Annotated in this window: 322 protein-coding genes, 6 tRNA genes and 4 pseudogenes (1 of these 332 only partly in view); 147 read left to right on the top strand and 185 right to left on the bottom strand. The window is 71.5% G+C overall.

Translation table 11 applies throughout. The features are described 5' to 3' along the window. Positions 1–135 precede the first annotated feature (135 nt). The 16 genes from chvE to ACGFIE_RS17150 form a co-directional block, all read right to left on the bottom strand. A complete protein-coding gene (gene chvE / locus ACGFIE_RS17225; protein WP_363682891.1) occupies positions 136–1278 on the bottom strand; it encodes a multiple monosaccharide ABC transporter substrate-binding protein in 1143 nt (380 codons plus the stop codon). A gap of 258 nt (positions 1279–1536) precedes the next feature. Further along, positions 1537–2526: a LacI family DNA-binding transcriptional regulator gene (locus ACGFIE_RS17220; protein WP_393295621.1), complete on the bottom strand. Its 990-nt coding sequence runs from the start codon at positions 2524–2526 to the stop codon at positions 1537–1539. A gap of 413 nt (positions 2527–2939) precedes the next feature. Continuing rightward, positions 2940–5063 carry a family 43 glycosylhydrolase gene (locus ACGFIE_RS17215; protein ID WP_393295618.1) on the bottom strand — a complete coding sequence of 708 codons (2124 nt, stop codon included), beginning with the start codon at positions 5061–5063 and terminating at the stop codon, positions 2940–2942. Between the two features lie 338 nt (positions 5064–5401). Further along, entirely contained in the window at positions 5402–6904 is a 1503-nt protein-coding gene (gene araA / locus ACGFIE_RS17210; protein ID WP_393295615.1) for an L-arabinose isomerase, read from the bottom strand. Between the two features lie 26 nt (positions 6905–6930). Then, complete coding sequence (gene yjfF / locus ACGFIE_RS17205) at positions 6931–7923, bottom strand: galactofuranose ABC transporter, permease protein YjfF (RefSeq protein WP_393295612.1); 993 nt, start codon at positions 7921–7923, stop codon at positions 6931–6933. Beyond that, positions 7920–8990: an ABC transporter permease gene (locus ACGFIE_RS17200; RefSeq protein ID WP_393295608.1), complete on the bottom strand. Its 1071-nt coding sequence runs from the start codon at positions 8988–8990 to the stop codon at positions 7920–7922. Before ACGFIE_RS17200 ends, yjfF begins: the two co-directional genes overlap by 4 nt. Continuing rightward, on the bottom strand, positions 8987–10528 hold the full coding sequence (locus ACGFIE_RS17195) for a sugar ABC transporter ATP-binding protein (protein ID WP_393295604.1): 1542 nt from the start codon (positions 10526–10528) through the stop codon (positions 8987–8989). Before ACGFIE_RS17195 ends, ACGFIE_RS17200 begins: the two co-directional genes overlap by 4 nt. Before the next feature lie 189 nt (positions 10529–10717). Continuing rightward, positions 10718–11713, bottom strand: a complete 996-nt coding sequence (locus tag ACGFIE_RS17190; protein WP_393295601.1) for an ABC transporter substrate-binding protein — start codon at positions 11711–11713, stop codon at positions 10718–10720. Between the two features lie 130 nt (positions 11714–11843). Next, the gene (locus ACGFIE_RS17185; protein WP_363682875.1) at positions 11844–12536 is read right to left on the bottom strand and encodes an L-ribulose-5-phosphate 4-epimerase; all 693 of its coding nucleotides are present in this window, start codon (positions 12534–12536) and stop codon (positions 11844–11846) included. Beyond that, positions 12533–14215 (bottom strand): ribulokinase, encoded by a 1683-nt coding sequence (gene araB, locus ACGFIE_RS17180; RefSeq protein WP_393295598.1) that lies wholly within the window; start codon positions 14213–14215, stop codon positions 12533–12535. Before araB ends, ACGFIE_RS17185 begins: the two co-directional genes overlap by 4 nt. A 701-nt stretch (positions 14216–14916) precedes the next feature. Beyond that, the gene (locus ACGFIE_RS17175; protein WP_393295595.1) at positions 14917–15705 is read right to left on the bottom strand and encodes an ABC transporter permease; all 789 of its coding nucleotides are present in this window, start codon (positions 15703–15705) and stop codon (positions 14917–14919) included. Next, positions 15702–16688 carry an ATP-binding cassette domain-containing protein gene (locus ACGFIE_RS17170; RefSeq protein ID WP_393295592.1) on the bottom strand — a complete coding sequence of 329 codons (987 nt, stop codon included), beginning with the start codon at positions 16686–16688 and terminating at the stop codon, positions 15702–15704. The genes ACGFIE_RS17175 and ACGFIE_RS17170 overlap by 4 nt, the downstream gene beginning before the upstream one ends. A gap of 34 nt (positions 16689–16722) precedes the next feature. Further along, positions 16723–17565 carry a DUF4097 domain-containing protein gene (locus tag ACGFIE_RS17165; protein ID WP_393295590.1) on the bottom strand — a complete coding sequence of 281 codons (843 nt, stop codon included), beginning with the start codon at positions 17563–17565 and terminating at the stop codon, positions 16723–16725. A 59-nt stretch (positions 17566–17624) separates the two neighbouring features. After that, positions 17625–18149: a hypothetical protein gene (locus ACGFIE_RS17160; RefSeq protein ID WP_393295587.1), complete on the bottom strand. Its 525-nt coding sequence runs from the start codon at positions 18147–18149 to the stop codon at positions 17625–17627. A gap of 66 nt (positions 18150–18215) precedes the next feature. Then, on the bottom strand, positions 18216–19409 hold the full coding sequence (locus tag ACGFIE_RS17155) for an aromatic acid exporter family protein (RefSeq protein ID WP_393295584.1): 1194 nt from the start codon (positions 19407–19409) through the stop codon (positions 18216–18218). Positions 19410–19503: 94 nt separating this feature from the next. Further along, positions 19504–20472, bottom strand: coding sequence for an SDR family NAD(P)-dependent oxidoreductase (locus tag ACGFIE_RS17150; protein ID WP_393295581.1), 969 nt, complete (start codon positions 20470–20472; stop codon positions 19504–19506). An 82-nt stretch (positions 20473–20554) separates the two neighbouring features. Here ACGFIE_RS17150 and ACGFIE_RS17145 point away from each other — a divergent pair, with 82 nt between their 5' ends. After that, positions 20555–21481, top strand: a complete 927-nt coding sequence (locus ACGFIE_RS17145; RefSeq protein WP_393295578.1) for an AraC family transcriptional regulator — start codon at positions 20555–20557, stop codon at positions 21479–21481. A gap of 136 nt (positions 21482–21617) precedes the next feature. Continuing rightward, positions 21618–23855 carry a hypothetical protein gene (locus tag ACGFIE_RS17140; RefSeq protein ID WP_393295575.1) on the top strand — a complete coding sequence of 746 codons (2238 nt, stop codon included), beginning with the start codon at positions 21618–21620 and terminating at the stop codon, positions 23853–23855. A gap of 8 nt (positions 23856–23863) precedes the next feature. Here the strand turns inward: ACGFIE_RS17140 and ACGFIE_RS17135 are convergent, their stop codons facing one another. Next, complete coding sequence (locus ACGFIE_RS17135) at positions 23864–24613, bottom strand: SDR family oxidoreductase (RefSeq protein WP_393295572.1); 750 nt, start codon at positions 24611–24613, stop codon at positions 23864–23866. Between the two features lie 183 nt (positions 24614–24796). Here ACGFIE_RS17135 and ACGFIE_RS17130 point away from each other — a divergent pair, with 183 nt between their 5' ends. Next, on the top strand, positions 24797–25447 hold the full coding sequence (locus ACGFIE_RS17130; protein WP_393295569.1) for a class I SAM-dependent methyltransferase: 651 nt from the start codon (positions 24797–24799) through the stop codon (positions 25445–25447). Positions 25448–25633: 186 nt separating this feature from the next. Then, a complete protein-coding gene (locus ACGFIE_RS17125; protein WP_393295566.1) occupies positions 25634–26917 on the top strand; it encodes an ice-binding family protein in 1284 nt (427 codons plus the stop codon). 133 nt (positions 26918–27050) lie between these two features. Here ACGFIE_RS17125 and ACGFIE_RS17120 read toward each other — a convergent pair whose 3' ends face one another. Then, positions 27051–27581 (bottom strand): adenylate kinase, encoded by a 531-nt coding sequence (locus ACGFIE_RS17120; RefSeq protein WP_393295563.1) that lies wholly within the window; start codon positions 27579–27581, stop codon positions 27051–27053. A gap of 235 nt (positions 27582–27816) precedes the next feature. On the opposite strand from ACGFIE_RS17120, the gene ACGFIE_RS17115 reads away from it, so the two are divergent. From ACGFIE_RS17115 to ACGFIE_RS17090, 6 genes are all read left to right on the top strand, one after another. Beyond that, on the top strand, positions 27817–29004 hold the full coding sequence (locus ACGFIE_RS17115; RefSeq protein ID WP_393295560.1) for an RNA ligase RtcB family protein: 1188 nt from the start codon (positions 27817–27819) through the stop codon (positions 29002–29004). Continuing rightward, on the top strand, positions 29001–29663 hold the full coding sequence (gene prfH / locus ACGFIE_RS17110) for a peptide chain release factor H (RefSeq protein ID WP_393295557.1): 663 nt from the start codon (positions 29001–29003) through the stop codon (positions 29661–29663). Before ACGFIE_RS17115 ends, prfH begins: the two co-directional genes overlap by 4 nt. 248 nt (positions 29664–29911) lie before the next feature. Next, a complete protein-coding gene (locus ACGFIE_RS17105; RefSeq protein ID WP_393295554.1) occupies positions 29912–30739 on the top strand; it encodes a PIG-L family deacetylase in 828 nt (275 codons plus the stop codon). A gap of 98 nt (positions 30740–30837) precedes the next feature. After that, positions 30838–31482, top strand: coding sequence for a response regulator transcription factor (locus tag ACGFIE_RS17100; RefSeq protein ID WP_363682837.1), 645 nt, complete (start codon positions 30838–30840; stop codon positions 31480–31482). Positions 31483–31554: 72 nt separating this feature from the next. Continuing rightward, the gene (locus ACGFIE_RS17095; protein WP_393295551.1) at positions 31555–32727 is read left to right on the top strand and encodes a DUF418 domain-containing protein; all 1173 of its coding nucleotides are present in this window, start codon (positions 31555–31557) and stop codon (positions 32725–32727) included. Then, the gene (locus ACGFIE_RS17090; protein WP_393295548.1) at positions 32724–33722 is read left to right on the top strand and encodes a sensor histidine kinase; all 999 of its coding nucleotides are present in this window, start codon (positions 32724–32726) and stop codon (positions 33720–33722) included. The genes ACGFIE_RS17095 and ACGFIE_RS17090 overlap by 4 nt, the downstream gene beginning before the upstream one ends. Before the next feature lie 62 nt (positions 33723–33784). Here the strand turns inward: ACGFIE_RS17090 and map are convergent, their stop codons facing one another. Beyond that, a complete protein-coding gene (gene map, locus ACGFIE_RS17085) occupies positions 33785–34603 on the bottom strand; it encodes a type I methionyl aminopeptidase (protein WP_393295545.1) in 819 nt (272 codons plus the stop codon). A 102-nt stretch (positions 34604–34705) separates the two neighbouring features. Here map and ACGFIE_RS17080 point away from each other — a divergent pair, with 102 nt between their 5' ends. From ACGFIE_RS17080 to ACGFIE_RS17055, 6 genes are all read left to right on the top strand, one after another. Further along, positions 34706–34972, top strand: coding sequence for a helix-turn-helix domain-containing protein (locus tag ACGFIE_RS17080; RefSeq protein ID WP_393295542.1), 267 nt, complete (start codon positions 34706–34708; stop codon positions 34970–34972). A gap of 34 nt (positions 34973–35006) precedes the next feature. Next, positions 35007–35339, top strand: coding sequence for a putative quinol monooxygenase (locus ACGFIE_RS17075; RefSeq protein ID WP_393295539.1), 333 nt, complete (start codon positions 35007–35009; stop codon positions 35337–35339). Between the two features lie 445 nt (positions 35340–35784). Next, a complete protein-coding gene (locus tag ACGFIE_RS17070) occupies positions 35785–36711 on the top strand; it encodes a hypothetical protein (RefSeq protein WP_393295536.1) in 927 nt (308 codons plus the stop codon). 19 nt (positions 36712–36730) lie between these two features. Then, positions 36731–38485, top strand: coding sequence for a hypothetical protein (locus ACGFIE_RS17065; RefSeq protein WP_393295533.1), 1755 nt, complete (start codon positions 36731–36733; stop codon positions 38483–38485). A gap of 10 nt (positions 38486–38495) precedes the next feature. Further along, complete coding sequence (locus ACGFIE_RS17060) at positions 38496–38855, top strand: hypothetical protein (RefSeq protein WP_393295530.1); 360 nt, start codon at positions 38496–38498, stop codon at positions 38853–38855. Between the two features lie 622 nt (positions 38856–39477). Then, positions 39478–40956 (top strand): arabinofuranosidase catalytic domain-containing protein, encoded by a 1479-nt coding sequence (locus ACGFIE_RS17055; protein WP_393295527.1) that lies wholly within the window; start codon positions 39478–39480, stop codon positions 40954–40956. Between the two features lie 158 nt (positions 40957–41114). Here ACGFIE_RS17055 and ACGFIE_RS17050 read toward each other — a convergent pair whose 3' ends face one another. Then, positions 41115–43526, bottom strand: coding sequence for a ricin-type beta-trefoil lectin domain protein (locus tag ACGFIE_RS17050; RefSeq protein WP_393295524.1), 2412 nt, complete (start codon positions 43524–43526; stop codon positions 41115–41117). A gap of 261 nt (positions 43527–43787) precedes the next feature. Continuing rightward, positions 43788–45095, bottom strand: coding sequence for a cellulose binding domain-containing protein (locus tag ACGFIE_RS17045; protein ID WP_393295520.1), 1308 nt, complete (start codon positions 45093–45095; stop codon positions 43788–43790). Positions 45096–45538: 443 nt separating this feature from the next. Between ACGFIE_RS17045 and ACGFIE_RS17040 the strand changes: the two genes are divergently transcribed. After that, a complete protein-coding gene (locus ACGFIE_RS17040) occupies positions 45539–46108 on the top strand; it encodes a hypothetical protein (RefSeq protein WP_393295517.1) in 570 nt (189 codons plus the stop codon). On the opposite strand, the gene ACGFIE_RS17035 is transcribed toward ACGFIE_RS17040, so the two are convergent. Both ACGFIE_RS17035 and ACGFIE_RS17030 read right to left on the bottom strand, forming a co-directional pair. After that, positions 46074–46868: a phosphatase PAP2 family protein gene (locus tag ACGFIE_RS17035; protein WP_393295514.1), complete on the bottom strand. Its 795-nt coding sequence runs from the start codon at positions 46866–46868 to the stop codon at positions 46074–46076. The two genes, ACGFIE_RS17040 and ACGFIE_RS17035, sit on opposite strands and share 35 nt — an antisense overlap. Before the next feature lie 81 nt (positions 46869–46949). Beyond that, entirely contained in the window at positions 46950–48590 is a 1641-nt protein-coding gene (locus ACGFIE_RS17030; protein ID WP_393295511.1) for an MDR family MFS transporter, read from the bottom strand. A gap of 177 nt (positions 48591–48767) precedes the next feature. Between ACGFIE_RS17030 and ACGFIE_RS17025 the strand changes: the two genes are divergently transcribed. Beyond that, positions 48768–49385 (top strand): TetR family transcriptional regulator, encoded by a 618-nt coding sequence (locus ACGFIE_RS17025; protein WP_363682807.1) that lies wholly within the window; start codon positions 48768–48770, stop codon positions 49383–49385. 106 nt (positions 49386–49491) lie between these two features. On the opposite strand, the gene ACGFIE_RS17020 is transcribed toward ACGFIE_RS17025, so the two are convergent. Together ACGFIE_RS17020 and ACGFIE_RS17015 are read right to left on the bottom strand one after the other, a co-directional pair. Beyond that, positions 49492–51099 (bottom strand): arabinofuranosidase catalytic domain-containing protein, encoded by a 1608-nt coding sequence (locus ACGFIE_RS17020; protein WP_393295508.1) that lies wholly within the window; start codon positions 51097–51099, stop codon positions 49492–49494. A 189-nt stretch (positions 51100–51288) separates the two neighbouring features. Beyond that, entirely contained in the window at positions 51289–53124 is a 1836-nt protein-coding gene (locus tag ACGFIE_RS17015) for an RICIN domain-containing protein (RefSeq protein WP_393295505.1), read from the bottom strand. A gap of 301 nt (positions 53125–53425) precedes the next feature. Between ACGFIE_RS17015 and ACGFIE_RS17010 the strand changes: the two genes are divergently transcribed. Genes ACGFIE_RS17010 through ACGFIE_RS16995 form a run of 4 tightly spaced genes read left to right on the top strand, consistent with a single transcriptional unit; the run spans position 53426 to position 58223 of the window. Next, positions 53426–54667, top strand: a complete 1242-nt coding sequence (locus ACGFIE_RS17010) for an extracellular solute-binding protein (RefSeq protein ID WP_393295502.1) — start codon at positions 53426–53428, stop codon at positions 54665–54667. Positions 54668–54685: 18 nt separating this feature from the next. Continuing rightward, positions 54686–55657 (top strand): carbohydrate ABC transporter permease, encoded by a 972-nt coding sequence (locus tag ACGFIE_RS17005; protein WP_393295499.1) that lies wholly within the window; start codon positions 54686–54688, stop codon positions 55655–55657. Continuing rightward, positions 55654–56478 (top strand): carbohydrate ABC transporter permease, encoded by an 825-nt coding sequence (locus ACGFIE_RS17000; protein WP_363682798.1) that lies wholly within the window; start codon positions 55654–55656, stop codon positions 56476–56478. Before ACGFIE_RS17005 ends, ACGFIE_RS17000 begins: the two co-directional genes overlap by 4 nt. Positions 56479–56510: 32 nt before the next feature. After that, entirely contained in the window at positions 56511–58223 is a 1713-nt protein-coding gene (locus ACGFIE_RS16995; protein ID WP_393295495.1) for an amylo-alpha-1,6-glucosidase, read from the top strand. A 52-nt stretch (positions 58224–58275) separates the two neighbouring features. Here ACGFIE_RS16995 and ACGFIE_RS16990 read toward each other — a convergent pair whose 3' ends face one another. Next, entirely contained in the window at positions 58276–59289 is a 1014-nt protein-coding gene (locus ACGFIE_RS16990) for a LacI family DNA-binding transcriptional regulator (RefSeq protein ID WP_393295492.1), read from the bottom strand. Positions 59290–59512: 223 nt separating this feature from the next. On the opposite strand from ACGFIE_RS16990, the gene ACGFIE_RS16985 reads away from it, so the two are divergent. Beyond that, positions 59513–59944: an iron chaperone gene (locus ACGFIE_RS16985; RefSeq protein WP_393295489.1), complete on the top strand. Its 432-nt coding sequence runs from the start codon at positions 59513–59515 to the stop codon at positions 59942–59944. 91 nt (positions 59945–60035) lie between these two features. After that, positions 60036–60350 carry a hypothetical protein gene (locus ACGFIE_RS16980; RefSeq protein WP_393295486.1) on the top strand — a complete coding sequence of 105 codons (315 nt, stop codon included), beginning with the start codon at positions 60036–60038 and terminating at the stop codon, positions 60348–60350. A gap of 79 nt (positions 60351–60429) precedes the next feature. On the opposite strand, the gene ACGFIE_RS16975 is transcribed toward ACGFIE_RS16980, so the two are convergent. Continuing rightward, entirely contained in the window at positions 60430–63267 is a 2838-nt protein-coding gene (locus ACGFIE_RS16975) for a glycoside hydrolase N-terminal domain-containing protein (protein WP_393295483.1), read from the bottom strand. 443 nt (positions 63268–63710) lie between these two features. Here ACGFIE_RS16975 and ACGFIE_RS16970 point away from each other — a divergent pair, with 443 nt between their 5' ends. From ACGFIE_RS16970 to ACGFIE_RS16960, 3 genes are all read left to right on the top strand, one after another. Next, a complete protein-coding gene (locus tag ACGFIE_RS16970; RefSeq protein WP_393295480.1) occupies positions 63711–65285 on the top strand; it encodes a glycoside hydrolase family 43 protein in 1575 nt (524 codons plus the stop codon). Between the two features lie 108 nt (positions 65286–65393). Continuing rightward, positions 65394–65801, top strand: a complete 408-nt coding sequence (locus tag ACGFIE_RS16965; protein WP_363682784.1) for a YciI family protein — start codon at positions 65394–65396, stop codon at positions 65799–65801. Between the two features lie 8 nt (positions 65802–65809). Further along, positions 65810–66955: an RNA polymerase sigma factor gene (locus ACGFIE_RS16960; RefSeq protein ID WP_393295686.1), complete on the top strand. Its 1146-nt coding sequence runs from the start codon at positions 65810–65812 to the stop codon at positions 66953–66955. A 93-nt stretch (positions 66956–67048) separates the two neighbouring features. Here the strand turns inward: ACGFIE_RS16960 and ACGFIE_RS16955 are convergent, their stop codons facing one another. After that, complete coding sequence (locus tag ACGFIE_RS16955) at positions 67049–67942, bottom strand: SGNH/GDSL hydrolase family protein (protein WP_393295476.1); 894 nt, start codon at positions 67940–67942, stop codon at positions 67049–67051. 225 nt (positions 67943–68167) lie between these two features. On the opposite strand from ACGFIE_RS16955, the gene ACGFIE_RS16950 reads away from it, so the two are divergent. After that, on the top strand, positions 68168–69811 hold the full coding sequence (locus tag ACGFIE_RS16950) for a glycoside hydrolase family 27 protein (RefSeq protein ID WP_393295473.1): 1644 nt from the start codon (positions 68168–68170) through the stop codon (positions 69809–69811). 169 nt (positions 69812–69980) lie between these two features. Next, on the top strand, positions 69981–70694 hold the full coding sequence (locus ACGFIE_RS16945; RefSeq protein WP_393295470.1) for a hypothetical protein: 714 nt from the start codon (positions 69981–69983) through the stop codon (positions 70692–70694). 36 nt (positions 70695–70730) lie between these two features. Here ACGFIE_RS16945 and ACGFIE_RS16940 read toward each other — a convergent pair whose 3' ends face one another. Beyond that, positions 70731–71567 (bottom strand): alpha/beta fold hydrolase, encoded by an 837-nt coding sequence (locus tag ACGFIE_RS16940; protein ID WP_393295467.1) that lies wholly within the window; start codon positions 71565–71567, stop codon positions 70731–70733. 107 nt (positions 71568–71674) lie between these two features. Then, positions 71675–72256: an alpha/beta fold hydrolase gene (locus ACGFIE_RS16935; RefSeq protein ID WP_393295464.1), complete on the bottom strand. Its 582-nt coding sequence runs from the start codon at positions 72254–72256 to the stop codon at positions 71675–71677. 370 nt (positions 72257–72626) lie between these two features. Between ACGFIE_RS16935 and rph the strand changes: the two genes are divergently transcribed. Beyond that, positions 72627–75263, top strand: a complete 2637-nt coding sequence (gene rph / locus ACGFIE_RS16930) for a rifamycin-inactivating phosphotransferase (RefSeq protein WP_393295461.1) — start codon at positions 72627–72629, stop codon at positions 75261–75263. Here the strand turns inward: rph and ACGFIE_RS16925 are convergent. The 8 genes from ACGFIE_RS16925 to ACGFIE_RS16890 all read right to left on the bottom strand — a co-directional run bounded on the left by ACGFIE_RS16925 (position 75254) and on the right by ACGFIE_RS16890 (position 88545). Continuing rightward, positions 75254–76195, bottom strand: coding sequence for a hypothetical protein (locus tag ACGFIE_RS16925; RefSeq protein ID WP_393295459.1), 942 nt, complete (start codon positions 76193–76195; stop codon positions 75254–75256). The two genes, rph and ACGFIE_RS16925, sit on opposite strands and share 10 nt — an antisense overlap. 134 nt (positions 76196–76329) lie before the next feature. Next, positions 76330–77385 carry an enediyne biosynthesis protein gene (locus tag ACGFIE_RS16920; RefSeq protein ID WP_393295456.1) on the bottom strand — a complete coding sequence of 352 codons (1056 nt, stop codon included), beginning with the start codon at positions 77383–77385 and terminating at the stop codon, positions 76330–76332. Then, positions 77382–79352 carry a CRTAC1 family protein gene (locus ACGFIE_RS16915; protein WP_393295453.1) on the bottom strand — a complete coding sequence of 657 codons (1971 nt, stop codon included), beginning with the start codon at positions 79350–79352 and terminating at the stop codon, positions 77382–77384. Before ACGFIE_RS16915 ends, ACGFIE_RS16920 begins: the two co-directional genes overlap by 4 nt. Positions 79353–79447: 95 nt before the next feature. After that, a complete protein-coding gene (locus ACGFIE_RS16910; RefSeq protein ID WP_393295450.1) occupies positions 79448–80806 on the bottom strand; it encodes a cytochrome P450 in 1359 nt (452 codons plus the stop codon). Next, positions 80803–81342: a flavin reductase family protein gene (locus tag ACGFIE_RS16905; RefSeq protein ID WP_363682763.1), complete on the bottom strand. Its 540-nt coding sequence runs from the start codon at positions 81340–81342 to the stop codon at positions 80803–80805. The genes ACGFIE_RS16910 and ACGFIE_RS16905 overlap by 4 nt, the downstream gene beginning before the upstream one ends. Then, entirely contained in the window at positions 81339–81779 is a 441-nt protein-coding gene (locus ACGFIE_RS16900) for an acyl-CoA thioesterase (protein WP_363682761.1), read from the bottom strand. The genes ACGFIE_RS16905 and ACGFIE_RS16900 overlap by 4 nt, the downstream gene beginning before the upstream one ends. A gap of 2 nt (positions 81780–81781) precedes the next feature. Then, positions 81782–87565, bottom strand: coding sequence for an SDR family NAD(P)-dependent oxidoreductase (locus ACGFIE_RS16895; protein ID WP_393295446.1), 5784 nt, complete (start codon positions 87563–87565; stop codon positions 81782–81784). After that, positions 87562–88545, bottom strand: a complete 984-nt coding sequence (locus ACGFIE_RS16890; protein WP_393295443.1) for a DUF1702 family protein — start codon at positions 88543–88545, stop codon at positions 87562–87564. Before ACGFIE_RS16890 ends, ACGFIE_RS16895 begins: the two co-directional genes overlap by 4 nt. A 284-nt stretch (positions 88546–88829) precedes the next feature. Here ACGFIE_RS16890 and ACGFIE_RS16885 point away from each other — a divergent pair, with 284 nt between their 5' ends. Genes ACGFIE_RS16885 through ACGFIE_RS16875 form a run of 3 tightly spaced genes read left to right on the top strand, consistent with a single transcriptional unit; the run spans position 88830 to position 92019 of the window. Continuing rightward, positions 88830–89399 carry a DUF5987 family protein gene (locus ACGFIE_RS16885; RefSeq protein WP_393295440.1) on the top strand — a complete coding sequence of 190 codons (570 nt, stop codon included), beginning with the start codon at positions 88830–88832 and terminating at the stop codon, positions 89397–89399. After that, positions 89396–91033 carry a GMC family oxidoreductase N-terminal domain-containing protein gene (locus ACGFIE_RS16880; RefSeq protein WP_393295438.1) on the top strand — a complete coding sequence of 546 codons (1638 nt, stop codon included), beginning with the start codon at positions 89396–89398 and terminating at the stop codon, positions 91031–91033. The genes ACGFIE_RS16885 and ACGFIE_RS16880 overlap by 4 nt, the downstream gene beginning before the upstream one ends. Further along, the gene (locus ACGFIE_RS16875; RefSeq protein WP_393295435.1) at positions 91030–92019 is read left to right on the top strand and encodes a carboxymuconolactone decarboxylase family protein; all 990 of its coding nucleotides are present in this window, start codon (positions 91030–91032) and stop codon (positions 92017–92019) included. The genes ACGFIE_RS16880 and ACGFIE_RS16875 overlap by 4 nt, the downstream gene beginning before the upstream one ends. 57 nt (positions 92020–92076) lie before the next feature. On the opposite strand, the gene ACGFIE_RS16870 is transcribed toward ACGFIE_RS16875, so the two are convergent. The 5 genes from ACGFIE_RS16870 to ACGFIE_RS16850 all read right to left on the bottom strand — a co-directional run bounded on the left by ACGFIE_RS16870 (position 92077) and on the right by ACGFIE_RS16850 (position 97473). Next, positions 92077–92526: an SCP2 sterol-binding domain-containing protein gene (locus ACGFIE_RS16870; RefSeq protein ID WP_393295432.1), complete on the bottom strand. Its 450-nt coding sequence runs from the start codon at positions 92524–92526 to the stop codon at positions 92077–92079. Positions 92527–92567: 41 nt separating this feature from the next. After that, a complete protein-coding gene (locus tag ACGFIE_RS16865) occupies positions 92568–93551 on the bottom strand; it encodes a DUF1702 family protein (protein ID WP_393295429.1) in 984 nt (327 codons plus the stop codon). A 278-nt stretch (positions 93552–93829) separates the two neighbouring features. Then, entirely contained in the window at positions 93830–94615 is a 786-nt protein-coding gene (locus ACGFIE_RS16860; protein WP_393295426.1) for a TIGR03084 family metal-binding protein, read from the bottom strand. Positions 94616–94678: 63 nt separating this feature from the next. After that, positions 94679–96115 carry an MFS transporter gene (locus tag ACGFIE_RS16855; protein ID WP_393295423.1) on the bottom strand — a complete coding sequence of 479 codons (1437 nt, stop codon included), beginning with the start codon at positions 96113–96115 and terminating at the stop codon, positions 94679–94681. 32 nt (positions 96116–96147) lie between these two features. Beyond that, positions 96148–97473 (bottom strand): FAD-dependent oxidoreductase, encoded by a 1326-nt coding sequence (locus ACGFIE_RS16850; RefSeq protein WP_393295420.1) that lies wholly within the window; start codon positions 97471–97473, stop codon positions 96148–96150. Positions 97474–97692: 219 nt separating this feature from the next. Here ACGFIE_RS16850 and ACGFIE_RS16845 point away from each other — a divergent pair, with 219 nt between their 5' ends. Then, a complete protein-coding gene (locus ACGFIE_RS16845; RefSeq protein WP_393295417.1) occupies positions 97693–98853 on the top strand; it encodes an epoxide hydrolase family protein in 1161 nt (386 codons plus the stop codon). 66 nt (positions 98854–98919) lie between these two features. Here ACGFIE_RS16845 and ACGFIE_RS16840 read toward each other — a convergent pair whose 3' ends face one another. From ACGFIE_RS16840 to ACGFIE_RS16825, 4 genes are all read right to left on the bottom strand, one after another. Further along, positions 98920–99453 (bottom strand): copper resistance protein CopC, encoded by a 534-nt coding sequence (locus tag ACGFIE_RS16840; RefSeq protein ID WP_393295414.1) that lies wholly within the window; start codon positions 99451–99453, stop codon positions 98920–98922. 2 nt (positions 99454–99455) lie between these two features. Beyond that, a complete protein-coding gene (locus ACGFIE_RS16835; RefSeq protein WP_363682739.1) occupies positions 99456–100013 on the bottom strand; it encodes a hypothetical protein in 558 nt (185 codons plus the stop codon). A 109-nt stretch (positions 100014–100122) separates the two neighbouring features. Continuing rightward, a complete protein-coding gene (locus tag ACGFIE_RS16830; RefSeq protein WP_393295410.1) occupies positions 100123–101178 on the bottom strand; it encodes a carboxymuconolactone decarboxylase family protein in 1056 nt (351 codons plus the stop codon). A 185-nt stretch (positions 101179–101363) separates the two neighbouring features. Then, entirely contained in the window at positions 101364–102167 is an 804-nt protein-coding gene (locus ACGFIE_RS16825) for a helix-turn-helix domain-containing protein (protein WP_393295407.1), read from the bottom strand. A 915-nt stretch (positions 102168–103082) separates the two neighbouring features. Between ACGFIE_RS16825 and ACGFIE_RS16820 the strand changes: the two genes are divergently transcribed. Further along, on the top strand, positions 103083–103748 hold the full coding sequence (locus ACGFIE_RS16820; RefSeq protein ID WP_393295404.1) for a MerR family transcriptional regulator: 666 nt from the start codon (positions 103083–103085) through the stop codon (positions 103746–103748). A gap of 164 nt (positions 103749–103912) precedes the next feature. Here the strand turns inward: ACGFIE_RS16820 and ACGFIE_RS16815 are convergent, their stop codons facing one another. Together ACGFIE_RS16815 and ACGFIE_RS16810 are read right to left on the bottom strand one after the other, a co-directional pair. Next, on the bottom strand, positions 103913–104335 hold the full coding sequence (locus ACGFIE_RS16815; protein ID WP_393295401.1) for an SgcJ/EcaC family oxidoreductase: 423 nt from the start codon (positions 104333–104335) through the stop codon (positions 103913–103915). A 215-nt stretch (positions 104336–104550) separates the two neighbouring features. Further along, entirely contained in the window at positions 104551–105732 is a 1182-nt protein-coding gene (locus ACGFIE_RS16810; protein ID WP_393295399.1) for an acyl-CoA dehydrogenase, read from the bottom strand. A gap of 247 nt (positions 105733–105979) precedes the next feature. Between ACGFIE_RS16810 and ACGFIE_RS16805 the strand changes: the two genes are divergently transcribed. Beyond that, positions 105980–106720 carry an SDR family oxidoreductase gene (locus ACGFIE_RS16805; protein ID WP_393295396.1) on the top strand — a complete coding sequence of 247 codons (741 nt, stop codon included), beginning with the start codon at positions 105980–105982 and terminating at the stop codon, positions 106718–106720. A 95-nt stretch (positions 106721–106815) separates the two neighbouring features. Here the strand turns inward: ACGFIE_RS16805 and ACGFIE_RS16800 are convergent, their stop codons facing one another. Then, the gene (locus ACGFIE_RS16800; protein ID WP_393295393.1) at positions 106816–108054 is read right to left on the bottom strand and encodes a cytochrome P450; all 1239 of its coding nucleotides are present in this window, start codon (positions 108052–108054) and stop codon (positions 106816–106818) included. Between the two features lie 234 nt (positions 108055–108288). Here ACGFIE_RS16800 and ACGFIE_RS16795 point away from each other — a divergent pair, with 234 nt between their 5' ends. From ACGFIE_RS16795 to ACGFIE_RS16785, 3 genes are all read left to right on the top strand, one after another. Beyond that, positions 108289–109047 carry an LLM class F420-dependent oxidoreductase gene (locus ACGFIE_RS16795; RefSeq protein ID WP_393295390.1) on the top strand — a complete coding sequence of 253 codons (759 nt, stop codon included), beginning with the start codon at positions 108289–108291 and terminating at the stop codon, positions 109045–109047. Between the two features lie 146 nt (positions 109048–109193). Beyond that, on the top strand, positions 109194–109550 hold the full coding sequence (locus tag ACGFIE_RS16790; RefSeq protein ID WP_363682721.1) for a YciI family protein: 357 nt from the start codon (positions 109194–109196) through the stop codon (positions 109548–109550). 73 nt (positions 109551–109623) lie between these two features. Further along, entirely contained in the window at positions 109624–110799 is a 1176-nt protein-coding gene (locus ACGFIE_RS16785; protein ID WP_393295684.1) for an RNA polymerase sigma factor, read from the top strand. On the opposite strand, the gene ACGFIE_RS16780 is transcribed toward ACGFIE_RS16785, so the two are convergent. The 9 genes from ACGFIE_RS16780 to ACGFIE_RS16740 form a co-directional block, all read right to left on the bottom strand. Then, positions 110762–111583 (bottom strand): PIG-L deacetylase family protein, encoded by an 822-nt coding sequence (locus tag ACGFIE_RS16780; protein ID WP_393295387.1) that lies wholly within the window; start codon positions 111581–111583, stop codon positions 110762–110764. The two genes, ACGFIE_RS16785 and ACGFIE_RS16780, sit on opposite strands and share 38 nt — an antisense overlap. Next, entirely contained in the window at positions 111580–112857 is a 1278-nt protein-coding gene (locus ACGFIE_RS16775; protein WP_393295385.1) for a glycosyltransferase, read from the bottom strand. The genes ACGFIE_RS16780 and ACGFIE_RS16775 overlap by 4 nt, the downstream gene beginning before the upstream one ends. 48 nt (positions 112858–112905) lie before the next feature. Continuing rightward, positions 112906–114141, bottom strand: a complete 1236-nt coding sequence (locus ACGFIE_RS16770) for a glycosyltransferase (protein WP_393295382.1) — start codon at positions 114139–114141, stop codon at positions 112906–112908. A 23-nt stretch (positions 114142–114164) separates the two neighbouring features. Beyond that, positions 114165–115937: an ABC transporter ATP-binding protein gene (locus ACGFIE_RS16765; RefSeq protein WP_393295682.1), complete on the bottom strand. Its 1773-nt coding sequence runs from the start codon at positions 115935–115937 to the stop codon at positions 114165–114167. Positions 115938–115942: 5 nt separating this feature from the next. Continuing rightward, positions 115943–117763 carry an ABC transporter ATP-binding protein gene (locus ACGFIE_RS16760; protein ID WP_393295379.1) on the bottom strand — a complete coding sequence of 607 codons (1821 nt, stop codon included), beginning with the start codon at positions 117761–117763 and terminating at the stop codon, positions 115943–115945. Between the two features lie 204 nt (positions 117764–117967). After that, positions 117968–118327, bottom strand: a complete 360-nt coding sequence (locus tag ACGFIE_RS16755; RefSeq protein WP_393295376.1) for a VOC family protein — start codon at positions 118325–118327, stop codon at positions 117968–117970. Positions 118328–118462: 135 nt separating this feature from the next. Continuing rightward, positions 118463–120007: a non-reducing end alpha-L-arabinofuranosidase family hydrolase gene (locus tag ACGFIE_RS16750; RefSeq protein ID WP_393295373.1), complete on the bottom strand. Its 1545-nt coding sequence runs from the start codon at positions 120005–120007 to the stop codon at positions 118463–118465. Between the two features lie 474 nt (positions 120008–120481). Beyond that, positions 120482–121813 carry a cellulose binding domain-containing protein gene (locus tag ACGFIE_RS16745; protein ID WP_393295371.1) on the bottom strand — a complete coding sequence of 444 codons (1332 nt, stop codon included), beginning with the start codon at positions 121811–121813 and terminating at the stop codon, positions 120482–120484. Between the two features lie 520 nt (positions 121814–122333). Next, complete coding sequence (locus tag ACGFIE_RS16740) at positions 122334–125318, bottom strand: BTAD domain-containing putative transcriptional regulator (protein WP_393295369.1); 2985 nt, start codon at positions 125316–125318, stop codon at positions 122334–122336. A gap of 248 nt (positions 125319–125566) precedes the next feature. Here ACGFIE_RS16740 and ACGFIE_RS16735 point away from each other — a divergent pair, with 248 nt between their 5' ends. Together ACGFIE_RS16735 and ACGFIE_RS16730 are read left to right on the top strand one after the other, a co-directional pair. After that, on the top strand, positions 125567–126829 hold the full coding sequence (locus tag ACGFIE_RS16735; RefSeq protein WP_393295367.1) for an MFS transporter: 1263 nt from the start codon (positions 125567–125569) through the stop codon (positions 126827–126829). Between the two features lie 200 nt (positions 126830–127029). After that, positions 127030–129150 carry a glycogen debranching N-terminal domain-containing protein gene (locus ACGFIE_RS16730; protein WP_393295365.1) on the top strand — a complete coding sequence of 707 codons (2121 nt, stop codon included), beginning with the start codon at positions 127030–127032 and terminating at the stop codon, positions 129148–129150. Positions 129151–129170: 20 nt separating this feature from the next. Here ACGFIE_RS16730 and ACGFIE_RS16725 read toward each other — a convergent pair whose 3' ends face one another. The 3 genes from ACGFIE_RS16725 to ACGFIE_RS16715 all read right to left on the bottom strand — a co-directional run bounded on the left by ACGFIE_RS16725 (position 129171) and on the right by ACGFIE_RS16715 (position 131013). Continuing rightward, complete coding sequence (locus tag ACGFIE_RS16725) at positions 129171–129686, bottom strand: sigma-70 family RNA polymerase sigma factor (protein WP_393295363.1); 516 nt, start codon at positions 129684–129686, stop codon at positions 129171–129173. Positions 129687–129863: 177 nt separating this feature from the next. Further along, positions 129864–130316 (bottom strand): DUF4333 domain-containing protein, encoded by a 453-nt coding sequence (locus tag ACGFIE_RS16720; RefSeq protein WP_393295360.1) that lies wholly within the window; start codon positions 130314–130316, stop codon positions 129864–129866. Positions 130317–130332: 16 nt separating this feature from the next. Next, the gene (locus tag ACGFIE_RS16715) at positions 130333–131013 is read right to left on the bottom strand and encodes a hypothetical protein (protein ID WP_393295357.1); all 681 of its coding nucleotides are present in this window, start codon (positions 131011–131013) and stop codon (positions 130333–130335) included. 228 nt (positions 131014–131241) lie between these two features. Between ACGFIE_RS16715 and ACGFIE_RS16710 the strand changes: the two genes are divergently transcribed. Both ACGFIE_RS16710 and ACGFIE_RS16705 read left to right on the top strand, forming a co-directional pair. Beyond that, positions 131242–131538, top strand: a complete 297-nt coding sequence (locus tag ACGFIE_RS16710) for a WXG100 family type VII secretion target (RefSeq protein WP_007457407.1) — start codon at positions 131242–131244, stop codon at positions 131536–131538. 86 nt (positions 131539–131624) lie between these two features. Further along, the gene (locus ACGFIE_RS16705; RefSeq protein ID WP_393295355.1) at positions 131625–136022 is read left to right on the top strand and encodes an FtsK/SpoIIIE domain-containing protein; all 4398 of its coding nucleotides are present in this window, start codon (positions 131625–131627) and stop codon (positions 136020–136022) included. Between the two features lie 72 nt (positions 136023–136094). Here the strand turns inward: ACGFIE_RS16705 and ACGFIE_RS16700 are convergent, their stop codons facing one another. After that, positions 136095–136766 carry a hypothetical protein gene (locus ACGFIE_RS16700; RefSeq protein ID WP_393295353.1) on the bottom strand — a complete coding sequence of 224 codons (672 nt, stop codon included), beginning with the start codon at positions 136764–136766 and terminating at the stop codon, positions 136095–136097. Beyond that, the gene (locus ACGFIE_RS16695) at positions 136763–137068 is read right to left on the bottom strand and encodes a hypothetical protein (protein ID WP_393295351.1); all 306 of its coding nucleotides are present in this window, start codon (positions 137066–137068) and stop codon (positions 136763–136765) included. The genes ACGFIE_RS16700 and ACGFIE_RS16695 overlap by 4 nt, the downstream gene beginning before the upstream one ends. Before the next feature lie 199 nt (positions 137069–137267). On the opposite strand from ACGFIE_RS16695, the gene ACGFIE_RS16690 reads away from it, so the two are divergent. From ACGFIE_RS16690 to ACGFIE_RS16675, 4 genes are all read left to right on the top strand, one after another. After that, complete coding sequence (locus ACGFIE_RS16690; protein WP_393295348.1) at positions 137268–139088, top strand: hypothetical protein; 1821 nt, start codon at positions 137268–137270, stop codon at positions 139086–139088. Then, positions 139085–139657 carry a type VII secretion system-associated protein gene (locus ACGFIE_RS16685; protein WP_393295345.1) on the top strand — a complete coding sequence of 191 codons (573 nt, stop codon included), beginning with the start codon at positions 139085–139087 and terminating at the stop codon, positions 139655–139657. Before ACGFIE_RS16690 ends, ACGFIE_RS16685 begins: the two co-directional genes overlap by 4 nt. A gap of 222 nt (positions 139658–139879) precedes the next feature. Beyond that, complete coding sequence (locus tag ACGFIE_RS16680; RefSeq protein ID WP_393295342.1) at positions 139880–140428, top strand: sigma-70 family RNA polymerase sigma factor; 549 nt, start codon at positions 139880–139882, stop codon at positions 140426–140428. After that, a complete protein-coding gene (locus ACGFIE_RS16675) occupies positions 140425–141147 on the top strand; it encodes a zf-HC2 domain-containing protein (RefSeq protein WP_393295339.1) in 723 nt (240 codons plus the stop codon). The genes ACGFIE_RS16680 and ACGFIE_RS16675 overlap by 4 nt, the downstream gene beginning before the upstream one ends. Positions 141148–141304: 157 nt before the next feature. Here ACGFIE_RS16675 and ACGFIE_RS16670 read toward each other — a convergent pair whose 3' ends face one another. From ACGFIE_RS16670 to ACGFIE_RS16660, 3 genes are all read right to left on the bottom strand, one after another. After that, a complete protein-coding gene (locus ACGFIE_RS16670) occupies positions 141305–142222 on the bottom strand; it encodes a hypothetical protein (protein ID WP_393295336.1) in 918 nt (305 codons plus the stop codon). Between the two features lie 116 nt (positions 142223–142338). Further along, positions 142339–143547 (bottom strand): alcohol dehydrogenase catalytic domain-containing protein, encoded by a 1209-nt coding sequence (locus tag ACGFIE_RS16665; RefSeq protein ID WP_358149187.1) that lies wholly within the window; start codon positions 143545–143547, stop codon positions 142339–142341. Positions 143548–143664: 117 nt separating this feature from the next. After that, a complete protein-coding gene (locus ACGFIE_RS16660) occupies positions 143665–146493 on the bottom strand; it encodes a BTAD domain-containing putative transcriptional regulator (protein WP_393295333.1) in 2829 nt (942 codons plus the stop codon). Between the two features lie 339 nt (positions 146494–146832). Between ACGFIE_RS16660 and ACGFIE_RS16655 the strand changes: the two genes are divergently transcribed. The 4 genes from ACGFIE_RS16655 (at position 146833) to ACGFIE_RS16640 (ending at position 149493) form a co-directional block, all read left to right on the top strand. Next, positions 146833–147837: an RNA polymerase sigma factor gene (locus tag ACGFIE_RS16655; RefSeq protein ID WP_393295330.1), complete on the top strand. Its 1005-nt coding sequence runs from the start codon at positions 146833–146835 to the stop codon at positions 147835–147837. Positions 147838–147841: 4 nt separating this feature from the next. Continuing rightward, the gene (locus ACGFIE_RS16650; protein ID WP_393295327.1) at positions 147842–148594 is read left to right on the top strand and encodes a GNAT family N-acetyltransferase; all 753 of its coding nucleotides are present in this window, start codon (positions 147842–147844) and stop codon (positions 148592–148594) included. A 137-nt stretch (positions 148595–148731) separates the two neighbouring features. Next, positions 148732–149187 (top strand): hypothetical protein, encoded by a 456-nt coding sequence (locus ACGFIE_RS16645; protein WP_393295324.1) that lies wholly within the window; start codon positions 148732–148734, stop codon positions 149185–149187. A 3-nt stretch (positions 149188–149190) separates the two neighbouring features. Beyond that, a complete protein-coding gene (locus ACGFIE_RS16640) occupies positions 149191–149493 on the top strand; it encodes a transcriptional regulator (RefSeq protein WP_363682675.1) in 303 nt (100 codons plus the stop codon). A 22-nt stretch (positions 149494–149515) separates the two neighbouring features. On the opposite strand, the gene ACGFIE_RS16635 is transcribed toward ACGFIE_RS16640, so the two are convergent. The 3 genes from ACGFIE_RS16635 to ACGFIE_RS16625 form a co-directional block, all read right to left on the bottom strand. Continuing rightward, positions 149516–151111 carry a Na+/H+ antiporter gene (locus ACGFIE_RS16635; RefSeq protein ID WP_393295321.1) on the bottom strand — a complete coding sequence of 532 codons (1596 nt, stop codon included), beginning with the start codon at positions 151109–151111 and terminating at the stop codon, positions 149516–149518. Positions 151112–151196: 85 nt separating this feature from the next. Continuing rightward, positions 151197–151808, bottom strand: a complete 612-nt coding sequence (locus ACGFIE_RS16630; RefSeq protein WP_393295318.1) for a YdeI family protein — start codon at positions 151806–151808, stop codon at positions 151197–151199. 161 nt (positions 151809–151969) lie between these two features. Continuing rightward, a complete protein-coding gene (locus ACGFIE_RS16625; RefSeq protein WP_393295315.1) occupies positions 151970–153286 on the bottom strand; it encodes a cellulose-binding domain-containing protein in 1317 nt (438 codons plus the stop codon). 448 nt (positions 153287–153734) lie between these two features. On the opposite strand from ACGFIE_RS16625, the gene ACGFIE_RS16620 reads away from it, so the two are divergent. Next, complete coding sequence (locus ACGFIE_RS16620) at positions 153735–155717, top strand: GTP-binding protein (RefSeq protein WP_393295312.1); 1983 nt, start codon at positions 153735–153737, stop codon at positions 155715–155717. 9 nt (positions 155718–155726) lie between these two features. Here ACGFIE_RS16620 and ACGFIE_RS16615 read toward each other — a convergent pair whose 3' ends face one another. Both ACGFIE_RS16615 and ACGFIE_RS16610 read right to left on the bottom strand, forming a co-directional pair. Continuing rightward, positions 155727–156224 (bottom strand): YcxB family protein, encoded by a 498-nt coding sequence (locus ACGFIE_RS16615; RefSeq protein ID WP_393295309.1) that lies wholly within the window; start codon positions 156222–156224, stop codon positions 155727–155729. A 68-nt stretch (positions 156225–156292) separates the two neighbouring features. Next, a complete protein-coding gene (locus ACGFIE_RS16610) occupies positions 156293–156715 on the bottom strand; it encodes a GNAT family N-acetyltransferase (RefSeq protein ID WP_393295306.1) in 423 nt (140 codons plus the stop codon). 96 nt (positions 156716–156811) lie between these two features. Between ACGFIE_RS16610 and ACGFIE_RS16605 the strand changes: the two genes are divergently transcribed. Together ACGFIE_RS16605 and ACGFIE_RS16600 are read left to right on the top strand one after the other, a co-directional pair. After that, positions 156812–157336: a hypothetical protein gene (locus ACGFIE_RS16605; protein WP_363682659.1), complete on the top strand. Its 525-nt coding sequence runs from the start codon at positions 156812–156814 to the stop codon at positions 157334–157336. Between the two features lie 17 nt (positions 157337–157353). Beyond that, positions 157354–158856 carry an MFS transporter gene (locus tag ACGFIE_RS16600; RefSeq protein ID WP_393295303.1) on the top strand — a complete coding sequence of 501 codons (1503 nt, stop codon included), beginning with the start codon at positions 157354–157356 and terminating at the stop codon, positions 158854–158856. Positions 158857–159083: 227 nt separating this feature from the next. On the opposite strand, the gene ACGFIE_RS16595 is transcribed toward ACGFIE_RS16600, so the two are convergent. Further along, positions 159084–159677: a CDP-alcohol phosphatidyltransferase family protein gene (locus ACGFIE_RS16595; protein ID WP_393295300.1), complete on the bottom strand. Its 594-nt coding sequence runs from the start codon at positions 159675–159677 to the stop codon at positions 159084–159086. Then, positions 159674–159829 (bottom strand): hypothetical protein, encoded by a 156-nt coding sequence (locus ACGFIE_RS16590; RefSeq protein WP_393295297.1) that lies wholly within the window; start codon positions 159827–159829, stop codon positions 159674–159676. Before ACGFIE_RS16590 ends, ACGFIE_RS16595 begins: the two co-directional genes overlap by 4 nt. Here ACGFIE_RS16590 and ACGFIE_RS16585 point away from each other — a divergent pair. From ACGFIE_RS16585 to ACGFIE_RS16575, 3 genes are all read left to right on the top strand, one after another. Continuing rightward, a complete protein-coding gene (locus ACGFIE_RS16585) occupies positions 159816–160922 on the top strand; it encodes a sensor histidine kinase (protein ID WP_393295294.1) in 1107 nt (368 codons plus the stop codon). The two genes, ACGFIE_RS16590 and ACGFIE_RS16585, sit on opposite strands and share 14 nt — an antisense overlap. Further along, on the top strand, positions 160919–161566 hold the full coding sequence (locus tag ACGFIE_RS16580; RefSeq protein ID WP_393295291.1) for a response regulator: 648 nt from the start codon (positions 160919–160921) through the stop codon (positions 161564–161566). The genes ACGFIE_RS16585 and ACGFIE_RS16580 overlap by 4 nt, the downstream gene beginning before the upstream one ends. Positions 161567–161637: 71 nt before the next feature. Next, entirely contained in the window at positions 161638–162549 is a 912-nt protein-coding gene (locus tag ACGFIE_RS16575) for a fructosamine kinase family protein (RefSeq protein WP_393295288.1), read from the top strand. Positions 162550–162626: 77 nt separating this feature from the next. Here ACGFIE_RS16575 and ACGFIE_RS16570 read toward each other — a convergent pair whose 3' ends face one another. The 3 genes from ACGFIE_RS16570 to ACGFIE_RS16560 all read right to left on the bottom strand — a co-directional run bounded on the left by ACGFIE_RS16570 (position 162627) and on the right by ACGFIE_RS16560 (position 165173). Continuing rightward, positions 162627–163310 (bottom strand): phosphotransferase, encoded by a 684-nt coding sequence (locus tag ACGFIE_RS16570; protein ID WP_393295285.1) that lies wholly within the window; start codon positions 163308–163310, stop codon positions 162627–162629. 67 nt (positions 163311–163377) lie between these two features. Continuing rightward, positions 163378–164019: a response regulator gene (locus ACGFIE_RS16565; protein ID WP_393295282.1), complete on the bottom strand. Its 642-nt coding sequence runs from the start codon at positions 164017–164019 to the stop codon at positions 163378–163380. Then, a complete protein-coding gene (locus ACGFIE_RS16560; RefSeq protein WP_393295279.1) occupies positions 164016–165173 on the bottom strand; it encodes a sensor histidine kinase in 1158 nt (385 codons plus the stop codon). Before ACGFIE_RS16560 ends, ACGFIE_RS16565 begins: the two co-directional genes overlap by 4 nt. Before the next feature lie 137 nt (positions 165174–165310). Here ACGFIE_RS16560 and ACGFIE_RS16555 point away from each other — a divergent pair, with 137 nt between their 5' ends. Further along, a complete protein-coding gene (locus ACGFIE_RS16555; protein ID WP_393295276.1) occupies positions 165311–165721 on the top strand; it encodes a hypothetical protein in 411 nt (136 codons plus the stop codon). 4 nt (positions 165722–165725) lie between these two features. On the opposite strand, the gene ACGFIE_RS16550 is transcribed toward ACGFIE_RS16555, so the two are convergent. Together ACGFIE_RS16550 and ACGFIE_RS16545 are read right to left on the bottom strand one after the other, a co-directional pair. Then, positions 165726–166859: an arabinogalactan endo-beta-1,4-galactanase gene (locus ACGFIE_RS16550; protein ID WP_393295273.1), complete on the bottom strand. Its 1134-nt coding sequence runs from the start codon at positions 166857–166859 to the stop codon at positions 165726–165728. Positions 166860–166911: 52 nt separating this feature from the next. Continuing rightward, a complete protein-coding gene (locus tag ACGFIE_RS16545; protein WP_393295270.1) occupies positions 166912–168138 on the bottom strand; it encodes a cellulose binding domain-containing protein in 1227 nt (408 codons plus the stop codon). A gap of 170 nt (positions 168139–168308) precedes the next feature. Here ACGFIE_RS16545 and ACGFIE_RS16540 point away from each other — a divergent pair, with 170 nt between their 5' ends. Beyond that, entirely contained in the window at positions 168309–170069 is a 1761-nt protein-coding gene (locus ACGFIE_RS16540; protein WP_393295267.1) for a DUF1996 domain-containing protein, read from the top strand. A gap of 168 nt (positions 170070–170237) precedes the next feature. Beyond that, positions 170238–170627, top strand: a complete 390-nt coding sequence (locus ACGFIE_RS16535; protein WP_393295264.1) for a hypothetical protein — start codon at positions 170238–170240, stop codon at positions 170625–170627. 40 nt (positions 170628–170667) lie between these two features. Here the strand turns inward: ACGFIE_RS16535 and ACGFIE_RS16530 are convergent, their stop codons facing one another. After that, on the bottom strand, positions 170668–170838 hold the full coding sequence (locus ACGFIE_RS16530) for a hypothetical protein (protein WP_266250692.1): 171 nt from the start codon (positions 170836–170838) through the stop codon (positions 170668–170670). A gap of 128 nt (positions 170839–170966) precedes the next feature. Next, positions 170967–171659, bottom strand: coding sequence for an MOSC domain-containing protein (locus ACGFIE_RS16525; RefSeq protein ID WP_393295261.1), 693 nt, complete (start codon positions 171657–171659; stop codon positions 170967–170969). Positions 171660–171883: 224 nt separating this feature from the next. Between ACGFIE_RS16525 and ACGFIE_RS16520 the strand changes: the two genes are divergently transcribed. Both ACGFIE_RS16520 and ACGFIE_RS16515 read left to right on the top strand, forming a co-directional pair. Then, positions 171884–172711, top strand: coding sequence for an SAM-dependent methyltransferase (locus tag ACGFIE_RS16520; protein WP_393295258.1), 828 nt, complete (start codon positions 171884–171886; stop codon positions 172709–172711). A gap of 789 nt (positions 172712–173500) precedes the next feature. Further along, positions 173501–174766, top strand: coding sequence for a prolyl oligopeptidase family serine peptidase (locus tag ACGFIE_RS16515; protein WP_393295255.1), 1266 nt, complete (start codon positions 173501–173503; stop codon positions 174764–174766). Between the two features lie 46 nt (positions 174767–174812). Here ACGFIE_RS16515 and ACGFIE_RS16510 read toward each other — a convergent pair whose 3' ends face one another. After that, positions 174813–175082: a hypothetical protein gene (locus ACGFIE_RS16510; RefSeq protein ID WP_393295252.1), complete on the bottom strand. Its 270-nt coding sequence runs from the start codon at positions 175080–175082 to the stop codon at positions 174813–174815. 658 nt (positions 175083–175740) lie between these two features. Between ACGFIE_RS16510 and ACGFIE_RS16505 the strand changes: the two genes are divergently transcribed. Next, positions 175741–175983 carry a potassium transporter TrkA gene (locus tag ACGFIE_RS16505; protein ID WP_393295249.1) on the top strand — a complete coding sequence of 81 codons (243 nt, stop codon included), beginning with the start codon at positions 175741–175743 and terminating at the stop codon, positions 175981–175983. 48 nt (positions 175984–176031) lie between these two features. On the opposite strand, the gene ACGFIE_RS16500 is transcribed toward ACGFIE_RS16505, so the two are convergent. After that, entirely contained in the window at positions 176032–176361 is a 330-nt protein-coding gene (locus ACGFIE_RS16500; protein WP_007457320.1) for a TraR/DksA C4-type zinc finger protein, read from the bottom strand. Positions 176362–176837: 476 nt separating this feature from the next. On the opposite strand from ACGFIE_RS16500, the gene ACGFIE_RS16495 reads away from it, so the two are divergent. Then, entirely contained in the window at positions 176838–179108 is a 2271-nt protein-coding gene (locus tag ACGFIE_RS16495) for a glycoside hydrolase family 44 protein (protein ID WP_393295246.1), read from the top strand. A gap of 88 nt (positions 179109–179196) precedes the next feature. Here ACGFIE_RS16495 and ACGFIE_RS16490 read toward each other — a convergent pair whose 3' ends face one another. The 4 genes from ACGFIE_RS16490 to ACGFIE_RS16475 all read right to left on the bottom strand — a co-directional run bounded on the left by ACGFIE_RS16490 (position 179197) and on the right by ACGFIE_RS16475 (position 182641). Then, on the bottom strand, positions 179197–179424 hold the full coding sequence (locus tag ACGFIE_RS16490; protein WP_393295243.1) for a ferredoxin: 228 nt from the start codon (positions 179422–179424) through the stop codon (positions 179197–179199). After that, positions 179421–180650, bottom strand: coding sequence for a cytochrome P450 (locus ACGFIE_RS16485; RefSeq protein ID WP_393295240.1), 1230 nt, complete (start codon positions 180648–180650; stop codon positions 179421–179423). The genes ACGFIE_RS16490 and ACGFIE_RS16485 overlap by 4 nt, the downstream gene beginning before the upstream one ends. Before the next feature lie 174 nt (positions 180651–180824). Next, on the bottom strand, positions 180825–182045 hold the full coding sequence (locus ACGFIE_RS16480) for a CynX/NimT family MFS transporter (protein WP_393295237.1): 1221 nt from the start codon (positions 182043–182045) through the stop codon (positions 180825–180827). A 107-nt stretch (positions 182046–182152) separates the two neighbouring features. Beyond that, on the bottom strand, positions 182153–182641 hold the full coding sequence (locus tag ACGFIE_RS16475; protein WP_393295234.1) for a cysteine hydrolase family protein: 489 nt from the start codon (positions 182639–182641) through the stop codon (positions 182153–182155). A 61-nt stretch (positions 182642–182702) separates the two neighbouring features. Here ACGFIE_RS16475 and ACGFIE_RS16470 point away from each other — a divergent pair, with 61 nt between their 5' ends. Together ACGFIE_RS16470 and ACGFIE_RS16465 are read left to right on the top strand one after the other, a co-directional pair. Then, positions 182703–183719, top strand: coding sequence for an aldo/keto reductase (locus tag ACGFIE_RS16470; protein ID WP_393295231.1), 1017 nt, complete (start codon positions 182703–182705; stop codon positions 183717–183719). Position 183720: 1 nt separating this feature from the next. Further along, entirely contained in the window at positions 183721–184185 is a 465-nt protein-coding gene (locus ACGFIE_RS16465) for a MarR family winged helix-turn-helix transcriptional regulator (RefSeq protein ID WP_393295229.1), read from the top strand. A gap of 181 nt (positions 184186–184366) precedes the next feature. Here ACGFIE_RS16465 and ACGFIE_RS16460 read toward each other — a convergent pair whose 3' ends face one another. After that, positions 184367–185353: a hypothetical protein gene (locus ACGFIE_RS16460; RefSeq protein ID WP_393295226.1), complete on the bottom strand. Its 987-nt coding sequence runs from the start codon at positions 185351–185353 to the stop codon at positions 184367–184369. 70 nt (positions 185354–185423) lie between these two features. Here ACGFIE_RS16460 and ACGFIE_RS16455 point away from each other — a divergent pair, with 70 nt between their 5' ends. The 4 genes and pseudogenes from ACGFIE_RS16455 to ACGFIE_RS16440 all read left to right on the top strand — a co-directional run bounded on the left by ACGFIE_RS16455 (position 185424) and on the right by ACGFIE_RS16440 (position 187882). Beyond that, positions 185424–186032, top strand: a complete 609-nt coding sequence (locus tag ACGFIE_RS16455) for a TetR/AcrR family transcriptional regulator (RefSeq protein WP_393295223.1) — start codon at positions 185424–185426, stop codon at positions 186030–186032. A 290-nt stretch (positions 186033–186322) separates the two neighbouring features. Next, positions 186323–186682: pseudogene (locus tag ACGFIE_RS16450) on the top strand (AEC family transporter); the annotation flags it as partial. 157 nt (positions 186683–186839) lie between these two features. After that, positions 186840–187256 (top strand): AEC family transporter, encoded by a 417-nt coding sequence (locus ACGFIE_RS16445; RefSeq protein WP_393295221.1) that lies wholly within the window; start codon positions 186840–186842, stop codon positions 187254–187256. 95 nt (positions 187257–187351) lie between these two features. Further along, the gene (locus ACGFIE_RS16440) at positions 187352–187882 is read left to right on the top strand and encodes an HAD domain-containing protein (RefSeq protein ID WP_393295680.1); all 531 of its coding nucleotides are present in this window, start codon (positions 187352–187354) and stop codon (positions 187880–187882) included. Between the two features lie 121 nt (positions 187883–188003). Here ACGFIE_RS16440 and ACGFIE_RS16435 read toward each other — a convergent pair whose 3' ends face one another. The 9 genes and pseudogenes from ACGFIE_RS16435 to ACGFIE_RS16395 all read right to left on the bottom strand — a co-directional run bounded on the left by ACGFIE_RS16435 (position 188004) and on the right by ACGFIE_RS16395 (position 195013). Then, positions 188004–189989 (bottom strand): cytochrome c oxidase assembly protein, encoded by a 1986-nt coding sequence (locus ACGFIE_RS16435; protein WP_393295678.1) that lies wholly within the window; start codon positions 189987–189989, stop codon positions 188004–188006. Positions 189990–190182: 193 nt separating this feature from the next. Then, the gene (locus ACGFIE_RS16430; RefSeq protein ID WP_393295218.1) at positions 190183–190743 is read right to left on the bottom strand and encodes a copper resistance protein CopC; all 561 of its coding nucleotides are present in this window, start codon (positions 190741–190743) and stop codon (positions 190183–190185) included. Positions 190744–190765: 22 nt separating this feature from the next. Continuing rightward, entirely contained in the window at positions 190766–192007 is a 1242-nt protein-coding gene (locus tag ACGFIE_RS16425; protein WP_393295215.1) for a Dyp-type peroxidase, read from the bottom strand. Continuing rightward, entirely contained in the window at positions 192004–192597 is a 594-nt protein-coding gene (locus ACGFIE_RS16420) for a copper chaperone PCu(A)C (protein ID WP_393295212.1), read from the bottom strand. The genes ACGFIE_RS16425 and ACGFIE_RS16420 overlap by 4 nt, the downstream gene beginning before the upstream one ends. Before the next feature lie 240 nt (positions 192598–192837). Further along, entirely contained in the window at positions 192838–193533 is a 696-nt protein-coding gene (locus ACGFIE_RS16415; protein WP_393295209.1) for a DUF7002 family protein, read from the bottom strand. Between the two features lie 118 nt (positions 193534–193651). Next, positions 193652–193861 (bottom strand): annotated as a pseudogene (locus ACGFIE_RS16410) (PspC domain-containing protein); the annotation flags it as partial. Continuing rightward, a complete protein-coding gene (locus tag ACGFIE_RS16405; protein WP_393295206.1) occupies positions 193834–193968 on the bottom strand; it encodes a hypothetical protein in 135 nt (44 codons plus the stop codon). The gene ACGFIE_RS16405 and the pseudogene ACGFIE_RS16410, both read right to left, overlap by 28 nt. Before the next feature lie 11 nt (positions 193969–193979). Further along, positions 193980–194201 carry a tautomerase family protein gene (locus tag ACGFIE_RS16400; RefSeq protein WP_393295203.1) on the bottom strand — a complete coding sequence of 74 codons (222 nt, stop codon included), beginning with the start codon at positions 194199–194201 and terminating at the stop codon, positions 193980–193982. A gap of 404 nt (positions 194202–194605) precedes the next feature. Further along, complete coding sequence (locus tag ACGFIE_RS16395) at positions 194606–195013, bottom strand: nitroreductase family deazaflavin-dependent oxidoreductase (protein ID WP_393295200.1); 408 nt, start codon at positions 195011–195013, stop codon at positions 194606–194608. Between the two features lie 298 nt (positions 195014–195311). On the opposite strand from ACGFIE_RS16395, the gene ACGFIE_RS16390 reads away from it, so the two are divergent. Further along, positions 195312–196520 (top strand): epoxide hydrolase family protein, encoded by a 1209-nt coding sequence (locus tag ACGFIE_RS16390; protein ID WP_393295197.1) that lies wholly within the window; start codon positions 195312–195314, stop codon positions 196518–196520. Positions 196521–196842: 322 nt separating this feature from the next. Here ACGFIE_RS16390 and ACGFIE_RS16385 read toward each other — a convergent pair. From ACGFIE_RS16385 to ACGFIE_RS16370, 4 genes and pseudogenes are all read right to left on the bottom strand, one after another. After that, positions 196843–197091: pseudogene (locus tag ACGFIE_RS16385) on the bottom strand (sigma factor-like helix-turn-helix DNA-binding protein); the annotation flags it as partial. A 235-nt stretch (positions 197092–197326) separates the two neighbouring features. Next, complete coding sequence (locus tag ACGFIE_RS16380; protein ID WP_393295194.1) at positions 197327–198511, bottom strand: MFS transporter; 1185 nt, start codon at positions 198509–198511, stop codon at positions 197327–197329. Between the two features lie 554 nt (positions 198512–199065). Then, positions 199066–200439, bottom strand: a complete 1374-nt coding sequence (locus ACGFIE_RS16375) for a CoA transferase (RefSeq protein ID WP_393295676.1) — start codon at positions 200437–200439, stop codon at positions 199066–199068. A 59-nt stretch (positions 200440–200498) separates the two neighbouring features. Continuing rightward, entirely contained in the window at positions 200499–200633 is a 135-nt protein-coding gene (locus ACGFIE_RS16370) for a hypothetical protein (RefSeq protein ID WP_393295191.1), read from the bottom strand. A gap of 211 nt (positions 200634–200844) precedes the next feature. On the opposite strand from ACGFIE_RS16370, the gene ACGFIE_RS16365 reads away from it, so the two are divergent. Then, the gene (locus tag ACGFIE_RS16365; RefSeq protein WP_393295188.1) at positions 200845–200970 is read left to right on the top strand and encodes a hypothetical protein; all 126 of its coding nucleotides are present in this window, start codon (positions 200845–200847) and stop codon (positions 200968–200970) included. 98 nt (positions 200971–201068) lie between these two features. After that, on the top strand, positions 201069–201566 hold the full coding sequence (locus tag ACGFIE_RS16360) for an LURP-one-related/scramblase family protein (RefSeq protein WP_393295185.1): 498 nt from the start codon (positions 201069–201071) through the stop codon (positions 201564–201566). Positions 201567–202012: 446 nt separating this feature from the next. Here ACGFIE_RS16360 and ACGFIE_RS16355 read toward each other — a convergent pair whose 3' ends face one another. Next, the gene (locus ACGFIE_RS16355) at positions 202013–202570 is read right to left on the bottom strand and encodes a hypothetical protein (protein ID WP_393295183.1); all 558 of its coding nucleotides are present in this window, start codon (positions 202568–202570) and stop codon (positions 202013–202015) included. 146 nt (positions 202571–202716) lie between these two features. Between ACGFIE_RS16355 and ACGFIE_RS16350 the strand changes: the two genes are divergently transcribed. Then, positions 202717–203232, top strand: coding sequence for a barstar family protein (locus ACGFIE_RS16350; protein WP_393295180.1), 516 nt, complete (start codon positions 202717–202719; stop codon positions 203230–203232). Between the two features lie 19 nt (positions 203233–203251). On the opposite strand, the gene ACGFIE_RS16345 is transcribed toward ACGFIE_RS16350, so the two are convergent. From ACGFIE_RS16345 to ACGFIE_RS16335, 3 genes are all read right to left on the bottom strand, one after another. Further along, positions 203252–204286: a PQQ-binding-like beta-propeller repeat protein gene (locus ACGFIE_RS16345; protein WP_393295177.1), complete on the bottom strand. Its 1035-nt coding sequence runs from the start codon at positions 204284–204286 to the stop codon at positions 203252–203254. 219 nt (positions 204287–204505) lie between these two features. Then, positions 204506–205048, bottom strand: coding sequence for a hypothetical protein (locus ACGFIE_RS16340; RefSeq protein WP_393295174.1), 543 nt, complete (start codon positions 205046–205048; stop codon positions 204506–204508). 985 nt (positions 205049–206033) lie between these two features. Beyond that, entirely contained in the window at positions 206034–206303 is a 270-nt protein-coding gene (locus ACGFIE_RS16335) for a hypothetical protein (RefSeq protein ID WP_393295171.1), read from the bottom strand. 170 nt (positions 206304–206473) lie between these two features. Between ACGFIE_RS16335 and ACGFIE_RS16330 the strand changes: the two genes are divergently transcribed. From ACGFIE_RS16330 to ACGFIE_RS16315, 4 genes are all read left to right on the top strand, one after another. Further along, positions 206474–206821 (top strand): hypothetical protein, encoded by a 348-nt coding sequence (locus ACGFIE_RS16330; protein ID WP_393295168.1) that lies wholly within the window; start codon positions 206474–206476, stop codon positions 206819–206821. 142 nt (positions 206822–206963) lie between these two features. Beyond that, positions 206964–207323, top strand: a complete 360-nt coding sequence (locus tag ACGFIE_RS16325) for a cyclic-phosphate processing receiver domain-containing protein (protein WP_363790370.1) — start codon at positions 206964–206966, stop codon at positions 207321–207323. 258 nt (positions 207324–207581) lie between these two features. Continuing rightward, on the top strand, positions 207582–207941 hold the full coding sequence (locus ACGFIE_RS16320; RefSeq protein ID WP_393295165.1) for a hypothetical protein: 360 nt from the start codon (positions 207582–207584) through the stop codon (positions 207939–207941). A 150-nt stretch (positions 207942–208091) separates the two neighbouring features. Continuing rightward, positions 208092–208577, top strand: a complete 486-nt coding sequence (locus ACGFIE_RS16315; protein ID WP_393295162.1) for an Mth938-like domain-containing protein — start codon at positions 208092–208094, stop codon at positions 208575–208577. A gap of 61 nt (positions 208578–208638) precedes the next feature. On the opposite strand, the gene ACGFIE_RS16310 is transcribed toward ACGFIE_RS16315, so the two are convergent. Next, entirely contained in the window at positions 208639–209148 is a 510-nt protein-coding gene (locus ACGFIE_RS16310) for a hypothetical protein (RefSeq protein ID WP_393295160.1), read from the bottom strand. A gap of 194 nt (positions 209149–209342) precedes the next feature. Between ACGFIE_RS16310 and ACGFIE_RS16305 the strand changes: the two genes are divergently transcribed. Next, positions 209343–209522 (top strand): hypothetical protein, encoded by a 180-nt coding sequence (locus tag ACGFIE_RS16305; RefSeq protein WP_393295157.1) that lies wholly within the window; start codon positions 209343–209345, stop codon positions 209520–209522. A 40-nt stretch (positions 209523–209562) separates the two neighbouring features. Here the strand turns inward: ACGFIE_RS16305 and ACGFIE_RS16300 are convergent, their stop codons facing one another. Then, a complete protein-coding gene (locus ACGFIE_RS16300) occupies positions 209563–210198 on the bottom strand; it encodes a GlxA family transcriptional regulator (RefSeq protein WP_393295154.1) in 636 nt (211 codons plus the stop codon). 10 nt (positions 210199–210208) lie between these two features. Here ACGFIE_RS16300 and ACGFIE_RS16295 point away from each other — a divergent pair, with 10 nt between their 5' ends. Together ACGFIE_RS16295 and ACGFIE_RS16290 are read left to right on the top strand one after the other, a co-directional pair. Beyond that, positions 210209–210484 carry a hypothetical protein gene (locus tag ACGFIE_RS16295; RefSeq protein WP_393295151.1) on the top strand — a complete coding sequence of 92 codons (276 nt, stop codon included), beginning with the start codon at positions 210209–210211 and terminating at the stop codon, positions 210482–210484. Between the two features lie 78 nt (positions 210485–210562). Continuing rightward, complete coding sequence (locus tag ACGFIE_RS16290; protein WP_393295149.1) at positions 210563–210805, top strand: MerR family DNA-binding protein; 243 nt, start codon at positions 210563–210565, stop codon at positions 210803–210805. A 457-nt stretch (positions 210806–211262) separates the two neighbouring features. Here ACGFIE_RS16290 and ACGFIE_RS16285 read toward each other — a convergent pair. Further along, positions 211263–211334, bottom strand: a tRNA-Val gene (locus ACGFIE_RS16285). Between the two features lie 50 nt (positions 211335–211384). Further along, the gene (locus ACGFIE_RS16280) at positions 211385–211942 is read right to left on the bottom strand and encodes a TIGR02611 family protein (protein WP_393295147.1); all 558 of its coding nucleotides are present in this window, start codon (positions 211940–211942) and stop codon (positions 211385–211387) included. Between the two features lie 294 nt (positions 211943–212236). Here ACGFIE_RS16280 and ACGFIE_RS16275 point away from each other — a divergent pair, with 294 nt between their 5' ends. After that, entirely contained in the window at positions 212237–212668 is a 432-nt protein-coding gene (locus ACGFIE_RS16275) for an SsgA family sporulation/cell division regulator (protein ID WP_007457244.1), read from the top strand. A gap of 161 nt (positions 212669–212829) precedes the next feature. Here ACGFIE_RS16275 and ACGFIE_RS16270 read toward each other — a convergent pair whose 3' ends face one another. Then, positions 212830–213606: a RhlG family 3-oxoacyl-ACP reductase gene (locus ACGFIE_RS16270; RefSeq protein WP_363682513.1), complete on the bottom strand. Its 777-nt coding sequence runs from the start codon at positions 213604–213606 to the stop codon at positions 212830–212832. A gap of 189 nt (positions 213607–213795) precedes the next feature. On the opposite strand from ACGFIE_RS16270, the gene ACGFIE_RS16265 reads away from it, so the two are divergent. Both ACGFIE_RS16265 and ACGFIE_RS16260 read left to right on the top strand, forming a co-directional pair. Continuing rightward, the gene (locus ACGFIE_RS16265) at positions 213796–214788 is read left to right on the top strand and encodes a helix-turn-helix domain-containing protein (RefSeq protein ID WP_393295144.1); all 993 of its coding nucleotides are present in this window, start codon (positions 213796–213798) and stop codon (positions 214786–214788) included. Positions 214789–214795: 7 nt separating this feature from the next. Next, positions 214796–215251 carry an RrF2 family transcriptional regulator gene (locus ACGFIE_RS16260; protein ID WP_393295141.1) on the top strand — a complete coding sequence of 152 codons (456 nt, stop codon included), beginning with the start codon at positions 214796–214798 and terminating at the stop codon, positions 215249–215251. A 6-nt stretch (positions 215252–215257) separates the two neighbouring features. On the opposite strand, the gene ACGFIE_RS16255 is transcribed toward ACGFIE_RS16260, so the two are convergent. From ACGFIE_RS16255 to ACGFIE_RS16245, 3 genes are read right to left on the bottom strand one after another with little or no spacing between them, the layout of a single operon-like run. Then, positions 215258–215869 (bottom strand): malonic semialdehyde reductase, encoded by a 612-nt coding sequence (locus ACGFIE_RS16255; RefSeq protein ID WP_393295138.1) that lies wholly within the window; start codon positions 215867–215869, stop codon positions 215258–215260. Continuing rightward, positions 215866–216429 (bottom strand): flavin reductase family protein, encoded by a 564-nt coding sequence (locus tag ACGFIE_RS16250; RefSeq protein ID WP_393295135.1) that lies wholly within the window; start codon positions 216427–216429, stop codon positions 215866–215868. The genes ACGFIE_RS16255 and ACGFIE_RS16250 overlap by 4 nt, the downstream gene beginning before the upstream one ends. Then, positions 216426–216548 (bottom strand): hypothetical protein, encoded by a 123-nt coding sequence (locus ACGFIE_RS16245; RefSeq protein WP_363682505.1) that lies wholly within the window; start codon positions 216546–216548, stop codon positions 216426–216428. The genes ACGFIE_RS16250 and ACGFIE_RS16245 overlap by 4 nt, the downstream gene beginning before the upstream one ends. Positions 216549–217009: 461 nt before the next feature. Here ACGFIE_RS16245 and ACGFIE_RS16240 point away from each other — a divergent pair, with 461 nt between their 5' ends. Next, positions 217010–217189, top strand: coding sequence for a DUF4236 domain-containing protein (locus ACGFIE_RS16240; RefSeq protein ID WP_007457220.1), 180 nt, complete (start codon positions 217010–217012; stop codon positions 217187–217189). Between the two features lie 121 nt (positions 217190–217310). Here ACGFIE_RS16240 and ACGFIE_RS16235 read toward each other — a convergent pair whose 3' ends face one another. Further along, positions 217311–218288, bottom strand: coding sequence for a hypothetical protein (locus ACGFIE_RS16235; RefSeq protein WP_393295132.1), 978 nt, complete (start codon positions 218286–218288; stop codon positions 217311–217313). A gap of 25 nt (positions 218289–218313) precedes the next feature. Further along, positions 218314–218835: a VOC family protein gene (locus tag ACGFIE_RS16230; RefSeq protein WP_393295129.1), complete on the bottom strand. Its 522-nt coding sequence runs from the start codon at positions 218833–218835 to the stop codon at positions 218314–218316. A gap of 49 nt (positions 218836–218884) precedes the next feature. On the opposite strand from ACGFIE_RS16230, the gene ACGFIE_RS16225 reads away from it, so the two are divergent. Both ACGFIE_RS16225 and ACGFIE_RS16220 read left to right on the top strand, forming a co-directional pair. Further along, a complete protein-coding gene (locus ACGFIE_RS16225) occupies positions 218885–219346 on the top strand; it encodes a MarR family winged helix-turn-helix transcriptional regulator (RefSeq protein ID WP_393295674.1) in 462 nt (153 codons plus the stop codon). Between the two features lie 57 nt (positions 219347–219403). Continuing rightward, entirely contained in the window at positions 219404–221047 is a 1644-nt protein-coding gene (locus ACGFIE_RS16220) for a tetratricopeptide repeat protein (protein ID WP_393295126.1), read from the top strand. A 24-nt stretch (positions 221048–221071) separates the two neighbouring features. Here ACGFIE_RS16220 and ACGFIE_RS16215 read toward each other — a convergent pair whose 3' ends face one another. Further along, positions 221072–222439 carry an ATP-binding protein gene (locus ACGFIE_RS16215; protein ID WP_393295672.1) on the bottom strand — a complete coding sequence of 456 codons (1368 nt, stop codon included), beginning with the start codon at positions 222437–222439 and terminating at the stop codon, positions 221072–221074. Between the two features lie 83 nt (positions 222440–222522). After that, on the bottom strand, positions 222523–223179 hold the full coding sequence (locus ACGFIE_RS16210; protein WP_393295124.1) for a response regulator transcription factor: 657 nt from the start codon (positions 223177–223179) through the stop codon (positions 222523–222525). Between the two features lie 89 nt (positions 223180–223268). On the opposite strand from ACGFIE_RS16210, the gene ACGFIE_RS16205 reads away from it, so the two are divergent. Next, the gene (locus ACGFIE_RS16205) at positions 223269–224384 is read left to right on the top strand and encodes an outer membrane lipoprotein carrier protein LolA (protein ID WP_393295121.1); all 1116 of its coding nucleotides are present in this window, start codon (positions 223269–223271) and stop codon (positions 224382–224384) included. A gap of 197 nt (positions 224385–224581) precedes the next feature. Next, entirely contained in the window at positions 224582–226879 is a 2298-nt protein-coding gene (locus ACGFIE_RS16200) for a HelD family protein (RefSeq protein WP_393295118.1), read from the top strand. A 51-nt stretch (positions 226880–226930) separates the two neighbouring features. Here ACGFIE_RS16200 and ACGFIE_RS16195 read toward each other — a convergent pair whose 3' ends face one another. Beyond that, positions 226931–227350, bottom strand: a complete 420-nt coding sequence (locus ACGFIE_RS16195; protein WP_363682491.1) for a hypothetical protein — start codon at positions 227348–227350, stop codon at positions 226931–226933. A 396-nt stretch (positions 227351–227746) separates the two neighbouring features. Here ACGFIE_RS16195 and ACGFIE_RS16190 point away from each other — a divergent pair, with 396 nt between their 5' ends. Beyond that, entirely contained in the window at positions 227747–228034 is a 288-nt protein-coding gene (locus tag ACGFIE_RS16190; RefSeq protein WP_393295670.1) for a hypothetical protein, read from the top strand. Between the two features lie 70 nt (positions 228035–228104). On the opposite strand, the gene ACGFIE_RS16185 is transcribed toward ACGFIE_RS16190, so the two are convergent. From ACGFIE_RS16185 to ACGFIE_RS16175, 3 genes are all read right to left on the bottom strand, one after another. Continuing rightward, positions 228105–229076, bottom strand: coding sequence for a sporulation protein (locus tag ACGFIE_RS16185; protein ID WP_393295115.1), 972 nt, complete (start codon positions 229074–229076; stop codon positions 228105–228107). Positions 229077–229252: 176 nt separating this feature from the next. Next, positions 229253–230026 carry a DeoR/GlpR family DNA-binding transcription regulator gene (locus ACGFIE_RS16180; RefSeq protein ID WP_393295112.1) on the bottom strand — a complete coding sequence of 258 codons (774 nt, stop codon included), beginning with the start codon at positions 230024–230026 and terminating at the stop codon, positions 229253–229255. A gap of 37 nt (positions 230027–230063) precedes the next feature. Beyond that, positions 230064–232055 (bottom strand): beta-galactosidase, encoded by a 1992-nt coding sequence (locus tag ACGFIE_RS16175; RefSeq protein ID WP_393295109.1) that lies wholly within the window; start codon positions 232053–232055, stop codon positions 230064–230066. Between the two features lie 285 nt (positions 232056–232340). Between ACGFIE_RS16175 and ACGFIE_RS16170 the strand changes: the two genes are divergently transcribed. The 7 genes from ACGFIE_RS16170 to ACGFIE_RS16140 all read left to right on the top strand — a co-directional run bounded on the left by ACGFIE_RS16170 (position 232341) and on the right by ACGFIE_RS16140 (position 239941). Next, a complete protein-coding gene (locus ACGFIE_RS16170) occupies positions 232341–233672 on the top strand; it encodes an ABC transporter substrate-binding protein (protein WP_393295106.1) in 1332 nt (443 codons plus the stop codon). Positions 233673–233693: 21 nt separating this feature from the next. Further along, positions 233694–234650: a carbohydrate ABC transporter permease gene (locus ACGFIE_RS16165; protein WP_266250827.1), complete on the top strand. Its 957-nt coding sequence runs from the start codon at positions 233694–233696 to the stop codon at positions 234648–234650. After that, positions 234647–235561, top strand: coding sequence for a carbohydrate ABC transporter permease (locus ACGFIE_RS16160; protein WP_393295103.1), 915 nt, complete (start codon positions 234647–234649; stop codon positions 235559–235561). The genes ACGFIE_RS16165 and ACGFIE_RS16160 overlap by 4 nt, the downstream gene beginning before the upstream one ends. After that, positions 235558–237765, top strand: a complete 2208-nt coding sequence (locus ACGFIE_RS16155; protein ID WP_393295100.1) for an alpha-galactosidase — start codon at positions 235558–235560, stop codon at positions 237763–237765. The genes ACGFIE_RS16160 and ACGFIE_RS16155 overlap by 4 nt, the downstream gene beginning before the upstream one ends. Before the next feature lie 93 nt (positions 237766–237858). Beyond that, the gene (locus ACGFIE_RS16150) at positions 237859–238260 is read left to right on the top strand and encodes a YciI family protein (protein WP_393295097.1); all 402 of its coding nucleotides are present in this window, start codon (positions 237859–237861) and stop codon (positions 238258–238260) included. Between the two features lie 4 nt (positions 238261–238264). Then, entirely contained in the window at positions 238265–239515 is a 1251-nt protein-coding gene (locus ACGFIE_RS16145) for an RNA polymerase sigma factor (RefSeq protein WP_393295668.1), read from the top strand. A 105-nt stretch (positions 239516–239620) separates the two neighbouring features. Beyond that, on the top strand, positions 239621–239941 hold the full coding sequence (locus tag ACGFIE_RS16140) for a DMT family transporter (protein WP_393295094.1): 321 nt from the start codon (positions 239621–239623) through the stop codon (positions 239939–239941). 53 nt (positions 239942–239994) lie between these two features. On the opposite strand, the gene ACGFIE_RS16135 is transcribed toward ACGFIE_RS16140, so the two are convergent. Beyond that, the gene (locus tag ACGFIE_RS16135; RefSeq protein WP_393295091.1) at positions 239995–241386 is read right to left on the bottom strand and encodes a cellulase family glycosylhydrolase; all 1392 of its coding nucleotides are present in this window, start codon (positions 241384–241386) and stop codon (positions 239995–239997) included. 377 nt (positions 241387–241763) lie between these two features. Between ACGFIE_RS16135 and ACGFIE_RS16130 the strand changes: the two genes are divergently transcribed. Both ACGFIE_RS16130 and ACGFIE_RS16125 read left to right on the top strand, forming a co-directional pair. Beyond that, positions 241764–242726 carry a TIGR03557 family F420-dependent LLM class oxidoreductase gene (locus ACGFIE_RS16130; protein WP_393295088.1) on the top strand — a complete coding sequence of 321 codons (963 nt, stop codon included), beginning with the start codon at positions 241764–241766 and terminating at the stop codon, positions 242724–242726. Beyond that, positions 242723–243556 (top strand): alpha/beta fold hydrolase, encoded by an 834-nt coding sequence (locus tag ACGFIE_RS16125; RefSeq protein ID WP_393295085.1) that lies wholly within the window; start codon positions 242723–242725, stop codon positions 243554–243556. The genes ACGFIE_RS16130 and ACGFIE_RS16125 overlap by 4 nt, the downstream gene beginning before the upstream one ends. A 152-nt stretch (positions 243557–243708) precedes the next feature. Here ACGFIE_RS16125 and ACGFIE_RS16120 read toward each other — a convergent pair whose 3' ends face one another. From ACGFIE_RS16120 to ACGFIE_RS16095, 6 genes are all read right to left on the bottom strand, one after another. Beyond that, positions 243709–244512, bottom strand: coding sequence for an endonuclease/exonuclease/phosphatase family protein (locus tag ACGFIE_RS16120; RefSeq protein ID WP_393295082.1), 804 nt, complete (start codon positions 244510–244512; stop codon positions 243709–243711). Positions 244513–244520: 8 nt separating this feature from the next. Continuing rightward, positions 244521–246011 carry a phosphatase PAP2 family protein gene (locus ACGFIE_RS16115; protein WP_393295079.1) on the bottom strand — a complete coding sequence of 497 codons (1491 nt, stop codon included), beginning with the start codon at positions 246009–246011 and terminating at the stop codon, positions 244521–244523. Positions 246012–246081: 70 nt separating this feature from the next. Further along, positions 246082–247083: a YihY/virulence factor BrkB family protein gene (locus ACGFIE_RS16110; protein WP_393295076.1), complete on the bottom strand. Its 1002-nt coding sequence runs from the start codon at positions 247081–247083 to the stop codon at positions 246082–246084. Next, entirely contained in the window at positions 247076–248080 is a 1005-nt protein-coding gene (locus tag ACGFIE_RS16105; protein ID WP_393295073.1) for a diacylglycerol/lipid kinase family protein, read from the bottom strand. Before ACGFIE_RS16105 ends, ACGFIE_RS16110 begins: the two co-directional genes overlap by 8 nt. 93 nt (positions 248081–248173) lie before the next feature. Beyond that, complete coding sequence (locus tag ACGFIE_RS16100; protein WP_363682931.1) at positions 248174–248752, bottom strand: Clp protease N-terminal domain-containing protein; 579 nt, start codon at positions 248750–248752, stop codon at positions 248174–248176. Continuing rightward, positions 248752–248988, bottom strand: coding sequence for an HTH domain-containing protein (locus tag ACGFIE_RS16095; RefSeq protein ID WP_007457155.1), 237 nt, complete (start codon positions 248986–248988; stop codon positions 248752–248754). The genes ACGFIE_RS16100 and ACGFIE_RS16095 overlap by 1 nt, the downstream gene beginning before the upstream one ends. A 177-nt stretch (positions 248989–249165) precedes the next feature. On the opposite strand from ACGFIE_RS16095, the gene ACGFIE_RS16090 reads away from it, so the two are divergent. From ACGFIE_RS16090 to ACGFIE_RS16080, 3 genes are all read left to right on the top strand, one after another. After that, positions 249166–250026 carry a universal stress protein gene (locus ACGFIE_RS16090; RefSeq protein WP_393295070.1) on the top strand — a complete coding sequence of 287 codons (861 nt, stop codon included), beginning with the start codon at positions 249166–249168 and terminating at the stop codon, positions 250024–250026. Between the two features lie 67 nt (positions 250027–250093). After that, positions 250094–252487, top strand: a complete 2394-nt coding sequence (locus ACGFIE_RS16085) for a phosphoketolase (RefSeq protein WP_393295067.1) — start codon at positions 250094–250096, stop codon at positions 252485–252487. Between the two features lie 10 nt (positions 252488–252497). Next, positions 252498–253343: a universal stress protein gene (locus ACGFIE_RS16080; RefSeq protein WP_393295064.1), complete on the top strand. Its 846-nt coding sequence runs from the start codon at positions 252498–252500 to the stop codon at positions 253341–253343. A 94-nt stretch (positions 253344–253437) separates the two neighbouring features. Here the strand turns inward: ACGFIE_RS16080 and ACGFIE_RS16075 are convergent, their stop codons facing one another. The 4 genes from ACGFIE_RS16075 to ACGFIE_RS16060 all read right to left on the bottom strand — a co-directional run bounded on the left by ACGFIE_RS16075 (position 253438) and on the right by ACGFIE_RS16060 (position 255557). Then, positions 253438–254448 carry an NAD-dependent epimerase/dehydratase family protein gene (locus ACGFIE_RS16075; protein ID WP_393295061.1) on the bottom strand — a complete coding sequence of 337 codons (1011 nt, stop codon included), beginning with the start codon at positions 254446–254448 and terminating at the stop codon, positions 253438–253440. Positions 254449–254598: 150 nt separating this feature from the next. Continuing rightward, positions 254599–255249: a TOPRIM nucleotidyl transferase/hydrolase domain-containing protein gene (locus ACGFIE_RS16070; RefSeq protein ID WP_393295058.1), complete on the bottom strand. Its 651-nt coding sequence runs from the start codon at positions 255247–255249 to the stop codon at positions 254599–254601. A gap of 112 nt (positions 255250–255361) precedes the next feature. Further along, positions 255362–255436 (bottom strand) — tRNA-Val (locus ACGFIE_RS16065). Positions 255437–255484: 48 nt separating this feature from the next. Next, a tRNA-Gly gene (locus ACGFIE_RS16060) sits at positions 255485–255557 on the bottom strand. Positions 255558–255598: 41 nt separating this feature from the next. On the opposite strand from ACGFIE_RS16060, the pseudogene ACGFIE_RS16055 reads away from it, so the two are divergent. Continuing rightward, positions 255599–255832: pseudogene (locus ACGFIE_RS16055) on the top strand (DUF6458 family protein); the annotation flags it as partial. A 7-nt stretch (positions 255833–255839) separates the two neighbouring features. On the opposite strand, the gene ACGFIE_RS16050 reads toward ACGFIE_RS16055, so the two are convergent. Further along, complete coding sequence (locus ACGFIE_RS16050) at positions 255840–256925, bottom strand: isocitrate lyase/phosphoenolpyruvate mutase family protein (RefSeq protein ID WP_393295055.1); 1086 nt, start codon at positions 256923–256925, stop codon at positions 255840–255842. Positions 256926–256995: 70 nt separating this feature from the next. Between ACGFIE_RS16050 and ACGFIE_RS16045 the strand changes: the two genes are divergently transcribed. The 5 genes from ACGFIE_RS16045 to ACGFIE_RS16025 all read left to right on the top strand — a co-directional run bounded on the left by ACGFIE_RS16045 (position 256996) and on the right by ACGFIE_RS16025 (position 265728). Next, the gene (locus ACGFIE_RS16045) at positions 256996–257976 is read left to right on the top strand and encodes a helix-turn-helix domain-containing protein (protein ID WP_393295052.1); all 981 of its coding nucleotides are present in this window, start codon (positions 256996–256998) and stop codon (positions 257974–257976) included. Positions 257977–258154: 178 nt separating this feature from the next. Then, complete coding sequence (locus ACGFIE_RS16040; RefSeq protein WP_393295049.1) at positions 258155–259087, top strand: ABC transporter ATP-binding protein; 933 nt, start codon at positions 258155–258157, stop codon at positions 259085–259087. Continuing rightward, positions 259084–259806, top strand: a complete 723-nt coding sequence (locus ACGFIE_RS16035; protein WP_393295047.1) for an ABC transporter ATP-binding protein — start codon at positions 259084–259086, stop codon at positions 259804–259806. The genes ACGFIE_RS16040 and ACGFIE_RS16035 overlap by 4 nt, the downstream gene beginning before the upstream one ends. A gap of 7 nt (positions 259807–259813) precedes the next feature. Further along, positions 259814–262978, top strand: coding sequence for an FtsX-like permease family protein (locus ACGFIE_RS16030; protein ID WP_393295045.1), 3165 nt, complete (start codon positions 259814–259816; stop codon positions 262976–262978). Beyond that, complete coding sequence (locus ACGFIE_RS16025) at positions 262975–265728, top strand: FtsX-like permease family protein (protein WP_393295043.1); 2754 nt, start codon at positions 262975–262977, stop codon at positions 265726–265728. The genes ACGFIE_RS16030 and ACGFIE_RS16025 overlap by 4 nt, the downstream gene beginning before the upstream one ends. Before the next feature lie 81 nt (positions 265729–265809). Here the strand turns inward: ACGFIE_RS16025 and ACGFIE_RS16020 are convergent. The 3 genes from ACGFIE_RS16020 to ACGFIE_RS16010 form a co-directional block, all read right to left on the bottom strand. Continuing rightward, a tRNA-Val gene (locus ACGFIE_RS16020) sits at positions 265810–265884 on the bottom strand. A 13-nt stretch (positions 265885–265897) separates the two neighbouring features. Continuing rightward, positions 265898–265968: transfer RNA gene (locus ACGFIE_RS16015), tRNA-Cys, on the bottom strand. Between the two features lie 34 nt (positions 265969–266002). Further along, positions 266003–266075 (bottom strand) — tRNA-Gly (locus ACGFIE_RS16010). A 409-nt stretch (positions 266076–266484) separates the two neighbouring features. Here ACGFIE_RS16010 and ACGFIE_RS16005 point away from each other — a divergent pair. From ACGFIE_RS16005 to ACGFIE_RS15995, 3 genes are all read left to right on the top strand, one after another. Beyond that, positions 266485–267087, top strand: a complete 603-nt coding sequence (locus ACGFIE_RS16005; protein ID WP_363682436.1) for a TetR/AcrR family transcriptional regulator — start codon at positions 266485–266487, stop codon at positions 267085–267087. 107 nt (positions 267088–267194) lie between these two features. After that, entirely contained in the window at positions 267195–267776 is a 582-nt protein-coding gene (locus tag ACGFIE_RS16000; protein ID WP_393295041.1) for a TIGR03086 family metal-binding protein, read from the top strand. A 414-nt stretch (positions 267777–268190) separates the two neighbouring features. After that, on the top strand, positions 268191–271124 hold the full coding sequence (locus tag ACGFIE_RS15995) for a M36 family metallopeptidase (RefSeq protein WP_393295039.1): 2934 nt from the start codon (positions 268191–268193) through the stop codon (positions 271122–271124). 88 nt (positions 271125–271212) lie between these two features. Here the strand turns inward: ACGFIE_RS15995 and ACGFIE_RS15990 are convergent, their stop codons facing one another. Continuing rightward, positions 271213–272067 (bottom strand): hypothetical protein, encoded by an 855-nt coding sequence (locus tag ACGFIE_RS15990; RefSeq protein ID WP_393295037.1) that lies wholly within the window; start codon positions 272065–272067, stop codon positions 271213–271215. Between the two features lie 179 nt (positions 272068–272246). On the opposite strand from ACGFIE_RS15990, the gene ACGFIE_RS15985 reads away from it, so the two are divergent. Together ACGFIE_RS15985 and ACGFIE_RS15980 are read left to right on the top strand one after the other, a co-directional pair. After that, positions 272247–272915 (top strand): class I SAM-dependent methyltransferase, encoded by a 669-nt coding sequence (locus tag ACGFIE_RS15985; protein ID WP_393295035.1) that lies wholly within the window; start codon positions 272247–272249, stop codon positions 272913–272915. A 9-nt stretch (positions 272916–272924) separates the two neighbouring features. After that, the gene (locus ACGFIE_RS15980) at positions 272925–274106 is read left to right on the top strand and encodes a cytochrome P450 (protein WP_393295033.1); all 1182 of its coding nucleotides are present in this window, start codon (positions 272925–272927) and stop codon (positions 274104–274106) included. On the opposite strand, the gene ACGFIE_RS15975 is transcribed toward ACGFIE_RS15980, so the two are convergent. Further along, the gene (locus tag ACGFIE_RS15975) at positions 274080–274373 is read right to left on the bottom strand and encodes a hypothetical protein (protein ID WP_393295031.1); all 294 of its coding nucleotides are present in this window, start codon (positions 274371–274373) and stop codon (positions 274080–274082) included. The genes ACGFIE_RS15980 and ACGFIE_RS15975 overlap by 27 nt on opposite strands. A 110-nt stretch (positions 274374–274483) precedes the next feature. Between ACGFIE_RS15975 and ACGFIE_RS15970 the strand changes: the two genes are divergently transcribed. The 3 genes from ACGFIE_RS15970 (at position 274484) to ACGFIE_RS15960 (ending at position 277160) form a co-directional block, all read left to right on the top strand. After that, positions 274484–275326, top strand: a complete 843-nt coding sequence (locus ACGFIE_RS15970; protein ID WP_393295029.1) for a polysaccharide deacetylase family protein — start codon at positions 274484–274486, stop codon at positions 275324–275326. Positions 275327–275409: 83 nt separating this feature from the next. Continuing rightward, positions 275410–276342: an ATP-binding cassette domain-containing protein gene (locus ACGFIE_RS15965; RefSeq protein ID WP_393295027.1), complete on the top strand. Its 933-nt coding sequence runs from the start codon at positions 275410–275412 to the stop codon at positions 276340–276342. Next, positions 276339–277160 (top strand): ABC transporter permease, encoded by an 822-nt coding sequence (locus ACGFIE_RS15960; protein WP_393295025.1) that lies wholly within the window; start codon positions 276339–276341, stop codon positions 277158–277160. The genes ACGFIE_RS15965 and ACGFIE_RS15960 overlap by 4 nt, the downstream gene beginning before the upstream one ends. Positions 277161–277191: 31 nt before the next feature. Here ACGFIE_RS15960 and ACGFIE_RS15955 read toward each other — a convergent pair whose 3' ends face one another. From ACGFIE_RS15955 to ACGFIE_RS15940, 4 genes are all read right to left on the bottom strand, one after another. Then, positions 277192–277869 (bottom strand): response regulator, encoded by a 678-nt coding sequence (locus ACGFIE_RS15955; protein WP_393295023.1) that lies wholly within the window; start codon positions 277867–277869, stop codon positions 277192–277194. After that, positions 277866–279452 carry a sensor histidine kinase gene (locus tag ACGFIE_RS15950; protein ID WP_393295021.1) on the bottom strand — a complete coding sequence of 529 codons (1587 nt, stop codon included), beginning with the start codon at positions 279450–279452 and terminating at the stop codon, positions 277866–277868. The genes ACGFIE_RS15955 and ACGFIE_RS15950 overlap by 4 nt, the downstream gene beginning before the upstream one ends. Before the next feature lie 54 nt (positions 279453–279506). After that, complete coding sequence (gene bioD / locus ACGFIE_RS15945) at positions 279507–280211, bottom strand: dethiobiotin synthase (RefSeq protein ID WP_393295666.1); 705 nt, start codon at positions 280209–280211, stop codon at positions 279507–279509. Between the two features lie 136 nt (positions 280212–280347). Further along, on the bottom strand, positions 280348–281484 hold the full coding sequence (locus tag ACGFIE_RS15940) for an 8-amino-7-oxononanoate synthase (protein ID WP_393295664.1): 1137 nt from the start codon (positions 281482–281484) through the stop codon (positions 280348–280350). 261 nt (positions 281485–281745) lie between these two features. On the opposite strand from ACGFIE_RS15940, the gene bioB reads away from it, so the two are divergent. Genes bioB through ACGFIE_RS15925 form a run of 3 tightly spaced genes read left to right on the top strand, consistent with a single transcriptional unit; the run spans position 281746 to position 283473 of the window. Then, positions 281746–282741 carry a biotin synthase BioB gene (gene bioB, locus ACGFIE_RS15935; RefSeq protein ID WP_363682416.1) on the top strand — a complete coding sequence of 332 codons (996 nt, stop codon included), beginning with the start codon at positions 281746–281748 and terminating at the stop codon, positions 282739–282741. 20 nt (positions 282742–282761) lie between these two features. Continuing rightward, entirely contained in the window at positions 282762–282962 is a 201-nt protein-coding gene (locus ACGFIE_RS15930; RefSeq protein ID WP_393295019.1) for a hypothetical protein, read from the top strand. 4 nt (positions 282963–282966) lie between these two features. After that, positions 282967–283473 carry a GNAT family N-acetyltransferase gene (locus ACGFIE_RS15925; RefSeq protein WP_393295017.1) on the top strand — a complete coding sequence of 169 codons (507 nt, stop codon included), beginning with the start codon at positions 282967–282969 and terminating at the stop codon, positions 283471–283473. Between the two features lie 68 nt (positions 283474–283541). On the opposite strand, the gene ACGFIE_RS15920 is transcribed toward ACGFIE_RS15925, so the two are convergent. The 6 genes from ACGFIE_RS15920 to ACGFIE_RS15895 all read right to left on the bottom strand — a co-directional run bounded on the left by ACGFIE_RS15920 (position 283542) and on the right by ACGFIE_RS15895 (position 292464). Next, positions 283542–286043, bottom strand: a complete 2502-nt coding sequence (locus ACGFIE_RS15920) for a non-reducing end alpha-L-arabinofuranosidase family hydrolase (RefSeq protein ID WP_393295015.1) — start codon at positions 286041–286043, stop codon at positions 283542–283544. 261 nt (positions 286044–286304) lie between these two features. Continuing rightward, positions 286305–286832, bottom strand: a complete 528-nt coding sequence (locus ACGFIE_RS15915) for a DUF488 family protein (RefSeq protein ID WP_393295013.1) — start codon at positions 286830–286832, stop codon at positions 286305–286307. Positions 286833–286886: 54 nt separating this feature from the next. Continuing rightward, positions 286887–287273: a hypothetical protein gene (locus ACGFIE_RS15910; protein ID WP_393295011.1), complete on the bottom strand. Its 387-nt coding sequence runs from the start codon at positions 287271–287273 to the stop codon at positions 286887–286889. A 161-nt stretch (positions 287274–287434) separates the two neighbouring features. After that, a complete protein-coding gene (locus ACGFIE_RS15905) occupies positions 287435–290341 on the bottom strand; it encodes a glycoside hydrolase family 9 protein (RefSeq protein ID WP_393295009.1) in 2907 nt (968 codons plus the stop codon). 252 nt (positions 290342–290593) lie between these two features. Continuing rightward, the gene (locus tag ACGFIE_RS15900; RefSeq protein ID WP_393295007.1) at positions 290594–291670 is read right to left on the bottom strand and encodes a GNAT family N-acetyltransferase; all 1077 of its coding nucleotides are present in this window, start codon (positions 291668–291670) and stop codon (positions 290594–290596) included. A gap of 92 nt (positions 291671–291762) precedes the next feature. After that, positions 291763–292464 carry an amino acid-binding protein gene (locus tag ACGFIE_RS15895; RefSeq protein WP_393295005.1) on the bottom strand — a complete coding sequence of 234 codons (702 nt, stop codon included), beginning with the start codon at positions 292462–292464 and terminating at the stop codon, positions 291763–291765. Between the two features lie 150 nt (positions 292465–292614). Between ACGFIE_RS15895 and ACGFIE_RS15890 the strand changes: the two genes are divergently transcribed. Beyond that, positions 292615–293694, top strand: a complete 1080-nt coding sequence (locus ACGFIE_RS15890) for a phosphotransferase family protein (RefSeq protein WP_393295003.1) — start codon at positions 292615–292617, stop codon at positions 293692–293694. Further along, positions 293694–294902 (top strand): acyl-CoA dehydrogenase family protein, encoded by a 1209-nt coding sequence (locus tag ACGFIE_RS15885; protein WP_393295001.1) that lies wholly within the window; start codon positions 293694–293696, stop codon positions 294900–294902. Before ACGFIE_RS15890 ends, ACGFIE_RS15885 begins: the two co-directional genes overlap by 1 nt. A gap of 11 nt (positions 294903–294913) precedes the next feature. Here ACGFIE_RS15885 and ACGFIE_RS15880 read toward each other — a convergent pair whose 3' ends face one another. The 6 genes from ACGFIE_RS15880 to ACGFIE_RS15855 all read right to left on the bottom strand — a co-directional run bounded on the left by ACGFIE_RS15880 (position 294914) and on the right by ACGFIE_RS15855 (position 301612). Beyond that, complete coding sequence (locus tag ACGFIE_RS15880; protein WP_363682396.1) at positions 294914–295960, bottom strand: LacI family DNA-binding transcriptional regulator; 1047 nt, start codon at positions 295958–295960, stop codon at positions 294914–294916. 82 nt (positions 295961–296042) lie between these two features. Beyond that, positions 296043–297476 (bottom strand): GH1 family beta-glucosidase, encoded by a 1434-nt coding sequence (locus tag ACGFIE_RS15875; protein WP_393294999.1) that lies wholly within the window; start codon positions 297474–297476, stop codon positions 296043–296045. After that, positions 297473–298375, bottom strand: coding sequence for a carbohydrate ABC transporter permease (locus ACGFIE_RS15870; RefSeq protein ID WP_393294997.1), 903 nt, complete (start codon positions 298373–298375; stop codon positions 297473–297475). Before ACGFIE_RS15870 ends, ACGFIE_RS15875 begins: the two co-directional genes overlap by 4 nt. Positions 298376–298388: 13 nt before the next feature. Further along, positions 298389–299375 (bottom strand): sugar ABC transporter permease, encoded by a 987-nt coding sequence (locus ACGFIE_RS15865; protein WP_363682392.1) that lies wholly within the window; start codon positions 299373–299375, stop codon positions 298389–298391. A 113-nt stretch (positions 299376–299488) separates the two neighbouring features. Further along, positions 299489–300799, bottom strand: coding sequence for an ABC transporter substrate-binding protein (locus tag ACGFIE_RS15860; protein WP_393294995.1), 1311 nt, complete (start codon positions 300797–300799; stop codon positions 299489–299491). 267 nt (positions 300800–301066) lie between these two features. After that, positions 301067–301612 (bottom strand): plasmid pRiA4b ORF-3 family protein, encoded by a 546-nt coding sequence (locus ACGFIE_RS15855; protein WP_393294993.1) that lies wholly within the window; start codon positions 301610–301612, stop codon positions 301067–301069. A 150-nt stretch (positions 301613–301762) separates the two neighbouring features. On the opposite strand from ACGFIE_RS15855, the gene ACGFIE_RS15850 reads away from it, so the two are divergent. Beyond that, complete coding sequence (locus tag ACGFIE_RS15850; protein ID WP_393294991.1) at positions 301763–302509, top strand: pyrimidine reductase family protein; 747 nt, start codon at positions 301763–301765, stop codon at positions 302507–302509. Positions 302510–302513: 4 nt separating this feature from the next. Here the strand turns inward: ACGFIE_RS15850 and ACGFIE_RS15845 are convergent, their stop codons facing one another. Continuing rightward, entirely contained in the window at positions 302514–303251 is a 738-nt protein-coding gene (locus ACGFIE_RS15845; protein ID WP_393294989.1) for a hypothetical protein, read from the bottom strand. Next, positions 303244–303762, bottom strand: a complete 519-nt coding sequence (locus ACGFIE_RS15840; protein ID WP_393294987.1) for a SigE family RNA polymerase sigma factor — start codon at positions 303760–303762, stop codon at positions 303244–303246. Before ACGFIE_RS15840 ends, ACGFIE_RS15845 begins: the two co-directional genes overlap by 8 nt. 235 nt (positions 303763–303997) lie before the next feature. Here ACGFIE_RS15840 and ACGFIE_RS15835 point away from each other — a divergent pair, with 235 nt between their 5' ends. The 10 genes from ACGFIE_RS15835 (at position 303998) to ACGFIE_RS15790 (ending at position 315274) form a co-directional block, all read left to right on the top strand. After that, entirely contained in the window at positions 303998–305749 is a 1752-nt protein-coding gene (locus tag ACGFIE_RS15835; RefSeq protein ID WP_363682380.1) for an ATP-binding protein, read from the top strand. Positions 305750–305767: 18 nt separating this feature from the next. Then, positions 305768–306916 carry an exonuclease SbcCD subunit D gene (locus tag ACGFIE_RS15830; protein WP_393294985.1) on the top strand — a complete coding sequence of 383 codons (1149 nt, stop codon included), beginning with the start codon at positions 305768–305770 and terminating at the stop codon, positions 306914–306916. Continuing rightward, positions 306916–309390, top strand: coding sequence for an AAA family ATPase (locus tag ACGFIE_RS15825; protein WP_393294983.1), 2475 nt, complete (start codon positions 306916–306918; stop codon positions 309388–309390). Before ACGFIE_RS15830 ends, ACGFIE_RS15825 begins: the two co-directional genes overlap by 1 nt. After that, a complete protein-coding gene (locus tag ACGFIE_RS15820) occupies positions 309387–310355 on the top strand; it encodes a hypothetical protein (protein ID WP_393294981.1) in 969 nt (322 codons plus the stop codon). The genes ACGFIE_RS15825 and ACGFIE_RS15820 overlap by 4 nt, the downstream gene beginning before the upstream one ends. A 16-nt stretch (positions 310356–310371) precedes the next feature. Further along, entirely contained in the window at positions 310372–311229 is an 858-nt protein-coding gene (locus tag ACGFIE_RS15815; protein WP_363682372.1) for a fused MFS/spermidine synthase, read from the top strand. 155 nt (positions 311230–311384) lie between these two features. Next, a complete protein-coding gene (locus ACGFIE_RS15810) occupies positions 311385–312077 on the top strand; it encodes a sigma-70 family RNA polymerase sigma factor (protein ID WP_363682923.1) in 693 nt (230 codons plus the stop codon). Further along, positions 312074–312856, top strand: coding sequence for an anti-sigma factor family protein (locus ACGFIE_RS15805; protein ID WP_393294978.1), 783 nt, complete (start codon positions 312074–312076; stop codon positions 312854–312856). The genes ACGFIE_RS15810 and ACGFIE_RS15805 overlap by 4 nt, the downstream gene beginning before the upstream one ends. Positions 312857–313060: 204 nt before the next feature. Further along, positions 313061–313711, top strand: coding sequence for a hypothetical protein (locus ACGFIE_RS15800; protein ID WP_393294976.1), 651 nt, complete (start codon positions 313061–313063; stop codon positions 313709–313711). A 117-nt stretch (positions 313712–313828) separates the two neighbouring features. Continuing rightward, positions 313829–314749 carry a DNA-3-methyladenine glycosylase family protein gene (locus tag ACGFIE_RS15795; RefSeq protein ID WP_393294974.1) on the top strand — a complete coding sequence of 307 codons (921 nt, stop codon included), beginning with the start codon at positions 313829–313831 and terminating at the stop codon, positions 314747–314749. 30 nt (positions 314750–314779) lie between these two features. Then, positions 314780–315274, top strand: coding sequence for a GNAT family N-acetyltransferase (locus tag ACGFIE_RS15790; RefSeq protein ID WP_393294972.1), 495 nt, complete (start codon positions 314780–314782; stop codon positions 315272–315274). Here the strand turns inward: ACGFIE_RS15790 and ACGFIE_RS15785 are convergent. Together ACGFIE_RS15785 and ACGFIE_RS15780 are read right to left on the bottom strand one after the other, a co-directional pair. Next, the gene (locus tag ACGFIE_RS15785; protein WP_393294970.1) at positions 315249–315671 is read right to left on the bottom strand and encodes an SRPBCC family protein; all 423 of its coding nucleotides are present in this window, start codon (positions 315669–315671) and stop codon (positions 315249–315251) included. The genes ACGFIE_RS15790 and ACGFIE_RS15785 overlap by 26 nt on opposite strands. A 132-nt stretch (positions 315672–315803) precedes the next feature. After that, the gene (locus ACGFIE_RS15780; RefSeq protein WP_039905709.1) at positions 315804–316016 is read right to left on the bottom strand and encodes a hypothetical protein; all 213 of its coding nucleotides are present in this window, start codon (positions 316014–316016) and stop codon (positions 315804–315806) included. Positions 316017–316151: 135 nt separating this feature from the next. Between ACGFIE_RS15780 and ACGFIE_RS15775 the strand changes: the two genes are divergently transcribed. From ACGFIE_RS15775 to ACGFIE_RS15765, 3 genes are all read left to right on the top strand, one after another. Continuing rightward, positions 316152–317267, top strand: coding sequence for an ATP-dependent DNA ligase (locus tag ACGFIE_RS15775; protein WP_393294968.1), 1116 nt, complete (start codon positions 316152–316154; stop codon positions 317265–317267). A gap of 58 nt (positions 317268–317325) precedes the next feature. Next, positions 317326–318897 carry an alpha/beta hydrolase gene (locus ACGFIE_RS15770; RefSeq protein WP_393295662.1) on the top strand — a complete coding sequence of 524 codons (1572 nt, stop codon included), beginning with the start codon at positions 317326–317328 and terminating at the stop codon, positions 318895–318897. 387 nt (positions 318898–319284) lie between these two features. Then, on the top strand, positions 319285–319737 hold the full coding sequence (locus ACGFIE_RS15765; protein ID WP_393294966.1) for a GNAT family N-acetyltransferase: 453 nt from the start codon (positions 319285–319287) through the stop codon (positions 319735–319737). Between the two features lie 663 nt (positions 319738–320400). Here ACGFIE_RS15765 and ACGFIE_RS15760 read toward each other — a convergent pair. From ACGFIE_RS15760 to ACGFIE_RS15730, 7 genes are all read right to left on the bottom strand, one after another. After that, positions 320401–321126, bottom strand: coding sequence for an ABC transporter ATP-binding protein (locus ACGFIE_RS15760; RefSeq protein ID WP_393295659.1), 726 nt, complete (start codon positions 321124–321126; stop codon positions 320401–320403). An 11-nt stretch (positions 321127–321137) separates the two neighbouring features. Then, the gene (locus tag ACGFIE_RS15755) at positions 321138–322133 is read right to left on the bottom strand and encodes an ABC transporter ATP-binding protein (RefSeq protein ID WP_393294964.1); all 996 of its coding nucleotides are present in this window, start codon (positions 322131–322133) and stop codon (positions 321138–321140) included. Position 322134: 1 nt separating this feature from the next. Beyond that, positions 322135–324840 (bottom strand): FtsX-like permease family protein, encoded by a 2706-nt coding sequence (locus ACGFIE_RS15750; RefSeq protein ID WP_393294962.1) that lies wholly within the window; start codon positions 324838–324840, stop codon positions 322135–322137. Continuing rightward, positions 324837–328037, bottom strand: a complete 3201-nt coding sequence (locus tag ACGFIE_RS15745) for an FtsX-like permease family protein (protein WP_393294960.1) — start codon at positions 328035–328037, stop codon at positions 324837–324839. The genes ACGFIE_RS15750 and ACGFIE_RS15745 overlap by 4 nt, the downstream gene beginning before the upstream one ends. 108 nt (positions 328038–328145) lie before the next feature. Further along, positions 328146–328301: a hypothetical protein gene (locus tag ACGFIE_RS15740; protein ID WP_393294958.1), complete on the bottom strand. Its 156-nt coding sequence runs from the start codon at positions 328299–328301 to the stop codon at positions 328146–328148. After that, positions 328298–328513: a helix-turn-helix transcriptional regulator gene (locus tag ACGFIE_RS15735; protein WP_007457017.1), complete on the bottom strand. Its 216-nt coding sequence runs from the start codon at positions 328511–328513 to the stop codon at positions 328298–328300. Before ACGFIE_RS15735 ends, ACGFIE_RS15740 begins: the two co-directional genes overlap by 4 nt. Next, on the bottom strand, positions 328513–328992 hold the full coding sequence (locus ACGFIE_RS15730; protein ID WP_393294956.1) for a DUF2975 domain-containing protein: 480 nt from the start codon (positions 328990–328992) through the stop codon (positions 328513–328515). Before ACGFIE_RS15730 ends, ACGFIE_RS15735 begins: the two co-directional genes overlap by 1 nt. 83 nt (positions 328993–329075) lie before the next feature. On the opposite strand from ACGFIE_RS15730, the gene ACGFIE_RS15725 reads away from it, so the two are divergent. Next, complete coding sequence (locus ACGFIE_RS15725; protein WP_393294954.1) at positions 329076–329591, top strand: DUF402 domain-containing protein; 516 nt, start codon at positions 329076–329078, stop codon at positions 329589–329591. Between the two features lie 555 nt (positions 329592–330146). On the opposite strand, the gene ACGFIE_RS15720 is transcribed toward ACGFIE_RS15725, so the two are convergent. Both ACGFIE_RS15720 and ligD read right to left on the bottom strand, forming a co-directional pair. Then, complete coding sequence (locus ACGFIE_RS15720; RefSeq protein WP_393294952.1) at positions 330147–331397, bottom strand: DUF222 domain-containing protein; 1251 nt, start codon at positions 331395–331397, stop codon at positions 330147–330149. Between the two features lie 229 nt (positions 331398–331626). Continuing rightward, positions 331627–332664, bottom strand: a complete 1038-nt coding sequence (ligD, locus tag ACGFIE_RS15715; protein WP_393294950.1) for a non-homologous end-joining DNA ligase — start codon at positions 332662–332664, stop codon at positions 331627–331629. Between the two features lie 47 nt (positions 332665–332711). Between ligD and msrB the strand changes: the two genes are divergently transcribed. Further along, positions 332712–333116, top strand: coding sequence for a peptide-methionine (R)-S-oxide reductase MsrB (gene msrB / locus ACGFIE_RS15710; RefSeq protein WP_363682334.1), 405 nt, complete (start codon positions 332712–332714; stop codon positions 333114–333116). Here the strand turns inward: msrB and ACGFIE_RS15705 are convergent. From ACGFIE_RS15705 to ACGFIE_RS15695, 3 genes are all read right to left on the bottom strand, one after another. Continuing rightward, positions 333082–333693 (bottom strand): DUF305 domain-containing protein, encoded by a 612-nt coding sequence (locus tag ACGFIE_RS15705; RefSeq protein WP_393294947.1) that lies wholly within the window; start codon positions 333691–333693, stop codon positions 333082–333084. The two genes, msrB and ACGFIE_RS15705, sit on opposite strands and share 35 nt — an antisense overlap. A 63-nt stretch (positions 333694–333756) precedes the next feature. Beyond that, complete coding sequence (locus ACGFIE_RS15700) at positions 333757–334503, bottom strand: lytic polysaccharide monooxygenase (protein ID WP_393294945.1); 747 nt, start codon at positions 334501–334503, stop codon at positions 333757–333759. A 109-nt stretch (positions 334504–334612) separates the two neighbouring features. Continuing rightward, positions 334613–334888, bottom strand: coding sequence for a glycoside hydrolase (locus ACGFIE_RS15695; RefSeq protein ID WP_393294943.1), 276 nt, complete (start codon positions 334886–334888; stop codon positions 334613–334615). A 155-nt stretch (positions 334889–335043) separates the two neighbouring features. On the opposite strand from ACGFIE_RS15695, the gene ACGFIE_RS15690 reads away from it, so the two are divergent. The 3 genes from ACGFIE_RS15690 (at position 335044) to ACGFIE_RS15680 (ending at position 337102) form a co-directional block, all read left to right on the top strand. Beyond that, entirely contained in the window at positions 335044–335304 is a 261-nt protein-coding gene (locus ACGFIE_RS15690; RefSeq protein WP_007456992.1) for a hypothetical protein, read from the top strand. 51 nt (positions 335305–335355) lie between these two features. After that, complete coding sequence (locus ACGFIE_RS15685) at positions 335356–335835, top strand: GNAT family N-acetyltransferase (protein ID WP_393294941.1); 480 nt, start codon at positions 335356–335358, stop codon at positions 335833–335835. Positions 335836–335953: 118 nt separating this feature from the next. Beyond that, positions 335954–337102 carry a lytic polysaccharide monooxygenase gene (locus ACGFIE_RS15680; protein WP_393294939.1) on the top strand — a complete coding sequence of 383 codons (1149 nt, stop codon included), beginning with the start codon at positions 335954–335956 and terminating at the stop codon, positions 337100–337102. Positions 337103–337153: 51 nt separating this feature from the next. On the opposite strand, the gene hemQ is transcribed toward ACGFIE_RS15680, so the two are convergent. Genes hemQ through hemE form a run of 3 tightly spaced genes read right to left on the bottom strand, consistent with a single transcriptional unit; the run spans position 337154 to position 340366 of the window. Then, positions 337154–337855, bottom strand: a complete 702-nt coding sequence (hemQ, locus tag ACGFIE_RS15675; RefSeq protein WP_266250986.1) for a hydrogen peroxide-dependent heme synthase — start codon at positions 337853–337855, stop codon at positions 337154–337156. Next, the gene (hemG, locus tag ACGFIE_RS15670; protein WP_393294937.1) at positions 337852–339261 is read right to left on the bottom strand and encodes a protoporphyrinogen oxidase; all 1410 of its coding nucleotides are present in this window, start codon (positions 339259–339261) and stop codon (positions 337852–337854) included. The genes hemQ and hemG overlap by 4 nt, the downstream gene beginning before the upstream one ends. A 7-nt stretch (positions 339262–339268) precedes the next feature. Beyond that, on the bottom strand, positions 339269–340366 hold the full coding sequence (gene hemE / locus ACGFIE_RS15665; RefSeq protein WP_393294935.1) for a uroporphyrinogen decarboxylase: 1098 nt from the start codon (positions 340364–340366) through the stop codon (positions 339269–339271). 149 nt (positions 340367–340515) lie between these two features. On the opposite strand from hemE, the gene ACGFIE_RS15660 reads away from it, so the two are divergent. Continuing rightward, a complete protein-coding gene (locus ACGFIE_RS15660; protein WP_393294933.1) occupies positions 340516–341088 on the top strand; it encodes a DUF3000 domain-containing protein in 573 nt (190 codons plus the stop codon). A 28-nt stretch (positions 341089–341116) separates the two neighbouring features. On the opposite strand, the gene ACGFIE_RS15655 is transcribed toward ACGFIE_RS15660, so the two are convergent. Next, positions 341117–342040 (bottom strand): hypothetical protein, encoded by a 924-nt coding sequence (locus tag ACGFIE_RS15655; protein ID WP_393294931.1) that lies wholly within the window; start codon positions 342038–342040, stop codon positions 341117–341119. A gap of 216 nt (positions 342041–342256) precedes the next feature. Further along, positions 342257–343525 carry a trypsin-like peptidase domain-containing protein gene (locus ACGFIE_RS15650; RefSeq protein WP_393295656.1) on the bottom strand — a complete coding sequence of 423 codons (1269 nt, stop codon included), beginning with the start codon at positions 343523–343525 and terminating at the stop codon, positions 342257–342259. Positions 343526–343770: 245 nt separating this feature from the next. On the opposite strand from ACGFIE_RS15650, the gene ACGFIE_RS15645 reads away from it, so the two are divergent. The 4 genes from ACGFIE_RS15645 to ACGFIE_RS15630 all read left to right on the top strand — a co-directional run bounded on the left by ACGFIE_RS15645 (position 343771) and on the right by ACGFIE_RS15630 (position 349419). Then, positions 343771–345096 (top strand): ribonuclease D, encoded by a 1326-nt coding sequence (locus ACGFIE_RS15645; RefSeq protein WP_393294929.1) that lies wholly within the window; start codon positions 343771–343773, stop codon positions 345094–345096. 94 nt (positions 345097–345190) lie between these two features. Next, positions 345191–346387 carry a thiolase family protein gene (locus ACGFIE_RS15640; RefSeq protein WP_393294927.1) on the top strand — a complete coding sequence of 399 codons (1197 nt, stop codon included), beginning with the start codon at positions 345191–345193 and terminating at the stop codon, positions 346385–346387. Next, the gene (locus ACGFIE_RS15635) at positions 346384–348444 is read left to right on the top strand and encodes a 3-hydroxyacyl-CoA dehydrogenase NAD-binding domain-containing protein (RefSeq protein ID WP_393294925.1); all 2061 of its coding nucleotides are present in this window, start codon (positions 346384–346386) and stop codon (positions 348442–348444) included. Before ACGFIE_RS15640 ends, ACGFIE_RS15635 begins: the two co-directional genes overlap by 4 nt. A gap of 171 nt (positions 348445–348615) precedes the next feature. Continuing rightward, complete coding sequence (locus tag ACGFIE_RS15630; RefSeq protein WP_393294923.1) at positions 348616–349419, top strand: hypothetical protein; 804 nt, start codon at positions 348616–348618, stop codon at positions 349417–349419. Positions 349420–349505: 86 nt separating this feature from the next. Here the strand turns inward: ACGFIE_RS15630 and ACGFIE_RS15625 are convergent, their stop codons facing one another. The 6 genes from ACGFIE_RS15625 to ACGFIE_RS15600 form a co-directional block, all read right to left on the bottom strand. Beyond that, positions 349506–349928: a VOC family protein gene (locus ACGFIE_RS15625; RefSeq protein WP_393294921.1), complete on the bottom strand. Its 423-nt coding sequence runs from the start codon at positions 349926–349928 to the stop codon at positions 349506–349508. After that, on the bottom strand, positions 349925–350347 hold the full coding sequence (locus ACGFIE_RS15620) for a VOC family protein (RefSeq protein ID WP_393294919.1): 423 nt from the start codon (positions 350345–350347) through the stop codon (positions 349925–349927). Before ACGFIE_RS15620 ends, ACGFIE_RS15625 begins: the two co-directional genes overlap by 4 nt. A 148-nt stretch (positions 350348–350495) precedes the next feature. Continuing rightward, positions 350496–351677, bottom strand: a complete 1182-nt coding sequence (locus ACGFIE_RS15615; protein WP_393294917.1) for a sensor histidine kinase — start codon at positions 351675–351677, stop codon at positions 350496–350498. After that, a complete protein-coding gene (locus ACGFIE_RS15610) occupies positions 351674–352342 on the bottom strand; it encodes a response regulator transcription factor (RefSeq protein ID WP_393295653.1) in 669 nt (222 codons plus the stop codon). Before ACGFIE_RS15610 ends, ACGFIE_RS15615 begins: the two co-directional genes overlap by 4 nt. A gap of 85 nt (positions 352343–352427) precedes the next feature. Beyond that, the gene (locus tag ACGFIE_RS15605) at positions 352428–353717 is read right to left on the bottom strand and encodes a PQQ-binding-like beta-propeller repeat protein (RefSeq protein WP_393294915.1); all 1290 of its coding nucleotides are present in this window, start codon (positions 353715–353717) and stop codon (positions 352428–352430) included. Then, positions 353714–354991 (bottom strand): PQQ-binding-like beta-propeller repeat protein, encoded by a 1278-nt coding sequence (locus ACGFIE_RS15600; RefSeq protein ID WP_393294913.1) that lies wholly within the window; start codon positions 354989–354991, stop codon positions 353714–353716. The genes ACGFIE_RS15605 and ACGFIE_RS15600 overlap by 4 nt, the downstream gene beginning before the upstream one ends. Positions 354992–355141: 150 nt before the next feature. Between ACGFIE_RS15600 and ACGFIE_RS15595 the strand changes: the two genes are divergently transcribed. Next, entirely contained in the window at positions 355142–357007 is a 1866-nt protein-coding gene (locus ACGFIE_RS15595) for a hypothetical protein (protein WP_393294911.1), read from the top strand. Here ACGFIE_RS15595 and ACGFIE_RS15590 read toward each other — a convergent pair. Together ACGFIE_RS15590 and ACGFIE_RS15585 are read right to left on the bottom strand one after the other, a co-directional pair. Beyond that, positions 357004–358830: a hypothetical protein gene (locus ACGFIE_RS15590; protein WP_393294909.1), complete on the bottom strand. Its 1827-nt coding sequence runs from the start codon at positions 358828–358830 to the stop codon at positions 357004–357006. The genes ACGFIE_RS15595 and ACGFIE_RS15590 overlap by 4 nt on opposite strands. Continuing rightward, a complete protein-coding gene (locus ACGFIE_RS15585) occupies positions 358830–360695 on the bottom strand; it encodes a hypothetical protein (RefSeq protein WP_393295650.1) in 1866 nt (621 codons plus the stop codon). The genes ACGFIE_RS15590 and ACGFIE_RS15585 overlap by 1 nt, the downstream gene beginning before the upstream one ends. A 338-nt stretch (positions 360696–361033) precedes the next feature. On the opposite strand from ACGFIE_RS15585, the gene ACGFIE_RS15580 reads away from it, so the two are divergent. Continuing rightward, positions 361034–362233, top strand: coding sequence for a hypothetical protein (locus ACGFIE_RS15580; RefSeq protein ID WP_393294907.1), 1200 nt, complete (start codon positions 361034–361036; stop codon positions 362231–362233). A 111-nt stretch (positions 362234–362344) separates the two neighbouring features. On the opposite strand, the gene dxs is transcribed toward ACGFIE_RS15580, so the two are convergent. Further along, positions 362345–364291, bottom strand: coding sequence for a 1-deoxy-D-xylulose-5-phosphate synthase (gene dxs, locus ACGFIE_RS15575; RefSeq protein WP_393294905.1), 1947 nt, complete (start codon positions 364289–364291; stop codon positions 362345–362347). Between the two features lie 81 nt (positions 364292–364372). Further along, positions 364373–365185 carry the 3' portion of a class I SAM-dependent RNA methyltransferase gene (locus tag ACGFIE_RS15570; RefSeq protein ID WP_393294903.1) on the bottom strand. Its footprint extends 486 nt past the window's final position, so only the last 813 of its 1299 coding nucleotides appear in the window; its start codon lies off the right edge, out of view; the stop codon is at positions 364373–364375.

The following is a 365185-nucleotide window of genomic DNA, read 5'->3' as shown; positions in this document are numbered from 1 at the left end:
CCGGGGTTCTTGGTGTTGAGCCCCCCCCCTTCGGGCGGTTGGTTAGTTCCTTTGCACGTCCCGGGGGGGGGCGGGGGGGGCCCCCCCCCGCGGGGGGGGGCGGGGGCGCCCCCCCCCCCCCCCCGACGGAGTGACCTACTTCTTGGCCTGACCGGCGGCGACCTCTTCCGCCGTCCAGTAGCCGGAGTCGATCAGCGTAGCCTTGATGTCGTCCTTGTAGACGGTCGCGATCGGCAGCAGGTACGCCGGAACGACCTTCACGCCGTTGTTGTACGTCTCCGTGTCGTTCGCCTGCGGCTGCTTCTTCTGCAGGAACGCCTCGGCGGCGTTCACGGCCTGGTCGGCCAGCAGGCGGGTGTCCTTGAAGACTGTCGAGTTCTGCACGCCGTCGTTGATCAGCTTGATCGAGGCGATCTCCGCGTCCTGACCGGTCACGACGGGCAGCTTCTTGGCGCCGCTACCGTAGCCGGCGTTCTGCAGGGCGGTGATGATGCCCCGGGAGATGCCGTCGTACGGCGACAGCACGCCGTCAACCTTCGAGCCGTCGTTGTAGCTGGAGGTGAGCAGGTTCTCCATCCGCTTCTGCGCGGTCTCCTGCTGCCACCGCAGGGTGGCGACCTGCTCGGGGGTGGTCTGCTTGGACTTCACCTTCAGCGTGCCGGCGTCGACGAACGGCTTCAGCGTGTCCATCGCGCCGCCGAAGAAGTACTGCGTGTTGTTGTCGTCGAGCGAGCCGGCGAAGAGCTCGATGTTGAACGGCCCCTTGGCGGTGCCCTTCGAGCCGTCCTTGTTGAGCAGACCGAGACCGACGAGCAGCGCGGTGCCCTGGGCGACGCCGACCTTGTAGTTGTCGAAGCTGACGTAGAAGTCCACGTCCTTGCTGCCGCGGATCAGCCGGTCGTACGAGATGACCGGGATCTTCGCGGACGCGGCGGCCTGCAACTGGCTGCTGAGCGCGGTGCCGTCGATCGCCGCGATGACCAGGACGTCGGCGCCCTGGGTGATCATCTGGTCGACCTGCTGCGACTGCGTGGGGATGTCGTCGCCCGCGTACTGCAGGTCGACCTTGTAACCCTTCGCCTCCAGCTTGGACTTCACCGCGTTGCCGTCGGCGATCCACCGCTCCGAGGTCTGCGTCGGCATCGAAACACCGATCGTCAGGTCTCCCGGCTTCTTGTCGCTGGTGTCGTCGCCGCTGCCGGCACCTCCACCACTGCACGCCGCCAGGCTCAGCGCCAGCGCCGCACTACCGAGAGCAACCAGGAATTTCCTGCTCACGGGCTTCTCCTCTCCCGATTCCCCCCGCTGACCGCCGGGGCCACCTGTCATCTTTCGGGTAGTGTTAGCGCTCACATAGTGCACGTCAACACTTGATCCGAAATACCGGTGTCACGGTCTCGTAACGGAGGCTTCGCCACCGACGCGACCTCGCACAACCCGCTCGGTGATCGATCGATGGTCGCCGCTCCGTGCTCGCAACGGCACGGCAGCGGCCAGCGGCCGCGGAGGGTCAACGGCACGGCGACGGGCCAGCGGTCAGTGGCGCGGCGGGGCGACGCTGTCGCGGGCGACGAGGGTCGGGGCGATGGTCTGCCGCAGGGCGCCCCCACCGATGCCCGACTCGATCTGGGTCAGCAGCATCTGCAGGCTCGCCCGCGCCACCGCGTCGAAGTCGGGTCGGACGGTGGTGAGCGGCGGAATGAAGTACGCCGCCTCCGGCACGTCGTCGAAACCCACGACGCTGATGTCGGCCGGCACCCGCCGCCCGAACTCGTGCAACGCCCGCAGCACACCCAGAGCGAGGTGGTCGTTGGCCGTGAAGATCGCGGTCACCTCCGGCATCCGGGCGAGCATCTGCCCGCACCGATAGCCCGACGCCGCCGACCAGTCCCCGTGCATCAACGGTGGCGGGTCGATCCCCGAGGCCAGCAGTGCCGCCCGCCAGCCCTCGATCCGACCGGCGCTGTCGAACCAGTCGGACGGCCCCGACACGTGCCACACGGTGCGGTGCCCCGCGTCGAGGAGATGCTGGGTCGCCGCCCGCGCGCCGGCCACCTGGTCGACTGTCACCAGCGGCACCGGGCGGTGCGGATCGCCGTCGACAGTCACCAGTGGGACGTCCTTGGGAAGCAGTTCCAGGGCCTCGCCCGCCGACTCGACAGGCGCGATGACGACGATGCCGGCCACCCGGTGGGCCAGGTGGCGCTCGACCGCGGCCGAGATGGACCGGTGGTCGAGGTTGCGGACGCTGCCCACGCTTACCGCGAAGCCCTCCTCCGCGGCCGTCTGCTCCAGGGCGGCCAGCAGCGACGCCGGGCCGTAGAGGGTCGTGTTCTGTGCCACCACGCCGATGACCTGGGACCGGCCGGTCACCAGTGCGCGCGCGGCGCCGTTCGGACGGTAGCCGAGCTCGGCGATCGCCGCCCGTACCCGCAATCGGGTCTGCTCACGCACGTTGGGGTGCCCGTTGAGCACCCGCGACACCGTCTGGTGGGAGACACCGGCCAGACGAGCGACATCTGTCATCGCGGGACCGTGCACGGCCATTTCACTCCCCCCGCCTGCAACCCGACCCGCGGCCCGTCGACGTTGACTGGAGCGGCCCGGCCCGATCCCCCTCGCTCAGCCACCACGCCGGTGCTGAATCGCAGGTGGCCAGCGCTGGATCGCCGACAGTCTACGCCAGGCACCGCCTGGAACACGGCACGGCTGAGCGCGAACGACACGGCATGTGCCAGGTCGGTCGGCCGGCATCCCGCGTGGCGCGCACCGCCACCCTCGACCGGAGCCTGCCACAACGGGCCGCCGCCCCGCTCCGCGCTCCTGGACGGAGCGTGGAACAGGGCGGCGGCGGGCCGGAGGTGGCGACGCGGACACCTTCCGTGGGGCGCGGGGTGGTCCGTTCGCGTCACCGGCAGATTACCGTCGTGTGACCGGGGTCACGGTGTCGTCAGGTCGAATCGGCGCACGGTGACCGCGCCACCCAGCGCCTGCGTGGCGTGGTTGAAGATGGCGAACCGGTAGCCCATGAAGAACTGCCAGTTGTTCGCCAGGGTCAGGGCGTTGCCGAACGAGGTGAAGTTGACCCCGTCGGTGCTGTACGAGAAGCGGGCCTGCCGGCCGGACCCGGGTCTGATGTCGGCGTTGGCCCGCAACCAGATCCGGCCACCGGAGACGGCGGTGCTCGCCACCTCGCTGCCGGTGCTTGTGGTGTTCCAGCTGCCGTCCATCGTGAGCCCGTTCTGCATGACCAGGCGGGTGGATCCGTTGTCGCGCCGGACCCCGATCCAGGCGGACGAGTTGCGCAGCACCGCCAGGCCGGTGCGATCACCGTCGCGCATCGTGGAGTAGTCCAACTCGATGGTGGCGGTCGAGGTGGGGCCCTGGATCCGGTGGGTGAGCGTGTTGCGCGCCTTGTACAGGTCGCCGGTGACGGTGGCGGTCTGCAGGTTCAGTCCGTTGTTGACCGACCATTTGCTGTTGTCCGGGTTGTGGTTCCACTCCCACTGCGGGCCGAGGGTGGTGCCGGCGAACGTGTCGGTGCCGGTGAGCGGCTTGACCGCGCGCGGCGGCGTGGGCAGGTTCGGCTTCGGGTACGAGGTGCCCCACGTGCCGTTGACCGTCTGCAGCACGGGCCAGCCGTCGCCGGTCCAGGTGATCGGGGCCATGGCGGGCATCCGACCACCGGGGTACGCGTCGACGAAGGACATGTAGTACCAGTCGCCGTTCTGGGTCTGCACCAGTCCGCCCTGGTGCGGCACGCCGCCACCGGAGATCGGGCCGGGCAGGTTGAGCAGCACCTGACGCTGCTCGTACGGCCCGAACGGGCCGTTTGTGGACTTCAGCACGTACTGGCCGTTGGCCGGCCGGGTGAGCCAGATGTAGTAGGCGCCGTTGCGCTTGTAGAAGCGCGCGCCCTCCAGCGTCCCGATGCTCGACGGCGTCGAGTAGACCTGCTGGCTGCGGACCTGGGTCTTCCCGTCGGCGGAGAGCTGCGCGACGCTGATGTTGCTGTTGCCGTACGCGACGTACATGGTGTCGTTGTCGTCGATCAGCATGCCGGCGTCGTAGTAGCAGTTGGGGATGGTGGTGAGCTTGCTCCACGTGCCGTCGACTGCGGAAGCCGTGTAGATGTGGGTCTGCGCGAAGTCGATGCACCCGGCCCAGTAGTACGTCTTGTTGCTCGGCCGGTAGTTCAGGGTCGAGGCCCAGATCCCGTCGACGTACGCGTTACTACCGCCGCTCATGTCGTACTTCGAGCCGAAGTCGAGCTTGGGCACGGAGTGCCCGGCGTACTCCCAGTTCACCAGGTCGTACGAGCGCAGCACGGGCGCGCCCGGCGAGTAGTGCATGGTGGACGCCGACATGTAGTAGACGTTGTCCACCCGGATGATGTCGACGTCGGCGAAGTCCTGCCAGACGACCGGGTTCGAGTACGTGCCGTTCGACGGGGGTGGCGTGGTGGGCGGTGGCGTCGTGGGGTTGCCCCCGCCGTCGACGCGGACGAGCTGCCACTGCTGGTTGGTGCCGTTCCAGTCGTCGTACTGCACGATGTTGCCACCGTCAGCGGTCGAGGCGCCCTGCACCTCCATCGCCTTGTTGCTGTTGCGGTTGATCAACCGCACGTACCCGCTGTCCGAATCGGTCAACCGGAACTGCTGGTTGGTGCCGTTGTTGTCGGACCACTGCACGATCGCCCCGCCATTGGCCGTCGAACGGCCGGACACGTCCAGCACCTTGCCCGACAACCTCGACTTGATCCGGTAGTAACCGCCCCCGGAGTCCACGAACTGCCACTGCTGCTGGTTGCCGTTGTTACGCGTCCACTGGGTGATCCGCGCACCGTCGTTCGTGGCCGAGTTGTACACGTCCACGGCCTTGCCACTGTTGCGGTTCACCAGCACGTACCAGGCGCTCGTGTCGACAGTTGCCGCCGACGCGGGTGACGAGGCCACCGCTGCGGCCGCGCCACCGACCACCAGCGCCATCGCCGCAATGGCGAGTCTCGACACCCACCCGCGCCGTCGTGGCGCACCCCGGGGAACCCGACCGATGGAAAGCATGATTCTCCTCTGCTGACGCGAACCGTGCGGTCTGGGTCGGCGTCCGCGGCACCGGGCGGGGCACCGAGCTGACCACGCCCGGCCATGTGATCGCTAACACCAGTCGCCCGACCGTCGTGGTGACGAGGTGCCGAAACCACGGGGTAGGACGCGCGCGCGGCCGGACCAGCCAACGACATCGACCATCTTGGCTATAGACTGTGAGCGATAACATGCTGTTCGTCAAGTCGTAACACAACCGCCTCGTGGCCCTGCTGGCGCACACGCGAACGGGTGGTCCACCCCCGCCCGCAGGCAGGGATGGACCACCCGTTACTCGTACGATCCGACCGGGCGGGTCAGAAACCGCGGGCCAGCCGGTAGTACGCCTGGTTCCAGCGGATCTCGTCGGCGAAGCGGCGCGGCTCGGTGTCGGCGTCGATGACGACGAGTTCGGTCCGGCTCATCTCCGCCAGGTCGTGCAGCTCCTCGGTGCCCACCGCCTGCGACAGCACGGTGTGGTGCGGGGCGCCGGCGGTGATCCACGCCTCGGCCGAGACCGGCAGGTCGGGGCGCGGACGCCAGACGGCACGGGCCACCGGCAGACGGCGCAGCGGTTGCGGCGGGGCCACCACGTCGATCTCGTTGGCCACCAGCCGGAAGCGCTCCCCCATGTCGGAAAGCCCGAGCACCACGGCCGGACCGGGGGCGGCGTCGAACACCAGCCGGACCGGGTCCTCCCGGCCGCCGATGCTCAACGGGTGGATCTCCACGTTGGGCACGTCGGACGCGATGGTCGGGCAGACCTCGAGCATGTGAGCGCCGAGGACCAGCTCCTGACCCGGAGTCAGGTCGTAGGTGTAGTCCTCCATGAACGACGTGCCGCCCTCGACCCCCACCGACATCGCCTTGAGGGTGTGGACCAGGACCGACGTCTTCCAGTCGCCCTCGCCACCGAAGCCGTAGCCGTCGGCCATCAGCCGCTGCACGGCGATGCCTGGCAGCTGACGCAGGCCACCGAGGTCCTCGAAGTTCGTGGTGAACGCCCGGAAGCCGCCGGCCTCCAGGAAGGAACGCATGCCGAGCTCCAAGCGGGCCGCATAGCGCAGCGAGTCGTGCCGTTCACCCCCGGGAAGCAGGTCACCGCCGACACGGTAGGTGTCGCCGTACTCCTTGACCAGCTCGTCCACGTCGGCGTCGGCGACCTCGCCGACCACCTGGACCAGGTCGTTGACGCCGTAGGTGTTGACCGACACCCCGAAGCGCAGCTCCGCCTCGACCTTGTCGCCCTCGGTCACCGCGACGTCGCGCATGTTGTCACCGAAGCGGGCCAGACGCAGCGACCGCATCGCCGACCAGCCCAGCGCGGCGCGTGCCCAGGCTCCGATCCGAGTGCTCACCCGCGGGTCGCTGACGTGCCCGGCCACCGTCTTACGGGCCACACCGAGACGCGTCTGGATGTACCCGAACTCCCGGTCGCCGTGGGCGGCCTGGTTCAGGTTCATGAAGTCCATGTCGATCTCGTCCCACGGCAGCAGGACGTTCGCCTGGGTGTGCAGGTGCAGCAGCGGCGTCTGCAACGCGTCCAGACCGGAGATCCACATCTTCGCCGGCGAGAACGTGTGCATCCAGGCGATGACCCCGATGGCGCCCTGGGCGGCGGCGTCCCGGCAGACCTGCAGGATCTCACCGCTGTTGGTCAGGACGGGCTTCCAGACCACGCGGGCGGGAATCTGCGGCGAGTCGTCGAGCGCGGCCGCGATCTGGCGGGACTGCTCGGCGACCTGCCGGAGCGTCTCCTCGCCGTACATGCCTTGGCTGCCGGTGAGGAACCAGATCTCGGGTTGGGTTTGTGGTGCCATGGGGTTGCCTTCCGCGAGAGGAACGGTCACTTGTAACGGATTCCGATGAGGCGCTGGAGGAGGATGAACGCGAAGAGCAGACCACCGATCACGATCTTGGTCCACCAGGAGTTGAGACTCCCGTCGAAGGTGATGAGGGTCTGGATGACACCCAGCACCAGCACGCCCAGCACCGTGCCGAAGACGTAACCCGAACCACCGGTGAGTACGGTGCCTCCGATCACGACGGCAGCGATGACGTCCAACTCCATGCCGACGGCGATCAGCGGCGCGCCCGAGAGGGTGTAGAAGGACAGCAGGATGCCACCGATCGCGGAGCACAGGCCGCTGATCGTGTAGACGGCGATCCGGGTCCGCCCCAGCGGCAGGCCCATCAGCAGTGCAGACTGCGGGTTGCCGCCGACCGCGTACACGTTGCGCCCCAGCCGGGTGTAGGCCAGCACGTACGCCGCGACGAGCACCACGGCGAAGGCGATCAACACGCTGATCGAGACGAAGTTGCCCTGGGAATTCCCGATCCGCTCCTGCGACATCCTGGTCCAGAACCCGTCGGTGATCGGGATGGACGAGCCGGAGATGAACGTGCACATCCCCCGGGCGAAGAACATCCCGGCGAGCGTGACGATGAACGGCTGGATGTCGAAGAAGTGGATGGCACACCCCATCAACAGGCCGAGCGTCGGGCCGATGAGCAGGGCGATGACGAGCACGAGCGCCGCGGGCAGGCCCTTCTGCAACAGGTCCGCCGACACCATCGCCGTCATGGCGACGACGGACCCCACCGACAGGTCGATGCCACCGGTGAGGATCACGAAGGTCATTCCCACCGCGACGACGAGCAGGAAGCCGTTGTCGATGAAGACGTTGAAGATGACCTGCACGTTCGAGAACGCCGTGTACTGCGACACCCCGATGGCGTACATCACCAGTAGCAGGGCGAGCGTCGCCAGGACCGGTATCTGCTTCCTCGGCAGCCGGAACCGGGTACGGCGGGGGGCGGTGAGCGATCCGGTGGTCATGCCGGCACCTGCTCCTTCGGCTTGTCGGCGACGGGGCGCGGCGGCGGGGCGCTTCTTCTACGCCTGTTGAACTTGGCCCGGAAGGCCGGCGACTGGATGAGGCAGACGGCGATGACGACCACTGCCTTGAACAGCAGTGAGGTCTGCGGCGAGATGTTCATGGCGTACACCGAGGTGGTCAGGGTCTGGATGATCAGCGCGCCGAGGATGGTGCCGCTCAGGAAGAACCGGCCGCCGGCGAGGGACGTGCCACCGATGACGACCGCGAGGATGGCGTCCAACTCCACCCAGAGGCCGACGGCGTTGCCGTCGGCGCTGGAGACGTTCGCCGTCATCATGAAGCCGGCGACCGCCGCGCAGACGGCGCTGACGACGTACGCGAGGAAGATGACCCGGCCGGAGCGGATGCCGGCGAGTCGGCTGGCCTCGGCGTTGCCGCCCACCGACTCGATGATCATGCCGAGGGCGGTACGGCGGGTGAACGCGGCGACCAGCAGTGCCGCGGCCAGGGCGATGAAGATCGCCAGCGGCAGGGTCAACAGGTGACCCAACCCGATCGACCGGAACGGCCCGGAGTTGATGGTGATGATCTGACCCTGGGTGATCAGCTGGGCGAGACCCCGGCCGGCCACCATCAGGATCAGGGTGGCGATGATCGGTTGGATCCCGATCACGGCCACCAGCACCCCGTTCCAGACGCCCAGCACGAGCGCGACCCCCAACGCCATGGCGAGGGCGGTCAGCACCACCGGGAGACTGTTCTGGTCGGGCTGCTTGCTGATGTACATGCAGGCCATCGCGCCGCTGATCGCACAGATCGAGCCGACCGAGAGGTCGATGCCGCCGGTCGAGATGACAAGGGTCATGCCCAGCGCGACGAGGATCAACGGCGCGCTCAACCGCAGGATGTCGATAGGCGAGCCGTACAGGTGCCCGTCCTTGAGCTCGATGGACAGGAACCCGGGCCGGTAGATCGTGTTCGCGGCGAGCATGGCGACCAGCACGGCGGCGGGCCAGAACAGCCGGTGACCGGTGATCGTCCGGTAGCGGCTCACGGTGTCGCTCATCGGTCTGCCTCCTCGCGGTGGGATCCACTCGCGATGGTCTGCATGATGCGGTCGGCGTTGAGGCTCTCGTCGTTGGCGAGCTGCGCGACCATCTGCCGGTCACGCATGACGGCCACCTTGTGGCTGAGGCGCAGCACCTCCTCCAGTTCGGCGGAGATGAACAGCACCGCCATCCCGCCGTCGGACAACTGCGTGACGAGCTTCTGGATCTCGGTCTTCGCGCCGATGTCGATGCCCCGGGTCGGCTCGTCGAGGATCAACAGCCTCGGCTCGGTGATCAGCCACCGGGCCAGGAGCACCTTCTGCTGGTTACCACCGGAGAGGTTGCGGACCGGCACCTCCGGGTCCGCCGGACGGATGTTGAGTGCCTTGACGTACTTGTCGACAAGCTCGTCCTGCCTGCGGCGCGGGATGGGCCGCAGCCAGCCACGGGCGGCCTGCATCGCGAGGATGATGTTCTCGCGGACCGACAGCTCGGGAACGATGCCCTCGGCGCGGCGGTTCTCCGAGCAGAAGCCGACGCCCTGGTCGATGGCCTGCGCGGGGGTACGCAGGCTGCTCGACGTGCCGTCGATCGCGACCTGTCCACCGTCGGCCCGGTCGGCGCCGAAGAAGAGTCGCGCCACCTCGGTACGCCCTGAGCCCAGCAGACCGGCCAGGCCCACCACCTCGCCGGAGTGGATGGTGAGGCTGAACGGCGCGACAGCGCCCGCCCGACCGAGGTTCGACACCGCCACCATGGGGGTGCCCTCCTCCAGCGCGCCCAGGTCCCGACGGGAGTGCTCCTCGAGCCCCTCGAGGACGTCGAGTTCCTTGCCGATCATCTTCTCGACGAGGCCGAGCTGGGGCAGCTCGGCGGTGAGATATTCGCCGACGAGCCCACCGTTGCGCAGCACGGTGATGCGGTCGGCGATCTCGTAGACCTGGTCGAGGAAGTGGGTCACGAACAGGATCGCGATGCCCTCGTCGCGCAGTTGCCGCATGATGCGGAACAACTGCGCCACCTCGCCGGCGTCGAGGCTGGACGTCGGCTCGTCCAGGATCAGCACCCGGGCCTTGATGTCGATGGCGCGCGCGATGGCGACCATCTGCTGGATCGCCAGGGAGTACGAGCCCAGCGGCGCGCTGACGTCGAGGTCGAGGTCGAGGCGGGTGAGCAGGGCGCGGGCGCGGCGGCGAACCTCACCCCAGCGGACGGCGCCGAGCAGCCGCGGCTCACGGCCGATGAAGATGTTCTCCGCCACCGAGAGGTTGGTGCAGAGGTTGACCTCCTGGAACACGGTGCTGACCCCGGCGGCGTTCGCCTGCATCGGCCCGGTGAAGGACACCGGCTCCCCGTCCAGGGTGATCGTGCCCTCGTCGGTGTCGTAGACACCGGTCAGCACCTTGATGAGGGTCGACTTGCCGGCGCCGTTCTCGCCCATCAGGGCGTGCACCTCGCCGGGAAGGAGCTGGAAGTTGACGTTGTGGAGTGCGCGCACCCCGGGAAAGGACTTGCTGATCCCGGTCATCGTCAGGACCGGACGGCTATCCGTCATCCCATCAGACCTCTTCTGGGGGTTGTCGACGCGGAAGGGCCGCTGCGCTCCCATCACGCCCGCCCGGCCGCCCCTGCGGGAGGCTCGGGCGGGCGTGGCGCGGGTCATCGCGGGTCATGCCCGGTCCGTTCGGGTTTATGGGCGACGAGGCGGGGCCGCCGCGCTCGCGCGGCGACCCCCCGACGTCGATCAGTACTTGCGGGTGGGCAGAGCCTCCTTGGCCTGCGCCTGGGTGAAGGTGGTCTCCTCGGTCTCGATCCGAGCAGGCACCTCCTGGCCGGCCTTGACCTTCTTGGCCAGGTCCATCAGCTGCGGGCCGAGCAGCGGGCTGCACTCCGCGATGAAGTTGAACTTCCCGTCGGCGAGGGCCTGCATGCCATCCTTGACGGCGTCCACAGTGATGATGGTGATGTCCTTGCCCGGCACCTTGCCAGCGGCGGTGATCGCCTCGAGCGCACCCAGGCCCATGTCGTCGTTGTGCGCGAACAGCACGTCGATCTGCTTGTTGCCCTTGAGGAACTGCTCCATGACCTGCTTGCCACCGGCGCGGGTGAAGTCGCCCGACTGGGAGGCAACGATCTTCAGGTTCGGGTTGGCGGCGATCGCCTCACCGAAGCCCTTCTTGCGGTCGTTCGCCGGGGCCGCGCCGGTGCTGCCCTGCAGTTCGACGATGTTCACCGGGCCGGTAGCGCCCTTCTTCTGCTCGACCAGCCACTCACCGGCGAGCTTGCCCTCCTTGACGAAGTCCGAGCCGAGGAACGTCTTGTACAGGCTCTTGTCGGCCGAGTCGACCGAGCGGTCGGTCAGGATGACCGGGATCTTGGCGTCCTTGGCCTCCTTGAGCACGGTGTCCCAACCGGACTCGACCACCGGCGAGAAGGCGATCACGTCGACCTTCTGCTGGATGTAGTTGCGGATCGCCTTGATCTGGTTTTCCTGCTTCTGCTGCGCGTCGTCGAACTTCAGCTCGATCCCGGCCGCGGTGGCGGCTTCCTTGATCGAGACGGTGTTCGCGGTACGCCAGCCGCTCTCCGCGCCGACCTGCGAGAAGCCCATCGTGATCTTGCCGTCGTCCTTGGTGCCGCCGCCGCCGCCGGTGTCGCTGTTGCCGCAGGCCGCCACGCCGCCGACGAGCAGCACGCTGGCGAGGACCGCGATAGCGCGCTGCGTTCGCAACTTTCTCATCAGTTCTCCTTGGCTGGGTGTGGTGGATGACCGCGCGAGCCGCCGACGTGCGAAGGGTGGCGTACGCGGGTGGTGCGTGCTGGTGCGTCGGTGGAGCAGACCGGCGGGCCCGGATGGCCGCTGGAGACGGTCAGGAACCCGCCGGTGCGACTGTTTGTTGGCCGTAGACGTTCTGGTAACGGTGGTAGAGAGCGTCGATGTCGGCCTGCGCGATCGGCACGGGCTTCCCGAGGGTCCGCGCCAGGTACGAGGTGCGGGCCACGTCCTCACACATGACCGCGGCCTTGACCGCCGCCCGGGCGTCCCGGCCGATGGTGAAGACGCCGTGGTTGCGCATCAGCACCGCGGGTGAGCGGTGCCCGGCGAGCGTGGCGACGATGCCCTTGCCGATGTCGTCGCCGCCGATCAGCGCGAACGGACCCAGCGGGATCTCCCCGCCGAACTCGTCGGCCTGCGCGGTGAGGTGGCACGGGATCGCCTCTGCGCAGGCGGCCCAGGCGCTGGCGTACGAGCTGTGCGTGTGCACGACGCCGCCGACCTCGGGCATGGCCCGGTAGACGTAGGCGTGGGCGGCCGTGTCACTGGACGGGGCGAGATCACCCTCGACGAGGACACCGTCGAGGTCGCAGACCACCATCGTGTCGGCAGTCAGGTCGTCGTAGCCCACACCGCTCGGCTTGATCACCATGAGGTCCTGGCCGGGGACCCGCGCGGAGACGTTGCCGGACGTCCAGGCGACCAGGTTGTAGCGGGTCAGCTCGGTGTGCAGCCGGGCGACGGTCTCGCGCAGCTCGGCGATCTGTCGACTCACCTCTGCGTTCATGCGACGACCTCCAGCGGGGTCTCGTGCGTGACCGTGGCGGCCTCGACGGCCGCGTTACGAATCGCCCGCAGGCGGAGCATGACGTCGTTGCCACCCCGACCGAAGTGGTCGTGCAGCGCCCGGTACTCGGCGTACAGGGCGTCGTAGGCGCGCGCCCGGTCGGGATCCGGCGTGTAGACGGCCTCGTGCACACGCCCCATCGCCTGCGACGCCTCGTGGATCGAGGGGTACGCCCCGGCGGCGACGGCGGCGTGGATCGCCGACCCGAGCGCCGGCCCCTGCGCGGACGCGATGATGTTCAGCGGTCGCTTGGTCACGTCGGCGTAGATCTGCATCAGCAGCTTGTTGTTGGTGAGACCGCCGGCGATCACCAGGTCGTTCACCGGCACCCCGGCCTCGACGAACGCGTCAATGATCATCCGGGTGCCGTACGCGGTGGACTCCAGCAGCGCACGGTAGATGTCCTGCGGGCGGGTGGCCAGGGTCATCCCGACGATCATCCCGCTGAGGTCGTGGTTGACCAGCAACGACCGGTTGCCGTTCCACCAGTCCAACGCGACCAGGCCGTGCGCGCCGACCGGTTGGCCGGCGGCGAGCTCGGTGAGCCGTTCGTGCGAGTCGAACCCGGCGGGGGCGCCGTGCTCGACGAACCAGCCGAAGATGTCGCCGACGCCGCTCTGCCCGGCCTCGTAACCCCAGGCGCCGGGGCTGATGCCGCCGTCCACGACACCGCACATGCCGGCCACCTCGGCGACCTCCGCGCCGTTGACGACGTGGCAGGTCGAGGTGCCCATGATGGCGACCAGCCGGCCGGGCTCCACGGCCTGCGCGGACGCCGCGGTGACGTGCGCGTCGACGTTGCCGACGGCCACCGCGATCCCCTCCGGCAGACCCGTCCAGGCCGAGGCGCGGGCGGTGAGCGTGCCGGCGCGGGCGCCGAGCGGCAGCAGCGGCCCGTCGAGCTTGGCCACGAAGTCGCCGAAGTCGGGGTTGAGCGCGGTCAGGAAGCTCTCGGACGGGTACTGCCCGTCCTGCAGGATGCCCTTGTAGCCGGCGGTGCAGACGTTACGGGTCTCGGTGCCGCTGAGCTGCCAGACGATCCAGTCGGCGGCCTCGATGAACCGCTCGGCCCGGTGGTAGACCTCCGGGTCCTCCTCCAGCATCTGCAGACCCTTGGCGTACTGCCACTCGGCGGAGATCTTGCCGCCGTACCGGCCGATCCACGGCTCGGCCCGCTCGTGGGCCAGCGCGTTGATCCGGTCGGCGTGCGGCTGCGCGGCGTGGTGCTTCCACAGCTTGACCCAGGAGTGCGGCCGGTCGCGCAGGTCGGGATCCTCGCACAGCGGGGTGCCGTTGGCGTCGGTCGGCAGCACGGTGCAGGCGGTGAAGTCGATGCCGATGCCCACCACCGCTGCGGGGTCCACCCCCGCGGCGGACACCGCCGCCGGGACGGCGTGGCGCAGCACGTCGCGGTAGTCCTCCGGATTTTGCAGCGCCCAGTCCGGGGGCAGCGGCCGACCTCCGGGCAGCGTCGCGCTGATGACCGCGTCGCCGTACTCGTGCACCGCGGTCCCCAACTCGGCACCGTCAGAAACCCGGACCACGAGGGCCCGCCCGGAGAGAGTGCCGAAATCGACACCCACGACGTAGCTTTCGGCAGCTCCGTCCACACGCTCCATGTTCACCTCCACCGTTAACGGGGATAGTGTTAACGCTCACATCCAGCCTCGTCAAGACATCTACCTGCAACAGCTCCGTAACGGAACGCGGGGGGCACGCCGGTGCGGGCGGGTTGAGTCGGGCGCTTCCACAGCGGACTGGTGCAAAGTCCGCGATTAGGACTCCGCCCTGCCGGCGCCGCACCGGAAGGCCGCAGCGGATCGGTCGACGCCCGACGCCTCCTCGGCCGGCCGTCGGCCCCGCGCGGCTCGACCAGCCAGGCGACGACAGCACCGTGCCCGCCCGTAGCGGCCCTCAGCCCGAACACGACCGTCGACCGGCCGGTGACGAATGTCAGCGATAACATCGCCACGGCCGCCGCCCGCCCATGAGCAGATCCATGCCGTACGCCACGGCCGCCGTCGAGCCCATGAGCGCGTGCTCCGGCCGCCGACAGGCACCTCACGCGCCCGAGCCGCGCGACGTGTTATCGATAACATTCGACGTTTCGTGATCGACTCCAGGTCGGGGGGGGGGGGGGGGGGGGGGGGGGGGGGGGGGGCGCGCCGCCCGCCCCCCCCCCCCCCCGCGGGGGCGGGGGGGGGGCGCGCCGGGTGGGCGGGTGGGGGGTTCCCTGTCCGCGGCACCCCCCCACGTCGGCAAATCGAGTCGATCACGCGCCCGGCCCGGCCGCAGCGGGCCGGGCCGGGCGCCCGTCGGGTCAGGCGGTGCGGCCGCGGTTGTAGAGCGCCTTGGCCCAGAGGAAGCAGACCACCGTGATGACGGCGCACCAGCCGACCGCGAGGAACCCGTTGACGCCGATCCCGGTGCCGAACAGCAGGCCCCGGAGGGTTTCCATGACCGGTGTGAAGGGTTGGTAGTCGGCGAACAGGCGTACCGGTGTCGGCATGGAGTCGGTGGGGACGAACCCGCTGCCGAGGAACGGCAGGAGCACCAGCGGCATCGGCAGGTTGCTGGCCGTCTCGACGCTCTTCGAGACCAGGCCGAGGGCTACCGACAGCCAGGTGACCGCGAAGGTGATCATGGTGAGGACGCCGATCGCGGCGAGCCACTCGACGGCACTGGCGGTGGGACGGAACCCGACGAGCAGCGCCACGCCGGTGACTGCCGCGAGGCTGAGCATCGACTGGAACACGCTGCCCATGACGTGGCCGGTGAGAACCGACGGTCGGAAGATCGCCATCGTACGGAAGCGGGCGATGATGCCCTCGGCCATGTCCATGGCGACCGAGATCGCGGTGCCCTGCGCCGCGCTGGCGACCGTGATGAGCAGGATGCCGGGGGTGACGTAGTTGGCGTAGTCGGCACGGTCGCCCGAGGGTCCGAGGCCGGCGCCGAGCGTGCCGCCGAAGACGTAGACGAAGAGCAGCAGGAGGATGACCGGTATGCCGATGAGCATGAGGGTCAGCGAGGGATAGCGCCGCATGTGCAGGAGGTTGCGCCGCAGCATGGTGTTCGAGTCGCGCAGGGCGAGGGTGAGGGTGCTCATCGCGCGGAAGCCCTTTCCTGGCCGGACCGAGCGGCCCGGGTGTCGGTTTGGTCGGGTTGGCCGGTGAGGGCGAGGAAGACGTCGTCGAGGTCGGGGGTGTGCACGGCGAGGCCGGCCACGGTGATCGCTTCGCGGTCGAGGTGGTCGAGGACGGACCGCAACGAACCGACCTCGCCGTCGCTGGGCACCTGGAGGGTCAGCGCGGCGTCGTCCCGGGTGGCCGCCGCGAACGTACGGGCCGCCGAGTCGAGACCCTCCTGGTCGGCGAACCGCAGCACGACGTGGCCGCCCGGGATGAGCCGCTTGAGCTCGTGCGGGGTGCCCTCGGCGATCAGCCGGCCGTGGTCGAGGAACGCGACGCGGTCCGCAAGCTGGTCGGCCTCCTCCAGGTACTGCGTCGTCAGCAGGATGGTGACGCCCTCGGCGGCGAGAGCCCTGATGATGTGCCACATGGCGCGGCGGCTGCGCGGGTCGAGGCCTGTCGTCGGCTCGTCGAGGAAGATGACGCGGGGGTCGCCGACCAGGGTCATCGCGAGGTCGAGCCGACGGCGCATGCCGCCGGAGTACGTCGCGGCCGGCTTGTCCGCCGCCTCCGCGAGATCGAACTGCTCGATCAGGTCGGCGATCCGTCGTCGACCCGTCGCCCTGTCCAGGTGACACAGGTCGGCCATCAGGTTCAGGTTCTCCCGACCGGTCAGCAGGTTGTCCACGGCGGAGAACTGGCCGGTGACGCCGATCAGGTCGCGTACCGCGTCGGGCTCGCGGGTCACGTCGTGGCCGAGGACACGGGCGTGGCCGGCGTCCGCCCGGAGCAGGGTGGAGAGGATCTGCACGGTGGTGGTCTTGCCGGCGCCGTTGGGGCCGAGCAGCGCGAAGATCGTTCCCTCGGTGATCATCAGGTCGATGCCGTCGAGCACGACCTTGTCGCCGTAGGACTTCCGCAGCTCGGTGGTGACGATCGCGGGTTTCCTGCTGCTGGTCATGGTCTCCTCATTCGTGGTGGGGGGTCGTGGCCGGTCAGGCACGGCGGATCGTGATGTCGCCGAAGGAGGTGTTCGCGCGGATCTCGACCGTCTCGTCGGTCTCGGCCGGGCTGTCGGTCGACTCGAGCGCGTTGTGCACGCGCCCGTGCCGGGAGCTGACGTCGAGCCAGGCGGCGGTGCCCCGCCGGACACCGACCTCGATCGCGCCGTACGAGGTGTGCGACTCGACCGACCCGCGCACGACCTCGCCCAGCCGGACGTTGCCGTACGCCGTGCGTGCCGCCACCGAGGCCATCGACGCGTCGACGGTGATGTCGCCGTACGCGGTGTTGACCCGGACGTCGCCGCCGCCGCGGCCGATCCAGCAGTCACCGGAGGAGTTCTTGATCTCCACGGTGCCGTCGACGGTGCCGAGGCGCACCTTGCCGGAGGATGCCTTCACCCGGGCGGAACCGGTGACGCGCTCCACCGCGACCTCACCGTGGCTGCTGTCGATCTCCAGCGGCCCGGTCTCCTCGAGCCGTATCCCGCTGCCGGTCTTGATGCGGCACTCGCCGAGCCGCCCCTCGCCGCGGAACGCCGCCCACGCCGCCTCGGCGTGCAGCCGTGACCCGCTCGGCACCTCGATGAGGACGTCGACCGACGGCCCCGAGCCGAAGCCGTACCGGCGCCAGCTCTTCGGCACCCTGATCCGCAGAAGCCCGGCGGCGTACTCGATCGTGGTCTGCTCCGCGGCGCTCACGTCGGCCTTGCTCGACGGGTCGCGGGGCCGCACCTGCACCACCGTGTCGGTGCGGTCGGTAGCGGCGATCCAGGCGTCCCCGACGGGCAGCTCGACCTGGACGGAAATCGGTTCTGGTGTGTCGAAAACAGGCATGGTGGTCTCCCGGAAGGTGTCAGCGAGGGCGGAGCGGAGGTGGGAAAGGGGCGCGACGGTCAGCGCGCCCAGCCGGTGACGTGCTGGCCCGGCCGCGGCGGCTCGGGCCGGCGCGGTGGCTGACGGTCCGTGCCGGCCGCGACGGCGGCGGCGACGGCCCGCACCAGCCAGGCGTTGACGGACAGCCCGGCCCGGCTGGCGGCCCCGTCGACGCTGGCCTTGAGATGGTCGGGGAGGCGGAGGTTGATCCGGGACGTGCCGCCCTCGTCGTTCTCGGGCGGGAGCAGCGGCGCCGGCGCCGGAGGCGGTTCGCTTACCGCGCCCGTGCCGTCGGTCGGCGGGTTCGCCGGCGTCACCACGAAGTTGGGCTCACGCCCGCGCAGCCGGACGTGCACCGACCCGGGGGCGAGATCGCGGGTGATCTCGTCGGCCGCGTCGGACAGCGCCTCGAGCAGCGTCAGGTGGGTCGCCGCTTCCAGCTGGGTGAAGAGTCGCTCGGCCAGCACCCGCCCCTCGGGATCGACGCCCTCGGCGGCCACGGCGAACTCGTTGCGCAGGTTCTCGACGTACGGCCTCAAGTCCATGGCACCATCATGGCATCACTTTGGCTCAGATTGCAACAGCAATGGCTCAGAGCGCTGCCATGCCGCTCATCGGCGCTCGCCGGCGGGACGCTGCGGTCTCCCGAACGCGCGGCGGACCAGCCGGTTCGCGACCTCCTGCGCCAGCCCGGTGGCCACCAGCAGATCGCTTGTCGTCGTCCGGACCTGCGCCACCACGACGGCTCCGGAGAAGCCGACCCCCTCCCGATAGGCATCACCGGCGGCGCAGACCGCCCGCAGGGCACGCGCCCGCGCCTCGGTGGGTTCGTGACCGGCGGCGAACTGCCGCTTGAGCAGGCGTACCGCCGCGGCGAGGTCGGCGACCGCCCCCGGCAGCGCCTTCGGGACCGGCTCGCCGTCCTCGATCACTGTCACCGCGCGGCGGATCAGCGTTCCGGCGTTGCGCATCGCCCGGTCGATCGGCTCCGCCGCCTGCGCGTACCTGCCGACCGGCCCGTGCCGCTCGTGCCAGTGCACAGGCGAGAGGGTGCTGGCCTCGCGGGCACCCTGGGTCGCCTCGATGAGCGCCCGCAGCTCGTCCTTGTTCTCCCGCAGCTTCGTACGGGCGGCCAGCGCACGGTCGATGTCGCCGTCGGCCAAGGCGCCGGCGGTGGCGTCGAGGGTGGTGCTGAGCAGGTCCAACACCGGCCGCGCGGCCCGGTTGAGCACCCGCAGCGGGCTCAACGGCAGGAGGACGGCGGTGACCAGCAGCGCCACCGCTCCCCCGACGAGAGCGTCCACGAAACGGGGAATCTCCAGGTCCCGCACGGACGGACTCAACGTGGCGATGAGCACCGCCGTCGCCCCGGCCTGGATCACCACCGCCGCGCTACCGGCCAGGAACAGCGCGACGAGGATCGCCAGCACGACGATCAGGGCGAGTTGCCACCACCCGGTGCCGGTCACCGTGAGCAGCAGGTCGCCGACCAGCACCCCCACCGTGACGCCGATGATCAGCTCGACGGTGCGACGCAGTCGTTGGCCTACCGACGCGGCGAGGGTCGAGACCGCGGAGATCGGCGCGAACACCGGCTGCGAGACGTGCAGCACCTGGCGCACCACCAGCCAGGACAGCGCCGCGGCCAGACCGGCCTGCAGAGCGAGGCCGCCGATGCCCCGTACCCGCCGCCCCCGGTCCCGCAGCGTGCCCCACAGTCGGGCGCGGAGTCGGGCGACTGTCGTCGCCGGAGCGGCGTGCGCCGGGGCACCCCCGTCCGTACCGGACCGACCGGCAGCGACCATGGCGGCGGCTACCCGGCCGTACCCCGATCAATCCTGGCCGCCGGGCGCGGCCACGCGGGGCCGCGCCGCGCCCGGCGTCCGACGGCGGTCGCGCTCAGCGCGCGGCAAGCACCTTCTCGGCGTACGCCCAGAGCTGGTCCGCGGCGACCGGGTCGAGGGCGTGTGCCGCCACCCCACCGCTCGCGTCCGAGCCTCCGGGCACCACCTCCGCCTCCTGGTTGTCGACGAAGTACCGGCCGCCGATGCCGTCGAGCAGGGGTGACGCGGCGAGCAGGACCGTGGTGGCCGCGCCCTGAGCGGGCGTCTTGAAGTAGTCCGGTACGACGAGGTTGCCCGCCTCGTCCATCGCGCCGAGCGCGCGCATCATGTCGTCGTCGATGTGACGCTGCAGGTTGGTGTGGATGTACCCGGGGTTGAGGGCGTTGGCGGTGATCCCGTCGTTCGCCCACTGCCTGGTGATGCCGACCGCGAGCAGGACGTCCGCCGTCTTCGACTGCCCGTACGCCGTCCACGGGTCGTACGGGCGCCGCTCGAACTGGGGGTCCTCGACGTCGAACGGAGCGCCCAGGTGCGCCCCCGAGCTGACCGCCACGACCCGGGCCGCCCCGGCGGCGCGCAGGTTGTCGTGCAGACCGACGGCGAGCGCGAAGTGACCCAGGTAGTTGGTCGCGAGCTGGAGTTCCCAGCCCTGCGCGGAGAGCTGCCGGGTGGGGAGCGCCATGATGCCGGCGTTGGCGACCAGCGCGTCGAGCGGGCCCCGCCAGGCCGCGACGAAGGCGTCGACCGATGCCAGATCGGCGAGGTCGAGCGCGGCCGACCGCACGGCGCCCCGGGTGGCGCCGGTGGAGAACTCCTCGACGAGCGCTCTGGCCTGCTCCGGATCACGGACCGCGACGGTGACCTCGGCGCCGGCACCGGCCAGGGCGCGAACGGTCTCGACACCGAGGCCGGAGGCGCCCCCGGTGACGATCATCCGGCGGCCACCGAGGTCCACGCCGTCGAGGATCTCGGCGGCGGTGGTGCGGGCGGTGAACGACGTGGTGAGGCGTGGGTTCGCTGTCATGTCGACCAGGCTATGAACCCGCCTCTGGACTGCCTATAGCCTAGAGTCCGCATTACTTTCGCGAGAGTCCAGGACGGTGCGGATGGATCCCCTCGAGGACGTACTGGCGTTGCTCGGTGCGACGAGTCACGTCTCCGCCGGCCTCGTCGCCGGTGGTCGCTGGGCGCTCCGGTTCGACCCACCGGCCGGGGCCAAGTTCAACGCCATCCGACGCGGCCGCTGCCTCCTGCGCGTCGACGGCGAGCCCGAGACGATCGACCTCGCCGAGGGCGACTGCTACCTGCTGACCCGGCCGGTGGCGTACACGCTCTTCAGTGACCCCGACGCCCCGGTCCAGCCGGCGTACCCGATCTTCGCCGCCGCCGGAGACGGCGTGGCGCACGCGGGCGACGGCGACGACATGTTCCTCATCGGCGGCGCGTTCTCCCTGGGCGACCGGGGTCGCAGTCTCCTGCTGGACAGCCTTCCGCCGATCATCCACGTGCCCGCCGACACCCCTGCGGCCGCCACCATCCGCTGGGCGCTCGACGAGATCGACGCCGAGTTGCGACAGCCTCAGCTCGGGTCGCGGCTCGTCGCCGAACACCTGGCGCTCGTCCTGCTGATCCAGGTCCTGCGGCTGCACCTGGCCCGCGACCCCCAGCACACGTCCGGCTGGCTCGCCGGGCTCGCCGACCCGGTGGTCGCCCCCGCGCTACGGGCGATGCACGGCCGACCCGAACGGTCCTGGACGGTGGACGAGATCGCCCGCGCCGCCGCCGTCTCCCGGTCGACGCTCGCCGCCCGCTTCCGGCAGGTCGTCGGCGTGGGCCCGCTGGAGTACCTCACGCACTGGCGGATCGAACTCGCCGCCGACCGCATCCGCCGAGGCTCGGACACCGTCGCCACCATCGCCCTGGCCGTCGGGTACGGCTCGGAGAGCGCGCTCAGCGTCGCCTTCAAACGTGTCACAGGCGTCTCGCCACGCGCCTACCGCAGACAGGCTGCCGGAAGCATCCGGGCCGGGTAGGCGTCCGGCCGTCACCGCGAGCGTCACCGGTGCGATTGCGCGCGTCCGGGCCGGGTAGACCCGATCCGCCACGTCGGTGGCGGTTCGTCCCCGGCCGGATCAGCGGCACGGGGCGGGCGGGACGCTTCGGGGGGCCATGGCCGATGGATCAGCGCGGTTGAGCGGGGCCGACGCCTCCGGCGAGATCGTGGAGCTGCGGGTGCACGGCGTCTCCGGCGCGAGTGTCGACCAGGTGCTCAGCCTGGAACAGACGACGCAGGTCGCCGGAGACCGCAGTGGCGGCTTCGTCCGGCTCCGTTCCCGCCTGCCGGAAGCCGACCCGCGGGGCGTGACGCTGGAGGCGTACCGCTGGGGTGATCTGCCCTCCGGAAGCGTGGCCCAGACCCTGGCGCTGGTCTTCCTGCTGCCGTTCATGCTTGTCAACGTGGCGGTCTGGATGCGCCCGGCGCAGCCGGGCACGGAGGCCGTGGTCAAGTCCCTGTGCCGGCTGCTGGCGCTGACGCTGACCGTGCTGTACGTGCTCGCCATCGTCGGCGTCGCCCTCGACCTGGTCGCGTGGAAGTGCCTCACCACACCCCGCTGCCTGGCCGGACGTAGCTGGCTGTCGTGGCTGAGCGGGCAGCCGGTCGGGCTGCGGCTGGCGGTGCTCGCGGTGCTCCCGGCCGCCGCGATCGGGCTGATCTGGCGGATCAGCACCCGCCCGGGCAGATCGTTCGAGGCGTTCCGCGGCCCCGACGAGAACCTCTCCGGGCATCGGCTCGGCACTGTCGGCAAGTGGGACGCCGAGCCGCTGGTCGGACGGCTCCGGTCGGTGCACGTCGCGACGGCATTCGCGACGCTGAGCCTCGTCCTGCTCGCCGCCCGTGCCGGGAACGGCGCGTCGGTCGTCACTGTCACGTTGGCGGTCGCCACCGGCGTCGTCCTGGCCACCGGCGTGGTGCTGCTCTGCACACCCCCGCTGATCGACAGGTCCCCCGGTGACCGGCGGCTCGACGCGATCACCAGCACGCTGCGCACGACCGCGCTGGTGCTGACCGCGCTGGTCGCGACCCACGTGCTGACCAGCTCCGCACCCTGGCACGACGGGGGTGACCTGCCCGGGTACGACACCACCCTGACCTGGCTGTTCACCACCCAGACGGGGCTGCTGCTCGCGCTCGGCGTGGTGCTGCTCTGGCGGCGGGACCGGCGACGGGGAGCCAGCCCGCTGTTCGGGCTGGGCGCGCTGGTCATCGCCGGCACGGCGATCACCATGGCGGTGGTGTACTCCGCCGAGCTGGTCTACCGGGTGGCGGACTATCTCGACCGCGACGTGCCCACCGCTGAAGGCATCGCCACCGGCCCGCCCCGGGCGTACACCTGGGCGATCTTCGGTTTTCTCCGCACCGTGCTGGTCACGCTTGTCGTCGCCGGCCTGGTCGTCGTGGTCTCCCGCCCCCGTCGTTCACGGGCGGCGGCGGCGGTCGTCGCGGGCGACTACCCGGACCCGCCCGCCGAGGCCGGGCCGAGGCTGCGGCAGGTCCGCGCGGCGATAGCGCGGGCCCGCTTCACCGAGCGACTGGTGCCGCTGGCCGTGGTCTTCGGCTGCCTCGCCGGCATCGGCACCGCCACCACCACCCTCGGCCTGCTGGGCCTGTTTCCGGGCGACGTCGTCGAACGCTACGCCCGGGTGCCGGCCGACGCCGTCACCTTCGGCATCGCGTTCGGCAGTTGGGCGATCGCGGCGGCGCTGCTCGGCCTGCTCCTCGGCGGGATCTTCGCCTACCGCACCGTCCCGTTCCGCCGGCACGTCGGTGTCATCTGGGACCTCGGGACCTTCTGGCCCCGGGCCGCCCACCCGTTCGCGCCGCCCTGCTACGCCGAACGGGCCGTGCCGGAGCTGACCCGGCGCATCACCTACCTGGTCGAACGCGGCAATGCGGTGCTGCTCTCCGGGCACAGCCACGGCTCGGTCCTGCTCGCGGCGACCGTGCTCCAGCTGCCACCATCGATCGGCAGCCGGGTCGCGCTGCTCACCCACGGTTCGCCGCTGCGCCGGCTCTACGCGCGACTCTTCCCCGCCTACATCGACGACGCGGTGCTGCACGAGATCGGCAACCGGGTCGGCTGGCGGTGGGTGAACCTGTGGCGCGACACCGACCCGATCGGCGGCCAGATCTTTCCCGACCTGGACGCATCGACGCCCGACGGCGACCCAGCCGCGATGGTGGACCGCCGACAGCGCGACCCACGTGACGTGGTGACACCGCCCGGCGACAGCGTTCCCCCGCCCATCGAGGGGCACTGGCCGTGTGAGTCCGACGAACAGTTCGCCGACGCGGTACGGGAACTGGCGCAACGCCTGCGGCACGATCCACGCACCACCCCCACGTGACAGATCGGCTACCGCGCCGCCCGGGCACGCCACTCGTCCAGGCGCGTAGCGGCGATGCGGGCGCCGTCGGCGGGAACGAGTGAACGCTCGCCCAGCGTGGCGCCGAAGTACCGTGCGTCGGGGTCGGTCACCACGGCACGGGAATCGGCACGGGCGGCGAGAACGGACCGGCCCATCTCGTCGAGGCGGAGCTGTTCCGGGCCTGCGATCTCGACCACGCCGTTGACCGGTGCGCCGACCGCGACCGCCGTCACCTCGGTCGCGACGTCGTCCGCCGCCATCGGTTGGATGAGCACCGGCGCCAGCCGTACCGTGTCGCCGTCGGTGGCGGCGTCGACGATGCCCTGGAGGAACTCGAAGAACTGGGTCGCGTGGACCACCGAGTACGGCAGTCCGGATGCCGCGACGAGCTTCTCCTGTGCGACCTTCGCCCGCATGTACCCGCCGTCCGGAAGCCGGTCGGAGCCGACGATCGAGAGCACCACGTAGTGCCCCACGCCGGCAGTCGCCGCGGCGGGAAGGAGGGTGCGCGTCGACGTCTCGAAGAACTCCCGGACGGCGGCGTCCTCGAACGACGGGGAGTTCGACACGTCGACGACGACGTCGGCGCGGTCGAGCGCCTCGGCCACCCCCTCGCCGGTCAGCGTGTTCACGCCCGTCCTGGGCGACGCCGCCACCGCCTCGTGACCCTGCTCCCCAAGGTTGTGAACGACCTTGGAGCCGATGAGACCACTGCCGCCGACGACGACGATCTTCATGGTCGAACCACTTCCCGTCTCCGTGCGATGCGCCGAGCCGCAGGACGAAACAAGCCTACGGAGCGTGGAACGCCGGCGCGGGGACATCGCCGCTCATGATTGTGGTCGTCCGGTGGCCTGGGTAGCGTGCTCGTCGGGGCCGCTGCCGGCGGGAGCAGGCCCTCCGCACCTCTGGAGGTGGACGTGGCCGCGGTGTCCCACCCGGTGTTCGCCCGGATCTACGAGCGACTCTCTGTCGCCATGGACCGCGCCGGCACCGCCGCGTTCCGCCGTGACCTGGCCGCTGGCCTGACCGGCCGGGTGATCGAGGTCGGCGCCGGCAACGGCCGCATGTTCGCCCACTACCCCCCGACGGTGACCGAGGTCGTCGCGGTGGAGCCGGAGCGACGCCTGCGTGCCGCCGCCGTCCGGGCCGCCGCGGCCGCACCGGTACCGGTCACGGTCGTCGATGGCCTGGCCGAGGCGTTGCCCGCCGGAGAGGGTGAATTCGACGCCGCCGTTGTCGCGTTGGTGCTGTGCACCGTGCCCGACCAGGCGGCCGCACTCGCCGAGATCCATCGTGTACTGCGCCCGGGCGGTCAGCTGCGCTTCTTCGAACACGTTGCCGCCGAGGAACCCGGCCGCCTACGCCGGGTCCAGCGGCTGTCCGACGCGACGTTCTGGCCCAAACTGTTCGCCGGCTGCCACACCGGCCGCGACACCACGGCCGCCATCCGGACGGCCGGGTTCGCCATCGGCGAGCTCCGTCGTTTCCGGTTCCCGGCCTCCAGTTCCAGCCCCTCCTCGCCGTGCGTGCTCGGCCGGGCGACCCCTGTGGAGCAGCGGCTGCACTGAGCATGCGGCCTGTGTGGATGACGCGAATGCGAACCTCGCTCTACCTCGCGTTCTTGGTTATTGTCCCGTTTTGACGACAATTGCCCCGATCTCATGATGTCGTGGTCAACGCACCCGGCCGTGTCACCAGGCCGTTCTGAGCAGGACGCGCCACGCCTCCTGCGAGTTCAGCACGGAGGTTGATTTGTGACAGCACAACGCATTCGTCGTCTCCGGCGGGCGGTCCTGCCTGCCCTCGGGGCCTCTGCGGCCGTCGCCGTGGCCGCCAGCCTGCTTCTCTTCAGCTCGACCGCCGCCAACGCGGCCGACGCTCCGGTGGGGTTGGGGACGGCCGCCGACTTCTCCGTCCTGGCCGGGGCCGAACCGACCAACACGGGCCCGAGCTTCCTCGCCCAGAGCCTTGGCAGATTCCCCGGCAGCACCGCGTCGGGCTTCGGAACGGCGACCATCGGTGGTGAGATCCACCTCGGCGACGCGGTGGCGCTGCAGGCCCAGAGTGACCTGATCACCGCCTACAACGATGCCGCCGGCCGGACCCCGTTCACCATCCTGCCCGCGGAGCTCGGGGGTAACACCCTCAACGCGGGCGTCTACCGGATCGGGGCCGCGCAGCTCACCGGGGCGCTCACACTCAACGGTCAGGGCGACCCCGCAGCCGTGTTCATCTTTCAGATCGACTCGTCGCTGACGACGGCGTCGAGCAGCAGCGTCGTCCTGATCAACGGAGCATCGGCCTGCAACGTGTTCTGGCAGGTCGGCAGCTCGGCGACGATCGGCACGAGCACCACCTTCATCGGCACCATCATGGCCCAGGCATCCGTCACGATGGCCACGGGCGCGACCCTGCAGGGCCGCGCGCTGGCGCGAACCGCCGCCGTCACCCTCGACACCAACACCATCTCCGCACCGGTGTGCGCCGGGCCGCCCGGGCGCTCCGGGCCACCCGGACCCACTGGACCAGCCGGACCCACCGGACCGGCCGGGCCCTCCGGTCCACCCGGTAGCCCTGGCGTGCCCGGCAGCCCCGGAGCGCCCGGCAGCCCCGGAGCGCCCGGCAGCCCCGGAGCGCCCGGCAGCCCCGGAGCGCCCGGCAGCCCCGGCGCCCCGGGCAGCCCCGGAGCACCCGGCAGTCCCGGAGCACCCGGCAGCCCCGGCGCCCCGGGCAGCCCCGGAGCACCCGGTAGTCCCGGCGCCCCGGGCAGCCCCGGAGCACCCGGTAGTCCCGGAGCACCTGGCGCACCCGGCAGCCCCGGAGCGCGCGGAGCGCCCGGAGCGCCCGGAGCACCGGGCAGCCCTGGCGCACCGGGTAGTCCAGGAGCACCTGGCGTACCCGGAGGATCGGGCGAGAACATCCTTCCGGTCACCGGCAGCGGCATGGTGCCGGTGATGACGAGCATGGGAAGTGTGCTGGTCGCCCTGGGCGGACTCGTGCTCCTCCTCGCCCGGCGCCGACGGTCGCAGACCTCCTGATCGACGGGCCCGGCCGGTGTGTCCTGCCGGCCGGGCCCCGATCGACATCGGTTGGGACGTCGACGTCCCGGCGGCTCCGGCCGGCCGTCGGGGCGCCGCGCACAGGCCAGCGGGGCGACGGCGGCAGGGTCCGTCATCCGGTCGGCAGGCCTGTCAGCCAGTCGTCCAGGGCTTCCGGCTTCGAGAACAGCAGCACCGGCGGCCCGACCGGGTCGGCCTGCCAGGCCCGCATCCGCCGCCGCGCCCGGCCGAACGCGCCGACGTGCCAGAGCAGGATCGAGTCCCCGGACAGCACACTGCCAAGTGATTCGCGGTTCCCGTTGCAGATCACCTCGCCGGTGCCCAGGCGGCGCAGCGTACGGCGCAGCAGCCGCCAGAACGAACGCCACCGCGGGTAGTCCAGGGCCACCACCAGGTCGGCGCGCGCCAACGGGACGTCCCGCCAGCCGTGGTACGCGCCGTCGAGGATCCAGGTGTCCCGGCGGCAGATCTCCTCGATCCGGCGGCGCTGCTCGGCGACCGGCACCTCGACCCATCCCGGCAGCCACAGCAGGTCGTCCACCGGATACCAGGGCAATCCGAGGTGCTGTGACAACCGCTCGGCGAGAGTGGACTTGCCGGCGCCGTACACCCCGTAGACCAGGATGCGGCGCGGTGCGGTCATCGCGGCAGCGTACGCCGCGCGGTCGAACGGGCCACACACGTCGCGCTGGAGAGACGGGTCGGCCACGAGTCGGGGCTCCGTCGATAATCGCTTGCCGCGTACGAGGGACGCCGCCAGAGTGGTGCCCATGACGTACTGACGGACACCACCCGAGCACCGCGCCGAGGCCGCTTCGCGAGCCGACCGGCGCCGTACCGCCGTCCGTCCCTTTCGCTTGAGCGAGAAGTGAGCGTCGTTGTCTGAGCACCACTCCCCTCGGGAGTTCCTGTCCCCGTCCGCCCCGGCCACCGTCGCCGTGTTCGCGTCCCCCGCGAGTTGGATCGAGTCCGCCGCTGTGGACCAGTGTCGGCGGGTAGCCGCCCTCGACGGCATGATCCACGTTGCCGGGATGCCGGACCTGCACCCGGGCAAGGGCGCCCCGATCGGTGCGGCCATGGCGTCGACAGTCCTGTACCCGTTCCTGGTGGGCTCCGACATCGGTTGCGGAATCGCGGTGTTCCCCATTCGGCTCCGGCGCGTCGTACCCGAGCGGCTGGCTGCCCGGTTCCCCGACCTCGACCGCGCGCTCGACCCCGAGCGGGACGCCGACGACCCGGCCTGGACCGTCGTCGCGGGCGACGTCCCCGCCGGCCACCTGGACGGTCTCGGCACGGTCGGCCGCGGCAACCACTTCGTCGAACTGGCGCGCGTGGACACCGTCTTCGCACCGGACCACGCGGACCGGCTCGGGCTGGGCACCGGTGACCTCGTCCTCGTCGTGCACAGCGGCTCGCGGGGCCTGGGCGAGCGGATTCTGCGGACGCACACCGAGACGCACGGGGCGGGCCCCGCCGCGCATCCGGCCGACTACCTGGCCCGGCACGACGAGGCGGTGCGCTGGGGCTCGCTGAACCGACGGCTGCTGGCCGCCCGGGTCGCGTACGCCCTGGGGGCCGAGCCGACCGAGCCGGTCGTCGACCAGTGCCACAACCTGGTCGAGGTGCGCGACGGCGTCTACCTGCACCGCAAGGGGGCGGCACCCGGCGACGGCCGTGACGTGCTCGTCGCCGGCACGCGGGGTACCGCGTCGTACCTCGTGGCCGCCCACGCCGGGGCGGACGCCAACCACTCGGTGGCGCACGGCGCGGGCCGCAAGATGTCCCGCGCCGACGCACTGCGTCGGGGCCGGGCCAAGCACACGGTCGAGGAGCTGCGGCGTACGCCTGTGGGTTCCCTTGTGGTCTGCGGCGACCGCCAGTTGCTCTTCGAGGAGGCGCCCACCGCGTACAAGCGGATCGAGCAGGTGATCGCCGATCTCGTCGAGCACCGGCTCGCCACGCCGGTGGCCACCACGATCCCCCTGGTCACCTACAAGACGCCGGACGTGGGAACCGCGTCGCGGTCGGATCGGCGCGACCAGCGCCACGGGCGGGGACGGTCGTGAGCGCGCAGCTGCTGCTGTCTGCCGGCCGTGGCCCGCTGGAGTGCGCCTGGGCGCTCGCCCAGCTCCTGCACCGCCTGCAGGACGACGCCACCCGGCGGGGCGTGACGGTCCAGCGGGTACACGCGGTGCCCGGGGACCGGCCCGGCACCTACCGGTCGGCGCTGATCCGGATGTCCGGCGCCGACGTCGAGGCGTTCGCGGCCTCCTGGACGGGCACGCTGTGCTGGCAGGCGCCCAGCCCCTACCGGACCAGCACCGGTCGGAAGAACTGGTACGTGACCGCTCAACCACCGCCGAGCGACGCGCCGACGACGACGTTCGCCGAGGCCGACGTCGACGTCGTCGGGTGCCGCACCGGCGGTCCCGGCGGCCAGCACCGCAACAAGGCCAGGACGGCGGTACGCGCCACACACCGTCCCTCGGGCCTCGTCGTGGTGGTGGACGACGAACGGCAGTTCAGTCTCAACCGGCGCATCGCCCTGCACCTGCTGCGGCAGCGCGTCGAGCGTGGCGACGAGGAGGCCCGCCGCGCGGTCGCCACCGCCCGCTGGCGCATCCACGACGACCTCGTGCGGGGCGACCCGACTCGCACGGAACGTCCGGAGCCAGCGCCCGCGCCGAGCCGGCGACGGCGTGGACGACCAGCCTCCGGCCGCTGATGATCGCTGGGTGCTGGGGTCGTCCGGTCGCTGCGCCGGTTCCGCGCCGGGCGTCGCGGCAGGACGCCACCTTCCGGATCACCTCGTAGGGGCGGGCTCGGACCTCCAGGACCTCGTCGGCGAACGCCCGGGGCACCTCCTGGGGCAGGTTGTGCCCGACGCCGCCGCCGACGCTCCGGTGGTGCCAGCCGGCGTCCCCGAACAGGACACTCGCCGTGCGGGCGCGACGCTGGTCGTAGGGTGATGGCATGGCTGAGCGATCCCTGACCCTGATGGCGGTGCACGCCCACCCCGACGACGAGGCGACGAGCACCGGCGGCGTCCTTGCCCGGTACGCCGCCGAGGGAGTCACAACGGTCCTCGTGACCTGCACCGACGGGCGGTGCGGCGACGGCCCCGGCGGGGTCAAGCCCGGTGAGCCCGGCCACGACCCGGCCGCCGTCGTGGCGATGCGTCAGACCGAGCTGGAGGCCAGCTGCGCGACGTTGAAGGTCACCCACCTGGAGACGCTCGGCTACGCCGACTCCGGGATGATGGGGTGGTCGACGAACGACCAGCCCGGCTCCTTCTGGACGACGCCGGTGGCCGAGGCCGCGGACCGGCTCGCCGACCTGATCCGCCGCTACCAGCCCGACGTCATCGTCACCTACGACGAGAACGGCTTCTACGGTCACCCGGACCACATCCAGGCACACCGCATCACCATGGCCGCCGTCGCGCAGACCGACGTCCCCGCGAAGGTCTACTGGACCACCGTGCCGCGGACGGCGTTCACGGAGTTCGGCCGGATCATGAAGGAGCTGGGCGTCGAGTGGGCCGAGCCGGACCCGTCGTCCGACGTGCCCGAGCTGGGCCTGCCCGACGACGAGATCACCACCTGGGTCGACACGCGGAGCTACGGCGCGCAGAAGTTCGAGGCGCTGGCCGCGCACGCCAGCCAGACCGAGAACATCTTCTTCCTCCAGCTGGGCCAGGAGCGGTTCACCGAGCTGATGGGCACGGAGACCTTTGTCCGGGTACGGGACACCACCGACGCGCCGGTGCCCGAGGACGACCTCTTCGCCGGCCTGCGCTGACGCGAACCCGCTGCGCTGACGCGAACCCGCTGCGTTGACACGAACCCGCTGCGCTGACGCGTACCCACGGCCGGCGGCGGGCCCGCTACCGTTGCCGGGTGCGGGTGGTGGTGGCGGAAGACCTCGTGTTGTTGCGGGACGGGCTGATCCGTCTGTTGGAGGCCCACGGCTTCGAGGTGGTCGCCGCCGTGGGCAGCGGGCCGGATCTGCTGACCGAACTCGTCACGCGGCGTCCCGACGTGGCAGTGGTCGACGTGCGGCTGCCGCCGACGTACACCGACGAGGGCCTGCGGGCCGCGCTCGCGGCGCGGGCCGAGGTGCCGGGGCTGCCGGTGCTTGTGCTCTCCCAGTACGTGGAGCGGCTGTACGCGCGGGAGCTGCTCGCCGACGGCCACGGCGGGATCGGCTACCTGCTCAAGGACCGGGTGTCCGACCTCGGCGAGTTCGTCGCCGCGGTTCGCCGGGTCGCCGCCGGCGGCACCGCGCTCGACCCGACAGTGGTGGCGAAGCTGCTCGACAGCCGGACGCGGGTGCTGCCCCTGGACCGGTTGACCCCCCGCGAGCGGGAGGTGCTCGGGCAGATGGCGCAGGGCCGGTCCAACGCGGCGATCGGTGCGGCCCTGTTCATCACGGAGAAGGCCGTCGCGAAGCACACCAACAGCATCTTCGCCAAGCTCGGGCTGCAGTCGTCCGAGGACGACAACAGGCGGGTCCTCGCCGTCCTCGCCTACCTCGACGCATAGGGGTACTGGTACCACCCCGGGAGGGGTTCCAGGCTCCTCGAAACGGGTCTCGTCAGCGACGAGCCTGAGGACATGACCGCAACCACAAGCACCAGGGCCCTCCACGCGGGCCCCGTTCCCCGGGCCGACCGCGCCCTCGCCCCCGACCTCGCCCGCGGCGCCATGCTGCTGTTCATCGCGCTCGCGAACGCCGCGAACGCCGCGTTCGCCGGCCAGCCCGGCCTGGACGGCACGCCGCACGGCGCGCAGCGCGTCGTCAACGCCGTCCTGGCGATGTTCGTCGACAGCCGCGCCTACCCGGTCTTCGCCGTCATGTTCGGGTACGGCCTCGTGCAGATCGCCAGGCGACAGGGGGACGGCGCGCGGCGGATCCTGGTGCGACGCAACGCCGCCCTCATCGTCTTCGGCCTGTGCCACGCTGCGCTGCTGTACTTCGGGGACTTCCTCGGCGCGTACGGCATCGTCGGTATCGCCGCCACCCTGCTGTTGCTGCGCCGCGGCGACCGCTTCCACCGTGTCGTGCTGTGGCTGTGGGGAATCCAGACCGCGTACGCCGGGGTCCTGGCGGTGACCGCGCTCGTCGGCGTGCGCGGCGGCGAAGCCGTCCTCACGAACACGCCGAACCCGTCGCTCGCCGCCTCGTCGTACGGCCAGTCGATCCTCGACCGTCTCGCCGAGTGGCCGGTCCACACGGTCACGGTGCTCCCGTTCATCGTCATCGTGTGGTTGGGCATCTGGGCGGCCCGGCGCCGCATCCTGGAGAACCCCGCCGCACACCGCACGCTGCTGCGCCGCGTCGCCGTCGGCTGCCTCGGCATCTCCGTCGTCGGTGCGCTCCCCTACACGCTCATCGCCGCTGGCGCCGTGCACGTCGACGCCGATACGGTCGAGGCCATGGCACTCGTCCACGCCGTGAGCGGCGAGTACGGAGGGCCGGGCTACGTGGCGCTGTTCGGCCTGCTGGCGCTGCGCCTCGATCGCGCCCGCCGCGGCCGTGCCGTGCTCGCCCCGGTGATCGCGCTCGGGCAACGGTCGCTGAGCGGATACCTGTTGCAGTCCGCGGTGTGGCTCGTGCTGTTCGCGCCGTTCGCGCTGCACCTGGGCGGCACGTACGCCGCCGCCGGCGCGGCGGTCGTCACCTGGCTGGTCTCGCTGGTCGCCGCCTGGGCCCTGAGCGTCAGCGGTCACCGGGGGCCGGCGGAGACGCTGCTGCGCCGCATCACCTACCGCGCCACCCGCCGATGACCGCCATCACCCGTAGGACCGTGGCCGGGGCGCTCTGCGTCGCGGCCACGGTCGCGTGGCTGGCCACCGGCCGGGGCGTGTTCTGGCCCCGGTGGGTGTACTTCGCCGTCGGTTTTGTCCTGCTCGGCCGGCTCCTGCTGCGGCGGGCACTGCGGGTGCCACCGGGCCGGCGTCTCTGGCTCGCCCTCGACGCCGCCGTCTGCACCCTGATCTGGTGCGCCGACCTCAGCGTCTGGGTGCTCACCGGCGGCGGCTACTTCTGGCCGTTCTGGACGCTGCTCGGGATGGCGACGATCGTCGGGCTGCACGCCTGGGTGGTCAGCCGCCCTCCCGGCGCCCGGGAGCGGGAGCTCACCGAGCGGGTCGCCACGCTTACCCGTTCCCGCCGCAGTGCCGTGGACCAGCAGGCGGCCGAGCTGAAACGGATCGAGCGGGATCTGCACGACGGGGCCCAGGCCCGCCTGGTGTCCCTGGCGCTGACCCTCGGCCTGGCCGGGGAGCTGCTGCGCCGCGACGTCGACGGTGCCGCGCAGCTGCTGGCGGAGGCCCGTGCGACGGCGACCGCCGCCCTCGACGACCTGCGCACCGTCACCCAGAGCATCCACCCGGCGGTCCTCGCCGACCGCGGCCTCGGTGACGCCGTCCGCGCCCTGGCGCTCGACCTCGCCGTGCCCGTCACCGTCGTCGGCGACCCGCCCGCGCAGCTCCCGCCGGCGGTGCAGACGGCGGCGTACTTCGCGGTGGCCGAGGCCCTGGCCAACGTCGCGAAGCACAGCGGCGCCACCGCGGCGAAGGTGACCTTCGACGACGAGGTCGGCGACCTGCTGCGGATCCACGTGGACGACGACGGCTGCGGTGGCGCCGACCCGAGCCGCGGCACGGGCCTGCGCGGCATCATCGGCCGACTCGACGCCATCGACGCCCGCCTGACTGTCGACAGCCCGGTCGGCGGCCCGACCCGGGCCACCGTCACGATCCCGATCGAACCAGGGTGACCCGCGGCCGCACGACACCGGCGACCGCGATCACCACCGGCCGACGGGCGCGGCGGGGCTCGTCAGGACGTCGCGGCCGACTGCCCGCTGCGGCTGTCCGGTCGTACGCCCTGGTCGGGGCGGTTGGTCAGCACCCGCGGGCCGGCCTCGGTGACCGCGACCGTGTGTTCGGAGTGGGCCGAGCGCGAGCCGTCCGCGGACCGGATCGTCCACCCGTCCTGATCGAATTTGATCTTTCCGGTGCTGCGGCAGAACCACGGCTCGATCGCGAGCGTCAGACCGGGCTTGAGTTTCATGCCCCGCCCGGGTCGGCCGTCGTTGGGCACGTGCGGGGCCTCGTGCATGGTCCGGCCGATGCCGTGCCCGCCGAACTCGTCGTTGACCTGGTAGCCGTACCGGCGGGCGACCTCGCCGATGGCGGCGGAGATGTCGCCGAGCTGGTTGCCCGGCCGCGCGGCGTCGACGCCGGCCGCCAGCGCGACCTCGGTGGCCTCGATCAGCTTCAGGTCGGCCGGAGTGGGGGTGCCGACGATGACGGACAGCGCGGAGTCGGCCGCCCAGCCGTCGATCGCGACCGCCATGTCGATGCTCAGCAGGTCACCGTCGCGCAGGACGTAGTCGTGCGGCAGGCCGTGCAGCACGGCGTCGTTGACCGAGAGGCACAGGACGTTGCGGAACGGGCCACGACCGAACGACGGCGTGTAGTCCCAGTAGCAGGAATCGGCGCCCCGCTCCCTGATCCGGCTGCGGGCGTGGCGCTCCAGGTCCAGCAGGTTGACCCCGACGGCCGCCGCCGCACGCAGCTCGGCCAGCAGCTCGCCGACGAACTGGCCGGTCACGGCCATTCGATCGACTTCCGCGGCGGTCTTCAGCTCGATCACGATCAACCCTTCCCTCTCGGTGCGGTATATTTATACCACGCAGGTCGGAGGGGCCGGCGGGTCGCCATTGCCGGTCCGCGCGGGCGCATCTATCCTGCTCACATGGTTCGCCCACCCCTCACACCGGCACAGATCGCCGCGGGGCAACGCCTCGGGGCGGCGCTTCGGGTCGCGCGGGGCGGTCGCAGTCTCGTCGAGGTGGCACTGGCGGCCGGCATGTCACCGGAGACGCTGCGCAAGATCGAGGTGGGCCGGCTTCCGGCACCCGCGTTCGGCACCGTGGTCTGCCTCAGCGAGGTCCTCGGTGTCGCGCTCAGCGACCTGGCCGACGTGTGGCTGGCCGACCTACGCCTCCGCGAGGCATCCTGAGCGCTCGGTCGGCGACGCTGGGTAGCCTGAGGCCATGATCTTCATTACCGCGAAGTTCCGGGTACTGCCCGAGCATGCCGACCAGTGGCCGCAGATCGCCGCCGCGTTCACCGAGGCGACCCGCGCCGAGCCCGGCTGCCTGTGGTTCGACTGGTCCCGCAGCCTGGACGACCCGACGGAGTACGTCCTGGTCGAGGCGTTCCGCGACGACGAGGCAGGCGCGGCGCACGTCCAGTCGGACCACTTCCACGCGGCGCAGGAGACGCTTCCGCCGCACCTGGCCGAGACGCCGCGCATCGTGAACGCCACGGTGGGCCAGCAGGACTGGTCGCTGCTCGGCGAGATGGCCGTACCCGAGGCCCACTGACCGCAGGCCGACGCCGGCCAGGCCACTCCGCGCCGGATCCGTTCGGCAATCCTCGCCGACCCGGGCCGGTCTATCCATTGGGGACTGTCGGATATCCGCGATCGGCGTGGCCGGCCCGGGTGGAGGATGTCGGACATCGATCTCGTCGCTAATGTCCATCGTGACAAGCGCCTGCCGGGGAAGGCGGTGATCGATGCGTTGCGTCGCCTGTGGAGCCGACACCGATGCGGCCCTCCCCACCTGCCAACGATGCGGTTCGGCCCTGCCCGGCGCGGCCACCGTGCCGCAGGAGCAGTCTCCGCCCCGCGCGGTCCCCGTCGCGACCGAACCACCCGACGCGGCGCCCCTCGCGACCGAGCCGACGGTCACGCCGCCTCTCACGACGGAACTCCCGGGAGCGTCGCCCGTCGTCGGCGAGGCACCGGGCGCGTCGTCGCGGCCGGGCGTGCCACCCCCGCTGTGGGACCTGCTGGTGTGCGCGCTGCTGTTCGCCGGCTGGGTGCTGGTGCTGCTGCTGGTCGCGCTCGCCCGGGGCGCCGAGGAGCCGTCCGAGGTGCCGGGTCGGCTGGCTTCGTGGCACTACGTGCTCGCCGCGCTCGCTGTCGCCATCTACCTGCTGACGGCCGTCCGGGGTGTACCCGAGTCACCCGGCTATCTGTGGGCGCGCGCCTCCAGTGGCGACGGCCGTGACGGTGACCTGCGACGAGGGCTCCAACTCCTGGTGCCCACGGTGGTGGTGACCGTCGCGGTGGCGCTCGTCGCGGGCATGACCGTGCCGCTGTCCGCGGCCGTCTCCGAGGCGACGTCCACCTCGGCGACCCCGACCGCCGACGAGGGGACGTCCACCGAGACGCCGCCGACGCCCGACCCGGTCCCGACGACGGCTTCCGGCGTGGAGACGCCGACACCGACGGCGAGCGACGATCCGGACGCGCGGCGACGTGCGCAGGCCGAGGTGGTGGACGCCCTGCTGTCGGAGTCGATCGCCTCCCGCGGCGACCTGGCCACCGCCATCGCGGCCGTGGGAGAGTGCCGCGACCTGAACCGGTCGCTCGCTCTGCTGGACGGCGTCACGCGGGAACGCCGCGCCCAACGTGACCAGGCCGGAGCTCTTACCGTCGACGCGCTGGGCGACGGCCCGGCGATGCGGTCCCACCTGGTCTCCGCCTTCACGTACGCCGGGGACGCCGACGCGGCGTTCGCCGCCTGGACGCGACGCTCCATCAGCTCCGGCTGCTCGCTCGACGCCAACTGGCGGCGGGGAAATCAGCTCTCCGAGCAGTCCCAGAAGGCCAAGAACGAATTTCTGCGCCTGTGGAACCCGATCGCCCTCTCGTGCGGGTTGCCCACGCGTACCAGCAAGGAAATCTAGGGAGCTGGGAGATGACGACGTGACGGTGACCGAGGCGCCGCAGACCGACCACTTCGACTTCCCGTCGTACCAGGTGCCCCCGCTGCTGTCCGACACCACACGGCGCCTGTGCGGTGCGGCCTACCTCGACCAGTCGTACGCCGACACGGTGATCAGAGAGGTGATCGAGGACGAGCGGCGTGCCGTCGCGCTCTCGTTCGGCTTCGACCTCAACGCGGTCGTCCGGCACTGCTTCCGGGCACGGCACCGCTACCTGACCCGCGATGCCATGCTGTTCGCCCTGCTCGTCATCGGTGTGGTGACCTCGCTCAGCGCCACTGTAGGTTGGCTGGTGCTCGGATTCACCGTGCTGCTGGCGCGCACTCGGGAGGCGCGCACGCTGTCCCTGCCCGTCCGCTTCCTGTTGTTCGGAACGCTGATCACCATCGTGGTGTGCAGTGGCGGCCTGGCGCTCGTGCTGCCCCTGTTCAGTCTGTCCGACGGCCTCGCGTTCTTCGCCGGCCCCCTGCTGGGCTCCGGCCCCGATCTCAGTGTCGACGCACTGGTCGAGGCGTTGCGGTCCAGGATGACGGCCGGCCTCTTCGGCTTCCTGGCCTGGATGCCACTCCTGCTCGGCGCGGCCACGCTCGCCGTCCTCGTCCGGTTCGAACGTGCCACCCACCAGATCCTGACCGACGAGCTGCGCCCCGGCATCCCACCGGTCCTGCCGACTCTGCCCGACGAACGGGTTGCCCGCCGACTCGACCTGGTGGCCCGTGCCCAGTACGGCAACATCACAGTCCAGGAGGGGGACCCCTTCCTGGGCTGCGGCGCGGCGGAGCACGGCTGGTCGTACGCCATTCCGGTGCGTCCCGCCCTCGGCCGGGCCGCCGGCGCGGATGCCCCGCCGATCGACCAGGCGGAGCTGGGACCGGCGCTCACCGCGCACGTCCGGGCGGCGATCCGGCGGATGCGGGAGGAACCGCTGCCCCGCCCCGTCCGGGTGCCGGGGCTCTCCCTGGTGCCGCACATCGTCGCGGACGGCGTACGCCGGCAGGGTGACCCGCTGCTCGACCCGGCGACCGGGATGCCGCGCAGCCGCGCCTCGGAAGAGGTGATCGACGTGATCGTCCGGCATCCGCAGGGCGGGCTGCGCTACTACGACCGGATCGTCGTCAGCGGCGCCGGGAAGCCGCTGCACACCGCCGACGGGCGGCTCGTACTGCCCGAGCAGGACCTCGGCATCGACATCTCCGCGTTCGTGCACGCCGCCGTCGAGGGCGGGCTGCTCTATGTCGAGTTCGTCACCACAGTGATGTATCCCATCAAGGCCCGGTACGCGCTCGTCGACCGGCTACGCCCCGAGCAGTCGACGGTCCGGATCGCGCGTGACGTGCTGGCGAACATGGTGACCGACTCGGTGCTCAGCGGCTGGAACCTGGTCAAGCGACTGCGGCACGAGCGGGGCATGAAGACCCGGATGGACGACGCTCTCGCCGCGAGCGAGCAGTTCCGGACGCACGACTACGGCGCCCGGGTCAGTGTGCGCCAGCTCGTCGCCGAGCCGGCCGCGGTCAAGCACCTGCAACTGCTCGACGAGTGGAAGTACACAAAGCTCCTGGAGCGGGCCGTGTTGGAGGCGGTCGCCTCGTTCCTGACCGAACGTGGCCTGGACACCGGCGATCTGGTGCAGCGCGCGTCCCAGGTGCAGAACATCTTCGGCAACGTCAACACCATCTTCGGCGGTCAGCAGGCGATGGGCAGCTCCCACGTCACGTTCGAGCAGCACAATTAGGAGGCCCAGGATGGCGGACCCGGATCAGCCACCCCGGTCGGTCGTGTTCCACAACACGATCCTTGGTGGTCAGCAGGCGATGGCGAGCGACAATGCCGTCTTCGTGCAGTACAACGGGACGAAGGACCTCGCCGAGCGGTTCGACGCGCTGCTGCGCACCCTGAAGGAGCGCGTCGCCGACTTCGAGGACCCGGATCGCGCCAGCCGCGAGGTGGCGGCCATCGAGGCGGCCCGTGAGCAGCGGCAGCCGGACCGCACGCCGGTGCTGACCTCGTTGGAGATCCTGGCGGCCCTGGCCACGGTGGGCGGAACGCTTGCCGACGTGATCCGGGGCGCCATCGACATCGTCGCCCAGCACTGGCCACTCTGACCTGCACCGTGAGCAGAGCTGACCGGCCCGGCCGCGCCGAGGGCGCCCGCGTCGGTGCGAGGCACTGCCGGGAGGTGGGCCGACGGCCCGCCGCAGGCGCGGAGCGCCGAGCGCCGCCGACCAGGAAGCAGAGCGGGCAATATACCGATGGACATCTATAGACATGCCATCCTGTTAACGCTAACGTTGCCGACGACCGTCGATATCGGAGCGTAATCTGACCGTCACGAAGGGCCTGTAACCGCTGGTCCCGGCTGTGCGGTCGACATCGTTCGCGGCGTGGGGCGGGTGGATTGCGGCCGGCACGGGACGGCCCGAGATCACCACCGGGCGACTCGCGCCGAGGGCCGGACGATTCCAGGCCATCTTCATCGATCACCTCCGCGTCCCCGGGCAGGACCGTGGGCGGTGACCGGCAACCGTAACGCCGCGTGCAGAACCGTCTGGCCCGCCACCACGCCGTCACCGACGGCGCACCCCGGCGCCGGACGGCCTCGGCGTCGCCGTACGCGGCCGCAGACCGGGCCACGTCCCGCCGTTCCCCCTGCTCAGAGTCCGGGCCCGAGCAGGGGGAACGGGACTGGCCACGCCACATCGTCAACCTCACCGATGAGGAGAGCACGTGCGAATCAGACACCCCCGGCACCGGCGGTCGGCGCTCGTCGTCGGCGCCGCCACACTCGTGCTCGTCGGCGCGGCCCTCACCCAGACCGGCGCTTCGGCCGCCGCCGCCGGATGCCAGATCACCTACTCGGTCAGCTCCCAGTGGCAGGGTGGCTTCGGCGCGAACGTCACAGTCACCAACCTGGGTGACGCCGTCAACGGATGGCGACTCACCTGGAACTTCGCCGCCGGCCAGACCGTCACGCAACTGTGGAACGGCAGCTTCACCCAGGCGGGCGGCGACGTCGCCGTCACCAATGCCCCCTACAACGCCGGCATACCCACGAACGGCAGCACGAGCTTCGGCTTCAACGGCAGTTGGACCGGCAGCAACCCCGTGCCGACCTCCTTCGCCCTGAACGGCGTCACCTGTACGGGAGACATGGGCCCAACGACACCGCCACCCACCACGCCGCCGCCCACCACACCGCCACCCACGACGCCGCCGCCCAGCACACCGCCGCCCACCACACCGCCGCCGAGCACGACCCTGCCCTGTGACATCTACACGGCCGGTGGCACGCCCTGCGTCGCGGCGCACAGCACCACCCGCGCCCTGTACGCCTCCTACAACGGCTCGCTCTACCAGGTACGTCGATCCTCGGACAACAGCACCCGCACCATCGGGGTGATCGGCACCGGAGGACGGGCCAACTCCGCCACCCAGGACAGCTTCTGCGCGAACACCACGTGCGTGATCACGATGATCTACGACCAGTCCGGGCGGGGCAACAACCTCGGTTACCAGGGCGCGGGCGGCATCGGGGGCGCCGTACAGCCCGCGGTCGCGACGCGGGAGTCGTTGACTGTCGGCGGCAACAGGGTCTACTCGCTCTACATCAACGGCAACAGCAGCTACTGGCGCGACGGGCACCTGACCGGCGTCCCGACCGGGGCCGCGCCGGAGGGCATGTACATGGTGACCAGCGGCACCCACGTCAACAGCGGCTGCTGCTTCGACTACGGCAACAGCGAGACCACCCGTCGGGCCGACGGCCGGGGCACCATGGACGCCATCTACTTCGGCACGAGCTGCTGGTTCGGCGGCTGCTCCGGCAGCGGTCCCTGGGTGCAGGCCGACCTGGAGTGGGGTCTGTTCCCCGGTGGCAGCAGTTCGTGGAACCCGAACCAGCGGGCGTTCACCAGCAAGTTCGTCACCGCCACGCTCAAGAACAACGGCACGACGCGCTTCGCCATCAAGGGCAGCAACGCCCAGTCCGGCAACCTCTACACGCTGTGGGACGGCTCGCTGCCGTCGGGATACAACCCGATGAGGAAGCAGGGTGCGATCATCCTGGGCAGCGGTGGTGACTGCTGCATCGACAACTCCAACCAGAGTGTCGGCACCTTCTACGAGGGCGCGATGGTGGCGGGCTACCCGTCCGACGCGACCGAGAACGCGGTGCAGGCGAACATCGTCGCCGCCGGCTACCGCTGAGGCTCCGCGGCCACCCGCCGGGCGGCGGGGGCCGCGACCAGGTCCGCTACGCCGCGTGGCCCGGCTCGGGAACGATCCCGAGCCGGGCCACTGGTGCGTTCAGGCCGTGCGCCGCGAGCGCGCCCCACCCGCCACCATCGACGAGATGGGGTACGCCCTCAGCTTCGCGTCCACTTCTGGCTGTTGCTGCCGTTGCAGGTGGCGAGGACCACCTGGGTGCCGTTGGCCGTACCGGCCGCGTTCGGTGCGAGGCAGAGGCCGGACTGCACCCCGGTGATCGTTCCGTCGGTGTTGACGTTCCACTGCTGGTTGGCACCGCCGTTGCAGTCCCAGATGATCACCCGGGTGCCCGAGGTCGTCCCGGCGCTCTCGGCGTCCAGGCACTTCGAGCCGTACACCTGGAGTTGTTTGCCGGCGGTCGACGACCACTGCTGGTTGGCGCCGGCGTTGCAGTCCCACAACGCCACCTGGGTGCCGTTCGTCTGCGACTGCGACGGGACGTCCAGGCACCTACCGGCGCCTGTGTTGCGCAGCGCCGCCGTCGTGCCGCCGCCCGCACCGGCGACGACGTTCAGGTTGTCGAACTGCGCGGTCTGGCCCTGGCTGGTCCCGAAACCGACCAGACCCGCGGAGTACGCGGAGTCGGTGGCCGTGCCGACCGTCGCACCGTCGACGGTGGCGGTGATGGTGCTGCCGGAGAAGCCGAGAGCGAGGGTGTGCCACCGGTTGGTGCCGAGGGCGGCGACGCTGCCACTGCGCAGGGTGGTGAGCTGGTTGCTGGTGCTGTTGCGCAGGATCGACCAGGCCCCGCCGTCGGTGACGCGCAGGAAGTAGGCGTTCTGGGCGCTGACCGGGTCCAGGGTCTGGTTGCCGACCCGCCCCTCCAGCTGGACGTAGCCGGACTTCTCCAGCATGACGTCGGCCGAGACCGTGTAGTTGTTCCAGTTCAGGTTGCCGCCGTACGTGCTGGGGTCGGCCAGGGTCTTCCAGGTGATCGGCGCCATCGGGGACGCCTGGCGCAAGCACATGCCCGTCCGGCCGCCGCCGCACGTCGCGGTCTCGAACGCGCCCTGGTTGTCCTGCAGGTACTTCGCCAGCTTGCCGGCCGGGTAGCTCTCGAAGGTGTCGCTGTAGGGCAGACCGAGCTGGCCCTGCGCCGGGCTGGTCGCGGTGCCCTTGCCGGCGCCGGTCGTGGTGGTGATGGTGTAGATGCGACCGGGCTGCACGGTCAGCGAGTACGCGCCGCCGGACGGCGTGATGTCGGCGCCGCGCACGAAGTGCTCGGAGGTGTTGGAGGAGTTCAGGTTGGTCGACCACACGTGCACCGCCGACGTGGACAGGCCGCCGGTGACGTTGAGGTTCAGCGTCTGCGCGGCGGTCGCGTCCATGGTCTCGATGACAGTGGTGTAGTCGGAGTTGTTCGTCGACTTCAGCGACACGTAACTGCCGTTGTTGCGGACGCCGCCGAGATAGCCGCTGGACGAGTCGAGGTACTTCCAGCCGGGCGCGGTGAACTGAGTGGTGTGCGCGACGGTCCAGGTGTTCTTGCCGACGGCGTACCAGCCCGACCAGGGCTGGTTGGCGAGCATCAGCCCGACCGTGGCCCAGGGGATGTTCGGGGTTGTCGCGGCGATCAGGTTCCAGTTGATGTACGCGGTCATCTTCCCGTCGAGGTAGCCCCGGTTGATGCCCCGCGCCAACGGCTTGGCGCCGTCGTTGTAGTCCTGTGAACCGCCCTCGCTGTTCCAGAGCGTCTCGCCGGTGGCTGTCGCGTTGGCCGACACCGTGCAGGTCGTCTGCGCGGCCAGGTAGCCGCACGGGTAGTGACCACCGATGACGTCGATCGCGTTGCGCAGCGCCGCGTTGTTCACGGCCACGTTTGCCGGGTTCCAACTGCCCGGGTAGTCGTCGCCGAAGATGAGCTTGACGTTGCCGTAGCCGTTGTTGTTGAGCGCGCTACGCAGGCTGATGGTCCAGTTCGCGTCGTACCTGCGCTCGTTCTGGGCGGCGGTGAGGTAGTCGATGGTCAGGTTGTGCTGCCGGGCGCAGCCCAGCCAGGACAGGTGGTAGTCGATCGAGTCCTGGGACATGAAGTTGCCGTTGCCGATCCAACCCGGCGCACCCCAGGCCAGCCCGACGAGTTTGATGTTCGGGTTGCGGGCCTTGGCCTGCTCCATGATCCACCACTCGTAACCGCGGTTGCAGTTCAGATCGCCGCGGAAGTGAGAGTGGCTCGGCTCGGACCCGCTCGTGGAGTTGGTGTCGCCGCCGATCTCCACCTTGAGGATCTGCAGGGCTGCGCCGTAGCCGGGCTTGAACAGGTAGTCGAGGATCTGGCCGCGTTGGGGTTCGGGGTAGTCCATCAGCAGGCGGCTGTTGCCGCCGCCGCCGCTGACCGCGCCGACCCCGTCGAACGTACGGCCACCCGACGCTCCGTTGATCGTGATGGAGGTGGCGGCCTGCGCGGGTGTCGTGAGCCCGCCCACCACGCCGCTGGCGGCCAGCACGCTGCCGGCGACCAGGAGCGCGAAGGTTGACGAACGGCGAATCAGACGTGTGATTCCTGGCATGTGAGGTCTCCTTGGAACAGGTGTGGGGTACGGCGGCCCCTGGTCACACCGCCGCCGCCGTCCCGGTTGCGGGATCCGGTGGCCTCGGGGGGGGGGGGGGGGGGGGGGGGGGGCCCCCCCCCCCCCGGGGGGGGGGGGGCGCCCCCCGGGGGGGGGGTGGGGGGGGGGGGGGGGGGGGGGGGGGGGGCGGCGGGCCGCCGCGGCCCCGCCCCCCCCCCCCCCCCCCCCCGCGACGGGTGCGTCAGGCGCCCGCCAGGTGTGTCAGTTGGCGGTGCAGGTGGGGGTCAGGCCGGCGCCGCTTCCGGTGCCCTGGAAACCGAACTCGGCGACCTGGCCGGCGGCGAGCCGCCCGTTGTAGTCCACATTCGAGAAACGCACGGCCCCGGTGCTGCCACTCGCCGTGGCGGACCAGGTGTTGGTGACGCTCGCGCCGCTCGGAAGCGTCATGCCGACCGCCCACCCGTTCGTGCCGGCGGAGCCGGCGGTCACCTTCACCGTGGCCACGAACCCGCCGTTCCACGCGTTCAACGACACCGACGCCGCACACCCGCCGGGAACGGGCGGAGGGGTCGTCGGCGGCGGCGTGGTGGGCGGAGGGGTGGTCGGCGGGGCGGTGGTGGGCGGCGGCGTGGTCGGCGGCGTCGTGCCCTGGAACTGGGCGAAGAACTTCCAGACCTCGCCCTTGGTCCAGGTGGTGATGCCACTCTCGGCGTACGTGCCGTCGACCGGGCCGGGCATGTGGCCGTTGTCGAAGGCCGCCCACTGGACGGGGTATCCGGCGCGGCAGCCGGAGTAGGTGGTGGTGATGTGGCTGCGGCTCCCCGCGGCCGGCTCGCGCGGGCTCTGCGCCGTACACCCGTTGTTGCGGACGAAGGTGTCGCGCAGCGCGCGGCCCTGCGAGATGTTGAGGACGTTGTCGGTGATGCCGTGCAGGCCGAAGTAGGCGATGGGTTGGGTGCCGCCGCTACAGCCGCTGATCTGCGCGCCGCTGAAGACGGCAACGGCGCGGAAGGTGGTGGCGCGGGCGCAGGCGAGGGCGTAGCTCATGCCGCCACCCCAGCTGAAGCCGAGGGCGAAGCGTTGGGTGGTGTCGACGCAGAGGTCGCCTTCGATACGACGGATCATGTCGTCGACGAAGGTGACGTCCTCGCCGCCGGAGTTGCCCCACCCGTTGCCGAAGCCCTGGGGCGCGACCAGGATGGCGGTGTCGTTCGACTGCTCGAGTTGGCCGTAGTAGGACCAGGGTCGTCCGCTGGTGCCTCCGGAGTCGACCTCGGTCGCGGTGCCGCCCCGCCAGTGGAACGCGAAGATCAGCCGGTACGGGTTGGTGTTGTTGTAGTTGCTGGGGATCCGCAGGATGTAGCTGCGGCTCTTGCCGTTGCTCTGGATCGTCTGCGTACCGCTGCGCAGCGTCGGGGCCTTGCCGCAGCCGGCGGTCGCCGCGGCGGTGCCCACGTCCGCGACCGGCGTGGTGGCGCCGAGCCCACCGCTGAGCGCGGTCGCGCCCGCCGCCACGACGAGCAGCGCCGCGAGCGCGATGGGTCCGGAGCTGAACCGATGTCTGAACATTTGACCACTCCCTCTTTCCAGCGGGTCGGTTGGCCGTGGGGCGGGGGTGTCGCACGGTCATCCGCGCGACGACTCCCACGCGGGCGCGCGACGTCCACCGCACGTCACCGGCGGCTGCTGACAAGTCCTGATGCGACGGCCGCCTGCCCTGCGGGACGTCGTGATCGTGAGGGTCGAATCAGCTGGCCCGCCCGGTGGGCCGTGGACGCTGTTCGCCTCGCATCGACTGTGAGCGATAACATGCCGTTCGTCAAGTCGTAACGAATGACGTCTGGCAAGTCGCCGTAGGGACCGTCGATCGCAGCGGGAGGCGCGGCCGGCATGCGCGTTGTTATCGGTAACATGTCGAGCCCGAGGACCTGTCGACGCGGCGCATCCCCGGCGGCGATCGGAGCGGGTGAGCCCCCGCCGCGACACCGACCGACGGCAGGCATCATGTCGGCGTGAACTCAACCCTGGCCGCCCTGCTCGGCTCCGCGATCACCGCCTTCGCATCGCTGTTCGTGGTGTGGGTGCACAGTCGGATCAAGCGGCGCCAGCGGGAGCGGACCGAGCTGCAGCGGGCGTACGTCCTGGTGCTGTCCGGCGCGCTCCGCCTCGCCCACAAGGCCGAGGCGTTGCGACAGACCAGGTACTGGCGATCGGGCCTGCCGGACGCGGGCAACGACCTGCTCGGAGGGCAGCGGCCGCTGGGGCCGATGGTTCTGCACGACTGGCTGGCCCGGGACATGGTCACCGTGGAGGCCGCCTGGTCGGAGATCTGGACCCGCGCGGATCAGGACGGCATCGCGCTGACAAACGGACTCATGACCGCGTTCAACGCGGTACTGGCCGCCGCGCTGCGGACCAGCGGGACCGAGCCGTTCGAGGCGTCCGACGAGATGACGATCGCCGGCCGCCGCCTCGGCGAGGCGCGCCGGCAGCTCGCCCTGCATGCCCGCCGGGTCGCGAACCTGGGCCCGCGAGACGTCGACCTGTTCACCGAGCGCGAGTACGGCTTACCGGTGGGCTGAGATCCCGTTCGCCGTCGCGGATGTGTCGCTCGGCGGGCGTGGGCAGGACCAGGTGGACGACCCCGAGCATCAGCGCCGCCACCACACCGTCGAGCCAGTAGTGGTTGCCGGTGGCCACGACGACCAGCAGGGTGACGAGCGGGTGGGCCACCCACAGCCACCGGAGACGCCCGCGGGTCACCGCGACGAGCGCGACGGCCACGGCCAGCGCCCACCCGACGTGCAGGGACGGCATGGCGGCGTACTGGTTGCTGAGGGTGTCGGTGTCGGGTGGGCCGTAGACGGTGGGCCCGAACAGGCGGCCGGTGTCCACCAGGCCCGTCAGCGCGGTGAGCCGGGGCGGCGCCAACGGGACCAGGAGGTGCAGCGCCAGAGCCCCCGCGGTGAGACAGGCGAGCACGCGACGCGTCCACAGGTAGTGCGCCGGGTGTCGCAGGTACAGCCAGACCAGGGTGAGCACCGTGGCGGGGAAGTGCACGTACGCGTAGTAGCTGTTCGCCAGGTGCGCCACCAGGTCGTACGCGAGCAGCGGATGTTGGACGGCGGACTCGTCGGGCAGGCGCATCAGCCGTTCCAGGTGCCAGATCGACTCGCCGTTGGCCAGTGCGGTCGACACCCGGCCGGCCACCGCCATGCGCGCCATCTTGTAGAGGAGGAACAGCGTGGCGACGAGCAGCAGTTCGCGCGCCGCGCGGCGCAGCGGAGTGGCCCGTCGGCCGGGTGCCAACGGCCGCGGCACCGCCAGCTCGGCGATCTCCATAGGCGCCTCGATTCAGTCACGTCCCCGGGTGGATCGGACCGCCACCGTCGGGAGACGGTGGCGGCCCGCTGTGGTCGGACGTTAGCGCCGGTCGGGTGCCCCCTTCGGGGCGGGGTCGACGGAGACCTGGTCGAACGCGGGCGCCCCGTCGACCGCGTCGGCGCCGACAGCCGTCGACGTGGCGGCGTCCGGCAGGTCGAGGCTGGTCCGCAGGGTGACCGGCCTGAGCAGGAGCGCGGCGATGACGCCGACCACCCCGATGGCGGCGGAGATGAGGAAAATGTGTCCGGTGGCGTCACCGTACGCGGCCCGCACAATGTGCTGGATCCCCTCGGGCAGCGCCGTGATGTTGAGGTTGCTGTCGCCACCGGCGCCGGAGGCGGGGATCCCGGCGGCGGTCAGGTCGCGCGTGATCTGGTCGGTGACCCGGTGGGCGAGGACCGCGCCGAGCACCGAGACACCGATGGTGCCGCCGAGCGACCGGAAGAACGCGACGCTGGAGCTGGCCGCGCCGATGTCCTTGAGGGCCACCGTGTTCTGGACGGCGAGGACGAGGTTCTGCATGGTCATGCCGACGCCGGTGCCGACGATGAACATGGCGACACCGACCAGGACGAGCGACGTCTCGTGGTCGATGGTGCCGAGCAGCGCGAACCCGGCGACCAGGATGATCGAACCGGCGACGATGTACGGCTTGATCCGCCCGGTCCGGGTGATCAGCCGGCCGGCGACGATCGAGGAGCCGAGGACTCCGGCCATCATCGGGATGGTGAGCAGACCAGCCTCCGTCGGGCTGTAGCCGCGGCCGATCTGGAAGTACTGGCCGAGGAAGACCGCGCCGCCGAACATGGCCATGCCGACCGCGAGGCTGCCGAGGATGGCCAACGCGGTGGTGTGCTGGCGCACGATGCCGAGCGGGACGACCGGCTCGGCCGCCCGCGACTCCACCCAGACCGCGAGTGCGAGCAGGAGCAACGCGCCGCCCACCATGGCCACGGTCTGCCAGGAGAGCCAGGCGAACGAGCCGTCGACGAAGGAGATCCAGATCAGTAGCACGCTGACGCCGGCGGCGATCAGGCTCGCACCCAGGTAGTCGATCTTGACGTTCTCCCGCCGCAGCGTCGGCAGGTGCAGGGTCGCCTGGAGCAGGATCAGCGCGATGACGGCGACCGGCACGCCCACGAAGAAGCACCAGCGCCAGCCCAGCCAGGACGTGTCGACGATGAGACCGCCGAGCAGCGGGCCGCCGACGGTCGCGACCGCCATGACTCCGCCGAGGTAGCCGTTGTAGCGCCCCCGCTCACGCGGCGGGATCATGGCCGCGATCGCCACCTGGACGAGGGCCTGCAGGCCGCCGACCCCGATGCCCTGGAACGCCCGGGCCGCGATGAGCTGCCCCGCGCTCTGCGAGAAGCCGGCGATGACCGAGCCCAGCAGGAAGACCACGATGGCGACCTGGATGAGGAGCTTCTTGTTGAACAGGTCGGCCAGCTTGCCCCAGATCGGGGTGGTGGCCGTCGCGGTGAGCAGGGTCGCGGTGACGACCCAGGTGTACTGGTTCTGGGAACCGTTCAACGACCCGATGATCTTTGGCAGCGCGGTCGAGACGACCGTGCTGCTCAACATCGCGACGAAGAGCACCAGCAGCAGACCGCTGAGTGCCTCGAGCGTCTGCCGATGGGTCATCGGCTCGGTGCCGGCAGTGGTGGTGGGTGCGCTCATCGCGCGGCCTCCAGCTTGTCGTGGTTTTCGAGGGCGACGCCGTCAGGGCTACGCGGGGTTTACGCACGGGCGCATTCGCGCACCTGACTTGGTTGCCTCACACAAGCATCTACCGATCTTGCCCAATCGGCAAGTTTGCCCATTGAGAAGGCGATCACTCGACGTACGCTGAGCGCGATGGACGAGATCACCGGCCTGCGGGAGCGCAAGAAGGCCGCCACCCGCCTCGCCCTGCACGAGTCAGCCCTGCGCCTCGCTGCCGAGCAGGGCCCCGACGGCGTGACAGTCGAGGCGATCGCCGACGCCGCCAACGTCTCCCGGCGGACGTTCTCGAACTACTTCTCCAGCAAGGAGGAGGCGCTCTTCCACGGCGACACCGTGCGCCTGCGTCGGCTGTTGCAGTTGGTTCACGAGCGGCCGGACGGCGAGCCGCCGTGGACCGCGCTGAGCCGGGCGGCCGAACAGTTCACCAGGGAATCATCAGATGATCGCGACCACAGCTGGCTGACCCGACGCCGGCAGCTGCGCGGGCACCCCGGACTGGCCGCGCACCAGGTGGCGGCGTACACCGCGATCGAGCGGGAGCTGGCCGCCGAGCTCGCCCATCGGCTCACCGGGACGGCGGTGGCGCTGCGCTCCCGCCTGCTGACCGCGACCTTCCTCGCCGCCCTGCGCGTCGCCATCCAGCACTGGATCGACCACCCGGGCCAGGACCTGCTGGAGATCGTGCGAACCGCGCTCGCCGAGGTCGCTCCCCCGTCGGCCGGCGCCGCGGCGGGCGACCCGACGGCCTGACCGCCGACGGGCAGACGACGCGGCGCGACGACGGCGGGCCCCGTCGCGCCGGCCACCACCGCGCTGGGCGATGGTGGCCGGCGGACGAGGCCCGCCGTCGACAGGATCAGCGGTAGCCGGCGCTCACCACGCTGGCCTGCACCGCGTTCTCGGTCGCGTCGGACGGGTAGCCGGCGACCATGGCCCCCTCGTAGAACGTGCCGGCGCTCAGGTTCGCGCCGCCGTCGGGCTTGCAGCAGTCACCGCCACTGCCCAGGATGATCGCGCCCTGCTTCTTCATCGGGTTGTATCCCGGCGGGAGGGAGCCGTCCCACAGCGTGTAGAGGCCGCCGGACTGGGCGTCGCTGCCCTTCATGGCGAAGCGCGACGTGCCGTTGTTCTTGAGCGTCGCGGTGACGAACTTGCTGGTGAACGCCCGCTGGTTCGGGTTCCACGAGCTGCTGCCACCGGGGAACAGACCCCACTCCAGGTCGGCCTGCACCCAGGGACCGCTGCCCGAGCAGCCGCCGAACCAGCACTGCTTGCCGAAGTTGATGGCGTCCATCGCGCCGGCCGCGTCGGCCTTGCGCGTCGTCTCACTGTTGCCGTAGTCGAAGCAGCAGCCGCTGTTGACGTGGGTACCGCTGGTCACCATGTACATGCCCTCGGGCGCCGCGCCGGTCGGCACGCCGGTCAGGTGCCCGTCGCGCCAGTAGCTGTTGCCGGGGTTGATGTAGAGCGAGTACGCCTTGGCGCCGCCCACCGTCAGGGACTCCGTGGTAGCGGTCGCCGGCCTGCTCTGCGGCGAGCCCGGAACCACGCTGGACCCCTGGTACCAGAGGTCGTTCCCGCGACCGGACTGGTCGAAGACGACGGTGATCACGCAGGTCGTGCCGGAGCAGAACGAGTCCTGCGTCGCCGCGTTGGCGGTGCCGCCCGTGCCGTTCAGCCCGATGTTGCGGGTCGTGTTGTCCGACGAGCGCCGAACCTGGTAGAGGTTGCCGGCGTACGTCGCGTAGAGGGCTCGCGTCGTGCTGTGCGCCGCGACGCACGGGGTGCCGCCCGAGGCGTAGATGTCGCACGGGCGCGCGCCGCTCGGCGGCGGGGTGGTCGGCGGAGTGGTCGTCGGCGGGGTCGTGGTCGGCGGGGTCGTCGGAGAGGCCCACTGCTGGTTGGCGCCGCCGTTACAGGCCCAGAGGATCAGCTTGGTGCCGTTGGCGGTGGCGGCGCCGTTGGCGTCGAGGCACAGCCCGGACTGGACGCCGGTGATGGTGCCGTTGCTGTTGACGTTCCACTGCTGGTTGTTCTGGCCGTTGCAGTCCCAGATGATCGCCGCCGTGCCGTTGGTGGTGCCTCGGCCGGAGGCGTCCAGGCACTTGTTGCCGTACACCGTGAGCTGCTTGCTCGACGTCCAGGTCCAGGTCTGGCCGGCCGCGCCGTTGCAGTCCCACAGTTGGGTCTGGGTGCCGTTGGTGGTGCTGGAGTTGGGGACCTCGACACATCGACCGGACGGGGCGCCGACGATTGTGGTGCTCTGCCCCGGCGCGATGGCGGCGGCCGCCATCGGCGCGGCGGCGGCCTCGGCGGCGGACGATCCGGCGCCGGCCGCCGCACCGACGGTGACGAGGACGAGGACGCCGGCCAGGGCACTGGCCAGGACCGCCAGGCGTGGGAAGCGATGCCTCGGGATGGGATCGCGGGCCGGGCCGGGCCCGGTGGGGGACGGGGTTCGCACGGGGTGCTCCTCGGAGTCGTGGCAGCGCGTGGATGTGCCGACGCCGCGAGTGGTGGTGGCGGGGGCGGCCGAAGCGAGTCGCGGCAATCGTAGGATCATTTTTCGATGAGTGTCAATGAAAGCCCGGTCGGCGAAGTCCGGCGGTGGCCGCCCGTGCCGGCGGCCACCGCCTGACCTCTTCCGCGCCGCCTACCGCCCCCAGATCCGCCAGGTTTGGTTCAGCGGGCTGCCCTGAGTGACCGCGTTGCAGGGCCACTGGAGGACCGTCGCGCGGGCCGCCGTGGAGACCCCGTTGACGTCGACGCACTTGCCGCTGTGCCGGGCGACGAGCTGGTAGTCGTGCGAGTCGTTACCGGAGTAGGTCACCTTTCGGAGGGTGAACTGCTGGTAGGGCACGTTCTGGCAGGTCCGCTGGTCCACGGCGGCGCTGTTGGCGGTGGAGCCGCCGCTGACGTCGAGGCACTTGCCGCTCTGCTGGTTCACCACCGTGTACGTGTTCGCCACGCCGGCGACCGGCTGGAAGTTCCAGAGCTGCTGGGCGCCGCCCTCGCAGTAGAACTGCTGCTGGACGTTGCCGTCGGCGGTGCTCAGGCCGGTGTTGTCCAGGCACTGCTGGGAGTGCTGGGCCACCGCCACCGACTGGAAGCCTCCTTCGGAGGGCCGCAGCAGGGTCACCGTGTACGTGTCGTTCTGGTTGCCGTACCCCAGGTTCACCGTGGCGTTGTTGTTGGACAGGGTGACGACGCTGTTGGAGACCGTGATCGGGCCCTGCACCGCACCGCCGTTGTTGTACGGGATGCGCTGCGTGAGCACCCGCACCTGGTTGTTCTGTACGACACCACTCGTCGTGTCGAGGCGTTGCAGGTTGACGCTCAGGTTTCCGGTGGTGCGGCCACCACCGACCAGGACCTTCGCCACACCGGTCGCCTTCGTGGCGTACGCGTCGTACGACTGGCTGCCGGTCACCGCGACGTTCTGGCCGGTCTGCGAGGCGTAGTAGCGGTAGGCCCACCACTCGCCCTTGGGCTGGTGCTCTCCGGCCGAGTTGCGGGTCAACAGGTTGCCGAGGTCGTTGTGCAGGTTGCCGGCGCTTGCCCAGTTGGCTCGCAGACCGTCCGCGCCGGCCCGCTCCAGACGCGCGATGTACCAGGCGCCGTCGGCCGGGTTCTGCTCGTTGGACGCCCCGTACTCGTTGATCTGGTACGGGCGGGGATGCGGGATGCCGCGCGGGTCGAGGGTGGCGTTGGCGGCGGCGACGTTGGCGACCGGGTCACCGGGCAGCGAGTGCCAGCTGATGATGTCCGGCACCGTGTTCGTCGAGCGCACGAAGTCCAGGTACTGGTTCCAGAACGCGTGGTTTGTCGACGGCACGCAGGCGCAGCTCGGCCCGACGATGAGCTGGTTGGGGAACTCCGTCCGGAGGCGCTGGTAGGTGCGCCGCCAGAGCTCCAGGTACTGGGAGATCGGCCGGTTCCAGAAGATGGTGATGTTGGGTTCGTTCCAGATGTCCCACTGCACCGACAGGCCGGACGCCCGGACGTCGTTGATGACCCGGCTCAGGAAGTTGTCGTAGTCGGTCCAGTTGCCGTTGTCGCCGGGGAAGCGGGAGATGCCGGCACCGTCGGCGCCCCACAGGTCGTGCGGCAGCAGGATGAACTGGCCGCCGAGGGCGGCGGTCCGACGCGCCTGGGCGAGTGTGGCGTTCCAGCGACGATCGTAGTTTCCGCCGACCCAGCCACTGCCGGGCAGTTGCGCGCCGCCGGCGCGCATGTAGCGGAAGTTCACGTCGCGGTAGAAGTGGTCGGGCGGGCCACTGGCGTTCTCGGTCATGCCGTAGATCCAGCCGGCCGCGCGGTAGGTGGGCGTGCCGGTGGTCGTGGAGAAGTTGACGCTTATCGACTCGTCCGCGGCCTGGGCCGGGGACGCGGCGACGGTGACGGCGGTGGTTGCGGCGAGCAGGCCGACGACGAGTCGGGCGACGAGCGCGTGGGCTCGCCCCGACCTGCTGCGGGACGGGGTTTTCACGGGCGGCTCCTTGGTGGGGCGCGGGGGACGCTCTCCGGAGGGCTGCGCTTGCGAATCGATTCGCACGGATCGTAGGTCGGGGACTCACTCGTGTCAATGAAGTGACGATCGGGTGAAGGCGGTGTTTCCCAGCAGCACCAACCGGCCAGCTCACCCAACCCTTGACCAGCGAGCAGGGGCGGTCCTATCTTCGTGCGAACCGTTTCGTCGAATCGGTTCGCCTCATGGTCGGACGTGGTCCGGCCCGCGACGGTCAACCCACGACACTCCACCTGACGATCGACTTTAAGTGAGGCAGCACATGACAGGACTCAACCGACGGCGGCGCCTGGCCGCCGTTGCCGTGCTGGCGCTCGCCGCGGTGACCGCCGGCGCCTGCTCGTCGTCGTCCGGCGACTCCGACACCGGCGGCGGGGCCTACCTCGTCTGGGACCCGTATCCGCAGTTCGCCGACGACTCCGACTGGGTCGCCCTGCTCAAGAAGTGCGGCACCTCGGCGGGCGTGACTGTCGAGCGGACCGGTTACGACACCACCGACCTCACCAACAAGGCGCTGCTCGCCGCCCAGCAGGGCAACTCGCCGGACGTGCTGATCGTCGACAACCCGGTCATCTCGACACTGGCCGAGGCCGGGGCGCTCACCACCACCGAAGAGAACAAGCTGGACGTGTCGAGCATGGCGCCGAACCTGCTCGGCGCCGGCCAGAGCGGTGGCAAGACGTACGGGGTGCCGATCGGGGCGAACACCCTCGCGCTCTACTACAACAAGGACCTGTTGACCACCGCCGGCGTCGACCCGGCCTCGGTCACCGACTGGGCGTCCCTGACCACGGCACTGACGAAGGTCAAGGCGAAGGGCAAGAAGGGCATCACCTTCTCCGCGATCGGGACCGAGGAGGGCAGCTTCCAGTTCCTGCCCTGGTTCTGGGGATCGGGCGCCCAGCTGACCAGCCTGGACTCGCCGCAGGCGGTGTCCGCGCTGACCCTCTGGAAGGACTGGCTCAAGCAGGGCCTGGCCCCGAACTCGGTCATCAACAACACCCAGACCACGAGCTGGCAGGAGTTCGCCACCGGCAACTTCGCGTTCGCCGAGAACGGCACCTGGCAGCTGGCCAACGCGGAGAAGCTCGGCTTCTCGTACGGCACCATCGCGATCCCGGCCAGCGCCGGTGGGCCGGCCCCGGCGCCGACCGGTGGCGAGTTCGTCTCGATCCCGGTGCAGAAGAAGACCGGTCGGTACGCGACGTCGCAGAAGCTCGTCACCTGCCTGACCAACGCCGACAATCTCCTCACCACCGACACGACGCTCTCCTACGTCGCGCCGGTCACCGCCGTACAGGACCGGCAGGCGACCGAGAACCCCAAGCTCAAGGTCTGGGTGGAGGCCGTCCGCGCGGCGAAGGGCCGCACCGGTGACAACCTCGGCACGAAGTACCCGAAGATCTCCGAACCCCTGTGGACCGCCGTGCAGGCGGCCCTGAGCGGCGGGAAGTCGCCGCAGGAGGCGTTGACCGGCGCGCAGGCCTCGGCCACGAGCAAGTAAGCGGGCCGAACCGACACGATGACCCCCACGACACGGACCACCACCACGACGCGAGGCCACGGCGGGGCGGCGAAGGCCGCCCCGCCCGGGCCCCCCGCGCCTCGAACCCGCCGGCCCGGACGATGGCTGGCATGGGGCTTCCTGGCGCCGACTGTCGTCTACCTGCTGGCCTTCTACGCCTACCCGCTCTACCGCAACATCGAGCTGAGCCTGCGCGAGTACACGGTCCGCTCGTTCGTGCAGGGCGGCGCACCCTTCGCCGGCCTGGACAACTACCGCACCGTCCTGACCGACCCGGCGTTCTGGCCGACGTTGACGCACACACTGGTCTTCACCGGCGCGTCACTCGTCTTCCAGTTCACCATCGGCATGGCCCTGGCTCTCTTCTTCCGTCAGAACTTCCCGCTGTCGGGCACCCTGCGGGCGCTGATCCTCGTACCCTGGCTGCTGCCTCTGATCGTCTCGGCCTCGACCTGGTCGTGGCTGCTCAACAGCGACTCGGGGTTGGTCAACGCCGCGCTGGGCGTCGTCGGGATCGACCCGGTCAACTGGCTCACCTCGCCGACCTGGTCGCTCACCTCGGTGATCATCGCGAACGTCTGGATCGGCATCCCGTTCAACCTGGTGGTGCTCTACAGCGGCCTCCAGGCCATCCCGGTCGAGGTGTACGAGGCGTCCGCGCTCGACGGCGCGAGCGGCTGGCAACGGTTCTGGTCGATCACCTTCCCGCTGTTGCGCCCGGTCTCCGCGATCACGCTGCTGCTGGGGCTGATCTACACGCTGAAGGTCTTCGACATCATCTGGATCATGACCCGGGGCGGCCCGACCGGTTCGTCCGCAACGCTCGCCACCTGGTCGTACCGCCTCGGCTTCGGCAACATGCTGCCGGAGTTCGGGCCGGGCGCGGCCGTCGGCAACCTGCTCATCGTGATGGCCCTGATCGCCGGGCTCGTCTACATCCGGTCCCAGCGGAGGCAGTACCAACGATGACAACGTCACCGCGTCGCGTCTGGTGGAAGACCGGAATCGGTCTGGTGCTGACCGGGCTGATGCTCTTCCCCGTCTACTGGATGATCAATGTTTCGTTCACCCGGGACCAGGACATGCGGGCCAGTCCGCCGCACCTGTTCCCGACCAACGGCACGCTGGACGGCTACCGGGCCGTCCTCGACCAGCAACTGCCGTACCTCGGCACCAGCTTCGTCGTCGGGCTCGGCACCGTCGCGCTGACCCTGGCGCTCGCCGCCCCCGCCGGATACGCGTTGGCGAAGCTACGGCCACCAGGCGGCCCGGCGCTGAGCTTCCTGCTGCTGATCGCCCAGATGATCCCGGGAATCATCATGGCGATGGGCTTCTACGCCATCTATCTCACCCTCGGCGTGCTCAACACGCTGCCGGGCCTGATCCTGGCCGACACGACACTCGCGGTGCCGTTCGCCGTACTGATCTTCACGGCCTTCATGTCCGGCATCCCCGACGAACTGCTACAGGCCGCCGTGGTCGACGGCGCGGGACGGCTGCGCACCTTCTGGTCGGTCGTGCTGCCGGTCAGCCGCAACTCGATCGTGACGGTGTCGCTGTTCGCGTTCCTGTGGTCCTGGTCGGACTTCATCTTCGCCTCGACCCTCGCCGGCGGTGGCGACCACCAGCCGATCACCCTCGGCATCTACCACTACATCGGCAACAACAACCAGCAGTGGAACGCCATCATGGCCACCGCTGTCGTCGCCTCCATCCCGGCCGCCGTGCTGCTGGTCCTGGCTCAGCGGTACGTCTCGATGGGCGTGACCGCCGGCGCCGTCAAGGACTGACCACCCGCACCACAGAAAGGCAACCGCCACCCATGACCGTCGCCCCGTCCGGTCCGGAGTTCGGAATCCAGGACATCCCGTTCAGCTACCGAGGATCCTGGCTCAACATCTCCCCGGTGGTCGCCGAGAAGACGTACGCCGACGACCTGCACCTGGTGTCGCACCAGACCGGTCTGCACCCGGTGCTGCGCCTCTCCCCCACGGACGCCGGCACCACAGTCGTCGCCACGCCCGCGCTGCTCACCTGGCATGCCGGTACCGGGCGGATCGACGCCGTCTACGACGGACCGGACACCCTGCGGCTGCGGGGCCGGCAGCTCGGCCTGCGCATCGCGGCGGCCGCGGACACCCTCACCCCGTTCAGTGGCACCTACCTCTACCTCGACCCGGTCGACGGATCACACGTGTTCACCTCGTACGAGACCGGGCGCCGCTACCGGGTGACCGTGCTCTCCGGCGGGCTGCGCCGCACCGACGGCGTCGAGGCGCTCGGCGCCGCCGACCGCTTCCTGGACCTCCCCGGCGACCAACCCTGGGAGATCGCCATCGAGGAGTACGCCACCGCCCGCCGGCCGTACGCCGTCGCCGTCCCCTTCGACCAGGTGTGCCGCGACCGCAGCGCCGAGTTCACCGCGTTCGTCGACGCGGTCGCGCCCTGGCGCAGCGCGGACACACCGGCCGCCGAACTGGCCGCCTACGTGTTGTGGTCCGCCACCGTCGCCCCGGCGGGCTTCGTCACCCGGCCCGCCGTCCTGATGTCCAAGCACTGGATGGACAAGGTGTGGAGCTGGGACCACTGCTTCAACGCGATCGCGCTCGCGGCCGGCGAACCGGAGCTGGCCTGGCACCAGTTCCAACTGCCCTTCGACCACCAGGACGGCGCGGGCGCCCTGCCCGACTCGGTCACCCACTCGGAGGTCCTGCACAACTACGTCAAGCCCCCCATCCACGGCTGGGCCCTGCGCCACCTGCGCCAGCGGCTTCCCCAACCACCGGAGCCCGCGGAGCTCGCCCGGACGTACGACAGGCTGGCCCGCTGGACCGGGTTCTGGCTCGACGCGCGCCGTGCGCCCGGCCAGGACCTGCCGCACTACCAGCACGGCAACGACAGTGGCTGGGACAACGCCACCACGTTCGACGACAACCGCGTCCTGCAGACCGCCGACCTGGCCGCGTTCCTGGTGTCCCAGCTACGCTGCCTGGCCGACCTCGCCACCGAGCTGGGCGAACCCGCCGACAGGTGGTCCCGGGAGGCCGACCGGATCCACACGGCGATGCTCGGGCAGCTGTGGGACGGCAAGCGCTTCACCGCCCGCAGCCCGCACACCGGGCAGCAGCGGACAAGCCGCAGTCTGCTCGATCTCATGCCCGTCGCCCTCGGCGCCGACCTACCCGCTCCGATCGCCGACGCGCTGGCCCGGGACGTCGAGACCCACCTCACCACGCACGGGCTGGCCACCGAGCCGACGGACTCGGCCCACTACCTCGCCGACGGCTACTGGCGGGGGCCGATCTGGGCGCCCTCCACCGTGCTGGTCGAGGACGGTCTGCGGCGGGCCGGGCACACCGGGATCGCCGACGACATCAGCCAGCGCTTCCTCGCGCTGTGCGAGAAGTCCGGTTTCGCGGAGAACTTCGACGCCGAGACCGGCGCCGGGCTGCGGGACCGCGCGTACACCTGGACGGCCAGCAGCTACCTCATCCTCGCGGCCGCTCAGGAGGAGCGCCGAGCCGCGCGGCGATAGCCGGCCGACGCGGGCCCCAACCGACCCCCCGGGGCCCGCGTCGGTCAAGGGGTCAGCGCGCCCGGACCGGACCGGTGCTGGACCGCAGCGAGATGGGCGGGCTGTACAGGCGGTGCCGCGGCACACTCTCGGGGGCGGCGATGATCTCCAGCAGCAGCGCCACCGCCTCGGCCCCCATGTCCCGCATGGGCACGTCGGCGGCGGTCAGCGGCGGACGGAAGTCCTCCGCCCAGTGCTGGGCGGCGACCCCGGTGACGGAGAAGTCGGCAGGCACGGACAGCCCGGCGCCGGTCAGCGCGCGCTGCATCCCGGGCAGCGCCGCCTCGTTGATGGTGGCCACCGCCGTGACCTCCGGATGTGTCCCGAGCAACTGCTCCACGCACGCCTCACCGGAGGCCGTGTCGTCGCCGCAGCAGACGTCCACGCCGGTCAGACCCCGTTCCGCCACCGCCGCCTGGAAACCGGTGAGCGCGCGGTGGCTCGGCCCGTAGCCCGCCGCCACCAGCTCGGCGGAGCGGTTGACGAGCGCCACGTGCCGATGCCCCAGGTCGGCCAGGTGGTGCACGCAGCGCGCGATCAGGCCGGCGTAGTCGATGTCGACCCAGCTCATGCCGTGCGCTTCGGCCGTCCGGCCGATCGTGACGAACGGCAGGCCCGTTCTGGTCAGCCGCGTGACCCGGTCGTCCTCCAACCGGATCTCCATCAGGACGACGCCGTCCACCCGACGCCCGCTGACGATCCGCTCGAACGAACGGTCGTGGTCGCCGCCGGACGGGGACAGCAGCACATCCAGATCGTGGCGGGCGGCGGCCTCGACGACGCTGGCGACGAAGCCCAACTGCATGTCGGTCAACCGCTGGCTCGCCGGTGGGATCACCAGCCCGAGCGTGCGGGTACGCCCCTCCTTCAGGGCGCGGGCGCTGGCGTTCGGCCGGTAGTCCAGCTCGTCGATGACCGCCTGGATCCGCTGCCGGGTCGCCTCCGAGACGGTCCGCTTGCCGCTCAGCACGTACGACACGGTGCTGCGGGACACCCCGGCCCGCCGGGCGATCTCCCCGATGTTCATACGCCGCCCTCGAATCGTTTCCTGCCCCGACGGGGACGCGCCCAGCTCCGGATGAGCATAAGCGCTCCGCAGCGGCACCCGGACGCCCCGCCCGACCGGGTCGGAGGCCGCCGGCCGCCGACCCGGTCAGGAATCAAGAAGCACCTGTCGTCACCCGGGCCTAGCCTTTCCCCAGGTAGCCGGCACCACGCCGGGCCGAGGAAAGATCGAGAGGGAGCCCACCATGACCGAGTCCGACGGCTTCAGCGCCGAGGAGCGCGCGGCGATGAAGGAGCGTGCGGCCGAGCTGCGCGCCGAGGGCAAGAAGGGCGCCAAGAGGGCCGACGGGTTGCAGGCGGTCCTCGACCGGATCGCGCAGATGGCCCCCGACGATCGCGCGCTCGCCGAGCGTGTGCACGTGGCGGTGACCACCGCCGCACCCGAGCTGTCGCCGAAGACCTGGTACGGGATGCCCGCCTACGCGAACGCGGCCGACAAGATCGTCGTCTTCTTCCAGGACTCCGGCAAGTTCAACTACCGGTACTCGACGCTGGGCTTCCAGGACACGGCCAACCTCGACGACGGCGACCTCTGGCCGGTGTCGTACGCACTGCGGACGTGGAGCCCCGAGGTGGAGAAGCGGGTCATCGAGCTGGTGCGGGCCGCGATCTCCTGAGCATCGCCCCGACCCGGTCACTCGCGGGCGGCGGCCCGCTCCGCCGGCGAGCGGCCTGGTGCCGCTTGCGCCCACCGACAATGATCGACACGTGTCGCTCTGGGAGATCGTCTCGCACATCTGCGTACCGCTGATGGTCGTCGGTGGCGCCGCGTTCATCGTGGTCGCCGCGTTCACCAGCCCGCCGGATTCCTTCTCCTGGCCACGCGGCTGGCAGTGGGCATGGGTGGGGCTGTGGCTCATGGCCGCCGGCGACGCGGCGTTCGGCGTCGACCGACCGGTGTTCGAGCGCGCGTGGAAGGGCGCCGCCGCGTTACTCGTCGCCGTGGCGTGCGCAATCGCCGTCTGGCGTCACCGTCGGTGGCGACGGCGGGCCGGGCCGACGGGCGCTGAGGGAGGGCGGTAGCTGACGCACCGGGCAACCGGCGCTCCAGCCCGCCACCGGGCCGGCGGCGGGCTGGAGCAGAGGCGGGAGACGCGTCGGGTCAGGTCGTCGTGCAGGTGATGTCGGTGGGCGGGTTGTTGACGCCGGTCGTGGAGGCGATGAAGCCGAACGTCGTGGAGCCGCCGGCCGGCAGCGACCCGTTGTAGTCGACGTTCGTCACCCGCACGTTCGCGCCGCTCTGCGTGTGTGCGCCGCTCCAGATCTGGCTGATCACCTGCCCGTTGGGGAAGGTCCAGGAGACGGTCCAGCCACGGGTCGGGGCCGCGCCGGCGGTCACGGTGACCTCGCCCTGGAAGCCGCCCGACCACGAACTCGTCACCGTGTACGTCGCCCGCGCGCCGGACGGTGAGGGCGTGCTCGTCACCGTCGGCGTCGGGGTCGGCGTCGGGCTCAGGGTGGGGGTGACCGTGGGCGTGGGCGTCGGCGTGCTGCTCAGCGTCGGCGACGGTGTCACACCGGGCCGCGCGGCGCGGTAGGTGTGCCCGGCGCGGACGGCGAACTGGACGACATCGGTCTCCGGTCGGGTGGTGGACGGTGTGCTGTCGTCGGTGGCGTCGACGAGGGTGAACGAACCGGTGAAGAGCCGGGCGCGCAGACGTAGCGTGCCGTCCCGGTCGGCACGGACGCTGATCTCGTCGGCCTGCCCGCTGGTCCAGCGCACGCCGACGGTGTATCCGCCCCGACCACGCAGGCCCGCGACCTGGCCGGTGGGCCACCCGCTGGGCAGCGCCGGCAGCAGGTGCAGTTCGCCCGTGTGGCTGTGCAGCACCATCTCGGCGATGCCGGAGGTGGCGCCGAAGTTGCCGTCGATCTGGAACGGGGGATGCAGGTCGAACATGTTCGGCGCGAGCCGGTCGGTCCGCACCAGGTCCTTCAGGAGCTTGTGGGCGCGGGTGGCGTCCTCCAGCCGAGCCCAATAGTTGATCTTCCAGGCGAGGGACCAGCCGGTCCCGTCGTCGCCGCGCAGCTCCAGCGTCCGGCGCGCGGCCTCGTACAGCGCCGGGGTGCCGCGCTTGGTGATCTGGTTACTGGGATGCAGGCCGTACAGGTGTGAGACGTGTCGGTGGTTCCGCTCGGTCTCGACCCAGTCGGCGAGCCACTCCTGGACGTTGCCCCGGGAGCCGACACGTGTGGGCGCGAGCCGGTCCCGGGCCGTCCGCACCTGAGAGCGGAACGTGGCGTCGACGCCGAGCACCTCGCCGGCCCGGGCCACCGCGTCGAACAGGTCGCGCAGGATCTGGTTGTCCATCGTGGGGCCCGCGCAGACGCTGGCGTTCGAGTGGTGCGGCAGCTCCGGCGAGTTCGACGGGTTCGTGACCAGGTATCCGAGCGTCGGGTGGGCGACCAGGGTGTCGAGGAAGAACTGGGCCGCACCCTTGAGAGCCGGGTAGTTGGCCTGGAGGAAGCCGACGTCGCCGGTGAACAGGTAGTGCTCCCAGATGAGGGTGGACAGCCAGGCCCCGCCGGTCTGCCACATGCCCCACAGCGCCCCGTCGACGACCGAGGCGCCCCGCCACCCGTCGGTGTTGTGGTGGGTGACCCATCCACCGGCGCCGTACTGCGCCTGGGCGACGCGCGCGCCGGTCACCGTGAGGTCCCGGACCATGTCGAAGACCGGCAGGAAGCACTCGGGCAGGTTCGTCGTGTCGGCGGGCCAGTAGTTCATCGGCAGGTTGGCGTTGATGGTGTACTTCGAATCCCACGGCGGGGTCATCGAGTCGTTCCAGATGCCCTGCAGGTTCGCCGGTTGCGTGCCCGGTCGCGAGGAGGAGATCAGCAGGTACCTGCCGTACTGGAACAGCAGGGCGGAGAACTGCGGGTCGTTGGTGCTCGCGTGTTGGGCGATCCGCACGTCGGTCGGCTGGTCGGCGGCGGCCGTACGCCCCAGGTCGATTGTCACCCTGTTGAACAGGGCCTGGTAGTCGGCGAGATGGCGACTGCGCAGCTGGTCGAAGGCGACGGCGCGGGCGGCGTTGAGGCGGGTGCGCGCGATGCCCTGATAGTCGCCGTTGACGACGCGGTAGTTGACGTAGCTGGAACCGATCGAGATCAGCACTGTCACGCTCGTGGCGCCGGAGACGCGCAGGGTTCCGCCGGAGCTGCTGACCGTGCCGCCCGTCGCGACGGCCTGGGCCAGGGCGAGGAAGCGCACCGACCCGTTGACGCCCTCCATGGCGCCGGAGATGCCGTCGATGCCGATGGTGGCGGCGTCGGGGCTCGACACCGTCGTCCGCTGTGGGCTGTCGAAGGTCGCGTTGAACGTTATCGAGCCGGCCCGGTCGGCGGTCAGCCGGATCACGATCACCTGGTCGGGCGCGCTGGCGAACGACTCACGCTGGTACCGGACGCCGTTCAGCACGTACGTCGTGGTGACGGTGGCGGTGGTGAGGTCGAGTGTCCGGTTGTACTGGGAGGCGCCGCTGGCGGACCCGAAGGCGAGTCGGAGGTTGCCCACCGGCTGGTAGGCGAGCTGGCCGCCCGGGTTGCCCATCATCGTCTGGTTGATCAGGTCCTGCGCCTGGGTCCACTGGTCGGCGAAGACCCGCCGCCGGATCTCGGCGAGGTTGGCCGCGCCACGGGTGTTGGCGGAGTCGTACGGGCCGCCGGCCCAGATGGTGTCCTCGTTGAGCTGCAACCGTTCGGTGTCGACGTTGCCGAACACCATCGCGCCCAGCCTGCCGTTGCCGATCGGCAGCGCGCGTAGCCAGTCGGTGCCGGCGGGTTCGTCGTACCACAGGGCGAGGTCGCCGGCGGCGAGCACCTGCGGCGGCGCGACCGAGCCGGCGCGGGCGACGGCGGACCACGCGACCGGCAGCAGGGCGGCTCCGGCACCCGCCGCACCGGCCCTCAGCACGTTCCTTCGTGTCACGTCGGGCATGGTTTCTCCAATCAGCGCAGCTCAGAGGCGCAGGCAGAGGAGGGAGGTGCCCGTTGCCGGGCCACCGCCCCAAGAAGTCGAATGTCGTGGACGCGCGCCGTTCGCGGTCTCGCAGGAGACGCCGTCGGACGTGTGTGGACAGCCCGCGCTGTTAGCGTTAACAGTGCCGCCCGTTCGCACCCTGCAGCAACGCTTCACAGCCGGCGGCCGACGCGCCGAGCTCCCGGCGGCGCGTCATCTCACCCTCTATAGACCTTCGTAGATGGCAAGGCCACCCGTCAAGACATGTCGGCGATGTTTCCCGCCAGGGCCCCTCAGGGGTCGCCGCCAGGCCACCCACCTGCTTGCCATCCCGACGGCAGGTTCGTAGCATCCAGGGCACACGATGTTATCGCGAACATTTGCGGCATCCCGCCCCTGACCGGCCCCGGAGGTGGCATCCCGTGTCCGCACACACAGCCGCCGTCTCGGGCTACCGCAACCCGGTCGTCCCCGGCTTCTATCCCGATCCGAGCATCTGCCGGGTCGGCGAGGACTACTACCTGGCCTGCTCCAGCTTCGAGTACTTCCCGGGCGTCCCGCTGCTGCACAGCCGGGACCTGGTCAACTGGCGACAGATCGGCAACGTCCTCGACCGTCCCAGCCAGCTGGAGATCCCGCCGGACGCCGACGCGTCCCGAGGCATCTTCGCGCCTACCATCCGCCACCACGACGGCCGGTTCTGGTTGATCACCACAAACGTCAGCCTGGCCCGACACCTCATCGTCACCGCGGAGGACCCCACCGGCGCGTGGTCCGAGCCCGTCTACCTCGACCTCCCACACGTCGACCCGTCCCTGGCCTGGGACGACGACGGCACCTGCTGGCTGACGACCTCCGGAGTGGACGCCTACCGGATCGACCCGGACAGGGGTCAGGTGCTGGAGGGGCCGATCCCGCTCTGGTCCGGCACCGGTGGGCAGTACCCGGAGGCGCCGCACCTCTACCGGATCGGCGACTGGTGGTACCTGCTGCTCTCCGAGGGCGGCACGCACACCGGCCACGCCGTCTCGGTCGCCCGCTCGCGCAGCCCACGGGGGCCCTTCGAGCCCGCGCCGACCAACCCCATCCTCACGCACCGCAGCACCGACCTGCCCGTACAGGCCGCCGGGCACGCTGATCTCGTGCAGGCCGTCGACGGCAGCTGGTGGATGGTGCTCCTCGGCATCCGGGCGAAGGGTCAGTGGCCGCCCTTCCACGTGCTCGGGCGCGAGACGTTTCTCGTGCCGGTTCGCTGGGACGACGGGTGGCCCGTCGTGGACCCGGTCCGGGAGGTCACCGCCGCACCCGCAGGCAGTCCACCGGCCCTCGCGGCCCCACCCGACCCGGGCGCCCACCACGACGACTTCGACGCGACAGTCCTCGCACCCGGCTGGATCTCGCCCCGCTCCCGCCCCGACGCGGCCTGGTCGCTGACCGAGCGGCCCGGATGGCTCACCCTGCACACCACCGGCACGACGCTTGACCGCGCCGGCGCGACGATCGTGGGAACCCGTCAGCGCCACCATGACTGCCGCGCCGGCACACGTGTGGATCCTGGCAGCGGGACGGCCGGGCTCACCCTCCGCATCGACGAGGCGCACCACTACGACCTGGAGGTGCAGGCAGGCACCGTCCGCGTCGTCGGCCGGGTCGGGCCGTTCCGGCAGGTCTTCGCGTCCCTCGACGTACCCGCCGGCCCGCTGGTCCTGACGGTCACCACCCGGACCGACGACCTCTACCCGCCGACCGTGACCTCCGCGGCGGACCTCGCGGCCGCGGACGAACCCTTCGGCGTACGCCCCGCCACCTCCGACATGGTCGCGTTCGAGGTGGAGACCCTCGAGGGTCGCGTCCTGCTGGCCGAGCTCGACGGGCGCTACCTGTCCACCGAGGTCGCCGGCGGCTTCACCGGCCGGGTCATCGGCCTGTACGTCACCGAGGGCAGCGCCGCCTTCGACTGGTTCGACTACCGTCCGGCGGCACGGCCTACCGACTGAGCGCGGACCGGTATTTTTTTGGGCGGCGATGTCGAGAAACGGCGCGCGGCTCCGTCTCCGAGGTGAACGTGACCGGAACGGGTCACACCAGCGAGGAGGAACACGACGATGGCGAAGTACCTGCTGCTGAAGCACTACCGTGGCGGTCCGGCCGCGGTCAACGACGTACCGATGGACCGGTGGACGCCGGAGGAGATCTCGGCGCACATGCAGTACATGCGCGACTTCGCCGCCCAGTTGGAGAAGACCGGCGAGTACATCGAGGGTCAGGCGCTCGCCCCCGAGGGAGCGTGGGTCCGCTACGACGGCCCCGGGCGCCCACCGGTCACCGACGGCCCGTTCGCCGAGACCAAAGACCTCATCGCCGGCTGGATGGTGATCGACGTCGACAGCTACGAACGCGCCGTCGAGCTGGCCGGAGAGCTGTCGGCCGCTCCGGGGGCGGGCGGGAAGCCGATCCACGAGTGGCTCGAGGTGCGCCCCTTCCTGACCGAGCCGCCCACCATCGCGGAGTGACCTCGGCGATGAACGAGGCACTGCTCCGGAGTCTCACGCCGGCTGTGCTCGGGATCCTCGTCCGCCGCGGAGCTGACTTCGCGGCGGCCGAGGACGCCGTGCAGGACGCGCTTGTCGAGGCCGTCCGCGTCTGGCCGGCCGACCCGCCACGGGACCCGAAGGGCTGGCTGATCAGCGTGGCCTGGCGCCGGTTCCTGGACGGCACCAGGGCCGACGCCGCCCGGCGCCGTCGTGAGGACCTCGTCGACGAGGAGCCGGCGCCGGGGCCTGCGCCCGGGGTGGACGACACCCTGCAGCTCTACTTTCTCTGCGCCCACCCGTCGCTGACGCCGTCGTCCGCCGTCGCGCTCACACTCCGCGCCGTCGGAGGGCTGACCACCCGCCAGATCGCCCACGCCTACCTGGTGCCCGAGGCGACCATGGCGCAACGCATCAGCCGGGCCAAACGCACCGTCTCGGCGGTACGGTTCGACCAGCCCGGCGACGTCGGCACCGTGCTGCGCGTCCTCTACCTGGTCTTCAACGAGGGCTACACGGGCGACGTCGACCTCGCCGCCGAGGCCATCCGGCTCACCCGGCAGCTCACCGCCGCGATCGACCACCCCGAGGTGGCCGGGCTGCTCGCCCTCATGCTGCTGCACCACGCCCGCCGGGCCAGCCGGACCGCGCCCGACGGCAGCCTGGTGCCGCTCGCCGAGCAGGACCGTGGTCGGTGGGACATCGCGGTCATCGCCGAGGGCGTGGACATCCTCCAGGCCGCCCTGGCCCGCGACCGCCTGGGCGAGTTCCAGGCCCAGGCCGCCATCGCCGCGCTCCACGCCGACGCGCCCACCGCCGAGGAGACCGACTGGGTGCAGATCGTCGAGTGGTACGACGAGCTGGCACGCCTGACCGACAGCCCTGTCGTCCGACTCAACCGGGCGGTGGCCGTCGGCGAGGCCGACGGCGCCCGGGCCGGCCTGGCGGCGCTCGCGGCGCTTGACGACTCACTGCCCCGCCACACGGCGGTGGCGGCGTACCTGCACGAACGCGACGGCGACCTGGCGAGGGCGGCACGCCTGTACGGCGAGGCGGCCCACCGGGCCCCCAACCTCGCCGAGCGCGACCACCTGACGCGCCAGGCCGCTCGGCTCAACGCCCGCCGGCAGCGGTGAGGCTCACGCCCGGGGGCGCTGGCGCGTGCCACCGCTTGACCTGCCGGCCCCGCCAACTGGTGCGACGGGGCCGGCCCGAGCGGACGTGTTCGGTCAGCTGTTCAGGGTGGCGAGCAGCGTGCTGCTCATACCCTGCTCACCGCGGGCGTTGGGGTGGAAGGGCGCGGCCGAGTTCTGCGGCACCAGCCCCTCGACCCACCGGGTGCCGCTGCTCTTGCACGCGTCGCGACCGATCGACGGGGTGTAGACGTCGGCGTAGGTGGCGCCGTTCGCCGCCGCCGCGCCGGCCAGCATGGCGTTGAGCGACTTCTCGATGGTGCGCAGGTAGGGCACGTCCTGGTAGGCGATCGGGACCACCGGCCAGCAGCCGTACCCGCTGTCCGGCAGGATCGCCGGATACCCGAGCACCACGACCCGCGCGCTCGGCGCGGCGCGGCGGATCGCCTGGAGCACTGTTGTCACCTTCGGGACGGTGGCCGCGATCCGGGCCTGCAGCTGGTCCGTGCCGCCGGCGGTGTACCGGTTCTTGCACGGTGATCCGAGGGGACTGCTGAGGCTGGCCTGGGCGCATTCGCCGATGATGCCGGAGAAGCCGATGTCGTTGCCGCCGATCTGCACCGTCACCAGCGCCGTGCCCGACGTGACCGCGTTGAGCTGCGGTGGCACCGTGATGCCCAGCTGGCCGCTGCCGCCGTAGAGGATGTCGTCGGTGGTGGCCCCGGAGCAGCTCACGTCGGCGAACGACGCCGAGCCGGCGGACGCGGCCACCAGCGAGGGATAGTTGCGGTTGGACCGCAGGCAGTTCAGGTCGACCTGGCTGGGGATCAGCGGACCGGCGGTGTACGAGTCGCCCAGCGCGACGTAGCGGCCGGAGGGGACCGCGGCGCTGGCGGGTGCGGCGACGGCGAGCAGCACACCGGCGGTGGCCGCGGTGAGCGCGGCGAGTCGGGTGGCTGCCCGCAGGAGCGGCAGGCGGGGACGGGGCATGACGCCTCCCAGGGGAGATCGCGGTGGCGGTGGTGTCGAGATCCTGTCGCCGCCGCAGAGCTCCGTCAATATAGACGGCCCTCACTAAAAACCATCCCACGGTGTGGGCCACGAGGGCTGCGCGGCCGGCGACGTTGACGTCATATGTCGTACGAGTTAAATTGGCATCGATCTATGCCGCTGGCTCCTGTGGGCCTCGCCACCGACCACCCGCAAGGAGTACACGTGCTCAAACGAAGAATCGCCCTGCTGCTCCCCGCGCTCCTCGCGGCCGCCCTCGGCACCGCGGTGGTCAGCGGCGCGGTGGTGCTCACCACCACCGCGCCCGCGCAGGCGTTGGAGAACGGGCTGGCCCGCACGCCGCAGATGGGCTGGAACGACTGGAACTCGTTCGGATGCAACGTCAACGAGTCGCTCATCCGGCAGACGGCCGACACGCTTGTCTCCAGCGGCATGGCAGCGGCGGGATACCGCTACGTCAACATCGACGACTGCTGGTCCACGAAACAGCGCAACGGCAGCGGTGACCTGGTCGCCGATCCACAGAAGTTCCCGAGCGGCATGAAGGCCCTCGCCGACTACGTCCACGGCAAGGGCCTCAAGCTGGGCATCTACTCCTCGGCCGGGACCCTGACCTGCGCCGGGTACCCGGCCAGCATCAACTACGAGCAACGCGACGCCAACCTCTGGGCGTCCTGGGGGATCGACTACCTCAAGTACGACAACTGCGGCGACCACCTCGGCCGGAGCGCGCAGCAGCGCTACACGGCCATGCGGGACGCGCTCGCGGCCACCAACCGGCCGATCCTCTACAGCCTGTGCAGCTGGGGACAGGACAGCGTCTGGACCTGGGGCGCGGGGGTGGGCAACTCCTGGCGTACCACAGGTGACATCGGTGGTAACTGGAACTCCATCATGGGCATCCTCGACCAGCAGGTCGGCAAGGAGTCGTACGCCCGGCCCGGCGCGTGGAACGACCCGGACATGCTGGAGGTCGGCAACGGCCCCACCGACACCGAGTCCCGGGCACACTTCAGCCTCTGGGCGCTGCTGAACGCCCCGCTGCTGGCCGGCAACGACATCCGCACCATGTCGGCGGCGACCCGCACGATCCTGACCAACACCGACGTGATCGCCGTCAACCAGGACTGGGGCGGTCAGCAGGGCCGCAAGATCAGTGACAGCGGCGACCTGGAGGTCTGGCGCAAGCCGATGTCCACCGGCGGGGTGGCCACCGTCCTGCTCAACCGCGGCAGCGGCACGACCACGATGTCCACCACGGCCAGCGCGCTCGGCCTCGGCAGCGCCGGCTCGTACACCGTGCGTGACCTCTGGTCCCACACCACCTCGACGTCGACAGGCACGATCAGCGCGTCGGTGCCGGCACACGGCGCCGCCATGTTCCTGGTCACCGGCGGCGGCACACCTCCGCCGACCACCGCCCCGCCGACCACTCCCCCGCCGAGCACTCCTCCGCCGAGCACGACGTCGGCGATCCGCAGCACGTCCGCCGGCCGGTGCCTGGACGTCAACGGCGCGTCCCAGACCAACGGCGCCACGGCCATCATCTGGGACTGCCACGGCCAGGCCAACCAGTCCTGGACGTCGACCAGCTCCCAGGAGCTGCGGGTCTACGGGGGCAAGTGCCTCGACGTGTACAACGCCGGCACCGCCAACGGGACATCGGTGATCATCTGGGACTGTCACGGCCAGGCGAACCAACAGTGGCGCTTCAACGCCGACGGCTCGATCACGGCGGTCGCCTCGGGCCGCTGCCTGGACCTGGTGGGCAACGGTACGGCGAATGGCACCCGCGCCCAGATCTGGGACTGCAACGGCGCGGCCAGCCAGCGGTGGAGCCGCAGCTGAGCGACCGACCCCGGTAGCCGGGGCGTGGCCGGCCGGGCGACACGCGGGCATCGACCCGCGCGTCGCCCGGCCGGCGCGCATCGCGCCACGCTCACCCCTGCGCCAGACGTGCAACATGCGACGCATAGCATTGCCACGGTTCGGGACGGCTCTGCTGAAACGAGGCGACATGCGTTGGCTCCAGCGGTTGCTGGGCGGCGGGCGGGTCCAGCTCGACCCGGGACGGCAGCAGGCGCTGCTGCGCGACCTCCAGCACGGGTACGGCCCGCACGCGCGGGTTCCGTTCCCCGCGCAGGTCGAGGCGGCGACCGGCCTGCTGAGCGGCGACGACGGGTTGGTGGTCGCGGCGCGGATCCTGCACCAGGTCGCCGACGAGGCGCACACGGATCTGCGGGCGCAGGCGCAGGACATCCACCGGCGGACGGGCCGGCGGCTCCTGGTGCACCGGAGGAACTACCGGCCGCTGTGGACCGAGGCCGGTCCCGGCCTGCGGTGGCCGCTGTTCGCGTTGCCGTGTGGCTTCCACCCGTACGCCCAGGTGGCCGCCGCCGTCGCGGTGGTCGGCAGCGGGGCGGCGCGGCTCGATCGGGTGACCGACCCGAACCCGCTGGTGACCCACCTGTTCGAGGTGCTCGACCTCACGACCGCGGGCTGGGAGTACGGCCGGGTGCGGGTGGACACCGACGCCGCCGCCCTGGTCGATCGACTGATCACGAGCGCCGCGCAGATCCTCGCCGCGATGGACGACCCGCCCCGGTTGCCGCCTCCGGTCCGTGCGCTGATGCGTCGCAACAACACAGTGGATGTGCACGATCCGGCCGGCCCGCGGGCGGTGGGACGGATCAACCTGGGCGCGCGGATGCGGGAACAGCTGCTGGCCTGACCGCGGCGGCGTCGACGGGGCGCTCCGGAGCCAGCCCTAGGCGCGTGCGTGCGCGCCCAGGAAGGCGAGCAGCAGGGTCACCGTCTCGTCGGGGTACTGCACGTGCGGGTAGTGACCCGCGCCCTCGATGACCTCGAGCTGGCCCAGCCCGGCGGGCAGCGCGGCCACGATCGCCTCCCCCTCGGCCCGGGGGTCGGCCCAGTCCGGGTCGAGCGTGCCCTCGACGATCAGGGCCGGGCAGCGGACGTTGCCCAGTTGCGCCCCCGCGTCGACGGGCGCCGACTGGCCCATCTTGCGCATCGCCGCCATCCGGCCGGGCTCACGCATCATGGCGTCGATCCGGGCCGTGCGGGCCGTCCAGTCGGCCGGTTTCCGCGCGGGGTAGGCGATGTCGAGGTAGCTGCGCCAGAGCGGCACGCTGCCCAGCAGACCGGTGCCGAGCAGCCGGGCCATGCCCCTGCGGTAGCGAGCGACTCGCAGGTCACCCAGCTTGATCGACTGCTTGCGGGTGAAGGGGGCCAGCTCGACGATGCCCGTGATCAGCTCGGGCGCCCGGGCGGCGGCGATGGTGGCGGCCCCGCCGGAGATCGAGTGACCGACCAGCACCGCCGGACCGCCGAGGTGACGGATCACCGCGAGCAGATCGCCGGCGATGTCGGTGCGGCTGTAGGAGGGCCACCGTGCGCTCGACTCGCCGCAACCCCGCAGGTCGACGGCGGCCACCCGGTAGCCGGCGGCCACCAGGCGCGGCACCACGAAGCGGTACGCCTCGCGGCTGTCACCCATGCCGTGGGCGAGGACGACGAGCGGCCCGGAGGCCCCGGTCACCTCGTACGCCAGGGTGCCGCCATCGACGGTCAGGTACTCGGTCATCGGAACCTCCACGGTTGGCTAATTGCGTTAGCTTTAAGCTAATGCGGTTAGCCGGCCGTGTCAAGTGACGTCGGACGCACCCGCTGGCCCCCGGCTGGCAGGCCGGCTCAGCGCGGCGGCGGTGTGGCGGCGTCGTCGCCGAACCTGATCACCGCCGCCACCTCACCGAGGTCGTCGTTCAGTTGGTGATCACGCTCCGGCAGCCGGTACACCCGCGCGTGCCCGATGACGCCCGCGTACAGGTCCGCGTGCGACGGCGGCGCTGTCTCGTCCCCAAGCCCGTGAAACACCCGCACCGGTACGCCCCGTGGCAGCCGGGCGCCGAGGTCGCGCGGCAACTCGAACTCGTCGCCGGGCCAGCCGCCCGCCCCGACGAACGGCGCGGCGACCAGCACGATCATCGCGAGATCCCGCTCGGGTGGCCGCTCGGCGAGCGCGTGGACGAGGATCGCCCCGCCCAGCGAATGGCCCACGACGACGGCGCCGTCGTCCAGTGCCGCGATCTCCCGTCGGATGGCGGCGCTCCAGGCGGCGTAGCTCGGGTCACCCTCGTCGGGCATCCGTGGGTAACGAACCTCGTACGAGTCCCCGAGCGCGTGCCGCAGGCTGTCGAACAACCTGTTGTCCCACTCGTCGTGAGTGCCGGCGCCGACGCCCTGAACGAACAGGACCTGCGCGGTCGTCGCCATGACGGACCCCTCTCACGTGCTCGCCCGATCGGGTGCCGATACCGTGCTCGCCCGATCGGGTGCCGATACCCGGTGCGAGCGGCGTCGACACGGCGACGTGCGCCGACGGGGATGCGAGTCGCGCTGCCGCAGAGTGCTTCGACGGGATCGCGCGGCTCGTGAAGGGCCGGCGGGGACGTACCGGAACACCTGCCGCAGGGGCGAGGACCAGGCACAGATCAGCGGAAACGGTTCCGTGCACAGCGGGAATGACACCGCTGATATCCGCTCCCACTTTAACGTATATCGCAATGGGGGTCTTGCCGCAAGACCCGGGTCTTGCCGCAGAATCGTCCGCCGGACACCGGAACGGACGAAGGAACGGGGCGCGATGATCGACCAATATGTGCGAGGTCTCGACGAGGTCGACGAGACGCAGATCGCGATCGTCGGCGGCAAGGGCGCCCGGCTGGGGGCGCTGTCGCGGATCGACGGCATCCGCGTACCGGCTGGCTTCTGCGTGACGACTGACGCCTTCCGCCGGGCCCTGGCCGACGTGCCCTCGCTCGACGATCGGCTCGACCACCTTTCATCCCTGAGACCGGACGACCGGGAGGCGATCCGCGACAGCAGCGCGGAGATCCGCCGGATCATCGAAGGACTCGCCCTGCCCGACGACGTGGCGGCGGCCATCACCCGGGCACTCGGTGGGCACGGCGAGAAAGACGCCTACGCCGTGCGATCCAGCGCCACGGCGGAGGACCTGGCGACGGCCTCCTTCGCGGGTCAGCAGGACACGTACCTGAACGTCACGGGCGCGACGGCCATCCTCGCGGACGTCCGGCGGTGCTGGGCGTCGCTCTTCACCAAGCGAGCCGTCACCTACCGGCAGCGCAACGGCATCGACCACCGCGCAGTCCACCTGGCCGTCGTCGTGCAGAAAATGGTTCTTCCGCAGGCAGCCGGTGTGCTGTTCACGGCCGATCCCGTCACGTCCAACCGGAAGGTCGCCACCGTGGAGGCCAGCTTCGGCCTCGGCGAGGCCCTGGTCTCCGGGTTGGTGAACCCGGATGCCTACCGGGTGCGCGACGGCGCGATCGTCGACAGGACGATCGCCGCCAAACGTCTCGCCATCGAGGCGCTGCCGAACGGCGGGACCGCGAAACAGGCTGTCAGCCCGGAACGACAGGAGCAGCCGGCGCTGACGGACGCCCAGGTCCTGCGGCTGGTGGAGGTGGGTCGGCGGATCGAGGCGCACTTCGGCCACCCGCAGGACATCGAATGGTGCCTGGTCGACGGTGACGTCGAGATCGTGCAGAGTCGGCCGATCACCACGCTGTTCCCCATCCCGGCGACGGCCGGGGACGGGGAGAACCACGTCTACCTCTCCGTCGGGCACCAGCAGATGATGACCGACGCCATGAAGCCGTTGGGGCTCTCCATGTGGCAGCTGACGGCCATGGCGCCGATGCACGAGGCAGGCGGGAGGTTGTTCGTCGACGCCACCCGGCTCCTGGCGTCGCCCGCGAGCCGGGCCGGCTTCCTCCGGATGGCGGAGACGTCCGATCCGTTGACCAAGGACGCGTTGGAGACCGTCCTCGCCCGCCCCGACTTCGTACCGACGCTCGCGGAGGACGGCCCCGATATTCCGCAGCTCAGCGGCGCCCCGAACACGATCGAGAACGACCCGGCGATCGTCGCCGAGCTGATCGGGCGCAGCGAGGCGTCGCTCGCCGCCCTGCGACGCGACATCGCGACGGTGACCGGACCGGCGCTGTTCGACTTCCTACTGGAGGCGTTCGAGGAGCACAAGCGGCTCCTCAGTGATCCCCTGAGCATGCAGGCGATCATGGCGGGGATGCAGGCCACCTGGTGGCTCAACGAGCATCTGGAGGAATGGCTGGGCGAGAGGAACGCCGCCGACACCCTCACCCTGTCCGCCCCGGGCAACATCACGTCGGAGATGGGCCTGGCGCTGCTCGACGTCGCGGACGTGATCCGAGCGCATCCCGAGGTGGTGGCCTTCCTGCGGAACGTCGACGACGACGGCTTCCTCGACGAGCTGCCGAGGCTCGCGGGCGGGACGCAGGCGCGCGACGCCATCCGGGCCTACCTCGACAGGTACGGCATGCGCTGCGTCGGCGAGATCGACATCACGAGACCCCGCTGGAGCGAACACCCCACCACACTCGTGCCCCTGATCCTCGACAACGTCAGGCTTCTCGAGCCGGGTGCCGCCGGGCGGCGCTTCGAGCAGGGACGTCAGGACGCGCAGCAGAAGCGCGACGAACTGCTGGAACGGCTGCGGGCCCTGCCGGACGGGGACCGGAAGGCCGACGAGACCGCGCGGATGATCGAGCGGGTCCGCACCTTCATCGGCTACCGGGAGTATCCGAAGTACGCCATCATCAGCCGCTACTTCGTCTACAAGCAGGCCCTGCTGGCCGAGGCGGAACGCCTCGCGCGGGCCGGTGTGCTGCGCGACAGGGGCGACATCTCCTATCTCACCTTCTCCGAGCTGCACGACGTCGTGCGGACGCACCAGCGGGTCGACGACCACCTCGTCACGCGGCGGAGGGACGCGTTCCGGTGGCACCAGACGCTCACGCCGCCCCGGGTGCTCACCTCGGAGGGCGAGGCCATCGCCGGGGCGTACCGGCGCGACGATGTGCCGACCGGCGCGCTTGTCGGTCTGGGAGTCTCCGGCGGGGTCGTCGAGGGCCGAGCCCGCGTCCTGCTGGACATCGCCGAGGCGGACCTCGAACCCGGCGACATCCTGGTCACCTCCTACACCGACCCGAGCTGGTCACCGCTGTTCGTCGCGGTCGAGGGCCTGGTGACGGAGGTGGGCGGCCTCATGACCCACGGCGCGGTCATCGCCCGGGAGTACGGGCTGCCCGCCGTGGTCGGGGTGGCGGACGCGACCAGGCTGATCCGCGACGGGCAGCGAATTCGCGTGCACGGCACCGACGGGTACGTCGAGATCCTGCCGCCGTCGGACGAGGCCGACGGCCGCGCTCAGTTGTAGGGCATCGTCGGGAACCAGCCGTAGCCGAACATCGCGGGCACCCGGATGGTCCAGTAGACGAGCGTGAAGACGCCCAGCGCGAGTAGCAGCGAGCCGGTGACCGCGAGGGTGCGTGCCGGTCGCGCGGACAGCCAGCGGATCAGCCCTCCACGGGTGACGAGGACGACGAGTGCGAACAGGATGCCCACGATCGCGATGTTGCCAAGCGACTGCAGCACGAAGGCGGCGGCGCCGTAGAGGGGGTTGCCGTTGTCGGCGGCCCACTGGAAGAGCTTGTGGAACAGCGGGTACGGCCGGCCGATCAGGAAGGCGCCGACAAGCATGCCGAGCACGAAGACGCGGGCCAACGGGCGGCGCGCGAAGGGATCGGGGACCTTGTCGAGAGCCGCGAGACCGAGGTAGATGAACGCGAGTCCGATCAGGCCGAAGACCACCACGGACTGCACGAGTCGTACGGGCATGCCGCCGGCGGTCGTCGCCGTCGACAGCTGCGGCAGTGAGTCACCGAGCAGGACTCCGACGAACCCGTACGCGGCGGAGACGGCGACCATGCCCAGCGCCAGCAGGCCCACCGGCCGAAGCATGAAGCGCAGCCCCGCCGCCGGTGTGCCGCCGGCGCCGGCGTGTGTCATCGGCCCGATGGAGGCGGCCATGGCGATGTTGCAGGCCGTGAACGTGCCCGCCAACCCCGAGACGAACGCGAACAGCAGGCCCGCCGCGGTGCCCCCGATCGCTGTCGCCTTCGCATCGTGGCCCAGCAGGGTGTTGGCGACGTTGTCACCGATCGTCTGGTCGACGAACTGGTACGACCAGAGCAGGGCAAGCGCGATTCCCGCGAGCACACTGCCCACGATCAGCGCGCCGCGCCGGCCGGAGCGTGTCGGAATCGGGGCGATCGGGGTCTGCACGGCCGGTCTCTGCGTGGCGGTCATGGCAGCCTCTTTCCGGGGTGACGGCGGGATGCACTGACTGATTCTCCGCGCGGCGGACCGGCCGGTCGTCTTCCTGCTTGCGGTTTCCCGCGCGCGTGGAGGACGACCGGCCGGTCCGCCGTCGATCGACGGGGTCAGCGGGCGATCGGCAGTTCCACCGCCGCCGGCGGCGGCACCGGCTGCACCGCTGTGCGGGTGCCGCGCCGCTCGGCGAGCCACCTGCCCCACCAGAACAGACCCCGTGCCAGGCACACGATCGTGACCGCGAAGAACAGGGTGTAGACGACGTTGAACAGCATCAGGACGCCGTACACCATGGCCACCGAGGCGCCGAACATGAACTGGAAGCGCGGCTTGGAGGGTGTGGTGCCCGGATCGGTGACCATGTAGTTCGTGAAGAGCACGAACGCCACCCCGGTCATGATGCTCAGCGCCGACCAGAGCTGCACGTCCCAGACGTAGTGCCGGATCAGGGCCTGGATGACGAAGCCGCCGACCCAACCCACGATCAGCGCGACCTTCTTCGTGAGCATCGCGTTGAGAATCGTGCCCGCCGTGAGCACGACCATCGGGATGAACATCCGGAAGACGTCGGGCACGTTCTCCGTGAAGTGGTACGGCGGCGCCACGTTCACCCAGGAGAACGCGAGCAGCGTGATGGTGATGCCGAAGTTCGACGGGTTCATGAAGTGCCGCATGCGCCCGGCGATCGGGGCCTGGAGCACGGCCTTCTGCCCGACGGCGACCACCACGGCGAAGGCGATCGGCCAGAACATGTCGTTGGCGTACAGCAGCATGTTGGCGGCGAGCGCGGTGATGTGGGTCGGCAGCAGGAACGTGTAGACGCCCCACGCGCCGTTACCGCTGTAGGCCGGTCGGCGGCCCAGGGATCGGGCGGCGACCGCCTCGATCGCGAGCTCGACCGTGTAGCCGATCGCCAGGGCGAACAACGGCCAGGTCCAGGGCTGCTCGAACCCGAGGACCGTGTAGCCGAGCACGTTGAGGATGGACATGGAGATGGCGAAATTCCGCAAGGCCAGGTAGCGCGGGTCGCGCTTGTCCACCCGGGGTACGGGCGGTCGCGTGTCGACGCCGGCCAGTGCCCGGTCCGGCCTGCTGCCGTTGCGGGTCGCGTCGGCCACGTCGGCCGTGGTGGTCACGCCCACCGGGGCGCGTTTGACGTCCGTCATGGTGTGGTCAGCTCCTGGGCTCGGTCGGTGAGCGTGAGGTCGTGCCATCCGGCGGAGAGGGGCAGGGTCTGCTGATGCTGGACGCCGTCGAGGTCGCGCCAGCTCAGTTCGACGGTGACGGGCGGGCCGCCCTGGTCACCTAGTCCGAAGAACAGGTCGAAGCTGCGCTTGCCCGAGTGCCCGCCGCCGCCGTCGAGTTGGGCGAGCTGGGTGCGGCCGTCGGCAGTGGTCACCCGGGCCTGCGCGCCGTACGCCGGGGTGCGGGCGTCGGTGCCCGTGGAGGCGCCGAGCGCGGGCCGGTGCAGCCGCAGCCCGAGGAAGCCGCCGACCTGCGCCTTGGTGTTGTGGTAGTACGCGGGCGGGCCCCACTGTCGGGCCACCGCGAAGTCCTGGCGGCCGTCACCGTCGGTGTCACCCACGGCGATACCGCGGGTCGGGGTTCGGTCGTCGAGTCCGAGCTGCGGACTCAGGTCGACGTAGCGGCCGTTGTCCTCCGGCGCCCAGAACGCCAGCGCGTTCGAGCCGGCGATGTCGTCGCCCGGCTGCGCGTTGGGCCACATGTCCGGCTCCCGCAGCATCAGGTCGTTGCTGGCGGCCAGTTCCTGCAGCCAGTTGAACCTGTTGACAGTGCCCTTGACGAAGCCGCAGGACTGCACCACGACGAGCCGGCCGCTGTTGTCGAAGTCGGCCATCTTGACGTCCCAGCCCCAGCCGACCCAGGCGAGGTTCTTCGCCGACGCCCTGTTCTCGAAGGGAGCGATGCCCTTGGAGAGCCGTTCCCGCGCCTCCTGCGGGTTCGCCGCGGTGTTCTGCCAGACGAAGTTGCTCTCCTCCAGCCCCCACGACTCGGTGATGTTGCTGACGAAGGCGTCGAACCGGCCGCTGCCGCGCAGGTCGGCGAAGTCGACGGCCATCCCCTTGAACGAGTCGTGACCCACGACAAGCGACTTGGGGTCGAGCGGGCCACGGCGGCCCTCCGCCAGGGCGAACCTGATCCGGCCGGGAGCCGACACGTTGTGGAAGAAGCGGTCGTTGCCGAAGTCGTTGGCGAGGTACAGCTCGGGCAGCAGATCACCGTCGAGGTCGGCGGAGGCCGAGGCGAGCGTCCAGCCGGTGGCGTACCGGGGGTCGATGGCCTTCTGCTCCTCGTAGGTGACACTCGGCGCGGCGCCGGCGGTGGCCGCGGTCCAGCGCAGGATGTGCGCCCCGCCCGCGTTCTGCGCGCGGGACATGGAGTGGTTCATCTGCACGTTCGGCAGGCCCTGCGCGTCGAGCACCTGGGAGTCCGGGAAGTAGTTGAAGATCCCGATGTCGGGTCGGCCGTCGCCGTCGAAGTCGGCGACAGCTGTCGCGTTGGTGTTCCACAGCGGCCCCCGGTAGCGGCCGTCGGTGGTCTGCTGCTGCGGGATCAGCTCCACCGGGTGGTACGACGCGAGGCTCAGGCTGGCCGCGTTGCCGGTCTGGAGGAACACGACAGGGGTCCGTCCCCAGTAGACGACGAGCAGATCGGTGCGTCCGTCGACGTTGAAGTCGCCGGGCGTGCAGCCCATCGGCGCGATAGCCGATCCCATCGGCAACGGCGCCGGGTCCAGTACGAACGGCGCGTAGCGGGCGCCGCCGCCGGGCGCCGGGGTCACGACGACGCTGTCGCTGCGGGGGTCGACGAGGCAGAGGTCGTTGGCGCCGCCCTGCCCGTCGAGGTCGTTCACCGCCACCGCGGCGCCGACCGACGAGATCCAGGACCGGATGTGCTCGTACTTCGGGTTCACCGTCCGGATCGTGCGCTGCGGCAGACCCGGCGGCAGGGCGATGGGCATCTCGGTGAACGCGAACTGCGACGCCATCGCGCGTCGGTCCGCTGCGGACGCGGACGGCAGCCGCGAGATGGTGAACAGCCCCGCGACGAGTACCAGGACGAAGACGACGGGAATGAGTCTGCGCAGCGGACCCACTGGTTTCGGTGGCAACGATCCCCCTCGGGTGGCGCCCGACCCGTCCGGGTCGGGCTGTCGGGTGGTGCGGTCGTGGGTGACAGCGGTCCGCGGTCACCCGGCGGAGTCCTCTACTCCGCCGGACGCACGGTCATCGGCAGGCCGCCGCGTATCCGCAGCGACAACATCGGCTCGGGTACGACGTCGTGCGTGGCGACAGTCGTGAGCGTCAGGTCCCGGGCCAGTACGGCGAGAACGAAGGCGGCCTCCATCAGGCCGAGGTGGTTCCCCACGCAGAACCGCGGTCCCGCGCCGAACGGGATGTAGGCGTACCGCGGACGGTCGGTGGTGCGGGCCGGGTCGAAGCGCTCCGGATCGAAGCGTTCCGGCTGGTCCCAGAAGTCCGGGTGCCGGTGCAGCGTGTAGGGGCAGATCAGCACGTCGGCGCCCGCCGGCACCGGGTACCCGCCCAGCACGTCGGCGGCGAGCGCCTTGCGGGGCAGGATCCACACCGGCGGGTACATCCGCACCACCTCGTCGATGACCATCGCGGTGTACCGCAGCCGGCCCAGGTCGTCGAAGGTCGGCAGCCGGTCGCCCAGCACCGCGATCGCCTCTTCCCGCAGCCGGTGGCGCACCTCGGGATGCCTGTCGATCAGGTGCAGGGCCCAGCTCAGCGTGCTGGCCGTGGTCTCGTGCCCGGCCAGCAGCAGGGTCACCAGCTCGTCGCGCAGCCGCTGCCGTCCGACCCGGGGGTCGGCCTCGGCCCGGGCCGACACGATGAGCCGCGACAGCACGTCGTCGCGGTCACCGGTGTGGGTCCCGCGCTCGGCGACGAGCTGGTCGACGATCGTCTGCAGGCGGCGGCGGGCCCGCCGGAACCGCACCTGACGCGGCAGCGGCACCCAGGGCGGCACCGCGCTCAGCGACGCGAGTTCGAACATGGCCTGGTCCTGCACGACGGCGAAGTCGCGGCCGATCGACGGGAACCTCCCGAGGTCGGTGTCGAGCAGCGTGCGCCCGAGCACGCCGAGGGTCAGACCGGTCATCTCCTGGAGCACGTCCACCGGGCCGCTGCGGCCCAGCGTCCGCAGCCGGTCGACGAGGGCCACCGCCTCCTCGGCGACGATGCCGGCCTGCGCGGCGATGCGTCGGCTCTGGAACGCCGGCTGCGCCACCCTGCGCTGCTTGCGCCACAGCTCACCCTCGCTGGTGAGCAACCCGTCGCCGAGCGCGCGGCGGGCGTGCACCAGACCGATGCCCTTGTGGTAGTTGGTCGCGTTGTCGGCGAGCACGTGCTTGGCGTGGTCGGGGTGGTTGAAGAAGTAGAGCTCCTTCGGGCCGACAGGCAGCAGCGCGGCGTCGCCGTAGCGGGCGGCCGCCGACGTCATCATGCCGAGGCGGTCGCGGCCCATCGTGATGAGCATGTTGACGGCCGACGCGCGCGACGGACCGGGCAGGGACGGCGTCGGTCGGATGACGGCGGTCATGACGTCACCACTGCCGACGGCGCCCTCTCGAGCCGGCGGAACCGGCCGCCGAGGAACACCAGGGCCTCGCCGTCGCCGTCGTCGTACCGGCGCATCCCGCACGGACGGCCCAGGAAGATCGTGTGGTCTCCCCCGTCGTACGACCGCCAGAGCTCGCACTCGATGTGGGCCGCGGCGCCACCGAGCAGTGGCGCCGCCGTCCGCGCGCCCGGCCGCCACTCGGTGAACTCGAACTGTTCCTGCCCGAGTGGGCGGCGTCGGTCGGCGTAGTAACGCGCCACCGCCTCCTGGTCGGCGGCCAGCACGGAGACGCCGAACGCGCCGGCCCGGCTGAGCGCCTGGTGCATGAGGGCGTCCCGGCCGACACACACCAGGATCAGCGGAGGGTCGAGGGACACCGCGTTGAACGAGTTCGCGGTCATGGCGTGCGGCTCGTCCCCGCCGACGCTGACCACTGTCACACCGGTGGCGAAGGTCCCGCAGACGCGGCGCATCAGCACCGGATCCGCCAACTCGTCCGTACCGAAGGTCGTCATCGCCGGACCCCTGCGGCGGCATAGGGTTCGAGGGCGCGTTCGAGCGCTTCCGGGACCCGGGTAGGAACGGTCCGGTTGTTCGGGCCGCGCATGCAGGCGACGCGCTGGGCGCCGCGGGCGACGAGCGTCTCGCCGGCCGGGCCGGTCCGCACGTAGTCGAAGCCGAACTCGAGCTGCGTCTGGGCGAGTTCGAGCAGACGCATCCGGACGGCGATCTCGTCGAAGGCGGTGATCTCGGCGAAGAACTCACACTCGACCTTGAGCGTGAACAGCTTGAGGTCGTCCTGGAGGTCGGCGAGGACGCTCGGCGCCCGGTCCTTCAGGAACATCTCCCGGCAGCGGCCCTGCCACCGCAGGTAGTTGACGTAGTAGACGTTGCCGACGATGTTCGTCTCCTCGAACCCGACTGTGTGCCGCAGTTCGTAGTAGCTCTCCATGCTCATCCCTCCGCACCGGCCAGAACAGTGATGACGACGCGTCCGTCGCTGCCGCGCAGGCTCGTGACGAACGAGGCGGCCCGCGCGCCGCCGGCGGCGAAGAGCACCCAGCCGGGAGGTGCCGTAGCGCCCAGGACGAGTGGGCCGCGCATCGGCAGGCCTGCCTTCTGCATCGCCTCGACCGCGGTCCAGACCCGGGTCGCGGCGGTGTCGGCGTCCTCGCCCGAGTCGGCGGCGAGCTGCTCGGCGAGCCCGGCGTGCGGGCCGAGCAGGCCCTTCCACTCGTCCGGGCCGCGCCGCGTCACGCTCTCCAGATCGCAGCCGAGGACGCCCACTCCGGCGACGGCAAGGGTCACGCCGGCGCCGTGCGCGATCGAGACGGTGTGCTCCCCGGCGACCTCGGGTCGACCGTCCGGCCGGTAGGTGATCTCGACCGGTCGCCCGAGCGCCTGCCCGACCGCGCGGACGCTGTCGCGACGACGCGTGACGGAGTCCTCGGCCGGCTCCGACGCCGGGACGTCGGGCTCGATGGCGACGGCGACTCCGGTGAGCCCGAGATCTCCCAGCCCACGCTCCAGGTAGGGGCCCAGCAGCGGCGCCACCCAGGGGCCGGCGCCGTCCTGCTTACGGACCGCGCGCAGCCGCAGCCCCTCCCACCGCTCGACTGTCATTCCGGACTCCGTGCGCAGGGCGATGTCGTAGACGTACGTGTCGCCGTCGCGCTCGCGTTCGGTGGCGCAGTACCGCAGCTCGCGGGCGGACGACAGCTTCTCCCCGCCGGGGTGGATGCGTTCCACGCCGACGGGCAGCAGCGTGGCGTCCGGCACGCACACCTGGTTGCCGTGCATCAGCGCGTCGCGGACGCCGGGGTCGCCCAGCAGCAGCGTCGCGGAGACGTACGGGGCGAACCACGCCGTCGAGTCGTCGGCCTCCACGACCGCGTCGACATGACGGGCGGCGGCCCGGTGGTACCGCCGGATCCGCTGGAACCGGGCGCCCTGGAACAGGGTGCCGCCGTACAGGTCGTCGAGCGGGGCGATGGAGGCCGGCGCGAGACCGTCCGGCACCTGGTCCGGAGGGCCGTCGGGCACGGTGTCGGCGCCGAGGCGTAGCCGGGCGGTGAAGTGGTCGGCGGTGAAGCCGGTCTCCTCGCTGCGGATCGCGACCTCGACGACGTCGTCGTCGGTGACGAGGGCCGCCACCCGGATCCTCGTGTGCCCGTGCGGCGCGACGATGATGGGCCGCAGGAACTCCGCCCGCTCGATGACCGGGAGGACGTCGGCGCCGGAGAGGGCCGCTGCCACCTGGGCCATGGCCTCCATCCCGAACACCGCGGGGAACAGCAGGTTGCCGTCCAGGTCGTGGTCTTCGAGGTAGCGGTCGGTGCCGACGTTGAGTTCCGTCTCCACCACGAGTTCGACCTGGTGGTAGCGGACCAGCGCGCGGTCGACGAAGCGCAGCAGCGGCAGCGCCGGCTGGTGGTACCGGACGGTGTGGATGCCCTCGGTGCGGCCGCTGATCACCACCACGACCGGCGCGGTGGTGTCGGCGACCAGACGCCGCAGGATCGCGATGCCCTGGTCCGGGGTGATGGGCGTGACGCCCTCGCGGCTGAGCGCCTCGACGACCGACAGCCGTTCGCCCATGCCGACGCCCGACCAGACCGACCATTCCAGGCATCGGGTACGGCAGTCGGGGTACGCCCGGGAGAAGGCGGTGGTCTCCTCGGCCAGCCAGTCGTTGGCGGTGGCGTAGTGCGCCTCGCCGCGCAGTCCCGCCCGGCCGATGATGCTGCCGAGCGTCACGAGCAGCCGGAGCCGGGACCTGTCGACGGCGTCGAGCACCGCCCGCAGGCCGTCGACCTTCGGTGCCAGGGTGCGGCGGAACGCGGCCGGGTCCAGGCTGGCCAGTCCGGCGGGTTCGTTGCGGCCGGCGCCGTGCAGCAAACCGGTGACCGGCCCGAGCTCGGCGGAGAGGTCCCGCACCGCCTGCCGGACGGCGGCCGCGTCGGTGACGTCGGCGCGGGCGTACCGCACGGTGACGCCGGCGGCGGCGATCCGGGCCAGGTTCGCGGCCAGCTCGGCGTCCTCGGCGGGGTCGGAACGACCCAGCACCGCCAGGCTGGCGCCGCTGTCGGTGGCCAGGGCGAGGGCACACTCGGCAGTGATGCCCTTGCCCCCGCCGGTCACCAGCAGCACGTCGTCCGCGCCGAGCGGAGCCTTCGCCGTCGCGGGGCGTACCGGCAGCGCGCGGAGCGTCGGGACACGACGTACCCCGTCCCCGTGGTGCACCTCGGTGAAGCTTGTCGTCGCGGCGACCTCCCGCACCACCAGATCCACAGCCGCGTCGCCGTCGGCGGGCAGGTGCACGACGGTGACCAGCACGGACGGCGCCTCAAGGTGCAACGTCCTGGCGATGGCCGCGGCACCCCGGCCGTGCCCGACCAGGACGAAGCGGGTGCTGCCGGCCGCGAGGGCCCGCTGCGCTCCCCGCAGGGCCGGCTCCAGGTGCTCCTCGGTGCAGTCCGGCGGCAGGCAGACCAGGACGCCGCCGCCGAGCCCGGCCTGTTCGAGCGACGCGGCGAGGGTCGCGGCGAACGGGTGGTCGGCCGCCGCGTACACGTGCCACCGGCCGTGCACGGCGGTGGCGTCGCCGGGAACCGCCGGCAACGGGACCTCGTCGAGGTCGAGACGCCAGGGCCGCGCCCACCCGGCCACGCCCGCCACCACGGGCGTGGCGGTGGCGTCGCTGTCCCTTGCCGTACGCGCCAGGGTCTCCATCGTCTCGGCGAGTTCCCGGACGGTGGCGGTCGCGAAGTTGACGGGCATCTGCGCCGGCGGCAGCTCCAGACGCTGTGCGAGCTGGTTGGCCACCTGGCCGATCGTGATCGAACTCAGGTGCAGGTCGTCGAGCAGGCGGCTGTCCGGTCGGACGAGTTCGATCGGCAGCTCGGCGCGTTCGGCGGTGAGCCGCCGCATCAGGTCCTCGGTGGACTCCTCTCCCGCCCCGACCGGGTCGGCGGTGGTGGACGGGGACGCCACGGCGGGCCCGCGCCCGATCGCCGCACTGAGTTCGGGCGCCTGCTCGCACGGGCTGGTCAGGAAGGAGAATTCGGCGCCGACCTCCAGCGGCCGCACGAACCGCCCGTCGAACAGGGCCGCCGGGGCCGGGGCGGCGCCGACGACGTACGCGGCGCCGGCGACCTGCAGCAGACTCGCGAGCGAGTCGTTGTCGGTGTCCACGGCGACCACCGGGACGTCCGTGACAGTCGTGGCCAGTCCCGTGAGCACCCGGCCGGGCCCGACCTCAACGAACAGGTCGGTGTTCTTGGCGGCGAACGCGACGGCCTGGTGGAACAGGACCGGGTCGGTGATCTGGCGGCGCAGGAGGTCGCGCACGTCGGTGCCGGCGGGCAGCACCTCTCCGGTGACGGTGGAGACGACCCGGGCACCGACCTGGTGGAATGTCTCGCCGGCGAGGGCGTCGGCGAACGTGTCCGCGGCCGGGGCGACGAGCGGGGAGTGGAAGGCGTGCGAGACCCGCAGCCGCGTCGCGTTCAGGCCGGCGGTTCGCGCCTTGTGGCAGACGGCCTCGATCGCGTCGACCGACCCGGAGACGACCGTGTGCTCGGGCCCGTTGTAGGCGGCCACGACCACCGGAAGCCCCGCGATGATCCCGTCGACAGTCTCGGGAGGCGCCCCGATGTCGGCCATCGTGCCGGCCTGACTGTGCCCGGCCATGGTCCGGCCCCGGGTACCGGCGACCCGCAGGAGCGTGTCGGAGTCCATGACGCCTGCCCACTGCAGGGCCACGATCTCGCCGAGGCTGTGCCCGATCGCGGTGGACGCCTCGATGCCGAGCAGCGACAGGGCGTGCTGCCCGGCCAGTGATCCGGTGACGATGCGCGGCTGGGCGACCTCCGTCGCGACGACGTCGCTGCCGGTGGGTAGCGCGGCACGCAGGTAGACGTCCTCGACCTCGGCGAACCGTCGCCGCAGCGCGCCACCGCTGACGCCGCGTCCGGAACCCTGGCCCGGAAAGAGGAAGCTGATCCGGGCCGGGCCGCTGACGTGACCGAGCAGGAACCGGCCGTCGGGGCGGATCAGTCTCGTCTCGCCGGACTCGACGGCCTCGCGGGCCGCGGTCAGCAGCCGCTGCGCCTCCTCGGGTGACGAGGCCACGACCGCGGCCCGGAACGGCCGGTCCTGCAGGTCGCGGTGCAGCGTCGCCGCCAGGTCGCTCAGCTCCGCGTACGAGATCGCGGACACGAAGGTGCTCAGCTCGGCGAGCCGGACGGCGAGCTCCCGCGCGGAGGCCGCGTCGACCAGCAGCAGCTCCGCGTCCTGGGCGGAGGCAGCCAGGGTACGGACACGGCGATCCGGCACGGGCCGACGCGGGCCGTGCCGTTCCAGCACGACGTGCGTGTTGATGCCGCCGAAGCCCATGGCGGTGATGCCGGCTCGCACCGGTACCGCGTTCGGCCACGCCTCGGCCTTGCGCAGGGTGCGCAGCCGGGCGCCGTCGGCGGCGAGAAGCTCGTGGGGGTCGACGGAGCCGACGCTCGGGGGAAGCACCTCGTGGTGCACGGCCATGGCGGCGCGGAGGAAACCGGCCACCCCGGCGGCGGCCTTGGTGTGGCCGATCATCCCCTTGACCGAGCCGATGACGGCCGGCGGCGCGTCGGGATTCGCCGTCTCGCGCGCGCTGGACAGCGCCGTGAGCTCGGTGGTGTCTCCGACCTTCGTGCCGGTGCCGTGCCCCTCGAACAACCCGACGGTGTCGATGCCGAAACCGGCCCTGTCGTACGCGCGGCGCAGGGCGAGCCGGTAGCCGTCGACCTCGGGTCGGGTGATGCCACCGCGGCCGTCGGAGGAGACGCCCCACCCGGCCACCGAGGCGTAGATCCGGTGACCCGCCTCGGCGGCCTGGTCGGCGCGCATCAGGACCACCATGCCGCAGCCCTCACCGGGCCAGAACCCGTTGGAGGCACGGTCGTAGACCCGCATCTCGCCGGTGGCCAGAGCGCCGGTCTTCGCGAAGCCGATGACCTCGAACGGGTCGATGGACAGGTCGACTCCGCCGGCGATCGCGACGTCCAGGTCCCCGTCGAGCAGCGCCCGGCACGCGGTCACCACGGACAGCAGCGACGACGAGCAGGCGCCGTCGACTGTGTAGCCGCCACCCTTGAGGTCGAAGTGGTTGCAGATGCGTCCGGCGATCGTGTTGGACAGGGCGCCGGCGAGCGTGTCCTCGTTCACCGGCGGGAACGGGCCCTTGTACGCCTCCTCGTAGGTGGCGAGGAAGGCGGACAGCTTCTCGTCGTCCCAGCCCTCCGCCCGCAGAGCCGCCGCCACGGTCCGCCGCACGTACGGCCAGCGCAGCCGCATCTGGTTGGCGCGCGAGAACTCGCCGGTAAGGGTGTTGCCCACGATGACGCCCGTACGCTCCTGGGGCAGCCCCTCCCCTGCCGGGAAACCCGCGTCGGCAAGTGCCGTCGCGGCGGTCTCCAGGGCCAGCCAGTGGGCCAGGTCGGTGGACCGGTACGTGCTCCCGGCCACCTTGTAGCCGACCCGGTCGAACTCGTAGCCCTCGATGACTGCGGCGTTGCGCGCGTAGAAGCGGTCCGGGGCGGCCGGGTCGGCGTCGAAGTAGTCGTCGGCGTTCATGCGGACGTCGGGGAGCCGCCGGAACGCCCGGCGACCCGCGATCGCGTTCTCCCACAGTTCCTGCGGTGAACGGGCGTCGGGGTAGCGGCACGCCATCCCGACCACGGCGATACTTGTCATTGCTCACTCAGCTTTCGTGTCGCTGGCGACGTGTCGAAGGCATTCCTGATGCGCTGGCGCCACACCTCGTAGGCGGGCAGGACGTCGTCCGGAGGCAGCCCGACCCGCGCCTCGTCGGTCACCCGTGTCGCGTCACTCACCGTCATGCCGCAGAGGACACGGGTCGCCAGTTCGTTGTGCGGCAGCACCAGACCGGCCCGCTGCCGGGCCGCGGCGCCGAACGACGCGCCCTGCGCGAGGTCCGGCCGGTACGTCCCCGCGCACTCGGCGAGCCAGTTCAGTTCCCCCTCACTCGCGCCGCCCGCGTAGCAGACGGCGAGGCCGGCACCGGCGTACAGGTCGCGGCGGCGGTCGGCGGGGAACGTGTCGAGGAGGCGGACGAGCTGCTCCGGGTCCGTTCCGGCCACGAACCAGCAGGCGCGACCGATGCCCTGGTCGATGGCGCGCACCGAGTAGTCCCGGGGGCCGTCGGCGGGCCACGCGAAGGTGGACGGCCGGCGCCGCTGGCGCACGTACCTGTCGGTCCTGAAGTACGCCTCGTGGAACCCGTACCCATCCAGGACGAGCCAGCGCAGCAGCGGGTCCGGGGCGTACAGGCGGTGCCACAGCAGACGGGGCAGGCGGGCCATCGCCCAGCCCACCCCGACGTACGCCATGTAGACGTGCTCGTCGTGGTCGGCGAGGAACCGCGCGACGTGCCGCGGACGCCCGGGCAGGGCGTCGCGGATGGCGAAGGCCATCGCCGCGCCCTCGTAGGCGAAGCCCCGGTACGCGGCCGGCGTGGCCTCGACCGAGGGTGCCGCTTCCGGCGGGCTGTTCGCCTCCGCGGCGGCCCCGAATCCGTGCAGGAACGAGCTGCCGACCGTTTCCAGGCGCTCGCGGGCCTGCTCGTCCTTGAGGTGGAATCCCCGCGTGCTGATTTTTGTCTGCCCCACGTCGGGGGTCAGAATACGGCGTCGAAGTCTGGTCAATGAACTCATCATCTGCTCCGGCCCTCCCGCTGAGACCTCATTGTTACGCGACTATGTGCGGCGGAACTTCTCCTGCATTGCGGCGGTTGCCGAAGGCGCCTGAAGGACGGCGCGTATTCACAGCTCATGGCCATCGGAAAGGGGGCGAGTGGATAGTGGACAGCGGGAATTACCAGCACGGCCCGTTAGCGCAACACAGAAGATGGACGCCAAGGGCTCCCCGACACCACGATGACTGGCATCCGAACGACACCTCCGGAATTGACCTCCGGACTTCCTCGAAGGAGCGTGCCGTGGAATCCGACGAAGCGGCCGAACACCGGATGCGGACGATGGTTCTGGAGGCATTCGCCGACACCATCATTCCGGGCGAGAAACGCGGTCCGGACGATGCGGCGATCGCCGGCGTCGACGTCGGCGGCGGGGCCGTCGCGGGCGGCGCGATCGAACTGCTCGAAGACCCCGCCGGAGGGCTGGCCCCGGCGCTGGAGACGATCTGCGTGGAGCTCGACGAGTACGCCCGGGAGCACGCCGCCGCCACGGGCCTCGACCTGGAGCCGGACCTGCCGCCGTTCGTGGGCCTGCCGTTCGAGGCCCGGACCGCCCTGATCGAGCAGCTGACCAGCCCCGATCACCCGGACAAGCAGATGTGGGTGGGGCTGGCGCTCTTCTGCAACATGGCCTTCGACAGCGCGCCGCACCTGCACACGGTGGACGCGTTGGCCGCCGGGCATCCGGGCCTGCTGGCGATGGGGTACGAGTCGCCCGAGCCGGACGGGCTCTGGCGCTTCCCCGCGTTCTCCTACGGTCGGCAGCTCGCCAACCCGCATCCGTCCACCACCGCCACCGGGAGCCCGGCATGACGGCCACCGAGTCCACCGACGTCCTGGTCATCGGCAGCGGCTTCGGCGGCGCCATCGCGGCCTACCACCTCGCCGCCGGCGGGGCCCGGGTGAAGGTCTTCGAGCGTGGCCCGTGGCTGAAGGCCGACGACTTCGAGCACGACTTCAAGCTGGGAGCGTCGTACACCCGGGTCTTCGACTTCGTCATCGGTGACGGCATGAGCGTGTTGGGCGGCAACTGCGTGGGTGGCGGCAGCGTGGTCTACTTCGCCACGATGCCGCGGGCGCCACGGTTCGTCTTCGAGCGCCACGGCAGCATCGGGCGACGCATGTGGCCCGCCGCCATCAGCCGGGACACCCTCGAACCCTGGTACGACCGGGTGGCCGAGGCGCTGCCGGTGACCCAGCAGACCTGGGACCGGGTGCCGTACGCCGGTGGCCTGTTCGCCGCCGCCTGCCACCACGCCGGTCGTACCGCCAACCCGGCCCCGTCGGCCATCGACGTGGACATGTGCACGAACTGCAACTGGATGATGGCCGGCTGCCGCTTCGACGCCAAGCGCTCGCTGCTGCTCAACTACCTGCCGGCCGCGCTGGCGCACGGTGCCGAGATCCGGCCGCTGCACGAGGTGCAGCACCTGGTCCGTAACGACGACGGCAGCTACCGGGTCCACTATCGCGTGGTCGACGAGGAGGACTACCGGATCCTGCACGGCGAGGGGACCATCGACGCGAAGATCGTCGTACTCGCCGCGGGCGCGGGTGCCACGCCGGTGATCCTGCAACGCTCGGAGCCCCATCTGGGTCGGATGCCGCACGCGGTCGGGCGGTACTTCTCCGGCAACGGCGAACGCCTCAACACCGCCGTGTTCGACGAGGATCGGGTCCGCGAGGTGCTGAAGCTGTCGCGGCCGGACGGCCGGGCCTACGAGGCGTACCAGATCGGGCGGGGCCCGACGGTAGCCAGCTGGGACCGGCTCGACGGCGACCTGCCGGAGTTCGAGCGCTACTCGCTCGAACAGCTCTACTTCCCGCCCGCGCTGGGCACGATCCTGGCGCAGGTGCCCGACGCGAGCCCGAGCTGGTTCGGCCGGGGAAAGAAGGAGATGCTGCGCCACTGGCAGTCGTGGCTGACGATCTTCACGATGTCGGAGGACGACAACGAGGGCGTCTTCGGCCCGCCGCCGGAGACCGGCAACGCCCATCGCTTCTCCCAGCAGATGCTGGGCCACGGCCCGCTGCGGTACCGGCCCACGGCGAACACCTGGCGCGGATGGTCGCTTGCCGACGCCGACGTCAAGGACATTCTCGAGCGCGACGGGCTGTCCCGTGTGATGCCGTGGACGAACGACCTGGTGGGTGCGTACACCGTGCACCCCCTCGCGTCGTGCCGCATCGGCGACGACCCGGCCACCTCGGCACTTGACGACCGGCATGAGCTGCGCGGGCACCCGGGCATCTTCGTGACCGACGGATCCGCGGTGCCCGGCGCGTTGACTGTCAACCCGGCCTCGACGATCGCCGCCCTCGCCGAACGCGCCATGCCGGGCATCGTCCGGGCCGCGCGGGACCGGGGCGTCGCGGTGACCTACGGCGCGCCGTCACCGGACGGCGAGACCGCGGGACGACGCGCGGTCGCTCGCCTGGTGTCATGAGTTTCACCGTCGCCGGGCTCGCCCGGCGGGCCACCTTCACGCACCTGCGACACGTCTCCCCGGTCCCCGCGGAGACCGCGCCGGTGCGGGTCCGCCGGGTGTACGACCAGGTCGAGCGCGACTTCGGCCTGCTCGCACCGCCGATCGCCCTGCACGCCGCCGCGCCGGAACTGCTCGCGGCGGCCTGGTGCATCCTGCGCGAGACCCTGCTCGTCTCGGGCACGACGAGCCGTCGGGAGCGCGAGGCGGTGGCCGCCGCGGTGTCGGCCGCCAACGCCTGTCCGTACTGCGTGGAGGTCCACCAGGCAGCCGTACGCGGGCTCGGGCGCCGGGATGCCGCGCCGCCGTCGCCGCCGGCGGTCCTGTCGCCGGAGCTGATCGGCGTGGCAGTCGACTTCCACTACCTCAACCGCATGGTGAACGTCTTCCTGCGGGACTCACCGCTGGCGGCGGTTCCCGCTCCCCTGCGCGGCGGCGCCCGGAGCGCCGCGGCACGGTTGCTGGGTGGCCTGGCCGGCCGGGAGGCGGTGGCCGGGCAGTCCCTGCCGCTGCTGCCCGGCACGGTCGGCGCGGTACGACGTCTGCCGGACGACCTCCGGTGGGCGGCGGGGCTGCCACACGTTGCGGCCGCCATGACCGGAGCGGCGGCGGTGATCGAGGACGCCGGCCAGCGGTCGGTGCCTCCCGCCGTACGGCAGCTGGTCCGTGAGTGCCTCGTCGACGCCGCCGCCCCGGGCGACCTCGCGGGGGTCACGGACTGGCTCAACTCGCGGCTGGCGGGCCTGTCCTTCGGGGACCGGCCGACCGGCCGACTGGCGATGCTTGTCGCCTTCGCCTCGTACCGGGTGCCGGACTCTGCGGTGGCCGCCGTTCGCGCCGAGGGCCACGACGACGCCGGGTTGCTCGGCCTGGCCGCCTGGGCCGCCCTGACGGCGGCACGCCGGCACGGTGACGCGCTCGCCACGGCGTACGAAGCGGCCTGTTGACAGGCGAACGTCGGCCGGCCCCGACCGGAGACGGTCGGGGCCGGCCTCGCTGTGCGCTCAGACCTTCGGCACGTCGAACAGGGAGGGGAACTTCGCGATCAACGCGAGGTCGCCCCGGGTACGCAGCCGGCCCTTCATCGTGAGTACGACCGGATGCGCGTTGCCGGTCACCACCAGCAGGAAGTCGGCGCCGCCGATCGTCAACGTCAGCTTCGCCTCGCGATCGGCGACGGGCGACACCCGGCACCTCCCGTCCGCGATCTCCAACTGGTAGCGGTCGGCGCCGCCGTCGGGCCGGTCACCGATCACCCAGTGGATGACGGCGTCGAGACCGGCGGCACGGTCGGCCCGGAACACGTCAGGCATCCGCCGAAAGACCTCCCGCAGCAGGGCGTCCCGGCGCTCCCCGCTCATCAGCGCGCGGACGTCCGGCAGCGGGGTGCGCTTGACGAAGATGGCGAGGTCACGAGGTGCCAGGGTCGCCGGATCGGCGTTGTCGGTGGTCATCTCCAGGCTCCTTGGGTCATCGTCTGTAGGCGTGTCGGGTCCTAGCTGTCGCTGATGCCGGCGGGCTGGGCGATCCGCGCACGGATCACCCGCCGCCACTGCTCGTAGGCCGGGCCGTCGCCGTGTCCGTCGACCGCCGCGGCGTCGGCCAGCTCGGCGGCTGCCTCCGACGACAGACCGGCAAGCGCCCGCACCGCTGTCTCGGTGTGCTCCGGGCAGTAGCCCGCCCACGTCCGTGCCTTGGCCGCGAAGACCGCTCCCTGGGCGAGGTGCGGGCCGTGCTCGGCTGCCAGCGCCCGCAACGACTCGAAGCCCACGGTGTCGCACCCGCCGGCGAACGTAGCGGCCAGTCCCACACCGCTCCACAGGTCCGCGCGACGCGGGGCAGCGAAGCCGTCGACGGTAGCCGCCACCGCCGCCGGGTCGGCCGCGTGCCGGAACCACAGCGCCCGGCCGACTCCCTGGTCGAACGCTCGTGGGAAGTAGTCGGCGTGCCCCTGCCAGGGGTACGGCCGGGGTCTCCGCTGTCCGACGATCCAGGTCTTCTGGTCGAAGTACGCCTTGTCGAAGCCGTAGCCGTCGACGGCCAGCCAGCTCATCGTCGGGTGGTACGGGATCCCGGTGAGGTCGGGCAGCACCTTGCGCCACAACACGCGCGGCAGCCGGGCCATGGCGAAGCCGATGCCGATGCACGCGAGGAAGTAGTGCGGACGGCCCGGCCCTTCCAGCAGCTCACGGGTACGGGAACCGCCGGCCGTCGCGTCGAGCACGGTGCAGGCCATCGTCGCGCCCTCGTAGGCGAAGCCACGGCGTTCCGGATCCACGAGGGCGAGCCGGCGTTCCAGCTCGGCGACGCTCGGGCCCTCGATTCCCCACTCGAAGCCGCAGATCACCGCCTGCGGGATCGCCTCCAGGTGGACAGTGGTGGCGGAGGCCGTGACCGGGAATCCGAGCGCGGCGAAGGAGACCTGCTCCAGCGAAGGCGCGAGAACCATGCGGCGCATCGACCCGAACACTCTGGACATACCGGCCACCCTTCGTTCGGTGCCACGGCGGCGGTCACCGCGGCGACTTCATCCTCGCCGGGTTCGCGGAGCCGCGCGTCTCCGAGCGTGCCCGGTCGGTTCCGAGCCCTGCGCTGGGCTTTCGAGGTGGCCGCGGACGGTCGGGGCCCGCACATCCCGTCGTGGCCGCAGGCGTGAGATCCCGCTCCGCGTCGACCGTACGTTCGACGCGGAGCGGGATCATCGGTGGCTACCCGGGCACCGTCGCCGGGTGGGTCAACGCGGCGACGACACTCGGTTCAGTTGGCCCGATCCGCGAACTGACCCGGCTCGCGGCCGGGTCCGGCGGGACCCCGATAGGCCTGGGCGATCTCCAGCCAGTGCGTGGCGATCTCCCCCTGGGCACGGACCGCGAGATCGTCGCGGTGCCGGCGGCGGGTGACCAGGAGGCAGAAGTCCTCCGCGGGCCCGGTGACGCGCTCCGGCGAATCCGCGGGGCCGAACTCCCACAGCGCGCCCGACGGCGCGGTGATCTCGAAGCGGAACTCGACGTCCGGGGTTTCGAGGCCGCGCGCCTGGTAACCGAAGTCCCAGGTCCGGACCGCGAACCCCACGATCTGCCCGATCCGGTCGGTGAACGTGCGCCGGACGCCGAGAGCGTCGGCGACGTCCTGCCCGTGGGCGAAGAGTTCCATCATCCCGGCCATGGCCAGTACCGCCGCCGGCAGCGGACGTACCAGCCACGGAACGAGATGGTTCATCGGCAGGGCGCCCAGCGACTTCTCGGCCCACGCCCGCTCGTCACGCCAGCGCCGCAACAACTCCGCCGGCTCCTCGGCGAGGTAGCCGGACAGCGCCGCTGTCACGTTGGCGTTGAAGTCGGCGCCCAGGCGTCCCGTCATGGCGACGAACTGGTCGGGGTCCGCTGCCGCCAGCCCGGCCATGCGGAACGTGGCCGCGAGGTGGGCGATCTGGTGGGCGACGGTCCAGCCGGGCGCGGGGGTCGGTAGCGCCCAGGCGGCAACATCGAGGTCGCTGACCAGACGGTCGAGGTCGTCGCCGTCGGCCGCCAGGTCGGCTATCACCTGGGGATGCTGTTGTCGGGTCACGGTTCTGCCTCTCAGTTCGATGACGTCCGGAGAGTTGGATCAGTGCCGAGGGACGGTCGCGAGATCTGCGGGGGCCACCTGCCGGCGCCCGCCCAGCAGGGCGATGGCGATGACGAGCCCGACGGCGGTGAAGATCGCGCAGGTGATGAACGCGGGGCGGAAGCCCGCCGCCGGCTCGGCGCTGGTCGAGAAGGAGACGATCACTGTCGACACGATGGCGATCCCCAGACCGCCGCCGATCTGCTGGGAGGCGGTGTTCATCCCCGACGCGAGGCCGAGATCGGTCTCGGCGACACCGGCGAGAGCGGCCGCCGAGGCAGCGACCGTACCGAGTCCCAGGCCGGTGCCGAAGACGAACAGCCCGATGAACAGCCCGACGGACGAGCCACCGGACGCCACGGCCTGCGCCAGCAGCAGGCTGCCGGCCCCGAGCAGGACGAGGCAGATCGCCGCGACCGGCCGGAAGCCGTACCGCGTGATGAACGACTGCCCGGCGTACGAACCGACCAACGCCATCAGCGGCATGATCGACTGCCGGATGCCGGATTCCAGCGCGGTGTCGCCGAGCGGTCCCTGGGTGTACTGGGCGATCGTCACCGACATCCCGAAGGCACACATGATCATGGTGACCATGACCAGGTTGCCACCGACCAGCGTCGGCGAGCGCAGCAGCCGCAGCGGCAGCAGGGGCTCGCTGGACCGCGCCTCGATGGCGACGAACACTCCGGCCAGCACGATCGCGGCGGCGAAGGTGCCCAGGGTCTGGACGCTGAGCCAGCCCTCCGCCGGCGCGGTCACCAGTGCGTAGATCACGAGCACGAGCGCCGCGGTGCTCGTCACGGCGCCCGCGACGTCGTACGTGCGCCTGGCGTTCAGGTCCCTGCTCTCGCGCAGCAGGACCGGGATGAGGGCCAGCATCAGAAGTGCCACCGGCACGTTGACGAAGAAGACGGCGGGCCAGCCGAAGCTGCTGGTGAGCCAGCCACCGATGAGCAGACCCACCGTCGCGCCGACACCGGCGATGCCGGCCCAGCCGGCCAGTGCGAGATGCCGCTCGCGGCCCTCGGGGAACATGCTGGTGAGGATCGAGAGCGCGGTCGGCGCCATCAGGGCAGCCGAGAGGCCGTGCACGGCCCGGGCGGCGATCAGCACCTCACCGTTCCACGCGAAGCCCGAGGCCAGCGAGACCAGCAGGAACAGCACAGTGCCGACGAAGAACATCCGGCGACGCCCGAGCAGGTCGGCGGCTCGGCCACCGAGCAGCAGCAGACCACCGAAGGTGACGAGATTGGCACTGAGCACCCACTGGGCCGCGCTGGGCGCCAACCGGAGTTCGGTGCCGATCGTCGGCAGCGCCAGGATGACGATCTGCGTGTCGAGGATGACCATGAAGTTCGCGGTGCACAGCAGGACGAGCGCCCACCATCGGCGCGAGTCCGGTGGCGCTTCGGTGCCGGCGAGCTGAGCTGTGTCCATGTCGCTGTCCTTCGTCTCGATGGCTGGAGGGGTCAGCGCCGCGAGCGCAGCACGCGAGAGATGATTGCGGGACGCATGAGTGCCTGCGGCGGGTCGACCAGCCCCGCGGAGCGCAGGAAGGCAGTCGTCAGCACGCCGTCGTGAGCCGCTGCCGCCTGCAGGCGGGGGATGTAGAGATTGCCCATCCGCACCTTTGCCGTCCGTCGCCCCACGACACCGGGGAAGCCGAGGTCGGCTCCGGCTGACATGTCCCACGGCGCATCGATGAGCCGGGACAGGTCGCGGAAGAAGGCCCGCGGCGTCGGCGGACCGGAACGCACGTGCTCGCCAAGCAATCGGGCGGACATCGCCGCCACCGTCATGCCCTGGCCGTAGACGGGATTGAAGACACACGCGGCATCACCGAGGACGATCAGCCCATCCGGCGTCCGCGCCAGCCGATCGTAGCGCCGACGGATGCTCGCCGGGAACCGGAAAGAAGCCGCCGGTCCCATCGGCTCGGCGTCGCGGACCGCCTTGTAGATCTCCGGTACGGGCAGGGACTGCACGTACGCCAGGAAGCCCTCGTGGTCGGTCGGCGGGCGGTCGCCCAGGATGCCTGTCAGCGACACGGCGTACCGGTCGGGCATCCGGGCGAAGATGGCGCCGCGCGGCTGTGCCGGGGTGGCGACCGGGAGCAGCGCGATGTCCTCGCCGATCGGGTCGAACGACAGCGGGCCGTGAAAGTCCATAGTGGTGTATGTCAGGTCCATCTTCACCCGTTCCTCGGGTACCCGCTGGTAGCCCAGCTCCTCCAGCCAGAGCGGCGTCCGTGAGCCACGCCCGGTGGTGTCGACGACCAGATCCGCGTCGAGGATCTCCTCGGGTGCGCCCGGCGCCCGCCCCTGCACGCGGACCCCGGTGATCCGCTGCCGATCCGGCGACGCGACCAGACCCACGATGTCGGTGCGCTCCCGATACGTGACGTTGCCGAGAGCCCGGACGCGGGCGCGTACGCGCGACTCGAGCAGCGGCCGTCCACTCGCGACACAGACCAGCCCGGTCTCGGCCTTACGGATCATCTGACCGTTGAAGTACCAGCTCAGGCTGGTGCCGAAGTCGCCGATCGGCACCCCGCCGGCCACCAACTCGTCGGTGAAACCCGGGAACAGCTCCTCCAGGATCTGCTGGCCGCGGGCGAGCAGAGCATGGATGTGGTGGCCCTGCGGCGCCGCCTGGCGGGGCCCCACCGGCCCGAAGAGGTCGTCGCGGTCGACGACGGTGACCCTCTCGCACGCCGGCGACAGGACCCGGGCCGCCAGCGATCCGGCGACGCTGCCGCCGAGGACCACGGCATGCGCAATCAGCGGAATGCCCATTACCGTCAGCCTCCTGGATTGGGATCAGAATCAATTGTTGCCAGTTATGGTATCGGCAGGAACCGTCAATTCTTCTTCCAGAGTGCTCTGTCCCGAAAATGGATTCCGCGAGCCTTTCGGGTCGACCTTCGCATCGCTAACATGGTCCGCGGACGCCGCCGCGATATTCCCTGTCGCGAGGAATAGCGTTCCGTTCCCTCATCGAGTGAGGATTGCCGCATGAAACCGTTCCGGATCGACATTCCGCAGGCCGACGTGGACGACCTGCGCCGCCGTCTCGCCGACACGCGCTGGCCTGCCGACTCGCCCACCGAGGACTGGAGCCGGGGCGTGCCGGCCGGCTACCTGCGCGAACTGGTGGAGTACTGGCGAACCGGTTACGACTGGCGTGCCGCCGAGACCCGGCTCAACACCTTCGAGCAGTTCACCACCGAGGTCGGCGGCACCAACGTGCACTTCCTGCACGTCCGCTCCCCCGAGCCGGACGCCACCCCCGTGATCATCACGCACGGCTGGCCCGGATCCTTCGCCGAGTTCCTCGACATCATCGGACCGCTCACCGATCCGCGCGCCCACGGTGGCGACCCGGCGACGGCCTGCCACCTGGTCATTCCCACCATTCCGGGCTTCGGTTTCTCCGGGGCTCCCAGTGGCCCGGGCTGGACCATGCCGCGGGTCGCCGCCGCCTGGGCGGAGCTGATGGCCGGCCTGGGCTACGAGCGGTACGTCGTCCAGGGTGGCGACTTCGGCGCCTGGATCAGCCTGGTGCTGGCGGGCCTCGACCACGAGCACGTCATCGGCGCGCACGTGAACTTCCTGCCGACGCCGCCCTCCGGCGATCCCGCCGACCTGGCCGGGCTGACCGAGGTCGAGGGGGGCCGGCTGGGGCTGTTGACGAACTACGTCGACGACCAGTCCGGGTACATGAAGATCCAGGCCACCCGGCCGCAGACGCTGGCGTACGCCCTGAACGACTCGCCGGTTGGTCAGCTCGCCTGGATCGTCGAGAAGCTGCACGAGTGGAGCGACTCGACTAAGGCTCCCGAGGAGGCGATCGACCGTGACCGGATCCTGACCAACGTGATGCTGTACTGGCTGACCGGCACCGGAGCCTCGTCGGCCCACTTCTACTACGACAACGCCGAGCTGCTGCCCATCGCCAAGACGCCCCCGCCGCCCCCGCCGCCGCTGCCGGTACCCCTGGGCGTGGCGATCTTCCCCCGCGACCCCGGGCAGCCGGTCCGGCGCTTCGCCGAGCGCGGCTTCCCGAACATCGTGCAGTGGACCGAGTTCGACAGGGGTGGCCACTTCGCCGCCATGGAGCAGCCGGACCTGCTGGTCGGTGACCTGCGCTCGTTCGTCGCGACCCTGCGGAGCTGAACGCACGGCGAGGGCCCCGGATGTCGCGGCATCCGGGGCCCTCGCCGTGCGGCCTGTCGAGAGGCGCTACCGCGGAGGTACGCGGCGGGGCGCTGGTCGGCGGAGGAGCAGGATCGCCAGGACGACGACCGTGACGAAATTGATCAGGAGCAGTACCGCGCTGAGCCCGTCGACGCCGTGCTCGTGCTCGTGCCCGGCGGCCACGTCCGCGGCGCCGGACGCCCGCGTGCCGACGGCGAACCGGATGACGCCGCTGGTCTGCCCGCCGGCGACGCCGATGACGTGGTAGACGACCGTGTACGTGCCGTTGGCCTCGATACGCACGGGTACGCGCAGGATGTCGCCCGGCCCGGCGGTGACCGCGCCGGAGTCCACCCGCCGCCCCGCGCTGTCGACCACCGAGAGGTGCGACAGCGCGGGGTCGGCGGCCGCCGAGAGGTTCAGTCGTGCCTCGCCCGGAGCGATCGTCAGGCTCTGCGCGTCGGCGGGCGAACTGCCCAGGAGGCGTACCGTCGGCGCGCGGCCGGTGACCGTGACGAGCCATCCCAGTGGCAGCAGGACCAGCACGGCGGCGACGAGAAGACGGGTCCGGCGAGACACGGTCAGGCCGGTACGACGCTGGGGTGCGACTGCGTCTGCACGCAGTTGCAGCGCGTCTGCTCCAGTTCCCGATCGTTCGGCCGCAGGTGCAGATACATTCCGATGATCATCGGCAGGAACACGACCGAGTTGTAGAACAGGTGCAGCTCGACGCGCGGATAGATCAGTTGCAGGACACTTGTCGGCACCGCCGCACCGAAGAAGTTGGTGTGCAGTTGCGCCTGCAGCAGCAGCAGGAAGTGCTCGATGTGGTGCCAGAACTGGATCACCAGGGCGACCGTCCACCAGGTCCGGGCCCGGCCGACGAAGCCGGGTCGGAGCAGGAACAGTCCGACCAACATGACTAGCGCGTACCCGTAGTGCATCCATTCCGAGGTCACCAGCCACGGGAGGAACTGCCCGAGCACGCCGCGCGCCTGCGGGCGGGCCCAGCCGAGCACCCAGATCTGGTAGGCCTGGACCAGGTGTTCGGCCCAGTGCGCGAGCGTGATTGCCAGGAAGCCACCGAGCGCTGCCCGGTGGTGGGCATGGTTGAGGGTGCGAACCGGTGCGACCACCATTCGGTTCTCCTGTTCCGTGGGGTTCGATCCACGTGCCGCATGGCCGCGGCACGGGGCCAACGAGAAACGACAGTGGTTCCCACCGGCGTTGGCACTTCGCACGCGCCTCTCAGGACCCGCGAGGCACGTCAGCGCCATTGTCATGCCAGAGACGTCCGTCGTTCTTCTTCTCGTGTGCGCTGTGCCGGACGCCGATCCGACGGGCTGCGGCGAAGCTGGCCCAGGCGGCCACGTCGACAAGCGTGGCGTCCGCCGGGTGGTTCCGACGGAACTCCTCGACGACCTCCGGGCCGACGCGGTAGGAGGCGAACGCGCTCAGCAGCGCGAGGCGTGCCGCCGCTCGCTGCGGCGCGGCGAGCGACTCGATCAGCTCCTCGCACCAGCTGGTGCTGAGACCGGCGTCCTCCCCCGCCCACCCGTCGAGCCGGGCCAGCACGAGGCGGCGGACCGCGGGGTCGAGCGAGCGCTCCCCGGCGACCTCGAAGACGCGGTAGGAGCGTGTCATCGCGTCCGCGATCCGGGGGCTGCCCGACGCCCAGCTCACGTCCGAGGTCGGTGACGCGGTGTCGAGCAGTCGGGTGGCTCGACCGGCGACGTGCTGTCCCCGGAGGGTGGGCCGGAGCACCCGGCCGAGCCCCTGATTGAGCCGGCGCCGCGCGCGCGGGCCGAGGCCCTGCGGTAGCAGTGAGTTGGCGAGGAAAACGTTTACCACGCGGCTCAGGTAGTGGAAGCCCACCACGACACCGACCAGCTCGGCGCGTTCCACGTCGGACAGTTCGGGTGGCAGCGGCGGCCCGTCGGAGCGGTGTGCGCCTCGGGCCCACTGCACGATGCGGCGCGTCCGGATGTCGTCGATCTCGTCCGGCCGGTCGGCGGCGATCGCCTCGGCGTCGCGCTCGTCGGAGAGTTCGAAGAGGCCGGCCACGTGCAGGTCGGCACAGTAGGGACAGGTGTTGGCCACGGACACCGTCGCCGCGACCGCTTCCTTGACCGCGCGGTCCACCACGCCGGCTGGCAACAGCGGCTCCCGGGTGATGGCCCAGTAGGCCGCCAGGACGTCGGCGGACGGCGAATGCAACAACGCCGGAGGCACCACGATCTGATATTCCTCGGCGACCTGGCGGTACACCGCGCCGACGAGTCCGCGTGCCGTCGTGGCAGGCACGACGGTAAGGAATTTGACGTGCTTCTGAGCGACCGAGGACGCAACCCGTCTCGCCACCATCAGGACCTCCCGCGTCGGATTCGCCGATTGCTCCCGCTGCCCGCGGGCCCGGTGACGCAGACCGCGCACCGGCCGAGCACCTGCGGCCGGCTCTCGGCCGTCCCCTGCCATCCGGGTCGGCGCACTCAGGCGGCCGCGCCCACCCGGTCCCGTAGCGCGGCACTGCCGTGCTGGGCCTGGCTCAGCGCGTACTTGCGCGCGTCGAGCAGGGCGAGCAGCACCGGCGGATCCAGTGCGCTGCTGCGCCGCAGCACCATGTCCGCGGTGACCTTCGAGTCGGCGCGGACCGTGAGCGGGCCGTACGTCGCGACCGAGACGGCGCGATCGGCCACGTCGGCGGCGGCGCCGTCGGACTCGGCCGACACCGACTGGGCCAGCAGGTACCAGGCGCCCAGGGGAACCGCGTCGAAGTGGACCCAGCCCGGTTGCTGCAACACGGCGCACCGCACCGGACGTCCTTCCGGGATACGGCCGCTGAACAGACCGACGAAAATGAGCTGTTGGCCGTCGTCTTCGGCGAGGCGGACCTGGCACGACACCTGGCCGCTCGACGAACGACCGGAGCGCCACTCGAAGTGCGGGTGGATGGACTGCGTGTAGCCGGCGTGTCGGCGGAACGCGGTGGGCGACATACCGACGCTGCGGCTGAACCGCCAACTGAACGTACCGACGCTGTTGTATCCCACGCGGACGCTGATGTCCGCGACGTTCATCGACGTGGTGATGAGCAGGTCCTTCGCCCGCTGCAGGCGCAGCGCCGAGAGGAAGCGAGCCGGCGACACGCCTGTCACCCGCCGAAAGATGCGTGTGAAGTGGAATTTGCTGAACATTGCGGCGCGGGCCATGTCATCGACGGTCAACTGTTCGCCCATGCGGTCGTGCATCGCTGCGACTGCGCGCAGTACCGCTTGCTCGGAAACGTCTTTCATGACACTCCCCCAGATGCTGTTCCGCTGAATCATTCAACTCGTGGCAGTCAGATATGCGCGCCTACCTGACAATTGAATGCAGAAGCCGAAACAGTAGATTAGTTTCGTCGGATGATCTCCCGACTTATGGCAACACTATCCGACGTCAGGTCGGCAATCAACCCTGCGTGAGCACGCGACGCAATCGTGGAGAAGCGGCAGGTATTGGCGCTACTGGATATGGATAGCGTGTATCGCCGGTATATGAAGACCCCATGTCCGGGACGGTCGCCGCTCGCCCGGCGTCACGTTCCGCCGACGCGAGAACCGAATTCGATCATCAATCGCACTGCTGAGCGCGCGCGAGACCGGTCGCGGCGGGCCGACGAAGCGCGGTAGCTGACCGATCCGCCCACGGCTCTGCCCCACCCCCTGGCGTCGCCGGGCCGGCCAGGCGCCGAGACCCGGCGACGATGCCGCTCGCGTACGTGGTCAGCACACCGTCGTGGTGCCAGCTACCGGTCTCGGCCAGGGCTTCCACGGCGGCCAGTTCTATTTGTGCTGTCGACCGCGACAAGGGGCGCGGCGCGCGGAGACGGTCACCCGCATCCGTTCCCCAGCCAGTGACGGAGGTGATTGGGATGCCAACTCTGGTCACTAACAGTGTTTGTGTGGTAATTGAGGGTTGCCGAAGTATGTCCAAGTCTCCTAGTCTCCTATCGGACGGCGCAACCATCAGCCCTTCGATTGCGCATCCGGCACCACGCTCGGAAGGAGCCGATCACCCGTGCTTCTCGGTCCACACCAGCCCAGGACAGCCACGACGACCACCGCCGGCAGCGACGCCGCAACCACCGCGTTATTTCCGCGGCGCAGCCACGGCTAGCACGAGCGGTCGCGATCCACGGGCCTGACACGTTGATCACGGGAGCCACGATGCGAATTTCTGACTTGAGTCGGCAGTCCGGGGTGCCGGTCGGGACGATCAAGTTCTACCTGCGCGAACATCTCCTACCACCCGGCGAACCGACAGGACGCAACCAGGCACTTTACAATAAGAATCACCTGCGACGTCTTCGACTCATCAAGATATTCACCTCAATCGGTGAACTCGATCTCACGTCGGTACGGCGGCTCCTGATCGCCGCCGAAGAGGAAAACCTGCCGGCGATCGAGTTGTTCGAGGTGCTCAACCAGGTGTCGATGGCCGGCAAGGACACCGCCACCGAGGAGGACGAGAGCCTCGAGCTGGCCCGTGCCGACGCGAACCGCATCATCGAATCGTCCGGTTGGGAGGTCAACCCGGACGCCGCAGCCCGCTCACACCTCACACTCGCGCTCGCCGCGATGCGACGTCTGGGATGCGACTGCGATCCCGACTTTCTCGACGTCTATCGGGAGGCAGCCGATCGGCTCGCCCGGCACGAGGTCGGTCGGATCGCGAACGACCACACCGCCCGCATCGAGGCCCTCGCGCGCAACGTCCTGCTACACCAGGCATTCGCGGCGATGCGCCAGCTGGGACAGCAGCATCACCTGTCCCGCCGATTCGGCCTCGTGCGGGCGAACCAGGGAACGACCGAAGACGGCGACCGCTCCTGACACCACCGGAGTCGGTGCGCCGAGCCGCACTTGTCGACCGATGAGGCCGTCGGCCCGGCGGAGCGTAGCCGACGGCCTGCCCGAGGCAACCGTCTGCCGCGGGCCGCGAGCCGTTCACTCACGCGTGAGGGCCGGCCACCCGGCCGGCCCTCAGAACCGACTACTCAGGCCGGGTCACGCGGGCAGTTCTGGTAGACCGCGAGCAACCAGGCCTCGTCGCGCTTGACGAGGATCCAGGAGGCCCGGATGGCGTCCGCGGCGGCCAGCTCGGTGCTCCCGGCCGCGATCACCCCGCCGACGGTCAACAGGGCGACCGCACCGGGCCCGAGAGGCTTGACGTCGATCGGCTGCCCGGTGACGGTCGTGCCGGCGTACACGCCCTGGTAGGCGTCCGCCATGTAGTCGCGAATGGCCGTGCGGCCCTTCACGTACACGCCCGGCAGGATGAGCGTGCCGTCCTCGGCGAACAGGTCGGCGAAGGCGTCGGCGTCGTGTGCCGCCCAGGCCTTCACCATCCGGCCCGACACCGCGCCGATCGCCGCCTGATCCGATCCGTCCAGGACCGGAACTTCCGTTCTGGTGGTCATCTGCTACCCGCTTCCGTCAATCGTTCATCGATGACAACTGATGACAATCGTGTCCGGATCCGCGCCGTCCTGGCGTCTTCCAGCGTGCGGCGGGTCGGGAGGGCGCAACGTCCGAGAAGTGCCGGCGGCCCGGGCCGGACCGCCGGCACCATCGGCTCGTATGCGCGCGGATGCCCACCGACGTGTCGGTGGGCATCCGCGCGTTGGTGGACAGTTCAGATGAAGAACGTGTTGGGCTCCAGGCCGCACAGCACCCGGCCGTAGAGCTCCATCGTGGTCGTCGGCAGATGCAGAGCATGCAGGGTGACCGCGCGGACGTCGCGCCGGATCCGCTGGATCGGCTCCCGCGTGTAGATCGAGGACGCCCCACAGGCACCGGCCAGGATGTCGACCGCCTCGGCGGTCAGCTGCGGCACGCGACCGGCCACCGCCCTGGCGTACGCCCGATCGCGGACCGTCCACGGCTCACGCGTCAGACCGCGCTCGTCCACAAGCGTGGCGAGCCTGCGCGCGTGCCCCTCGGCCTCGTCGATCTTGAGGGCGGCGTCGGCCGCCTGCAGGTGCGTGATCGGCGCGTCCGCCTGGCGCTCGTAGTTGGTGTTGGAGATGGGCCGTTCGTTGATCCGGGCGTAGAACTGCTCCTCGGCCGCACGAGCCATGCCGATCATCTTGCCGGAGGTCGACGCCGCGACCGCCGCGACCAGCGGCGACTGGAACATCGGCAGGTCCCGGTTGCGCTCCGACGCGTACTCACCGGCGGTGAACGCGGCGATCCGCATGACGTTGGCGCCGGGCACGAAGACATCCTCCGCGACAGCCCGGACGCTGCCGGTGCCGGAGAGCGCCGAGACGTGCCAGTCGTCCACGATGCGCAGCGCGCTCATCGGCACCACCGCCATCACCGGCTCGGGCTCGCCGTCGGACGGGATGAGCAGGGTGGAGAGCAGCTTCCACCCGCTGTGCGCGGCGCCACTGTTGAACGCCCACTCCCCGTTGACCACGATGCCGCCGTCCTTGGGGACTCCGGTGCCGTCGAGCGCCAGCGTCCCGCTGATCCGGGCGTCCGGGTCGGCGAAGATCTCGTCCTGCACCTCGTCCGGGAACAGGCCGACGTTCCACGAGGTGATCCACCAGGCGGCGACGTCGAACGCCGCGGCGCCGTCGCCGCGGCCCAGCTCGATGCCGACGTCCAGCAGCGTGTGGGCGTCCGCCTCGTACCCGCCGAAGCGCGCCGCGGTACGCATACGGAAGATTCCGGCAGCCGTCATCGCCTCGACGCTCTCTTCGGCGAGCCGGCGGTTCTCCTCCTGCCACAACGAGTTCTTCCTGAGCACCGGAACAATCTCGGCCGCCCTCTTCGTCAGATCGGTTCGGTGTGACGTCTCGGTTGTCTGCACGGGGTCTCCTCCTGGTACGGCCCCATCGTGCCCCCGCCGGAAAGCGGATGGCGCAAACGGGCGGCTGCATGAAGCGCGAAGGTCGTTGCCGGGAATTCAGGAAGTCACGTTAACCCCTGGGCGTCGCCCGGAAAAGGCATTCCGGAGCCACGCACAGAACCGCGCATTCTGAAAGAAGATCGGGCTCGACCGGGATCGTAGCTTTACGGTGACCAATTGACCGACGGCATCGGAAATGGTGGACGACATGAGTTACTGGTCCGATCGGAAGGTGCTCGTCGTCGGGGCGAGCCGTGGCCTCGGCCGCGGGGTGACCGAGGCGTTCCTGACCGCCGGCGCGACGGTGACGGCGCTGTCGCGGGACACCGCGCCGCTGGCCGCCCTGGCCGACGGGCACGGTCACCTGAGCCTCGTCGACGCGGACGCCACCGACCCGGCCAGCCTCGACGTGCTCCACCGGAACCCGCCGGACGTCCTCGCCCTGGTGGCCGGCGCGTCACCCGAGCTGCGTCCGCTGACCGAGCAGACCTGGGAGACGTTCTCCGCACCCTGGAACACCGACGTGCGCATCGGGTTCCTCTGGCTGCGCGAGGTGCTGCGGCAGCCCCTGGCGCCCGGCAGCCGGGTCATCGTGACCAGCAGCGGCGCCGCGCTGAAGGGGTCCGTGCTCAGCGGTGGCTACGCCGGAGGCAAGGCGACAGTCCGCTTCCTCGCCGACTACGCGGAGCAGGAGGCCACACGTGCGGGGCTGGGCATCACGTTCCACACGGTGCTGCCGCAGCTCACGCCGGAAACGGGCCTCGGCCGGGCGGCGGTCGACGCGTACGCCGAGCGCGCCGGTGTCACGCCCGAGGCGTTCGTCGAGCCGCTGCGCCCGGTGCTGACGCCGGAGGCGGCGGGTACGGCCTTCCTGCGGCTCGGCGGCGACCCGGATCCGGCCGGCACCGTGCACCTGCTGTCCGGCGCCGGCCTGACGCGACTGCCCTGAGCCCGCGCGGGACCGTTTCCGAGGAACCCCAGACGTACGCATGGCGGTGGCCACCATCGTGGTGGTGGCCACCGCCATGACTGTCGGCACGGGGCTCAGGCGGCAGCGGGGACCGCGGCGGTGAGGTACATGGGCACCCGGTCGTAGCCGTTCATGATGAACGAGCCCTGTGGGGGCAGCTCCTCACGCGGCACGGCCAGGGTCAGGTCGGGAAAGCGCTCGAAGAGGGCAGGCAGGGCCACCATCGACTGCATCGTGGCCAGCGGCCGGCCGAGGCAGTAGTGCTCGCCGTGACCGAACGACAGGTTCGTCTTGTCCGGCCGGGTGATGTCGAAGTCGTTGGCGGTGTCGCCGTGCAGCGCCGGGTCCCGGCCGATCCCGGCGTACGCGATCAGGACCAGGTCGCCCTTGGTGATGTGGACGCCGGCGATGTCGATGTCCTCCTTCGCGTAGCGGAAGGGCAGCTGGGCGACGGCGGCGTCCTTGCGGACCGCCTCGTCGAAGGCGTCCATCCAGGAGTACTGCCCGGAGCGGATCAGCTCCAACTGGTCCCGGTGGGTGCTCAGGTCGATGATGCAGTGGGCCAACACGTTGCTCAACGTCTCCGAGCCCGCGCCGAGCAGGACGTGCAGGCTGCCGATCAGCTCCTCGTTGGAGAGCGTCTCACCGTCCTCGTTCGCGGCGATCAGGACGCTCGTGAGGTCGTCTCCCGGCTCCTGACGGCGGCGGGCGGCGAGCTTGGACATGGCGTCGTGCCACTGGTCGAGGTTCGCCGCGGCCATCTCGCCGGTGTGGTTGGTGAGGCTGTTCTGCTTGGTGCCCCTGAGCGCCTCGTCCCGCACCTCCTCCGGCACACCGAAGAGGTCGCAGATGAGTGTCGCGGTGAGGGCGTACGTGAACTGGCCCTTGATGTCGACAGTCTCGCCCGCTCGGGTGGTGGCCTCCATGTCGTCCAACAGCCGCCGCACGATCGACTCGACGCGCGGGCGAGCCTTCTCGACCTCCCGCGGCGTGAAGGCGTGCGACACGAGCTTGCGCAGCCGGTCGTGGTCGGCGCCGTCGCGGACGGTCAGGTTGTCCATCGCCACCCAGGTGATCAGCTCCCAGTCGTGCGGCACCTCGCCACGCACGAACGGGGGCCAGTCCTCCTTGGCGTTCTTGGAGAGCTGGTCGCCGGACAGCAGCTTCCTGCCGACGTCGTACGTCGTGACGCACCAGGCGCGGTAGCCACCGGGAACCTCGACGAGGGTGACCGGACCCTCGGCGCGGATCCGGGCGGCTTCGGCATGAATGTCACGTCCCTCAGGGTCGAGCATGATCGGGCATTTACCCATCGCGGGCCTCCATGGTTCGGTGCACGGCACCGGGCAGGGATCCGGTGGTGCGAAGAGCGGTATCTGCGCCGAACCTAATGACCCCCACGGCTGCATATTTCTTCTCGATTGCCGAGCGGCCGAAAATACTCCACGCGTGCCTTTCTGGCGTCGGAACAGCAATTCGGAAGAGGTTTTGCGGGGCCGACTTGGGCATCCTCGACTCGATGACGCGTAAACCCAGAGGAGACGGTCATGGCTCGATTCAAGGTCGGGGTGCTCTTCAAGCCGCAGCACTGCGAGATGGCCCAGCTACGCGAGAGTTGGCGTGCGGCGGACGAACTCGGAGTGGACACCGTCTGGACCTGGGACCACTTCTATCCGCTGTACGGCGACCCGGACGGCGCGCACTACGAGTGCTGGACCACCCTGGCCGCGGTCGCCGCCGACACCCGGCGTGCCCGGTTCGGCTCGCTCGTGACGTGCAACAGCTACCGCAATCCCAACCTGCTCGCGGCCATGGCGGGCACGGTCGACCGGATCAGCGACGGTCGACTGATCCTGGGCCTGGGCGCCGGTTGGTTCGAGCGGGACTACACCGAGTTCGGCTACCGGTTCGGCAGCGCCCCGGAACGGCTGCGGGCGCTGGAGGACGGCGTGCGGACCGTACGCGCCCGCCTGGCCGCGCTGGTCCCGTCGGCAGCGCGGGTGCCGCTGCTGATCGGCGGCGGCGGCGAGAAGGTGACCCTGCGCATCGTGGCCCGGTACGCGGACATGTGGAACGACTTCGGTTCGGCGGAGCGCTTCGCCCACAAGAGCGCCGTCCTCGACCGCTGGTGCGCCGAGCAGGGCCGCGATCCCGCCGAGATCGAGCGCACCACGATGATCGAGACGGCGGAGGTGGACGAGGTCGACGCCTACCTCAAGGCCGGCGCCACCCACGTCATCCTCGGCCTGGACACCCCGTTCGACCTGGAACCCCTGGACCGCCTGCTCGCGCACGCCGGCGACTGAACCGGTCAGCCGACGGCTCGGCGCGGGACACGTGCCGAGTCGCCGGGGCCCAGATTTTCGTCGCTGCTGTCGATCTACCGCCCGCGCGACCCGTCGTAATGTAGAGGCCACCACCCAGGGGGCCGGCACACGACAGGACATGAGACATGGCCAAGTACATGATCCTCATCTACGGCGACGCCCAGCAGTGGGACGCGATGACCGACGAGCAGTGGAAGGCGCACGACGCGGCGCACGAGGCGTTCGTCGCCAAGGCCGGCACGCAGATCATCGACGGCCAGCAGCTGGAGATGGCGCCCACTGCCACCACGCTGCGCTCGGACTCGGCGGGCCAGATCCAGACGACCGACGGCCCGTTCCTGGAGACCAAGGAGGCCCTCGGCGGGTACTACCTGATCGAGGCGACCGACCTGGACGACGTTCTGTCGCTGGCGACGCTGCTTCCCGAGGTGCACGCTTCGCACAGCGGTGTGGAGATCCGCCCGGTGGTCGACCACGGCTGACGTGGCCGACCCACACATGAAGGACGAGGTGGTCGCGGCGGTCGCCCAGGCGCACCGCCGCGACTGGGCCCAGGTGTTCAGCACCACGGCCCATCTGACCCGGGACCTCGACCTCGCCGAGGAGTGCACGCAGGACGCGTTCGCACAGGCCCTGGAGACCTGGACGGAGACCGGTGTCCCCGACCGGCCGGGCGCCTGGTTGACCACCATCGCCCGCAACCGGGCCCGCGACGTCCTGCGCCGCGAGTCGGTGCTCCGCCGCAAGATGCCGCTGCTCGTCGCCGACGAGACCACGCCGGGGCCGGAGGACGGCCTGGTCGACGACCGGCTGCGCCTCATCTTCACCTGCTCGCACCCGGCACTGGCCCGGGAGGCGCAGGTCGCCCTGACGCTGCGCCTGGTCTGCGGGCTGTCCACGCCGGAGGTGGCACGCGCGTTCCTGGTACAGCCGGCCACCATGGCAGCCCGGATCACCCGGGCCAAGAAGAAGATCGCCGCGGCCCGCATTCCGTACCGTGTGCCCGGCCCGGACCAGCTCGAGGAGCGGGTGAGCGCCGTCCTGGAGGTCGTCCATCTGATCTTCACCACCGGCCACACGGCGCCGCTCGGCGCGCAGCTGGTTCGCCAGGATCTGGTGGACAGCGCGATCAGCCTGGCCCGCATGCTGCACCTGCTCATGCCGACGAACGCCGAGATCAGCGCGCTTCTCGCGCTGCTGCTGCTCAACGCCTCGCGCCAGGACACCCGCATGTCCGCGGACGGGCGCCTGGTGTTGCTGTCCGAGCAGGATCGCTCGCGCTGGAACCGACAGCTCATCGCCGAGGGCCGGTCGTTGGTGACCGACGCGCTGCGCCGGCGGCCACCGACGCGGTACGCGCTGGAGGCCGCGATAGCAGCGCTGCACGCCGAGGCGCCGAGCTGGCGGGACACCGACTGGGCCCAGATCGTCGCGCTCTACGACGCCCTGTTCCGGCTCTGGCCCTCGCCCGTGGTCGATCTCAACCGGGCCGTCGCGATCGGGCTCCGCGACGGCCCCCGGGCCGGCCTCGACGCGCTGAATCCCCTGCTCGCCGATCCGGCCCTGGCCACGTACGGATACCTCAGTGCCGCCCGGGCCGACTTCCTGCGCCAGCTGGGGCAGTGGTCGCAGGCCCGGACGGCCTACGAGGAGGCGCTGACCCTCACCGACAACGACGTCGAGCGCGCGTTCCTCAGCGAGCGCTTGACCGAAGTGGAGCGGAATCTGTGAGCGTCAGCACCGCGCGGACGGTCTCGTAGAAACCGTCGACGCCGTGGTGGCCGCGGCGGGTCGCGCAGTCGTCGGCGTACTGCTCGCTCATGGTCTGGCCACCGCTCTCCAGCATCGCGATCTGACTCGCGTAGGCGCCCACCGCGCGCAGTTTGCGGGCCCACTCGCTGTCACTCATGGCGACGGCCACCGGCTCCGACACGCGCACGCCGGCCGGTAGCGCGGGCATCACGTTGACCCCGGGCCACGCGAGGTAGGGGAAGTCGTCCCAGAGCGACAACGGCGAGTCGGTCCTGGCCACCGCGGCGAGGACGGCGTCGCGGGTGCGCCGGTGGTCGACGTGATTGCCGACCGCCGCGCAGGTGACGACCCGGTCGGCGGAGTACTCACCGATCACCCGCTCGATGTCGGCGGTGATGTCGGCGACCAGCTCGTCCTCGTCGTCGGCGTGGTGGTCCATCGGGTTCTCGTCGTCGATCACCCAGCCGCCGTGCGCGTACCTGCGGTAGATCGCGTCGAGGAACGGGCCGCACAGGTACGGCGGGTCGATGCCGAGCGTGGCGAGGGCCGCCGCGTTCTCCTCGCGTCGTGCCGCCACGGGATCACCGACGATCGCCCACTGGTCGTGGAAGGTGGTCGCGATCGGCGAGTACGGCGGCTCGGGACTCCCGGCGAACACCGTGTAGACGACGACGTGTTCGCCGGCGTCGACCAGCTGGACGAGGTGGCCGCCGTAGGACAGCACCGCGTCATCGAGATGCGGCGACACCACAAGCGTTGTCATGCGGCTCTCCCTTGGAAGTGGGTTTCCAGCGAATGTGCGGTCGGCAGCACCGGGTCGGCGTACGAGATCGTCCGGCGGCCGATCCGGCTGGCCTCCGCGAGGATCTGCATCCCCCAGGTGTCCCAGACGCCGGCCATCCGTGAGGTGATGACGACAGTGCCGGCGCTGTCGTCGCTCAGCGGCGTGTACAGCCCGACGGCGTGGTAGCCGCTGTGGTCCCCCGAACGCACGGCGCGGTCGAGGAGTTCGTGATCGAAGTCGACGACTGTCGCCCCGGTCACCGTCGCGGGCAGCTCACCACCGCACCCGATGATGGTGACCGCCTCACCGTCGGGCACGTCCGCCAGGGCGCGGGCGATCTCGTCCGCGACGCTCAGACCGCGCGCCCGCTGTTGCCAGTCGAGGAGCTCCACGTACATCGGCTCCCACTGCCAGAACTCCCCCTTCTCCACCATCACGGCCAGACCCATCTCGACCGCGGGCTCGGGGAACTTGCTCAGGAACACCCGCATGTTCGCGAACAGCTCGTCGAAGTTGGCCTTGTGGTCACGGTCGTGCGGCGCGACAACCGCCCACGCCTGGGCCGCGAGTTCGATCGTCAGGCCGGCGCGGTGCAGCCGGAATCCCAGCTCCATGTCCTCGCCACCCCAGCCCTGGAAACGCTCCTCGAAGGCGCCGACCCGGCGGAAGTCGTCCATCCGGATCGAGCAGTTGCCGGTCCAGAAGGCCTTCCAGGGGATCGACCGTTTCGTCAGGTCCATCCCGCAGCCGACGAAGTAGGGCTGACGCACGTCCTGGAACTCGGGTAGGTGGCGGTAGCGCTCCACCACCAACTCGGGGGGCAGCTGCGCGAGGAGCTCGTCCACCCCCGCCATCGGCACGTCGGGGTTGTAGCCGTAGCTCGGCCCCACCACCGCCCGCCGCGACTCGCGGCCCTCGTGGGCGGCCAGGTGCGCGGCGAGGAATTCCGGACCCACCATCGAACCGGTGTCGAGAATGACCAGCAGCGCGCCGACCGCCATCCGGGCCGCGCCGTTGCGCGCGGACGCGACCCGGAACCCGCGGTCCTCCTGACGGACGTACGTGACGTGCAACAGGTCGGCGTAGGAGCGCACGACGTCGCCGGTGTGATCGGTCGACCCGTCATCGCCGACGATCACCTCGAAATCGTCGGTGGGGATCGTCTGCCGGGTGAGCTGCCGAAGGGTCTCCGACAGCAGGTCGGCCTGGTTGTAGGTCGCGATGATGACGGATGCCCGCCGACGGTGGCGCATGGTGCTCCTTCGCATGGTCGGTTCAGCCCTTCGAACTGGCCTACGGGTTCACGAGGAGGCCGGACCGGCGTACGGGACGGTCCGCCGGCCGATCCGGTCGGCCTCGGCCAGGATCTCCGCGCTCCAGGTGCCCCACAGGCCGGCCATCCGGGAGGTGATGACGACCGTGTCGACGCTGTCGTCGGCGAGCAGCGTGTGCACCCCGACGGCGTGGTAGCCGCTGTGGTCCCCCGAACGCACGGCACGGTCGAGCAGCTGGTCGTCGAAATCGACGAGGATCGCGCCGGTCACCGACTCGGGCAGCTCGGCGCCGCACCCGATGATGGCTACCGACTCGTCGGCCGGTACGTCCGCCAGGGCCTTGGCGATCTCGTCGGAGACGCTCAGGCCGCCGGCCTGCTTCCGCCAGTCGAGAAGCTCGCGGTACGACTGCTCCCAGGCCCAGAACTCCCCCTTGTCGAGCATCACGCCCAGGCCCAGCTCCACCAGCGGCTCCGGGAACTTGCTCAGGAACATCCGCATGTTCACGAAGAGCGCGTCGAAGTTTGCCTTGTGGTCGCGCTCGTGCGGCGCCACCAGGACCCAGGCGTCCGGCGCGACCTCGATCGTCAGGCCGCCGCGCTGCAGCCGGAGCGCCAGCTCCATGTCCTCGCCGCCCCAGCCCTCGAACTTCTCCTCGAAGCCGCCGACCCGGCGAAAGTCGTCGGTGCGTACCGACGCGTTCAGCGTCCAGAATGCCTGCCAGGCCACCAACCTCCTGCTCAGGTCCATGTCGCAGTCGGCGAAGTAGGACTGGCGGACATCCTGGAATTCGGGCAGGTCGCGGAACCGCTCCACGGCCGTCTCCGGGAGCATCTGCGCGAGAAGCTCGTCCACCCGCGCCGTCGGCACCTCGGGGTTGTAGCCGTAGCTGAGCCCGATCACGGCCCGCCGCGAGTCGCCGCCCTCGTGGGCGGCCAGGTGTGCGGCGAGGAATTCCGGACCCACCATCGAGCCGGTGTCGAGGGTGATCAGCAGCGCGCCGGCGGCGAGCCGGATCGCCGCGTTGCGGGCGGCGGCGGCGCGGAATCCCCGGTCCTCCTGGAAGACGTACTTGACCTGGAGGGTGTCGGCGAAGGACCGCGCCACCTCGGCGGTGTGATCGGTCGACCCGTCATCGCCGATGATCACCTCGAACTCGTCGGTGGGAATCGTCTGCCGGACGAGGTAGCGCAGTGTCTCGGCCAGCAGGTCGGCCTGGTTGTAGGTGGCGATGATGACGGATACCCGGATCCGGTGGCCCATGTCTTACTCCCTCGTGTGGTCGGTCAGCGGTACGCCTTGGCCTGGATGGCGAACATCTCGGCGTAGGGGCCGCCGGCGCGCATCAGGGTGTCGTGGTCGCCGACCTCGAGCAGTTGCCCGTCACCGACCACGATGATCTTGTCTGCCATCCGTGCCGTGGAGAAGCGGTGCGAGATCAACACGGTGACGGCCCCGGTCTGCGCACTGGTGCGCCTCGCGTGCTCGGCGTAGCGCTCGAACAGCTCGTGTTCGGCCTGCGGGTCGAGGGCCGACGTGGGTTCGTCGAGCAGCAGCAGCATCGGGTTGTCGCGCATGAGAGCCCGGCCCAGGGCGAGCTTCTGCCACTGCCCGCCGGACAGCTCGGCGCCATCGGCGTACGACGTGCCGAGCTGCGTGGACAACCCGTCCGGCAGGGCACGCAGAACGTCCGTGGAGTGCGCCTTCACCAACGCGTCGTGGACCGCGGCCTCGTCCGACACCCGTGCCACGTCACCGACGCCCACCGCTTCGAGCGCGCGGATCTCGTACCGCACGAAGTCCTGGAAGCCGGCGGCCATCCGCTCGCGCCACCGCTCGACGGGCAGCCGTCGCAGGTCGACACCGTCGACGAGGATCCGGCCGGCCGTGGGTTGGTAGAAGCCGCACAGCAGCTTGACAAGTGTCGTCTTGCCGGCGCCGTTCTCACCGACGATCGCCACCGTGCTGCCCGCGGCCAGGTCCAGGTTGACGTCGCGCAGCGTCGGCCGATCGGCGCTCGGGTAGCTGAAGCTCACGTTCTCGAAGGCGATCCCGGTGACCAGCCGGTCCGGGACCGGCTGGTCGGCGGCGGGCCCGGCAGTGGTGACCGCGTCGCGCAACCGCTTCAGCCGCGCGTAGGTGTTGGCGAGCCGTTGCAGTTGCTGCAACTGCGTGACGGCCCCGGTCACCTGCTGGTTGACCTGCGTGGCCAGCACGATGACCAGGACCACCTCGCCGACGCTCTGCTGCCCGGCTATCGCGTCGCGTACGACGAGCAGCACCGCTCCGACGTACGCGAGGCCGAAGACGACCTGACCCGCCGCCCGCAGAGCCATGGCCCTGAGGTGCGCGCCGTAGAGACCGCGGGTGGCGGTCCGCCACAGGCTCGCGTACCGCTGCCGCAGTTCCTTCTCCACCCCGAACACCCGCAGCTCACCGGCGTAGCGGGCGGTGGTCGTGGCCTGGAAGAGGTTGAGCGCCACGCGGGTCGGCTCGGCGACCGAAGTCTTGGCCCGCTCCAGGGCGCTCTCGGCCAGCCGGCCGGTGATCAGCGGCACGGCCGCCGCCACCGGGAGCAACAACAGCAACGGGCTCTGCCAGGCCAGGATCGCCGCGCCCAGGACGACCGCCAGCACCATCGTGGCCGCCTGGAACAGCGACTCCATGCTGCTGCGGAACTGCCCGCTGTCCTGGACCAGGACGGTGAGGTCGTCGGCCTGCTCGGGGCGCTCGTGATGGCCTATCCCCGCGGATCCGTTGGAGACCGCCAGCAACTCCCGGTGCAGATCCAGCTCGATGAGTTCGGACAACTCGAAGTACGCGACCATGGCGAACTGGCCGGAGGACTGCGCCAGGATGGCGAGCAGGGCCACCACCGCGCCCAACACGGCGGCCTCGGTCGCGTGCCGGCCGATGACCGCGTCGGTCATCATGCCGAGCGCGACCGCGAGCAGGGCGGCCGACGCGGCCAGGGCCAGCATGAGGAAGGTGGCGACCACCGTCTTGCGCGCGTCGATCCGCCAGGCCGCGGACAGCAGCTTGCCGACACCCGCGAACATGGCCCTCACAGCAGCACCTCGTCCCGGTCCGCATCGGTGTTGTCGGCGAAGCGGTCGGCCTGCAATCGGAACAGCTCGGCGTAGCGCCCGTTGCGCGCCAGCAACTCGTCGTGCGAGCCCTCCTCGCTGACCCGACCGTCATGCAGCACGACGATCTTGTCGGCGTGCCGGACCGTCGAGAAGCGATGGGAGATGAGCAGCGTGGTGGCGCCCTGGGTGAGCGCCGCGAACTGGTCGAAGAACTGCGCCTCGGCGCGTACGTCGAGGCTCGCGGTCGGCTCGTCGAGCACCACGACCGACGCGCCGTGCCGCAGCGCGAACAGCGCCCGCGCCAGCGCCAGCCGCTGCCACTGGCCGCCGGACAGTTCGGCACCGCCGGTGACGTGCGTGGCCAGCGGGGTGTCCAGGCCGCGGGGCAGCGAGTGCAGCACCTCGGTCAGGCCCATCGCGGCCACGGCCTCGCGAACCCCGTCCCGATCGTCCGCCGAGCCCACCGCGCCGAACGCCACGTTGTCCGCTGCGGAGAACTCGTAGCGCAGGTAGTCCTGGAAGATCACGGCGAGCCGGGCCCGCCACTGCGACAGCTCGAACGTGCGGATGTCGACGCCGTCGAGACGTACGGCGCCGCTGTCCGGCTCGTAGAGCCGAGCGAGCAGCTTCACCACTGTCGTCTTGCCCGCGCCGTTGAGCCCGACGATCGCGGTGCACCTGCCGATCGGGATGCGCAGGTCCAGGCCGTCGAGCACCGGCCGGTCCTGACCGGGGTAGTGGAACGACACCTCGTCGAAGTGGATCTCGTTGGCCGGCTCCGGCACCGTCTCGCCGGAGCCGGCCGGTTCCAGCACCGTGAACCGGTCGATGTGCTCGGAGAACCGGCGTACCGCCCGGTGGGTCTCGGTGCCGATCGCGGTCTCCAGGTCGGCCTCCGGGTAGAACACCGACAGCCGGATGGCACCCAACGCCGCCTGCATGATCAGGACGAACTCGGTGAGCGTCAACGTGCTGATCGCGGTGGCGCCGATCGTCGCGAAGATCGCCCCGCAGGCGATCAGGCTGAACCCGGTGGACCACACACCGGGCCACAGGTAGACGCGCCGCCGCGCCGCCCACAGCGGCGTGAACCACGCGCGGTAGGACGACCGCATCTCGCCGTCCATCCAGTTCGCCAGACCGAAGACCCGGATCTCCTTGCCCGCCGGCGCCTGCACGGCCAGGTTGCGGACGTACTCCACCTTGTTCTGCTGGGGCATGAGGCTGAACCGGGCGTGGGCGTAGCGACGCAGGCCGCCGCGCTGCACGTTGCGGAACCACAGCACGGTCACCGCCACCGCCAGGGCGGCCCACCAGGAGTAGACGACGCCGATGACGACCGCGTAGCCGACCAGTTGGCCGTACCGCGCGATGAGCGCCAGAGTGCCGGCGCAGGCGCTGCCCGGCCCCCACATCTGCAGGCCGTGCTCCAACTCGCGGGCGGCGTAGCGCAGGTCGGCGAGGACGGCCTGGTCCTCCATCGGGGCGACACCGGTGCTGCGCGTCGACGCCCGCATCACGTCGTCGACCACGGTGCCGTCGATCCGCCGCGCCAGCAGCTCACCCAGCGAGAGCTGGGCCGGGGCCAGCACCTGCTGCAACACGAAGATGCCGGCCGCCACCGCGAAGACCGGCACCAACTCCTGCCACGCCGTCGAGCCGAGGCCACCGTCCACGGCCCCCGGCACCTTACCCAGCACCAGGCTGGACGTGATGACGAACGCGATGGGCAACGCGGCGAGGAGCAGGTTGAGCAGCAGGAGCGCGCCGAGAAGACCGAAACCCCCTCGCGGCATCAGGCGGAGGATGCTCGCACGCGCGGATATCAGTCCCCACAGCCTGCTGCGCATCATCATCGATCTCCCTACTCGACCGCCGGTGCTGTCACCTCCCCGACGAACGTCGAGCGGTCGAGATCGACACGACTGTCGAAATCAATCGAGGAACATGGTGCGGGCGGACGCGCGGCGGACCAACGCCGCACTGTGGAAGAAGGCAGCTCAGGCATCGGCCTCGACGGCGAAGGTGTTGCCGTCCGGATCCTGGAACCAGGCGATACGACCACCGCCGGCCCGCTCGGTGATCCCCTTCGAGTCGTGGTCGAGCTGCTCGTAGCGGACGAACTCGACGCCGGCCGAGGACAGCTCGTCGACGATCCCGTCGATGTCGTCGACGTACCACGTCGCCAGCGTCGCCGGGGTCTTCCCCGCGGTGACCGACTGGTACACGTTGAGGGCCGGACCGCCACCGGATGCGTAGATGCGACTGCCGTCGGCGATTGTGGCGCTGGGCGCGGACCGCAGCGACACCAGGCCGAGCCTGCCCTCGTAGAAGGCGACAGCCCTCGCGATGTCGGACACGGCGACCGATGTCCTCAGGTGGTGTGCGTTCAATGGCATGACCCACCCTGGCACGGACCGGTGGCCCCCACACGTGACGCGGGGCGGGTTCGGCGTGGTGCCGAGCCCGCCCCGCGTCGTGGGGTGGTGGTGGTGTCAGCGTTGCAGGGTGAGCAGGCCGGGGCGGTACGGCAGGAGGCCGTAGGGGACACCGTCCGAGCTGGGGGAACGACCCTGGTAGAGCAATTGCAGGTTGCAGGCGTCGACGGTCATCGTCTGGTCGGCGCTGGTGCGCAGCAGCTCACCGTGGCTGATGTCGTTGGTCCAGGTGGCACCACTGTTGACCTTGCCAGCGAACGGGTTGCTCTGCGTCGCGGCCTGCGGCGTCCACGTACCGTTCAGGCTGGTGGCCGTGAACGAGCGGAAGTAGCGGCCGGTCGAACCGATTGCCTCGACGATCATGAGGTACTTGTTCAGACCCTGCAGCTTGTAGACCTGCGGGGCCTCGAACAGGTTGTTCTGCGTGTCGCTCATGATGGTCGTGTAGCTGCTGCCGAAGTTACCGGGGAAGTTCCCGATCGGCATGCTGGTCCGGTAGATCTTGCCGTTGTCGCCGGCGAAGAACAGGTACATCGTCGTGTCGTCGGCGATGACCGTCTGGTCGATCGGCCCCGTGCCCGAACCGGTGATGCTCCCGGTGAACATCGGCTGCGCCGCGGACCAGCCGTTCGGGTTGGTCGGGTTGGTCGAGGTCCGGTAGTGGAACGCCGCCCCGGCCCCCCACTGGTAGGTGAGCACCCAGATGTTCTTCGGCGCGAAGTAGAACAACGACGGCGCGACAGTCCCCGAGTTCATCCCGGTCTGGGTGGCCGAGGCCATCTGCGACCAGTTCGAGAAGAGGCTGAAGTTCATCGAACCCCAGCTGTCGCCGAAGTCGTGCGTGGTGGCGTAGACCAACTGCTGGCCGTTGTACGGGGCGACGGTGAAGTCCTTCAGCGACACCCAACCCGACTTCGGCTGCGCCAACGCGCCTGTCGACGACCACCGGTACGACGACGGCAGATCACACGTGCCGCCCGGGGGTGGTGTGGTGGGCGGCGGCGTCGTGGGGTTGCCCCCGCCGTCGACGCGGACGAGCTGCCACTGCTGGTTGGTGCCGTTCCAGTCGTCGTACTGCACGATGTTGCCACCGTCAGCGGTCGAGGCGCCCTGCACCTCCATCGCCTTGTTGCTGTTGCGGTTGATCAACCGCACGTACCCGCTGTCCGAATCGGTCAACCGGAACTGCTGGTTCGTGCCGTTGTTGTCGGACCACTGCACGATCGCCCCGCCATTGGCCGTCGAACGGCCGGACACGTCCAGCACCTTGCCCGACAACCTCGACTTGATCCGGTAGTAACCGCCCCCGGAGTCCACGAACTGCCACTGCTGCTGGTTGCCGTTGTTACGCGTCCACTGGGTGATCCGCGCACCGTCGTTCGTGGCCAGGTTGTACACGTCCACGGCCTTGCCACTGTTGCGGTTCACCAGCACGTACCAGGCGCTCGTGTCGACGGTCGCCGCGGCCGCGGGTGACGACACCGCCATCGCGGCGGCACCGGCGACCACCACCGCTGCCGCGCCGGCGGCGACTGCTCGCACCAACCACCCGCGCCGCCGCGCGGGCGGTGCTGTCGACGGAGACCTACCAAAGGCAGACATGATCCTCCTCAATCACCAAAAGCCGAACGGTCACCCGAAGCTGGGCGCACCGCGACACGCGACCGGGTGCATGCGTCGGGAATGTTCGCGCTAACAAGATCCCCGGCATGCTGTGGACGCACGTCTGACCAAGGTCGACGAAGCACGCCCGCCCCGTAAGCCGCAGCCGTCGTCGTCCTTGACCATCGACTGTGAGCGATAACATGCTGTTCGTCAAGTCGTAACATCGGCGGCACATGGGGCCCGTCGGCTCACACCGAGCACGATGTGACTGATCGACGCCGGTCACGCGCAACCGCCACGCCGTGCCCGGTCAGCGCACCGGGACGCCTCACCCGGCGCTCGGGAATGGTCGACGCTAACATCGACGCCCGCACATGACCTGGTGGTGGCCCTCGCGCACCGACGCCAGGCGTCGGGCAGACGCGGCGCCGGGGCCCGGAGCTGGTGGCTCCGGACCCCGGGCTCGGACGTTCAGGAGCTCGTGCAGGTGAGGTTGCCGGGCGGGGTGTCGCCGTTGCCGGTGGCGGTGAACCCGAAGGTGGTCGAGGCGTTCGGCCCCAGCGTGCCGTTGTACGCGGCATTGCGGACGGTGACGTCGCCTGTGGTGCCCGTGTTGGTGCCGCTCCAGAGGCTGCTGATGGCCTGGCCGCTGCCCAGCGTCAGGCGTACGGTCCATCCGCTGATCGTGGTGGCGGTGTTGTTCGCGACGGTGACCTCACCCTGGAAGCCGCCGGGCCAGGCGTTGACCGCCCGGTAGGTGGCGGCGCAGCCGCCGGGCTCACCGGTCGGAGGCGGCGTGGTCGGAGGTGCCGTCGTTGGTGGGGCCGTGGTGGGAGGCGCCGTCGTCGGTGGGGCGGTGGTGGGAGGGGCCGTCGTCGGCGGCGTGGTCGTCGGCGGCGTGGTGGACTGGAACTGGGTGAAGAATCGCCAGATCTCCGCCGAGGTCCACGTCCGGGAGTCGTTGGGGCTGGACGACCCGTCGACCGGGCTCGGGGTGTGGTCGCCGTCGAACGCCGCCCACTGCACGGGATAACCCGAGCGGCAACCGGCGTAGGTGGTGGTGATGTGGGTGAGGCTGCCCCTGCTGGGCTCGCGCGGGCTCTGTGCGGTGCAGCCGTTGTTACGGACGAAGGTGTCGCGCAGCGCCCGGCCCTGGGAGATGTTCAGCACGCTGTCATGGATGCCGTGGATGCCGAAGTACGCCACAGGCTGGGTACCGCCGTTACAGCCGCTGAGGTTGGCGCCGGAGAGCACGGTGACCGCGCGGATGACCGTGGGCCGGGCACAGGCCACCGCGTAGCTCATGGCTCCGCCGTAGCTCCAGCCCAGGGCGAAACGTTGGGTCGTGTCGACGCAGAGGTCGTTCTCGACCTGCCGGGAGATGTCGTCGAACAGGGTCAGGTCCCGACCGTTGGTGTTGGCCCAACCGGCGTCGATGCCCTGCGGCGCGACGAAGATCGTGCTGTTGTTCGACAACGGCGCGAGCCCGTAGTAGCCGGCCGAGGCGACGTTGTTGGCCGAACCGTTCAGCCAGTGGAAACCGAAGACCAGTCGGTACGGACGGTTCCGGTCGTAGCCGCTCGGGATCTGGAGGATGTAGGTGCGATTCTGGCCGCTGCTGGAAATCGTGCGCGTCCCGCTGGTCAGGGTTGGCGCCTTGCCACAGCCAGCCGTCGCCGCGAGGGTGCCGTTCGTGGCAGCCACCGCCTCGGTGCCGAACCCGCCCCGCAGCGCACCGCCGGTCGCCGCGACGAGAACCGCCGCGGCCGCGACGTACGAGAGGATTTGTCTCCGTTGGACCATTGCTCGACTCCTTGCCGTTGATCGTCCGTCCGACAGGCACCTCGCCGTCAACGAGTCGGTTCGCGCCGGTACGCGTACCGGCAGGGCTCCACAAGCCGGTGCGGCGCACACGGGTGACGTACGGGCCGTACCGTCGCTGCCGGGTTGTCCGTGACGGGGCAAGGAAGCGGGGCATGCAGCCGGACCGGGGGCGTCCGGCGACCGCCTGCGGTCACCTGGCAGTGGCGGAGCGGCCCGGACTGGTCACCGACCGGCGAGGCGGCGGGAGGGGTGAGCCCTCGGCGTGCCTGCGCCGATTGACTGAGGTGACGGGGAGCGTGCCCTTCACTCCCGCGCCGAAAGATAGCATGTTATCGATACCATGCTCAACCGGCCGAGTGCCGCGGAACGGGCCACAGCGGACGGACCGACCCGGCCCGAAGCGCGCCGGTCAGGCCGCGGACGCGCCGACCGGAGGCCGATGGCCTCGCGGCAGGCGACCGCATCGTCCGCCACCGAGTAACCGGCAGCGGAACGCAGCTCACCTCTGCGTGTCCCGCGATCGCGGCACCAGGTCGGTGACCTGGTTCAGTTTGACCCCCAGGTCGCAGACCTCGTCGCGCATGGTCCGGGTCCCGCCGTTCTGCATGGCGTGCATGGCGTCGCAGGCGCGTCGCCACGCCCGGCAGGCACCGGGCACGTCATCGAGGTCCAGGAGCGCCGCGCAGAGCAGGGCCGACGCCTCGAAGACGCCGATCCGGCTCTGCGACTCAACGGCCGCCTCGACCGCCTGCTCAAGCTGGTCCCGGGCCTGGCGCTGGCAGCCCAGCAGGCCAAGACACTCGGCGATCACGATGCGGATCGCGGGCTCGTCCGTCCTCCGATCGGACTTCTCGCTGCGGGCGAGCGCCTCCGTGAGGCACGACATGGCCTCGCCGAGAGCGCCGAGCCGGACGAGTGACCGACCCCGGGCCGCAGCCGCCCGGATCTCACCGTGCTCGATGCCGGCGGCGCGGTACAGGGACAGCGCTCTCTCGTTCTCCGCGAGCGCACGCTCGTGCTGGCCGAGCTGGCCGTGGATCCGTTGCGCGGCGGCGTGGACATCGCCCAGCTCGGGGATCATGCCGTGCTCCGCGAAGGTCTCGCGGGCGCGCGAGAGCAGGTCGAGCGCCTCGTCGTAGTTGGCGAAGTAGTAGCAGGAGTCCGCCAGGCCCCGCATGGCGTGGGCCGCGCCGACCTCGTCCCCGCTGTCCCGGGCCGACCTCAACGCCACACGCATCATGTCCTGCCAGTCGTGAAACCGACCGGTGAGCTGGAACCACGGCACGATGGCGAGGGCCAGTTGCCACGGCGAGACGCCGAAGGCGCCCTCGGCCGCGCGCCGCACCGCCTCCGGCAGGACCTCGCGGTGGTCCTCGAACCAGCGCATCGCCTCGTCGTACGAAGCGGGACGCCCCACCACCACCCCGTCGGGCGCCGGGGTCGGCACGATCGTGGGGCTCATCGGGGCCAACCTGGTCGCGGCGTGGTAACTGCTGTGCAGATAGTGCTGCAACAACCGGCTGACCGCCGCATCCCGGTCCGGCTCCTCGGCCAGGAGAAGCTCCTGCGCGTACGCCCTGATCAGGACGTGCGACGTGAACCGGCCCTCATCGTCCTCGTCGAGCATCGCCGCGTCGGCGAGTTCCCGCAGCATCGCGCGCGCGACCCGTGGCGGAGTCTCGGCCATGCTGGCGAGGGCCTCCGCCGAGATGCCGGGAGCCATGGCGGCTGAGGACAGCCGAAAGACGCGGGCAGCCTGCGGGCTGAGCTGACGGTACGACCAGGCGAACGCCGCACGTGGGTCGCACCCGCCGTGGCTGCTGGCGAAGGCCGCGAGCCGCCGTGTGCCGTCACGGAGTTCGGCAGCCACGTCCGCCAGGGCGAGTCGCGGACGCGCGCTCAGCCGCCCCGCCAGGATCGCCATCGCCAGCGGTAGACGGCCGCACAACTCGATGATCTCGTCGAGAACGCCGGCCGGAGACGCGCCGGCTCGCAGGGAGCGGTTCGGCGCGTGCTCGAGCCGGCGCTGGATCAGCTCGCGGGCGGTCGGCATGTCCGGAGGGTCGAGATGCAGCAGACGGGCGCCGTCGAGCGCGGCCAGCTCGACGAGCGGCTTGCGGCTCGTCACGAGGACCAGGCACGCCGGGGAGTTCGGCAGCAACGCGCGCACCTGCGCGGCATCCCGCGCGTTGTCCAGGAGCAGCAGGAGGCTCTTGCCGGCGGTGAGGCTCCGGTAGATGCCGACGCGCGCCGCGAGCGTCTCCGGAACGCTGGACATGTGGAAGCCCTGCGACGACAGCAGGGATCCCAGCGCGTCGGAGGCGGACAGGCTGTCCGACTCGGCCTGGTCTCCCCGCAGGTCGAGGTAGAGCTGACCATCGGTGAAGTCCCGCGCGACCAGGTGGGCGAAATGCCCGGCCAGCGTGGACTTCCCCACCCCACCCATGCCGTCCAGGGCGACGATCAGCGGGCCGGTCCGCCCCGCATCGGCCCGACCGCCGTGCAGACCGGCGAGAGTCGCGAGTTCCGCGGTGCGCCCGACGAACGCGGGCAGGTCGGGTGGTAGCTGCGCCGGTCGTACCAGCGGCATCGACACGAGAGGCACGCTCGGCCGGGGATCCCCATCGCCCGCGCCGTTCCCGGTCACCGGCGGCGCCGTCTGGGTCAGCACCTGCAGGTGCGCCGCTTCCAGCGCGCTTCCGGGATCGATACCCAGGTCGTCGGCGAGGCGGGAGCGCACCGTCCGGAACGTCTCCAGCGCCTCGGCCTGATGGCCGGCCGCGCCCAGGGCCGAGATGAGACTCGCCTGCACGGGTTCGTTCAACGGCGCCATCGAGGCGGCCAGTCGCAGGTGGTGGAGAACCCCCGCCGGGCGGCGCAGAGACACCGCGAGTTCCGCCGCGGACACGCACGCTCCGAGGAACTCACGGTCGAGAGCGGCGAAGATCGACGTTGCGGCCGTTCCGGAGCCGTACGAATCACCCGCCGGCCCGCGCCACAGCTCCAGCGCCTCGACATAACGGTCGAGCGCCTCGTCCCGATCCCGCACGGCGAGACTCGCCCGGGCGGCGGTGGTCAGCTCACGGAAGGTGACCAGGTCCAGCGTGCCCGGCGTCGGCGCGAACAGGTAACCGCCACCGTGGCGCCGCAGGTACGAGCCGGTTGCCCGCGGCGGAAGCGAGGGTTCCATCAGCCGTCGCAGGGTGCCGACGTACTTGTGGATGACGTTGATGGCGCTGGCGGGCGCCTCCTCACCCCAGAGGAGCTCGATCAGAGTGTGCACGCTGATCGGTCGCCCCGCTCGCGCCAGGAGCAGGGCCAGCAGGCGGCACTGCTGCCGAGGCCCGGCGTTCACCTCCACGCCGTCGCGCCAGAAGCGCAGGGGGCCCAGGATCTGGAAGCGCAGACCGTCGCCTACCGGCCGTACCCCGTCGTCGGCGCGACGGGCACCGGCCGATTTCGACAATGCGATCTCCTGTTCCACTGGACAGATCGTGAACATCCGGGACGAGCTGACAAGTCTACGACCGGTCCACGCCGAACGAGCCGATGGTCACGGCGAAACGGACACCGGCGAAAACGGCGCCCGAGCGGCGACATAAACCCAACGTGTTATGTGCCAAGGATCGGTTAATTGTCCGATTCGGCCGTGCATCATCACTATTTCAGAATTTGTCAACTGCCTGTTGTCAGGATGTGTCTGGACGGATTCCCCCATCGAGGACAGGCTCCATGACCGCGTCAGAATGCAGCACCCGACTCACTCCGGCTCAGCCCGACCAGGCGTACGAACCCCAGCGGTCCGCCGCGGGGCCGGGTCGCCGGAAAGGGCCGACCCTGTTCGCACTGGCCCTGGGCACCTTCGCCATCGGCACCGGCGAGTTCGGCAGCAACGGCATCATCCAACTCTTCGCCGCCGACCTGGACGCGTCCATACCGGTCGCCACCTACGCCATCAGCGCGTACGCCTTCGGTGTCATGATCGGTTCGCCGGCGATCACGCTCCTCGCGGCCCGGGCCAACCGCCGTACCCTCCTGCTGGGCCTGATCGCCCTCTTTCTGGTCGGCAACGTGCTCTCGGCCCTGGCCCCGACCATCGCGACCCTCGTCGTCTTCCGCTTCATCACCGGGAGCGTGCAGGGCGCCTACTTCGGCGCCGGGGCGGTCGTCGCCGCCTACGTGTACGGCCCCGGCAAGGGTGGACGGGCCTTCGCAACCGTGATGGGCGGCCTGACCGTCGCCACCGTGCTCGGCTCGCCGCTCGGCACCCTCGTCGGCCAGCACGCGGGATGGCGCGCCACCTACTGGACGGTCATCGGTCTGGGTCTGGTGGCCGGCGCGGCGTTGTTGGCGTGGCTGCCCCGCACCGACGACCTGCGCGGCGGCTCCGTAAAACACGAACTCGGCGCACTCCGACGACTCCACGTCTGGCTCATGGTCGCGGTCGCGGCGCTCGGCATCTCCAGCATCTTCGCCGTCTACACCTTCATCGGGCCGTTCATCACCGACGCGGCGCGGGAGAGCCCGTCGCTCATCCCCGTCGCCCTCGCCGTCTTCGGCCTCGGCATGGCGTTCGGGAACTACTTCGGTGGCCAGGCCGCCGACCGGCACGGCAGCCGCCCGCTGATCTACGGCTTCGGCTACGTCCTGGTGCTCCTCGTGGCCATCGGACTCTTCGGTACCGAGATCCTGATCCTCCTGCCGGCGCTGTTCGGCGTGGGAGCGACAATGATGTTCGCCATTCCCACCATCCAGGTGCGGTTGACCGAATTCGCACCCGAGGCGCCCACCCTCATGGGTGCCCTCAACCTGGCCGCCCTCAATCTCGCCAATTCGCTCGGCGCGATCGGTGGTGCCGTCACCCTCGGCGCCGGATGGGGAACCCTCTCCACGGTGTGGGCGGGATTCGTCCTCACCACCGCGGGTCTGATCCTCTACCTCGCCACCGTAGGCCGGAAAAAGACAGCAGTCACGCCCACACGCACACCGGCGTGATCGGCTGCCCGGATCGCCGCCGGCACAGCCCTTCGATATCGCAGCGAGGCCCTCTTTTCGAGCCATAGACTGCGAGCGTGCCCGGCGGGGCCGCCCCCTGCCCAGGGTCTGTGTCAAAGCCAAAGCCCCTGGCCGGCCTGCGGCGGGCCGGCTCGACCGAGGACTTTGACACAGGCCCAAACGGGGGAGGTGCGGGTGCCATGAATTCTCGGCCGACGCAGCAACAGGATCAGGTTCACGGCGGCGCCAACCGCGACATGCCCCCGGAACTGGGTTCGGACTCCGTCGGCATATTCGAGGGCCGAACGTTCATGTTGTCGAATTCGACAGGTGACGTGCCGGGCGACTCCATCGCCGGCCTGGTGCACGACGACACCCGCTATCTCAGCCGTTGGCAGATGACCCTCGACGGGCTCGCCCCGCTCGTGCTCAGCGCCGGCGCGGTCGACGCCTATTCCGCGGCGTTCTTCCTCGCCAATCCGGAGCTGCGGGGAATGCGGGCGAACAGCATCGGCGTGCGGCGGGAACGATTCGTCGGAGACGGCATGTACGAGCGGATCGCGGTGCAGTACTTCGGCGTGGAGCCGGTCCGCGTACGCCTGCGGTTGGATGTCGACGTGGACTTCGCCGACCTCTTCGAGATCAAGCGAGCGGGGCGCAGCAGGCGGGCTGACATCAGGCGAACCCACCGGTCGGACGGCTCGGCCCTGCTCTTCTCCTACCAGAACTCGCACTGGTCCGCCGGCACGACGGTCGAGGCCAACCCACCCGCCGACCAGGTCGACGGCGACGCACTGGTCTGGGACGTGCACCTGGGGCGAGGTGACACCTGGGGTTGCGAACTGCGCGTGCTGCTGAACTGTCAGGGCGCGGACTACCAACCGGCCAACCGCGCCTTCGGCGAGGCACACGACCCCGGCGCCGACGACGCGACGTCGCGGTGGACGGCGAACAAGCCGGACCTCAGCGCGGATTCGGAGTTGTTGCGCAACGTCTACCACAAGACCGCCGCCGACCTGGTGTCGATGCACATCGTCAAGGAGATCAACGGCACGAAGGTCGTCCTGCTGGCAGCCGGCATGCCCTGGTTCCTGACCGTGTTCGGGCGGGACACGCTGATCACCGCCTACCAGAGCATCAGCTGTGGACCGGACGTCGCGCGGGGTGCGCTGGTGACGCTCGCCGCGCACCAGGGCACCGCCGTCGACAACTTCAGCGACGAGGAACCCGGAAAGATCATGCACGAGTTCCGCTCGGGTGAGCTGACGCAGCTCGGCGTCATGCCGTACGGCCCCTGCTTCGGCTCGAACGACACCACCCAGCTGTGGCTCATCCTGCTCTCCGAGTACTGGCGATGGACCGGGGACGACGCGCTGGTACGGCAGTTGCGGCCCAACGCCGACGCCGCTCTGCGGTGGATCGACGAATTCGGGGACCGCGACGGCGACGGTTACGTCGAGTACGCCACCCGCTCGCCGGGCGGCATGCGCAACCAGTGTTGGCGCGACTCACCGGACGGTGTGCAGTTCGCCGACAGCAGGCTGCCCGACCTACCGGTCGCCACCTGCGAGATCCAGGGCTACACCTACGACGCCAAACTCCGCGCCGCGGAACTCGCCGACGGGCCGTGGGCCGACGCCCCGTTGGCGCGACGCCTGCGCGGCGAAGCAGCCGATCTGCGTGAGCGGTTCAACCGTGACTACTGGCTGCCGGGGCGGGGCGGCTACTACGCGATAGGCCTCGACGCGCACAAGCGGCCCATCGACTCGATGACCTCGAACATGGGCCACCTGCTGTGGAGCGGGATCGTCCCGCCCGAGAGGGCCAGCGTGGTGGCTCGACAGCTGATGTCCGACACGATGTTCTCCGGCTGGGGTGTCCGAACGTTGTCCACCGAGGACACCGGGTACAACCCCATCGGCTACCACCTGGGCACGGTGTGGCCGCACGACAATTCGATCATCGCCGCCGGGCTCGCCCGCTACGGCCACCGGGATGCGGCCAACCGCATCGCGATGGCGATGCTCGAGGCGGCGGCCCACTTCGACTACCGCCTGCCCGAGGCGTTCTCCGGGTACGACCGATCGCTCGGACGGCGGCCCGTGCCGTACCCCACCGCCTGCAACCCCCAGGCCTGGGCAAGCGGCACCCCGCTTTTGTTGCTGCGGGCGATGCTCGGCCTCGATGTCCGCGACGGCGATCTCCGCACCGATCCGCACCTCCCCGAGGTGTTGGGGAACATTCGGCTGACCGGCGTCACCGTGCACGGCGCGCGGCGGACCGTCGACGCGTCCGGCTCGCGCCCGCGCTCCCCCGCCTGAGCTGCGGCACCCCCCGTTGGTCAGGGCTGCGGGCTGCCCGTGCGCAGAGTGAACAGCGCGTCGTGGTGCCGGGACCGGACCGTGCGGACCGGCACCCCGAGCACACGAGCAGTCTGGTACGTCGTCCGTCCCGCGAGGTAGGTGTGCAGGAGCACCGCGCGATGCTCGTCGGGCAACCGCCGCAACAGCGTGATCGCCTCGGCCGTGGCGACGGCGGCGTCCGCGTGATCCGGCTGGGCGACGTCGATCTCCGGCTCGGTCGTCTCGCGCTGGAGGGCGACCTCCCGCAGCGACGTGACGGCCAGCTCCCGCGCCACCCCCATCAGCCAGTCACGAATCGGAACCGGGCCGAAGGGGAGGCGCCTGCCGTGCTGCCACGCCTGGAGGAAGGTCTCCTGCACGATGTCCTCGGCAAGGTGATGATCCGTCACGACCGTCTCGACGAAGGTGAGCAGCGGTCCGGTGTGCTCGGACATCAACTGGTCCAGTGCGGGAGGTCGACCGGTGCCCGCACAGGTGTGGTCAACGGTTGTCATTGCTGGTGCCTGATCCTCCGCGAGAGGGTGTACGAGCAGCCCCGCCACCGACACCCCTCGGGATCGGCGCTGGCGATGGGCCCGAGCCCTGACGCTACGGTCCGCCAGTTACCAGCCTCGTGACGAACTCTTACCGGGACGCGCCAGGCCCCGGGCGTACGCCGAGTCCCCTGCGGACTACCGGGGGCGTGCCACGTCGAGTTGCCCGCTCGCCCGGACCGTCACCCAGGTCGTGACAGTCGTCCCGTCGACCACGGCCGTGCAGGTGAACCGGTGCCCCTCGATGACCGGCTGGTCGACCGGACAGGCGACGGTGTCCGCGTTGAGCCGGTAGTCGGCACGAAGCACGGTGAGCACCTGCCGTTGCAGGACCGCGGTGTCGAGGACCCTGTGCCGCGGGAGGTCGGGCCGGGTCACGGCCAGGACCGTCCCCGCGGTGATCAGTAGGACGACCGGGACCGCGACGGCCACCGCGAGCCTCCGGGAGGGACGCCGCCACCGGCTCGCCGCCGACGCGGCCGTGGCCGGCCCCCAGTGCGGCGAGGGCGCCGGCTTCCAGCGGGGCACCAGCAGGGCCGCCCCGCCGGCGCCGATGGCAGTGGGATTGTCGGGGGCGCCGTCTGGGTTCATCGTCGACTCCTCGGGCTCAACGGGCGGTGGGGGTCGGAACGGTGACCACCTCCGGTAGCGGTTTCGTCCGGTCACCGGTAGGGGCGACGGCGAACCAGGTGCCACCGACTCCCTGGCCCCGGATGTCGCCGGGCGCGGTGTCCCTGGCGAACCGGTAGACCGGCCAGCCGGCGATCGTGACCTGGCAGGTGCCGTCGGCCCGCTCGACGTACCCGACGAGTTGCGGGTCGACGCCGTCCGGGTAGATCTGACCGGGCGACGAGACGAGCAACGGGGGCCAGGTCTTGGCGCAGTCGCTCGCGCAGGTCGCCTTCGGCGGCTTCGCCGAGTCCTTGTCGAACCGGTAGAGCGTCATGCCCCGGCCGTCCGCGACGTAGGTGCCGATGTCGGCCTGGTTCGTGGCCCGCAACTGCACCACGGAGACACCCCGGCCACGGTCCGGAGCACTCGGAACGGGAACGTCGGAGGGTCCGCTGAAGATCTGGACCCGCCGTTGGGTCTTCGCCACCGTCGGCTTCGGAACCGGGCTGACCTCGATCACCTGCGGGGTCGGCTCGGTGCTCGCGCTGGCCGATGCCGTCGGCGCGGGTACCGGGGGCGGTGCTGTCGCGGTGGCGCCCGCGCCCGTGGTGTCCCCGCACGCGGCCAACGCCGCCAGACCGATCGCCGCTATCGCGACCCGCGCTCTCTCCACCATGTTCGCTCTCCTCGTGCTCGGTGTGGACCGGGCTCCTGCACCGGTCCGGCACCCACACGGACGACCTCACGAAACGGTTCAGCGCCGCCACCGGACCGGGCCCGCGACGGAATCCACCGCGCCCTGAACCGGATGGCGCGCGCATCCGTGTGGGTGGCGGCATCGGCGCAAGACGGTCCACGAGGGGAACGCCTCGCCGGGCCACCGACCAGGACAAGGAAGGGCGACATGGCCACGTACCACATCGTCAGTGAGGACATCCAGGAGTCCGCGAGCTGGCTGCAGCAGAACATGCAGACGCTGCTGGACGGGATGACCCAGGCCAAGAGCAAGATCGACACTCTGATCCAGGGTGGTTACAACACCCCGGGCGCGCAGCAGCAGTTCGGGCCGTACTTCGAGGAGTACAAGGGCAGCGTCGACCAGACCCTGCACGGCATGGAGGGCATCAGCCAGTACCTCACGCAGGTCAGCGACGCCTTCTCCGAGACCGACACGCAGACCGCCGCCAGCCTCAGCCGCTGACGAACGAACGGTCGGGGCCGCGTGGTGCGCACTCACCACGCGGCCCCAGCCGTGTTCCCGACGGATCATCCGACCAGGAGATACGCGTGCGCCTGTTGCTCACCGTGACGGACCAGTCCACCCCCGCCACCGACTACCAGGTCGAGGCCGCCCTCGACTCCACAGTCGCGGAGCTCGCCGAGGTGCTGGCCCAGCGCCGTCCGGAACCCGGCGGCCGACCGCCGACGCTGTTCGTCGCCGGCGCTCCGCTGGATCCCGGGCTCACCCTCGCCGACGCGCCGCTGTGGCAGGGCAGCGTGCTCGAACTGGACCGCCCGGCACCCGTGTCGCCGCCGCGACCGCCGAGCCCGCTGGAGATCCGGGTCGTCAGCGGCCTGGGCGCCGGCAGCCTGTTCCCGCTCGACGTCGGTGAGCACGCCCTCGGCGTCGCCGACGACGACCACGTACGTCTCAACGACGACCCGCTCGCTCCCGCGCTCGCGCGGGTTCTGGTGAGCGAGGACGGCGAGTGCCGGCTGCACCCGATCGGGCCCGGGTTGCTGCTCGACCGGGTGGAGGTCGAGGACGAGCCTGTCTGGGTGCCCGGCGCGCAACTCGCCGTGGGCTCGTCCCTGCTGGAGCTTCGTCGCCCGGTTCGGGAGGAGGCCGCACTCCAGATCTCGGAGGACCGCACCGGCCTCGACTACAACCGTCCGCCACGACTGCTGCCCGCGGCGCGGACCACCCAGTTCACCCTCCCCGGGCCTCCGGCGCCGCCCGAACGGCGGCCGCTCACCCTGATCACCGTGCTGGCGCCGGTCCTGCTCTCCGGCGCCGCGTTCGTCGTCACCCGCAACCCGCTCACGTTGCTCTTCGCCATCCTGTCGCCGCTGGTGCTGGTCGCGGGCCAGATCGGCGCGCGTCGCCAGGGCCGGGCCACGTACCGCTCACGGCTCGCCGAGTACGAGAAGAAGAAGGCGCGCATCAGCGGCGAGGCGCAGGAGGCGCTGACCACCGAACGGCTGGCCCGCCGGAACAACTTCCCCGACCCGGCGGCGATGGCGCTGATCGCCGTCGGGCCGCAGCGTCGGCTCTGGGAGCGACGCCGCACCGACCCCGACTTCCTCGAGCTGCGGGTCGGCAGCGCGGACCTGCCGTCCGAGGTGGTGCTGCGGGACCTGAGCCAGGACGAGAACCGGCGCGAGGTCCGGTGGCTCGCCCTCGACGTGCCGGCGACCGTGCCGGTACGCAAGCACGGCGTCGTGGGAGTGGCCGGGGGCGCCATCGCGCGCACGACGGCCCGGTGGATGCTGACCCAGGCCGGTGCCCTGCACAGCCCGGAGGACCTGCAGATCTACCTGCTCTGCGGCGCCGACGACGAGCAGGGCTGGGCGTGGGCCGGCTGGCTGCCCCACCTGCGGCCCCGCGACGGTCAGGACACCCTCGCCACCGTCGGCACCGACACCCCGACACTGGCCCGCCGGGTCGGCGAACTGGTGACGATCATCTCGGCCCGGTCCGGCGAGCGGGCCGACGGGGCGTTTCGCGACATCCTCGTGGTGCTCGACGGGGCACGGAAGCTGCGGTCCCTGCCCGGTGTCACGCAGATCCTGCGGGAGGGTCCGTCGGTCGGTGTGTACGCCATCTGCGTGGACGCCGAGGAGCGGCTGCTGCCCGAGGAGTGCCAGGCGGTCATCGCCCAGCAGCCCGACGGATCACTGCTGGTGACGCAGACCCTCGCGGCCCCGGTCGACGACATCCACCCGGACGTCGTCTCGCCCGAGTGGCTGCACCGGGTGGCGCGGGCGTTGGCTCCGTTGCGGGACATCGGTGGCGCCGACGAGGAGAGCGCCCTGCCCGGCGCGAGCCGGCTGCTCGACGTACTCGGAATGGAACCGCCGGAGCCGGACGCCGTGACGGCCCGGTGGACCTCCGGCGGGCGGACCACCGAGGCCGTGCTCGGGGTGTCGCTGGACGGGCCGTTCGCCCTCGACCTGAAACGCGACGGACCGCACGGCCTGGTCGCCGGCACCACAGGCTCCGGCAAGTCGGAGCTGCTGCAGACTCTCGTCGCCTCACTCGCCGTCGCCAACCGACCGGACGCGATGACGTTCGTCCTTGTCGACTACAAGGGTGGCAGCGCCTTCAAGGACTGCGTCCTCCTGCCACACACGGTGGGCATGGTGACCGACCTGGACACCCACCTGGTGAGTCGGGCGCTGACCTCCCTCTCGGCGGAGCTGCGGCGACGCGAGCACATCCTCGCCGAAGCCGGGGCGAAGGACATCGACGACTACGTCGAACTGCTGCGTCGCGAGCCGTCGCGCATCCCGATGCCGCGGCTGCTCATCGTGATCGACGAGTTCGCGTCGATGGTGCGTGATCTGCCCGACTTCGTGACCGGTCTGGTCAACATCGCGCAGCGGGGCCGGTCGCTCGGCATCCACCTGGTGCTCGCGACCCAGCGGCCGGGTGGCGTGGTGTCGCCGGAGATCCGGGCCAACACCAACCTGCGCATCGCCCTGCGGGTCACCGACAGCAGCGAGAGCCAGGACGTGTTGAACGCCCCGGACGCGGCCTCGATCTCGAAGTCGACGCCCGGCCGCGCCTTCGTCCGTCTCGCCCAGTCGTCGCTGGTGCCGTTCCAGGCGGGACGGGTCGGCGGGTTCCGCCCCGGCGCGCGCACCACCGCCCGGCCGGCGCCGTGGCTGGCGCCGCTCTCCTGGCCGGATCTCGGCCGCCCGGCGCCTCGCCGTCGCAGCGGCGAGGCGGAACCGTCCGCCGAACTGACCGACCTCGCGGTGCTCGTGGCGGCGATCAGGGATGCCAGCGAACGGCTCGCCATCCCGGCGCAGCACAGCCCCTGGCTGCCCGCGCTGCCGGCGAAGCTGTCCGTGGACGCGCTGCCGCCGGCCCGCGCCGGCGACTACCACCTCCCGGCGGTCGCGTACGGGCTGGTGGACCTTCCCGCACAGCAGGACCAGGTGCCCCTGGCGCTGGACCTCGGGACGCTCGGGCACCTGCACATCGTCGGCTCCTCGCGCAGCGGCCGATCGCAGACGCTGCGAACCATCAGCGGCGCACTCGCCCGCGTCCACTCGGCGGCGGACGTCCACCTCTACGGGGTGGACTGCGGCAACGGGGCGCTGCTCGCCCTCAACGGCCTGCCGCACTGCGGGGCGGTGGTGCAGCGCACCGAGGCGGAACGGCTCGGTCGGCTGTTCGCCCGCCTCGTCGCGGAGCTGGGCCGACGGCAGCAACTGCTCGCCGCCAGCGGCTCGGCGAGCATGGTGGAGTACCGGGCCGGCGTGGCCGAGGGCGAGCGACCGCCACACATCCTGCTGCTCGTGGATCGGTTCGAGGTCTTCGACAAGACCTTCGCCGACTACGACAACGGCACGATCATGGCCGGGCTGCTGACGCTGCTGCGCGAGGGCGCCGGGGCGGGCATCCACGTGGTGCTCGCGGGCGACCGGGCAATGTTCTCCAGCCGTATCTCGTCCACCACCGACGACAAGCTCGTGCTGCGGCTGACCGAACGCGGCGACTACAGCATGGTCGGCATCAACCATCGGCAGTTGCCGGACGAGATCGAGGCGGGCCGCGCGATCCGGGCGTCCGACGGCGCCGAGGCGCAGATCGCGTTGCTCGGCGACGACGTGTCCGGTCAGGGGCAGGCGCGCGCCCTCGCCGAGATCGCCGAGGCGGCCCGGCAGCGGGACGCGGACCTCGCGGCCGCCAGCCGCCCGTTCCGGATCGACGTGCTGCCGGACGAGCTGACCCTGGCCGACACCGAGACGCTCGCCCGGCCCGACGGACCACTGTGGACGATGGTGGGCGTCGGTGGCGACGAACTCGCCGCGCTCGGACCGGATCTGTCGGTCATTCCGAGCCTGGTGCTGGCCGGGCCGCCGCGCTCGGGTCGCAGCACCGCACTGCTGACGATGGTCGCGGACCTGCTGCGCAGGGGGACGCCTGTGGTCGTGGCGGCACCCCGCAGATCACCACTGCGCGAACTGGCCGGCCTGCCGGGGGTGCTCGACCTGGTGGCGAGCGAGAACCTCACCTCCGCCGGACTGGCGGCGGCGCTCAAGGACCGGAACGGGCCGGCAGTGGTCGTGCTGGACGACGCCGAGTTGCTGCTCAAGTGCGATGCGGGAAGCGACCTCGGGGAGATCGCACGGGCCGGCACCGAGCGGGGCCTCGGGCTGATCATGGCCGGCACCATCGACGGACTGTCCGGCGGATTCGGCGGCTGGCACGTCGACGCCCGACGCAACCGGCAGGGTGCGCTGCTCAGCCCTCAGGGCCTCGGCGACGGAGAGCTCATCGGCGCCAAGCTGAGCCGTGGCCAGCTCGGCGTGGGACGTCTGGGCCGGGCGTTGCTGCACCTGGGCGACGGCACCGTCCGCCTGGTGCAGGTGCCCCGGACCGATCCGGCGGCGCTTCGGGCGTTGGTGACGCCCGACGTGGCCGAGCCGCGGGCCCTGGCGGCCCAGGAGTGAGGTAGGCGGGCCGTAGCCGAAACGGTCAGGGGGACACCGGATCGCGGTGTCCCCCTGACCTGTCTCGGCGGGTCACGCGTCCGCCGAGGACTCCCCCGTGGACTCCGCGGGGGCGGTCAGCTCCGGAAGGTCGTCGTCCCAGGTGAACGTCAGCGTCTCGGTGATCGTGCCGAAGAGTTCGAAGATCTCCTCGGCCTCCGCGAGGTTCGGGCTCGATCCGGTGACCACCACGACGTCCGCCGAGCCCGGCATCGGCACGACCGTGTGCATCACCGCGCACCGCATCGTCGCGCCGTCCTGGGCGACGTTCTGGATGCCGTACACCCGGCCGACCGTGCCGATCCCGGGAATCACCGCGGTGGTCACCCGCCGCCAGGTCCCGTCGGCGCGGGCGGGCTGCCCCACCGCGGTCAGCGCACCGAGGATGTCGCCGTTGGCCGGCGGGGTGGCCACCGCGACCAGCACCGTCGCGGTCAGCGGACCGTCCTCGTACAGCTGGAAGACGCCGGCCGCGTGGACCGCGCCGGAGCGCCGGGCCTCGCGTACCGACCGGCGCACCTGCTCCGCGAACCGTTCGGCCTGGTCGGCGGTGAACTCGGCGGCCAGGGCGTGCCCTCGTGCCTCCTCGCCCAGCCGGTTCTCGCTCGCCTCGTCGGCCGTCGAGAAGTCGACCCACGCCTGCGGCGTACGCAGCTCGAAACCGGTCGGGGTCGGAGCGGGAGCATGGGTGTCCGTCGCGCTCACGGCGCCGCCCCCTCAGCCGGAGCCGTCAACGCGTTGACCGTCTGCGTGTCGGCCTCCCGGAAGGCGTCGGCGACGGCCTTGGCGGCGTCGCGTACCCCTTCGAGGTCCTTGGCCACGACGTGCCGGCCGTCGCCCCACCGCTTCTCGAAGTGGTGGGCGGCATCCTCCAGATTGCGCTGCCCGAGCGTGTCGACGACCGCGCCCATCGACCTGATCGACGCGCTGTCCATCAGCTCCTTCGTGCGCCGCAGCAGTTCGTGGACCCGCTCCAGCTCCGCGCCGGGTACGTGGATCACGCTCATCGCGCCCACTCCCCCGCCGGCCTGCCATCCCGTTCGCTCATCTCCGCACCCTCCAGACCGTCACGGCAACTGCGCCGTACACGGATCGGCGGCCGGTGCGGTTCAGCGGGTGAACCGATCTCCGTCGAGCTACGTGTGCGACTCGGCTCCCGGCGGACGGTTCGGGCGCCGGCCTGACGATGCGATGGGGAGGTTCGTCATGACGCGTCCGGGCGACGCCGAGTGGTCCGTGTTGCAGCTCGATTCAGATCCCGTGCCGGGTGACTCCGAGTCCTTTGAGGAGATCACCCGGGCATACCAGGAACTCGCCAGAACCACCCAGGAGGCCCACGACCTGCTCGCGTCCGGAAGCCAGGTCGACGTCGGCCAGGGCAAGGCGATGGATGCCTTCCGCGATCTGATCGGCAAGCTGCCCGGGCGCCTGGACGGGATGGCGAACTCCTACGCCGCGGCGGCGGACGCCTACCTGCGCTATCTGCCATCGCTGGAGGAGGCGCAGACGATGTCGCTGCGTGCTCTCGACCAGGCGCGGCAGGCGGCCGGAGACCAGAGCGCGGCTCAGGCGTCGGTCGCCTCGGCGGTGGCGGCGCTTGTCACGATGAACGCCGACACCGCAACCGCCCCGGACGCTAAGGAGCAGGTCACCGACGACGCGAGCGCCGCCCGGAGCCGGGCGGCCGACGCCCAACAGGCGTTGGACGGGGCGAAGGCACTACTCGGCCAGGCGACCGCCCTGCGCGACCAGGCGGCCCGGACCGCCGCGGAGACACTGAACCAACTGGCGAAGGACGCACCGCAACGCTCCCTCTGGGACAAGATCGTCGAGGCGTTCCACGCGTTCGTCGACTTCCTCCAGAGCACGGTGATCGAATGGATCACCACGATCCTGGACGTCCTGTCGGTGGTCGCGTCGTTCATCTTCCCGCCCCTCGGTTCGGCGATCGGCTTCCTCTCCGGCGGCATCGAACTCGCCGCGGCCGCCCTCGGCGGTGATCCGGCCGAGATCGCCCTCGCCGCCGGTGGGCTGGCGCTCGGCCTGGTTCCGGGTGGACGGATCGTCAGCCGGGTCATCAAGCTCGCCAGCAAGCTGGGCAAGGTACGCCCCGGCAAGATTGCCGACGGCATCAAGGACAGCACCAGGGAGGTCACCGGAGGCGCCGCCGCCGCACCGGGTCGCAGCATCGACGCGAAGGTCACCGAGGTCGGCATCGGCAAGGCCATCAAGGGTGTGTTCAACCGGATCGACGACAAGTTGTTCGACCTGCGGTTCGCCCGGGATCTCAAGAACGCCCGGAAGAAGCAGGCGAACGATCCGACACTCATCCTCGGCCAGAACAGCAAGGGGCACCTGAAGACGTTCCACGCCTCGGACGTCGAATCCACCCCGCTGGTGGACAACAACGGGAAACAGATCGGTGTGCTCTTCCCGAGCAGGGCCACCGACAACGACAGCTTCACGAGCTGGGCCCGGACCGACGCCAACCTCGCCTTCGGCAGGAACATCGGCGGGACGATCGCCGAACCCGGGACCAAGGCGATCCGACGCCTGCCCGGGAAGGAGACCAACTTCGTGAACAACGAGTTCGACATCGCGCCCTGGGCCCGACTCAAGAGCGAGCCCACCCTGGTCATCGTGCACGGCAACCCGAACGGCGCCGCGGTGCGGCTGAAGAACGGCGCCGTGCTGCACGTTTCGGGTCGGCAGTTCGCGAAGGTCCTGCATCACAACGAGATCTTCAAGGCCAGCAACTCCGCCTCGGACCCGGGGAAATCGATCGCCATGATCTCCTGCAACTTCGGCAACACCGCGGGCACCGGGGGGCAGGACTTCGCCAACGCCATGCGCGATCTCGGCAGCCAGCGGCGGATCTTCGCGGCGAACGAGACGGTCGTCACCACCGAGGGCGTGGACGTGGACGGGCTGTTGACCGCCGAGGGCGGAAACATCGCGACGTTGGCGGTGGAGAACGGCGGCAAATTCAGACGCATCAATCCGAACACCGAGGGGGCGAGTTCATGAACGAGCAGGACGAGGGCGTACGCCAGCGGAACTGGATGCTGTTGACGGACGCGGGGTGGACCGAGCCCGCCGACGAGGACGCGGCGCAGGTGCCACCGGTGGAGGCCATCGTCGGTGGCTGGCTGGTGGAGCCGGACGGCGCCGTCGGCCGGTTCACGCCCAACCCCCTGTATCGGCCGGAGGATCCGAAGGCGCCCACCAGCCCGGTGGACGCCGCGGCGAGGCTTGTCGCCACCGGTCGCGCCGGCGTCGACGCGGTGCTCCTGGCGCTGCGGGACAGCCTGGTGGACGTCGCGGTGGACAGCGCCGGTGACGTCATCGTGGCGTCGGCGCCGGACGACGCCCCCTGCGTGCTCGTCGCGACCGGCGCCGCGGACCAGGCGCGGGTGGATGCGGCCGGCTGGCGGCAGGTCGACCTGGACGAGTTGCTGACGCTGCTGCCGGACGGCGTCGACGTGCTGCTGAACCCGGGCGGTCACCGTGCCATGCGCCTGTTCGCCGACGCGCTGCGGGATGTCGTCGTCGAGGACGACCCGCAGGGCGGCGAAGCGTCGCCGTCGACCCGCTAACGCCGCACCGCGCTGGGCTCGGACGTGTCGTCCGAGCCCAGCGGGGGCCCGGCCGCCGAGCGCGCAACGGCGATCGTCAACATCTCGATTCGGCCTCGACGTGGGTCAACAGACAAATCCTCTGTAGATCAACAAGCGCGGGAAACGGCGCGTGCATCCTGAGAACCCGTGGGCACCCGGCGACAACGCCGGCGACGCAAGGGTCAGCAAAGGGTGGTAGCTATGGCGGGATCGGGACCTGTTCGTCGGCGCGAGGTGGCAGGCGAGGCACTGGTCCGGTCCATATTCGAGGAGCACGGACGCGCGATGCTCGCCTACGCGACACAGCTGACCCGGGACCGCGCGGCCGCGGAGGACGTCGTCCAGGAGGCGCTGGTGCGCGCCTGGCGTCACCCCGACAGCCTGGTCAACGGCAAGGGCTCGGTGCGCGGCTGGTTGCTGACTGTCGTCCGCAACATCGTGACCGACACCGTACGCGCCCGCAACGCGCGGCCGCCCGAGGTGCCGGAGAGCCCGACGGAGTCGGCTGTCGAACGTGACCACGCCGACCAGGTGGTGACCTCGATCGTGGTGACGGACGCGCTCAGTCGCCTGTCCCCGGACCACCGTCAGGTGCTTGAGCAGGTGTACCTGCGCGGGAGTACAGTCGCGGAAGCCGCCCAGGCACTCGGAATCCCGCCGGGCACCGTGAAGTCACGCTCCTACTACGCACTCCGGGCACTCCGCGATCTCGCCGAGCGTCCCGCCGGGGTGGAACGGCCTGCCTCATGACATCGGACAGCTCATCGCCGCACGCCGACCAGCTCGACATCGGCGGATACCTGCTGGGGGCACTCGACCCGGAGGCGACCCGCCGAGCCGAGGAGCACCTGGCGGGTTGTGCCCGGTGCCGGGCCGAGGTCGAGTCGCTGCGGACGTGGGCGGACGCGCTCGAGAACGTACCCGACGTGATGCTGCTCGACGGCCCGCCTGAGGACGGCGATCTCCTGTGGCAGCGCACCCTGCGACAGATCCGCGGCGAGGCTGGCGACCAGCGGCGCCGCCGGCACGCGCTGACGGGTGTCGCGGCGGCGGTCGTCGCCTCCGCGGTCCTCGGCGGTGTGGTCCTCGGTCCCGCGAACGACCCGGCGAAGGACGCGACCGCGCAGCCGGAGCCGGCGTCCCCGAGCAGCGCGGCCGACCGTCCGGCCCGTTCCACAAGCGCCTCCGACCCGGGCACCGGGGCTCGCCTGGCCGTGGCCGTGCAGCCGGCCACCGGCTGGGTACGCGTCCGCGCCACGGTTTCCGGCATTCCGCAGGGTCAACGCTGCCGCCTGCTGATCGTCGGCAGGGACGGCGGCACGGTGCTGGCGGGCAGCTGGCTGGTGTCGGAGCGCGGGGCCGCCGAGGGCGTCACCCTCGACGGCAGTGCCCTGATCGACGTGGCCGAGATCGACGGTGTCCGGGTGGAGACCACCGACGGCATGGCGTACGTCAGCGCGAAGCTCTAGCGACGCCCGCCCGCCACACCGGTCCGGCGGGCGAGCGGACAGCCGAACGCCGACGAACGCGGCCCCGGGCCGCATTTTTGTTGGGCCCGGCGGCCAGCGGACAGCAGTGCGCCGGCCCAGCCAGTGGCTGAGCCGGCGCGAGGCGTGCCGTCCCGGGTCAGCCCAGGCGGACCGAGACGACCGCGTTGTCGAAGTCGACTGTTCCCAGGTCCGCGACGTCCCCGTTGATCACCTTCGAGCGGCCGGTGCAGTCCGGGCCGGCCCAGAGCTTGAGCGAGCCGGGGGCCGCCACCGACGAGGAGACGCCCGGCCGGCTCAGGTTCCGGCAGCCGGTGCCGGCGACGCCCTGCGAGCCCGCGCCGTCGCCGAAGTCGGGGTCGTCGAAGAGGACCGCGCTGGTGGCCGGCGGCGCGGGCGAGGCGTCCGGCGCGGACTGCTCGCCACCGGACACGCCTGCCTTCCCGCCGGTAGCGGTCACGCCGAACCAGGTGTTCCCGACGCCCTGGCCGTTGGTGTCACCCGGCTTGGTGTCCTTGGCGAACCGGTAGACCGGCCAACCGCCGATGGTGACCTGCCGACTGCCGTCCGGGCGCGGGATCGTACCGACGTCGGCCGCCTTGATCCCCGCGACGAAGATCTTGCCGGCGGACGCGACGGTGACAGGCGGCCAGGTGGTGGCGCAGTCGCCGGCACAGTTCGAGACCGGCGGCTTGTTGCTGTCCTTGTCGAAGCGGTAGAGGGTCAGCCCGGCGCCGTTGACCACCACCGGGTCGAGCTTGCCCGCCTTACCCGCCGTCACCTGCACCCACCGTTGTGCGGATTCGCGGGCGTCTCCGGTGGCGACCCCACCGTTGGGCGTCGCCCAGTCACCGGTGCCGGCCGCCGCGTTGTTGGACTTCGCGGTGCCGGACAGGAGGGCGACGCCGTCCCCGCCCGTCGGGGACGCCGCCTGGCTGCCGTTCAGGTCGGCGGCCCGGGCCGGACCTGGCGGCACCTGGCTCGAGCCGCACGCCGTGAGGGTCGCCGCGCCGACGGCCAGCACGGCGATGAGGGGAGTCACGTGGTTGCGCATCATCGGGTTTCTCCAGCGATCACCCGGCTTCCAGGAGGTCCGGAAGCCGTTCGCCACTCACACGGAGCAGGTCCGCGATCGGTTCAGGCCCGGTGTCGCAACCGTCGTCGCACGTGGGCTCAGGTGGCCTGCAGGGCGACCTTCAGCCAGCCGGGGCTACGCAGATCGAATTCGCGGTATGCCTCGATCGCGTCCGTGAGCGGCTCGTGCTCGGTCACGACGTCCTCCGGACGGACCTGACCGGACGCGACCATGTCCAGCAGCTTCGGGATGTACCTGGGGTGGTTGCCGTTGCCGGCGCGGACGGTCAGGTTGCGGGCCATGGTGGTGCCGATCGGGAAGAACCGGTCGGTCGGCGGATAGACCCCGACGATCCCGAGCGTGCCCACCTTCGCGAGGCTCTCGGCCGCCCAGGTCTGCGCCTGGCTCGGCGCGTCACCCGGCTTCCAGTGTCCATCCTGGCCCTGGCTGTCGAGATTCGGGGAGATCTTGCGCTGGTCCTCGGCGTTGCGCTCGTCGTCCCGACCGGCGGCTGGACCCGACTTCGGGCTCTCACCGTCCACTCCGACGGCGTCGATGGCGCAGTCGGCCCCGATACCGTCCGTCAACTCCATGATCGCGACGACCGGATCGACCTCGTTGAAGTTGATCACCTCTGCCCCTCGCCGACGGGCGTGTTCCAGCCGGTCCGCGTGCCCGTCGATCGCGATCACCCGGGACGCGCCGCGCTGGTACGCGGAGAGGACGGCGAACTGGCCCACCGGGCCACAACCCCAGACGGTGACGATCTTGCCGTCGCTGGCGTCGGCGAGCACCGCCCCGAAGTAGCCGGTGGGGTAGATGTCGGACAGGGTGATGGCCTGCGCCTCGGTGACGTTCTCCGGGAGGCGGACCAGGTTGGTGTGCGCGAAGGGGACCCGGGCGTACTCGGCCTGCAAGCCGTTGAACGGGCCCTGCGCCTCGGGTGAGCCGAACGAGGCGGTGCCGGAGCGCGGCCCGTACGGGTTGGCGTTGTCGCACTGCGCGAAGAGGCCCCGGCGGCAGTAGCCGCAGGATCCGCAGCCCAGCACCGCCGAGATCACCACCCGGTCGCCCGGCTTGAAGCTGTGGATCTGCGCGCCCACCTCCTCGACCACCCCGACGCCCTCGTGGCCGAGCACCTTCCCCGGCTTCATCCCGGACATCGTGCCGCGTACGAAGTGCAGGTCGGTGCCGCAGATCGCCGCCGTGGTGATCCGGACGATCGCGTCCGTGGGCTGTTCGATGCGGGGCTCCGGCACATCGTCGACTCGAATGTCACCGATGCCGTGATAGACGACAGCCTTCATGGGCACTCCTCATCCGCACTGGTGTCGGGGCGCTGAGGGCCCACGAACGGAATTCGGCTTCCCCGCCCCCGGCACGACAAACCCGCACCTAGGGCCTGTGCGAGCGAACAGCTTCGGTCACGCCAACTTCGCGGCGAGGCGGGTGACCGAGGCGCGCATGCCGTCGGTGCCGCCGTCCTGCAACTCCCGCAGAACCGCGCCGGCACGCTCGTACGCCCGCTGCGCGCCCGGCTGATCACCGGCGGTGATGAGAACGTCGGCCATCTGCCGTAGCGCGTCGAACTGCGAGGGGCGGTTCCCGACACGTCGGGCCGCGTTCGCCGCCAACTCCAGTTGCTCAACCGCCTCGTCGACGCGTCCGGTCACGACCAGGTTGTCCGCGATGGCGGTCCGGATGTCGCTCTCCTCGTGTGCGCGGCCGATCCGCTGGTTGAGATCGAGGGCCTCCCGCAGCGCCTGGGCCGACTTCTCGACCTGGCCCAGGGCGGTGAACGATTTTCCGCTGAACAACAGGCTCGACATCTCGCCCCGACGATTGTCGAGGAGGCGGAACAGGGACAGCGCACGCATGCTGTGGTCGAGGGCACGGTCGTGCTGGTTCAGCGCGCTGAACGCCTCATGGCAGTTGTTGTGCACCAACGCCTGTTCCAGTCGTAGGTCCCGGTCCTGGTAGATCCGTGCGGCCTCGCCGAGCAGGCCGAGCGCCTCGTCGTGGGCGCCGAAGTAGTGCCGCGCGCCGGCCAGGCTGCGCAGGACGTGCGCCTCCCCCACGGCATCGTGGCGCTCCCGTGCCGCGCGCAGCGCGACCCGCATGACGTCCTCCCAGTCCTGGAAGCGTCCGGCCCACTGGAGATACTGCTGCATCGTGAGGGCGAGCTGCCACGGCACGATGCCGTACCCGACGTCGGCGGCCAGACGCACCGCCTCCTTGAGCACCTCCCGGTGGCGCCCGAACCACGCGATGGCCTCGTCGTACGTGCCCGGCCGCTCCGCGACCACACCGGACAGCGGCGCTGGTGGCGCGATCGGCGGCCGGTTCGGGTCCAGGACCACCTGCGCCTGGAAACTGCTGTGCAGGTAGTGCTGCAACAGGCGGCTGACCGCCGCCTGTCGCTCGGCCGCCGGCTCCTCGGCCTGGAAAAGCTCCTGGGCGTACGCCTTGACGAGCACGTGCGACGTGAGTCGGCCGTCGTCGTGCTCGGTAACCAGGGCCGCCTCGATGAGCTCGGCAAGTTCAGCGCGCGTGCGGTCGGGGTCGCGGTCGTCGAGGCTCACGCAGACCTCGGCCGTGACACCCGGCAGCGGGGCCACCGACAGGAGCCGGAACAGCCGGGCGGCACCCGGGCTGAGCTGCCGGTAGGACCACGAGAAGGCGGTACGCGGATCGTTCATGCCGCGGCCACCCGGGAACGCCTCGAGCCGACGAGCGCCGTCGCGCAGTTCGGCGGCGATCGTGGCGAGTGACAACCGCGGGCGGGCGGCGATCCGGGCCGCCAGGATGGCCAGGGCCAGCGGGAGCCGGCCGCACAGTTCGATGATCTCGTCGGCGGTCTCACACGCGACGCCTCCGGTCGACCGGTTCGGCAGGCCGGTGAACCGGCGTTCGACAAGCCGACGGGCCGTCGGCAGGTCGGGCACGTCGACCCGGAGCAGGTGGGCGCCGTCGAACGCGGCGAGGCCGACAAGCGCGCGCCGACCGGTGATGAGCACGAGACTCTGCGCCGAGTTCGGCAGCAGCGGGCGCACCTGGGCGGCGTCGCGGGCGTTGTCCAGCAGGAACAGGATCCGCTTACCGGCCGTCAGGCTGCGGTACATCCCGACTCGCGCGTCGAACGTCTCGGGGACGTCGGCGGCGGGCACGCCCACCATGTGCAGGAGCGAGCGCACGGCCCGGTCGGCCGACACGCCCTCGTCCTCGCCGAGGTGACCCTGAAGATCGAGGTAGAGCTGCCCGTCGGTGAACTCGTCGGCCACCCGGTGCGCGAAGTGCGCGGCGAGTGTCGACTTGCCCACCCCACCCATGCCGTCCATCGCGACCACCAGCGGACTGGTCCGTCCGGAGGCGCGCATCCCGGTGGTGAGGTCGCGCAGGATCAGCAGTTCCGATTCGCGGCCCACGAACAGGGGTGGGTCCGGCGGGAGCTGCGCCGGGCGTATCAGCGGGACCGGCCGGGACACCACGGGGGCCACGTCCGCGGCGGGTGGCAGCACCGTCTGGGTGAGGGCTCGCCGCTGGGCGTCCTGGAGCTGGTAGCCGGGGTCGATGCCGAGTTCCTCGTCGAGGCGTGTCCGGATCGCGCCGTAGACCGCCAACGCCTCGGCCTGCTGGCCCGCCGCGGCGAGAGTCGTCACGAGGCTCGCGTGGACCGGTTCGTTGAGCCGGCTCATTTCCGCCGCGAGCCGCAGTGGGGCGAGCACCCGGGCGGGTTGCCGCACGCGTACGGCCACCGCGGCGGCCGCCACGGCGGCGTCGAAGAACTCGCCGTCGATGCCCGCGAGGACCGCCGCCGCCGCGGCACTGTCGACCAGGTCGTCCCCGGCCGAGCCGTGGCACCGTCGCAGGGCGGCGAGGTAGTGATCGAGGGCGTCGAGCGGGCTGTCCTGTCCCAGACTGGTCCGCGCCGCCGCCACGTCGCGGCGAAACGCGACGAGGTCGAGCGTCTCCGGCCCGGCCGCGAAGAGATAGCCGTTGCCGTGCCGGAGGAGGTAGGAACCGGCGGCGCGTGCCGGCAGATCAGGTTCGAGCAGGCGGCGCAGCGCGGCGACGTACTTGTGGATCACGTTCACCGCGCTGGCCGGCGTCTGCGGGCCCCACAGCAGATCCAGCAGATCGCTGGTGCTGGTGGGTCGTCCCTCCCGAGCCAGGAGAACCGCCAGCAGGCGGCGTTGCTGCCGCGGGCCCGTGGCGACCTCGTTCTCGCCGTGCCAGAGACGTAGCGGCCCCATGACCTGCAGGCGTGGTCCACCCGGGGACGATGGTTCCCCCGCCCGACCGGGGCGGGCGTCGCTCTTCGCCACGATCACGCCACGGCCCCGTCGCGCACCCGTTGGCGCAGGCCCAGTTGACAGTTACTGAATCCGTAGTTCTTCCGTGCGGCGTGAAAGAGGGGCGAGTGCCGGGACCGGCAGAACCGACGTCGGGGCTGAACACGGCACGTTTCGACCGGTTCGGCGATGCCATGGTCCGGCCCTGTCTCGATACGCATGCTCAGCAGACGCGACCACCGGGACGAAAGTTCGATCCGCCGAAGAAAGTTTTCACCGCGTGCGAGCTAGCGTTCCGGCATGCTCCTCTTGACCTCGGGATCCGTGTCCGCCAGCGACACGGCGCAGCTGGTCCGGGGCGCCCAGCAGGGCGATCCGCGCAGCTTCGCGTTGCTGTTCGACAGTCACTACGCCGGCATGCTGGCGGTGGCGCACCACATTCTGGGTGCCGGGCCCGACGCCCAGGACGCCTGTCAGGACGCGGCCATCGCGGCGTTCGGCCGGATCGGTGAGCTGCGTGACCCCCGCGCCGTACGGCCGTGGCTGCACGCCATCGTGCGCAACAACTGCCGGACGTTGCTCCGCGCACGCGTGCCCGTCCCGGTCGGAGTGGCAGGTGAGAACCTGCTCGCCTCGGGGCTCGACGACCCGGCCGCCCGGATCGAGCGCAGCGCCACGCGGGACTGGGTCTGGCACGGGCTGCAGCAGTTGTCGCCGGCCGCGCAGACGGTGGCGTTGCTGCGCTACTTCACCGAGAACAACTCGTACGAGCAGATCGCCGAGTTGTGCGGGACCCCGGTCGGTACCGTCCGCAGCCGCCTCAGTGAGGCGCGTCGGCAGTTGGCCGAGATCCTTCCCCGCGTACGCGACGAGCGGCACGACGGGACCGGGGCTCTGCGCGCCGAGCGGCGCGAGGAGGCGGCGACGATCCTGTCGGCGGTGGCCGAGGGCGTCTCACCGACAAAGGTGACCGCGCGCTGGGCCGAGGACATGGTCTTCTGGTGGCCGGACGGCACTCGGACGATCGGGCGAGAAGCAGTCTTCGCGGTCATTCGGCAGGACAACGAATCCGGCGTCAGTCACCGGATCACCGGAGTGCTGGCCGGCTCCGGCATCACGATCTGGGAGAACGTCTTCATCAACCCGCCGGAGGATCCGTTCCACTGCCCGCCCGGCGCGACCTGGCTGCTGCGGGAGAAAGACGGCCTGGTGCGCGAGGTGCGCCTTTTGCACACCCCGCGTCCGGCCCGGCCGGAGACTCTCTTCGCGGCGAATCGAACTTCCGGCTGCCCAGCGCTGTCCTGAGGGTATGAACACGTACTCCATCCACGACCTGGAACCGCAACTCGCCGCCAACCGCCGGTACTGGTGCGGCTGGGCGGGCGCCGACCCCGACACCGACCTGCCGATCTATCGCACCGACGTTCCCCACCCGCTGCTCAACGCGGTCCTCCGCGTTCGTGACCGGCCGCTCGACGAGGCGATCACGGAGGCGAGGAAGCACCTGACCGGCTCGCACTGGGGCTGGTGGGTGGGCGCGGACAGCGATGAGGGTACCGCCGAGGGCCTGCTCGAGCGCGGCGCGGAGCAGATCGCCGACATGCCCGTCATGGCCGTGGACGTGACCACCGTGGCCGAGGTCGAGGCGCCGACCGGTCTGCGCATCGGGCTCGCCGTCGACCCGTCCGAGCTGCGGGAGTACGTCGAGGCGTACGCCGGGCCGCTCGGCATCCCCGGCGACCGCGGACTCGTCGTCGACCGGGAGCTGAACTTCGCCTACCCGGACGTGCTCCGCCTCGCGGGCACGATCGACGGCCGCATCGTCGGCACGTGCACCCTGTCGCTCGGCACCGACATCGGCGCGCTGTACTGCATCGCCACCGACCCCGACTTTCGTCGGCGCGGCATCGCGACCGCGCTCACCCTTGAGGCGCTGCGCCTCACCCGCGAGTCCGGGCGGCGGATCGTCACGCTCCAGGCGAGCAGCGAGGGCGAGCCGGTGTACCGGCAGATCGGCTTCGAGACCGTCGCCCGCTACCGCCTCTACCAACTCCCGGAGTGAGTCTTCCCGGCGCTGCCGCTCGGTTCCATCAGGACCGGGCGGCAGCTCCACCAGCCGGCAAGTACTTGCTCCTATGGAAAGTGAGTGTTAACTTTCCACAGGAGAAAGTACTTTCCATACCCTCTAGGAGCCGCCTGATGAGCACCACCCCAACGCCCGAAGAGGCGCGCGAGGCCCTGCGGGACGTCGACCGACGCCGAGGCCAGACGGCGGCCGCAGCCAGCCGGTCCCGATGGACGTGGCTCGCGGCCGGTGTCCTCGCCGTGGCCTACGGAGTTCTCGCCGACAGGTATCCGGATTTCCTGCGCACGTACGGCCTCACCATCGTCGTCTTCCTGCTGCTCCTCTCCATGGCGGGCAACACCCGGTGGGGAGCGGCCCTGCTGCGCCGGCCGGTGCGCCCCCGGCTCTCCCCCTCCCCGGCGGCCCTGCTGTGGTCGGCGCTGGTGCTGGCCCTGCTGATCGGCGGCACTGCGCTCGCCACCGCGCTGGACGTCCCGCACGTCTGGCTGTGGATCGGCCTGTTCATCGGTGTCCTGCTGGCCGCCGCGGGCCCGTGGTGGCAGCACCGCGTGCTCACCCGCGTGGCCTGACCCGTGGCCGACCCGAAGCTGGACCCGGCCCTGCTCGATCCCACCCGGCTGGCGATACTGGCGCTGCTGGCGGGGAGCGAGTGGGCCGAGTTCGCGTTCGTCCGCGACGCCGTGGAGCTCAGCGACTCCGCCCTGTCCAAGCGGATCTCGACGTTGAGCGACGGCGGGTACGTCGAGGTCCGCAAGGGCTACGTGGGCAAGCGCCCACGGACCTGGATCAACCTCTCCACCGCCGGTCGGGCTGCCCTGAGCGCCCATGTCGCCGCCCTGCGTGACATCGCCGCCCGCGTGGACGGCTCCGACTGAAGGGCGGTCCGCCGGCCGACGGTCAGCGGGTGTCGTTGTCGCGGCGCTGGGCCATGTGGACCTCTTCGAGGTCGAGGCCGTCCTGGACGCGGCGGAGCACCTCGTCGTCGATCTCACCCTCGTCGCGCATCCGGACGACCGTGTCGTGGCGGTGGTCGATGACCGCCAGGTGGAGATCGGCGTACTGCTGCTCGTAGTCGGCCGCGGCCTCGTCCGGCCCGGAGGTGGCGTCGCTGTCGCGCAGCACGCGCAGGCGACGGTCGTACTCCGTGCGCAACTGTTCGTGCACGGCACCGCTCGTGCCCAGGTCGGCGGCCATCGTCGGCAGGGACGCCAGCGCCCGGTCCATCGATGTGATCTCGGCCTGCCGGCGCTCCCGCTCGGCCTCCCCGTCCGCGCCCAGGCCGGCCCACCTCGTGACCCGGGGCATCAGCGGCGCCTGGAGCAGCAGGGTCACCGCGATCACGATGGCCGTGACGAAGACGATGAGGTCGCGGTCCGGGAACTCCGCCCCGGACGGAAGGGTGTGCGGCACGGCCAGCGCCGCCGCCATCGACACCGCGCCCCGGAAACCGGCCGCCGCCATGAGTGCCCTCGGCCGTCCGCTCAGTCGTCGTTCGCGCTGCTGCGGCCGGCGGTCGATCGCCCGGATCACGTACGGGCTGGTGAACAGCCAGCCGAACCGCACCGCGACGATGACCGCGCAGACCACGACCGCCACAAGCGTGCCGTGTGCCAGCCCGGTGCTGTCCAACCCACGGACGGCCGACTGCGCCTCCAGCCCCACCAGGACGAACAGCGCGGCGTTCGCCAGCGTGGTCAGGAAGTCCATGACGGTCTGGACGTACCGGCGGGCGTTGCCGGGGAACAGGCGCGGCGAGACGCGACCCACCCACAGTCCGCTGACCACGGCCGCGAGGACGCCGGACACCTCGGCCGCCTCGGCGATCAGGTAGGCGGTCAGGGGCGTCAGCAGCGCGAGGAGGTCGTGCTGGAACGGGTCGGTCAGCCGCCGACGGAGTTGCAGGACGAGGAACGTGACAGCCGCGCCGCACGCGATGCCACCGAGGTACGAGAGCGCGAACAGCCCGGCGACCCGACCCGCGCTCAGGTGTTCCTCGCCCAGGGTGATCCCGACCGCCAGTGTGTAGATCACCAGCGCCGTTCCGTCGTTGACCAGGCTCTCCGTGCGCAGGGTGGTCGCGATGCGCCGCGGCAGCATCCGACCGAGGACGCCCACCGCCGTCGCGTCGGTGGGAGCGACGGCGGCGCCCAGCACCCACGCCGGCCCCCAGGCCAGCCCGAGCGCGTGCGCGGCCGCCGCCACACCGGCCGCCGTCGCGACCACGAGGAAGGTGCTCAGCAGCACGATGACCCGGAGGTTGCGCCGGATCTCGCGCAACGAGGAGGAGAACGCCTCCCAGTAGAGCAGCACCGGTAGGAACACCAGGAGGACGGCCTCGGGCGGCAGGTGCACCACGCGCAGCGCGGGCACGAACCCGAGGAGGACGCCGGCGATCAGCAGCAGTACCGGTGGGGCGATCCGGAGCCGACGGGCGGTGCCCGTACCGACCAGGATGGCGATACCCACCACGACGACAAGTGCGAGGCTGGACATTCCCCTGACCTTCGGTGCGGGCGGCGCGGATCCGACAAGGATCACCTGTCGCAGTGGACAGCCAGTTGACGGTTCCGGTGCCCCGTCACACGGGCGGCGGGCTCGGCGGCCTGGCCTTCTGCGGATAGGGGGTCTCGTGACGCGCCAGCATGGCGACGAACTCGCCGATCTTCCGCTCGCGGGTCTCCGCGCGTTTGACGGCGTTGAGGCGGTGGATCAGCGCGAACCGGTTGGTCTTGGTGAGCACGTCGAACATGGCCTGGGCGGCCGGGTCGGCGGCGATGGCGGCGAGCAGATCGGCCGGCACCTCGGCTTCCGACGGCGGGGCGTACGCGGCAGCCCACCGCCCGTCGGCCTGGGCGGCCTCCACCGCGGCGCGGCCCGGTGGCAGCATCCGTCCCTGCGCCTCCAGCCGGGCCACGTGGGCGACGTTGCGCTGCGACCAGGCACTGCGGGGTCGGCGTGGGGTGAACCGGATCCAGGAGGTCTGGTCGTCCCGCTTGCGGGCCTGCCCGTCGATCCAGCCGAAACACAGCCCCTCGTCGACCGCGTGCTGCCAGGTGAGCGTCGTAACCGTGCCGCCCTTTTTGGTCAGGGCGAGCCAGACGCCCGGCGACGTGGCGTGGTTCTCCGACAACCACGCGCGCAGCGCGTCGGCGTCCGCGACGACCAACTCTTCCAGCTCGGCGCTCGCCATGGCAGCAGGCTATCGCTGGGCCCTGACACAAACCTCGGCCGGTGGGACGTCCCGATCCGCCGGGCGACCGGGACCGGTGGAGGTCGGAGGTGGTCAGGGGTGTGCCACGTCGGCGTGTCACACCCCTGACCAGAGCTATCGGAGCGCCCGTTCGCGGAGGGTCAGCAGCCGATCCGGCTGGCCCCGACCGCGACGTCGTCGTACCAGAGGGTGTCGGCTCCGTTGCCGTAGCTCTCCCAGCCCAGCTTGAGGTCGGTGAGCTGCGGTCGCCAGGTGCGGTTGTACCACTGGCCGTCGATGTCGTGCGTCGGTACACCGTCCGCGGTCAGCCCGGTGATGGCGGTGCCGTCCAGCCAGGTACGGAGCTGACCCGCCGAACCGTCGACCATGAACTCCAGGCAGGTCCACCTGTTGGTGGGGAGCGGCACGCTCTGTGCCACCCCGGCCGGGCTCTGCTCGGGCAGGGTCGCGTCGTCGGAGGCGCGGTTCCACTGCAGGGAGCCGTTCTGGCCGCCCATCCGCAGATCCTTGTTGCCGTCGGCGGCGTCGGTCATCGCCAGCATCGTGGTGTGGTCGGTGGGCTGGGCGGTGGTGTGCCGCACCCAGATACGGGCGTACCGCACACTGCCCAGGCTGCCGAGGTTCCTGGTGGACCTGATGAAGACGTGGTTGCAGTATCCGGCGGCGCCGTTGATCCGGACCGCCCGGCTGCCGCTGTGCGTGGTGGCCGTGTCGATGGTGGCCGTGCCGGCGCCGGAACAGTCCGGGTTCACCACGGTCCAGTCCCCCGACGGTGTCGAGCCGGTCTGGTTCTCGAAGCCGTCGCAGAGCACGGCCCCGGCGCACCCGACAGGCGGCGGGGTGGTGGGCGGAGGCGTCGTCGGCGGAGGCGTGGTGGGCGACGGGGTGGTGGGCGGAGGCGTGGTGGGCGGAGGCGTCGTCGGCGGCGGGGTGGTCGGCGGGGCCGTGGTCGGTGGGGCCGTGGTCGGTGGGGCCGTGGTCGGTGGGGCCGTGGTCGGCACCGACGTGGTGGGCACGCCCGTCGGGGTCGGCCCGACGCCGTTGCACGGCACCCCGTTCAGGGTGAACCCGGTGGGCGTGCCGCCACTGGCGCCGTACGTGCCCTGCACGCCGAACTCGGTGGAACCGCCGGCCGGGATGCTGCCGTTGTACGACATGCTGCGGGCGGTCACCGTCGACCCGGACTGGCTGACCGTGGCGTTCCAGCCGCTCGTGACGCGCTCGTCCCCGGCGTACGTCCAGGTGACGGTCCAACTGGAGACGGCGCTGTCGCCGGGGGTGACCTTGACGGCGGCGGTGAAGCCGCCGGGCCACTGGTTGGGTGTGTAGTCGACCCGGCAGCCCTGGGCGGCCGCCGCGGGAACGACGAGCACTGCCGTGCCGGTCGCGGTCACGGCGGCGGCCAGCGCGGCGACGACCGCCAGGGTCGGGGCGGGGCGGGCGCGGAGAATCGTCATGAAAAGTCCTTCTGCCATCGAGCTGGAGGAATCGGCGCGGCAGCGCGCGTCCAGGACGGACGCGGCGCGGCAACGCGCCCGGGTGCGGCGCGGCGATGCGCCACAGCGGCTGGTCGATGCGTACGACCAAGGTGCCCGGCTCGGGATGGACCTGTCAGTCGCCGACGGCCCGGTTGCCCGGACCGCGGCGGCGCCCGTCCTCAATCTATTGACATATCCCTATCGAATCAAGCGTCACACGTTCGGGTGGCAGCACGCCGCCCGCGCGTTATTCGGTGGCCCGGCCGGCACCGGCCGTGCCAGCCTGGCCCCCAGACGGACCCGGCTGCCCGGGTTCATCCGGCCCGCCGTCAGGACGGGCTCGAACCGACCGACGGGAGCACGGCAATGCGAGGACTCGAAACCTTCCCGCCCATCCGGACGCGAGCTTTCGAGGACCCGACAGCCCATGCAGACCGTCAACCTTGGCATCGTCGCCCACGTCGACGCCGGTAAGACCAGCCTCACCGAACGCCTGCTCTACGACACCGGCGTCATCGACCGGCTCGGCAGCGTCGACGCGGGCACCACCCGGACCGACACCGGCGAGATCGAGCGCCGCCGGGGCATCACCATCCGCAGCGCCGTCACCGCGTTCGCCGTCCGCGACCGCCAGTTCAACCTGCTCGACACCCCCGGGCACAGCGACTTCGTGGCCGAGGTCGAACGCGCGCTCGGGGTGCTCGACGCGGCCGTCCTGGTGCTGTCGGCCGTCGAGGGCGTCCAGCCGCACAGCCGGCGGATCATGCGGATCCTCCGGTCGCTCGGACTGCCCACGCTGATCTTCGTCAACAAGATCGACCGGATGGGCGCGCGCACCGACGACCTGGTCGCGGACGTGCGCCGGCTGCTCACCCCGGCCGTCGTCCCGCTGGGCACGGTCCGCGCGCCCGGCACCGCCGCGGCCGCCTTCCGGCTCCACCATCCGCGGTACGACCCCAGCGCCGCCCACCGACTCGCCGAGGCCCTCGCCGAGCACGACGACCACCTGCTGGCCACCCTGGTCGACGACCTGCCACCCGACCCGGACCGGATCGACGAGGCGCTCCGGACGCAGGTCGCGGCCGGGCAGGTCCACCCGCTGCTGTTCGGCTCGGCGCTGTCCGGGGCCGGCGTACCCGAACTGCTGGACACCATCGCGACTCTGCTCCCGGCGTCGCCGCCGGCCGAACCCGAGCCGCGGGCCCGGGTCTTCGCAATCGTTCGCGATGCCTCCGGTGAGCGGGTGGCGTACCTGCGGTCGTACGGCGGGCAGCTCCGGGCGCGGCAGCGGATCGTCGCGTACCGCCGGGAGTCGGACGGCCGGACGACCGCCACGCGCGCCCGGATCACCCGCCTCGACGTGGTCGACGCGACCACCGACCGGACCGAGCCGACCGGGCGGCAGGGCGGGCCGACGGCGCTGTCCGCCGGCCACATCGCCCGGGTCGCCGGCCTCACCGGGGTACGCCTCGGTGACCAGCTCGGCAGCCCGGCCGGTCTCGACGGACGGTCGTACTTTCCGGCGCCGACAGTGGAGGCGGTGGTGCGACCCCGCGACCCGGCCCGGACGCTGGCGCTGCACGCCGCGCTGCTGGACATCGCGGACACCGACCCGTTCCTCCGGACCCGGGTGGCCCCGGACGGCGGCACGAGCGTGCTGCTCTACGGCGAGGTGCAGCGCGAGGTGCTGGCGGCGACGCTGGCCGAGACGTACGGGGTCGAGGCGGAGTTCGGGCCGGCCCGGCTCATGCACGCCGAGCGACCCACCGGCACCGGTACCGCCGTGGAGATCATCGGGCACGGCTTCTTCGGGACCGTCGGTTTCCGGGTCGAGCCCGGATCGGGCGTGGACTACCGGCTGGAGGTCGAACTCGGCTCGCTGCCGCTGGCGTTCCACAAGGCCATCGAGGTGGCCACCCGGGCGGCCCTCGACCAGGGCCGGTACGGCTGGCCGGTCACCGACATCCGGGTCACCCTCACCCACAGCGGCTACTGGTCGCCGATCACCACGGCCGGGCACTTCCGGGACCTGGCCCCGTACGTCCTCATGCAGGCGCTCGCCGAGGCCGGCACCCGGGTCTTCGAGCCGTGCCGCCGGTTCGAGGCGGAGGTGCCGGCCGACCGGCTCGGCCCGGTCACGTCGTTCCTGAGCCGCCTCGGCGCCCGCATCGACGGCACCGACGACACAGCGGCCGGCTGGCGCGTCGGCGGGGTGCTGCCGGCGCGGCTCGAACCCCAGGCGCAGCGGTTACTGCCGGACCTGTCCGGCGGGGAAGGGCTGTGGTCGTCGGTGCCCGGCGGCGATCGTCTCGTGACCGGCGATCCGCCGCGCCGGCCGCGCACCGACGGCAACCCGTTCGACCGGGTGGAGTACCTGCGCTTCCTCGCCCAACCACGGAACCGGTCCTGAGACGTCGGGTCAGCGCGGCGCGAGCAGCCCACGGTCGGCCATGAAGGCCCGCAACGCCTCGGCGTCCTCGGCGGACATCAACCACCGTGGGATCACGGTCGCCGGCATCCGGCCGACGTACACGATCCAGAACTCCGGGGTGTCCTGCACCCGGGCGACGCCGTCCCACGCGATGCCACCGGACTCCGAGCCGCTGCGCATCATGATGTTGTCGTCGGTGATGTCGTAGCCGCCCTCGACCGCGTAGCCACTGGACCGGCGTCGCGCGCGCCACCGCACCCACGGCAGGTACAGCATCGACAGCACGCCACCCACGAGCATCGCCATCCACAGCGGCGACGTCCGCTCGCTCCACCCGAGCCCCCGCGAGACGGCCAGACCGACCGCTCCCGCCACCGCCAGCACCGCGCCGACATAGCTGTACCTGCGCAGCCGAACGCCGCCGAGCGTGGCCGCCACGCGACCCGGGTAGGCGGGATCGGCGGGGACGTCAAAACGGATGTGCACCCCGAAACGATAGTGCCCCGACGGCCCCGGGCACCGGCTGACCCGTCGTCCGTCCCGATGCCGGACGATCAGGAGGCGTCCGGCTCCCCCAGCAGGAGCTGACGGTGGTGGGTGAAGCCGTTGCGCCTGTAGAAGTCGACAGCGCGCCGGCTGGAGTGGACGGTGACGTGCAGCAGTCCCCGCGTCCGGGCCTCGGCCAGTATCGCGGCCATCAGCGCGCTGCCGACGCCGCGATTGCGGTACTCCTCGCGGACCTCGACGGACTGGACGTCGCCGTACCACCGGTCCAGCGACTCGTTGCTGGGCACCCGTTGCGCGAGGAGGAGCCAGGCGGCCCCGACCACACGCCCGTCCAGTTCGGCGACGAACGGCAGGTGCGTGGCCGCGTGGGCGGCCACCCAGTCCGCGTACGCCCCGAGCTTGTGTCCGTCGATGCCGCGTAGTTCCGCGAGCGCCGCCGCGTCCGCGACGCCGCCCTTCCGCACGATCACCCGGCGCAGTCTACCGACGGCGGTCCCGAGCGGCCCGTCGTGCCCGGCCGGCCGCCGGAGTTTCGCCGACTGCCACATCCGGGTAGCGGATGGCCCATGAACCGCAATGTCGTCAAGGCTCTGCAGGTCGCGTGGGGGCTGCCGGAGTTCCGCAGCGGGGTGCGACATCTCATCGATCTCGACGAGGTGTCCGTGCTGCTGGCAGCGCTGTCCGTCCCGGATCACGACGGCGAGGTCGAGCGCAGCCTGCTGAGCCTGCTGCGGTCCGGCCTGGAGACGATCGAGATCCGGGAGGCGGTGCTGCTGCTGTTGGAGCAGGACGAGGTACGCCGGCCGCTCGTCGCGGCGGCGGTGGAGCCGCTCGCGGACCGACCGGGCCTGGCCGCCGCCGTCGCCTCGGCGGCCGAAGATCCTGCGGTACGGCGTGAGGCACGGGCCGCTCTGGACAGCGCCAAGGTGCGCGAGCTGATCTGGCAGGCGATGGAGAATCAGGTAAGCGACAACCGGTTCGGCCTGATCCGTCGTGCGGCGGCGCTGCTCGTGTGGCACCCGAGCGTCCGGCGCCTCGCGTGGGCCGCGCGCCGGCACGGTGTACTGCGCGAACTCCGCCGCAAGCCGTGACCCACTAGCCTGGCGGGATGGCGGTTTCCCGCACGCCACCGCCGTCCGGGATGACGCGCGGGCTGACCTTCCTGCTCGCGGTGGCGGCGGGAGCGGCGATCGCCAACCTGTACTGGGCGCAGCCGCTGCTCAGCTTCATCGCGGGCGACCTGGGCGCCGCGACCGCGACGGCCGGCTGGCTCGTCACCGCGACGCAGATCGGGTACGCCGTCGGCGTGCTGCTGCTCGTGCCGCTCGGCGACGTCCTGGACCGCCGCCGGTTCGTGCCGGCGATGCTGGTGGCCTCGGCCGCCGCGCTGCTGCTGTGCGCGCTGGCGCCGTCGTTCGGCGTACTCCTGCTCGCACTGACCGTCCTCGGCGTCACGACGATTTCCGGGCAGGTCCTCACGCCGCTCGCCGGGGACCTGGCCAGCGACGCCCACCGCGGTCGGATCGTCGGCGTCGTCGGGTCCGGGACCCTCACCGGCATCCTGGCCTCCCGCACGATCAGCGGGTCCGTCGCCGGCCTCGCCGGGTGGCGTACGACCTTCGCCCTCGCGGCGGTCGTCGCGGTTCTGCTCGCGGCCCTGCTCCACCGCGCGATTCCACCGCTGGCACCGCGCGCCCGCATGCCGTACCTCCAGCTCATCGCCTCGGTCGGTGCGGTGGTTCGGCGCGAGCGGACGGCCCGCTGGACACTGGTTCTGGCGGCAACCGGGTTCGCCACGTTCTCGCTGTTCTGGACGGCGCTGACGTTCCTGCTCAGCGGCCCGCCGTTCCACTACCCGGTGGCGGTGATCGGGATGTTCGGGCTGGCCGGCCTCGCGGGTGTCCTCTCCGGCCTGCGCGGCGGTCGTCTGCACGACCGCGGGTGGTCGCTCCCTGCGACAGGTGTGGCCTGGACACTGGCCCTCGCCGCGTTCGCCGTCGCCGCGTTCGCCGGCCGGTCCGTCGTACTGCTCGTCATCGCCATCATCATGATCGACGTCGCTCTCCAGACGCAGGCCCTCCTCAACCGGGCGCGGCTGTTCGCCCTCTCCCACGAGGCCCGTAGCCGGCTCAACACGGCACTGGCGACAAGCAACTTCATCGGCGCCGCCGCCGGCTCCGCCGCCGCCACCACCCTCTGGGCTGCGGGCGGCTGGACGGCGGTCACGTACACGGGGATGGGTCTCTGCTGCCTCGCGCTCGCCGCGTGGGCGCTGGGCCGTCGTGGCCCACTCCAGATCCGCCAGGTCGGGTCGGGTGGCTCTCGGGCGGGGCAGTCCGGGCAGCACTTCGCCGGCTGGCCGGACACGGACTCAGAACAGGGCTGCCGGCAGGACGAGGAGTGCGAAACGGATCACCCGCCCGACCAGGCAGGTGACGGCGAACTCCCAGTGTCGGAGGCCCGCGGTGCCGGCGGCGAAGCTGACCACGGCCAGCGGTGGAACACCGACCGCGGCGGAGACCAGCACGGTCGGAAGGGCGGTGCGGCGGCGGGAGAGCCAGCGGCGGATCGGCCCGGTCCAGCGGGCGGTCCGGGCTGCCGTACGACCTGACCCGCTCCGTCTCCTGAACTTCTGGGCCAGCCGTCCCGTTCCGCGGCGGGCGGATTCGAACAGGAGCAGTTTGCCGGCGGTCTGGCCGAGCGCCAGCGCGAGCACGGCGACGACAACGTGGCCGTCACGTTGCCCGACGACAACGGCGTAGGCCTCGGCGTTGACGACCGGGACGAGGGCCGACGCGAGACCGTATCCGAGGCCCGCCACCGCTTCGGCGAGGCTGCTCACGCGCGGCCGTCCCGGTCGAGCAGCCGGGCGACCGCCGCGACCGACCACAGCTTGACCCCGACGACGGCGACGGCGACCGCCAGCGCGAGCCGGTACTGCCCGAACGCGATCGCGCCGATGACCCCGGCGGTGTTGGCGGCCTTGGCCACCGGCGACCAGTTCCACGCCCACACCCGGCGGTCGACCAGGTGGAAGTCGTTGGGGCCGAGCACCGGCCAGCACAGGAACGCCAGCGACAGCATGGTGTCCAGGACCAGGAACGACAGCAGGAATACCAGGGCCACGACCGCGACGTCGGGCACGAGGGAGATCAGGCCCACGCAGAGTACGGACGTGCACGCGCGATCACTGACGATGTCGAGGACGGCCCCCGCCCGGGTCTCCTGCCCGAGCCGCCGGGCGACCCAGCCGTCGAGCATGTCCCCGATCCAGTAGATACCGTACGCTACCGCCATAAATGCCACGGAGCCGGCGACGAGAGCGACGATACCGATGGTGACCGCGGCGACCGTGCGGACGGCGGTGATGTAGTTGGGAACCGTACGCAGAGGACCGATGCTCAGGGCAGCGCGGGAGTCGACGAGAGTCACCCCGGAAGCGTCGCGCGGTACGCCTCCCGACGGAACGTGCCGTAGTGCCGATCCGCTCGCCGGGGCGGCACCGGGGTGCCGCCCGATCTGGTACCCGGGTACTGGCCGGTCGCCGAGCTGGTCGCGGAGACTGTCCAGGTGAGTACCGACATCCGGGAATGGTTGCGTGGCCCCGAGCGGGTGCGCCGGCTGGCGTACGGTGCGGCGGGGTTGATCGTCGCCCTCGTGGTCACGACCACCGAGGGGGGCCTGTCCGTTCCGGTGGGCTGGATGTGGCTGGTGCTGCCGGTCGGCCTCGGCGCCACGGCGCTGCGGCCCCGCTACCGCTCCCTGGCCTTCGCGGTCTGCGCCGGGTTCGTGGCGATCGTGAGCACCGGGGAGTCGGTGCAGGTGGGCCTCGCGGCCACCTGCCTCGTGTTCGTGTCCAGCTGCGAAGACCCGGCCCGGCGTCCGTGGCTGGGGTGGCTGGCGGGCCTGCTCGGCGCGGCCGGCGCCCTCGCCGTCGCGCTGCTCAACGGGCGCGGGCTGTACGAGCAGCCGTTCGTCTTCGTGACTGTCGGTTACCTCCTGGCGATCCTGTTGCGCTCGTGGTCACGCGGCCACGCCCTCAGCCGGGAGACCGGCGAGCTGCGCGGCCAGGCGGCCTGGCTCGAACAGCGCACCAACCTGGCCCGCGAGCTGCACGACGTGGTCGGCCACCACGTCACCGCAATGGTGGTCCAGGCGGAGGCGGGCCAGCTCAGCGCCGACCCGGGGGCGGCGCTGCGGGCGATCGCGGACAGCGGACGCACCGCACTGAGCGAGCTCGACACGCTCGTCGTGTACCTGCGCGATCCGCTCGCCACGATCGCGGTGAGCGCGCCGCCCCGCCTGTCCGACATCGACGAACTGCTCGCGCAGCCGCTGCGCCAGCAGGGCGTGACGGTGCGGGTCCATCTGGATCCCCAGCCGGGCCTGGACGAGGTCGGTGTGTTGGCCGCCTACCGCATCGCCCAGGAGGCCCTCACCAACATCGCCCGCCACGCGAGGGCCACGGCCGCCTGGGTCGAACTGGTCCGCGTCGGCGATCGCGCCCGTCTGCGGGTCAGCGACGACGGCGTCGGGCCGCCCCACGAACCCACGCGCGGCTCGGGCCTGCTCGGCATCGAGGAGCGCGTTCGCGCTCTGGGTGGGAGCTGGGAGCTGAGCCGGCGCTCCGGTGGCGGCACCATGGTGCAGGCGAACCTGCCGGTGGCGAAGCCATGATCCGGGTCGCGATCGCCGACGACCAGCAGCTGATCCGTGACGGCTTCGGCCTCATCCTGCGGACCCAACCCGACATGCACGTCGCAGCCGAGGCGGCCGACGGCCGGCAGTTCCTCGACGCCGTCCGCCGCGACCCCCGCATCGACGTCGCCCTCGTCGACATCCGCATGCCGGTCCTCGACGGCCTGCAGGCCACCCGCGAGCTGGCTGCGATCCCGCACGCCCCGGCCGTGATCGTCGTCACCACCTTCGACGACGACGCCTACGTCCTGGACGCCATCGCCTCCGGCGCGCGCGGATTCCTGCTCAAGCGGTGCAGCGCCGCCGACCTGGTCGCCGCGGTCCGCACCGTCGCCGCCGGTGAGGCGGTCCTCTCCGCCGAGGTCACCGGCGCCGTCCTCGACCGGGTACGCGCGGCCGGGCCGGCCACCCGCGTGGACCTGGCGGCCCACCAGCTGACCCCCCGGGAGACCGACGTGCTCGCCCTGATCGGCGCCGGGCTGAACAACACCGAGATCGCCGACCGCCTCTACCTCTCGATGAGCACCGTCAAGACCCACGTCACCAACGTGCTGGCCAAGACCGGCAGCCGCGACCGGGTGGGCGCCGCCATCCTGGCGATCCAGGCCGGCCTCACACCCTGACGTCGTCGTCGGACCCGGAACGGACGTCGATCCCTCGGCAGGCGGTCATCGGCCCTAGGATGACGCGCGACGTGAACGCCGCACCTGAGGAGTCGGCCCTGATGCGCTCGACGACGGTCCTGCTGGAGCGCCTGCTCCGGCCCAGGATGCGCGACATCGTCACAGTGGAACCGGTGACGGGCGGGGTCGCGGCGCTCGCGGGCGTCGCCCCCCGCCGGGACGCGCCGCCGGTGTTCGTCAAGGCATTCGCCGAAGCTCCGGCCGAGGACGTCTTCCTCGCGGAGGCCCAGGGGTTGGCCGCCCTGCGCGAGCTCGGCGGTGTGGCGACACCCGAGGTGATCCTGGCCGACCGGGAACTGCTCGTGTTGTCGATGCTGGGTCCGAGGCCACACAGCGAGGCCTTCTGGGAGCAGTTCGCACACGTCCTCGCCCGCATGCACCTGAGCACGACCCACTCTCGCTTCGGCTGGCACCACGACAACTGGCTGGGCCGCCGCCGCCAGATCAACACCTGGAACGACGACGGCTACGCGTTCTTCGCACAGCACCGGCTGCTTCGGTGGCTCGAGCAACCTCGTGTCGACGCGGCACTGGACGCCGGCGACCGGGAGGCGCTGGAGCGGTTGTGTCACCGGCTGCCCGACCTGCTGCCGGACCGACCGGCCTGCCTGACGCACGGAGACCTGTGGGTCCAGAACATCCTGGCCACGCCGGACGGGCAGCCCGCGCTTATCGACCCGGCCGTGTCGTACATGTGGGCCGAGGTCGACCTCGCCCACGTGTGGTCCACCTCGCCCCCGCCGGAGGCGCGCCGGATGTTCGAGGTCTACGCGGACCTGACCTCGCTCGACAGCGGCTGGCAGGCCCGCATGCCTATCGTCCAGCTGCGGCAACACCTCGCGGTGCTGGCCCAGTTCGACGACGACTGGGGCGCAGCCGACCAGATCCGCGCCGTCCTCGCTCCGTTCCGGAAGCGTTCCTGACCACCGGACGGCGTCGAGCGTCCCACCCCTGTCCGTGCCGCGCCCTGGGCAACGCTGGGTACCCGCACCATCGGAGGTCAGACGCCTAGGGTCGACGTCTTCTCCCGGCCTCGACGATGGCCGACGATGAGGGCGGCAGCGGCGCCCAGCAGCTCCCGCTCACCGCCGGTGAGAGCCGGGTCGTCGCGCCGGATCGCCAGGGCGCGGTCCAGCTCGGTCAGCGGGTCACCCCCGACGCGGTCGAGGAATGCGGCCAGCAGCGTTGCGGCCGGCGACGCCAGGTGATGGTTCTCCCCGACTGCCACCTGGGCGAGGATGACCGCGGAGAGCGCGACGTCGAGCTCCGCCGGCCCCTCGGTGGAGTTGCGCCAGTCGATGACGACCGGCCCTCGTGACGTCAGCATGACGTTGTCCGGATGCAGGTCGAGGTGCAGGACCCGGGCGTCCCCCGCGCCGAGCCGGGACGGCAACGCGTGGAGTCGACGATGCAGATCCACCAGACAGGTGGCCGCCTCCGCGGCATCGAGCTCACCGGCCAGAAGCGCCGACAGCATGGTGCGCCCGTCCAGTCGTTCCATGACGAGATCGACCCCGCGTGCCTGGAACACGGTGGGCACCGGGAACCCGAGACCCGCCACGTACGCCATGACCGCGGCCTCGGCGGCCACGTCTCCACCGTGGCGGTAGCGACGAAGGACACGTCGATCGTCGATGGCGAAGACGTCAGCGTCTCGGCCCGACGCCAGGGGGACCGCATCCACGGCCCCGACAGTAACCGAGCAGCCAGCCGCCACCGCTCTCGATCACGGATAGCGCAGCGTCAGGGGGTCACGACCCGCCCAGGTCGTGTCGGAAGGCATAGGCGACGGCCTGCGCCCGGTCACGGGCACCGATCTTCGCGAACAGGTGGTTGACGTGGCTTTTCACCGTCGCCTCACTCACCGTCAAGCGAGAGGCGATCTCCGCGTTGGACAGGCCCTGGGCCATCAGTGACAGCACCTCGGCCTCACGCGGCGTGAGACCGCCGGGGAACCTCGGCGGTGGCGTCGAGTCTGCCGCGATGGCGTCGACGACGTGCCGCTGGACGGCCGGGTCGATGACGGCGTGGTCGTCGACCACCTGCCGCAGCGCCTCGTGGATCTGCTCACCGCTGGCGTCCTTGGTCAGGTAGCCACGGGCGCCGGCCCGTAACGCCTCCAGCACCGAGCGGTCGTCCGAGTAGGTGGTGAGCACCACCACCCTGACCTCGGGCGCCTCGACGCGTAGGCGGCGGGTGGCCTCGATCCCGTCGCACCGCGGCATCCGGAGGTCCATGAGCACCACATCCGGCCGCTCGGTCTGAACCAGCCTGACCGCCTCGGCGCCATCGGCGGCCCCGCCCACCACCTCGACGTCCTTCATCAGAGAAAGCACCATGCCCAGCCCCTCGCGGACCACCCGCTGGTCGTCGGCGATGAGCACCCGGATCACGCCGGCACCGCCAACTCCACCCGGAACCCCTTGTCGGTCGCGCCCGCGCGGAGAGTCCCGCCGAGCAACTCGGCCCGCTCCCGCATCCCCGTCAACCCGTAACCGTCGGTCTCGTCGGGGACCACGGGCGGTCGAGCGGCGAAGTCCTCGACGACCAGGCGGGTGACCGTCGACTCGTAGCTGAGGCGCAGCGACACCCGCGCCGGAGACGCGTGCCTGGTCACGTTGGTCATCGCCTCCTGCGCCACGCGATAGAGCGCCAGCCGCGCCTCCGACTCCAGCGGGCGCGGCTCCCCCGACACCACGAAGTCGCACGGTACGGCCTGATCGCGGGTGAACTGCTCGGCCAGCGCGGCCAGCCGGTCCGGGCCGGGCAGGTCGTCGTCGCGCAGCATGCCGATGGCCCGTCGAGCCTCCTGAAGGCCGCTACGGGCGAGGTGGTGGGCCCGGTCGACAACGGCCGGCAGGCGTGGGTCGCTCGGATCCTCGGCGATCAGCATCCGAGCCCCCTCCAGTTGCAGCGACAACCCCGACAAGGAGTGGGCGAGCACATCGTGCATCTCCCGGGCCAGCCGCTGGCGTTCGGCCAGCCCGGCCGCCTCGGCCAGCGCCACCTGACCGGCCTCCAACTCGGCGAGCAGCCGCTTCGTCTCACGCTGCGCCTCGGCCAGGCGGAACGCCAGGTACATCAGGCCGAACAGCACGGCGAACCCGGCGAGCACGGCCAGGAAGCCGAAGTCCTGCCCGGTGATCGACGCCACCATCTCGAGCACCACGAACGCCGCGATCAACACCGGGACGGCCACCCGTACGGGCATCAGCCCGGTCGCGGCGCACAGCACCGCCACCAGCACCGCCACCGAGGCAGGCCCTCCGGGCTGCACGACCACCAGCGCCACCGAGCTGACCAGCATCGCCCCGACGAACACCACGTACGCCGGTCGGATCGGCAGGTCGGTGGCCGAGTTGCGGCCGAACACCCCGACCACGAACACGGCGGTGGCCAGCACGACGATCAACCGCCTGCCGGTCAGCCCGAATCCAGGCTCGGCGGTGGCGGCGGCCCACACGAACCACGCCAGCATCAGTGGTGTCAGCAGTTGCATCCACCGCACGACCCGCAGGCGGGTCAGCGTGGGCTCTTCGGTCTGCACCCGGTAAAACCTAGACGGATGTCGCCCAGAGCAGCATCGGCGCACGGTTGCAGACCCGTCTGCAACCGTGGGTGCAGACGCAACATCGATCCGCACGCCGATGCTTCGCCCCGGCCTTCGGCAGCAGGCTGACCGGCATGAGAAACGACCACCTGAACACCGTTGTCAAACTGTTGGCCGCCTTCCTGGTGATCAGCGTGTCCACCGTCGTAGCCGTGGTGCTCATGCGCCACAACCCCGCGCTCGTCACCACGGCCGTCTGGATCCGTACACCACTTGTCGCCGCCAGCGCGGCGGTGCTCCTGCTGCTGTCCCGGCGTGCGGCCGCGGGGCACCGCAGCTCCTTCCGCCGGCTCCGCATCATCGCCATGGTCGTGCTGGCCGCGATCGTCGGTGTCGTCGCCTGGCCGGGAGCGTTCCCGGCCTGGCTGCGCATCGAACAGGCCGTGTGCGGCGTGTTCGTGGCAGGCGTCGTGGTCCGCACGAATCTTCGCGTGGTCCGGTCGGCCATGGCGGGCAGCTCAGGGGAGACGGCGGCGCAGCGGTGACGGGTCAGGGCGTCCAGCGCACGTTCGGGTTCACCCGCCCGGACCAGTCGAAGACGGCCATGTTGTCCCACTGGTTTCCGGTGCCGTTGATGTTGGCCGGGTCCCAGCCGTTGCCCCGGACGGCGTACCAGGTCGGTTCCCAGTAGAAGACACCGACGGCCCCCGCGTTGCGGGCCGTGTTCTGGACCCAGTCGAACTCCTGGGCCTGCCCGGACCAGGTCGCGGCGATGCCGTCGCAGGTCGCGCCGCCGATGGCGTTCGGCTCGCTGTCCGCGTTGTCCCGGGTGAAGGGGTACGCGGTCTCCACGATCACCACCGGCTTGCCGTAGCGGCCGCGCAGGTCGACGATGTTGTTGTAGAGGTTCGCCAGGGTGCCGTGCCACATGCAGTAGTACGACAGGGCCGTGATGTCCCACTGCACGCCCTGCGCGCGGATGCCGTCATAGAACCAGCGGGCGTTGGCGTTGCTGTCGGCGTCGGCGGTGTGGATCATCACCGGGATGCCGCTGCCACACGCCTTGGTCGCGTTGTAGCCCTGCTTGAGCAGGCTGGCCAGTGGGGCGAAGTCGTTGTTGACGACCTTCCCCTCGTCCCACAGCATCCCGACGTTGATCTCGTTGCCGATCTGCACGCTGTCCGGCGGGGTGCCCTGCCCCCGCAGGCTGGCGCAGACGTCGTAGGTGAAGGCGTACACGTCGGTGCGCAGTTGGCTCAGGCTGTGGCCGACCCAGGCGGCGGGCTTGTACTGCTTGCCGGGGTCGGCCCAGGTGTCGGAGTAGTGGAAGTCGATGAGCACCTTCAAGCCCTTCGCCCTGGCGGTTCTCGCCTGGGCCAACACCCTGCTCTTGTTGTTGTAGCCGCTGATCGGGTTGTTCCAGACGCGTAGTCGGACGTAGTTGACGCCGACGGACTTCAGGATGTCCAGTGGGTCGCGGGCGACACCACCGGAGTCGTAGTACCTGGCACCCAGATCGAGGCTGCGCTGCAGGGAGGAGACGTCGGCGCCCCGCATGCTGAGCGTGTTCGCCGCGGAGGCGGGCACGGGCGATCCGCTGAGCACGGTGGAGACGGCGAGGACGCCCACCGCGACCGCCCGGATCAGCGTCCGGCGGCGGGAGGTGCCCGAATGTGTGCTCACGGAACTCCTTCTGACAGGCGGCGAGACGCGACAGGCGACCGGCGGGCCGCGCTCAGCCCACGGTGCAGGGTGCGCCGTTGAGTGAGAAGCCGGTCGGCGGCGCGTCGTTGGCGCTCCACCGTCCCTGGATGCCGAAGCTCGCGGAGCCGTTCGGCGCGAGGACGCGGTTCCAGTCGACGTTACGGGCGGTGACGGTCGCACCGCTCTGGCCGACGGTGGCGTTCCACCCCGAGGTGACCTGCTGGTCTCCGGCGAAGGTGAAGGTGATGATCCAGCCGTCGATCGGTGCCGCCCCCGTGTTCTGGAGCGTCACCGTGGCCACGAAACCGCCCTGCCACTCGGACTGGTTCCGATACGTCACCTGGCAGGTCGAGGGCGGTGGCGGCGGCGGAGTTGTCGTCGTGGGCAGAGCGACCGTGTTGGACGCGATCGACACGTTGCCCGCCGCGTCCCGGGCCCGCACGTAGAACAGGCTGCGCAGCGGCGTCGACGGGGGTAGCGACGCCGTATACGTCGTTCCCGGCACGGTGGCGATCACTCTCGAGCTGAACCAGCCGTCGAACTGGTAGACGTTGTAGCCGAGCACGCCGACGTTGTCGGTCGACGGCGACCAGGACAGCGTGACGGTCGAGGCGGTCACCTCGCCGACGGTCAGGTTCTGCGGGGCGCTCGGCGGTGTGGTGTCCGACCCGGTGTCCGTGGTCGGCGTGACCACGGTCAGCGCGTCCGTCCACGTCGAGAGGTGTCCGAGGCTGTCCCGAGCGGCCACCCGGAACGAGTACTGCCGGCCCGGCTGAATGTAGTTGCTGATCGTGGTGGTGGTGACGGCCCCGACGCTGGCGCTGTAGATCACGTCGTCGAACGCCTGGTAGTACGTGATGTCGTAGCCGGTGACGGCGCAACAGCCCGGCCTGGCAGCCGTCCAGGTGAGGGTGACCGACCCGGTCCGTACCTCGGTGGCGGTCAGGTTCGTGGGCGCGCTCGGCGGGAAGGGCGAGGTGTTCGGCGTGCCGGGCGGGCTGGTCGGCGGGCCGGGCGAGGTGTTCGGCGTGCCGGGCGCCGTCGGCGACGGCGCGGTTGCGGCCGGCTTCACGACGGACACGGCGGCCCCACCGGGCGCCGGGGCGACCCCCGGATACGCGGCGGGCGCCGCGGTGCCGGCATCGGCCGCCGGCGCGACGCTCAGAGCGGATCCAAGCACCGCCGTCGACACCACGACGGCGGCCAGCAGACCCGGTCGCAGACGGCGGAACAGGGAGGACGAGAAGACGCCTGTCATACGTCGACGATGACTCAACACATCGATGATCGCCAACATGTCTCACGCCTCGGCCGGCAACCCGCCCGACTTCTTACCGAACCATGACGTACCCGGCGACGGCTGACCGTTGACCGTTGGCCGGCCCGTACCGATGGGAGACAGCCGCTTTTGGCTTTGAGGAGATTCCGATGAAGCGCAGAACGAACGGGACCGCGCTGGTCCACACCCGACCGGCCAGGCTCGCCATGGCCGCGCTCGTGCTGGTGGCCACCGGTGGGATCACCGCCACCTTCGTCTCCGGTGGCGGCCGGGGCACCGCGGATGCCGCCACCAGCCTGGATCAGTTCGTGGCGATCGAGAAGGTGCCGCCGAACGTGCAGAACCCGCGACCTGCCGCCGGCGCGTCGACCGGCCGGTTCACCGTGGACTGCGGCACGAACGGCAACGGCAAGTTCAGTCCGGACAATCCGGTGGCCCAGCCCGGCATCCGCAACGGCGCCGAACACGTCCACGACTTCGTCGGCAACCTGGCCATCACCGCGAACTCCTCCAACGCCGACCTGGACGCCTCGGGCACCACCTGCCGCAACGGTGACAAGTCGTCCTACTTCTGGCCGGTGGTGCGCATCGACAAGGCCGTCCGCAGTGGCAACCAGGTCAAGCAAGCTCTCGCCCAGACCCAACCGATGGTCGTCTGCCCCTCCGTCGGCAAGCGGCTGCGGGCCGTCCCCATCCGGGCCCGCGGCTCCGTCGACCGCCTGCTCGCCGAACTGGATCGCCAGCAGGCCACCGCGAACCAACGCATGACCGCCACCCGGGGCCGCATCGACGCCGCGTTCAATCGGGAGGTCATCGATCCGCTGCGGGCCCGCCGCGCCGCGCTGATCAAGGAGATCAGCGCCACGATCACCACCGCCGGCGGCAACCAGCCTGGCCTGGTCTCGCTTGTCGACTGCGACATCAGCTACGACGACATGCACGCCCGGATGCCCGGCAGCGCCCACCGCGCGAGCGCCGAGGCGGCCCGAGCCGCGAATCCGCGAATTCAGTGCCCCGCCGTGCGGGACAGGCTGCCGGGCGTACCCGACCGGGCGCTCGCCGAAGTGGACCGCGCCCTCGACGACCTCGACCGGCAGGTCTCCGAGGCCAACGAACGCCTGGTCACCAGCCGTGGCCAGGGCGGACCAGCCTTCGTGGACAACGCGATCCTCGGACCGCTGCGCGCCAAACGGGCCGCCGTGCTCGACCGGATCGCCATCGCGATCGGGCGACAGGCCCCCCGCCCGCAGGGGCTCGGAGCGCTCGCCGCCTGCACGCTGGACCACTCCCCCACCGCCCCGGCGACACCGAGCAGCGCGCCCACCACCGCCGCGGCGCTCCCCGATCCACAGGGCCCCAACCTCGAACTGCCCGGCAACACCGGTGGCATCGTCCGCCCCGCGCAGGTGCTGATCGAGTATCGCGGAAACCCCGTCAGCAAGGTGGTGCCGATGCCGAAGTTCCTCCGGGCCCTCACCGGCGACGCCAAGCCCACCAGCCGCGGGCCGGCCAACGCCCGTGCCACCTGGACCTGTTCGGGTTTCACCGACCGACTCTCCGACAGGTACCCGATCTGCCCCGCCGGCAGCCGGGTGCAGCGCGTGCACGACTTCCCCGGCTGCTGGGACGGTAGGAACATCGACAGCGACAACCACCGCAACCATGTCGCGTTCGCCGACAGGGCCACCGGCGCCTGCCCGCAGGGCTTCCAGGCGATTCCGCAACTGCGGGTCACCGTGGCCTACGACATCCCTCGCACCGTGCAGATCAAGGGCCAGTACGCCCTCGACTCCTTCCCCGAGGAGAACCACAACCCCTTCTCGGACCACAACGACTTCGTCAACGTCAACTCCGCCCAGGCCATGCAACGGATCGCCACCTGCATCAACAAGGGCAAGAACTGCTCCTGACACCAGGAGCGGAGGTGTCGGGCAGGTCAGAGGCCGGCCGGGTCGCGTCCGACCGGCCTCCGACCTGCTGTCACCCACCCGAGGCGGGACCACCCAGGTACTTGACGTCTCAACTTTCCCGCAGTAGCTTATCGCCATTCACAAACGTCTATTTTGAGTGGGTGAACCATGCTGTGGAAGACCATCGCCGTAGCCGCGTCCGTCGTAGGTGTGCTGGCCACCGCCCCCGCCGCCTCGGCCGCGACCAGCCAGGCGGCAGACGGCGGCTGGGGCCAGGGGAACTGCCCGCAGAGCATGCTCTGCGTCTGGCCAAACTGGAACCACCCGCCGGAGGGGCCGGTCGAGACTCCGTCCGTGTTGACCAACAGCGAGTGGTCCGGCTACGCCCCGGCCTTCAACTTCTACAACGGCACATCCCGGAACGCCGAGATCACCTGGTCCTTCAACTATCTCGGGACGCCGCTCACCGGGACGATCTGCGCGCGAGCCGGCGGAAGTGGTGACCTGTACGTGCCCATGTACGTGACGAAGGTGAGCTGGCAGCCGCGCAGCTGCTGACCCCGCCCCGGCGGGCGGGGTCAGCGCAGCCGGAAGACCGTCACGCCGGCTCGGGCACGCCGCCGGGCTCGCCGTCGTCGGGCATCGGTTCGGTCGGCGCGTCCGGCAGTTCGTTCGGCGTACCGGGAAGCAGCTCTTCGGCGGTCTCCGGAACGGGCTCGCGGGGATCGAGGGGTGGATAGACGTCCGGATCGAGCTCAGGATTGGTCATCGGGGAAGTATTCAGCACGACAGCTGCCGCCGCCTGTCGAAGCGGTTGCCGCGACACCGGGGCGCCGGCCCCTCGACGGCCCCGGGCGCGCGGCTCGACGTTTCGGAGCCGCCGGCGTCCGTTGACGTTCAGCTCGCCAGTTCAACGGTGTCCAGGAGTGCGACACGACCCGGCCGCTCGACAGTTGCCCACACACCGAACGTCATGTCGTTGCACTCCGCAATGGTCCTCAGAATCTGCCCGTGCTCCACGGCACCCTCCTGAGCGAGGTCGACCATGACGCATCGGGTCAGCCGTCGGTGTGGCCGCAACACGACCTCCGAGCCCACACGGATGGTTCGCCCGAGCCATCCGTCTTCCGGGAAGTCGTTTCCGGGCACGTCAACGAGCAGGTTGGCCCGGAACCGTACCGGGTCGACCGGCTCGCCCAAGAGGTCGTGAAGCCGTCGCAGCGACGCGGTGCTGATCAGGCTTACCGGCCCTTCGTCATGGTGCAGGACCGAAGCCTCACGCTCGATCGTCACGGGACGACCGACCACGTCACTGACTGCCTCGTGCCCGGCTGCCTCATTGGCATCGAAGCGACGACCGTCGGGCAGCTCGACAACCGGCACCGGATCACCGCAGTGTCCACGAAGCGTGAACAACCCCGGCATCCGGCGGAAGCGTCGGGTGTTCTTTCCGCTGCCCAGCTTGCCGTCCGCGTCGCGCACGGCCCACAGCCGGTCACCTGCGAGTCCCCGCTGCTCAACCTCGAGTGTCGACAGCCGCTCACCGAGCAACGACTTGATCGGAAACCGGCGGATCTCAACCAGCGTCATCGGCGTCACTGTAGATCACCGAACGAATCACGAGTCACGATCGACGCCGCTGGTGGATCAGGACGGCCCAGGCGAGCGGGAGGTTACTCCCGTAGATGGGGACGATTCGCTGGGAGCGATACCAGCGGGGCGGAATTCCACCCTCCCGATCGCTAGACTCGCCCGCAGCCCGGCACCGCTCGCAGACCTCAGCCCGTGCCCGTCCCGATCGAATGGAGACGCCTGTGACCCGAGACATGGCGGCACCCCCCGGCATCGACCCCAACATTCCCAGCGTGGCCCGGGTCTATGACTTCTTCCTGGGCGGCAAGGACAACTTCGAGGCCGACCGAAAGGTCGCCGAGCACGCCCTGCGAATCACACCGGACGGGCCGGCAGCCGGCCAGGCGAACCGGGCCTTCCTGCGTCGCGTGATTCGTTTCCTTGTCACCGAGGCGGGCATCGACCAGTTCCTCGACATCGGATCGGGGTTGCCCACCCAGGGCAACGTGCACGAGGTCGCCACCGAGCAGAACCCGGCCGCTCAGGTGGTCTATGTGGACAACGATCCGATTGTCCTGACACACGGGCGGGCTCTCCTCGCCGCCGAGGGCACCGCAACGGTGATCCAGGCAGACGTTCGGGCACCGCAGGAAATCCTCCACCATCCCGACGTACGCCGATTCCTCGACTTCGACAGGCCGGTCGGCCTGTTGCTCTTCGCGATCCTGCACCACCTCGGCGACGACGAGGATCCGCGAGCGGTGGCGGCGGAGCTGATCGACGCGCTGCCCTCCGGCAGCTACGTGGCGATCTCGCACTTCCGCGACCCGGGTGAGCGGGACCCAGAGGGCTCCCGCAAGGCCCGCGAGGTCGAGCGGGTCTTCAACGAGTCGCTGGGCACCGGCCGCTGGCGTACGGACGAGGAGATTCTCTCGTTCGTCGATGGGCTGACGGTGCTGGAGCCGGGGCTGGTGCCGCTGGCCGAGTGGCGTCCGGAGGCGGACTCACCCGCTCCGCAGCAGACCGACACCTATCACACCTTCGTCGGGCTCCTCGCCCGCAAACCGTAGGCGATCTCCCCGTCCGCACGTCGCTACCGGGCCGGGCCGGCAGTGCCACGCGGCATGCGGCGACGGGCCCCGGTCTGACCGTCCACCGCGCCAGCGGCTCAGGCACGAAGATGGCCCTCGGCATCGCCGAGGGCCATCCGGGTTCGGCCGGCACGGGGCAGCAGGTCGAACCCTCTTCGTGCCTGAGCAATCCAGGCAATCCTGAGCCGGGCTAACGAACGACGCGGTGAAGCAAACCGATCGTCGCCACGCCCACCGTCACACCCGCGGCGGGACCAGCCGCATAACCGATCAGAAGTCCCACGCCGGTGCCGACAGCCAGAATCACAACCCACCGCAACGGGAGGTGACTCTGCTCAGGCTGTTCAGTTGTGCCACGTGAATCGATCATCGAACCACCATCCAATCCCCTGGGAGGGTGTGGGCGACCCAGAAGTTCGGTCGGCCCCGAATGGCAACGACCGAAAATCGAGGCCGCCCCCGGCCGGCCCGGCGAAACCAGGCCAGCAGTTGGAGGTCGTGGCATGCACGGCCTCCGTCTCCCAGGCGAATCGGTTGGAGTTGCGGCTCCGATCGATTCACGCACCGGCCATCGTACTCCTTCAATGCCACTTCCGCGACCGCCGCCGCTCGACGTCGATTGCCCGGAGAACGAGGTGAACGCGGACCCTGCGACGACCTCGGGCTGCCTGATCACCCGCGGCGGCACCGGTTGCCAGCGGATCTCCGCGACGCTAGGTTGAAATTCAATTGATGAACGTCTACGCGACAAAGTCCCGGGGGCCCCGCATGTCCACGTCTGTCACTCGCCGCAGCGTCCTGGCGGGCGGCGCCGGTGCCGCCGTCGGCCTGGCGCTGCCCGGCCCTGCCGCCCACGCCGAGGGCCACCACCCCACCAGCGTGAGCTTCACCCTCGATGCGAGAACGCTCGACGGCGGCGAGCAGGTCACCTCGGTCACCCTCGACACCGGCCGACTCGGCCCGATCGACTCCGCCGGGCTCACCCCCGCCACGTTCAGCGTGCACGCCAAGGCCACCAGCCCGATCCCGATCGCCCCCGGCGACCAGATCTTCAGCGAGTACGACCTGGACCGCCCAGTGACCGCGGCTCGCGTCGACCGGCACGGCAACATCGTGCTGGAGCTGAGCCACGCCGAAGGCCAACTCGGCGGCGCCACCCTCGGCTACATCCTGAGCAGGGGCCGCAACGTCCGGCTGGACCTCGCCTACACCATCACGCAGAACACCCCACTCGCCCGGCGCCACGGCCCGCCGATCACCATCACGCGCTTCGTGCAGGGGCGGCTGTCGAACCCCGAGGTGGACGCCTTCAGCCACCACGTCTCGGGCTCGGGCCTGAAGTACCGGTTGTACGCCCCGCAGCGTTCGCCCCGCCACGGTCGACCGCCGCTGATCCTCTGGCTGCACGGCGCCGGCGAGGGCGCCTCACTGCCCGACGACTACTACGACAACGAGACCACGCTGCGCGCCAACCGCGGCGCGCTGGGCTTCGCCACCCCGGAGGCGCAACGGATCTTCTCCGGCGCGTACGTCGTGGCTCCGCAGAGCACCTCGTACTGGATGGAGGACGGCCCCCGGTTCGCCCCGCTGATCCACGAGATCGTCTCGGACCTCGTACGCCAAAGGCGTGTCGATCCCGACCGGATCTACGTGGTCGGTTGCAGCAACGGCGGCTACATGTCCCTGGAGATGACAGTTGCCTATCCCGACCTGTTCGCCGCGTCGGTACCGATCTGCGGCGTCGTCGAGCCCTTCACCGGGCAGGGGCCACCGCTGATCACCGACGCGGAGCTGGCGAGGATCCATACCCCGACCTGGCTGGTCGCCTCGCGCGACGACGACACCGTGCCACCCGAGACCAACACGATCCACGCGCACGACCTCATCCAAGGATCACTGATCACCCTGTACGACCACGTCGTATGGAACGGCTACCAGTTCCCCGGTCACTGGTCCTGGATCTACGTGGCCCGCAACGACCCGAGCCGCAACGGCACCCACATCTGGCAGTGGATGGCCCGCCGTCGTCGGTGATCCGCCACGTGCGCCTGCGCCTTCCAGGGCCGGGACCGAGGGCGGGTCAACCCTCGGGAGTGGGTCGGCTGTGCACCACCAGCTCGTCGATCGTCAACCGGCCGACGCGCAACTCCCGCACGACCGCCCGACGGATGACCAGCCGCCCAATGACCAACACCCCCACGGCCACGGCCCCGACCGCCAACGCCCCGACGGCGACAGCGCCGAGCGAGGCCGCCCCGGCAGCCCGCGCCCCGGTAGCCGTCGCGCCCGTCGCCACCGCGCCGTCGGCGCGCGTCCCGGTCAACCGTGTCAGGCGAACATCTCGCTTCATGCCCCCATTGTCCGCGAACCGCCGGCGACCCGCTCCCCACAGCCCGTTCGCACCCGTACCGCCGCCACCAGCGAAACCCCGTGGCTCCGGGTGCTTCCGGAACCACGGGGTCGGTGCCGCGACGGGGTCGGCCGTAGCGCTGGCTCTTTCAGTACGACCCGGCCCACCTGTCTCCGCTCGCTGCTCCTAGGTGGCGGCCCATTCCAGCCCACCGCACCAGGAGAGCGATATCCGTTCACCCGACGCGGTTGTGGTCCACACTCTGGGCGACGGCTATGGTTTGGGCATGCACGATCGAGGCAGCCTTGGGCGCGGCGGCGAGCGAGCACCGCTGCCGACGATGCTGCTGCTTGCCGTGCTCGTACTGGTGCTCTCTGCCACCCGGTCGGTCGGGCTGTGCATCGTGTTCCGTTCCGCACGGCGGGCGATCCCCGGTTGTGTGCCCGCCTGGTCGGCGGATCGCGCTCCCCCGCGCCATGCGCGGGGCCTCGCCTGACCCACTCGCCCCGGCTCGCGCCCGTCCCGTCGTACCGCCCGGCGCACAGCCAGGACCGGCCGCGCTGTCACCGCGCCGCCGCACGTCACCTGGCCACGCTCGCCGGCCAGGGCCGCTGCCGAGCCGCTGGGCACATCCGCCGCCTTGCCCGCTGGAGCCCCCATGATTGTCGAACTGACCCCGCTGCCCGGTATCGGGGTACGCCACATGTTCACCACCGCTGACGGCCGCCGCGTGGGCGTGGTCACACACCATCCGGGCGGCCGGCGAGATCTCGTCTACGAGTCCCCCGACGACCCCGACGCCACCTGCTCTCTGACCCTGACCCGCTCCGAGGCCGTGGCACTTGCCGGACTCCTGGGAATCCTGGACGTCGTCACGATGGCGGAGTCATCTCCCGCGTGACGGCCTGTGGCTGCCGTGCCCACCGCGGCACGGCAGCCACACCGCGGGTCAGCCGTTGTGCTTCGCCTGGCAGGACACACAGAACTGCGCGTGCGGAAGGATTTCGAGCCGCTCGGCCGGGATGTTCTGGTGACACTTCTTGCAGGCCCCGTAGGTGCCGTCGCTGATGCGGCTCAGTGCACCGGTGATCTGCTCGATGTTGCGGCGGGTGGCCACCAGCAGTGCGGCCCGATTGTGGGCCTCGCTCGGGTCGCCGGTGTCCGCGTTGAGCTCGGTCAGTTCCCGCAGCCGAGCCGTCTGCGTGGCAAAGTCTTCCGCCAGGGACGCTCGCAGATCAGCCAGCCAGCCCTGGTCGACGGTTCGATGATCGACGCTCATGGTCTACCTCTACCTTTCACGGAAAAAAGAAAAGGGCCGAAGCTTGATAGCTTCGCCCTGGCGGTCGTCTTGTGATGCAACGATTCCGCGGGGGGCCTCGGCCGGTTCGCGCCGGGCTCGACAGCCGGGACGTGGGCGCGACGTGCAGCACGCGGACAACCGGCACCCGCATCCCGACCATCCGGCACGCCGCCGTCGCCACGTAGGCAGCCCCGACTGCCGCCACACCGGTGACGGCAGGAGAGCGGAACGTCACCGGAGACATGTCTCCAACCATAGGCGGCGACCGCAGCAATGCCAACGCCTGCGCCGGGGCCGCACTCGTACCACGATCCACGCCTCGGCCGCCCCGCCCTGGCCCCCTCGCCCGCGGGACACTCCTGGGGCGCGATCAGCCGGTCGTTGACTCGGGGCCAGGAAACCGCAACGCTGTGGAAGCGCTCCCATCGTCGAGCTTCTATTAGGAAGGAATGCTCGTGCGTCCCACCACCGCTCTACTCCCCGTCGTGCTCGCCACGGCCCTCGGCGGTCTGGCCCTGCCGCAGCCTGCCCTGGCCGCGGCCGGCCCGGCCCTGGCCGTGGACACCACCGCGGCCCGACACCAGATCAGCCCGTACGTCTACGGCATGAACTTCGCCGACCAGGCCCTCGCCCGTGACCTGCGGCTGCCCGTGCACCGCTACGGCGGCAACGCCACCACCCGCTACAACTTCCGTACCGACACCACCAACCGCGCGGCGGACTGGTACTTCGAGAACATCCCCAACGACAACCCGAGTCCGGAAGACCTCCCGGAGGGCTCGGAGTCCGACCGCTTCGTGCAGCAGAACAAGGCCACCGGCGCCGCCACGGTGATGACAATGCCGATGCTCGGCTGGGTCGCCAAGGACCGGTCGCGGGCGTGTGGCTTCAGCGTCGCCAAGTACGGCCCGCAGGAGTCCACCGACACCTGGGCACCGGACTGCGGCAACGGCAAGAAGCCGGACGGGACGCTGATCACCGGCAACGATCCGGAGGACACCAGCGTCGCCGTCGGTCCGGAATACGCCACCGACTTCGTCAACCACCTCAAGGCGCAGTTCGGCACCGCCGCTGAGGGCGGGGTCCAGTTCTACAACCTGGACAACGAGCCGGACCTGTGGCACTCCACCCACCGCGACGTCCGTCCGACCGGGCTGGGCTACGACGAACTGCGTGACCGCACCTACGAGTACGCCGCCGCGATCAAGGCCGCCGACCCCGGCGCGAAGACGCTCGGTCCCGTCGGCTGGGGCCTCAACTCGATCCTCTATTCGGGCCTCGACCAGGACACCTGCTCGCGTACCGGCTGCTGGTCGAACCCGCCGGACAAGGCCGCTCACGGCGGCCAGGACCTCGGGCCGTGGTACCTGGACCGGATGCGCGAGTACGAGCAGCAGCACGGCACACGCATCCTCGACTACTTCGACGTCCACCTCTACCCGCAGCAGTCCGGGGTGTTGGGCGAGGCGGCCGGCGACGCGAACACCCAGGCGCTGCGCCTGCGCTCGACCCGCCAACTCTGGGACCCGACGTACGTCGACGAGAGCTGGATCAACAGTCCGGTCCGCTACATTCCGCGGCTGCGCGAACTGGTCGACCAGCACTACCCGGGCACGAAGATCGCCATGACCGAGTACAACTGGGGCGCCTTCGGGTCGCTCAACGGCGCGCTCGCCCAGGCTGACGTGCTCGGCATCTTCGGCCGTGAGGGGCTCGACCTGGCCACCCTCTGGACCGCGCCCACGACCGACCAGCCGGTGGCCAACGCCTTCCGCGTCTTCCGCAACTACGACGGCAAGGGCGGCGCGTTCGGCGAGACCTCCGTCCGGGCGACAAGCGCCGACCAGGGCAAACTGGCCGTGTACGCCGCCGAGCGCAGCGCCGACAAGGCGCTCACACTGGTCGTCGTCAACAAGACCGGCGACGACCTGACCAGCCCGGTCGCCCTCACCGGCGCCTCCGCCACCACCGCCCAGGTCTACCGGTACAGCGGGGCGAACCTCGCCGGCGTCGTCCGGGAGGCCGACCTGCCGGTGACCGCCAGCGGCCTCACGGCCACGTTCCCGGCCAACTCGATCACCCACCTGGTGCTGCCGCGCGGCACCACGCCCGGCGACACCCAGGCGCCGACCGTCCCGGGCAAGCCGACCGCCGGCACGATCACCGGCGACAGCGTCGCGCTGTCCTGGACGCCGTCCACCGACGACACCGCCGTCACCGGCTACGACGTGCACCGGGTCGACACCACCGGCCCCGTGAAGGTGGGCAGCGCCACCGGCACCGCGTACACCGTGACCGGGCTGACGCCGGACACCCCGTACACCTTCGTGGTGACCGCCCGCGACGCGGCGGGCAACGTATCGGCGGCCTCACCCGGCCTGACCGTGCGGACCGCGCCCACCGCCCCGACCGGCGGTTGCACGGTCGGCTACACGGCGAACAGCTGGCCGGGCGGTTTCACCGCGTCCGTGACGGTCAAGAACACCGGCACCACCGCGATCGACGGCTGGAAACTCGGCTTCGACTTCCCCACCACCGGCCAGAAGGTCGATCAGGGCTGGTCGGCCACCTGGAAACAGAACGGCACGAGCGTCACCGCGGACAGCATGAGCTGGAACGGCAAACTCGCCCCCGGCGCGTCCACGAGCGTGGGCTTCAACGGCACGTGGAGTGGCACCAATCCGGCGCCAACCGCATTCACCCTCAACGGTCAACGCTGCGGATGACCTGAGAGACCCCTGCTCCGCACCACACCGGCGGAGCAGGCGGGAGGGGGCCGGGGCGCTGCCGCGCCCTGGCCCCCTCGCCCGCGGATCACTCCTGGGGCGCGATCAGCCGGCCGTCGGTGGCGTCGCGGACCGTGATCGCCTCCACCGGGCACGAGTCGGCGGCGGCGAGGATGGCCTCGGCCGGGGCGGCGACGTCGGCCAGCGGCGTGGACAGGCCGCCGACCAGGCGGAAATGCTCGGGCGCGGTACCGGCGCAGATGCTCGTGCCGATGCAGCGGCGCGCGTCCACCCCGATCCGCCACGCGGTACTCACCAGGCCACCGGCATGCCGAGCAGGCCCCGCACCAACATGCCGCGCTTCCACTCCAGCTCGGCTTCCGGTACGGCGAGCCGCAAGCCGGGCAGGCGGGTCACCAGGGTGGCGACGGCGACCTGCAACTCCATGCGGGCCAACTGCGCGCCGACGCAGTGGTGCACGCCGTGCCCGAAGCCCAGGTGCGGGTTCTGCTCGCGGCCGAGATCCAGGCGGTCCGGGTCGGCGAAGACCGTACCGTCCCGGTTCGCCGACGACAGCGATCCGAGAACCGGCTCACCGGCCCGGACCAGCACCCCGCCGACCTCGACGTCCTCCTTGGCGTACCTGGCGAAGGAGGAGCCGACGCCGAGCGGCACGTACCGCAACAGTTCCTCGACCGCGGCCGGCACCAGCGACGGGTCGGCTCGCAGCCGAGCGAGCTGGTCCGGATTGTGCAGCAGGACGTAGACGAAGTTGGGGATCTGGGTAACCGTGGTCTCGTGGCCGGCCGCGAGCAGCCCTCCGGCCAGCTCCACCAGTTCGGTCTCGCTGAGTCGATCCTCATTGTCGTCGCGGGCCCGCACCAACGCGCCGAGCAGGTCGTCGATCTCCGGCTCGCGGCGGCGCTCGGCGACCAGGCCACCCATGTAGCCCCAGAGATTGTTCAGGTACTCCTGGATCGTCTCCGCGGGCAGCGACGTGGTCGAGACGATCGCCTCGGACCAGATGTGGAAACGGTCACGGTCGGCGTACGGGACTCCGAGCAGCTCGCAGATCACCTGGATCGGCAGCGGCGTGGCGACGTGCTCCACCAGGTCGGCCGGAGGACCGAGCCGGACCATGTTGTCGACCAACGCGTCGGCGATCCCCTGGGTTCGGGGTCGCAGCGCCTCCACCCGGCGTGCCGTGAACGCCTTCGCCACCAACCGGCGCAGTCGAGTGTGATCGGGCGGGTCCATGGTCAGCATGCCGCTGTACTGCTGGCGCGGGGTGAGCCTGGGCTCGTCGCGCTCGACGGCCGGGGCGCGGCCGAACCGCACGTCGCCGAGGACCGTACGGACGTCCTCGTAACGGGTGGCGAGCCACGCCTCCTCGCCGTAGGGGAGCTGCACCCGGGTCATCGGCTCGTTCTCGCGCAGCTCGCCATAGGTCGGATCGACGACGAGACGGTCGGGCACGCTGAACGGGTACGGCCGCGCGGGCGGAACGGTTCGGCTCTCGGTGGTCTGCGCGCTCTCCGTCATCCGGATTCCCTTCGTCGAGACGGCGTGATCCTGAGGCCGGCGCCACGTTCACGGCGGCGCCGGCTTGCCAGCGTCCAGGGCCCGCGAACAGCACACATCGACGCTGAGTAATCTCCTGAAATCGGATAGTAACGACAGACGTCGATGATCGCCATGGCGAGCGGTCGCGGCGCGTCAGCGGGCGAGCTCGTCCTCGACGAAGGCGGGCCTTGCAAGCGTGATCGCCGGGATGGTCGCCACGAGGACGACAGCGAGCAGGAACAGTAGCGGCAGGGTCCACCCGCCGCTCGCGTCGTGCAGCAACCCGACGAGCAGCGGACCGAGCGCGCCGAGTGCGTACGCGACGCCCTGGGCGAAGCCGCTCAGCGCGACGGTGCCGCCGTGGGTTCGGGTGCGAACGTTTATGAGCACGAGGCAGACCGGGAAAAGGATGGACCCCGAGCCGATGAGCAGCACCCAGAGCAGTGTGAGTGTCGCGGGTGCGAGCAGCAGGCCGAGGTAGCCGAGCAGGAAGCTCGCGACACCTGCGGCGATCAGCCAGCCGACATTGCGCAGCCGCGCGACGAGTAGGGGCGCGATGAAGGCCCCGGGCACGCTGATGATGCCGGTGACGGCGAGCAGCACACCGGCCTCGGTCGGCGTCGAGCCGGCGATGTCGCCGAGGATCTCGGGCAGCCACGCGAAAGCCGCGTAGGTGCAGATCGTGCTGGTCGAGAAGACGACGGTGATCGACAGGGCCACGCGTGACCGCCACAGTCGCGTGACGAGGGCGGGGGGCGGGGACTCGACGGGGACGGCATCGGAGAGTCGCTGGCGGCGCTCCCGCGCGATGATGACGAGCCACGGAACGAGCGCGACTACCGAGGTCACCGACCAGATGCCGAGCAGGAACCGCCAGTTGGTCTGCTCGGTGACCGGAGCGGCGACCGCTGCGGGCACGGCCGTGCCCAGGCCCACGACGCAGACGTACACGGCGGTCAGCAGTGCTACCCGGTCGGGGAAGTAGCGCCGCACGATCGGCGGCAGCAGCACGTTCCCGATGCCCGTACCGGCGAGCGCGACGACGCTGCCGACGAGCAACACCGCGAAGTCCGGGGCGAACGCGCGCACGAGGTGGCCGAGGGTCATGAGCAGCAGCGCGAGCGCGATGCCGCCGTCGAGGCCGAAGCCGCGGGCGACGCGCGGCGCGATGAACCCGGATGCCGCCAACAGGATCGGTGGCAACGTGCCGAGCAGCCCGACGCCGATGTTCGAGATCGGGATGTCCACCCGGATGTCGCCGAGGATCGGCGATATCGTCGCCACCGCCTGGCGCAGGGTGAATGCGACGAGCACGATGCCCAGCAGCGCGGCCGTGCGTCCCGCCCACAACGGAAGGCGGCGGCGCTCGGGCATTCCCCGAGCCTAGTACTCCGTCCGGGGATGTTGACCTTGGGTCGAGCACCCTCTCAGCGGGTGCCGCGCCGGCCGCAGACCGCCAGCGAACCGACGACCTAATGTGCCTACATCCGTTCCTGGAGGGTCACCCCTCGATCGCGCAGGTCGTCGAGGGTGTTGCGGTGTCCTTCCGGTGTGTTCCCGGCGATCGCCGGCAGCAGCACGGAGACCTGGTATCCCAGCCGCAGCGCGTCGACGGCGGTACTCGCGACACCGCCCTCGGTCACCAGCCCGGCCAGCACGACATCGCTGACCGCATGGTCGCGCAGCATGTCGTCCAGAGGGGTGCCCGCGAACGCGCTGCGGTCGTACTTGGTGACGACCGGCTCGCCGTCCCCGACCGTCACCGCGTCGACGAATCGTGTCGCCGGTGCGTCCGGCCCGCCGTCCGAGCCGTCAAGGGCGAGGTGCCGCACGTGCACGACAAGATCGCCGGGCGCCCGGAACGACTGCCGTGCCTGCTCCGCGGCCCGCGCCGCTGCCATGCCGCCATCGGGTGCGTACCGCTCGACGACCCACCACTGCAGGTCGATGAGGATCAGGGCCGATGCCATAGCCGCTCCTTGGTAGTAGACTGCCGAATGACAGAGTACTGCTATTCGAGAGGTGTCGAACATGCGGACACGCGAGGTGGGTGCCACCGGACGCCACGTCGGCGCGATCGGTCTGGGCTGCATGGGCATGAGCTGGGCGTACGCCGAGAGCACGCGGAACGATGCCGCCTCACGGGACGTGGTGCGCGCCGCCGTCGACGGCGGTGTCACCTTCATCGACACCGCCGATGTCTACGGCGCCGGCCACAACGAAACGCTTGTCGGCGAGGCGTTGTCCGGCCTGCGCGACACGGTGTTCCTGGCGACCAAGGCCGGGTTGGTGGTCGATGACCTCCCCGCCAAGAGCATGTATCGCGACGGGTCACCCGCCCACCTACGCGCCGCCGTCGACGCGTCGCTGAAGCGCCTCAACACTGATCACATCGACCTGTGGTATCTGCATCGCGTCGACGACGCCGTGCCGCTGACCGAATCCTGGGCCGCCATGGCGGACATGGTCCGCGCCGGCAAGGTCCGCTACCTCGGCCTGTCGGAGGTAACCGTCCAGCAGGCCGCCGCCGCGGCCGCGGTACACCCGGTGACCGCCGTACAGTCCGAGCTGTCGCTCTGGACCCGCGACGCGCTCGGACACTCCCCCACCGGGGCATCCGCACCTGCCATCGCCGGCGGTGGTGCGACCGACGTCGGCGACGTGGTCGGCTGGTGTGCGGCGAACGGTGCCGCGTTCGTGCCGTTCGCGCCGCTCGGCCGGGGCTTTCTGACCGGCGCCATCGACACCGCCACCCAGTTCGAGGAGGGCGACCTGCGCGCGGGCAACCCCCGCTTCACGAGCGCGGCCCGCGCGGCAAATGCCCGCATCGTCGACACGGTACGCGCCGTCGCCACCCGCCACAGCGTGACTCCCGCGCAGGTCGCGATCGCTTGGACCATGGCGCAGGGCCCGCACGTCATTCCCATTCCGGGTACGCGTCGGCTCGGCCATCTCGCGGACAACCTCGGCGCCGCCGACGTAACGCTTACCGCAGCCGACCTCGCGGAGCTCGACGCCGCACCGACCGCCGTCGGCACCCGGTACTGAGATGGAACGGCTCGGCCTCGTCATCAAACGCGCCGAACAGGCGCTGATCGCCGAGAAGACGCGCGTGCTGCAAGAGTTTCACCTGACCGTCCCGCAGTACGCGGTCCTGCTCGTCCTGCTGCAGTCCTCGGAAGCATCGGCTGCGCAACTCGCCCGCGCCTGCCTGGTGACCCCGCAGACCATCGCCACCGTGCTCACCAACCTCGAAGGGAAGGGGCTCATCGAACGAGCAGCGTCGCCGCTTCACCAACGCGTACGGGTCGCCCAACTGACAGCCAAGGGAACCGACCTGATACGCCGAGCGGACCCGGCCGCACTCGCCGTCGAGCAACGCCTGGCCGCCGCCTTCACCGCCGACGAACGGAAGGCGTTCACCGAGCACCTGGAACGGGCGATCACCACGCTGGCCCGTCACCAACTCCCCGACGACGCACCGACGCCACAGCCTGCGGACGACCCCTCGTAGCGTGGTGCCATTCGAACGGTCGAAGCACCAACGCCCGTACTTGCCCCGATCAGCCCGGCTGCGCCGACAGTGAAGAGCCCCACGGATAGCGCCGCGTTCCCTGACCACAACCGCACAACCCTGAGCGGTACGCACACGAGCCATGAAACGCCGTGGTGCCGTGGTCATCGCCGATGCCGTTTCAGAGGCGGAAGATCCGAACTATCAGCCCGGTGTCGTGCATCGTGTGTGGCGCGAGGGCGTGGTACGCCCATGCGTGCACCCAGGCGTTGCCGGTCCGTACGGTGAGCCAGGTCTTGAACGCGCCGGGCAGCGTGTAGATGAGAAGGACGAACAGGATCGTCAGCGTGGCCTCGCGCGGCGACCCGAACCTGCCCCAGCCCTCGAACAGGTGCAGTGCCGCGTACGTCAGGCCGCCGAGCACGAGGGTCGCTGTGGTGGAGCCGGTCAGACGGGCGTATCGGGGAACGAGGATGCCCTGCACGAAGATGACTGTCGGCAGCACCGTGCCCGCCAGGTACAGCAGGAATGTCAGTGGCACTCCGGCGGCGAGCTGACCCGGGGTCAGGCCGGCGAACGCGTGGCCGAGCACCACCCATTGCGCGAGCGATTCGAGGACCAGCACGGCGAGGATGAGGATGGCGTCGCCGCGCCGATCCGCCGAGCGCAGACACATCTGGTGGGCGGTGTAACGCCGCCGGAACCACAGGAGCGGCAACAGCGCGTAGACCACAACGTTGTACGCGGCCCAGCCGAGCGCCTCGGCGGGCGCGACCGGATCGGTGGTGCCGACGAGGGTGCCGGCCAGGTGGAAGCCGATCGGGTGCCAGCCGAGCCCACGGCCGATGAGCAGGCCACCAAGTTGGGCGAGGACGCCGTACGCCAGGACGAGGCCTGTTTCACGGCGAGCGGTGGGGAGCGTCGGTGCGCGCTCGGCGATGTCCGGCGCGGGTCGACGACGGGTGAGCGCGTATCCGATGACGGCGAGCAGTACCAACTCGACGAGGGTGGCCTGAGCGGCGATCACCTGACCGGGCCCGGATGGCGGGTCGTGCTGCGCCGGCCAGTCGAAGGGGGCGTTGCCGGGCGCGAGGAGCAAGACCGCGCCGTTGAGTGCGATCCAGCCGACCACCGCTGCCGTGAGCCAGGCTTTTTCTCGACGTGACACAGACGCTCCCGCTTATCCAGCACAGGCGTGTTAGTCAAAGGAACGTAGCACGAGTGTGTTATAAAAAGTGGTGCCGAAGCTGGTGGATGCGCAGGCCCGACGGACCGAGCTCGCCGAAGCGGTCTGGCGGATCACGATGCGGGATGGGCTGGAGCAGGCATCCGTACGAAACGTGGCGCGCGAGGCCGGCCTGTCCATGGGTTCGTTGCGCCACTTCTTCACCACCCAGTCCGAACTCCTCGGATTCGCCCTACGGTTGGTGGGAGAACGGATCGAGGAGCGGATCCGAGCCGTGGACACCACGGGCGACCAGCGTGCGGTGGTCCGGTCGATGATCGACGAGATGCTGCCACTGGACCGGCCGCGGCGCGGCGAGTGCGAGGTGTGGCTGGCGTTCACGGCACGCGCCGTCGTGGAACCGACAATGGCCGGCCTGCGCAAGGACATCGACAAACGCCTCACCGACGCCTTCACCGCCATGATCCGACGACTGGCCGACGCTGGTGCGCTCCGGCCCGGGCTCGATCAGAAGGTCGAGGCAGAGCGTCTCTACGCCCTCGTCGACGGCGTGATCCTGCACGCCCTCCTGCGCCCCGGCCGGACCTCGAACGCAACCGCCAAGGCCACTGTCGACGCACACCTGAACCAGATCGCGCCAGCAGCCGTGGATGAGCGCTGAGATTCCCCTACCGGGGCCCTGTTCACGACAGCGCGCGCGTTCGATGTCGAGGCGTGGATCGGTGCCCACCAGACTTCGCTCCCGGCGGCGCTCGTAGCTGCACGTTGGGGATGACCCCGTGCGGATGTGGATGAGCGGGATTCTTGTTCGGTCCGGACGGGATGCGAGGCTGGACGCGTGGCTTCCGGATCGGCGTACCTCGCCCACGTGGAGATCGTCGCCGGGTTTCTCGACTCGTACGCCCGCCAGTCCCTGAGCCGGCGCGATGCCCGCCCGCCGGTGCCGCCCGCATGAGCCTGGTGTCGGCGTTCGTACCGGTCTGGATCCTCACCGCGGTCGGCTACGCGGCCTGTCGCTGGGGCCTGCTGGGCGAGGCGGCGGCGTCGGTGCTGGGCCGATTCGTGTTCCATCTCGCGATGCCGTCCGCCCTGTTCCTGGCCCTGTCCCGAATGCCGCTCTCCGGGTACGCCGGCCGCTCGCTGCTCGCCTTCGGGGTGAGCACGGCCGCGGTCGTCGGGTTCGGGTGGGTCGGCGCGAGCCGGCTGTTCGGTCGCACGGCAGGCGAACGACCGATCTGGGGCATGGCCGCCGGGTACGTCAATTCGGCGAACCTCGGCATCCCGATCGCAACGCAGGTTCTCGGCAACGTGTCGTTCCTGGCGGAGGTGGTGCTGCTGCAGGTGCTGGTGGTGACGCCCGTGATCCTGGTCGCCCTGGACCGGCACAGCGACCCGGCCGGCCGGGTACGGGTCGGCCGTATCGCCTCCCTGCCGGTACGCAACCCGGTGATCCTGGCGTCGCTGCTCGGTGTCGCGTGCTCGGCTAACCGGCCTGCACCTGCCGTCGGCGGCCGGTGCGCCGCTCACCCTGCTGTCGGGCGCCGCGGTTCCGGCCGCCCTGGTCGCGCTCGGCGCGTCGCTGCACCGCGCGGCGCCGTCGCGGGCCGAGCCGGCCGAGATGGGCGGACTGGGCGAACTGGCCGTGATCACCGCACTGAAGCTCGTCGCACAGCCGGTCATCGCGTACACGGCCGGGCTGGCCCTGCACCTGTCCGCGCCGCAGTTGCTCGCCGTGGTGGTGTGCGCGGGCCTGCCGACAGCGCAGAACACGTTCATCTTCGGCCAGGAGTACGGCGTCGGCGAGGCGGTGGCCAACCGGGCGGTGCTGGTGACCACGACGCTGTCGCTGGCCACCCTGGCCGCGGTGGCTACGCTGCTCGGATAGGTCCGTCAGCCTGCTTCCAACGCCAGGTCTACCGGTGCGAGGGTGTTGTCCCGACTGCCGCTACTCCCTCGACTACTGAAGGCTGGGATGCCGCCATGACTGATCACGACGTACGTCCGGTGGTGTTCCTCGACGTCGACGGAACGCTCCTTCCCGCGGGCGGGGTGCAGCAACCGGCGACCCTTGCGGAGTGGAACGCGAAGTGGCAGAACTCGTCGAATCCGCACCTGGCGAGATTGACGCGTGAACACGGCCCGCGTCTGTTGGCGCTGTCCTGCGATCTGATGTGGGCGACGGCGTGGATGGAGGATGCGAACGAGGTGATAGCGCCACTGCTCGGCCTGCCCACGTTGCCTGTGGTGGACATGGGTGAGCTGCCGGACATCGACGATCGGGTTTTCTCCGAGGACGACTGGACTGCCAGGCTGCACTGGAAGACACGGGCCCTCGTCGAGACTGCCGCGGGACGCCCGTTCGTCTGGGTCGACGACGAGATCACCGAGGTTGACCGATCCTGGGTCGCCGCGCACCACCCCGGGAGAGCGCTGCTCCACCGTGTCGCTTCCGACTCCGGTCTCACCGACGCCGACCTCGTCGTGGTCGAGGAGTGGTTGCAGGGGGCATGACGTCGCTGGATCGCGGGTGACGGGCTGGCGAGGATCGCCATGTCGCGTCAGGTTCGGTCCCGTGAGGTGGTCGGAAACCTTCGGTGGTTCCCCGGAGGTACAGAGAATCGGGTCTTCGAGGTCAGGGTTGCTCAGTCCCGCTCGTGCGGCGCGGGTCGCTGTCGGTACGGGCGGCGGCGAGGAACGCGTTGTAGCGGGCGAGGTCGTCTTCCTCGCCGGTGGCCTCGGCCCGGTCGGCGGCCCGGTCGAGGCGGTCCTGTTCGCGCTGGTCGGCGCGAATCCACTGGCGAATCAGGACGATCATGACGACGACGGCGGGCAGCTCACCGAACGCCCAGGCGATGCCGGCGCCGAGCCGCTGATCGGCCAGCAACGACGACGCCCAGGCGGGGTGGACAGCGGTGTACCAGTCGGGGGCGATGACGGTGGTGGTCTGCATGAGGACCAGGCCGAAGAAACCGTGCGCCATCATCGACGCCAGGTGGATGATCACCAGCAGAGGATGGGGGACTCGTCGGCGGCCCGGGTCGACACCGATGAGCACCCAGAACAGCAGATAGCCCGCGACCACAAAGTGGGTGAGCATCGCGAGGTGACCGAGGTGGGAGCGCATCAGCACGCCGAGCAGGTCGCTGAAGTACAGGCCGAACAGGCTGGCGGTGTAGATGCCCAGTGCGACGAGCGGATGCGTGAGCACTCGGGTGGCGCCGCTGTGTAGCGCGATCAGCAGCCACTCCCGGGCGCCGCGTACCCGGGGGTCGGCCGGTCGGCGCAGGGCGCGCAGGGCGAGGGTGACCGGTGCGCCCCCGACCAGCAGGATCGGCACCAGCATCGACAGCACCATGTGCTGGGCCATGTGCGCGCTGAACAGCACGTACGCGTAGCGGGCGACACCAAGGTCGGTGGTCGCGGCGAGCAGCGACAACCCGCCCACCCAGCTCGCCGTCCGGGCGATCGGCCAGCGGTGCCCCCTGCTGTGCATCCGGCGCACACCGGCCAGGTACCCGCCGATACCGAGAGCACAGACGGTCAGGAAGAACATGTCCGGTAGTGGCTGCCCGAGCAGGTTGCCCGCGGTGGGCGCGGTAGGCATCGGGAAGCCGAGCAGCTCGGTGATCGGGTCGGCGTCGATGCCGGCCTCGGGGATCGGTGTGGGGCTGCGGGACAGGGCCACCGCCAGGCCGACGGTGGCGGCGAACACGGTCAGCTCCCCAGCGGCCAGTCGGCCGAACGCCCGGGGCCTTCCGGCGTGCAGTGCCGGCAGCGTACGGGCGCGGTGTATCGCGCCGAGCGAGCCGAGGATCACGAGGGCGGCGAGCTTGCCGAGGACCAGCCAGCCGTAGCGGGCCTGCCAGAGCTGCTCAACCGACCCGAGGCGGACGGCAGCGTTGGCCAGTCCGCTCACCGTCACGGCGACGAAGCAGCCCAGGGCGAGGCGACTGTACCGAGAAGCGGCCTCGGCCAGCAGCCGACTGCGCCGCACGATCAGCAGGGCGACAAGTCCACCGATCCACACCGCGGCGGCGAGGATGTGCAGAGCCAGGCTGGTGACCGCGATCTGGTGGTTACCGGCTCCGGCGGAGTGACCGGTGAACGCCGGGGGCAGCACCGCCACCAGCGCCAGGATCGTGACGGTCACGGCAATCCCGCGGGACACCCCGGCGCGGGCCAGCAGCGCCGTGGTCAGGGCAAGCCCGGCTTGCAGCATGAGCGACTGCCCCTGCGAGATCGTGGTGGCGAAGCTGATGACCGTCGCGGGTTCGAGCGTCCCCAGCGGTTGGCCGAGCAGGTCCGACACCGTCAGCACCACAAGCGACAGTGCTGCCACCGTCCAGCCGAGCGCCGTGCGGCTCGCTCGGCGGAGCAGCAGGTAGCCGTGGGGCGAGACGCTGCCTCCGTCGCCGGGCAGCAGGAACGCGGCGGTTACCAGCATGCCGACGGTGACGGTGGCGAAGCAGTCGGAGAGGAGGCGGACCACAGGTAGTGCCCAGGTCGTGACCGGTCCCGCGTCCGGCAGGCCCGGAATCGCGGCGGTGAGGGCGCCTCCGACCCGTAGGCCGAGCAGCAGCAGAGCAACGCCCGAGGCGCCGATGGCGACAACGACCAACCACTCGAACGTCGTAGCTGCGGTCGACCGGGGTCGGCCGGTGGACGTCGCGGCGGCCGGCCCCGCTGGCGCCGGGACTGCGGTCTGGGCGCTACCAGGATCGTCGCCGGCGAGCTGCCGGGAATCTGTGTCGGACACGTGTTGACCTTGACCTGTCAGGTGGTGAGGTGGCGCGACCGCGAGAGCGGCCTGCTCATCGACGGTTCGCTCGCCACCAGAGCAGCCCGGCAACCGCCACGACGACGATGGCCAGCGCGCCGCCGGCGACGAGGACGCCAGCGTCCGGGCCATCGTCGTCCTGCACCGACGCGGCGGCGGACGGCTCGTCGGTCGTCGTGCTGACGATTGGCGGGGCGCTGGAATTGGGGTCGGCCACCGTGAAGGGGTACGACCCCTGCACCGGGTGCCCGTCGGTGGAGACGACGCGGTAGGCGACGGTGTAGGTGCCGTTGGGCAGCGCCCCGGTCACCTGGACCGACCCCTTTGCCCCGCCGACCACCGGGTCACCTGTGGGGATCTTCCGCCTGGCGGCGTCGGTGAGAACGATGGTGGTGAACGGGGGGTCGAGCCGCTCGACGAACTCGAGCACGATCTCGGTAGGGGCGCTGGACAGGGTCGACTCCTGGACCGGCGCCGAGGACCGGAGCGTGTTGTGCGCCCAGGCCGGGCTGACCGGGATGAGCACCGCCACGAGGACGGCGAGGACCGCCGAGCCGAGCCGGAGGGCGATGGGGCGGGACGACGGTACGGTCATGACGAAACTCCGGTTGGCGTGATCATCCGAGCACCTGCTCGCCGACCCATCCCCCCGGCTGACAACCGGGAGGGATGGCGAAGACGGCGGACCCGATCGGAGTGGTCCACTCGTTGAGCAGGTCCCGCTCGGCCAGCCGGCGTTGGATAGGCAGATACTGCCGGGCGATGTCGGCCTGGTACGAGGTGAAGATCAACCCGCTGTCGGCGTGACCCTCCGCCGTCGGCGCCCCGTCGTAGTTGTACGGCCGGCGCAGGATCTTCAGCCGGTCCTCAGTGACGTGCGCGCGGGTCAGGTGGGAGAAGTCGGGAATGATGGTGAGACCGTCCGGGCCGGTGGCGGCGAAGTCAGGTTCGTCGCGTTCGGCGGTGCCGGTCAGCGGGGCGCCGGTGTCGAGCCGCCGTCCGACGGCGACTTCGCGGTCGGTCCGGCCGAGCAGGTCCCAGGTTTCCAGGTTCATGCTGATCCGCCGTACGACGAGGGTGGTGCTGTCGCGCAACCACGCCGGGCCGTCCGGGACCCAGAGCGCGGTGTCCATGGGCGACCCGGGTCGGGGATTGGCGGTGCCGTCGAGCTGACCGAACAGGTTGCGTTGGGTATGGCCGCCCGGCTCGACACCGGGGCTGCGCCGGAAGCCATGCTGGACCCACCGCACCCTGGCGAAGGGCCGGCTGTCCTTGATCAGGACGCGTTGGGCGTGCGCCACCGTGATCGCGTCATCGGCGCAGATCTGGAGCAGCAGGTCACCGCCGGACCAGGCTGGCTGGAGTCGGTCGATGCGAAACGAGGGCAGTTCGGTGACCGACACCGGCCGCCTGTCGTCGACCCCGGCGGCACGGTAGAGACCGGGGCCGAAGCCGAAGGTCACGGTCAGCCGTGCCGGCAGCAGCCCGAGTTCGGCCTCGGTGTCGGCCAGCGCGGGTTGGCCCTGGGTGAGCCGGGCCGCGTCGTCGGTGAGCAGCCGCAACATCCGACCCATCGCTGCCCGGTCGGTGTCGTCGCGCAGGGTCAGTGCCACGAACGACGCGTACGCCTGTGGTTCGGTGGCCACCCCGGCCTGCCGGGTGCCGTGGAACGGCTCGATGAGGCCGCCGACGGCCGCCACCGGCGTCGTGTCGGCAGCGACCACGTCCGGTCGCGCGGACCCGCCGGTACGTGTCATGGCGGCCGCGGCACCGCCGGTCACGGCTCCCCCCACGGCGAGAGCACCGCCGGTGAGCAGGCCACGCCTGCTCACCGGCCGGACCGGTGAAGTCCCGGTCACGATGCCGGGCTCATGCTCATCCCCGGCGTGGCGCTCATCCCGGGCATGGGCTCGCCATGCCCGGGGGCGTAGCTCTCCTGCGCGCCGGTGAACGGCTTGGCCACGGCGCGGAACTGCTGAGTCCTGCCGTCGGCGAAGGTCAGGGTAAAGGTCAACTCGTCGCCGGCCCGGACGGGCTTGGTGAGGTTCATCAGCATGAGGTGGTCGCCACCGGGCTCCAACGCGTGCGTGCTCCCGGCCTTGATCACGATGCCGCCCTGCTTCTGCCGCATGACCATCTTGCCGTCCTTCATGGCCATCTCGTGCAGCTCCATCGACGACAGCGAGGTCGTGGCACCAGTCACCGTGACATCGGTGTCCCCGTCGTTGACCAGGGTCCCGAAAGCTGCCGTCATGCCCTTGTCGGCCGCCTTGACCCACGGGTCACGAATCGTGACCACGCCAGCGGCGGCACTCGGCGATGCCGACGGGTTTGGCTGCGCGGACGCCGGCGAGTCGGATGACCCACACCCGGCCGCGCCGACCGCCACGAGCGCAGCGGCGGTGGCGAGTGCGATGGCCGAGCGTCGGCGCGAGCTGATGGTAGCCATGAATTCTTCCTCCGGTGGTTGTTGCTGCTTCGTTGGTCGGTCGCCGCGGGGCGGAAGTTCCGGGCGGGCGGATAATGGCCCGATCGCGGCTGACCGACGGAGGTTCCGGCGTCCCGCTGGCAATGCCCTGCAGGCCCTGCCAGCAAAGGACGAAGTCCCGCTGTACGCAGTCGACTTCGTGGTGCACCAGTGCCGGCCTGCCGGGCGCAGCGCAGTCCTGTTATTGAGACGGGTGGGGTCTCAGTCGCTGGTGCCTTCGACCTTGTCGGTCAGGTCGAGGATGTCGGGGACGGCGTCCAACACGGTGACCTCGACCAGGGCGTCACGGCGGCCATAGCGGCGGCGGTACTCGGCATACGGGTAGTCCGCGATCGGCAGCCAGGATCGGTGCCCCCGCACGGGGTGGTTCTTCTGCGTCACCGCGCCCGAGTTGAGCCGGCAGAGTTCGATTCGTGGACCGTATCGCTCGACTAGGGCACGTGTGTCAACGTGCAGGACGACCTGATCCTCGGTGCGATACTCCTTCGCTTGACGCAGCCGGGCCAGCCGCTCGGCGCTGGCCCAGAAGAAGACCCGGGAGTTGATGGCCGCGAGGTACTCGGTCAGCGAGGAGTTTGGATCGATCTTCTCCGTAACGAATTTCATGGGCTTCTGATCGCGGATCACAGCAGGCGCCAGGCCGGGCGCGCGCAGAACGGTGGACTGTCTGCGCGGGGCACTCAGGAGTCGGTCGCGCTCGGCCGGGTCGATGTCGAACAAGTCGATCAATCGCTGCGTGGACAGGAGGCCGTGTCGCCGCACCGATGGCCACGCGGTCGCCGACATCGTGTGAAAGACCCGCGGATGCTGCGCGATCAGTTCCTCGACGTCCATGGCGGTCATCATGCCGAACGCCGCGCCGACACTGACCTGCGGCACCGGCTTGCCGATCGACACAGCGCCGCTTTGGAGCCTGGCTCTCCCTGCGCTTCCGGTTATCGCGGCGCGTCCCGTTGGCGCGCTCATAGTCGGTCACCGTCGGGACGACGGGTAGGACGAGCAGCAGTATGGTCAGCAGCAGCGCGACGGTTCGTACCCAGTCGACGCGGAACCCGCCGTACGCCGCGATGCCGAGGCAGACGCCGCCAAACCATTTACCCTCGTTGATCAGACACCAGAACCGGCCACGCGCCCCCCTCGGAGGAAGGCGGCGAGGGGACGTGCTGGAATCACCGGCCCGAGTTCCGCCGAGATCGCTCAGTAGAGCGAGGAGCGGCCGTCGCAATCGGCCAGCCAGCAGGCAAGGTGGACGAGATCCTCGCGCCGGCGCGTGGGCTGGGCGGCCTCGGGAACCGACAACGGGTGGCGGCGAAAACTGCCGGCCACCTGCATTGCCGAGACGCTCACTTCCCCTTGAAGAGTTGAGCTTCCCCGTTACCGAAAGACCAGTTCTCCGCGCCAGTCTCGACCACCGAGATCAACACATCTTCCGGACGCACTCCCGGGTCGCGGCCGAGCCGATCGACGATCGCGCGATACATCCCCAGCTTGGCGTCAGGGGACTTGCCGTTCATGAGGAGGTTCAATACCCCTGAGGCGTTCGCCTGGCTGTACGACCACCGCATCGACTTCGACCGACCGATAGACGATCAGCAGAGTCCATAGGGCGAAGCCCGTTACCGACTACTCCGGCAACGGGCTTCCGCCCTGCAAGACTGAGAGTGGGCGATGGACTCTGACCTGCAGCGACGCGGAGCCGCAGGCGCGGTGGCTGCGGTTGAGGGCCGTTCGAGGCCGTTGGACGCAGTTCAAGGCCGTTGACGGCGCCCTGTTACTCCCATCTGCTTCTCGGATTCACGGTGCACACCGACCGCCGACCGCGCGGAGTGGGCTACCAGCCCTGGGCCTGTCTGGTGCCAACGACAGCTCTCACATGGACCGAGCGGTTGAAGAGCGCCCCCCAACGAGCACTGCGCCGGATCAGCGGCGTAGCCCGTGCCCGCAGGCCGTCAGGTCGTGCCGCCTCTGCCTACGGCGCAGGTTCCAGTACGACGACTGGGATCTGGCGGGTGGTCTTCCGCTCGTAGTCGGCGAAGCCTGGATAAGCGGCCTTCTGCGCGCTCCAGATCTGCTCCCGCTCGTTCCCGGTGGCAACTCGGGCGACCAGCTCGACCTTGTCCGTACCGATCTCCGCGTGGGCATGCGGGTGAGCCAGCAGGTTGTGGTACCAGTCAGGGTTGGTGGGCGCGCCGCCCTTGGACGCGAACACGGCGTAACCGCCGTCCACCTCCTGGTACATCATCGGGTGCACGCGAGGCTCGCCGCTCTTGGCGCCGACCGTGTGCAACAGCAGCAGCGGCGCGCCGGCGAACTGGCCGCCGACCTGGCCGCCGTTGGCGCGAAACTCAGCGATGATCTTGTCGTTCCAGTCGCTCATGCCTCTCCTCATCTTCACGAACCGGCTTGTTATCGACGATTCTGACAGTCATGGCCGGGGCGTGACACTGCGGACTCGCACCAACGAGCGGCGGCAGTGCGTAGCGCTGACACGCCGACCGGTCGCATCCAGGCCTTCAAGATTGCGATTGAGGCAGGCGAGGCCGCGGCTTCGAGGCCGAAGACGCCACGTCGCTTGTCGCCGTAGGCGGAGGTTGTCATGATCCGTCCATGACAACGACTCTTGGCACGGACGGTGGTGCTGTCGCCGTCCGTAGCCCGGCGGGGCGGTGCGGCTCATGATTCTCTCGTCGCAGGACCCGACGAGTATCGAGCCGTTCCGGGTGCACGCCAGCCCTGAGGAGCTGGAGGACCTTCGCGCGCGCCTGCGCGCGACGCGCTGGCCGGACGCGCCGGAGGACGCTGGGTGGTCGCTGGGCACAGACATCACCTATCTGCGCGAACTCGTCGACTACTGGGCGGAGGAGTTCGACTGGCCGGCGCAGGAGACCGCTCTCGCGCGCCTGCCGCGCTTCCGCACGCGAATCCGGGACATGGGCATCTCGTTCATTCATGCGCGTGCCGTCGCGCCAGTTGGGCCGGTGCTGCCGCTGGTCCTCTGCCACGGGTGGCCGGACTCGTCGTGGCGCTACGAGAAGGTGGTGCCCCTGCTCACCGACCCCGGCGCGCACGGGGCGGACCCGGCCGACGCCTTCGACGTGGTCGTGCCGGACATGCCGGGATTCGGACACTCGGACCGTCCTGCGGGAGGACCCCTCGACTCGATCGCGGTCGCCGACCTGTGGGCCGAGCTGATGACCGCGCTCGGTTGCGCGAGTTTCGGTGCCGTGGGAGGGGACATCGGCAGCTCAGTGAGCCGCTACCTCGCCCTGAACCATCCCGAGCGAGTCGTTGCCGTACACCGCATGGAGGCCAGCCTCCCGGTTCTCACCGCCGTTGACCTCGCACCGGAGGAGCGGGCCTGGCTCGACACCGCTGCCGCGTGGAACGCCAGTGAAGGCGCGTACGCCGCGATGCACCGCACCAAGCCGCAGACCGCCGCCGTGGGGCTGACCGACTCACCCGCCGGACTGGCCGCATGGATCGTCGAGAAGCTGCGGTCGTGGAGCGACTGTCACGACGACATCGAGCAGAGCTTCACCAAGGACGAGATCCTCACCCTGCTCACGCGCTACTGGCTAACCGGCACGATCGGCTCGTCGATGCGCATGTACGTCGCCAACGCCGCGATCCCGCCAGAACAACACGCCCGCAGGGTCGAAGTACCGTCCGGCTTCGCGCTCTTCCCCGGCGACACTCTCCACCCGCCGCGCGCCTGGCTCGAGCGCACGGCCAACGTCGTACGCATCAGCGAGCTCGACAGGGGCGGCCACTTCGCGCCCTTCGAGGAGCCCGAGCTGTACGCGCAGGAGCTGCGCGAATTCTTCCGTCCCTTCCGTGCGGTCGGGCCACCGACAGCCAGGCGTGAGCGGCCATGGACAAGGTGATGTGGGCGTACCAGCCTCGCCAGGCGCGGACCTGGTACTTGTCGAGGCCCGCAACGTTCCACATCGATCTACAGCACACTTTCAGACGTGGCCTCCGGCGAACCGAGACGCCTGCCGGCGACCGATCTTGAGCTGCCGGTCCCGTACTCTGGGCGGCACCAGCGCTGGCATCGAGGTTGACCCATTCCGTCCGGCTGTTCACACCTCTCCCTCTCGTCATGACCGGAGCCACGTCCAACGGCGACTGGCTGTCGAGCGGAGGCACCTGCTCATCCGCCGCAGATGAGGCGACCGACGAGGCCGGCAGCACCGCACGTAGCCGGACGAGCCCACGCGACGCCTGGCTCTTCACCGTGCCGATCGAGCAACCGAGCATCTGGGCAATCTGGGCCTCTGGGAGGTCCTTCCAGGAACGCAACACCAGCACAGCCCGCATACGGGGCGGCAGGCTGAGCAACGCGGTGAGTACCTCGTCGCGAACCACGACGTCGTCTGCCACATCTGAACGCGCGCTCTGCACCAGATCTTCGGCCGCGTGCCGCGAACCGGTCAGCAGGTACGCAGTCCGCATCAGATCCGCGTACCGGATCTCGACGAACTCGCGGAAGCCGTCATCCGTCACCTGCACTCTCCAGTCCTAGCGGGGCGTCACCGACAAGAGGAAGACCCTGGGCATGCGGAAAAGGTTGACCGAGAGTCGCAACTCCGCAGAGACCGGGAACCTCAGGCCGAGACTCGGCCGTGAACCGGACATGGCTCTCGGGTGAGATAGCGGCTCATGCTGTGTAAACCACGGGCCAGATGAATCATGAGTTGCGCTCAGCCGACGCGTTTCGGTCTGTCATGGCGAGGATGAGGGCAACTGCCGCGAGCAGGGGCGGCAGCAGGAACGCCGCGCGGTACCCGGACTGCTCCACTATCAGGCCAGCGAGTGACTGGCCGGCAGCCGTGCCGACGGGTCCGGCGGCACAGACGATGGTCATGGTAATCGCGACTCGGGTGGGCGCCAGCCGCTCGGTGATGGCATAAATAGTGATCATGTAAGGTGCGACGGCGATTCCCGCCACCAGGATGACCACCGCAAGTGGCAGTCGTGTCCCGCCGGCGGGTAGCAGGGTCATGGCGATGAGAAGCCCGAAGGCGAACAGGCGATAGCGGGTCCGCAGGGCCACGCGGGATGGGATCCAGGCGTAGGCGATGCCGGCGATGGCGCTACCCGCACCGAGTGCGGCGTACAACAAGCCTCCGGTAGACGGGTTGTTCGCCGCGGTGGCGTGGGCCGTGACTCCTACCTGAACGGTGCCGAAGATGGCGCCCATGATCGCCATGGCGGCACACATCGCCACCAATCCCGCCCGGGGCAGTGGCGATGCCGCGGATCGTGACGGTGCCCGCTCGGGTGCGGTCGTATACAGCAGCGCCACCGGTGCCGCCGCCGCAAGGAGAAGCACGATGCAGGCCGTGAGCGGGGCACCCGTAGGGACGGGCGCCCAGGTCGCGGCCAGGAGCCCGACAACAGCGGGCCCAGCAATGAAGCTCGCCTCGTCCGCAGCAGCTTCGTACGACAGTGCGGTGGTCAGCAGGGTTGGCTGTTCAGGCCGCGACTGTGCCAGATAGGACCAGTGAACTCTGATCAGCGGACCTACCTGTGGTTGAGTCGCGCCGACGAGGACAGCAGCGGCGAAAAGTGCCGGACGATCAGCGAGGGTGGCGGCCAGGAGACCGGCGAGAGCAACGGCGTTCGCAACGGCCATGAGGACGCCAAGCTGACGGATGCTGGTGCGATCAGCCAGCCGTCCGACGATGACACCTCCCGCGCCGATGGCGAGGCTCTGAGCTGCTGCGGCCGCGCCAGCGAAGGCGTAACTGCCCGTCGCATGCTGCAACAGCAACAGCGTGCCCAGGGGCGTCATCGCATACGGCAGTCGCGCGAAGAAACCAAGGGGAAAGACAACGGAGTGGGTTGTCCGGGCAAGCTCTCGGTATGACAAGGCGTTCTCCTCGCATGACGAAGAGACGCGCCTACCCAGCCACCGGACGCGTGCAAATCCCGATTCTGGACGCAGATTAGCAGCGTCAAGGTCATTGATCCGCCCTCCACGCCTTCGGCCAGGGCACATGCGACCTCACCGACTCGGGCAGCGCCGACGCTTTCGGGTCCGCCGAGATGTCACCAGAGGATGCGCTGGCCACCGCGTCGCGGGTGGGGATCGGTGTCTCATCTGACGGACCAACTCCCGGTCCGGCACGGCGGAGCTGCACAACTGCCATCAATGTGGGGCTCCCAACCTGCTCCCCCAAACCGGGCTCGCATCGCCCGTCGACCGACCACGAACCAGCGACCGTAAGCTGCCGGCCCAGTGCCTTGGTTGGCTACAGCGCTGGCTCCCGAAGCCGCATCGGCCGATCGGGAGCACGCCCACGATCGCCGCGCCTTATCAGCGGCGACAGCGAACAGTGTGCCGTTGTCATTTCAGGTTCACTGTTCATGGTCGTCGCCCGAGCTACGGCGTAGCTCAAGCTTCCGCAGCATGGTCGCGCGATTTCAACTCCAATTGGGCGGCGCTTGAGCGTAGGCGGGCGGTAGGTGAGGCCAGCTCAGCCGGCGGCCGTCGAGTTCACCTGGTGGGCTGATCGCGCTCCACCCGTTTCCGAGTGCTGTTCGGTACCTGTCGGCTTGGCGCTTCGGGTCATCGCCCGCGCTCTGCCTGGCCGGCGTGCTGCCTTGGTCGAGCAGCCATCGTGCCGTCCTGGCGAGGGATACCGAGACGTGGGTGGCGTCGCCGGTGCGGGCGCGTCGTCCCAGTGCGGCCAGTGCACCAGCAGCGATGAGGTAGCCGGTAGCATGGTCGAGCAGCTGGCAGGGCAGCGAGCCGGGTTGGCTCCCATCCGAGCTTGTAGCCCAGCCGATGCCGGTGGCGATCTGCACCAGGCTGTCGAAACCACGCCGTCCGCCCCAAGTTCCGGCCATTTCCCAAGCCGAAAGCGTGACGACGATGGTGCCTGGGTGCTGGTCCGCAACTTGGTCAGGGTCCAGACCGAGACGGCGCAGCGCCCCGGGCCGGTAGCCGGTCACGAGAACGTCGGCTTGCTCGAGAAGACGATGCAGAGCTTGACGGCCGTTAGCCGTCCTGGCATCCAGGCTTGTGCTTGCCTTACCGATCACTCCGTCGACGGCATGCAGCGCCAACTCCGGGCGATGCGGGTCGTCGATCCGTAGTACATCGGCACCTAGCGCGCCCAGCATCCGGGTACCAACGGGGCCAGCGATGACTCGTGTCAAGTCGAGCACCTTCACCCCCGACGCCGGAAGCTGGCCCGGTTTGGCTAGCGGCATCGAACCACGGCTGAGCGGCACCATGTTCACAAGCGGCGACGTCCCTGCCGTGGTGCGTTGGCTGTCTGCTTGCCACTCGGCCTGCGTACGAGCAGCCACGGCGAGCCCTCCCGCGCCGTACACGACACGCTCGACCTCCAACGCCGGACGCGCGGCAATGACGTGGGCCAACTGCGCCTGAACCTCGGCGTCTCGACCGTCGTGCAGACCGAGGGACGCCAGCAGAGCCGTCCGATGCCAGGAGTAGTTCGCATGGGTGCGCACCCAACCGTCCGCAGCCTGCCACAATCGGGACAGTGGAGCGAAGCCGTCAATCCCCCGCCCGTCTGCGTCGCGAAGCCAGATCTCGCTGCGCATTGCCGCCGCCACATGTTCCGTGTCGAGCGCAATGTCAGGCCGCCGACCGGTGCGCGCAGAAGCCAGATCAGCGGCAGCCGTAAGACTGGCGGCCACGGACACAATTGCGGATTCAGCGACAGCGAGCGGTGACGCCAGCACCGCAGGCTGTGGATCTCCAGCCAGCCGGGGGCCGGCGATATCCATCAGCCCCAGGTCTGCCAGTACGCCGTCCAACAGAGCCATCACGTACACATCCTTTCCGACTCATGCTGGCCCGGATTGCCCCACGGGCGTGCCGTTGCTCACCTGCCGGGCGGGAGTAAGAGAAACGCCTTGAGCACCAGACGTTTGTCGGCGGTCAGCGTCGTGATCGTGGCCGGTAGCGTGACGATCTGCCGCCGCTCAAGCGCAGTCAGCTCCACGAACGGCTTGAACACCGTCCGCCTATCCGCTGCGGCCTAATCGATCAGCGCCAGCAGATGTCGCCAGCCCACCGCCTCGGTGTCCTGACAGTCGTCCCGCCACGTGCGCGCTCGAAAGCCCGGCCACTACCGAGCCGGTTGAGCCTTCGAGTTCACCAGCATCGAACGGGACCTGGCCGCGCACTGCTTGGACCGGCTCACCCGCTTAGGCTTCACTAGGTTCACCGTGGCGCTCGGCGACGAGATGGCGTTCGCACTCAATGGCTGGCGGCCGGCGGGCGAGGTGGCGGCGTATCTGCGGGCGCTGCCCCACGAGGCCAACTCGGGCGACGTCTACGCCCGGCCCGCCTGACCCTGGCAGGAACCTCGTCTGCGCAGTTCACGCAGCATATTTCGGGAGGACCGGTCCGCCGGCCAGCCCTCTCGCCCACCGTGAGAGAGAATCGAAGAATGTTTGTCATCAGGGAGCGGTTCTTTTCGATCGGCGACGACTTCGACGTACTCGACGAGCACGGCACCAAGGTCTTCCACGTCGACGGTAAGGTGCTCAGCGTCCGCAACAAGGTCGTCATCGAGGACGCCTCCGGCCATGAGGTCGCCACGCTGCACCGGCACCTGGTGGCGCTGCGTCCCACCTACGAGATCCGGATCGGCGGCGAGAAGGCCGCAGAAGTCCGCAAGAAGCTCCTCACGCCGTTCCGCGACAAGTTCACCATCGACGTGCCGGGGCCCAACGACCTGGAGATGAAGGGCGACCTGCTCGACCACGAGTACGTGATCGAACGCGACGGCACCGAGGTGGCCGTGGTCTCCAAGCGGTGGCTGACGATCCGCGACACCTATGCCGTGCAGGTCACTGCCGGTGTCGACCCACTGCTCATCATCGGCAGCGTCCTCGCGCTCGACCTGGCCCTGGACCGCGACAAGAAGAAGGGCGACGAGGACTGACCCGTTGGGCAGCAGCGCTGCTCCGGGCCTGCTCGTCGCCGCGACGGCCACCGGGGCCGTCGGCGGCGGATCGCCGCTCAACCAGGTCACCATCGCCGGCGACCGTCCGCAACGGACACGGGCCAGGGCTACGAGACGTCTCTCTGACGGCTTCAGGGTGGCGTGCTGGGCCAGCTTCGTGGGCGAGCAGGGCGGCTTCAGTGCGGGTGCCGCAGCCCAGCTTGACCAACAACCGCGAGACAAAGCCCTTGACGGTGGCCTCGCACACGTGCCGACGAGGCCCATATGGCTCAAATTCCGCGAAGGCGCAGAGCGCACAGTCGGCGGCAGATCCGGACGGCGAGGTGGGTGGCGTTGCGCGCGATGAGCACCGGCTTTGCCCCTTGGGGCCGCCGCAGATCATTGGGCCACCTTTGGCAGGCCGGTGCGATGACGCGCGGTTTGTGTCAGTCGTGGCGCCGAGGTGCGGGCGGGTGACCGCGGCTCGGGTCGTGTTTCCGGAGGGAGTCCTCGCTCTCGTTGGCGAGTCGTTTTAGCAGCCACTGGGTTGCGGCGTGTACCTCGGTGGCGGCATCGAGCGGGGTCTCGACCGGCGTGCTGGGTTGGGCGTCGACCTTGTGGCCGCCGCAGCCGGTGGGGTCGGAGTCGCAGCTGAGGGAGATTGTGGTGTGCACCTGCCATGGCGGACCGGGGCGGTCGTAGGGCATGCTGCCCGCCGGGGCGCAGAGGACGTCCACCCAAATCTGATTCGCTCCCCCTTCGCCCGCCAGTATCGTGACCGGGAGCTCCGGTTCGGGCCCGAGCCGCTGATAGCGGAAGCGGTTCAGGGTGATGCCCCAGAGCTGGGCGTCGGGTCGTGCACCCAGTCGCTGTCCAACCCGGAAGAGGGTCTCGTCGGCGGACTGCAGAAGCTGACGAACGTGGTCGTGTTCCGTCCGGTCTGCCAGGGCGGGGAACAGCCAACCGACCTCGCCCAGCGGCAGCGGAATGTCCCGAGGGGTCACAGCTCAGTCTGTGTCGCCGAACCAAGCTGCGTCCACCCGTTACCTGTGCGCCGCAGCACTGGGCGCAGCAGATCCGGTGTTCGGTTGAGGCCTCCCGTCGTCTGGTGCTGGCTCCCAGGCAGACTGAAGACCATGGAGGACACGGCGTGCGCGAGGCCGCTGAGCTCGTGGAACTACGTCGATCGTGGTGGGGTCAATTGGTAGGCGGCTGGTGGAACGGCTCCACTGATCAGCTCGCGGTCTGCTCCCGCAGTGCCCTGGTCGAGCTGGCGGCCGTGTTACCGGCAACGGGCAGGTTCGTCGTCGCCCGGCTCGACGGGACGAGGATGACGGACGCGGACCACGCCTTCTACGAGTTCTCCGACGCGCTGCTCTTTCCCGGCTACTTCGGCTGGAACTGGAACGCGTTGTCCGACTGTCTCCGTGATCTGAACTGGTTGCCCGCGGACGGGTATCTGGTCGTTGTCGAGAACGCGCCCCGGATGCTGTCGAGCAGTGCCGAGGATCGGCAGACGCTGTTCCGGGTCCTGTCGCAGGCCGTTCAGCATTGGGCGTTCCCGTTCGGCCAGCCAGAGTTCAAGGTGCTGCTGCTGTGCGACCGCGACGACGAGGCGGCTCTGTTGCGGCGGGAGATCGCCCGCGCAGTCCCTAACACGCGCTGAGATCGCCGGTACTCAGTGCTCACGTCGGCGTGGTCGAGATGTCGATCGTGGTGAGGTGACCTTTGCCGATGGCGTGTACCAGGGACCGACCGTCGGGAAGTAGCCGGTCGATGCGTGCCGGCAGTCGCACGCGCGCGGCGATTTCCCCGGCCCGGTTCACCGCGATGAGTTGGTTACCGGCGCGGGCGAAGAGGGCATCTCCGGAGACGGGGACACCCTCACCGGTAGCACCGGGCGGGAGGTGCATCACCGCTGTACGGGAACTGCGGTCGAGATCGATGGTCGTGACACCGGTGTCTTCAGTCAGCCACAGCGTTCGACCGCTGAGGATCGGCGGCAGTGATCGCAAATCACGGTCGTGCCGCCACAGGATCTCCACGCCACTTGCGGGGTGCAGGACCATGACGGTCCGCCTGCCGCTGAGAAAGACGATGCGGCCGTCCTCGCCGGCGCTGAAGGCGACACCGGAATCAGGAAAGCGCACCGGCTCCGGCAGCGACCACTCACCCCTGGTAACGCCGGTCAGAGCGTCCACCAGGAGCAGGGCCGCCTCACTGGCACTCGCGAGGAGGACCGCACCGGCCGTGTAGCTCCGCTCCGGGTCCAATCGGACGGGCAACGGCCAGGCCAAGCTGCCGCCCGGCGCCGATCCTGGTAACTGGCCCGGAAAAAGCTCGCCGCTCGTCAGATCCACCCGTATCAGCGGACGGTAGCCGCGCCACCCGCTCAGGAAAGCGACGGAACCAGCAACAATGATGTAGTGGCAAAGGCAGAGCTTCGGTGTCGACCACGTCCGCTGCCCGCTGTGCACGTCGAAGCAATGCAGGACACCAGCCTGACTCAGGTAGAGACAGCGGTCCCCCGCGACGACGGTAGTGCCCCAGCAGTCCTCAACGTTCTGCTCCCACAACGGCACTCCGGTCTGGGGGTCCAGGCGGACCAGACGCGAGTGTCGCTCCGCGACGACAAGGATCCCTGGCGCCGCTGCCAACGCCGCCGCGCTCGAACGCAGGTGCAGAAGCCGTGACCACAGCACCCTCACCTGTTGATCCACGAGCCTAGTGTCGCGCACGGTCCCACGCATCTGGCGGCACACCGTTACTCCGGGACAACAACCTGGTGGGCAGTCCGTCGATGGCACCCCCGAGGGGTGGGTGCGGTTGAGCGCCGTTCGATTCCGTTGGACGCACTCCAAGGCCATCCTGGAGGACGACGCCAAAAGCCGGCCGCTCCCACCATCGAGACGAGACGACCGGCCACCACGAAAATCCAGCTAGTCGAGCTTTACGATGTACCCCTCGTCAGCGCACGCCGTCTGCAACCCCGACACGTGCGTCCCCATCGGTCCGATCAGCGCCAACGCACCCCCACCGTCCTCCATGCCCTGCGCTTGCCACAGAATGTCGATCAGCGCCGTCCCGTGCTCCCGGATCTTCGGCTTCCGCGAATCCTCGAAAATCTTCCGCGCTTCCCGGTACTCGGCCTCCGTCAACTTGTCGTCATCCGCCGACTTCGGTTTGCCGTCCATCTGCTTGCCGTCGGCCATCGCCTTGCAAGCCGCGATCCCCGAGTCCTCGCGGATGAGCCCGTCGTAGACGGCGTAGCCGCCGACGCCGAGCACGAGAACCGCAGCGAGCGCGGCGACGATGAGCGGCTTGCGGCTCGACTTGGCCGGCTGCGGCGGTAGGGCCTGCCCTGGGTGGCCGAACCCTGGATCGTGGGCGCCGACCTGGCCGGGCTGGTACTGCTGCGGCGGGTAGCCGGTGCCCTCCTGGTTGGAATGCTGCGGCTGCTGGGCGTGGTACGGGTTGGTCAAGGCGTGCTCCCCACGTGGTTGCTGGCTTGTTGATGTTGGTTGGATCTTGTTCGCCCGGCTACAAACTGTCGGGTTGGCGACTGCGGTTGTGGCTGGTCAGGTGCGGGTGTCTGCGGTCCGGCCCGCACGGCTCGCGTCAACGGTCCAAAGGGGGCGATCCGCAGTCACCAAACCCCCGGCACACCGAACAGGCTGCGTACCGGCGCAACCGGCGGCGACGATCGGGCCGAGCAGTGAGCTTTCACCTGCCCTGACCACCACACTGCTGGCACAGGGCGAACGGCCAGAGGGGCACGCTTAGCTGTCCTCGTCGGCGAGATGGTCAGCACGCCGCACCGTAGATGTCCACGTGCCCCCAGAACGGCGTCAGGTCGCCCGGTCGACGCGGCTCTTGTCGATGACCCTGTAGTCCTGGAACGACTTCCAACCCTTCGTGCCGCAATCGTCCGAGAGGGCGTCGTAGCACGGTGTCTTCCACATTGAGCGATCCGCGTAGCGTGCGGCGACGGTCACGGAGCCGACGTCGTACACGCCGCTGCCCCGCGAGGGAACCAGCAGCAAGGTCGCCGCGTCACCACCCGCCCATTCCAAACGGCCCGCTGCGGGAAACCCCCGAAGCCGCCGATCTGACCCAGCCAGCCAGAGGAGGCGAGCGCCACGCCTGCCTTCCCGATCATCGCGACGACCGTCACAGAACGGGGCTACGTGCCGCTGCTCCCAAGTAAGCGGCACATACGACGAACTGCACAAACTGAGAGTGGGCGATGCTGGTATCCCCCGATCCCGGGCCCATGACCCTGGCGTCGCCCAGTCGCCCAGTCGCCGTGGAGCTCCGCTTCGGCACGCCTCGAGCGAGCAGAGCGAGGCCGACATCTTTAGACCGAGACTGGGACACCGGAGCGCAGCGCCCAGGGTCGGCGGCAGATCAGTGCGTCGGGTGAGCAGCCACAGCCACCCTTCTTCGGTTCAACGAACAGATGCCCTGTCACGCGTCCGACTCGTACGGCAACGGCTTGAGCCCGTCCTCGCCTTGCCACCAGCGCGAGTCCTTACCGTAGTAGATGGTACGAGCCCACTCGTCCGGTGATTCGTGGAAGATCAGGTCCTTGTCGCCGATGCGGTCGAGGTGCCCCCAAGCCCGATTCACCCGACCCACCGCCTCGTCCCGAGTAATCGGGAATCGCACCAGCATCTCGTGCAGTACCCGCTCGACGAAATCTCGAGCCTTGTCGGACAAGCGCAGTTGCAGCTCCACGGCGCACTCCCCTCGCTTCACCGCACCGGATGCCTGTCCATCATCCCCGGCCGAGCAGCGGACCGACCCTTCCGACGACGTCGTCGGCCGAGGCGCGCCATAAGCGGCAGAAGCGGATGCCGCGCGAGGCCCTGAAGTGCTCTCGCACACGTACGGCAGGATGGGGCTTCATGGGGATCACCGACCCGTGCGTGACCATCTCGGAAGCAACCTTCGTGGCACGATTCTTTCTCGATCCTCATGAGGACACCGTGCGGTGCGTAGCCAATGTCGATGTCGTCGTCGATCTTCCTGACGGCTCCAGGTGGGCGTTGACCATCTTCACCGTCGAGGAGGTCCGCCGCCTGCTTGCGAGATGGATGGAGACCGGGGAGGTCGCGAACGGCAGCTACTTCTGGGTGGTTGACCAGCTGATCGTTCCAGAACCGGGCGTACGAGCCATGACAGCAGCGATCCGAGAACTCGTCCGCAGCGGGGAAATCACACGCGTCGGCCTCCGATGTGAGAACTCGGACTGAAGTCGCCAGGGCGTGCCCGCCAGGGATTGGCTCAGGATGGGTGTAACCGCACGGATGGCCAGACACGCGCGGTTTGTTGCTCTGCGGATCACTACGGCAGGTCCAGCAGCGTCTCTATCCGTGTGGCCAACACCAGATCCGCGTGGATGCCCGCCGATCGGTCGTTCTGGTCGATGACCTCCGTTCGTTCGTGGACGGCCGCAACGCCGAGGTGGCCCGGACGAGCGCTGCCGGAGTCGAGCTTCTCAGCCGATACCAGGACGGGCGCTTGGACGAGCTGTGGCTGGACCACGACTTGGGTGGCGACGACACGATCTGGCCGGTCGTGGAGATCCTGGAACAGGCCGCGTTCGAGAAGCGCCCCCTCGACATCGGCGTCATTAAGGTTCACTCCGCCAACCCGAGCGGCGCCGCGAAGATTGTGCAGGTCCTACGGCACTGGGGCTATCGCGTCCACGTCGCGTCAGGCTCCACGGAAGTCGGCTACCTCGACGCCCCGTAACGAGCTGACCCAGCCACCCGACGGCCATCACGCTCGGATGGCAGCATTTCCGGGCGTCGCGGGACAGCATGGGCAACACAGAGCGTGACCGCCCCGCAGGCGCGCGAATAGCTCACCGAAGAGTTGCGGACCTCCGCGCAGCGGTCGCAGTTATCGGTGCCGACTGTCGGCCCCAGTGGCCCGCACGGCGGGCGCAGGATCCGCCGACCGAAGCGGGGGTTACGGTGGATAATTAACAATCCGACGATGAGGCTGCAAATGATCAATGTCCAGGAGTTCGCGCGACGGCTGAGCACTCTCGGAGCTGATGCGTTCACCAGCGACGACGTCGTGGACCTGGCGACCGCGGCCGATGTTCGCATCAGCGCAGACGTCGAGATCGACGCCACCCTGGCGCAGCGCTTGCTCGACCAGATCTCGCCCACCCTGCCGGTCACCGGGGCCCAGATCGCGGCGTCGCAATGGCCGCCACCGAAGTCTTCCCGTCCTGCAGCGCCTTCGGTGTCGTTCTCCAGCCCTGGTGCCGTCGACGGACCGGCTGATCAGCCGACCCGACCCCGCCGTTCTGGGTCTGCGGGTAGCGGTCGGCGACCCGGCTCCCGACGAACTGGCAGGTGAAACTGCAGTCCCAGCTTTTTCAGCAACCGCCAGACTGCTCGCCACAGCCGTCGACTACGACGCGAGCTGCGAACCCAACTCTCGCCGCCATCATCGGCTGAACTTCGTCCTCCTGTCCGGCTCCGTAAGCCCGGGCAGGCTCGACGCACGATGATCCCGGTAAAGCATGCGGATCGCGGCGTGAGCGTAAGGTCTGGCAGCCTGCACAGAACGTCCAGCCGCGGCCGACGCGGCTCCGTCCAACGAGGGGCCGCCGTGTCCAGCGAAACAACTCGGTCGCCGCTCGTACTGTCGATCTCATGGGGCCACTTGGACGTCGAGGACCTTGGAGTTGGCAAGGACTTCAAGCTCTACCCCAGCGGTGGCCGCCCGTGGGACTGGTCCGAAACCGGTACCCGCCACAGCCCCGGTGTTCAGCCCGATGATGTCCAAGAGCTTCTGGCCCACGGCGCCAAGACCGTCGTACTGTCGCGTGGCATGCAACTGCAGCTGCAGGTCGACCCGCTTACCCTCAGACTGTTGGAGGAGCGCGGGGTGACCGTCCACGTGGCCGAGACCACCGAGGCAGTCCAGATCTACAACGACCTCGCCACCAGTGGCACCGCAGTCGCAGGGCTGTTCCACTCGACCTGCTGAACCCAACGATAGAGACACGCTTGCAGCGGCAGTTGAGGATGCGCGACCGATTCGGTGCCAATCAGTCCCACCAGGCGGCAACGGCAAGCCGCCGCCGCGCCGCATATGAGTAGAAGTCGCGCAGCGCGGCGAATTGCCGGTGCAGGTACGGCCCCGGGTGCCCACTGAACTCGCGCATGTCGATAGTCAGCAGCGCCGCCGTTGCGTCTTCAGGCAGGACAGCCAGCACCGCTTCCATCTCAACCTGCCCAAGCAGCCTGGCAACCTCAGCGACACTGTCCGGTTCAAGCACCGCCACGGGATGCTCCCACACCGTGTCCTGCTGGCTGCGGTAGGCAGGATTGATCTCCACGTCGCCACCGAGCCCGCGCCGCAGCGCTACGAGGATCGGCGTACCGACCTGCGCTAGTTCGAAGACGCCGACGAGCGGTGCCGGCGCCCAATCGAGGTCCAGGTAATCCGACGAGGGCAGCAGCTCAAACGAACATAGCTTGCCCAACTCTTCCACCGAGCCGCGGCACACGGCAAGCTGCTCGAGCGAGAGCCGTGCCAATTGCTGCGTTACCGCCACGCCCGAGAGTCTCTCAGCCCGGTGATCGCCACCGCCCACTGGACGCACTCAACTCGGCATCAGCGGACGCCGCCCTACCGCCTCCGCAGGGGTGCCAGCGTTGACGCCTTTGGATCCGCCGAAGAGGTCTCCCAGCAAGAAGCGCACCCTTTCGGCTAAGCAGCTGCCGGTGATAACTCTGCATCAGCAATGACATGAATCGAGCAACGGCAGCGAGGCGACGTCCCGAGGGCGGGATGGCCGCCGCCGGCGCCGACGGCGTACGCGGCAGCTGCCGTGCCGACGACGGCTCGGCGGTCTTCACGGTCGGCTCCGGCACGTACCGGTTCCGCCGGGATCGGCCAGCTGCCGAGCGCCTGGCGTGGGTGGGTTGACCCGATCGGCCCCGACCCAGCGGGACCCGGGCCTGTGGCATCACCAGGCGGTGGTGATTGTGGTCCGGAACCGGCGCTGGTAGACCGACGGCGGGATGCCGTACGACGCGGTGAAGGCCCGCCGCAGCGTTTCGTCGCTGCCGAACCCACTGCGCCGGGCTGCCTCGGTGACTGTGCCGCCCCGCTCCAGCAGCGCGCGGGCCGCCTCGACCCGGGCAAGTTCCAGGTAGCGCGCCGGGGTGAGCCCGAACTCCTGTTGGAATAGCCGGCGCAGGTGGCGGGGGGTCATCGTCGCATCGTGCGCCATCGCCTCGATCGGATACGCCCGGGCCGGGTCGGTGGCGACCCGGTCGACGACCCGGCGTAGCCGCTGGTCGAGGGTCGGCGGAAGGTCCTGCCGGACGGAGAACTGGGACTGCCCACCCGGCCGCTGCATGAACACCACGAGTTCCCGGGCGACCTCGCGAGCCAGGTCGGCACCGTGGTCCTCCTCGACCAGTGCGAGGGCGAGGTCGATCCCGGCGGTGACCCCGGCGCTGGTGGCGAACCGGCCGGAGCGGACGTGGATGGCGTCCGGTCGGACCCCGATCTCCGGGAATTCGGCCTGTAGGCGGCCGGCGTGCCGCCAGTGGGTGGTGGCCGGGCGGCCGGCGAGCCAACCGGTCCGGGCCAGCACGAACGCGCCGGTGCAGACCGCGGCGAGCCGGGTCGGCGGCCCGATCAGTGGAGTACTGGGCATCGGTTACCGCGACCTCGATCCGGAACGGATTGCCGAGGTCACCGCAGCCCATCCGCGCCCCGACTTCAAGCGGCAGATCCTGGCCGCCTTCAACCAGGGCAACAGGCACCGCCCACAAACGACGTTCGGCAACGTCAACGCGGACGTGCTCGCCCACTCCGACCCGAACTTCGTACGGGACGACTTCGTGGAGATCATCCTGCGCAGCGACTGGCCGGAGTGACGGTCCGCTCGGAGGGACTGTCGGCCTCGCCCGGCACCGCCTCTACTCCGCCGAAGCGGTCACCGTGCTGAGGGTGATATGGCCGCGCAGGGGCTCGGGTTCAGCCTCGACGAGGTCGCCGACCTGCTCGACGCGGGCCGGCACCGTCACGGTCGCCACCCCGACGCCGGTCTGCGGGGCCGCGCCCGAGCGAAGCTCGCCGAGGTCGAGGCGAAGATCGCCGATTTGCAGGTCATCGCCGGCACCCTGCGGGCCGCGGTGGACACTGGCTGCGACGACCTCGCCGCATGGGTCGAACTCGCGCTGCTCGTCCAGTGCTGATCGGCAGCGGCCACCGCGCGAAACAGGCAGAACAATGGCTGACTGAGCTTCCCGCATGAACGGCGACCGTCAGGTCCTTGACCACTTCGCGTCGAAGACTGCAACAAAGTGGGCCGTCAAGTCCCGGCAGAGCGCCGAGCTCTGGGTACACGACCTCGCCCTTGTGGACCGGCCAATGGGCCAACCATCGGACCTACGGCCGCCAGACAACCCATGAGCCATAACCGGGGCCATCCTCTCGCCGCGCGGCACGGGCAGCGGTCGGCCTAACTCCTCAACTAGCCAGCAGGCCCGCTCGGGACCGCACATCTGGTCACTCATCCGGACAGGTCCATGGCGGCCCGAACACAGAACCAGCCGCGCTGCTCCCAACCTGCTCCCATTGTAAGCAGCACATACGGCGAAGCCCGTTACCGAATGATCCGGTAACGGGCTTCTGACCTGCATAAACTGAGAGTGGGCGATGCTGGTATCGAACCAGCGACCTCTTCGGTGTGAACGAAGCGCTCTCCCACTGAGCTAATCGCCCTCAGCGCCACTGACTCTACCCGATCGCGGAACCGGACCGGAAATCCGGGGTCAGTGCGTCGCGAGATACCGCATCGCCTCGGCCACCACGTCGATGCCGAAGCTGAGCTTGAGGGAGAGCCAGACCACCGCGCCCACGAAGACCAGGCCGACGGCGCCGAGCACGAAGCGCAGCGGCAGCGACTGTCGCGTCACCCACTGCGTCCAGCCGTGCACGTGTCGACGGGTGAAGCCGAGCAGCCGGCGGGCCCAGTGGTATTCGACGGCCCAGATCCCGAGGCCGGCGATGACCAGCAGCCAGCCCGGCCCGGGCAGCGGGATGAGGGCGATGCCGATGGTGACCACCAGCGCGCCGGCGATCGCGATGAAGATCTTGAGGGCGATCCGGCCGGTGGGGTTGGCGCGGATCAGGTCGAGGGTCGTCGAGATGCGGTCCCGCCAGCGTGGGCGGCGCGGCGGGTCTCCGACGACGGCGACGCCGCCGGGGCGGCCGACGTCGGGCGTCGACCGTCCGGGTCGCTCGGGCTGCTCCATCGGCACGTCGTACCCCCGCTGTTCGGCTGCTCGGACCGCGACTTTCGGCGGACCGGACGCTGCCACCGGATCCACTGAGGATCGGTTCGTGACCATTTCACCCCCCAGTGTCGCTCGGGCCCGTCACTGCAACGGCCGACTGGACGTTACCGGAGTAAGTCGACGACTGAGCCACCCGACGCCGGGCGGAATCACGCACTGGGCAGAACCGGAAATCCTACCTGAATGCTCACATTCACGCGGCCTTTCCGTCCCCCTTCCCACCACTGGGTGAAGTCAGCGTATGGCGGAGCGTAGCCAGGAGTAGCACCTGAGTATGGGAAAAGCGGGACACGCGCGTTCCGCAGCGGTGCCGGGGGGAGAACGTCCATGAGTGTCATTCGACCGACGACCGTAGAGGTCGAGACGTCGCTAAGGCTCGTCGCACCTGACGCCACCGCCTTGCCGGTGCGTGCCAGTCTGCGTTACGACCCTGCTGACCCGTATGCGGTCCATGTCCTGTTCCATGCCGAATCGGCCGGGGGCGAGGCGGTGAGCTGGTCGTTCGCTCGTGAACTTCTGGTCACCGGCCTGGACGAGCCGGCCGGCATCGGCGATGTGCGGGTCTGGCCCTGGGCCACACCGCGCGGTGACTTCGTCGCGCTGGCCCTCTCGTCACCGGACGGCAACGCCCTCTTCGAGGTGCCGCGCAGCGTCCTGGTGCGTTTCCTTCGACGCACGTACGTCGTCGTCCCGCGTGGCCGTGAGGCCGAGCACCTGGACGTCGACACGGCGGTGAACCGGCTGCTCGCCGGTCGCTGAGCACCGCCCGAACGGCCAAAACCGGCCAGACGGGGCCGCGCGGATCTGCCGAGTCCGCGCGGCTCCGCCATACCCGGGGGTACGCGGACAGCCCGACCCGGGGCCGGCCAGCAGCCCGCCCAGCCGGGAACGGCCGGCGCCCAGCCGTGGACGGCCGGCCCTCAGCCGTGGGTGGTGATACCGCCGTCGACCGGGATGACCGCGCCGGTGAGGTACGCGCCGGCCCGCGAGGAGAGGTAGATGGCGGTGCCGGCCATGTCCTCCGGGCGCCCGATGCGGCCCAGCGGCACCTGCTGCTCGATGGCGGCCCGGCTCGCCGGATCGTTCAGGGCGAACGCCATCATCTTGCTCTCGAAGGGGCCGGGCGCGATCGCGTTGACGGTGATCTGCTCGCCGGCCAGTTGGTGGGCGAGGCCGCGGGTGAGCATGTGCACGGCGGCCTTGGTGGCCGAGTAGGCGTACACCTCCATGGACGGCACCCGGATGCCGTCGATGGACCCGATGTTGATCACGCGGGCCGGGTCGTCGGCGCTGGCGGCGGCGCGCAGCGTCGGCAGCAGCGCGGTGGTGAGCCGGAAGACGGCCTTGACGTTTACCGCCCAGAGCTTGTCGAACGCGGCCTCCGGGTAGTCCTCCAACGGTGAGCCCCAGGTGGCGCCCGCGTTGTTGACCAGAACGTCGAGACGGTCGACGCGCTCGCGGACGGCGGCGGCAAGCGTCTCGGCGCCGGCGTCGGTGCCCAGGTCGGCGGGGATCGCCTCGCAGTGACCCTCGGCGGAGAGTTCCTCGGCGACCGTCGCGCAGACGTCCGCCTTGCGGGACGAGATGATCACGCGGGCGCCGGCCCGGACGAAGCCCTGGGCGATCATCAGCCCGATCCCCCGCGATCCGCCGGTGACCAGGACCGTCTTACCTTCGACCGAGAACAGCTGCGTCATGCCCATCCCATCGGGTGTCGGCGGGTCCGCCGGGCGTCGGGCGGACGGCGGACGCCAGGCGGGCCACGGACCGCACAGCGCTACCGCCGGGTAACGTAGCCCGGCCGTGGGGACCGCGACAAGCCGCGACGCCGCCGCGTACGGAGATCGGGATGCGGTGACCTGCGGTTCGGGCTACCGTCGCAGACGATGGTCTCCACCGATCCCTCCCCCGTGCCATCGATCGGAACGGCGTCACCCGTACCCGACGAGATTTCCACCTTCGCGCTGGCCGACCTGGCCGGTGACCCCGGCTGGCGGCGGCCGGTGCTCGTCGAGCGGGAGCTGTTGATCCTCACCACCCGGGGGCACGGCGACGCCGAGCTGGATTTCCACATGCTGCCCTGCCGACCCGGGACGCTGCTGCGGGTTCGCGCCGGCCAGGTGCTGCGCTGCGCCGGCCCGCAGTTCGACGCGACTGTGGTCGGCTGGACCACCGGGGCGCTGGACGGCCTGGCCGTCGACCCGGACGCGCCGCAGACGTGGCGGCAGTTGGCCGGCGAGGACGAGGACGCGGTGATCAACGAGGTGAGCCAGTTGGCTGTGGACTGCCAGCGGCACGGCGCCGGCCCCGCCGGTCGTGCGCTGCTGCGCCACCAACTCGCCGTGCTCCTGCTGCGACTGTCGCTGCCCGGTGCGGAGGGTTCCGGGCACCGGCCGGAGGTCGAGACGTTCCAGCGGTTCTGCCGGGAGGTCGAGCACGGCTACCAGGTGACCCGACGGGTCGAGGACTACGCCGCCGCTCTCGGCTGCTCGGTGCGGACCCTGACCAGAGCCTGCCTGGCCGAGACCGGTCGCAGCGCCAAACAGGTCATCGACGAGCGTGTCGCGTTGCAGGCCGCCCGGCTGCTCGCCGCGAGCGACCACCCGATCGCGCAGATCGGCCGCGAGCTCGGGTTCTCCGAGCCGACCAACTTCGGTCGCTTCTTCACGCGCGAGATCGGGGTCAGCCCCGGCGCGTTCCGCGCTGCCCGCGATCAGCCGCACGCCGGCCGGGTCGTCCGACCCCGACCGGCGCTCGAGCCGACGGGCGCCAACGGTGGGCGGTTCCGCTCCGGCACCTCCGCCGACCCGGCCAACGGCGGTCACGCCACGCGGTCGGGGATGCCCGGTGGGTCGGGCGGCGGCACCGGGCGGGCATGATGACGAGGTGCAGATCTCCGCGCGCGGCGACTACGCGGTACGGGCGGCGCTGAGCCTCGCGACCGCGTACCCCTCGCTGTTGTCCACCCAGGCCATCGCCGCCGAGCAGGACATGCCCCGCAAGTTCCTGGAGGCGGTCCTGGCCGATCTGCGCCGGGCCGGCATCGTGCGCGCCCAGCGCGGCGCCGAGGGCGGCTACACCCTCGCCCGTCCGCCCCGCGAGGTGACCGTCGGCGCGGTGCTGCGCGCGGTGGAGGGCCCCCTCGCGGGCGTACGCGGACTGCGCCCGGAGGAGACCCGTTACGAGGGAGCGGCGGAGAACCTGCCCGGCCTCTGGGTCGCGGTACGCGCCGCAGTCCGGCGGGTGGTCGACGAGGTGAGCCTCGCCGAGATCGTCAGCGGGCGGCTGCCCGCGCACGTCCGCAGGTTGACCGCCCTGCCCGACGCGTGGGAGCCCCGCTGACCCTGGTCACAGGGTGTGGATGACGTCGGCCGTGGGCAGGCGGGGCAGCCGATCGCGCCAGGCGTCCGCGCCGGGGTGGCCGACGTTCATCAGCAGCAGCGCCTGGTGCCGCCCGTCGGGAAAGAACTCCCGGGTCACCCCTGCGGCGTCGAACCCGGCCATCGGTCCGGCTGCCAGTCCCGCGGCGCGTACGCCCACCAGCAGGTAGCCGATCTGCAGGGTCGCGTTGAAGCGGGCCTGCTCGACGCGGGCAGCCCGGTCGGCGAGCCAGTCGCGGGCCTGCGGGCGGTGCGGGTACAGCTCGGGCAGCCGCTCGTGGAAGTCCACGTCGGCGGCGAGCACCGCCACCAGCGGCGCGCTGGCCGTCTTCGCCCGGTTGCTCGACGACACGTGCGGCAGCAGCCGGGCCCGCGACTCCGCCGAGCGCAGCAGCAGCACCCGCAGCGGCTGCCCGTTGTACGCCGTCGGCCCGTACCTGATGAGATCGTGGATCGCCGCGACCTGGGCGTCGGTGACCGGCTCGTCGGTGAACGTGTTGGCCGTGCGGGCGGCCCGGAACAGCAGGTCCTGGGCGGCCCGGTCCAACGCGAACAGGTCGGCTGCGGCGGGCGCGGTCATGCCGGCACCGCCGTGGCGTAGCGGCCCTGGTGGCGTACCAGCGGTCGACCGTCGCCGCCGTCGCTCAGGGCGAGCGGTTCGGCGATCACCAGCGTCTGGTCCCCGGCCGGGACGCGGTGCACCACCCGGCAGAGCAGCCGGGCCAGCACCCCGGTCAGCAGCGGCACCCCGAACGGGCCGGGTGTCCAGTCGGGGTAGGCGGCGAACCTGTCGATGCCGCCGGTGGCGAACACCGTCGCGGCTTCCCGCTGTGCCGCGGCCAGCAGGTGGATCGCGATGTGCTCGGCGCGGGCCAGCACCGGCCAGCTCGATGACGCCACGTCGAGGCAGAACGAGACGAGTGGCGGCTCCACCGAGACCGAGGTGAACGAGGTGGCGGTGAACCCGGCCCGGATCGGGGCGCCGATCCCGCCCAGGCAGGCCGGGTCGGTGGCCCGGGCCACCGCGGTGACGACTGTGACGCTTGTGGCCTGTCGCAGCAGTACCGCACGGAACAGGTTCCGGTCCACCGGTCGTAGCTCGGCGGCGGCGTCCGTGGCCGGACGCTCCACGGTGGTCATGCCGACGCCAGGGGCGGCACGGCGTACGAGCTGGCCGGTCGGGGCAGGCCGTTTGCGGGCGTGCCGGTGCGCAGGGTCATCGCGAGGGTACGCGGAAGGGCACGTCGGGGTGGGGACATGAGAGGTCTCCTGATCTGTCGCACGGTGGGTGTGCAGGGCACCCGGGTCAGGTGCCCGGAGGCACGCCGCTCCGCGGTGAGCGGGCGAGCGGTGAGGGTGCGGCGACGGAACCGAGCCGGGAGATCCGCTCAGCTCAACAGAGCGCGCTCGCGTGCCGGACGAGGTCGACGTGCACGCAAGCGATGAGGAGGAGCTCATCCCGCTGCGACATGACCTCATGCTGCCGCTGGTGGGATCGACAGGTCAACGGCCTTCCAGAAGGTGGGACTTCCATCGGTGCCGATGTTGCGATCTGCCCCGAGCAGTGCTTACCGCATCCCAAGACCTATCTGGTGAATAGGGATTGCCCAGCGGCGCCACGTCGCCGTCCACCTGGGACGCCGAGAGGGTTTCGGAATTCGCCCGTTCGGGAATGTTCGATCTCGACACGGCAGGGAACGGTGACGAGGGGAGTCCTCCGATGGGCCTCATGTTTCGCAAGCGCAAGAAGATCGGTCCGCTGATCCTGAACTTCACCGAGAACGGCTTCTCCTCGTGGAGCATCAAGATCGGGCGCTGGTCCTGGAACTCGAAGGCCCGGGCACACCGTGTCGACCTGCCGGGTCCGCTGTCCTGGAAGCAGGACAAGTCCCGGTCGTAGCGTCCCGGGAGTCGAGCGGGGTGCCGGTGATTCACCGGCACCCCGCTCGGCGTCTGCGCCGCCAACCCCACCCGTCCTGGCGCCGGGGCAGAAGTGCACGATCGCCGAGGGACAGGGCCGTTCAGGACGTGGGGGTGATGAGTTCGTCGCCGGCGAGCCGGCCGGTGTCGCGTTCGCGGCGGACGTCGCCCGCCTGAACCAGGTCGGCGAGCGCCTGGTTGGCGTCGGCGGCGCGGTAGACGGTCGCGGTGAGGGTGTGCCGGCGCAGCTCGGTGACCGGCCGTGGCCCGCCCAGGCGCAGCTCGGCCAGCAGCTTTCGGGCCAGTGGTCGCAGGGCCGGCACCCCGGTCACGTCCACCGGCGGGGCCGCCGGATCGGCGGGGTCGCGGTAGCGCACACCGAGTTCCGCGCCGACCGTCCAGAGCGCGTCACGAACCGCCTCCAGGCTTCGATCGGAGCGGCTGCCGAACGCGACGACACCGGCCGCCGCGCCACCCGTCACGTCGGTCGCGGCGGCCAGGTCTGTCACGGCGGCCGCGTCCGTCCCGGCGGCCAGGTCTGTCGCGTCAGCTGCCGTGTCGGCCGTCAGCACCGGTGCCACCTCGCCGACCAGCGGAAACCCGGCGGCGACGAGGGCCGCGCGAGTGGTGCTGCCGGCGTGCAGCAGCACCTCGCCGGTGCGGCCGTTGGTGGCGGCGCTGAGCAGGGGCGGGGGCACCTCGCCGGGCACGTCCAGGAAGCAGAACAGCGGAGACCCGGCCGCGCCTGCCGCCTTCACCGCGATCGGCAGCCGGTCCGGACCGCCGGGCAGCAGGTGCACGGTCACCTCGGCCGGCAACTCCGCCTCGATCGGCCCGAGCCGGACCGGCAGGTCGGCGGCGTCGTCGGCCAGCACCAGCACCGTCACCTGGCGACCCCGCACCTGGGCGGCGTGGCCGGCGACCACCCGCAACACCGCCTCCGCTCCGCCGCCGTCGGCACCAGCCCAGGCCAGCGCGACGGTTGCCCGCCGGGAGCGGTGCAGGGCGGCGGGCAACCAGGTCGCCACCTGGCGGACCAGCAGTTCACGGAGGAAGTCGGTGGTCCGGTTGGTAGGCATCGGTCCGTTCTACCCTATGGCCGATTCACGCCGGGACGGAGATCCCCACTCCACCGCGGGTCTGCCCGCCGTACCGCTGCCGCTCGGCGGCCAGGTCGAGCCGGCCGATGCGCTTGCGGGCGGCCAGCGCGTCGTCGTCCAGCCGGTCGGCCGGGACCAGCCAGACCACCTCGAACTCCAGACCGTCCGGGTCCTGCCCGTAGAGGCTCTTGGTGGTGCCGTGGTCGGACGTGCCGACCAGCGCCCCGGCGGCGGTGAGCCGCTCGGCGGTAACGGCCAGCTCGTCGAGGGTGTCGACCTCCCACGCCAGGTGGTAGAGCCCGACGGTGGCCCGGCCGGCGGTGGATCGTCCGGCGGCCGCGCCGATCTCGAACAGGCCGAGGTCGTGATCGTTTGTGGAGTCGGGGGCCTGGAGGAAGGTGGCGCCCCGGAAACCGTCCGGGGTCATCGCCACCGGGCGGAAGCCCAGCACGTCGCGGTAGAAGGCGACGCTGCGGGCGAGGTCACTGACGTAGAGGACCGCGTGGTTGAGCCGGTGGATACCCATGACCCGAGACTAACGCCATTTAGTTGAGCGTTCAACCATTGCGAGTATGATGGCCGTCATGACCCGCTGGTTGAATCCCGACGAGCAGCGCACCTGGCGGGCGTTCCTCGCCGCCTCCCGGGCGCTGATGGACACGCTCGACCGTGACCTGCAACGCGATGCCGGCATGCCGCACGCCTACTACGAGATCCTGGTCCGGCTCTCCGAGGCCCCGGGTCGGCAACTACGGATGAGCGACCTCGCCGAGGCCGCGGGGTCGTCGCGCAGCCGGCTCTCGCACGCGGTGGCCCGCCTCGAGACGGCCGGCTGGGTGCGCCGCGAGGACTGCCCCACCGACCGGCGCGGGCAGATCGCGGTGCTCACCGACGAGGGTTTCGCGATCCTCGCGGCCGCGGCCCCCGGCCACGTCGAGGGGGTACGCCGACACCTGTTCGACGCGTTGAGCCCGGCCCAGGTCGACCAGTTGCGCCGGATCAGCGAGACGTTGGCCGAGCACCTGACCAGATCCTGACCGATCGGCACCGGCGCGGGTCTTGTACTTACCGTCGTCGGATGAGCACGATGGGGCGTGTCCTCCGGCTTCGACGAGTTGACTGACCAGGCGCACCACCTCGTGTCCACTGGCGATGTGGCCGGTGCCCAACGGCTGCTCTCCGACGCGCTCACCGACGCCGACCCCAGCCCGGCCAACGCCACACCCGAGCTGGCCGAGGCGGCCAGCCTCCAGGCGAGGGTGCTCGTCGCCCTCGGCGAGCCGCACTCCGCCCGAGGCTGGGCCGCCTTCGCGTACGCGGCCACCACCCGTTTGCACGGCCGTTCCGACCCGCGCACGGTTGCCGCCGCGGCCACCCTGGCCGCCGTGCTGCACCGGGTGGGCAGCCGCTCCCGGGCCGCCCGGCTCTACCAGGAAGTCATCATCGAGCTGACCGCGCAGGACGGCCCCGAGTCACTGCGGGTGCTGGCCGCGCACGCCGACCTCGCCACCGTCGAGTACGCCCGCGGCCTGTGCACGGTGGCCCGCGACCGCCTTCAGGACGCCTGGGAGCTGCACCGCGAGGTGTACGGCGACGGTCACCCCAGCGGCATCAAGATGCTGGCCCGGCTCGGTGCCATGCAGCGCGACTGTGGGCAGTTCGCCGAGGCGCACGACAACCTGGCGCTGGCTCGCGAGTTGTGCCGGCAGCACCTGGCCGCCGACGACCCACTGGCCCTGCAGGTGGCGGCTCTCGCCCGGGCGGCGGCCAACCCGGACCACGTCTGCGTGGACGACGCGCCAGCCGACCGGGACGCCCCGGTGGTGCCGGCCGCGCGTACCGCGCCGCACAGCGACCGGCCGGTCGAGTCTGCCTACTACCCACCCGCGCCCCCGCCGCGCCAGGTCGAGGAGGAGGTGCCCGCTCCGGCCGACCGCGACGACGAGTCATGGGCGGCGCACGGGGTCGGCGCGGTGCCGAGCCCCCGGGTCCCGGCCGACGAGCCGGACGGGTCGTCGGGCTTCCGCTGGCCGCCGGACCCGCCGGACGACGAGCCGGCCCCGCACCCCACCGTCGGGCCGGTGCCCCCATCGGTGGCCGGCTTCACCGGCAGCGAGGAGGCGTACGGCGTCTACCGGCTGCACCGCCCCGGCGCGTCGAGTCAGCCGGATCAACCGGCCCAGCCGTACGCGCCGCTGGAGCCGTACACACCGTCCCGGCTGTTGCCGGTGCCCGTGCACCGCGCGCCGACACCGCCGCGCAACCGGCTGGTGCCGGTGCTGGTGGCCGGCGTGGTAGTGGTGCTGCTGGGCGCGGCGGCGGTGATCGCCGGGGTGGCGCGGGTCGGTGACGGGGACGACCCGTTGCCGGGGCCCACCAACGGCTCCCCCAGCGCCGGCCCGACCGGCACGGGCGGGCCGGCCACCAGCGGTGGTCCGGCCGGCACGGCACCGCCCGTGGCCGCACCCGGCACCCCGCCCGGCACGGTGAGCCTGCGCGACAACCGCGACAACATCGCTCTGCGCTGGACGTACCCGGCCGGCGGCGAGGGGCCTGTCGTGGTCTCGGCCGGCCGGGCCGGGCAGGAGAAGACGGCAATCGCCACGCTGCCCGCCGGCACCGACAGTTACATCGTCTACGCGCTGAACCGCGCCAACGACTACTGCTTCACCGTCGCCGTCGTCTGGTCCACCGACACCGTCGCGAGCGCCGACCAGGTCTGCACGCGCCGCCGCTGACCCCCGGCCGGCTGGCCACCCTGGTCATGGTGTGTGGACCGTCGGTCCCCGTTCGTCCTCGGGCGGGAGTGCCGGCAGCAGCAGGCACACCCGCAGCCCGGACTGGTCGTCGGCGTCGGCGTCGGTCAGGGTGATGGTGCCGCCCGCGCGGCGGACCAGCTCCCACACGATGGCGAGACCCAGGCCGGCGCCGCCGTCGTCGCGGGCCCGGCCGTCGTCCAGCCTGGTGAACCGGTCGAAGACCCGTTGCCGGTCGGCAGCCGGAATCCCCGGGCCGTCGTCGGTCACCGTCACCAGGTGGTACGCGGCCTCCCGGTGCGGCTCGGCCGTGAGGATCACGCTGCCCCGCGCGTGGCGGACCGCGTTGTCGACGAGGTTCGACAGCACCCGCCGCAGCTCGGCCACGTTTCCTGCCGTCCACAGCGGGCCCGACGCCGGCACGAGGAGCACCGGCGGCGAGGGATAACGGGCGGCGACCTCGGCGACAAGCGCGCCCACGTCGACCGGGCCGGTCCCCCGGGCCGGTGGCATCTCGTCCAGGCGGGCCAGCAGCAGCAGATCGTCGACCAACCGGCTCAACCGCTCGGTGTCGGCGAGCAGGTTGACGGTCACCGTCGTCCAGTCCGTCCGGTCGGCGAGCCGCTGGGCCACCTCGAGCTCGGTACGGATGTTGGTGAGCGGGCTGCGCAGCTCGTGTGCCGCGTCCGAGACGAAGGCCCGCTGCCGGTTCCGCGCCGACTCCAACCGGTCCAGCATCCCGTTGAGGGTGACCGCCAGCCGATGGATCTCGTCGGCGGAGGCGGGCACCGGCAGGCGGCCGCCGGCCGCTCGGCCGGTGATCTCCTCGGCGCTTCGGCGCAGCGCCTCCACGGGCCGCAACGTCGCACCGACCACCCGCCACGCCACCCCGGCCAGGATCGCCACCAGCAGTGGGAAGGCCACCAGCAGGATGGTCCGTACCACGTGCGTGCCGCGCCGGACGTCGGCCATCGACCGGGCGACCAGGACGGTGAGCGGGTCGGCCGCCGTGCCGGCGGGTACGGCGACCACCCGCACCGGCCCGGCGAGTCCGGCCCGCTCCGCCGGCACCACCAGACGCTGACGGTGACCGGTGTCCAACCGCTCGGGGCGGACCATCGGAACCAGCCGGTCCGCGTCGATCGAGGCGGCCCGGATCCGACCCTGCGCGTCGATCACCTGGACCCGGACCTGCCCACCGGCCACCGGCAGCGGGTCGGGCAGCGCGTCCTCGGCGGCGAGCAGGGCGACGGCGTCGGCCGTCCGGAACGCCTCGGTGTCCACCGTGCGCTGGAGCAGGAAGCCGAGCGCGCCCAGCAGCACCGCGCCGCCGAGGGCGAGCCCCACGGTGAGGCCGACCACGCCGAGCGCCATGAGCCGTCCCCGCAGACCCAGCCCGCGCAGACCCCATCCGGGTGACCTGCGGACCCGGCGGCGGCCCGGTGGGTCGGCAGTTGTCATGTAGCCAACCGGTAGCCGGCGCCCCGGACGGTCTCCAGCCGGTCCCGGCCGAGCTTGCGGCGCAGGTAGCCGACGTACACCTCGACGACGTTGGGTGCCGTCTCCAGGCTGGCGTCCCACACGTGGTCCAGCAGCTCGATCTTGGAAATCACCTGGCCGGGGCGGCGCATCAGGTAGTCCAGCAACGCGAACTCCCGCGCGGTCAACGCCACCTCGGCGTCGGCACGGGTCACCCGTCGGCGTGCCGGGTCCAGCCGCAGGTCGCCGACGCTCAGCACGGTGGGACGTTCCGGCGCTCCCCGGCGCAGCAAGGCCCGCAGGCGGGCCAGCAGCACCACGTACGAGAAGGGCTTGGTCAGGTAGTCGTCGGCGCCGCAGTCCAGGCCGTCGGCCTGGTCGTACTCGCCGTCCTTGGCCGAGAGCATCAGGACCGGCAGCCAGTGCTGCTCGGCCCGCAGCCGGCGGACCAGCTCGTAGCCGGACAGCCCGGGAAGCATCACGTCGAGGATCATCGCGTCGTATCCGCCGTGTCGCGCCGCGTCCAGGCCGGCGGGACCGGTGGGCGCCACATCGACCGCGAACCCCTCCGCCTGCAGACCGCGTTGCAGGGCGGCCGCCAGCCGAGCCTCGTCCTCCACCACCAACACCCGCACGCCTCAAGGGTGCCACCCGGGTTCAAAGCCGGCGTCCTCAGCGCCTTCACAGGGCCGAGGAGGCAGGATGTCGGGCAGGAGGTGCCACCATGTCCGTCCTGAGAAGCCGTCCCGTTCTGCGCTGGTTGGTCCCGGCTGCCGCCGGTGTCGTCGTCATCGGCGGAGGCGCCGCAGTCGGCACGTTCGCCGCCGAGGCGGAGCCGAGCCTGCCGCCACGTACCGCCGCCCAGCTCCTGGTGGATCTTCAGACCTCTCGGTTGGAGGGGTTGTCCGGGACTGTCGTGCAGCGCGCCGACCTCGGTCTGCCTCCGCTGGTCGGGCTGATTCCCGGCAACGACCTGACGAGCCTGCTGACGGGTACGCACACCCTGCGGGTCTGGTATTCCGGCCCGGAGCGGCAGCGCCTCGCGCTGCTGGACACCCTCGGCGAGCAGGACGTCATCCGCAACGGCCGGGACGTGTGGACCTGGGAGAGCCGGGGCAACACCGCGCGCCACCGCACGCTTGGCGACGCGGGCACGACCGGGAAGCCGGGCCACGCGGCGACGCCCAGTCTCCCCGCCACCCCGCAGGAGGCCGCCGACCTGGCGTTGGGCGCGATCGACCCGAGCACCGAGGTAAGCGTCGGTCGCTCGGCCACCGTCGCCGGACGGGACGCGTACGAGCTGGTGCTCCAGCCCCGCGACAGTGACTCGCTGGTACACCAGCTGCGGATCGCCATCGACGCGAAGCAGCACGTGCCGCTGCGCTTCGAGGTGCTCGCCAAGGGCAGCGACCAGCCGGCGTTCGAGATGGCCTTCACCCAGGTCGACTACCGGCACCCCGACGCCGACCAGTTCGCCTTCAACCCGCCGCCCGGGGTGACCGTCACCGAGGAGACCGCCGAGCGTCCGTCGGCGGGCCGGCCCGCGCAGGCCGCGCGGGGCGGGAACCCGCAGGTGCGCGCCGTGGGCGAGGGCTGGGGCACCGTCCTGGTCGCGCGCCTCGACGGGACCCCGGGCAAGGCGGCCGCCGGAAAGCCTGCCGGCGCCGCGCCGCCCGCGGACGTGTCGAAGCTGCTCGGCGGGCTGCCGGCGGTCAGTGGGGACTGGGGCAGCGGCCGGCTGCTCACCAGCAAGGTGTTCAGCGTCCTGCTCACCGACGACGGTCGGGTGCTCGCCGGAGCGGTCACCCCCGAGCGGCTCTACCAGGTCGCCCGCGGCTGACGCCTCGAAGCTCCGAACGCCGGGTCGACCAGATGGTCGGCCCGGCGTTCGTCTTGTGTGACCTGAATCGGGCCGGTCGGCTTGGTGGCAGCCGCCGCAGCGCGCTATCTTCAACAATTCGAGGGCACTTCGAGGACACAAAAAAGAACGGCATAAAAGCCGTTCCTGCAAGGCATTCTAATCTTTAGGGAGACGGCTTGTCAAGGCACTCCGGCGGTACCGGCGAATTGCCGCTCGACGACGAGATCGGCCGCGAGCAGGAGTACGTCTCGATGCTCTACGACCGGCTGGACGGGCTGCGTGAGCAGGCCGCCCACCGGCTCACCGACGCGCTGCGCAGCACCGGCGGCACCCTGCAGGATCGCTCCCAGCGCGACAGCTCGGTGGCGATGTACGCCGACCAGGTCGAGCAGTTCTCCGCCGTGGAGAATGGCCTCTGCTTCGGCCGGCTCGACGGCGACGACGACTCCCGCCGCTACATCGGCCGAATCGGGATCTTCGACACCAGTGGTGACTACGACCCGCTGTTGATGGACTGGCGGGCCCCCGCCGCGCGTCCGTTCTACCTCGCCACCGCCGCCAACCCGCAGGGCGTACGCCGGCGGCGGCACCTGCGCACCCGCCAGCGCAAGGTGACCGGGCTCAACGACGAGGTGCTCGACATCGACAGCGCCTCCCCCGGCGGGCACGAGGAGCTGACCGGCGAGGCGTCGCTGCTCGCCGCCCTCAACGCCGGTCGGACCGGCCGGATGCGCGACATCGTGGAGACCATCCAGGCCGAGCAGGACGGGATCATCCGCGCCGACCTGCCCGGCGTCATGGTGGTCCAGGGTGGCCCCGGCACCGGCAAGACGGCTGTCGCGCTGCACCGGGCGGCGTACCTGCTCTACACACACCGGCGGGAGCTGTCCAGCCGTGGTGTGCTGCTGGTCGGCCCGAACGCGACGTTCCTGCGCTACATCTCCCAGGTGCTGCCCACGCTGGCCGAGACGGGCGTGCTGCTGCGTACCCAGGGTGATCTGTTTCCGGGGGTGAGCGCCCAGCGCGTCGAACCGGCCGAGACGGCGGCGCTCAAGGGCCGCGCGGTGCTCGCCGAGGTGCTGGCGCTTGCCGTGCGGGACCGACAGTGGGTGCCGGACGAGCCGCTGGAGATCGAGGTGGAGCGGGAGGTGCTCACCCTCGACCCGGAGACGGTCCGCGCCGCCCGGGACCGGGTACGCCGCACCGACCGGCCGCACAATCTGGCGCGGGCGCTGTTCGACGTGGAGATCGTGCACGCGCTCGCCGACCAGGTGGCCGAGCGGATCGGCGCCGACCCGCTGGGCGGGGACAACCTGCTCGACGAGGCCGACCGCGCCGAGATCCGCCGCGAGCTGCGCGAGGAGACGGAGATCCAGGCGGCCCTCGACCGGCTCTGGCCGGTGCTCACCCCGCAGCGCCTCCTCGCCGACCTGTACGCCGACCCGGACCGGATCGCCGCCGCCGCGCCGATGCTCACCGACGACGAGCGGGCCCGGCTTCATCGCGAGCCGGGCGGCTGGACGCCCGCCGACGTACCGCTGCTGGACGAGGCCGCCGAACTGCTCGGCGAGGACGAGCGGGCCGCCGCCGCCCGCCGGGACCGCATCCGCCTGATGGAACGGGAGTACGCCGAGGGCGTGCTGGAGATCGCCCGGGGTTCCCGCTCGATCGACGTCGAGGACGAGGCCGAGGGCGGTGAGATCCTCGGCGTGACCGACCTGATCGACGCCGACCGCCTGCTGGAGCGGCAGGAGGAGGCCGACCGGCTGACCACCGCGCAGCGCGCCGCCGCCGACCGGACGTGGGCGTTCGGCCACGTCATCGTGGACGAGGCGCAGGAGTTGTCACCGATGGCGTGGCGGCTGCTGATGCGCCGCTGCCCCAGCCGTTCGATGACGATCGTCGGGGACGTGGCGCAGACCGGCGCGCTCGCCGGAACGCCCTCCTGGGCCGACGCCCTCGCCCCCTACGTGGCGCAGCGCTGGCGGCTGACCGAGTTGACCGTCAGCTATCGCACGCCGGCCGAGATCATGGCTGTCGCCGCCGACGTAGTGACCCAGATCGACCCGGCGCTGCGACCGCCGCGCTCGGTGCGGGAGAGCGGCGTACCGCCGTGGGACCGCGCGGTGCCCGACGAGCAGCTCCCCGCGGAGCTGGTGTCGGCGGCGACGCAAGAGGCCACCGGGCTGGCCGAGGGTCGCCTCGGCGTCATCGTGCCGGCCAGCCGGGTGGACGCGCTCGGCGCGGCGCTGACCGCGGCGCTGCCGGAGGCCACTGTGGGCGAGCACCCGGAGCTGGAGAGCCGGGTGGTCGTGCTGACTGTCGCGCAGGCCAAGGGGCTGGAATTCGACTCGGTGCTGGTGGTCGACCCGGACCGGATGGTGGCCGAGTCGCCGCGCGGGCGCAGTGACCTGTACGTCGCGCTCACCCGAGCCACCCAGCGCCTGGGCGTCCTGCGCCCGGCCACCTCATGATCGACGGGCCGGGGGACGTGCGGCGCCCCGCGAACGGGGCGCCGCAGCGCGTCAGTCTCCGGCCTTGTCCCTGATGGACTTCGCCGGCCCGGTCGCCGACGTGGACTGATCGCTGGTGCCGCCGCCCATCGGCGTGCTCAGACCGCCTGTGGTGGCGTCCCCCGTCGTCGTCGGGGCCACCTTGCCGGGGTGCCGCTCCGGCTGGCGGGCCACCCGGCGCACGCTGGCCGGGCCGGCGGTGCCGCCGGTGGTGGTCACCGCGCCCTGGCCACCGACGGGGCCGCCGTCGCGCAGCACCTGCGGATCGATCCGCTCCTTCGCCGGGTCGAACGGGTCGTCTCGCTGGATCTGGCTCTCGATGTCGGTACGGGGCAGAGTCACCTCGTCGAGGGCGCCCTCGCCGTACACGCCGCCCGCGATCCGGTTCTCGGCCTGCCGGGCGGCGTCCTGCCGCATGTCGTCCTCACGCACGTTCATCACCTCGCAGAAGCTGTGGAACTGACAGCGTGCCCGGTCACCCGTCGACCAAACCCGCACTGCGCCCGGCGAGAGGGAACCGGACATCCGGCACAATCGCTCGCCCGGCACGGGTGCCCGTACTGAATGTCAAGCGGCCCGGCCGCCGTGGATTCTTTTCCGGCCGGAGGACGTGTTACCTGGTCGGCGGCCTCGGGTAGTCGGGGGGTGTCCCCGCCGTGAACGCGAACCGTGCCGTGGCCGAAACGCGGTAGCGGGGCGAGGGAACGCAGGTACGACTCATCGCATCCTGAGGAGGACCAGATGAGCACGCAGGCTGCTTCCACCCGGCCGATGAACCGGCCGATGTCGGACGTGCAGAACCCCGCTTCGATGCGGGAGACGCAGCAGATGCCGGCAATGCGCGACGGGCACCGAGACCCGATGCCGTCGCCGGGTACGGAGACCAAGCAGGCGTTCCTGACGACGGAATTCTGGGTCTACGCCGCTGCCGTCGCGCTCGTGGTGATCGCCGCGTTCTGGAAGGGCACCACCGCGAACGGGCTGAACATCAACGACCCGAACCGGGCCTGGCTGTTCCTGACCATCCTGACCGGTGGTTACCTGGTCAGCCGTGGCCTGTCGAAGGCCGGCTCGCAGCGCCGGTCGGGCAGGGAGCGGAGCATGCGCGGGCGTTGACGCCGCCGCACGTGAACAGTGGCCTCCGGGAGACTTCTCCCGGAGGCCACTGCCGTCGTATGTGGACCGCTTACTCGTCGCCGCCGAAATCGCCGAAGTCGCCGCCGAAGTCGCCCTCGAAGGCGTCCTCGATCAGCTCGCCGGCGACCATGCCGCCGGCCACACCGAGCGCCGCCCCGGCCACCATGCCGCCCATCCCGCCCATACCGCCGTGCCCGCGGCCGTGGCCGTGGCCGTGGCCGTGGCCGTACTGTGAGCGCAGGCTGCCGTAACGCGACGTCGTCTCGCGCAGCCACCCGTCGACGACCTGCGCCCAGTCGACGCGGTCGACGTCGGCGTGGGACACCTGGTAGCGGCCGAACGCGTCGTGGCCGGCGCTGAGGAAGCCGCCCCGCTTGTCACACTCCAGGATCACCTCGACACCACGCTGGCTGGTCACGAAGGTCAGCTCGACCTCGTTGATGGTGCCCGCGTACTGCGGGGACGCGAAGAACTCGATCTCCTGGTAGAACGGCAGCGTCTGCTGCACGCCCCGGATGTGACCGCGCTCCAGGTCGGCGTGCTTGAACCGGAAACCGAGCCGCTGGAACGCCTCCAGGATCCGCTCGTGCACCGGCAACGGGTGCACCGCCACGTGGTCCAGGTCGGTCTTGTCCACCGCGCGAGCCACCGACAGCTCCGTGCGCAGGCCCATCGTCATGCCGTGCAGGCGCTGGCCGTACACGTCGGTGATCGGGGTTTCCCACGGCACCGGAAGCTGGAAGGGAATCGACAGCTCCTGCTTGGGCGCGAGCTGGAACGCGCCGCTCACGGCCATCCGGTGGAATTCCATGGTGCCCGCGTACTCCGTGTCGTGGCCCTCGACCTCGACACGCGTGACCAGACCGATCACCACCTGCTCGATGGTCGCCGGGTTGTCGCCGCCAACGAGGTTGACCTGACCGTCGAGGGTCAGGCCGGGCCGGGTGTTGGGGTTGGTCAGCACGGTGTCCACGCTGGGACCGCCCACACCGAACGCGCTCAACATTTTCTTGAAGACCATCGAAAACTCCTGTGTTGGAGTCGGACGTTGACTCGACGGGCACCCTATCCAGAACCCCTGTGAGGTGGCTGTGAAGCGCCGCGGCCGCGCAGCGTGGCAGCTCGATCGACTCGGGTTCCGGGAAGGCGGGGTGTCCCGCCGAAGAGGACACCCCGCCTTCCCGGAACCCGGGAGGATCACGGGTCGACGATCACCAGCTCGCCGACCTGTTCGCCGATCGTGGTACGGGCGTCCGCGGGCAGCCCCCGGTCGGTGATCAGCACGTCGGCCGCCTCCAGCGGGGCGATGGTGGCGATGCCTATCGTCTCCCACTTGGTGTGGTCGGCGAGCACCACGAGCCGGCGGGCCGCGCCGATCAGGCACCTGTTGACGCCTGCCTCCAGCAGGTTCGGCGTGGTGAAGCCGGTACGCGGGCTGATCCCGTGCACGCCCAGAAACAGCAGGTCGACGTTGAGCGCGCTGATCGCGGCCTCGGCCACCGGACCGGTCAGCGCGTCCGACGGGGTACGGATGCCGCCCGTCAACACGACAGTCTGGTCGGCGCGCGGGTTCTGGTAGAGCGCGTCGGCCACCGGGATCGAGTTGGTCACCACTGTCAGCCCGTGCACGTCGGAGAGCAGGGTGGCGAGCGCGGCGGTGGTCGTCCCGGCGGACAGCGCGATGGCCATCCCCGGCTCCACCATCGTCGCCGCCCGCTCGGCGATGGCCCGCTTCTCGGCCTGCTGGCGGATCGACTTCGCGGCGAACCCGGGCTCCTCGGCCGAGCCCGGCCCGGCGAGGGTCGCCCCGCCGTGGACCTTGTCCACGAGGCCGCGCTCGGCCAGCGCCTCCAGGTCACGCCGGATCGTCATGTCGGACACGCCGAACCGGCTGACCAGGTGACTCACCCGCACGCCGCCACGCTGGCGGATCAGATCGAGGATGGCGGTCTGCCGCTGCTGGGCGAGCATCGAGGGAACCTCCTTCGCACCGCGACTGTCGTCGGAATCAGGTCCGATCCTCACGGACGACCGCCACCTCACCTGCCGGCACTGTCAGCTCACCGGCGCACCGGGTCCCGGTCAACAACTCGTCGCCGTGCGCCGCGAGCCGTACCTCCGCGTCGGTGTGGTTGATGACGAACAGCCAGCTTCGCTCGCCGTCGCGCCGTCGTACCACCTCCACCCCGGCCGGCGCCTGGGCCGCCGGGCGGACGCCTGCCTCGTCGAGCAGCCGGGTGACGAGCCGGTCGGTGGCCTGCTCGTCGAGGCGGGTGCCGACGTACCACGCGGCGCCCGCGCCCACCGGCCGTCGGGTCAGCGCCGGCACACCCGGCAAGGGCCCGTCGGTGTACGACGCCAGCACCTCGGCGTCGTCGGCGTGCAGCCACTCGGTCCACACGTCTGCGGTGCTGCCGTCGTCGAGTCGGACCCGCTCGCCCTCGCGCAGTGGGAAGAACTCCTCGGTCCGTACGCCCAGCAGGTCCCGGAACGCGCCGGGGTAGCCGCCGAGGCGGATGTGGTCGTCGGGGTCCACGATGCCGCTGAAGTAGGTGACGGCAGCCGTGCCGCCGGCCTCGACGAACCGGCGCAGCGCGTCAGCTTCGGCGTCGCGGACCAGGTAGAGGGTGGGCACCAGGACCAGGCGGTAGCCGCTGAGGTCGGCCGACGGGTGGACGATGTCGGCGGTCACGCCGGCCCGCCAGAGGGCCCGGTAGAGGGCGTTCAGTCGGTCGTCGTACCGGATGTCGGCGCTGGGGTGGGAATCCAGCTCGACTCCCCACCACGCCTCCCAGTCGAACAGGATGGCCACGTCGGCGTCCACCCGACTGCCGCGTACCTCGGCGAGGGCCTTGAGGTCGGCGCCGAGTTGGCAGACCTCGCGGAACACCTTGGTGTCCGGCCCGGCGTGCGGCACCAGCGCGGAGTGGAACTTCTCGGCGCCGGCCCGGGAGGCCCGCCACTGGAAGAACAGCACGCCGTCGGCGCCGCGGGCGACGTGCGCGAGGCTGTTGCGTCGCAGCTGGCCGGGGAGCTTGGCCACGTTGCGCGGCTGCCATTGGACCGCACTTGTGGAGTGTTCCATCAGCAGCCACGGATCGCCGCCGGCGACGCCCCGGGTGTGGTCGGCGGCGAGCGACAGACCGAGGTGCGCCTGCGGGTCGGCGGCGGTCAGGTAGTGGTCGTTGGACACGAGGTCCACATCGTCGGCCCAGGACTGGTAGTCCATGTGCTTGACGCCCATGCCGATCATGAAGTTGGTGGTGACCGGCTGGCGGACGAGCGTCTTCAGCACCTCGCGTTCGGCGCGCAGTTGGGCGCGCAGCTCGTCGGAGGAGAAGCGCAGGTAGTCGAGTTGCTGCGTGGGGTTGGCGAAGGCGGTCACCGTGCGCGGCGGGTTGATCTCGGCCCAGTCGCCGTAGTGCTGGCTCCAGAAGGCCGTGCCCCAGGCGTCGTTGAGCCGATCCAGGTCGCCGTAGCGTTCCCGCAGCCACCGCCGGAACGCCTCGGCGCTGACGTCGCAGTAGCAGTGCGCGTTGTGGCAGCCCAGCTCGTTGGAGACGTGCCACATGACCACTGCGGGATGCTCGGCGTACCGGCCGGCTACCGCGCGCACCAGCTCCAGGGAGCGCTCGCGGAACACCGGGGAGCTGGGGCAGTACGCCTGCCGGCCGCCCGGCCAGAGGATCGTGCCGTCGGCCTCTCGGGGCAGCATCTCCGGATGCGCGCGGGCCAGCCAGGGCGGCGGGCTGGCGGTGGCGGTGGCCAGGTCGACCTGGATGCCGCCGTCGTGCAGGAGGTCCAGCACTCGGTCCAGCCAGCCGAACTTGAACCGGCCCGGGGCGGGCTCCAGCAGAGCCCAGGAGAAGATGCCGACGGATACCAGGTTGACCCCGGCCCGGCGCATCAGCTCGATGTCCTCCGACCAGGTCTCTTCGGGCCACTGCTCCGGGTTGTAGTCGCCGCCGAAATAGATGCCGTTACCCTGCCATCGCCGCATGACAGGTGAGGGTGCACCCGCCGCCGCACCGAAGTCAACAGGTTCCAACATCGACTTTCTTTACAACGTTTACCGCGTAACAGCCGTATCACAACTGGGTTATCGGAGGCGAACGGCCCTCTTGACAGCGGCCTACGGAGGGGTAGCTTGAGGCCCCACTGGCCGATCGTGTTCGCCAATGTGGATTCTCGGTGGATCACGATGCGTATTGACAAGGCCGGACCCGCTCACCCACCACCCTGACGGCCCTCGGGCGTAGCACCTCTTCATCAGCAGGAGGCACAGATGTCCCGTCCCCGATCCCAAGCCGAGTACCTGGCTCGGCTCGTACCGCCCTCCGTCGCCGGCATCAACCGACGGTCACTGCTGGCCGGCGCGGCCGGCACGGGCGCGCTGCTCGGCACCGGCCTGCTCGCCGGCTGCGGCGACGACTCCGGCTCCGGCGGCGGGTCCAGCAAGGACGTGTCGCTCGGATCCAACCAGTCCGACCCGAAGCCCAAGGACGTCCTCGCGAAGGTCGCCGACGGGTTCAAGACCTCGTCCGGCGTTCAGGTCGCGGTGAACACGGTCGACCACAACACGTTCCAGGAGAACATCAACAACTACCTCCAGGGCAAGCCGGACGACGTCTTCACCTGGTTCGCCGGCTACCGGATGCGCTTCTTCGCGCAGAAGGGCCTGGCCAGCGACATCAGCGACGTGTGGGGCAAGATCTCCGGCTACTCCGACGCCTTCAAGAAGGCGTCCACCGGCGACGACGGCAAGCAGTACTTCGTTCCGGCGTCGTATTACCCGTGGGCCGTCTTCTACCGCAAGTCGGTCTGGCAGCAGCACGGCTACCAGGTGCCCACCACGCTGGACCAGTTCACCGCGCTCGGCGCGCAGATGAGGAAGGACGGCCTGACTCCGATCGCCTTCGCCGACAAGGACGGCTGGCCGGCGATGGGCACCTTCGACATCCTCAACCTGCGGATCAACGGCTACCAGTTCCACGTCGACCTGATGGCCGGCAAGGAGGCCTGGACCTCCGACAAGGTCAAGAAGGTCTTCGACACCTGGGCCGGCCTGCTCCCCCTGCACCAGCCCGACAGCCTCGGCCGCACCTGGCAGGAGGCCGCGCAGTCGTTGCAGCAGAAGAAGAGCGGCATGTACCTGCTCGGTCTGTTCGTCGGTCAGCAGTTCAGCAACGACGAGCAGAGCGACCTCGACTTCTTCACGTTCCCGGAGATCGACCCGTCCATCGGCGCGAAGGCCCTGGACGCGCCGATCGACGGCTACATGATGGCCCGCAAGCCCAAGAACGAGGACAACGCCCGCAAGCTGATGGAGTACTTCGGCGGCAAGACCGCCGCGGACATCACGGTCAAGAGCGACCCGACCACCCTGGTCGCCAACACCGGTGCCGACGTCAGCGGCTACACCGCCCTGCAGAAGAAGGCCGCCGAGCTGGTCGGATCGGCCACCGAGATCGCGCAGTTCCTCGACCGCGACACCCGGCCGGACTTCGCCTCCACGGTGATGATCCCGGCGATCCAGCAGTTCATCAAGAACCCCAAGGACATCGACGGTCTCACCTCGTCCATCGAGAACCAGAAGAAGTCGATCTTCACTGACTGACGGCGGAAGGGGGAGGACATCGTGTCCGACCTGCCCCTGATCCAAGCGGATCGCGCCGTGCCGCCGCCGGCCGCGACCACCTCAACGGGTGGTCGTCGCCGGCGGCTACGGCTCCTGTCCCGCACCGACCGCGTGGTCATCACGCTGATGGTGCTCGTCCCGCTGCTGCTCGTCACCGCCTTCGTCTGGCTGCCGGCGCTGGCGACAGTGGTGCTCTCCGGCACCGACTGGGACGGCATCGGCCCACTGAACGAGATCGACTTCGTCGGCGCTCGCAACTACAGCGACGTCGTGAACATCTACCCGCCGTTCGTGCCGGCGATCCAGCACAACCTGCTCTGGCTGGCCGTGCTGTTCGTGGTCGCCACCCCGTTCGGCATGTTCCTGGCCGTCCTGCTCGACAAGGAACTGCGCGGTAGCCGGTTCTACCAGACAGCGCTGTACCTGCCGGTGGTGCTCTCACTGGCGCTGATCGGCTTCGTCTGGCAACTGCTCTACTCCCGCGACCAGGGGCTCATCAACGCCGTCTTCGGCAGCAACGTCGACTGGTACGGCGACTCGAGCGTCAACATCTGGGCGGTCATGATCGCGTCCAGTTGGCGGCACGTCGGCTACATCATGCTGCTCTACCTGGCCGGCCTGAAGGGTGTCGACCCGTCGCTGCGGGAGGCAGCCGCCGTCGACGGCGCCTCGGAGAGCCGGACGTTCTTCCGTGTCGTGTTCCCGGTCATGCGCCCCATCAACATCATCGTGCTGGTCGTGACGGTGATCGAGTCGCTACGGGCGTTCGACCTGGTCTGGGTCGTCAACAAGGGACGCAACGGTCTGGAGCTGATCTCCGCGCTTGTCACCCAGAACGTGGTGGGTGAGGCGAGCCGGATCGGCTTCGGCTCGGCACTGGCGACGATCATGCTGGTCGTCTCACTTGTCTTCATCACCATCTACCTGGCGACCGTGATGAGGGAGAACCGGGAATGAGCACCGCGACAGTGACCCGGCGTTCCGAGGATGACACCGACATCCCGGTCCGCCGGCGCAAGCTGACCCCGGCGCGGCTGCTGCTGCACGGCTTCCTCATCGTCGTGTCGCTGGCCTGGATCTTCCCGATCGCCTGGGCCGTGCTGACCTCGCTGCGCTCCTACGAGTACACGGCCGCGAACGGCTACGTCTCGTTCGGCGGCTGGACCTTCGACAACTACGTCACCGCCTGGCGGACGGCGGAGTTCGGCAAGCACTTCCTCAACTCCGTCTACATCACCGTGCCGGCGGTGCTGCTGACGCTCCTCCTCGCCTCCTGCGTGGCCTTCGTCATCGCCCGGTTCAACTGGAAGATCAATCTTGTCCTGCTCGGGGTGTTCACCGCCGCCAACCTGCTGCCCCAACAGGCGCTGCTCATCCCGCTGTTCCGGCTGTTCACCGAGGTGCCGCTGCCCGAGTTCATGAGCGACTCGGAGCTGCTCTACGACAGTTACTGGGGCCTGATCCTGATCAACGTGGCGTTCCAGTGCGGGTTCTGCGTCTTCGTGCTCAGCAACTACATGAAGGCGCTGCCCCGCGACCTGTACGAGGCGGCGATGGTCGACGGGGCCAGTGTGTGGCGACAGTACTGGCAGGTCACCATGCCGCTGTGCCGGCCGGCCCTGGCCGCGCTCGCCACCCTTGAGGTGACCTGGATCTACAACGAGTTCTTCTGGGCCACAGTCCTCATGCGTACCGGCGACAAGTTCCCGGTGACCAGCTCGCTCAACAACCTGCGCGGCGAGTTCTTCACCGACAACAACCTCGTCTCGGCGGGCAGCGTGCTCGTCGCGATCCCCACTCTGGTGATCTTCTTTATGCTCCAGCGGCACTTCGTCCGGGGCCTGACCTTGGGAGCCTCGAAGGGATGACCATCCTGCACCTGCGCCGCGCGCGGACCAGCCTGGTGCTCGACGCGCGCGGCCCGGGGCTGCCGCGCGTCGTGCACTGGGGTGGCGACGTCGGCGACCTCGACGACGACGCCCTGCGTCAGCTCGCCGACGCGACAGTGCCACCTGTGGTGCCGAGCAGCTTCGACGAGCCGCCCGTGCTGTCGCTGCTGCCGGAGGCGAGCGCCGGCTGGAGCGGCAGGCCCGGGCTGGCCGGGCACCGCGACGGACGGGACTGGTCCACCTCCTTCCGCCTCGACGGGCTGGACGTGCGCGACACCGGCGCCGACCCGGGCCACGTGGCCGCGGGCGGGGAGGTGGTGGGCGTACTCCCGGCCGACGGTGGGCAGGACGCGCCCGGCGCGGCGCTGCTGACCGTGCGGGCGTCGGACCCGGCCGCCGGTCTGACACTGACCAGCGAGATCATGCTCGACCCGCACGGTCTGCTGACCGTCCGGCACCGGCTGCGCAACGACGGTGACGGCGCCTACGAGGTACGGGAGCTGACGCCTGTGCTGCCGGTGCCGGAGGTCGCCACCGAACTGCTCGACCTGACCGGCCGCTGGTGTCGGGAACGGTCCCCGCAGCGGCACCGCTGGCAGCAGGGCGCCTGGGTCCGCGAGGGCCGGCACGGCCGCACCGGCCATGACGCCACGTTGCTGCTGGTGGCGGGCACCGCCGGGTTCGGGTTCGGCCACGGCGAGGTGTGGGGGGTGCACACCGCGTGGAGCGGCGACCACGTCACGGTCGCCGAGCGCCGGCCCACCGGCGAGTCGACCCTCGGCGGCGGCGAGCTGTTGGCCCCCGGTGAGGTCCGGCTCGGCCCCGGCGAGTCGTACGAGACGCCGCTGCTCTACGCGGTCTGGTCCGACGCCGGGTTGGACGGGCTCAGCGACGTGCTGCACACGCACCTGCGGGCCCGGCCCGGGCACCCGCGCTCCCCCCGCCCGGTGACGCTCAACGTCTGGGAGGCCGTCTACTTCGACCACGATCTGGACCGGCTGCGAGCCCTCGCCGACCGAGCGGCGCAGATCGGCGTGGAGCGGTTCGTGCTCGACGACGGTTGGTTCCGCGGTCGGCGCGACGACACCGCCGGCCTCGGCGACTGGTACGTCGACGAGGGCGTCTGGCCCGACGGTCTGCAACCGCTCATCGACCACGTGACCGGCCGTGGCCTTCAGTTCGGTCTCTGGGTGGAGCCGGAGATGGTCAACCCCGACTCCGACCTGTTCCGCGCGCACCCCGACTGGGTGATGGCCGTACCGGGGCGACTCCCCCCGGCCTGGCGTAACCAGCAGGTGCTCGACCTGGGCCGCCCGGAGGCGTACGACCACGTGCGGGACCGGCTCGACGCGCTGCTCACCGAACACCCCGGCATCAGCTACCTCAAGTGGGACCAGAACCGGGACCTCACCGAAGCCGGGCACCACGGCCACCCGGGGGTGCACGGGCAGACCCTGGCGGTCTACCGGCTCTTCGACGAGCTGCGCGGCCTCCACCCCAGAGTGGAGATCGAGAGTTGCTCGTCCGGCGGGGCCCGGGTGGACCTGGCCATCCTGGCCCGCACCGACCGGGTCTGGGCCAGCGACTGCAACGACGCCCTGGAACGGCTCAGCATCCAGCGCTGGACCGGTCTGCTGCTGCCACCGGAGCTGATCGGCACGCACATCGGCCCGGAACGCTCGCACACCACCCACCGCGTGCATGACCTGGGCTTCCGGGCGGCCACCGCGCTGTTCGGCCACCACGGCATCGAGTGGGACATCGCGTCGATAAGCGCCGCCGAGCAGGCCGAGCTGGCCGCCTGGGTGGCGCTGCACAAGCGGCTGCGTCCGCTGCTGCACGCCGGCCGGGTGGTCCGGGTCGACCACCCGGACCCGGCCGTCTGGGCGCACGGCGTGATCGATCACGACACCACCCGAGCGGTGTACGCGGTGACCCGGCTGGCCACCTCCCCGACGCCGTTCCCCGGCGCGGTACGGCTGCCCGGCCTCGACCCGGCCCGGCGGTACCGGGTGCGGCCGGTGGCGGACGTACCCCCTCCGGCGACCATCGAACGGTCCGCGCCACCGTGGCTGGCCTCCGGTGTCACGCTCAGCGGGGCGGCGCTGGCCCGGGTGGGTGTGCAGCTGCCCGCGTTGCACCCGGAGCAGAGCCTGGTGCTGGAGGTCGACGCGGTCGGCTAGAAATTCTTCCGCCGGAGTGTCGAGAACCGTGCCGCGTGCTTCTACCTCAGGGTGAGAACACCGACGACGGTGCGCGGACGTGAGGGGCCAAACATGAAGTACATGCTGCTGATGCAGTTCAGCGCCGCCGGGACCGACTTCCCGAGCATCGACACCTGGACCCCGGACGAGGTCCGGGCCCACATCGCGTTCATGGGCGAGGTCAACGACAAGCTCACCGCCGCCGGAGAGTGGGTCGACGCGCAGGGCCTCGGCGGCCCGCAGCAGGCACGGATCGTGCGCGCCGGCGAGGGCGGAACGCCTGTGGTCACCGAGGGGCCGTTCGCCGAGACGAAGGAGTTCCTCGCCGGCTACTGGATCGTCGACTGCGACAGTCCGCAACGGGCGGTGGAGTTGGCCGCGTACATCTCCACCGCGCCCGGCCCCGGCGGCCGGCCCCTGAACATGCCGATCGAGGTGCACCCGGTGATGTCCGCACCCACCGAGGAGTTGTGACGGGCTGACCACCGATCCCCGCAACGAGGACCTGCTGCGCGAGATGGCGCCGCAGGTCCTCGGCGTGCTCGCCCGTCGGTTCGGTGACTTCGCCACGGCCGAGGACGCCGTGCAGGAGGCGTTGCTCGCCGCCGCCACCCAGTGGCCGGCCGAGGGGCTGCCGGCCAACCCGCGCGGTTGGCTGATCCAGGTCGGCTACCGCCGGATGATCGAGCTGATCCGCAGCGAGCAGGCCCGCCGCCGCCGGGAGGACCTGGTCGCCCGCCGGGATCCCGACGACAGGCAGTACGCGCCGGCAGCGGACGAGGAGTTGACAGCCGAGCGGGACGACGCCCTGGTGCTGCTCTTCCTGTGCTGCCACCCGGCGCTCGCCCCCGCGTCGGCTGTCGCGTTGACCCTGCGCGCGGTCGGCGGGCTCACCACCGCCGAGATAGCCCGCGCGTTCCTGGTGCCCGAGGCGACCATGGCCCAGCGGATCAGCCGGGCCAAGCAGCGTATTCGCGCGTCCGGGCTGCCGTTTCGGATGCCCGAGGAGGCGGAGCGGGCCGACCGGCTCGCCGCCGTCCGGCAGGTGCTCTACCTGATCTTCACCGAGGGGCACACCAGCACCGCCGGCCCGGCCCTGCGCCGCGTCGACCTGGCGGCCGAGGCGATCCGGCTGACCCGCGCGCTGCACACCCAGCTGCCCGACGACAGCGAGACGGCAGGGCTGCTGGCGCTGCTGCTGCTCACCGAGGCGCGCAGCCCGGCGCGGACCGGCCCCTCCGGGGAGCTGATCTCCCTGGCCGACCAGGACCGCAGCCGCTGGGACGCCGCGTCGATCGCCGAGGGCATCGCGCTTGTCACCCGGGCGCTGCCGCGCGGCCCGGTCGGCCCGTACCAGGTGCAGGCCGCCATCGCCGCCCTGCACGACGAGGCGCCGAGCACCGCGGCGACCGACTGGCCGCAGATCCTGGCGCTGTACGAGGTGCTGGAACGACTCGCCGGCACCCCGGTGGTGACGCTCAACCGGGCCGTGGCGACCGCCATGGTGCACGGACCGGCAGCCGGCCTCACGGCCCTCGACGCGCTGGACGCCGATCCCCGGCTGGTGGAGCACCACCGGCTGGCTGCCGCCCGCGCCCACCTGCACGAGATGGCCGGCGACCGGGATCGGGCGATAGCGGACTACCGCGCCGCCGCCGCACGCACCAGCAGCCTTCCCGAACAGCGCTACCTCACCATGCGGGCCGCCCGACTCGCCGCTCTCCCCTAGCCGCGGCTTCGCCACCACACCTGGCAATCTTGGACACTTTCCGTTAGCGCGAAACGGAAAGTGTCCAAGATCCACGCTGTCTGACATCACCATCCGGAGGGCTGTATGGCGTACGTGTTGTTGGGGATCGCCATTCTTGCCGAGGTTGTGGCGACCAGCCTGATCAAGAGCAGCGCTGGGTTCAGTCGTCTCTGGCCGACGCTGGGCTGCCTCACCGGGTACGCGCTGGCGTTCCTCCTGCTGGCCCAGGCCGTGAAGGAGATACCTGTCGGTGTCGCGTACGCCCTCTGGTCGGGTCTCGGCACCGCGGCCATCGTGGCGATCGGCGCGGTGTTCCTGGGTGAGTCGGTCGGGCTGGTCAAGCTCGCCGGCATCGCCCTGATCATCGCGGGGGTGGTCATCGTGAACCTGACCGGGGAGCACTGACCGCAGCAGGCGCGGTGGCCGGGCCCGCTGCGGGCCCGGCCACCTGGCGTCGGTCAGCTCGCTGTGCAGCTCACCTGCGGTGTGGGGTTGGTGCCGGTCCAGCCGCCGAGGAAGCCGAAGCTGGCGGTTGCGCCGGCCGCCAGTCGCCCGTTGTGGTCCACGTTACGCGCGGTGACAGTGGATCCGCTGCTGGTCACCGTCGCGTTCCAGGACTGGGTGACGCTCTGGCCGTTGGCGAGGGTCCACCGGGCGGTCCAGCCGGCGATCGCCGTCGCGCCGGCGGTCACCCGCACCTCGGCCTGGAAGCCGCCCTGCCACTGGTTGAGCACGGTGTACGTCGCCGTGCAGCCACCGGCGGGCGGCGGCGTGGTCGGTGGTGGCGTCGTGGGAGGTGGCGTGGTCGGCGGGGGCGTGGTCGGCGGGGGCGTCATGGGCGGGGGCGTGGTCGGCGGCGGGGTGCCGCCGAAGACGCTGGCCTCGCGGGCGGTCTGCCGGATGCCGTTGGCGCCGTTGAAGATCCGCTGCCCCCAACTGGTCAGGTTGGCCGGGTTGAACGCGGTGGCCATGTCGAGGTACTCCACGCCACCCCCGTTGCCGCTCCACGACCAGCCCAGCCAGCCGATCCCGTTGGCCTGGCTGTAGGAGAGAATGGTGTCCTCGTCCGGGTCTCCGTCCGAGTGGTTGAAGCCGAACTCACCGACCACGATGGGCAGCCCGGCCGCACGGAAACGGCCCAGGTAGTCGCTGATCTCGGCGGCGGTGTCGAAGACGCCGTACATGTGGATGGAGAAGACCGTGTTGCGGGCCGGGTCCGCGGCGAAGACCGACGCCGCGTTGTCCCGCATCGTGAAGGACCAGTCCTGCCCCCAGTTCGGCGCGTCCACCATGATGGTGTGGGTCAGCCCACCGGCCCGCAGCCGCTTGATCGCGTTGGCGTTGTCGGTGGCCCACGAGCCGTAGTTCTGGTTGCCGTACGGCTCGTTGCCGATGTTGACGATGACGTAGCGTTCCTGGCCGGCGAGGACGTCGGCGAGGCTGAGCCAGTAGTCGACGGCCCGGTCCAGCGTGATCGCGCCGCTCTGCTCGCCATAGCCTGTGGTGTCGTGCACCTCCAGCACACAGATCAACCGGTTGGCCTTGCACAGCGAGATGACGTTGGCGACGTCGGCGTTGGTGTTGCGGGTCCACCGGTCGCCGCTGGCGAGCACCACCCGTACGGTGTTCGCGCCGAGTGCCTTGACGTCGGCGAACGATCTGGTCTGCTGCGGATACCAGGTGTGGGCGTGGTTCACCCCGCGCATGACGAATTCGGCGCCGTTGGCGTCGTACAGCTTGCCGCCCGCGACGGAGAAGCCGGCCGCGGCGTGCGCCGGCTGACCGAACGTCAGCACGGCGAGGAGCAGTGCGAGCAGGGCCGCGCCGGCGGCGGAGAGTCGAGTCTTCATGGCCTTCCTCAGGGAGGACCCCCGATGCCCGACAGGGGTGGGACTGACAGGGGAAGGCGGCTGCAGCCCGACAACCGCCGCCCGTACTCCCGGCGACGCTCGCATCAGCGTAGGTGGATGGACCAGCCATCGCAACCGGTTCAGTAGCTCGGCCAGGGCGGCAGACAGCCGTGACGGCCCGCGCGAACGCGGGCCGTCACGGGGCGGTCATCCCCACCACAGGATGTGCGCCAGACCGTAGGTCTTAACCGGTTAAGACGACCGTAGGCGGGTCGCCGACATCCGTCAAGGATCGGCCGGTCGAACCGGACGTGAGGGTTGACCGCAGCTGACCTGGGTATCTCGGGACGAACCGTCGGCGAGAAGGAGATACCAGGATGGTGAGCGTCGGCTACACCCTGATGTGCGAGCAGGCCGGTCCGAAGCAACTGGTGGACCACGCGGTGCGGGCCGAGGCGGCAGGCTTCGACCAACTGGTGATCTCAGACCACTACTCTCCCTGGCTCGACGCCCAGGGCCACTCCCCGTACGCCTGGTCGGTGCTCGGCGCGGTCGCGCACGCCACCTCCCGCGCGGAGCTGATGTCCTTCGTGACCTGCCCGATCCGCCGCTACCACCCGGCCGTGGTCGCGCAGAAGGCCAGCACCATCGGGGCGCTCTCGGACGGGCGGTTCACCCTCGGCCTGGGCGCCGGGGAGAACCTCAACGAGCACGTCGTCGGCGGCTGGCCGCACGTGCAGCAGCGCCACGAGATGTTCGAGGAGGCGCTGCAGATCATCCGGCCGCTGCTCAACGGTGAGACGTTGACCTTCTCCGGCAACCACTTCGACGTGCCCGACGCCTACATCTGGGACCGCCCCGAGCGGCCGGTGCCGATGGCCGTCGCCGCCTCCGGCCGGCAGTCCGCCACCCTGGCCGCCGAGTACGGCAACGGTCTCGTCTCCACCGAGCCCGACCGGCACATCATCGAGATGTACGACGACGCCGGTGGCGTCGGCCAACCCCGCTACGGACAGGTGGCCATCTGCTACGGCCCGGACGAGGCCGAGTGCCGCAAGATCGTGCACGACCAGTTCCGCTGGTTCGGCATGGGTTGGAAGGTCAACGCCGACCTGCCCGACCCGGATGCCTTCGCCGCCGCCACCCAGTTCGTCCGCGAGGAGGACGTCGCCGAGGGCATCTCCTGCGGCCCGGACGTGGACGCGCACGTCGAGGCGTTCCGCAGGTTCGTCGACGCCGGCTTCACGCACGTGGCGATCGTCCAGGTCGGCGGCGAGACCCAGCCGATGTTCCTGGACTGGGCACAGGAGCAGCTGCTGCCCCGGCTGCGCCAGCTGTGAGGTTGACGCCCGCCGGCCGATTCGGGCCGGCCGAGCTGCGGCTCGCCATGGCCGCTCCCCGGCCGGCCGCCGGCCTGACCAGCGAGTGGCGGCTGGTCGACGGGCTGCGTACCCACACCCGGCGTGGCCCGGACCCCGGCACCGGCGCCCCACCCGTGGTGCTGGTGCACGGCCTGGCGGTCTCGCACCGCTACCTCACCCCGCTGGCCGTCGCGCTCGCCGAAACCCATCAGGTGTACGTGCCGGACCTGCCCGGCTTCGGTCTGACCGCGCACCCCCGGGGCGCGTACGACGTGCGCCGGCACGCCGCGCACCTGGCCGCCTGGCTGGCCGCGTACGGGTTGCCGCCGGTCTGCCTGCTCGGGCACTCGTTCGGCGCCGAGGTGGCCGCCGCGCTCGCCGCCAACCATCCGGAGGCGGTACGCGCGCTGGTGCTGGCCGGGCCGACAACCGACCCGGCCGCCCGGTCCCGGCGGGCCCAGTTCGGCCGGTGGCTGGTGGACGTCCTGCGCGAGTCGCCGTTGCAGGCGCCGATCCTGGCCCGCGACGTCTGGAACGCGCGACCCTGGCGGGTCCTGGCGACGCTGTCGCACTCGGTTCACAACACGATCGAGGCCGACCTGGTCCGGATCACGGCGCCGACAGTGGTCGTCACTGGCGCGCGGGATCCGGTCGCGCCGGCCACGTGGCGGGCCGAGGTGGCCCGGCTGGTGCCGGACGCGGGCCTGGCGGTCGTCCCCCGGGTCGCGCACAACGTGGTGACCACGGCTCCGACGGCGGTCGCGGACGCGATCCGCCGGCTCCATGCCCCGACTCTCGTGAACAGGTGACACCCATGCGCTTCGGCAACACGGAGATCAGGCCCCTCGGCGGCGGCCTCGGCTGCCTCCTGATGATCCTCTTCTCGATCGTCGCCTCGGTGGTGCTGACCGTCCTGCTCAACGTCGTGCTCTGAGCCGTCCGCACCCGGGCGACACCGTGGTCAGCTCAGGTCGAGGGTGGCGAGCAGCGGGTAGTGGTCGGAGGCCGTGTCCGCGGCCCCGCCGCGGATCACCCGGCACCCCCGCACCCGCTCGGCCACGGCAGCGGTGCCGAGCAGGTAGTCCAGCCGCATCCCGGCGAACTCGGCACCGCCGAACCGGGTGGGCACGGTCAGGCCGTCGGCCTGCGGCGCTCCGACGTTCGACGACGGCCACAGGTCGACCAGACCGGCGGCGAGCAACCGGGCGATCGCCCGGGTGTCGACGCCGCGACCGCCCCGGCGCAGGTGCCGTCGCCGGTACAGGGCGGGCATGCCGGCCAGCCGCTCGGTGTGGTCGACAGTCGGGTCGAGCGAGTTGAGGTCACCGGCGAGCAGCGTCAGCGGCCCCGGGGCCCGGCGCGTCGCCGCCACCAGCCAGTCGACCTCCATCCGCCGGCGTCCCCCGGAGTACGGGTAGAGGTGGGTGCCGAGCACCGTGAGGGGGCCGGCCGAGGTGGACACCACGACGCGGGCGGCGGCGTGGTGGAACGGCCGGCGCAGCGCCCCGGCGTCGAGGACCTGGTACGGCGGCCGGACCAGCACCGCCACCGGCTGCCCGAAGCAGGACCGGGCCAGGTGGGGCGTCATCCCCACCTGGCCCGCCACGGCGGCCATCAGCCCGCCGGAGTCGAAGCCGCGCAGTTCCTGCAGGACCAGCACGTCCGGCGCCTGCTGGTTGACGACCTGGACCACCTGATCCAGCCGGTCGGCGCCGCCGCGGTCCCGGCCCCCGGTGCGGATGTTCCAGGTCAGCACCCGCAGCACGACGGCGCTCAGTCGGCTCGGCCGGCGCGCGCCAGCTCGTCGTCGAGGGTGTCCACGTCCTCCGACTCGATGGCCGGCTGGTTGCCCTCCTTCAGATCGGCGTTCGGGCGGACCACGAGGTAGAGCAGCCCGATCCAGAGGGCGGAGAGCAGGATCGCGCCCATGAAGTCGGTCGGGTGGTGCATCCCCCGGTACATCCGTGAGGTGGCCACCCCGGCCGGCATGATCACGGCCAGCGCCACGAAGACCCACCGCCACCAGCGGTCGGTACGCGGGAACACGATGAGGGTGATCGCCAGCCAGACGCAGATCGTCGCCGCGATGTGCCCGGACGGGAACGAGGAGGTGGGCATCTGGCCGTCCAGGTTCTCCACCGGGGGCCGTGGCCGGTCGACCACCCGCGCCGAGGCGAGGAAGAGGGTCAGCTCACCGACCATCGCCAGCGCCACGAACAGCACCGGCCGCCACCGCCGCCACACCGCCAGCACCAGCGGGCAGAACACCAGCGAGATGAGCAGGATCGCGTGGGTGTCACCGAACTTGCTCCACCACCAGCTCACGTCGGTCAGCACGTCGGTGTGCCGGTCGGCGAACCAGCGGGGCACGTCGGTGTCGAGGGTGTCGAAGAAGGTGCCCTTGGCGTAGTAGCTGACGTACGTGCCGAAGCCGTACAGCGCACCGAACACCAGCACCCAGCCGACCAGCAGCTCGGCCACCGCCGACCGGGGGTGCGCCAGCACGTGCTCCTCCGCCGGGGCGGGGGCGATGTCGTGCCCGGCCTCCGGCTCCAGCCCCTCGCTCAGCGGCGGCACCGGCCGGCCGCGCTCGCGCCGCCACAGCCGGAAGGCGTACGCGGTCACGCCCAGCCACACGGCGCCGAGCAGCCAGCCGGCCAGCACGTCGGAGACGAAGTGCACGCCCAGCGCGATCCGGGTCAGCCCGATCAGCGCCACCAGCACGCCGACGCCGATGATCGCGGGCTTGCGCCAGCGCGGTGCCATCGCCGGCAGGAACACCAGCAGCAGCGCCCCGTACGCGACGAACGAGCCGAGCGCGTGCCCGCTCGGGAAGCTGTTGCCCGGTGCGCTGGCGACCGGGATGTCCACCACCGGGCGGAGCCGGCCGACGAGGGTCTTGAGCGACGGGTCGAGGATCAGCCCACCGACCCCGGTGATGATCAGGTAGACGGCCAGCCGGGGCTGTCGTCGGATCAGCAGCCCGACCACCGCGATGGTGACAAGCCAGATGAGGATCGGCCGGCCGCCCAGGTCGGTCACCGCCTGGAGCACGGTGACCAGCGGGTGGTGCGGGGCCACGAGCGAGTTGAACCACTCGGCGACCGAGTGGTCGGCGTCCTGCAACGGGCTCCACCGCACCCGGACGAGCAACAACAACAGCCCGAAGGCCACCCCGGCGCCGGTGACGGCCACCAGGCCGGCGATGCTCCGTTCGGCGAAATGACCGATCGGACGCCGAGCCACCTCTTTGACCGCGGTCACCCCGCACCTCCCTTGTCGTACCTGGCGAGGCGCTGTACCCGATCCGGGTCAGGCGTACACCCGGCGGCGCTCAGAGCGCGGTCATGTCCCCGGTGTCGACGAGCTCGACGCGGTCGGCCTCGGGCTCCCACAGGTCGGGCTGCGCCGGCTCCTCCGCGCCGATGCGCAGCGCCTCCAGTTGGGCGGCGAAGGCCAGCCCGCCGAAGAGCGCCATGCCTGTGAGGTTGGCCCAGAGCAGCAGCGCCATCATGCCGGTGAGCGCGCCGTAGGTCTGGCCGAAGCCGTCGCTGAACCGCACGTACGCGGCGAGCAGCAGGCTGGCCAGCCACCACAGGGCCGTGGCGATGCCCGCGCCGAAGAACAGCCAGGACAGGCCGGGCTGGTTGCGCCGTGGCGCGTGTCGGAACAGCACGGCCACGGCGAGCACTGTCAGCCCGAGGCTCAGCGGGAAGCGGACCACGTCCCAGATGCCGTTGGCGACATCACCCCACTCGTAGTGCCTGCGGACCGAGTCGCCCATCGCCCCGCCGCCGACGAGGATCAGGAAGCCGGCAAGCGCGGGCAGGCCGGCGGTGACGGCCAGCACGGCCGCGCGCAGGTATTTCCACAAGGCCGGGCGGTCCCGCTCGACCCCGTAGATGCGGTTGGCGCCCCGCTCGATCTGGGCCATCGTGGTGGTCAGCGCGACCAGCCCGGTGAGCAGACCGAGGGTGAGCGCCAGCTCGCCGGCGTCCTCGACGCGTTCGCCCTCGCCGAGCAGCTCGCCTACCACCTGCGCGCTCTGGCCCGGGGTGAGCGCCAGCACGGTGTCGGCGACCACCTGGCCGCCCTCCTCGACGCCCAGCTCGCTGATCAGACCGGTGAGTGCGATCAGGAACGGCACCACGGCGAGGCAGAGCTGCAACGCGAAGGCGCGGGAGTGGCTGAAGCCGTCGCCGTAGCGGAACCTGATGAACGCGTCGCGCAGCAGGTGCCAGCTGCCCTTGCGGCGCAGTGTGTGCCAGGCGTCGTCGGCGGACAGCTCCTCGTTGGCCATCAGCCGGGTCTCCGGCACGATCCGGGTGCTACTCACGGCGCGCTTCCTCGATCAGCTGCTCGCCCCGCTCCCCGGCGCCCTGCGCGTCGACGGCCAGGTCGGGGGCGTCCTCGGGCTGCGGGACGCAGAGCCAGAGCGCCTTGGGCCGGATCTCGGCCCGCAGGTGTCGATTCGGCGCGATGAGGTCGCCGTCCAGCTCCCGGGGCTGGGCCCGGTTGCTGGTGACCACCACACGACGGCCGCGGAAGACCTCCATCTGCGGCACCTGGCCGTTGCGGCGGACCACCGCCCAGCCGAGCGCGAGCCAGTGCCGCAGGTTGCGCGGGGTGAGCACGGCGACGTCGAGCCAGCCGTCGTCCGGTTCGGCCTCGGTGAGCAGGCGGACCCCGCCCTGGAGCCGGCCGACGTTGGCGATCAGCACCGAGCGGGCCCGTCGGCGCACCGGCGGGCGGTCGTCGATGCGGATCTGCACCCGCATCGGCCGGTCCCGCAGGTGCTTGGCAGCCCCCACGACGTACGCCGGCCAGCCGATACGGGCCTTGGTGGTCTCGTTTGTGGCTTCGAGCATCTTGGCGTCGAAGCCCATGCCGGCCATGACTGTGAAGTACTGGTTCTCCACCGCGCCGACGTCGAGCAGTCGCCGACCGCGTTCGACGGCGACCTGGAGCCCCGCCGCGAGGTCGGTGGAGAGGCCCAGGTTGGCGGCGAGCAGGTTGCCGGTGCCCTGCGGCAGCACGGCGAGGGCCACGTCGGTGCCGACGAGCCCGCTGACGCAGGACATCACGGTACCGTCGCCGCCGCAGGCGAAGACCAGGTCGACGCCGGCCTTGACGGCCTGCTCGGTCTGGCCCCGACCCGGGTCGTCGACGGTGGTCTCGAACCACTGCGGCTCGGGCCAGCCGGCGGCGGTCAGGGCGTCGTGCACGGTGCGGCGCAGCTCGTCGAGATCGTCGACCTTCGACGGGTTGACCACCACGGCGGAGCGCAGCCCGCCGTCGCCACCTGAGGGGCGCCTGTCCTGTCCAGCATCCACGGCGCCAGTGTGCAGCACCGGGCCGCCTTCAGCGACCCGGTGCCCGGCGGGCGTCGGAAGTGCCACAGACAGGTTTCAACGCGTACGTGCCCGTCACGCCGCGGCGCGCAGCGCGCTCTCCACCCGCCGGCGCAGATCGTCGAGGTCGATGCCCGCTTCGGTGAGCACCAGCGCGCCCAGCCCGTGGCCCTCACGCAGCACCCCGAGCAGGATGTGCTCGGTGCCGATGTGCTTGTGGCGCAGCCGCAGCGCCTCCCTCAGCGACAGCTCCAGCGCCTTCTTGGACCGGGGCGAGAACGGCCCGCCCAGGTAGCGTCGACGCCTCCACCGGCGGCGCGGCGCCGGTACGGCCTCGCGCAGCGCGTCGGGGCCGAAGGACTCTTCGATGCGGGCCACGATGGCGGCCAGGTCGATGCCGATCTCGCGCAGCGCCTCCGCGTCCGCGTCGCCGAGGCCGGCGCCGCCGCCGCCGGTGTGCCGCCGGACCCGCTCGCGCAGGTCGTCGGCGCGCACCCCGGCGTCGGTGAGCACCCGGCTGGCCAGGCCGGCTTCGTCGGCGAGGAGGGCGAGCAGCAGGTGCTCGGTGCCGACCGGCCGCTGGCCCTCGGCCCGCGCCTCCTCCAGCGCCTGCCGCACCACGCCGCGCGCCCGGTCGGTGAACCGTTCGAACATCACGCCTCCCAGGATGAGTTGACCGCCGGTCGCCCAGCGTGTTTCTTGTGCACCGCCTGCCGGCTGACCTCGAGCGCGTCGGCGATCTCCTGCCAGGACCAGCCCTGTCGTCGGGCGTTGTCCACCTGGACCACCTCGAGTCGCTCGAGCAGCCGGCGCAGCGCGCGGACGGCGCGCAGCCCGACCCGGGGGTCGGTGCTGCCGGCTGCCGCCGCGAGTTCCGTCGCCTGACTCATGCCGTCAACATACGTTGACACCGCCGCTCCTGTCAACCTTTGTTGACGTCCCGGCCGCCTCGCCGCCGATGTGCTGACCACCGGCGAGAACCCGCACCGCCATCGCGCTCGCACGACTACCCTCGGTCAGGAGACAGCGCGGTCGTGCCGGGCGCGACGCCCGGGAGGTGATATCGGATGGCGGCATCCGCCGACGCGGAGGTGCTGGTCGGCCTCGGCTCGGACGCTGACCTTCCGGTCGTGGAGCAGGCCGCGCAGGAGGCCGCCGGGCACGGCCGACCCCTGCACGTGGTGCACACCTTCGACTGGCACGCGGCCTTCGCTGCGGACACCGTCGCCGCGCCCCGGGACCGGGCCGAGGACCTGATCACCCGAGCCGCCCAGCTTGCCCACCAGGTCGAACCCGGTCTGACCGTGCGCGCCGAGATCGTCGAGAGCGGCCTGCTGCCCACCCTCATCCGCCGGTCCGAGACGGCCTTCCTGCTGGCGGTCGGCGACAGCGGAATGGCCGGCAGCGGCCAGTGCGTCCCGGCCGAGACGGCCGCCGTCCAGTTGGCCGCGCGGGCCGACTGCCCGCTGCTGGTGGTCCGTCGCGAACCGCCGCCGCAGGGCCCGGTCCTGGTCGGGGTGGACGGCTCGCCCAGCTCACACCTCGCCCTGCGCTGGGCCGTGGAGTGCGCCTTCCGGCGCGACGCCCGCCTCGTGGCGCTGCGGGTGGTGGAGAGCGACGAGGACACCGACGCGGTCGCCGAACAGCTCAGCGAGGCCCTGGCCCGCCACGCCGACCGACACACCGGGGTGCCCACCGAGTGCCGGGTCGTCCGCGGCGACCCCGGGCAGGTGCTCGTCGACACGTCCCGGTCGGCCCAGTTGGCGGTGGTCGCCGCCCGCGGCGACGAACCGGGACGAGCCATGCTCGGCGCGGTCGCCCAGTCCCTGCTCTACCACTCCCCCGCCCCGGTGGTGGTCGTACGCGGCCTGGCCGAGATGCCGCTCACCGGGCCCGACGCCCGACCGGCCCGGGACCGTCGGCCCTGACCCGCCACGGCGGCAGCGGCGAGGCTGGACGCCGGACACCCACCCGTTACCCGCGAGAGGCAGCATCATGGACACCGCTCTCGACGTGCACCGCGCACTCACCGACGACGAGCTGCGCCGGCTGGACGCCTACTGGCGTGCCGCGAACTACCTCACCGTCGGGCAGATCTACCTGCTGGGCAATCCCCTGCTGCGCGAGCCGCTGACCCGCGACGACATCAAGCCCCGGCTGCTCGGGCACTGGGGCACCAGCCCCGGGCTCAACCTGATCTACGCCCACCTCAACCGGGTGATCGTCGCCCGTGACCTGGACGCCATGCTGGTCACCGGGCCGGGGCACGGCGGCCCGGCCATCGTGGCCAACACGTGGCTGGAGGGCACCTGGTCGGAGCGCTACCACGACGTGGCCCGCGACGAGGCCGGGATGGCCCGGCTGTTCCGACAGTTCTCCTTCCCCGGCGGCATTCCCAGCCACGTCGCGGCGGACGTGCCGGGCTCGATCCACGAGGGCGGCGAGCTGGGGTACGCCCTGAGCCACGCCTACGGCGCCGCGTTCGACCACCCGGACCTCGTGGTGGCCTGCGTGGTCGGCGACGGTGAGGCGGAGACCGGGCCGCTGGCCGGCAGTTGGCTCTCCACCGTCTTCCTCAATCCGGCCCGCGACGGCGCGGTGCTGCCCATCCTGCACCTCAACGGTTACAAGATCGCCAACCCGACCGTGCTGTCCCGGATCCCCGAGGCGGACCTGCTCGGCATCCTGCGCGGCTCCGGCTACCAGCCGTACGTGGTGTCCGGCGACGATCCGGCCGTGGTGCACCGCACGCTCGCCGCCACGATGGACCGGGCGCTTGACGAGATCGCCGCGATCCAGCGCCGGGCGCGCTCCACAGGCGTCGTCGAGCGGCCCCGCTGGCCGATGATCGTGCTGCGGACACCGAAGGGCTGGACGGGCCCCCGCGAGGTCGACGGCACCCAGGTGGAGGGCACGTACCGGGCTCACCAGGTGCCCCTGTCGGGCGTCCGCGACAACCCCGCGCACCTGGCCGAGCTGGAACACTGGCTGCGCAGCTACCGGCCGGAGGAGCTGTTCGACGCCACCGGTGCCCCGGTCGACGAGCTGCGGACGCTGCCGCCACGCGGTGACCGGCGGATGAGCGCCAACCCGGTCACCAACGGCGGAGTGGTCCTGCGGGACCTGGCCCTGCCCGACTTCCGCGGCTACGGCGTGGACGTCCCGGAGCCGGGTCAGCCGATGGCCGGCGCGACAGGCGTGCTCGGTCCGTGGATCCGCGACGTGATCAGCGCCAACCCGCAGTCGTTTCGGCTGTTCGGCCCGGACGAGGTCGCGTCCAACCGGTTGGGCGCCGCCTTCGAGGTGACCGACCGGGCCTGGATGGGCGCCACGGTCCCCGGCGACGACCACCTCTCCCCCGACGGCCGGGTCATGGAGGTGCTCTCCGAGCACCTGTGCCAGGGCTGGCTGGAGGGTTACCTGCTGACCGGTCGGCACGGCGTGTTCACCAGCTACGAGGCGTTCATCCACATCGTCGACTCGATGCTCAACCAGCACGCCAAGTGGTTGAAGGTGACCCGGGCGATCCCCTGGCGGCAGCCCCTCGCCTCGCTGAACTACCTGCTGTCCAGCCACGTGTGGCGCCAGGACCACAACGGCTTCTCGCACCAGGACCCGGGCTTCATCGACCACGTGGTCAACAAGAAGGCCGAGGTGGTGCGGGTCTACCTGCCACCGGACGCCAACACCCTGCTCTCCACCATGGACCACTGCCTGCGCAGCAGGCACTACATAAACGTGGTGGTGGCCGGTAAGCAGCCGGCACCGAACTGGCTGACGATGACCGAGGCGATCCAGCACACCCGCCGGGGGCTGGGCATCTGGGAGTGGGCCAGCAGCGACGGCGGCAGCGAACCGGACGTCGTCCTGGCCTGCTGCGGTGACGTGCCCACCCTGGAGACGCTGGCCGCCGCCGAGCTGCTGCGCGAGCATCTGCCCGAGCTGAGGGTACGGCTGGTGAACGTGGTCGACCTGATGCGTCTGCAGCCGGACACCGAGCATCCGCACGGCCTGCCGGACAAGGAGTTCGACACCATCTTCACCGCGGACCGGCCGGTCATCTTCGCCTACCACGGCTATCCGTGGCTGATCCACCGTCTGACCTACCGCCGCTCCAACCACGACAACCTGCACGTGCGCGGCTACAAGGAGGAGGGCACCACCACCACGCCGTTCGACATGGTGATGCTCAACGACCTGGACCGGTTCCACCTGGTCATCGACGTCATCGACCGGGTGCCCGGCCTGGGCGCCCGCGCCGCGCACCTGCGTCAGCAGATGGTCGACGCCCGCCAGGCCGCCCGCGACTACACCCGCGAGCACGGCGAGGACGACCCCCGGGTCGCCGAGTGGCGCTGGGTCCGCGAGACCGACCCGACCAACCCCTGAGGAGGACGACGTGCGGGACGCGGAGATCCTGGTCGGCTACGACGGCTCCACCGACGCGTCGGTGGCCCTGGACTGGGCGCTGACCGAGGCCGAGCGCAGCGGCCAGCCGGTGCGGCTGGCGTACGTCTTCGAATGGCTGACGGTGGCCAGTTGGGTCGGTCCGGGCGTGGCGCCCGGCGTCTGGCCGGACGACACGGCCCGGCGGCAGGTCGACGACCTGGTCCGCAAGGCCGCGGCGGCCGCCGCCGCCGCGCATCCCGGCCTGGCGATCACCGGCGAGGTGTACGACGGGCCTCCCGCCCTGGTGTTGCAGGAGCGCTCCGCCGACGCGGGGCTGTTGGTGCTCGGCAGCCGGGGCCACGGTGGGTTCGGCGGGCTGCTGGCCGGGTCGACGGCGGTGGCTGTCGCCGCGCACGCGCACTGCCCGGTCGTCGTGGTCCGCGACGGAACGGCAGGCGGGCCGGACGCGCCGGTGGCGGTAGGTGTGGACGGTTCGGAGCCGTCGCTTGTGGCGCTCGGCTTCGCGGCGGAACGGGCGGCCCAGCGACGGGTTCCGCTACGGGTGCTGCACGCGTGGACGCCCGGCCCCGGCGGGGCGGCCGGAGTGCCGGACGAGCGGGCGGCCGTGCAGGAGACGCTGGAGCCGTGGCGGCGGACGTATCCCGGGCTGAGCATGACCGTCGACGTGGTCGGAGGCAGCCCGGCGGCGATGCTCATCGAGGCGAGCCGGTCGACGCAGTTGGTGGTGGTCGGCAGCCGTGGCCGGGGCGGGCTGGCGGGGATGCTGCTCGGTTCGGTCAGTCAGCAGGTGATCCAGCACGCCGGCTGCCCGGTCGCGGTGGTGCGGGAACGCTGACGCCGGCCGGGCCGAAGGGTCGGCGGTCGAGACGTGCGGGCCCCTGCGCGAGCCGCGCCGGCGGGAGCGGCCACGCACCGACGGACGCCGCCGCTCAGCCGGCCGCCGACTCCGCGGCGGCGAGCAGCGCGGCCTCCCGGGCCGGGTCCAGGCCGACCGAACCGCGGCCGGGTCTGCCGGCGCGCGGCGGGACGGCGCCGACCTCCCGCAGCCACCGCCACGTTTCCGCCACCGTCTCGGCCACCGGCCGACAGGTCAACCCCGCCGCGTGGGCCCGGCTGGTGTCCCGCTCCAGCAACCAGCGGTACGGATGCCCGAGCGGCAACCAGATCGGCAGGTCGTTCCACGGCTCCACACCGGCGGCGAGGATCGGCTCGGGGTCGGTCCACCGCAGCCGGGCGTCGGAGCCGGTGACCGCCACGCACTCGTCGAGCAGCTCACCCATCGTGGAGTGCCCGGGACGGCTTATCGCGTTGAACGTGCCGCCCTGCCCCCGCTCGCCCTGGTCCAGCATCCAGCTGGCCAGGTCGCGCACGTCGATGCACTGGATCGGCAACTCCGCCGGCCCGGGGGCGAGCACGTCGCCGCCCCGCGCGATCCGGTTCAGCCACCAGGGCAGCCGGCCGATGTCCTCCCCCGGACCGAGGATCAGCCCGGCCCGGGCGATCAGCGCGCGGTTCCCGAAGACCTCCCGCACCGCCCGCTCCGCCCCGGCCTTGAGGTGCTGGTAGTCGCCGTCGACAGCGTCCGGGTCGCCGTCGGCCACCGGTGCTGTCTCGTCCGAGCCGGGCACCACCGGGTCGGCGTAGACCGAACCGCTCGACACGTACACGAAGTGCCCGACCGCGTCGACGAGCGCGCGGGCCGCGTCGCGGGCGGCGCGCGGCGCGCCGTCCCAGGTGTCCACCACCACGTCCCACTCGCCGCCGGCAAGCGCGGCGAGGCCGTCGGGCGCGGTCCGATCACCCCGCAACCGGTGTACGCCGGGCGGGACCAACCCGTGCAGCCCCCGGTTGAACACCGTCACCGACCAGCCCCGGCGTACTCCCTCGGTGACCGTCGCGCCGCCCACGAAACCCGTACCGCCCAACACCAGCAGTCTCATGTGCTCCACCCTGCCGGATCGGGGCGGCGGGCGGTGCTCCTGTTCACCGCGAGCGGATCTGCCCTCGGCAGAACCCGGGCCGACGCCCGCGCGCGGCCGGGATGGGCTCGGTCCGGTCGGGGTCGGGTCGACCATCCGGGTTCGGGCCGGTCAGCCGGCGAGCAGCCGGTCCAGCGGGCGGGGCACGGCGCCCGGATCGAGAGCGCGCACCAGCGCCCCCGCGTACCGGGCCTTGCGGCCACTCATCGTGCCCAGGAAGCGACGCAGTTGCCGCTCGATCGACCGTCCACGCTGGGCGGGCTGGTTCTGGAAGACCCGCAACCGGACCTGGTCGCCCTGCTCCGCGATGACCCGTTCGACGCCGTCGCTGCCGAGCGCGCGGATCAGTTCGTCCTCCAGGTCGGTCACGCACACGTGGAAGCCGAGCACCTCCATCGCCGACCGGGTCAGGCCGACGCCGAACCCCGCCTGCTCCAGGCCCCGTCGGAAGAAGCCCTCCTCGGCCTCGTCGCACAGCCCTCGGACGCTCACGGCGAGGCCGTGCGCCCCGAAGAGCCGCAGGTACCGACCGACGCTCATCGCGCCTCCGAGCGGCACCACGCACACACCCTCGGCGGCCAGGTCGCGACGCCGTCGCTCCGCCAGCGCCTCCACCGCGCGCTGGTCGCTGACGCCCTCGACGAGCACGACGGCGCGCAGGCCGGCGACCAGTTCCCGGGCCACGCCGGCAGCGGTCGCCGCATCGGGACCGCCGGCCGCCCAGAGGCGTACGGCGGCTCGGAAGCGGTCCGGCTCTCGCACGGGACCGAGTCTCCCAACGAGCGACCCCGCCCCGCCACCGGAATTGGCGGGCGTCAGATCGGTGTCAGACGCACGACGGCTCGCCACCGATGTCGATGACGAGCCGTTTTCCTGGTGGGCGATACTGGGTTTGAACCAGTGACCTCTTCCGTGTCAAGGAAGCGCGCTCCCACTGCGCCAATCGCCCGTGGTTTCCGCCCGACCCGGGCACTCAGGCCCGTCGAGGCGGATCGCGAGCGGACGACGGGATTCGAACCCGCGACCCTCACCTTGGCAAGGTGATGCGCTACCAGCTGCGCTACGTCCGCACGTCCCCGACGAACGTCGGCGACGCGGCAAACTCTACCCGATGCCAAGATCGGCGGGCGCGCGACCCTGGGCTGCGGCGATTGCGCAGGTCGCCACCGGGGTACTGAGAGACCTCGACAGCGCACCACACCCCCCTAAGGAGGCTGTCGTGGGTATCGGCACCAGCATCTTCCTGATCGCGCTCGGCGCGATCCTCACCTTCGCCCTGGACGCTGACGTCGGCGGCATCAACCTCGACGTGGTCGGCTGGATCCTGATGGCGGCCGGCGTGCTCGGCCTGATCATGACCACGCTGATCTGGGGTCGCCGCCGCCAGGCGGTCCCCGTCGCCACCGAGCAGCCGGTGGAGTACCGCCAGGTCGAGGAGCCGGTGGAGTACCGCCGGGTCGAGGAGCGGCGGGACATCGCCCCGCCGCTGTGACGCGAGCATGGGCCACCGCTGACGGAGCAGGCGAGCCCGGGCCGGCCACCTCGACAGAGGCGGCCGGCCCGGAGTCTTCCCTGGCCCCGTGCATCACGGGAGGCGCCGGCTCCGAGCCCGACCTGGCCCGCCCGTTCAGCGCATGAGGGCGTTGAGCGTGCCGTAGTCGAGGGCGTCGGCCAGCGCGCCGTACGTGCCCGTGCCGAGGGCCTCGTCCGCCGCCCGGCGGGCGACCGCGTACGCGGCTTGCGCGATCGACGAGGCTCACCCGCGCCACCCCCAGTCGGGCCAGCTCCCCCACCGCCGGCGCACCCGGCCCGGCGAGGACGTTCAGCGGCGCCGGCACCGCCTGCACCAGCGCGCGAATGGTCACCGGGTCGACCACCCCGGGCACGAAGATGCCGTCCGCGCCGGCGGCGAGATAGGCGGTGGCCCGGGCCAGCGTCTCGTCGACGCCCCCGGCGCCGCTGAGGAAGGTGTCGATCCGGGCGTTGACGAAGAGCGGCAGACCCGCCGCGTCGGCCGCGCCCCGCGCCGCACCGATGCGGGCGCACTGGTCGGGCACGTCGCGCAACGGCGGGCCGTCCGTACGTTGGGCGTCCTCGATGTTCACGCCGACGGCGCCGGCGTCGAGCACGGCTCGGGTGGTCACGCCGACCTCCGCAGGTGTCTCCCCGTATCCGGACTCGATGTCCGCGGTGACCGGCAGCGCCGCCGCGGCGGTTATCCGGCGGACCAGGTCCACGGCCGCGTCGCGGCCGAGAAGGTCACCGTCGGGCGCACCGAGACTCCAGGCGACGCCGGCGCTGGTGGTGGCCACCGCGCGGACGCCGGCGGCCGCCACGACGCGGGCGCTCGCGGCGTCCCAGGCGTTGACCAGGACCAGGGGCGACCCGGGGGTGTGCAGGGATCGGAAGAGTTCGGCTCGGGTGTGGTGTTCGCTCACGCGGCAAGTCTCGGCCGGACCTGCGGCCGCCGGTAATGTTTTAGCGTCAGCTGAAACCACCGGGGGTGCCGTGGTCGCCATCAGCATGTCGGCGGGCGCCGTCGCCCGCATCCGGTTCGCCGTCTCCTGCCTGTGGGAGGTCGTCGCGAGCGTCCGGGTGCTGCGCGACCCCGGGGACCACGCCGTCCACCTGCCCTGGGTCCGCCGGGTACGACAACCGCTGGCCGAGGCGGCAGTGATCGAGGCGGACGACGCGTTGCTCTGGCAGCTGGTGCCGGCTCCGCCGGGCTACCTGGCCGACTTCCTCACCCCGCCGCCCGTCGGTCTCATCCCGGACCTGGCCGCCGAACTGGCCGCCCTGCGCGCCACCCCGGCCGACACCGTCCGGGCACACCTGGACCTGTACCCGGGCGAGCGCACGCCGGCGCTCTCCGCCCTGTACGCCGACCCGCCGGCCGGGCTGCGCCGGCTGAGTGCGGAGATCGAGACGTACTGGCGGATCGCCCTGGCCCCGCACTGGCCACGGCTGCGGCTGCTGCTCGACGCCGACGTCACCGCACGCGCGCGCCTGCTCGCCGAGGACGGCGCGGCGGTGCTCCTCAACGACCTGCACCAGCAGGTCCGGTGGGAGGGCGACACCCTGCTCGTCGCGCAGCGGCACTGCCTGGCCCCGGACGTCGCGGACGGGCCGGGCCTGGTGCTGGTCCCGTCGGTATTCGTCTGGCCGTCGGTGCTGAGCGTCTCCACCGGGGACGCGCCGCAGCTCGCCTACCCCGCCCGTGGGCTGGGCACCCTCTGGGAGCGGCCGAACGGCGTCCCGGACGCGCTGGCCGCCGTCCTCGGGCGCGGACGGGCCCGGCTGCTCGCCGAACTGACCGGGCCGGTGAGCACCACCGAGTTGGCCCGGCGCAGCGGGATGTCACCCGGCGGCGTCTCCCAGCATCTCACCGCGTTGCGCGCGGCCGGTCTGGTGGTGACCCACCGTCGGGGCCGGACGCTGCTCAGCGCCCGCACCGACCTCGCGGAGGCTTTGCTCTCGGCGACCGCGTAGACGTCGACCGGGCGACCCCGGTACGCGGACGGCGCCGTCCCCTGCACCGCCAGACCCTCGCCCAGGATGCAGGAAAGCCGCACAGGGGCATGGTCGACGAAGCCGCCGATACGCGAAGCTGCTTCAATCTGCGTCAGCACGGCAATCGAGGCCCCTGACGCGTGCGGACGGAGAGGGAATGTCCCATACACCGCTGTCCCTGCCGCAACCCGCCGCACGGGCGCCCGAGTTCGGCCGGGACGCGCTCATCGTCTGCGAGAACCTGGTGCGGATCTACCAGACCGGTTCGATCGAGGTGCAGGCGTTGCAGGGCCTGGACCTGGCCGTGGAGAGCGGTGAGCTGGTCGCCATCGTCGGCGCCTCCGGGTCGGGCAAGTCGACGCTGCTCTCCATCCTGGCCGGCATCGACTCCCCCACCGCCGGGCGGGTCCGGGTCGACAGGTGGAATCTGCTGGCCATGTCCCGCGCGGACCGGGTGGACTACCGGCGGCGCACCGTCGGGTTCGTACGACAGCAGACGGCAAGCAACCTGATCCCCTACCTGACCGCACGGGAAATGGTGGACCTGCCCATGACGGCGGCCCGTACGGCGAAGGAGGAGCGCCGGGAGCGCGCGGCCGAGCTGCTGGACAGCCTCGGTGTCGCCGACTGCGCCGATCGGCGTCCCGGGCAACTCTCCGGCGGGCAGCAGATGCGGGTCGCGATCGCGGTGGCACTGGCCAACCAGCCGCGGATCCTCCTCGCCGACGAGCCGACCGGCGAGCTGGACGCCGCCACGTCCGCGGAGGTCTTCGGCGTGCTGCGGGACGTCAACCGGCGCTACGGCGTCACAGTTGTCGTGGTGACCCACGACCCGGAGGTCAGCGGCCAGGTCGAACGGACCGTCGCGATCCGGGACGGGCGCACCAGCAGCGAGGTGCTGCGCCGCACCACCACCGACGCGGAGGGCGACACGCACACGATCGCCGAGGAGTACGCCGTGATGGACAGGGCTGGGCGAGTCCAGGTGCCCCGAGACTTCCGTCAGGCGCTGGCCCTGACCCGACGGGTCCGGCTGGCCCTGGAAACCGACCACATCACGATCCACCCCCACTCGGGAAGCGGCGAATGAGCGGCGAGCCGCTGCTTCGCGTACGCGGTGTGCACAGGCGCTTCCGCACCGGGCCGACAGTCGTCCATGCCCTGCGCGGCGTGTCGTTCGACGTGGCCGCCGGTTCCATGGTGGCGCTCGTCGGCCGGTCCGGCTCGGGCAAGACCACCCTGCTCAACGTTCTCGGCGGCCTGGACCGCCCGGACGCCGGCACCGTGCACGTCGACGACACCGACGTCACCGCGCTCGACGAGGACGGCCTGTCCCGGCTGCGGCGCGAGAAGGTGTCGTACGTCTTCCAGAGCTTCGGGTTGATCCCGGTGCTGTCGGCCGCCGAGAACGTGGCCGCCCCGCTGCGGCTGGCCCGCGTCGCCCCGGCCGAGCGCGAGCGGCGGGTCGAGTTGCTGCTGGAGCTGATCGGCCTGGCCGACCACGCCCGGCAGCGGCCGACCGAGCTGTCCGGCGGCCAGCAGCAGCGGGTGGCGATCGCCCGCGCACTGGCCGCCTCGCCCCAGCTTCTGCTCGCCGACGAGCCGACCGGGCAACTGGACGCCGAGACCGGCCTGTCGGTGATGGCCCTGCTGCGCGGGATAGTGGAATCCGAAGGCGTCACAGTCGTGGTGTCGACGCACGACGCGGTGATGATGGCCCTGGCCGACCGGGTGATCCGCATCCACGACGGGCACCTCGACGAGCAGGCTGCCGGGCAGCCGCGCGAGCCCCTGTCGGACGCCCGGTGACGCGACGATGCTGAGGCTGGTCAGCCGGCGCACCCGAGCGCAGTGGCCGTTGCTGGCAGCTCTCCTCGGGGTCGTCACGATCGGCGCGACCCTGCTGGGCACCTGCACCCTGCTGAGCACCCGCACCACCGAGCGGGCGCTGGAGGTCGCCATGGCCCGGGCCGCCCCCGCCGCCGTCGACGTGACCGTCTACACCGGAACCGTCGAGGGTGGGGACGCGGCATCCGTCGCCGCCGACACCCGCACCGTCGTGGCCTCCGCACTCGCACCGTTCCCGGTGACGACAAGCGCGCGGGCGTCCACGGTGCTGCGGGCGCTGCCGCCCGCGCTCGCCCCGGGCACCACCGTTGCGCCCCAGGCGTACCTGTCCGGGCTGGACGACCTGCCGACCCGCGCCGAGCTGGTCACCGGCCGCTGGCCACAGCACCGTGGCGACGCGGTGCTGCTGGAGTCCACCGCCCACCTGCTCGGTCTCACCCCCGGCCGCCGGGTGCGCCTCGGCAGCGAACTGGCCCACGCGCCCGTCCCGGCCGTCGACGTGACAGTCGTCGGTGTGGTGCGGCCGCTGCCGGGACGCGGCTGGGACCGCGACCCCCTGGCCGGGGCCGGCTCCGCCATCGGCTACCGGGACGGCCGCTTCCTGCAACCGGTAAACGCCTACGGCCCGTTCCTCGTCGACCTCGCCGACCTGGTCGCCACCGATTCCACAGTCGACCGGATGGAGATCACCGCTCATCCGGACCTGTCCGACCCCCACCGCCGCGACCTGGAGACCGTCGCCGGGGCGGTCGACGGTGCCGACCGCCGGCTGGCCGGCACCCTCGGCGACCGCGTCCAGCTCGCACGTGTCGCCTCCGACCTGCCGGCGACCCTGCGATCCGCCGACGACCAACGGCACGTCACCGCCGCCGTCGTGCTCGCCATCGCCGCCCTCGGCAGTGTCCTGACCGCGACGGCGCTCGTCCTCGCCGGACGGCTGACCGCGGGCATCCGCGCCGACGAGACCGCCCTGCGGTCAGCCCTGGGCACCAGCCGTCGCCAGCTCGCCGCGACCGCCACCCTTGAGGCCGGGCTCGTCACCGCCGTCGCCGCCACGCTCGCGATACCGGCCTCGTCGGCCCTGCACGCCGGTCTGACCCACCTGCCACCGCTGGACGCCGCCGGCCTGACCGTCGCGCCGGCCATCACCGGTGTCCAGGTCCTCGCGGTCACCGGCGGCGCGCTGGCGCTCGCCGCTGTCCTCGCCGTCCTGGCGATCCGGGCCGTCCCGGCACCAGGCGACCGACGCACCCGCCGCGAACTACTGGCCCGCTCCGGTGCCGACCTGATGCTCGCGGTGTTCGCCGCCGCCGGCTGGTGGCAGCTGTACGCGCAGCCCACCGCCGCCAGCCCGCGCGCCGACGCGGTCCGGGTGCTCGCCCCGGCGCTGCTGCTCACCGCGGGTGCCGCCCTGGCGCTCCGGGTCGTACTGCCCGCCCTGCGCGGCGCCGACCGGCTGGCGTACCGCGCCCGCGGGCTGGCGCTTCCGCTGGCGGTCGCCGAGAGCGCCCGCCGGCCCCAGGCGGTCGCCGCCGGGCTGCTCGTCGGGCTGGCCTGCGCGGCCGGAACCTTCGGCCTCGCCTTCGACGACACGTGGCACCAGTCGCAGCGCGACCAGGCCGCGCTCTCCGTCGGCACGGATCTGGCACTCACCCTCGGCACGGCGCCGGTGGCCGGCGAGGGCGCGAACGTCAGCGCCGCCACCGCGGGGGCGGTGAGTCCAGCCCTCAACCGTGGCACCACAGTCGGTCAGTGGCTCGGCACCGCCGGCGAACCGCCGCGCCTCGTCGCCGTCGACACCACCCGCGCCGACGCGCTGCTACGGGGGCGGTTGGACGGCGACCGCGGATGGTCGGCCGTGGGCGCGACGCTGGCGCCACGTACCCCGGTCACCGGCCTCGCCATTCCTGCCGACGCCCCACTCGTCCTGAGCGGGACCGCCGCCGGCGACACCCCGCTCGCCGTGACACCCCGGCTGCTGCTGCAGGACGCCACCGGCCTCCGCACGACCTGCACCGGTCCCGCCGTGCCGCTCGACGGCCAGAAGGTCCGCCTGCCGGCCTGCGCGACTGCTGACGGGCAGCGCCTCGTGGCGGTCGCCCTGCCGGTCACCTCCGACTCGGTCGGCGCACCCGTCGCCGTAGCCGTCACACTCACCGTGCCGCCCACGCGGTCGACCGAGAGGCCCCCCGACGGATCGGATTGGACCGCTACGTCCGCGCCCCCGGTCCCGACCAAGGTGAGCGACCTGACCGTCGGACTGTCCGCCACGCCCGCGGGAACCGCGCTGCGGATGGCCGCGACAGTCGACCTCGGCGGTGCCGAGGACGCCGCCCGGACCATGGTCGCCACAGCGTTCCCGGACCCCGGCCCGGTGCCCGTCGCCGTCTCCGCCCGCTTCGCCAGCGAGGTCGGCGCCCACCGCGGCAGCCAGCTCAGCGTCACGGTCGGCATCACGCCCGTCCCGATCGTCGTCACCGAGGTCGTGCCGACCGTGCCGTCCGCCCCCGGCGCCGTCGCCGTCCTGGCCGACCTGGACACGCTGTCCCGCGCACGCGCCGTCATCGGTGACCTGACCTTCCCGGTAGACGCCTGGTGGGTCGGTCACCCCGCCGGGGGCGCCGCCGAGCGGGCCACCGCCCTGCACCTGGGCAGCGTCGCGGCCCGCGAGGCGGAGACCGCCCGCCTCACCGGCGGCCCACTGCGCGCAGGGCTGCCGGCCGCGCTCCGGCTCATCGTCCCGGCCGCGGCCCTGCTGCTGCTCGCCGGTGTCGTCCTGCACGTCACCTGCGATCTGCAGCTCCGCGCCGTCGAGGTGGCGCGGCTCCGCGGCCTGGGGATGTCCCGGCGCGGCATCCGGGCCGTCCTGCTCGGCCAGCACGCCGGCGTTCTGCTGCCCCTCCTGGCGACGGGCGCGGCCGTCGGCGCCCTCGCCACCCGCATCGTCGCTCCCCTGCTCGTGCGCTCCGACAGCGGCGCCGCGCCCGTCCCGGCCGCCCAACCGCACTGGCCGTGGCCGGCCGAGGCCGCACTGCTCGCCGTACTGCTGGTCGGATGCCTGCTGGCGGTCACCGTCGTGGTCACCGTGCAGGTCCGCCGGGCCGACGCCGCGCACCTGCGGGTGGCGCCGTGAAACAGTGGCTGATCCGCCGATGGCCGGCGCCGCACTGGCCCAGCGTCCGCGGCCGGGCCCGAACCGACGCCGGACCGCTGCTGCTCACCGCAGCCGTCATCGCGGCCGTGGCGCTGCTCGCCGGAGCCGCGCCGGCGCTGCTCCGCGCCGCCGCCGACAACGCCGTCCAGGACACGGTCCGCCGCGCCGGCCAGGACTCGAACGTCCTCGTGCACGCCGAGTGGGAACGCGACGACGGCCCGACCGGCGGACGGGTCCGCGCACCCCGCCTCGCCGACGACGTCGACACCTTCCGTTCCCGGGCGTCCCACGCGCTCGGACCCGACCTGGACGCCACGCTCCTCCCACCCGTCGCCGTCGTCGACGGCCCGATCCTGCACATCACCGACGGCAACGCGCCGCGTACCTTCCAGTTCACCTACCTCGCCGATGACCTCGGTGGCCCGGCCGTGACCTGGGTCGCCGGCAGCGCACCCGGCGCCACTCGCCCGGACGAGTACGTCGAGACGCCCTACGGCGGACCGCCCTGGCCGGTGCAGGTCGGCCTCTCCGAGGCGGACGCCGCCGCACTCCACCTCGGACCCGGCGATCGGATCCCGTTGAGCGACGGCCGGGGACGCGACAAGGACGTCCGGGTCAGCGGGATCTACCGACCCGGGGACAGCGCCGACCCCGCCTGGCGGCTCGCCCCGTCGCTCCTGAGCCCCCTGCCCGGCGTCGACGGCGTGGGGACCACCCGATACGGCGGCCTGCTGTCGCGTGAGTCGTTACCGGACGCCCGACTCGCCGTCGACCAGGACCAACTGCGGCGCACCGTCCACTTCACCCCGGAACCCGACGCGCTGACCTGGGACACCACCGCAGCGCTCGCCAGCCAGGTGGTCAAGCTCAAGGCGGCCTCCGGATCCTCGGGCGAGCGCAACGAGTCCCTGAAGTGGGAATCGCAGCTCGACACGGCGCTGCGCGACGCCCGTAGCCGGATCAGCGCGGTCCTCACACAGGCCGCCGTCCTGCTCGCCGGGGTGCTGACCGCCACGGTGCTGGTCCTGCTGCTCGCCGCCGACCTGCTGGTCCGCCGCCGTGCTCCGGCTCTGATCGCCGCCCGGCAGCGTGGGGCGGCGCTACCTGACGTCGGTGCGGAACTGCTCATCGAGTCCGCAGTGGTGTCCCTTTCGGCCGCAGCTCTCGGGCTCGCGCTCGCTGGCGCGGCCGCTCCGGGCGTCTCCTGGACCTGGGCCGTTCCCGTGCTCCTGGCCGGTGCCGTCGCCGGGCCGGCGTTCGGCACCCTCGCCGCCGCCCGCGCCAGTCGCGACCGGCGTCAACCCGCCAACCCGGCCGCTCGACGCTGGATCCGGGTCACCGGCCAGCTGCGCCGCGCGGCCGTGGAGACCGCCGTCCTGATCGCCGCGGTCGCCGCCTTCGGCGCACTGCACCAGCGCGGGCTCCTGCCCGTCGCCTCCGACGGCGAGACCGGTGAGCTGGCCGGCGACCTGATCCTGCCGATCAGCGCCCTCGCTCTGGGCACGCTCGTCGGTGCGCTCGTCCTGCTCCGGCTGCTGCCCCTCGGTGCGCGGTTCGCGCTCCGACAGGCCCTGCGCTCGCGTCGCCCGCTGGCCGTGTTCGGCGCCGCCCGGGCGGCCACCACGGCCGGGCGCACGCTGCCGCTGCTGATACTGGTGAGCAGCACGGCGCTCGCGTCGTTCGCGCTCGTCCTCGGCGCCACCGTCACCCGAGGGATGGCCGACGGCGCGTGGAGCACCGTCGGCGCCGACGCCCGCCTCGACGTCAGCGCCGACGCCGCCACCGCCACGCCCGCACTCGCCGAGCGCATCGCTGCCGCTCCCGGGGTGGGGCAGGTCGTCGTCGCCCGGGTGACCGACTCGGCGCGCGTCTTCAGCGAATCGACACCGCTCGCCCCACGCCTGGTCATCGTGGACGCCGGCGCGTTCCAGCGCCTGCTGGCCACCACCCCGCTGCCCGACGCGCCGGCGCTGGCCCGGCTCACGGCACCCGGTCCCGGGGACGTCCCGGCGCTGGTCCGATCGAGCGACGGCGAGCTGCGAACAGGTACGCGTTTGCAGCTGCTCCGGGACGACGGCCCGGCGATCCATCTCGCCGCGGTCGGTACCGCTCCCTCCGTCGGCGGTGCCGGCGACGTCGTCATCGTGGACGCCGCGGCCCTCGCCGACGCCGGGCTGCCCGCCGTTCCGAACACCGTCTGGGTGACCGGCCCCGGCGCGGCGCGGGCCGTGTCGAACAGCGACGTAGCTGCCGACGTCGTGCTGCGCGCGGACGTCCTGCGGGCGCAGCGGATGGCGCCGCTGACCAAGGGGCTGCTGCGGCTCGCGTGGACGGCCGCCGCGGTGCTGCTGGCTCTGGGGCTGCTCGGCCTCGCGCTCGCCGCCGCCGCGGGTGCGTCGGAGCGGTGGCAGACCCTGACCCGGTTGCGGACGCTGGGTCTGCGGCCACGCGACGCCCGCTGGGTCGCCGCCGGAGAGCTGCTGCCGCCGGCCGTGGTCGCCGCGGTGTGCGGCCCGCTCCTCGGGGCCCTCCTCGCGCGCCTGCTGCTCGGCCCACTCGCTCTGCGGCTGCTCACCGGCCAAGCCACCGACCCGGGCCCGGTCCTGCCGTGGTGGCTGCTCGGCCTGCTGAGCGTGGCGCTGCTGGCGGCGGCAGCCACTGTCGTACCTGTCGAGTCGGCGCTGCGGCGACGCGACCGGCTGAGCGAGGTGCTGCGCGCCGGCGAGTAGACGGCCGGTGGGCTACGACCGAATGGACGAAGGCCCGTTACCGAATCTTCGGTAACGGGCCTTTCAACCTTCTTGTCCAGCTGGTGGGCGATACTGGGTTTGAACCAGTGACCTCTTCCGTGTCAAGGAAGCGCGCTCCCACTGCGCCAATCGCCCGTGCTCAAAACCGAGGTGGGGACGGGATTTGAACCCGCGTACACGGCTTTGCAGGCCGTTGCCTCGCCTCTCGGCCACCCCACCGAGGTTGCCCCCGTCATGCGTGGCGGCAGCTCCGAGCGGACGACGGGATTCGAACCCGCGACCCTCACCTTGGCAAGGTGATGCGCTACCAGCTGCGCTACGTCCGCACGCCCCCGGCGTTCCCGGGTGACGGATGAGAACTTTAGCCGAGCCGGTGAACGACTGCCAACTCGGGGTCCGTTTCGGCGCGCCCCTCCCGCTCGGACGGGGCGGCCGTGCCGGGTGCGGGGGACGTCCGGCCCACCCACGGCAGGCTTCCTAGGTAGCTGGACTGGCTTCTCAATTGACGTCCGACCGTCACTCCGGCATCAACCGACGGTCGATGCCACCACGGGACAAAAGGCCCCGTTGACCGGCGGCGACGCACCTCGTCGACGGGCGGCGGACCTCGACGAACGCCGCCCGGGAACCGGCCCACGGCACCTGTGGAAACTGTCCGGATTCCGACTCTTGCCCCACCAATCGGACGGTAGCGGTAACTGTTCGTGTTCGGGTGGATGGGCTACGGTAACGGTCGTGACGAGACGTGCGGCCGAGATCCGCCTGGATGCCCTGCTGCGCACCGCCTGTGACGTGATCGTGGAGCGCGGTCTGGCCAACACCCGGACGGCGGACGTGGCACAGGCCGCCGGCGTGAGCCAGGCACTGGTTTTCTATCACTTCGCCACCAAGGAGCGGTTGCTCGCGCAGGCGTTCGCGTACGCCGTCGAGCAGGATCTGGCCCGCCTCGACGCGGTCACCCGCTCCTCCGCCCCGCCGTTGACGAAGCTCCGCCGCATTCTCAAGCTCTACACCCCGGCCGGCCGGGCGACCTCCTGGTCGATGTGGATCGACGGCTGGTCCGAGTCACTGCGCACCCCCGAGCTGGAGAAGGTGTCCCGCCGGCTCGACCTGCGCTGGCGGCAGGACCTCGCCGCGGTGATCTCCGCCGGGGTCGCCGACGGCACCTTCCAGTGCGCCGACCCGGAGGGGGCAGCCTGGCGGATCAGCGCCGTGATGGACGGCCTCGCCGTACAGCTCGCCGTGCACGACCGGGTGATCTCCCGCCGGCAGCTCGGGGAGTGGGTGCGCCTGGTCACCTCCCGGGAGCTGGGCCTGGCCCCGACCGACCTGGACTGAGCGGGGCCGGCGGGCGACACCGATCCCCGCGGCAGGCAGCACGACTCGGGGCTCCCGGGCCGGGCAAAACGGCTCGGGCCACCGCCCCGAGGAGAACAATCGACGGCATGGATCTGCTGGAGGCGTACCGCCGGAGCCTGGCCGAGTTCGTCGACCGGGTGGACCAGATCGGGCCCGGCCAGTGGGCCGAGGAGACACCGTGCCCGGACTGGGACGTCCGCACCCTCGTCAACCACGTGGTCGGCGAGGACCGGTGGAGCGTCCCGCTGCTCGCCGGCCGCACCATCGAGGAGGTCGGCGACCGCCTCGACGGTGACGTGCTCGGCGCCGACCCGGTCACGACGGCGCGGGAGGCGACAGCGCAGGCCGAGATCGCCGTCACCCATCCCGGCACGATCGACCGCACCGTGCACCTGTCGGCCGGCGCGACCCCGGCTGCCGAGTACGTCCAGCAGCTCCTCGCCGAACACCTGGTGCACGGCTGGGATCTGGCGGTGGCCATCGGCGCCGACCCGCGACTGGACCCGGACGCGGTGCACGTGTGCGCCCAGTGGTTCGCCGGCCGGGTCGACGACTACCGCCGCGACAAGCTGGTCGGCGACGGCACACAGGTGCCCGCCGACGCCGACGAGCAGGACCGCCTGCTGGCCGCCTTCGGCCGCGACCCCGACTGGGCCCCGGGCGACTGAGCGGTAACCATCGCGGCCCCGCGACGGCCAGGCCCACGTCACCGCCGTAGTGCGCGAGCACCCGGCGGTCCACCACCCGCCGCCACAGCGGCGGGACCAGCGCCACGACCACCATCGTCGCGTACCCGCCCAGAAATTCTCCCCCGGCCGTGAGCTGGCCGCGTCCTCCGACGTGGCGACGCGTACGTGGTGGCCGCGGTGGTGCTCGACGTGGAAGTGCCCGTAGGCGGCCGGCACGAGGGCCACCTTGGACAGTCACCGGCTTTGCGAAGTCGACTTATCTCGATTGAGTGGCGCATCAGTGACCTTGGGCCTTGCCGCCACCCCGGCCGACTGATATTCACAGATGCACATGCGTCACCGCGCTGTGTCGGCCGGCAGCCGCCGGCCCTTCCGCTCCCACGAGGAGGTTCCGTGCCACAACCGGAGTGGTCACCCCCGATGAGCCGGCGTCGACGCCGGCTCATCGCCGTCCTGGCGACGACCGCGACCATCGCCGCGCTGCTACCCACAGGCGCGAGCAGCGCGGCCCCCGCCGGCGGCGCGCCGTCCACCCCACGCTCGTCCGGACCGTTCGCCGAGGGCAACCACGAACCCGCCGACCTCGACAACCGCTCCGGTACGGCGGCACCCGACGCCCGCCAGCGCGGCCTGGCCCGCGCCGCCGATCCCGACGTGCGGTGGAACCGGTTCGGCACCCCGCAGGCGCTCGGCCCCGGTCGTACCCCGCTCGCCACCGGACTGCCAGGCGACCCGGAGGCCGCCGCCCGCGCCTACCTGAGGACCAACCGTGACCTGTACGGCATGGACGCCGCGACGGTCGCCGACCTGGACCGGGTGCTGGTCCGACCGATCGGCAGCGGCGCCGTGGTGACCCTGCGGCAGCGCTTCGGCGACCTGCCGGCCGGGCCCGACGGCCTGGTCACAGTCGCGGTCTCCGGCGGCTCGGTGCTCGCCGTCAACTCCTCGCTGGCCCGCGACACCAGCGCGCCCGCCCCGGCCACCCGCACCGCCGAGCAGGCGTACGCCGACGCCCTCGCCGACGCCGGGCTGACCGCGACGGCCGTGGCCAGCCACACCGTGCGCGCGGTGGCCGTGCCCACCCCGCTGGACGGGCCCCGGGCCGCCTACGAGGTGACCATGATCGGCGCGGACACCGACCACCCGGCCGCGTTCACCAGCTACGTCGACGGCAGCACCGGAAAGGTGCTGGTCCGCGAGGACCTCGTCGACTTCGACTCGGACAACCCGAGCTGGGCGGTCTTCCCGGCCACCCCGCCCCGCGACCTCGCCGCCGGGCAGGACCCCCGGGTGCGCTGGTGCGGCGACCCGGCCCCCGGCTGCCAGGCCGCCCAGCGGGACCCGGCCACCGGCCAGCCGTGGGACGTCGACGCGGCCACCGGCACCCCGACCTTCACCTCGCGCGGCAACTCGGCCAACACCGTGCTCTCCTGGGGCAACAACACCCCTGTCGTCCCGGCCACCCCCAGCCCGGAACGCCGCTACGAGTACCCGTTCACCGACCAGTGGCACCAGGCGAAGTGCAACCCGGAGGTGTTCACGTCCGCGCAGCGCAACGACGCGGACGCGGCGATCGCCAACCTCTTCGTCATGCACAACCGCATGCACGACTGGGCGTACCGGTTGGGCTTCACCGAGTCGGCGTGGAACCTCCAGGCGGTCAACCTGACCCCGTCCGGGCTGGGCGGCGACGCCGAGCAGGGCCGCGCCCAGCAGGGCGCGTTGACCGGCAACCGCAACAACGCCAACCAGGGCACCGGGCGCGACGGCCAGCCGCCGACGACAAACATGTACCTGTGGCAGCCCCAGGCCGGCGGCCCGTACCCGCCGTGCGTGGACGGCGACTACGACATGACGGTGATCGGCCACGAGTACACGCACGCCATCACCAACCGCATGATCGCCGGCCCGGACAGCGGGATCGGCGGCCACCAGGGCGGGGCGATGGGTGAGTCGTGGGGCGACCTGCTCGCCGGCGAGTACCTGTACCAGAACGGGCTACGCGCCCCCGGCGAGACGCCCTTCGTCACCGGCGGCTACGTCACCGGCAACCTGGTCAGCGGCATCCGCAACTACGACCTGAGCCGCAGCCCGCTGAACTACTCCGACATCGGTTACAACACCGGCGGCCCGGCCGTGCACGCCGACGGGGAGATCTGGGGCGCGACCAACTACCGGGTCCGCTCGGCGCTGGTCAAGCGGTACGGCCTCGGCACGCCGCAGCGGCAACTGGAGTGTGCACAGGGCACTGTCGCCGCCGACAGGTGCCCGGGCAACAGGCGCTGGTCGCAACTGGTGTTCGACTCGTTCCTGCTCCAGGCGGCCAGCCAGGTCAGCATGCTCGACATGCGCGACAACATGCTCACCGCCGACCTGCTGCGCTTCGGGGGTGCGAACCAGGACCTGATCTGGGCCGAGTTCGCCCGCTCCGGGATGGGCCGCGACGCCGCCACCAACGGCGCCGCGGACACCGACCCGACGCCGAGCTTCGCCTCACCCCGCGGCGGCAACGCGACGCTCACCCTGCGCCCCCGTGGGGACAGCGTCGACGCGCCGATCCGGGTGTACGTCGGGGCGTACGAGGCGCGGGCCACCCCCATCGCGGACACCGACCCGGCGACGCCGATCCCGGACACGGTGGAGCTGGTGGCCGGCACGTACGACCTGCTGGCCGTCGCGCCCGGCTTCGGGCACCAGCGGCTCAGCGTGGTCGCCGAGGCCGGCCGGACCGGATACGTGGACCTGCGGATGAGTCGCAACCTCGCGTCCACGGCCTCCGGAGCCACGATCACCGGCGACGGGGTCAACCTGGACCGGCTCGCCGACGACACCGAGGCGACGAACTGGGCCTCCCTGGACGGGGTGGCCGGCCGGCAGCTCACCGTGGACCTGCCCGGCGACGGTCCGCAGACGGTCAAGCGGGTGAACGTCAGCGCGATGCTGCGTCCCGCGATCACCGGGGACGCCGACACCGGCAGTCAGAACGCGCTCACCGCGCTGCGCTCGTTCGCGGTGTCCGCGTGCGACGCGACGACCACCGACTGCGCGGACCCGGCGCGCTGGCAGCGGATCTACACAAGCGCGGGCGACGCGTTCCCCGGCGGGGCGTACCGGGCGTACAGCCGCGACATCAACCTGCGGACGTTCGCGGTGCCCGCCACCCTGGCCACCCACCTGCGCCTGGAGGTGCTGGCCAGCCAGTGCACCGGCGGCCCGCAGTACGCCGGTGAGCAGGACGACGATCCGGCCACGACCACGGACTGCGCGACCGCCAGCCCGGCCCGTGCCCAGGTCAGGATCGCCGAGTTCCAGGCGTTCACGAAGTGACACCGTCGGGGCCGGCGGATCTCCGCCGGCCCCGGCACCTGCGGGCGCAGCGGCGGCGGTCGCCGGGCCGGTCGCGCGTGACCCGGGGTCAACGGCGGGCCGGCCGCCAGGGGTGGGCCGGCGCCGGGCGCTCCCAGAGCCGGTCCACCGGCGGGTCGCCCTCCGCTGCCGTCGCGGCCCGGGTGAGGTGACGCAGCCGCAGCAGCAACCCCAACCCGAGCGAGAGCAGCAGTCCGCCGAGCAGGAACGCCGCGTGCACCACGCCGAATCCGCCGGTCTGGGAGACCGGACGGCCGGCGCCGGCCGGGGGTTGCGCCACGTCGACGGGCCCGTCGGCGATCGGCTCCTCGGCCGGGCTGCTCTCCTCGGCCGGCTCGCTCGGGAGGTCGGTGGGCTCCGGTGGCGTCGGGGTCGGCTCGGCCGATGCGCTGGGCCTGCCGCCCGCCCCCACCACCGAACGGGTGGCCGTCTGGCGGGCCAACAAGCGCAGGTTGACGTCGTACGCCTCGGCGGCGAGGGTGACCCGTCCCTGGGTGACGTCCTCGTCGAAGGCCACCCGGTAGCGGGCGGTGACCGTGCGGCCCGGGCAGAGCGTGCCCGGGTCGAGTTGCCTGTCGGTCAGCCGGGCCACGTCGCCCTCGGTCCGGATCTCCAGCGGGAAGTCGCCGGTCTCCTCCACCCGGTCCATCTTCACCTGGTCGAGCCGGATGCCCTGCACGCGGAGCACCATCGACCAGCGCACCTTCGCGCAGCGGCCACGCCGGTCCGTCTGCGAGACCACCGCGGAGATCGTGCGGACCTGGTCCCCGGCGGTGAACCGGGCCGGCAGGCCGCTCATCTCGGTCGCGAAGGCCGCCTGCGCCGGAGCGGCAAACGCCAGCTCCACCCCGCTCAGGCAGGCCAGCACCACTCCGATCCGTAGCGCACTTCGCCACACCGTCACCACAGCCGCCCTCCGTCCGGTCGCCCCCACCCCGCAACGCTAGGAGCGCGGTGTCGAGGGGGCCAGACGGGTGTGTTCGCACCGGGCGGCAAGGAGAGGACGCGTTATCACCGACAGTGGTGAACCGGTCACCGGGCCCCGCGACACGCCCGGCGGTCGGCGCTGGGACAATCGCCAGCGTGTCCGAGCTCTCCAGCACGTTCGTCCGGCTGCACGCCCGGCTGGCCCCGGTGGCGTTCGTTCCCGAGGTGCGCCTGCACCAGGCGGACGAACCGATCGGGCTCTGGGAGCTGACCGAGGGCGAGTTCTCCAGTGACCGGCCGCCGCCGTTCTGGGCCTTCGCGTGGGCCGGCGGGCAGGCCCTCGCCCGGTACGTCACCGACCACCCGGAGCTGGTCGCCGGCCGCCGGGTGCTCGACCTCGCCTCCGGCTCCGGCCTGGTGGCCATCGCCGCCGCCCGGGCCGGAGCGGCGTCCGTGCGGGCCGTCGAGGTGGATGAGCTGGCGGTCGCGGCGGTCGCGCTCAACGCCGAGGCCAACGGGGTACGCGTCGACGCCGAGTTCGGCGACATCCTCGACGGCGACGCGGGCGACGCCGAGGTGGTGCTCGCCGGGGACGTGTTCTACAGCGAGGCGATGGCTCGCCGGGTGCTGCGCTTCCTGCTGCGGGCCGCCCGGGCCGGGGCGCCGGCGCTCGTCGGTGACCCCGGCCGGGCGTTCCTGCCCCGGGACCGCTTCGACGAGCTGGCCGCGTACGACGTGCCGGTGCCGGAGGCCCTGGAGAGCGTCCGGGTGAAGCGCACCACCGTCTGGCAGTTGCGCGCCGGCCTGCCGAGGGCTGCCGGCTAGCGTGTCGACGTGCTGTTCTCCGGCTGGGCGTCCGAGGTCGAGGCACCCTGGCCGGACGTCGCCGAGGTGACCGACCACGTCGGCGTACGTCACCTCGTCGTCACCCGGCACGCGCTGGTCCGCCAGGTCCTCGCCGACCCGGGCCGCTACCGGCCGGACAACGCCCTGGACGCGGTGACCCCGATGCCGGTGACCGCGCTGCGGGTGCTCGCCGGGCACCGGTTCCGGCTGCCGCCGACCCTCGCGAACAACTCCACCGCCAGCCATCCGGGAATCCGGGCGATCGTCGCCGACGCGCTGCACCCCGCCCGGGTCGCCGCGCAGCGGCCCTGGCTGACCGCCCTGGTCCGGGAGCGGGTGGCCCTGCTGCGCGCCGCGCTCGACGCCGGTGCGCCTGTCGACCTGTACGCGGACCTCGCCGCCGACCTGCCCCTGCTGGTGCTGGCCCGGCTGGTCGAGCTGCCGGACGCGCCGGTCGGCGCGGTCAAGGAGTTCGCCCGGGCGGCGCTGGAGTTGTTCTGGGCGCCCCTGGACGAGGATCGGCAGGTGACGCTCGCCACCGAGGTGGGCCGTTTCCACGGCGTCCTGCGCGAGTTCGCGGTCACCGGCGGTGGCCTGGCCGCCGAGCTGCGCGCGGGCGGCCACCCACCGGACGTGGTGGTCGGCGCGCTCTTCTTCCTGCTGGTCGCCGGCCAGGAGACCACCTCGCAGTTCCTCACCCTGCTGCTGCACCGGCTGGCCGGCGAACCGGCGGTACGCGCCGGCCTGCGCACCGGCGACGTCGCGGTCGCCGACGTCGTCGAGGAGGGCCTGCGGCTCGAACCGCCCATCGTGACGTGGCGGCGCGTCGCAACGGTGGACGGCACGCTGGGTGGGACCGCCGTGCCGGCGGGCACCAGCATCGTGCTGTGGCTGGCCCGCGCCGGCCGGGACCCGGCGATCGTCGAGTCGCCCGACGAGTTCCGCCCGGGGCAGCGCGGGTCGCGCCGGCACCTGGCGTTCGGGGCGGGCGCGCACCGCTGCGTCGGGGACGTCCTGGCCCGGATGGAGGCGGCCGTGGTGGTGGCCGAGGCGACGCCGCTGCTCGACGACGTGACAGTGGTCCGACCGCCGTGGTGCCCGGACAACCTCACCTTCCGGATGCCGGACGCCTTCGTGGTGCGGTCAGTCGAGCGGCCCGCTGACCAGTAGCACGATGCCCCCGATCAGGGCTCCGGCACCGAGGAGGAGCGCGGCGCCGCCGACGAGGAACCGCCCGAGGGTGAAGCCGCTGTCCCTCCGCAACTCGGCCGGACTCCGATCCGGAATTCCCCACAGGCGGTTCCACGGGTTCTTCGACAACCGGCGGGTTTCCGCGTCGACAAAGCCGAACAGGTCGAGGGTCATCGTCAGCCCGATGAACCCCAGCAGCAGGCCGAAGCCGACTGTGGCGAGTATCTGCAAGATCCACCGCGTCATCGGCTGCCCCCGCTGGTCGAATCGACTCCGATTCGAGGCTACGCAGCCCGGGCAAGGAAGCACGGGAACGGGCACGCGGCACCTGACCGTGACTCGGTATGTTTCCGGGCGTGTCCGTCAACCCTGCTCGTCAGATCCTCGCCGCCGCAACGCTTCTGGCCCTGCTGGCGCTGAGTGGCTGCACAGCCGGCCCCGTGTTCCACGCCCGGCAGATCACCGCGGCACCGCCGAGCCCCGCGGTTCCGACAAACACGCCGTCGGCCTCGCCGACGGCGACGGCCAGGCCCGCCCACGGAAGCCTGGACTGGTACGTGTCCCAGGTGCCGACCTTTCCCGAGGCGCCGCCGCCGCAGCCGGTGCCAATGACCGCGACCGGAGCGATCCCGTTCTGGCACCGCCTGCCGACCGACCAGAAGGTCGCCTTCATCACCATCGACGACGGAGGGCTGGCCCGCCCACCCGCGGTGCCCGACTTCATCCGGGAAGCGCACATCCCGGTCACGATGTTCCTGAACTCACCGGCGGCCGAGGAGCACGACGACTACTTCCGGCAGATCCAGGCGGCCGGCGGGGTCGTCGAGAACCACACGATCCGGCACACCTCGCTGGCTGGCCGGTCGTACGACTACCAGAAGCGGGAGATCTGCGGCGCCGCGGACAGGCTGGAGACGCTGTTCGGCAAGCGGGCGACCCTGTTCCGCCCCCCGTTCGGCGAGTACGACAGCACCACGCTGACCGCCGCTCGGGACTGTGGCGCGAAGGCGGTCCTGCACTGGTCCGAGACCGTCCACGAGGGCAAGGTGCGCTACCAGACCCCGAGGAAGGTGGTCCAACCCGGCGACGTGCTGCTCATGCACTTCCGACCGGCGCTGATGGACGACCTGCTCGCGGCGCTGAAGGCGATTCACCGGGCGGGGCTCACCCCGGCGCTGCTGGAGGACTACATCCGCTGACGCGGGTGGCCTGACGAAAGTCAGGGTCGGGTGCTGCCCTTCGGGCGCGGCGCACCGACATGACAGACGCCTAGCGTCAGCGCATGATCACATTACGTGGGTTGACGAAACGGTTCGGGGCGACAGTCGCGGTCGACGCGCTGACCGTCGACATCGCACCCGGCCGGGTCACCGGTTTCCTCGGCCCCAACGGCGCCGGCAAGTCCACGACCATGCGGATGGTCCTCGGCCTGGACCGGCCCACCGCCGGAACGGCGCTCGTCGACGGCCGGTCGTACCGGGAGTTGCGGCGACCGCTGCACGAGGTGGGCGCCCTGCTCGACGCCCGGGCCATCCACCCCACCCGGTCCGGGCGCGCGCACCTGCTGGCCATGGCCCGCAGCAACGGCATCCCCTCCCGACGGGTCGACGAGGTGCTCGACACCGTCGGACTGGACGCGCGTGCCGCCGCCAAACCGGGCCGTACCCTCTCCCTCGGCATGGGCCAGCGGCTCGGCATCGCCGGAGCGCTGCTCGGCGATCCGCCGGTGCTGATGTTCGACGAGCCGGTGAACGGCCTCGACCCGGACGGGGTGCGCTGGGTGCGGCACCTGTTGCGCTCCCTGGCCGGGCAGGGCCGCACGGTCTTCGTCTCCAGCCACCTGATGAGCGAGATGCAGCTCACCGCCGACCAGCTCGTGGTGATCGGCCGGGGACGACTGCTCGCCGATGCCCCGGTCGGCGACGTCATCGCGGGCAGTGGGCACGCCGTACGGGTCCGCAGCCCGCACCCCGAGGGGCTGGCCACCCTCGCCGCACGCCTCGCCGCGCACGGCGCCACGGTCGAACCGGCCGGTCCGGACGAGCTGACAGTCACCGGGACCACGGTCGACCGGATCGGTGACCTGGCGTACGAGCTGGGGGTGCGGTTGCACGAGCTGAGCCCGCACGGCGCGTCGCTGGAGCAGGCGTTCATGGAGCTGACCGCCGACAGCGTCGAGTACGCCGGCGGCCCGACCGGAGGTGGCGCACGATGAGCACGCAGACCGTGGTGGACAGCCGTCCCACCGCCACGCCGGCGGTCAGCGCTCCGGCCGCCTTCCGCGCCGCGGTGGCCGCCGAGTGGACCAAGCTGGTCTCGGTACGCAGCACCTGGTGGACGATGCTGGCCGGGGTGCTCGTGATGGCCGCGAGCGCCGGACAGCTCGCCATCTACGCGGCCAACGCCAACACCAACGACGACCCGGCCGACGACCCGGGCATCGTCGCCGCCGGAAGCGTGCTGATCGACGCCGTCGACCTGACCCAGTACGCCGTGCTGGCGCTGGGCCTGCTCGCGATCACCACTGAGTTCACCAGCGGCACCATCCGGACCACCCTGCAGTGCACCCCGGCACGCGGCCGGGTGCTCCTGGCCAAGGCCGTGGTGGCCGGCGCCGTCACCTTCGTCCTCGGACTGCTGCTCGGCGGTGTCGGCGTCCTGGTCGCCAGGCCGGTGCTCGGCGAGTGGGGCAGCGCGCCGATCGCCGGCACGATCGGCGACATCGTGGCGGTGGCGACCTACCTGGCCCTGGTCAGCGTCCTCGCGCTCGGCCTGGGTGCGGCACTGCGCAGCGCGGTGCTCACGATCGTCGTGCTCTTCGCCACCCTGATGATCGTGCCGCTGTCCCTGCAGGAACCGGATATCGCCGTCCTGAACCGGATCGCGGACGCGTTCCCCGGCGTGGCCGGTGGGCACTTCATGGCCGGCGACACCGACCCGTACCCGGGCACGGTGGGGTTGCTGGTGCTCGCCGGTTGGGCGGGCGCCGCCCTGCTGCTCGGTCGGGCCGCCCTGCGCCGCCGCGACGCCTGAGGCAGCGAGCGGGGGCCCTCGCGGCCCCCGCTCACTGCTCGACCAGCCCCGCCTCGTACGCGAGGATCGCCGCCTGCACCCGGTTCCGCACGTCGAGCCGGGTGAAGATGCTTGTCAGGTAGCTCTTCACGGTGCCCTCCACCAGGTGCAACCGGCGGGCGATCTCCGCGTTGGACAGCCCCGCCCCGACCAGGGCCAGCACCTCGCGTTCCCGCTCGGTCAGCCCGGCCGTCCGGTCCCGCGCGGCAGGTCGGCGCGCCAGCCGCCCGGCCCCCAACTCGATCACCCGGCGGGCCACCCGCGGCGACAGGTACGCCCCGCCGTCGGCTACCGCGTGCACCCCGGCGATCAGCTCGCGCGGGTCGCCGGACTTGAGCAGGAACCCGCTCGCGCCGTGCCCGAGCGCCCGGGCCACGTGGTCGTCCTCGCCGAAGGTGGTCAACATGAGCGTCGCGGTGGCCGGCGCGACCCGGTGGATCTCGGCGGCCGCGGCCAGTCCGTCCAACCGGGGCATCCGGATGTCCAGCAACGCCACCCGGGGTCGGTGCGCGCGCACCAGCTCCACCGCGGCCCGCCCGTCGCCCGCCTCGGCGACCACCTCGATGCCCGGATCGGCGGCGAGGATGGCCCGGACGCCGGCCCGGATCATCGCCTCGTCGTCGGCGAGGACCACCCGGACCGGCGTCGGCACGGCCGTGTCGGTGTTCATGGCTCGATCCGCTCCTTGCTGGCCAGGCGGCCGTCGGTGAAGCAGAGCCGCCACGTCGGCTCGGCGAGGGGGAAGTTGCCGTCGGTGTAGTACTCGCATCCCGGCGACGACACGCCGAGCGGCGGCGTGAGCTGCCGGCGGGGCAACCCCCGCAGGTCGGCGCGCTCGGTCCCGGGCCGCATCCGGTCGTACGCCGACTCGTCCAGCACCGTCCCGGCCGTGGCGAACGAGTAGTAGAGCAGCGACAGGACGAGCCCGAAACCGGCCGGGGCGGCGAGGGCCGTCAGCAGGCTGCGCCGAGCCCGCCGACGCGCCTCACGCAGCCGGCGCTCGGCGTCCGCCGGCCGTTCCGGGCCACCGCCGACCAGGGCGTCACCAGTGCCGTCGGGCACGGCCCCCACCGGAACGGGCAGCCCCGACCACCCCGCGCCGGAGTGCGCCTCGGCGGGCAGCGGCAGCCGGGCGCGCACCGCGAAGCCACCATCGGGTGACGGGCCGGCATCCAGTACGCCACCGGCCAGCCGGACCCGCTCGGCGAGGGCCAGCAGGCCACTCCCCGAGGAGGCCGGTCGGGGCAGCGGACCGGCCGGCGCCGACGCGTTGCGCACCCGCACCTCCACCCCGTCCACGTCGCGGGCGAGGGTGACGGTCACCGGCGCGCCCGGGGCGTACCGGGCCGCGTTGGTGAGCGCCTCCCGCACCACCTGATGGGCGGCGGACCCGGTCATCCCGGGCAACTCCACGGTGTCGGGCGGGGCGTCCAGCCGTACCGCCATCCCTGCCTCGCGGGCCCCGGCCACCAGGTCGACGACCGTCTCCCCCACCGGACGGACGCCGGCCGGACCGCCCTCCTCCCGCAGCACCCCGATGATGCCGTGCAGGCGTTCGGTGGCCGCCGCGACGCTGGCCCGCAGCTCACCCACCGCCGTCCGGTGCTCCGGGGCGAGGGTGTCGGCCAACTCCAACGCGGCGGCTCGCACCGCGATCAGGCTCAGATCGTGACCGAGCGAGTCGTGCATCTCCTCGGCGATGCGGGCCCGCTCCCGCAGCCGTACCCGCTCCGCAGCGCCCCGCCGCTCGCGCGTCAGCGCCTCGACGTGCCGGCGGCCGGCGTCGGCCAGCGCCTGCTGCTGCCGCCGGTACCGGCCCACCAGCCAGGGGAACACCCCGGCGAACAGCAGAACCGAAGCGAGCAGGAACCAGGTCGCCGCCCCGGTGCCGAGCAACCCCAGGTTCAGCACCGTGCCACCGAGGGCGATCACGCCGAACAGCACGGCCGCCGGCGCGGGACCCGCACTGCGCCGCCCGCTCAGATAGCTGAACACCGGGATCGCGAAGACGAAGTTGCCGTCCACCAGCGAACCGAGCACCACCAGCAGCAACCCCACCAGCGGCCAGCGCCGCGCCGACGCCACCGCGACCGCCAGCAGCGCCAGCGAACCCAGCAACAGCGCCACGTCGAAACGCGGGTACGGCGGACTCAGCCGGGCAGCCGCGATCGGGGCGGACACCACCGCCCAGAGCAGCACGTCCAGCAACGGACGCCGCCACCGTCCGGGCAGCGACCGGTCCAGGATCCTCACGGCGGCCAGGCTACCCACGCCCGACCTGCGCGGACACCGACGAAAGTCAGGTGTTCAGCTGCTCTCCTCGGCCCAGACGCGCCAGTCGTCCAGCACGCCGTGCAGCGCCGGAGTGAGCCAACCCGGCGCCGACCGCCGGAACACCCCCGGGTCGATCGCGCCCGCGCCGGCCGGCACCGCGCCCAGCAGGTTCGGCACCAGGTCGGTCAGGTTCGTCCAGTGCACCAGCTCCGGCGACGCCGGCCAGGCGCCGATCACCACGCCGGCGGGCACCGCACGACGGTCCAGCGCCTCCAGGGTCAGCGCGGTGTGGTTGAGCGTGCCCAACCCCGCGCGGGTGACCACCACCGCGGGCGCACCGAGCGACACCGCCAGATCGGCCATCGTCCACGCCTCGCCGGACGGCCGTAGCCCCATCGGCACCAGCAGGCCACCGGCCCCCTCGACAAGCACCAGGTCGTGCTTGTCCGCCTCCTCCCGGACGGCGTCCACCGCCGCGTACAGCTCCAGCGGCGGCAGGTCCGCGACACGGGCGGCAGCCAGCGGAGCGAGCGGGTCCGGATAGCTGGCCAGGGTACGGCCGGTAAGCGGAGCCGCCAGCCGGTTGACCACGTCCACGTCGCCCGGCTCACCGCCGGCCGTACCGGTCTGGCCCGGCTTGACCACGGCCACCCGCAGACCGGCGGCCTGCGCGGCAGCGGCGATCGCCGCGGTGACCACGGTCTTACCCACCTCGGTGTCGGTGCCGGTCACCAACACCGGCCCCTCCCACGCCGTCACAGCGCTGCCTCGGTTCGCGACTGCGGGGCTCGCAAACCCGGCTCACTCCTCGCGCTCACCCGACCACCTGTGGTTCGCGACTGCGGGGCTCGCAAACCCGGCTCACTCCTCGCGCTCACGGCGCGCAGTCCACTATGACGTCCAGCGCCCGCTCGAAATCCGCCCGGGGCACCCCGGCCCCGACTGTGAGCCGCAGCCGGGAACGGCTGTCCGGGGTCGACGGGGGTCGGAAGCAGCCCACCGCGACACCCCGGTCCCGGCAGTCGGCGGCCCAGGTGGTCGCCGCCTCCGGGCCCGGGGCGGTCACCGAGATCACCGCCGCGTCCGGCGCGGACACCGTCAGCCCGGCTGCGCGCAGCCGGCCGACCGCCAGCGCCACCCGGTCGGCCAGCTCGGCCCGCATATCGTCGCCCGCCCGGGCCAGCCGCAGCGCCGCGTGCACACCCGCCGCGACGGCCGGCGGCAGCGCGGTGTCGAAGATGAACGTACGGCTCGTCTCCACCAGGTGTCGGACGAACTCGGAGGGGCCGGCCACCACCCCACCCGCACCGCCGAGCGCCTTGGAGAGGGTGGCGGTGACCACCACGTCCGGCTCACCGGCCAGCCCGGCCGCGGCGACCGCGCCAGCCCCGGACGGGCCTGTCACGCCGAGCGCGTGCGCGTCGTCGACAAGCAGCAACGCGCCGTAGCGACGCGCCACCGCGTGCAGGTCGACCAGCGGGGCGAGGTCGCCGTCGACCGAGAAGACCGACTCGGTGACCACCACCGCCGGGCGTCCCGGGGCCACGGCCAGCGCGGCGGCCACCGCCGTCACGTCGGCGTGCGCGCTGACCACCGTCTCCGCGCCGGAGATGCGGCAGCCGTCGATGAGCGACGCGTGGTTGTGCGCGTCCGAGACCAGGAGGGTCCGGGGTTGGACGAGGGCCCGCAGCGCGCCGAGATTGGCCAGGTATCCGGAGGAGAAGACGAGAGCCCGGTCGGTGCCCAGCCACTGCGCCAGCTCGTCCTCCAGGGCCTCGTGCGCGTCGGTCGAGCCGCGCACCAGCCGCGACCCGGTCGCTCCCAGCCCGTACGCCGACAGTGCCGCCGTGGCCGCGGCGGTGACCTCCGGGTGGGTGGCCAGGCCGAGGTAGTCGTTGCCGGCCAGGTCGGTCATCCGGTCGTCGGCGGGACGCGGGTGCAGCCGACGGGTCAGCCCGGCCTTCGCCCGCAACTGCGCGCGGCGATCGAGCGCCGCCAGCCAGTCCGCCACCGTCACCCCTCCACCGCCGTCCGCGCCGGTCACGCCGACACCCGCCGGGCGAAATTACCACCCGCCACCACCCACCCGCCGAGTCCACTCGGCAAGCGGGGCCGACCGGCGGCAAACGCCGACACCGCCGCGACCGACGACACACATCGTGAACTAAAGGTCACTAACGGTCAGCGCCCGCGACACGCGGGCGCCACCGACGGAGATCGACGGGACGGCAGGTCGTACCCGCCTGGCCGGGGGCCTTGTAGGGTACGAGCCATGCCAGAAATCCTCGACCAGGCCCGCACCCAGGTCCTGGGTGACGGCGTCGGCCTCGACCAGGCCGGCGTCCTCGCCGTGCTGAACCTGCCCGACGAGCACCTGCCCGCCGCCCTCCAGCTCGCCCACGACGTGCGGATGCGGTGGTGCGGCCCGGAGGTCGAGGTCGAGGGCATCGTCTCGCTGAAGACCGGCGGCTGCCCGGAGGACTGCCACTTCTGCTCCCAGTCGGGCCTGTTCACCTCCCCGGTGCGCTCGGTCTGGCTGGACATCCCGTCGCTCGTCGAGGCCGCGAAGCAGACGGCGAAGACCGGGGCGACCGAGTTCTGCATCGTGGCGGCCGTGCGTGGTCCGGACGACCGGCTGATGAAGCAGATGCGCGAGGGCGTCGCCGCCATCAGGGCCGAGGTCGACATCCAGGTCGCCGCGTCGCTGGGGATGCTCTCCCAGGAGCAGGTCGACGACCTGGTCGACATGGGCGTGCACCGCTACAACCACAACCTGGAGACCTGCAAGTCGTACTTCCCCAACGTGGTCACCACCCACTCGTGGGAGGAGCGGTGGGAGACGCTGCGGATGGTGCGCGACTCCGGCATGGAGGTGTGCTGCGGCGGCATCCTCGGCCTCGGCGAGACCGTCGAGCAGCGCGCCGAGTTCGCCGCGCAGCTCGCCGAGCTGAACCCGCACGAGGTGCCGCTCAACTTCCTCAACCCCCGCCCCGGCACCCCGCTCGGCGACCGTCCGGTGGTCGAGGGCAAGGACGCGCTGCGAGCCATCGCCGCGTTCCGGCTGGCCATGCCGCGCACCATCCTCCGGTACGCGGGCGGCCGGGAAATCACCCTCGGTGACCTGGGCACCCGCGACGGTCTGCTCGGCGGCATCAACGCGGTGATCGTCGGCAACTACCTGACCACCCTGGGTCGGCCGGCGACCGCCGATCTGGATCTGCTCGACGAACTGAAGATGCCGGTCAAGGCCCTCTCCGCGACCCTCTGAGCTGAACCGGTGAGGACGACGTGACCGAGGTTGTGGCAGCGCAGCGCTGGTGTGACCGCTGCGGAGAGGACGCGTCGGCCGCCGGGCACGAGTCGTGCGCGGCGGCCCGGGCGCTGGAGCCGCCGCGCTACTGCTCGGCTTGCCGACGCCGGATGAAGGTGCAGGTGCTGCCGGTCGGCTGGTCGGCGGTCTGCGTCGAGCACGGCGAGAGTCGGGGCTGAGCCGATGCTGCGTGGACGTGCGGTGACCCTCCGACCGGCGACGGTCGCGGACGTGCCGGCCCTCGCGGCCATCCGGGCCGACCCGGAGGTACGCCGGTGGTGGCGCGGCGGCGACGACCTGACCGCAGCCGTCCACGCCGACCTGGGCGACCACGACCTCGCCCTGTACGCCATCGAGCACGACGGCCGGGTGGTCGGCGCGATCCAGTGGCACGCCGAGCCGGACCCGGACTACCGGCACGCCAGCATGGACATCTTCCTCGACCCGACGGTGCGCGGCGCCGGGCTCGGCGTCGACGCGATCCGCACCCTGGCCCGGCACCTGATCGACGAGTACGGCCACCACCGGTTCACCATCGACCCGGCCGCGGCGAACAGCGCGGCCATCCGGGCGTACGCGAAGGTGGGTTTCCGTCCGGTGGGCATCATGCGCCGCTACGAGCGGGGCGAGGACGGCCGCTGGCACGATGCCCTGCTGATGGACCTGCTCGCCGACGACCTGACCGACTGAATCGGAGGGGCGTGCCCGGCACCGCATGGTGCCGGACACGCCCCGGTGTTCCGCGGACGGAGTGACGCCTAGCGTTGGATGGTGAGCACACCCGGTCGCCACGGCAGCCGGTTGTAGTCGCCGCTCGCGTTGGGGTCCTTGCCCTGGTAGAGCAACTGCAGGTTGCAGGCGTCGACGGTCTTGGTCTGGTCGGGGTTGGTGCGGACCAGGTCACCGTGGCTGATGTCGTTGGTCCACGTCGCGCCGCTGTTGGCCTTGCCGGCGAACGGGTTGCTCTCGCTGGCGGCCTGCGGGGTCCACGAGCCGCCCAGGCTGCTGGACGTGAACGACCGGAAGTAGCGTTGCCCCTGGCTTCCGATCGCCTCGACAATCATGAGGTACTGGTTCTGGCCCTGCACCCTGTAGACCTCGACGGCCTCGAACAGGTTGTTCGTCGAGTCGGACATGACAGTGGTGTAGCTCGAGCCGAAGCTGCCCGGGAAGTTCCCCAGCGGCATGCTCGACCGGTAGATCTTGCCGTTGTCCCCGGCGAAGAACAGGTACATGTTCTGGTCGTCGCCGATGAGGGTCTGGTCGATCACGCCGTACGGGGCGTCGGGGAGGTTGGCGGTGGACAGCGTCTGTGCCGCCGACCATCCGTTGGCGTTCGTCGGGTCGCTCGACGTCTTGTAGCTGAACGAGGTCGGTCCCCACTGGTACGCCAGCACCCAGATGTTCTTCGGGGCGAAGTACAGCAGCGTGGGCGCCACCGTGCCCTGACTCATGCCAGTCTGGCTGGCCGAGGCCATGTCGGACCAGTTGGTGAACAGGCCGAAGTTCATCGAGCCGTACGAGCCGCCGCTGTTGACGTTCGACGCGTAGACCAGGTGCTTGCCGTTGTAGACGACGTTTGTGAAGTCCTTGAGCGAGAGCCAGCCGTTCTTCGGGCTCGTCAGCGCGCCTGTCGATGACCACCGGTAGGTCGACGGGAGCGCGCAGCCGCCCGGCGGCGACGTGGTGGGCGGCGTGGAGGTCGGCGGCGTGGACGTCGGCGGCGTGGAGGTCGGCGGCGTGGTGCCACCGAAGTCGGTCCGCCACTGCTGGTTGGTCTGCCCGTGGCAGTCATACAGCTGGACCTGCTGGCCGTTGCCGGTGCCCCAGACGTCCAGGCACCGCCCGGACTGGGCGCCGCTGATGGTGCCGTTGGAGTTGATGTTCCACTGCTGGTTCGGCTGGCCGTTGCAGTCCCAGATGATGATTCCGGTGCCGTTCGCGGAGCCCGCGCCGTTCGCGTCGAGGCACTTGCTGCCGTAGACCCTCAGCTGCTTGCTCGCGGTGTACGTCCACTGCTGGTTCGACTGGCTGTTGCAGTCGTAGAGCTGGACCCGTGTGCCGTTGGTCTGCGTGGCGTTGGGCACGTCGATGCACCGGCCCGACTGCACCCCGGTGATCCGGCCGGTGCCACCACTCGGCGGCGGGGTCGTGGTCGGGCTCACGGTCGGGCTCACCGTCGGGCTCACCGTCGGGCTCGCGGTTGGGCTCGAGGTCGGGGGGGCCGCGTTGAGCGCGTTGAGGACGGAGTTGTAGGCGGCCTTCTTGTTGCCGCCGCCGTCGAAGAGCAGCGGGCTCTCGTTCGAGCGCCAGGAGTCGCTGTCGCGTACGCCCCAGACGGTGATGCCGATGCAGCGCGGCACGTTCAGGCACGCCTGGGTCAGCCCGGCGTACTGGGTGGTGGAGGAGTTGGTGACGTCGACCTCGGTCAGCGCCACGTCCACGCCGAGCGCGGCGAAGCTGGACAGCGTGGTCTGGAAGTTGCTCGGCAGCGAGCTGCCGCCGGTGAAGTGGGTCTGCAACCCGACGCAGTCGATCGGCACGCCACGGGACTTGAAGTCCTGGATCATGCGGTAGACGCCCTGCGTCTTGCCGTACGACCAGTTTTCGATGTTGTAGTCGTTGTAGCAGAGCTTGACCGACGGGTCGGCCGCCCGCGCGGTGCGGAACGCCACCTCGATCCAGTCGTTGCCGGTGCCCTGGAGGTTCGACTGACGACGGCTGCCGTCCTCGTTGAACGCCTCGTTCACCACGTCCCACGCGGCGAGCTTGCCCCGGTAGTGGCCCATCACGCCGTTGATGTGGTCGATCATCGCCTGACGCAGGGTGCTGCCGTTCAGGCTCTGCATCCACCCCGGCTGTTGCCCGTGCCAGGCCAGGGTGTGCCCACGGACCTTCAGGCCGCGCTGGGTCGCCCAGTTGTAGATCTGGTCACCGGAGTTGAAGTTGAACTGGCCCCGCTGGGGCTCCGTCGCGTCCGGCTTCATCTCGTTCTCGGCCGTGATCATGTTGAACTCACGCGCCGCGATCGTGCTGTACGTGGAATCGCCCAGCCGGCCCGCCGCGATCGCCGTGCCGAAGTACCGGCCCGACTGCGCGGCGGCCGCGCCGAGCGTGGTGGCGGCGGCGTTCGCCGAGGGCATCATCACCGCGACGGCGGCCACAGTCACGACGCTGAACGCGCCGGCGAGCAGCGCTCGGACGGCGGGTGATCGCCGTCGCCGAGTCCCGCCGTGATGAACGGATGGGCTCATTGCCATCTCGGCCTCCTTACTGGCAACATCCGGGCCGTCGAGGCGGGACGACCGGACGTCTTAGTTGGAATATCTAATCCAATCGATGCTTTCACCACCCGTCGGTCCAGGCAAAGATGTTTCGGAAAAGTTTCGGAATCACGCCGGGGGCCGGCGACCGCTGACCTCGACCTGCTCGACGAGCTGAAGATGCCGGTCAAGCCCTCTCCGCGACCCTCGGAGCTGACCGGTGCGGACGACGTGACCGAGCTCGCGGAGTGACAGGGCTCAACCAACCCAGTACAGGTGCCCGTCCCGGTGCTGGCGTGCGCCCTCGGCGGGCTGGTGTGGGCTGAGCCGTCCGCCCGGCAGGAGGTGCGTCACCGGCGTCTCGTGGCCGAGCACCGCGACGTCGGCGATCAGCCGACGGTGGCAGCGCCACCAGAGGCTCTCGCTGCACATCACCGCGGTGGTCCGTCGGCAGGCGTCCGTCAGCACTCCGGCCAGCGCCGCCTCGAACTCCGGTGTGCGGGTGTACCGGGCATACGCCCGGAAGGCCGCGACCGTCCACCAGGTGTCCGGCTCCGGCTCCCCGGCGGGGGTGTGCCGGCGTCCGCCAAGGCGTGGCTCCCAGCGGTAGTCGATGCCCCGCTCGGGCAACCACCGCTCAAGCTCCTCCCGCCGGACGTCCGGGGTGGTGCGGCTGGCCGGGTACCGCCGCACGTCCACCACCAGGTCCACCCCGGCCTCGGCCAGCAGTTCGCCCAGCCGCACCCGGTCGGCGGTGCCGTGCCCGACAGTCAGCAACCCTCCCACGACGTTGGCATGCCCAGAATCCCGCCGGCTTATCCCCGGTCCGCGGTCTCCGGGTCAGGCGAGCGGTGCGGTGGGTTCCGACCCCTGCGGCAGCCGCCGGGCGGCGTTGGTGGCGAGCACCCCGGCGACCAGCGCGGTCAGCACCCCGACCAACTGGATCGCCTGTCCGGTCGCCACGTCGGCCCCGTGTCGCCCGAGCAGGTTGTCCACGCCGGTGGGGCTGATCGCGAACCCGACGGCCACGAACAGGCCCAGCAGCGCGCCCACCGCGGGCGACAAGCGCCACGGGGCGAGCGCGACGAAGAGAGCGCCAGCCAGCAGGATGATCATCCCGGGCGGTACGGCGATCGGGAACTCGACCCCGGCGGCCCACAGCACGCCGATGCCCGCGGCGCCGACGACGAGACCGGCGATGGTGAAGGTCCGTGCGGTAACAGTCATGCCACCACCCTGTCCCGACGCGATCCGGTCCGCGTCCGCCCCACGACGGCATCCCGAGTACGGCAGTCTGCGTACGAGGGCGCAGATCTTGGACAGTTTCCGTTCAGGCTGAACTATTCAGGCTGAACGGAAACTGTCCAAGATCTCGAACGTGCGACGTCTCAGGCCGCCGTGCAGGCGGTGTTGTTGACGGTGAAGGCCGTGGGCTTCGGGTTGGTGCCGGTGTGGTTGCCGTTGAAGCCGAAGCTCACCGACGCGCCCGGCGCGAGCGTGCCGTTGTAGGACAGGTTCGTCGCGGTGACCGCCGCGCCGGTCTGGCTGACCGTCGCCGACCAGCCCTGGCTGACGGTCTGCCCGCCGGGGAAGCTGAACCGCAGCGTCCAGCCGTTGATCGCCGTGGTGCCGCTGTTGGTGATGGTCACCGTGGCGGTGAAGCCGGTGCTCCAGTCGGTGGTGGCGTACCCCACCGAGCAGGTGCCGCCGACCGGCGCGGGCGCGGTGGTCACCGCGACCGGCGCGGACGCCGCGGAGGTGTTGCCTGCCGCGTCCACGGCCACCACGTAGAACTGGTACGCCGTCGACGCCGTCAGCCCGGTGACGGCGAGCGTGCTGCCGCTCGGCGAGCCGACGAGCGCGTCGGTGGCGCCGGCCTCGCGGTAGACCCGGTAGCCGGTGACAGCGACGTTGTCGGTCGACGGGGTCCAGGCCAGGGTGAGCCCGGTGGCGGTGACCGCCGAGGCGACAGGGGTGCCGGGCGTGCTCGGCACGGTCGTGTCGGCGGAGCCGGTCGGCGGCGTGGTCACGGTGAGCACCTGTGACGCCGCCGACCGGTTGCCGGCGCCGTCGCGGGCCACCACGCTGAACTCGTACGTGTGCTCCGGAAGCAGTGTCGAGATGGTGAGCGTGGTGCCGGTGACGGGCCGGTTCACCACCGTGTCGCCACCGACCAGGACTTCGCGGACGTCGTAGCCGGCCAGGCCGCTGCCGCCACTGTCGGTGGACGCCGCCCAGGCCAGGGTGACCGAACGGGGCGCGAGGCCGGACGCAACGGGCTTACCTGGCGTGGTCGGGGCGGTGGTGTCCGGCACGACCGGCCCCGGCTCGTCGCCCCAGACGCGGGTGGTGCCGGCGTAGAGCGGCACCTTCCGGTTCGGCCCGGCGGTGGCCTGGTACGACGGGTCGTTGGTCGGGTCCCAGGTGCCGCCCTCCGGCACGCCGATCTTGAACTGGACCTCCATCCGGTGCTGCGACTGACCGGCGGGGGCGATGGTGTACCCGGTGCAGTCGACCTCGACGTACCAGATGTCGCCGCTGTACTGCTTGGCAGTGGTCGGGGACGGGCAGCCCTGGGTGTAGCCGGGGGTGACCTGCACGCTGCCGGTGCCGTCGGGCCGGAAGTAGTACCGGAACTTCCCGTTCGTCAGGGCCCGGGCCGGGAACGCCGACTTGTTGTAGACCATCACCTTGAGCCCGGTGGCCCGGGGCTCGGCCTGCGCCACAGTGGTCTCCACTGTCAACTCGTCCATGTCCGGCGTCTCGGCGACCGGGAAGTTGGCCAGCGGGCTGCCGCCGTACTCGGAGGTCAGCCGCACCAGCGCGGAGGTGAAGCCGGCGTTGTAGTCGGTGGCCACCTCGTTCATCACGTAGTCGGACCGGCTGTCGTTGTACGCGTCGTTGGCCGCCGACGGGCCGCCGACGAGCGCGCCGTAGAGGGTGTGCCGGGTCTGCACGGGCACGGTCTGGCTGTCCCACCAGGACCCGTGGGCGGTACGGTGGTGCGGGTTCTTCGGCGCGTTGGCGCCGAAACCGATGACGTAGCTGGAGCTGCGGGGGTTGTCACCGAGCGCGTAGTTGATCTGCCGGACGGCGAAGTCGTGGTAGCGCGCCTTGCGGGTGGTGTCGGTGGTCTTGTCGCTGTAGACAAGCGCCGCGAAGGACGTGTTGGCCGCGTAGCGCAGCGCGCCCCAGGAGTCGAGCACCGCCATCCCGCCTGGTGAATACGGAACACGCTGCCCGTTCACGCCGACGGTCCAGTAGTCCAGCCAGCGGTTGGCGTCGTCGACGTACTTCTGCTTGCCGGTCAGGTTGGCCAGCAGCACGTACGCGCCGAACTGCTTGTTGTCCCAGGCGATGGTCCACTTGTAGGAGCGGGTGGTGGACTGCGGCTCGGTGCCGAGCTTGTCGTACTCACTCTCGGCCTTGGTCAGGTAGCTGGCGTCGCCGGTGGCCCGGTACAGCCAGATGGCGGCCCACACCAGCTCGTCCTGCCAGCCGCTCCACGACTTGTAGAACGACGCCGCGTCGGTGATGCACTCGCTGTAGGACTTCCGCACCGTGTCGGCGAAGGTGTAGAGCTGCCGGGCGTGGGTGAGCAGCTTGTCGGCGTAGGTCGCGTCGGTGGGCCGGAACACCATCGAGGAGGCGGCCATCGCGGCCGCCGTCTCGCCGGCGAGGTCCGCGCCGCCACAGCTCGCATCGATCTTGTACGCGGGACGCGCCATCGGCAGCACCTCGGCCGGACCCCACCACTTGTGGTCGTCGTCGCCCTTGCCGACCTGCCCGTAGAGAACGTTCGCCGACGGGTGCGCCTTGATGAAGTAGTCGTTGACGAAGCGCAGGTTGTTGAGCAGGTGCGGCAGTTGGCCGGAGGCCGTGTAACCGCTGCGGTACTCCACCGCGCCCCACGCCAGCATCGTGGCGCTGAACGCCATCGGGAAGCCGAACTTCACGTGGTCGCCGGCGTCGTACCAACCGCCGGTGAGATCCAGACCCGCGCCGGCGCCGTCGGTGAGCGCGCTGTCGCCGCGCCAGGAGACCCGGTTCCAGTCCGGAAGCTTGCCCGACTGCTGCGCCTCGTAGAAGAGCAGCGACTTCTGCAACGCCTCTGCGTAGTTGTAGGTCGCAGCCGGCGCAGCGGCGGCGGCGGGCCCGGACGGCGGTGCGGTCACCGCGAGGGACGCGCCGGTGAGCAGCGCGACGCCGACGGCCAGCAAGCGCCGGGGCCAAGGCTGGTCGGCGACCGGCGACCGACCGGGGTGGCCGCGGAACGGCCGGGTCAGGTGGCGCATGCGGGCTCCTGTCGGAGGTGCCGCCGGCGGCCGCACCGACGCGGGACGGCGTACGGGCGACACGGCCACCGGCGACAGCGGGGGTGGCGGTGTAACCATGGGTCGTGGAAGCGCTCCCATGGATAACCGACAATGTAATGCGCCCGTCATCGATTTGTGAAGGGGTACGGTCGGCCATTGGCGATGATCGCGCCGCTCTCGCCGGGAGTGTCCGATGCCCGCGAACCGCCCCGGTGGTGACCGGGACCCTCGCTACGCCCCAGGCGTCAGCACCGTGCCCGTCCTCTCCGCCGCAGCGGAGACGGCGAGCGGGACCGTCACGGTGAGCAACGCCCCGTCACGCTGCACCGAGCTGGGCCGGTCCAGTCGCCGCAGCGTCCGCAGCATCGGCGCGTTCTCCGCCTGGACGTGCAGCACCAGCGCCGCGTACCCGGCCGCGTCGGCGTGCCGGACCACCCGACGCAGCAACGCCGAGCCGAGCCCGCGCCGCTGCCAGTCGTCGCGCACCAGCAGCGCCACCTCGGCCTCGTCGCCCTCGCCGAGCAGGTTCGCCATGGCGACCACCGACTCCGCCGCGCCGTCGGGCCCGGTGGTCGAGGCGACAAGCGTCAACCCTCGTTCCGGCTCCAGCAGCCGGCGCAGTCGGGCCGGCCGCGGCAGCAGCGCGTCGCCCAGGTAACGCCGGCGCCGACTACGTGGTGAGCACGTCTCATGCAGCTCGACGAGGCCGGACAGGTCGTGCGCGCAGCCCGGCCGGACGGCCACCTCGGCCCCGTCGGGCAGCACCAGTGTGACCTGTTCCGCGGCCCGACGCGCCACCGTGGCGGCCAACTCGACCAGGGCCTGCGCCCGGGCGTACTCCGCCGGGGTGAAGGCGGGCGCGGCCCGGCGCAGCGCGAACGAGCCGCCCGCCGGGTCGGCCAGCGTCATGGTGGCGTCGATGATCCCCCGGTCGACACCCGTCGACGCAGGTCGCCAGGTGACCGAGTCCGCGCCGAGCAGGGTCCGTAACGCCTCACCCGTCGCGTCCGGGTCACGCACGAGTCGGTTGGCCAGCCCGAGAACCCGGGTCGGCTGGTCGGCCAGGCCGCGCGCCTCGCTGCGCGCCACCCAGCAGTCCCGGCCACGACCCCGCTCGACCACCGCGATCAGCTCGGCCTCGTCGAGCGCGTCCGGCGCGTCGACCAGGAAGTCGTCAACCGCGCCCTGCTCGGTGGGCTGCACCTGCACGGTGAGGATGTTGACCCCCCGCAGCGCGAGGCTCGCCGTGAGAACCGACAGGTAACCCGGCCGGTCGTCCACGGTGGCCCGAATCCGCCACAACGTCATGGTTGGCTCCCTTCCCCACCTCAGAGCCTCGCCCTCGGCTGTTGCCGCCCGGTTGCTCGGCCGTGTCGGCCCGGGAACGACCCCGAGGCCGCTCAGGGGCCGGCGACGACCGGCGGCACGCCGACCAGGTCGAGCCGGTCACCGAGGATCACCGCGCTGGCCCGGACGAGCTGGGTGAGCCGGTCGACCTCGGTGCTGTGGAAGTTCGCCGCGCAGAGGGTGTCGTTGTGCTCGCGGGCCACCACCAGCACGAGGCCGGCCCGGCCGAACGGCGCGATCGCGTGGTGGGTGCCGTCGGGCGTGGTCATCGACCGGCCGCGCAGCGGGGTCACCTCCGGCAGCCGCAGCGGTACGGGAGCACGCCAGCTCGCGTGGCCCACGGTGGCGCCACCGCCCCCGGTACGCGAGGCCCAGTCCACCGGGACCATCGCGGCGACCGCCCAGTCGGCGGCAAGCAGTCCCGGTACCGCGTCGACGAGGGTCGCCAGCCCGTCGGCCGGGTTGGCCGCGACCTGCGCCAGCAACTCCGCGTCCTGACCGGTGGTGGTGGGCGCGCCGATCGCCCGCCACACCCCGTCCACCCGTACGCCTGGAATCGCCGCGAGGCCGGCCAGCAGCCGCTCGACCCGAGCCGCGCCGGGCCACACCACAGTGAAGTCGTCCACCGCGCGCCCGCCGAGACGCTCGAGGACCACCACCTGGACGATGTCCGCGCCGGAGACACCCAGCGTGCGGGCGACCTGGCCGAGGGTGCCCGGACGGTCCGGCAGGGTGACCCGAACTCGCAGCAACATGTCTGTCCCTCCGCTCGGCGGGCCGGCGACAGTCGGCCGGCAGGCTGCGTCACAGCCTGCCTGTTGACCATTTCGTCCCTGTTGCCGAGCCATGTCCCGAGGGGAAAATCTGACCTTGACAACGTGAGCGGGCTGCCATCAACTAGTCGGATGACCGATCCGGCCGTCAGCGCGCTCCGGCCGGGCGCGGTTCCGGCCTCCCCCGCCGGGCTCGACCTCGATCGGCTCACCGCCCATCTGGCGGCGCGCCGACCCGACCTCGCCACGGGGCCGGTGCGGGCCCAGCTGATCGCGGGCGGCAAATCCAACCTCACCTACCTGCTGCGCCTCGGCGACCGGGAGCTCGTGCTGCGCCGACCGCCGCTGGGGCACGTGCTGGCGACCGCGCACGACATGGGCCGCGAGTTCCGGGTCATCTCGGCGCTGGCCCCGACCGAGGTGCCGGTGCCCGGCGCGCTGCTGCTCTGCACCGACCCCGAGGTGATCGGCGCGCCGTTCTACCTGATGGAGCGGGTGCCCGGCGAGGTGTTCCGCACCCGCGCGCAGACCGACCCGCTCGGCGACGAGCGACGACGGGCGCTCGCCATGGCGATGATGGACACGCTCGCCGCGCTGCACACAGTCGAACCGGCCGCCGTCGGGCTCGGCGACTTCGGTCGTCCCGAGGGCTACCTGGCCCGGCAGGTCCGCCGCTGGGCCGGGCAGCTCGACCGCTCGCGCAGCCGCGACCTGCCCGGCATCGACGAGCTGCGCGACCTGCTGGCCGCCACCGCCCCGGAGGGCGCGAACGCCGGCCGGATCGTGCACGGCGACTACCGACTGGACAACCTCCTCGCCGCGGCCGACCCGGTGGCCGTGCACGCCGTCCTCGACTGGGAGATGGCCACCCTCGGCGACCCCCTCGCCGACCTGGGACTGCTCCTGACGTACTGGGATGTCCTCGGCGGCAGCGACACGGCCGAGGGCAACCCGGTCGCCGACGGGCTCGGGCCGCGCGCCGGCTTCCCCACCGGCGCCGAGCTGATCGAGAGGTACGCCGGACGCAGCGACGTGGACGTCGGGCCGCTGCACTGGCACGTGGCGCTGGGCTGTTTCAAGCTCGCGGTCATCTGCGAGGGAATCCACTACCGCCACACGCTCGGGCAGACGCTCGGCGAGGGCTTCGACCGGATCGGCGAGATGGTGGCACCGCTGGTCGCGCACGGGCTGACCGCCGCCAGGGAGCGGTGATGGACTTCTCGTACGACACCCGGACCGAGGAGCTGCGCGACGAGCTGACCCGGTTCCTGACCGAACACGTCTACCCGGCCGAGGCCGTGCACGCCGAGCAGGTCGCCGCGGGTGACCCGTGGTCGCGTACACCGGTGCTGGCCGAGCTGAAGGCGGAGGCCCGCAAGCGCGGCCTGTGGAACCTGTTCCTGCCCGACCCCCGCTACGGTGCCGGCCTGACCAACCTGCAGTACGCGCCGCTGGCCGAGCTGACCGGGCGCAGTCCGCACCTGGCGCCGGAGGCGGTCAACTGCGCGGCGCCGGACACCGGCAACATGGAGCTGCTGGCCGAGTTCGGCTCGGAAGCGCAGCAGCGTCGCTGGCTGATGCCGCTGCTGGAGGGCGAGATCCGCTCCGCGTTCTGCATGACCGAGCCGGACGTGGCGTCCTCCGACGCCACGAACATCGCCACCCGGATCGTCCGTGACGGCGACGAGTACGTCATCAACGGCCGCAAGTGGTGGTCGTCCGGCGCGATGGATCCGCGCTGCGAGATCTTCATCGTGATGGGCAAGACCGACCCCGACGCCGACCGGCACCGCCAGCAGAGCATGGTGCTGGTCCCCCGGGACACCCCCGGGGTGCACGTCCGCCGGGGCATGACCGTCTTCGGCTACACCGACGGCTCACACGGTGGGCACGCCGAGATCGACTTCACGGACGTCCGGGTGCCGGCGGAGAACCTGATCGGCGCCGAGGGCACCGGCTTCGCGATCGCCCAGGCGCGACTGGGCCCCGGCCGGATCCACCACTGCATGCGATTGATCGGAATGGCTGAGCGGGCATTGGAGCTGCTCTGCAAGCGGGCGCTCGGGCGGGTCGCGTTCGGCCGGCCGCTCGCCGAGCAGGGCGTCGTCCGGGAGTGGATCGCCGAGTCTCGGGTGCGTATCGAGCAGGCCCGTCTGCTGGTGCTCAAGACGGCCTGGTTGATGGACACCGTCGGCAACAGGGGCGCGCACACCGAGATCCAGGCCATCAAGATCGGTACGCCGGCGATGGCGGAATGGGTGATCGACAAGGCCATTCAGGGGTACGGCGGCGCCGGCGTCAGCCAGGACACTCCGCTGGCCGCCCTCTGGGCGCAGACCCGCACCCTGCGCCTCGCCGACGGTCCCGACGAGGTGCACCGCAACTCGCTCGCCAAACGCGAACTTCGCCGCTGGGCCTGAGCCGCCGCCGCTCAGGCGGAGGCGCGGTGCACCAGTTGGGTGTCCAGGAGGATGTGCGGGGCGGGGAGGTCGTCGCCCCGGATGCGGGCGACAAGCAGCCTTGCCATCTGCCGGCCCATCTCCTCCACCGGCTGGAACACAGTGGTCAGCGGTGGGTCCGCCTGCCGGGCGACAGGCGCGTCGTCGAAGCCGATAACGGCGACGTCCTCGGGGACACGCCGGCCGGCGTCACGCAGCGTACGGAGCGCGCCGAACGCCATCAGGTCGGACGCGACGAAGACGGCCTCCAGATCGGGGCAGGCCTCCAGCAGCCGGCGCATGGCGGTCGCCCCGCTGCCCTCGCTGAAGTCCCCGTACGCGATCAGGTCGGGGTTGACGCCGGCGCCGGTGGCCTTGACGGCCTCGGTGTAGCCGGCCAGGCGGGCCAGGCCCGCGCCCATGTCCTGCGGGCCGGCGATGGTGGCGATCCGCCGCCGCCCCTGGCCGGTCAGGTACTCCACCGCCTGCCGGGCGCCGCCAACGTTGTCCACGTCGACGAACCAGGCCGGCTGGGCGCCGGGTTGCAGCATCCGGGCCGGCCGGCCACCGAGCACCGCGGGCAGGCCGCGCTCCTCCAGGAGGGTGGGCAGCGGGTCGGAGTCGTGCAACGACAGCAGCAGTACGCCGTCGACGTGCTGGTTGGTGAGGTGGTGCTCGACGCGCTCCCGCTCGACAGGCGACTGGGCCATCGCCAGCCAGAGCTGCATGGGCGTCTCCAGCAGGCCGGAGCTGATCCCCCGCACGATCGCGGCGAAGAACGGCTCGGTGAAGACCCGCTCGCCGGATTCGGAGACCACCAGTGCGACGGAGTCGGTCCGCTGGGTGACCAGCGCGCGGGCCGCGCGATTCGGCACGTACCCCAGTTCGGCGATGGCCTGTTGGACCGCGGCCCGGGCCTCCGGGCTGACCTGGGGCGAGCCGTTGACCACGCGGGAGACCGTGCCTCGACCCACGCCGGCGCGCGCCGCGACCGCGTCGAGGGTCGGGCGCCCGAGCGACCGGGTGCGCTGCGTTGTCATCGTCTGCTCCTCCGACGGCGGGCGGGCCCGGTGCCACCTGCGGAAGGTGGACACCAGGACCGCCCTGATGGCTGGCCCGAGCCTATTGTGCGGCCAGACCGTTGCGTCGGATCACCGAGGCGTACCACCTGGCGCTGGACTTGGGGATGCGAACCTGGCTGTCGTAGTCGACGTGGATCATGCCGAAGCGCTTGGTGTAACCCCAGGCCCACTCGAAATTATCCATCAATGACCAGGCGAAGTAGCCCCGCAGGGGCACGCCCGCGTTGATCGCCTCGTGGCAGGCGCGCAGGTGGGCGTCGAAGTAGGCCAGCCGGTCGGTGTCGTCGACCTGCCCGTCGACCACCGTGTCGACGAACGCGGAGCCGTTCTCGGTGACGTACAGCGGCAGGTCGGTGTACTCCTCGTGCACCCGCCGCAGCGTCTCGACCAGGCCCGGGGCGTCGATCTCCCAGTCCATGTCGGTGACCGGGAAGCCGCGGGTGACGAAGCGGACGTCCTCGCTGCCCGGCCAGCAGGACGGCTCCCGCCAGTTCGGATCGGGCTCGGCGGCCTCGACCGGCGCGGCGACCACGTGCCGGCTGTAGTAGTTGATCCCCACCAGGTCCAGCGGCGTGGCGATGGTCGCCAGGTCGCCGTCGCGCACGTGGTCGAAGTCGGTCACCGTGCGCAGGTCGGCCACCAGGTCCGCCGGGTACGACCCGCGCAGCAGCGGGTCGAGGAAGAAGCGGTTGGCCAGCCCGTCGATCCGCCGGGCCGCATCGACGTCGGCGGGGGCGTCGCTGGCCGGGTCGACCGGGTACAGGTTGACTGTCACGCCCACCTCGGCGGTGGGTCGCGCGGCCCGCAGCGCCTGCACGGCCAGGCCGTGCCCGAGCATCAGGTGGTGCCCGGCGCGGACCGCGTCCGCCCCGTTCGACCGGCCCGGGGCGTGCACGCCGGAGCCGTAGCCGAGGAACGCCGAGCACCAGGGCTCGTTCAGCGTCGTCCAGTAGCGAACCCGGTCGCCGAGCGCGTCGGCGACGAGCGTCGTGTAGTCGGCGAAGCGCGCCGCGGTGTCCCGCGACGGCCAACCGCCGGCGTCCTCCAACTCCTGGGGCAGGTCCCAGTGGTAGAGGGTGAGCCACGGCTCGATGTCGTGGGCCAGCAGCTCGTCGACCAGCCGGCGGTAGAAGTCCAGACCCTGCGCGTTGGCCGCACCCGAGCCGCCGGGCTGCACCCGGGGCCAGGAGACCGAGAAACGGTACGACTTCAGGCCCAGCTCGGCCATCAACGCGACGTCGTCGCGGAGCCGGTGGTAGTGGTCGCAGGCAACGTCACCGGTGTGTCCGTTGATCACCCGGCCCTCGGTGTGGCTGAACGTGTCCCAGATCGACGGGGTGCGGCCACCCTCGGCCGCCGCCCCCTCGATCTGGTAAGCCGCGGTCGCGGCGCCCCACAGGAAGGCGGGTGGGAAGGTCAGCCCGGGGCGCTCGTCGAGGACGTCGACGGCGGGTGGGCTGGCGGGGTTGCTCACGACTTGACGGCACCTTCCATGATCCCGCCAATGATCTGGCGGCCGAACAGAACGAACACGATGAACAACGGAAGGGTCGCGATGAGCGTACCCGCGAAAATCTGAGAATTGTCCGCGAAGTACGCGGTGTTCAGACTGCGCAGCGAGATCTGCACGGTCGGATTGGCCGGGTCGGCGAGCACCACGAATGGCCAGAAGAACTGGTTCCACTGCTCCATGAAGGTGAGCAGCCCGAGTACGGCCGCCGCGGGTCGCAGCGCCGGCACCACCACGTGCCAGTAGACGCGCCAGGTGGAGCAGCCGTCGACCCGGGCCGCCTCGATCAGCTCGTTGGGCACCGCCTGTTCGGCGTACTGGCGCATCATGAAGATGCCGAATCCGCCGATCAGGAACGGCACGGTCACCGACGGCATGGTGTTCAGCCATTCCAGCTTCGCCATCAGGATGTACAGCGGCAGCACACCGAGCTGAATGGGGATCATCATCGAGGCCAGGATGATCAGCAGCAGCGCGTTCTTGCCGCGGAACCGCAGTTTCGCGAACGCGAACCCGGCGAGCGAGCCGAAGAACACGGTAGCCACCGTGATCGTGCCGGACACCAGGAACGAGTTCAGCAGACCCTTGACGATGTTCGCGTCGCCGTTGTCGAGCACCCGCTGGATGTTCTCGCCCAGCTTGCCGCCGGGCAGGAAGGGCGGCGGCCAGGAGTTCGCGGCGTCGCTGGTCCGCGAGGCGATGACGATCATCCAGTAGAACGGGAAGAGCGACAGGATCACGCCGAGGACGAGGCCGAACCAGGTCAGCGGACTGGCCGTCCAGAGCTTCTCCGCCCGGTGGCGAATGCCGGGGCGACTGGACGGTGGCTGGACCGCCGGCGGTCGCAGAGTGGTACTGGTCATGGGTGGGCCACCCTCACTTGTCGGAGCTGATTCGGCGGGCCAGCAGGTAGTTGAGGAACGAGACGGACGCGATCAGCAGGAAGAGCACAAGCGCGACGGCGCCCGCGTATCCCCACCGGAACCGCTGGTTCATGACGTCCAGCAGGTACATCGTGATCGTCTGGAACTGCCCCTCCGTGCCACCGGAGAGTGCGCCCGAGCCGCTGGTGAACATGAGCGGCTCGGTGAAGAGCTGCAGACCGCCGATGGTCGAGATGATCAGCGTGAAGATGATTGTGGGACGCAGCTGCGGGATGGTGATCGACCAGAACTGCCGGCGCTGGGAGGCGCCGTCCAGGGCGGCCGCCTCGTACACGTCCTTGTTGATCGACTGCATCGCCGCGAGGTAGATCAGGGCGTTGTAGCCGACCCACCGCCAGTCGACCATCGTGGCGATGGCGAACCAGGAGGCGAAGCGGTTGGCGCGCCAGTCGATCGGGCCGAGGCCGACCAGGTCGAGCAGCCAGTTCATCAGGCCGAACTCGCGGGCGTAGATCATCGAGAAGATGAGCGCCACCACGGCGGTCGAGGTGATGATCGGCATCGCGATGGCCAGTCGGAAGAACATCTGGCCGCGGATGCGCCGGTTCAGGGCGTTGGCCAGCAGCAGCGCGATGATGAGCTGCGGGATGGTGGAGAGCGCGAACATCCCGAAGGTGTTCACCACCGCGTTCCAGAACTGCGGATCGTTTGTGAACAGCTCGACGAAGTTGTCCAGGCCGACGAAGCTGATCGTCGCGTTCATCGGTGACCTGTCGGTCATCGCGATCCAGAACGTGTAGACGATCGGGTAGACGCCGAAGATCGCGAAGAGCACGAAGAACGGCAGGACGAAGACGTACGGGGTGAAGCGCAGGTCCAGCCGGTTCAATTGACGGCGGCGCGCCGGTGAGTGCCGCGGGGCGGGGCGCGACCGGCGGGCCGACGCACCCGGTGGCGCGGGGGTCTTCAGGGAGCTCATGAGCGGTCCTTCACACTCGGCGGCACCGTCGTGGGCGCCGCGGCAGGGCGTTCCGACGCGGGTTCACGGGTGGCGCCGGAGTCCGGCACCACCCGTGAGCGCGTCCACAGCCGTTACTTGCCTGCGGCCTGGCCGTTCTTCACCGCGTCCTGCCAAGCGGCGTCGGCGGCCTTGCCCTGCTCGATGCTGCGCAGCGCGTTCTCGACCGCGTCCCGGACGGCCTGGTTCTTCGGGCCGAGGTAGACCGGCTTCAGCTCGGTCGCGCCGGCGGCGAAGATCTTGCCGATCGGCGCCTTGCTGAAGTAGTCGTTGGTGGCGGCGAGCACGGCCGGGTCGTTGAGGGCCTGCGGCGACGAGGGCAGGTTCCCGACCTTCTTGAACGCCTCGGTCTGGCCCTTGGCGCTGGTCAGGAACTTGGCCAGCTCGGCGGCTTCCTTCTGGTGCTTGCTGGACTTCGGCACGGCCAGCCAGGAACCGCCCCAGTTGCCGGCGCCACCCGGCGCCTTGGCGACGTCCCACTTGCCGGTCGCCGCGTCACCGGCCTGCCCCTTGATGACACCGGTCATCCACGCCGGGCAGCCGATGGTGGCGAAGCTGCCGTTCTTGAAGCCGGCGTTCCACTCGTTGGAGAAGCTGCGCAGGTTGTTCGACAGACCCGCGCTGATCATCTTGGTGGTCTGCTGGAACGCGGACTGCACGTCCGGGTTCTCGCCGACGACGAGCTTGTTGCTCTTGTCGAAGTAGGTGTAGCCGCTGCCGGCGCCCGCCGTCTGCATCAGCACGATGTTGTAGAAGTTGGTGGCCGAGTCGACGAACTTGTGCTTCGTGTCGGCGGCGGCGAACTTCTTGCCCTGCTCGATGAAGGCGTCCCAGGTCGGCCAGAGGGCGCCTACCTGCTCGCGGTCGGTCGGCAGGCCGGCGGCCTTGAAGAGGTCGCTGCGGTAGCAGACGGCCATGCCACCGACGTCGGTGCCGAGACCCAGCACCTTGCCGTCCGGGGTGACGCCACCCTCCCACTTCCAGGGCAGGAAGTTGCCCTTGAGGTCGTTGGCGCCGTGGTCGGCCAGGTTCACGAACTTGTCGGCCTGCGCGAAGAACTGCACGATCGTGCCCTCTTCGAGGGCGACGACGTCGCCGGCGCCCGCGCCCGCGGTGATCTGCTGCGTCAGCCGGGTGTTGTAGTCACCCAGGCCGAGGCCCTTGCCGCGCTCCTGGATGGTGACGTTCGGGTGCTCAGTCTGGTACTGCTTGTAAAGATCTTCGTAGCCGAAGCCCTGGTCGCCGAAGACGTCGACGACCAGAGTGACCTTGCCGCCGTCCTTGTCGGACGACGAGTCGTCGCCGCCGCAGGCGGTCGCCGAGGCGAGTACGGCGACGGACGCGAGCGCGATCGCCGCAAAGCGACGACGTGAGGTGACGCTCATCCTGACCCCTCTCAAGTGGTGAGGCTTGGTGTGTCGTGCGTGGTGGGGGGTGCTGCAGCGCCCCTGCCGTCGCCGGACCGGTGGTCGTGGACGATCTGGGGAGAACTGTGAAGGAGACTTCGGCCACTCCCCCGGGAGCGCTCCCATGAGATTGCCGGGGCGCTACCAGGGTGTCAATAGACTGTTGGGAGCGTTCCCAGATCGTTACCGCCCTGTTTCAGGCCGACACCGGACGTGCCGGACGTCGACCCGAGCGGCCGCGCGGGGTCAGCAGAAGCGGCGCAGCAACGTCGTTGCGACGGCCGGATCGAAGAACGTCGGGTCGAAGCCGTCACCGACCCAGCCCCGCAGCTCGGTCCGCTCCGGATGGGTCGGATCGGCCAGGGCCGCGAGCAGCGCCTGGTAGCCCGGCGACCCACCGATGCCCTCCGGGGGGCAGGCCCGCTGACCGTCCAGACAGACCGGGTACCGCTCGTCGTGGTCGGCGGTCAGTGCGTCCTCGACGACCAGGTCGTGCTCCCACCAGTCACCGAAGTCGTACGTGTAGGAGAACCTGCTGCCCTTGCCGAGCACCGCGTCCAGCCGGACGTCCAGCTCGTCGTGCAGCGCGAGGCCCCCGTCCGGGTCCGGCTCGCCGTACGTCACCGCGTCGATCTCGAACGAGTGCAGGTGGCAGTCCCGCCAGCCCATCGCGTGCTGTGCCACCCGGTGCAGGCGGTCGAGCGTGTAGCCGGCCGGGACGAGCACCCGCCGCCACACCTGCGGACGGACACCGGCGAGGGACATCTTCAACTGGAAGATCTGACGCGGCATGCTGTCCCGCCCTCCCGCGGCTTAGGCTGCGAGCATGATCTGCCGAGCGTGCCGGGCCCGGCGGCACGACGACTGCCCGGGCCGGAACTGGTGCGACTGCCAGCACCGTACCGCCGAACCGACCCCTCCGGTCACCGGTCCGGCCGGCGAATGACGGTCGGAATCCCGATCCGGCGGCTCTGGCCCGAGCCCTCCACCGAGCCGCTCGACGACGCCACGCTCACCGCTCTCTACCGCCGCGCCGACCGGCCCCGGCTGCGGGTCAACTTCGTCGCCAGCCTGGACGGCGCGGTGAGCGTGGACGGCTACTCCGCCGGCCTGTCGGGCGAGCCGGACAAGCGGGTCTTCGGCCTACTGCGGATGCTCTGCGACGCGCTGGTGGTGGCCGCCGGCACCCTGCGCCACGAGGGTTACCGCGCGGTCCGGCTCGACGAGGGCCGGCGCGCCTGGCGTCGGGCGAACGGGCTGGCCGCGTACCCCACGCTTGTGGTCGTCTCCGGCTCCCTCGACCTGGACCCGGCGCAGGCGGCCTTCGCCGACGCGCCGGTCCGGCCGATCGTGCTCACCCGCGCCGACGCGGACCCGCCGCCCGGCCTGACCGACGTCGCCGACCTGCTGCGCTGCGGGACCGACCGGGTCGACCTCGCCGTCGGCCTCGCCGAGCTGCACCGACGCGGGCTGACCCAACTGCTCTGCGAGGGCGGCCCGCACCTGCTCGGCGCGCTCACCGCCGCCGACCTGGTGGACGAGCTGTGCCTCACCGTCGCACCGCTGCTCGCCGGCCCCGGCCCTGGCCGGATCACCGCCGGCGACGCCGGCGCACCCCGGCACCTGCCGCTGCGACACGTGCTCGCCGCCGACGACGGCGTCCTGCTGCTCCGCCACAGCCGCGGCTGAGGGCTCAGTCGACGAGCACCGCCCCCGGCGCCCACGGGATCCGGTAGCGCCTACCGTCCTCGGTGCTCGCCCAGACCTGCACCTCGTCGTAGGGCTCGTCGGCGACCACCTCGACCACCGCGCCCCGCGGCGCCGCGCCGACCGGATGCGGCACGCCGTTGGCGACGACCTCGACGGTACGGCCCTGCGGTGCCTGGACCAGGACGTAGAGCCGTCCGCCGGAGCGCCGGGCCACGGCGACGCCCAGCCCGCCGCCGGTGGATCGGATGGCCGCGCAGACCACGTCGCCGTCGACACAGGCCAGGTCGTACGAGAGGTAGTCGAGCAACCGGCGCGGTTCGCCCCCGTCCGCGACGGTCAGGACCTCGGCCGCCTGCCCTCCCGCGGCCCGCTCCCCGGCGCGTGGTTCGCGCCGGATCAGCACGAGCGTCTCCGTACCGACCCGACCGACCGCCACGACCTGCGCCTGCGTCACCGGTCGACCGTCGGCACCGACGATTCCGGCCGGGACGTCGGCGGCCGCGCTCGGCCCGGTGCCGCCGCCCTCGCTACCGGCAGGGCCCAGTTGCGGGAGCAGCAGTGCCCCGGCGGCGACCACCACGGCCGCCGTGCCACCCCACAGCAGCAGACGCCGACGGCGACGCGCCCGACTTCTCGCGATGACCCGTTGGGCGAGACCGGGCGGCAGTTCCACGGTTGCGACAGCGTGGTCGAGCAGGCCGGCCACCTCGTGGTCACGCATGGTTCTCCTCAGCAACGTCGACGTCGAGTGGGGGAACACCGGCCGCCTCCAGTCGAGCCCGCAGGCGGTGCAGACCACGGGAAGCCTGGCTCTTCACCGAGCCCACCGAACATTCCAGTTCCGCGGCCGCCTCCGCCTCGGAGAAGCCGAGCCAGTACCGGACCACCACCACCGCGCGCATCCGCGGCGGCAGCTCCCGCAGCGCCGTCAGCAGCAGCTCACGGTCGTCGACCCGGGTCGTCTCATCCTGCTGCGGCACCCTGTCCGGGACGCCGGCGACCCGACGTCGGTTCCACGGTGAGCGCCACCGGCTGACGAGCCGGTTGGTCATCGCGCGACGCAGGTATGCCTCCGGCTGCCGCTGCCGGACCGCGTGCCACCGTGGGTATGCCTGCTCCAGCACCTCCTGCAGCAGGTCCTCGGCGTCCGCCCGCTGCCCGGTGATCAGGACGGCGAAGCGGAGCAGCCGCGGGCCGCTCGTCGCGACGAACGCGCCGAAGTCGTCACTCATGCGTGCTCCATGCCTAGGTAACGCGACCCGCGCCTCGGAGGTTGAGTCCGGACCTCGCGCGGTGCGGGCCGAGAAAGACTCCCGCCCACCTCGTGCGCTCGGCCGAGCACCCAGCGTCATGAGTGTGACGGCGCATGGTGTCGTCCGCCGCGTCGCGTGGCGACCTGTCGTACTCCTCGGGCAGGATGCAGGGCATGCGCCCCGACCGTGCCGCCCGACCGACCCGATCCGCCCGATGACCGACGCCGACATCGACAGCCCTGGCGAGGCGGTCGGGCGGGTGCTGGGCACCGCCGACGCCACCCCGTTGCAATTCTGGACGGCCGTGGCGCCCGGCAGTTACCTCCAGCTCGACGACGTGGTGGTCACCCGCCGCGAGCTGCCCGACCGGGAGCCGGTGACGATCGCCGGGGTGGTCACCCAGGTCCGTGCTCGGCACGAGGGCGCCCAGTTCGACTCCGACGTGTTCGCCATCGCCGACGGCACGCTGCCCGCGCAGGTGCAGGAGGCGGCCGAGGTCACCACCACCCGGGTCGACCCGGAGCTGTACGTGCCGCCGACCCCGGGTGCGGTCGTGCACCGGGCCGAGGGCGACGCCCGGGCCCGCGCGCTGCACTTCGACCGGATGGAGCGGCGCATCCCGATGGGCATGGGTCGCGACGGGGTGCCGGTCTACCTCAACGCCGACTTCCTCGACGGCAGCCGGGGCGCGCACGTCTCCATCTCCGGCATCTCCGGGGTGGCCACCAAGACGAGCTTCGCCACCTTCCTGCTCTACTCGGTCTTCCGCTCCGGCGTCCTGGGCGGCGACGCGGTGAACGCCAAGGCGCTGATCTTCAACGTCAAGGGCGAGGACCTGCTGTTCCTCGACCACCCCAACCTGCGCCTCGACGAGCCGACCCGAGCGGCGTACGCGAAGCTGGGTCTGAGCGCCGGTGCCTTCCCCGACGTGCGGGTGTACGCCCCGCCCCGGGTCGGCGACGCCGCCGGCACACCGGACGTGAGCAGCCGACTCACCGGCGTGGACGCCTTCTACTGGACGCTCAGCGAGTTCTGCGCCGACCGCTTGCTGCCGTACGTCTTCGCCGACGCGGACGACGAGCGCCAGCAGTACACGATGGTCGTGCACTCGGTCACCGCGCACCTGGCCCGCCACGCCCAGCCCGCCGACGGCGGGGTCAGCATCGACGGGGTCCGGCTGGGTTCCTACGGCGACCTCGTCGACCACATCGTCGATGCGCTCAACGACGACGAGACCCGCTCCGACTGGGCGGGCAGCGCGGTAGGCCTGGGCACCGTCAACGCGTTCGCCCGCCGGCTGATCGGCAGCAAGAAGGATCTGGCCCGGCTGATCCGTGGCGACCTGGCGACCCGTCGCCCGCACTCGATCAACACGAGCGAGTCGGCCCAGGTCACCGTGGTCGACCTGCACAACCTCCCGGACCGGGCCCAGCGGTTCGTGGTAGGTGTGACGCTCAAGAGCGAGTTCGAGCGCAAGGAGAAGTCCGGCACGGCCAAGCCGTTGCTGTTCGTCGTCCTCGACGAGCTCAACAAGTACGCCCCCCGGGAGGGCTCCTCCCCCATCAAGGAGGTGCTGCTCGACATCGCCGAGCGCGGGCGGTCGCTCGGGGTCATCCTGATCGGCGCCCAGCAGACGGCGAGCGAGGTGGAGCGGCGCATCGTCACCAACTCGGCAATCCGGGTGGTCGGCCGGCTCGACCCGGCCGAGGCGTCCCGCCCGGAGTACGGTTTCCTGCCGCCCGCCCAGCGGCAGCGTGCGCTGCTCGCCAAGCCGGGCACCATGTTCGTCAACCAGCCGGACATCCCGGTGCCGCTCTGCCTGGAGTTCCCGTTCCCGGCGTGGGCCACCCGGGTCTCCGAGGCGGGCCGCGCGCCCTCGGAGACGCTGCGCTCGATCACCCAGTCCGCCGACCCGTTCGCCGTGGTGGGCTCCGGCGGCGGCACCGACGACGACATCCCGTTCTAGGCAGGGGCCGGTGCAACTGTGAAGATCCTGCACACCTCCGACTGGCACGTGGGCAAGGTGCTCAAGGGGCAGTCCCGGGCCGAGGAGCACAAGGCAGTGCTGGCCGGGGTGATCGACATCGCCCGTGCCGAACAGCCCGATCTGGTGATCGTCGCCGGTGACCTCTACGACACGGCCGCGCCGACCTCGGAGGCGACCCGGCTGGTCACCAGGGCGTTGACCGCGCTGCGTCGCACCGGCGCGGACGTGGTCGCGATCGGCGGCAACCACGACAACGGCCCGGCGCTGGACGCGCTGCGGCCGTGGGCCGAGGCCGCCGGCATCACGCTGCGCGGTGGCGTCCGGGAAAATCCGGCCGAGCACGTGATCGACGGCACCACGGCCGGCGGGGAACGGTGGCAGCTGGCCGCGCTGCCGTTCCTGTCCCAGCGGTACGCGATCCGCGCGCTGGAGATGTACGAGCTGACCGCCGCGGAGGCCAACCAGACGTACGCCGACCACCTGGGCCGGGTGCTGGGCCGCCTCACCGAGGGCTTCACCGAGCCGGACCGGGTGCACCTGGTCACCGCGCACCTGACGGTGACCGGCGCGGCGGCCGGCGGCGGCGAGCGGGACGCGCACACGGTGCTCGGCTACGCGGTGCCGGCCACGGTCTTCCCGGCGAACGCGCACTACGTGGCGCTGGGCCACCTGCACCGCGCGCAGCAGGTCGCCGGCCCGTGCCCGGTGCGCTACAGCGGCAGCCCGCTCGCCGTCGACTTCGGCGAACAGGAGAACGTGCCCTCGGTGACGCTGGTCGAGGTGACCGCCAGCACGGCCGCCCGGGTGCGGGAGGTGCCGGTGACCGCCGCGAGCGCGCTGCGGACGGTGCGCGGCACCCTGGCCCAGCTCGCCGAGATCGAGGCGCCGGACGCCTGGCTGCGGGTGTTCGTCCGGGAGCAGCCCCGCGCCGGCCTGCGCGAGGAGATCCAGGAGCTGCTCCCCCGGGCGTTGGAGATCCGGATCGACCCGGAACTGCTCGCCGCGCCGGGCAGCGGTGCGCGCATCGCGCAGCGGTCGGGGCGTTCGCCCCGGGAGCTGTTCGCCGACTACCTGGACAGCCGGGGCCACGCCGACGAGGGCGTGCGGGAACTCTTCGACGAGCTCTTCGAGGAGGTCGAGCACTGATGCGGCCGATGCGGTTGGACATGGCCGGCTTCACGGTCTTCCGGGACGAGACGACTGTCGACTTCACCGACGCCGACTTCTTCGCGCTGATCGGCCCCACCGGCTCGGGCAAGTCCACGGTGTTGGACGCCATCTGCTTCGCCCTCTACGGCACGGTGCCCCGCTGGGGTGGCGCCCGGGGGCTGGCCAACGCGCTGGCGCCGTCGGCGACCGAGGCCCGGGTCCGGCTGGTCTTCGAGTCCGGCGGCGCCCGGTACGTGGCGACCCGGGTGGTGCGCCGCGACGGCCGGGGCAACGTGAAGACAGCGAACGCCGGGTTGCAGGTGATGCCGGCCGGCTTCGACGTGACCAAGCTCGACACCGGGTTGAGCCCGGACGACCTCGGCGAGGTGATCGCCGGGACGCCCGCCGAGATGGAGCAGGCGGTGCTGGAGGCGGTCGGCCTGCCGTACGAGCAGTTCACCAGCTGCGTGGTGCTGCCGCAGGGGCAGTTCGCCGACTTCCTGCACGCCAAGCCGGCGACCCGGCAGCAGATCCTGGTCAACCTGCTCGGCCTCGGTGTCTACGAGGACGTGCAGAAGCGGGCGACGGCGCGCGCCGCGCAGGCGGAGGCCCGACTGGACGCGGTCGACCAGGTGCTCGCCGGTCTGACCGGGGTGGACGACGAGGCGCTGGCCGAGGCCGACGCCCGGGTGGGCCGGATGGTCGAGCTGGCCGAGGCGGTGACCGGGGCCGTGCCGGAGCTGGCGGCAGCCCGGACCCGCGCCCGGGAGGCGGCGGCGGCGCTGACAGCCCTCGACGACGAGCTGAGCGTGCTGTCCGGGGTGCGTGCCCCGCGCGGGGTGGCCGAGGTGGCCCGCGCGGTCACGGCGGCGCGGGCCGAGGCCGACGCCGCGGCCACGACGGTGTCGCTGGCCGAGGAGCGGGAGGAGAAGCTGCGCGGTGAGCTGGCCGGCGCCGGTGACGAGAGCGCGCTGCGGTTGCTGCTGCGGGCGTACGACGATCGGGATCGGTTGACCGGCGAGGCCGACACGGTCCGCGCGGCCGTGCGCGCGGCGGACCAGGAGCATGCCACGGCGGTGGCGGCGCTGGCGGCGGCCCGGGCGGATGCCGAGCGGGCCGACGCCGAGTTGGAGGCCGCCTTCCGGGCGCACGAGGAGGCGAAGGCCACCGACCTGGCGGTCAGCCTGCGGGTGCACCTGCATCCCGGCGTGTCCTGCCCGGTGTGCGAGCAGACGGTGGCCGAGGTGCCGGCGGTTCCGGCGGACTCGGCGGTGGCCGCCGCGACGGCGGCCGGCAAGGCGGCGCGGGCCGCCACCAAGGCCGCGCAGGCGGCGGTGCAGCAGCGCGACGCCGCGGCGCGTGACCTGGAGCGGCTGCTGGTGCAGGCGCGCGCCCGGCAGGAGCAGGTGGACGCGCGGCTGGGCGAGCTGGCCGGGCAGCTCGCGGGCGCGGCCGAGCCGGCGGTGCTGCGCCGGGAGTTGGCCGAGCACGCCCGGCTGCGACGTGCCCTGGAGGAGGCGGCGACCGCCGTGCGGGCCGGCCGGGACAGCGCCCGCCAGGCCCGCGCGGGTGTGGACGCGGCCGAGGAGCGGTTGCGGGCCGCGTGGCGGGGTTTCGACACCGCCCGCGACGGGCTGGCGCGGTTCGGTCCGCCGGCTGCCGACCGGGACGACGTGGCGGCCTCGTGGACGGCGCTCACCGACTGGGCGACGGCCGAGGCCCAGCGTCGCCGCGCCGACCGGGAGGGTCGGGCCACAGTGGTTGCCGAGGCGGAGGCGGCGGCCGAGGAGGTGCGGCGGAGGATCGCCGACATCTTCGCCGCCGCGGACGTGCCGGTCGGCGACGACCCGGTGCACGCCGCGACGGTGGCGGTGGAGCGGGCCGAGGCCGACCTCCGCCGGCTGGCCGAGCGCCGCCAGCAGGCCGCCACGTTGCGCGAGCAGCGGGCCGGGCACGAGCGTGAGGCGCAGGTGGCGCGGGCCCTGGCCGGGCACCTGCGGGCCAACAACTTCGAGCGGTGGCTGCTGGCGGAGGCGTTGGACCTGCTTGTCGACGGCGCGTCGGGCATCCTGCGGGAGCTGTCCTCGGGCCAGTACGAGCTGGTGCACGACAAGGGCGAGTTCTTCGTGGTCGACCACCACGACGCCGGGCTGCGCAGGGGTGTACGCACCCTCTCCGGTGGTGAGACGTTCCAGGCGTCGCTGGCGTTGGCGCTGGCGCTCTCCGAGCAGCTGGCCGGCATGTCGACGACCGCGGCGAGTCTGGAGTCGATAGTCCTGGACGAGGGTTTCGGCACGCTGGACGCGGCCACGTTGGACACGGTTGCCGCGACCCTGGAGAACCTGGCCGCCCGGGGTGACCGGATGGTCGGCGTGGTCACCCACGTCTCGGCGCTGGCCGAGCGGATTCCGGTCCGCTTCGAGGTGCGCAAGGATGCCCGCTCGGCGCGCGTGGAAAGGACCGGCCGGTGAGCGTGCCGGGTGACGCGGCGTTCTTCGTCGACTCGTGGGATCCGGCGTACGGGGCGTCGTTCGAGGCGTCCGCGTCGGGGCCGGCTGCGCCGAGCAGCGCGCAGGTCGACGCCGACGTGGAGCTGCCGGCCGTCGACTGGCGGGCGATCGGGGTACGCGGGGACGTGCGAGCCCCTGACGTGGTGTTGCTTGTCGACGGGGTTCGCCGGATCGACGCGAGCATCTGGACGGCCGAACCGGACGGCGTGTCGTTTCCCGGTGTGGCGGCCTCGTACGCGGCCGGGGTGGTCCGCTGCGACCTCGGTCGGGGTGCGGCCCAGTTGGCGGGTACGCGGGTGGGCCGGGGTCTGTTCACGGCGAGCCCGTCGGCGCAGGACGTGGTGGCGGGTTCGATCCGCTACCCGGTGCACCGGGTGGGTGGCACCGGCGAGTTGGCGAAGCTGCCGGCGGCCGTGCAGGGCCCGTTGACCGCGCTGGAGGTGGCGGTGTCCGACGCCGCCCGGGTGGACGGTGACCTCTTGGTGGTGGACGGCCCGTTGCGCAGTCGCCGCCAGTTGCCGCGCACGCTCGGCTACATCAAGACGCAGCACAGCCAGTATCTGGACGCCCGGCTGACGGCTGTGGTGACCGGCCTGGCGTCCGGTGAACGGTCACCGGTGTTCCGGCTGGGTACGGCCTGGGGCGGGTGGTCGTGGTATTTGCGGCTGCCCGTGGCGGTGGGTGCGCCGTGGGCGGGGATCGTCCGGGTGGAGTGCTCCGCCGACCTGCCCGTCGAGGCGGCGATCGATCTGGCCGACCTGTCGCTTGTCACGCTGCCCCGGTTCGCGTCGACCCCGTACAAGGATCCGCGGGCGCCGCAGAACCTCATCCCGATCGCCGGGCTGGAGCGCCGCCTGCGGGCGCTGCTCGGTGATTCCCGCCTGCTGCACCGCGCGTTGAGCACCGCGGCGCGCGTCGGTCGCTGAGCGGGGACCTGTCGCGATGGGACGCAAACGATCCGATGACCGGCTGGTCGAGCCTGTGGACACCGGGCTCGCCGAGCTGGTGCCGTCACCGGACCGGGCTGGTTCGTGGACGCTGCTGCTGGACGGGGCGCCGCAGTCGCACGTCGACCTGACCGACCCCACTCATCTGGAGTTCGAGTACGTCCGACGGCTGGCCGCCGCACTGGACCTGGTCGCGCCGTCCGGCGAGCCGCTGCGGGTGCTGCATCTCGGCGGTGGCGCACTCACCCTGCCCCGCTACGTTTCGGCCACCCGGCCCGGGTCCACCCAGCGGGTGTCCGAGGTGGACGGCGCTCTGGTCGAGTTGGTGCGCCGCGCGTTGCCGTGGCCGGCGGACGCCCGACTGCGGGTCCGGGTTCAGGACGCGCGGGCCGTGCTGGCCTCGACCCGGGACGCCAGTTACGACGTGGTGGTCGCCGACGTCTTCGCCGGCGCCCGCACCCCGGCTCATCTCACGTCGGTGGAGTACGCGGCCGAGGTGGCGAGGGTGCTCCGCCCGGCGGGCTGGTTGCTGGCGAACCTGGCCGACGGGCCGCCGCTGCGGTACGCCCGCGGCCAGGTCGCCACGGTCCGCTCGGTGCTGCCCCAGGCGTGCCTGGTCGGCGACGCGGCGGTGCTGCGCGGCCGCCGGTACGGCAATCTGGTGCTGGTCGCCGGGCGGACGACGCCCCCGGTGCCCGCGTTGACCAGGCGGGCGGCCGGAGACTGGTTCCCCGGCCGGGTGGTGGCCGGCGACGAGCTGGACCGCTTCGTCGGTGGCGCGGCAGTGGTGCGCGACGCGGACGCCACCGGCTCGGATCCGCCGCCGCCGGGGCTGTTCTCGGTCCGCCGCTGACCGGTCCATCGGAGTCCGCAGGCCGGCCTGTCCGCGCCAGCGGACCGGGCCGGCGAACTTTTTTCGCCGTTTGTTGATCCGCTCGGGGCGCCGCTGCGTACCACCGGGCGGCCCGCCTTGTGGCGGCGATGGTGACGGACATCCCGGAGGTCTGCATGCATGCGGTGGCGGCCGGTTGGCATGGCGACGCGGTTCGCGCAGACTGGTTGTCCGCGCGGTCGTCGTCGCGGCCGACGTCGACTGCCCGGGGGGTCGACGCCCGAGCCACGTCTCGCCAAAATGGTCCGGTGACGCCCCGACCGGCGCCCGGGCGCCACCAGGCGACGACAACCGAGGCGAACCACTCCGACCAGTTGATCCGGCAGCTCTACGCCGAGCACGCCGGCCCGTTGCTGATGTTCGTCATGCGGCTCACCGGGGGGGACCGGCAGCGCGCGGAGGACATCGTGCAGGAGACGCTGCTGCGGGCCTGGCGCAACGCGCACCGCCTCGGCGCGCAGGGGCAGGGTTCGCTGCGGCCGTGGCTGGTCACGGTGGCCCGTCGGATCGCCATCGACGAGCACCGCAGCCAGGAGGCCCGGCCGCCGGAGACGTACGACCGGGATCTGACCGCCTTCGCCGAAGCGGACAGCACCGACCGGGTGCTGCGCACGATGACGGTGGCGGACGCGCTGCGTACGCTGAGTCAGTCGCATCGGGAGATCCTGATCGCGACGTACTTCCGGGGGCGGACGGTGCCGGAGGCTGCCGAGGAGTTGGGGCTTCCGCTGGGCACCGCCAAGTCGCGGGTCTACTACGCGCTGCGCGCGCTGCGCACGGCTCTGCAGGAGCGGGGGGTGACAGAATGAGCCGGCCAGAGCACATGGACGTCGCCGCGTACGCGCTCGGCGTACTCGACGAGCAGGACACCGAGCGGTTCGAGGAGCACCTCGCCGCGTGCTGGGCGTGCGCGGCCGAGCTGGAGACGATGGTGCCGGTGGTCGGGCTGCTCTCCGGCATCGACGGCGAGACGATGATGGCGCTGGAGCAGACGGCCACCGATCCGGCGCTGCTGGACCGGACGTTGGTAGCGGTCCGGGCCGACCGGCGGCGCACCCGGTTTCGTCAGTTGCTCGCGACCGCCGCGGCGGTGGTGGTCTTCGGCGGTCTGACGGGTTACGGCTTCGTGAGTGTGGCAGGTGACGAGACGCCGGGGATTCTCGCGGATCCGACGACGAGCGCGGCGGCCAACGACCCGCCGACGAGTGCGCCGACCGCGCCGCCGAGCGGGCCGGGCGTCGGCGGCACCGAGGAGGAGGGCGACCAGCTCGACGCCACCGATCCGACGACCGGCGTGCAGACGACCATGTTCCTGGTCGAGCGGGAGTACGGCACCCGCATCAATTTCAGCCTGCGGAAATTGCCCGGCCCACGAATCTGCCGACTGGTGGTCGTACGCAAGAACGCCAGCACGGAGGTTGTTTCGTCGTGGTCGGTGCCCGCGGGCGGGTACGGCACGAGCAGTCGTCCACAGGGTCTTGAGCTGAGTGCGTCGACGTCGGCGTCGGCGAGTGACATCAAGCAGCTCCAGGTGCAGTCGGTCGACGGTAACGGCGTGGCCAGTCCGCTGGTCACGGTGCCCCTGTAGGGTCGCGTACCATCCTCGGCGTCGGCCATTTTCCAATGGCCGGCGCCGATCTTTGTGTGTCGTCGGAGATTCGGTGCGGAGCCGTACGGATGGCTGCGCTGTTCGGTTCAATCCGGTCGAGTGAAATTGACCACTGTTACTGCTTCAACCTTGACAGCCCGCCCGCCGTACCTATGGGTGAACTGCCAAGAATGAGGAGGGCACGTGGCACAGATGAAGCGGACCGTCATCGTCGCGAGCGCGATGGTCGCACTAACGGCCTGCGCTCCCGCGGGTTACGACGGGGCGAACTCGAGCGCGGCCGAGCCGGTCGCCGTCGCCGCGGCCGAACCCACCGCGTCGGCGGAACCCGAGGCGTCGGCATCCGCGGAGGCGCCGGTCGCCGACGCGCCGCCGCCCGCGGACGTCGACCTGACCGAGCAGTTGATCGGCAAGAAGATCGCCCGGATGGGCAACGTCGTGACCGACCAGGACGGCTGGGTCCTGTACCGCTTCGACAAGGACACCGCCGACCCGCCCGCGTCGAACTGCGTCGACAAGTGCGCGCAGGTGTGGCCGCCGGCGTTGACCGACGGCAACCCGCAGCTCAAGGGCATCTCCGACGACAAGGTCGGCAGCGTCACCCGACAGGACGGCACCCGCCAGCTCACCATCGGCGGCTGGCCGGTGTACCGCTACATCGGCGACAAGAAGCCCGGCCAGTGGAAGGGCCAGGCGGTCGGCGGCACCTGGTTCGTGGTCGACCAGAACGGCAAGAAGAACCTCACCTGCCTGCCCACCTCCACGCCGAAGGCCGTCGCCCCGCCGGCGGACAGCGGGACGAGCGATTCCGGCGGTTCGGGCTACTCGTACTGATCCCGACAACGCCACGGCACGGTGGCCGGTCGCAGCCGGGGAGGGCGCGGCCGGCCACCGTCGTGCCCGGGGGCCTGCGGTGAGCGTGGTCGTGCCCCGACCTGGCAGAGTGGCGGGGTGACCGACACCGAACCCGCCGCGACCCGGGTGCTGCACCCGCCGGTCGGGTACCGGCTGGCCGCGTCGGTCCGCGCCCTGACCTTCAGCCCGTACGACCCGTGTGCGCGCATCGCCGCCGGCACCTTCTGGTGGGCGACCCGCACCCCGGACGGGCCGGCCACCCTCGCTCTGCGGCCGGCCGGCGGTGAGCTGCTCGCGGAGGGCTACGGGCCGGGCGCCGAGCACGTGGTGGCCCGCGCCGACGCGATCGCCGGGCTGCACGACGACCTGACCGGCTTCGCCGAACTGGCGGCGGCGCACCCGCTCGTCGCCCGGCTGGCCCGGGAGCACCGGGGCCTGCGGATGCCCACCACCGGGCAGGTCTTCCCCCGGCTGCTGCGTGCGGTCTTCGAGCAGAAGGTCACCGGCAAGGAGGCGTACCGGGCGTACGCGGCGACCGTGCGGCACTTCCGGGAGCCGGCGCCCGGCCCGCTGCAGCCGCTGCTGCTGCCACCCGAGGCCGCCGCGGTGGCCGCCAGCCCGTACTGGGTGTTCCACCCGTTCGGCGTGGAGCAGCGCCGGGCCGACACGCTGCGCCGCGCCGCCGCGCTCGCCGACCGGCTGGAGCGCTGCGTGGACGCCGCCGAGGCCACCCGCCGGTTGACAGCCATCGCGGGCATCGGCCCCTGGACCGCCGCCGAGGTGGTCCGCATCGCCTACGGCGACCCGGACGCGGTGAGCGTCGGCGACTTCCACATCCCGAACACCGTGGCCTGGGCGCTCGCCGGCGAACCGAGGGGCGACGACGCTCGGATGCTGGCCCTGCTGGAACCGTTCCGGGGGCATCGGGGCCGGGTCTGTCTGCTGCTGGAGGCGGCCGGCATCCAGGCGCCGAAGTACGGCCCGCGCGCCCCGATCCGCTCGTTCGCCCGGTTCTGAGGCCCCGGGTGTCCGTGGTGTGCTGAAGCGATGAGCGTCGAGCCCCGCATCAGCCCGGCCGGTGTCGCGGACGCCGGTGAGATCCTCACCGTGCAGCGCGCCGCGTACCTGACCGAGGCACAGCACTACGCCGATCCGTTCCTGCCGCCGCTGACCGAGACGCTGGACGAGGTCCGGGCGGTGCTGGGCGGCCCGACCACGGTCCTCGCCGCCCGGCTGGAACACCGGCTGGTCGGCTCCGTGCGGGCCCGCCTGGACGGGCTCACCGCGCACATCGGGCGGTTGTCGGTCGCACCCGACCAGCAGGGGCGCGGCATCGGTGCCCGGCTGCTCGCCGCGATCGAGGCGGCCTGCCCGGCCGAGGTGGCCCTGTTCACCCTCTTCACCGGCGCGGACAGCACCCGCAATCTCCGGCTCTACCAGCGGCGCGGTTACCGGGTCGTGGCGCACCGGCCGGACCCGAACGGCGTTCCGCTCGCCGTGCTCGAGAAGCCGGCCGTCAGCTCCGCTCGGCTCGGGCCCTGAGCCCGTCGGCCTCCAGGCGCAGGTAGCGGCGCAGCAGGCCGCCGTACAGCCGCCCGATCAGCCCGGCGAGCGGCCCGGACTGGTCGATGGCCAACTCGACCCGGGTACGCCCGTCCGGCAACGGCAGCAACCGGTGCTCGCCGCGGGTGTGCACCCCGGGAGTGTCGGAGACCCAGGTGAACTCCCGCCCCTCGGTCAGCTCGGTGACCCGCCACACCGCGGGCCGTAGTTTCGGCTGGGTGAGGCGGGCCGTCGCGCCGAGGGCGAGGGGCCCCGACTCGCCCCGCTCGGCCCGACGCACCGAAGCCGTCCACTCCGGCCACCGCGCCACGTCGACAAGCACCGCCCAGACCTGCTCGACATCGGCGGCGATCTCGGTACCCGTTTCGAATCGCATCGCGTCCCCTCCCCCGGCGGCGCCGGCCGGCGCCCACGCCTGCCGACGACGCTGCCCGGTGGATGGTGACGGCGGCATCCCCCGGCCGGTCCGATCGTCGAGCCCGGCCGCGGGCCCACCGGCCGCGCGGGATCAGGCGGCCTCGCGCAGGTCCGCGAGGCTCAACGGGGTACGCCTACGCAACAGCTCCTCCAGCTCCGCCACCGAACCGACCTCGCCGAGCACGTTCCGGCCACCGCCGAACCGCTGCGGATATCGGCGGGTCAGCCGGTAGCGGTAGCGGCCCCGGATCAGCTCCACGCTCACCCGCCACCGCCCGCAGCAGTCACAGACCCACTCGGACACCCCGCGAAACTAGCTCTGACCTGCGGTGATCCGATTCGCCCACCCGGGACGAGCGGCGCGCGGTCGGACACGCCCCCGCCGGGCCCACGGTGATCTGCCTCACGACTGTCGGCCCCGTCTGATTGACTGGTCGCCGTGGACCTGCCGATCAACCCGCCCGTCGAGCCGATGCTGGCCAAGAGCGTCGCGAAGCTGCCCACCACCGCCGGGGTGACCTACGAGCCCAAGTGGGACGGGTTCCGGTGCATCGTGTTCCGCGACGGCGACGAGGTCGAGCTGGCCAGCCGAGGTGGCAAGTCGATGACCCGCTACTTCCCCGAGGTCGTCGAGCAGGCCCGCCGTCAGCTGCCCGAGCGGTGCGCCGTGGACGGCGAGCTGATCGTGATCAGGCGGGACGGGCCGTCCGGTCAGCCCCGGCTGGATTTCGAGCTGCTGGCCCAGCGCATCCATCCGGCGGCGTCGCGGGTGAAGATGCTCGCCGAGACGACTCCCGCCGACTTCGTCGCCTTCGACCTGTTGGCGATCGGTGACGAGGCGTTGCTCGACCAGCCGTACCCGCGCCGCCGGGAGCGGTTGGTCCAGGCGCTGGCCGGGGTGCGACCCCCGGTGCACGTCACCCAGGTCACGACCGATGCGGACACCGCACGCCGCTGGTTCGACGTCTTCGAGGGCGCGGGGCTGGACGGGCTGATCGTCAAGCCGGCCGACCTGCCGTACGAGCCGGGCAAGCGGTTGATGTTCAAGGTCAAGCATTCGCGCACGGCCGACGCGGTGGTGGCCGGCTTCCGCTGGCACAAGTCCGGTCCGGTGGTGGGTTCGCTGCTGCTCGGCCTCTACGACGACGCGGGCGTCCTGCACCACGTCGGGGTGAGCGCGTCGTTCAGCATGGCCCGCCGAGCCGAGCTGCTCGACGAGCTCGCGCCCTACCGGGACACCGGCGGCGAGCACCCGTGGGTGCACGGCGACCACGAGCGTGGCCAGCGCATTCCGGGTGGGGTGAGCCGGTGGACCGGCACCAAGAACCTGGAGTGGGAGCCGCTGCGCCCGGAGCTGGTGGTCGAGGTGGGTTACGACGCGATGGAGGGTGAACGGTTCCGGCACACCGCCCAGTTCGTCAGGTGGCGGCCGGACCGCGACCCCCTCTCCTGCCGCTACGACCAGCTCGACCGTCCGATCCGCTTCGACGTGGACCAGGTGCTGCGCGGCGATCCGGCGATCACCCTCGATCGGGCCGCCACCGGTCCGGCGTAGCCTGGCCGTCGACCCGACACCGGAGGATCACGTGAGCCGCACCGCCGACCAGCCTCGGATGGCGACAAGTCGCCGGGTCCGTCGCAGCCTCGTCGTCTTCACCGTGGTGGCGCTGCTCACCGCCGGCTGCACGCTGCCGGCGTTCGCGCCACGCACCGATGTGGAGGGGACGCCGGCGCCGGCCGGTTCCTCGGCGACCTGGCGGCCCTGCCCGGAGGCGGCCGAGGACCTGGTCGGTCGGGGCGCGCCGGACATGCGCTACGAGTGTGCCCGGATCGCGGTTCCCCGTGACTGGGGCACCGGCGGCGGGGCGACCGCCGGCCCGGGCGCCGGGCAGACCTTCGAGATCGCTCTGCTGCGGGCACGGTCCACCAAACAGCGGGCCCGGATCGGCTCCCTGGTCGTCAACCCCGGCGGTCCGGGCGGCTCCGGTGTGGACACCGCCGTCTACCTCTCCTTCGGCCCCCAGTTCGGCGGCCTGCCCGCCTCGGTCACCGAACGCTTCGACATCGTCGGCTTCGACCCACGCGGTGTCTCCCGGTCCAGTCCGGTGAAGTGCATCTCCGACGCCGATCTGGACGCCAGCTTCGGCTACGACCCGGATCCGGCGAGCCAGGCGGCGTTCGACGGCTTCGTCGGGTTGAGCCAGCGCATCGGGCGCGGCTGCGGGGACCGCTACGGCGACCAGTTGCCGCTGTACGGCAGCGAGCAGGCCGCCCGGGACATGGACGCGGTCCGCGCGGCGGTAGGCGACGACAAGCTCACCTACCTGGGTTACTCCTACGGCACGTTGCTCGGCGCCATCTACGCCCAGCTCTACCCGCAGCGGGTCCGCGCACTGGTGCTCGACGGCGCCGTCGACCCGCAGCAGCGGCTGGTCGCCGGCTCGGAGAGCCAGGCCCGCGGGTTCGAACGCGCCTTCGACAACTTCACCCGCTGGTGCGCCGCCAACGCCGCGCGCTGCCCGATCGCCCCGGACGCCCGCGCCGCCGTGACCACGGCCATCGACAAGGCCAAGGTCTCTCCGGTCCGCGGCGACGACGGGCGGGAGGCCACGGCGGGCTGGGTCTTCTACGCGGTCATCTCCTCGCTCTACACCGAAGCCGGCTGGCAGGAGCTGGCCCGCGCCATCGACCGGCTGGCCGAGGGCGACCCGAAGGACGTGTTCCGCCTCGCCGACTCCTACGCCGGCCGGGAGGGCGACGGGCACTACTCGAACCTGTTCGACGCCAACCTCGCCGTCAACTGTGCCGACGAGACCGAGAAGCCGAGCCGGGAGCAGATCCGCCAGTTGCAGTCGCAGTGGCGCACGAAGTATCCGCTGTTCGGTCCGGCGCTCGCGGTCGGCATGTTGAGCTGCGTCGAGTGGCCGGGTGGTCGGGATGCGTACCCGACCGGCCGGGCCGACGGCGCTCCGCCGATCGTGGTGGTCGGCACGACCGGCGACCCGGCCACGCCGTACGAGCAGACCGGCCGCCTCGCCTCCATGTTGGGGGTGGGCCGGGTGCTCACCTGGGAGGGCGAGGGGCACACCGCTTACCCGCAGACCTCCTGCATCACCAAGGCCGTCGACGCGTACCTGCTCGAGCTGACCGTTCCCCGCGAGGGCCTGCGCTGCCCGGCCCGCTGACCGGTCGGGTCGGCGGCAGTGGGGGCAGCTCGATTCCCTGCCTGGTGGCCATCTCCTCCAGCAACGTCCGCATCCGGCGCACGTCGGCCTTGAGCTGTTCCTGCTCCTCGTGCACGAAGGCGTCGTCGTCGACGATGAGCCGGCTCGCGAAGTGTGCGGTGATCAGCGGGATGACCAGCAACACCATGGTCGAGATGAGCAGCGCGGCAAGCGTCCGACCCGCCCAGGTACGAGGCGATAAGTGTGCGGGGCGAGTTCGCGAACCACACCAGCGCCCGGTAGATCCAGCGGAACGGCAGCAGCACTAGCTCCATGCCGCCCCATGCTGCCCGTTGTCCGCAAGCGGCACCGACCCATTCGCCGGTTTCGCTGTGCCAGGCTCACGGAATGACCGATGTGACCTACCGGGAGGCGGTCCGCGCCGACCTGCCCGCCGTCATCGCCCTGCTCGCCGACGACGTCCTGGGCAAGGCCCGCGACTTCACCGAGGTCGACGAGGCGTACGAGCGGGCGTTCGCCGACATCAGCGCCGACCCGCGCAACCTGCTGATCGTCGCCGAGCAGGGCGGCGAGCTGGTCGGGTGCCTCCAGATCACCTACGTTCCGGGGTTGGGCCGGCACGGCGCCGAGCGGTCCCTGATCGAGGCGGTGCGGGTCCGCTCGGACCGGCGTGGCCAGGGGCTCGGTCGGGAGCTGATGACCTGGGCCATCGAGCAGGCCCGCGAGCGTGGCTGCGCCCTGGTGCAGCTCACCACTGACAAGACCCGCGCCGACGCGCACCGCTTCTACCTGGGGCTCGGCTTCGTGGCCAGTCACGAGGGCATGAAGCTCCCGCTCTGACCCACCGGCGTCACCAGCCCACCAACGTCACCAGCCCACCAACGTCACCAGCCCGCCACGGTCGCGTGCCGCCAACCTCGCCAGCCCGACGGCCGCCTTCGGCGCTGTGGCGGCCAGGTCCCCAGGTTGCCACTTCGCCCGTGTAGAGCTGCCCCGGATGTGGGGCAGCGAACCACGGCGGCGGCAGGAATGCCGAGGCCCGCACACCGCCCGCATGCCGCCGTCCGCGCACCCCACCCAGCACGCGGCCCGCACAACGCAGCAGCGCCTCCGGTCCAGGGCGTCGCCACCCAGCACGCGGCCCGCACAACGCAGCAGCGCCTCCGGTCCAGGGCGTCGCCACCCAGCACGCGGCCCGCACAACGCAGGAGCGCCTCCGGTCCAGGGCGTCGCCACCCAGCACACACCCAACGCCCAGCCCACAACCAACGCCCAGCCCACACCCAACGCCCAGCCCGCACACCTTCACCCCGCCCGCAGCAGGCAAGCCCCACACCTACCACGCGGTCCATATCTGGGGCAGCTCTACAGGAAGCGAACAGGCCACAGCCGGTCGTCTCTGACCGGCGGCCGACGGCCGGTGGTCCGCAGAGCAGCGACCAGCGACCACCGACCACCGGCCGGGGGCCGGGGGCCGGGGGCCGGGGGTGCATGGGGCTGCGGTCAGCCGTCGACCAGGCGGCCGTCGCGCAGGACGAGCACCCGGTCGGCGAGGTCGATCAGGGCCGGGTCGTGCGTGGCCACCAGGGCCGTCATGCCACGGGCGTGCACCACCGCGCGCAGCAGATCCATGATGGAGCGACCGGTCTCCGAGTCGAGCTGGCCGGTGGGCTCGTCGGCGATGAGCAGGTCCGGCTCGTTGGCGAGCGCGCGGGCGACAGCCACACGCTGCTGCTGCCCGCCGGACAGCTCGTACGGGCGCTGCGCCGCGTGCGCGCCCAGCCCCACCAGCTCCAGTAGCACCGCCACACGCTGCTCCCGCTCCGCAGCCGGCACCTGCGCCAGTCGCAACGGCACCCCCACGTTCTCGGCGGCGGAGAGGATCGGCACCAACCCGAAGGTCTGGAACACGAACCCGACGGTGCCGCGGCGCAGCCGCAGCAGCTCGGCCTCCCCGGCCGAGGTCACCTCGTGCCCGGCAACCACGACCTGACCGCTGTCCGGCCGGTCCAGCCCGCCGATGATGTTCAGCAACGTGGTCTTGCCGGCCCCGGAGCGGCCCCGGATGGCGACGAGTTCACCGCGGTTGGCGCTGAACGAGACGTCCCGTACCGCCTGCACGGCGTGTTCGCCGCGGCCGAAGGTCCGGCTCACACCGCTGACCCGCACGGCCTCGTCCGCAGGCGTTCCGGCGCCGCCACCGAACCCGGCCGCTCCGGCCACCACCATGTCCTGAGGGCTCACGCCCGTGCCTCCCGCTCGTCCGAAGCCCGGTCACCGGGCCGTACCTGCACGTGGTCGGGCTCCAGATCGAGCCGGACCCGCTCCTTCAGCGACAGCGCGTCGACGAACGCGGCCGGTAGCTGCATCCGGCCGCTGCGGTCCAGCACCGCGTACTCCTCGCTGACCAGTTCGGTGTTGCCGTCCGCATCGACACGGGCGGTACGGCGTACCTCGGAGGCGGTTCGGCCGTCGCGAATCGCGACGGTCCGGCGGACCTGGGTGGCCACGGCGTGGTCGTGGGTGACGACGACGATGGTCACACCCAGTTCGGCGTTGATGGTGCGCAGCGCCCCGAAGACCTCCGCGCCGGTGGCCTCGTCCAGTTCACCTGTCGGCTCGTCCGCGAAGAGCACCTCCGGGTCGTTGGCCACCGCCACCGCCACCGCGCACCGCTGCTGCTCGCCGCCGCTGAGCTGACCCGGCCGACGGTCCGCGCAGTAGCCCACGCCGACCATGTCGAGCAACTCCCGGGCCCGCTCCCGGCGGCCCTTACCGCCGCGCTTGCCGGCCAACTGCATCGGCAACTCGACGTTCTCCAGCGCGGTCAGGTACGGCAGCAGGTTGCGGCCGGTCTGCTGCCAGACGAAACCGACAAGCTCCCGCCGGTAGCTCAGTCGCCGCTTCGCCGACAGCGAGAGCAGGTCGTAGTCGGCCACCCGGGCGATGCCGGCGGTCGGCGTGTCCAGACCGGAGAGGATGTTGAGCAGGGTCGACTTGCCCGAGCCGGACGCGCCGACGATCGCCACCAGCTCACCCCGGTCGATGACCAGGTCCAGACCCTGCAGGGCGACGACCTCCACCCCCTCGGTCTTGAAGATCCGCACCAGGCCGTCGCAGACGATGTGTCCACGCAGTCGATCCTGGCCGCCGGCCCGCTCGGCGGCACGCTGTGCGGCCCTCTGCTGAAGGGCGGCCAGATCGGGCACCAGTGGAGTCTGTGCGGTAACGGTCATCTCAGCTCTCCTCTCCGAGCCGGAGCACCTCACCGAGGCGCAGCCGGCGATTGTTCAGGGCCTCGACGGCGACCGCGAAGCCGAGGGCGACCGCGCCGAGCGCGAACACCGCGACGACCAGGCCGGGTTCGAACGCCACCCGGACCGGCATTCCGCCGGTGAACGCGGACAGGCCGAGCACCGGATTGAGCACCAGCGGGAGCACCGCGCCGACAAGCGCGCCGGTCAGCACCGACACCCCGACCAGCGGGGCCAGCTCGACCAGCAGCAGCCCCCGCCACTGCCGGCGGGACAGGCCGAGAGTGCGCAGCCGGGACAGCACTTGCCCGCGGGCCCGCGCACCGGCCAGCACGGTGAACGCGATCGCCAGGAGCCCGAGAACGGTGCCGCCGGCGGCGCCCGCCACGAACCCGAACGCCAGCACGCCGTTCGCGCCACCGTCACCGAGGTCCCGTCGTACGCCCGCTCGGGTGTCGACGGTGACCCCGAGCGGCCGTTCCCGGCCGGTCACCGCCCCCTGCTGCTGGTACCGCAACTGACCCTGGTCACCGGCCTGCCGCAGCGCCTGGACGTCGAGCCGGTCCCCGGCGACGAGCAGGCTGGTCGGCACCGGCGTGGTGGTCCGTGGCGGCAGCGCCTGCCAGGGCAGGATGACGAACCGGCTGGTGCTCGCCGCCAACAGTGGGAAGGTGTCCTGCGCACCTGCCACCCGGAACTCGTACCGCTGCCCCTGCACCGAGACGAACGCGGAACGCTCCAGGCCCGTTCGCGACAGGTCGGCGGCGACGGCCGGGGACACGATGGCGGGCAGCGGCCCCTGCTCGGCCCGGGCGGAGCGCAACGCGTCCGGCACCGTCACGTCCACCTTGGCAGCACCGGTGACCCTGGCCAGCCCGGGGCCGTCGATCAGCAGCACCGTGGTCTGCCCGACCCGCGCGTCGGTGCCGAGTTCATCTTTGGCCAGCCGCTCGTCCGGCTCGATCAGCACCGGGGTGGTGGCGTGGACGCCTGGCACACCGTTCAGGGCCTCCACCGTGTCCGGGGCGAAACGTTCCCCTCGGATCAGCGCGTCGGCGGGAACGATCCGCTCGACCGCCCGGTCGCGGCTCGCGTCGACGCCGGCGGCGACGACTGCGCAGAACGCCGCGGTGCCGATCGCCAGCACCACGACGACAAGCGGCGCGGCGACGGCGGATCGCCCCGCCCGCGCGGTGCCGAGGAACGTCACGCTGCCACGCGTCCGCGCGGCAAGCCGGCTGACCAACCGCAACGGCCAGGGGTACGCGCGCAGAGCGAGCACCGCCGCGGCGATCGCCAGCAGCACCGGCACCGACACCAGCAGAGGGTCCACCTCGCCGAGAGTGAGTCCGCGTCGGCGCAGCAACACCACGCCGAGCCCCGCCAGCAACAGCAGGGACACCTCGACGGTGAGCCGGCGCGCCGTCGGGCGCATCCGCACCAGGTCACGGCGGGCCGCCCCGCCCGCCGGAACCGCCAGCGTCGCCAGCGGCAGCGCCAGGGTGACCAGGACGGTCGCGGCCGCGGCGTACGGGGCGGTCGGATCCGGTTCGCCCGGGAACAGGGTGCCGAGCAACCAGCCGACCAGGGCGGCGACCGGCACCACCAGCAGTGACTCGGCCAGACTGCGCCGGGCGCCGGCGGTGGCCGCGCCGCCACGGGCACGGATCAACACGAACTCCGAGCGGCGTCGGCGGGTGGCCAGGGTCGCCGCGAGCACGATCAACCCGGCCAGGGTGGCCAGCACACCGGCCCCGATGACCGCGAGCAGGGTACGGGCGGCGTTCACCTGCGCGGCGAACGCGCGCAGCGGAACGTCGACGCCGATGGTCAACGCGTAGCCGGGCGGGAGGGTGCGTTGCATCTCCTGTAGACCGTCGATCAGGTCGTTCAGGCCGCGCGGGTCGATGCGGTCGACGCCCAGTCGGAAGCGCCACTCGGACTCGATCGGCCAGCCCTCCGCGGCCCGCTTGTTCATGGCCGACTGGGCGATCACGCCGGTGATGGTGAACGGCTCGTGGTCGCCTTTCGGTTCGATGACTCGCAGCAGCTGCGGCAGCCCGTCCCACATCCCGTCCGCGCGGTCGACGGGTCGGAACAGGCCGGACACCACCACCGGTTTCGGGTCGACGAAGGTACCCGCGAGGTCGACGGTGCCGATGCGCAGCCGGCTGCCGGCACGCAGGTTGAGCTTGCGGGCCACGTCGGCGTCGAGCGCCACCTCGATCGGCCGGTCCGGGACGTACGTCTCGCTGGGCCAGGCGCCCTCGACGAGGGTGCCGGCGTCCTGAACGCCGGGCATGGCCCGCAGGCCCAGGTCGACAAGCAGGTTGCGGGCCGCGAGGTCCGGCCCGACCACGCGGGTCGGCGGAATGTCCACCCGGTGCCACCGCTCGGTGATCGCCGAGCGCACCTGCGGCGGCATCCCGGCGGCGAGGGCGTCGAAGCGCTCCTGCGCGTCGGCCATCGCCGTCTTCGTGGTGGGGACCGGGGCGTTCGACGTGTACGAGAGGTCCCGGCGGGCGGGGGGCTCACTGGTGAGCTGCGCCCGCAGCCCCTGTTCCGCGAGCCTGTTGACGAGTCGGGGCGCTCCGCTGACCAGCATGGTGACCACCAGGGTCAGCACCGCCAGGAGCAGGAACTGCCCACCGTACGCCCGGACCCGGCGGGCGGCCGCGCCGACGCTCATCGTTCTCCCCCGATTCGCAGCTGCACCGCCGCCACCCGCTGACGGATGCCGGCGGCGATGAACGCGCTGAAGGCGAGCGCCGCCAGCAGCAGGCCGACCGCGGTGAGGCCGATGGGCACCCAGGGCAGCGCGAATGCCGCCGGGGGCACCGGTCGGCCGGCGGCCGTGGTGAGGATGACCAACGGAGCCATGGTGGCTCCGACCGTGGCACCGAGCAGGAGCCCGACGCCGACGCCGATGCCGGCCAGGAAGGTCTGCTCGGCCAGCAACGCCCGGGCCAGCAGCCGAGGTGTGGCGCCGAGGGTGTTCAGCACCGCGAACTCGCCCACGCGCCGCCGGGCGGTGGCCCACACGTCGACCATGAGACCGACCAGGGCGAGCAGCACCGCCCCGAGCGCGGCGGCGAGCATGCCGGTACGCGACCCGCGCCAGTACGGGTCGTCGGCGGCGGCCTCGATCACGGCGCGCCGGTCGAGGACTGTGACGCCGGCCAGTTCGGCGGTGGCGCGGGCGGCAGCCGCCGGGTCGTCGGCGCCGATCCACCACTCCGGCACCGGCCGGATGGTCCCGCCGGCGCGGATCAGCGCGTCGACAGCCGTGGGCAGGTCGAGCAGCACTCCCGCGCCGGTGGTGGTCGGCACGGAGTCCAGCTCACCGAGCAGGCGGGCCTGCACGGACGCGCCGGAGAGGGTCAGGTTGAAGGTGTCGCCCGTGTGCAGGCTCAACGCGTCACGTACTGCGGCGGTCATCAGCACCGGAACGGGTGCGATCTGCCCGGCGGGCACGATGGCGAACCGGGTGGGCGGTTGGTAGGCGAACTGCCCGCCGGGGATCACCTCCACCGGGAAGCTCGCGGCGACGCCCGTCGCGGTGGACTGCGCCTTGGGGGGTGCCTGGCCGCCGATCGCCTGGCGGCCCGTCGCCGTGACCCAGTCCCCGGTCAGCTCGGCGGGTCGCGTGGCACCGTCCGCGCCGACGAGCGTGAGGCCGTCCACCTGGAGCCGGTAGTTGTTCCCGGCCGCCGCCCCGCCGTCGGCCTCGAAGCCGGCGAGCCGCAGTCGCGCCGGACCCACGTCGGGCAGCTGTACGGTGAACGGCGCGGCCCGTCCGTCGCTGGTGGCGCTGACCGCCGGCAGCCGGAAGGCCAGCCCGTCGGAGCTGGTGACCAGCAGCGCCACCGCGATCCTCAGTGGCCGGTCGGCCTCGCCGACGGGGGTGCGGGCCGTGCCGGTGATCGCGCGGGTGCCGACGGGGAGTTCGACGCCGGTGGGGGCACCGCGGGCAGCGACCATCCGCTGGTACTGCGTCGACACCGGCTCGTCGCTGAGCCGGTCGGCGAGCCGGACGACGCCGGCCGCGCTGGCCGGGTCGAGGCCGATCACGGTGACGGGCAGGTCCGTTCGGCCGACCCGTACCTCGTCGCGCCACGCGGGCACTGCCCGGCGTACGCCCGGCAGCGCGGCGAGCTGACCTGCCCGGCTGCTCGGGGCGGAGCCGGCCCGCTCGGTCACCCGCAGGTCGGCGCCGACCGTGTGGCCGGCCTGTTCGACCTGGGACCGCTCGCCCGTGCTGACAAGTGACCAGGCCAGGGTGCTCCCGCCGACGGCGAGGGCGAGCAGCAGCACCGGCCCGGCGTGCGGACGCCGACCGGCCTGCCACATGCCGAGCATGGTGGCCGTCCACGGTCGCCTGTCGACGAACCGCTCGGCGAACCGGGTCAGCGGCGGAAGCACCCGCAGCGCCAGTACCGCCCCGGCCAGCACACCGAGGGTCGGCGCGGCCACCAGCAGCGGGTCGAGTCCGAGACGGCCGTTCGAGCCGGCCAGCGGCGAAGCGTACCGGCGCAGCTGCACCCAGGCGAGCACGGCGAGCGCGACAAGCACCAGGTCGACGCTGGCCCGCTGGACGCTCGCCGACCGGTTCGGCCGGGACCGGGCGGCCATGTCGGCCACGTACGTGCCGGCCCCCCGCAGCGTCGGCGCGACCATGGCCACCAGGCATCCGGCGGCGGTCGCCGCGGCAGCCGCCCAGACCAGTGTGGTGTTGCCACCGGCGGTGGACAGCTCTGCCGTCCCGCCAGGGCGGACGAACCGCAGCGCCTCCCCGGCGATCACCGGGCCGAGCAGGGCTGCCGGTGCCACCACGAGGGTCGCCTCCCGGGCAGCCAGGCCGGCGAGCTGACTCCGGGCGGCGCCACGTGCGCGCAGCAGCGCGGTCTGGGGACGACGGTCCTCGTGCAGCAGGGCGGCGACCAGTACCAGCGCGTACCCGCCGAGCACCAGGATGAGTAGCAGCGGGGTGGCCAGCGCGGAGCGTCCCACCAGGTCGGCGCGGGCGATCCGGTCGAGCAGTTGGTCCATCTTCGTCAGCGTCTGGGCGGAGCTGCCCAGTTGGGCGGCCTCGGGCACCGCCGTCGCGGCCGTGTTCACTGCGGCACGCACCGCGGGCAGGTCACCGGCGTCGACGCCGCCGAGGTCCGGCTCGGCCAGCCAGGACGCCGTCACCGAGCCCGGGAAGGCGGTCGCGAAGTCGGCCGGGTCCAGCGCGAACGGCCCGTACGAGGTGGCCGACCCGGCGCTGCCCGTACCCACACCGGGGGCCAGCAGCCAGTACGCCTCGGTCGGGTCGCGGGGCCGCCAGGTGCCGGCGAGCACCATCTCGCTTGCCTTCTCGGTGGAGCGGTCCCGCAGCGGGATCCGCTCGCCGGTGGTCAGGCCGAGTGTCGTGGCGACCCGTTCCGGCAGACTCACCTGCACGGGTTTCGCTCCGGGACGTGGCCACGCTCCGTTGGTCAGCTCGGCGTGCGCGGCCAGGTCGTCGAGGGTGGCCAGGTTCGCGAAGATCGGCTCGTCGCCCGTGCGCGGCACCGAGCCGAGGTCCCCGGTCAGCTCCCGGCCGGTGCCGTACCGGGCCCCGGCGACGGTGACCGGGACCCCGGCGAGCCCGTCGGCGAACTGGGCCCGTGCCGCCTGGTCACGCTTGGCGAACTCGGCGGCGTCGCGGCCACCGGCGCCGCTGATGAGCAGACCGCGTTCCTCGGCCGGCGACGCGGCGACCAGCGCCCGCTGGCCGGCGTCCACCGCCCGGCGGTTGTAGTCGGACAGACCGGTGACCAACGCGACGGCCACCAGGGCGGCGATCACCGCGGCAACCAGCAGACCCCGCGCCTCGCGGGCCCGCCTCCACACCAGCTTCATCCGACGCCTCCCCTGGCCCTGGCGGGCCGACGACCTTCAAGACAGGTCACCTACGGGGAAAGGTTCGCGCCCGTTACATGATCGTTATTACGAGTACGACAGGTGCGGTCACTTTCCGCGCCGGGCCGTCCGTACCGCGAACACGACAGCGCCCACGACGAGCAGTACGCCGATGAGCTGGAGGCCCGGCGAGTCGTCGGCTCCGCCGTACGCGACGGCGGTGACGCCGAGGGCGACAAGGACAGTGGCGGCGACGTACCTCATGGGGTTTCCTCCTCGACCCACTCCAGCAGGTCTCCGGGCTGGCAGTCGAGCACCCGGCACATCGCTTCCAGGGTGCTGAAGCGGACGGCCTTGGCGCGGCCGTTCTTCAGCACCGCGACGTTCGCCGGGGTGAGCCCGACGCGCTCGGCGAACTCGCCGACGCTCATCTTGCGCTTGGCCAACTCGACGTCGATGCGGACGATGATGGGCATCAGATCACCGCCTCCATGTCGGTCCGCAGCGTGGTGGCCTGCCGCAGCAGCGCCCGCATCACCACCATCAGCAGCCCGAACACCGTGACGCCCATCGTCAGCAGGAACAGCAGGATCGGGCCACCCGGGTCGTCGGCGTGAAAGCCGACGTAGAGGAAGACGCCCACGAGCACCACCCACCCCGCGCCGATGGCCCACACGATGAGGTCGACCCACGTCAGGGACGCCTCGGTGAAGATGCGGTCGTCCTTGACCAGGCTGAGCAACTTCCAGGTGGACACGATCACCACCTGGACGCACAGCACCCAGAAGACCGTCACGGCGGTCAGCGGCCAACGGAGGTAGGCGTGCTCGGGCGACTCCTGGGCCATGTGCGCGAACTGCCCCGGCAGCGAGAAGCTCTGGAAACCGACCAGGACCACGAACAGCACCACGAGAAAGACTCGGAGAGCGGCTACCGCTCGACGTTCAACAAACATATATCGAGTGTCGCTTGCTACCTATCGAAAGTCAATCGGTCCTCGACGCGCCTGCCGACCTCATCTTCGCCTAGGGTTCTTCCATGAGCATCGGGGAGACACCCACCAGCGTGCGGCTCAGCAAGGTCAAGCGCCCGGGCGGGGTCTTCTGGTTCGATCTCCAGCAGGTCGCGCACGACGATGCGGGAACGTGGCTGCGCGGTCCGGTCGGTTCGCCGTGGGCCGCTCCACACGACAGTGGCGGCCTGTCCGTGCCGACAGTGGTGCTGCTGACCGCGGACCGCCCGTGGGTGGCATGGTGGGTCGGCGACCCCGCTGATCGGCGGCTGGAGATCGACGTGTGCCTTCCGCCAGAGGCCGTCGAAGGGGGTTGGCGGTATGTCGATCTTGAGCTGGATCCGGTGCGTCACGAGGCCGACGGACGTGTGAAGATCGAGGACTGGGACGAGTTCGAACAGGCGTGCCGGCACGGCTGGATGACGTCGGACGACGCGACGCTTGCGCAGACCACGGCCGAGCACTGCGCGGAGGTGCTTCGGCACGGGACGGAGCCCTGGCTGGGGCGCGGATGGGACATGCTTCGCCAGACGATGTCGTGAGGCGCTGTCCGGCACTGCGAGGATGCTGACGTGGCGCAGATCGGGAGAACACTTCACGGCAAGCTGGTACGTGACCGCATTCCCGAGATCATCGCGGAAAACGGCCAGGTCCCGAAGTTTCGCGTCCTTCCTCAAGAGCGGCTCCTGCCGGCCCTTGTCGCCAAGTTGCACGAGGAAGCCGACGAACTTGGGGCAGCCGGCCAGGAGGACGTCCTCGGTGAGCTCGCCGACGTCCATGAGGTTCTCGCAACGATCACCACGCTGCTCGGCTATACGGCGGAACAGGTCGAACGGGCCTCCGCTGAGAAGCGTCTGGCGCGTGTTCCTTCAACGAACGTTACTGGCTCGACGAGGTCGAGCACCCGTAGCCGGACGCGAGGGCACAACCCGTACCGCCCCGACAGCGGCCGCCGTTCGGCGAAAGAGCGTGAAGAGCCCGGCACGGATGCTTCCGGGTTGGGCTACGTCACAGCGCGGCGCTCAGCGTGCTGTTTGTTCATTGGGCTCTCGTGCTCGTCGAGTGGTGATGGTGCGGCGGATCGTGGTGCCGGCTGCTCACGTCCGTCGGTGGTAGTGGTTGCGGCGTGGGAGCTGCTCCGGGTCGAGCCAGGCCGGCGGCACGAACTCCGGGCGGCCGTCAGCGCCGAGGCGGACCACCCAGTCGCTTCGGTGGACGTGCCGGTGGTGGTGCCCGCAGAGCAGGACGGCGTTGTCGAGGCTGGTCGGGCCGCCGTCGGCCCAGTGCCGGATGTGGTGGGCGGCGCACCAGCGCGGCGGCCGGTCGCAGCCCGGGAAGGCGCAGCCGCCGTCCCGCAGGACGAGGGCTCGACGCAGCGCGCCAGTGATGAGGCGGCGTTGCCGCCCCACGTCGAGGACCTGGCCGGCGCCACCCAGCACGGCGGGCAGGATGGCGGCATCACAGGCGAGCCGACGCACCGTGTCGGGGGTGAGCTGCGGGCCGATGTCGAGAGCGCCGGCACCAAGTTGTCGGGTCAACCCGTCGTAGCTCGTGGTGACGACGACCTGGGCGGGATCGCCGCCGCTCTCGGGCAGCTCACCGGTGCGCAGGGCGAGCCGGCACACGTCGGCGAGGGCATCGTGGCGGCGCTGCCCGGGGCTGCGAACGTCGTCGGGCCCGGAGGGCGCGGTGAGTGGATCAATGGCAGCGCGCAGCAGGGCGGCGGCCTCCGCGTCGAGCGTGCCGGTGAGCCGTAGCCGACCCCCGGTCTGCTCGGAGATGGTGACGTGTCGGTCGCGGGCAGATCGGGCGGCCTCGGCCTTCAGGGCCGCCTCGGCGGCTTCGTCGGCGACATCGGGGGCGACGTGGTCGAGGATCCGGGTGCCCATTCTGCGCAGCACCGAGGGGTCGAACTGCTCGGCCCACTCCACCAGCACACCGACGGCCTTGTCGGCGACCTCGGCGCCCGCCGAGGTCGACACGGTGGCGGCCGTGTCAGCGATGACCCGGGCCTGCTCCACGCTGACCACCCCATCGGCGAGGGCGACCCGCACGCCAGGCGGGGCCACGTCGAGCGTGGCGGCGAGGCCGACCAGGCGGCGCGCGGTGGGAACGTCGAGGCGCAGGCGGTGGCGCAGCCACACTGCCGTCGAGGACGCGCCCTGCGCGACCGCGGTGCCCCGACCGTCCAGCTCGCGCACGGCGGCCAACTGCACCGCCGCAAGGCGCTGTTGCAGCCGGTGCGTGGCATCGATCGTCGCGATCAGGTCATGCTCGGAGAGGACCCAGGCGGCAGCATCGACGCAGGCCGCCACCGCGCTCTCCGCCCGCGCCAACTCATCGATCACAGACAAATTCTAGAACAGGTGTACGACAAGAATCGTCCGCGCGTCGCACGGCGAACCCCTTATTCGGACCTGATCAGCCCTCGGCCAACTCCGGTCGGTGCTCCCGAATCCAGGCCATCACATCCGACCTACGCCAGACCTTGCCCTGCACCAGATCAGCCACCGGCTCCGGGAAGTTCCGGTGACTGGACCTGGACGGCCCAACCACCCACCTGAGGCAGGGAGCCGGTCAGGCGCTCTCGTCGTCGGGGGTGCGCTTGGCGCGGCTGGGCTGCACCCGCTTGGGCTCGCCGGGCATCTTGGGGTGGTCCGGCGGGTACGGCAGGTCGCCCTGGCCGGCGTTGGCGTCGCGCTCGGCCCACTCGAGCAGGGGCGTGATGTCCCACGGGGCGTCGTCGATGCCGGCGTGCGGGTCGCCCTGCTCGGCGAGCCGGGTCGGGACGCTGCGCAGGTCGAAGTCGTCGGGGTCGACGTCGGGCAGCTCGTCCCAGGTGACCGGGGTGGAGACGGTCGCCCGCGCGTTGGCCCGCAACGAGTACGCGCAGGCGATCGTGCGGTCACGGGCCATCTGGTTGTAGTCGACGAACACCCGGCGGCCGCGCTCCTCCTTCCACCAGGCGGTGGTCACCAGGTCGGGGTTGCGGCGCTCCACCTCCCGGGCCAGCGCGATGGTGGCCCGGCGCACCTCGGTGAACGTCCAGCGGGGCTGGATGCGCAGGTAGACGTGCACGCCGCGACCGCCGGAGGTCTTCGGCCAGCCGGTGGCGCCCAACTCGTCGAGGAGCGCGCGGATCTCCCCGGCGGCCCGCGCCGCGTCGGCGAAGTCGGTGCCCGGTTGCGGGTCGAGGTCGATGCGCAGCTCGTCGGGGCGGTCCACGTCGGCGGCGCGCACCGGCCACGGGTGGAACACGATCGTGCCCATCTGCGCCGCCCAGGCCACGTGCGCCAGGTCGGCCGGGCACAGCTCCGCCGCGCTGCGACCGCTCGGGAAGGTGATCTGGGCGGTGGTCACCCAGGGCGGCACGCCACGGGTGGGCACGCGCTTCTGGAAGAACGCCTCACCCTCGATGCCCTCGGGGAAGCGTTGCAGCGTGGTGGGCCGGTCCCGCAGGGCGCGCATGATGCCGTCGCCGACCGCGAGGTAGTAGTGGAAGACGTCCGCCTTGGTGAAACCCCGCTGCGGGAAGATCACCCGGTCCGGACTGCTCAGCCGTACGCTGCGCCCGGCCACCTCGACCTCGGCGACCGCTGCCTTGGTGCCACCCATCCCGCGACCTTATGCCACGCCCCCGACGTTCGACGTACCGTTGACGGGTGAGTCTTGACGACAACAACCTGCCCAAGACCGAGGACGAGTGGCGTGTCCGCCTGAGTCCGGAGGAGTTCCACGTCCTGCGGGAAGCTGGCACCGAGCGCCCGTGGGTCGGCGAGTACGTGGACACCAAGACCCAGGGGGTCTACCACTGTCGCGCCTGCGGCCTGGAACTCTTCTCCAGCGACACGAAGTTCGACTCGCACTGCGGGTGGCCGAGCTTCGACGACGCCATTCCCGGCCGGGTCAAGGAGATCGAGGACCGCAGCCTCGGCATGGCCCGTACGGAGATCCGTTGCGCCCGCTGCGACAGCCACCTCGGGCACGTGTTCCACGGTGAGGGCTTCACTCCGAAGGACACCCGGCACTGCGTCAACTCGATCTCCGTCCGGCTGGAGCCGAGCTGATCTGAGCCGCGTACCCCTGGAGCAGCTCGACCTCGGCGGTCCGGGACCGCTCGATCCGCCGGGCCAGGTCGCGGACGCGCTCGTCACGGCCGACGTCGACCTGGGCCCGGGCCAGGTCGGCGGCGGCCCGCTGGTGCTCGGCGAGCACCTCGCGCAGCACCCGGTCGACGTCGGCGTCCCCGGCGGCCCGCAGCCGGTCGAGCGCGGTGTCGTCGCCGTGCCCGGCGTGGTCGTGCCCGGCCGCATCGGCCCCCGGCCCGGCCGTGGGCAGCCATCCGCGCATGGCCGACAGCTCGTCGCCCTCGGTCGCCTCGACGGCGGCGGCCAGGGTGCGCAGCGCGTCGTCGCGCAGCCGGTCCCGGGCCAGCCGGACGATCTGCAGGGTGCGTTCGCTGTGCCCGACCATCGTGCGCAGGAACACCACGTCGATGCCGCTCAGCTCGGCGCCGGCGGGCGCGGCCCCGGCCGCCGGGGTCCCGGCCGGGGGCGCGGAAGCCGCCGGGCGCGGGGACGGCCCGGCGCAGGCGGCGAGCAGCGACGCGGCGACCAGCCACGACAGCAGGTGTACGCGGGGCATGCCGGGGCTCCGATCATCCGATGAGACGGCGACACGGGTGCGGCCGGGGCCGCACCCGTGTCGTCAGACCTGCTGCCAGAGCGCCGGCACGTTCGGCGGTTCCCAGCCGGGGATCGCCGTGTGGGCCTGCCGGCAGCGGTACGTGAGTCCGCCGTAGGTGACCTGGTCGCCGACCTGGTACGCCCGTCCGCTCGTCCAACTGCCGCCCGTGGGGGGCGGGGTCGTCGGCGCGGTGGTCGGGCTGGTGGTGGGCCGGGGCGTGGGCGAGGTGGTCGGCGTGGGGGTGGGCGTCGACCCGCCGCCGCCGATCTGCACGTCGACGCAGGAGTAGAAGGCGTTAGCGGTGTCGGAGATGTTCCACACCGCGAGGATCTTCTGCCGGCCGGAGAAGCCGCCCAGGTTGACGGTGTGCGAGACCGTCGCGCCGGGCTGCTGCCCGTTGCCGTTGACCACGCCGACGCGGGTGTTGCCGATCCAGTACTCCCAGTTGCTGGTGGCGTGCCGGGCGGTGTTGACCCAGGTGAAGGTCAGCGAACTGCCGACCGACGTGGCGGGCCAGCCCCGGCTGTCGTCGTTGAGGACGGCGAACTGGGCGATTCCGGCGTTGCAGCTGCGCAGCCCCTTGGGCCCTTCCACGCTCTGCGGCTCGTACCTGATCTGCCCGCAGTCGGGCACCCGGCCCTGCGCGCAGAGCGCCTGCCGACTCGGTGGGGCGGAGACGTAGCCGTGCGCCTGGGCGGGCGCGGCGACTGTGAGGGTGGCGGCGACAGCGCCCGCCGCCACCAGCGGGACGGTGATTCTTCGACGCATGGGGGCAGCTCCTTCTCCAGGTGCGGTGAGGTGCCCTCAAGGTAATTTAAACTTTATTAACAGTAAAGAGCGTCATCGATAAATCCATCGATGGTGACGACTTCGCTCCTCAGAGTCGCAGCAGGCTGCCGCGGTCATCGACATCGTCGGCCGTCTCGTCGTCGAGCCAGACGCCGCCGCTGGCGAGATAACGGAACCGATACTCCCCCGGGCCGAGCTTCACGGTCACCGTCCGGGTGCCGTCGCGGCGGGCCACCAGTTCGTGCCGGCCGGGCTCCCAGTCGTTGAAGGAGCCCACCACGCTCACCGCACCGGGCGGGGCGTCCCGGGGAAGACAGAAGGTCACCCGGGTCTGGCTGCCGAAGAGCTTGTTGCGCTTGATCATGGCGATCCTCCGGGGTTACGGCGGTCCACCCGATCTAACGGACGACACGCCGGAGCCGACACGCCGCCGACCTCGACGAGCTGGCGGTAATTCGCCCGCTACCGCCCTGACCTGAGGGACCCTGGTGGCACATGTCCTGATACGGGGGGTTTTCCGTGGCAACCTGCGAGGTCTGCGGCAACGACTACTGGATGGCGTTCGAGGTGCACACCGTCAGCGGCGACGTACACACCTTCGACTCCTTCGAGTGCGCGATCCACCGCATGGCACCCATCTGCGAGCACTGTCAGATCAAGATCGTCGGGCACGGCGTGGAGGTCAACGGCCGGTTCTTCTGCTGCGGGCACTGCGCCCGGGCGGTCGAGGGCGCCGAGGGCGCCGAGATCCGCGACGCCGTTGGCGCGCGCCCCGCCTGAGCGACACCCCTGCGGAGACGCCCGCGCGTCCGGCCGGCCTACCATCGGTGCGTGCCCCAGCAGACCGCCGAGGTCCTCACGGCCTCCTTCGCCGACCTGGACGCCCGCACCTTCCACGACCTGCTCAGGCTGCGCATCGACGTGTTCGTGGTGGAGCAGAACTGCCCCTACCCGGAACTCGACGGGCGGGACGTGGAGCCGGACACCCGTCACCTCTGGTTGACCGACGGCGGCGCGCCGCTGGCGTACCTGCGGATCCTGGCCGACCCCGACGGCGTCGCCCGGATCGGTCGGGTGGTGGTGGCCCCGGCGGCGCGCGGCGGCGGGCACGCCGGCCGGCTGATGACGGCGGCGTTGGACCTGGTCGACGACCGGCCCTGCGTGCTGGAGGCTCAGTCACACCTGGTCGGTCTCTACGCCCGGCACGGCTTCGCGGTGAGCGGCCCGGAGTACGTCGAGGACGGCATCCCGCACACCCCGATGCGCCGCACCGCGGGGCCCGCGCCGACGACGCCGACCATTGACGTCTGACGATCGGCCTGGCATCGTTCCGATTGGAGCCAGCGCGAGAGCAACGCAGTAGGCACGGGAGCGGGCAACTCCCGGCCGTCCGGGTGTCGTCGTCCGACCTCATCCCCCCGGGGGCTCCATGTCCAGTCTCGCCCGATCACCACGCGTGCTCCGGCCGCTCGCCATCGCGGCGGCCGCCACGCTCCTGCTGACCACCGCGCTGAGCGTCGCGCTGGTCCAGCCCGCCTCCGCGCACGGCTCGGTCGTCGACCCGGCCTCGCGCAGCTACAGCTGCTGGCAACGCTGGGGCAGCGAATTCCAGAATCCCCGGATGGCCACCGAGGACCCGATGTGCTGGCAGGCCTGGCAGGCCGACCCGCAGGCCATGTGGAACTGGAACGGCCTGTTCCGCGAGGGTGTGGCCGGCAACCACCAGGCCGCCGTCCCCAACGGCCAGCTGTGCAGCGGCGGGCACACCCAGAACGGTCGCTACAACGCGCTGGACACCGTCGGCGCGTGGAAGGCCACCCCGGTGTCGAACAACTTCCGGCTGCGCTTCTTCGACCAGGCGAGCCACGGTGCCGACTACATCCGGGTGTACGTGACCAAGCAGGGCTTCAACTCGTCGACCGAGGCGCTCGGCTGGGACGACCTGGAACTGGCCGGCCAGATCGGCAACACCCCGGCGTCGCAGTGGGACCGGGACACCGGTGGCGTCTCCATCCAGATCCCGGTCAGCGCGCCGGGCCGCACCGGGCGGCACATGGTCTACACCGTCTGGCAGGCGAGCCACCTGGACCAGTCGTACTACCTGTGCAGCGACGTGGACTTCTCCGGCGGCACGAGCACGCCTCCGCCCACCACGCCTCCGCCCACCACGCCTCCGCCGACGACCCCGCCCCCCACGACCCCGCCGCCCACCACTCCCCCGCCCACGACCCCGCCGCCGAGCACGCCTCCGCCGAGCACTCCCGTGCCGGCCGGCGCCTGCTACGCGACGTACCAGATCACCGGCCAGTGGGCCGGCGGCTTCCAGGCCGAGGTGAAGGTGACCGCAGGCGCCAACTCGCCCACCCAGAGCTGGTCGGTGAGTTGGAACTACAACAACGGTCAAAAGGTCGCGTCCGCGTGGAGCGCCGATCTCACCACCAACGGAACGCTCGTCACCGCACGCAACGTGAACTACAACGGCGCCCTGGCCGGCGGAGCGAGCACCACGTTCGGCTTCCTCGGCTCGTGGACCGGTAGCAACCCCGTTCCCCTGGTCTCCTGTACGAAGACCAGTTGATCCCCGTCCGGCGCCGCACCCGGGCGGGGGCGCGGCGCCGGCCGGCGGGGATCAGACCAGGCAGTTGACGATCTCGCCGACCGAGCGGCGACGACCCGTGTAGAACGGGACCTCCTCGCGGACGTGCCGCCGGGCGCCGGAGGCGCGCAGGTCCCGCATCAGGTCGACGATCCGGTGCAGCTCGTCGGCCTCGAACGCGAGCATCCACTCGTAGTCGCCAAGCGCGAACGACGCGACCGTGTTGGCGCGTACGTCGGGGTAGCCGCGGGCCATCTTGCCGTGCTCGGCGAGCATCTCGCGCCGCTCGGCGTCGGGCAGCAGGTACCACTCGTAGGAGCGCACGAACGGGTAGACGCACAGGTAGGGACGGGCCTCCTCGCCGGCCAGGAACGCCGGGATGTGGCTCTTGTTGAACTCCGCCGGCCGGTGCAGCGCCATCTGCGACCAGACCGGGGTCAACGCCCGACCCAGCGTGGTGCGACGGAACCGCAGGTACGCGTCCTGCAGCGCGTCGCTCGACGCGGAGTGCCACCAGATCATCACGTCCGCGTCGGCGCGCAGCCCGGACACGTCGTACACGCCCCGGATGACCACGTCCTTGCCGGCCAGCTCCTCGAAGAGGGACTCGACCTCACCTGTGACGTTGTCCCGCAGCGACGGCAGTGGGGCGCTGGCCCGGAACACCGACCACATCGTGTAGCGGATGCTGTCGTTCAGCTCCCGCAACCGGGCCGCGTTGGTCTGCTCGGTCATCTCGCCGATCCTCCCAGTGCTGTGATGATCTCGTCGGCTGCCGTCTCGCCGGAGCGGACGCAGACCGGTATGCCGACACCGTCGTAGCCGGCGCCCGCCAGGACCAGTGTGGGATGCGCCGCCCGCAGCGCCGTGCGCGCGGCATGCACCCGGTCGGCGTGGCCCGGGGCGTACTGGGGCAGCGCGCCGCCCCACCGCTGCACGTGCCCGTCGACCGGGGCGGGCAACGGGGCGCCGAGCACCGCCGACAGCTCCCGGTGCACGGTCGCGGCCAGGTCCGCGTCGGGACGCTGGAGGTGCGCCTCCTCGCCGTAGCGGCCCACCGAGGCGCGCACCAGCGCCAGCCCGTCCGGCCGACGCAGGTGCCCCCACTTGGTGGTGAAGAAAGTGGCCGCCTTGATCAACAGCCCTTCGGTGCTGGGCACCAGGAAGCCGGACAGCTCGGGCAGCAGCGGCTGCGGCAGCGCCAGGGTGACAAGCGCGACGCTCGCGTAGTCCAGCTCGCCCACGGCCGCGGCGGCCACCGGGGCCGGGCCGGCGAGCAGCCGAGCCGCCGGCCGGGCCGGCACCGCCAGCACCACGGCGTCCACGTCCACCAGCTCAGGGGCCCGGGTCGGGCCGACCGTGAGGCGCCAACCGGTGCCGGTCGGGGTCACCTCGCGCACGGCGGCGTCGGGTCGTACCGTCGCGCCGCTGGCCCGCACCGCCGCCTCGACCAGGGTGCTCAACCCGCCGACCAGGGTGCCGAAGACCGGGGCGCCCGGAGCGCGCGGCGCTGCGGCCTGCGCCGCCCGGACCGCGCCGATGAGGGTGTGCTCCAACCGGGCCGTACGGGCCAGCGCCGGCATCGTGGTGACCAGGGACAGGTCGTCGGCGCGGCCCGCGTACACGCCACCCAGCATGGGGTCGACCAGCCGGTCGACGACCTCGTCCCCGAACCGGGACCGGACCAGCGCGCCCACCGAGACGTCCGCGTCCGGGCCGACCAGCGGCCGACCGTCGTCGGTGTCGGCGTCCGCGGCCGGGCGCGCGACAGTGGCCACCCGCTCCAGATCCCCGGGTACGCCCACAAGCGTCCCGCCCGGGATGGGGCGCAGCCCTCCGTCGACGACAAGCGCGGCCTGCCCGACGGTGGGGTGCACGATCCGGTCGGCCAGCCCGAGCCGGTGCGCCAACGCCACCGCCGCGCTCTGCGCCCCGGTCGGGTCGCGCATCAGGAACGACTCGGCGCCGAACTCCACAGGCGCACCTGCCAACGTCCCGGTACGCAGCTTGCCGCCCACCGCGCCGGACTGCTCGTACACCGTGATCTCGGTGCCCTCCGGCGCGCGGTCGCGCAGCCGGACCGCGGCGGCCAGCCCGGCGATTCCGCCGCCGACCACCGCCACCCGCCAGGGCTGCCGCATCGCCGTGTCAGTCCTGGTCGGCCCGGCGGCTGGAAACCTCGTGCACCAGCGCGACCACCCGGGTCAGCACGTCCGGGTCGGTCTCCGGCAGCACACCGTGGCCGAGGTTGAACACGTGCCCGGGAGCCGCCCGCCCCTGGGCCAGGATCCGGCGCACCTCGGCCTCCACCACCGGCCACGGCGCGAGCAGCACGGTCGGGTCCAGGTTGCCCTGCACCGCCCTGTCCGGGCCGATCCGGTGCGTGGCCACGTCCAGCGGGGTACGCCAGTCGACGCCGACCACGTCCGCGCCGGCCTCGCCCATCGCGCCGAGCAGTTCGGCCGTGCCCACCCCGAAGTGGATGCGCGGCACGCCGGCGTCAGCCAGCCCGCTCAGCACGGACGTCGAGTGCGGCAGCACGTAGCGCCGGTAGTCGGCCTCGGAGAGCGCGCCGGCCCACGAGTCGAACAGTTGCACCGCGGACACGCCGGCCTCGATCTGCACCCGCAGGAACGCCAGCGTCACCTCGGCCAGCCGGCCGCAGAGCGCGTGCCACAGCTCGGGGTCGCCGTACATCAGGGCCTTGGTCTTCGCGTGGGTCCGCGACGGGCCGCCCTCGACCAGGTAGCTGGCCAGGGTGAACGGCGCGCCGGCGAAGCCGATCAGCGGGGTGTCGCCCAGCTCGACCACAAGCTGGCGGACGGCCTCGTCCACGTACGAGACGTCGTCGCGGCCGATCAGGCGGATCCGCTCGACGTCGGCGGCGGCACGGATCGGCTCGGCCACCACCGGACCGGTGCCCGGCACGATGTCCAGGTCGATCCCGGCCGCGGCGACCGGCACCACGATGTCGCTGAACAGGATGGCGGCGTCGACCCCGTGCCGGCGCACCGGCTGCAGGGTGATCTCGGTGACCAGATCCGGGCGACGGCAGGACTCCAGCATCGGCACGCTGGCCCTGATCTCCCGGTACTCCGGCAGTGAGCGGCCGGCCTGGCGCATGAACCAGACCGGGGTGTGCGGGCCGGGCCGACGCCGACAGGCCCGGATGAAGGGCGAGTCGGCCGGGCCGCCGGGGCGCGGGTGTCCGTCTCGGGCGGCAGTGCCCGTGGTATCCGTGGTCATCGCCGCAATCGTGCCACGCCGCCCGACCCCAGGCCGCGGAGGGTGAACGGAAGGCGACGCACCTAACGTCCGTCGCGCGCCGGGGCGCTCGGGGTACGTGTCGGCGCGCCGTCGAAGCCTGTGGGCCGACGGCGGCATAGGCTGCCGACATGGCCCCCCCGATCGCGCTCCCGGAGACCTTCGCCCGCGCGGTCGCCGGGCTGCGGTCGCCGGCGCCCCGACCGGAGATCACCCTCGAGGAGGTCGGCGCCCCCCAGCGGCTCGCACCGTTCACGTTCGCGCTCTCCGCGACCGTGCTGCGCGACGGCGACGAGGTGGCCACCGGCCGGCTGATCCTGCTGCACGACCCGGCCGGGCACGAGGCCTGGCAGGGCACGCTGCGACTGGTCACCTACGTGACGGCCGAGCTGGAGGTCGACCTCGCCGCCGACCCGCTGCTCCCCGGCGTCGGCTGGACGTGGCTGACCGACGCCCTGGACGCCCAGGACGCGGATCACCGAGCGATCGGCGGGACGGTCACCCAGACGATGTCGACCCGGTTCGGTGACCTGGCCGGTCCACCGACGGCCGGCGACATCGAGATCCGCGCCTCCTGGACACCCGTCGACGACGACCTCGCCCCCCACCTGCTCGGCTGGTGCGCCCTGCTCGCCTCGACGGCCGGCCTGCCCCCACCCGGGGTCACCGCCCTGGCCGACCGCCGTCCGGCCGCCACCGCCTGAAAACCTGGGCGGCGGCCGGCTCAGCGAATCAGAGGTAGTTCTCCGCCTCGTCGCACACCTTGTCGAGGCCCTTCATCGCCGCGTTGTACGCGCTCCTGTTCCCGGCCGCCGCCGCACCCAGCGCGGTGGTCAGCTTGTCCAGGCAGCTCGCGATGACCTTCTTCTGCCGGGCCTGCTCGTCGCGGTCGTTGCGGGTGCCGGTCAGGTCCTGCTCGGTGTTGTCGAGCTTGTCCTGCATGGCCTGCAGATCGGTCTTGAGCTTCGCGATCTCGGTGGTGTTGGCCGCGATGGTCCCGTCGCGCTGGCTGACCTGAGCGGTGAGGCGCTTCTCGGTCCGGTTCAGCTCGTTGTTCTTGGTCACGAACAGCCCGGTCATCACCCCGCTGACCACGAAGAGCAGCGCCGCCACCAGGGCCAGCACCAGCACCGCGCGACCCCGCCGTGGAACCGGGGCGGCACCGTACGGCGGCATCCCGGGCGGGCCCGACATGGGCTGGCCGTACGCCGGACCGGACACCGGCGGCGCGGACATCGGCTGGCCGTACGCCGGACCGGAGACCGGCGGCGCGGACATCGGCTGGCCGTACGCCGGACCGGACACCGGCGGCGCGGACATCGGCTGGCCGTACGCCGGACCGGACACCGGCGGCGCGGACATCGGCTGGCCGGCGTACGGCGGGGCGCTGGCCGGGTAGCCGGGCGTCTGCGGGGGGCCGTACTGCGGCTGCGCGGGCGCACCATACTGCGGCCCGGCGTGGCCCGGCGCGTACTGCTGCGGCGGCGTGGGCTGGCCCGGCGCGTACTGCTGCGGCGCGGGCTGCCCGGCCGGGTACTGCACGGTCGGGTCGGTGCCGGCCGCGTGCCGCACCGTCGCGTCGGGGTCCGGCGAGCCGGCCGGCGGCGTCGGGGTGGCGGGCGGGAGACCCTCCGGCCCGGTCGGTGGCTGGGACATTTCTTCCTCCAGGTGAGCAGGTCCCTCCGCCGGTAGGCGCGACGGACCGGATGCAGCGGTGGGGTCGTCCGAGGCCGAGGACCCGGACGGGTCGGTGACGACCGGGTAGGCCGTCGGTGGCGCGGGCGGCCGGGAGGCCAGGGGTGGCGCGGACGGCCGGAAGGCCAGGGGTGGCGCGGGGTGGCGCGGGGTGGCGCGGGCGTCCGGGGCCGCGGGTCAGCAGATCTTGAAACCGTCGCAGGCGACCTTGATCGGGATGGCGAGCCCGATGCCCTCGGCGTCACGCGCCTTGGCGGTGGCGATGCCGACCACCTGCTTGCTGCCGTTGATCACCGGGCCGCCGGAGTTGCCCGGGTTGATCGGGGCGTCGAACTGGATGGCCGGTCCGGAGCCGCCCTGCGCGGCGCGCAGTGCGCTCACCACACCGGTGGTGACGCTGTCCTCCAGGCCGAGCGGAGCACCGACAACGATGATCTGCTGCCCGGACTTCACGGCTGCGGGCGAGGTGACCAGGCCGGTGAACTTGCCGGTCGCCCGCAGGTGCGCCACGTCGTTGGCCTTGTCGACCTTGACGATGGTGGCCGGGAAGCGCTGGTCCGTACGCTCCAGGAAGACCTCCCGACCGCCGCTCTCCCACACCGACTCGACGACGTGGAAGTTGGTGAACAGGTTGGTGCCACCGCCGGCCGCCGGCTTGCCCACCGCGAACGCGGTGCCGGTGAACTGGCCGGCCCGCACCCGGAAGACGCTGGGCAGCACGGCGCTGGCCACCGCCTCGGGGTTGAACGCCGCCCCGGCCTGCTTCTCCAGCGCGTCCGTGCGCTGTTCCAGGCCGTCGAGACGGGTGCCGTCGCCGTCCTGGGCCTGAGCGAGCCGGCGGTCGGTGGCGGCGAGTCGGTCGCCGAGTCGGTCGAGCTGATACGCCTGCAGGCCGGCCACGGCGGCAAGCGCGACGACGAGCAGCGTGGCGAGCACGACGGGCCACCGACGTCGGGTGGGTCGCGCGGGCGGGGTGACGCCCGGCCAGCCGAGCTGACCGGGGTTACCGGGGTTGCCGGGCTGGCCGGGGTGACCCGCGGTGGCGAACGGCGGCGCGCTGGCCAGGTCACCGGCGGGCGGGTAGCCGCCCGCGCCGTACGACGTGGGAGCGCCAGGGGTGTACGCGCCGTGCGGCGCCGGCCCTGTCACGTATGGCGCCGGCCCCGCCGGGTACGGCGCGGCAGTGCCGTGAGCAGCCGGCGTGGGCGCGGCGGTCATGCCCGGGCCGGTGGGCACGGGCCCCTGGGGCGCCGCGCCCCACTGGCCGGCGTTCGGCGGGGCCACCCAGCCGGTACGGGGTGCCGGGATGGCCGCGGAGGGCTCGGCGTTCTGGCCCGGCGCCCCGGACCAGGTGGCACCGGCCTCGGGGTGTGGTTCGATGCGTGGCGGCAGAGGGCCCGGCCGATCGGGGGCCCGGCCGCTCACGTCGTCAGGCTCGGCGCCCATTGGCCGTGCGTCCCCCGCGCCGAAGCCAGCCGTCATGATCATCTTGCCTTTCCCCGTGGTCTTTCGCCTGCGGCCACGACCCAGGATCACCCGAGCGGGGTCGGCGGCTCGATGGACCGTACCTGCGCGAACGGGCTTTGTCTCCCCCGATGTCCGGGATCTGAAAGGACACCTTGCGGACACCTGACCGACACACGCGGGACCGGCTGCGCACGCCGGATCACGGCGCGCACTAGGGTTGGCAGGTGACCGACGAACCACCCCTGCGCCGTCGGCCCGCCGAAGAACTCCCGGGACACGCACCCCAGCAGCCGCCGTCGGCCCAGCCGCAGCCGGCGGACGAGGGGCCCGACCCGACCGACGGTGGGCCCGTTCCGCTGACCGCCCCGCGCGACGGCACCCCCGATCCGGTGACCACCCCGGCCGAGCTCGCCGAGGTCGTGGCCCGGTTCGCCGCCGGCACCGGCCCGGTCGCCCTGGACGCCGAGCGCGCTTCGGGGTACCGCTACAGCCAGCGCGCGTACCTGGTGCAGTTGCGGCGCGCGGGCGCCGGCACCGCGCTGATCGACCCGCTGCCGCTGCCCGACCTCAGCACGCTGGACGCGGCGATCGGCGAGGCCGAGTGGGTGCTCCATGCGGCCAGTCAGGATCTGCCCTGCCTCGCCGAGGTGGGGTTGCGCCCGCGCCGGCTGTTCGACACGGAACTGGCCGCTCGGCTGGCCGGGTTCGAGCGGGTCGGCCTGGCTGCGCTGACCGAGCAGCTACTCGGATTCACCCTGGAGAAGCACCACTCGGCGGCCGACTGGTCGAGTCGACCGCTGCCCGAGTCGTGGCTGACCTACGCCGCGCTCGACGTGGAGATGCTCACCGACCTCCGCGACGCGCTCGACGCGGAGTTGGCCCGACAGGGCAAGTCGGCCTGGGCCGCGGAGGAGTTCGCCGCCCTGGTCCGGACGGGCGCCCGGCCGCCCCGGGTCCGGGCGGAACCCTGGCGACGTACGTCGGGCATCCACCGGGTGCGCGGGGCGCGCGCCCAGGCCCGGATCCGCTCGTTGTGGTACGCCCGGGACCAGATCGCGGCTCGGCGGGACGCCGCGCCCGGCCGGGTGCTGCCCGACTCAGCCATCGTCGCCGCGGCCGAGCTGGACCCGAAGGACGAGAAGACGCTGTTGACGCTGCCCGGCTTCGGGGGGCGGTCGGTCCGTCGGCTGGCCCGCACCTGGCTGGCCGCGCTCGACGACGCCCGGGAGTTGCCGGACGACGCGCTTCCGGCCACCCCGGCGGTGGAGGGCCCACCACCGCCGCACCGGTGGGCCGAGCGGGACCCGGTGGCAGCCGGTCGCCTGGCCCGCTGCCGGGAGGTGGTGGTCCGCATCGCGGGCGAGCACAACCTGCCCCCGGAAAATCTGATCACCCCGGATTCGGTACGTCGTCTGGCCTGGACCCCGCCGGAGGAGATCACCGAGGACGCGGTGGCGGAGACCCTGCGCGGCTTCAGTGCCCGCGAGTGGCAGATCGCCCTGCTGACCCCCCAGCTGACCCAGGCCCTGTCCCCCAACCCCATTCCCTGACGGGTGTGGGGTGGGCCACAGCCGGGGGTCGGCAGCAGTTTGGTTACTGGCGAGTAGCATTCGGGGGAACGCGCCCATCGGCTAGGAGGCTCAAGTGCCCCGTGAAGTCCGGGATGTCGTCTTCGTCGACGGCGTCCGTACCCCGTTCGGCAAGGCGGGTGGCATGTACGCCAACACCCGCGCCGACGACCTGGTGATCCGCTGCATCCGTGAGCTGATGCGGCGCAACCCGCAGCTGCCTCCGGAGCGGGTCGAGGAGGTCGCCATCGCGGCCACCACCCAGATCGGCGACCAGGGCCTCACCATCGGCCGCACCGCCGCGCTGCTGGCCGGTCTGCCCAAGACCGTTCCCGGCTTCGCCATCGACCGGATGTGCGCCGGTGCCATGACCGCCGTGACCACCGTGGCCAGCGGCATCGCCATGGGCGCGTACGACATCGCCATCGCCGGCGGCGTCGAGCACATGGGCCACCACCCGATGGGCGAGGGCGTCGACCCCAACCCGCGCATCATCGCGGAGAAGCTCGTCGACCCGTCCGCGCTGGTCATGGGCGCCACCGCGGAGAACCTGCACGACCTGGTCCCGCACATCACCAAGGCGCGCACCGACGCGTTCGCGCTCGCCTCGCAGCAGAAGACCGCGAAGGCGTACGCCAACGGCAAGCTCCAGGACGACCTGGTGCCGATGTCCATCCGCGACGCGGAGGGCGGCTGGGGCCTGGCGACGGTGGACGAGGCCCCACGGGACACCTCACTGGAGAAGCTCGCCACCCTGAAGACCCCGTTCCGCCCGCACGGCAAGGTCACCGCGGGCAACGCGGCCGGCCTGAACGACGGTGCCACCGCGAGCCTGCTCGCCGACGAGGCGACCGCCCGCGAGTTGGGCCTGCCGGTCGCCATGCGGCTGGTGTCGTTCGGGTTCGTGGGCGTGGAGCCGGAGGTGATGGGCGTCGGCCCGATTCCGTCGACCGAGAAGGCCCTGCGCCTGGCCGGGCTCAGCATCGACGACATCGGCCTGTTCGAGCTGAACGAGGCGTTCGCCGTGCAGGTGCTCGCCTTCCTCGACCACTTCGGCATCGCCGACGACGACCCGCGGGTCAACCCGTGGGGCGGCGCGATCGCCATCGGCCACCCCCTTGCGTCGTCCGGCGTACGCCTGATGACCCAGCTGGCCCGCCAGTTCGCCGAGCACCCCGAGGTCCGCTACGGCGTGACAGCGATGTGCATCGGCATCGGCATGGGCGGCACGGTCATCTGGGAGAACCCGCACTGGACGGAGGGCAACAAGTGAAGGCGCCGAACGAGGTCGTCACGAAGGCGCTGCTGCGCTCGGTGACCGTGCCGGGGCTGGACCGGCCCGCCGCCCTGATCACTCTGGACAACGGCTTCGACCACACGAAGCCGAACACCTTCGGTCCGGCCGGTCTGACCGAACTGGACGATGCCATCACGGCCGCGCTCGCCGCCGACCCGGCGTTCATCGCGGTCACCGGCAAGCCGTACATCTTCTGCGTGGGCGCGGACATCGTCGGCCTGCCGCAGCTCGCCGACCGCGCGCAGGCGCTGGAGATCGGCCGGCTCGGCCACCGGGTCTTCGCCCGCCTCAAGGACAGCACCGTTCCCACCTTCGCCTTCGTCAACGGCGCGGCCATGGGCGGCGGCCTGGAGTTGGCGCTGCACTGCCACTACCGAACGCTCTCCGGTGGCGCGGCGGCGCTCGCCCTGCCCGAGGTGTCCCTCGGCCTGGTGCCCGGCTGGGGCGGCACCCAACTGCTGCCGAACCTGATCGGCATTCCCGCCGCGACCCAGGTGATCATCCAGAACCCGCTCATGCAGAACAAGATGCTCAAGCCGAAGCAGGCCGCCGAGATGGGCATCGCGGACGTGCTGCTGGAGCCTGCCGACTTCCTGGAGCGGTCCCTGGAGTGGGCCGCCGGGGTGGTCCGGGGTCAGGTCACCGTGACCCGGCCCGAGGTCGACAAGGACATGTGGGCGGGCGTGCTCTACTTCGCCCGGGAGACGCTGAACCAGCGGCTGCACGGCGCCGTCCCGGCCGCGTACAAGGCGCTCGACCTGCTGGAAACGGCGAAGGACGGCGACTTCGCCGCCGGCACCGCCGCCGAGGACGAGGCCCTCGCGGACCTGATCTTCTCCGAGGAGCTGCGCAGCGGCCTGTACGCCTTCGACCTGGTGCAGCGGCGGGCCAAGCGCCCGGCCGGCGCACCGGACAAGGGCCTGGCCCGCACGGTCACCAAGGTCGGCATCGTCGGCGCCGGCCTGATGGCCAGCCAGTTGGCTCTGCTGTTCGCCCGCCGCCTCCAGGTGCCTGTCGTCATGACCGACCTGGACCAGGCCCGGGTGGACAAGGGCGTCGGCTACGTGCACACCCAGATCGAGAAGGCCGTCACCAAGGGCCGGATGGACAAGGGCACCGCCGCCAAGCTGTACGGCCTGGTCAGCGGCACTGTCGACAAGAGCGCCTTCGCCGACGCCGACTTCGTCATCGAGGCGGTCTTCGAGGACCTGGGCGTCAAGAAGCAGGTCTGGGCCGAGCTGGAGAAGATCGTCTCCCCGGAGGCCGTGCTCGCCACCAACACCAGCTCGCTGTCCATCACCGAGATGGCCGCCGAGCTGGAGCACCCGGAGCGGGTGGTCGGCTTCCACTTCTTCAACCCGGTGGCCGTGCTGCCGCTGCTGGAGATCGTCCGGGGCGAGCGCACCGACGACGCCACCCTGGCCACCGCGTTCGCGGTCGGCAAGCAGCTCAAGAAGTCGAGCGTGCTGGTCTCCGACGCCCCGGCGTTCGTGGTGAACAGGCTTCTCACCCGCTTCCTGGGCACCGTCTTCGCCGCCGTCGACGCCGGCACCCCGCTGGACGTGGCGAACAGCGCACTGGATCCGCTGGGTTTGCCGATGCGCCCGCTCGCCCTGCTCCAGCTCGTCGGGCCGGCCGTGGCGTACCACGTGGGTGGCACCCTGCACGCCGCGTACCCGGACCGGTTCTCCGTCAGCGAGAACCTCAAGCGGATCGCCGACTCGGGCCAACCGATCGTGGTCGACGACCAGGTCAACGACGAGGTCGCCAAGCTGCTCGTCGTCGGTGACCAGCCGCTGACCGCCGAGCAGGTCCGCCAGAACGCGCTCGACGCGCTCGCGCAGGAGGTCCGGCTGATGCTGGACGAGGGTGTGGTCGCCGAGGCGCAGGACATCGACCTGTGCATGATCCTGGGCGCCGGTTGGCCGTTCCACCTGGGCGGTGTCACGCCGTACCTGGACCGGACCGGCACCAGCGAGCGGGTCACCGGCCGCCGGTTCCTGCCGCGCGGGGCGGCGAGCCTGCCCGCCTGAGGAAATCCCCGCACCACCGTCGCGGTGGCCGGACCGTCCCTCGTGGACCGGGCCGGCCACCGCGCTCGTTGGCGGTCACCGCGGGGCGCCGGACGAGACCGGCGCGGGCGACACCGCCGTCGGCACCGGGTTAGGATCACGCGCTTCGCACCCCGATCCTGGAGCTGACTGATGTCCCAGCCGCCGGCCAACCCCTTCGGCCCGCCGCACGATTCCCCTCCCCCGCAGCAGCCCGGCCAGCCGCCAGCGCCACAGCAGCCCGGTGGCTGGTCACCGCCGCAGCAGGGCCAGCCGCAGGGTGGCTGGCCGCCGCCGCAGCAGCAGGGCTTCCCGCCGGCTCAGCCGGGCCAGCCGTACGGCGACCCGAACCAGTTCGGCGGCCCGCCGCCGGCCAAGAAGTCGAACGTCGGCAAGATCATCCTTATCGTGCTGGCCGTGGTGCTCGTGCTCTGCCTCGGCGGCGCGGCGATCGCCTGGTTCGCGTTGAAGGACGAGGTGGGCGACGTCGTCGACGCCACCAAGACCCGGGTGGTCGCGCCTGCCACCCTCGCCGGCCGGGCCAAGAACACCGACCCGCAGTTGCAGTCGATCGCCGACCAGATGGTCACCTCGATGAAGGCCGAGGTGCAGAACGAGACCAGCACCGTCGGCGGGTTCTACGGCGATCCGACCAAGCAGGATCTCGTCATGATCACGGCGGTGTCCGGCGTGATGGCCGACCCGAAGAAGGAGCTGGACGAGGCCGTGACCGGGCTCTCCAGCGAACTGGCGGTGACCAACATGGCGGCGGTCGAGGCCGGCCCGCTGGGCGGCGACGCGCGCTGCGGTGACGGCAAGACCAACAGCGTGCCGCTTGGCGTCTGCATCTGGGCCGACCGGGGCAGCGTGGGCCTGGTGGTCATGTACTTCAAGTCGGCCGAGGAGACGAAGGCCGAGTTCGTCACCATCCGGGGGCAGATCGAACAGCGCTCCTGACCCGTGCACGACCGGGCCCCGGCCACCCTTCAGGGTGACCGGGGCCCCACCGATCCGATCATGGGACGGCAGCGGTGCCGCCGGCGCTAGACCGGCTCGCCCGTACCCGTAGCCGCGGCCCGCGCCGCCGCGGCCGCCGCTCGCTCGGCGGCGTTGCCGAGTACGCAGAACTCGTTGCCCTCCGGGTCGGCGAGCACCACCCAACCTCCGCCGGTCGGGCCGACCTGATCGGCGACGAGCGTCGCGCCGATGCCGAGCAGTCGCTCGACCTCGTCGGCCCGGGACCGGTCGGCCGGTTCCAGGTCCAGGTGCAGTCGGTTCTTCACGGCCTTGCCCTCGGGCACGGCGATGAACAGCACCTCGGGACCGCCCGGCGGCAGGAGCATCGCCTCCGGGTCGCCAGGGAAGTCGTCGGGATGCCGTGGGCAGTCGAAGACCTGCGACCAGAAGCCGGCGAGCGCGTACGTGTCGTGACAGTCGATGCTGATGTTGTGAATCGTCGAACTCACGGTTGGTCCTCCACAGTGGTGGTGGCGACACGTTCCCCGGCGCTGCGGACCACGCAGAACTCGTTGCCCTCCGGGTCGGCAAGCACCGCCCAGCCCGTCCCGTCGGCGTGCCGTCGGTCGGTCACCAGGGTGGCCCCGAGGCCGAGCACCCGCTCGATCTCCTCGTCCCGGGTCCGGTCGACCGGCTCCAGGCAGATGTGCAGCCGGTTCTTGGTCACCTTGTCCTCCGGCACCTCTTGGAAGAACAGGTTCGGCAGGGTCTCGTCCGGCGGCAGCACGGCCGCCTCCGGATCACCGGGGACGTCCTCGCTGTGCCGGGCGTAGCCGAGCACGGCCGACCAGAAGCCGGCCAGGGAGTACGTGTCGTGACAGTCGAAGCTGATGTTGCGGATCCGTGGATACACGGGTGGTCCCTCCATGGTGGGATGAGGACGCTCCGCTGCCCGGGGTCAGCCGGCGAACACCCGGGGTGCGGAGTCATGACTGGTGGACATCGACGCACCCCCTCTCGTCTCGAGCTGACTCCGGCGATCTTGCCATCGGCCGAGCGCCGCGCGCAACCCCGTTTCAGCCTCCGGCGGCCACCGGGCCGGCCACCGCCGGGGCGTCCGCCGTCGGCAGGGTGACAGTCACCTCCAGGCCGCCGCCGGGCTGGGCGACCACCCGGACGGCACCGCCGTGCGCCTGGCAGACCGCCCGGACGATGGACAGGCCCAGCCCGGAGCCGCGCGCCCCGGTGCGTTCCCGGCCACCGCGCCGGAACGGTTCGAACAGCCCCGGCACGTCGGCCTGGTCCACCTCGAAACCGGTGTTGCCCACCACCAGCCACGAGCGCTCACCGTCGGTGCCGGTACGCACCCAGAGCCGACCGTGCAGGTGGTTGTAGCGGACGGCGTTCTCGATCAGGTTGCCGGCCAGCCGGTCGAGCAGTCCGGGATCGCCTACCACCGGCGCGGATTCCAGCGACGTCTGCACGCGCAGGCCGATCCGCTCCACCTCGCGGCGCATCGCCGACAGCGCGTTGGCGGTGCCCGTCGCCAGGTCACACTCGGTGCGCCGACCCAGCCGCCGCCCGGTCTGGGCCTCGCTGCGGGCCAGCACCAGCAACGCGTCCACCAGGCCGTTCGCCCGCTCCGAGGCGTCGCGGACGACTGTCGCCATCCGGCGGTACTCGGCGGCGTCCGCGTCATCGTCACTGAGCGTCACGTCGATCTCGGTCCGCATCACGGCGAGCGGGGTACGCAGCTCGTGCGAGGCGTTGGCCACGAACCGCTTCTGCGCCTCGAACGCGGACGCGATCCGGTCCAGCATCGCGTCGAACGTCTTGGCCAGCTCGGCCACCTCGTCGTCCGCGCCCGAGTAGCCGATCCGCTGGTCCAGGGTCGCCTCGCCGAGCCGCTGCGCGGTCGCGGTGACCTGGTGCAGGGGCCGCAGCGCCCGGCCGGCCACGGCGTACGCGCCCGCCACCCCGACCACGCTTATCGCCAACAGCGCGACCAGGCCCTTGGCCAGCAGTTCCCCGGAGGCGGCGTCGACCAACTGCCGCTGCCACTGGGCGGCATCCATCGTCCGGTTGTCGGACAGCACCACCACCGTGCCGGGCAGCAGCTCGTCGGTGGGCCGCAGCGCGTCGCGGACCAGCAGCCAGGCCAGCAGCACCAGGATCGCGCCCGCGCCGACCAGCAGCACCCCGTTGAGCAGCGTCAACCGCAACCGCAGGGTGGGTCGCAGCCGGCCGAGCCGGCTCACGGCAGGACCTCGGCGGTGCGGTAACCCGCCCCCACCACCGTCTCGATCAATGGCGGATCGCCGAGCTTGCGGCGCAGCGTCATTACCGTCACCCGGACGATTGTGGTGAACGGATCGGTGTTGGCGTCCCACACCCGCTCCAGCAGCTCCTCGCTGGACACCACCGCGCCGCGGGCCTTGAGCAGCTCACAGAGCACGCCGAACTCCTTGTTCGTCAGGTCCATGGGCACACCGGCTCGGGTGGCGACCCGCCGGGCCGGATCCAGCACCAGATCCGCCAGTGCGAGAACCGGCGGCGCGGCCGGGGTGGCCCGCCGGCCCAGCGCCTGCACCCGGGCGACCAGCTCGTCGAACGCGAACGGCTTGGGCAGGTAGTCGTCCGCCCCGAGCTGCAACCCCTCCACCCGGTCGGCCACGGTGCCGCTCGCGGTCAGCATCAGCACCCGGGTCAGCGCCCCGGAGGCGGCGAGGTCGGCACAGATCTGGTCGCCGTGCACGCCGGGCAGGTCGCGGTCGAGCACCACCACGTCGTACCGGGTGACGAACGCCGCCTCGTGACCGGCGTCGCCGTCGTACGCCACGTCCACCGCCATGCCCCGTTTGCGCAATCCGCGCGCGATCGCGTCGGCGAGGTTGCGTTCGTCCTCCACCACCAGTACCCGCATCCCGGCCTCCTCGCTGCTGACCACCGACAACCTAGTGCCGGCGGGCAACAATCCTCCCTCGCCGCCCGCATCGACCCGCCGGTGGTCAGCGGGGCAATGACCACAGCCCGTACGCGCCGTCGTGGCGCCGGCAGAGCAGTCGCCCGGGGAGGGCCTGACAGTCCCCGGACGCGTCCGGCAGCACGTCCAGCAGCCGCGCGCGGCCATCGGGGACGTCCAGTTCGGCGACGAGCAGACCCCCGTCGGGATGACTGCGTACGCCGACCATCGGGCCGCCCTGGGCGAACCCGGCCAGCTCCCATCGACCCAGCTCGGCCAGCACCCGGCCGCTCGGTGGGTCGAGCACGACCAGCTCTTGCGCGCCGGGCCCGGCGGTGCTCACCGTGGTGGCCACCAGCCGACCGGCGTACGGCCAGACCCACCCCCAGCGGTCGCTCCCCCAGAGCTCCCGACCGGTCGCGGCGTCGAGCGCCCGCATTCCGCCGGAGCGGGTCTGCACGCAGATGACGACCCCGCAGTCCGACGCGTACATCGCACCGTCGACGGGCACGCGCCACCGCTGGCGCAGGTCGTCGAGCCCGTAGGCGGTGGTCGTGGGCGACGGGCCGCCGATGGTGAGCAGCAGGTCGTCCACCAGTTGCACGGACAGGCCGGACCCAGCGGCGGTGGTGCCCAGGTCGGCGCGGGCCAGCACCGCGCCGGTGGTCGCGTCGCGGACCTCGGTCGGGCCACTCGGGCGGGCGACCACCAGACGGTCCACCCCGTGCTCGCCGTCGCGGAAGACGAACTCACCGCCGGCGCTGATCGGCACCTGCCAGCGCACCGTGCCGCAGCACGGGTCGACACCGCGCAGGGTGCCGGGCTGGTCGTCGCTGACCTGGGACCACATGAGGATGTTGCCGTCGGGGAGCGCGGCGGGGTTGCCGGGCTGCTGCCAGCGGTACGCCCCGGTCCGGCGGTCCAGCGCCATCGTGAGCGTGCCCTGCCGGTCCGGGCCGACCTCGTGGCCCGTGACCAGCAGAGTCTCGCCCTGCTGCGCGACTCCCCAGTATCGGCCCTCGGCCGGCAACGGCACCTGCCAGACCGGCTCGCCAGCGGGCAGCCGGGTGGCGGTGATCCGCCGCTGTCCCGTCCTGCCGAGCGGCTCGACGAGGACGAAGAGGTCGCCCGAGACCAGCGCGTCGGCGCCGGGATCGGCCGGCAGCGTCACCACCTCGCGCCTGTGGAACGGCCCCGAACCGGCGAGGCCGGCCAGCAGCAGCACCAGGACCAGCGCGCACCGCAGGGGCCGCCAGTGGGCCGACGGTGGGCGGGGCAGCGGGTCGAGGTCCGGCCCGTGCCGCAGCTCCCCGAGGTCGATCACACCGCCGGTCATCGGGCCAACCGCCACAGGCCGGTCGAGCCGTCGAGGCGGCGGCAGAGCAGGACGGGCAGCGCAGCCTGGCACCCGCCGGCGACGTCCGGCAGCACGTCCAGGACGCGCGTCCCCCCGGTGCGCAGGTCCAGCGCGGCGACCACGAGCTGCCTGCCGGCCGACCGCACGCCGATCAGCTCGTCGTCGCGCCGCAGTGGAGCCACCAGCTGCCACTCACCCAGGTCGACGCGCTCCCGCCCGGTCGCCGCGTCGCGGACCGCGTACCGCTGGTCGGGTCCGGTCACCAGCAGCCGATCTCCCCGGGTCTCGACAAACATGTCCGGACCCGAGTCGGCCCAGCGGACGACGCCGGTGGCCGGGTCGACGGCCTGGATGCCGCCGGTCTGCTGGACCGCGCAGAGCAGGTCTCCGCACGTGGTCGCCCAGGACACCAGCGGCACCGGGGACGTCCACACCGGATCGAGCCCGGGCAGGCCGTACGCGACCAGCCTGGTGCTGCCGGGTGGGACGAGGAGCACCAGATCGCCCACCACCTGCACCCGCTGGAACGCCGACCGGGCACCGGCCAACGTGTCGACGTCGTCCAGCAGGCGGCCGGAACCGGCGTCGTACACCTGGACCTCACCGGTCGGCCGGACGAGCACGAGCTGGTCGACCTGATCGGGTGGACCGTGGAGTTCGGGGCTGCCCGCGACCGGCACCGAGACCGTCCACTGGACGGCGCCGGTGTCGGGCGTCACCTTGCGCACCGCGCCGAACTCCTCGGACTCGTCGTTGACGAGGAGCAGGCCCCCGTCTGCCGTCCATCGGGCGACCCCGGGATGCCGCCAGAGCTGCCGGCCCGTCGCGGCGTCGAAGGCGGTCGTCTCGATCGGGCTGTTCGTGGTGCTGACGCCCGCGGCCAGCAGCAAGCCGCGTCGGGCCCACACGGCGAGGTAGTCACCCGTGCGCGCCAGCGGCGTCCGCCACCGGCGCCGCACGACGCTGTCGTCGTTCGCCGTGGGCAGGGCATAGGCGGTCAGGTAGCGATCCCCGGTGGGCGTCGTCGCGTCGACGACGACGACGCTGTCCTCGGTGAGGTACGTCGAGGCGCCCGGCGCGGTCGGCACCGACGCCACCGCCCGCCTCGGCACCGGCGTCGCCCCGGCCAGCACGACGAGGGCCGCCAGCAGCACTCCCCCCGCCCGCAGTCGGCGACTGGCGGCGCGCGGTCGGCGGACCGTCGGCGGCGACTCGGGCTCGTCCCGGACCTCGCCCAGCTCGATGATCGACACGCCCGTCCCTTCCTCGCCGGTGGGGCCGACCGGAGGCGGCGGCCCCGGCAAACCGGCCGGGGGGCGTACCGGCCCGGCAAAAGAGACGCATCCCCGCCTGTACGATGGCGCGTCGTGGCCGTGCCGGTGGTAGACCCTTCGCTGAATCCCGTGACCGACGCCGAGCCGGCCGAGGTCGAGCCGACACGGCGGCCTCGACGCCGCCCGGCCCGAGCCGACCTGTTGGCCCTCGGAGCCTATGTGGTGCTGGGCGTCTTCGTCTGCCTCCACTACTGGGGGGACGTGAGCGGTCGGGTCTCGTCGCACCTGCCCACCGACCACAGCTGGTTCGAGTGGCTGTTCGCGCACGGCGCGTACTCGGTGCGGCACCTGGAGAACCCGCTGTTCACGGCCCGGCAGAACGCCCCGGACGGGGTGAACATGATGGCCAACACGTCGCTGCTCGGGCTGACCCTGCCGCTGTCTCCGCTGACGATGCTGTTCGGCCCCCAGGTCACGTACGCGCTCTATCTGGGAGGGGCCCTGGCGGCCACCGCCGGCACCGCCTACTGGATGCTCTCGCGGCACCTGGTGCGCTCCCGGGCGGCGGCCTTCGTCGGCGGGGCGTTCCTCGGCTTCGCGCCGGGCATCATCCACCACGCCAACGGCCAGCCCAACTTCGTGTCCAACTTCCTGCTGCCGTTGATCGTGGTGCGGGTGCTGCGGATGGGCGAGCCGGGCCGGTGGCGGCGCAACGGGCTTGTGCTCGGGGTGCTGGTGACGTACCAGATCTTCATCAACGAGGAGATGCTGCTGCTCACGGCGCTGGCCTGCCTGGTCGTCGTGCTGGCGTACGCGGTGCAGCGGCCGCGGGCGACGCGCGCCGCGGCCGGGCCGTTCCTGGCCGGGATGGGCGTCGCCGGCGGGCTGGCCCTGCTGCTGGCCGCGTACCCGATCTGGTTCCAGTTCAACGGCCCGCAGTCCTACCGGGGGCTGCAGGGTGGCGTGTTCCACAACTGGGGCGAGGACCTGGTCGCCTTCGTCACCTTCGCCCGGGACACCTGGGCGGGCGACCCGGCGGTGGAGCAGACGATCGGCATGACCGAGCAGAACACGTGGTTCGGCTGGCCACTGGTGCTGCTGTCGGTGGTGGCCCTCGTGCTGCTGGTGCGCCGGTCGCTGGCCGCCCGGATCGTGGCCGTGCTGATCGTGGTCTTCACGGTGGCCGCGATCGGGCCCCGGGTGCGCTTCAACGGCGTGGAGACGGGCGTGCGCGGCCCCTGGTCGTACGTTCCGGACGACCTGCCGCTCGTCGAGATGATGATGCCGACCCGGCTGACCCTGGTGGTCGCCGCCGCGGTGGGCGTCCTGCTGGCGCTGACCTGGGACGCGGCGGCCCGGCAGGGCCGCCCGGTGGCCGCGCCGGGCCGCGTGCCGGCCCCGCGCGCCGGGGAGTCGGCGACGTCCGACGACCAGGCCGCGACCGCGCCTGTCGCGCCGCGCCGACGGTGGCTGCGCCCGCTGGGGTACGCGTCGGTCGCCCTCGCCCTGCTGCCGCTCTTCCCCCGACCGCTGCCCGCCCAGCAGATCGACCCGCCGCCGCACTTCATCACCGCCGGCGGCTGGCGGCCGTACGTGCCCCAGGGCCGCACGCTCGTGCCGGTGCCGATCCCGAGCAACGTGCACGGCCTGCCCACGCTGCGGTGGAGTGCCCTGACCGGGCAGGAGTTCCCCGTCCCGGGCGGCTACTTCATCGGCCCGAACGAGCTGGGCGAGGGTGTCTTCGGCGCACCCAACCGGCCGACCAGCAGCCTCATCTACTCGACGATGGACGCGGGCGCGGTCCCCGTCCTCACCGACGAGAACCGCCGCCAGGCCGTGGAGGACCTGCGGTTCTGGAAGGCGTCCGTGGTGGTGCTCGGCGCACACCCGCGCGAGGCGGTGCTGCGCGAGCTGGTCACCGCACTGATCGGGCCGCCGCAGCGGATCGACGACGTCTGGGTCTGGGACGTCCGCGCGCTTGTGGATCAGCGCTAGTCGACCAGGCCGCGCACGTCCCACACCCAACCATCGTCGACGGGGCGGCCGGGGCCGAGCAGCTCCTCGACGGTCCGGCGGACCGGTTCACCGTGCGTCAACCGGCCGAGCACCACCACGGCGGCCCGCCAGTGCCGCAGGTCGTCCACGGCCTGGCGGCGGTCGGCCTCGCCGAGCACCGGCACCGTGCCGGTCTCGGCGACCCGGCGCAGCAGCACGGCGGTGGGCCGGTCCGGGGCGCCCCAGCGGGCCGCCGGGTCGTCCGGGCCGCTCGGCCCGATGAAATACCCACCCGGGGCGCCGAACGTCAGCCCGGTGCGGGCGGACCAGAGCATCACCGGGCTCAGCGCGGCGCCGGTCACCGGGGGCACCGCCACCACGGTCCGGCCCGCGGGCACCAGCGGCCGCCACCCTCCGTCGGCGACGAACCGCGGAACCGGCGCGATCGGCACCACCCGGATCGGCGTCGGCGTGAGCGGCAGCAGCGCTGCGGCCACCGCGCCGGCCCCCAGCAGTCGTACCGGCAGTCCCGGCGCGGCCGGTGACCGGCGAGCCGCCCGGATCCGGTCGGCGAAGAGCGCCACCAGGACGCCGAGCACCGGCACGCAGACCAGCGCGAACCGGGCCGGCACCGCGAGGTCGAGCAGCGGCAGGCCGACGACCAGTCGGTACGGGCCGGCGATGCCGGTGGCGGTGCCGTCCACGCGCAGGTCGGTGCCGAGTGACAGCAGGGCGAAGACGACACCGCAACCGGCCAACGCGCGGACCAGTGGCCGCCGCCACAGCCAGATCACGACGACCACGGCGAGCACCAGCAGCCCGGGCCCGAAGAACGAGTTCTCCTCGGTCGGGTTCGGCGCGAGCAGCCCCGGCAGCCAGTCGTCACCGAGCACTGTCTGCCGGGCCGACGCGGTGAACGACGCGGCGTCGAGCTGGAAGCCGTGCGCGGCGAAGGCCATCCCGGTGTAGTGCTGCGGTCCGTGGAACTGGAACCACAGCGGGTACGCCAGCAGCGTCACCGCCACCAGGGCCGCCACCGCGAGCCGACCGAGCAGGGACGGCGCGAGGCGGCGGGCCGCGGCCCGGTCGGCGAGGGCGTATCCCAGCGTGAACACCCCGGCGGCGAACGCCAGGAGAACGAGCACCTCCTCGCCGACGAACACCTGCCAGACGAGCAGCAGGCCGAGGCCGACACCGGGACGCCACACCCCGCGCGGGCTCGATGCGGGACGGAACACCAGGGCGAGGATCGCCGGAAGCAGGAACTGGGCGGCCACGTGCAGATGCGCCCCGGCCTGGGCGATCATCCCGGGGGCGAAGCCACAGACCAGCCCGCCGAGCGCCGCCGCGGAGCGAGCGGTGACCAGTCGACGGCGCAGCAGCACGTACCAGGCCGCGGCGGTGCCGGCGAGGCAGCAGACCACCGCCACGCAGAACGCCACCTGCGAGCCGAACAGCAGCGTGACCGGGGTCAGCGGGACACCGAGGCCGAGCACCGAGGTGTTCGCCATCAGGTTGACCCCGTCCGGGGCGTTCAGGGCGGTGCTGAAGAGCGGGTTCTCCCCCGCGACGACGGCGTGTGCCGCGTGGGCCAGCATCCACTCGAAGAGCACCTGGTCGCCGGCCTGGTGGAACAGCCGTCCGGGATGACCCCACTGGGCGCTGGTCAGCAGCACCGCCAGCCCCAGGTAGCCGGCGATGACGAGCGCGTCCGGCAGCCACGCCGGCCGGGTGGGGCGCGAGCGCGGCGGACCGGCCGTCGCCGTCGCATCCCCCGTCGCGTCCCCCGCCGACGTCGCCGCCGACGTCGTTCCGGTGGACATCAGACCGAGCGGTCGGTAATTGTCCGGACGTCCCACACCCAGACGTCCAGCTCCTGCCGACCGGGGCCGACGAGCTCCTCGACGGTACGCCGCAGCGGTTCGACGTGCTGCTGGCGGACCGGCAGCACCAGGATCGCCGCGTGCCAGTGCCGCAACTCGTCGGTGAAACGCCGACGCTGCCTGTCGTCCAGTTTGGGGGTCCGGCCGGTGGTCGCCACCTCCTCCAGCAGTTGGCCCACCCCACTGGGCCGACCACCGAACCGACCGGGGTCGCCCGTGTTGCCGTTGCGGGGGGCGAGGAAGTAGCCGCCGGGGATCTTGAAGTCGAGGTTGGTGGCCGCCGCCCAGCGCATGCCGTGCGTGTTGCCCATGCTGGGCACCGGGATCGGCACGAGCGTCTGGTCCGGGCCGACGTACGCCCGCCAGCGGTCGGCGGTGATGAACTGCGGCACCGGCGGGCGGGAGACCATCCGCAGCGGCATCGGGGCGATCGGCAGCAGCGCGAACGCCAGGCCGGCGGCGGTGAGCGTCCGGACGGTACGCCTGTCGGCCGGGCGCAGCGCCCAGGCCCGCTCGACGGCGAGCGCCAGCAGCAGACCGATGACGACGGTGGTGATCAGGCCGAACCGGGTCGGCACGACCGCGTCCAGCAGGGGCAGTTGCACCAGCAGCTCCCACGGCCCGGCGAACAACTCCCGGTCCCACCAGGAGATCCGCTCGCCGAGGGAGAGCAGGGCGAAGAGGGCACCGGTCGCGGCGAGCGCCCGGACGATCATCTCCCGCCGCAGCCACACCACGACGCCGACGGCGAGCAGCGACAGGCTCCAGCCGAAGAAGGCGTTCTCCTCTGAGTAGTTCGGGGCCAGGTTGACGTTGGCCCGCTGGTTGCCGCCGAGAGTGGCCGAGCCGGGCGCGAAGAAGGAGGCGATGTCGTTGCCGTAGTCCCGCACCGCGTCACTGAGCCCGTGGTACGCCATCGGCCCGGCGAACTGCACGTACAGCGGGTACGCCAGCAGCGTCCCGGCCAGCAGCGCGCAGGCGGCGAGGCCGGCGGCCAGCGGTCGCCACGCGGCCTGCCAGCGGGCCGGCTCCTGAGCCACCACCGCGAGCAGGAAGATCCCGCAGGCCAGCGCCGTGAAGAGCAGGATCTCCTCGTTGATGAACGCCTGCGCGGTGACGAGCAGGGCCAGCAGGACGCCGTCGCGGACCGGCCGGCGCGAGCGGGTGAGCACCAGCACCCGCCAGACGATGAACGGCAGCAGGAACTGGCTGATGATGTTCGGGTGCCAACTGGCGTGCGAGAGCATCGCCGGGGAGAAGCCGCAGAACCAGCCGCCCGCCGCGGCCGCGAGCGGCGTCCGCACGACGTGGCGGCGCAGCACGAGGTACCAGGCCATGGCGGTGCCGGCGAGGCCGAGCGTCACCAGCACCACGAAGGACACCGCCGGCCCGAACAGCAGGGTCACCGGCACCATCGGGATGCCCAGCGCCAGCACGGCGGTGTTCGCCATCAGGTTGACGCCGTCGGGATAGTTGAACTGCTCGGTGTAGAACGGGTACTCGCCGTGCAGCACCACCCGCACCGAGTGGGCGAGGAAGAACTGCACCTGGGCGGGGTCTCCGGTATAGAGCGACGCCACCCGGCCGGACGGGTCCAGCCAGATCCGGCTGGTCACGCAGAGCGCGGCGAGCAGGAACAGCACGCCGACCGCCAGATGCTGCCGTCGCCCGGTCCAGCGGGCCCACCGACGACGGCCGGGCTCGTCCGCCCCCTCGGCGCCGCCGCCGTCGGCTGCGGCCGGCACGGCGGGGACCGCCGTCGGCGCGGTCTCGGTGTCGGTGTCGGTGTCGGTGTCGGGCTCCACGGTCTGCACGCCAGCGCCACCACGGCCGGCCGGAGCGGCGGAGCCGCCGGGAGCGGCGGAGTCGTTGGGAGCGCCGACGGTCCTGGCCCGGGAGGCGGTGCGAGTGTGGTGGCTCACTGTCTCTTCGGGGCAGGCCGCCTCCGGGTGCGGCGCGGACAGGGCGCGGGACTCGGGAGGCGTCACAGTCGGCGGAGTCTACCCGAGCGGCGAAAAGGCACTAAAGCCCCGGTGGCGTCCATTGTGGTGGGTGCGGGGCCGGCCACCGACGGCGTCGCGTCGGACATCTCGTACTATGGCACTTTCCCACAGCGACGGCGAGGCGATCGGGGGCGGATCAGGTGACTCCGGACCGCCGGCACGGCAGGGCGCTCACCGTCCTGCTGGCCGCGCTGTTGGCCGCCACCGCGTGCGGTCCCGTCGCGGAGCGCACCCCCCGCGACCTGCGGGTGGGGTACGACAGCCTCGACGGCACGCTGACGGTGTGGCCGCCCCGGGGCGACCTGGCCGCTGACGCGGCGGCGACGGCGGCGGTCACCAGGGCGGTACGCGACTGGCGTTCACCTACCGACGACCGGGCGCACCTGCCCTCGTCCGGCATCCTCTTCTCGGGCCGGGTCGACGGGGCCCCGGTGGCCCTGGTCGCGGCCGACGTGCCCGGCGAGAGCGCGTCCTGGCTGCTGCAACTCAGCGGCGACGGCGCTCGGTACGCGGTCGCCCGCGCCACCGAATACACCGACCCCGGCTACCTGGTCTACTCCGACGTGCTGCCGGTGCAGACGGCCGGCGGTCGGCGCTACCTGGTCTCTGCCCGGGTGCAGCAGCTGCTCGGGCCGCAGGGCCGGGCGCTTACCGTCGCCGACGGCCTCAGCGCCCCGGTCGACGTACCGACCTGCACGGCGGTCGGCGTGACGGCGACCCTGCGGGCCACCGAGTCGCTGCCCCGCGGGCGGGCCGCCGACCGGCTGCTCGACCTGGGCACCGGCACCACCGACCCGCGCTATCCGCTGGTCCGCGACGAGTCCGGCGCGGGCCGGCGGGCGCTCACCGGCCTGGACACCTGCGTGCTGGCCGGCGATCGGGGCCCGTTCGGCAGCATCCCGCGTCGGATCGGCGACCGGGACGCGCCCAAGTCGGTGCCGACGTCCTGGCCGATGGCGAAGCTCTCGGTCCGTTCGCTCGGCGAGGTGGCTCTCGGCGGCGGCGAGCCGGCCGAGTTGCAGCAGCTCAGCTGGGACACCGACGCCGGCACGATGACCGCCGTCGTCTACCGCCCGGCGGACGGGAGCGCGCCCGTGGTCTCGCCGGCCGACCGGGCCACACCGTTGCAGACGTACCAGCTGCCGGTGCCCGGCCAGCCGCTTGTGGTGCTGAGTTGGCGGGCCACCCGGGACAGCTCCCTCTCGGTGCCGCCCGGCACCCCGCTGCTGGTGGAGCGGCCCGGCCTGGTGGTCGTCCCCGAGCCGGACCGCACCCAGACCTACAGCCTGGCCAACACCGACAAGACCCACTACCGCTCGGTCACGCCCCGCTCCCGCTGAGCCCCGATCGTGCTCTTTCGACCTCGACAGACGGGGCGGAAGCCGCAGCACGACGACCGGAAGCCCGACGGCGGGTGCCCCGTGGGGCGCCCGCCGTCGGGTCGAGCCGGCTCAGTTCTGGGCGGGGGTCCTGGTGGGGGTCAGCCGGTCCGGGGTGGCGTCCAGGCGGGAGATCCAGCCGGTGACGTCGCGGGCCACGTCCTGCGCGGTGAGGCCGAGGTCGGCGAGGATCTGCGCGCGGGTGCCGTGCGGGTGCCAGGCGGCAGGTACGCCCAGGTCCTTGAGCGGCACCCGGACGTCGGCGTCGCGCATGGCCTGGCCGAGGGCGTCGCCGACGCCGCCGACACGGACGCCGTCCTCGACGCTGACCACGAGCCGGTGGCGGGCGGCCAGCTCGACCAGCTCGGCCGGGACCGGGCGGACCCAGCGGGGGTCGACGACCGTGACACCGTAACCCTGCTCGGCGACCCGGGCGGCGACCTCCATGCCCAACTGGCCGAAGGAGCCCACGGCGACGAGCAGCACGTCGGTACGTGCCGATTCGGCCAGCACGTCGACCGGGCCGACCCGGCGCAGCGCCGGCAGGTCCGCGGCGACCGTGCCGGTCGGGAAGCGCACCACGGTCGGGCCGTCGTCGACGGCCAGCGCCTCGCGCAGCTCCTCGCGCAGTGTGGCGGCGTCCCGGGGAGCGGCGATCCGCAGACCCGGCACCACTCCGAAGACGGACATGTCCCAGATGCCGTAGTGGCTGGGGCCGTCCGGGCCGGTGATGCCCGCCCGGTCCAGCACGAAGGTCACCGGCAGCTTGTGCATAGCCACGTCCAGCAGGACCTGGTCGAAGGCGCGGTTGAGGAAGGTGGCGTAGACCGCGACCACCGGGTGCAGCCCGCCGAGCGCCAGACCGGCCGCCGAGGTGGCGGCGTGCTGCTCGGCGATGCCCACGTCGTACACCCGCTCGGGGTACTTGCGGGCCAGCTTGGCGATGCCTGTCGGCTCGGCCATGGCGGCGGTGATGCCCACCACGTCCGGACGCTCGTCGGCGACGGCCAGCAGCTCGTCGGCGAAGACGTGCGTCCACTTCACCGCCGGGGCGGCCAGCAGGGCACCGGTCTCCACGTCGAAGGCGCCACCGGGGCCGTGCAGGCAGTCGGCCTCGTCCTCCTCGGCCGGGCGGTAGCCGTACCCCTTGCGGGTGACGGCGTGCACGATCACCGGACCGCCGAAGTTCTTCGCCGCGCGCAACGCCGACTCGACGGCCGCCACGTCGTGCCCGTCCACCGGGCCGACGTACTTGATGCCGAGGTCCTCGAACATGGCCTGCGGGGCGACGGCGTCCTTGATGCCCTTCTTGACCGCGTGCAGCACCTCGTACATCGGCTTGCCGACGAGCGGCGTCGAGCCGAGGGCGTCCTTGACCGTGTCGAGGACCTTCTCGTAGCCCGGGTTGAGCCGCAGCGAGGAGAGGTGGTCGGCGAGGCCGCCGATGGTCGGCGAGTAGGACCGCCCGTTGTCGTTGACCACGATGACGAGGGAGTTGCCGGCGGTGGCGATGTTGTTCAGCGCCTCCCAGCACATGCCGCCGGTCAGCGCGCCGTCGCCGACCACGGCCACGACGCTGCGCGCCTCACCCCGCAGGGCGTACGCCTTGGCGAGGCCGTCGGCGTAGGAGAGGGCGGTGGAGGCGTGCGAGTTCTCGATGAGGTCGTGCTCGCTCTCCGCCTGGCTGGGATAGCCGGAGAGGCCACCGCGCTGGCGCAGCTTGTCGAAGCCGGCCTGACGTCCGGTGAGGATCTTGTGCACGTACGCCTGGTGGCCGGTGTCGAACAGGAGCCGGTCACGGGGGGAGTCGAAGACGCGGTGCATGGCCAGCGTCAGCTCGACCACACCGAGGTTGGGCCCGACGTGCCCGCCGGTGCGGGAGACCTTGGCGATCAGGAAGTCCCGAATCTCCGCGGCGAGAACATCCAGCTCCTCGCCCGACATCCGCTTGACGTCCTGCGGACCGCGTACCGTCCCCAGCAACCGACCGTGGTTGGCCGTGTCCTCTTCAACGCTCATGACCGGAGAGTCTATCGGCCGCCCGACGGTCCGCAGCCTGGCCCGAGCCGGGCGCATCGCTGCGGGCGGCTGAGCGCCTGGTCAGGGCCCGTCCACGGCGGGCACGTCGACAGGCAGCAGGAGCCCCACCAGTTCGACGTGCTGGGTCATCGGAAACAGGTCGAAGCCGCGCAGTGCGGCCAGCCGCCAGCCCAGCCCGGCGAAGGTGCGGACGTCCCGGGCGAAGGCCGCCGGGTCGCAGGCCACGTACGCGACCGCTCGCGGGCCGGCGGAGGCCAGCGCGCGCACCACCGGGGCGCCGGCGCCGGAGCGCGGCGGGTCGAGCACCACCACGTCGACCGGGCCGGTGATCCGGCGGCGGGCCAGCGCGGTCTCCACCCGGGCCGCCACGACCTCCACGCGGGGCAGGTCGGCCAGGTTCTCCCGTGCCGCGGCGACGCCGTGTGCGGCGGCCTCCACCAGTGTCACCCGCCCGGACGCGCCGACCCGGGCGGCCAGCCCGGCGGCGAACAGCCCGGCGCCGCCGTAGAGGTCCCAGGCCACCTCCCCCGGGCGTGGGTCGAGCAGTTCCAGTACGGCAGTGGACAGGGTGTCCGCCGCCGCCGGGTGCACCTGCCAGAAGGCGGACGCGGGCAGCGCCCAGTCCCGCCCGGCGGCCACCTCGCGCACCTCGGTGGGCCCACTCACCGGCGTGGCCACCCCGTCGCGGACCTCGGCGACGCTCACGTCCCCGCCGGTGCTGGCGACGGTCTCCACCGCCTCGGCGGCCGGCCAGCGCGTGCCGGTGGGGGTGAGCACCGGCAGCTGCTGGATGGCCGGGTGGGCGATCCGACAGCTGTCGATCGGCACGACCTCGTGCGACCGGTGCTTGAGCAGGCCGGCGCGGTCCGCGGC

The sequence above is a fragment of the Micromonospora sp. NPDC049275 genome (assembly GCF_043197115.1).
Lineage (GTDB): Bacteria > Actinomycetota > Actinomycetes > Mycobacteriales > Micromonosporaceae > Micromonospora.
The sequence above is the reverse complement of the archived record's forward strand: the minus strand, read 5'-3'. Positions and strand labels throughout refer to the sequence as shown.

Excerpts from the sequence above, each read along its gene's own strand:
- ACGFIE_RS16535 (WP_393295264.1), top strand. The coding sequence starts at position 170,238 with ATGCTGTGGAAGACCATCGCCGTAGCCGCGTCCGTCGTAGGTGTGCTG.
- ACGFIE_RS16680 (WP_393295342.1), top strand. The coding sequence starts at position 139,880 with ATGGCGGGATCGGGACCTGTTCGTCGGCGCGAGGTGGCAGGCGAGGCA.
- ACGFIE_RS17050 (WP_393295524.1), bottom strand. The coding sequence starts at position 43,526 with ATGCCAGGAATCACACGTCTGATTCGCCGTTCGTCAACCTTCGCGCTC.
- ACGFIE_RS17010 (WP_393295502.1), top strand. The coding sequence starts at position 53,426 with ATGACAGGACTCAACCGACGGCGGCGCCTGGCCGCCGTTGCCGTGCTG.
- ACGFIE_RS16175 (WP_393295109.1), bottom strand. The coding sequence starts at position 232,055 with ATGCGGCGATGGCAGGGTAACGGCATCTATTTCGGCGGCGACTACAAC.
- ACGFIE_RS15590 (WP_393294909.1), bottom strand. The coding sequence starts at position 358,830 with ATGTCCACCGGAACGACGTCGGCGGCGACGTCGGCGGGGGACGCGACG.
- ACGFIE_RS17170 (WP_393295592.1), bottom strand. The coding sequence starts at position 16,688 with ATGACCAGCAGCAGGAAACCCGCGATCGTCACCACCGAGCTGCGGAAG.
- ACGFIE_RS15750 (WP_393294962.1), bottom strand. The coding sequence starts at position 324,840 with ATGAGCGTCGGCGCGGCCGCCCGCCGGGTCCGGGCGTACGGTGGGCAG.
- ACGFIE_RS17165 (WP_393295590.1), bottom strand. The coding sequence starts at position 17,565 with ATGCCTGTTTTCGACACACCAGAACCGATTTCCGTCCAGGTCGAGCTG.
- ACGFIE_RS16580 (WP_393295291.1), top strand. The coding sequence starts at position 160,919 with ATGATCCGGGTCGCGATCGCCGACGACCAGCAGCTGATCCGTGACGGC.
- ACGFIE_RS16955 (WP_393295476.1), bottom strand. The coding sequence starts at position 67,942 with ATGCCCCGTCCCCGCCTGCCGCTCCTGCGGGCAGCCACCCGACTCGCC.
- ACGFIE_RS16090 (WP_393295070.1), top strand. The coding sequence starts at position 249,166 with ATGGCGGCATCCGCCGACGCGGAGGTGCTGGTCGGCCTCGGCTCGGAC.
- ACGFIE_RS17080 (WP_393295542.1), top strand. The coding sequence starts at position 34,706 with ATGGTTCGCCCACCCCTCACACCGGCACAGATCGCCGCGGGGCAACGC.
- ACGFIE_RS16395 (WP_393295200.1), bottom strand. The coding sequence starts at position 195,013 with ATGAGCGACTGGAACGACAAGATCATCGCTGAGTTTCGCGCCAACGGC.
- ACGFIE_RS16485 (WP_393295240.1), bottom strand. The coding sequence starts at position 180,650 with ATGACGGAGAGCGCGCAGACCACCGAGAGCCGAACCGTTCCGCCCGCG.
- ACGFIE_RS16760 (WP_393295379.1), bottom strand. The coding sequence starts at position 117,763 with ATGCCGCGAGGGGGTTTCGGTCTTCTCGGCGCGCTCCTGCTGCTCAAC.
- ACGFIE_RS16075 (WP_393295061.1), bottom strand. The coding sequence starts at position 254,448 with ATGAGACTGCTGGTGTTGGGCGGTACGGGTTTCGTGGGCGGCGCGACG.
- ACGFIE_RS16100 (WP_363682931.1), bottom strand. The coding sequence starts at position 248,752 with ATGTTCGAACGGTTCACCGACCGGGCGCGCGGCGTGGTGCGGCAGGCG.
- ACGFIE_RS16825 (WP_393295407.1), bottom strand. The coding sequence starts at position 102,167 with ATGAAAGACGTTTCCGAGCAAGCGGTACTGCGCGCAGTCGCAGCGATG.
- ACGFIE_RS16505 (WP_393295249.1), top strand. The coding sequence starts at position 175,741 with ATGATTGTCGAACTGACCCCGCTGCCCGGTATCGGGGTACGCCACATG.
- ACGFIE_RS16225 (WP_393295674.1), top strand. The coding sequence starts at position 218,885 with ATGGCCGTCATGACCCGCTGGTTGAATCCCGACGAGCAGCGCACCTGG.
- ACGFIE_RS16765 (WP_393295682.1), bottom strand. The coding sequence starts at position 115,937 with ATGTTCGCGGGTGTCGGCAAGCTGCTGTCCGCGGCCTGGCGGATCGAC.
- ACGFIE_RS15620 (WP_393294919.1), bottom strand. The coding sequence starts at position 350,347 with ATGGAGGGACCACCCGTGTATCCACGGATCCGCAACATCAGCTTCGAC.
- ACGFIE_RS16180 (WP_393295112.1), bottom strand. The coding sequence starts at position 230,026 with ATGCTCGCCCAGCAGCGGCAGACCGCCATCCTCGATCTGATCCGCCAG.
- ACGFIE_RS16540 (WP_393295267.1), top strand. The coding sequence starts at position 168,309 with ATGAAGCGCAGAACGAACGGGACCGCGCTGGTCCACACCCGACCGGCC.
- ACGFIE_RS16905 (WP_363682763.1), bottom strand. The coding sequence starts at position 81,342 with ATGACGACCTTCGGTACGGACGAGTTGGCGGATCCGGTGCTGATGCGC.
- ACGFIE_RS16510 (WP_393295252.1), bottom strand. The coding sequence starts at position 175,082 with ATGAAGCGAGATGTTCGCCTGACACGGTTGACCGGGACGCGCGCCGAC.
- hemE (WP_393294935.1), bottom strand. The coding sequence starts at position 340,366 with ATGACCACGGATACCACGGGCACTGCCGCCCGAGACGGACACCCGCGC.
- ACGFIE_RS16880 (WP_393295438.1), top strand. The coding sequence starts at position 89,396 with ATGACGGCCACCGAGTCCACCGACGTCCTGGTCATCGGCAGCGGCTTC.
- ACGFIE_RS16780 (WP_393295387.1), bottom strand. The coding sequence starts at position 111,583 with ATGACAACGCTTGTGGTGTCGCCGCATCTCGATGACGCGGTGCTGTCC.
- ACGFIE_RS15845 (WP_393294989.1), bottom strand. The coding sequence starts at position 303,251 with ATGCGTGACCACGAGGTGGCCGGCCTGCTCGACCACGCTGTCGCAACC.
- ACGFIE_RS15680 (WP_393294939.1), top strand. The coding sequence starts at position 335,954 with ATGTCCAGTCTCGCCCGATCACCACGCGTGCTCCGGCCGCTCGCCATC.
- ACGFIE_RS16935 (WP_393295464.1), bottom strand. The coding sequence starts at position 72,256 with ATGGCGACGACCGCGCAGGTCCTGTTCGTTCAGGGCGTCGGCGCCGGC.
- ACGFIE_RS15755 (WP_393294964.1), bottom strand. The coding sequence starts at position 322,133 with ATGACCGTTACCGCACAGACTCCACTGGTGCCCGATCTGGCCGCCCTT.
- ACGFIE_RS16685 (WP_393295345.1), top strand. The coding sequence starts at position 139,085 with ATGAACGAGCAGGACGAGGGCGTACGCCAGCGGAACTGGATGCTGTTG.
- ACGFIE_RS15760 (WP_393295659.1), bottom strand. The coding sequence starts at position 321,126 with ATGGTGGTGGCCGGAGCGGCCGGGTTCGGTGGCGGCGCCGGAACGCCT.
- hemG (WP_393294937.1), bottom strand. The coding sequence starts at position 339,261 with ATGCGGCAGCCCTGGCGGGTGGCGGTGGTCGGCGGCGGAATCGCCGGG.
- ACGFIE_RS16815 (WP_393295401.1), bottom strand. The coding sequence starts at position 104,335 with ATGACCACCAGAACGGAAGTTCCGGTCCTGGACGGATCGGATCAGGCG.
- ACGFIE_RS16440 (WP_393295680.1), top strand. The coding sequence starts at position 187,352 with ATGACTGATCACGACGTACGTCCGGTGGTGTTCCTCGACGTCGACGGA.
- ACGFIE_RS15770 (WP_393295662.1), top strand. The coding sequence starts at position 317,326 with ATGGCGACAAGTCGCCGGGTCCGTCGCAGCCTCGTCGTCTTCACCGTG.
- ACGFIE_RS16500 (WP_007457320.1), bottom strand. The coding sequence starts at position 176,361 with ATGAGCGTCGATCATCGAACCGTCGACCAGGGCTGGCTGGCTGATCTG.
- ACGFIE_RS16515 (WP_393295255.1), top strand. The coding sequence starts at position 173,501 with ATGTCCACGTCTGTCACTCGCCGCAGCGTCCTGGCGGGCGGCGCCGGT.
- ACGFIE_RS16030 (WP_393295045.1), top strand. The coding sequence starts at position 259,814 with ATGCTGAGGCTGGTCAGCCGGCGCACCCGAGCGCAGTGGCCGTTGCTG.
- ACGFIE_RS15925 (WP_393295017.1), top strand. The coding sequence starts at position 282,967 with ATGCTGCGTGGACGTGCGGTGACCCTCCGACCGGCGACGGTCGCGGAC.
- ACGFIE_RS15630 (WP_393294923.1), top strand. The coding sequence starts at position 348,616 with ATGTCCCAGCCGCCGGCCAACCCCTTCGGCCCGCCGCACGATTCCCCT.
- ACGFIE_RS16215 (WP_393295672.1), bottom strand. The coding sequence starts at position 222,439 with ATGGCGCTCGGCGTGGTCGGCCTCACCGTGGGGCTCGCCCTCGGCGGC.
- ACGFIE_RS15815 (WP_363682372.1), top strand. The coding sequence starts at position 310,372 with ATGGGACGCAAACGATCCGATGACCGGCTGGTCGAGCCTGTGGACACC.
- ACGFIE_RS16770 (WP_393295382.1), bottom strand. The coding sequence starts at position 114,141 with ATGGGCCACCGGATCCGGGTATCCGTCATCATCGCCACCTACAACCAG.
- ACGFIE_RS16695 (WP_393295351.1), bottom strand. The coding sequence starts at position 137,068 with ATGAGCGTGATCCACGTACCCGGCGCGGAGCTGGAGCGGGTCCACGAA.
- ACGFIE_RS15700 (WP_393294945.1), bottom strand. The coding sequence starts at position 334,503 with ATGCGTCGAAGAATCACCGTCCCGCTGGTGGCGGCGGGCGCTGTCGCC.
- ACGFIE_RS16655 (WP_393295330.1), top strand. The coding sequence starts at position 146,833 with ATGCTCCTCTTGACCTCGGGATCCGTGTCCGCCAGCGACACGGCGCAG.
- ACGFIE_RS16820 (WP_393295404.1), top strand. The coding sequence starts at position 103,083 with ATGCGAATTTCTGACTTGAGTCGGCAGTCCGGGGTGCCGGTCGGGACG.
- ACGFIE_RS16330 (WP_393295168.1), top strand. The coding sequence starts at position 206,474 with ATGGGGATCACCGACCCGTGCGTGACCATCTCGGAAGCAACCTTCGTG.
- ACGFIE_RS16590 (WP_393295297.1), bottom strand. The coding sequence starts at position 159,829 with ATGTCGGTACTCACCTGGACAGTCTCCGCGACCAGCTCGGCGACCGGC.
- ACGFIE_RS15730 (WP_393294956.1), bottom strand. The coding sequence starts at position 328,992 with ATGTTTGTTGAACGTCGAGCGGTAGCCGCTCTCCGAGTCTTTCTCGTG.
- ACGFIE_RS16235 (WP_393295132.1), bottom strand. The coding sequence starts at position 218,288 with ATGCCTACCAACCGGACCACCGACTTCCTCCGTGAACTGCTGGTCCGC.
- ACGFIE_RS16305 (WP_393295157.1), top strand. The coding sequence starts at position 209,343 with ATGAATCGAGCAACGGCAGCGAGGCGACGTCCCGAGGGCGGGATGGCC.
- ACGFIE_RS16645 (WP_393295324.1), top strand. The coding sequence starts at position 148,732 with ATGAGCACCACCCCAACGCCCGAAGAGGCGCGCGAGGCCCTGCGGGAC.
- ACGFIE_RS16230 (WP_393295129.1), bottom strand. The coding sequence starts at position 218,835 with ATGGGTATCCACCGGCTCAACCACGCGGTCCTCTACGTCAGTGACCTC.
- ACGFIE_RS15650 (WP_393295656.1), bottom strand. The coding sequence starts at position 343,525 with ATGGGCGCCGAGCCTGACGACGTGAGCGGCCGGGCCCCCGATCGGCCG.
- ACGFIE_RS16245 (WP_363682505.1), bottom strand. The coding sequence starts at position 216,548 with ATGTCCCCACCCCGACGTGCCCTTCCGCGTACCCTCGCGATGACCCTG.
- ACGFIE_RS16890 (WP_393295443.1), bottom strand. The coding sequence starts at position 88,545 with ATGAGTTCATTGACCAGACTTCGACGCCGTATTCTGACCCCCGACGTG.
- ACGFIE_RS16095 (WP_007457155.1), bottom strand. The coding sequence starts at position 248,988 with ATGAGTCAGGCGACGGAACTCGCGGCGGCAGCCGGCAGCACCGACCCC.
- ACGFIE_RS16690 (WP_393295348.1), top strand. The coding sequence starts at position 137,268 with ATGACGCGTCCGGGCGACGCCGAGTGGTCCGTGTTGCAGCTCGATTCA.
- ACGFIE_RS16775 (WP_393295385.1), bottom strand. The coding sequence starts at position 112,857 with ATGCGCCACCGTCGGCGGGCATCCGTCATCATCGCGACCTACAACCAG.
- ACGFIE_RS16730 (WP_393295365.1), top strand. The coding sequence starts at position 127,030 with ATGAATTCTCGGCCGACGCAGCAACAGGATCAGGTTCACGGCGGCGCC.
- ACGFIE_RS16620 (WP_393295312.1), top strand. The coding sequence starts at position 153,735 with ATGCAGACCGTCAACCTTGGCATCGTCGCCCACGTCGACGCCGGTAAG.
- ACGFIE_RS17005 (WP_393295499.1), top strand. The coding sequence starts at position 54,686 with ATGACCCCCACGACACGGACCACCACCACGACGCGAGGCCACGGCGGG.
- ACGFIE_RS16605 (WP_363682659.1), top strand. The coding sequence starts at position 156,812 with ATGAACCGCAATGTCGTCAAGGCTCTGCAGGTCGCGTGGGGGCTGCCG.
- ACGFIE_RS16900 (WP_363682761.1), bottom strand. The coding sequence starts at position 81,779 with ATGGAGAGCTACTACGAACTGCGGCACACAGTCGGGTTCGAGGAGACG.
- ACGFIE_RS15740 (WP_393294958.1), bottom strand. The coding sequence starts at position 328,301 with ATGAGGTACGTCGCCGCCACTGTCCTTGTCGCCCTCGGCGTCACCGCC.
- ACGFIE_RS16600 (WP_393295303.1), top strand. The coding sequence starts at position 157,354 with ATGGCGGTTTCCCGCACGCCACCGCCGTCCGGGATGACGCGCGGGCTG.
- ACGFIE_RS16545 (WP_393295270.1), bottom strand. The coding sequence starts at position 168,138 with ATGACAGGCGTCTTCTCGTCCTCCCTGTTCCGCCGTCTGCGACCGGGT.
- ACGFIE_RS16405 (WP_393295206.1), bottom strand. The coding sequence starts at position 193,968 with ATGCAGGTGGCCGGCAGTTTTCGCCGCCACCCGTTGTCGGTTCCCGAG.
- ACGFIE_RS17000 (WP_363682798.1), top strand. The coding sequence starts at position 55,654 with ATGACAACGTCACCGCGTCGCGTCTGGTGGAAGACCGGAATCGGTCTG.
- ACGFIE_RS16290 (WP_393295149.1), top strand. The coding sequence starts at position 210,563 with ATGGCCGCGCAGGGGCTCGGGTTCAGCCTCGACGAGGTCGCCGACCTG.
- ACGFIE_RS16000 (WP_393295041.1), top strand. The coding sequence starts at position 267,195 with ATGGATCTGCTGGAGGCGTACCGCCGGAGCCTGGCCGAGTTCGTCGAC.
- ACGFIE_RS16725 (WP_393295363.1), bottom strand. The coding sequence starts at position 129,686 with ATGACAACCGTTGACCACACCTGTGCGGGCACCGGTCGACCTCCCGCA.
- ACGFIE_RS17060 (WP_393295530.1), top strand. The coding sequence starts at position 38,496 with ATGGCGGACCCGGATCAGCCACCCCGGTCGGTCGTGTTCCACAACACG.
- ACGFIE_RS16470 (WP_393295231.1), top strand. The coding sequence starts at position 182,703 with ATGCGGACACGCGAGGTGGGTGCCACCGGACGCCACGTCGGCGCGATC.
- ACGFIE_RS16940 (WP_393295467.1), bottom strand. The coding sequence starts at position 71,567 with ATGACCGAGTACCTGACCGTCGATGGCGGCACCCTGGCGTACGAGGTG.
- ACGFIE_RS16040 (WP_393295049.1), top strand. The coding sequence starts at position 258,155 with ATGTCCCATACACCGCTGTCCCTGCCGCAACCCGCCGCACGGGCGCCC.
- ACGFIE_RS15870 (WP_393294997.1), bottom strand. The coding sequence starts at position 298,375 with ATGACCAGTACCACTCTGCGACCGCCGGCGGTCCAGCCACCGTCCAGT.
- ACGFIE_RS15860 (WP_393294995.1), bottom strand. The coding sequence starts at position 300,799 with ATGAGCGTCACCTCACGTCGTCGCTTTGCGGCGATCGCGCTCGCGTCC.
- ACGFIE_RS16270 (WP_363682513.1), bottom strand. The coding sequence starts at position 213,606 with ATGACGCAGCTGTTCTCGGTCGAAGGTAAGACGGTCCTGGTCACCGGC.
- ACGFIE_RS17120 (WP_393295563.1), bottom strand. The coding sequence starts at position 27,581 with ATGACCGCACCGCGCCGCATCCTGGTCTACGGGGTGTACGGCGCCGGC.
- ACGFIE_RS16150 (WP_393295097.1), top strand. The coding sequence starts at position 237,859 with ATGAAGTACATGCTGCTGATGCAGTTCAGCGCCGCCGGGACCGACTTC.
- bioB (WP_363682416.1), top strand. The coding sequence starts at position 281,746 with ATGCCAGAAATCCTCGACCAGGCCCGCACCCAGGTCCTGGGTGACGGC.
- ACGFIE_RS16530 (WP_266250692.1), bottom strand. The coding sequence starts at position 170,838 with ATGACCAATCCTGAGCTCGATCCGGACGTCTATCCACCCCTCGATCCC.
- ACGFIE_RS16875 (WP_393295435.1), top strand. The coding sequence starts at position 91,030 with ATGAGTTTCACCGTCGCCGGGCTCGCCCGGCGGGCCACCTTCACGCAC.
- ACGFIE_RS17195 (WP_393295604.1), bottom strand. The coding sequence starts at position 10,528 with ATGACGGATAGCCGTCCGGTCCTGACGATGACCGGGATCAGCAAGTCC.
- ACGFIE_RS16805 (WP_393295396.1), top strand. The coding sequence starts at position 105,980 with ATGAGTTACTGGTCCGATCGGAAGGTGCTCGTCGTCGGGGCGAGCCGT.
- ACGFIE_RS16910 (WP_393295450.1), bottom strand. The coding sequence starts at position 80,806 with ATGACCGCCGTCATCCGACCGACGCCGTCCCTGCCCGGTCCGTCGCGC.
- ACGFIE_RS15765 (WP_393294966.1), top strand. The coding sequence starts at position 319,285 with ATGACCGATGTGACCTACCGGGAGGCGGTCCGCGCCGACCTGCCCGCC.
- araB (WP_393295598.1), bottom strand. The coding sequence starts at position 14,215 with ATGGAGCGTGTGGACGGAGCTGCCGAAAGCTACGTCGTGGGTGTCGAT.
- ACGFIE_RS17090 (WP_393295548.1), top strand. The coding sequence starts at position 32,724 with ATGACCGCCATCACCCGTAGGACCGTGGCCGGGGCGCTCTGCGTCGCG.
- ACGFIE_RS16255 (WP_393295138.1), bottom strand. The coding sequence starts at position 215,869 with ATGACCGCGCCCGCCGCAGCCGACCTGTTCGCGTTGGACCGGGCCGCC.
- ACGFIE_RS17030 (WP_393295511.1), bottom strand. The coding sequence starts at position 48,590 with ATGAGCGCACCCACCACCACTGCCGGCACCGAGCCGATGACCCATCGG.
- ACGFIE_RS16630 (WP_393295318.1), bottom strand. The coding sequence starts at position 151,808 with ATGGCGAGCGCCGAGCTGGAAGAGTTGGTCGTCGCGGACGCCGACGCG.
- ACGFIE_RS15655 (WP_393294931.1), bottom strand. The coding sequence starts at position 342,040 with ATGTCCCAGCCACCGACCGGGCCGGAGGGTCTCCCGCCCGCCACCCCG.
- ACGFIE_RS16850 (WP_393295420.1), bottom strand. The coding sequence starts at position 97,473 with ATGGGCATTCCGCTGATTGCGCATGCCGTGGTCCTCGGCGGCAGCGTC.
- ACGFIE_RS17145 (WP_393295578.1), top strand. The coding sequence starts at position 20,555 with ATGGATCCCCTCGAGGACGTACTGGCGTTGCTCGGTGCGACGAGTCAC.
- ACGFIE_RS15960 (WP_393295025.1), top strand. The coding sequence starts at position 276,339 with ATGAGCACGCAGACCGTGGTGGACAGCCGTCCCACCGCCACGCCGGCG.
- ACGFIE_RS16265 (WP_393295144.1), top strand. The coding sequence starts at position 213,796 with ATGGTCTCCACCGATCCCTCCCCCGTGCCATCGATCGGAACGGCGTCA.
- ACGFIE_RS15905 (WP_393295009.1), bottom strand. The coding sequence starts at position 290,341 with ATGCGCCACCTGACCCGGCCGTTCCGCGGCCACCCCGGTCGGTCGCCG.
- ACGFIE_RS17025 (WP_363682807.1), top strand. The coding sequence starts at position 48,768 with ATGGACGAGATCACCGGCCTGCGGGAGCGCAAGAAGGCCGCCACCCGC.
- ACGFIE_RS16480 (WP_393295237.1), bottom strand. The coding sequence starts at position 182,045 with ATGCCCGAGCGCCGCCGCCTTCCGTTGTGGGCGGGACGCACGGCCGCG.
- ACGFIE_RS15840 (WP_393294987.1), bottom strand. The coding sequence starts at position 303,762 with ATGAGTGACGACTTCGGCGCGTTCGTCGCGACGAGCGGCCCGCGGCTG.
- ACGFIE_RS16975 (WP_393295483.1), bottom strand. The coding sequence starts at position 63,267 with ATGCCCGACGTGACACGAAGGAACGTGCTGAGGGCCGGTGCGGCGGGT.
- ACGFIE_RS15705 (WP_393294947.1), bottom strand. The coding sequence starts at position 333,693 with ATGCCCCGCGTACACCTGCTGTCGTGGCTGGTCGCCGCGTCGCTGCTC.
- ACGFIE_RS16400 (WP_393295203.1), bottom strand. The coding sequence starts at position 194,201 with ATGCGGTGGTCGTACAGCCAGGCGAACGCCTCAGGGGTATTGAACCTC.
- ACGFIE_RS16650 (WP_393295327.1), top strand. The coding sequence starts at position 147,842 with ATGAACACGTACTCCATCCACGACCTGGAACCGCAACTCGCCGCCAAC.
- ACGFIE_RS16720 (WP_393295360.1), bottom strand. The coding sequence starts at position 130,316 with ATGAACCCAGACGGCGCCCCCGACAATCCCACTGCCATCGGCGCCGGC.
- ACGFIE_RS17075 (WP_393295539.1), top strand. The coding sequence starts at position 35,007 with ATGATCTTCATTACCGCGAAGTTCCGGGTACTGCCCGAGCATGCCGAC.
- ACGFIE_RS16190 (WP_393295670.1), top strand. The coding sequence starts at position 227,747 with ATGCCGGCAATGCGCGACGGGCACCGAGACCCGATGCCGTCGCCGGGT.
- ACGFIE_RS15805 (WP_393294978.1), top strand. The coding sequence starts at position 312,074 with ATGAGCCGGCCAGAGCACATGGACGTCGCCGCGTACGCGCTCGGCGTA.
- ACGFIE_RS16420 (WP_393295212.1), bottom strand. The coding sequence starts at position 192,597 with ATGGCTACCATCAGCTCGCGCCGACGCTCGGCCATCGCACTCGCCACC.
- ACGFIE_RS15955 (WP_393295023.1), bottom strand. The coding sequence starts at position 277,869 with ATGAACACCGACACGGCCGTGCCGACGCCGGTCCGGGTGGTCCTCGCC.
- ACGFIE_RS16140 (WP_393295094.1), top strand. The coding sequence starts at position 239,621 with ATGGCGTACGTGTTGTTGGGGATCGCCATTCTTGCCGAGGTTGTGGCG.
- ACGFIE_RS16185 (WP_393295115.1), bottom strand. The coding sequence starts at position 229,076 with ATGGTCTTCAAGAAAATGTTGAGCGCGTTCGGTGTGGGCGGTCCCAGC.
- ACGFIE_RS15900 (WP_393295007.1), bottom strand. The coding sequence starts at position 291,670 with ATGACGTTGTGGCGGATTCGGGCCACCGTGGACGACCGGCCGGGTTAC.
- ACGFIE_RS16660 (WP_393295333.1), bottom strand. The coding sequence starts at position 146,493 with ATGGGGCCGCTACGTCTCTGGCACGGCGAGAACGAGGTCGCCACGGGC.
- ACGFIE_RS17140 (WP_393295575.1), top strand. The coding sequence starts at position 21,618 with ATGGCCGATGGATCAGCGCGGTTGAGCGGGGCCGACGCCTCCGGCGAG.
- ACGFIE_RS16920 (WP_393295456.1), bottom strand. The coding sequence starts at position 77,385 with ATGACGGACGTCAAACGCGCCCCGGTGGGCGTGACCACCACGGCCGAC.
- ACGFIE_RS16790 (WP_363682721.1), top strand. The coding sequence starts at position 109,194 with ATGGCCAAGTACATGATCCTCATCTACGGCGACGCCCAGCAGTGGGAC.
- ACGFIE_RS17035 (WP_393295514.1), bottom strand. The coding sequence starts at position 46,868 with ATGGAGATCGCCGAGCTGGCGGTGCCGCGGCCGTTGGCACCCGGCCGA.
- ACGFIE_RS16735 (WP_393295367.1), top strand. The coding sequence starts at position 125,567 with ATGACCGCGTCAGAATGCAGCACCCGACTCACTCCGGCTCAGCCCGAC.
- ACGFIE_RS15975 (WP_393295031.1), bottom strand. The coding sequence starts at position 274,373 with ATGACGCGGTGGATCTTGCAGATACTCGCCACAGTCGGCTTCGGCCTG.
- ACGFIE_RS15885 (WP_393295001.1), top strand. The coding sequence starts at position 293,694 with ATGGACTTCTCGTACGACACCCGGACCGAGGAGCTGCGCGACGAGCTG.
- ACGFIE_RS15790 (WP_393294972.1), top strand. The coding sequence starts at position 314,780 with ATGAGCGTCGAGCCCCGCATCAGCCCGGCCGGTGTCGCGGACGCCGGT.
- ACGFIE_RS16160 (WP_393295103.1), top strand. The coding sequence starts at position 234,647 with ATGAGCACCGCGACAGTGACCCGGCGTTCCGAGGATGACACCGACATC.
- ACGFIE_RS15855 (WP_393294993.1), bottom strand. The coding sequence starts at position 301,612 with ATGCCGCGTCAGATCTTCCAGTTGAAGATGTCCCTCGCCGGTGTCCGT.
- ACGFIE_RS16170 (WP_393295106.1), top strand. The coding sequence starts at position 232,341 with ATGTCCCGTCCCCGATCCCAAGCCGAGTACCTGGCTCGGCTCGTACCG.
- ACGFIE_RS16375 (WP_393295676.1), bottom strand. The coding sequence starts at position 200,439 with ATGGCTCTGTTGGACGGCGTACTGGCAGACCTGGGGCTGATGGATATC.
- ACGFIE_RS16800 (WP_393295393.1), bottom strand. The coding sequence starts at position 108,054 with ATGGGTAAATGCCCGATCATGCTCGACCCTGAGGGACGTGACATTCAT.
- ACGFIE_RS16965 (WP_363682784.1), top strand. The coding sequence starts at position 65,394 with ATGGCGAAGTACCTGCTGCTGAAGCACTACCGTGGCGGTCCGGCCGCG.
- ACGFIE_RS16360 (WP_393295185.1), top strand. The coding sequence starts at position 201,069 with ATGTTTGTCATCAGGGAGCGGTTCTTTTCGATCGGCGACGACTTCGAC.
- ACGFIE_RS15725 (WP_393294954.1), top strand. The coding sequence starts at position 329,076 with ATGAGCATCGGGGAGACACCCACCAGCGTGCGGCTCAGCAAGGTCAAG.
- araA (WP_393295615.1), bottom strand. The coding sequence starts at position 6,904 with ATGGCACCACAAACCCAACCCGAGATCTGGTTCCTCACCGGCAGCCAA.
- ACGFIE_RS15895 (WP_393295005.1), bottom strand. The coding sequence starts at position 292,464 with ATGTTGCTGCGAGTTCGGGTCACCCTGCCGGACCGTCCGGGCACCCTC.
- ACGFIE_RS15965 (WP_393295027.1), top strand. The coding sequence starts at position 275,410 with ATGATCACATTACGTGGGTTGACGAAACGGTTCGGGGCGACAGTCGCG.
- ACGFIE_RS17185 (WP_363682875.1), bottom strand. The coding sequence starts at position 12,536 with ATGAACGCAGAGGTGAGTCGACAGATCGCCGAGCTGCGCGAGACCGTC.
- ACGFIE_RS16135 (WP_393295091.1), bottom strand. The coding sequence starts at position 241,386 with ATGAAGACTCGACTCTCCGCCGCCGGCGCGGCCCTGCTCGCACTGCTC.
- dxs (WP_393294905.1), bottom strand. The coding sequence starts at position 364,291 with ATGAGCGTTGAAGAGGACACGGCCAACCACGGTCGGTTGCTGGGGACG.
- ACGFIE_RS16635 (WP_393295321.1), bottom strand. The coding sequence starts at position 151,111 with ATGTCCAGCCTCGCACTTGTCGTCGTGGTGGGTATCGCCATCCTGGTC.
- ACGFIE_RS16985 (WP_393295489.1), top strand. The coding sequence starts at position 59,513 with ATGACCGAGTCCGACGGCTTCAGCGCCGAGGAGCGCGCGGCGATGAAG.
- ACGFIE_RS16670 (WP_393295336.1), bottom strand. The coding sequence starts at position 142,222 with ATGATGCGCAACCACGTGACTCCCCTCATCGCCGTGCTGGCCGTCGGC.
- ACGFIE_RS16430 (WP_393295218.1), bottom strand. The coding sequence starts at position 190,743 with ATGACCGTACCGTCGTCCCGCCCCATCGCCCTCCGGCTCGGCTCGGCG.
- ACGFIE_RS17215 (WP_393295618.1), bottom strand. The coding sequence starts at position 5,063 with ATGCTTTCCATCGGTCGGGTTCCCCGGGGTGCGCCACGACGGCGCGGG.
- rph (WP_393295461.1), top strand. The coding sequence starts at position 72,627 with ATGATCGACCAATATGTGCGAGGTCTCGACGAGGTCGACGAGACGCAG.
- ACGFIE_RS17095 (WP_393295551.1), top strand. The coding sequence starts at position 31,555 with ATGACCGCAACCACAAGCACCAGGGCCCTCCACGCGGGCCCCGTTCCC.
- ACGFIE_RS16475 (WP_393295234.1), bottom strand. The coding sequence starts at position 182,641 with ATGGCATCGGCCCTGATCCTCATCGACCTGCAGTGGTGGGTCGTCGAG.
- hemQ (WP_266250986.1), bottom strand. The coding sequence starts at position 337,855 with ATGACCGAGCAGACCAACGCGGCCCGGTTGCGGGAGCTGAACGACAGC.
- ACGFIE_RS15910 (WP_393295011.1), bottom strand. The coding sequence starts at position 287,273 with ATGACTGTTACCGCACGGACCTTCACCATCGCCGGTCTCGTCGTCGGC.
- ACGFIE_RS16525 (WP_393295261.1), bottom strand. The coding sequence starts at position 171,659 with ATGACGCTGGTTGAGATCCGCCGGTTTCCGATCAAGTCGTTGCTCGGT.
- ACGFIE_RS16035 (WP_393295047.1), top strand. The coding sequence starts at position 259,084 with ATGAGCGGCGAGCCGCTGCTTCGCGTACGCGGTGTGCACAGGCGCTTC.
- ACGFIE_RS16845 (WP_393295417.1), top strand. The coding sequence starts at position 97,693 with ATGAAACCGTTCCGGATCGACATTCCGCAGGCCGACGTGGACGACCTG.
- ACGFIE_RS15745 (WP_393294960.1), bottom strand. The coding sequence starts at position 328,037 with ATGAAGCTGGTGTGGAGGCGGGCCCGCGAGGCGCGGGGTCTGCTGGTT.
- ACGFIE_RS16675 (WP_393295339.1), top strand. The coding sequence starts at position 140,425 with ATGACATCGGACAGCTCATCGCCGCACGCCGACCAGCTCGACATCGGC.
- ACGFIE_RS16320 (WP_393295165.1), top strand. The coding sequence starts at position 207,582 with ATGATCAATGTCCAGGAGTTCGCGCGACGGCTGAGCACTCTCGGAGCT.
- ACGFIE_RS15920 (WP_393295015.1), bottom strand. The coding sequence starts at position 286,043 with ATGGCAATGAGCCCATCCGTTCATCACGGCGGGACTCGGCGACGGCGA.
- ACGFIE_RS15610 (WP_393295653.1), bottom strand. The coding sequence starts at position 352,342 with ATGCGGGTACTGGTGGTGGAGGACGAACGCAACCTCGCCGACGCGATC.
- ACGFIE_RS16240 (WP_007457220.1), top strand. The coding sequence starts at position 217,010 with ATGGGCCTCATGTTTCGCAAGCGCAAGAAGATCGGTCCGCTGATCCTG.
- ACGFIE_RS16865 (WP_393295429.1), bottom strand. The coding sequence starts at position 93,551 with ATGTCCAGAGTGTTCGGGTCGATGCGCCGCATGGTTCTCGCGCCTTCG.
- ACGFIE_RS16895 (WP_393295446.1), bottom strand. The coding sequence starts at position 87,565 with ATGACAAGTATCGCCGTGGTCGGGATGGCGTGCCGCTACCCCGACGCC.
- ACGFIE_RS15835 (WP_363682380.1), top strand. The coding sequence starts at position 303,998 with ATGACCGACGCCGACATCGACAGCCCTGGCGAGGCGGTCGGGCGGGTG.
- ACGFIE_RS17200 (WP_393295608.1), bottom strand. The coding sequence starts at position 8,990 with ATGAGCGACACCGTGAGCCGCTACCGGACGATCACCGGTCACCGGCTG.
- ACGFIE_RS16155 (WP_393295100.1), top strand. The coding sequence starts at position 235,558 with ATGACCATCCTGCACCTGCGCCGCGCGCGGACCAGCCTGGTGCTCGAC.
- ACGFIE_RS16960 (WP_393295686.1), top strand. The coding sequence starts at position 65,810 with ATGAACGAGGCACTGCTCCGGAGTCTCACGCCGGCTGTGCTCGGGATC.
- ACGFIE_RS15880 (WP_363682396.1), bottom strand. The coding sequence starts at position 295,960 with ATGACAACGCAGCGCACCCGGTCGCTCGGGCGCCCGACCCTCGACGCG.
- yjfF (WP_393295612.1), bottom strand. The coding sequence starts at position 7,923 with ATGACCACCGGATCGCTCACCGCCCCCCGCCGTACCCGGTTCCGGCTG.
- ACGFIE_RS17135 (WP_393295572.1), bottom strand. The coding sequence starts at position 24,613 with ATGAAGATCGTCGTCGTCGGCGGCAGTGGTCTCATCGGCTCCAAGGTC.
- ACGFIE_RS16945 (WP_393295470.1), top strand. The coding sequence starts at position 69,981 with ATGCGTTGGCTCCAGCGGTTGCTGGGCGGCGGGCGGGTCCAGCTCGAC.
- ACGFIE_RS16085 (WP_393295067.1), top strand. The coding sequence starts at position 250,094 with ATGGACACCGCTCTCGACGTGCACCGCGCACTCACCGACGACGAGCTG.
- ACGFIE_RS17150 (WP_393295581.1), bottom strand. The coding sequence starts at position 20,472 with ATGACAGCGAACCCACGCCTCACCACGTCGTTCACCGCCCGCACCACC.
- ACGFIE_RS15850 (WP_393294991.1), top strand. The coding sequence starts at position 301,763 with ATGACGGTCGGAATCCCGATCCGGCGGCTCTGGCCCGAGCCCTCCACC.
- ACGFIE_RS16205 (WP_393295121.1), top strand. The coding sequence starts at position 223,269 with ATGTCCGTCCTGAGAAGCCGTCCCGTTCTGCGCTGGTTGGTCCCGGCT.
- ACGFIE_RS16715 (WP_393295357.1), bottom strand. The coding sequence starts at position 131,013 with ATGGTGGAGAGAGCGCGGGTCGCGATAGCGGCGATCGGTCTGGCGGCG.
- ACGFIE_RS16855 (WP_393295423.1), bottom strand. The coding sequence starts at position 96,115 with ATGGACACAGCTCAGCTCGCCGGCACCGAAGCGCCACCGGACTCGCGC.
- ACGFIE_RS16995 (WP_393295495.1), top strand. The coding sequence starts at position 56,511 with ATGACCGTCGCCCCGTCCGGTCCGGAGTTCGGAATCCAGGACATCCCG.
- ACGFIE_RS15785 (WP_393294970.1), bottom strand. The coding sequence starts at position 315,671 with ATGCGATTCGAAACGGGTACCGAGATCGCCGCCGATGTCGAGCAGGTC.
- ACGFIE_RS17175 (WP_393295595.1), bottom strand. The coding sequence starts at position 15,705 with ATGAGCACCCTCACCCTCGCCCTGCGCGACTCGAACACCATGCTGCGG.
- ACGFIE_RS16925 (WP_393295459.1), bottom strand. The coding sequence starts at position 76,195 with ATGACCGCCACGCAGAGACCGGCCGTGCAGACCCCGATCGCCCCGATT.
- ACGFIE_RS16275 (WP_007457244.1), top strand. The coding sequence starts at position 212,237 with ATGAGTGTCATTCGACCGACGACCGTAGAGGTCGAGACGTCGCTAAGG.
- ACGFIE_RS17220 (WP_393295621.1), bottom strand. The coding sequence starts at position 2,526 with ATGACAGATGTCGCTCGTCTGGCCGGTGTCTCCCACCAGACGGTGTCG.
- ACGFIE_RS17155 (WP_393295584.1), bottom strand. The coding sequence starts at position 19,409 with ATGGTCGCTGCCGGTCGGTCCGGTACGGACGGGGGTGCCCCGGCGCAC.
- ACGFIE_RS15695 (WP_393294943.1), bottom strand. The coding sequence starts at position 334,888 with ATGATCAAGCGCAACAAGCTCTTCGGCAGCCAGACCCGGGTGACCTTC.
- ACGFIE_RS16465 (WP_393295229.1), top strand. The coding sequence starts at position 183,721 with ATGGAACGGCTCGGCCTCGTCATCAAACGCGCCGAACAGGCGCTGATC.
- ACGFIE_RS16750 (WP_393295373.1), bottom strand. The coding sequence starts at position 120,007 with ATGTCTGCCTTTGGTAGGTCTCCGTCGACAGCACCGCCCGCGCGGCGG.
- ACGFIE_RS16130 (WP_393295088.1), top strand. The coding sequence starts at position 241,764 with ATGGTGAGCGTCGGCTACACCCTGATGTGCGAGCAGGCCGGTCCGAAG.
- ACGFIE_RS16710 (WP_007457407.1), top strand. The coding sequence starts at position 131,242 with ATGGCCACGTACCACATCGTCAGTGAGGACATCCAGGAGTCCGCGAGC.
- ACGFIE_RS17160 (WP_393295587.1), bottom strand. The coding sequence starts at position 18,149 with ATGGACTTGAGGCCGTACGTCGAGAACCTGCGCAACGAGTTCGCCGTG.
- ACGFIE_RS15890 (WP_393295003.1), top strand. The coding sequence starts at position 292,615 with ATGACCGATCCGGCCGTCAGCGCGCTCCGGCCGGGCGCGGTTCCGGCC.
- ACGFIE_RS16835 (WP_363682739.1), bottom strand. The coding sequence starts at position 100,013 with ATGGTGGTCGCACCGGTTCGCACCCTCAACCATGCCCACCACCGGGCA.
- ACGFIE_RS17190 (WP_393295601.1), bottom strand. The coding sequence starts at position 11,713 with ATGAGAAAGTTGCGAACGCAGCGCGCTATCGCGGTCCTCGCCAGCGTG.
- ACGFIE_RS16555 (WP_393295276.1), top strand. The coding sequence starts at position 165,311 with ATGAGAAACGACCACCTGAACACCGTTGTCAAACTGTTGGCCGCCTTC.
- ACGFIE_RS15605 (WP_393294915.1), bottom strand. The coding sequence starts at position 353,717 with ATGACCGGCGGTGTGATCGACCTCGGGGAGCTGCGGCACGGGCCGGAC.
- ACGFIE_RS16745 (WP_393295371.1), bottom strand. The coding sequence starts at position 121,813 with ATGGTCCAACGGAGACAAATCCTCTCGTACGTCGCGGCCGCGGCGGTT.
- ACGFIE_RS16665 (WP_358149187.1), bottom strand. The coding sequence starts at position 143,547 with ATGAAGGCTGTCGTCTATCACGGCATCGGTGACATTCGAGTCGACGAT.
- ACGFIE_RS16795 (WP_393295390.1), top strand. The coding sequence starts at position 108,289 with ATGGCTCGATTCAAGGTCGGGGTGCTCTTCAAGCCGCAGCACTGCGAG.
- ACGFIE_RS16625 (WP_393295315.1), bottom strand. The coding sequence starts at position 153,286 with ATGACGATTCTCCGCGCCCGCCCCGCCCCGACCCTGGCGGTCGTCGCC.
- ACGFIE_RS17045 (WP_393295520.1), bottom strand. The coding sequence starts at position 45,095 with ATGTTCAGACATCGGTTCAGCTCCGGACCCATCGCGCTCGCGGCGCTG.
- ACGFIE_RS15825 (WP_393294983.1), top strand. The coding sequence starts at position 306,916 with ATGCGGCCGATGCGGTTGGACATGGCCGGCTTCACGGTCTTCCGGGAC.
- ACGFIE_RS15735 (WP_007457017.1), bottom strand. The coding sequence starts at position 328,513 with ATGCCCATCATCGTCCGCATCGACGTCGAGTTGGCCAAGCGCAAGATG.
- ACGFIE_RS16870 (WP_393295432.1), bottom strand. The coding sequence starts at position 92,526 with ATGACCACCGACAACGCCGATCCGGCGACCCTGGCACCTCGTGACCTC.
- ACGFIE_RS15810 (WP_363682923.1), top strand. The coding sequence starts at position 311,385 with ATGCATGCGGTGGCGGCCGGTTGGCATGGCGACGCGGTTCGCGCAGAC.
- ACGFIE_RS16250 (WP_393295135.1), bottom strand. The coding sequence starts at position 216,429 with ATGACCACCGTGGAGCGTCCGGCCACGGACGCCGCCGCCGAGCTACGA.
- ACGFIE_RS16990 (WP_393295492.1), bottom strand. The coding sequence starts at position 59,289 with ATGAACATCGGGGAGATCGCCCGGCGGGCCGGGGTGTCCCGCAGCACC.
- ACGFIE_RS15660 (WP_393294933.1), top strand. The coding sequence starts at position 340,516 with ATGGCCCCCCCGATCGCGCTCCCGGAGACCTTCGCCCGCGCGGTCGCC.
- ACGFIE_RS17105 (WP_393295554.1), top strand. The coding sequence starts at position 29,912 with ATGGCTGAGCGATCCCTGACCCTGATGGCGGTGCACGCCCACCCCGAC.
- ACGFIE_RS15865 (WP_363682392.1), bottom strand. The coding sequence starts at position 299,375 with ATGAGCTCCCTGAAGACCCCCGCGCCACCGGGTGCGTCGGCCCGCCGG.
- ACGFIE_RS16390 (WP_393295197.1), top strand. The coding sequence starts at position 195,312 with ATGATTCTCTCGTCGCAGGACCCGACGAGTATCGAGCCGTTCCGGGTG.
- ligD (WP_393294950.1), bottom strand. The coding sequence starts at position 332,664 with ATGGGTGGCACCAAGGCAGCGGTCGCCGAGGTCGAGGTGGCCGGGCGC.
- ACGFIE_RS16315 (WP_393295162.1), top strand. The coding sequence starts at position 208,092 with ATGATCCCGGTAAAGCATGCGGATCGCGGCGTGAGCGTAAGGTCTGGC.